Annotated in this window: 333 protein-coding genes, 1 tRNA gene and 36 pseudogenes; 168 read left to right on the plus strand and 202 right to left on the minus strand. The window is 69.1% G+C overall.

The features are described from left to right. Window positions 1–419: 419 nt before the first annotated feature. Entirely contained in the window at window positions 420–1331 is a 912-nt protein-coding gene (locus ACIPSA_RS29890; RefSeq protein WP_402639895.1) for a serine hydrolase, read from the minus strand. A gap of 582 nt (window positions 1332–1913) precedes the next feature. Here ACIPSA_RS29890 and ACIPSA_RS29895 point away from each other — a divergent pair. The 3 genes from ACIPSA_RS29895 to ACIPSA_RS29905 all read left to right on the plus strand — a co-directional run bounded on the left by ACIPSA_RS29895 (window position 1914) and on the right by ACIPSA_RS29905 (window position 4678). Next, entirely contained in the window at window positions 1914–2816 is a 903-nt protein-coding gene (locus tag ACIPSA_RS29895; RefSeq protein WP_402639896.1) for an FG-GAP repeat domain-containing protein, read from the plus strand. Window positions 2817–3100: 284 nt separating this feature from the next. Beyond that, entirely contained in the window at window positions 3101–3868 is a 768-nt protein-coding gene (locus ACIPSA_RS29900) for a hypothetical protein (RefSeq protein ID WP_402639898.1), read from the plus strand. Between the two features lie 252 nt (window positions 3869–4120). Continuing rightward, the gene (locus ACIPSA_RS29905) at window positions 4121–4678 is read left to right on the plus strand and encodes a GNAT family N-acetyltransferase (RefSeq protein ID WP_402639900.1); all 558 of its coding nucleotides are present in this window, start codon (window positions 4121–4123) and stop codon (window positions 4676–4678) included. Between the two features lie 51 nt (window positions 4679–4729). Here ACIPSA_RS29905 and ACIPSA_RS29910 read toward each other — a convergent pair whose 3' ends face one another. Next, window positions 4730–4900 (minus strand): hypothetical protein, encoded by a 171-nt coding sequence (locus tag ACIPSA_RS29910; RefSeq protein WP_402639902.1) that lies wholly within the window; start codon window positions 4898–4900, stop codon window positions 4730–4732. A gap of 246 nt (window positions 4901–5146) precedes the next feature. On the opposite strand from ACIPSA_RS29910, the gene ACIPSA_RS29915 reads away from it, so the two are divergent. After that, the gene (locus ACIPSA_RS29915) at window positions 5147–5842 is read left to right on the plus strand and encodes a hypothetical protein (protein WP_402639904.1); all 696 of its coding nucleotides are present in this window, start codon (window positions 5147–5149) and stop codon (window positions 5840–5842) included. A 41-nt stretch (window positions 5843–5883) separates the two neighbouring features. Continuing rightward, window positions 5884–5979 (plus strand): annotated as a pseudogene (locus ACIPSA_RS29920) (IS5/IS1182 family transposase); the annotation flags it as partial. A 30-nt stretch (window positions 5980–6009) separates the two neighbouring features. Here the strand turns inward: ACIPSA_RS29920 and ACIPSA_RS29925 are convergent. Both ACIPSA_RS29925 and ACIPSA_RS29930 read right to left on the minus strand, forming a co-directional pair. After that, window positions 6010–6681, minus strand: a complete 672-nt coding sequence (locus tag ACIPSA_RS29925; protein ID WP_402639906.1) for an AfsR/SARP family transcriptional regulator — start codon at window positions 6679–6681, stop codon at window positions 6010–6012. 6 nt (window positions 6682–6687) lie between these two features. Then, complete coding sequence (locus tag ACIPSA_RS29930; RefSeq protein WP_402639908.1) at window positions 6688–7293, minus strand: DUF6082 family protein; 606 nt, start codon at window positions 7291–7293, stop codon at window positions 6688–6690. Window positions 7294–7737: 444 nt separating this feature from the next. On the opposite strand from ACIPSA_RS29930, the gene ACIPSA_RS29935 reads away from it, so the two are divergent. Then, window positions 7738–8565, plus strand: coding sequence for a class I SAM-dependent methyltransferase (locus tag ACIPSA_RS29935; RefSeq protein ID WP_402639910.1), 828 nt, complete (start codon window positions 7738–7740; stop codon window positions 8563–8565). 250 nt (window positions 8566–8815) lie between these two features. Here ACIPSA_RS29935 and ACIPSA_RS29940 read toward each other — a convergent pair whose 3' ends face one another. The 3 genes from ACIPSA_RS29940 to ACIPSA_RS29950 form a co-directional block, all read right to left on the minus strand. Further along, entirely contained in the window at window positions 8816–9481 is a 666-nt protein-coding gene (locus tag ACIPSA_RS29940; protein ID WP_402639911.1) for a response regulator, read from the minus strand. Then, entirely contained in the window at window positions 9478–10698 is a 1221-nt protein-coding gene (locus ACIPSA_RS29945) for a sensor histidine kinase (RefSeq protein ID WP_402639912.1), read from the minus strand. The genes ACIPSA_RS29940 and ACIPSA_RS29945 overlap by 4 nt, the downstream gene beginning before the upstream one ends. A gap of 123 nt (window positions 10699–10821) precedes the next feature. Continuing rightward, window positions 10822–11214, minus strand: a complete 393-nt coding sequence (locus tag ACIPSA_RS29950) for a hypothetical protein (protein WP_402639914.1) — start codon at window positions 11212–11214, stop codon at window positions 10822–10824. Window positions 11215–12040: 826 nt separating this feature from the next. Here ACIPSA_RS29950 and ACIPSA_RS29955 point away from each other — a divergent pair. From ACIPSA_RS29955 to ACIPSA_RS29965, 3 genes are all read left to right on the plus strand, one after another. Continuing rightward, window positions 12041–12334: a hypothetical protein gene (locus tag ACIPSA_RS29955; RefSeq protein WP_402639916.1), complete on the plus strand. Its 294-nt coding sequence runs from the start codon at window positions 12041–12043 to the stop codon at window positions 12332–12334. 376 nt (window positions 12335–12710) lie between these two features. Beyond that, window positions 12711–13253, plus strand: a complete 543-nt coding sequence (locus ACIPSA_RS29960) for an NUDIX domain-containing protein (RefSeq protein ID WP_402639918.1) — start codon at window positions 12711–12713, stop codon at window positions 13251–13253. 65 nt (window positions 13254–13318) lie between these two features. Further along, entirely contained in the window at window positions 13319–14017 is a 699-nt protein-coding gene (locus tag ACIPSA_RS29965; protein ID WP_402639920.1) for a hypothetical protein, read from the plus strand. Between the two features lie 32 nt (window positions 14018–14049). On the opposite strand, the gene ACIPSA_RS29970 is transcribed toward ACIPSA_RS29965, so the two are convergent. Then, entirely contained in the window at window positions 14050–14934 is an 885-nt protein-coding gene (locus ACIPSA_RS29970) for an LLM class flavin-dependent oxidoreductase (protein WP_402639922.1), read from the minus strand. A gap of 71 nt (window positions 14935–15005) precedes the next feature. On the opposite strand from ACIPSA_RS29970, the gene ACIPSA_RS29975 reads away from it, so the two are divergent. Further along, entirely contained in the window at window positions 15006–16145 is a 1140-nt protein-coding gene (locus ACIPSA_RS29975) for a toll/interleukin-1 receptor domain-containing protein (protein WP_402639924.1), read from the plus strand. A 298-nt stretch (window positions 16146–16443) separates the two neighbouring features. Here ACIPSA_RS29975 and ACIPSA_RS29980 read toward each other — a convergent pair whose 3' ends face one another. The 4 genes and pseudogenes from ACIPSA_RS29980 to ACIPSA_RS29995 all read right to left on the minus strand — a co-directional run bounded on the left by ACIPSA_RS29980 (window position 16444) and on the right by ACIPSA_RS29995 (window position 18880). Continuing rightward, on the minus strand, window positions 16444–16824 hold the full coding sequence (locus ACIPSA_RS29980; RefSeq protein WP_402639926.1) for a VOC family protein: 381 nt from the start codon (window positions 16822–16824) through the stop codon (window positions 16444–16446). Window positions 16825–17025: 201 nt separating this feature from the next. Then, window positions 17026–17177, minus strand: a pseudogene (locus ACIPSA_RS29985) (IS481 family transposase); the annotation flags it as partial. 196 nt (window positions 17178–17373) lie between these two features. Further along, entirely contained in the window at window positions 17374–17835 is a 462-nt protein-coding gene (locus tag ACIPSA_RS29990) for an SRPBCC family protein (protein WP_402639928.1), read from the minus strand. 40 nt (window positions 17836–17875) lie between these two features. After that, window positions 17876–18880 carry an aldo/keto reductase gene (locus tag ACIPSA_RS29995; RefSeq protein ID WP_402639930.1) on the minus strand — a complete coding sequence of 335 codons (1005 nt, stop codon included), beginning with the start codon at window positions 18878–18880 and terminating at the stop codon, window positions 17876–17878. Between the two features lie 144 nt (window positions 18881–19024). On the opposite strand from ACIPSA_RS29995, the gene ACIPSA_RS30000 reads away from it, so the two are divergent. After that, window positions 19025–19939, plus strand: a complete 915-nt coding sequence (locus ACIPSA_RS30000) for a LysR substrate-binding domain-containing protein (RefSeq protein ID WP_402639932.1) — start codon at window positions 19025–19027, stop codon at window positions 19937–19939. A gap of 306 nt (window positions 19940–20245) precedes the next feature. Here the strand turns inward: ACIPSA_RS30000 and ACIPSA_RS30005 are convergent, their stop codons facing one another. Beyond that, the gene (locus ACIPSA_RS30005; RefSeq protein WP_402639934.1) at window positions 20246–21184 is read right to left on the minus strand and encodes a cupin domain-containing protein; all 939 of its coding nucleotides are present in this window, start codon (window positions 21182–21184) and stop codon (window positions 20246–20248) included. Window positions 21185–21295: 111 nt separating this feature from the next. Here ACIPSA_RS30005 and ACIPSA_RS30010 point away from each other — a divergent pair, with 111 nt between their 5' ends. The 5 genes and pseudogenes from ACIPSA_RS30010 to ACIPSA_RS30030 all read left to right on the plus strand — a co-directional run. After that, window positions 21296–22144: an NmrA family NAD(P)-binding protein gene (locus ACIPSA_RS30010; protein ID WP_402639936.1), complete on the plus strand. Its 849-nt coding sequence runs from the start codon at window positions 21296–21298 to the stop codon at window positions 22142–22144. Then, window positions 22141–22587 carry a nuclear transport factor 2 family protein gene (locus tag ACIPSA_RS30015; protein WP_402639937.1) on the plus strand — a complete coding sequence of 149 codons (447 nt, stop codon included), beginning with the start codon at window positions 22141–22143 and terminating at the stop codon, window positions 22585–22587. The genes ACIPSA_RS30010 and ACIPSA_RS30015 overlap by 4 nt, the downstream gene beginning before the upstream one ends. 136 nt (window positions 22588–22723) lie before the next feature. Beyond that, window positions 22724–23485, plus strand: a pseudogene (locus tag ACIPSA_RS30020) (helix-turn-helix domain-containing protein); the annotation flags it as partial. 10 nt (window positions 23486–23495) lie between these two features. Continuing rightward, the gene (locus ACIPSA_RS30025; RefSeq protein ID WP_402639939.1) at window positions 23496–23954 is read left to right on the plus strand and encodes a GNAT family N-acetyltransferase; all 459 of its coding nucleotides are present in this window, start codon (window positions 23496–23498) and stop codon (window positions 23952–23954) included. Window positions 23955–24057: 103 nt separating this feature from the next. Next, window positions 24058–24255: pseudogene (locus ACIPSA_RS30030) on the plus strand (transposase); the annotation flags it as partial. Between the two features lie 921 nt (window positions 24256–25176). On the opposite strand, the gene ACIPSA_RS30035 reads toward ACIPSA_RS30030, so the two are convergent. After that, entirely contained in the window at window positions 25177–25977 is an 801-nt protein-coding gene (locus ACIPSA_RS30035) for an alpha/beta fold hydrolase (protein WP_402639941.1), read from the minus strand. Between the two features lie 131 nt (window positions 25978–26108). On the opposite strand from ACIPSA_RS30035, the gene ACIPSA_RS30040 reads away from it, so the two are divergent. Further along, window positions 26109–27449 carry a PLP-dependent aminotransferase family protein gene (locus tag ACIPSA_RS30040; protein WP_402639943.1) on the plus strand — a complete coding sequence of 447 codons (1341 nt, stop codon included), beginning with the start codon at window positions 26109–26111 and terminating at the stop codon, window positions 27447–27449. A 396-nt stretch (window positions 27450–27845) separates the two neighbouring features. Further along, window positions 27846–28136, plus strand: a complete 291-nt coding sequence (locus ACIPSA_RS30045; protein WP_402639945.1) for a hypothetical protein — start codon at window positions 27846–27848, stop codon at window positions 28134–28136. 630 nt (window positions 28137–28766) lie between these two features. On the opposite strand, the gene ACIPSA_RS30050 is transcribed toward ACIPSA_RS30045, so the two are convergent. After that, window positions 28767–29474, minus strand: a complete 708-nt coding sequence (locus tag ACIPSA_RS30050; RefSeq protein WP_402639947.1) for a transglycosylase SLT domain-containing protein — start codon at window positions 29472–29474, stop codon at window positions 28767–28769. A 427-nt stretch (window positions 29475–29901) separates the two neighbouring features. On the opposite strand from ACIPSA_RS30050, the pseudogene ACIPSA_RS30055 reads away from it, so the two are divergent. Further along, window positions 29902–29973 (plus strand): annotated as a pseudogene (locus tag ACIPSA_RS30055) (hypothetical protein); the annotation flags it as partial. A 154-nt stretch (window positions 29974–30127) separates the two neighbouring features. Then, complete coding sequence (locus ACIPSA_RS30060) at window positions 30128–30286, plus strand: hypothetical protein (protein WP_402639949.1); 159 nt, start codon at window positions 30128–30130, stop codon at window positions 30284–30286. A 7-nt stretch (window positions 30287–30293) separates the two neighbouring features. Here ACIPSA_RS30060 and ACIPSA_RS30065 read toward each other — a convergent pair whose 3' ends face one another. The 4 genes and pseudogenes from ACIPSA_RS30065 to ACIPSA_RS30080 all read right to left on the minus strand — a co-directional run. Further along, complete coding sequence (locus tag ACIPSA_RS30065; protein WP_402639951.1) at window positions 30294–31022, minus strand: putative zinc-binding protein; 729 nt, start codon at window positions 31020–31022, stop codon at window positions 30294–30296. A gap of 181 nt (window positions 31023–31203) precedes the next feature. Next, complete coding sequence (locus ACIPSA_RS30070; RefSeq protein WP_402639953.1) at window positions 31204–31668, minus strand: hypothetical protein; 465 nt, start codon at window positions 31666–31668, stop codon at window positions 31204–31206. Between the two features lie 296 nt (window positions 31669–31964). After that, window positions 31965–32177, minus strand: a complete 213-nt coding sequence (locus ACIPSA_RS30075; RefSeq protein WP_402640509.1) for a DUF4287 domain-containing protein — start codon at window positions 32175–32177, stop codon at window positions 31965–31967. Window positions 32178–32288: 111 nt separating this feature from the next. Then, window positions 32289–32912, minus strand: a pseudogene (locus ACIPSA_RS30080) (DUF998 domain-containing protein); the annotation flags it as partial. 130 nt (window positions 32913–33042) lie between these two features. Between ACIPSA_RS30080 and ACIPSA_RS30085 the strand changes: the two are divergent. From ACIPSA_RS30085 to ACIPSA_RS30095, 3 genes are all read left to right on the plus strand, one after another. Next, a complete protein-coding gene (locus ACIPSA_RS30085) occupies window positions 33043–33663 on the plus strand; it encodes a TetR/AcrR family transcriptional regulator (protein ID WP_402639955.1) in 621 nt (206 codons plus the stop codon). Between the two features lie 83 nt (window positions 33664–33746). Then, window positions 33747–33965 (plus strand): hypothetical protein, encoded by a 219-nt coding sequence (locus ACIPSA_RS30090; RefSeq protein WP_402639957.1) that lies wholly within the window; start codon window positions 33747–33749, stop codon window positions 33963–33965. A 227-nt stretch (window positions 33966–34192) separates the two neighbouring features. Further along, the gene (locus tag ACIPSA_RS30095; RefSeq protein WP_402640512.1) at window positions 34193–34513 is read left to right on the plus strand and encodes a hypothetical protein; all 321 of its coding nucleotides are present in this window, start codon (window positions 34193–34195) and stop codon (window positions 34511–34513) included. Between the two features lie 511 nt (window positions 34514–35024). Here the strand turns inward: ACIPSA_RS30095 and ACIPSA_RS30100 are convergent. After that, window positions 35025–36146: a sensor histidine kinase gene (locus tag ACIPSA_RS30100; protein ID WP_402639959.1), complete on the minus strand. Its 1122-nt coding sequence runs from the start codon at window positions 36144–36146 to the stop codon at window positions 35025–35027. Beyond that, a complete protein-coding gene (locus ACIPSA_RS30105; protein ID WP_402639961.1) occupies window positions 36143–36808 on the minus strand; it encodes a response regulator in 666 nt (221 codons plus the stop codon). The genes ACIPSA_RS30100 and ACIPSA_RS30105 overlap by 4 nt, the downstream gene beginning before the upstream one ends. Window positions 36809–37073: 265 nt before the next feature. Here ACIPSA_RS30105 and ACIPSA_RS30110 point away from each other — a divergent pair, with 265 nt between their 5' ends. Further along, entirely contained in the window at window positions 37074–38285 is a 1212-nt protein-coding gene (locus ACIPSA_RS30110; RefSeq protein ID WP_402639963.1) for a DUF418 domain-containing protein, read from the plus strand. A 499-nt stretch (window positions 38286–38784) separates the two neighbouring features. Here ACIPSA_RS30110 and ACIPSA_RS30115 read toward each other — a convergent pair whose 3' ends face one another. Beyond that, window positions 38785–40149: a phosphatase PAP2 family protein gene (locus ACIPSA_RS30115; protein WP_402639965.1), complete on the minus strand. Its 1365-nt coding sequence runs from the start codon at window positions 40147–40149 to the stop codon at window positions 38785–38787. 213 nt (window positions 40150–40362) lie between these two features. On the opposite strand from ACIPSA_RS30115, the gene ACIPSA_RS30120 reads away from it, so the two are divergent. Further along, window positions 40363–40656: a hypothetical protein gene (locus ACIPSA_RS30120; RefSeq protein WP_402639967.1), complete on the plus strand. Its 294-nt coding sequence runs from the start codon at window positions 40363–40365 to the stop codon at window positions 40654–40656. Window positions 40657–41034: 378 nt separating this feature from the next. Here ACIPSA_RS30120 and ACIPSA_RS30125 read toward each other — a convergent pair whose 3' ends face one another. The 5 genes from ACIPSA_RS30125 to ACIPSA_RS30145 all read right to left on the minus strand — a co-directional run bounded on the left by ACIPSA_RS30125 (window position 41035) and on the right by ACIPSA_RS30145 (window position 48531). Further along, on the minus strand, window positions 41035–42744 hold the full coding sequence (locus tag ACIPSA_RS30125) for an LCP family protein (RefSeq protein ID WP_402639969.1): 1710 nt from the start codon (window positions 42742–42744) through the stop codon (window positions 41035–41037). Between the two features lie 717 nt (window positions 42745–43461). Then, window positions 43462–44142, minus strand: a complete 681-nt coding sequence (locus ACIPSA_RS30130; RefSeq protein WP_402639971.1) for a lytic transglycosylase domain-containing protein — start codon at window positions 44140–44142, stop codon at window positions 43462–43464. A gap of 92 nt (window positions 44143–44234) precedes the next feature. Beyond that, on the minus strand, window positions 44235–46907 hold the full coding sequence (gene mgtA / locus ACIPSA_RS30135; protein ID WP_402639973.1) for a magnesium-translocating P-type ATPase: 2673 nt from the start codon (window positions 46905–46907) through the stop codon (window positions 44235–44237). Then, window positions 46900–47262: an ArsR/SmtB family transcription factor gene (locus ACIPSA_RS30140; RefSeq protein ID WP_402639975.1), complete on the minus strand. Its 363-nt coding sequence runs from the start codon at window positions 47260–47262 to the stop codon at window positions 46900–46902. The genes mgtA and ACIPSA_RS30140 overlap by 8 nt, the downstream gene beginning before the upstream one ends. A gap of 144 nt (window positions 47263–47406) precedes the next feature. Further along, window positions 47407–48531 carry a TerD family protein gene (locus ACIPSA_RS30145; RefSeq protein WP_402639977.1) on the minus strand — a complete coding sequence of 375 codons (1125 nt, stop codon included), beginning with the start codon at window positions 48529–48531 and terminating at the stop codon, window positions 47407–47409. Between the two features lie 234 nt (window positions 48532–48765). On the opposite strand from ACIPSA_RS30145, the gene ACIPSA_RS30150 reads away from it, so the two are divergent. Next, window positions 48766–49032 carry a GlsB/YeaQ/YmgE family stress response membrane protein gene (locus ACIPSA_RS30150; protein WP_402640513.1) on the plus strand — a complete coding sequence of 89 codons (267 nt, stop codon included), beginning with the start codon at window positions 48766–48768 and terminating at the stop codon, window positions 49030–49032. Between the two features lie 24 nt (window positions 49033–49056). Here the strand turns inward: ACIPSA_RS30150 and ACIPSA_RS30155 are convergent. The 3 genes and pseudogenes from ACIPSA_RS30155 to ACIPSA_RS30165 all read right to left on the minus strand — a co-directional run. Continuing rightward, window positions 49057–49242 (minus strand): annotated as a pseudogene (locus tag ACIPSA_RS30155) (DUF664 domain-containing protein); the annotation flags it as partial. 277 nt (window positions 49243–49519) lie between these two features. Continuing rightward, window positions 49520–49675, minus strand: coding sequence for a hypothetical protein (locus ACIPSA_RS30160; protein WP_402639980.1), 156 nt, complete (start codon window positions 49673–49675; stop codon window positions 49520–49522). Window positions 49676–49735: 60 nt separating this feature from the next. Next, on the minus strand, window positions 49736–50956 hold the full coding sequence (locus ACIPSA_RS30165) for an esterase/lipase family protein (protein WP_402639982.1): 1221 nt from the start codon (window positions 50954–50956) through the stop codon (window positions 49736–49738). A 263-nt stretch (window positions 50957–51219) separates the two neighbouring features. Here ACIPSA_RS30165 and ACIPSA_RS30170 point away from each other — a divergent pair, with 263 nt between their 5' ends. Together ACIPSA_RS30170 and ACIPSA_RS30175 are read left to right on the plus strand one after the other, a co-directional pair. Beyond that, on the plus strand, window positions 51220–51915 hold the full coding sequence (locus ACIPSA_RS30170; RefSeq protein ID WP_402639984.1) for an isochorismatase family cysteine hydrolase: 696 nt from the start codon (window positions 51220–51222) through the stop codon (window positions 51913–51915). Between the two features lie 339 nt (window positions 51916–52254). Beyond that, entirely contained in the window at window positions 52255–52872 is a 618-nt protein-coding gene (locus tag ACIPSA_RS30175; protein WP_402639986.1) for a VOC family protein, read from the plus strand. 171 nt (window positions 52873–53043) lie between these two features. Here ACIPSA_RS30175 and ACIPSA_RS30180 read toward each other — a convergent pair whose 3' ends face one another. Further along, window positions 53044–54945 (minus strand): diguanylate cyclase domain-containing protein, encoded by a 1902-nt coding sequence (locus tag ACIPSA_RS30180; protein WP_402639987.1) that lies wholly within the window; start codon window positions 54943–54945, stop codon window positions 53044–53046. 619 nt (window positions 54946–55564) lie between these two features. On the opposite strand from ACIPSA_RS30180, the gene ACIPSA_RS30185 reads away from it, so the two are divergent. Beyond that, window positions 55565–55939 (plus strand): hypothetical protein, encoded by a 375-nt coding sequence (locus tag ACIPSA_RS30185; protein ID WP_402639989.1) that lies wholly within the window; start codon window positions 55565–55567, stop codon window positions 55937–55939. 706 nt (window positions 55940–56645) lie between these two features. Here ACIPSA_RS30185 and ACIPSA_RS30190 read toward each other — a convergent pair. The 9 genes from ACIPSA_RS30190 to ACIPSA_RS30230 all read right to left on the minus strand — a co-directional run bounded on the left by ACIPSA_RS30190 (window position 56646) and on the right by ACIPSA_RS30230 (window position 63256). Further along, on the minus strand, window positions 56646–56996 hold the full coding sequence (locus tag ACIPSA_RS30190; RefSeq protein WP_402640516.1) for an ArsR/SmtB family transcription factor: 351 nt from the start codon (window positions 56994–56996) through the stop codon (window positions 56646–56648). 426 nt (window positions 56997–57422) lie between these two features. Next, complete coding sequence (locus ACIPSA_RS30195) at window positions 57423–57836, minus strand: STAS domain-containing protein (protein ID WP_402639991.1); 414 nt, start codon at window positions 57834–57836, stop codon at window positions 57423–57425. A 50-nt stretch (window positions 57837–57886) separates the two neighbouring features. Next, entirely contained in the window at window positions 57887–58312 is a 426-nt protein-coding gene (locus tag ACIPSA_RS30200; RefSeq protein ID WP_402639993.1) for an ATP-binding protein, read from the minus strand. A 3-nt stretch (window positions 58313–58315) separates the two neighbouring features. After that, the gene (locus ACIPSA_RS30205; RefSeq protein WP_402639995.1) at window positions 58316–58723 is read right to left on the minus strand and encodes a pyridoxamine 5'-phosphate oxidase family protein; all 408 of its coding nucleotides are present in this window, start codon (window positions 58721–58723) and stop codon (window positions 58316–58318) included. Next, window positions 58720–60444 carry a SulP family inorganic anion transporter gene (locus ACIPSA_RS30210; protein WP_402639997.1) on the minus strand — a complete coding sequence of 575 codons (1725 nt, stop codon included), beginning with the start codon at window positions 60442–60444 and terminating at the stop codon, window positions 58720–58722. The genes ACIPSA_RS30205 and ACIPSA_RS30210 overlap by 4 nt, the downstream gene beginning before the upstream one ends. After that, the gene (locus ACIPSA_RS30215; protein WP_402639999.1) at window positions 60441–60782 is read right to left on the minus strand and encodes an ArsR/SmtB family transcription factor; all 342 of its coding nucleotides are present in this window, start codon (window positions 60780–60782) and stop codon (window positions 60441–60443) included. The genes ACIPSA_RS30210 and ACIPSA_RS30215 overlap by 4 nt, the downstream gene beginning before the upstream one ends. 164 nt (window positions 60783–60946) lie before the next feature. Further along, window positions 60947–61306, minus strand: coding sequence for a zinc ribbon domain-containing protein YjdM (locus tag ACIPSA_RS30220; RefSeq protein ID WP_363295999.1), 360 nt, complete (start codon window positions 61304–61306; stop codon window positions 60947–60949). A gap of 109 nt (window positions 61307–61415) precedes the next feature. After that, the gene (locus ACIPSA_RS30225; protein ID WP_402640518.1) at window positions 61416–62294 is read right to left on the minus strand and encodes an alpha/beta hydrolase; all 879 of its coding nucleotides are present in this window, start codon (window positions 62292–62294) and stop codon (window positions 61416–61418) included. Beyond that, window positions 62291–63256 carry an alpha/beta hydrolase gene (locus ACIPSA_RS30230; protein WP_402640002.1) on the minus strand — a complete coding sequence of 322 codons (966 nt, stop codon included), beginning with the start codon at window positions 63254–63256 and terminating at the stop codon, window positions 62291–62293. Before ACIPSA_RS30230 ends, ACIPSA_RS30225 begins: the two co-directional genes overlap by 4 nt. A gap of 187 nt (window positions 63257–63443) precedes the next feature. Here ACIPSA_RS30230 and ACIPSA_RS30235 point away from each other — a divergent pair, with 187 nt between their 5' ends. Continuing rightward, complete coding sequence (locus ACIPSA_RS30235) at window positions 63444–63902, plus strand: MarR family winged helix-turn-helix transcriptional regulator (protein ID WP_402640004.1); 459 nt, start codon at window positions 63444–63446, stop codon at window positions 63900–63902. Between the two features lie 192 nt (window positions 63903–64094). Here ACIPSA_RS30235 and ACIPSA_RS30240 read toward each other — a convergent pair. The 3 genes and pseudogenes from ACIPSA_RS30240 to ACIPSA_RS30250 all read right to left on the minus strand — a co-directional run. Next, window positions 64095–64529, minus strand: a pseudogene (locus tag ACIPSA_RS30240) (transposase); the annotation flags it as partial. Further along, a complete protein-coding gene (locus ACIPSA_RS30245; protein ID WP_402640520.1) occupies window positions 64423–65175 on the minus strand; it encodes an SDR family NAD(P)-dependent oxidoreductase in 753 nt (250 codons plus the stop codon). The pseudogene ACIPSA_RS30240 and the gene ACIPSA_RS30245, both read right to left, overlap by 107 nt. 322 nt (window positions 65176–65497) lie before the next feature. Further along, window positions 65498–66433: a LysR family transcriptional regulator gene (locus ACIPSA_RS30250; protein ID WP_402640006.1), complete on the minus strand. Its 936-nt coding sequence runs from the start codon at window positions 66431–66433 to the stop codon at window positions 65498–65500. Window positions 66434–66566: 133 nt separating this feature from the next. On the opposite strand from ACIPSA_RS30250, the gene ACIPSA_RS30255 reads away from it, so the two are divergent. Next, window positions 66567–67835 carry an MFS transporter gene (locus tag ACIPSA_RS30255; RefSeq protein WP_402640008.1) on the plus strand — a complete coding sequence of 423 codons (1269 nt, stop codon included), beginning with the start codon at window positions 66567–66569 and terminating at the stop codon, window positions 67833–67835. A 925-nt stretch (window positions 67836–68760) separates the two neighbouring features. Here ACIPSA_RS30255 and ACIPSA_RS30260 read toward each other — a convergent pair. From ACIPSA_RS30260 to ACIPSA_RS30270, 3 genes are all read right to left on the minus strand, one after another. After that, window positions 68761–69843, minus strand: coding sequence for a S8 family peptidase (locus ACIPSA_RS30260; RefSeq protein WP_402640010.1), 1083 nt, complete (start codon window positions 69841–69843; stop codon window positions 68761–68763). A 628-nt stretch (window positions 69844–70471) separates the two neighbouring features. Beyond that, window positions 70472–71014 carry a leishmanolysin-related zinc metalloendopeptidase gene (locus ACIPSA_RS30265; protein ID WP_402640012.1) on the minus strand — a complete coding sequence of 181 codons (543 nt, stop codon included), beginning with the start codon at window positions 71012–71014 and terminating at the stop codon, window positions 70472–70474. After that, a complete protein-coding gene (locus ACIPSA_RS30270) occupies window positions 70963–71328 on the minus strand; it encodes a hypothetical protein (protein ID WP_402640014.1) in 366 nt (121 codons plus the stop codon). The genes ACIPSA_RS30265 and ACIPSA_RS30270 overlap by 52 nt, the downstream gene beginning before the upstream one ends. A gap of 472 nt (window positions 71329–71800) precedes the next feature. Between ACIPSA_RS30270 and ACIPSA_RS30275 the strand changes: the two genes are divergently transcribed. Continuing rightward, complete coding sequence (locus ACIPSA_RS30275) at window positions 71801–72868, plus strand: AraC family transcriptional regulator (protein ID WP_402640016.1); 1068 nt, start codon at window positions 71801–71803, stop codon at window positions 72866–72868. A 7-nt stretch (window positions 72869–72875) separates the two neighbouring features. Here ACIPSA_RS30275 and ACIPSA_RS30280 read toward each other — a convergent pair whose 3' ends face one another. The 3 genes from ACIPSA_RS30280 to ACIPSA_RS30290 are packed head-to-tail and all read right to left on the minus strand — an operon-like array spanning window position 72876 to window position 76518. Then, the gene (locus ACIPSA_RS30280) at window positions 72876–74303 is read right to left on the minus strand and encodes an aldehyde dehydrogenase family protein (protein WP_402640018.1); all 1428 of its coding nucleotides are present in this window, start codon (window positions 74301–74303) and stop codon (window positions 72876–72878) included. Continuing rightward, window positions 74300–75175 carry an SDR family NAD(P)-dependent oxidoreductase gene (locus ACIPSA_RS30285; protein ID WP_402640020.1) on the minus strand — a complete coding sequence of 292 codons (876 nt, stop codon included), beginning with the start codon at window positions 75173–75175 and terminating at the stop codon, window positions 74300–74302. Before ACIPSA_RS30285 ends, ACIPSA_RS30280 begins: the two co-directional genes overlap by 4 nt. Then, on the minus strand, window positions 75172–76518 hold the full coding sequence (locus ACIPSA_RS30290) for a flavin-containing monooxygenase (RefSeq protein ID WP_402640022.1): 1347 nt from the start codon (window positions 76516–76518) through the stop codon (window positions 75172–75174). The genes ACIPSA_RS30285 and ACIPSA_RS30290 overlap by 4 nt, the downstream gene beginning before the upstream one ends. Before the next feature lie 166 nt (window positions 76519–76684). Here ACIPSA_RS30290 and ACIPSA_RS30295 point away from each other — a divergent pair, with 166 nt between their 5' ends. From ACIPSA_RS30295 to ACIPSA_RS30305, 3 genes and pseudogenes are all read left to right on the plus strand, one after another. Further along, complete coding sequence (locus ACIPSA_RS30295; protein WP_402640024.1) at window positions 76685–77038, plus strand: hypothetical protein; 354 nt, start codon at window positions 76685–76687, stop codon at window positions 77036–77038. After that, a pseudogene (locus ACIPSA_RS30300) lies at window positions 77031–77450 on the plus strand (SDR family NAD(P)-dependent oxidoreductase); the annotation flags it as partial. The gene ACIPSA_RS30295 and the pseudogene ACIPSA_RS30300, both read left to right, overlap by 8 nt. 4 nt (window positions 77451–77454) lie before the next feature. Next, window positions 77455–77583, plus strand: a pseudogene (locus tag ACIPSA_RS30305) (short-chain dehydrogenase); the annotation flags it as partial. Window positions 77584–77796: 213 nt separating this feature from the next. Here ACIPSA_RS30305 and ACIPSA_RS30310 read toward each other — a convergent pair. Further along, window positions 77797–77979 (minus strand): hypothetical protein, encoded by a 183-nt coding sequence (locus tag ACIPSA_RS30310; RefSeq protein ID WP_402640544.1) that lies wholly within the window; start codon window positions 77977–77979, stop codon window positions 77797–77799. An 87-nt stretch (window positions 77980–78066) separates the two neighbouring features. On the opposite strand from ACIPSA_RS30310, the gene ACIPSA_RS30315 reads away from it, so the two are divergent. From ACIPSA_RS30315 to ACIPSA_RS30325, 3 genes are all read left to right on the plus strand, one after another. Next, on the plus strand, window positions 78067–78390 hold the full coding sequence (locus tag ACIPSA_RS30315; RefSeq protein ID WP_402640547.1) for a hypothetical protein: 324 nt from the start codon (window positions 78067–78069) through the stop codon (window positions 78388–78390). 495 nt (window positions 78391–78885) lie between these two features. Then, entirely contained in the window at window positions 78886–79548 is a 663-nt protein-coding gene (locus tag ACIPSA_RS30320; RefSeq protein ID WP_402640026.1) for a response regulator transcription factor, read from the plus strand. Beyond that, window positions 79545–80921 carry a sensor histidine kinase gene (locus ACIPSA_RS30325; protein WP_402640028.1) on the plus strand — a complete coding sequence of 459 codons (1377 nt, stop codon included), beginning with the start codon at window positions 79545–79547 and terminating at the stop codon, window positions 80919–80921. The genes ACIPSA_RS30320 and ACIPSA_RS30325 overlap by 4 nt, the downstream gene beginning before the upstream one ends. Here ACIPSA_RS30325 and ACIPSA_RS30330 read toward each other — a convergent pair. Then, a complete protein-coding gene (locus ACIPSA_RS30330; RefSeq protein WP_402640030.1) occupies window positions 80902–81801 on the minus strand; it encodes a hypothetical protein in 900 nt (299 codons plus the stop codon). The genes ACIPSA_RS30325 and ACIPSA_RS30330 overlap by 20 nt on opposite strands. Window positions 81802–81954: 153 nt before the next feature. Beyond that, window positions 81955–82389, minus strand: a pseudogene (locus ACIPSA_RS30335) (hypothetical protein); the annotation flags it as partial. A gap of 246 nt (window positions 82390–82635) precedes the next feature. Between ACIPSA_RS30335 and ACIPSA_RS30340 the strand changes: the two are divergent. Further along, window positions 82636–83178 (plus strand): hypothetical protein, encoded by a 543-nt coding sequence (locus ACIPSA_RS30340; protein WP_402640032.1) that lies wholly within the window; start codon window positions 82636–82638, stop codon window positions 83176–83178. A 62-nt stretch (window positions 83179–83240) separates the two neighbouring features. Here ACIPSA_RS30340 and ACIPSA_RS30345 read toward each other — a convergent pair whose 3' ends face one another. Continuing rightward, entirely contained in the window at window positions 83241–84233 is a 993-nt protein-coding gene (locus tag ACIPSA_RS30345) for an asparaginase (protein WP_402640034.1), read from the minus strand. 120 nt (window positions 84234–84353) lie between these two features. Between ACIPSA_RS30345 and ACIPSA_RS30350 the strand changes: the two are divergent. Then, window positions 84354–84517 (plus strand): annotated as a pseudogene (locus ACIPSA_RS30350) (IS5/IS1182 family transposase); the annotation flags it as partial. A 316-nt stretch (window positions 84518–84833) separates the two neighbouring features. Next, entirely contained in the window at window positions 84834–85049 is a 216-nt protein-coding gene (locus ACIPSA_RS30355; protein ID WP_402640035.1) for a hypothetical protein, read from the plus strand. Window positions 85050–85072: 23 nt separating this feature from the next. Here ACIPSA_RS30355 and ACIPSA_RS30360 read toward each other — a convergent pair whose 3' ends face one another. Then, window positions 85073–86695, minus strand: coding sequence for an MFS transporter (locus ACIPSA_RS30360; protein WP_402640037.1), 1623 nt, complete (start codon window positions 86693–86695; stop codon window positions 85073–85075). A 1467-nt stretch (window positions 86696–88162) separates the two neighbouring features. Next, window positions 88163–88426, minus strand: a complete 264-nt coding sequence (locus ACIPSA_RS30365) for a TniQ family protein (RefSeq protein WP_402640039.1) — start codon at window positions 88424–88426, stop codon at window positions 88163–88165. 762 nt (window positions 88427–89188) lie between these two features. On the opposite strand from ACIPSA_RS30365, the gene ACIPSA_RS30370 reads away from it, so the two are divergent. Together ACIPSA_RS30370 and ACIPSA_RS30375 are read left to right on the plus strand one after the other, a co-directional pair. Beyond that, complete coding sequence (locus ACIPSA_RS30370) at window positions 89189–89707, plus strand: AAA family ATPase (protein WP_402640040.1); 519 nt, start codon at window positions 89189–89191, stop codon at window positions 89705–89707. A gap of 137 nt (window positions 89708–89844) precedes the next feature. Next, a pseudogene (locus ACIPSA_RS30375) lies at window positions 89845–90138 on the plus strand (GNAT family N-acetyltransferase); the annotation flags it as partial. 286 nt (window positions 90139–90424) lie between these two features. On the opposite strand, the gene ACIPSA_RS30380 reads toward ACIPSA_RS30375, so the two are convergent. Further along, window positions 90425–90913, minus strand: a complete 489-nt coding sequence (locus ACIPSA_RS30380; RefSeq protein ID WP_402640042.1) for a carboxymuconolactone decarboxylase family protein — start codon at window positions 90911–90913, stop codon at window positions 90425–90427. Between the two features lie 967 nt (window positions 90914–91880). Here ACIPSA_RS30380 and ACIPSA_RS30385 point away from each other — a divergent pair. Then, window positions 91881–92618, plus strand: a complete 738-nt coding sequence (locus ACIPSA_RS30385; RefSeq protein WP_402640044.1) for a DUF4097 family beta strand repeat-containing protein — start codon at window positions 91881–91883, stop codon at window positions 92616–92618. Window positions 92619–92806: 188 nt separating this feature from the next. On the opposite strand, the gene ACIPSA_RS30390 is transcribed toward ACIPSA_RS30385, so the two are convergent. Beyond that, the gene (locus tag ACIPSA_RS30390) at window positions 92807–93250 is read right to left on the minus strand and encodes a DUF6188 family protein (protein WP_402640046.1); all 444 of its coding nucleotides are present in this window, start codon (window positions 93248–93250) and stop codon (window positions 92807–92809) included. Between the two features lie 302 nt (window positions 93251–93552). Here ACIPSA_RS30390 and ACIPSA_RS30395 point away from each other — a divergent pair, with 302 nt between their 5' ends. Then, window positions 93553–93822, plus strand: coding sequence for a GNAT family N-acetyltransferase (locus ACIPSA_RS30395; RefSeq protein ID WP_402640048.1), 270 nt, complete (start codon window positions 93553–93555; stop codon window positions 93820–93822). A gap of 88 nt (window positions 93823–93910) precedes the next feature. On the opposite strand, the gene ACIPSA_RS30400 is transcribed toward ACIPSA_RS30395, so the two are convergent. From ACIPSA_RS30400 to ACIPSA_RS30415, 4 genes and pseudogenes are all read right to left on the minus strand, one after another. Then, window positions 93911–94486 (minus strand): TetR/AcrR family transcriptional regulator, encoded by a 576-nt coding sequence (locus ACIPSA_RS30400; RefSeq protein WP_402640523.1) that lies wholly within the window; start codon window positions 94484–94486, stop codon window positions 93911–93913. A gap of 43 nt (window positions 94487–94529) precedes the next feature. Continuing rightward, window positions 94530–95111 (minus strand): ATP-binding protein, encoded by a 582-nt coding sequence (locus ACIPSA_RS30405; protein WP_402640050.1) that lies wholly within the window; start codon window positions 95109–95111, stop codon window positions 94530–94532. A gap of 298 nt (window positions 95112–95409) precedes the next feature. Further along, on the minus strand, window positions 95410–95883 hold the full coding sequence (locus tag ACIPSA_RS30410; protein ID WP_402640525.1) for a DUF1348 family protein: 474 nt from the start codon (window positions 95881–95883) through the stop codon (window positions 95410–95412). A 303-nt stretch (window positions 95884–96186) separates the two neighbouring features. Beyond that, window positions 96187–96576, minus strand: a pseudogene (locus tag ACIPSA_RS30415) (transposase); the annotation flags it as partial. 142 nt (window positions 96577–96718) lie between these two features. Here ACIPSA_RS30415 and ACIPSA_RS30420 point away from each other — a divergent pair. After that, window positions 96719–97513: a class I SAM-dependent methyltransferase gene (locus ACIPSA_RS30420; protein ID WP_402640052.1), complete on the plus strand. Its 795-nt coding sequence runs from the start codon at window positions 96719–96721 to the stop codon at window positions 97511–97513. A gap of 129 nt (window positions 97514–97642) precedes the next feature. Here the strand turns inward: ACIPSA_RS30420 and ACIPSA_RS30425 are convergent. Then, window positions 97643–97777, minus strand: a pseudogene (locus ACIPSA_RS30425) (transposase); the annotation flags it as partial. Window positions 97778–98185: 408 nt separating this feature from the next. On the opposite strand from ACIPSA_RS30425, the pseudogene ACIPSA_RS30430 reads away from it, so the two are divergent. After that, window positions 98186–98425: pseudogene (locus ACIPSA_RS30430) on the plus strand (NADP-dependent oxidoreductase); the annotation flags it as partial. Window positions 98426–99186: 761 nt separating this feature from the next. On the opposite strand, the gene ACIPSA_RS30435 reads toward ACIPSA_RS30430, so the two are convergent. From ACIPSA_RS30435 to ACIPSA_RS30455, 5 genes are all read right to left on the minus strand, one after another. Further along, window positions 99187–99711, minus strand: a complete 525-nt coding sequence (locus tag ACIPSA_RS30435; protein WP_402640054.1) for a MarR family winged helix-turn-helix transcriptional regulator — start codon at window positions 99709–99711, stop codon at window positions 99187–99189. A gap of 41 nt (window positions 99712–99752) precedes the next feature. Next, window positions 99753–100247 carry a DoxX family protein gene (locus ACIPSA_RS30440; protein WP_402640056.1) on the minus strand — a complete coding sequence of 165 codons (495 nt, stop codon included), beginning with the start codon at window positions 100245–100247 and terminating at the stop codon, window positions 99753–99755. A 72-nt stretch (window positions 100248–100319) separates the two neighbouring features. Beyond that, on the minus strand, window positions 100320–102263 hold the full coding sequence (locus ACIPSA_RS30445; protein ID WP_402640058.1) for an amidohydrolase: 1944 nt from the start codon (window positions 102261–102263) through the stop codon (window positions 100320–100322). A 147-nt stretch (window positions 102264–102410) separates the two neighbouring features. Beyond that, window positions 102411–103097, minus strand: coding sequence for a YoaK family protein (locus tag ACIPSA_RS30450; RefSeq protein WP_402640060.1), 687 nt, complete (start codon window positions 103095–103097; stop codon window positions 102411–102413). A gap of 588 nt (window positions 103098–103685) precedes the next feature. Next, complete coding sequence (locus tag ACIPSA_RS30455; protein WP_402640062.1) at window positions 103686–104348, minus strand: hydrolase; 663 nt, start codon at window positions 104346–104348, stop codon at window positions 103686–103688. Between the two features lie 431 nt (window positions 104349–104779). On the opposite strand from ACIPSA_RS30455, the gene ACIPSA_RS30460 reads away from it, so the two are divergent. Continuing rightward, on the plus strand, window positions 104780–105853 hold the full coding sequence (locus ACIPSA_RS30460; RefSeq protein WP_402640064.1) for a hypothetical protein: 1074 nt from the start codon (window positions 104780–104782) through the stop codon (window positions 105851–105853). A gap of 76 nt (window positions 105854–105929) precedes the next feature. Then, window positions 105930–106442 (plus strand): winged helix-turn-helix transcriptional regulator, encoded by a 513-nt coding sequence (locus ACIPSA_RS30465; protein WP_402640065.1) that lies wholly within the window; start codon window positions 105930–105932, stop codon window positions 106440–106442. Between the two features lie 250 nt (window positions 106443–106692). On the opposite strand, the gene ACIPSA_RS30470 is transcribed toward ACIPSA_RS30465, so the two are convergent. Together ACIPSA_RS30470 and ACIPSA_RS30475 are read right to left on the minus strand one after the other, a co-directional pair. Next, window positions 106693–107298: a CGNR zinc finger domain-containing protein gene (locus tag ACIPSA_RS30470; RefSeq protein WP_402640067.1), complete on the minus strand. Its 606-nt coding sequence runs from the start codon at window positions 107296–107298 to the stop codon at window positions 106693–106695. Between the two features lie 146 nt (window positions 107299–107444). Next, entirely contained in the window at window positions 107445–108293 is an 849-nt protein-coding gene (locus tag ACIPSA_RS30475; protein WP_402640069.1) for an MBL fold metallo-hydrolase, read from the minus strand. 600 nt (window positions 108294–108893) lie between these two features. Here ACIPSA_RS30475 and ACIPSA_RS30480 point away from each other — a divergent pair. The 6 genes from ACIPSA_RS30480 (at window position 108894) to ACIPSA_RS30505 (ending at window position 114335) form a co-directional block, all read left to right on the plus strand. Continuing rightward, the gene (locus ACIPSA_RS30480) at window positions 108894–109202 is read left to right on the plus strand and encodes an NAD(P)-dependent oxidoreductase (protein ID WP_402640528.1); all 309 of its coding nucleotides are present in this window, start codon (window positions 108894–108896) and stop codon (window positions 109200–109202) included. Between the two features lie 275 nt (window positions 109203–109477). Further along, entirely contained in the window at window positions 109478–110203 is a 726-nt protein-coding gene (locus ACIPSA_RS30485; protein ID WP_402640071.1) for a flavin reductase family protein, read from the plus strand. A gap of 8 nt (window positions 110204–110211) precedes the next feature. Next, window positions 110212–111420: an alpha/beta fold hydrolase gene (locus ACIPSA_RS30490; protein ID WP_402640074.1), complete on the plus strand. Its 1209-nt coding sequence runs from the start codon at window positions 110212–110214 to the stop codon at window positions 111418–111420. A 24-nt stretch (window positions 111421–111444) separates the two neighbouring features. Next, entirely contained in the window at window positions 111445–112341 is an 897-nt protein-coding gene (locus tag ACIPSA_RS30495; protein ID WP_402640076.1) for an alpha/beta hydrolase, read from the plus strand. 57 nt (window positions 112342–112398) lie between these two features. Further along, entirely contained in the window at window positions 112399–113187 is a 789-nt protein-coding gene (locus ACIPSA_RS30500; RefSeq protein ID WP_402640078.1) for an enoyl-CoA hydratase/isomerase family protein, read from the plus strand. Between the two features lie 245 nt (window positions 113188–113432). Next, window positions 113433–114335 (plus strand): SAM-dependent methyltransferase, encoded by a 903-nt coding sequence (locus ACIPSA_RS30505; protein WP_402640080.1) that lies wholly within the window; start codon window positions 113433–113435, stop codon window positions 114333–114335. A gap of 57 nt (window positions 114336–114392) precedes the next feature. Here ACIPSA_RS30505 and ACIPSA_RS30510 read toward each other — a convergent pair whose 3' ends face one another. From ACIPSA_RS30510 to ACIPSA_RS30520, 3 genes are all read right to left on the minus strand, one after another. Next, window positions 114393–114938, minus strand: coding sequence for a GrpB family protein (locus ACIPSA_RS30510; protein ID WP_402640082.1), 546 nt, complete (start codon window positions 114936–114938; stop codon window positions 114393–114395). Window positions 114939–115248: 310 nt separating this feature from the next. Next, window positions 115249–116016: a hypothetical protein gene (locus tag ACIPSA_RS30515; RefSeq protein WP_402640083.1), complete on the minus strand. Its 768-nt coding sequence runs from the start codon at window positions 116014–116016 to the stop codon at window positions 115249–115251. A gap of 1 nt (window position 116017) precedes the next feature. Next, window positions 116018–117448, minus strand: a complete 1431-nt coding sequence (locus tag ACIPSA_RS30520; RefSeq protein WP_402640085.1) for a selenium-binding protein SBP56-related protein — start codon at window positions 117446–117448, stop codon at window positions 116018–116020. Window positions 117449–117906: 458 nt separating this feature from the next. On the opposite strand from ACIPSA_RS30520, the gene ACIPSA_RS30525 reads away from it, so the two are divergent. Further along, window positions 117907–118395 (plus strand): hypothetical protein, encoded by a 489-nt coding sequence (locus ACIPSA_RS30525; RefSeq protein WP_402640087.1) that lies wholly within the window; start codon window positions 117907–117909, stop codon window positions 118393–118395. Window positions 118396–118557: 162 nt separating this feature from the next. Beyond that, the gene (locus tag ACIPSA_RS30530) at window positions 118558–119802 is read left to right on the plus strand and encodes a ThuA domain-containing protein (RefSeq protein ID WP_402640089.1); all 1245 of its coding nucleotides are present in this window, start codon (window positions 118558–118560) and stop codon (window positions 119800–119802) included. A gap of 47 nt (window positions 119803–119849) precedes the next feature. On the opposite strand, the gene ACIPSA_RS30535 is transcribed toward ACIPSA_RS30530, so the two are convergent. Both ACIPSA_RS30535 and ACIPSA_RS30540 read right to left on the minus strand, forming a co-directional pair. Further along, the gene (locus ACIPSA_RS30535) at window positions 119850–120434 is read right to left on the minus strand and encodes a TlpA family protein disulfide reductase (protein ID WP_402640091.1); all 585 of its coding nucleotides are present in this window, start codon (window positions 120432–120434) and stop codon (window positions 119850–119852) included. Beyond that, window positions 120431–120895 carry a hypothetical protein gene (locus tag ACIPSA_RS30540; protein WP_402640093.1) on the minus strand — a complete coding sequence of 155 codons (465 nt, stop codon included), beginning with the start codon at window positions 120893–120895 and terminating at the stop codon, window positions 120431–120433. The genes ACIPSA_RS30535 and ACIPSA_RS30540 overlap by 4 nt, the downstream gene beginning before the upstream one ends. A gap of 268 nt (window positions 120896–121163) precedes the next feature. Between ACIPSA_RS30540 and ACIPSA_RS30545 the strand changes: the two genes are divergently transcribed. From ACIPSA_RS30545 to ACIPSA_RS30560, 4 genes are all read left to right on the plus strand, one after another. Beyond that, window positions 121164–121697: a SigE family RNA polymerase sigma factor gene (locus ACIPSA_RS30545; RefSeq protein ID WP_402640094.1), complete on the plus strand. Its 534-nt coding sequence runs from the start codon at window positions 121164–121166 to the stop codon at window positions 121695–121697. Next, window positions 121694–122587: a hypothetical protein gene (locus tag ACIPSA_RS30550; protein ID WP_402640096.1), complete on the plus strand. Its 894-nt coding sequence runs from the start codon at window positions 121694–121696 to the stop codon at window positions 122585–122587. The genes ACIPSA_RS30545 and ACIPSA_RS30550 overlap by 4 nt, the downstream gene beginning before the upstream one ends. 83 nt (window positions 122588–122670) lie before the next feature. Next, the gene (locus ACIPSA_RS30555) at window positions 122671–123138 is read left to right on the plus strand and encodes a MarR family winged helix-turn-helix transcriptional regulator (RefSeq protein WP_402640098.1); all 468 of its coding nucleotides are present in this window, start codon (window positions 122671–122673) and stop codon (window positions 123136–123138) included. A 99-nt stretch (window positions 123139–123237) separates the two neighbouring features. Beyond that, a complete protein-coding gene (locus ACIPSA_RS30560) occupies window positions 123238–124347 on the plus strand; it encodes an LLM class flavin-dependent oxidoreductase (protein WP_402640100.1) in 1110 nt (369 codons plus the stop codon). A 215-nt stretch (window positions 124348–124562) separates the two neighbouring features. Here the strand turns inward: ACIPSA_RS30560 and ACIPSA_RS30565 are convergent, their stop codons facing one another. From ACIPSA_RS30565 to ACIPSA_RS30585, 5 genes and pseudogenes are all read right to left on the minus strand, one after another. Then, on the minus strand, window positions 124563–125246 hold the full coding sequence (locus ACIPSA_RS30565) for an ester cyclase (RefSeq protein ID WP_402640531.1): 684 nt from the start codon (window positions 125244–125246) through the stop codon (window positions 124563–124565). A 21-nt stretch (window positions 125247–125267) separates the two neighbouring features. Beyond that, a pseudogene (locus ACIPSA_RS30570) lies at window positions 125268–125471 on the minus strand (response regulator transcription factor); the annotation flags it as partial. Window positions 125472–125475: 4 nt separating this feature from the next. After that, window positions 125476–126581: pseudogene (locus tag ACIPSA_RS30575) on the minus strand (MMPL family transporter); the annotation flags it as partial. 519 nt (window positions 126582–127100) lie between these two features. Next, window positions 127101–127760 (minus strand): 1,4-alpha-glucan branching protein, encoded by a 660-nt coding sequence (locus tag ACIPSA_RS30580; RefSeq protein ID WP_402640101.1) that lies wholly within the window; start codon window positions 127758–127760, stop codon window positions 127101–127103. Window positions 127761–127889: 129 nt separating this feature from the next. Further along, complete coding sequence (locus ACIPSA_RS30585; RefSeq protein ID WP_402640103.1) at window positions 127890–128414, minus strand: MarR family winged helix-turn-helix transcriptional regulator; 525 nt, start codon at window positions 128412–128414, stop codon at window positions 127890–127892. A 40-nt stretch (window positions 128415–128454) separates the two neighbouring features. Here ACIPSA_RS30585 and ACIPSA_RS30590 point away from each other — a divergent pair, with 40 nt between their 5' ends. Then, on the plus strand, window positions 128455–129360 hold the full coding sequence (locus ACIPSA_RS30590) for an EamA family transporter (RefSeq protein WP_402640105.1): 906 nt from the start codon (window positions 128455–128457) through the stop codon (window positions 129358–129360). Between the two features lie 42 nt (window positions 129361–129402). Here the strand turns inward: ACIPSA_RS30590 and ACIPSA_RS30595 are convergent, their stop codons facing one another. Both ACIPSA_RS30595 and ACIPSA_RS30600 read right to left on the minus strand, forming a co-directional pair. Beyond that, entirely contained in the window at window positions 129403–130797 is a 1395-nt protein-coding gene (locus ACIPSA_RS30595) for a hypothetical protein (RefSeq protein WP_402640107.1), read from the minus strand. A 213-nt stretch (window positions 130798–131010) separates the two neighbouring features. Then, entirely contained in the window at window positions 131011–131670 is a 660-nt protein-coding gene (locus ACIPSA_RS30600) for an alpha/beta hydrolase family protein (protein WP_402640108.1), read from the minus strand. A gap of 326 nt (window positions 131671–131996) precedes the next feature. On the opposite strand from ACIPSA_RS30600, the gene ACIPSA_RS30605 reads away from it, so the two are divergent. Next, a complete protein-coding gene (locus ACIPSA_RS30605; RefSeq protein ID WP_402640109.1) occupies window positions 131997–133667 on the plus strand; it encodes a penicillin-binding transpeptidase domain-containing protein in 1671 nt (556 codons plus the stop codon). Between the two features lie 231 nt (window positions 133668–133898). Here the strand turns inward: ACIPSA_RS30605 and ACIPSA_RS30610 are convergent, their stop codons facing one another. Beyond that, window positions 133899–134420, minus strand: coding sequence for a transglycosylase SLT domain-containing protein (locus ACIPSA_RS30610; protein ID WP_402640110.1), 522 nt, complete (start codon window positions 134418–134420; stop codon window positions 133899–133901). 567 nt (window positions 134421–134987) lie between these two features. On the opposite strand from ACIPSA_RS30610, the gene ACIPSA_RS30615 reads away from it, so the two are divergent. The 3 genes from ACIPSA_RS30615 to ACIPSA_RS30625 all read left to right on the plus strand — a co-directional run bounded on the left by ACIPSA_RS30615 (window position 134988) and on the right by ACIPSA_RS30625 (window position 137801). Beyond that, window positions 134988–135410 carry a YciI family protein gene (locus ACIPSA_RS30615; protein WP_402640112.1) on the plus strand — a complete coding sequence of 141 codons (423 nt, stop codon included), beginning with the start codon at window positions 134988–134990 and terminating at the stop codon, window positions 135408–135410. Continuing rightward, window positions 135403–136542, plus strand: coding sequence for an RNA polymerase sigma factor (locus ACIPSA_RS30620; RefSeq protein ID WP_402640113.1), 1140 nt, complete (start codon window positions 135403–135405; stop codon window positions 136540–136542). Before ACIPSA_RS30615 ends, ACIPSA_RS30620 begins: the two co-directional genes overlap by 8 nt. Window positions 136543–136907: 365 nt before the next feature. Then, window positions 136908–137801, plus strand: coding sequence for a hypothetical protein (locus ACIPSA_RS30625; RefSeq protein ID WP_402640115.1), 894 nt, complete (start codon window positions 136908–136910; stop codon window positions 137799–137801). 112 nt (window positions 137802–137913) lie between these two features. Here ACIPSA_RS30625 and ACIPSA_RS30630 read toward each other — a convergent pair. Continuing rightward, window positions 137914–139556, minus strand: a pseudogene (locus ACIPSA_RS30630) (tannase/feruloyl esterase family alpha/beta hydrolase). Between the two features lie 194 nt (window positions 139557–139750). Beyond that, window positions 139751–139963, minus strand: a complete 213-nt coding sequence (locus ACIPSA_RS30635) for a hypothetical protein (protein ID WP_402640117.1) — start codon at window positions 139961–139963, stop codon at window positions 139751–139753. A gap of 700 nt (window positions 139964–140663) precedes the next feature. Here ACIPSA_RS30635 and ACIPSA_RS30640 point away from each other — a divergent pair. From ACIPSA_RS30640 to ACIPSA_RS30655, 4 genes are all read left to right on the plus strand, one after another. Further along, window positions 140664–141227, plus strand: a complete 564-nt coding sequence (locus ACIPSA_RS30640) for a CGNR zinc finger domain-containing protein (RefSeq protein WP_402640119.1) — start codon at window positions 140664–140666, stop codon at window positions 141225–141227. Window positions 141228–142103: 876 nt separating this feature from the next. Then, window positions 142104–142535: an organic hydroperoxide resistance protein gene (locus ACIPSA_RS30645; RefSeq protein ID WP_402640120.1), complete on the plus strand. Its 432-nt coding sequence runs from the start codon at window positions 142104–142106 to the stop codon at window positions 142533–142535. A gap of 94 nt (window positions 142536–142629) precedes the next feature. Then, the gene (locus ACIPSA_RS30650) at window positions 142630–142824 is read left to right on the plus strand and encodes a hypothetical protein (RefSeq protein ID WP_402640122.1); all 195 of its coding nucleotides are present in this window, start codon (window positions 142630–142632) and stop codon (window positions 142822–142824) included. Between the two features lie 604 nt (window positions 142825–143428). Beyond that, complete coding sequence (locus ACIPSA_RS30655) at window positions 143429–143944, plus strand: hypothetical protein (RefSeq protein ID WP_402640124.1); 516 nt, start codon at window positions 143429–143431, stop codon at window positions 143942–143944. Window positions 143945–144237: 293 nt separating this feature from the next. On the opposite strand, the gene ACIPSA_RS30660 is transcribed toward ACIPSA_RS30655, so the two are convergent. Beyond that, window positions 144238–144393 carry a hypothetical protein gene (locus tag ACIPSA_RS30660; RefSeq protein ID WP_402640125.1) on the minus strand — a complete coding sequence of 52 codons (156 nt, stop codon included), beginning with the start codon at window positions 144391–144393 and terminating at the stop codon, window positions 144238–144240. Between the two features lie 616 nt (window positions 144394–145009). Between ACIPSA_RS30660 and ACIPSA_RS30665 the strand changes: the two genes are divergently transcribed. Then, window positions 145010–145567, plus strand: coding sequence for a hypothetical protein (locus ACIPSA_RS30665; RefSeq protein ID WP_402640127.1), 558 nt, complete (start codon window positions 145010–145012; stop codon window positions 145565–145567). Between the two features lie 157 nt (window positions 145568–145724). Here the strand turns inward: ACIPSA_RS30665 and ACIPSA_RS30670 are convergent, their stop codons facing one another. The 4 genes and pseudogenes from ACIPSA_RS30670 to gdhA all read right to left on the minus strand — a co-directional run bounded on the left by ACIPSA_RS30670 (window position 145725) and on the right by gdhA (window position 149559). Then, entirely contained in the window at window positions 145725–146180 is a 456-nt protein-coding gene (locus ACIPSA_RS30670) for a hypothetical protein (RefSeq protein ID WP_402640128.1), read from the minus strand. Between the two features lie 188 nt (window positions 146181–146368). Further along, window positions 146369–147313 (minus strand): RNA polymerase sigma-70 factor, encoded by a 945-nt coding sequence (locus ACIPSA_RS30675; protein ID WP_402640130.1) that lies wholly within the window; start codon window positions 147311–147313, stop codon window positions 146369–146371. Between the two features lie 706 nt (window positions 147314–148019). Further along, window positions 148020–148196, minus strand: a pseudogene (locus ACIPSA_RS30680) (S-(hydroxymethyl)mycothiol dehydrogenase); the annotation flags it as partial. Further along, window positions 148195–149559: an NADP-specific glutamate dehydrogenase gene (gene gdhA, locus ACIPSA_RS30685; protein ID WP_402640132.1), complete on the minus strand. Its 1365-nt coding sequence runs from the start codon at window positions 149557–149559 to the stop codon at window positions 148195–148197. The pseudogene ACIPSA_RS30680 and the gene gdhA, both read right to left, overlap by 2 nt. 48 nt (window positions 149560–149607) lie before the next feature. Here gdhA and ACIPSA_RS30690 point away from each other — a divergent pair, with 48 nt between their 5' ends. The 4 genes from ACIPSA_RS30690 to ACIPSA_RS30705 all read left to right on the plus strand — a co-directional run bounded on the left by ACIPSA_RS30690 (window position 149608) and on the right by ACIPSA_RS30705 (window position 152647). Further along, window positions 149608–149832: a hypothetical protein gene (locus ACIPSA_RS30690; RefSeq protein WP_402640134.1), complete on the plus strand. Its 225-nt coding sequence runs from the start codon at window positions 149608–149610 to the stop codon at window positions 149830–149832. A 153-nt stretch (window positions 149833–149985) separates the two neighbouring features. After that, entirely contained in the window at window positions 149986–150918 is a 933-nt protein-coding gene (locus ACIPSA_RS30695) for a nitronate monooxygenase (RefSeq protein ID WP_402640136.1), read from the plus strand. A 530-nt stretch (window positions 150919–151448) separates the two neighbouring features. Beyond that, window positions 151449–152024 carry an RNA polymerase sigma factor gene (locus tag ACIPSA_RS30700; protein ID WP_402640138.1) on the plus strand — a complete coding sequence of 192 codons (576 nt, stop codon included), beginning with the start codon at window positions 151449–151451 and terminating at the stop codon, window positions 152022–152024. Continuing rightward, window positions 152021–152647, plus strand: coding sequence for a hypothetical protein (locus ACIPSA_RS30705; protein ID WP_402640140.1), 627 nt, complete (start codon window positions 152021–152023; stop codon window positions 152645–152647). The genes ACIPSA_RS30700 and ACIPSA_RS30705 overlap by 4 nt, the downstream gene beginning before the upstream one ends. Window positions 152648–152820: 173 nt before the next feature. Here the strand turns inward: ACIPSA_RS30705 and ACIPSA_RS30710 are convergent, their stop codons facing one another. Both ACIPSA_RS30710 and ACIPSA_RS30715 read right to left on the minus strand, forming a co-directional pair. Next, on the minus strand, window positions 152821–153309 hold the full coding sequence (locus ACIPSA_RS30710) for a GNAT family N-acetyltransferase (RefSeq protein WP_402640142.1): 489 nt from the start codon (window positions 153307–153309) through the stop codon (window positions 152821–152823). A 122-nt stretch (window positions 153310–153431) separates the two neighbouring features. After that, the gene (locus ACIPSA_RS30715; protein ID WP_402640144.1) at window positions 153432–153953 is read right to left on the minus strand and encodes a GNAT family N-acetyltransferase; all 522 of its coding nucleotides are present in this window, start codon (window positions 153951–153953) and stop codon (window positions 153432–153434) included. Here ACIPSA_RS30715 and ACIPSA_RS30720 point away from each other — a divergent pair. Continuing rightward, complete coding sequence (locus ACIPSA_RS30720) at window positions 153952–154542, plus strand: helix-turn-helix domain-containing protein (RefSeq protein WP_402640145.1); 591 nt, start codon at window positions 153952–153954, stop codon at window positions 154540–154542. The genes ACIPSA_RS30715 and ACIPSA_RS30720 overlap by 2 nt on opposite strands. Continuing rightward, window positions 154539–155759 carry an MFS transporter gene (locus ACIPSA_RS30725; RefSeq protein ID WP_402640147.1) on the plus strand — a complete coding sequence of 407 codons (1221 nt, stop codon included), beginning with the start codon at window positions 154539–154541 and terminating at the stop codon, window positions 155757–155759. The genes ACIPSA_RS30720 and ACIPSA_RS30725 overlap by 4 nt, the downstream gene beginning before the upstream one ends. Window positions 155760–155774: 15 nt before the next feature. Here ACIPSA_RS30725 and ACIPSA_RS30730 read toward each other — a convergent pair whose 3' ends face one another. Continuing rightward, entirely contained in the window at window positions 155775–156797 is a 1023-nt protein-coding gene (locus ACIPSA_RS30730; protein ID WP_402640149.1) for an NAD(P)-dependent alcohol dehydrogenase, read from the minus strand. A gap of 129 nt (window positions 156798–156926) precedes the next feature. Here ACIPSA_RS30730 and ACIPSA_RS30735 point away from each other — a divergent pair, with 129 nt between their 5' ends. Continuing rightward, a complete protein-coding gene (locus ACIPSA_RS30735; RefSeq protein ID WP_402640150.1) occupies window positions 156927–157592 on the plus strand; it encodes a TetR/AcrR family transcriptional regulator in 666 nt (221 codons plus the stop codon). Window positions 157593–158262: 670 nt separating this feature from the next. Here the strand turns inward: ACIPSA_RS30735 and ACIPSA_RS30740 are convergent. Then, window positions 158263–158688 (minus strand): hypothetical protein, encoded by a 426-nt coding sequence (locus ACIPSA_RS30740; RefSeq protein ID WP_402640152.1) that lies wholly within the window; start codon window positions 158686–158688, stop codon window positions 158263–158265. 93 nt (window positions 158689–158781) lie between these two features. Continuing rightward, complete coding sequence (locus tag ACIPSA_RS30745; protein WP_402640154.1) at window positions 158782–159270, minus strand: ATP-binding protein; 489 nt, start codon at window positions 159268–159270, stop codon at window positions 158782–158784. A gap of 1826 nt (window positions 159271–161096) precedes the next feature. Between ACIPSA_RS30745 and ACIPSA_RS30750 the strand changes: the two genes are divergently transcribed. The 3 genes from ACIPSA_RS30750 to ACIPSA_RS30760 all read left to right on the plus strand — a co-directional run bounded on the left by ACIPSA_RS30750 (window position 161097) and on the right by ACIPSA_RS30760 (window position 169247). Then, window positions 161097–161399, plus strand: a complete 303-nt coding sequence (locus ACIPSA_RS30750) for a DUF5988 family protein (protein WP_402640155.1) — start codon at window positions 161097–161099, stop codon at window positions 161397–161399. Window positions 161400–161459: 60 nt separating this feature from the next. Continuing rightward, window positions 161460–162776, plus strand: a complete 1317-nt coding sequence (locus ACIPSA_RS30755) for a beta-ketoacyl synthase N-terminal-like domain-containing protein (RefSeq protein WP_402640156.1) — start codon at window positions 161460–161462, stop codon at window positions 162774–162776. A 129-nt stretch (window positions 162777–162905) separates the two neighbouring features. Then, on the plus strand, window positions 162906–169247 hold the full coding sequence (locus tag ACIPSA_RS30760) for an SDR family NAD(P)-dependent oxidoreductase (protein ID WP_402640158.1): 6342 nt from the start codon (window positions 162906–162908) through the stop codon (window positions 169245–169247). A gap of 81 nt (window positions 169248–169328) precedes the next feature. Here ACIPSA_RS30760 and ACIPSA_RS30765 read toward each other — a convergent pair whose 3' ends face one another. The 5 genes from ACIPSA_RS30765 to ACIPSA_RS30785 all read right to left on the minus strand — a co-directional run bounded on the left by ACIPSA_RS30765 (window position 169329) and on the right by ACIPSA_RS30785 (window position 178669). Beyond that, a complete protein-coding gene (locus ACIPSA_RS30765) occupies window positions 169329–171515 on the minus strand; it encodes a thiamine pyrophosphate-dependent enzyme (RefSeq protein WP_402640159.1) in 2187 nt (728 codons plus the stop codon). Then, window positions 171512–173065, minus strand: a complete 1554-nt coding sequence (locus tag ACIPSA_RS30770; protein ID WP_402640161.1) for an aldehyde dehydrogenase family protein — start codon at window positions 173063–173065, stop codon at window positions 171512–171514. Before ACIPSA_RS30770 ends, ACIPSA_RS30765 begins: the two co-directional genes overlap by 4 nt. A gap of 29 nt (window positions 173066–173094) precedes the next feature. Continuing rightward, complete coding sequence (gene lat / locus ACIPSA_RS30775) at window positions 173095–174435, minus strand: L-lysine 6-transaminase (protein ID WP_402640163.1); 1341 nt, start codon at window positions 174433–174435, stop codon at window positions 173095–173097. 136 nt (window positions 174436–174571) lie between these two features. Further along, a complete protein-coding gene (locus ACIPSA_RS30780) occupies window positions 174572–175471 on the minus strand; it encodes an MBL fold metallo-hydrolase (RefSeq protein ID WP_402640165.1) in 900 nt (299 codons plus the stop codon). Between the two features lie 378 nt (window positions 175472–175849). Then, window positions 175850–178669, minus strand: a complete 2820-nt coding sequence (locus tag ACIPSA_RS30785) for a LuxR C-terminal-related transcriptional regulator (RefSeq protein WP_402640166.1) — start codon at window positions 178667–178669, stop codon at window positions 175850–175852. Between the two features lie 346 nt (window positions 178670–179015). Between ACIPSA_RS30785 and ACIPSA_RS30790 the strand changes: the two genes are divergently transcribed. From ACIPSA_RS30790 to ACIPSA_RS30810, 5 genes are all read left to right on the plus strand, one after another. Next, window positions 179016–181913: a LuxR C-terminal-related transcriptional regulator gene (locus ACIPSA_RS30790; protein WP_402640168.1), complete on the plus strand. Its 2898-nt coding sequence runs from the start codon at window positions 179016–179018 to the stop codon at window positions 181911–181913. Window positions 181914–182182: 269 nt separating this feature from the next. After that, window positions 182183–183034 (plus strand): alpha/beta fold hydrolase, encoded by an 852-nt coding sequence (locus ACIPSA_RS30795; RefSeq protein WP_402640169.1) that lies wholly within the window; start codon window positions 182183–182185, stop codon window positions 183032–183034. Window positions 183035–183226: 192 nt separating this feature from the next. Continuing rightward, entirely contained in the window at window positions 183227–183658 is a 432-nt protein-coding gene (locus ACIPSA_RS30800) for an OsmC family peroxiredoxin (RefSeq protein WP_402640171.1), read from the plus strand. 197 nt (window positions 183659–183855) lie between these two features. Then, window positions 183856–184362, plus strand: a complete 507-nt coding sequence (locus ACIPSA_RS30805; protein ID WP_402640173.1) for a hypothetical protein — start codon at window positions 183856–183858, stop codon at window positions 184360–184362. A gap of 223 nt (window positions 184363–184585) precedes the next feature. Then, window positions 184586–185485: an MBL fold metallo-hydrolase gene (locus ACIPSA_RS30810; RefSeq protein ID WP_402640175.1), complete on the plus strand. Its 900-nt coding sequence runs from the start codon at window positions 184586–184588 to the stop codon at window positions 185483–185485. 294 nt (window positions 185486–185779) lie between these two features. Here ACIPSA_RS30810 and ACIPSA_RS30815 read toward each other — a convergent pair whose 3' ends face one another. Further along, window positions 185780–186826 carry an LLM class flavin-dependent oxidoreductase gene (locus ACIPSA_RS30815; protein ID WP_402640177.1) on the minus strand — a complete coding sequence of 349 codons (1047 nt, stop codon included), beginning with the start codon at window positions 186824–186826 and terminating at the stop codon, window positions 185780–185782. After that, window positions 186826–187338, minus strand: a complete 513-nt coding sequence (locus ACIPSA_RS30820) for an SRPBCC family protein (protein ID WP_402640179.1) — start codon at window positions 187336–187338, stop codon at window positions 186826–186828. Before ACIPSA_RS30820 ends, ACIPSA_RS30815 begins: the two co-directional genes overlap by 1 nt. Before the next feature lie 117 nt (window positions 187339–187455). On the opposite strand from ACIPSA_RS30820, the gene ACIPSA_RS30825 reads away from it, so the two are divergent. Continuing rightward, complete coding sequence (locus ACIPSA_RS30825) at window positions 187456–187986, plus strand: winged helix-turn-helix transcriptional regulator (RefSeq protein ID WP_402640181.1); 531 nt, start codon at window positions 187456–187458, stop codon at window positions 187984–187986. Here ACIPSA_RS30825 and ACIPSA_RS30830 read toward each other — a convergent pair. Beyond that, a complete protein-coding gene (locus ACIPSA_RS30830) occupies window positions 187943–189079 on the minus strand; it encodes an acyl-CoA dehydrogenase family protein (RefSeq protein WP_402640183.1) in 1137 nt (378 codons plus the stop codon). The two genes, ACIPSA_RS30825 and ACIPSA_RS30830, sit on opposite strands and share 44 nt — an antisense overlap. A 104-nt stretch (window positions 189080–189183) precedes the next feature. On the opposite strand from ACIPSA_RS30830, the gene ACIPSA_RS30835 reads away from it, so the two are divergent. Continuing rightward, window positions 189184–190419, plus strand: coding sequence for an acyl-CoA dehydrogenase family protein (locus ACIPSA_RS30835; protein WP_402640185.1), 1236 nt, complete (start codon window positions 189184–189186; stop codon window positions 190417–190419). Between the two features lie 296 nt (window positions 190420–190715). On the opposite strand, the gene ACIPSA_RS30840 is transcribed toward ACIPSA_RS30835, so the two are convergent. Continuing rightward, window positions 190716–191210 carry a PaaI family thioesterase gene (locus tag ACIPSA_RS30840; RefSeq protein ID WP_402640186.1) on the minus strand — a complete coding sequence of 165 codons (495 nt, stop codon included), beginning with the start codon at window positions 191208–191210 and terminating at the stop codon, window positions 190716–190718. A gap of 89 nt (window positions 191211–191299) precedes the next feature. Here ACIPSA_RS30840 and ACIPSA_RS30845 point away from each other — a divergent pair, with 89 nt between their 5' ends. From ACIPSA_RS30845 to ACIPSA_RS30865, 5 genes are all read left to right on the plus strand, one after another. Next, a complete protein-coding gene (locus tag ACIPSA_RS30845; protein WP_402640187.1) occupies window positions 191300–191767 on the plus strand; it encodes a winged helix-turn-helix transcriptional regulator in 468 nt (155 codons plus the stop codon). Between the two features lie 248 nt (window positions 191768–192015). Continuing rightward, entirely contained in the window at window positions 192016–194772 is a 2757-nt protein-coding gene (locus tag ACIPSA_RS30850; protein WP_402640189.1) for an ATP-binding protein, read from the plus strand. Window positions 194773–194948: 176 nt separating this feature from the next. Beyond that, window positions 194949–195677: an alpha/beta fold hydrolase gene (locus ACIPSA_RS30855; RefSeq protein ID WP_402640191.1), complete on the plus strand. Its 729-nt coding sequence runs from the start codon at window positions 194949–194951 to the stop codon at window positions 195675–195677. Between the two features lie 147 nt (window positions 195678–195824). Then, complete coding sequence (locus ACIPSA_RS30860; RefSeq protein ID WP_402640193.1) at window positions 195825–196409, plus strand: hypothetical protein; 585 nt, start codon at window positions 195825–195827, stop codon at window positions 196407–196409. A gap of 338 nt (window positions 196410–196747) precedes the next feature. Then, the gene (locus ACIPSA_RS30865; RefSeq protein WP_402640194.1) at window positions 196748–197470 is read left to right on the plus strand and encodes a hypothetical protein; all 723 of its coding nucleotides are present in this window, start codon (window positions 196748–196750) and stop codon (window positions 197468–197470) included. A 34-nt stretch (window positions 197471–197504) separates the two neighbouring features. Here the strand turns inward: ACIPSA_RS30865 and ACIPSA_RS30870 are convergent, their stop codons facing one another. The 5 genes from ACIPSA_RS30870 to ACIPSA_RS30890 form a co-directional block, all read right to left on the minus strand. Then, window positions 197505–197723, minus strand: a complete 219-nt coding sequence (locus ACIPSA_RS30870) for a 4-oxalocrotonate tautomerase family protein (RefSeq protein WP_402640195.1) — start codon at window positions 197721–197723, stop codon at window positions 197505–197507. Continuing rightward, the gene (locus ACIPSA_RS30875; RefSeq protein WP_402640197.1) at window positions 197720–197929 is read right to left on the minus strand and encodes a hypothetical protein; all 210 of its coding nucleotides are present in this window, start codon (window positions 197927–197929) and stop codon (window positions 197720–197722) included. Before ACIPSA_RS30875 ends, ACIPSA_RS30870 begins: the two co-directional genes overlap by 4 nt. Window positions 197930–198147: 218 nt before the next feature. Next, window positions 198148–199551, minus strand: a complete 1404-nt coding sequence (lpdA, locus tag ACIPSA_RS30880; protein WP_402640198.1) for a dihydrolipoyl dehydrogenase — start codon at window positions 199549–199551, stop codon at window positions 198148–198150. A gap of 70 nt (window positions 199552–199621) precedes the next feature. Further along, window positions 199622–200320 (minus strand): SDR family oxidoreductase, encoded by a 699-nt coding sequence (locus tag ACIPSA_RS30885; RefSeq protein WP_402640200.1) that lies wholly within the window; start codon window positions 200318–200320, stop codon window positions 199622–199624. 176 nt (window positions 200321–200496) lie between these two features. Next, window positions 200497–200790 (minus strand): DUF1905 domain-containing protein, encoded by a 294-nt coding sequence (locus ACIPSA_RS30890; protein WP_402640202.1) that lies wholly within the window; start codon window positions 200788–200790, stop codon window positions 200497–200499. Between the two features lie 145 nt (window positions 200791–200935). On the opposite strand from ACIPSA_RS30890, the gene ACIPSA_RS30895 reads away from it, so the two are divergent. After that, complete coding sequence (locus ACIPSA_RS30895; RefSeq protein WP_402640204.1) at window positions 200936–201730, plus strand: SAM-dependent methyltransferase; 795 nt, start codon at window positions 200936–200938, stop codon at window positions 201728–201730. A gap of 119 nt (window positions 201731–201849) precedes the next feature. Here the strand turns inward: ACIPSA_RS30895 and ACIPSA_RS30900 are convergent, their stop codons facing one another. Together ACIPSA_RS30900 and ACIPSA_RS30905 are read right to left on the minus strand one after the other, a co-directional pair. Beyond that, entirely contained in the window at window positions 201850–202449 is a 600-nt protein-coding gene (locus tag ACIPSA_RS30900) for a 2'-5' RNA ligase family protein (protein WP_402640206.1), read from the minus strand. Window positions 202450–202501: 52 nt separating this feature from the next. Further along, window positions 202502–203350: a LysR family transcriptional regulator gene (locus tag ACIPSA_RS30905; RefSeq protein WP_402640208.1), complete on the minus strand. Its 849-nt coding sequence runs from the start codon at window positions 203348–203350 to the stop codon at window positions 202502–202504. A gap of 104 nt (window positions 203351–203454) precedes the next feature. Between ACIPSA_RS30905 and ACIPSA_RS30910 the strand changes: the two genes are divergently transcribed. Then, window positions 203455–204180 (plus strand): SDR family oxidoreductase, encoded by a 726-nt coding sequence (locus ACIPSA_RS30910; RefSeq protein ID WP_402640209.1) that lies wholly within the window; start codon window positions 203455–203457, stop codon window positions 204178–204180. A 111-nt stretch (window positions 204181–204291) separates the two neighbouring features. Here the strand turns inward: ACIPSA_RS30910 and ACIPSA_RS30915 are convergent, their stop codons facing one another. Further along, on the minus strand, window positions 204292–205200 hold the full coding sequence (locus ACIPSA_RS30915; protein ID WP_402640211.1) for a PucR family transcriptional regulator: 909 nt from the start codon (window positions 205198–205200) through the stop codon (window positions 204292–204294). Window positions 205201–205274: 74 nt separating this feature from the next. On the opposite strand from ACIPSA_RS30915, the gene ACIPSA_RS30920 reads away from it, so the two are divergent. After that, a complete protein-coding gene (locus tag ACIPSA_RS30920) occupies window positions 205275–205841 on the plus strand; it encodes a hypothetical protein (RefSeq protein WP_402640213.1) in 567 nt (188 codons plus the stop codon). A 78-nt stretch (window positions 205842–205919) separates the two neighbouring features. On the opposite strand, the gene ACIPSA_RS30925 is transcribed toward ACIPSA_RS30920, so the two are convergent. The 8 genes from ACIPSA_RS30925 to ACIPSA_RS30960 form a co-directional block, all read right to left on the minus strand. Further along, complete coding sequence (locus ACIPSA_RS30925) at window positions 205920–206807, minus strand: prohibitin family protein (RefSeq protein ID WP_402640215.1); 888 nt, start codon at window positions 206805–206807, stop codon at window positions 205920–205922. Window positions 206808–206992: 185 nt separating this feature from the next. Continuing rightward, the gene (locus ACIPSA_RS30930; protein ID WP_402640216.1) at window positions 206993–207352 is read right to left on the minus strand and encodes a putative quinol monooxygenase; all 360 of its coding nucleotides are present in this window, start codon (window positions 207350–207352) and stop codon (window positions 206993–206995) included. Further along, window positions 207349–208521, minus strand: coding sequence for a ferritin-like protein (locus tag ACIPSA_RS30935; protein ID WP_402640218.1), 1173 nt, complete (start codon window positions 208519–208521; stop codon window positions 207349–207351). The genes ACIPSA_RS30930 and ACIPSA_RS30935 overlap by 4 nt, the downstream gene beginning before the upstream one ends. Continuing rightward, window positions 208518–210524 (minus strand): GMC oxidoreductase, encoded by a 2007-nt coding sequence (locus ACIPSA_RS30940; protein ID WP_402640220.1) that lies wholly within the window; start codon window positions 210522–210524, stop codon window positions 208518–208520. The genes ACIPSA_RS30935 and ACIPSA_RS30940 overlap by 4 nt, the downstream gene beginning before the upstream one ends. Before the next feature lie 15 nt (window positions 210525–210539). Further along, the gene (locus ACIPSA_RS30945; protein WP_402640222.1) at window positions 210540–211016 is read right to left on the minus strand and encodes a hypothetical protein; all 477 of its coding nucleotides are present in this window, start codon (window positions 211014–211016) and stop codon (window positions 210540–210542) included. A 32-nt stretch (window positions 211017–211048) separates the two neighbouring features. Beyond that, the gene (locus ACIPSA_RS30950; protein WP_402640224.1) at window positions 211049–212509 is read right to left on the minus strand and encodes an FAD-binding oxidoreductase; all 1461 of its coding nucleotides are present in this window, start codon (window positions 212507–212509) and stop codon (window positions 211049–211051) included. 2 nt (window positions 212510–212511) lie between these two features. Continuing rightward, on the minus strand, window positions 212512–214101 hold the full coding sequence (locus tag ACIPSA_RS30955; RefSeq protein WP_402640225.1) for a Dyp-type peroxidase: 1590 nt from the start codon (window positions 214099–214101) through the stop codon (window positions 212512–212514). Window positions 214102–214440: 339 nt separating this feature from the next. Further along, window positions 214441–215115, minus strand: a complete 675-nt coding sequence (locus ACIPSA_RS30960) for a tetratricopeptide repeat protein (protein ID WP_402640227.1) — start codon at window positions 215113–215115, stop codon at window positions 214441–214443. 136 nt (window positions 215116–215251) lie between these two features. On the opposite strand from ACIPSA_RS30960, the gene ACIPSA_RS30965 reads away from it, so the two are divergent. After that, the gene (locus ACIPSA_RS30965; RefSeq protein ID WP_402640229.1) at window positions 215252–215725 is read left to right on the plus strand and encodes a hypothetical protein; all 474 of its coding nucleotides are present in this window, start codon (window positions 215252–215254) and stop codon (window positions 215723–215725) included. A gap of 55 nt (window positions 215726–215780) precedes the next feature. On the opposite strand, the gene ACIPSA_RS30970 is transcribed toward ACIPSA_RS30965, so the two are convergent. Both ACIPSA_RS30970 and ACIPSA_RS30975 read right to left on the minus strand, forming a co-directional pair. Further along, window positions 215781–216281 (minus strand): GNAT family N-acetyltransferase, encoded by a 501-nt coding sequence (locus ACIPSA_RS30970; protein WP_402640231.1) that lies wholly within the window; start codon window positions 216279–216281, stop codon window positions 215781–215783. 172 nt (window positions 216282–216453) lie between these two features. After that, window positions 216454–216819, minus strand: a complete 366-nt coding sequence (locus ACIPSA_RS30975) for a hypothetical protein (protein ID WP_402640233.1) — start codon at window positions 216817–216819, stop codon at window positions 216454–216456. A gap of 433 nt (window positions 216820–217252) precedes the next feature. Between ACIPSA_RS30975 and rox the strand changes: the two genes are divergently transcribed. Beyond that, the gene (gene rox / locus ACIPSA_RS30980; protein ID WP_402640235.1) at window positions 217253–218680 is read left to right on the plus strand and encodes a rifampin monooxygenase; all 1428 of its coding nucleotides are present in this window, start codon (window positions 217253–217255) and stop codon (window positions 218678–218680) included. 34 nt (window positions 218681–218714) lie between these two features. Here rox and ACIPSA_RS30985 read toward each other — a convergent pair whose 3' ends face one another. Together ACIPSA_RS30985 and ACIPSA_RS30990 are read right to left on the minus strand one after the other, a co-directional pair. Beyond that, window positions 218715–220025, minus strand: coding sequence for a hypothetical protein (locus ACIPSA_RS30985; protein WP_402640236.1), 1311 nt, complete (start codon window positions 220023–220025; stop codon window positions 218715–218717). Between the two features lie 366 nt (window positions 220026–220391). After that, a tRNA-Met gene (locus ACIPSA_RS30990) sits at window positions 220392–220465 on the minus strand. A gap of 287 nt (window positions 220466–220752) precedes the next feature. On the opposite strand from ACIPSA_RS30990, the gene ACIPSA_RS30995 reads away from it, so the two are divergent. Together ACIPSA_RS30995 and ACIPSA_RS31000 are read left to right on the plus strand one after the other, a co-directional pair. Further along, the gene (locus ACIPSA_RS30995; protein WP_402640238.1) at window positions 220753–221892 is read left to right on the plus strand and encodes an anion permease; all 1140 of its coding nucleotides are present in this window, start codon (window positions 220753–220755) and stop codon (window positions 221890–221892) included. A 45-nt stretch (window positions 221893–221937) separates the two neighbouring features. Next, window positions 221938–222183 carry a hypothetical protein gene (locus ACIPSA_RS31000; RefSeq protein ID WP_402640240.1) on the plus strand — a complete coding sequence of 82 codons (246 nt, stop codon included), beginning with the start codon at window positions 221938–221940 and terminating at the stop codon, window positions 222181–222183. Between the two features lie 213 nt (window positions 222184–222396). Here ACIPSA_RS31000 and ACIPSA_RS31005 read toward each other — a convergent pair whose 3' ends face one another. From ACIPSA_RS31005 to ACIPSA_RS31025, 5 genes are all read right to left on the minus strand, one after another. Next, window positions 222397–223656 carry an ATP-binding protein gene (locus tag ACIPSA_RS31005; protein WP_402640241.1) on the minus strand — a complete coding sequence of 420 codons (1260 nt, stop codon included), beginning with the start codon at window positions 223654–223656 and terminating at the stop codon, window positions 222397–222399. A 34-nt stretch (window positions 223657–223690) separates the two neighbouring features. Next, window positions 223691–224368, minus strand: coding sequence for a response regulator transcription factor (locus ACIPSA_RS31010; RefSeq protein ID WP_402640243.1), 678 nt, complete (start codon window positions 224366–224368; stop codon window positions 223691–223693). A gap of 408 nt (window positions 224369–224776) precedes the next feature. Continuing rightward, window positions 224777–225454 (minus strand): alpha/beta hydrolase, encoded by a 678-nt coding sequence (locus tag ACIPSA_RS31015; protein ID WP_402640245.1) that lies wholly within the window; start codon window positions 225452–225454, stop codon window positions 224777–224779. Between the two features lie 182 nt (window positions 225455–225636). Beyond that, window positions 225637–226680 (minus strand): SgcJ/EcaC family oxidoreductase, encoded by a 1044-nt coding sequence (locus ACIPSA_RS31020; protein WP_402640247.1) that lies wholly within the window; start codon window positions 226678–226680, stop codon window positions 225637–225639. Between the two features lie 125 nt (window positions 226681–226805). Continuing rightward, the gene (locus ACIPSA_RS31025; RefSeq protein ID WP_402640249.1) at window positions 226806–227609 is read right to left on the minus strand and encodes an alpha/beta fold hydrolase; all 804 of its coding nucleotides are present in this window, start codon (window positions 227607–227609) and stop codon (window positions 226806–226808) included. A gap of 193 nt (window positions 227610–227802) precedes the next feature. Here ACIPSA_RS31025 and ACIPSA_RS31030 point away from each other — a divergent pair, with 193 nt between their 5' ends. The 3 genes from ACIPSA_RS31030 (at window position 227803) to ACIPSA_RS31040 (ending at window position 230056) form a co-directional block, all read left to right on the plus strand. Further along, window positions 227803–228639 (plus strand): GlxA family transcriptional regulator, encoded by an 837-nt coding sequence (locus ACIPSA_RS31030; RefSeq protein ID WP_402640251.1) that lies wholly within the window; start codon window positions 227803–227805, stop codon window positions 228637–228639. 242 nt (window positions 228640–228881) lie between these two features. Continuing rightward, the gene (locus tag ACIPSA_RS31035) at window positions 228882–229328 is read left to right on the plus strand and encodes a nitroreductase family deazaflavin-dependent oxidoreductase (protein WP_402640253.1); all 447 of its coding nucleotides are present in this window, start codon (window positions 228882–228884) and stop codon (window positions 229326–229328) included. Window positions 229329–229468: 140 nt separating this feature from the next. Further along, on the plus strand, window positions 229469–230056 hold the full coding sequence (locus ACIPSA_RS31040; RefSeq protein ID WP_402640255.1) for a TetR/AcrR family transcriptional regulator: 588 nt from the start codon (window positions 229469–229471) through the stop codon (window positions 230054–230056). 365 nt (window positions 230057–230421) lie between these two features. Here the strand turns inward: ACIPSA_RS31040 and ACIPSA_RS31045 are convergent, their stop codons facing one another. Beyond that, entirely contained in the window at window positions 230422–230832 is a 411-nt protein-coding gene (locus ACIPSA_RS31045) for a winged helix-turn-helix transcriptional regulator (protein ID WP_402640257.1), read from the minus strand. Window positions 230833–230925: 93 nt separating this feature from the next. On the opposite strand from ACIPSA_RS31045, the gene ACIPSA_RS31050 reads away from it, so the two are divergent. After that, on the plus strand, window positions 230926–231531 hold the full coding sequence (locus ACIPSA_RS31050) for a flavodoxin family protein (protein WP_402640259.1): 606 nt from the start codon (window positions 230926–230928) through the stop codon (window positions 231529–231531). A gap of 131 nt (window positions 231532–231662) precedes the next feature. Further along, entirely contained in the window at window positions 231663–232076 is a 414-nt protein-coding gene (locus ACIPSA_RS31055; protein ID WP_402640261.1) for an SRPBCC family protein, read from the plus strand. A gap of 227 nt (window positions 232077–232303) precedes the next feature. Here the strand turns inward: ACIPSA_RS31055 and ACIPSA_RS31060 are convergent, their stop codons facing one another. Next, complete coding sequence (locus ACIPSA_RS31060) at window positions 232304–232837, minus strand: NUDIX domain-containing protein (protein ID WP_402640263.1); 534 nt, start codon at window positions 232835–232837, stop codon at window positions 232304–232306. A gap of 535 nt (window positions 232838–233372) precedes the next feature. Between ACIPSA_RS31060 and ACIPSA_RS31065 the strand changes: the two genes are divergently transcribed. The 4 genes from ACIPSA_RS31065 (at window position 233373) to ACIPSA_RS31080 (ending at window position 237989) form a co-directional block, all read left to right on the plus strand. Beyond that, a complete protein-coding gene (locus ACIPSA_RS31065) occupies window positions 233373–234599 on the plus strand; it encodes an acyl-CoA dehydrogenase family protein (RefSeq protein ID WP_402640265.1) in 1227 nt (408 codons plus the stop codon). 5 nt (window positions 234600–234604) lie between these two features. Next, complete coding sequence (locus tag ACIPSA_RS31070) at window positions 234605–235837, plus strand: CaiB/BaiF CoA transferase family protein (RefSeq protein ID WP_402640267.1); 1233 nt, start codon at window positions 234605–234607, stop codon at window positions 235835–235837. 272 nt (window positions 235838–236109) lie between these two features. Beyond that, window positions 236110–237099: a 3-hydroxyacyl-CoA dehydrogenase NAD-binding domain-containing protein gene (locus ACIPSA_RS31075; RefSeq protein WP_402640268.1), complete on the plus strand. Its 990-nt coding sequence runs from the start codon at window positions 236110–236112 to the stop codon at window positions 237097–237099. Continuing rightward, window positions 237096–237989 carry a 3-hydroxyacyl-CoA dehydrogenase gene (locus ACIPSA_RS31080; protein ID WP_402640270.1) on the plus strand — a complete coding sequence of 298 codons (894 nt, stop codon included), beginning with the start codon at window positions 237096–237098 and terminating at the stop codon, window positions 237987–237989. Before ACIPSA_RS31075 ends, ACIPSA_RS31080 begins: the two co-directional genes overlap by 4 nt. Before the next feature lie 41 nt (window positions 237990–238030). Here the strand turns inward: ACIPSA_RS31080 and ACIPSA_RS31085 are convergent, their stop codons facing one another. Both ACIPSA_RS31085 and ACIPSA_RS31090 read right to left on the minus strand, forming a co-directional pair. Beyond that, on the minus strand, window positions 238031–239176 hold the full coding sequence (locus ACIPSA_RS31085; RefSeq protein ID WP_402640272.1) for a DUF3103 family protein: 1146 nt from the start codon (window positions 239174–239176) through the stop codon (window positions 238031–238033). 91 nt (window positions 239177–239267) lie between these two features. Then, a complete protein-coding gene (locus ACIPSA_RS31090; RefSeq protein ID WP_402640274.1) occupies window positions 239268–239996 on the minus strand; it encodes a FadR/GntR family transcriptional regulator in 729 nt (242 codons plus the stop codon). A 366-nt stretch (window positions 239997–240362) separates the two neighbouring features. Between ACIPSA_RS31090 and ACIPSA_RS31095 the strand changes: the two genes are divergently transcribed. The 3 genes from ACIPSA_RS31095 to ACIPSA_RS31105 all read left to right on the plus strand — a co-directional run bounded on the left by ACIPSA_RS31095 (window position 240363) and on the right by ACIPSA_RS31105 (window position 244750). After that, entirely contained in the window at window positions 240363–241580 is a 1218-nt protein-coding gene (locus tag ACIPSA_RS31095; RefSeq protein ID WP_402640276.1) for a glycosyltransferase, read from the plus strand. Between the two features lie 187 nt (window positions 241581–241767). Then, window positions 241768–243936 (plus strand): RNA polymerase recycling motor ATPase HelR, encoded by a 2169-nt coding sequence (helR, locus tag ACIPSA_RS31100; protein ID WP_402640278.1) that lies wholly within the window; start codon window positions 241768–241770, stop codon window positions 243934–243936. Between the two features lie 85 nt (window positions 243937–244021). Continuing rightward, window positions 244022–244750 carry an SDR family oxidoreductase gene (locus tag ACIPSA_RS31105; RefSeq protein WP_402640280.1) on the plus strand — a complete coding sequence of 243 codons (729 nt, stop codon included), beginning with the start codon at window positions 244022–244024 and terminating at the stop codon, window positions 244748–244750. Between the two features lie 13 nt (window positions 244751–244763). On the opposite strand, the gene ACIPSA_RS31110 is transcribed toward ACIPSA_RS31105, so the two are convergent. Continuing rightward, complete coding sequence (locus ACIPSA_RS31110; protein WP_402640282.1) at window positions 244764–245720, minus strand: LysR family transcriptional regulator; 957 nt, start codon at window positions 245718–245720, stop codon at window positions 244764–244766. A 115-nt stretch (window positions 245721–245835) separates the two neighbouring features. Here ACIPSA_RS31110 and ACIPSA_RS31115 point away from each other — a divergent pair, with 115 nt between their 5' ends. The 6 genes from ACIPSA_RS31115 to ACIPSA_RS31140 are packed head-to-tail and all read left to right on the plus strand — an operon-like array spanning window position 245836 to window position 252588. Next, window positions 245836–246708 (plus strand): FAD binding domain-containing protein, encoded by an 873-nt coding sequence (locus ACIPSA_RS31115; RefSeq protein WP_402640284.1) that lies wholly within the window; start codon window positions 245836–245838, stop codon window positions 246706–246708. Between the two features lies 1 nt (window position 246709). Next, window positions 246710–247237, plus strand: a complete 528-nt coding sequence (locus ACIPSA_RS31120) for a (2Fe-2S)-binding protein (RefSeq protein WP_402640286.1) — start codon at window positions 246710–246712, stop codon at window positions 247235–247237. Further along, window positions 247234–249606 carry an aerobic carbon-monoxide dehydrogenase large subunit gene (locus tag ACIPSA_RS31125; protein ID WP_402640288.1) on the plus strand — a complete coding sequence of 791 codons (2373 nt, stop codon included), beginning with the start codon at window positions 247234–247236 and terminating at the stop codon, window positions 249604–249606. Before ACIPSA_RS31120 ends, ACIPSA_RS31125 begins: the two co-directional genes overlap by 4 nt. A 10-nt stretch (window positions 249607–249616) precedes the next feature. Continuing rightward, window positions 249617–250543, plus strand: coding sequence for an XdhC family protein (locus tag ACIPSA_RS31130; protein WP_402640289.1), 927 nt, complete (start codon window positions 249617–249619; stop codon window positions 250541–250543). Continuing rightward, complete coding sequence (locus ACIPSA_RS31135) at window positions 250536–251447, plus strand: AAA family ATPase (protein ID WP_402640291.1); 912 nt, start codon at window positions 250536–250538, stop codon at window positions 251445–251447. Before ACIPSA_RS31130 ends, ACIPSA_RS31135 begins: the two co-directional genes overlap by 8 nt. Further along, on the plus strand, window positions 251440–252588 hold the full coding sequence (locus ACIPSA_RS31140; RefSeq protein WP_402640293.1) for a VWA domain-containing protein: 1149 nt from the start codon (window positions 251440–251442) through the stop codon (window positions 252586–252588). The genes ACIPSA_RS31135 and ACIPSA_RS31140 overlap by 8 nt, the downstream gene beginning before the upstream one ends. 7 nt (window positions 252589–252595) lie before the next feature. On the opposite strand, the gene ACIPSA_RS31145 is transcribed toward ACIPSA_RS31140, so the two are convergent. The 5 genes from ACIPSA_RS31145 to tkt all read right to left on the minus strand — a co-directional run bounded on the left by ACIPSA_RS31145 (window position 252596) and on the right by tkt (window position 260481). Continuing rightward, window positions 252596–254992: a glycoside hydrolase family 65 protein gene (locus ACIPSA_RS31145; RefSeq protein ID WP_402640295.1), complete on the minus strand. Its 2397-nt coding sequence runs from the start codon at window positions 254990–254992 to the stop codon at window positions 252596–252598. Beyond that, a complete protein-coding gene (locus tag ACIPSA_RS31150; RefSeq protein WP_402640297.1) occupies window positions 254989–255732 on the minus strand; it encodes a beta-phosphoglucomutase family hydrolase in 744 nt (247 codons plus the stop codon). Before ACIPSA_RS31150 ends, ACIPSA_RS31145 begins: the two co-directional genes overlap by 4 nt. A gap of 130 nt (window positions 255733–255862) precedes the next feature. After that, complete coding sequence (gene zwf, locus ACIPSA_RS31155; RefSeq protein ID WP_402640299.1) at window positions 255863–257332, minus strand: glucose-6-phosphate dehydrogenase; 1470 nt, start codon at window positions 257330–257332, stop codon at window positions 255863–255865. Window positions 257333–257335: 3 nt separating this feature from the next. Beyond that, entirely contained in the window at window positions 257336–258367 is a 1032-nt protein-coding gene (gene gnd, locus ACIPSA_RS31160; protein WP_402640301.1) for a phosphogluconate dehydrogenase (NAD(+)-dependent, decarboxylating), read from the minus strand. Between the two features lie 62 nt (window positions 258368–258429). Further along, window positions 258430–260481: a transketolase gene (tkt, locus tag ACIPSA_RS31165; protein ID WP_402640302.1), complete on the minus strand. Its 2052-nt coding sequence runs from the start codon at window positions 260479–260481 to the stop codon at window positions 258430–258432. Window positions 260482–260607: 126 nt separating this feature from the next. On the opposite strand from tkt, the pseudogene ACIPSA_RS31170 reads away from it, so the two are divergent. Then, window positions 260608–260934, plus strand: a pseudogene (locus tag ACIPSA_RS31170) (hypothetical protein); the annotation flags it as partial. Between the two features lie 55 nt (window positions 260935–260989). On the opposite strand, the gene ACIPSA_RS31175 reads toward ACIPSA_RS31170, so the two are convergent. From ACIPSA_RS31175 to ACIPSA_RS31190, 4 genes are read right to left on the minus strand one after another with little or no spacing between them, the layout of a single operon-like run. Next, window positions 260990–261187, minus strand: coding sequence for a hypothetical protein (locus ACIPSA_RS31175; protein WP_402640304.1), 198 nt, complete (start codon window positions 261185–261187; stop codon window positions 260990–260992). Continuing rightward, a complete protein-coding gene (locus ACIPSA_RS31180) occupies window positions 261187–261588 on the minus strand; it encodes a hypothetical protein (RefSeq protein ID WP_402640306.1) in 402 nt (133 codons plus the stop codon). The genes ACIPSA_RS31175 and ACIPSA_RS31180 overlap by 1 nt, the downstream gene beginning before the upstream one ends. Before the next feature lie 51 nt (window positions 261589–261639). Further along, window positions 261640–263103 carry a sensor histidine kinase gene (locus ACIPSA_RS31185; protein WP_402640308.1) on the minus strand — a complete coding sequence of 488 codons (1464 nt, stop codon included), beginning with the start codon at window positions 263101–263103 and terminating at the stop codon, window positions 261640–261642. Beyond that, entirely contained in the window at window positions 263100–263798 is a 699-nt protein-coding gene (locus ACIPSA_RS31190; protein WP_402640310.1) for a response regulator transcription factor, read from the minus strand. Before ACIPSA_RS31190 ends, ACIPSA_RS31185 begins: the two co-directional genes overlap by 4 nt. Window positions 263799–264073: 275 nt before the next feature. On the opposite strand from ACIPSA_RS31190, the gene ACIPSA_RS31195 reads away from it, so the two are divergent. The 3 genes and pseudogenes from ACIPSA_RS31195 to ACIPSA_RS31205 all read left to right on the plus strand — a co-directional run bounded on the left by ACIPSA_RS31195 (window position 264074) and on the right by ACIPSA_RS31205 (window position 265642). After that, a complete protein-coding gene (locus ACIPSA_RS31195; protein WP_402640312.1) occupies window positions 264074–264286 on the plus strand; it encodes a hypothetical protein in 213 nt (70 codons plus the stop codon). A 5-nt stretch (window positions 264287–264291) separates the two neighbouring features. After that, a complete protein-coding gene (locus ACIPSA_RS31200) occupies window positions 264292–264513 on the plus strand; it encodes a hypothetical protein (protein WP_402640314.1) in 222 nt (73 codons plus the stop codon). A 109-nt stretch (window positions 264514–264622) separates the two neighbouring features. Further along, window positions 264623–265642 (plus strand): annotated as a pseudogene (locus ACIPSA_RS31205) (cytochrome P450). A 69-nt stretch (window positions 265643–265711) separates the two neighbouring features. Here the strand turns inward: ACIPSA_RS31205 and ACIPSA_RS31210 are convergent. After that, a complete protein-coding gene (locus ACIPSA_RS31210; RefSeq protein WP_402640533.1) occupies window positions 265712–266035 on the minus strand; it encodes a helix-turn-helix domain-containing protein in 324 nt (107 codons plus the stop codon). Then, window positions 266032–267192 carry an alpha-hydroxy-acid oxidizing protein gene (locus tag ACIPSA_RS31215; RefSeq protein WP_402640316.1) on the minus strand — a complete coding sequence of 387 codons (1161 nt, stop codon included), beginning with the start codon at window positions 267190–267192 and terminating at the stop codon, window positions 266032–266034. The genes ACIPSA_RS31210 and ACIPSA_RS31215 overlap by 4 nt, the downstream gene beginning before the upstream one ends. A 107-nt stretch (window positions 267193–267299) precedes the next feature. Here ACIPSA_RS31215 and ACIPSA_RS31220 point away from each other — a divergent pair, with 107 nt between their 5' ends. Then, a complete protein-coding gene (locus tag ACIPSA_RS31220; protein WP_402640318.1) occupies window positions 267300–268337 on the plus strand; it encodes an Lrp/AsnC family transcriptional regulator in 1038 nt (345 codons plus the stop codon). A gap of 37 nt (window positions 268338–268374) precedes the next feature. Here ACIPSA_RS31220 and ACIPSA_RS31225 read toward each other — a convergent pair whose 3' ends face one another. The 4 genes from ACIPSA_RS31225 to ACIPSA_RS31240 form a co-directional block, all read right to left on the minus strand. Next, the gene (locus ACIPSA_RS31225) at window positions 268375–269616 is read right to left on the minus strand and encodes a low temperature requirement protein A (protein ID WP_402640320.1); all 1242 of its coding nucleotides are present in this window, start codon (window positions 269614–269616) and stop codon (window positions 268375–268377) included. A 36-nt stretch (window positions 269617–269652) separates the two neighbouring features. Beyond that, window positions 269653–270609 (minus strand): SDR family NAD(P)-dependent oxidoreductase, encoded by a 957-nt coding sequence (locus tag ACIPSA_RS31230; RefSeq protein ID WP_402640322.1) that lies wholly within the window; start codon window positions 270607–270609, stop codon window positions 269653–269655. Between the two features lie 140 nt (window positions 270610–270749). Continuing rightward, on the minus strand, window positions 270750–271637 hold the full coding sequence (locus tag ACIPSA_RS31235) for an MBL fold metallo-hydrolase (protein WP_402640324.1): 888 nt from the start codon (window positions 271635–271637) through the stop codon (window positions 270750–270752). Window positions 271638–271742: 105 nt separating this feature from the next. Next, window positions 271743–272726 carry an aldo/keto reductase gene (locus tag ACIPSA_RS31240; protein WP_402640326.1) on the minus strand — a complete coding sequence of 328 codons (984 nt, stop codon included), beginning with the start codon at window positions 272724–272726 and terminating at the stop codon, window positions 271743–271745. Between the two features lie 101 nt (window positions 272727–272827). On the opposite strand from ACIPSA_RS31240, the gene ACIPSA_RS31245 reads away from it, so the two are divergent. Then, window positions 272828–273415 carry a TetR family transcriptional regulator gene (locus ACIPSA_RS31245; RefSeq protein ID WP_402640327.1) on the plus strand — a complete coding sequence of 196 codons (588 nt, stop codon included), beginning with the start codon at window positions 272828–272830 and terminating at the stop codon, window positions 273413–273415. A 5-nt stretch (window positions 273416–273420) separates the two neighbouring features. On the opposite strand, the gene ACIPSA_RS31250 is transcribed toward ACIPSA_RS31245, so the two are convergent. From ACIPSA_RS31250 to mdlC, 5 genes and pseudogenes are all read right to left on the minus strand, one after another. Beyond that, the gene (locus tag ACIPSA_RS31250; RefSeq protein ID WP_402640329.1) at window positions 273421–273735 is read right to left on the minus strand and encodes a hypothetical protein; all 315 of its coding nucleotides are present in this window, start codon (window positions 273733–273735) and stop codon (window positions 273421–273423) included. A gap of 22 nt (window positions 273736–273757) precedes the next feature. Beyond that, window positions 273758–274360 (minus strand): annotated as a pseudogene (locus ACIPSA_RS31255) (flavoprotein); the annotation flags it as partial. A 565-nt stretch (window positions 274361–274925) separates the two neighbouring features. Continuing rightward, the gene (locus ACIPSA_RS31260; protein WP_402640331.1) at window positions 274926–275423 is read right to left on the minus strand and encodes a MarR family winged helix-turn-helix transcriptional regulator; all 498 of its coding nucleotides are present in this window, start codon (window positions 275421–275423) and stop codon (window positions 274926–274928) included. A gap of 200 nt (window positions 275424–275623) precedes the next feature. Beyond that, on the minus strand, window positions 275624–276388 hold the full coding sequence (locus ACIPSA_RS31265; RefSeq protein ID WP_402640333.1) for an SDR family oxidoreductase: 765 nt from the start codon (window positions 276386–276388) through the stop codon (window positions 275624–275626). A gap of 49 nt (window positions 276389–276437) precedes the next feature. Further along, window positions 276438–278021, minus strand: a complete 1584-nt coding sequence (gene mdlC / locus ACIPSA_RS31270) for a benzoylformate decarboxylase (RefSeq protein WP_402640334.1) — start codon at window positions 278019–278021, stop codon at window positions 276438–276440. An 87-nt stretch (window positions 278022–278108) separates the two neighbouring features. Here mdlC and ACIPSA_RS31275 point away from each other — a divergent pair, with 87 nt between their 5' ends. The 4 genes from ACIPSA_RS31275 to ACIPSA_RS31290 all read left to right on the plus strand — a co-directional run bounded on the left by ACIPSA_RS31275 (window position 278109) and on the right by ACIPSA_RS31290 (window position 280890). Continuing rightward, complete coding sequence (locus tag ACIPSA_RS31275; protein ID WP_402640336.1) at window positions 278109–278576, plus strand: hypothetical protein; 468 nt, start codon at window positions 278109–278111, stop codon at window positions 278574–278576. Window positions 278577–278717: 141 nt separating this feature from the next. Beyond that, entirely contained in the window at window positions 278718–278888 is a 171-nt protein-coding gene (locus ACIPSA_RS31280; protein ID WP_402640338.1) for a hypothetical protein, read from the plus strand. Between the two features lie 335 nt (window positions 278889–279223). Continuing rightward, on the plus strand, window positions 279224–279736 hold the full coding sequence (gene msrA, locus ACIPSA_RS31285; RefSeq protein ID WP_402640340.1) for a peptide-methionine (S)-S-oxide reductase MsrA: 513 nt from the start codon (window positions 279224–279226) through the stop codon (window positions 279734–279736). A 275-nt stretch (window positions 279737–280011) separates the two neighbouring features. Beyond that, window positions 280012–280890 carry an LLM class F420-dependent oxidoreductase gene (locus tag ACIPSA_RS31290; protein ID WP_402640343.1) on the plus strand — a complete coding sequence of 293 codons (879 nt, stop codon included), beginning with the start codon at window positions 280012–280014 and terminating at the stop codon, window positions 280888–280890. Window positions 280891–281138: 248 nt separating this feature from the next. On the opposite strand, the gene ACIPSA_RS31295 is transcribed toward ACIPSA_RS31290, so the two are convergent. Beyond that, window positions 281139–281801 (minus strand): TetR/AcrR family transcriptional regulator, encoded by a 663-nt coding sequence (locus tag ACIPSA_RS31295; protein ID WP_402640346.1) that lies wholly within the window; start codon window positions 281799–281801, stop codon window positions 281139–281141. Between the two features lie 48 nt (window positions 281802–281849). Here ACIPSA_RS31295 and ACIPSA_RS31300 point away from each other — a divergent pair, with 48 nt between their 5' ends. After that, entirely contained in the window at window positions 281850–282317 is a 468-nt protein-coding gene (locus ACIPSA_RS31300) for a nuclear transport factor 2 family protein (RefSeq protein WP_402640347.1), read from the plus strand. Between the two features lie 186 nt (window positions 282318–282503). Here the strand turns inward: ACIPSA_RS31300 and ACIPSA_RS31305 are convergent, their stop codons facing one another. Continuing rightward, the gene (locus ACIPSA_RS31305; protein ID WP_402640350.1) at window positions 282504–282956 is read right to left on the minus strand and encodes a MarR family winged helix-turn-helix transcriptional regulator; all 453 of its coding nucleotides are present in this window, start codon (window positions 282954–282956) and stop codon (window positions 282504–282506) included. A 64-nt stretch (window positions 282957–283020) separates the two neighbouring features. Continuing rightward, window positions 283021–283485 (minus strand): MarR family winged helix-turn-helix transcriptional regulator, encoded by a 465-nt coding sequence (locus tag ACIPSA_RS31310; protein WP_402640353.1) that lies wholly within the window; start codon window positions 283483–283485, stop codon window positions 283021–283023. Window positions 283486–283699: 214 nt separating this feature from the next. Here ACIPSA_RS31310 and ACIPSA_RS31315 point away from each other — a divergent pair, with 214 nt between their 5' ends. The 3 genes from ACIPSA_RS31315 to ACIPSA_RS31325 are packed head-to-tail and all read left to right on the plus strand — an operon-like array spanning window position 283700 to window position 286799. Then, window positions 283700–284194 (plus strand): YceI family protein, encoded by a 495-nt coding sequence (locus ACIPSA_RS31315; RefSeq protein ID WP_402640355.1) that lies wholly within the window; start codon window positions 283700–283702, stop codon window positions 284192–284194. After that, a complete protein-coding gene (locus tag ACIPSA_RS31320) occupies window positions 284170–285540 on the plus strand; it encodes a rhodanese-like domain-containing protein (protein ID WP_402640358.1) in 1371 nt (456 codons plus the stop codon). The genes ACIPSA_RS31315 and ACIPSA_RS31320 overlap by 25 nt, the downstream gene beginning before the upstream one ends. Further along, window positions 285537–286799 (plus strand): MFS transporter, encoded by a 1263-nt coding sequence (locus tag ACIPSA_RS31325; protein WP_402640360.1) that lies wholly within the window; start codon window positions 285537–285539, stop codon window positions 286797–286799. Before ACIPSA_RS31320 ends, ACIPSA_RS31325 begins: the two co-directional genes overlap by 4 nt. 24 nt (window positions 286800–286823) lie before the next feature. On the opposite strand, the gene ACIPSA_RS31330 is transcribed toward ACIPSA_RS31325, so the two are convergent. Both ACIPSA_RS31330 and ACIPSA_RS31335 read right to left on the minus strand, forming a co-directional pair. After that, the gene (locus tag ACIPSA_RS31330; RefSeq protein WP_402640362.1) at window positions 286824–288098 is read right to left on the minus strand and encodes a Zn-dependent hydrolase; all 1275 of its coding nucleotides are present in this window, start codon (window positions 288096–288098) and stop codon (window positions 286824–286826) included. Continuing rightward, window positions 288095–289285: a diaminopropionate ammonia-lyase gene (locus tag ACIPSA_RS31335; RefSeq protein ID WP_402640364.1), complete on the minus strand. Its 1191-nt coding sequence runs from the start codon at window positions 289283–289285 to the stop codon at window positions 288095–288097. The genes ACIPSA_RS31330 and ACIPSA_RS31335 overlap by 4 nt, the downstream gene beginning before the upstream one ends. A gap of 109 nt (window positions 289286–289394) precedes the next feature. Here ACIPSA_RS31335 and ACIPSA_RS31340 point away from each other — a divergent pair, with 109 nt between their 5' ends. From ACIPSA_RS31340 to ACIPSA_RS31355, 4 genes and pseudogenes are all read left to right on the plus strand, one after another. Continuing rightward, window positions 289395–290315, plus strand: a complete 921-nt coding sequence (locus ACIPSA_RS31340) for a LysR substrate-binding domain-containing protein (RefSeq protein WP_402640367.1) — start codon at window positions 289395–289397, stop codon at window positions 290313–290315. Between the two features lie 236 nt (window positions 290316–290551). Further along, complete coding sequence (locus tag ACIPSA_RS31345) at window positions 290552–291733, plus strand: ArgE/DapE family deacylase (RefSeq protein WP_402640369.1); 1182 nt, start codon at window positions 290552–290554, stop codon at window positions 291731–291733. An 18-nt stretch (window positions 291734–291751) separates the two neighbouring features. Continuing rightward, window positions 291752–292025: pseudogene (locus ACIPSA_RS31350) on the plus strand (alcohol dehydrogenase); the annotation flags it as partial. A gap of 32 nt (window positions 292026–292057) precedes the next feature. Next, window positions 292058–292927, plus strand: coding sequence for an SMI1/KNR4 family protein (locus ACIPSA_RS31355; protein ID WP_402640370.1), 870 nt, complete (start codon window positions 292058–292060; stop codon window positions 292925–292927). A gap of 163 nt (window positions 292928–293090) precedes the next feature. Here the strand turns inward: ACIPSA_RS31355 and ACIPSA_RS31360 are convergent, their stop codons facing one another. Both ACIPSA_RS31360 and ACIPSA_RS31365 read right to left on the minus strand, forming a co-directional pair. Further along, window positions 293091–293753 (minus strand): response regulator, encoded by a 663-nt coding sequence (locus tag ACIPSA_RS31360; protein ID WP_402640372.1) that lies wholly within the window; start codon window positions 293751–293753, stop codon window positions 293091–293093. After that, complete coding sequence (locus ACIPSA_RS31365; protein ID WP_402640375.1) at window positions 293750–294802, minus strand: sensor histidine kinase; 1053 nt, start codon at window positions 294800–294802, stop codon at window positions 293750–293752. The genes ACIPSA_RS31360 and ACIPSA_RS31365 overlap by 4 nt, the downstream gene beginning before the upstream one ends. Window positions 294803–295133: 331 nt before the next feature. Here ACIPSA_RS31365 and ACIPSA_RS31370 point away from each other — a divergent pair, with 331 nt between their 5' ends. The 4 genes from ACIPSA_RS31370 (at window position 295134) to ACIPSA_RS31385 (ending at window position 298538) form a co-directional block, all read left to right on the plus strand. Beyond that, a complete protein-coding gene (locus tag ACIPSA_RS31370; RefSeq protein WP_402640377.1) occupies window positions 295134–296054 on the plus strand; it encodes an ATP-binding cassette domain-containing protein in 921 nt (306 codons plus the stop codon). Continuing rightward, on the plus strand, window positions 296051–296875 hold the full coding sequence (locus tag ACIPSA_RS31375; RefSeq protein ID WP_402640380.1) for an ABC transporter permease: 825 nt from the start codon (window positions 296051–296053) through the stop codon (window positions 296873–296875). The genes ACIPSA_RS31370 and ACIPSA_RS31375 overlap by 4 nt, the downstream gene beginning before the upstream one ends. 116 nt (window positions 296876–296991) lie before the next feature. Then, window positions 296992–297465 carry a carboxymuconolactone decarboxylase family protein gene (locus ACIPSA_RS31380; protein ID WP_402640382.1) on the plus strand — a complete coding sequence of 158 codons (474 nt, stop codon included), beginning with the start codon at window positions 296992–296994 and terminating at the stop codon, window positions 297463–297465. Between the two features lie 155 nt (window positions 297466–297620). Further along, window positions 297621–298538 (plus strand): RNA polymerase sigma-70 factor, encoded by a 918-nt coding sequence (locus tag ACIPSA_RS31385; protein WP_402640384.1) that lies wholly within the window; start codon window positions 297621–297623, stop codon window positions 298536–298538. Here ACIPSA_RS31385 and ACIPSA_RS31390 read toward each other — a convergent pair. The 4 genes and pseudogenes from ACIPSA_RS31390 to ACIPSA_RS31405 form a co-directional block, all read right to left on the minus strand. Then, a pseudogene (locus ACIPSA_RS31390) lies at window positions 298528–298716 on the minus strand (alpha/beta hydrolase fold domain-containing protein); the annotation flags it as partial. The gene ACIPSA_RS31385 and the pseudogene ACIPSA_RS31390 sit on opposite strands and share 11 nt — an antisense overlap. Before the next feature lie 560 nt (window positions 298717–299276). After that, window positions 299277–299615, minus strand: a complete 339-nt coding sequence (locus ACIPSA_RS31395; RefSeq protein WP_402640385.1) for a GNAT family N-acetyltransferase — start codon at window positions 299613–299615, stop codon at window positions 299277–299279. A gap of 20 nt (window positions 299616–299635) precedes the next feature. Next, window positions 299636–299809: pseudogene (locus ACIPSA_RS31400) on the minus strand (pirin family protein); the annotation flags it as partial. 596 nt (window positions 299810–300405) lie between these two features. Next, window positions 300406–300753: a MarR family transcriptional regulator gene (locus tag ACIPSA_RS31405; protein ID WP_402640388.1), complete on the minus strand. Its 348-nt coding sequence runs from the start codon at window positions 300751–300753 to the stop codon at window positions 300406–300408. Here ACIPSA_RS31405 and ACIPSA_RS31410 point away from each other — a divergent pair. After that, entirely contained in the window at window positions 300730–301038 is a 309-nt protein-coding gene (locus ACIPSA_RS31410; RefSeq protein WP_402640536.1) for an ester cyclase, read from the plus strand. The genes ACIPSA_RS31405 and ACIPSA_RS31410 overlap by 24 nt on opposite strands. 322 nt (window positions 301039–301360) lie before the next feature. On the opposite strand, the gene ACIPSA_RS31415 is transcribed toward ACIPSA_RS31410, so the two are convergent. The 4 genes from ACIPSA_RS31415 to ACIPSA_RS31430 all read right to left on the minus strand — a co-directional run bounded on the left by ACIPSA_RS31415 (window position 301361) and on the right by ACIPSA_RS31430 (window position 304946). Continuing rightward, on the minus strand, window positions 301361–301804 hold the full coding sequence (locus tag ACIPSA_RS31415) for a DoxX family protein (RefSeq protein WP_402640391.1): 444 nt from the start codon (window positions 301802–301804) through the stop codon (window positions 301361–301363). Window positions 301805–302302: 498 nt separating this feature from the next. Next, complete coding sequence (locus tag ACIPSA_RS31420; protein ID WP_402640393.1) at window positions 302303–302776, minus strand: nuclear transport factor 2 family protein; 474 nt, start codon at window positions 302774–302776, stop codon at window positions 302303–302305. 916 nt (window positions 302777–303692) lie between these two features. Beyond that, window positions 303693–304058, minus strand: a complete 366-nt coding sequence (locus tag ACIPSA_RS31425; protein WP_402640395.1) for a DUF4440 domain-containing protein — start codon at window positions 304056–304058, stop codon at window positions 303693–303695. A 285-nt stretch (window positions 304059–304343) separates the two neighbouring features. Then, window positions 304344–304946, minus strand: a complete 603-nt coding sequence (locus ACIPSA_RS31430) for a TetR/AcrR family transcriptional regulator (RefSeq protein WP_402640398.1) — start codon at window positions 304944–304946, stop codon at window positions 304344–304346. 147 nt (window positions 304947–305093) lie between these two features. On the opposite strand from ACIPSA_RS31430, the gene ACIPSA_RS31435 reads away from it, so the two are divergent. The 3 genes from ACIPSA_RS31435 (at window position 305094) to ACIPSA_RS31445 (ending at window position 308998) form a co-directional block, all read left to right on the plus strand. Continuing rightward, window positions 305094–306629, plus strand: a complete 1536-nt coding sequence (locus tag ACIPSA_RS31435; RefSeq protein WP_402640400.1) for an MDR family MFS transporter — start codon at window positions 305094–305096, stop codon at window positions 306627–306629. 47 nt (window positions 306630–306676) lie between these two features. After that, window positions 306677–307810: an FAD-dependent oxidoreductase gene (locus tag ACIPSA_RS31440; RefSeq protein WP_402640403.1), complete on the plus strand. Its 1134-nt coding sequence runs from the start codon at window positions 306677–306679 to the stop codon at window positions 307808–307810. A 642-nt stretch (window positions 307811–308452) separates the two neighbouring features. Further along, window positions 308453–308998: a GNAT family N-acetyltransferase gene (locus ACIPSA_RS31445; RefSeq protein ID WP_402640405.1), complete on the plus strand. Its 546-nt coding sequence runs from the start codon at window positions 308453–308455 to the stop codon at window positions 308996–308998. 756 nt (window positions 308999–309754) lie between these two features. Here ACIPSA_RS31445 and ACIPSA_RS31450 read toward each other — a convergent pair. After that, window positions 309755–310189 carry a hypothetical protein gene (locus tag ACIPSA_RS31450; RefSeq protein ID WP_402640408.1) on the minus strand — a complete coding sequence of 145 codons (435 nt, stop codon included), beginning with the start codon at window positions 310187–310189 and terminating at the stop codon, window positions 309755–309757. Between the two features lie 572 nt (window positions 310190–310761). Here ACIPSA_RS31450 and ACIPSA_RS31455 point away from each other — a divergent pair. From ACIPSA_RS31455 to ACIPSA_RS31465, 3 genes and pseudogenes are all read left to right on the plus strand, one after another. Next, the gene (locus tag ACIPSA_RS31455; protein ID WP_402640411.1) at window positions 310762–311085 is read left to right on the plus strand and encodes a hypothetical protein; all 324 of its coding nucleotides are present in this window, start codon (window positions 310762–310764) and stop codon (window positions 311083–311085) included. Next, the gene (locus tag ACIPSA_RS31460) at window positions 311013–311579 is read left to right on the plus strand and encodes a transposase (RefSeq protein WP_402640414.1); all 567 of its coding nucleotides are present in this window, start codon (window positions 311013–311015) and stop codon (window positions 311577–311579) included. Before ACIPSA_RS31455 ends, ACIPSA_RS31460 begins: the two co-directional genes overlap by 73 nt. A gap of 191 nt (window positions 311580–311770) precedes the next feature. Continuing rightward, window positions 311771–312034 (plus strand): annotated as a pseudogene (locus ACIPSA_RS31465) (transposase); the annotation flags it as partial. Window positions 312035–312037: 3 nt separating this feature from the next. Here ACIPSA_RS31465 and ACIPSA_RS31470 read toward each other — a convergent pair. Then, window positions 312038–312718, minus strand: coding sequence for a TetR/AcrR family transcriptional regulator (locus ACIPSA_RS31470; RefSeq protein WP_402640416.1), 681 nt, complete (start codon window positions 312716–312718; stop codon window positions 312038–312040). Between the two features lie 71 nt (window positions 312719–312789). Here ACIPSA_RS31470 and ACIPSA_RS31475 point away from each other — a divergent pair, with 71 nt between their 5' ends. Next, window positions 312790–313899: an FAD-dependent oxidoreductase gene (locus tag ACIPSA_RS31475; RefSeq protein WP_402640418.1), complete on the plus strand. Its 1110-nt coding sequence runs from the start codon at window positions 312790–312792 to the stop codon at window positions 313897–313899. Window positions 313900–314502: 603 nt separating this feature from the next. On the opposite strand, the gene ACIPSA_RS31480 is transcribed toward ACIPSA_RS31475, so the two are convergent. The 4 genes and pseudogenes from ACIPSA_RS31480 to ACIPSA_RS31495 all read right to left on the minus strand — a co-directional run. Further along, window positions 314503–315372, minus strand: a complete 870-nt coding sequence (locus ACIPSA_RS31480) for a DUF1963 domain-containing protein (protein WP_402640420.1) — start codon at window positions 315370–315372, stop codon at window positions 314503–314505. A gap of 490 nt (window positions 315373–315862) precedes the next feature. Next, window positions 315863–316170 (minus strand): annotated as a pseudogene (locus tag ACIPSA_RS31485) (transposase); the annotation flags it as partial. 30 nt (window positions 316171–316200) lie between these two features. Further along, window positions 316201–316470, minus strand: coding sequence for an alpha/beta fold hydrolase (locus tag ACIPSA_RS31490; protein ID WP_402640550.1), 270 nt, complete (start codon window positions 316468–316470; stop codon window positions 316201–316203). Next, a pseudogene (locus ACIPSA_RS31495) lies at window positions 316470–316901 on the minus strand (IS982 family transposase); the annotation flags it as partial. The pseudogene ACIPSA_RS31495 and the gene ACIPSA_RS31490, both read right to left, overlap by 1 nt. 70 nt (window positions 316902–316971) lie before the next feature. Between ACIPSA_RS31495 and ACIPSA_RS31500 the strand changes: the two are divergent. Further along, the gene (locus ACIPSA_RS31500; protein ID WP_402640423.1) at window positions 316972–317361 is read left to right on the plus strand and encodes a hypothetical protein; all 390 of its coding nucleotides are present in this window, start codon (window positions 316972–316974) and stop codon (window positions 317359–317361) included. A 159-nt stretch (window positions 317362–317520) separates the two neighbouring features. Here the strand turns inward: ACIPSA_RS31500 and ACIPSA_RS31505 are convergent, their stop codons facing one another. The 9 genes and pseudogenes from ACIPSA_RS31505 to ACIPSA_RS31545 all read right to left on the minus strand — a co-directional run bounded on the left by ACIPSA_RS31505 (window position 317521) and on the right by ACIPSA_RS31545 (window position 325758). Beyond that, window positions 317521–318354 (minus strand): S1 RNA-binding domain-containing protein, encoded by an 834-nt coding sequence (locus ACIPSA_RS31505; RefSeq protein ID WP_402640425.1) that lies wholly within the window; start codon window positions 318352–318354, stop codon window positions 317521–317523. After that, window positions 318240–318758 carry a hypothetical protein gene (locus ACIPSA_RS31510; protein ID WP_402640553.1) on the minus strand — a complete coding sequence of 173 codons (519 nt, stop codon included), beginning with the start codon at window positions 318756–318758 and terminating at the stop codon, window positions 318240–318242. Before ACIPSA_RS31510 ends, ACIPSA_RS31505 begins: the two co-directional genes overlap by 115 nt. A gap of 31 nt (window positions 318759–318789) precedes the next feature. After that, window positions 318790–319926 carry an acyltransferase family protein gene (locus ACIPSA_RS31515; protein ID WP_402640427.1) on the minus strand — a complete coding sequence of 379 codons (1137 nt, stop codon included), beginning with the start codon at window positions 319924–319926 and terminating at the stop codon, window positions 318790–318792. A gap of 13 nt (window positions 319927–319939) precedes the next feature. After that, a complete protein-coding gene (locus ACIPSA_RS31520; protein WP_402640430.1) occupies window positions 319940–320743 on the minus strand; it encodes a class I SAM-dependent methyltransferase in 804 nt (267 codons plus the stop codon). 93 nt (window positions 320744–320836) lie between these two features. Continuing rightward, a complete protein-coding gene (locus ACIPSA_RS31525; protein WP_402640431.1) occupies window positions 320837–321793 on the minus strand; it encodes a transporter in 957 nt (318 codons plus the stop codon). After that, window positions 321790–322707, minus strand: a complete 918-nt coding sequence (locus ACIPSA_RS31530) for an ATP-binding cassette domain-containing protein (RefSeq protein WP_402640434.1) — start codon at window positions 322705–322707, stop codon at window positions 321790–321792. The genes ACIPSA_RS31525 and ACIPSA_RS31530 overlap by 4 nt, the downstream gene beginning before the upstream one ends. Further along, a complete protein-coding gene (locus ACIPSA_RS31535; RefSeq protein ID WP_402640436.1) occupies window positions 322704–323135 on the minus strand; it encodes a GntR family transcriptional regulator in 432 nt (143 codons plus the stop codon). Before ACIPSA_RS31535 ends, ACIPSA_RS31530 begins: the two co-directional genes overlap by 4 nt. Before the next feature lie 147 nt (window positions 323136–323282). Continuing rightward, window positions 323283–324054: pseudogene (locus tag ACIPSA_RS31540) on the minus strand (transporter). A 729-nt stretch (window positions 324055–324783) separates the two neighbouring features. Beyond that, window positions 324784–325758 (minus strand): aldo/keto reductase, encoded by a 975-nt coding sequence (locus ACIPSA_RS31545; protein ID WP_402640438.1) that lies wholly within the window; start codon window positions 325756–325758, stop codon window positions 324784–324786. Between the two features lie 295 nt (window positions 325759–326053). Here ACIPSA_RS31545 and ACIPSA_RS31550 point away from each other — a divergent pair, with 295 nt between their 5' ends. Both ACIPSA_RS31550 and ACIPSA_RS31555 read left to right on the plus strand, forming a co-directional pair. Next, a complete protein-coding gene (locus ACIPSA_RS31550) occupies window positions 326054–326839 on the plus strand; it encodes an MFS transporter (protein WP_402640441.1) in 786 nt (261 codons plus the stop codon). A gap of 6 nt (window positions 326840–326845) precedes the next feature. After that, window positions 326846–327235 carry an MFS transporter gene (locus ACIPSA_RS31555; protein WP_402640444.1) on the plus strand — a complete coding sequence of 130 codons (390 nt, stop codon included), beginning with the start codon at window positions 326846–326848 and terminating at the stop codon, window positions 327233–327235. 500 nt (window positions 327236–327735) lie between these two features. Here ACIPSA_RS31555 and ACIPSA_RS31560 read toward each other — a convergent pair whose 3' ends face one another. Together ACIPSA_RS31560 and ACIPSA_RS31565 are read right to left on the minus strand one after the other, a co-directional pair. Next, complete coding sequence (locus ACIPSA_RS31560) at window positions 327736–328062, minus strand: hypothetical protein (RefSeq protein WP_402640446.1); 327 nt, start codon at window positions 328060–328062, stop codon at window positions 327736–327738. Between the two features lie 65 nt (window positions 328063–328127). Next, on the minus strand, window positions 328128–329108 hold the full coding sequence (locus tag ACIPSA_RS31565; protein WP_402640447.1) for a pirin family protein: 981 nt from the start codon (window positions 329106–329108) through the stop codon (window positions 328128–328130). A gap of 258 nt (window positions 329109–329366) precedes the next feature. Between ACIPSA_RS31565 and ACIPSA_RS31570 the strand changes: the two genes are divergently transcribed. Next, complete coding sequence (locus ACIPSA_RS31570) at window positions 329367–330218, plus strand: NmrA/HSCARG family protein (RefSeq protein WP_402640450.1); 852 nt, start codon at window positions 329367–329369, stop codon at window positions 330216–330218. A 17-nt stretch (window positions 330219–330235) separates the two neighbouring features. On the opposite strand, the gene ACIPSA_RS31575 is transcribed toward ACIPSA_RS31570, so the two are convergent. The 4 genes from ACIPSA_RS31575 to ACIPSA_RS31590 form a co-directional block, all read right to left on the minus strand. Next, window positions 330236–331267 (minus strand): helix-turn-helix domain-containing protein, encoded by a 1032-nt coding sequence (locus tag ACIPSA_RS31575; protein ID WP_402640453.1) that lies wholly within the window; start codon window positions 331265–331267, stop codon window positions 330236–330238. Beyond that, window positions 331261–332304 (minus strand): helix-turn-helix domain-containing protein, encoded by a 1044-nt coding sequence (locus ACIPSA_RS31580; protein WP_402640455.1) that lies wholly within the window; start codon window positions 332302–332304, stop codon window positions 331261–331263. Before ACIPSA_RS31580 ends, ACIPSA_RS31575 begins: the two co-directional genes overlap by 7 nt. Window positions 332305–332377: 73 nt before the next feature. Continuing rightward, window positions 332378–333364, minus strand: a complete 987-nt coding sequence (locus ACIPSA_RS31585; RefSeq protein WP_402640458.1) for an alpha/beta hydrolase — start codon at window positions 333362–333364, stop codon at window positions 332378–332380. A gap of 69 nt (window positions 333365–333433) precedes the next feature. Further along, entirely contained in the window at window positions 333434–336265 is a 2832-nt protein-coding gene (locus ACIPSA_RS31590; protein ID WP_402640459.1) for a LuxR C-terminal-related transcriptional regulator, read from the minus strand. 151 nt (window positions 336266–336416) lie between these two features. Between ACIPSA_RS31590 and ACIPSA_RS31595 the strand changes: the two genes are divergently transcribed. Further along, window positions 336417–339218 carry an ATP-binding protein gene (locus tag ACIPSA_RS31595; protein ID WP_402640462.1) on the plus strand — a complete coding sequence of 934 codons (2802 nt, stop codon included), beginning with the start codon at window positions 336417–336419 and terminating at the stop codon, window positions 339216–339218. Window positions 339219–339448: 230 nt separating this feature from the next. Continuing rightward, complete coding sequence (locus tag ACIPSA_RS31600; protein ID WP_402640464.1) at window positions 339449–339925, plus strand: iron chaperone; 477 nt, start codon at window positions 339449–339451, stop codon at window positions 339923–339925. A gap of 41 nt (window positions 339926–339966) precedes the next feature. On the opposite strand, the gene ACIPSA_RS31605 is transcribed toward ACIPSA_RS31600, so the two are convergent. The 5 genes from ACIPSA_RS31605 to ACIPSA_RS31625 form a co-directional block, all read right to left on the minus strand. Continuing rightward, window positions 339967–340137 carry a hypothetical protein gene (locus ACIPSA_RS31605; RefSeq protein WP_402640467.1) on the minus strand — a complete coding sequence of 57 codons (171 nt, stop codon included), beginning with the start codon at window positions 340135–340137 and terminating at the stop codon, window positions 339967–339969. A 68-nt stretch (window positions 340138–340205) separates the two neighbouring features. After that, window positions 340206–341240 carry a 2,3-diaminopropionate biosynthesis protein SbnB gene (sbnB, locus tag ACIPSA_RS31610; RefSeq protein ID WP_402640469.1) on the minus strand — a complete coding sequence of 345 codons (1035 nt, stop codon included), beginning with the start codon at window positions 341238–341240 and terminating at the stop codon, window positions 340206–340208. Window positions 341241–341272: 32 nt separating this feature from the next. Next, on the minus strand, window positions 341273–342277 hold the full coding sequence (locus ACIPSA_RS31615) for a TauD/TfdA family dioxygenase (protein WP_402640471.1): 1005 nt from the start codon (window positions 342275–342277) through the stop codon (window positions 341273–341275). Window positions 342278–342298: 21 nt separating this feature from the next. Beyond that, window positions 342299–344812 carry an amino acid adenylation domain-containing protein gene (locus ACIPSA_RS31620; protein ID WP_402640474.1) on the minus strand — a complete coding sequence of 838 codons (2514 nt, stop codon included), beginning with the start codon at window positions 344810–344812 and terminating at the stop codon, window positions 342299–342301. 37 nt (window positions 344813–344849) lie between these two features. Continuing rightward, complete coding sequence (locus tag ACIPSA_RS31625) at window positions 344850–347477, minus strand: Pls/PosA family non-ribosomal peptide synthetase (RefSeq protein WP_402640475.1); 2628 nt, start codon at window positions 347475–347477, stop codon at window positions 344850–344852. Between the two features lie 356 nt (window positions 347478–347833). Here ACIPSA_RS31625 and sbnA point away from each other — a divergent pair, with 356 nt between their 5' ends. Beyond that, window positions 347834–348820, plus strand: coding sequence for a 2,3-diaminopropionate biosynthesis protein SbnA (sbnA, locus tag ACIPSA_RS31630; protein ID WP_402640478.1), 987 nt, complete (start codon window positions 347834–347836; stop codon window positions 348818–348820). A 142-nt stretch (window positions 348821–348962) separates the two neighbouring features. On the opposite strand, the gene ACIPSA_RS31635 is transcribed toward sbnA, so the two are convergent. Further along, the gene (locus ACIPSA_RS31635; protein WP_402640481.1) at window positions 348963–349829 is read right to left on the minus strand and encodes an RNA polymerase sigma-70 factor; all 867 of its coding nucleotides are present in this window, start codon (window positions 349827–349829) and stop codon (window positions 348963–348965) included. After that, complete coding sequence (locus ACIPSA_RS31640; RefSeq protein WP_402640539.1) at window positions 349826–350404, minus strand: carboxymuconolactone decarboxylase family protein; 579 nt, start codon at window positions 350402–350404, stop codon at window positions 349826–349828. Before ACIPSA_RS31640 ends, ACIPSA_RS31635 begins: the two co-directional genes overlap by 4 nt. 622 nt (window positions 350405–351026) lie before the next feature. Between ACIPSA_RS31640 and ACIPSA_RS31645 the strand changes: the two genes are divergently transcribed. From ACIPSA_RS31645 to ACIPSA_RS31665, 5 genes are all read left to right on the plus strand, one after another. Beyond that, window positions 351027–351224 carry a hypothetical protein gene (locus tag ACIPSA_RS31645; RefSeq protein WP_402640482.1) on the plus strand — a complete coding sequence of 66 codons (198 nt, stop codon included), beginning with the start codon at window positions 351027–351029 and terminating at the stop codon, window positions 351222–351224. A gap of 330 nt (window positions 351225–351554) precedes the next feature. Continuing rightward, on the plus strand, window positions 351555–351776 hold the full coding sequence (locus ACIPSA_RS31650; RefSeq protein WP_402640484.1) for a hypothetical protein: 222 nt from the start codon (window positions 351555–351557) through the stop codon (window positions 351774–351776). Window positions 351777–351954: 178 nt separating this feature from the next. Next, entirely contained in the window at window positions 351955–352728 is a 774-nt protein-coding gene (locus tag ACIPSA_RS31655; RefSeq protein ID WP_402640486.1) for a PIG-L deacetylase family protein, read from the plus strand. Window positions 352729–352936: 208 nt separating this feature from the next. Then, window positions 352937–354190, plus strand: coding sequence for a SpoIIE family protein phosphatase (locus tag ACIPSA_RS31660; RefSeq protein ID WP_402640489.1), 1254 nt, complete (start codon window positions 352937–352939; stop codon window positions 354188–354190). A gap of 69 nt (window positions 354191–354259) precedes the next feature. After that, entirely contained in the window at window positions 354260–354922 is a 663-nt protein-coding gene (locus ACIPSA_RS31665) for a protein-L-isoaspartate O-methyltransferase (RefSeq protein ID WP_402640491.1), read from the plus strand. Window positions 354923–354964: 42 nt separating this feature from the next. Here ACIPSA_RS31665 and ACIPSA_RS31670 read toward each other — a convergent pair whose 3' ends face one another. The 5 genes and pseudogenes from ACIPSA_RS31670 to ACIPSA_RS31690 all read right to left on the minus strand — a co-directional run bounded on the left by ACIPSA_RS31670 (window position 354965) and on the right by ACIPSA_RS31690 (window position 358381). Beyond that, complete coding sequence (locus tag ACIPSA_RS31670) at window positions 354965–355714, minus strand: PP2C family protein-serine/threonine phosphatase (protein ID WP_402640493.1); 750 nt, start codon at window positions 355712–355714, stop codon at window positions 354965–354967. A gap of 127 nt (window positions 355715–355841) precedes the next feature. Beyond that, window positions 355842–355976: pseudogene (locus tag ACIPSA_RS31675) on the minus strand (selenide, water dikinase SelD); the annotation flags it as partial. A 43-nt stretch (window positions 355977–356019) separates the two neighbouring features. Further along, a pseudogene (locus ACIPSA_RS31680) lies at window positions 356020–356349 on the minus strand (IS5/IS1182 family transposase); the annotation flags it as partial. Between the two features lie 75 nt (window positions 356350–356424). Further along, window positions 356425–356847 carry a hypothetical protein gene (locus ACIPSA_RS31685; RefSeq protein ID WP_402640542.1) on the minus strand — a complete coding sequence of 141 codons (423 nt, stop codon included), beginning with the start codon at window positions 356845–356847 and terminating at the stop codon, window positions 356425–356427. A 370-nt stretch (window positions 356848–357217) separates the two neighbouring features. Continuing rightward, window positions 357218–358381: an NAD-dependent formate dehydrogenase gene (locus tag ACIPSA_RS31690; protein WP_402640496.1), complete on the minus strand. Its 1164-nt coding sequence runs from the start codon at window positions 358379–358381 to the stop codon at window positions 357218–357220. A gap of 325 nt (window positions 358382–358706) precedes the next feature. Here ACIPSA_RS31690 and ACIPSA_RS31695 point away from each other — a divergent pair. The 8 genes and pseudogenes from ACIPSA_RS31695 to nrfD all read left to right on the plus strand — a co-directional run. Continuing rightward, window positions 358707–358925: pseudogene (locus ACIPSA_RS31695) on the plus strand (fluoride efflux transporter FluC); the annotation flags it as partial. Between the two features lie 106 nt (window positions 358926–359031). Continuing rightward, on the plus strand, window positions 359032–359298 hold the full coding sequence (locus tag ACIPSA_RS31700; RefSeq protein ID WP_402640498.1) for a fluoride efflux transporter FluC: 267 nt from the start codon (window positions 359032–359034) through the stop codon (window positions 359296–359298). A gap of 148 nt (window positions 359299–359446) precedes the next feature. Further along, window positions 359447–359725 carry an FmdB family zinc ribbon protein gene (locus tag ACIPSA_RS31705; protein ID WP_402640501.1) on the plus strand — a complete coding sequence of 93 codons (279 nt, stop codon included), beginning with the start codon at window positions 359447–359449 and terminating at the stop codon, window positions 359723–359725. A gap of 192 nt (window positions 359726–359917) precedes the next feature. After that, a complete protein-coding gene (locus ACIPSA_RS31710) occupies window positions 359918–360556 on the plus strand; it encodes an AmiS/UreI family transporter (protein ID WP_402640503.1) in 639 nt (212 codons plus the stop codon). Window positions 360557–360580: 24 nt separating this feature from the next. Further along, complete coding sequence (gene fmdA / locus ACIPSA_RS31715) at window positions 360581–361831, plus strand: formamidase (protein WP_402640505.1); 1251 nt, start codon at window positions 360581–360583, stop codon at window positions 361829–361831. 148 nt (window positions 361832–361979) lie between these two features. Continuing rightward, a pseudogene (locus ACIPSA_RS31720) lies at window positions 361980–362386 on the plus strand (molybdopterin-dependent oxidoreductase); the annotation flags it as partial. A 1-nt stretch (window position 362387) separates the two neighbouring features. Continuing rightward, window positions 362388–362912, plus strand: a pseudogene (locus ACIPSA_RS31725) (4Fe-4S dicluster domain-containing protein); the annotation flags it as partial. Between the two features lie 153 nt (window positions 362913–363065). After that, a pseudogene (nrfD, locus tag ACIPSA_RS31730) lies at window positions 363066–363440 on the plus strand (NrfD/PsrC family molybdoenzyme membrane anchor subunit); the annotation flags it as partial. Window positions 363441–363569: 129 nt separating this feature from the next. Here nrfD and ACIPSA_RS31735 read toward each other — a convergent pair. Continuing rightward, window positions 363570–363864, minus strand: a 295-nt coding sequence (locus ACIPSA_RS31735) for a zinc-binding dehydrogenase (RefSeq protein ID WP_402640507.1), incomplete at its 5' end; no start/stop codon positions are given.

Consider the following 363864-nt stretch of genomic DNA (forward strand, 5'->3'; position numbering starts at 1 on the left):
CCAAAGGCGATGCACGGTGCCCCCAAGCGCTCACGCCAACGGCACCGTGCATCGCGGCACAGCAGCCGACCGGGTTCAGCCGAGCCCGACACTGCTGCTGACCCCACCGCCCGTCCTGCAGCCGGGTCCGGCGGATGTGGAACCGTCTGGGGATTCCTCAGCCGGGACGGAGTAATTCCAAGGGTTCTGGCAGCCCTGGGGGAACGCGCCTGTACGTTGTTCCGGGCTTGCGGTGGGTGAGTTCCACGGGGCCGAAGAGGGCGATCGTGGCTGATGAACGGCTTGATGCCGAGTGGGTCCGGGCTTGGTGCAAGCAATCGGGTGCGGCACTCACTGAACTGATGCAGTCGTTCCAGGTACGGCACGGCTTCCCGCCCGGCAGGAACGCGGTCACGCTCGCCACGGAGCAGATGCCACCTTCATGGTTGCCGACGAAGGTATTCGACCGCCAACCGGGCCGCTGTACCGATCACGGAATCGGCCTGTGGTGTCCAGGCGCCGGGACCAGCCGGTCTGGTGAATACCGCCACCGCGAAACGAGAACCGTCCGGGTACTGCACAACCCCCGCATCGTTGCTCGCACAACCGGGAACAGTGCCTGATTTGGCTGCTACCCGCACCTCGTCACTGAACCCGGCGGCAATCTTCCGGGTCAGCCGCTGCTGGCCGAGGATGGTCCGCACCGCCCGGCAAGCATCAACCGGACCGGCTTCGTCACGCCAGATCAGCCTCAGCAAGGTCGCCATCTGCCCGGCCGTTGCGCTCGTGATACGGCCGGGCCGCAGGGACGGAGCGGACAGTGCGCGCTCCCAAATGCGCTCAGCGTCCGCCGGCGAACCTGCTTGACGCATCGCACGTCCCATCTCCGCCCACCCCGCGAAACCCGCATCGCGGCCAATGGCATCGAATTCCTGCCGGATCGTGCCCTCCAACCGGATCCGGTCCAGACCCAAGTCCGCCAAGCGGGCATGGATGCGCGACAGCGATACCCGGCCGATCAACGTGTCGGTTGCGGTGTTGTCGCTGATGGTGAGCATCATCCGGGCAATATCACGCAAGGAGACCTCAGCCTCGTCCTCGAAGATGCAAAGCCCCTGACCGCCTGGCGTGGCCTGCGCCGGCGAGAAGCGAACACGCTCCGCCAGATCCAGGCGCCCCTCGGCAGCCTGGCAGAACAGCTCCAACGCCACCACGATCTTGAACGTGGACGCGGCAACCACCAATTCGGTATCCCCGAAAACCACCCGGCCCTGACCGTCGATATCCAGGACAGCCACACTGCCCCGGCAACCGGCTCCGGCAAACACCTGCTCCAACCTGTCCTCGATCATTCAGCCACGATGACCCGCCCGACACACACCCCGAGGACGATTCGCCAACGGCGAACCTCGGGCCGCAACCCCGCCGAGCATCCGCAAGATGGTCCTGCTTCAGCGACCCTCCGCGACATCTCTCCAAGGTCCGTGCCAGAACCCATTTCTCGCGAACATCCGTGAGACCTCGTCCCTCGACCCGCTTCCCCAACAGCTGTACAAACGCTGCTGCCTAATGTGAACGCAGCCACCGGCCGCGCTTCCAGCCCTCGGCGGGCGTGCGAGCGGCTTCCTTACCAAGCCCGAGCCCGGCCTGTTCACCCTCACCAAGGCGGCTCCAGGCACCCCAGAGGCCAACTCGCGCTGAAACTCCGCGAACGCTCGCGGAACACCCACTGAGGCGCATTCGGCCACAGGAAAAGGGGCGCAACACATACGCGGTTGCGGCCTTTCCGCGGTGCCATCTGGCGGAATTTTACATTCCGCACCTCACCGTAAATCCACTTGGCCAAACGTGCGAAGATCCACACAATGATGCGGGCGGTCCCCCCACCGATGCAGAGCGCACCGCCTGATTCCGCATACCTCATGGAGTCATACATGACGCAGTCTTCCCGGCGTGCACGCGCCCTGTCGCGTCTCGTCACCTCGGCGATCGCCGTCGCCCTCGTCGGCGCCACCGCCGGCGCCGCACTGGCCGACGCCCCCGCGACGACCGATCCGGCGAAGAACGTCGCCCGCAGCACCGCCGCGGCCGGGCAGCACAAACCCACCCCCGCCGCGCCCTTCTTCTTCCTCTCCGGGATCATGCCGTCGGGCCAGATGTACGTCTACATGCCCGATGGGAAGGGCGGCTTCGATGACCGGTCGGGCGCCTACGTCTGGCCGCACTTCAGGTACGGGGTGTCGATCGACCCCGATCTGACCGGCTACCAGGACGGTGCGTACCACGTCATGGACGACGGCACGCTGAATCTCTGGCGCAACGGGCACCTCAAGAAGGTGGCCACCGGCTGGGGTCAGTACAACATCGTCTTCTCCCCCGGCACCCTGGGCGGCGCCAAGCACCCCGACCTGCTGGCGCGCGACGAGCGGGGCGTCCTCTGGCGCTTCCAGACCAAGGCGGACGGCTCGCTGGCACCGCGCGTCAAGGTCGGTCCCGGCTGGAACCAGTTCACCCAGATCACCGGACAGGGCGACCTGACCGGCGACGGCAAGCCGGACATCGTCGCCCGCGAAAAGCGGGGCGTCCTCTGGCTGTTCAAGGGCACGGGCGATCCGCGAAAGCCGTTCGCGGCCCGCATGAAGGTGGGTCCCGGCTGGAACCGGTTCAACAAGCTGGTGGCCACGGGTGACGTCGACGGCGACGGCCACAGCGACCTGCTCGCCCGCGACCCCGAGGGCAACCTGTGGCTGAACAAGGGGACCGGCAAGGCGGCAGCGCCCTTCAAGCCTCGAGTCAAGATCGGCAACGGCTTCAACCAGTACCGCGACCTCTTCTAACGCCCCCTACAGGGCCCCGACACAAGACCCCCTACGCGGATCCGTGAGCGTTTCTGTGGCTCCGCTGTACCGGTTGCGAGGCCGATCGATGTGCCCAGAGCTATCGCTCGCAGAGACGAACGGAGCCCTGGCACGTCGCGGCTCCTGCGGCAACTCATACGCGCCATACGCGTCCTGGCCGACCTGGTCTCGGACTTCACCGGTCTGAACCCGCCACTCACCGTCCGCCGGCCGCCGCCATCCGGCCAAGCTAGCTGTGCCGCACGGCCGGGCCGATGGCCAGGATGACCACGATCGTCCTGCAAGACCTGAGCAGCCGCCAGGAATCACGCGCCCGGTTCACCGTCGCCCGCGCCGTCGCCAACCGCACCTACTTCCTCAGTCATCAGTCCAAGCAGGCCCACGCCGCGCACACGGCCACCGACGCTCTCATGGACCGGCTCCCCGAATCCAAGCGGTCGGACACATGGCTGACGCAAGAGCCAACTGCACGCCCTGGAGCTGTCCGCGCCGACCAGGCGGAGCTTGCCAAGGCCGAACGAAGGCTGGGCCTTTCGTCCGACGTGATCACATCAGGCGATATCCTGGACCCGCCGCCGCAAGGATCGACACGCCCGGTTGGTGCAGTCTCACTTTCAACGGGAGGCACGGTGCAACGCAAGACAGTCGTGGTCGAGGGTCAACGCGGTTCGGAGTGGGGCTGGTTCCTGGCCTGGACCGCGGTCGGCGGGTGTCTCGCCCTGGGGCTGGCCGCCCTGTTGTCGGTGGGCGTGGCCCTGATCGCCCTGGCCGCTGCCGTCGGCGTGTTCCTGCTCCGCAAGGGGCACAGGAACGCCGTCGTCGGGGGCCTCGCTGGCCTGGCCCTGCCTCTCTTCTACCTTGCGTACTTGAACCGGGGCGGCCCCGGGAACGTCTGTCACGCGACGGCTGGCGGGCGTGCCTGCACCGACGAGTTCGCGCCGGTGCCGTTCCTCGCCGTCGGCGCGCTCCTGTTCGCCGCCGGATTCGCGATCTTCCTGGTGCTTGATCACCGGCACAAGAGGACCAACTGAGCTGCGGACCCCTTTCCGGTTCTCCGTGCTGGTCGGCCGGAAAGCCGGGAGGGTGGTTTCGTTCACGGTCGTCGGCAGCGTGTGTCTATCTGTTTCAGCAGCAGTCGGTGACCGGTGACCCGGCGGATGTTCACGAGAAATGACGTCCCCGGGACCAGCATCGTGCTTCGTTGTCGTTGCGGCGCTGAACGGAGTGACGAGGGCTGAGGGTGCTCACAACCCGAGTGGGGGCCGGGCTCGGACCAGGGCAGGTTGGGCGCATGGAGCAACCCTCTTGAGGTACCTGAACTCGCCGCTGACGCCGGCTTCTCGCTTCGGCCGTGGCGTCTTTCAGACCTTCCGCTGGTCCGTGAGGCGTCGGAGGACGACTACATCCCGTTGATCACGACGGTGCCCTCACCGTACTCCGAGTCGGCCGGCGTCGCGTTCGTCGAACGGCAGTGGGGCCGGGCGACCACGGGGGCCGGGTATACGTTCGTCATCGTGGCCTCCGACGACCGGCCGGTCGGTCAGGTGGGGCTGTGGCTGAGGGATCTGGAACAGGGGCGTGCGTCGCTGGGCTACTGGGTCGTCAAGTCGGCGCGTGGTCAGGGTGCCGCCTTGGCTGCCGTCGATGCAGTGGCCGACTGGGCCTTGGGGGATCTGCGGATTCCCCGGCTTGAACTGTGGGTGGAGCCGTGGAATGCGGCCTCCGTGCGAACTGCCGAGCGCGCGGGGTTCCAACGTGAGGGACTGCTACGGGGGTGGCAGCAGGTCGGGGACGAACGCCGGGACACGTTCATGTATTCGCTGCTGAATGACAGGCTGTGATGTCGTTGGTCCTGCCGGCGAGCCGGCAGGACCAACGTGCCGGCAGCGGGATCAGCCGGCCTTGGCCGGGGCTTCGGCCCGTGCCTCAAGCGTGGTGAGGACCAGGTCGGTGGCCCACAGCCGGTTCGGTGCGGGTGCGGTGAAGTCACGCTGAACCAGGTCGGGGCGAGCGTGGCCTGCGGATCGCGGCGTCTCGCGCCGCCACTGCGGTCCTCCGGACACACTGCCCGATGTACACGGCCGCCTTGCCCTCGCCGCAGACGGCGTTCGCGCGATCCCACGGAGCGGCCAAGCCCAGTACCGGTATCTGCGACAGGCTCGGCACCCGCCGGCGCACGGTGACAGCTGAGTACGCGTACTCAGGCGACCCCTCGCTCCCACCGTTCACAGTGGTCATGGTCACGGAAAGGGGTAACAGTGGTGGGGCATCGACGGCATACCAGAGCCGTTCTGGGCATGGTGTGCTGCGTGGCGCTGCTGGCGGTGTCCGCCTGTTCGCAGGACGGCGCCACCAGCCCGAAGACAGTCCGCAAACTAGCCGGCAGCGCCGAGGCGGTCAGGGCCCGCAAGCAGCTGGAGCAGGAGAACCGGAAGACCATCGCCTACTGGGATGCCCACACGCCGCTCACGCTCGGACTGGTCACCGTGGACGACTGGTGCATGGGCGGGCGGGCGAAGGAGTTGTTCTTCCAGGACGGCGACGACCGGTACAAAATCCGCTGCACGATGCAGGTCAGCGCCTACTTCGGCGCCAGCTCTCACCATGTGTCCGACACGATCGACGGCATCCTCACCGCAGGCGACCGCGATGGCTCCCCGATCCCCTTCGGCCACGACTTCTACTACGCGACCAAGGTCGTCGACTACTACCGGGGCAAGACAGGAAACCCTCAGGGCCCGGGGACCGGTGAGCCGAACCAACTGTTCAGCGCGGGTACGGTCACGCTCGACTGGGACCAGGTGCGCCAGAGCGGAAAGCGTGAGCTGATCGAGGAACCACCGGCATGCTCCCCGAGCGATCCGCCAGTCCAGCGGTGCCTGCGTGAGCCGGCCACCACCAGCGTCGCGAACCTGCGCCGCAAGTACGGCATGGTGTTCAAGCTCGTCTTGTCCTCCACGGAGTACTTCACCGTGTACAAGGACGGCCAGACAGTCAGCCATTGATTTGGCAACCGAACGCACGGGTGAGCTTGAGCGGACAGCTCCTGACGGCCGTACTCGATCCGCCCCGCACCCTGGTCGAGTGGGTCACCATGCTCATCGTCACTCGTGAGGGCAACCGCCGCCGCAATCTCGCACCGTACAGGCATTCAGCGCGCAAACACTGCTGGTCACCGGCGGCGCAGTCCAGTAGCCACCGGCCTCACGGATTCTGCACCAAGACCCGCCCAGTCACGGCAGGAGAACCACCTCATGTCCGTACCCCAGACGCCCCACACGTTCGGGGCAAGCACCACCGCCGCCTGACGGCCGGGAACCCTCGGCGGCTTCGCCCTCACCGTAGGTGAAGTCCGGTAGCGCGGGGAGGAGTTGGGCAGGCGGGGGCGGTGCGGGAGGGCAGCCGGACGAGGCCTCGTCATCGTCGCCTTCGGACGACCGATCCTGCGTGGCGGGCTCCGCCGGGCCGGGGCGCCGGGCACGATGCTCTGGTGCAGTGCGGCCAACTCCGGGCCCGGTTCGACGCCGAGTTCGTCGGCGAGGATCCTGCGCGCGTGCCGGAACGCGGCGAGGGCGTCGGCCCGCTTGCCCTCGCGGTTGAGCCCTTCCATGAGCAAGACGTGCGAGCGTTCGCGAAGTGGATCGGCGGCCACCAGCTCGGTCAGTTCCCGGACGCACCGTTCGGCGCGGCCACCGCGCAGATCCAGGGTGATGCGCTGTTCCCAGCGGGCCCGGCCGCAGTCCCCCTTCGCCCATGCGACCGGCGACCTATCCGCATGAGACTCCGCGTATCGCGTCAGAAAATGGCTACCGCTTGGGTCCGTACCCAACGTTAGGGTGAGCACCGTGCATCAGCATCGGATCATCTGCCCGCCGCCCCGCTCCTGAGCAGGGCGTCTGCTGGGCCCGGCCAGATGAATGGCCGCGGCCCTCCTCGGTGTTGCCCGATTAGCCGTTGATCCGCTGATGCCCTGCTTTGACGCCGTTTCCCTTTCTCTGCGTCGAAGCTGGCAGCGCGCATCGGCAGGCTTCAGCGTTTGCCGGGCGTCGTCGAACACCTTGGTGAAGGTCCGCAGCTTCGCGTCATCGCCGGCCAGGCCGGCGCGTGCGGTGCGGGTACGCTCCCAATACCGACGTCCGTCCTCCCCGGCCAGAAACGCCGAGGCATGCGCGCGGAGCTGATGCTGAGACAGGGCACCGATGCGCCACTGCAGTTCCCAAGCGGTCATCTGCGCCTCGAAGAACAGGTGTCGGCGGGCCTCTCCGGGCTCCGAGCCGTGCGGCCCGGCCGCCGCCCGGGCCAGGTCCGGGTCGGCCGCCGCGGCCTTGAGCAGGTCCACCTGCGTCTGCAGCACGGTGGCCCGCAGTGTCTCCCGGTGCTGCTCGCGGAACTGCACCACGTGCATCAGTAAGACGGCCACCACAGCGGCCAACAACAGAGCGAACAGGATGGACACAGCAACTCCGTCCACACCAAAGACAGTTGGGGCTGATGCTCCACCGCGCCCACACCGACAACAAGGACGGCCCGGCTTCCTTCCCTGAACCCTCACAACCGCAGGCTCGCGCGCTGGCTCGGCAGAGCGGATTCCACAGAATGCGGATCCTGCACTCCAGGCGGCTTCAGCGCATCGACCGCAAGATCGCCGCGGTCGTGGAGCAGCAGGCCGAACGGGAGCAGGGGCGCCGGCGGCGCGCTCGACCGCCGGACTGGATCGTCGAACTCGGTACCGGCACAAGCTCACCAGGCGAGTCCTGGGTTCCGCCGCCCTGCTGCCGTACCTTCGACGGCGGAATCAGCGGCCTCGGGACACGGTCTTGGTTCTGGCCTCCGCACCACGGCAGCGGCTGCCGGCAAACCAGTGGCGTCTCCATGAACGAGCTCCATAGGTTGTGCGCCTGTGACTGATGACCCGAAGATGCGCCCGAATCGACACGACCTCGGCCGGGTGTTCAACGAGGTGCCGGAGCTCTACGACCGGGTCCGGCCGGGGTACCCCGACGAGTTGTTCGCGGACGTTGGAGCCATCACCGGCATGGACGCAAGGTCGTCGGTGCTGGAGGTGGGCTGCGGTACCGGTCAGGCGACGGGCTCGCTGGCACGGATCGGATGCCCAGTGACCGCCATCGAGCCGGGCGCGGACATGGCCGCACTCGCTCGCCGGCGGATCGTCTCCTTCAGCAACGTCGAAGTCGAGACGTCAACGTTTGAGGAGTGGGATGACCGCGGTCGACGCTTCGATGTTCTTGTGGCTGCGTCGTCGTGGCACTGGGTCGACCCGTCGATCGGCTGGCAGCGAGCGCACGACGTGCTGTATCCCGGAGGCTGGATGGCGCTGCTCGGCAACGTTGTTGTCCGCAGGCCGGGAGAGCCGGAGGTCTATGCGGAGACCGCCGATCTCCACGAGCGGTTCTCCCCCGGGAACCCCGGCTGGGGTCATCCGCCGCTGGAGGACGACGTGCGCACCACCAACGAGGGTTGGGGCCTGGTCGACGATCCCGGAGGGTTGTTCGGCCCGACGATCGTGCGCTGGTACCCGACGGTTCAGTGGTTCAACGGGGACGGCTTTGCCGATCTCCTTCGCTCGACCTCGCTGTATCGGAGGCTCGACCGCGACGTCCGTGAGCCCCTGCTCGACGCCATCGCGGAGCGCATCCGCACGCGGATGGGCGACCGGGCATCACGCCGTTATCTCAGCGTCCTGCGTGTCGGACAGCGTGTTGAGTGAGGCCACGGACGATGTAGCTGCTTGTCAGCGGTGTGCTTGTTCCTCCGGGAGATACAGCGACGGATCAGGCTGCGCTGGAAGGTCCGCGATCAGCCGTGGGCATCCAGGCCGTTGCGATCGAGTGTTGCTCGGAACTGGCTGAGCCGCTCTGTGCCCAGCCGGCGCCTGTCGGTCGGCGATGGCGGACACCTTCCGGCGGCGCCCACACGCATCCCGGACAGAGCCGAAACGGGCCTCCCCGGCCGCGAGGTCACACCTCGTCCGTGGGACCCGCCTCTCCGCTCAGCCCTGCGCGCATGGCGAGCAGTCCGGCCTGTACCCGGTTCTCGCAGCGCAGTTTCTCCATGATCCGCGAGACATGGGCCTTCACGGTCGGCACGCGCAGGGCCAGCCGCCGGCCGATCTGGGCGTTGCTCAGCCCGTCCGCTATCGCCACCAGCACCTCCCGTTCGCGTGGTGTGAGCGAGGACAGCCCGGGCGGCACGGCCAGCGGTGGCTCCGCGGCCACCCGCGCCACCAGGTGGTTCACCGCCTCGGGGGCGAGGGCATGGAGGCCGGCCGCGGTGTTCCGTACCGCGTCGAGGACCTGGCCCGGTTGGGCGTCCTTGAGCAGGAAGCCATGGGCGCCGGCCCGAAGCGCCGGCAGCAGATAGGTTTCGGCGTCGAACGTGGTCAGCATCAGGATCCGCGGCGGTGCGGGCAACGCGGACAGTTCCCTGGCGGCGCCCACTCCGTCCAGGCCGGGCATCTGCACGTCCAGCAGCACCACGTCAGGGGTCAGCCGGGCACAGGCCTCGACCGCGGCCCGCCCGTCGTCGGCCTCGGCGACCACCGTGATGTCGGGGGCAGTCTGCAGCAGCAGGCGCAACCCGGCGCGGACCAGGGCTTCGTCGTCGGCGAGCAGGACCCGGATCACTGAGCCTCCCCGGCGGGTTCTGCCCTCATCGTCTCCTGCTCCCGGTTCGGTACGGGCGGCACGACGGGCAGCCGGAGCCGGACCCGGAACACGCCGTCCCGGTTCTCGGTGTCCAGGGTGCCGCCGAGGAGCGCGGCCCGCTCCCGCAGACCGCGCAGGCCAAGGCCCGCGCCCTCGCCGGCCGCCTCCCCTGGCAGGCCGGTCACCGGGTTGGTCACCTCACACTCCAGGTTCTTCCCGTCCACCCGCAGCCCCAGGGTGGCGCGGGCGCCGTGGGCGTGTTTGCGGATGTTGGTCAGTGCCTCCTGGACGATTCGGTAGACCGTGTGCTCCACCGCCGGAGGCAACGGCTGTGCGCCGGCTCGGACTTCCGTCACCGCCACTGACCACGGCGCCCAGTCCACGGGGACGCCCGCCGCCGCCGAGTCGGCCAGCAACTGGGGCAGATCCCGCAGTGCCGGGCCGGGCTGGAAGGAACTCTCGACGGTCTCCGGGGCACGGAGCACATCGAGGATCTGGCGCAGCTGAGCCAGCGCGCGCCTGCCGGTGACTCTGATCAACTCGCCGGTCTCGCGGGCTCGCTCCGACTCCTGCGGGTCCACACTCAACGCGCCCGCGTGCAGCGTGATCAGGCTCACCTCGTGGGCCACCACGTCGTGCATCTCACGCGCCAGCGCGGCCCGCTCCTCCGCACGGACCCGGCGGGCGATGAGCAACGCCTCCCGCTCGGCCTGCTCGGCTCGCTCGGCCAGCTCCTCCAGCCTGGTGTGCCGGTACCGGATCACCGTGCCGCGCCAGGCGGGCGCGCCCACCAACAGGGCTGCCGCGATGGCGCCCGCCGCCGGGGCGTCGGTGGTGAACTGGCTGAGCACCGCGGCTGCGTAGACGCCGTACCGCAGGGGGTTCGGTGCCCGCCGTTTGGCCAGCGAGTACATCGCGAACGGCAGGGCCGGCTGAACGGTCAGCAGGCTCGCTCCGGCGACCACGGCCGCCACCAGAGTGGGCCGGTCGCGCCGCCAGGCCAGCAGGAGCCCGGTGGCGCACTCCAAGACAAGGGAGACAGCGAGCGGCAGTGGCAGCAGGGACCGCGGTGCGGCGGCCGGCAGGAGTCCTCCAGAGGCGATCAGCCCCGCCAGCACCCAGGCAATCGGCTCGGAGGGCCACTGGATCCGGGCAGGGCGGGCCGCCACCGAGGCGGACACAGAGGAAACGGACACGTGTTCCAAGGTAAGGGGCCCTTCGGATGATGGTTCCGGGAACCGCCGCCGACCGGCGCACAGTGGCCGCGACCCGGCGGGGCGGAGCGTGCCCCCGGGTGGGCCTGCGTGAGACCGAGCCGCTCAGGGCCGGGCGTTCTCACTGCTCTTGGCCTTGTCCCGGGCGGCCTCCTCCTCGGCGGACGGCAGGGCCTGGGTGGCGGCGACCTTCCCGTCCCGGTAACAGATCTGAAAAGTCTGCTTCTTCTCCAGGGACACGTGCTTCTGCAGGTAGTAGTCACAAGTGGCGCCGACCGGCGGCTTTGGCTTGTCCTGCGGCTGAAGACCGCCGGGCGCACCGAGGCGGTCGCGCACGGCGTCCCGGTTCTCGCCGACGTGAACGCCCTCGAACTGGGCCGCGGTGATCGTGTGCGAGGTGATGTCGTTCGCGACGTGCCTGATGGTGAACCAGAGACCGACTCCGGCCAGCACGGCGAGTCCCAGGATTCCGAGCAGGATCTTTCCGGCAAGGCGCATGGCAGAACTCCTTGGCTATGGGGGTACCGACGTCCTTTGACGTCGTCCAAGCAGTTTGTTCCGGCACTCCGCGCCGATCGTCGCCCTGGACGAGGAACCCGACCCCCGACTTTCGTATCCCCCCACGTAGTCCGTACGGAAAGAACCACTGGCGCCTGCGTGCACAAAGCGCCGACCCGGCCGCCCCGCCCCGCCCCGCCCCTGACGACACCCTCACCATCCCCGAACTCTTCGACGCGACGCAGGAACTGCTCGTGAACTGAACGCTCGGCACCCGCGAGTCGGCTCGGGCGGGCGCCGGATGCTGATCCTGGACCCGGCGACCGGTGCCGTATTCGGCCTGGAGACCACGTTCAGGCGGGACGACCCCGAGTACGGCGTGCGGCCGGGGACGTCATGGAGTACAGCGCCTGGATGCGCTGGGCCAACGGCGGTGTCCTCGGTCCGCCCCGGCTCAGTCCCCCTCGGCGAGGAAACCGGTCACCTGTGCCATGAGCCGAGGGACGCCGATGGCTTCCGCCCAGCGGACGATCTCGCCAGCGGCGTCAACTTCCCCGCTCACACGTTCGAAAATCCCGCTCAGGGCTCAGGGCTCAGGGCTCAGGGGTCCATTCCACGGGAGGGGGTCTGCGGCTGCAGCGGGCTCTCCCGGCGCCGTAGTGGGCAAGCTGGACCCGTGGCCGGGCCACGGCACCTGTCGATCACGCAAAAATCCCCCTAGTCCAGCTCGGCAACGTCGGGGCAGTTGCCGGGTCCGGCCGACCCGCGCTCGGCGGGTGCCGATCCGATGCAGCACATGATGGACCTGAGTGACACGATCGGTGCTATGGGCACCGAGACGGACTGGGTGTACCGGGTATTCGAGCCGCACGGCTCGGAGGGATGGCGCCCCTACGGCAGCAACCCCGAACGGTGGCGGGGCACGATCACCGCCGACGATTCGAGCGAGGGCCCCCAGTACGCCCTCTCCCTCGTCGTCGCCGACCTGATGACCGAATGGAAGACGCGCGGCCTCCACCGCGCGAAGCACGTGCGGGTCTGCCTCTGGCGCGACGAGGAGGGCGAGGCCGAGGACGCCGACGCCATCGTGGAGGTCCGGCCGAACATCGACACCGAGTGACCAGTCGGCGTCCGATTCACCATGTCTATACCGATCCCGCGCCAGGCATGACGGAAGGCTCCCGCCTGCCCACCCGAGAGGAGAGCATACCTACCGGCAGGTAACAACATATGTCCAGGTCAGGGACACGGAAATTCTGTGAGGTGCGTGCCGCTCCGACCACGGGCCCACGCCGTCCGCTGCGACTGCCCCCCCGTGCAACAAAGACATGGGTGGGGTGGGGTGCGCGTACGCATGAGGAACTCCCGGCGGCCGGGGACGGCACACGGAACTGCACCGGACGCAGTTCGAACAGCGGGCCCTGGCGGCGACGGACATCGCGGAGGCTTCGGAGGCGATGGCGTAGGCGGCAAACGCCCTGGGCAGGACTTCCCGCATGGAGACGCGAGGACCATGGCGCAGACACGGGCGCGAGCAGCTGTGCACGACACCGCGCCTGGTGGCCTACCGCGACGAGATCACACTGCCGGACGGCAGTCCGGGCCACTACGACTGGGTCCAGGTCCCGGACATGGTCCGGGTCGCGGCCCTGGTCGACGGTCGACTGCTGGTGATCGAGCAGTACCACTACCTCACCGGAACGATGTGGCAACTGCCCGGCGGCAGCATGGAGCCCGGCGAGCGGGACAGCGTTGCCACCGCACAGCGCGAACTTGCCGAGGAAACCGGCTACCGCGAGGGCCGCTGGACCCCGCACGGCGCCCTGCACCCGATGCCCGGACTGACCCCGGCCCGGGTCCACCTGTGGAGCGCCGACGGCCTCACGCCGGGGTACCCGTCGCCCGAGCCGGGTGAGACGGACCTGAAGGTGCGTCACATCCCTCTGGACGACGCCGCGCGCGCCGTGCGCGCCGGTCGGATCACCTGTGCGCCCAGCGCCGCCCTCGTCCTGAGGATGGCGGCCTCCGGCGAGTACTGACACGCTGTCCGTGGCCCGTGCCAGGTGTGGCGACGGGACGTGGGACTCGGGGGGATGGACGCAGAGTGTCGACACGTTGGGAGGCATTTCGGCAGGGGCTGCGCCGTCACGGTCTCCGCCTTTTGATCGCCCTGGTGATCGGCGCCGCCACCGGCCTGGCCGTGTTCAGCATCGGCCAGGTGACCGGCCGCAACCTCTTCATCATCACCGGCGGCCTGGCAGGCGTCCTCACGGTGTCGTTCATGCAGTTGTACGGGCGCGCCGCCCGGCTGAGCGAGATCACGGTCAAGGTCCCGCAGGTCAGCGACCTGACATTCGTCGTGAACAACGACTCCCGGCAGATGGCCTGGCATCTGTTCGTGGAGACGGCCACCCGCGTTTCCACCCAGCCGCTCGGCCACGACGAAGGACTCGTGCGCGAGGCGCTCACCTCGCTGTACGGCTTGTTCACCACCACCCGCGACACCTTGAAGGCCGGCCGCCCCTCAAAGGCCGTCCCCGGCGGTCACACCGTCGAATACCTCGCCATCACCATGCTCAACCAGGAACTGCGCCCTTTCCTCTCCCTCTGGCACCCCCGGCTGCACGCCTACGAACTGGCCCACCCGCACGGACCCGAGGCGGCCTGGACCCGTAATGCCGAGTGCCGCGCAGCTCTCCACGCCGTCCAGCGCGACCTCCACGCGTATGCGCTCGGCTTCGCGCAGCTCGCGGGGGTGCACGATCCCAGGACCCTGCTGGGCGGCCCGGAAGATGCGGCGTGAGGACGCGCGGAGGAGCGACGGCACCGGGGGCGTCATCGTTCACGTACGACGGGAATCACCTCCTTCGCCAGCTCTTCCAGGGCGTCGGGCTGGGAGTGGACGGGCCAGAGGACCAACGTGTCGAAGCCGGCCTCGGCGATGCACGCGAGATGCTCCGCGACCTCTTCGGCCGAACCTGACAGCCGGGACGGGGAGGGGCGCTTGCGCGGATCGATCTCCAGCGGAACATTGCAGGCGAAGGTCAGTTCCGCCCGGTCACGTCCCACCGAGGCCGCTCGCTCGGCGATGCGCTCCAGCCGCTCCTTGGCCTGCCGCCGGTCGAGGTGGTGGTACGAGGGGAGCCAGCCGTCGGCTCGGGCCGCCACCAGATCGAGCATCCGGTCTCCGTACGCGCCCAGCCAGATGGGAGGCCGACGCACCGCCAGAGGGTTGATCGACGCGGCGTCCATGTGCCAGGCGCGGCCCTCGTAGGTGAACGGCGCCTGTTCCCAGAGCCCCGTCATGACGTCGATGGCCTCGCTGAGCAGCGCCACTTTGGCGGTCGGGGTGCGCTCCGGGAGCCCGAACGCGCGCGTCGCCCTGTCGTCCCCACCGGCGCCGAGGCCCAGGATCAGCCTGCCTCCCGACAGCCGGTCGAGGCTCTCGGCCATCTTCGCCACGACCCCCGGGTGCCGGTACGCCATGGACAGGACCGAGGGGAGTGCCCTGATCCGTGTGGTGGCCGCGAGTATCCAGGTGATCGCGGTCCAGCACTCGACGGACGGCCCGGTGGCGCGCGTGCCGGCCGAGGAAGGGTGGTCCGGGTGCACGGCCACGACGCCGAAGCCGAGGGCCTCGGCGGACCGGGCGGCGCGGGCGATCTCCTCACCCGACCCCGACGACGTATCGATCATGACGCCGAACTCCAGTTCCGGCATGCCCGCTCCCGAGATCCGATCGATCGGTCCTGGCACGATATCCGTCCTCTTAAAGGACGCAACAGATCGCGATGTGCAAGCACACGGCGCAATGGCGCGAAGAGTCCTGCCATTTGGACCCCGCTCGCTACGCTGTGGACATGGCCGACGGGAATCTCCTGCGGATGCTCACTCGGGGTACGAGATTCTGGAACGAACACCGTCCCCCGCCGGACGCGCAAAGCGACCTCACCCATATCCGTATCAGTAACGCGGTACTGCGGGAGATCGACCTGAGGAACGTGGACCTCAACGGTCTGGCCCTCACCAATGTCGACATGCGGGATTCCGACCTGTCGGGATCCCGCATGAACGGCGCCCGGTTCCATCATGTCCTCCTCGACGGCGCCGACTTGACGGGCGTTGAGATCAAGGGCGGCGAGCTCACCAGGGTCTCGCTGCGTCGGGCCGTGCTACGGAACGTCTACGTACGACAGTTGACCATCCGCTTCAGCAGCCTGCGTGACGCTGACATGTCCGACGCGGTGTTCGACTTCAACGTTCACATCTACAACAGCGACGTGACCCGTCTGCGTGCGGAAGGGATCACCTTCGAACCGGGAGCCGGTTGCCTTCTGCGGCGCTTGGACGGGGACTCCGGCCGACTGGAGCGACTGGCCGAACTCGGGTTCCATGTACAAGAACCGTATCGGCCACTTCGCGAGGAGTGGCCGGACTTCGACGACTTCGAGATCCACGCGGACGACGAAGAGCGTGACCTGGTCGAGTACGAAGGAATGATCTACCCGATCAGCGAGGGGAGATACGACTTCTTCGTCAGTCATGCGAGCGTCGACAAGGAGCAGATTGCCCTTCCGCTCTCCCGGAGACTCACGGAGCTGGGATTCCGTGTCTGGATCGACCAGGAAAAGATCCGTCTCGGCGACGACCTGGCCAGGGTGATCGATTTCGGCATCTCGTCATCGCGCTATGGCGTGGTCGTGCTCAGCCAGGACTTCATCGGGCGGCGCTGGACAGAACGGGAATTGACGGCACTGAGCCGTTCGCAGATGTTTCTTGTGCTGCACGGGATCGAACCCGAAAGACTTGAGGACATCAGGCCCGGCCTGAGCGACCGGCTGGCACTGTCGACCAGCCTGGGCGTGGACGAGGTGGCCAGCCGTATCGCCCATGCCGTGCGCACCCGCCGTCTCCATCTTCCCGTGGAGTGAGGTCCGGTCCGGATCCATCTGCGGACCGCGAACCCCGTCGAGTCGGCCTTCTCGACCGTGAAGCTTCGGACCACGGGCACCGGCGGTGCTGGCAGCCCGGCCGACGTCCTGGCGATGGTGCTCAAGCTGATCGAGTCCGCCCAGGAACGCCGGCCGACGATCGCGGGGCCACCGGGTCGCGTCGGCCAGATTCACGCCTGGTGGGCCGGCGACACCCGGTGTGGGCAAGCCGCCTCGCGGCCCACGGTAGCCGTCGACCTTGAACCGAGGCTAGGGGCGCACCGCGGACACAGAGCCGTCAGAGCGGGTTGAGGCGCGCCTTGAGCAGGCAGAACTCATTGCCCTCGGGGTCGGCAAGCACGTGCCACTGCTCCTCGCCGGTCTGGCCGATGTCGGCCGGGCGCGCCCCGAGCTTCAGGAGGCGTTCGAGCTCGGCGTCCTGATCGCGGTCGGTGGGGTTGACGTCGATGTGCAGCCGGGTCTTCCCGGGCTCCGGCTCGTCCCTGCGGCTGAGGATGATCGTCGGCTGCGGGCCGCCGAATCCTTCGCGCGACCCGATCTCGATGCAGTCGTTCCCTTCGCGATCGAGCACTACGAAGTCCAGGACCTCGCACCAGAACCGCGCCAGCACCTCGGGGTCGCGGCAACCGAGCACGAGCTCACTGATACGACATGCCATCGACGAAACCTACTCTCAACGGGGGAACTGCCGGGGCGGCCGCGCGCGGAACCCTCGGGCTCCCCGCAGCGGGAACATGATCGAGACCGTACCGGGCGAGGCGAGCAGGCGCGAAGGGTTTTGCGATCCTCGCCTCGCCCGGCCGAGCCGCCAGGCGAGGACCGATGGCCGCACGGTGAGAAGGCTGAAGTCGGTTGCGCCTCAGGTGTGTTGACCTGAAGCGTTGTCGGCACAGCCGATCGGTGGGGGGAGACGCCGAGTGCGGTGTGGCAGCGGTGGTGGTTGTAGTTGTGCAGGAAGTCTGCCAGGGCTGCGGCGCGCTCGTCGTAGCTGGCATGGGGCCGCAGGTAGGCGATGACCTGTACGTTCCGGCCACGGTGCCGGTGTTTCCCGGACCACCACAGGCGGACATCGAGGACAGCGGTGCAGGTGACACTGGACGGCACGTGAAGCCTCTCGGCCGGGACATGATCTTCGCAGACCCGTTCCTGCCAGGGCTTCACGCACATCTGACGCCGGGGCACCACCCCGACCACCCGCAGCACGTGGTCACGCACCGCTACCATCGCATTGCCGAGAGGACCTCAGCTCCTGCACATTCAGGGTGGCCAGCAACGCAGCCAGTCCGTCGGTGTAGATGCCATGGAACAGGGCCTCGGCTTCAAAGTCGCTGACGCCGACGGGAGTGAACGATCCGGTCCATTCCACACGTGAGGTGTCGGGTGCTCCTTCGACAGCGTGCACGGTCAGCGTGGAGAAGTAGTCGGTGACCGGGAACGGTGCCCGCTCGATGGCGTAGGAGTAGGTGCGCTTGTCGTGATCGAAGGCCTTGAGGCGTTCGACGATGACGTCGCCGCCCTCGTTGGTCAGGTGACGTACGCGACCGCCCTCGCCGAGTTCGCTCTTGGGGATGTAGGGGAGCCAGTCGGGAAGGGAGTCGAAGCCGCCGATGAGCTGCCAGACGTAGTCGGCGGATCGGGGGACGTCGATGGAGACGGTGGTGGTCGCCATGGTGTGCTGTTCCTTTTGAGGGAGGAGTTGCGGGTAGGGGTCAGGGCGTGGGGGCCTCCGGAGCGATGAGCCGCTCTTCTCGCAGAGCCGCCCAGAAGGCGGCCGGGACATGCTCGTCGAGGGCTGCCATGTCTTCGGCGATGCGGCTGGGTCGGGTAGCACCCGGAACGACCGCCGCGGTGGCGGGGTGGGCCAGCGCGAACTGCAGGGCCGCGGCCTTGACGCTCACACCGTGTGCGGCGGCGAGCGTCTTGATCCGCTCGACCTTGGCGATGATGTCGGCCGGGGCCTTCTGGTACTCGAAGTGCCGGCCGCCGGCGAGGATGCCGGAGCTGTAGGGCCCGCCGACGACCATGTCGACGTTCTGCGCGGTAGCCGCCGGCAGCAGGCGCTGCAGGGATCGACTGTGGTCAAGAAGGGTGTAGCGGCCTGCGAGGAGGAATGCGTCGGGCTGGGGCTCGTCCAGGTCCAGTGCGAGTTCTATCGGCTCCACGCGATTGACGCCCAGGCCCCAGGCCTTGATGACGCCCTCATCGCGGAGCCGCTGCAGGACGCGGAACGCGCCGGTACGGGCCGTCTCGTAGACGGACAGCCACTGGTCGCCGTGGAAGTCCTGGGCTACGTCGTGCACCCAGACGATGTCGAGACGGTCCGTCTTCAGACGCTTGAGGCTGTCCTCGATGGAGCGCAGGGTGGCATCCGCCGTGTAGAGGTCGACCATCTTGTTCGGCCGACCATGCTCGAACAGACCGCCCTTCTCCCCCAGATCGCGGGCGGCGGGATCCTCCAGCTCGTCCAGAATGACGCGGCCGACCTTGGTGCTCAGCACGTACTCGTCGCGCGGCCGGTCGGTCAGCACTTCACCGAGGCGGATCTCGGACAGGCCAGCGCCGTAGAAGGGCGCGGTGTCGAAGTAGCGAACGCCCTGGTTCCAGGCGGCCTCGACCGTTGCGGCAGCCTCCTCGTCCGGGATGCTGCGGAACATGTTGCCGAGCGGCGCCGTGCCAAAGCCCAGGGAGCCCGACAGAAGGGACTTGATGCCCATGAGGAAGATCCCTCTCTGCATTGCGGTACGCGGAGTTTGAAGCGTTTTGCCACAGTCCGCGGCTCTTGCTCTGTCGAGGTTAGGATCGAGCAGTCAGACTGTCCAAGACTTGCTTGGACAGACTTGAGTCTCGGAGGGTCTCACATGCTTGACCTGCGGCAACTTCGCTATTTCGTGGTCGTCGCGGAGGAGGAGCACGTCGGCCGTGCGGCAGATCGTCTCCACATCTCACAGTCGCCGCTGAGCCGACAGATCGCCCAGCTGGAGAAGAACCTCGGCTTGGTCCTGTTCGAGCGCGGCCAACAGCGCATCCGCCTCAGCTCCGACGGCCACGTCTTTCTCTCGGAGGCACAGGCACTGTTGAGGCACGCGAACCGGCTGGAGAATCTGGGCCGACGCCTGGGCCGCGGCGAGGAAGGCGGCCTGTGCGTGGGCTACGTCAGCGATGCCATGCACACCGGTGTGCTACCCCTTGCGCTGCGTGAGCTGCACAGCGAACGGCCGGGAATCCACGTCGCGCTCTACGACCTGACAGCAGCGGAGCAATTCGAGGGACTGCGCCAGCGCAGCCTGGACATCGCGCTGGTAGCGCAGGCGCCGCCGGAGGCAGACCCGGATCTGCGCGGCGCGCTCCTGGTCAAGGACCCGCTGCTTCTGGCGATGCCGAGCAGTCACACCCTGACCGAGAGCACGGAGATCCCGCCTGCGGCTCTGGAAGCCCAGCCCTGGGTCGCCGTCGAGAACAGCCAGGACCCCGCCTGGAGGGACGGCTTCGTCGCTTCCTGCACGGCCGCCGGATTCACTCCCGACATCCGACTCGAAGCACCCGACTCCCTCGCCGCCCTCGGCCTGGTCGCCTCCGGCCTGGGCATGGCGCTGGTGCAGGAGAGCATGCTGCGCAACTGTCCGCCGGGGGTCACCGTCCGCCGGCTCCCCTGGTTCGAGAGATCCGTGCACCTGTGGGCCGCCTGGCACCAGGTCGACCTTCGTCCCGTCGTCACGTCCTTCCGTGCGACCGTCCTGAAATCCGGCAGTGCCAGTGCGCCGTTCTCGCCGTGACGGAGAGCTCTGCGAGGCGTGGCCCAGTTGACCGTTCCATAACGGCCCTACACAGCGACTGTTCGTCACAGCTATCTCACCCCACCATTGTTACCATCAGTAAGTTGCCGGTAGCAACAGTGATGAGCTCGGGTTACTCCACAAGATGGCCCTGCTTCAAGATGGCCCTGATTCGGTAACTCTCCGCGACCACTCCCCAAGATCTGTGCCGGAACCCTAATAGCCACTGATTGGCAAGGCCAAGGCGGCGGGCCGGGCTGTGCGGTGTTCACCGGCTCGCGGATGCGGACCGTTCATGCGGGCTGCTCACGGGCCGTGGTGCGTGACGAGCGAACGCGTGTCTGCGGTTGCCCGTTCCCGCTGGCGCCAGGCTCCGGGTGGATCTCCGTGGTGGCGGCGGAAGGCCGCCGCAAAGGCAAAGGGCGAACCGTAACCGACGGCATCGGCGATCTGGGCCAGGCTGAGATCGTCGGCGCGCAGGTGGTCGCGGGCGAGGGTCATCCGCCACTCGGTCAGGTACTGCATGGGGGCCTGGCCGAGCGCCTCCCGGAAGGTCCGCGCGAAGGCGGCCCGGGACAGGCCGCTGATCGCAGCGAGTTCGGGGACCGTCCACGGATGGGCCGCGTTCTCGTGCATGGCCTGCAGCGCGGCGCTCAGCCGCGGGTCCGCGGACGCCCGGTACCAGCGCGGTGCGGTCGCGCTGCGGTGGAAGTCGTTGCGGATGGCCAGCACGAGAAGCAGGTCCAGCAGGCGGTCCAGCACGATCTGCTGGGCTGGTTCGGTACGGACCAGCTCACGTGAGAGCAGGGTGATCACGTCCCGGAGGGGATCGTCGATGGCCGCCGAGAGGGTCATGACCTGAGGCAGTGCGTCCAGCAGTCCGCTGCCGACCTCGCCGGACAGCTGGTAGGCGCCGCACAGGAAGACGGTGGCCTGCGGGTTGTCACCGGGGGCCGCCTGGGCGTGCCGGGCCCGGAACTCCTCCGGTTCCAGGCAGTCGGCTCCCGGCTCGTGCCCGATGTAATGGTCCGGCCCGCCGCGCACCAGGGTGACGGTTCCCGGTGAGAGCTCCACAGCGCTGCCTGGGGTGTCCAGCCAGAGCCATCCCCGTCCGCGGACGACCGTGTGCACCGCGAGCTGGATCGAACCGCCCAGCCGCAGCCCCCAGGGCGGCTCGGCAACCGTCCGCGCGAAGACGGCGCCGGTGGCGCGCGCCCGCACCAGGTGGTCATACAGCAGGTCCATGGCAGCAGACTGAGCGGAACGAGTGTGGGGGTCAAGGTAGTGAGAGCTTCGCGTAAAAATTCGAGCGGAGCACGCATGGATTGACTCGCCCGGAGTGCCGATCATCGAGTCATGAGCAACGAAGCACCCACTGCACTCATCCTGGGCGGCACCGGCAGGAGCGGCTCGCTGTTGGCCGGCAAGCTCGCCCAAGGGGGAATCGCCACCCGTACCGCGTCCCGCCGCGGAGCCGACGTCCGGTTCGACTGGGACGACCCGGCCACCCACGCGGATGCCCTGGCCGGCGTGGACCGCCTCTATCTGGTGACCCCCGTCCTGCGCGTCCGGTACGCCGACCAGGTCGCCGCCTTCCTGGACCTCGCCGAGGCCGCCGGCGTACGCCATGTCACCTTCCTGAGCACCTACAACGCCGACCAGGCGCCGCAGGGGGTCGACATCGCCGCCGTCGAGGCCGATCTCGCCGCCCGGCAGGCCCTGACGTCCACCGTCCTGCGCCCGGCATGGGTGATGCAGAACTTCGCCGACGACCACCTCCCGGTCATCGACGGGGTGATCACCGCCCCGAGCGGCGGTGGCAGAGAAGCCTTCGTCGACGCGGCCGATATCGCGGCGGTCGCGGCCAAGACGCTGATGGACCCCGTCGCCCACGCCGGCACCACGTACACGCTCACCGGTCCGCAGGCCCTCACCTTCCGTGAGGCCGCCGACACCATCGCCTCCGTGAGCGGCCGACCCGTCTTCTACCACGACATCGATCAGGAAGCCTGGATCAACGGCGCACTCGCCGCAGGCGCCCCCGCGGACTACGCGGTGATGCTGCACTGGCTCACCAGCGCCATCATCTCCGCCAACGGCTCCAAGCCCACCGACGACATCGAGACAGTCACCGGCCGGCCGCCGACCGCCTTCCGCGAGTTCGCCGAGCGCAGCGCCCACGCGTGGACCGTGGAGGCGAAATGAGCAAGACCGTCAGCGACAACGCCGCTTTCGGAGCGAACAGCCCGTTCTTCCGCATCATCAAGGAGGGGCTGGAGGGCCTCGTCGACGGGGAGGACTACTTCGACCTCCTCGCCGAGGACGTGGTCTTCGAATACGTGATCTCCGTGCCGGGGTATCCCAGGCGGGTCGAAGGGCGGCAGAACATCGTCGACCTGTACAGCGACTACGGCAACTACATGAAGTTGGACAGCGCGGACAACCTCTGCGTACACCGGGACCCCGAAACCTCGGTGGTCGTCCTGGAATACGAAGTGCACGGCACGTCGGTCCAAACGGGCCGGCCCTACGACAACCGCTTCGTCTCCATCGCCGCCATCAAGGACCGCAAGGTGACGCACTGGCGTGACTATCTCGACCCCGTCGCTGTGTTCGACGCATCGGGATGGCCGCAAGGCCGCCGCTAGTGCTGTGACCGCGTAGGTTCACCGGGTTCTGCTCCGCGTTGAGGCTGGGGCCGATGGGATGGGGGCGGACATCCCATCCAGTGTGCGGAGACGTGGTGGCAGAGCCGATCAAAGTTCGCCGACTGACGGATCAAGAGGGAATCGGGTCCCGGTCATCGCCCGGCTGGTCGCGGCCGATGAGGGCACCGTCCGGGACGTCATCCACCGCTTCAACGAGATCGGCCTGGCATGCCTGGGCCCTCGGTGGGCGGGAGGCCAGCCTCGCCTGCTCAACGCTGACGACGAGGACTTCGTCATCACGACGGCCACCATTCGCCCGGCCAAGCTCGGCCAGCCGTTCACCCGCTGGTCGATCTGCAGACTCTGCGCCTACCTGTGCAGGGGCCACGGCCGGGTAATCCGTATGGGCCACAAGGCCCTGCGCTGCCCACTGGCCCGACGCGGCATCACCTTCCAGCGCACCAAGACGTGGAAGGGAGTCCACCGACCCCAAGCGCGACACCAAACTGGACCGCCCGACGGTGCCCCCATCTACGTGATCATGGACAACCCGTCCGCGCACAGGGGCACCAAGATCCGCACTTGGGCGAAGAAGCACCCGGTAGAGCTGTGCTTCACCCCTACCAATGCCTCCTGAGCCAACCCGATCGAGGCGCACTTCGGACCCCTACGGCAGTTCAGCCTGGCGAACTCCAACCATCCCAACCACACCGTGCGGACGCGGGCCCTGCATTGCTACCTGCGCTGGCGCAACGCCAACGCCCACCACCCCGACATCCTGGCCGCCCCGCGCAGGGAACGCGCCCGCATCCGCAGCGAGAGGGGCATCCGGTGGGGCCGCCCCGTCGCGCGAGCGGCGGGGTTAATCCAGGTGCAACCCGTGAGCCCTGCCTCATGACCTCGGCCCCATGACTGACCATGCCCTCGTCCCCGACGACTTCGTCGTCCCCGCGGACCTGATCACCTCGCAGTTCCGTCTGGAGCCTCTGGGACCCCAGCACAACGTCGCCGACCACGCCGCCTGGACCAGCAGCATTGAACACATCCGTGCGACCCCGGGCTTCCAGGACCGAGGATGGCCTCCTGCGGACGGGATGACCCTGGAGGCGAACCTCGTCGACCTGCAGCGTCACGCGGACGACTTCGCTCAGCGCCGCGGATTCACCTACACCGTCATCGAGACCGCTACTGGCGAGGTGATCGGTTGCGTCTATATCTATCCCTCCCGCAACGACGACCACGACACCGACGTCCGCTCCTGGGTCCGTGCCGACAGAGCCGAGTTGGACGCGCCCTTGCACGCGGCCGTCACGACCTGGCTGTCCACGAACTGGCCCCTCGGAACTCTCAACTATCAGCCCCGCTGACCACCTTGTGATCCCACAGCGACCAGCCACACCGACCCCTGCGGGACACCTGGCCTTCGGATGTTGGCGCTGTTCGTGGCGGATGTGTTCGCGTCGGTACCGCGGCAGGGCCAGCGGGCCAAGGGCGTACTGCGGAGCGTTGGGCAAGCAGGCGAACTGCCAGGTGGCGGTCAGTGTCCACGCCGCGACCGACACCGCCTCCTGCCCTCTGCAGTGGCGGCTGTTCCTGCCCAAGGAGTGGGCGTCGGACACCGGCCGGCGAACCCTCACCCGCGTCCCGCCCGAGGTCACGCACCGTGAGGTGCGCTATGTCCGCCCCTCCCCGCTGTTCACCAAGGAACCGTCGCGTGCCGGCTGCGTCACGCCCGTCAATTCCCTCAGTCCCCCGTTCTCCCGTTTCCCCGTCGCGGTTTGATGCCGTCCTTGGTAAGGCCTTCGCTGGCCTGCCACGACTTCGTGGCGGCCTTCGTGCAAGGAACTCCGTCGCGGTGATCGTGCCCGGCTTCGGGCACGGCCAACGTTTCGGAGTATGCCCGGGACCGGCAGGCGGCCTCCACCTCGAGTACGCGGTGGTGGAGGCCGTGGAGTGGGAGGAGACGCGGGCATTCCTCTGCGCAGGCACGTGTGCTGCCGCCACCGCGGCGGCGGTTCGCAAACTGAGGCAGAACTGGCGGCAACTCGCCGAACGATTCGGGACGAGCGGCTTCAGTTTCGTGTACGAGCTTGCGTTGGACAGCGAGGCCATGCGCCACCGTGCCCTGGACATGGGGCGGTTGCAGCAATGCAAACTGCTTGACCATCCCCGGCGAGATGCCGAGCAGGAACGTGCCGGGGGCCGGCTTGCCCTCCGGCGCGTGCGGCCGGACGTCCGGAGGACTGGGGTGGACGAGAGGTAGACGTTGGCGGCGGTGCCGATCGCGACCGGGCATCCGCCGGGCGCCCACCCGGACGATCTCATCCAGCAACGAACTACAACTTGCCCTGCTGCCGTCCTCGTTGACCACCGTAAGCACGGGTGCGCCTTCCCGACCGACGCTGCAACGTCCGCCCCACTCGACGATCTGTCGATCGGTCCATCGGGGAGGTACGCCTCCTCTCGCAGGCCCATCCACCAGTCCTGAGCATGCTCCAGGAACACCGCGACCCAGTGCACGGCCCTGGCCCAGCACAGTTGGGCCGGTTACCTCGCCGCACCGAGAGAGCCCTGCCTACTGCCGGGCCTTCATACGTCCGCCGCCCCCAGAAACCGCCGCAGGATGTCGTTGAACTCCGCCGGACGTTCCAGGTTGGGCAGATGCCCGGCGCCCTCGATCACCGCCAGCCGTGATCCAGGAACGGCCCGGTGCATCGCCTCTGCCTCGGGGACGGGGGTGTACTCGTCGTCGCTGCCGACAACGATCAGCGTGGGCACCCGGACACCGGCCAGCACGGCGCCGTAGTCCGGGCGCTGTGCGCGTCCGCGCAGCGCGGCGGCGGCACCCTCGGGGGAGGTGCCACGCATCATCCCCAGGACATGGGCGGCGACGGCCGGGAGTCCGGTGACGTTGTGCGGCGCGATCATCTTGTCCAGCACTTCGTCGGCGTATCCGGCCATGCCCTCCGCCAGCAGACGGACGGCCATCGTGTCGCGCGCCCGCTTCCCCTCCTCAGTCTCGGCGCCGGGGAAGGTGTCGCAGAGGATCAGTCCCGTCACCCGTTCCGGAAACAGCCGCTGGAACTCCATGACGATCTGTCCGCCCATCGACAGCCCGCCGATGAGTGCTTCCTTCACCCCGAGACGGTCGAGCAGGGCCGCGACATCACGGGCGAAGGTCTCCAGCGGGGTGATGCCCGGGATCACCTCGCTCCCACCGTAGCCACGGAGGTCCGGGACGATCACCCGTCGGCCGGCAGCGAATTCGGCGAGCTGGGGCGCCCACATCGTACGGTCGAAGGGATGGCCGTGCACCAGCACCAGGGGGGTGCCGCCGGCTCCCTCGTCGTCGTAAGCGACGGTGATGCCGTTCACGGACGTCACTGTCATATATATCCCCTTTCCTTCATATGTCCGGCGTGCGCGAGGCGTTGATCGTGATGCTAGGCGGCCTCTGCGAATCGGTGCAATAAGATCTTTGCTCTAGGTGCAATGCTGGCTTTGTTCAGAAGGGACCGCCGATGGAGAACTTCCGCACGATCGCCGACGCCGTGGCGGCCGACATCACTGCGGGTCGGCTGCGCCCCGGCGACCAGCTCTCCACCCAGCGGGCCTTCGCCCGGCGACATGGAATCGCCAACTCCACGGCCATCCGCGTCTACGCCGAACTCGCCCGCCGTGGTCTGGTCGTCGGCGAGGTCGGCCGGGGCACCTTCGTCCGCGCCGCCCCGCCCCCCAGCGGCCCGGCGCTCGCCGAACCCGCGTCCCAGCGCATCGACCTGGAACTCAACTACCCCGTCGCCGAAGGTCAGTCCGAGCTACTGGCCACCGGCCTCGCACCCATGCTGCGCCCCGATGTCCTGGCCGCCGCCCTGCGCCCGCTGACCGCCGCCGGCACACCCGCCGCGCGCGACAGCTTCGCCGCGCTGCTGGCCCGTCCCGCCTGGCGGCCCGAACCCGGGCGACTGCTCTTCGCGGGCAACGGCCGCCAGGCCGTCGGCGCCGCCATCGCGGCCCTCGTGCCACCGGGCGGCCGGCTCGGCGTCGAGGCCCTCACCTATCCGGTGGTCAAAGCGGTCGCGGCGCGGCTCGGCGTCAGCCTGGTCCCCATCCCCTGCGACGAGGACGGACTGCGTCCCGACGCCCTCGCCGAAGTGCACCGGGCGGCCCCGCTGCACGCCCTCTACCTGCAGCCGACACTGCAGAATCCGCTGGGCATCACCATGTCCGAGCACCGCCGTGCCGAACTCGCGGAGATCCTCTGCCGGCTGGGCCTGCATGCCGTCGAGGACGCCATCTGGGCCTTCCTCCGTGTGGACGCCCCGGCCCCGCTCGCCGCCTTCGCGCCCCGGCACACCGTTCTCGTCGACAGTCTCTCCAAGCGCCTCGCGCCCGGCCTCACCGCCGGTTTCGCCGTCACCCCGGCGGAGCTCAGCGGCCCCGTTTCCGCTGCCCTGCGCTCCGCCGGTGCCACCGCCACCGGCTTCGCCCTGGACGCCGCCTCCCGCTGGATCGCCGACGGCACGGTGGCCGCGGTCATGGCCGCCAAGCGGCGGGACGCAGCCGCACGGAACCTGATCGCCGCCCGCCGCCTGACCGGCTTCTCCGTAACCGCCGACCCCCATGCGTACTTCTGCTGGTGGCGGCTGCCCGAGCCCTGGCGCGCCGAGACCTTTGTCGCCGCCGCGGCCCGCCACGGCATCGCGGTCACTCCCGCCGGCGCCTTCGCCGCTGGACGGGGCAGCAGCCCGCACGCGGTACGGATCGGCCTCGCCTCACCGTCACCGCAGACCCTGGACCGAGCACTGGGCACACTCGCGGAGATCGCCCAACGCGGCCCGGAGGACAGCTCCCCCGACTGAGCACAGACGGCGGCGGACCTTGGCGAGTTGCCCGCACCTGCCAGTGGGCAATGCCCCAACTCACGCCGCCCGGCATGCGGCGAACAGGCATCGCGAATCTTGGAGCTTCCTCTCCACCGCATGACGCTCGGTACGGCGTCGCTGACCCGCTGAGGGGCCACGATGGCGAGGCTGTCCAGTTCGTTCACCGTCTCCAGCGCGGAGTCGTCACACTCCGGGCACAGGGGACCGAACTCATCCGCCGAAGAATCTCAACAGCGTCGGCGTGGGTGCCACGAGGGTCCGGCCGACGGTCTCTTGAACAGGCTCGAAGCGGCGGGGCTCCTCCCACAGAGCCGGGAGCGGGGGCGGCAGAGGGGCGTCGAGTGCGCACACGAACCGATTATGATCTTGGTTATGTCTGTGCAGAACTCTGACAAAGCCCTTTCCCGTAAGCAGAGGCTTCAGGAGAAGCAGCGCCGCCAGTTGGCGGTGGTCGACACCGTGGACAAGGCCGAGGCCAAGGTCCGCAAGGCAGAGGTTGAACTGGCCTTGGCTGTCACCGAGGCAGTGCAGGTGTTCGGCAACGAGCAGTCAGCGTCCGAGGGGCTCGAAATGCCGGTCGAAGCGATCCAGCGCTTCCTAGGCCTGGCGCAGGACGAAGCGGCCAGTGCCGGCAACGTCACCGAGATCGCCGACAGATCCTGAGCCTGGCGGTCGTGGGGAGCCGTGCCGCGAGATCGGTGTCGACGGCCCGTATCGCGTCGATGTTCCCGAATGGCGTGCGCTGCTGCTCGCGGATCGCCGCCGGCGAGCCCCGATGCGGCCCGATGCGGTGAGCTGGGAGACGACCTGCCCAGCCCGCCGTGGTCTCGCCTGCACTCGCCGGGCCGCGGAGTCATAGGGCCGGAAGCGGCTCGGGTACAGGCATGGCAGAGATTCTCGCGGGCGTACGGCAGGTACGCCGACTCGATTGATACCGAGCCGTGCCCGAGCGGGCTGCTTCCGGGGCCCTCCGGCCCCCGCCGCCTCGCCACCTCTGACGACGATCCCGTGTACAGAGCTGGTTGCCAAGGCCGCACCGCCCCCGGCGGCCAGATCGTCATCCACGACTGACGTAGCAGGCAGAAGAGCTGATTCACCCGATGCAACAAGGCATATCGCTCGGAGCGAGGGCCGTAGCCGTCAAGCGGTGCGAGGTCCATGTTGTCGCGCCCTGGTAGAACTGGGCAGCGCTGTCAGGGTGCTCCCGCGGCCGTCAGGCATCGGAGCCCCTCACCGAAAGGACGGTGCGGGGCTCCGAGGGAGTGAGCGGTCGCGCTCGAACAGACGCCCAACTCAGTATGAGTGATGGGCCTGCCAGTACGACCAGGCCTGGCAGGGGCTGCCGTACCTCTGATTCATGTAGTTGAGGCCCCACTTGATCTGCGTGGCCGGGTTGGTCCGCCAGTCGGCGGCCACACTCGCCATCTTGACGCCGGGGTATGCCTGGACGAGACCGTAGGCACCGGAGGAAGGGTTGACCGCCTGATAGTTCCAGGTGGACTCGTGGTCCACGATGTTGCTGAAGCACTGGAACTGGTCCGCGCCCACGATCTGACGCGCCATCGCCTGGATCTGCGCGACGGTGTAGGAGCTCCGGACCGGGAAACTGGAGGCGTCGCGTGTGGCGGAGCGGCCGGCCGTCTCCTGGCCCGCCTTGCGCTCCTCGCGCTCCTTGGCTTCCTTTTCGGCCTTCTGCGCAGCCTTGTACTTGGCCACCGCGTCCGCGGCGGCCTGCTTGCGGGCCGACGCCTCGGCGACCTTCCTGGCACTCGCGTCGGCGGCGATGGCCTGTGCGTCGGCCTGCTGCGTCAGGGACGCGGTCTGCACCTGAGCCTGCTGACCCGCCGGGATGTCAGCGAGAAGCGTCGTGCCGCCTGCTGCCGCCTCGGCGTCGCTGCCGGGCTGGACGGTGCTGCTTGAGGCAACACCGGTAACGGTGCCTACAGCGGTGACCGCCGTGGCCGAAGCCACTGCGAATCCCCGGACCGAAATCCGGCTCACGCTGGCCTCCCAACTGCGGGGTCACCGGCGACACCGGCCGCGACGACTGCGCCGAAACGGCCAGCAGTCCGACCGGCCGAACGGTCCGAGTGCATGAGATCCCCTTCCCATGTGAAGTGCGGTTATCGCCTCCTATACGCACGGGCCAGGAGCCGGGTTGCATCGGACCGGAACGTATTTTCGGGATCGAAGACGACCGGATCGTCGGGCTGTGCGGTATCCCACCATCCGGCCCCACCGAGGACCCCGCAAACGACGACCCGCCAAGCAGACAGCGGTTCTTGTCCCACGAGGTGCCGCCGGCCAACCGCAGGGTCAGGGCCAGGGTCGGGGGCAGCGCGCGGGCGGCTTGGCCCCGCCGGCGCAGCATGTGTCCGCGCTGGACGACCAGTTCCAGCAGAGCGGCTCGTACGGCAGCAAGCGCGGCATGTTCGATCCGCTGTGCGTGCCCGGCCGGCACCGGCGTGACAACGCGCTGGAGCTGCGGCTCGCCGCGTCCCTGGAGAACCATCTGCGGATCGAGAAGGGCAAGACGCGCTGGTTCCCGCTCTGGCGCGCCCGGCCTGACCGACTGAGGGAGCACCCCCGTATCGCGCCAGGCGGCCCGGACCACCGACCGGCGGCTGCGTCTGCACCACTGCCCGTTCCGCGAGGTGGCCCAGCGCCGCCCCGACATCATCTGCGCCATCCATCTCGGCCTGATGCAGGGCACGGTGGAGACGCTTCGGGCCCCGCTGACCGCGGAGAGCCTGGAGCCCTTCGTCACCCCGCATCTGTGCGTGGCCACCCTGCGGCGCGCCGAGGGGGCCTGAGCTCCCGTCAGGAGTGCGGCCCCGAACCGGTCTCCTCGGCGATGCGGGCGATCAGCCCGTCGAGCACCTGCTCGGCCTGTTCCGGGTCGAAGTCCTCACCCAGCCGCTTGCGCACACCGTCGTCGCTGAGGAGATGGTGCACCACCGGCTGCACATCGTGCCGGGCAAGGCAGTTGCGGGCGCACTGGAGCACGCAGCCGTCCACGGCGATGACGGGGCGACCGCTGCGGGCCTTGCGGACCAGGCTCGGCACGTCCCCGCCGACACCGGCGATGCACGACATCTCGGCGATGCCGCGCCGGTCGAGCTGCACGGCGATCCAGTTGGTCATCTGGGCCGCGCTCGAACAGCCCGAGCAGGAGTAGACAAGGGGCAGATCACGACGACGGTTCACCCGGGGGCCTCGCTGGTTGCGGCGGACAGTGTGCGGCGCGGCGGTGTGCGGCACGCGCCCCGCGAGCCTAGGCCGGGCGACCGTCGGCCGCGTGGGCCCAACGGGGTAGGTATCGGCCCGTTGGACTCCCCCTGCGGTGCCGAAAGACCCCCCTCCCCCGAAGGTAGCCCCGACCTGTGGCCGAAGGTTCCCGGCGGAACTGCTTGCCCCGGTCGCGCTCCTGGCGCCGGGCTTCCGGGGGGAGCTCGCGACGGTAGTGGCGCTCCCACTCGGCCTGGCGGTAGCGGCGCTCCCCCACTCGGCCTGGCGGTCACGGCGCTCGCGGTAGGCCTGGTGCGTCACGGGAGGGCCCTGCCGCCCCTCGGTTCCCTCCCGGCGTTGGGCTCACGACCGCGCTCCGGTGAGCGCCCTGTCATGGCAGGCGGCCACGCAGAAGACGGCTGGATGCGCCCGCCACGCGACGCCGGTCGGGCAGAGAAGCGAGGACATCGAAGTCTGCGGCAGGGCGCTGCGCTTTGGGCCTTCAGCCGGCCATCGGGTCAGGCGAGGGTTTGCGGCCGTCGGCTGATGCCGTCGCCGCGGCGGCCTCCCTCACGCCGCCGGCCAGCACCGCTGCCGTGAACACGATCAACGGGACCTTCCAGCCCCACGGGGCGAATGTGATCACCGGCACAAGGAACATGGCGTGGACAGAAGACACAGCGAACGCCGCTCGTGCCCAGCCGCCGCCGACTGCCGGGTGATGTGCGGTCGCCCGGTGGCGCCACCACAATCCGGCTGACACCGCCGCAACGGCGGCCATCACGGCAGCACCCAGCCGCGCCAGATCGGCATCGGTCACGTCGGAGTCGAGCGGGGCCGGATCAGCGGTGTGCACGCTCAGCAGGACCGCTGCCCAACTGACGGCCGCGCCGGCCAGCAGGAGGGCCAAAGCTTCCGCCCGCCGTCCAGCCCAAGACGCCGGGAGACGTGTGATGTTCAATTCCATGTCTCACTCCATGCCTCATCCCGACCGCCGTTCGCAGCCGGGACCCGTGATCACCCCAACAACTGCTGAATATATCGGCAACCGGTATATGGTCGAGTCTTGATCGACCAACCTCAGACGCATCAAGCCCCGGCAGCCGGGTCTGCAGATCAGCGTGGGCAACGACGAGCAGGAACTGCAGGGCGAGGCCCCTGGCGAACGTGCCCCTCAGCGGCTCCAGCCGCCCCCGGACTTGCCGGAGGCGGCGGTCTGTCCGTTCGGATGCCGACGATGGGGCGGCTCTGGCGTGGTGAGGGCTACCGATTGGTGTCTTCGGCCAGGGTGTGCGCTACCAGTGCATTGGCGTGGCCGTGCCCCAAGCCGTGTTCGGCCTTGAGCCATGCGACGAGTTCCATGTGCTTGGTCAGCGGTGAGGTGCGGATGAGGTCTTTCCACTCCGCTATCGGACGTCCGTACTTTTTCTCGATCGAGGGGAAGTAGCTGGCGGGACCCTTCACAGGTGCGGTCATGGGGTGTTGTCTCCTGTCGGTTCGGTGCGTTGCCGTCTTGGTGAGTGTTGAGCGCGTGGTGAGGCGGGAGCGGTTACCGCTGTGCAGTGGGCATCGGGCGGACAAGGCAGTGAGCCAGAGCAGGCCGAGTCCCGCTCCGGCGGTGAAGGCCGCCACCGAGGCAGAGGAGGCGGCGAACCCGGCGAGGACGCCAACGGGCACCAGCCGGGAGACGAGGGACCAGCCGCGTTGGCCGTGAGCGATGAAGTACCGGGCCAGCACAAGGAACGCGGCGCACAGCGCGAGGTAACCGGTCACGGCGGCGACCATGTGGGCGGCTCCGTGTGCGCTCAGGGTCCCGGCCGGGGCCTGAGGAGCGCCCGCCGGGAACCCGGCCCCGGGGTCGGGGGCGAAGAACGCGGCCAGGAGAAACGACGCGCCGAAGATGCCGATCAGCCGCGGCGCCCAGGTTCCGCCGGGCGCACCGCGCAGCACCTGGAATATCCCGGCTGCGCCCGCTATCACCAGAACACCTGTGAGCAGGAAGACGGTTACCTGGATCCAGCCGAGGGCGCCGAGGCTGAGCTGGCTGAGCGCGTTGCGGGTGAAATCGAAGCCGTTCCGGGTCAGCCCCTGGGCCACACCCGCGCAGAGGAAGAGGGGACCTGCGGTGATGCCGCCGGCCAGCAGGAGCCGCGGGACGGACCGAGCCGCGGCGGGCTTGTCGGCGGGCGGGGCGCTGAGCGTGTGAGCCATGCGAGGTCTCCTGCTCGGGGAGAAAGTGAGAACTAGACGGTGTGGTACCGAACGGAACTGGACGGTACAGTACTCACACGGAAACTAGACTGTCCAGTACTAATGATTGCTGCTGACGATTGGAGGAGGCGTGGAGGCCAACGCGCAGGGGCGGTCGGCCCGCAAACACCAGGCGATCATGGAGGCCGCCACCCAGGCGTTCATGGAGAAGGGCTACGCCGGCACCAGCATGGACGACATCGCCAAGCTGGCCGCGGTGTCCAAGCAGACCGTCTACAAGCACTTCGCGGACAAGGAGAAGCTGTTCGCGGAGATCGTCCTGGCCACCACCGACCGGGTCGACGCCATGATTGACCTGGTGGCGGACATCCCCGCCGACGCCGCCTCGTTGGACGAGAACCTCAACCGGCTCGCCCGCCGCTTCGTGGGCACGCTCACCCAGCCCCAGGTTCTGCAGCTGCGGCGCCTGATCATCGCCAACGCCGAAGCGTTCCCCGAGCTGGGCACCGCCTGGTACGCGCAGGGTTTCGAGCGGGTCCTGGACACCCTCGCGGCCACCTTCAAACGCTTGGCCGACCAGGGGCTGCTCCGCATGGACGATCCGCTCCTGGCCGCCAACCACTTCGCCGGCCTGCTCCTGTGGATCCCGGTCAACAAGGCGATGTTCACCGGCTCGCCCCAGCACACCGAGGCCGACCTCGACCACTACGCCGCTGCCGGCGTCCGTGCTTTCCTTGCCGCCTACCACTGATCATCGCAACGAAGCACCCGTCTCGCCCCGAAGGGGATCGCTGGCCTGTACTGGTCAGCCAGTCCCTGGGTGGGCACACCGCCATGCTCACTGCCGCCGCGCACTCCGAACTGATCGGTGCACTCGCCCTCGTCGTGGCAGCTCCTGGCGGCCCGAACCCCGATGCCCAGACCGAGATCGGTGCATTGCTCGACGCATGGCCGATACCGTTCCCGTCGCTACCGGCCGCCACCGAGTTCTTCGGCGGCGGCCCGGTCGGCGCAGGCTGGGCAGCCGGACTGGAGCGCCAGGACGACGGATAGTGGCCGCGCTTCGACCGCGAGGTGATGATCGCCTCACCTGCCGAGAACGCCCGTCGTTCCTTCTGGGACGAATGGGCCGGCATCACCTGCCCGACCCTGGCCAACTGGGCCTCAGCTTGCGGGAAGTCTGGTGCTGCACGTATATCGCGTTGTGGGTGCCGAGGCACCGCCATAAGGTCACCGGCATGTCTCTACGTCTTCGTATGCGTCAAGCACTGCCGGAAGCGATGCGCGCCCGTGACAAGGCCGCGGTGAGCGCCCTGCGCGCAACACTTGCTGCGCTGGACAACGCTGAGGCGGTGCCCGTGGACGAAGCAGAGCTCCGTGGCTTGGCCCTTGAACAGTCACCGGTGGGTGTCGGCGTCACGGAAGCAGCGCGGCGTGAGCTGAGCGAGCGCAGTGTGGTGGATGTCGTGCGCGCTGAGGCCGCCGAGCGACTGGAGGTTGCAGCGCAGTTGACTGCGCCCGCGCACGCCGACCGAGCCGCGCGGCTCCGCGCGGAGGCCGCGGTGCTGCTTCGCTTCCTCGATGGTCCCGGGACCGCATAGGAAACGGCGTCGCGTCGCGCCCTGGGGCGACGCAGGGGCAGGGCTGGGGGAAGGTACCGCCACCGGGTGATCATCGGGGGTTGCGTGGACTCCTGAAGATCGTGCGGTGGCCGCGGGCCAAGGCGTGTACCCCGTCCGTCGGCGGGCGATGTTCGACCAGGTCACGGCCCGGGTCGCGGGTCGGTTCGGGCGGGTGGAGCCGCAGGCGACCGCCCGCGCCTACCTGCTCGGGCTGGTATCGGGTGTCGAGCGCAAGAACTGTCGGCTCTATCCGCCCGAGCATTCCTGGTGCTCTGCCCCCGAACGCCACCACACTGCCGGGGAACCCGACGAGGTGCAGTTCGTAACCAAACCCCGCCTGGCTGCGCACTGGCCGGTCCTGTCGGTCCTGCCAGCCGCCGCCGGGGGTGCTGGCGACGGCGCTCGGGCTCGGCACGCTGGTGGAGTTCGCGGACTTCAAACCGCTGCCCGCCGACTCACCAGTGAAAAAACATCGGTAGATGACGACCTTTCAGACATCCCCGTTCGCCGGGACGCGCAGGGCCACCCTGTACCCGCCGCTCGCGGTCGTGCCCGTTTCGAGGGCACCGCCGAGGAGTTCTGCTCGCTCCCTGAGACCGATCAGGCCCTGCTGAGAGCCGGGGAGGGGAAGGGCGGAACGGGTGGATGGTGTGTTGGTAACGGTGACCAGGAAGGTTCCGGACTCGTGGCGGAGGCATACGGTCGCGGTAGCCCCAGGGGCGTGCTTACGGACGTTGGTGAGGGCTTCCTGGACCGTGCGGTAGATCGCACGCTGCACGGGCGTGCCGATGTCAGGGGGAAGTTCGCCGGTCAGTTCGGTGTCGATCCCGCTCGTGGAGATCAGCTTGTGCAGGTCGGCCAGAGTGGGCTGGGGGGTCAACTCGGTGGCGCGGCCGCCCGAGGCGCGCAACAAGGTGACCATGTGGCGCAGTTCGTCGAGGGTGTCGACGCTGAGGGAGCGGATGGTGCGGGCGCCCTCCCTGACATCCGGGTCCCTGGCGGCGACTTGGAGTGCGCCCGCCTGAACGGCGATGAGGCTGACCTGGTGGGAAACGACGTCGTGCATCTCGCGGGCGAGCTGGGCGCGTTCGCGGCCGAGGACGGCTTGGGAGTGCAGGAGTCGTTCGTGCTCGCGGGCCTCCCCGATCTCGACGAGCCGGCGCGCCAAGTCCCTTCGGGCCTGGACCAGTTGCCCCAACAGCACGGGCGCGGCGGCGGTGGCGAGCGTGTAGAAGAAGTAGACGACGGTCCAGGTGCGTTCGTGTGCGGAGACGCTTCCCAGAGGCCAGGGGGCGGCGGAGGCGAGCGCGAACAGGACGGCGCAGACAGTGAGCAGACGGCGGTTGCGGGAGCGTTCCGCCAGGGAGAACAGGGCCGCGAAGGGCGCGAACACGATGTCGAGCATCAGGCTGGCGGGCAGCGTGAGCACGAACACCGTGAGCGGGAAACGGCGGCGGGCTGCGAGTGTGACGCAGGCGAGCGCGGCCATGGCCTGAGCGGCGGCGGACGAGTCCTCCAGGCTGAACAGCACGTCGGCAGCCGCGACGGCAACGACGACGACGTCGAGGACCGGGGCGGGGATGCGTGCCCACCAGGCGTTCGGCGCAGTCATCGGCCCGGCTCCGGGCGGCGCCGCGTGTCGGCGTCGCGCAGTCCGGCCCGCTGGGCGAGCAGCGCAGCCTGGACCCGGCCGGTCACCCGCAGCTTGGTGAGGATCGCGCTGACGTGGTCCTTCACTGTGCCCGCGCTGAGGTGGATCCGGCCACCGATCTCGGCGTTGGACAGCCCCTGCGCGACCAGCACGAGCACCTCGCTCTCCCGGTCACTAAGCCGTCCGACGCGGCCGACCTCCTCCTCGTCGGCCGCCGCGGCCCCCGGGTGGCTCTGCCAGACCGCCCGGGACGCCTTCGGTGACATCACCACCCCGCCCGCCGCCAGCGTCCGTACCAGTTGGGCGAGTTGATCGGGCTCGGTGTCCTTCAGCAGGAAGCCGGCCGCACCGGAACGCAGCGCGGTCAAGACGTACTCGTCGGCGTCGAACGTTGTCAGCATCGCCACTATAGGAGGCTCCTGCAGCGAGCGGAGCCGCCCCAGCACGGTCAGGCCGTCCACGTCGGGCATACGGATGTCGAGAAGCACGACGTCTGGCGTCTCCCGCCGCGCGGCATCGACCGCCCCGGCGCCGACCGTGGTGGCGACGACCTCGATGTCGTTGGCTGCGTTCAGGATGAGGCGGAAACCGGACCGCACCAAGGCCTCGTCGTCGACCACCATCACCCGTATCAAGTGCGTTCCGCCTTGTTGAAGTTGTCCATGCCGTCTGTGAGATCCATGCGGTCGCGGGAGCCGCACAGCGGTGTCGATTGTCGCTATGGCGACCGTAGAACGACAAACGCCCTGTGGAGCGGCCGCGTGGGCCGTACCCGCCACTCGGGGGGTGCGTTCCGACCGGCCGGGGGGACCGTGGCCGTCCGGCGGCGGGGGCGAACCGGACACCTGCCGGATTACCCGGGCCCGGGCCGCTCTCAAGCCTGGAATCATGACCCAGAACGCAGACCACACGGCGCTCGCGCTGCCAGCCGCGGCACAGGTACCGGAGACCACAGGCTCCTCGACCGGACGTCTGATCGGGGTGGACCTCGCGCGGGGACTCGCGGTCTTCGGTATGTATGCCGCGCGCGTCGGCCCGGACCCCTCCCAGGGCGGTGTCACTGGCCACCTCATGGAGTTGGCGCACGGCCGTGCCTCCGCGCTCTTCGCCTTCCTGGCCGGTTTCTCCATCATGCTCATCACCGGCCGCCGCACCCCGAAGACGGGCCGTGCGGGGCGCCAGGCGGTCGCCAAGGTGGTCATCCGGGCCCTGGTGCTGCTGGCCCTGGGCACCGCGCTCACCCTCAGCGGTACCCCGGTGGAGGTGATCCTTGCCTTCTACGGCCTGTACTTCCTGCTCGTCCTGCCGCTGCACCGGCTCGCCGCCCGCCCCTTGGCAATCATCGCCGTGGCCGGCGCACTGGTCCTGCCGCAGATCCTGTACTTCGTCCAGCACGCCCTCGCCGACGCCGAACCCGGCGGCATCTGGACCTGGCCGGCGGGCGGCGACGGCATCCTGTCCCTGCTTTTCACCGGTAGCTACCCGGCACTGGCCTGGATCCCCTTCGTCATCGCGGGCATGGCCGTGGCTCGCCTCGACCTCGCCGCCACCGCCGTGCGCATACGGCTCGCGCTCACCGGTGCCGGTCTGGCCGTCCTTGGGCACAGCGGCTCGTTCCTGGCCCTGCACCTGGTCCCCGGCGCGCTGACTGCGCTCGGTGAGTCAGGGTGGGGTGAGGGTGGATCGGCCGCGTCGGCCTGGTGGTCCGACACCTGGGGCTACCCCAGCGGCAGCACCCCGGCCGGTCTCCTGGTGGCCTCTCCCCACAGCGAGACCACTCTGTCGATCTTGGCCAATACCGGCGTCGCGATCGCAGTCCTGGTCGGCTGCCTTGCTGCCGTCGACGCCTTCCCGCGCTTCCGCCGTCTCGCCCACCCGGTCATCGCCGTCGGTTCGATGTCCCTGACCGCCTACGTCTTCCACGTCGTAGGCATCCGTGTCCTCGGCATCAAAGAACTGCCCGGATCTCCGCTGCATGTGCTGCTGGGCTTCATCGTGGCCGTGACCGTCCTTGCCACGCTCTGGTCCCGCCGTTTCCGGCGCGGCCCTCTGGAGTGGCTGCTGGCCAAGGCCACCAAACCAGCCCAGCTGGTCCACTGATCCAGTCTTCCCCGTCCCGCACCTACTGGCGATACGACCCGCGCGCAGCAGCTCCTCCGCTGACGGCGCCCAGCTCGTTCCCTCTGCTGAGCGAACGGGCTGTGAGCTCACGGCATCGGTCTCGCCGACAGATCCAGGCGCTCCCCGCGGAGGCGGGGGGATGAGCAGGTGCCGTGCAGCGGACAGCAGTAGCTGGTAGGCGCGAGCAGGTCGTCGTGACCCGGCCGGCCGCGTCGTAGGTCGTGGTGGTGCGCGTGACCGAGTTCGCCGTCCCGGTCGTCTCGGGGGTGTTGCCCCCCGGTCGTGCTCGATGGCCTTCGCGGACAGTTGGGATGGGTGCGTAGCTGGTCATCCGGTGGATGGATGTCGCCATTTCCGTTGCCCGGAAGGTCGTTCGAGAGCAGTGCCTTGTCAACGTACCTGCCCTGCCGATACCCGATGGTCCTTGCGTGCCCACGCGCTTCTTGATGGCCCGCCTCCGTCTTGCGGGACAGCGCTCTTACGGGACAGCGCTGAGTTCGGGTTGCCGTTCTGGTTGCCGCGCCAGTGTGGCCCTCGGTTCCCACCGTCTGGTGGTCCGTAGGTAGCCGTGGACCACTGAGCCCATCGCCAGAAGGAGAAGTGGGCCAAACACCCACGGATGCTGGGCCATTTCCATCGGCAGATAGCGATACGACATCAAGAGCGCGGCGAAGACCACGGCGCCGTAGGCGACCAGCTGGATTCCTGACCGATCCCAGCCACGGTCGAACGAGCGCACAGCTGCCTCGACCGTGAGCGCGAAGACCACGCCGGCAATGAGGTCCGCACCGTAGTGGTAGCCGAATCCCAGCGTTGCGCCGAGCGTAGCAATCAGCCAGAAGGTACCTGCGAGTCGCAGAATTCGCGGGCCCTTGCGGGAATGAATGAAGATCGCGGTAGCCCACGCGGTGTGCAGGCTGGGCATGCAGTTGCGAGGGGTGATCTCGTCGTACGGCACCGGGAACGGGGTATTGACCGGCGGCGGCGTGTCCGGCCAGAGGTTGGCCACCGCCCAGTGCACCCCGCCGGTGCCGGATGCGCCTGGGCCGTACGCGAAGACCGGTCCCACCACCGGGAAGAGCATGTAGATGCCCGGCCCGAGGAGACCGATCACCAGAAAGGTGCGCACCAGATGATGGCGCGGGAAACGACGCTCCACCCTCACGTTTCGCAACTGGTACAGCGCGACGACGACCGCGGCCACCGCAAGCTGAGCGTAGACCCAGCCGAGAAGATGGTTGCCGATCGGGCCGGTGGCCCTGACCATCCGGCCTACCAGCCATGACGGGTTGCCCAGCGCGTGATCGGCGGTTGCCACGTACTGATCGAGCACCATGGGGCGGGTCTTTGACGTGATGAGTAGCCAGGTGTCGCCCGTCTTGCGGCCGGCCACCAGCAGCAGGCCCAGCCCGACGCCCTTCAGCAGCAGGACACGTTCGCGGCCGGTGCGACGCGTGACAGCGATGACCGCATAACCCAACATCACCCACAACGCGCCATTGCCGAAGAAATGGCCGTCGGTCGTCTTGGCATCGACCGCCCACCGCACCAGTACGAAGACGACGTCGATGCCGATCGCGACACCAGCCGCGATAAACCGTTGCCGCCAGGTGAGCACCACCATCATCAACGCCATACCGGCATACAACGGCCCCGGCTTGGGGGCAAATATGACCTCTTTCACCTGATTGGTCATCGGCCCCGGTGACCCGGTGTAGCGACGCGCGGCGATCTCCAGCACGATGAGGAATCCAAAGGCCGCCACACCGACCGTGGCCCACAGGATCGCCCGCGGTCGACGTCGGGCGGCGAGCGTGATTTTACCGTTTATTCGCGAGAACAACCGCGAGGCTATAGGAGTCAATTGTTTGGCCGATTTATTAGTTGTTGGTCGAATAGGTCACTTCGTGCCGGATAGCATGGCTTTCCGATGAGGGACGAACGATGAGGGCGCTCATCGAGAACCGATCATGCCATCGGAGCGGTGCCGGTCACGGGAAGCGTCCGCCCGGCCGCCCGGAACTGACGGGCACATACTCGATCTTTTGTGTGAGATGTGGCACACCGTCACCCGCCCGAAGAGGTCGACCAGCTCAAGAAGGCGGTCTCCCCGTGCACCGACATCGCGCTGCGCGACGTCGCCGAGCTCATCCTGATCCGGGGGCGCACCGGAGACATGCCGCCACGAATCCGGGCCGCGCCGGAGGACGCCCGGCCGGCAGCTGGCCAGGCACATGATCGGCCGGACCTAGCCGCCGGGGTCGACGTCCGGGCACGCCTCCCGAGTGGCGGCATCCGACCACCGGGCGTACGCCACCCAGGTGCCGTCATCGGCCTGATGCAGACGTGACCCGTAGCTGCCGCAGCGCTTGTGCCTCGCTTGCGTCACGCGGTGCCAACCAACAGCGAACTGCTGTTCCTTGCCTTCGTGTAAACGCCACCGATAGATCACCGCCAACATGACACGACCTCCCCGTACAACCCCCACGCCTCCGGAATCCGGATGGCATGCCCTACCTGCCTATCTCACACTCCGTATCAGAACTGTACATGTCAGCCTGGCTGATAGGGCGAATTCTGATGATCGCGACAAGACCACAGTCACAGGCGGCGCTCACCTCGGCTGGGGTGTCGACGATCACCGGCTTGATGACGCCGACGTCGGCGGAGTGCATGCCGTCGGCTTCCGTGGCCGCACAGGAACGGACAGCGCCGGCGCTCGGCGGCTTCACTCGTCGGAATCGGGCCTGCTGCTCGCCGCCGTGTACGCCTGGGCCGGCGTCATGGCGACGCCGTTGAGGCTGACCGTCTTGTAGGGGCTGACCTTGGCGCAGGCCTTGGCCTGGTCGGCGGTCTGGGCGTGGGCGTTGGAGACCGCCGTCTTCGTGTCGGCGGACGTGTGCGAGGACGAGCTGCCCGGGTAGCTGGTTCCGCTGGGCCAGTCGCTGCCGACCACCAGAGTCAAACCACTGCCTGTGCCCTGCTCGAGGTGCGAGGCGGGCAGGCCCAGTGCCTTGGCGGCCGTGCGGGCCTCGGCCTTCTGCCCGGCACCGTACGTGAGGGTGGTGGAGGTCGCGGGGCTCGGCGCGTTCGCCGTGGTCGTACCGGAGCTGAAGCCCTTGCCGGTCAGTGCGGTCGCGATGGCGGAGGCGCGGCCGGTGAGAGTGGTGCCGTTCTCCACCGTCACCGCGATCTGCGAGGCCGGCACGGCCGAGGCGGCGGCCGTCGACTTCGCGGCCGCGGAGGCCGCTGCGGACTTCTTGCCCGAGCCGGTGGTCAGCGACTGGTCGTTGGCGATGGTCGCGAACAAGCTCTTGGCACCCGACCCCACCACCACACGATTGCTGTCGGTCGGGTCGGGGGCCGTCTGCATCGTCGTGAACGTCATCCGCTTCGTCGGAACCTTGTTCACGTCGGCAGCGAGTCCGATCAGCTTCCTCACGGTGCCCAGGCCGTCGTCCACGGTCAGCGCCTTGGTGGCGGCGTCCGCGAGATCGTAGACGGCGGTGGGGTCGGTGAGCGTGCCCGCGCTCTTGAACTTGCGGATCATGGCGCTGAGGAAGATGTGCTGGGAGACGGTTCGCCCGAGGTCGCTGCCGTCGCCGAAGCCGTGCCGGGAGCGGACGAACTCCAGCGCCGCGACCCCCTTGAGAGTGTGACTGCCCTTGGACAGCTTCAGGTGCGAGTAGGTGTCGTAGACGTCGTCGCTGACGCACACCGAGACGCCGCCAACCGCGTCGGACATCTTCACCACGCCGGAGAAGTCGAGCTTGACGAAGTGGTCGATGGGGATGCCCGTGAGCTGGTGGACGGTGGCCACCTGGCAGGCAGGACCGTACTGGAGCGCGCTGTTGATCTGACCGTAGTAGCCGGACGTGGACTGGCCGGTCCTACTGTCCTTGCAGGCTGGGACCTTGGCCATGGTGTCGCGGGGGATGCTCATCACCGTGGCGTTGGAGCGGTCGGCGGATATGTGCATCACCATCTGCACGTCCGCGTTGCTGCCGGTCTGCACTCCGGTCTTCGAACAGCCGCCGCCAAGCTTGCAGTCCGCCTTGCTGGTCCGCCCGTCCGAGCCCATCACCAGGACGTTGATCGGGGTACGGCCGAACGCGTCGGCCTTCTCCGTGCCGCCCTTGCCGTCGAGCGCAACGCTGTTGATGTTGCCGTTGAGGTGCTCGTAGAACCACCAGCCGACCCCGGCCGTGCCCAGGACCAGGAGCGCCAGGCATATCCCGGCAATCTTCAGCACCCGCCTGCCGCGCCCCACCGGACGGGCCCGGCGCCTCGGCCGGCTGCCGCCGCGCGAGGCGGCACGGGCCGCGGCCCGGCCACCGGCAGAGCGCGCTCCGTCGGCTCCGGCCGCACGCTGTCCGGGCACCCGGGCGTTGCGGCTGCGCGTTGCCTGGCTGCCCGGGCCGTCCCACGGGTCGCTCATCTCCCACTCCCATGAACGGTCGGGCCTGTCGGGCCGGCCGTTGGTGTGCGGCCGGGCGTCAGCGGCGGTGTGCGGGCAGGCGGAACAGGTGCCCAACTCGGTTGCCTACTTGCGCAATCTAGCAAACCCACGTCCGGGACAGCACAGATACCCACACGATTCACAGGTGAGGCATCTCATGGAACCGCCCTCCGCGCCGGAATGTCTTCTTCTGAAACAGTGCGGTGGCGCAAGGCGTGTCCCCTTTAGCCTGCCCGGTGATCGCGTTCGTACCGTCGGCCGACGCCGGCCTTCAGGAACGAGTTGGGGTGCACCATGCGATGGAGTGGTCACCCGGCAGGGGTTCGGTGTGTGGCGGCAGTGTACGTGATCGGGTTTCTGGAAGGGACCGGAGCCCATGCGGCTGGCCGCCCTATTGATCATTCTGGGCCGCCCGGGAGGGCCGCTGCTCGCTGGTGTGGTCATGCTCGCGGACCTGGCCGGTAACTGGCGCGGGTTGCCGCACAGGGTCCTTCGACCTCAGCCACGGCAGCGCCCGGCCGCAGATTCGCATCGCGTACTCGCTGCTCCCAGCGCGGCATTAACGCCCTTCCTTACTTATATCGAGAGGAAAGCCCTCATTTCGGTCACTGCACATTGCTGCCAGCCGATGTCCGGTACCCGGGAAGACCGGACGGGACAGTCGGCCGGCGTTCCGCTCAGGGTTTCTTCGATGCCTCAGCCTGCAGTGACCGCCCTTCCCGCCTTGTCCCAGTTCGCGTGCAGCCGGTCCAGGTACGACCGGGCCTGGTTGCCCAGGCTTGCGCCTCGGGCGAAGGCGAGCATGTTGCTCGCACCGGTGTTGTACCCCAGGGCCAGCAGGTCGTTCCTCGTGTACGAAGCGGGCCAATGGGCAGGCAGTTGGGCCACCAAGTCGTGCAGGTACCAGGCTTCGGCTTCGATGGCGAGGTCACGGTCGTCGGACAGTTCCTCCCAACGGCGGTCGGCGAAGTCCCGGCCCTGCTTGACCTCGTCGAAGGTGGCGCGGTGCATATTGGCGATGCCGAAGGCGGCGTCCGGCTTGTATTTCTGCCAGGCCCGCTCGAAGGCCGGGTCGTGCGGCTTGTACGCCTCGTTGTAGAGGATCGCCATCAGCAACTGGGCGCTGACACCGGTCTGACGGGCCCGGGTGCGGACTTGGGAGGCGTAGTCGGCGGGGTCGTACGACGAGGCGGTCGTGGGCGACGGGGACAGAGCGGAGGACCTGGCCGACGGCACCGGCGGGGAGGTGGACGCCTTCGAGGGGGGTGACGTGTCGCCCTGCGGGGTGCCGGCCGCACGCACGATGACGTACAGCACCAGGGCGAAGACCGGCACCACCAACCACCTTCGGCGCTTCGGTGTCCGCGACTCCGACATGTCCCGCCTCCCTCCCGCCTCACCCTCGGCCGTCAACCTTGTACAGCAGCGGGATTAAGACGGGTGTGAGGCGGCGCGCCGGGCAAGCACGATCACCTGGGTCGGAGCACCGGAGCAGGGCCGCTGCCGCCGCGTGACACGTAACGCGCCCTGCCCGCCAGAAGGCCCGCGGCGTAGAGGAGGAGGACAGCGGTCAGCAGCAGGTAGTACACGGCCGGCAGGGCGGTCAGGCCGAGACGCGGCCCCAGCAGTGAGGGGGGCAGTGCCAGTCCGATGACGCCGAGGGCGATCGCCCCCCAGACGACTGGGCTCGGCCTGCGGTGTTCGGCGGTACGGCGGCCGGCGCGCAACAGCACCATCACCAGGGCCTGGGTGAGCAGGTTCTCGGTGAACCAGCCGGAGTGGAACACCGCCTCGTCGTCCCCTGTCCCCGGCCCGTGCAGGGCGAGCGCGAGGACGCCGAAGGTGGCAAGGTCGGCGACGGCGTTGAGCACACCGAACCCGGATATGAAGCGCAGGAGGTGCCTTGGATTCAGCACGGTCGGCCGGTGCAGCACCAAGGGGTGGGGGCGGTCGTGGGCGAAGGTGAGCTGGGCGGCGTCGAAACACAGGTTCTGCAGCAGAACCTGTGCCGGAAGCATGGGCAGGAAAGGCAGCAGCAGACCCGCGGAGAGCATCGCGAGGACGTTGCCCAGGTTGGACGACAGCGTGATGCGCAGGTACGTGGCGATGTTGCCGCCCGCGAGCCGGCCCGCGGCGACGGCGTGGGCGATCGCGGTGAGGTTCTTCTCCGCGAGCACCAGGTCGGCGCTCTCCCGGGCCACGTCGGCGGCGTCGCGCGGGGCGATGCCGACGTCGGCGGCGCGCAGGGCGGGCAGGTCGTTGACGCCGTCGCCGAGGAACCCCACCGTGTGCCCCGCCCCCTGCAGGGCCTGGGTGATCCGGGCTTTGTGGTCCGGCGTGCAGCGCGCGAAGACCGTCGTACGACCGGCGGCTTCGGTGAGCTCCGCTTCGGTGAGGGCGTCGACGCGATCGGCGGTGAGCACGGCGTCCTCATCGACGGGGATACCCAGGTCGAGGCACGCGCGGACGGCTGTTCCCGAGTGGTCGCCGGTGAGGACCTTGATGGTCACGCCCCGGTCCGTAAGGACCTTGAGCGCGTCGGAGGCGGTGGGCGCGAGCTCGTCCCGCAGGGTGACCAGGCCGCGGAAGGTGAGGCCGCGTGCGTCGGCCGTGGTGTAGTCGCGCCCCCGGGCGGAACGCTCTGCGGTGGCGACCGCCAGGACACGCACCCCGCTGTCGGCCTGCCGGGCGGCGAGGTCACGCAGCCGTTCCCGCTCGTCGTCCGCGAGTACACAGCGTTCCAGGACCGCCTGGACGTCTCCCTTGACGACCAGGGTGTGTGTGCCGAGCCGGCCGGGGGTGCGGACCACTGCGGTGGCGAGGCGACGGTCGGGCGCGAAGGGGACGGCCGCGACACCGTCGTATGCCGTGAGCTCCTCCTCGTCGGCTGCGTCCAGGATCGCCTCGTCGAGGGCGTCGGGTTCCGGCAGGTCGGCGAGTTGGAGGGTCCACCACGCGTTGACGGCGGCCCAGTGCAGGACCTCGGGGTCATCCTTGCCGTCCGGGCCGAGGGCGCGGTCGGCGACCGGCCGGTCCTGGGTGAGGGTGCCGGTCTTGTCCAGGCACAGCACGTCGACGGCACCGACGTCGTGCAGGGCGGGCAGCCGCTTGACGATCACCCCGTGGGTATGGGCGAGCAGTGAGGCGCCGCGAGCCAGGCACAAGGTGACGAGGACCGGCAGCATTTCCGGGGTCAGCCCGACCGCCACCGCTACGGCGAATGGCAGCGTCTCCAGGCCGCGGCCTCGTAGCGCCGCGTTCGCCATCAGCACCAGCGGCGGAGTCAGCAGCATGAACCGGATGAGGATCCAGGAGATGCCTTGGACGGAACGGTCGAAGGCGCTTGCCCTCGGTGGAACCGCAGCGCGTTCGTGCGAGGCGGCGAACCGGGTGCGGGCGCCGGTCGCGATGACGACTGCGGTGGCACTGCCGGAGGCCACGCTGCTGCCCTGGAAACAGAGCTGCGGCTGCTCGTACGCCCCGCCGCTGCCGCTGGTCGGGCAAGGCAGCTCATCCGCGGATTTGGCGACAGGTGCGGATTCTCCGGTCAGCGCGGCCTGGTGCACGGTCAGGCCGCCGGCCCGCAGCAGTCGTACGTCCGCCGGCACCAGGTCGCCCGGTCCCAGCCGGATCACGTCACCGGGCACCAGCTCGGCCACGGGTACCTGTCGGGTCACCGGGGCGGCTGCCACGTCGTTGCGCCGCACAACGGTGGCGGTCGTGGCCACCAGCTCACGCAGCGCGGCCGTGGACCGGTCGGCCCGGTTCTCCCCGGAGGCGCGCAGTACGCAGCTCACCACAACGAGCAGAAGGATCAATGCGGCGGTGCCCCAGGCGAAGACGGCTGCCGACACCAGACCCAGGCACCCCAGTACCGCGGTGAAGGGGTCTCGGAGACTGCGCACGAAATGCTGCAGCCAGTAGGCTTCGCGTCGGCCCGGGGCGGCGTTCTCGCCCAGCCGGGCCAGACGCTCCTCGGCCTGCGCCTCTGTCAGGCCGCGCGGGCCACTGTCCAACCCACGCAGCACCTCCAGCACAGTCGGCGCGGAGGGTCCGGGTGGGGCCGCCTCGTGGTACGCGAATACGGCCGACGGGCCAGGCGCCTCGGTGTCCTGCCCCGAAGCTGCGGTGGTCTCAGCCACCGGTTCCGCGCAACTCGCGCACCGGTGCGAGGGAATGCTGCGAACGTACGGTCAGCTGTCCGACCATGACGCGCACCACGGTGACGATGTCAGGGTCATCGACGTAATAGACCTGCCGTCGGCCCTCGCGGCGGGAGCCCACGAGTCCGGCGAGCTTCAGCTTGGCCAGGTGCTGGCTGACCGCGGGCAGCGCGCCGCCCACCCTGTCGGCGAGGTGCGTGACGTCGCTCTCTCCCTGTGACAGAGCCCACATCAGGTGCAGCCGTGCCGAGGAGGCAAGGAGCCCGAACGCCGCCGCCGCCTCGGCAAGGACTTCCGAGGACGGATCCTCGAAACCAGCGGCGTTCCCCGTCACAGTTCTCTCCCGTCCCGCCCACTTCACAGCCGACACCACTACGCCACCCAGTCTAGGTGTCCGATTCCTCGGCGTTCGTACGCTGCGAAAACACCCGGCCGTCCTCACCGGTGAGGATGGCCGGGCAACGGTGCAACCTCGTGGTCAGTCCTCGTAGTAGTTGTTGACCACCACGTCGGGTTCGTCGTCGTCGAACGCCTCGTTCAGCAGGGCTCCGCCGATAAGACCGGCCGCGCCGGCACCGATCAGCGCGCCGGTGCCGAAACGGCGCCCACTCCCCTGCTGCTGGTGGTCGTAGTGCTCGTGGTGCTCGTGGTGGTCGTAGTGCTCGTGGTGGTCTGCGTACGGCTGACCGTACGCCTGCTGCGGATAGCCCTGTGGCGGCATGACCTGCGGGTAGCCCTGCTGGGGCGGTGTGTAGAACGGCGGCGTGGTGGCCTGCACACGCTGGGCGCAGCCGCCGCACGCCTGTACGGGCCTGGGCACACCCCACTGCGGGGACCATGTCACGGTCGTCATGCCCGGGCCGTGGTTGGGGTCGAAGAAGCACGTCACGGAGGAACTCCCTGTGGGTTGCGGCGAGGGGGCGAAGGCCGGCACAGGCGGGGAGACGACGGCCGGCATCGGTGCCGTGGACGTCGGCGCGGCACATGCTCGAGGGCCTGCCGGCGGCGCGGTGAGCGGGGAAGGGCTCGCGGCCGTCTCGCGCAGGACGTCCACGCCGTAGTCGGCGGCGATGCCGGCGAGCCCGGACGCGTAGCCCTGGCCGACCGCGCGGAACTTCCAGTCCGCCCCGTGCCGGTACAGCTCGCCGAAGACCAGCGCGGTCTCCTTCGACAGGCCGTCTGCCGCGAGGTCGTAGCGGGCCAACTCCGTGCCGGTGTCCTGGTCGAGGATGCGGATGTGGGCCCGGTGTACCTGCCCGAAGGTCCCGCCGCGGCTCGCGGCTTCGTCAAGGGAGACCGGGAAGACGATCTTCTCGACGTGGGTGGGAACCCGGGTGAGGTCGACGTGGATCTGCTGGTTGTCTCCGCCGATGGGGCTGCCGCCGCCGGCGTGGCGCACCGATCCGTCGGGACTGGTCAGGTTGTTGAAGAAGACGAAGTACTGGTCGGACCGCACCTTGCCCGACTGATCGCACAGCAAGGCGCTGGCGTCCAGTTCGTAGCCGGTGGTCGCCTGCCAGCCCAGCCCGACCGTCACAACAGTCAGGCCGGGGACTGGCTTGCCCAGCGACACGTTGCCGCCCTTGGTCAGGGACACACTCATGCACGGCCTCCGCAGCTGCTTCCGCTTTCCGCCTTCATCGCGGTCAACGCGACCCCAGCCCCTTCCAGTTCCCGGATTGCGCAATGTAATGAGTGAGTGACAGCACCTCATCGGGATCGCCACAAGGATGGCTGCACTCCCGGCAGTTGAATAGGTTTGCGCAATCAAGCAATCCGAAAGGGGCGTGGCGTGCGGTACGTCCCGCCCGGCACAACCCGTCTGGAGGACAACATCGTGGGCATCATCAGCTGGATCATCCTCGGCCTGCTCGCCGGAGCCATCGCGAAGATCCTGCTGCCCGGCCGCGACCCGGGTGGCCTGATCGGCACCACCCTGATCGGTGTCGCAGGCGCCTTCATCGGCGGCTGGCTCTCCGCCCGCTTCCTCGACCGCCCGGTGGAGAAGCACTTCTTCGACCTCTACACCTGGGGCGCGGCGATCGGCGGCTCCCTGGTGCTGCTCATCGGTTACCGCATCCTGTTCGGCAACTCCCGCGACTGACCCCGTCGGTCTGAGGCCCGTCGGTCACAGGTGGGCGGCGATGGCGGGCATGGGAAGTCGACTTCGGTACGTCTCCCACCAGGCCGAATCGCCGGGCGGCAAGCTGTCGCTCCCGAGCCGCTGTCCTGCGGTCCCATCGATGAGTTCACGAACGATGTCGGCATGCCCAGCATGCCGCTGAGTCTCGGCGATCATGTGGACAAGAATCCGAGTCCGTCCAGCGATTCCAGCGCCCGGCGCCGGGCCTGACGGGCCGGGCGTTCCGGTGAGCTGGGCGGCCAGGGCGACGTTGTTGATCGCGGGCAGGGCGTCGATGAGGTTGACGGACTGGAAGATCATGCCGATCCGGCGGCGCCGGAAGACCTCCGGCCCCGTCTCGTTGATCCGGCTCAGGTCCTCCTCATGCACGCGCACCTGGCGGGCGCTCGGCCGGTCCAGCCCGGCGGTCATATTGAGCAGGTGGACTTGCCGCAGTCGGACGGCCCCATCACCGCCCCCGCCCCCCGGCACCGATCTCCAGGGACACCCCGTTCAGGGCGACGGTCTCGCCGTACTCCTTGCGCAACCCGCTCGCCCGGACAGCCACCCGCTCCCACACGACGACCGGCCCGGCCCCCGCGCCAGTGCTCTCTTCGCTGATCATGACAAGGCAGGCGCGCCGACGGCGGCCTGCCCTGTGGTGTGCGCGCTGGGCGTGCGGGGGTCAGTCGGGCAAGCGGTCCAGCAGCCAGCCGCACAGTTCTTCCGTGACGGCAGTGTGGGCCGTCGTGGTGGAGGAGCAGAGGAAGTCGTCGACGTCGCTCTCGGACGGGTCGAGTTCGTCGATGTTCGCGTACAGGTCCTTCTGTACGTCGATGTCACGGATGGAGACGGCGCTGACCGAGGGCACGAAGCAGACGCTCTCGTGCCGCAGGTCGACCTGAGCGCCGAACTTCTTCAGCGTGTCGGCGAGGATGCCGTAGGAGCGGAGGCTTCCGCCGGGAGCGCCGTCGAGTTCCGGGAGGCCGGAGGTCTTGATGGTCTTCTCGGCCTTGGGGAAGCGCCGCTTCAGCTCGGCGACGATGACCTCCCTGCCCTGGGCCTGGGTGTAGAAGGTGGTGCCGGGGTAGATCCGCTCGACCTTCAGCGCGGTCTCGCCGGGCGGGATGGGCAGGCCGGCGCCGTCGCCACGGCCATTGGCGAGCGCGAGGATGCGCGGGATGCGCGGCCAGTTGCCGACCTCCGCCAGCCTCTGCAGGAATTCCGTGCGCTCCGGCGCAATCCCCAGCTCACCGGTCTTCGGGTCGTAGTGCCGCCAGAGCGTCTGCCGGGCGGCCGGGCTGTTCATCTGCCGGGCGAAGTCGTTGGGGACCGGGATGAAGTGGGCGAACGCCTGAACGCCGGCGGGGATGACGGCGCCGCGGTGCGGGCTGTCGTACGAGAAGTACACGCGGGTGCGGTGATCCATCCGCTGCGTCTCCATGCGGGCGAGGGCGTAGCGGGTGACCAGGCCGCCCATGCTGAAGCCGCCCACCATCATACCGGCGCCGCCGAGTTGCTCGCCCAGGGTCCGCGTGAGGCATGCGGTCGCCGCCTGGGCGTTGTCCAGGATGGAGGCGCTGCGCTCCTCGAACCCGAGGAGGATGACATCACGGCCGCGGCGGCGCAGCTCGCTCAGGAAGGGGTAGTCACTGTCGAGGCCGGCGTAGAGCCACTTCAGGTCGCTCCTGCCGATGTTGAAGCCGTCTGCCATGACCACCGGCCGGGTGATGCCCTGGTTGCGTTCGCCGTAGAAGACGTGGGCGAAGCCGTTCGGCAGCTGCCACTGCTCGTCCGGCTCCGGCACCGGGTAGGGCAGCTGGACCGGGGGCGTAGAGCTCAGGGGGGTGGGGAGCGTGAACGCTCCGACGCTCTGCTCGGCCTTCTCGTCCTGCTGTTCGGACACAGCCGGTCTCCTTCCGGATCCGCGCAGGGCGCAGCAGCCCGACGGACCCGGGCTGGTTGGCTGCGGACAGTGCGAAGATCACGACCATCTTCAGCACACGCTCCCGCCGCTTCTTCGGACGCCGCACTCGGGATCCCTCGTACGGAGGCAACCCGGGCGGAGGGCCCGGATGCACTTCGGCCAGACGAGTGACAGACTGAAGCCACGGAGTCGGCGGTCTGTGGCGGAGGATTCGGGACTGCCTCCTGCCCGTCCTCTCTGTGTTGAGTCCCAGCAGCGATCTCCGTTCGCTGATCAGTTGGGAACGTTCCATGACCTCTGAAACACAGTACCCGCCGGATGAAACCGCTCTTCTGATCGTCGACCCGTACAACGACTTCCTTTCCGACGGGGGCAAGCTCTGGCCCAGGGCAAAGGAAGTAGCGGAAGGCATAGGCCTGCTTGACCACATGCGGACCGTGCTCGCCACCGTCCGCAACCGTGGATTCCGCGTTTTCATCGTGCCCCATCACCAGACGACGCCGAGCGACTACAGCACATGGGACCACCTGTCAACGACTCAGCAGCGCATCGTGAGCCAGCAAACCTTTGCCGAGGGCAGTTGGGGGGCCGAGTGGCACCCCGACTTCCAGCCCCGCGAGGACGAGCTCGTCATGCGCCAGCACTGGGCCTCGAGCGGCTTCGCGAACACCGACCTCGACTTCATGCTCAAGCAGCACCACATCCGGAAGATCCTGTTCATCGGTATGCGGGCCAACACCTGTGTGGACACCACCGCTCGCTTCGGCCAGGAACTGGGTTACCACGTGACCCTCATCCGCGACGCCATCGGCTCCTTCAGTTGGGAGGAGATGGCAGCGACATTCGAGCTCAACGCGCCTCTGTACGCCCACGCCATCCTCACAACCGATGAGTTCGTCGACATCGTGAACGGGAGGCCCGGGAAGGGCTCCCCGTGAGGATGGGCGCTCTTGCCGCGATGTTGTCGGTGTACCTCCTTATCGACCAAGTCAAGGCACATCTAAAGCAGTTGAGGAAGACGCTGCTCATCGGTCGTGGGGGTCGGTCCTGCGGATGTTGCAGCCCTGGCGCCGCACATCGCGGCCAACGGGGCCCTCACCGGCGCCACCTATGACATCGACGGCGGCCGACAGCTCGTCGCACACTGATCGCCTGACCGGCAGCCCAAGGCTCAGTCGGAACGTGGGCTGTCAGTGCCTCGCGAGTTGGTCCTCCGGGCCCGCCCACGCCGCGGATGCGGCCGCGTCGGTACCCCTCCGAGACGGGAGACACAAACCATGGATATGAAACTGGAGGTCGTCGTGGTGCCAGTGTCCGACGTCGACCGGGCCAAGGACTTCTACACGGCGCTGGGCTGGAGACTCGACGCGGACATCACCCCCGACGCCCAGTTCCGGGTGGTGCAGGTAACCCCTCCGGGTTCACCGGCATCGGTCATCTTCGGCACATCCGTCACGGAGCAGGCACCGGGCTCGGCTCGGGGCCTGCACCTGGTGGTCGATGACATCGAGGCCGCTCACGACGAGTTGACGCTGCGCGGTGCCGAACCGAGCGATGTGTTTCACGACGCAGGCGGCGTCTTCCACCACGGTGGTACCGAATCCCGGGAGCCCGGACCCGAGCCGAAACGCAGCAGCTACGGCTCTTTCCTGTCGTTCAGTGACCCGGACGGCAACGGCTGGCTCCTGCAGGAAATCACCACCAGGCTCCCGGGACGGCTGGATCCCGCTACCACCGGGTTCGCCTCGGCCGACGACCTGGCGAGCGCCCTTCGCCGGGCCGCGACGGCGCACGGCGAGCACGAGGCGCGCATCGGTGCGGAGGACCCCAACTGGCCCGACTGGTACGCGCGGTACATGGTGAGCGAGCAAGCCGGAACGGAACCGCCGTCATAGGCTGACCGGTTCTTGCCCGAGGCGGGAGACGGCACGGGTCATCCTGCCCCCAGCGGTACGCCGACATCGAGGTGCACAGCCGGCAGTTCGGCGGGCGGTCGTCATGAGCGAGGACGGAGTTCAGGACCTGCGACGCGTCGCACGACAACGCAGCAAGGTCTCAACTGCGGTTCATGTGACGCTGCAAGCGTGCGGGGGGTGTGCGTGATGCATGCGGATGCGGCCTTTACCTGCGGCTTTGGCCGCATACATGGCCAGGTCTGCTTGGTGCATCAGCTGGTCCGGTGTGATGCTCGGTACGGCCACCGCGATGCCGATGGAAGCCGATACCTCCACATCCATGGTGCCGATCGGGTACGGCCGCGTCAGCGCGGACAGGATCCGCTGGGCAACATCCCTCGCACTCGCGGGATGCGCTCCCGCCTCGCATTCGAGGAGGGCTGCGAACTCGTCGCCGCCGAGCCGGGCCACGGTGTCCCCCGCCCGTACGGATGCCTGGAGCCGACGAGCGGCGTGCTGCAGGAGGGCGTCCCCTGCCGCGTGTCCGGCCGAGTCGTTGACCGCCTTGAAGCCGTCCAGGTCCAGGAAGAGCACCACGGGCGGGGCCGCACCCGGCGTCTGCTTCCGCAGGGCATGGCCGACCTTGTCCGCGAACAGGGCCCGGTTGGGCAGGCCGGTCAACGCGTCGTGGAAGGCGAGGTGCTCCAGTTGCACTTGCTGAGCGATCCGCTCGCTCACATCACGACTGATGAAGATCATTCCATCAGGGTGATGGCTGATCGTGGATTCGACGTGGCGCCATGTTCCGTCGGCGCCCAGCACCCGGCAGGACAACCTGAGGGCCGGCCCGCGGGTGTCCGATTCGGCTTCCTGCCGCAGCGCCTGGACCGCTTGTGTCAGGGTTTCGAGGTCGTCCGGGTGGCAGTACAGGGGCAAGCGGACACCCACGAGGTCCTCGGGCCGATAGCCGAAGACCGACAGGGCGGCCGGGCTGACGTAGAGCAGATGCCCATCCAGGGAGACGATCGTGATCACATCGGAGGTGCGGTCGACCAGCGTTCGGTAGTGCGCCTCGCGCACCGCAGACTCATGCATGATGCGCAGGTGGTCGGAGTGGATGACGCCCTGCCGGACGCCGAGCGCGAGAAGCACCGAACCCGACAAGCCTGACATCACCGTGTCGATGGGACCGCCGGCGACGGTATGCGCCGTGATGGCCAGCGCACAGACACCCACGGGCACGAACGCCGCCACCACACCGATGACGGGCATCATCCGCCGGTCGAACCCCGCGACACTGACACCGCCCGGCAGCCATGCCGCGACGGCGACGAGGAACAGCCCGGTCACCGAGCATGCCGCCGCGAGGGGGACCCCGTGCCATGTGCCCGGCTCGGGCTGCAGGATACGAAGCACGTCGCCCGAGGTCAGGGCTGCGAGCGCCAGCACGGCAACCGTGGTCGCCGTGCGCTCCGCTTGCCGCAGGCAGAACCGCAAGGCGACCAGCAACCCGAACACGAGGATGTCCGCCACCACGCGTGCAAGACCGAAAAGTGAAACGGAAACGTCGCCGCCCTGGTCTGCGCGGTGCAGCAGCAGGACCCAGCCCACCGTGAACAGCGACCCCGCAATCAGCCAGCCGTCCAACAGCCTCCGCAAACGGATCAGGGTCGTCCCGTTCTCTGCGGCGGCCATCACCAGCGCAGCGACCGCGGCCCCCAGGCACGCGGCGATCCCGATGCATGCCAGCACCCGGACGACGGATTGGAACGCGCCCGCACCAAGCGGCTGCCACGTACCCGCCTGCTCTTCGAGGGCATGGTGAAAACCGCCTGCGGCCACCGAGATGGCCGACAGCCTGAGGCGAAGTCGGACTCTTCCGGTGGCTCCCGTGGCGGTTCGGGCACGCGCGAGGAGGGAGACGGCGGCCGCCCCGTGCGCCGTCAGTAACGCGATGCCCGTCGGCACCACGACGGCCACCACCACGCCCGCTGCGACGGCGACGGCCGCCGCAGCACCCTCGGACACGGCTTTGCCTGCCTTCGTGACATGCAGTCGGCCGATGCGAGCCATACGGCCGAGACAGTCTCGACCGGCCCACGCCTGCATCATGCGAACCCCCGACGATGATCAAGCCTGAAAGAGCAGAGGCACACGACGTCCGGGACTGCTCAAGCGGTTAAGAGAGTAAGACGATCACCTGGTGTGCTGCATAACCAGCCTTAGCGTTTTCACCTGAAACGGCGACAGCTCGGCGCGTCGAGCATGGCAATGCCTGGACACGGGTTAGTGGAAGCGTTCCACCAGCGCAGGCGCATGGCCGACCCCGGGTCGGCGCGCGATGCGCCGGCCGGGGTCCGCCGTGCGCCAGGAAAGGCGGATGACCGCCCGGTCCCCATCGATGCTGATGGGCTCAAGTACGAGCCTGTCGATCGCCGACTGGCCTCTGACGGGTCTGACTGCTGCTGAACTGCTGAGCACCGCTGCCGGACGAATTGCTACAGCGGACGCTGCATCCAGGCCTGCCCGTCAATCCTGGTCAGTGGGTGACCTTCACAGACCGCCTTTCGATCATTGTGTGTCACCTGCGAAGAGGCGCTCCGGACGCTGGATCCGTCGGCCTACGGTGCGGCCACGAGGGCGGGCCCTCAACGGGCGGCCCGCCACAGCCGACAACCAAAGGGAGGCTCCGATGGCGAGTGTGGAAGTGTCATTGAAGGAGATGATGGCGGGGGTCGATGGGGCACTGGGGGCGGCGGTCGTCGACTACACCAGCGGCATGGCCCTTGGCATCCTGGGCGGGGGCAAGGGCCTGGACCTGACGGTCGCCGCGGCCGGGAACACGGATGTCATCCGCGCCGAGGTGCGCACCATGGAGCATCTGGGCCTCAAGGGCCAGATCGAGGACATCCTGATCACCCTGGAGAAGCAGTACCACCTCATCCGGCTGGTCGCCGGCCGAAACGGCAACGGGCTGTTCCTCTACCTCGTGCTCGACAAGACCCGCTCGAACCTGGCGATGGCTCGCCATCAGCTCAAGAGGGTGGACGAGCAGCTCGAGGTGTAGGCCGTCCCGGAGTCGGGCTGACGCATGCCCACGATGTGAAGAATTCTTCAAGTCATCACATACACATGACCACATTTCGTGGATGCGGGCGGCGCGGCCCCAGCTGAGAAGGGCCGGCGGGGTGGGCGAGTTTCTGCGGCGGCGCGTCTTCGGGGCGCCGCCGCTCACGGCCCTCGGCGAGGAGATCATCGCCGCCGAACGGACCTTGCACCCGTCCCGCGCCTTCGGTGGACCTCCCTGCACACGAGGCAGGGCCGCGACGTCAGCGCGGAGCGTGCCGTCGGCCATGACGGCACGGTCCGGCCGGCACGGTCGGTCAACTTCGGTGTCGGTAGTAGGTGATGGTCTCCGTTGTCGCGTAGTTGCCGTGGTCGACATCGATGACGGTGAACACCGCGATGCCGCCGCTCGTCGTGTCGCGCAGGCAGAAGGTGCGGCCCGGCGGAACCTGACGGAGGTGGATCCATCCATGGGCGGGGTGGCTGGTGGCTTCGGCGGCGCATTGTCCGACGGTCGGCGCGTACTCGCCGGGGACGACGTATGCGTCAGTAAGCGGCTGGAGTTGGAAGGCGCCGTTGCCGTCGCCGCCGGCGTCCGTGCTGACACTCCTGGCGGTCTCCGAACGGCTGACCGCACCTGCGCGCAGGTCGAAGTGGCAGGAGCGCTGTCCGACTCTTGGGAACCAGCCGCCGTTCGGGGACCGCTGCTACGACGGCGACTTTCCTTCGCCCTGCGCGGCCTGCAGGTCGGCGAGGAGTTCGGCCTGGTCGGCCAGCACCCCGGACAGGATCGTGCGCGCCACCCGGAGCAGCTCGGCAACGTGCGGGCTGGCCAGCGAGTAGTACACGCTCAAGCCCTCCTTTCGGGTCCTGACCAGGTTCGCCCGCCTCAGCACGGCCAGCTGTTGCGAGAGATGCGCGGGCTCGATGCCCACCTCGGGCAGCATTTCCGACACCGCATGCTCGCGCTCGCTCAGCAGCTCAAGGACACGGATGCGGGCCGGGTGGCCGAGGGTCTTGAAGAACTCGGCCTTCAGTTGATACAGCGGTGTACTCACCGTGTCGTCGCCTCCCCGGTGCAGCAGCACGGCCCCATCGGCCGGGCCTCGGCCCGTCGCATCCACCCATTCGTCAACAACATGCGGCCCATCCTCGCGTGCGGCCCCGGCCAGGCCGAATCCACACTGTGCAGGAGAGCGGTCCAACCCGGCAGTGACGACCTATGCAATTGCTAAGATTAGCAACTCCTGAGATGGTGTGACACCACGCTGCGCGGCACCGGCGTCGCCTGGCGCAAGTGCGCCGCTTCCCGTCTCAAGTGCCGCCCGACCGCCATCGCGCAGGACGGCACATGCCCTCCCCCGCTGCGGTAACGCCCGCCTGCTGAAGCTGTGCTTCGCATCCTGCCCTTCCTGAAGATGTCCGCACCGTCGTGCCCGTCCAGGACGGCGCCGGCGCCTTCGCACCGGGATGAGCCGAAGACGTCACGCGCCTGCCTGGTTTCCGGTCGGCCATCCTGTGGTGCGCCACTCGTGGCGCACCTCCACGTGTTCCGCGCGCTGTGCGCCGTGTGCGGCAAGCGCGGCGGCCAGGCCGGGGTGGACCGGGATCGGCGGGCCGTCCCCGGTGGGGACGAGGGACCCGTCGGCGGGAATGGCGGCCAGTTCCAGACTGCGGCCCACGTCCGCGAGGCGGCGGGCGGCCTCGGCGATCGCCAGCTGCCCCTCGGCCGACCAGCTGCGCAGCTCGGTCAGGTCGACGACGACCGGGCCCGTGCCGCGCGCCAGCGCCCAGCCGACCGCCCCGGTGAAGCGCCGAACCGCCTCCGGGCCCAGGTATCCGGCAACAGACAGGATGCCGAGGTTGTCCTCGACGGTGTAGCGCCAGTCGATGGTCATGGTGGTGAACTTCCTTGCGCGGGTGTCCGGTCGAAGTCTGCTGTCCGGGGTCAGAGGGGGAGGGTGATCCAGATACTCTTTCCGCCGCCGTCGGCATCCGCGCGGACCACCGCGGTGCCGCCCAGGGCGAGCGTGAGCTCCATGACGGTGGCCAGGCCGCCCGTACCGGCGCCCGTGACCGACCCGTACAGCGGGGGCTGGTAGGGGTGTCGGTCATGGACGGCGAAGGCCAGGCAGTCCGCGCCCGCCGCGTAGATCACCGTCACTTGCGGGGAAAGCAAGGCCGCGTGCCTCACGCTGTTGGTGACCAGTTCGGCGAGGATCAGCAGAGCCGGGTCCACCGTGGGGTGCCGCAGCCCGATCCCCCACTCGACGAGTGCCTGCTCAGCGGTCTCTCGGGCCATCCGCACGGCGGACGGTTCGGTGGGCAGGGTGAGCACGTGCCGGTAGGGCAGGGCTTCCAGCTGTGTCGACATCACTCACGCCTCCGCGCGGACGAGGCGGAAACCTGCGACCGTCTTGGGGCGCAGGCGCAGCAGCGTGTCATGCGGGCCGTGCGCCCAGCCGGACAGGGTGCGCCGGTGGTGGGCGGCCTCGTCGGGGTCCGTGATGACCTCGGCCGGTCCGGAGACGGTGACCGTCCAGCCGGTGCCGGGCACGGCGCGGATCTCGTCGACGTGGTACGTCGCCGCTGTCGGCACCGCCGCAGCCGGGGCCGGCGTACGGACGACCAGGCGGCCGTACTCCCATACGTGCCGGGCCGGTCGGATCACGGTCAGGTCCCGCTGCGCATACACCAGCCGCCCCGAACTGCTGCCCTCCAGCAGCCACAGGGCCTCCGCGCCGGAGACCTCGACCATACGAAGGACGGCGGGAAGAATGCTCATCGCAGGGCCTCCTCGCTCTGGGTTCGGGACTTTGGCGCGGGAAGGGCGGACAGGGCCCCGGAGCGCTCCAGGTGGTCGCGGGCAGCCCGGATCGCGTCGGGGGTGGTGGCGTACTCGCGGCCCTCGTCGCGCAGCGCCTCCAGCGCGCCGACGGAGTCGAGGACCTGGCGCTGACTGGAACGTATGCCGGACGCCAGGACAACGATGCCGCGCCGGTGCAGCTTCTCCACCGCGTCCTTGAGGACCAGGGCGCCGGTGGCGTCCATGGTGGAGACCCGGGACATGCGCAGAATGACGACGCGAACGTCGGCGACTTCGGTCAGCTCCAGCAGGAAGCGGTGGGCGGCGGCGAAGAACAGCGGGCCGTCGATGCGGTACGCCACGATGTGCTCGGCCAGCAGCGCGTGTTCCTCGGCACTGTGGTCGCCCCGGTCGAGCGGCACCTGATCGAAGCGCGCCTGCTTGGCCACAGCACGCAGGGCGAGGGCGCCGGCCACGACGAGGCCGATGATTACGGCGTACACGAGGTCCAGGGCCAGCGTCGCCACGGCGGTCAGGACGAGGATGAGGGCGTCGGAACGGGTCGCCCTCGCCATGGCCTTCAGCGAGCCGACCTCGACCATGCGGATCGCGGTGGCCAGCAGCACGCCGGCGAGCGCGGCCAGCGGGATCCGGGCGACAACAGGCGCCGCCGCAAAGACGATCACGGCGAGAACGGCGGCGTGGGTGAGGGCGGCGAGGCGGGATCCCGCGCCCGTGCGGACGTTGACCGCGGTGCGCGCGATGGCGCCCGTCGCGGGGACGCCTCCGAACAGCGGGGCGGCGATGTTGGCCAGGCCCTGCCCGAACAGCTCCCGGTCCGGGTCGTGTTTCTGACCTACCGTCATGCCGTCCGCGACCGACGCTGACAGCAGGGACTCCAGGGCGGCGAGGGCCGCGACCGCCAGGGCGGGAGCGAGCAGGGTCCCCACCGAGCCGAGGTCGAGGAAGGACAACGACGGCGCGGGCAGTCCCGCCGGAAGGTCGCCGATCGGCTTCGCCGCGCCCAGGTGGGCCAGCTGTGCCACGATCGTCGCCGCGACCACGGCGACGATCGAGAACGGCACGGTCGGCCGCCACCGGGCCCCGAGCAGCATGACCGCGGCCACCGCGACGGCGAAGCCGACCGCCGTCCAGTTCGGGGACTTCGCGAACTCCTGCACCGCCCGCCAGGTCACCACCAGCACCCGGTCGCCCTCCGGCTTGGGCACACCCAGCGCGTTCGGGAGCTGCTGCAGGCCGATCACACAGGCGATCCCGAGAGTGAAGCCCTCGACCACCGGGGCCGGCACGTACTGCATGTACTTCCCGGCCCGCAGCGCCGCCAGGCCGACGAGCAGCACGCCCGCCATCAGCCCGACGGTCAGCACACCGGCCGGACCGTACGCATCGACGATGGGCACCAGCACGACCGTCATGGCACCGGTCGGGCCGGATACCTGCAGGTTGGACCCACCGAACACCGCGGCGAGAGCCCCCGCGACCACCGCGGTCGCCAGGCCCGCCTCGGCACCCAGCCCGGAGGACACGCCGAAGCCGAGCGCGAGAGGCAGCGCGACGATCGCCACGGTCAGACCGGCGAGCAGGTCCCGGCGCGGGTCGCGCCGGATCTCCGCGAGGTCGGCGCGGCCGGGCAGCAACACCATGATCCGGGCACACACCCGGCCGAATGCCGAGGTCACCGCGCGACGACCTCGGCTTCCCGCAGCTCGGCCAGCAGTTCGTTCCGCCCCGCCAGCATCTCGGTGAGGATCCGTCGCGCGGCCTTCATGAGGTCGGCGACATCCCCGCCGGCCAGCTCGTAGACAACCGTCGAGCCCTCCCGCGTCGAGGTGACGATCCCCGAGCGGCGCAGCACCGCCAGGTGCTGCGACAAACCGGAGGGCTCCACCTCGATGGCGGCCAGCAGGTCCCGCACCGGCATCGGCCCGTCCTGCAGCAGCTCCAGCACCCGTATCCGCACGGGATGCCCCAGCATCCGGAAGAACTCGGCCTTGGCCTGGTACAGCGGAACGGACACGATCCCTCGGCCTCCCCTACAGGACCCCACTGAGGGGGCGGACACGAAAGGCTGTGCCCGTGGCTACTTGCGAACACAGCGAACACAGCATCTAGCTAATTGCGAACTTTTGCAATTTAGCATCCTGTCGCGCCCCGGGCGAACCCTCCAGGGGCCCCGCGGGATCAGGCCTTCTTGACCACGCTCGACTTGAGCTGCATCGCTCCGAAACCGTCGACCTTGCAGTCGATGTCGTGGCCGTCGACCCCGTCGACGAGCCGGATGTTGCGCACCTTGGTCCCGGCCTTGATCCCGGAGGGGCTGCCCTTGACCTTGAGCGCCTTCACGACCACCACGGTGTCGCCGTCCTGGAGCACATTGCCCACGGCATCCTTGACGACGCGCTCTCCGGCAAGGTCGCCGCCCTCGGCGCCGGCCTCGGCGGGAACCCATTCATGGCCGCACTCAGGGCACACCACCAGGGCGTTCATCTCGTAGGTGTACTCACACGAGCACTTCGGACAGGGAGGAAGATTCTCGATCATCCCGTCAGCGTATCCGGCGCCGTAGCTCGGCCATGCCCCTCGGCCGGTGCGCAGACACAAGCGCCTGCGCTCTGTGAACCATCCGGGACGGCGCAACGCGGGCGCGGGCCTACGAGCTGACTGCGCCCGCGCCCGAACCGAGGCCGGCGAGCACCGCAACCAGCCACGTCATGGGCAAAACGCGTCGATCCTGCCCGCACGCCGGGGGCGTGCGCGGCGTCCGGCCGCCGGAGATGTTGGGGTATGCGCACCTGGGGCGGCCCGGCCGCAGCCGGGCCGCTCTGAAGTGGGGGTCAGGAGCCGCTGTGAGGAAGCGGTTGGCCTGGTGGACGGCCGCCTTGGCGGCGTTGGTGTTGGCCAGGGCGTTGAGCATGGCGAAGTCGTGGATGATGCCGGGGTGGCGGACAGTGGTGATGTCGTTACCGGTGGCGCGGAGCTTGGCGGCGTAAGCCTCGCCCTCGTCTCGCAGGACGTCGGCCTCGTCGGTGATGACCAGGGCCTTGGGCAGGTCCTTGAGCTGGTTGAGGCTCGCGCGCAGCGGGGAGGCGAGGATCCGCTTGCGGTCCTTGGCGTTGGGGGCGTAGGCGTCCCAGAACCACTTCATGGCCCTGCGGGTCAGCCAGGGGCCGTCGGCGAACTCCCGGTAGGAGCCGGTGCTGAAATTGGCGTCGGTGACAGGGTAGAAGAGCATCTGCTCACGCAGGGCCGGGCCGCCGCGCCGCTTGGCCATGAGCGTCACGGCGGCGGTCATGTTGCCGCCGACGCTGTCACCGGCGACGGCGATCCGGGAGCCGTCGACGTTGATCTCGTCACCATGCTCGACGACCCACTTGGTGGCCGCGTACGCCTGCTCGATGGCGATGGGGTAGCGAACCTCGGGCGATGGCGTGTAGTCGACGAAATGACCGCGCCACGTGGGTGCTGAGGCGGGACCGGGGAGGTCCGGCTGGGGGTGGTACGGGTGCCGGATGCGGTTGAGCGCGCTCAGACGGTGCCGAACGCGGTGCGTAGCGTGGCGATGGCCTGGTTGATGGCCGCTTCGGCGGCGTGGGTCTGGCGCAGGGCGTTGAGCATCACGAAGTCGTGGATGATGCCCTGGTAGCGGACAGCCGTGACGGGTACGCCGGCCTGGCGGAGCTTGGCGGCGTACGACTCTCCCTCGTCGCGCAGGACGTCGGCCTCGGCGGTGACGACCAGGGCCGGGGGCAGGCCCGTGAGCTGCTCGGTGGTGGCGCGCAGTGGGGATGCCGTGATCTCGGCGCGCTGGTGTTCGTCGGTCGTGTACTGGTCCCAGAACCACTGCATGGCGTCGCGGCGCAGGAAGTAGCCGGTGGCGAACTGGTGGTACGAGGGCGTGTCGAAGGCGGCGTCGGTGACCGGGTAGAGCAGCACCTGCTGCACGAGGGAGACGTCGCCGCGCTCCTTGGCCATCAGGGTCAGCGCGGCGGACATGTTGCCGCCGACGGAGTCGCCGGCCACCGCGATGCGGGTGGCGTCCAGGCCCTTGGAAGCGCCGTCGGTGACGATCCACCGGGCGACGGCGTAATTCTGCTCGATCGCGATGGGGTAGCGGGCCTCGGGCGAGAGGTCGTACTCGGGGAAGACGACGGCCGCGCGGGCGCCGACGGCCAGTTCGCGCACCAGACGGTCGTGGGTGTGGGCGTTGCCGAAGACCCAGCCGGCGCCATGGATGTAGATGATCACCGGCAACGGCCCCTCGGCGTCGGCGGGGCGGACGACGCGCGCCTGCACCGACCGTGTGGGCCCGCCCTGCACGGTCACCCACTCCTCGGCGACTTCCGGCTTGCCGATCTCACCGGACTGGACCTCGTCGACCGCCTTGCGGCCCTCGACCGGGCCGAGGTCGAACAGGTACGGCGGGTTGGCGGTGGCCTCGGCGAATGCGGCGGCGGCCTGCTCCAGCACCGGGCCGCTTGTGGTCTCGGACATGGGGACTCCTCGGGTTGACGCAGGGCCGGTGGCCTCGACGGCTGTTGCGCCCTGCCGTTCGACGGACAGAAGAAACCATAGCGCTCGATTAAGTCGTGCACAACTGAATCGAGCGATACATGGTCGTGGGCGTCTGGAATGAGTAGGATGGGCCCAGCTCTGATCGCCGGAGGTAAGGACCGCACTCATGGGCCAGAACGCGCGCGACGACGCCGAAGAGGGTTCACTGCTCCTTCAGGACCAGCTCTGCTTCGCCCTGTATGCGGCCTCGCGGTCGGTCACGACCCGCTACCGTCCCCTGCTCGACGAACTGGGGCTGACCTACCCGCAGTACCTCGTCATGCTGGTGCTGTGGGAGCAGGACTCGGTCTCCGTCCGGGGCCTGGGCAAGGCGCTCCAGCTGGAATCCAGCACCCTCTCGCCGCTGCTCAAGCGCCTTGAGGCCGGCGGCCTGATTCACCGCGAGCGGCGCGCCGAGGACGAACGCTCTGTTGCCGTACGCCTCACGCGTGCCGGAGCGGATCTGCGGGGGAAGGCCCGAACCGTCCCGCTGGCCATCGGCGACGCCATGGGCCTGACCCCCGAACAGGACGCCGCCGCAAAACACCTGCTCCGCCTGCTCACCGAGAACGTCACTCATGGTTGAGGCACCGGGGCGCTGCCGCACCGGCCGCGGAGGGCTCACTGTGGTGAGGGCCCACAAGACGCTCACGCGGCGGCGAGCGAGGACGGCCTGGGTGCGGCGTTCGCTCTCGGCGCGTTTGGGGTCGTAGAACCGACGCGACTCCTCGCAGTGCCGGATGCCGAACAACGCCGAGATGTAGAAGACGCGTTGGAACTGCGAGTCCTGGCCGCAGGCTTCGTCGCCGGTCACCCAGGACGCGGTGATTCCGGGGTCCAGCGCAGTGCCGACCGTCTCCCCGGCCAGGCGGGGCTTGGTCGCGAACTCCACATCGTCGGGGACACCCGCCGCGTGGCGACGCTTTGGATCAGAGCACCAGATGTGCTCGGGCAGGTGGAGCATCGCCCGCCGGCGGAAGGGATCCACCCCATGGCCCGCGGCCACCGCACGATCTTCAGGAGTCCACACAACTTCGATGATCACGCGGCGACCGTCCCGCTTGAGCGCCAGGCCCTCAGCTTGGTTACGCAGTCGATCCCGCGTGTCAGGCGGTGAAGCCGCCGTCGACGTGGATCGAGGCTCCGGTGATGTACCCGCCGTCCGCACTTGCCAGATGGGCGACGGTGGCCGCGATCTCGGCCGCTTCCGCATAGCGGCCAACAGCGGTGAAGCCGGCGATCATCTGGGCATTCGGTCCGGCGGCGGGGTTGGCGTCCGTGTCGGTGGGACCAGGATGCACCAGGTTTACAGTGATTCCACGCGGGCCCAGCTCTCGGGCCAAGCCTTTGGTCATCCCGACCAGAGCCGTCTTGCTCATCGAGTACAACGCCAGTCCGGGGAAGACCGCACGCTCGGCGACATTGCTGCCGATGCTGATGATGCGGCCGCCCCGGCCCATGTGACGTGCCGCCGCCCGGGAAGCTACGAACGGTGCCCGGACGTTCACCGCCAGGGTGCGATCGATCTCTGGCGACCCCATGTCCTCAAGCGAGCCGACGAGGAAGACGCCGGCGTTGTTGACCAGGATGTCGAGTCTGCCGAGCATCGCGGCGGCCTCGTCCACCGCGGCGGTGAGTGCCTCAGGGACCGCGCTGTCGGCTTGGACGGCAAGTGCCCGGCGCCCCCCGGCCTTGATCTGCTCCACCACCTCGGTGGCACGTTCCGCGCTGTTCTCATAGGTCAGCACGACGTCAGCGCCTTCTTCGGCCAGTCGTAACGCCACAGCGGCACCGATGCCCCGGCTTCCACCCGTGATCAAGGCCGCGTTTCCTTCGAGTCGGTTCATGACATGGAGCATCGCGGGCACCAGCGTTGGACGCTGGCGGGAATCCGACCTGGCATTCGACCCACGGACAGGCAACACCTCCCCGATCACAAAACCGCACTGGAGTACTGGGGCTCGTTCGGAAAGTTGATCAAGGAGGTCTGCCGATCTTGATGTGGCTCGGGGTCAAAGCCTGTGCGGACGGCACCGTCGAGTGTGAGGTGTCCGTCCACTCGACGGTGTGCCGGACTCACCGACATGCCGCCGGGACAGGGCCGATGGTGTGCCGATGGCCATGCCTGCCCCGATCCATCGTCCGCTGATCCGTCCGCGATCAGCGCAGGCGGGGCGGCGTTCAGCGCGGAGTCACCCAGCCCGGCGTCCAGGTCCCGGCGGCGTCGCAGCCGGCCGCTGTGGCGGCGAGGTGGGCCCGGAGGGCGGCCAGCGCTGGGTGGGGGTTGTCGCGGTGCCAGAGGAGCGAGTGTGGGTAGACCGGGGTCGGGTCGGTCACCGGGATGCGGCGCAGGCCGTGGCCTGCGGGCCAGACGAGGCGGGTGTGCCCGCCCATGAACGTGGCCAGGGCCGGGGTGTCGGCGACGGTGTCGAGGAGCGCGTCGGATCCGAAGTTGGGCCCGGTCGCCTCGATGGTGAGGCCGAACTCGGCGACGAGGTCGTCGTAGTAGGCGGCCCACTCGGTACCGGGGACGATGCCGGGCATCCAGATCCGGTGCCCGACGAGCTGAGCGACGGCAACCGACCGGGCACCCGCCAGCGCGTGGGCGGGGCCGGTGAGGAGCTGGAGCGGCTCGTCGAGCACCCGGACGGACTCGATGTCCTCGGCAAGGGGCCGGCCGGGCGCGGCGACGGCGCGGAAGGACGCGTCGATCGCACCGGACCTGATGGCGGCAACGGCCGTCTCGATGTCGAACAGCCAGACCACGTCGAGGTCGATGCCGGGGTGCGCGCGGTGAAAGCCGCGCATCAGGCCCGACGCCGCGCTGCGCGAGGCGAGCACGTCGACGCGCAGCGGTCGGCGGCCGGTGCGTACGGACGCGGCCGCGCGGTCGGCGACACGCAGCAGCTCGCGCGCGTGGGACAGGAACGCCTGCCCGTCGATGGTGAGCTCGGCGCCGCGCGCGGTGCGGGTGAACAGCCGCACGCCGAGGTTGCGCTCCAGCGTGGCGATGCGCTTGGAGACGGCCTGCTGGGTGACCGCCAGCTCGGCGGCGGCCTCCTGGAACTGCCCCGCGTCGGCAACGGCGACGAAGGTGCGGACTGTGTCGAGGTCCATGCCGACACCCTATTGGCACAACTGTTGGTTGTGTCTCGCGGCACTGCGGTTGTTTGATCCCCGGGTATGGGGCTCGCTTTGATGTTTCCGAACGCGGATCGGTTGTGCGGGTGAGGGGCGAGGGGCGACGAGCATGAGGAGCGGGCACCGGCTGGGACATCTGCTCGGACATCGGCTGGGGCGGCGGTTCGGGTGGCTCTGGGGAGCGTACGGGACCAGTGCGCTCGGCACGTGGCTCGCCTTCGGCGCGTTCCCGCTGATCGCCATCCGGGTGCTGCACGCCGGACCGGCCGAGGTCGCCGCGCTCTCCTCCGCGGGGGCTGCGGCGGGCGCGGCCGCGGCGGTGCCGCTCGGCCCGTGGGTGGAGTTCCGCCGCAAGCGGCCGGTACTGATCGCGATGGACCTGGTGCGGTTCGCGGCGCTGCTGACGATCCCCGCCGCGTTCGCGCTCGGCGCGCTCACCTTCCTTCAGCTCCTGCTGGTCTCGGTCGTCGTCGCGGCGGCCGACATCACCTTCCGCGCCGCCTCCGGCGCGTACCTGAAGACGCTGGTGCCGGCCGAGGACCTGCTCGTCGCCAACGCCCGGTTCGAGTCCACGGCCTGGACGACGACGATCATCGGACCGCCGCTGGGCGGCGCGGCGATCGGGCTCCTCGGTCCGGTGGCGACGGTGGTGGCCGACGCGGTCAGCTACCTGCTCTCGGCCCTCGGCATCCGCGCGACGGGCGGGCACGAGCCGCGGCCCGAGCGCGGTAAGGACACGCGTATGCGGGCCGGGGACCTTCTCGATGGTTGGCGGTACATCCTCGCCGACGCGGCGCTGCGACCGTTGTTCTTCAACACCGCCTTGTTCAACGGCCTGGTGATGGCCGCCCAGCCGCTGCTGGCCGTCCTCATGCTCGGCCGACTCGGGTTCGCACCGTGGCAGTACGGACTCGCCTTCGCCGCGCCCTCGATCGGCGGGCTGCTCGGTTCGCGGCTGGCCCGACCGCTCGTCACCCGGTTCGGGCAGCATCAGGTCCTGGTCGTGACCGGGACGCTGCGCGCGCTCTGGCCCGTCGGCCTGGCCTTCCTGGGGCCGGGCACCGCTGGGCTGCTGCTGGTGATGGGCGTCGAGCTCGGACTCATCTTCTGCTGCGGGGTCTTCAACCCCGTCTACACCACCTACCGCCTCGAGCGCACCGAGAACGACCGGGTCGCCCGCACGCTGACCGCCTGGGCGGTGACGACCAAAGCCTCGACCGCACTCCTGACGGCCGTCTGGGGCGTGCTGGGCAGCCTGCTCGGCCCGCGTACAGCCATCGGCCTGGCCGGCGTGCTCCTGCTGGCGACCCCGCTGCTGCTCCCCCGCCGCACGGCAACGCTCGGGCCCGATCCGGAGCCGGCACCGAGCCACGCCTGACGGGCCGCCACGGCCCGTCACCGCGATCGGGCTGCGCCGCCCTTCCGCGGAGCGGTTCGCCCTTCCGCGTACAGAAACACGCTACTGAGCCGATGGGACGACGCCCACCCAGGGGACGGGGCACCCGTCCCGCGACATGGCGGAGGTCGCCCTCGGTTCCGCCACTGACTGCGCTGGTTCGCCGGGGCGGGGATGTCCGCCCGGACACCACGCTTGCGCTGGTCGTCCGGGAGCGCGCGGGGTGAGCAGGCGATAGGCACATGGCGGACAACCACGCCGTCGGGTAACGCGCAGGCGGGTCATGGCGGCAGTGATGGCGGGGGCATCTCCGGCCTGTCCGGCGGTAGGAGCGAACGCGAGGTTCCGGCAGCGGGCATCGGCTGCGAGGCGGATCTCGGTGGTCAGCCCGCCGCGGGACCGGCCGCCCACCCCTCCTTGGCGTCCGTCCAGGAGTACCGGCTCGATCCGCGGTCACTGCACATCCGTTGCCGGCGCGTCCGCTCAACGACCGGATGCCGAGGAGGTCCTCCTGTCGAACCAGACGGGCTGGGTCACCGGCGCCGTCTGGGACGTCGACGGCGGTGTCATGGCCGGCCGCAACTGACCTGCCCGCACCCCGGTCCCGCACCCCGGTCCCGCACACAGTCCCCGGGCGGCGACGCCGGGGGAACCCCTCTTCCTTGTCCCGGCAGGGAAGGCCGGGTAGGGGAACTCGCGCCAGGCTGCCTGCCAGGTCCGGCCGATCGCCGGTAGCGGCACGCCGGATCAGAGGCGGCGAGCACGTCCGGAGCCTGCTCGGCGGCCGTCCCCGCGACGACCGGGTCAGCATGGCGTGGGCGCGGTGGCCGCGCGACTCGCGCCCGCCGTTCCGGTGAGGCGCGGCGCGGCGCTTGGGTGACCGTACGACCGGGGCGGCCGGCGCAGGTCAGAGGCCGCCGGTGTTGAGCAGCCGGTTGGGCGTGTCGGAGCGGACGCCGCGCACGACACCGCGGGTGGCCGTGTGGTCGAGCCAGACGTGGACCTCGTTGGCCGTGGCGTGGGGGTGTGCCGACAGGTACAGCGCGATCACGCCCGTCGCATGCGGCGCGGCCCAGGACGTAGCGCCGTCGGTCTCCGTGGTCGTACCGCCGCCGGCGAGTGCGGCGGTCACCTTCTGGCCGGGAGCGTACAGGTCCACGCAGCGTCCGTAGCCCGATCCGTAGGAGTCGGTGTCGCTCCACGCGCGGTCGGTTGAGGTGGAGGCCGCCACGACGATCGTGCCGGGGACGCCGGCCGGGGAGTGCTTGCAGGCGTCGTCATGGAAGTTGCCGGCGGACACCACCGTCGGGATCCCTGCGTTGACCATCTTCTTCACGGCGGAGTCCACGGCCGCCGACCGGTGGTCGAAGTTGAGCGACATGTTCACCACCGCAGGCTTCTGCGCGTGCGCGGTGACCCACTTGACCGACTTCACCACGGCTGCCTCGGCCGCCGCCGGGGAGCCACCGCCCCCGCTCTCGCACAGGACGCCCTGGACCCGTACGAGCTCCGCCTTGGGCGCCACACCGTACTTCGCCCCGCCGATGATGCCCGCGACGAACGTGCCGTGGCCCAGCCCTGCCTCGCTGAAGCAGTCACCGGAGTCCTTCGGGCCCACAAAGTCGGCGCCGAGGTGGGCGCGTCCACCGAACTCCTTGTGGGCGATGTCCATCCCGGTGTCGATCACGTAGACGTGAACGCCCTTGCCCGTGGCGGTGGTCGTGAACTTCCCGTTCAACGGCCGCGACCGCTGGTCCAGAATGTCCAGGTTCCACGGCACGTTCCGCGTGATGGGCGACGCTCCGGTCTGTGCGATCCCGGACAACTTCCCCACCGCGCCGGTAGATGTCGGCGCCGAGCCGGACGACGCCCCGTTCCCGGAGGGCGCCACGGACTCCCCCTTCGCGTGCGCGGGGAGCTTCCCGCCGCTCCCCACGGCCGCCGCGCCGGCTTCCCCGCCGCAGGCCGAGGCCCCTAGCACCGTCGCCATGGCCGCCACCATGAGACCGGCCTTCGTCACGTTCCGCGTCACAACGTCCCCCACGTCCCTGCCTTGTACACAGTCAGCGCACAAGACGACAACAGGGAGCGGGCGGTTCCATCGGGGTGTGCGGGTGGGTCGGTGCACGCGCTTGGCGGAAACCCGTCCGCTCAGCCCCCGTCTCTCCAGTGACGAGGGCGGGGCCGAAGCGACGGGTGACGATGGCTGTTAGGGGTGGCAGCGGGCCGGCCGTCCTCCGTCGCGTGATGGAAGGGTTCAGGCCTTCCCCGCGCAAGCGCCACTCCCCTTGCCTGTCAGCTCGCGCAGACTCGCCCGCCGCACGTCGACGCACAGGCCGGCGGCGTCGGCAACACGGCAGTGGTCGTCACCGACCGCAAGCACCACCACCCGCGTCCCGCCGGTAGTTGACCGTCGGGGAAACGACCACGCTGAGGGCCGTCGAAGTGGAAGGGCTCGTCGACCACCAACTCGTGGGTGAAACGGCTGGGCGCGGGCCGGACCATGTTGCTCTCAGGGACCAACGCCTCGTTACCGAGGGCGAACACCTCCGGACGAAGGATCACTCCCGGCTCCGGCGGCGCGTCCCGCTCGTCACCAGGGCGCTGGTCCCCGTCCATCACGGCGTCGGCGCCTCGGCGCCCGGGACCTGCAGACTCTCGGGAGGCAGAGCGACCGGAACGACTGGCAGCACTATGCCGACATCGATCGGTGCGATGTGAGCCACGAGCTCACCCCGCGCGGCGAGTGCGTGCAGGTCCGGCAACTGGTACGGCTCGGCAGCCGCAAGGTCGACCTCGTAGCCCAGGTCGCCGAGGCTCGCCACCGTCATACGGCTCATGGGGTTGCCCGGGCCCGCTATGAAGGGGGACATCAGCTCGTTGCCGAAGACGGTCTCCCGCCAGTGTGAATCCGCCGTTCCGGGACCGCCGAGGTTCTGGACCGGTACCGGTTGCAGTGTGCCTTCCCCGCGGAGCCTACGGTACTGGTCCATGGCGGCGCGCCCGAGGAAGGTCGGATTCGAGGTGCCGGCGTCCGCCAGCAGGCCTTTGTCGTTCCAGACGCTGCCGATGCCGAGCACATGGCCCATCTCGTGCGTGATGACGTCGTTCAGCGTGCCATCCCGCTCCATCTGCTCCAGGTCGGCCGTGTCGAACGACATAATGCCCCTGGCGGGGAGGAAGGCCGCGTTGCCAGCCAATGGGGCCTGACATGGGTGGGGCCCGCCTGTCCCAGGATCCCGCCTGGGCCGTCGATGGGGCGCCCCTGAGCAAGGATCAGCAGATCGTCGATGACCTCACCGTCGACCACCACGGACGGCAGGTCGCCCACCATGACGCGCACCCAGCGATCGGCGGCCGCAGTGAATGCCTTCTCCTGGCTACTGCTCAGTCCACCGAGGAAGCGGACCACGATCTTGAACGGCGATGTTGTGGCGGCGCGCACTTCGTCTCGACGGCTGTCGGCCACTGCCATGCGGATGTGCCGAATGTGACGTCACGACGCCAGGGTCGCGTTGGACGACTTCTCCGTCGACGCCGAGGGCGCTCGGCTCGGCGTCCCGGCCATCGGCCTCGCGCACCCGTCGACGCAACAGGCAGTCGTACTGGTCGAAAATGCCGTCCTGCTGCCACGCGGCAACGTACCCGTACACCGTCTCCCAGGGAGCGCTCGGACGGCCCCGGCACCCCCAGGCACGTAGGCCAGTCGGAGGACACCCCGCTGTGCATTTGAATCACACCTCCGCCGGCATGCGCGGCCGGACCGCGCCACAAGGAAGCGGAGGGCGGCACGGGGGCTTTCCTCGGCACATAATCGACAGGCCCGCGCACGGGCACCGCAATGCGGGCCCACGGACCTCTGGAACAGGCTCCGGTCGACGTTCCGACATGAGACCACTGCCTACTGCGGATGCGACGAGCGACGCCCTGGTCACAAAGGAACACCCATGCCCAGCCAACCCGCCGCGGACGACACTCCGGGTACCAGTCGCAGCACCTCGGCCACCATCCAGCCGAACATTCTGCGCTACCTCGCGCTGGTCACGGACACGTACGGTGTCGACCTCCAGCCTGAGCTGACCCGGGTCGGACTGGACGAGACGGTGATGCGCTCCGCCGAGCTGAGGGTTTCCTACCGGCAGGGCAGCACCGTCATCCGCAGCGCAGTGGAACTCACGGGTGACCCGCACCTGGGACTGCGGGTGGGTGCGGCGCAGCACCTGACCGCATGGGGGCTGCTCGGCTTCGCGCAGATGGCCGCCGACACCCTGCGGGACGCCATCGAGACGGGTGTGCGCTTCCAGAACCTCTCCGGGGCCATGGTGGTCTGGTCGGCAGACGCCGAGGGGGCCAGCTTTGTGCTGCGCGCCGCGTTGCCTGACCCCGCGCTCGATCCGGCGGTCGCGGTCTTCCTTGTCGAGGAGGCGTTCGCCAGCGTCGTCACGCTGACCCGCCTGAGCGCGGGCGCCGAATTCGTCCCGCAGAGTGTCGAGTTCGCCTTTCCCGCGCCACGCGACACGCATCCGTTCAACGAGCTGTTCCAGTGCCCGGTACGGTTCGCCGCCACCGAGAACCGCATCGTGTTCTCCCCGGCATGGGCCCGCCGCCCGATGCCCGGCCGCGATCCCGTCACCCATGCCTCCACCCTCGAACTGCTGGAGGAACAGATGGCGACACGCCGCGACCAGCAGGACCTGCTGGAGGTGCTGGAGATCTCCGTCGCGCAGAGCCTGCCCGACGTGCCCTCTGTCGTCGAGCAGGCCCGTCGGCACGCCTCCAGCGAGCGCACGCTGCGCCGTCGGCTGGCCGAGTGCGGTACGACGTACGAGGCGGTCGTCGACGGGGTACGACGTGAGCGGGTCGAACAGCTGCTGCGCCGACCTGAGCTGACGATACGTGACATCGCCCGGCAGACGGGTTTCTCCGACGTGCGGGCACTCAGACGGGCGGTGCACCGCTGGCACGGCGTGGCGCCCCACCGGCTGCGGGTGCCGGAGGGGCGCCGTGACGGCTGAGCCACGGTCAGCGTGTGCGGATCCAGAGCGTCTTCTGGCTGGTCCACTGTTCGAAGGCGCTGGTGGACTTCTCCGCGCCGCCGAACCCGGACTGCCTCCAGCCGCCGAACGGGGTGGTGATGTCGCCCTCGCTGTAGGCGTTGACCGAGACCACGCCGGCTTGGACGCCGCGGGCCAGGCGCAGGGCAGCGTCGAGGTCACGGGTCCAGACGGAGGCGGCGAGGCCGTACTCGGTCGTGTTCGCCATCCGTACCGCCTCCTCCTCGGAGGTGAAGGTCTGGACGGTGACGACGGGTCCGAACAGCTCCTGGGTGAGCACGTCGCTGCCTTCCGGAGCACGGCTGATCACTGTCGGCGGGTAGTAGGCGCCGCGCGACGGCAGTCCGTGCGGCAGCCCGGCGGTGTGGATCTGGGCTCCGGCGCCGCGGGCCGCGTCCACCGCCGCCGCGACACGGTCGAAGGCGGCGCGGCTGATGAGCGGCCCCATCTGGGTGCGTTCGTCGGCCGGATCACCGATGACCAGCTTCTTCGCGGCGGTGGTGAACCGGTCCAGCACCTCCTCGGCGATGCTGTGGTGGACCAGGACACGTGATCCGGCCGTGCAGTTCTGACCCATGGTCAGGAATGCCGCTTCGGTCATGTTATCGATCAGCTCTTCGCCGTACTCCAGAGCATCCGGCATCAGGATCTGCGGGCTCTTGCCGCCCATCTCCAGGGAGACCCGCTTGAAGTTGGTCTCGGCGGCGGCGGTCAGGATGCGGCGGCCGGTGGAGGTGGAGCCGGTGAACGACAGTGCGCGCACCAGCGGGTTGCGGGCGAGGGCCGCACCGGTGACGGAGCCGTGGCCGGGCAGCACCGTGAGCACGCCGTCCGGCAGGCCGGCTTCCGCCACCAGGGCGGCCAGGTGCAGGGTGGAACGGGGCGTCGCTTCGGCCGGTTTGAGCAGCAGGCTGTTGCCCGCGGCGAGCGCGGGGCCGACCTTCCAGGCGGCCATGGCCAGGGGGTAGTTCCAGGGCAGGATCGCCGCGGCCACCCCGACCGGCTCCCGGCTGACGAGTCCCAGGCTGTCGTGGCCGGTGGGGGCGATACGGCCGAAGACCTTGTCGGCCGCTTCCGCGAACCAGCGGATCGACTCGACCGCCCCGGGGACGTCGCCGGTACGGCACTCCGTGATCGGCTTTCCGGCGTCCTCGCTGTCCATGCGTGCCAGGTCCTCGGCGTCCCGCTCCATGAGGTCGGCAAGCCGGAGCAGCACGGCGGCGCGCTCCCGCGGCGCCCTGCGGGACCAGACACCGCTCTCGAACACCTGGTGTGCTCGCTCGGCCGTCGCCGCGACCCCGTCCGCGCTCACCGCGGGCACGGTCGTGATCAGCTCGCCGGTCGCCGGATTGACGACGGAAAGCGTCTCCTCCATCTCTGTGTCCCTCTCGCTCATGACTCCTCCACCAGTTCCCACCGGCCGCCGACCCTGCGGGCCAGCCCTCTGCGCCTCAGGTCCTCCAGATACCGGGCCATGCCCCGCTCACCACGCTTGCGGAACAGCGGGAAGAGCTTCGGCAGCAGGTTCGGCGCCAGCATCGCGAACCGCACCAGACGGGACTCACCGGGCCGTACATAGGCTTCGAGCCGCGGCTTGTCCAGCAGGCTCACGACCGCCTTCACGACGTCGGCCGGCTGTTGCGGCGCATCCTGGAACTGCAGTGAGTTCCCGCCGTCCACCGCCTCCTGACGCAGCATGCGGGTGTCGGTCGCCGACGGCAGGACCGAACCGGCCTTGATGCCCTTGCCCTTCAGGTCCAGCCCGATGGCGAGCATCGCGCCGCGCAGCCCGAACTTCGACGCGGTGTAGATCGGCGTCTCGCCCAGCGGAAAGATGCCGCCCAGGGACACCGTGGTGACCACACGCGGGTCGCCGGAGGCGCGCAGCAGCGGGATGGCGATCCGCGTGGTGACGAGCGGGGAGAGCAGGTTGAGGTTGATCTCCCGCTCGATGCTCTCCACGCTGCGCACGTCGAAGCGTTCCGCGCTGGTCATGCCGACGTTGTTGACCAGGACGTCGATCCGGCCGTGGGTGGCGGCCATGTCGTCGGCCATCCGCTCCACCGCGGCGCGGTCCAACAGGTCGCAGCCCAGCCCCGCATGACCGGCACCCGGCAGGTCGGCCGCCGTCTGCCTGGCCCGCGCCGCGTCGATGTCGACCACGACGAGGCGGGCCCCGTCGGAGGCGAAGCGGTGGCACATCGCGCTGCCGATGCCCCCGGCGCCGCCCGTCACCACGATGACCTTGTCGTGGAAGTCGTACGTCACGACGCCACCGCCTCGTGCCGCACCGACGTCACCTGCGGCGGCCGTCCCTCCGTGCGCCAGCCCATCCCGGCGGCGACCTTCGCGAAGTACTTCACGATGGCCTCGCTGTGGACATAACCCGTGTGGCGGGGCGATTCCACGAACCTCAGCCCGCCGGACAGGTCGGGCCGGTCGCTGCGGATCATGTGGGCGAACCGCTCGGCCGTAGGCAGTCCGTGTCGCGTGTCATGGATGAAGTCGGCGATCAACTGGGCTTGGATATCGAAGAGTTGGTAGGCGCCGGAGTTCGTCTCCACGAAGCCCACGCCGAACAGGCCCTCGTGCTCACGGGAGAACGCCGACAGGTAGAGGTCAGGGTGCTGTTCGTCACCGAAGTACCGCTGCGCGGCGGGCACCTTGTGCACGTATCCGGTGGCCAGGAGGATCACGTCGAAGTCGTCGCTGGTGCCGTCGGTGAAGTGCACTCTCCGGCCGTCGGTGCGGGTGATCCCGGGCTTGGCCGTGATGTCGCGGTGCTGAAGGTGGTGAAGCAGCATCGAGTTGATGGCCGGGTGGGTCTCGAACAACTTGTGGTCGGGCTTCTGCAGGCCCAGTCGACGCGGATCACCGTTGAGCAGCCGCAGCAGCGCGCCGAAGAGTTTCTGCTGGAGCCACAACGGCAGGTGGGGTCCGCCGGCCGCGATGGTGTCCACGGGCCGGCCGAACAGGTGCTTGGGGATGAACCAGTAGCCGCGCCGCATGCTGATCACGGCGTGGTCCGCCGCACGGGCCGCGTCGCAGGCGATGTCGAGCCCGGAGTTGCCCGCGCCTACCACCAGCACCCGCTTGCCACGCAGTTCGTCGGCGCTGCGATAGGTGACGGTGTGACGGATGTCGCCGGTGAACTCGCCCGGCAGTTCTGGGATATTGGGGTGCCACTGCGCGCCCGTGCACATCACGACCTGTCGGTGCACACTCTCCCGCCCGTCCGCCCGGGTCACCGTCCAGGTGCCGTCCGCGTTCTTCTCCACGTCCTGGACCCCGGCGCCGTACTCGATCCGCTCCCCCAGTCCGTACGCCTCGGCGAACGACGTCAGGTAGGACAGGATCTGCCGGTGCGGCGGATAGTCCGCGAAGTGGTCCGGCATCGGGTAGCCGCCGAAGCCTGAGAGGGTCCGGCTGGAGATGAAATGGGCCGACTCGTACATCGGGCTGCCGGGATTGTCGATGTCCCACAGCCCGCCCAGCCCGGTGTGGCGCTCGATGTGCGTGTACGGCAGGTCCCGCTCCGCCAGTGCCCTCGCGACCGCCAGCCCGGCCGGTCCTGCCCCGATCACACACGTGTCGTACTGGTTCTCGCTCACCAGTCACCCTTCCTTTCCCTGCACTCCTCACAGGCGTTGCCGGGAACCTATGCATCGGGAGATCGGCAGGAACTGACCTGTGCGGCCACAGAGGGGACCCCAGCGGCCAAACGGGGGGCCGCGGAGATCAGAGCCATGTCATGCGGCCCGTTCGGCGAGATATCGCGTGCTGGGATTCGCCGAGTTCGCGGACGCCGCGTACAAGTGTTCCGACGAAATGGCCCAGCTCATCATGATCGACATCAACGCCCGGGAGACAGGCGTCCGCAACGACGAGCTGGCACGGCTCAAGCGCACCGACGCCCCGGACCTGCGCGGCGGTGTCAACTACGTCGGCGGTCCGCAGCACACCAACTACGTCGAGCGCTCGACATACACGGCCTACCTCGCACAGATCCGCGACCGGTTCGGCTGGCGCGACGTCGACGACCACACGTACAACGACCTGCGCGCCGATGCGCCGTCCAACCCCTCCTCGGCATCCGCGTCCGAACCGCCGAAGGAGCCCAGCCATGTCTGACCGTGCATCCCTCACGCTCGTCACCGGCGCCGCCGGCGGGATCGGCGCGGCCGTCTGCGGCAGGCTCGCCGCACAGGGCCGCACCCTGCTGTGCGTCGAGCGCGACGAGACGCTCGCCGAGAAGGCAGCCCTCGTGGCCGGAGCGGACGCCGTCCCCGTCATATGCGACCTGTCCGACCGGGACGCGGTCGCGGCGCTCTGCGCGCGGGTCGAGAGCGAGTGGGTCGGCCAACTGGAACTGGTCTTCCTCAACGCCGGCGTGATCGTCCCCGGACACGTGGTCGACACCCCGGCCTCACAAGTCCGGCTCCAACTTGACGTCATGCTCGGATCCGTCATGGAACTCGCGGCGTCCGCGACCCCTGTCATGAAAGCGCACGGCCGGGGGCACATCGTCGCCACGGTGTCGATGGGCGATTCTCGCACTCCCCGGTTCGGCGGCCTACTCGGCGACCAAGGCCGGGCTGGGCGCCTACCTCGCGGCACTGAACGCCGAACTGCGAGGGACCGGGGTCGCAGTCAGCGGGAACTACCCGAGCGCCGTCGACACCCCGATGCCGCTCCACGAGGCGACACACGACGGCAGCCTGCTCAACTTCCTCGGCAAGGTGAGCACGGCCGACGACGTCGCGATGGCCTTCGAGCGCGCGCTGCGCAAGCGACGGGGCAGAACTGGCCCCCGGCGGCTCGGTGCCGCTGTCGTTCGGGGTATGGCTGTGGCCGGCCTTTCGAACAGTGCCAGACCGCTCTGCGGTCGGTCAGCCGCTGCAGGCTGCCCAGCCGGCGGCGGTTTCGTCGGCCCGGGTCCGCCGGTCGGCATCATCGTCTTGCCCGGCATCCTCGGAACCTGTGCGGAACATGGCTTCGAGGTCGGCGGGCTGTGCGACCACGGATGGCCTTTGCGTGGCGCGCGTCGCTCGGGAACGCTCCTCCACCGTCATTCGTCTACAGTGACATAGACCGTCTACATTTCTGTAGTCATCCGCTTCGGCCTGTGCGCTCCCGCCTGCAGGAAAGGTTCGTCCCGCATGACCACTTCGTCACACCTGGCCTCACACCTGGCCGCCGACGTGCTCGACGCACACTGGCTGCCGGCTGCCTTCGGTGTGCCAGGCGTCGGCGTGGTCGTGTTCGCCGGAACCTGCCTGCTGGTCGCGGCGGCCGTCGGCGCGCCGGCCAGAGCTCGGAGCGGATACCTGAGCGGCCGGGAGGCAGCGGGACCACGGATCCACCGCAGCCGTTCCTGGCGCTCGCACGAGGGAGTCAAGCACGCGGAGAACCTACTGAAGCGGTACGCGCACGCCAAGGCCGTTGTCGTGGCCCGGTTCATACCGGTGGTGCGGACGTGCTGAACCCGATGGCGGGTGCGCCGGACGTTCCGTTACGGACATTCACGCCGCGGCAGGTGGTCGGCGGCCCGGTCCGGACTGCCGGCCTGGCCCTTGCGTGGTTCCCCTTCTCTCGCAAGCAATGCGCGCCTTCAAGGGGCCGACACGAGGCAAGGAGACCAGTGACGCTTGCCGTTGACTGGCCCCGACGACGGCTCCGCGAACCCCGACATGGTGCGCCTTGCGCGGCATTCACCCGGCCGACTGGATGAGACGGTCCGGCCTGGTCGACGTAATGGACTCGCGGAGGTGGTGAGCCACGAGTGTGAGGGCCGTCGACGGACCGGCGGCAATGACGGTGATACGCGCAGCAAAGAAGCAGCCGTCCGTCCGTGACACGGCCGGCGCTCGATGACCGCCATCGGCCCAGCAGGCCGACAGCCTGCTCGGGGACGGCCCGGTGGCCGCCCAAGCTGTTCATCGCAGCTACGACCATGACCGGAGGACCGGCGGAGGACCATGCGATCCAAGATCCTGGTTGTTGAGGACGATCACGCCCTGCGGGACGTGCTGCGGCGGGGCCTGCAGGACGAGGAATTCGAGCCTGTTCTCGCCCCCGACGGAGCCACCGCCCTGCGGCTGGCGACCGCTGACATCGCGGCGGCCATCCTGGATGTCGGCCTGCCCGACTCGGACGGACGGGACGTATGCCAGGCAATGCGTGCCAACGGCTTCCTCGCCCCCGTGATCTTCCTGACCGCCCGGCACCAGCTCACCGACCGCCTGTCCGGCTTCTCCGCCGGGGGCGACGACTACCTGCCCAAACCCTTCCATCTCGCCGAACTCGCCGCCAGGCTGCGCGCCGCACTCAGACGGGCCGCCCCCCGATTCTGCGCCACAGCCGGCGATCTGGTCCTGGACGCGGTGGATCACAGTGCGACCGTGCACGGTGCCCGCGTCGACCTCTCCCCGACGGAGTTCCGGCTGCTGGCCACGCTCCTTGCCGCGGACGGGACCCTCGTGCGCCGCCGTGACCTGGTGCGGGCCGGCTGGCCCGAGGGCGCGCACGTCAGTGACAACACTCTGGACCAGTACCTGAGCCGGCTGCGCCGCAAACTGCGCGAGGCGAGCAGCCGTCTGACGATCGACACGGTGCGCGGGGTCGGACACCGCCTGTCATGAACCGTGTCTTCCGCGTCTTCCGGCACCTGGCCCCGCGCACCCTTCGGGGTCGGCTGTCCCTCGTGGCGCTGGCCACCGCCGCCCTGCTGATGACGGTCCTGACCGTGGCGTTCAACGCCGTGATGGACGAGCACCTGCAACGCCAGGCGGACGACGAGTTGCGCACCAGAGCAGCAGCGGTGACCACGACCGTCGACACCAGCGGTCCCCGGGTACGCATCCTGGAAACCGTCAACGACCGCCTCCTCGACGCCAACGTGTGGATCTACGCCGACACCCACCTGCTGGAAAAGCCGCCGTCCGCCACTGTCGCCAGCCCACTGACCCAGGCCGCCGACCGGCTGGCCGCACACCGGAAGCACGCCTGCGCGACCGTCGACAGCCACCGGCCCGTCCGCCTGTGCTCCCACCCGATCCCCGGCCGCGATGCCAGAGCCACTGTCGTCACCGCTCTCGACCTGGCTCCGTACCGCAATTCGGCCGACACCCTGCTGCTGGGGTCGGTCGTGCTGGACGCTGTGATGCTCGGATGCACGTACGTCCTCACGCGCCTGTCCGTCGGCCGGGCACTGCGACCGGTGCGGACGATGACCGACCAGGCCACGCAGTGGAGCGCTGTGGACTCCGACGACCGCTTCGGAACGAACGATCACCCGATCGAACTCGCCCGTCTGGGTGGCTCGTTGGACGCGCTTCTGGACCGCATACGCACCGTACTGCGCCACGAACGGCAGTTGACGGGCGAACTGTCCCACGAACTGCGCACGCCGCTCACCCGGATCATCATGGAACTCGACTGGTGGCGGGCCCGCCCGCGCACTGACGCCGAGGCCCGGGCCGCCCAAGAGGTGATCGCCGAGGCCGCGCAGTCCATGCGCACGATCTGCGACACGCTCCTCAACGACGCCCGCGAGAATGCGCTGAACCCGGCGACGGCCCCCGCAACGACCGACGTCGTGCCCGTCCTGGGCCGCCTGCTCCAGCACGTCGGCCCAGGACGGGTGAAAGCCACGGTGGAGACAGGAGCGCAGGTGCTGGAGGCGGGGGTCGCACCCGCTCTCCTCGAACGCATCCTCAGCCCTCTGCTCGCCAACGCCGTCCGCTATGCCCGCTCCAGCGTGGTCGTGTCCGCGCGGCGCCTGCCCGGTTCCGTGCGGATCGATGTCATCGACGACGGCCCCGGTGTGCCTGGAGCGTTCGTGGAGGAACTGTTCCAGCCCGGCCGACGCGCCGACGCCGACGACGGGCACGACGGCGCGGGCCTGGGGCTGCCGCTCGCGCGACGTCTGGCCCGCGCCGTCGGCGGCGAGGTGTCCTACGACCCCGGACACACGCCCGGGGCCAGGTTCACGGTCAGTCTCCCCGCCGGGTGACCAACTCCTGCTCCTCCTGCGCCCGTCCCACGGCGGTACGGCGCTCCTGCAGGTGGGCATAGGCCATCAGGCCGAACAGAACGACGAGCAGCACGGCGGACGAGCCCGCGGTACCGAGATCCAGGCCGCCCTTGGCAACCGGCTTGGTGAGGAAGTCGCCCGCTGTGGCGCCCAGCGGGCGAGTGAGGACGAAGGCGATCCAGAACAGCAGCACGTTCGGCACCGCGGGCACCTTCATGAACGCAAGGAGCACGGCGAGCAGCCCGGTCACGAGCAGCGCGCCGCCGGCGTAGCCGAGGCCGGAGCTGTCGGACAGGAAGTCGCCCATTGAGGTGCCGAGGGTGTTCGATACGAGGATCGCCGACCAGAACAGGGCCTCGCCCTTGAAGGTGACGATGTCGCGGATCTGGAAGGTCATCCCGCTCAGCTTCCAGGCAAGGAAGATCACCAGGAGGATCGAGATCAGGATCGCCGCCCCGGCGGGGTAGCCCAGGCCGAGGCCCTGCGGGCCCCAGCCCAGCTTGGTCGCGCCGTTCGAGAGGTACTTGGCGCTGGCGTCGCGGTTCATGAAGTCGGACATCGTGGTGCCTGCCATGCTGGTCGACAGGATCACGGTCCAGTAGAAGAACGGGTTGTAGTGGCTGGATCGCAGCTGGACCACCAGCGTCACCACGAAGGTCAGGAACAGCGCGATCGTGGTGAGGAAGTAGCCCAGCTTCAGGGTCTGTGCGAAGAGGTCGCCCGCCGTCTCACCCAGGGTCGTCGCGGCGATCTTCATGATCCAGAACGCCAGCGTGACCTCGGGCAGTTTCTTCATCACCGACTTGGTCGTCGACGTGCTCGCCACGTCGAAGTCGGTGAGGACCTCGGATTTCTCCAACTCAGATTCTCCTGTCCGGTCGAACGACAGGGCGCTCGCCCCCGGGTAGCGGGACGAGCGCCCTGTGAGATGAGTCGGCCACCGGCGGCGGCCGTGATCTCCGACCGTGGCACAGAGATCCTGAACGCATCCTGAACACGGACAGGTTGCAGGTCACGGCGCGTGTGGCGGACCCGGCTCCGGCTCCGGCTCCGGCTCGGTGACGTCCTTGCGGGTCACTCCCAGGTACACGACCATGCCGAGGATGACGGCCAGGAACAGCGCGCTGGTGATCACGGTGCCCAGGCCCAGGCCGCCGTCTCCGGTCGGCTGGGAGAGGAAAACGACCGCGAGAAGCAGCGCAAACACCGTGGTGCTCAGCCCCAGCGGCACGCCCATGTTGTCGGTGAGGTTGTCGCTGATCAGCGTACCGACGACGCTGATCAGGGCTACGGCGAGCCAGTACACGCCCGCCCGGTACGCGCTCGTGCGGAACTGCACGACGATCACCACCGCCAGCAGCGCGCTCATCAGCGCCGACACACCGGTCAGGCCGAGGCCCGCCTTCTCGTCATGGAGAGCGACCGTGCCACCGGACACCTGAATGCATCCTGACTGCCGTGCGGCACCGCGCGCAGCCCTGCACGGCGGCGCCACCGACTTGTTCTGTCGTAAGCGTTGACCACGTTCTGGAAACGTTTTACTTTCGCCTCACACGGCAGACGTGAGCGAGGGGGCCTCGTGGCCACTGCTCTACGGGAACGTGCACGTGCAAAGGGTGTGAGCACCGCTCGCCGGCGACGGGCCGGTGCGCGATCCACGCGAAAAGGCTTACAAAGCAGGTCGCTGCTGCTCATGCTGCCCGGGGTCGGCTACTTCCTGCTCTTCCACTACGGTGCCCTGGCGGGCAACGTCATCGCCTTCAAGGAGTACGTGCCCTTCGAAGGACTCGCGGGCAGTCCGTGGATCGGGCTCGGCAACTTCCAACGGTTGTTCGCGGACGGCGCGTTCTGGTCGGCGGTCCTCAACACGCTCGCGATCGCGCTGCTCCGCGCCGCACGTGTCACTCCCCGACCGTCCAGGAGCCGGTCGGCGACCGCCTCCCAGTGGGCGCGGGTCCAGCCCGTGACGGGTGAGCGCAGCAGGTCGGGAGGGGGGAGATGGGAGGTTGGGGAGCCGGGCGACTACCTCTACACGTTCGCGGACATCCGGCGGGCACGGATCCGTACGGCACCGAGCGCTGGCCGCCCATCACCTCCCCGCGCCTCGCCCAGTACCGGCTGCCCGGCCCGCCCAGCCACTCCGGGCCGTGGTCGGACGGCCTGGGGGCATCGCATCGAGACGATCAGTGTGGTGCGCGGCCCGTGGCTCTTGTTCCAGGGGATCGTGTTCCGGTGATCTCTCGGTGGCCGAGGCAGGACGGCAGGGCCTCTTGGTGGCTCGGGGCTGCGATCCTGGAGTCAGCCGTGCTCAGCGAAGGCTGCGGTGATGGCCTCGCGATCGGCACCGCCGGCCAGCATGAGCCGAAGGAGGATCCGGGCCTTGTAGGGGTCGAGAAGTCCGCCGTTGATGAGGCCGCGGCGTTGCAGGTCGGTCTCTGAGCCGATGGCGCCGTAGGTGTGCCGCAGAACGGATCCGCTGCCGGTGCGGGAGGTGAGCACGACGGGCATGCGTTCAGCCACAGTTCCCAGAAGATCGGCGAGTTTACTCGGGACATGGCCGACGCCGAAGCCGGCGATGACCAGTCCCTGGCTCGCCTCGGCGATGGCAGTGAGCAGGTCCGCGTCCTCGTCGAGAGTGACGGTATGCACCGCGACTCGGGTCCTCTCCAACGATTCAGGACGCGGGTACGGTGCGCGGCGGCGTGCGGGGGCCATGAGTACTCGGGCATGGCCTTCGATGACGTGGCCGATCGGGCCAGTGTTGGGCGAGGCGAATGTGGCGGTGCTTGTGCTGTGGGTTTTGCGCACCCAGCGGGCGGCGTGGATCTCGTCGTTGAAGACGACCAGTGCTCCCAAGCCGTGGCTCGCGCGAGAGGCGGCGGTGCGGGCGGCGGCGAGCAGGTTCCCAGGGCCGTCGTGTCCCGCGAGTGTCGGGTTGCGCATGGCTCCGGTCAGGACGAACGGCTCGGCGTGCGGCCAGACCAGGTCGATGAGGAACGCGGTCTCTTCCAGAGTGTCGGTTCCCTGGGTGACCACTACCCCGCAGGCCCCGGCCTGCACCGCCTGTGACGCTGATTCCACCAGGGTCAGGATGTGCGCGAAAGTCAGGTTCGCGCTGGGGACGGCGTCGATGTCGTGGATGTCCAGGGTCGTTCCCAGTCGGTCGAGCCCGGGCACGGCCGCGGCGAGGTCGGCTCCGTTCAACCGGCTGACCACCGGCCCGCTTTCGACGCCCCGGGTATGACCTGCCATCGATATCGTGCCGCCGAGCGTGAACAGCGCAACGCCCATACCCCTGTGCCTCCTGTTTGCAGCGGGCAACCACTGATCCCAGCCCTGGGCAGCCTATCGGGAGTGGATCAGTTCACCGACGCCGACGCGAAGTTCCACCGCACCGCCCTCCAGACCGCTCCGTTCAGCAGGCCGCTATGGGTCTCGCCGGCCCTGCCCGGTTCCGTGCACGACATCAAGGCCGCCCGTACCCACGGCATCATCGACGCTCTGACGGACGCAGGCATCTGCTGCTGGGCTGACATCCCGGCGGTGCCGTTCGCGCGCCCTGCCGCGCCCGTTGGCGTTGCTACTGTGACACGCAGCGATAGTTGCCCACTCGCAGTGCTACTTGGCCACAAAGCCCCCCTGGGTGATTTGCCTTGTTGAGCTGGGACACGGTAGTTGGAACCTGGCCACGGGAGTTGGAACCAGCGTCGGGGCGGCAGGCGGGGGCGGCACCGATAGAGTCGGCTGGTGACCGAGCGCATTGTCCAGCCGTCCCTGCCGACCCGAGATCAACTCTGCGCTCTGCGTGACTTCGTTCATGGGCGGAGTTACTCCGCGGGTTCGGTTGCCATTCGGCTTCCCGGTGAACCGCCTCATGCTACGGACTCGGGTGTGGCCGATGTGGCCCGCGCCTCGGGCGCCCTGTATGACGTCACCAACGTCCTCTGCAAGCGGCTGTTCGCCGAAATCGACACTGGTCAGCCCGGCGTCGCTGCCGAACTCGCGTGGGAGGCGCTGCTCGCGATCGCAGACGCTTGGCGAGATGCGCCCAATGTGCCCGCTGAGCTGCGGAAGCTGGTATTTGATGCTGCCCTGCGGCGGGCCTGAGCCTGCGTTCTGCCATCACACTCTCAGACGGAGCTGCGGGCCTCTTCGTAGTCCGGCTCCGGTATCGGACCTTTCTTCTTTCCGACAGCAGGCAAGGTAATCAGCAGCACAGCTGCTCCGAGGAGTGCGATGACCGCGATCCAGCCCGCGCCGACGTGCATAGCATGGATGAACGCATTATCGGCAGCCTGCGCAAGAGTGGGCCGGTGGATAGCGGTGGCGACGTGGCGGGCCTGTTCGGCGGAAACTCGTGCCTGATCCTGCACCGGACGGGGTGCACCCTCCAGCGAAGGTTCGATCGCATGTCGGTACATGATCGACATGATCGTGCCGCCTACTGCGATTCCGATCACACTGCCGGTTTGTCGCACGGTGTTGGTGACGGCCGATCCTGCACCGGCCTGTTCCAACGGCAGGTTGCTGATCAATGCGGCCGTAACGGGGCCGATCACCATGCCGATCGAGAGACCCTGTATCAACAACAGGATCTCGATCCAGACGAGTGGAGTTTGGAGTCCGAGGAATCCGTACCCGCCCATGGTCAGCGCAGCCACGGTTAGCGCCGGCACGGTGACAGGGCGTAGCGACAGGCGGCGAACCAGGCGCGAGGCAAGGGGCGCCCCCACGAGCGCGCCGAATGCGGTCGGAATATTGGCCAAACCCGCCTTCATCGGCGAAAATCCGAGCGCGCCCTGTAGGTAGAACGCGCTATAGAAGGTGATGGCGGCCACAGCGAAGAGCAGCAATCCGAGCGCCACATTGCCGCCGCCGAATGTGCGTTGCGCGAGCAGTCGCGGATTAAAGCTGGGCACCTTGACACGCAGTTCGACGAGTACGAAAACGGTCAGCAGAACCAGACCGACAACGATCGGCGCCCAGACGTCGGTACGGCTCCACACAGCCACTTGCCCCGCCCGGATCAGCCCGTAGGCCAATGCCAGGAGCCCACTGATCGACAGCAACATTCCAGCGGGGTCCAGTGGCCGCGGAGTGGGGCTGCGGAAATTCGGAACCAGCACGGCGAGCCCGACCAACGCCAATGCCGCGACCGGGACATTGATCAGAAAGACCGAGCCCCACCAGAAATGATCGAGCAGGAACCCCGCCAGCACCGGACCGGCAGCCATTCCGACACCGGCCGACGTCGAGAAAATGCCGATCGCGGCAGCCCGCGCAGGGCCAGTAAAGGTCCACATAAGGATGGCCAAGTTGGCGGGCGTGATCAGCGCGCTGCCCACCCCCATCGCAGCTCGAGCTGCAATCAGCTGGCCCGCATCGCTTGTGTACGCCGCCCACAGCGAGGACCCGGCGAAGATCACCAACCCACTGGAAAACACAGTCCGGTGACCGAACCGATCACCCAATGCGCCTGCAGTGAACATCAATGTGGCGAAGGCCAGAGTGTACGAACCGGTCGCCCATTGCAGCTGAGCGGGATTGGCCCCCAGTCCACGGACCGGGTCTGCAAGGGTCTCCAGCGTAGTACTCAGGACGGTATTGTCCAGCCAAATCAGCAGCGAACATAACATAAGAACGGCAAGAATTAACTGCTGCCTGGACTTCGGCAACGTTGGAGGCGTGGTCATGAACACCTTCGGATATCGATCGGCGGGAACCTGAACGACTGGACCATAAGCAAGCTCCACGACGCTGTCAAGCTTAGAATTTCTCGTCAAACTGTTGCGGACGAACGGACTGTATGTCCTCTGCCGGATTTGCGGACTGAACAATTTTGTGCCCTCTGGCGGATTTGCGAGTTGAAGGATTTCGTGACTTCCGGAGGGTTGCGACTGAGCAGATTTCATGCCCTCCAGTGAGCTGTCGCACCGCGTCCTGCGACCCCAGCTCGGTGCCCACGCCAAACCGCGGCTCCTGCCGACTCAAGACTCCCGGAACACTGGCACTTACCTGACGCTTCGCCGAGCACCATTTCTGCGTCACTCACCATGGCCTTCAGAACTCAGTCCCGGCGGATCGGGTTCGGCTGCGCGAGGTCACTTGTTTGTCGATCTTCCGTGCGAGATCTTCGGCGTGCTGGATGCGGAGCCCTCGCAGTGCCGCGTAGTGGTCGAGCGGATCGGGTCGTGAGAGCTGGGACCATGTGCTGCTGCGCCGGAGGTGCCAGGCCTGGCGGACGTCTGGGGGTTGTTGCGCTTCGATGGGACGAGGACGGCAAGTGCTTCTCGTACCAGCTCTGCTCCAGGAACGCGGGCACGTGCTCGGGGAGGTAGCCGTCAGCCCGGATAAACGCCTTGGGTTGTGGGGACCTGAGCGTCGCCGGTAGGCGTGGGTAACGGGGGTTCCGCAGCCTGTTGCAGGACCTCCGAGCATGATGATCCATGCCGGACGAAGAACCGTGTCCACGGAGCCCGGCTGGGGCGGCCTTCCCAGGTCGCTCGGACGTGCTTGGCAGGGTGTCGTTGAGGTCGGGGGCATCGAGGAGGTTCGCGGCCGCGGTCAGCAGGGCAGCGGTCGCGGTGGAATCCATCGGCGGCCTGTCGAGTGCCTGGCGGGCGCCTGATCCGAGGGCGCGGGTGTGAGCGTCGACCGCGTGGGACATGCTGGGGTCGGTCAGGTCCCGGCCGTGGGGCCAGGACGCGCAGAGCAGTGCCGTCACCACCCGCAGGTCGGTGAAGAAGGAGTGCGCGTTCTCCGCCGGGCGGTGTGGTTCGAGATGGTCGAGCAGTCGTTGCTGCGTCTTGAGCATGCTCTCGCAGGGCTGAGGAGTATCGGTGTCCGTGTGCTGGTCGAGGCGGGCTCCGCAGGACGGTCCTTTTCCTCCCTGGCCTCCGGGTTGGTCGGGGTGTCGGCATTGAGTCGGGTGGAGGGTGCTGTCCGCCGCCTCGGCGATGAGCTGGGTGACTGCTCGGTGTGACGGGTGGTTCCGGTGGCAGCCGTGTTGCAGGAAGACACGGTGGTCAGGGCAGGCGACTGCGATGGGCAACTGCCAGATCCTCTTCCAGGGGGCCTCCGAACTGCTGCTCGACGGGGGTGCCGTCGCCGGCGAGGCATTGCGGGCAGTAGGGCGGGATGTTGTTGAACAGCCAGTCGTCACGGGATGCCTGAGGACCGGAGCCGGAGGGCATGCGAGCGATCGGGGGATAGCGGTCTGCTCAGGGAAAGAACGTCGGAGCGGCCGCTTCCTCCTCGCTCAGCCGGGTGGCGCGGGCGAAGCTGACGACGTCGAGGTCCAGCAAGAGCATCCGGCCGAGCGGGGTTGTCGAGGGTTGCTTGGTGCAGCCGGTCAGCCGGGCCAGGCGGATGGGCGAGGGATGGAGACGGTGAGCGAGCCGTAGCAGGTAGCCGCCAAGGGACTCGCCGGGCAGTGGGTCGAGGCTTCGCGTCAGCGGTCGGCCGAAGGCGGTGGGCTCAGCCATCGGCGGCCGGCCTGTCGCCGTGGTCGTCGAAGACCGTGTTGCGCGGCCTGCTACCGGTCTTCTTCCCATGCTGTCGGGGAGGTTTGACGTGCGGTGGGATCTCAGGGACCTCGCCGGCCTCCGGATCGAGATCGGTCTCCCGCGAAGTCCAGCGCTAGCAGCAGCCTGGCCTCCTCCAGGCTCTCCGCACCATGAAGCCGGCCGGTGCTGACCATGAACTGAGGCCCCGGACGATGGCGCTGTCCTCACCGCCAGGAGATTCAGCGGATCGGATCGCTGTTCACCATCGGCACCTGGCCGAGCTCCCGCACCGTCCGGGAGACCCGCTCCTCGCCGGTCGGTCCTCCACTCCACTCGACCGACCAACGAAGGGGCCAGTCGTCATCCAGCCGCAGACCGGCTCGGGCCGCGTCGACCGACACCGGGACGAGGAGTTCATCCCATCTGGCGAGGGCGACCAGAGCGGCCCACCCGCCGTTCCGTCAGGAGTACGTACGGCCTTGCCCACGCTCACGCTTCTCGGGGCATGAAGGAAAGCGCCCACCACCGACGAGGGCCTTGGATCTTCGGAACTGGTGCCAAGAAGACTGACAACTCACGGTTGATTGCGAGAAGCGTGACCACTTGGTGCCAACAAGCGTGTCCCACCGACCAGAAACCACCAGCTCATCGAGCTTCACCAGTTCCAACTAACGTGTCCAGGCTCAACCAGGTTCTGCCGTACCCGTTCCCGCGGCCCGCACCGCGCTAGCATCGGGCCCCGTGATCGTATGGCTCAATGGCACCCACGGTGCAGGCAAGACGACGACCAGTCCACTCGTGCAGCAACTGATCCCGGATTCACGAGTGTTCGACGCCGAGAAGGTCGGCGAAACACTCATGGACATCACGCCGGGGCTGCCCCGGACGGACAACTTCCAGCACTGGCCACCGTGGCGGCAGCTCGTCGTCGAGACCGCCCGCCGCGTGCTCGACTACACCGGCGGCACTCTGGTGGTACCCATGACTGTCCTGGTCGAGCAGTACTGGCGCGAGATCAGCGCGGGCCTCGCCCAACATGCCATCCCGGTTCGGCACTTCGTCCTCCACGCTGACCAGGACACGCTCCGCGGGCGTATCGAGGGGGACACTCCCATCCCCTCCCCGTTCCGCCTCAAATACCTTGAGCCTTACGCCGAGGCGGCCCGCACGTGGCTGCACAGCGAGGCCGAGGTCGTCGACACCACGCACCTCACGCCCGCCCAGGCCGCCCTACAGATCGCAGAGGCCGTCAAGAGTTGAGGTCCGCCCGCCACGCGAAAACAGCCGCAGGCGGCACCAGGGAACGGCCTTCCGCCAAGCAGAGCGCACGACTCTTGCGGATCGCCGAGCCGCACAGCCTGCCCGGGCTGGGGTGATCCGGCGCCCAACAGACGTGAGGCCGCTTCGAGTACGGCGTCACGATCGGCGCTGACCACCGGCGCAAGGGCTACGCGGCAGAAGCCGTGGTGCTGCTGTTGCGCTTCATGTTCGCCGAACGGCGCCATCACAAGTGCCAAGCACGGGTCTTCGCCCACAACGAGGCATCGCTGGCATTTCAACGCCGGCTCGGGTTCATCGAGGAAGGCCGCCTCCGCGATCACGTGTTCTTCGCGGGTCGGCACCATGATCTCGTCATGATGGGCATGCTCGCTGACGAGTTCGCCCAGTTGCACTCGCTGAGCAAACAGTGAGCTGCTCATCTCAAGGAGCTGAGCTGAACGAAACTAGAAGTTGATCGGCGTTTTCCCAGTTCAGCGGATCTGAAGGCGGCCTTCGTCTGATCCTGTGCTCCGTCACGAAGTCAGTTGACCAGTACGAAGGCCGTGGTCCTGAGTCTGGGGTATCAGGGTGTCCTGCGGGATGCGCTCACTGATCGCTGAACGGGCAGTTCTGGCCCGCCGCAACGGGGGAAGCGACGGGCCAGACATATCCGAGGTGCCACACCCCTTCCAGAGCCTGCCTGATCGACGGATCAGGTCAGTCCCACTGCTCGTCCGCGAGAGAGCTGACCGGCTGCGGCTTGCCGATCACGGCCAGGGCGATGAAGAAGCTGATCTGGCCGATCGCGACCGTCAGGGTCGCCAGCGCCTTCTCGTCGTAGTGCCTCGCCACCTCGGCATACGGTTCGTCGGAAACACGCTCCTTGCCGTGCGGCGCCGGCTGGAGAGTGGCCTCCACCAAAGCGAGAGCGGCACGCTCGGCATCGCTGAAGTACGGGGCGTCCTGCCACGAGGAGACAGCGGTGATGCGCTCCTCCGACTCCCCCGCTTTGCGCAGGAAGCCGGTGTTCAGGACCGTCAGGTAAGTGTTGCCCACTATCTGCCCGGCACGCAGGTGGACCAGGCTCATCGTGGTACGCGGCACCGAGCGGTTGCCCGTGGCCCGGAAAAGAGCCGCGCTGATGTCGTTCAACTCGGGCACGAACTCGGCCGGGTTCGTCATCCGGGAGATCGAGGTGTTCGTCATGACGGCGCTCCTTCGCATCGGCCTGGTCGGCGACTTCACTGCACTGACGAACGAGCCCACAGCGATGTGACAGGGATCCGGAAATCTCATTTCCGCAGCGCGCCCGACCTGGTGACACGGCCGGGCGCCGGCCCCCGGCTCCCCCGGTTGCGGAGGGCACCGGGGCGCCGAACCCATTACTCTCCGCCGCCACCGACGACCAACTCAAGTCACTGGGGAGAGATATGAGTTGTGACGAGGCGGCACGGCCCCGGACAGCCTCGGTGAGCAACTGTTCGTCTGTTCGTCCGTCCCACGCGCCTCCGGTGCGTGCACGACAGGCACCACCGTGCGAAGCCACCCCCTGTTCGAGGTCTTCCCACCCTGACGCGTGGCCGTCCACTTGGACCCTTGAGCATCCCTTGACCGGACGGTTCGTCCCGAGGCCGGTGTCTCCACACCGCCCGGCCGGGAAGTCAGCGCGCGGGGCGGTGCTGGACACCGAGGCTCCGCGCCGCCAGTCCGACAGCTTGCGGGAACGGAAGGTCCCGCCGCTCTCGTCCCTGGCCATGTTCCGCGCGAACTCCCGCTCGGCCGCCGACAGCCGGCGGGGCCCACACCCCCTGGTGGCCCCAGCCCTCGGTCACTTTCACGATGACCTCTCCCCGGCCGTAATCCTTGAAGCAGGCCAGGCGAGTGCCCGCGTACGCTGCCCGAACCGCGCGGCCGGCAGCGGCACCGCCTTCTTATTCGCCGCCTGCGCCCACTTCTCGTGTGTCAGCGGTTGACTTCGAGGTCCGTCAGAACGAGCAGGCCGTGATCGTACTGTGTGTCTCCTGGTGAGCTCGCGCAGTCGGTCGCAGCAGCCTCTTCCGGTGGCGGACCAGTCCTGGTGTTGGGGGGTTTTCCCCAGTGCCGGCGGGAAAGCGGCTGCGTAGGATCGCGGTGACTGGTCAACGATGCAACTCGCTTCATACGGGGGACTTTCATGCAACGCCGACAGACGCGCATTCTTACAGCGGCGGCTCTAGCCGCTCTCACAGTCAGCGGGCTGTCCGCGTGCTCGGCCCTCAGTCAGAAGACCTTCGAGGACGACGCCAAGGTGCCTCAGAGAGTCACCTCAATCCGTCTCGACAACGGGAACGGAGATGTGAAGGTAGACGCTTCGGCCGACGCCTCCACGATCTCCGTGCACCGCAAGGTCAACTACCGTGGTGACAAACCGAATGGCACGTCCTTCCGTGTCAGGGACGGCATCCTGGTGCTGTCCGGCTGCGGCAAGAACTGCGGCGTCAACTACATCGTCAAAGTTCCTGCCGGTCTTCCGGTGACGGGAGGCTCGTCCAACGGTGACCTCACACTGACCGATGTCGGCACGGTCGATGTGCACACAAGCAACGGTGAGATCGCGGTGACCAACGCCACGGGCCCTGTGAAGCTACGCTCGTCCAACGGTGACGTCGACCTCAAGGACGTCAAGGGCGGCGGCATCGACACGCAGACATCGAACGGCGAGGTGACGATCCAGACGGCCACCCCGCAGAACGTCAAGGCTCGCACGACCAACGGCAACCTCACGGTCACCGCACCACCTGCCAAGTACCAGATCTCGGCGAACGACTCCCACGGTGACAAGAACGTGGCGTTCAAGAACGACCCGTCAGGCGCGTACCGTCTGGATCTGTGGACAACGAGCGGTGACTTGACTGTGAAGCCGGCAGCCTAGTCTGTGACCGGACAAGGCCGTCCGGCCACTTCGAGCAGGAAGCCGCGTGGCAACTGCTGACGGACGATCGACTCCGTGGACTGCCGCCTACGACCAGCGTGAGCACCCCAGAAGACTTTCACACCAGCGCTTTGAGCTGCGACTTCAAGTTGGCGGAAGCTCAGTGCATCGCTGCGTGTGACTGCGCTTCACACCGCGCCTCCGTCGACGCGGAGGCGCGGCGAGGGGGTCCAGACGGCGAGATCACCTCCGGGCAGTGATGCGAAGCGCCACCCCGCTGAGCCCGTGACCTGCCACGCTTCGAAGGACGGATCGGACGTGCAGGTGAGGTGGTGACCGGTATCGAAAACCAGGCGCAGGGTGCCGGACTTGAACGCGACCGCCGATAGGACCTTCGCTCCGAACAGAGCGAGGGCCGCTGCCACGTCCTGCGACTCCGGCTTCAGGATCACGGACGGGCTGGCGTGGCCTGTCCCGCGCGAGAGGCCAACGGGCGCTTCCAACGCGACCTCCCAGTCCGAGTCCAGAACCAGCACCAGCCGGAAGTCCACGCTGATCTTGGTGACTCTCAGGCCGCGAAGGTTCAGGATCCACCGGTTCTCGTGTTCGGCAGGACTTTTTTCAGTGCTCACTCGTGCACCTTGGCCGATTCGACGGTCGAGATCCAGGGGAATTTCCCCATGCTCAGGGCGGGAAGCGAGCGGGACCAGGGCGGCATGGCCAGAACTATGCTCTGACCATGGACAACGAGCAGATCGCTGTCAAGCTCACTCCCAACGCGGCCCTGGTCCTGTCGGACTGGCCGGAGCGGGTGCTCAACAGCGGAAGTCCGTGGAACCACAGAGAGTCAGACTTTCGGGCGTGCGTTGCAGCATCCCTGACCGCAAAGTCGCCGTAGCCGTGTCTGGTCCAGTGGGCGACGTGGTCGTCGCACATGGCCCTTCTCAGCCGGGTGAGATTGCGTAATCGGGCCCAGCACGGAGTTGACCTCGGTTTCACCGTGCACCCCCGGGCCCAAGGCCGTGGGATCGCCGGCGAGGCAGGCCGTGCGTGCCTGCACCTGGCGTCTCGCCGCCTCTCACTCCCTGCCGTTTTCGTGTTCGTCCTGCCCGGCAATACGGCCTCGATCGCGGTACTGGGCCGCTTGGGCGCCCAGGCGGACGGGACTGTCCAGTGGCCTGCATTGTCTGCGCTACCGGTTTGACCCCACCGCCACGACTGCTGCGGAGTACGGGGTGGACGACGGTTGCGCGGACCTCCAGCGTGGGCTGCGGGTGAGGGCGACCGCCTGCTCAGGCAGCGGTGACGATGTCTGGGTGAGCGGTCCGCAGCAATGTGCGTGCGGCGTCCTTGGCGTGACGGGCGGGCTCTGGCGACCCGGAGATGGCCGCTGTGGTCATGGCGCCCTCGGCGAGGAGCACGAGCTGGTCGGTCAGCCACGTCGGCGCGTCCGCGGCGGCCACGAGATCGGCAAGATATCGCCGGAAGGCGTTCTTGTGGGCTTTCGCGATGTCGGCCACAACCTGGGTGGTCGCTCCGAGTTCCCCGAAGGAGTTGATGAAGCCGCAGCCGCGGAATCCCGGCTCATCGAACCAGAGGAACAGCCAGTCGAAGACCGCCAGAATCCGCTGTGTGGGTGAGTCATAGGTATCCACGTACTTGGCCAGATCGCGGTGCCACCTGGCGTCTCGCCGCCTCAGGTACGCCTCGACCAGGGCATTCTTGGAGGGGAAGATCTGGTACAGGCGCTTGAGGGGTACTGCGGAGGTGGTGCGGATCGCATCCATTCCCACCGACTGTATGCCTTGGCCGTAGAACAGCTCCTCGGCAGCGTCGAGGATCCGCTGCTCAGTCGTTTCGGGTTCCACTTCGATCACTTCGATCACCTCAATTGCGAAAACGGCCGTTCTCCTACGGTACAGCGCACCGGGCCGGAGGGTACATTCCGCTGCCCGCTCGAGCGAGCACAGAGCCCGCCCAGGGCGACTCTGCCGGCGCGGTGGCGACCCGAAGACCGGCGCGGTCCCGCCGGCGCTCCGGTTCCTCGAGTGTTTCGGTCCAGTCCGCCAGGAGTTCGACGATGCCCACGCCACGGCCGTGCTCATCACTGCCATCGGTGCAGCGAGGGTGAGGCGAGGGCGCCCTGGCGCCGGAGTCTGCAACCTCCACGCACACGGCCTGGCCTTCGAACGTGAGGCTCACGATCATGTCAGCCCGTCCGTGCTGGGCCGCGTTCCCCGCAAGCTCGCCGACGATCAGCAGAACGGAGTCCTGATCCTCTGAGACAACGCCCCATCGGGCCAACAGAGACGCGGCGAAGTGGCGGGCCGTACCCACCCAGCGCTCCTGGGCCGGCACGGCGATCACGCCGTGCCGGTACACGCCCGCATGAACGCAAGTCGGCGCAGCGGCAGCGGAGGCCATCGGGGGCTGTTCGCATGACGCGCACAGGGCCGTCGGCGCGAGTTGCGTCGCGGTTTGCGAGGGGGTCATGGGAACGCACCCTTGATCAACCTATAGAACGATGGTTCTCCACGCAAGGGCGTTGAGGGAATTGCCGAATCTGGCGCAACACCCCACGATCACCGCAGGTGAGAGCATCTCCAAGACCTGCAGGGAACTCCTGCCCGCCCCACCGCTTCAGGGTCGCGTCATTACCGAGCCGAGCCGGGGCGTGACTGACGGCTCACATCCAGCCTGAAGCCGATCTCCGCCTCAGGCATGCTCACGCACCCACGCGACCCGCCGTAGCTCCAGCATTGGGCCCGGATCTACAGCGCGGGGCGGGCGGTCAGAGGCCGAGGTCACTCAAGCCGGGGTGGTCGTCGGGGCGGCGCCCGAGCGGCCAGTGGAACAGGCGCTCCGACTCCTTGATGGGGAGGTCGTTGATGCAGGCATAACGCCGCCGCATCAGGCCGTTGTCGTCGAACTCCCAGTTCTCGTTCCCATAGGAGCGGAACCAGTTGCGTGAGTCGTCATGGCATTCGTAGGCGAAGCGCACGGCGATGCGATTGCCGTCGAAGGCCCACAGCTCCTTGACGAGCCGGTACTCCAGCTCCCTGTTCCACTTGCGGGTGAGGAAGGCGATGATCTCATCGCGGCCGGTGGCGAACTCCGCACGGTTCCTCCAACGCGAGTCCACGGTGTACGCCAGGGCGACCTTCTCGGGGTCGCGGGTGTTCCAGCCGTCTTCCGCCAGGCGGACCTTCTCGATCGCGGTCTCCCGGGTGAACGGCGGGAGCGGAGGACGTGGGTGGTCAGTCATGTCGATTCCTTGGGTTTGTGTCGTATCGCCGCCGGCGGGCGCGTGTTCCGTTTGGCGCGTGCCGCCGCGGAGAACGATCGTTCTCACCGTCGGGTCAACTGTATGAGAACGATGATTCTCACGCAAGAGCGACGCGACCCAGATCGGGCTGGGTCTGCGCTCCGACTGATCGATGTCGGTGGGTGCACCGGCAACGGGCGCTGGAGCGATCGGCGCCGACCAGCACGATGGCGCGCGCCCTGCTCGGGGTGCGGAGCTTCCGGCTGGTCCAGTCGAGGGCAGTGAGCTGCTGTCGATCCCGGCGTCGCCCTCCGGGCCGAGGCGGACCACGTCCAGAAGCCGGCACCAGGACGTCCGCCCGGTCTCCAGTGCGGCGACGAACGAATAGGTCCAGCCAGGGTCATCAGGTGCTGGTCCCGGCCCCGGCCGTAGGCGTGGCAGAACAACCGCTCCGCCGCGGTCGGGTGACGTCAATACGGCCGTGATTCAAGGCCGCGTGCAAAGCTCCATGCCCGCGACGGTGCTCGGCCGGCAGCGTCAGCTCCACCGGCGTGGTCACGGCGGCGTCCGCGCACAGCAACGCGTCGGTCAGCTCGAACAGTCGTCACGGCGGGCGTGCAGGCACGCGTAGAAGTCGTCCCGAAAGCGTGACGCCAAGGCGAACGCTTCCCGCTGGACATCGTGATTCAGCAGATTCACCCCCGACGGTGGTCTTGGAGCGGGTGAACCTGCGCTCGGGTCAGCACGATGGATCGCGCCAGTGCCACCGTCCGCAGGCGACGAACTCCCTGGTGAGTGAGACCGTTTGGGAGACTGTTCGAGCTATCGTCGCCAGATGTCTGAAGCTCCTGAGAAGTTCGACACCGCAATGTCCACCTGGCGGGAATGGCAGGAGGCCCCCTGGGGCCGTCTGCGCTATACGATCGCCGAGGCAAACCTGGTCCGTCATCTCGACAGCGACGGCGGCCCGTTGCGCATACTTGACCTGGCCGCCGGCGACGGTGGCGACGCCTTGCGTCTCGCAGCCCGCGGGCACCACGTCACCATCGTCGACTACGCCCCCGCCATGCTCGCTGCCGCGTCCGAACGAGCCTCGGCGGCCGGCCTGGCAGAGCTGATCACCTGCGTGCAGGCCGACGTTACAGCTCTGCCCGCCGATCTCGTCGGCGGAGAGTTCGACGTGGTGCTGTGCCACAACCTCCTCCAGTACGTGGACGACGTTCCGGGCACGCTCGCCACGGCTCTCGCCTCGTTGAAGTGTGGCGGGCTGTTCTCCGTGATGGCGATCAACCGGCACTCGGCCGCCCTGAACGTCGCGGTTCGCGAGATGGCCCCCGCCGCCGCGCTGGCTGCGCTGGCCACGGATCAAGCCCGGACCCAGATGTTCGATTCGGTACTGACACTTCACGCGGCCGAGGAGATCATCCCCGTCCTGCGAAACCTGGGCTGCCAGGACGTGCAGCACTACGGCATCCGCAGCTTCTGCGACTACATCACCGACGACGCGCGAAAGTACGATCCGGCGTTCTACGCCGACCTTGAGCAACTGGAACTCGCCACCACCGCGCGTCCGCCCTACATGCACACCGCTCGGCTCTTCCAGCTGACGGCACGGAAGCGGGACCGGTGAGATCGAACTGGCCCAGGCCATCACGAATCCGGCCTGGTCCGGCCCGGCGACATTGGGTCCCCGGCCAGACCCGGCACACGGGGCGCCATGCCCCCTCGGAGAGTCAACGGCGTTAAATTGCACACCGGGGTTGGGGAAGATCTGGACCACGGCGGTCCAGCGCTTGATCTCCCGGTTGATCCGCTCCAGCGGGTTGGTCGACTGGATCTTCTTCCCATGCCGATCAGGGAAGTCCGCGAAAGCGGCCAGACCTTCCCTCGCCTCGCCCGCCACCGCATCAGCGTCCCGTTCGCAATGCCCCGCGACGGCGCCGTCCACGAACCCCGCGTCCCTCGGTGACGGCGGCATGAAACAACCCACAGGCAGTTCTACTCACATCACCGTCTTGTGTCGTCCGCCCATGCCGAGATCTCCCCGGCACCCCGACGCACAGGTTCTTCCGGGTACCGGGCGAGCTGCCTACAGACCGCTTCGAGGTCCGGCGCACTGTCCGACTCCGCAAGCGCGTCATGCACCCCGGTCCGCATCCAGTCGGACTGGCTGTCAACCTGGTCAAGCTGCGCAGCCAAGGACGCTCCTCCCCTGGGGGACCGTGGCCACCAACGCGCGTACGACAGCGGATCCGGCCAGTTCTGAGGTGGTGACACAGCCGACCTGGCGTGTCGGGCGCTCCCCGACGCGCCGCCGCCGCGCTTCAACTACGCGGACATCGTGGAGAAAGGCATCCGCATGGAGGGCTTCCTGTTCAGCAACTACCGTAATACGCAGGAGGAGTTGTACGAATTCGCGGTACCCCATCTGTAAAGCGGCCGACTCGCTCTGGACGAGACGGTGGTTGACGGGTTCGAGCACATAGTGGAAGCGTTCCTCGGCATGCTGCGCGGCCAGAACACCGGCAAGATCATCGTGCGGGACCGCACGCAAGCCCCACGCGTGGACTCACACTGCAACTCCACTGTCACGAGGGCCGATTCCGGGCACCCGGATCATCAACGGCTCGGCCTGACCAGCCTGACGCTGCTTGCCTGGGCCGTAGCCCCGTAGCTGCCCTTGAGGCATGAGGATGTGCACGTAGGCGCGCCGACCGCGATCCGGCAGTGGCAGTCTGTGCTGTGTCGGTCATACGAAGGGGCCATCACGGGGATGCCGAGGGGCGCGATCCCTCTCACGGTGGAGATCGGGGTCGAAGCCGCGGTCGGCGAAGAGCGCGTCCGCTCCGCGGAGCGCCAAAAGGGCGTCGAGCGGGGGCAGGAGCTGGGTCGTTGCGGTTGCCGCCGGCCAGCGAGCCCTGCTGGGCAGAGTGTCAGCGCGTCGTCTGCTGTCTCAGGGGTTCCTCCGGCCCGGGCCGTGTGCGATCCGACCGGGTCGCCGGTGTGGTGCACGAGCCTTGTCCACCCTCAGGGCGCTGCCGTCGAGATCCTGGTGGGGCAGCGTCGCGGGTCCGGTACGCCGCGGCGGCCGGCCGGACCATCGCCGTCCGGGAGGAGAGGCGGCGCGGCGGTTTGCTCATCCGCCACGGCCCATACCTGCGCCAGGGTGGTGCACTGGAGAACGCGGGCTGGTCGTATCCGCGGGCCGTCGGTCGCAAGGAGGCTGCCGGGCGGGCAGCGGTTTGCGCCACCGATGATGCGGCGTGCCGTGTGCCTCCGATGCCCCTCCGTGCCGTCTACGCATCACTTGCCGAGGTCGTCGTTGGCGTCGCGCAGTGTACGCATGGCATCGGCGAGTTTGCCGAACCCGTCGCATCCGAGGGGGGTCAGGACCCGGGCGCGCAGGATCTGTGTCACCGCCTGGGAGATGGCCCGGGCGGTGTCCTGGCCCTGATCAGTCAGTTCGAGGTAGGTGAGCCGTCGGTCGTCCTCGCACATCACACGCCGGGCCAGGCCGGCCGCACAGAGCCGGTCGGCAAGCTTGGTGAACCCGCCGCTGGACATACGTGCCTCGCGTGCCAGGCGGGTCATCGGCATTCCGTGCTGGGGGGCAGCGAGCAAACACACCAGGACGTGGACGAAGCCCTGGCCGAGGTTGAAACGCTTGTCCAGCTCGCTGGTGAGAGAATCCTGTGCGGCGTGAAAGCCCTGCATCACCAGCATCCACCCGTCAAGCAGTTCACGGTCGATGCTCTGACCGGCACCTCGGCCCTCGCCGCCCTCGTCCGGTGGTACCGCGCCGGATAGGTCCCTCGTTTTGGACTCCATGGCGGTCTCAACTCCCTGGCGGCGCGGATGTTCCCGATCACTCAGGAGTGTAGGTCCGGCCGGTGGAGGAGGGTGCGGGTGGCCAGTCCGCTGGTGATGCCGAGGCCGATGGCGGCGGCTGTCCACCAGGGGGTCCAGGGAAGCAGCCCCGTGGCCTGGTCGAGGGACCAGCGGCCGGGTCCGGTGAGTGTCAGTACGGCCGGGAGGATGATCAGCATAAGTGGGTACTCGTAGCCGTCGTTCTGCACCCACAGTCCGTTGCGCCGTTTGACCGTGACCGCGACGGTCATCACTCCGGCCGCGATGGTGGCCGCCAGTGGGGTGAGTGCTCCCGTGCACAGCAGCAGGCCCGCGGTGATCTGTCCGCCTCCCGCGGCGGCCGCGGTGAGGCGGCCGCCGCGGAACCCGTCTGCTGCGAACTCTGCCGCTCCGCCCTCGATCCCGTGGCCTCCGAGGCGGTGGCTGACCTTCTGGATACCGTGCCCGGCGTACAGCAGGCCGACGGCCAGCCGCAGGATGAGCAATCCGGTGTTCATCACACTCTCCTCATACGTGCATGGGTGGGTGGGTGGTGCGGCAGCGCTCGGTCGCGGTGCGTTAGTGGTGCGTTACAGGACGAAGCAGGCGTCGAAGATCTCGGGTGCGGTCTCGGGGGTGAAGCCGCGGGCGGCACGCCACTGCCGGTGCTGTTCGGACTCGGCGACGGCCTGGCCGAGGAGTTCGGCCTGCCGCGCGCCCGAGATGCTGGGCTTGACGGTGGCCTGGTAGCCGCCGAAGTGCGCCACCGGGCTCCATGCCGGGCTGATCGCCGGAACCGCCTCGTCCAGGCCCTCGTACTCGGCGGCGGCGTAGACGATGCGGCCGCCGGTGACGGTGAGGAGGGACTCGATGTGCGGGATGTCCTGCTCGGGGACGGTGAAGAAGTCGTCGGACAGGACGGCGAGGTCGCCGTAGCAGCCGGGGGCGAGGATGCCCTTGACGTCCTGTTCCCCGGTGAGCTCGGCGCCGGCCCGGGTGTACATGGTCAGTGCGGTCTCGCGGCTGACGCGGTTCTGGGGCGGGTAGATCGCCAGGTCGCCGACGGTGCGGCCGGAGACCAGCCAGTGCAGCGCGACCCACGGGTTGTAGGAGGACACCCGGGTGGCGTCGGTGCCGGCGCCGACGGTCAGGCCGCGCTCCAGCATGGCGCGCACCGGCGGTGCCTCCGCGGCGGCCCCGGCGCCGTAGCGGCGGACGAACGCCTCGCCCTGGAAGGACATGCGGTTCTGGACGGACACGGCGCCGCCGAGCGCGGCGATGCGGTCGAGGCTGTCGCGGGAGACCGTCTCCGCGTGGTCGAACAGCCAGCGGTTGCCGGCGGGGAAGAGACCCTCGGCGGCGAGCTTCTCGAACACCGCGAGGTCGCGGCGGATCGTCTCGTCGTAGGTGGCGTGCAGGCGAAAGCCCCAGCCGTTCTCCATCAGCAGCCGTACGGCCTTCTCGAACTCGGCTTCGAAGGGGCCGAGTTCCGGGCGGGGCTGGGAGAAGTTCTCGAAGTCGGCGGCAGCCCAGGTGAGGTTCTCTCCAGCGCCGTTGAGGCGGAGCCACTCGTCGCCGTCGCCGGGCTTGACCATGTCGATCCAGCGCCGCAGGTCGTCGATCTCCTGCCCGCCGGTCTGCGGGAAGAGGTGGTAGGCGATGCGCAGCGTCAGCCGGCCTTCCTTGGCCAGGTCGATGACGGTGCCGTAGTTGTCCGGGAAGTTCTGGAAGCCCCCGGCCGCGTCGATGGCCGAGGTCAGGCCGAACCGGTTCAGTTCGCGCAGGTAGTGCCGGGTGGAGGTCTTGAGGTCCTCGCCCTGCAGGGTGGGGGCCTTGGCCAGGGTGGAGTACAGGATCAGGGCGCCCGGGGCCGCCAGCAGCATGCCCGTGGGTTCGCCGTCACGGCCGCGGACGATCTGCCCACCTCGAGGGTCGGGAGTGTCCTTGGTGAAGCCGGCCGCCTGGACGGCGGCACGGTTCATGATCGCCGACTGGTAGAGGTTGAGGACGAAGACGGGGGTGTCCGGGGCCGCGGCGTTGAGCTCGGAGACGGTGGGCAGGCGCTTCTCGGCGAACTGGTCGGCGGAGAATCCGCCGACGACGCGGACCCACTGGCCCTTGGGGGTGCGGGCCGCCTGCTCGCGCAACATGGCCAAGCCCTGACGCAGGGTGGGCACGCCGTCCCAGCGCAGTTCCAGGACGTAGTTCAGGCCGCCGCGGATGACATGGAGGTGGGAGTCGTTGAGGCCGGGGATCACCCGGCGGCCCAGCGCGTCTACCACCCGGGTGTTCGGGCCGATCAGATGGACGATGTCGGCGTCGTCGCCGACCACCGTGACCTTGCCGTCCTTGATCGCGACCGCGCTGGCCTGCGAACGGTGCGGGTCACCGGTGTAGATCTTGGCATTGCGCACCACCACGTCCGCGATGTGGGCCGCGGGGTACTCGATGCCGAGGTGCACATTGCGCACCGTGGCCTCGCGGGCGTTCTCGTCGGTGACGAGGGTGAGGCCAGCCACAGGCATAGTGGCCATGTGAATCATCTCCGTTGAGCAGGGAGTACTCGGAAACCGGGCAGGGAGTACTCAGGAGCTGTGTGAGGGGTGAAGCGGCCGCCGGGGGCCGCAGTGGGGTGGGGAGACCAGTGGGACCGGCGTGACCGGCGTGACCGGCGGGCCGCGTCAGCCGGTGGACGATCTACGGGGCACGGTCACGGCGGCGGCAGCGGCACCGCAGGTGCTGGCCAGCAGGGGCCAGCCGAGCCCCGTGTGCCGCACGAGCAGGGCTCCCCCGAATGCGCCTGCCAGCATCGCCAGCACGGAGGCCAGCCGGCGGCCGGCCCGCGGACCGGTACCGCCCGCCAGAGCCGAGTCGGACGCCAGTCCGGTCAGCGTGAGCGTCAGCACGGTCGTGGTCACGTCCGGCACGGCGAGTTTGCGGACCGTCCCGTTGCGCAGACCCATGGCCAGAGCGATCAGGGCGATGAGCACATACAGCGCATGACCCGCGGTGAAGGCGACCGTGGTCGCCGCGGCCAGCAGCACCAGTTCAAGCACCAGGGTCAGGCGCAGCCAACCCGGCGCAGTACGGCCGCGCATCACGGTCTCCAGGCGGCCGGCGAGCACCGCCCCGGCCAGGAAGGCGGCCAGCGACACCAGCGAGCCGAGCACCGAGAACCCGGGGACACCGGCGGCGGCGAAACCGATGATGACCACATTGCCGGTCATGTTCGCGGTGAAGACATGCCCCAGCCCCAGGTAACTGACCGCGTCGATGAGGCCGCTCACCGCCGTCACGGTCATCAGGGCCGGCAGCAGCGGCTCACGGCCGCCCGGCGCACGCCGGGCCCTCGGATGGTTGATAGTCACTGTCGCTTCCTTGACTGAAGACCCGGACCCAGACCCGGACCCGGTTCGGGTTGCTCTTGCCTGCACACGAAGACCGACGGGCCGGACGCTCGCCGCAGGCGCGGGCGAGCTCCCCTGCCGCCCCTGGACCCGGTCGCAGATCCCGGGGCAGTGCCCCCAGCCACCCGGCCCGCAACCCGCGCGGACCAGGCGCCGGGCAACAAACACCCACAGCCCGCGCGGACACGGCGCCGCCCGGCGCCCACGGCGGTCGGCGGCGCGCTCTGTCCTTGATGCGACGGCACTTTTCGGGGCCGTCCAACCGGCCGCCGGGCGCGTACGGTTCGGCGCCGGCCTACGGGAGGCGGCATTTCCCCTGCGGCGCGAGAGGACGTCCGCACCGCTGGAACCACCAGGCGCCACGCGCATGGAGTCCTTGGGCGCCAGCGCCGACTCGGGACAAGACGCCCTCGAGCCAGCGGGCCAGAGCGCTGTCAGCCCGCGGCCCGCGCGCCGACAGGCGTCGTGTGCGGTGGGACCTGGGTTGGAGGCTGGTGGACTGGTGCCGGTCCGTACGGGTTGGTCTCGGGCCGGCACCAGGTCGGTGGGTCAGCCTGCGGCGTGGGCGCCGATGACGGACTGGGCGTAGACGACGCCGAGGCCGTAGGCGCCGCCGTGCTCCTTGACGATGTCCATGACCGGGAGGTACGTCTCGGTACGGGCCCAGTCGCGCTGCAGCTCGAGCAGGACCTGGATCCAGGTCACCGGCACCGCACCGGCGCCGATCATCCGCTCGACGGCGTGCTCGTGGGCCTGCGGGGTGACACCGCCGGAGGCGTCGGCCACGACGTAGACCTCGTATCCCTGTCCGAGCGCGGACAGGACGGGGAGCACGATGCAGACCTCGGTCCACAGACCCGAGATGATGATCTTCCGGCGGCCGGTGGCCCTGATCGCCTCGACGACCGCGCTGTCCTCCCAGGCGTTCATCGTGGTGCGGTCGATGATCTCCTGGCCCGGGAAGACCTCAGCAAGCTGCGGCAGGATCGGGCCGGAGAACGACTCGGCGGCCACCGTGGTCAGCACCGCCGGGACACCGAAGGCCCTGGCCGCCTTCGCCAGGCCCACGGTGGCGTTGATGATCGCGTTCCGGTCACCGCTGCCGGTCCCGAAGAACATCTGCGGCTGATGGTCGACGAACAGCATCACCGAGTTGTCGGGAGTCAGCAGGTCCGGGCTGGGAGCGGCCTTGACATTAGCGACATTGAACATGACGGGTTCCATTTCTTCTGCAGACAGGGACGCACGCCTGGCGTGCCTAGCGGCGGACCGGCCGAAAATGCGGCCGACGCGTGCGAGGAGTCCCTGCAGTCGGTTCTTGGATGCCGACATCGCGGCCTCCTCGGGTGTCACACCGGGACGGGTCGTCCGTCCCGGGCAGGACGCTCACATCGAGCAATCTTCCACCGAAGATAGTTCCAAGCAAGAAGTTGAACAATGAACTAGATCGGTGACGTGCGCCACTTGTCCGATCAGCGACGCAGCCGTATGACGTTTACCTCTTATCGGTCACCGTTTGGCAATCAAGGTCCCCATTGGTTTAATTTTGAAACCACATGGGGCGGATGCTCGCGCCGGGAGCTCTCTCCGCCGCCCGCATCGCCCCCTGATCGCAGGCTCCAGAGAGAAGCAGAAAGGCCGCCATGCAGCCGGTAGGCACAGATGAGCAACTAGCGGACGGGCGCGTCGCGTCGCAACAGACTCCGGACGCCCCGGCACTCGGCGCTACGGGACGGCATCGCCGCTCCGGTAATGAGAACCAGTCGCCCGACGTCCGCGCGGAAAGGGTCGGCCTTCAGTCGATCTCTCTCGGAACGGCGGGGCTGGGCGCCGCATGGCAGTCCGCATCGCAGACGCTCGGTGCACGCCTGTGGGTCAGCGACACGCTGTTCGCCATGAGCGGCTTGGTGTGGGTGGTGCTGCTGGCGCAGTACATACGCCATGGAGGAGGACGGTGGCGCAACGTCCTGTATGACCTGCACCACCCCCGCCAGGGTTTCACCCTCGCTTACATCCCCATCGTAGGAATGCTTGCGGCGGGACACCTCGCCCGCTATGGGCTGGACGGACCCCGGTGGGCATACGCCGTGTTCGCCGGTGCGGCCGCGATCATTGCAGCGCGCCTCCTGGCGCACTGGGTCACGGGCGGTCTCGCCTCCGCTCCGCTGCACCCGGGGTACCTGCTGCCAGTGGTGTCGGCCCCGTTCATCTCAAGCACCACCGCCTCGACCCTGCAACTTCCGAAAGTCGCAGCGGCAACCTTCGCTGTCGGCATCCTGTACTGGCTCGCCTTTGGCACCCTCGTCCTCGGCGGTCTGGTCGCAAATGGCGGCAGCATGCCACGAACCGCCCGCCCCACGCTTGCGGTGCTGGTCATCCCACCGGCCACCGGCGGACTGGCCTGGACGGCGGCCCACCACGGCACGTTCGACGCCGTGGGCGAAGGCTTCGCCGGACTGGTGCTGTTCACCCTCCTGATCGTCGTGTTCCTGCTTCCGGCCCTGCGCCAGCAGTCGTTCCACAACGGGTACTGGCTCTTCTCGTTCCCGGTCGCGGCCGGCGGCAACTTCCTCCTCCGCTGGCTCCGAGGGGCCGACGTGTCCGGCTGGAGGCCCGTGTCGTGGGTGCTCCTGGCTGCGGTTACCGCGGCGTTCTTGCTCCTGTACACGGCGACGCTCCTGCATGCACACCGACGCCAGACCGTCGCTGCCGCATAGACGCCGAGGAAGCACTGGCGGCCTGCAGGCAGCTGACAGTCACCCACCAGGACCAAAGCGGTTTAAATGTGAAACCATGCCGTTGGACAAGCAAAGGGCTGACGCCATCGCATCGAGGAGGAGCGTCCACGTGCGCAGAACCGCTTTCACCGACGCCCCGTGCCCGGTGGCCCGGTCGCTCGACCAGATCGGCGACTGGTGGTCACTCCTGATCATCCGTGACGCGCTGGAGGGCGTACGGCGCTTCAGCGAGTTCCAGAAGCACCTCGGCCTTGCCCGAAACATCCTGAGCGCAAGGCTGGCCAAACTCGTCTCCCACGGCATCCTGCGCCTGCAGCCCGCTTCGGATGGCAGCGCGTATCAGGAGTACGCCCTCACGGAGAAGGGAGAGTCCCTTCGCCTGGTGATGTATGCGCTGCACCAGTGGGGCGGGGACTTCCTCTTCCCCCAGGACGAGGAGCCCCCGCCGCTCGTCGAGAAGAACACCGGTGAGCGCGTGGCAAGGCTCGAGATGACGCTCGCCGACGGACGTGTGCTGCGTCCGAGCGAGGTCACGGTTCTCAAGCCGGAGCCGGCCAACGGTTCTTGAGCCCGCCGGCAGGCCACTCCTGCACTGGTGGGCGACGCCCACCGACGCACTGTGGTCGGCCGCCTCGGTGCACAGGCCAGCTGCCTGCGCGCAGCGTCGGCACCGGGCTTCGACGCGGCCGCCGTGGCGGCTGCCGAGGGGCGGAACCTGCTCTCGCTCCGAGGGACGGTCAAGTTCCGCCATCCGCTGAGTCGTTGGTAGCCGACGCAGGCGAGACATATGCGCGAGGACCGCGCCGGAGAGTCGGCTGTCAGACCTGGTCGGCGCCGGCCCGCTTGCGGGCACGATAGTTGCGCAGGTTGGCCGCGTTACCGCAGATGCGGACATCGTGCCAGACGCCGCTGTTGTTGCGGGAGCGGTCGTAGAAGGCAGCCAGGCAGCGCGTGTTTCGGCAGGACTTGAGGCGGCGCAGAGTGTCGGTGCACTGCGCCTGATAGGCCTCGATGAGGGCGAGTGACGCCACCTGCCGCCATCCCGTACCGCGAGGCTCGGCGTGGATGTGCCCGTGCTCGTCGAGCCTCAGGGCGGTGGGCACGGTCATCAGTGAAGCCGCCGGGCCGGTCTGCGGTGTCGAGTCGCCGACCTGGTCCCGCAACATCTGGCCCAGGTCGTGACGGAAGTCGCGCAGGCCCTGCACATCCTCGGCTGTCAGTTCGATGCCGGGCGCGGGCCGGTCGGTCGCGCCACTCCAGCTCTCCAACGCCTGGTCAAGCCAGGCATTAGCGCCCTCGACGGTCTGCAGAAGGTCGGGCTCACGCGGCTTACCGGCGGACAGTGTGTTGAGCAGGTCCTGCACGAAGGCCAGCCCGCCCGGGGCGGGCTCCAGGCCGTATCGGTCTGTCGCAGTCCAGGACATTCTGGGATCTCTTTCCGTGACGACAACCAGGGCAACATGCCCATAGCGCATTCACCTATTACGGTTGAGAGTGTAACTCCTCGCGTGAGGGTGTCGGCTTCTCTGCTGCCCCGGGGCCTAGCGGCTCCAGCCGCCCTGGCTGATGCTCAGCCCTTGGCAGACCTGGCCGAGCCCCACAGTGCGCCCTGGTTCACCCGGCCAGGATGCAGCTCCAGCATGCCGCGGTAGAGATCGAGCGTGGTCGTGGTGCGCTCTGCCACCGCCTCGAAGTCACGGATGTAGCGCCGGGTCTCGGCGATGTTCTTCGGGTCGTCTGGACGGTCGGGGTTCTTGTGTCCCGCCACCACCGCTTGCGGCTCCAGTGCGGCGATGGCGTCGAGCGCGTCCAGCCAGGCTCGGCGGCCCTCGGCGGGCGATTCGGCGAGGTAGAGGTGCACATCGTTGTAGACGGCGTCGCCGGCCACGACCAAGCCGATCGAGGGCACGTGCAGACAGGTGGTGTCATCGGTGTCCGTGTGCCCGAGTCCCACGACGACGAGGTCGCGGCCCTCCAGCTCCAGATGATCCCCGGCCAGCGGCTCGGCGGCCACGAGCCTGTTCGGGACCTGCCCGGGGAACCGTTTGTCCCAGAACGACGCGACGAACTCCGGTGCCATCTGCTTCTTCATCTGCTCCACCACCGCCGGCGTCGCCACTGCGTGCGCCCCCGGGAAGCGTTCGAGAAGGGTGCCCAGGCCGAACCAGTGGTCACCGTGCCCGTGGGTCACGAAGACCGTGGTCAGGTTCTTGCCGCTCGCCGCCACCCAGTCGGCCAGCCGGTCTGTTTGCTCGGCCGTCATCAGCGCGTCGACCAGGACCGCGTCGCGCTCGCCCGTGATGAGTGTGGCCGTGATGGGTGACCACATGCGTCGGGGGAGGTCGGGCGGCAGGTCCTCGATCTCGGTCGGGATCGACGGCGCTACGTGAACACTCCAGCTCAGCTGTGCTCCGGGCATGTTCGCTTCCTTGGGATTCAGAGGCAGCCCCGAGAGACCTGTCACCGATCAACCATGTCGATACCTGTACATGCTGCCTGGTTTGTCGTGCTTCTGCAGCCGAAAGTACGTCGGCCAATCGACATAGTCAATGCTTGCACGGTTCTGTTGTGTAGTCGTCGCTGCGTAGGCGCCGAACCCCACGGCTCACGCGGAAGCGACACGCCACCACAGGCACGTGACCGCCGCACGCGCTGACGTCGGCGCTGATCTTCGGCGAGGAAGACGCCGTCCTAGCAACCCAACTACCTGCGAGTTCTTCGACCGGATGACACCCGGATCTGCTCAACCCGGGTCCGGTCTGGTACGGAGCGGTCGCGCTGCTTGCACGGTGACCGGCCGAAAACGGACGTAGGTCACCCGGTCCCGGAGACCACGTGCCACACGTGATTCCTCACACCGAGGTACGAGTGCGAACCTGGAAGGCATCGAAGCGTCCGGCCCTCGCACTGTCGCAGCACGCTCTTCCCACCAGGCGCGAGCGAGAGGAATCCGCATGAGAATCGCGATTCTGGACGACTGTCAAAGAGTGGCTGAGGTGCGGTCGCTGAGCACCGAGGCATCGTCGGTGAGCGTGACTCGAGCCTCATGAAGTCGACGGCGATTTTGGTGAACACTTCGCGCGGGCCCGTGGTGGACGAGGCGGCGACTCTCAGGGCATTGGCCGAGAAGAGCATCGGTTCAGCGGCGCTGGATGTCTTCGATCGTGAACCCCTTCCGGCCAATCACCCCCTGCGCTCACTCGGCAACGCTGCGGTGACACCGCACATTGGTTACGTGAGCCGGGGCCTGTACGAGGTCTTCTACAGGGACGCGGTCGAGGACATCGCCGCACGGGACGCAGGAAAGCCCGCTCGCACGCTGACCTGACACCTTTCATCCAGTCGCCCCATCTGTCACGAGCGGCACTCCGCCCCCACCATTCGCATCCTTCTCGCGATTTGCCCCTTTCCGTCGGGAATGCCCTCAACCCTCGACTCGTTCGACATAAGTGAAGCAGTTACGCTTCTTTCACAGAAGGGAACGACGAGGACCGCTGGGCCGGCCTTCCCTTCCCCCTCCGGCGCTGCCTCGCGGGTCGCATCCGTGGCCCATTCGCCGCAGCTGACTCCAAGTGCCGTGCCGCAACCGACGGAGGTCTCCAAATGATCATTGACGCCGCAGAACTCGACTCCACTCACGCGTACAAACTCCTGATCGGCAGCATCATTCCGCGCGCCGTGGCCTGGGTCAGCACGGTCTCCACGGAAGGTGTCGCCAACCTGGCGCCCGTCTCCTTCTTCACCGCAGTCGGACGAAAGCCGCCCATGGTCTCGCTGACACTGCAGCCGCAGGCCGACGGACAGACGCTGAAGGACACGTACAACAACATCCGTGAGACCGGTGAGTTCGTCACCAACATGGCGACGCTGCCGCAGGCTGACGCCATGCACCGTTCGGCGTTCGAATTCGAGCCCGGTGTGGACGAGTTCGAAGCGCTCGGACTGGAGAAGGAGCCGTCCGTCGTTGTGCGCGCACCCCGGGTCAAGGGAGCGCCGATCGCCTTCGAGTGCGTCGTCGACCGCATCATTCCGGTCGGGGACGAGGGGGTCGATCACGTCGTGTGGGGCAGGGTGGTGCGCTTCCACGTCAGGGACGACCTGTATCTGTCGCGCGGGCGCATCGACACCGCCGCACTGCCGGCCGTCGGCCGACTCGCCGCCGAATACACCCTGGTCGACAACGTCTTCACCACACCCCTCGACGAGGAACTGCTGGCGGCCCGGGACGGACGCCGCATGGAGCGCCTGGACGCCAAGCCGACCGACTGGTCCCCGATCGACACCAGGGAATGGTCCCCCTCGGGCTCGACGTCCGCTCCCGGGAAGTGAGCACGAGGATGAAGACGGAGCGGATCGGGCACAGTGATGTGCGCTTCCGGCGTCACGGCGAGGGCGAACTCGCCGCGGTGTTCGTCCACGGGTTCCTGGATGATCAGTATGTCTGGGATGACATGATCTCCGTACTCACCACGTCCGGCCTCGAATGGGTCACGCTCGAACTGGCCGGCTGCGGCGATCGGACGGAGGCGAGCGGGCCGTTCGACTACGACCGGTTCGCCGCCGAGGTGGGCTCCGTGACCGCCGCTCTCGGCAAAGACTTCGTGATGGTCGGGCAGAGCATGGGAGCGGCGGTCGCCGAACTCGTTGCCGCCGGGCAGCCCGAGCGAGCTGCGGGTCTGGTGCTGCTGAACCCGGTACCGCTGGCGGGCACGCTACTGCCCGACGAGGTGATCGACCGGTTCCGTTCTCTGGGAGGGGATCCCGCGGCACAGCGCGCGGTGAGGACTCAGCTGTCGCCCTCCTGGCCAGAGGCCGAACTCGACCGGCTGGTGGTCAGCGGGGCGCGCATACGTGCCGAGGTCGTAAGGGACTTCGCCGACTGCTGGAACACGGGCCACCCTGCGGGTCGGCGGCACAGCGGCTTCGAGGGGCCCACACTCGTGGTGCGCGGCGACGATGACGGATTCGTCACCGAGGAGCTTCTGGGGCAGCACGTCACACCGCGGTTCCGCTCGGTGCACTCGGTGTCGGTCGGTGAGGCCGGGCACTGGGTCCACATTGAGCAGCCCGCCAGGGTTGCCGGCCACATCGACGACTTCCTGACCGGTGTGTTCCCCTCCGGTCGCGGAACCGCGTCAGAGACCCTGCCTGCGCAAGGTTGGACGAACGCCTTCGCGGCAAGGTCGTCAGACGCATTCGGTGAGGCCTTCGCTGCCGACGTGGTACTCGAAGCCAGCGCACTCACCCGCCCCGTCAAAGGCCGCGACCAGGTCAAGCAGGTGATGGGCACGGCGAGCGCCATCTACGAGTCCCTCGCCTTCACCCAGGAGGCAGTCCAAGGGCACCGCACCTACCTGGAGTGGGAGGCCACGGCGTTCGGGGGCGTACGTCTCGAAGGCGTGACGATCCTGACCAGGGACGAGAGCGGGCGGATCGTCCGGGCCGCCATCCACCACCGGCCGCTCGACGCGGTGAAGCGGTTCTCCTCCGAGCTGCGCGAACGGCTGCGCGGCGAGGTCGAGGCCGAACTTTTCCACCAGGGCTGAGTCCCCGTTTCATCAAGGAGGTTGATGATGGTTCAACGCGATGATGTCGAATTCGAGGCGGACGGCGCAGTGACGCTGCGCGGATGGCTCTTCCTGCCGGACGGGCCGGGCCCGCATCCGGGGATCACCATGGCCCACGGCTACGCGGGAGTCAGGGACCACGGCCTCGAACCGTTCGCGCGAGCCTTCGCCGAGGACGGGTTCGTCGTCCTGCTGCACGACCACCGTACCTTCGGGGCCAGCGACGGGCTGCCGCGGCAGGACGTCGATCCGTGGCAGCAGATCGCCGACTGGCGGCGTGCCATCTCCTATCTGGAGAGCCGACCCGAGGTCGACGCCGACCGGATAGGACTGTGGGGTACCAGCTATGCCGGCGGCCATGCCATCGTGCTGGGCGCGACCGACCGCCGACTGCGGGCCGTGGTCTCCCAGGTGCCGACCATCAGCGGCTACGAGCAGGGGCTGCGCCGCATCGCACCGGACGCCGTGGCGACCCTGGAGGAGTCCTTCTCGCAGGACGAACGGGCGCAGTTCCGCGGTGCTCCTCCACGCACCCAGGCCATCGTGAGCAGTGATACGGCCGTACCCGCGTCCTACCGGTCGCAGGAGGCCATCGACTTCTACCTGCAGCCCAAGCCCGACGGAGTGTGGGAGAACGAGGTCACGGTCCGTTCGACCCGGGCGGCCCGTATGTACGAGCCCGGGACCTGGATCACTCGGGTCTCCCCCACCCCGCTGCTCGTGGTGGTCGCCCTGAACGACACGGTGACGGTCACCGACCTGGCGCTCGCGGCCTACGAGCGTGCGCTCGAACCCAAGCGGTTGCGGTTGATCCCGGGCGGCCACTTCGACCCGTACACGAGTCAGTTCGACCGGTCGAGCACCGCCGCCCTCGCCTGGTTCCGTGAGCACCTCGCCTGACAGACCGACACGACCGGGCCGCACCTCCGGTACGACCCTTCGACTTGAAGGAACACCATGCCCCATCTGACTTACTCTCTCGATGACGGTCTCGCCACCTTGGTTCTGACGAACCCACCGCAGAACCGCATCGATCCGCAGATGGCCACCGAGCTGGCCGAGGCCCTCGACGCGATCGGCCGCAGCAGCGCCCGAGCCGTCCTGGTACGAGCCGAGGGCCCGGACTTCAGCTTCGGCGGCGACATCGTCGACTGGCCGGATACGGACGTACGGGAACTGCGAGCTCTCTTCGAGCACTACATGCAGGTCTTCAACCAGCTCGAACGGCTGCCGGTGCCGGTGATCGCCGCGGTCCACGGGCTGTGCTTCGGCGGAGGCCTCGAACTCGCGCTCCGTGCCGACGTGATCTTCGCAGCCGATACGGCGCGCTTTGGTCACCCCGAGCAGACGCTGGGCATCGTCACGCTGCTCGGCGGGATCTACCGGGTGGCCGAGCGGGCAGGGCGGGCACGCGCCGCGGAATGGGCACTCACATCCGAGCAGGTGCCCGCCCGGGTCATGGCCGACGCGGGCGTGGTCAACCGGGTGGTCGCCGACGACGCCCTGGTGGCCGAGGCGACGGCTTTCGCCCGCAAGGTGGCCGAGGGTCCCACCCGGGCCCACGCCGCGCACAAGGCTCTGTTGCGGGCCTGGGCCGTCGGTGGGGTCTCGGCGGCGGACGAGGCCATGTTCGACATCGCCATGCCGCTCTTCGCAACGGACGACGTCAAGGCCGGCCTGGACTCGGCGGTCAAGGCATTCAAGGCCGGGCTTCCCCGACCTCCGGTCGACTTCCGGGGCCGCTGACGGCCCACGCTCCTGGCGCGGCTGGAAGCCCCCGAGGCGCCCACCACCGACTCCTGCCCCGACTACCGCCTCCTGCAAACCGAGACCGGCGGCCCGCAAGAGCACGACCCGACACACGCCTGCGGATCTGCCGGTGTCCGGGCTTCCGGTCAGTCGACTGGGAGCGATCAAGTGCCCCTGGCGGATAGCTTGTTGTCCGTTGGCTGTCCGTTGAGCGACCGATCGACCAGCCCAGGGAGAGGCCCATGCCCGGTGATGCCCTCAGCCAGGACGCTGCGGTGCTGTTGAGGAGGATCGACACCAGCAAGGCGCACCCGGCGCGGGTCTACGACGTCCTGCTCGGCGGCAAGGACAACTACCCCGTCGACCGCGCCGCGGCCGCCGCGGCGCTCGCCGCCAACCCTCGCGGCTATCTCGACGTACGGCACAACCGCGCCTTCCTGCGCCGCGCCGTGACCATGCTGGCGACCGAGGACGGCATCAGCCAGTTCCTCGACATCGACACCGGCCTGCCGACCGGGCAGAACGTCCACGAGATCGCCCAGCGGATCGTCCCGGACGCGCGCGTGGTGTACGTCGACAACGACCCCGTCGTCCTCGCGCATGCGTGCGACCTGCTCACGGGCGGCCCCGAGGGACGTACGGACTACATCGACGCCGACCTCAAGGAACCGGCAAGCATCCTCGAACGGGCCGCGAAGACCCTCGATTTCGACCAGCCGGTCGGGCTGTGCCTGGTAGCGGTCCTCCACTTCATCGAGGGCGCGGAGGCGTACGACATCGTGCGCGAGCTCGTCGACGCGCTGCCCTCCGGCAGCCGCCTCGTCCTCAGCCATCTCACCCTCGACGTCAACGCGGCCACCATGCGGGCGGTCCAGCAGACGTATACCGAGCGAGGCTTCGGCGCCTTCGTGCTGCGCTCCAAGGCAGAGGTCGAGCGCTTCTTCACGCACAGCGGCCTGGAACTGCTCGACCCCGGTGTCGTCCCGATCCACCGCTGGCGCCCCGACGGCACGCCCCCCGTACCCCGACCGCCAGAGGCCCCCTCCCTCGACGTCCTCGACGAGATCGAGAGGATCCCCCACTACGACATCACCGACGTCACGGACGCCGACATCAACATATACGCGGCGACCGGCCGCAAGTGAGCAAGGACTACCTGGGTCGGTCCGAGTAGTAGGCGCGGGGCGCACGTGGGCTCGCGCCTACTGTGCCCTGGCGAGGATCTTCCTGACGACTTCGGATTTCGCGTCGGCGTAGTCCTGGATGTGCTTCCAGTTCCTCGTTGCGAGGTCGCGTTTCGTCCGTGCGTACAGCTCGCGATCGGATTCGTTCAGGCGTAGCCAGTCGCGGAAGAGGAGCATGCGGTCGGCCTCGGCACATCCCTGTCGGAAGACGTGCAGGTTCACCGGTGGGGCGGTCCCGCGCAGCATCCGGTGTTCGTACCAGTCCGGCTCACGGATCCGCAGGGTGTAGCCGGCAGCTTCCAGCTGTGGAACGTAGGCCGCCTCCTGCGTCGGGTCGGCGACGAGGAGGTTGATATCGATGACGGGCTTCGCCGGCAGTCCCGGGACCGAGGTGGAGCCGACGTGATCGATCTGAAGGCCCGCGCCGCCGAGCGCATCGCGTATCTGCTCGGCTGCTTGCTCGAACCACGTCGGCCAGACGGGGTCGTACTCGGCGACGATGATCCGCTGGTAGGTCGGCGGCATGTCGCCGACCGTGACAGCCCTGAGATGTTCGTCATCCATTCGCGCAGCTTACGTCGTCCGTCGACAGGACAGCCGGACCGGATCCCGTCGGGCTCTCCCAGGCCTTCGAGCTCACGTACGGAGCCGAGTCCCGCCACGGCACGGTCCGTGGCGGCGGTGCGGCGGCCGTCCGCGCCAACACCCGGCAACGATCCGTCCAAGGCGATGCACCCACCTCCTGGCGGCGCAGGCAGGACGGCGCGGACGACGCCCAGTGCCCCACGCCCTGTCCCAGCCGGCGCCACGAGATACCGTCGCATCGCCAATTCACCGTCCGGTCGGCGAACCAGAACTGACTGTCGGTGGTGCTTCAGTGGTTGTCTGCCCCGACGAGGAGGACGATCGCGGTGAGGACGGCGGCGAGCGTCATCACTGTCGCGGGCGGAACTGCGAGGACTCGCCGGTCCGCGGGCCGCTGCTGATGGGCGAGTACGAGCGCCATCCAGGCCGCCTGCGCGAGTACGCCGCCGATGAGGGCGAGCAGCAGTGGCCTGAGGCCGTCCGGAATGGGCAAGGCGCTCGTCGCGAACGCTCCCGCGACCGGACTCAAGCAGGCCAGCCCGATCCATGGAGCCACGCGCCGCCTCGGTTGGACCTCCAGCAGGGCGGTCAGCGCCAGGCCCTCGCCGGCCGCGTGCACCAAGAGCGCCGCCACCACGGCGACCGACGCGGTCAGTGCCAGGGTCGCCCCCTCCAGAAAGCGGTGCAGTGCGAGCCCCGATGCCGCGCCGATGCCGCCTGCCCGACCCAGCTCGCACGGGCAGCCGATACGGGCCACGGCACCCATCACCCCGTACGAGCCGAGCGCGGCCAGCGGTACTACCCACTGTGGCGCGCCGACCTCTTGCGCTTCGTCCCACGCGTCGGGCAGAAGATCGAGGACCGCGATGATCAGCAGAATCCCTGATGCCGCGGCAAGCAGGAGCGCCGAGCGGCCGGATCCGCGCCGCGCCAGCCAGGCGCCGGCCAGGGTGGCCACAGCCACCAGGACCACGGCCACCAGCGTTTCGGCGGAGGGCAGCTGCCACCCGGCCCCGTCGTCGGTGTGCACGCCTGCCGCGTAGAGCACGGAGAACATGTCAGCGGCGGTAGCAGTACGAATCCGAGGAGGCGTCGCCGCCTTGCAGGCGCGTCTGGTGCACGCGCAACCCGGAGAAGTCCGTGCCGTGCGGGAAGAAGCCGCTGTCGACCAGGAGCCCGCCATTCGCGGTGTCGGCGTCGAGTTTGACCATCCACGGGTCGATGCCCGCGGGATAGAACTGTGCGTCCCAGGCGGCATACAGCGAGTTCGTCAGGTACACGCGTCGCCCGTCCCGGCTGAGCTCCACCATCTGCGATCCGCCGGTCAGCGGAGTGAACGGCTCGGCGGGGTGCGGCCGCCGGTCGACGATGCCGCCGAGCCGCACGGACGCTGTCTGCCTGGGCCGGAACGGGTCGCTCACGTCGTACTGGAACAGGTCGCCGGTTCCCCACGCGGATACGTACAGCCACTGGTCGTCCACCGACAGGTCGATGTCGGTGATCAACGGGGGCACGGCACCGAACGGTTGCAGCGCCGGGGGCAGGTCCTCCGTTTGCGCGGGCTCGGCAGGGATGGTGATCACCCTGCGGACCACGAAGTCTTCGCCCTCCCGGTTCCACAACCACACCGATGCCGACAGGTCCTCCACGCTGACCACGGTGTTCGTGAACCCCCAGGTCGCCTCGGGGTCGTGCGCGGGGCGAAGTTCCAGCACCATCTGGTTCTCGTCCCCGAGATCGACGCTCTGCAGATGCCGGCCGGAGTCCAGTTCCCAGAAGTGCAGTGAGTGGCCGTATCGGCGATCCAGCAGGAGTTCGGGGACAAGGCCGTCCTCGATCATCGAGGGGCTCCCCCACTCGCTGGTCACAGCGATGTTCTGGCGCAGATGCCACCAGACGTCGTAGGCGAGCCGCTGCGGTCCGCGCTCGCTCTCCCAGGCGCGCAGCACTTCGAAGCTTTCGTGGTCCAGCAGCGCGACGCCGCCAGGCCCGTCCGCACCGTCCGCGCCGCCCAGGCAGGACAGGAACATTCCGTCGGGGCCGCAGTGGAGTGTGTGCGGGCGGGAGTATCCGGCCTTGGCGGCCAGCACCTCGGGCTCGACCACCTTGACCAGGTGGGGGCGGTCGGGATCGGGGCTGGTGTCGAAGACGTGCAGCCGGGACGAGCGCAGTCCCGGGACGATGAGGTAGCGCCGCGCAGCGTGATGGTGACCGGCATGGGCCAGCGCGCTGGAGCAGGCGTTCCAGCCGAAGTGGTGCAGTTCGTTGCCCCGGTCGGGCAGTTCGGCGTGGGAGATCACGCGGCCGTACTCGGGGGATTCGGGGTCGGTACCGACGGTGAACAACGCGTCGGCGCGCTGTGCGGTCGGGTCGAAACCGACGACGTAGGCGACCTTCTCCGGGGGCGCGGCGACGGCATCCGCCGGAGTGCGGTACAACGTGGGGTCACTGTGATCGTCGCTGTTGTGAGCGTGCTCGGTCGTCCTCATGGCTGTTCCTCACTCCCGAACGGAAGCCTGGACCCGGGTGGACTCCCGACAGAGCAGCCGGGCTCACTCGTTCGAGATCGATGCGCAGACGAGGGAGGGGTATGTCACGGATCAAGCGTTTCACAGCCCTTGGAGCCCTGCCAAGGCGGCAGCGCGGACCACCCCGGTACCCCTCCGTGGAGCCGCCGTCTCAGCGCGGGAAGCTCTGCTGGTTGGCTCCGCCACGGCAGGTTCGGAACACCGGCTGTGTCCCCTTCAGGGCCTCGGTGTACGGAGGGTTGTGAGGCGCTGCCTCAGCTGCTCGGGGCTTGACGCCCTCGTGTGCCGGGTATCGCAGGCGCATGCGGGCATGGGGAGAGGCCGTTTGGACGGGACCCCGGTGGGAGGCTCTTCTGGTGGGCGTGGTGAGGCGGACACTGGCGGGAGATGAGCCGCAGCCGTGGTGGATACCGCGGCGCGTGCTGACCGTGGTGTCGGCCGATGTCGATGTCACTGCCGGTGTCGGGGCGATCTGGATCGAGTGGCGTCCGAAGTCACCGCGGATGCGTGAACACATCGCGCTTCTTGAGTCGTACGGCGAGCAGTGGCGGTACGTGGGTGGCGGCAGCGGCCCAGGAGACGATCCTGTCAACGTCGATGTGCTCGACGTTCGCATCGGCGGGGGTTCCCTCAGCCTGGACCGCCCGCGCTCCGCCACCGAGGCCACATGGATCAGTTGCGCCAAAGTGCGCCTCGGGCGGGATGTGGATCACGTTGTCATCGCTGCCCGCCGGATCGATGCGCCCGAGCAGAGCAGGCTCATCGCTGTTTGGACGTCCCCCTACACCAGCCGCGCAGGCCGTCCCGTCATCGTGGCCCTGGGACGCGACGGCACGGAACTCTCCCGCCTTGGTCCCCAGGACAGCCTGGACACCGACACTTGGGCGCGGTTGAGAGAGGAGCTATAGCCAGTCTGCTTCCTGGGTCTCTGACGCGAGCGGGCAAAGAAGTGCTCGACGCGGCGGCCACCGATGTTTGGTATGAACCATTGACATGTACGCGCGCGGGGGCCTTCAATGCGGCACATCTGCACATGCCTCCCGACGGTCACGCACCAGGAAGGTCCTCGCATGATCACCCCCCACTCGGACATCGCCTGGCCTCGCACTCTGTTAAGACTGCTCGCCCTGGTCGCCGTCGTGCTCGGCGTCCAGGCCGGACCCGCACACAGCGCCCAGGCCGCCACCCCCATCAACGTGATCGCCTTCTACGACGGCACCTACGACGCGGCACACATCAGCTTCGACCACGAGGCCAACACCTGGTTCCCGCAGGCCGGCGCGCAGAACGGCTTCACCTACACCGCGACCACGGACTGGAGCCGGCTCAACTCCACGACCCTCGCCAACTACCAGGTGGTCATGTTCCTCGACGACTACCCCCACACCGCGTCGCAGCAGGCCGCCTTCCAGACCTACATGGCAGGCGGCGGCGGCTTCATCGGCTTCCACGTCTCGGCGTACAACGACAACACCAGCGACTGGCCCTGGTACCACAACACGTTCCTCGGCACCGGCACCTTCCGGAGCAACTCGTGGGGACCGACCGCGGAAACCCTGCAGATCGACGACCGGAGCCACGCCGCGACCGGGAATCTGCCGGCCACCATCACGTCCTCCGTCAGCGAGTGGTACAGCTGGCAGAACGACCTGCGGCAGAACCCGGACATCGACATCCTCGCATCGATGGCCCCGTCCACGTTCCCGATCGGCACCGATCCCAACCAGACCTGGTACAGCGGCTATTACCCGATCGTCTGGTCCAACCGCCACTACAACATGGTCTACAACAACTTCGGCCACAACGCGATGGACTACTCGACCAACACCACCCTCTCGTCGACGTTCGCGAGCGCCCAGCAGAACCAACTCCTGCTGCAGGAGATCAAGTGGGCGGCCGGCCAGTCCGGTCCGGTCACCCCGCCCGCGAACACCACTGGCCCGATCCACGGATACGGCGGCAAGTGCGTGGACGTCGCGGGCGCGAACGCCGCCAACGGCACGGCGGTGCAGCTCTACGACTGCAACGGCACCGATGCGCAGAACTGGACGGTCGGCAGCGCCGGTACGCTCACGTCGCTCGGCAAGTGCATGGACGTGACCGCGGCCGGCACCGCCAACGGCACCAAGGTGCAGCTGTACGATTGCAACGGCTCCGGATCACAGGTCTGGCAGCCCGGCGCGAACGGCTCCCTGGTCAACCCGCAGTCGAGCAAGTGTCTCGACGCCACCGGCCCCAGCTCGGCCAACGGCACCCGGCTGCAGATCTGGTCGTGCTCGGGAGCCGCCAACCAGAACTGGACGCTGCCCTCCTGATGTGCCCGCATCCGCCGGGTACGCCGCAGGGCCACCACCGCCGCGTCTCAGGAGTGGCCGGGTTTCCTTCCGGTCGCGGTGAGCAGCGGAGCGATGATCTTTTCCATCCCGGTTTCCGTCACTTGTCCCATCCGGGCGGCCGCTATCTTCCCTGCCGGATCGATGACGATCGTGAAGGGAAGGAACTGCGGGTTCACGAGGCCGTGTGGCAGCTTCAGGGCCTGGCGTCCTGACGGGTCGTGAACAGACGGGTAACCGAGGTGGTGGTCTTGCTGGAAGGCAAGTCCGGCGGCGCGGCTTTTGTCGTTGTCGAGTCCGAAGACCTGGACCCCGCGGCTTTTCCACGTCTGCTGGATCTTTTTCAGTTCGGGCGCTTCGATGCGGCAGGGGCCGCACCAGGAGGCCCAGGCGTTGACCAGGACGACCTTGCCCCGGTAGTCGGACAGGTGTGCCGTGTGGCCCTCCAGCGTGGTCCCGGAGAAGTCAGGGGCGACCGGGCGCTCGCCTTCCTTCATCGTCTGGGTGAGGGGATCGGACGAGGTCGTGTCGCCGATCGGGACGGGCGTCGAGCAGCCCGCCAGGATCGCACAGAGGACGGCCACGGCCGCGCAGGAGCGTAGGTACGTCGTCATCGGCTGGTCACGTTCCTGCTCGTGGACTCTGTGTGGATGTCGCTGAGCACCAGTTGCAGGTGCCCGGAGCGCCACGTGGTCAGCAGCCACGCAGCGGGGAGTTGGAGCGTGAACACGGCGATGATGGCCGTCACGAACGCGGTGTCCGCAGGTGCGTCGTCGCCGGCCGCCCCTGCGGAGATCCCCGAGATGACCAGGAGCACGGCCAGGTAGATGCCGGCGTCGACCAGGACGGCGCGCCAGCGCGGCAGGGGCTTGTCCAGGCGGCGGGCAAAGGTCAACGATGCGGTGGCAGCCGCCACGAAGACCGCGTTCCACGGGTCCTTCAGCCAGGTGGACTGCCACGTGCCGAGGTGGCCGGAGGCTGCCTGCCAGGCCAGGTCGACGGCTGCCCCGGTCAGCCAGGACAGGACAACGACGGTCAGCGCGTATAAGACAGCGCTGCGCCAGGTTACGGTCACATCAACCCCCATGTGGCGCGGGCCGCCCGGCGGCGTCCCGCTTCCCGATCATTGTCCTCCCGGTGTCCTGCCGGCCGGGCGGCGGGGGCAGTAACCGCCGCTGTCCTCAGCCTCGGCCCCTGCACCAACAAGGCCGCACAGGCAGGAAGTTCGCATCCGCATGCAACCCTGGGCGGCCCGGGTTCCGTGTACGGCGCAGGAGAGGCGGGTCTGGGTCGATTCGGGTCCGACGCAGTTCGACGCCTCGATGCGTGAGACGAGGGAGAGCGTGACCGAGCATTCCCGCGAGACCGACTTCCGTACCTGGGTGCTTGAGCATCGAACGCGCCTGCGGACGACGGCATTTCTGCTCTGCGGTGACTGGTACCTCGCCGATGATCTCGTCCAGGACGCGCTCGGTCGGCTCTACTCCAGGTGGGGCCGGGTGGTGGCAGCCGGTGATCCGCGTGCGTACGTCCGTCGGATCCTGTGCAATCTCCACACCGACTACCGGCGCCGGCCGGCTCGGCGTGAGATCAGCGAGGCGGATGTGGCCTCGCTGCACTCACATCCGCACACCAGTATGGACGAGCCTGACGACGAGCTGATCGCCGCCCTGCTCACGATCCCGGTGGGCCAGCGGACCGTGCTCGTCCTGCGCTTCTTCGAGGATCTGTCCGTCGAGCAGACCGCAGCCCTGCTCAGGACGAGTCCGGGCAACGTCAAGAGCCAGACGAGCCGCGGCCTGGAGGCCCTGCGCTCCGCGCTCAGGACGCGACCCGCCAAGAACATACGACCGACCAGGTTCGAAGGAGCATCGTGACCCCCGACCAGACGCCGGAAGAACTCGCCGTACGCATCGCGTCCATCAGCATCGGTGCTCCCGCCGACCGTATCGACATCGACGAGGCGGTCCGAGCGGGGACAAGGCGGCGTCGGTATCGGCGGCTTGCCGTCGCCGGCGTGTTCGCCTGCGTCGTGGCCGTCGCCGGATCGGTGGCCGTGGCAACGCAGGTGGGCCACGACAAGAGCGGCACCATGGCCTCTCCCGTCTTCAGCAGTTCGGGCCTGACCGCCGAAGGCCTCGGCGGGCGATGGATCGCCGTCCGGATCGACGGTCGTGACATCTCCTCGTGGCGCGACGTCAGCGGTATTCCGGCGAACATCATCATCGGCACCGACGAGGTACCCCATGCGTGGCAGGTGAACAGTGCCTGCGGCCCGCTGGTCGGCGGCGACTTCACTCTGCAGGCCGACGGCTCGTTCAAGGCCACGTCGCCGCCACGACGGTTCCAGTCCTGCCCGATGCTCACCACGCCGCCCCCCGACCTACTGGACGCGATTTCGCGTACCGCCTCCGTCACCATGGACGCGCCGGACGACTCAGCCGCCCGGACGCTGCGGTTCCTGGACAGCCACGAACGGCTCGTCGCCCTGTGGCGCGAGGACAGCACGATCAGCTCGCGTGCCTCCATGACTTCCGCGTGCAAGAAGGCGCTCGGACGCGAGTCCGCCTCTGACGGCACCTTCACCACCGTCGAGCACGTCCGTTCGAAGCACCTGGCCGCGACGAACACCGAAGCCGAGGACGCTTTGCCCGACGTTCCCGGCGGCACCGTCGCCGTCTACTGTTCGGTCACTGACAAAGGTTCGCCCGTCAGGTACGCGGTCACGACCGACGGCCACAAGGTGAGGCTTCGCCCGGCCAAGTAACAAGATCCAGCTGCCGTCCGGGCCGTGCCGGTCGGCCGCACGAGCGATGGGTGACAGGTCAACTATCGCGTTAGGCTGATGCCATGAACAACACACCGCAGTGGCTCAGTCCGGAGGAATACGCCGCCTGGCGCGAGTTCATCCGCATGCAGGAGAAATTGGTCGGCCGACTGTCGCGCCTCATGCAGGCGGAATCCAGCCTGTCGGCCGCCGACTATGCGGTGCTCGTCGAGCTCACCGAGGCGCCCGAAGGCCGGCTCCGCTTCATGGACCTGGTCAAGGCCGTCGAATGGGAGAAGAGCCGAATGTCCCACCAGGTCAGGCGCATGACGAAGCGTGGGCTGGTGGCCCGGGAAGAGTGCGTCAACGACGGACGCGGCGCGTTCATGGTCGTCACCCCGGCAGGACGTGAAGCCATCGCCGAGGCCGCGCCCCGCCACATCGAGGACGTTCGCCGCCTCTTCATCGACGCGCTCACCGCGGAAGAACTCGATTCGGTCGCTCACGTCTCGAGGCGCGTCCTGGAACACCTGGAGAAGGTGCCCTACTGAGCAGGGACCCCGCCAAGCAACACGGAACGGCAGGGAATAGCGGTGGTCAGGGGTGTGTTCGAGGGCATAGTTGATGCATCAACAAAGGAGATGGGTGCGATGCAGTTCGGGATCTTCACCGTCGGGGACGTGACCACCGACCCGACCACGAGCCGGACGCCTACCGAGTACGAGCGGATCAAGGCGATGGTGACCATCGCGCAGAAGGCGGAAGAAGTGGGGCTGGACGTCTTCGCGACGGGTGAGCACCACAACCGGCCCTTCGTGCCGTCGTCCCCGACCACCATGCTGGGCTGGATCGCCGCACGCACCGACCGAATCATCCTGTCGACCGCCACCACGCTGATCACCACCAACGACCCGGTGAAGATCGCCGAGGACTACGCGATGCTCCAGCACCTGGCCGACGGACGCGTCGACCTGATGATGGGCCGCGGCAACACCGGACCGGTCTACCCCTGGTTCGGCAAAGACATCCGCCAGGGCATCAACCTCGCCATCGAGAACTACGCCCTGCTGCGCCGGCTGTGGCGCGAGGACGTCGTCGACTGGGAGGGCAAGTTCCGTACGCCGCTGCAGGGCTTCACCTCTACTCCGCGCCCGCTGGACGGAGTGCCGCCGTTCGTCTGGCACGGCTCCATCCGCTCCCCGGAGATCGCCGAGCAGGCCGCGTACTACGGGGACGGCTTCTTCGCCAACAACATCTTCTGGCCGAAGGAGCACTTCCAGCGCCTGATCAGCCTGTACCGGGAGCGGTACGCTCGCTACGGCCACGGCACCGCGGAGCAGGCCATCGTCGGCCTCGGAGGACATGTCTTCATGCGACCCAACTCCCAGGACGCCATACGCGAGTTCCGTCCGTACTTCGACCATTCACCGCAGATGGGCGGCGGCCCGTCTCTGGAGCAGTACATGGAGCAGACCCCACTGACGGTCGGCTCCCCGCAGGAGGTCATCGAAAAGACGCTCACCTTCCGTGAGCACTTCGGCGACTACCAGCGTCAGCTTTTCAATGTGGACGGCGTCGGGGTACCGCTGAAGACCGTGCTGGAGCAGATCGACATGCTCGGCGAAGAGGTTGTGCCCGTGCTGCGCCAGGAGTTCGCCAAGAATCGTCCCGCCGACGTGCCGGACGCGCCCACGCATGCCTCGCTGCTCGCCACTCGCGAGACGGCCGAACGCACCGCCTCCGCCGATACGGCAGCCTGAGGACTGGGGCAGCGTCGGGGACGACCGGTGCGGGCCGGACGTCCGCGTTGTTGAACGCGATGTCCGCACGGGATGTCCTTTTCCGCGCGACGGACGACAACCAAGCTGCGACGGCGGCGCAGCTCCTCATCACCATCCCGTGCGGCGTGAAGTTCCCCTTGTCGTCGACTTCACGCGCATTGAAGGGGTCCACGACGAGTGGGTGTCCGTCCCGGTCAGATGTTTTCCGGAAGCAGCCCGAAGGACTGGTAGAGGCGGACGTAGTCGACGGTGTCCCAGTGCTCGGCCGCGACCCCGCGCTCGATCCGCAGGAAGTCCGCGGACGCGAAGTCCACGGGAGTGCCGCTGGCGGTGATGGTGCCGTCCCAGACGCTGATCGAGGCGACACGGTCGTTCTCGGCCACGACGTGGGTCTGCACCGCGAGCCCGTCCGGCATCGCCCCGCGCCCGATCGCCCAGGCGTTGCCGAAGAACTGACGGCCGTCCGGGGTCCAGCCGGTGTTCTGGATGTAGTCCTCGGCCAGTGCGTCGACATCCTCGGCGATGCCCGTGGTGATGGCACCGCCGTACAGGCGCCGTCCCACCGCTCGTGACTCCTCGCGCGTGGCGGGGCGGCCCGTGCGGGGCGCGCCGAACTCGGTTCCCGGCTTCTCGACGAAGATGCCTTCAGGAGACTCCGGCACGCCGAGCAGTTGCTGGAACTGCGCGGCGACGCCGGGCAGTCGGCCGATCCTGACCAGGATCCGGTAGGTGTCCATGACCTGCCAGTGCTCGACCAGGCGGTCGTCGCGGAAGCGGAAGATGTGCGACACGGACGTCTGAATGGGCTTGCCGGTCGGCGCCACTCCCACGTATTCGCCGGTGTGGTTGCCGGTGACGATGGTACGCAGCGCGATCAGGTCGCCGCACCACCGTCGGCATCACGGCCTGGGCCCGGCGCTCACCAGGCCTGACTGGTACGCGATCACCACCAGCTGAGCGCGGTCTCGCGCATCCAGTTTGGACATGGCCCGCTGGATGTGACTGCGCACCGTCAGTGGGCTGAGCACAAGCATCTCGGCGATCTCCGCATTGGACTTTCCCTGGGCGGCCAGGGCCATGACCTCACGCTCGCGCTGAGTCAGAGCACGACAGCAGGAAGCCGAGGGCTGCCTTGACCGGCACGAGGATCGAGCGGAAGACCACCATGAGCAGGAGGAAGGCGAGACCCAGGATCACGGCGAGGTAGGGGATCAGCGCGTCCTGGAGCGCCTGGGCCACATCGATGTTCATGGCCGTGCTGCCCGTGACCTCGAAGGTTGCTCCGGTCGCGGATTCCAGGTCCGCACGCTCGCCCCGGATGGCGTGGACGAGGTCCTTGGTCCGCTCGACGGTCGGCCCTGTCGCCGGCGTCGCGGAGATCATGGCGGTGTCGCCCGCCGCGTTGAACCGGGCCGGGCTGACGGTCACGACCCCGTCGGTGGCCTTGATCTTCTCCCTGATCCCGGCGACGGCTTCCTTGGGATCGTCGGCCTTCTGGGCGTCCACGACGATCGTCAGAGGACCGTTGAACCCGGCGCCGAATCCGCGGGACAGGTCGTCGTAGGCGCGGCGCTCCGTGGTGGACGTGGGCTTGGACTCGTCGCCCGGCATGCCCAGACGCAGATCCGTCATCGGCACCGCGACGGTGACCAGACCGACCACCCCGGCGAGCAGGATGGTGACGGGCCGGCGCAGTACGAACCGCGCCCAGCGGCTGCCCCCGTTGGCCTTGCGGGTCTCGGCGCGCACGCCCTTCTTCCGGGTCCGGCGCGAGAGGACCGCGTTCGGCCAGAACCCCAGGAGAGCGGGGATGAGGGTCAGCGCGACCAGGATGCCGACGACGACCGCGCCGGCGGCGCACAGGCCCGGAACGGGCTGACCGCACCGGCGGCCTGCGGCCCCTTCCCCGCCTCGGTCACGAACTCGTCGATGACCTCACGGTTGTCCGCTGCCGTCACCTTCTCGCCGTGGGGTGCGACGAAGACGATCCGGGCGTTCGCCGCGTTGCCGTTCGTTCCGGGGAAGCGCTGCTCCATCAGGTCGAAGGCTTTCTGCGCCTCGATCCCGGGCATGAAGGACGTGTTGTTCTCGTCGGCGGAGGGCGCTGTGGCCGCGCCCGCACCGACGGCGACGAGCACCGCCGCCCAGACGAAGAGAACGGACCAACGCCGCCGAAAGGCGCCGCGGCCCAGTCGATACAGGAGGGTAGCCACGAGTCAGGGATCTCCACATCAGAATCGGGTACCGCTCCAGCGTCATCGATTGCCGGCCCGACGTCGTCGTGCCCGTACATGCAGTTGCGCCTGGTGTCTGAGCACCAGAGAGGACGCCGCTCCCTCCTCCTCAGGTATGACACGCGCACGGCGGCGCCTGACGCGAGGCCGGTCGGGCGGACGTCGACATCACCTTGCAGTCCGCTGACCGCAGCCGGTGTGACGCAAGAGTTGCCGCGAAGAGCGCGTCCACGTCGACGGGGGCCGCCGCGAGCAGACGCGCGAAGGCGCCGGGACAGCGGCGGGACGGCGGCAGGGCACGTTGCGGGGCTCGGCACAGCCGACCAGGGGTGCCACGACATCACGGACCAGGTCTGTCTCGGCCGCGGCCGGAACTACGGTGCGCGACCGGGCATCCGGATACCCGATCGCGCAACCGCGGCTCGTGCGGTCGTACAACTGCTCAGGCAGACCGCCGCGTTCCTCATCCGGCTCCGGTCGTGACCGAGGATGTGGAGGCTACGCCCGGGTGTCCGTGTGCAGGACGGCGAACGCCCCCCGGACGCGGGTGCCGTCCGGCATCTGCCAGGAGCCGGTGAGGTGGCCGATCGCCTGCTGCGCGGAAAGAGACGTGCCGTCCGGGGCGGGCTGCAGAACCCGGTGCAGGCGGAGGGCCGTGCCCTGCGGCGTGGTCAGTGCGGTGCCTTCTTGATCGTCGGTGGCGGTGAAGTCCGCGGAGATGGAGCCTTCACCGGTGTAGGCGGCGATGACCTCCCGGTCGGGGACGTCGCTGATGTTCTGGTCCTGGGCCTGCACCCGCCCCTCGATCAGGGCCGACAACTGGGCGACCAGCACGGGGTCGTGGCAGCCGTCGTAGGCCCAGCGCCGCCCCAGCACGCCGTGCTCCATGGTGCCGACGAGGGCGTGCTCCGCCCCGTCGAGCGGGGCACCGCGATAGGTGAGCGGCACCAGGTAGGTGGTCGGGTGAGGGCCGGAGGCGTCGGTCACCACGACGAACTCGATCCCGACCTCACCTTCCGGGTCGTCCAGCCGGAAACCGCCGGCCTTCGCCAACTCCGGTTCGCCGGCGCCACCGTGGTACCACGGGCGGGAGGGCAGCCAGGAGGTGAGCAGTTCCAGCTTGGTCGGCGTGACGACGGTGCGGTGGATGACGGCCATGCGGGAGGTTCCTTTCCGTTGGGTCGATTCCGTTGGGTCGATGCCCGCCCTGACGCCTTCGCGTCTGCGCGGCGTCGAGAAGCTGTGTCCGGCCTCTTCGTACTGGCCACAGCCCGGCGGGGCCGCGGGTCACTCGGTGCCAGCAGGACGCTGATGTGCCATGCGGGCGAGCCAGGTCGTCAGCAGCGTTTCGAGCGTCTCTGCCTCGGTGGGCGCCAGCAGGTCAAGCAGGCGGCGCTCGTTGTGCATGTGGTCGGTGAACGCCCGGTCGATCAGCTCGCGTCCGGGTCTGGTGAGGGCGACGATCCGGCCGCGCTGGTCGTCGTCGGAACGGCGACGGGTGACGAGTCCGGCCCGCTCCAGGCGGTCGATCCTCTTCGTCATGGCGCCGGTGGTGACCATGGTGTGTGCGGCAAGCTCGCCGGGTGCCCGTTCGTAGGGCTCGCCCGCCCGGCGCAGGGCGCACAGTACGTCGAACTCTCCCTCGCTGAGGCCGTAGCGGCCGTAGACCAGGGCCAGTTCCTCGGTGAGCTGGTCGGCCAGGCGGTGCAGTCGGCCGATCACTCCCTGCGGGGAGACGTCGAGGTCGGGGCGCTCCCGGCGCCAGTCGGCCTGGATGCGGGCAACGCGGTCCAGCGGTTGCGGATCGTCCATGGTTGACAATATAGCTTCTCGGGAAGCTACATTAGCTTCCATGGAAGCTAATCTGCGTTGGGTGGCACTGACCGCGGTGGCACCGGTGGCCTGGGGGACCAACTACTTCGTCACGCACGAGTTCCTCCCCGCGGACCGCCCGCTCTACGGGGCCGCCCTGCGGGCGCTGCCCGCCGGCCTCGTCCTGCTGACCTTGCGCAGGCAGCGGCCACGCGGCGCGTGGTGGTGGCGATCCGCCGTACTCGGGCTGCTCAACGTGAGCGTGTTCTTCGTCCTCGTCTACGCCGCCTCCCAGTTGCTTCCGACGAGCGTCGCCTCGACGGTCATGGCGCTGTCCCCGCTGACGATGATGCTCATGGCCTGGCCCCTCGTGTCCGAGCGTCCCCGGACTGCCCACCTGGCCGGCGCCACGATCGGGCTCGTCGGGGTGTGTCTCATGCTGCTCACGGGGGCGGGAGCCGTGAGCGTGCCGGGAGTCCTCGCCTCGGCCGCCGCCATGCTGGTGTCGTCCTTCGGCCACGTTCTGACCAAACGGTGGAGTTCCGATGCCGACGTGCTCGCCTCGACCGCATGGCAGCTCACAGCCGGAGGCCTGTTCCTGCTCCCGGTGGCCGCAGCCGTGGAGGGCTCTCCCCCTGCGTTCTCCACGCCGACACTCCTCGCGTTCGGCTACGTCACCCTGGTCGCCACCGCGCTCGCCTTCGCCGCCTGGTTCACCGGGCTGCGGCACCTGCCCGCGGGGACAGTCGGACTGATCGGCCTGCTCAACCCCGTTACAGGCGTGCTGCTCGGCACAGCGGTCGCGGGGGAGGTACTGACCGTTCAGCAACTGTGCGGGCTGCTCCTGGTCCTGGCCGGAGTCGTCCTCGGCCGGCCCATGCACGCGGGCCGACGCGACAGCGGGCGCGCTGCCGGCGACCAGAGCCGCAGGCGGGTGAGCGCGTGAGTGCGACGATCCGCCCGTGCTCGGGATGCAGCCGCCCAGCACTCAGATCTTGTCCGCGTCAGCGGGGGACGCCCGCGTCGTCCAGGTATTGGTGCATGACTTCGGTGGGAAGGCTCGGGTTGGCGAGGGCGCGGGAGGAGGTCTCCGGATTCCCGCAGCTCTGCAGGATGAGATCGACGGGCAGCGCGGGATGCGCGGCTGCCATGGCCCGTACACGAGCGTCGGGGTCGGCGAGCAACCGGACCACGACGTCGACGGGCGCTTCGGCGTCCCCACCAGCCATCGTTTCTCCGGATCCGGGTCGTCGGCGAAGCGCTGTGCGCTGCCCGCGCCCGGAAAGTTCTGGTGGCTCACCAGAGCGCCTTTGGTGATGACCTCGCAGTCCAGATACGTCTGCAGCACCACCTCGCCGTCGACGGTCGGTTGGTTCTCGCACAGCAGGAGTCGCACGGGGTGGTCATCGTCCTTGGAGAGCAGGTCGATGACGTCGGCAGGCAGATGCCGACTGTAGGCGGCGCTGCGCCGTAGCAGGGTGTTGGCCGACTTGGCGCATTGGCGCAGGACGTCGGGATCGGCGCAGAGACGGACCCATTCGACGGGATAGAGCCGGTCGGACGGGGTGATGGTGATGTCAATGGCGGTACGTTCGGTCTCCGTCAGCTCGGGTCGTACCGATACCGCCAGCCGGACGCTGTGCGCGTCGTCGTTCGCCAATGTCCGGACGATGTCGATGGGAACGTTGAGGTTGGCCGCCAGGTCCCGCCGGTCCTCCGCTTCGGTGCCGGCTGCGAGACGTTCGGCGGTCGCCGTGCTCATGGCGCCGTACCGGATCACATCCCGTCTGTGGAAGCGGCCGATTCCTGCGTCGAGAAGGAGGTCCGTGTAGCCCGCGTCGTCGCGGCAGGCCTGCCTCATGGCCGCCTGACGTACGTCGTCGTCGGCGTCGTGGAGAAGGCGGTTTCGGGTGTCCTCGGAAAGCAAGGTCCACTGGCCGCAGGCTGCCTCCCGGAGGTCCGCGTCCTGGTGGTCGGCGAGCCCGGCGACCAGACTTGGAGCTGTGTGTCGGCTGAAGGCCGCGCTTCGGCGGATCGGAAGTTCCGGATCGGCGAGCAGGCGCTGCTGGGCGGGCAAGGGCAGTGGCTCCACTGGGATGCGGAACCAATCGGGTCCATGGGCCAGAGCATGGCGGACACGCGTATCGGAATCGTCCACGAGCCGGGCGCGTTGTTCCGCCGTCAGCGCAGCGTTGTCGGCGAGCGCGCTCCGCAGCCTGCGGTCGGGATGCGTGACGATGAGGTCGACCCCTCGTCCGGCAGAGGGCGCGAGGCGAACGAGTCCCAGGCCGCGATGGCTTCCTCGGACAGCAGCCTGGTCAACACGTCGGCCGGCGCCGCAGGATTTCGCCCGATCGCATTCAGGGTCTCGCGGAGACCGCAATCTCCGCACATGCTGCCTCTCCCCGTTCGCCAACGAGCGTCACGCGCCCGCAGATTGTGCGCATCTCACGTCTACGAGGTCAACGTTGGCGATCATGCTCTGCCACGTCTCCAGAGCAGCCCGGCTACCTGCGGCCGAGGAAACCCTCCGACGAGCTCCTCCATGTGCGCCCTTGCCCTGCCGCTCAGCACCTGGGGTACGTCACCCACCGCCTCACATGACTGGCTGACAACCCGGTGTCATGTCTGCCGCACGGGCAAGGAGTTGAACGGTCTGGCGTCCGCCCAGTAGTGCGTGCTCGGCGCGGCAGGGGCGGCAGCGGCCGTACTCGGGGTCGTACTCGGTCATGATCACGCCGGCATGGTCGGTGTCGGGCTCGTGGAGCGATGTGGGCCAGCCGCGATGCCGAAGGGCCGCGTAAAGCAGTCGGGATTGCTGGACATCCACGACCGGATCAGCACTACCGTGGATCAGCCATACAGGAATGGCAGGCACCGATTCCGCGATCCCCGCCGCTTCTTCGATCGGCGTACGGCCCGTCAGCGGCTGCGGGCCGGTGTGGCCGCCGGCGATGCCGACGACGGCCCGAGGCCGCCACCCGTCGAGTGCGCAAGGGGCCAGGGCAGCGGCCACCGCGGCTTTGCTGCCCAGAGACCAGCCGGCCAGCACAATACGTCCTGTGTCCCCACCGAAGTCGGCTGCGTGCTGCTGCACGTACGAGGCAGACTCACGTAGGTGGGTCCGCCCGCCGTCCTGGGCGTCCGACCGCCAGTCAGGAACAAAGCACACGATGCCCAGTGAGGCCGTGGCCCTGGCGAGCGGCGCGAGAACGTCGCGCTCATCGGGACCTCTCCCGTGCCAGAGCAGAACCATGGGCGAAGCCTGCGACGCAGCCTCAGGCCGGTACACATCCAAGCGCTGCCCACTGGCTCCATAGACGAGCCCGCTCACCACAGCGACTTCCGCGGTCAACCCCACCCACCCCGTTCTGCCTGACGCGCCTGGCGCAACGCGCACGTGGGCACGACTCCACCGGTCAAGCTGCTCCGAGCCCTGGCATGATCTCCATGCCGGCCATCCTGTCACGGGGGGCGAGCCACAAAGAATCCATGAGGTGTGTTCGGCAGGGCGCGCTGACCGGTGTTGCCTGAGTACGCGTACTCAGGCAAGACCAGCTATGAGCCGACAGAATCCCTGTCATGAACAGACCTGTGAAGCTCGGCATAGCCGGGACATGCACGGCATTACTTGTCGTCGGGGGAATCGGTATCTACAACGTCGTCCACGGTTTGACCGCCGGAGCGTCGCAGGACGGCCGGCCCGATGCGTCCGGCAGTTTTGATCCGTCCACCCTGTCGAGCACGCCACCGTCGAACGCCGAGGCGGTCAAGCTGGCCCGAGCGTTCCTGGACAGCTGGGCCGAGCAGCACTTCGACGGTGCGGCGAGCGACTCCGACACACCAGACACGGCTGCGCAGGCTTTGAGGGACTACAGCGATGGCCTGCACCTGAAGAAGGTGACGTTCGATCACGTTCTCTCGGCCGGCCCGTCGTCGGTGACGCCGGGCGCTACCAAGGTGACGTTCGACGTACGGGCCCAGGTGGCGGGTGGCACGTGGACGTACTCGAGCGCCGTGGCCGTAGTACACAGTACGAATGGTGTGTCGGCCGTGCACTGGAACAACTCGGTGCTCTATCCGGGCCTCGGCGACGCCCAGTCGCTCACTGCGGGCAAGCTCCCTGCCGGCGCCGGCGCGGTGAAGGTGGTGGCGAGCGATGGCAGGACGGACCTGTCCACGTTCTCCTCACTGCGGGACATCGAGGCGACCATCAGCCAGAACGCCAACCCCAAGGGCGGCAGCGCGGGCACAGGGGTCGCGGTGGTCGACGGTGACGGTCACGGTGACGGTGACGGGGTCAAGACGCTGAAGGTCTTCTCCAAGGGCCGGACCCCGGTCATCAAAACGACCATAGACGCCCGCCTCCAGGCGGTGGCCGAGCGCGCTGTGAAGGACCCTCAACTCCAGGAGAAGCCGGCCGGAACAGTGGCGCTCGACTGGAAGAACGGCCACATCCTCGCGCTCGCACACACGGGAGCGGACGGGGACATCGCCATCAACGGCATCAAGTCGCCGGGTTCCACCATGAAGATCATCACCTCCGCGGCCCTGATCGACCGGGCAGGCCTCACCGCGAACAGCCCCGCACCCTGCACCGACTCCGTGATCGCCAACAGCCAGCAGTTCCACAACGACCCGGGCGTGAAGGCCAACCCCGGCTCCACCCTCACCCAGGCGTTCACGGTGTCCTGCAACACGTCCTTCATCAAGGACGGCTTCCGCTACCTCGTACACGACGGAAACGCCTCCGCCCTGCACGACGAGGCCGTCAATGTCTTCGGCATGGGCAGTTGGTCGATCGGCGGCGGGGTGGCCACGACCGATCCGAGCATCCCCGCGGACGTTCAAGCCGGGGACCAGGCAGCCCAGTTCATCGGCCAGGGCAAGGTCACCGCCACACCGCTGTTCATGGCATCCGTGGCGGCCACCGTACGAGGCATCGGCTTCAGGCAGCCCGTCATCCTGCCGGGACAGCACCAGCAGGCCGCCCCCCGCACCATCTCCGCTCGCACGGCGGGCTACCTCCAGTCGATGATGCGCAGCGTGGCCACCAGCGGCACCGCAGCGCCGCGTCTCGGCGGGCTGCCGGGCGTCGGCGCGAAAACGGGCACGGCGGAGGAGGGAGACCACACCAACGGCTGGCTGACGGCGTACAACTCCCGCATAGCGGTCGCGTCCCTGGTCGAAGGCGGCAGCTCCGGCGTGGACTCCGCCGGGTACGTTGTCCGGCGACTGCTGATCGGCAGCTGACAGCGGCCGGCGCCTACCGGGACTCAGGGAGCATGTTGGGCGTGTGGACGCACCGGTCCACGGATCAGCGAAGCCCCGCACCGGTCGCCTCGGCCATGGGGCTCGTCTGCTTCGCCCCCAGGAGCGCAAGCTCAGCTCATGAAAGCCGACTGAGCCGTCGGCGGCCCGATGGGGGATGCGGCCACGTCCGTCGACGACGGCGCGGCCGCTGTGCGTGAGCGCGCGCGGGGCTCAGTACGCGGAGTTGACGTTGTCGATGGAACCGTAGCGCTGAGCGGCGTAGTTGGCGGCGGCGGTGATGTTCGCCACCGGGTCGGTGACGCTGTCAGCGGTGCCGGCGACGTGGTAGGCGTTGAAGGTGGGGTCGATCACCTGCAGGAGGCCCTTGGACGGGGTGCCCTTCTGCGCGTTGACGTCCCAGTTGTTCTGGGCGTTGGGGTTGCCGCCGGACTCACGCATGATGTTGCGGTGCAGGCCCTCGTAGCTGCCGGGGATGCCCTTCTCCTTCATGACGGCCAGAGACTGCTTGATCCAGCCATCAAGGTTCCCCGCGGTGCCAGTGGTGCCCTTGGGGTCGGTGTGGCTGTCGCTGGACGGAGCCGTGACGCTGCGGGCGGCCTGCGGTGCTTCGGCGGCCTGCGCGGAGGCCGGCATCAGCGTGAGAGCGACGGTCGCGGCGCCGGTGGTGGCGATGCCGGTCAGGGCGAGAGTGCGCAGGCGGGCAAAGCGGCGGCGGGTGGTGATCGCGGTCATGAGAAAGGGACTCTCCTGTCGGACGTCATAGAGGCGCCGGCCGGTATCGGTCGCGGCCTGTAGGGCGTCGGGGCGAGGGCCCCGTGCTGCTGGGCAAGAGCGGGCGGGCCTGGCGTTGTGTGTCCGGTCCGTCCCGCGACTTGCGGCAACGACACACATGGTTAACGGCGGGCAGAGACGGACGCAAGAATGTGACGTACTACCCACCTACGGAGAAATACCTGAAATTGGTCATTCCGGAGCTTTACGGCCTGATAGGGGCCGGGTATCTCTACGATGCCCGATAGGACGTGATCTGGCTCCTATGGGCGGCATCACTCCCCGGGCCCCCTTCCAGCCCCCTCCGGACTCCCCCCGGGCTCCCTCCAGAGGCCGACCGGACCAGATCGAGAGCGCTGATCGCGTTACAGTGCGCTACCGCGATGTCACCGAACTCGGCATCGACGCCGCCGGCCTCCACGAGAGCCCGAAAAAAGATCGGACGGCGATGTCGAGAACCCGTGGCGGGCTCCGTCCCCGTGGTGAGCGCGACCAGAATGGGTCGCACCAGCACTGAGGAGAAACACCATGGCCAAGTACTTGCTGCTGAAGCACTACCGCGGCGCCCCGGCTGCGGTGAACGACGTGCCCATGGACCAGTGGACGCCGGAGGAGATCTCGGCGCATGTGCAGTACATGAACGACTTCGCGGCCCGGCTGGAGAAGACCGGCGAGTTCATCGACGGTCAGGCACTCGCCCCCGAGGGACAGTGGGTCAGGTACGACGGTGAGGGGCGCCCGCCGGTCACCGACGGCCCGTTCGCGGAGACGAAGGACCTCATCGCCGGCTGGATGATCATCGACGTCGACAGCCACGAGCGCGCCGTCGAGCTGGCCGGGGAGCTGTCGGCCGCCCCCGGAGCGGGCGGGAAGCCGATCCACGAGTGGCTGGAGGTGCGTCCCTTCCTGACCGCGCCGCCCACCATCCCGGAGTGCACCATCCATGGATGAGGCGCTGCTCAGGAGCCTCACGCCGAGCGTGCTCGCCGTCCTCGTCCGCCGCGGAGCCGACTTCGCGGCGGCCGAGGACGCCGTGCAGGACGCGCTGGTCGAGGCGGTCCGCGTCTGGCCGGCCGACCCGCCACGGGACCCTAAGGGCTGGCTGGTCACCGTGGCCTGGCGCAAGTTTCTCGACGCGACGAGGGCGGACACCGCCCGCCGCCGGCGTGAGGACCTCGTCGACGAGGAGCCGGCGCCCGGCCCCGCGTCCGCCGTGGACGACACGCTCCAGCTCTACTTCCTGTGCGCCCACCCGTCGCTGACGCCTGCATCCGCGGTCGCGCTCACGCTGCGCGCCGTCGGCGGGCTGACCACCCGCCAGATCGCCCAGGCCTACCTGGTGCCCGAGGCGACCATGGCGCAGCGCATCAGCCGTGCCAAGCGAACCGTCTCCGGCGTGCGGTTCGACCAGCCCGGGGACGTCGCCACCGTGCTGCGCGTCCTCTACTTGGTCTTCAACGAGGGCTATTCCGGCGATGTCGACCTCGCCGCCGAGGCCATCCGGCTCACCCGGCAGCTCGCGGCGGCGATCGACCACCCCGAAGTGGCGGGGCTGCTCGCCCTCATGCTGCTCCACCACGCCCGGCGCGCCGCCCGGACCGCGCCCGACGGCAGTCTGGTGCCGCTCGCCGAGCAGGACCGCGGCCGGTGGGACACCGAGTCGATCGCCGAGGGCGTCGAGATCCTGCAGACGGCGCTCGCCCGCGACCGGCTGGGCGAGTTCCAGGCCCAGGCCGCCATCGCGGCACTCCATGCTGACGCGCCCACCGCCGAGGAGACCGACTGGGTGCAGATCGTCGAGTGGTACGACGAGCTCACGCGCCTGACCGACAGCCCGGTCGTCCGGCTCAACCGCGCAGTCGCCGTCGGCGAGGCCGACGGACCGCGCGCCGGCCTTGCGGCGCTCACGGCGCTGGACACCTCGCTGCCCCGCCACGCCGCGGTGGCGGCGTACCTCCACGAGCGCGACGGTGACCTGACGACGGCGGCACGGCTGTACGCCGAGGCGGCCCAGAAGGCACCCAACCTCGCCGAGCGCGACCACCTGACACGCCAGGCCGCCCGGCTCAACTCACGCGGGTGACGTTGACAGGTGGCGCTCGGAATGTCCCGCGGCGCTCGGCGCGGCGCGCCGGCCAGAGCGGTCGCCCACATCGGAGTCACCCTCCGACATCCTGATCCACGGCCGCCGCGCGTCCGCACCGCACCGCATGTGACAGCGGTGTACGAAACATGTCACAGGGCTCGTACCGCCTGGCGGTGCCGCTTCCCCCCAGAGTCCACCGGGTGGGATGTTTACCGGCCGAAGCGGCCCGCAGCGGGCCGCGGGGAGGGATCGGGGTGGACACCTTGACGCGCCAACAACACCGCACCGGCAACGGCAGATCCGTCGGCCGGGCTCGGGGAATCAGCAGGACCGGCGGAAACGGCACAACACGGGGCCGCCGGGTGGCGGTGACCGCCACGGCGCTCGCCATGGCCGTACCACTGACCCTGGGCGCCACAGGAGACGCGGGGGCGGCAGGGGACCACCCGATCGTCTTCGCCCGCTACACCGCGGCAGCGCCCGTCGAAGACCTCTACGCGATCTCCGCCAGTGGCGGCACACCCGTCGAGCTCACCCACACCTCCACCGTCAGCGACGTAATGCCCAGCTGGTCCCCGGACGGCAAGCGGGTGGCCTTCGTCCGCTATGGATCCGGCGGCGCCATCGACGGCATCTGGACGATGAAGACCACGGGCACCGACCTGAAGGCCGTTCCCGGCACCAAGGGCGCCTCCGACCCGGCGTGGTCCCCGGACGGCAAGCGGATCGCCTACGCCAAGCCGGTCGGTACCCAGCGCGAGATCTATGTGGCCGACATCGACGGCGCCCCCGCCACCCGGCTCACCCACACCGCGGCGGACGACCTCCATCCGACGTGGTCCCCGGACGGCAAGTACCTGGCGTTCAACCGCGCGGACGCGAGCGGGCACAGCAGGGTCATGCGGATCCGGCTGTCCACCCTGGCCCAGACGGCCGTCACCGGGTCCGGCTCCCACGACTGGACGCCCGACTGGTCGCACAGCAACCGGATCGCCTTCAGCCGCGTGGACTCCTCGGGCTTCGCCCACCTCTACCTCGTCCGCCCCGACGGCACCGGACTGCACCGCATCACCTCGGCCCGCCTCAACGACAAGAACCCCTCGTGGTCTCCGGACGGCGGCCGCCTGGTCTTCACCAGAGGCGGTGCCGACGACGCGGATCCCGAACACCTCTACCTGGTACGGGCCGACGGCACCGGACTGACCCAGCTCACCAAGACCGACTCCCATGACCTGGAGGCCGACTGGCGCCCGTAAGGCGCCCGTCAGCGACCGGCGGCCCGCCTGCCCCTGCACAAGAGCGTCCCGGCCCGCGACGGAAACGCGCGGGCCGGGACGGGGCAGGGGCAGGGGGCTGCCGGGAGTTCGGTCAGTGATGGGTCGGGAACACGCAGCGGAAGCTGGAGGCGGCAGTCCGGTCGCCGTGGCCGTTGTAGCGGGACACCTGCGGGTAGCCGCACAGGTTGCGGGTGATCTGCTCGCCGGAGGCGTTGCGCAGGGTGGCGGGCAGGACCTGAGGGGCCTTGCCGTGTTCGACCCAGGTCCTCAGGGCGCCGAGGTCGTCGACGATGGCGCCGCTGCCGTCGTTAAGGCCGCAGTGCGGCGTGCCCGGGGCGAGGAAGAGGCGGTAGAAGTCGTCGACCTTCTTGGTGCCGCCCATTTTCCGCTCGACCTGCTTGCGGTACTCCACGGTGCCCTGGGTGGGGATGTACTGGTCGGCCTGGCCGTGCCAGGTCAGGAGCTTGCCGCCGGAGTCACGGAAGGCGGTCAGGTCGGGGTCGTCGGTGCCGATGACGCGGTCGTACTCGGCCTCGGACTGCCTGAACAGCTGAGTGAACTGGCTGTAAGTGATCGACGAAACGTCGAAGGACGGTTGCTTCTTGAGCCACGTGGTGATCCAGGCGGCGGGCACGGGGAACGGTGCGCCCTTGACGTTGCCGTCGGCGTCGGGCGCGGTGGTGCCTGCCAGGCCGGACAGGGCGGCGCCGACCGGGACGCCGGACCACAGCTTCTTGCCCGACGTGGTGCGCGGGCCGTCCCAGATCTTGCGTACCACGGCCGCGTCGGCCGCGGTGATGGTCAACTCCCGGCCCGCGCACAGCACCTTGGTGCCGATCAGGCTGCGCGGGTCGAAGCCGCACCGCTCGGGGGCGTCGACCAGGCCGTCCTCGGCGCCGTCGAGCGGGTCGCAGGCCTTGACGGCGGCGTTCGTGAAGGCGTCCAGCTCGCATGTGGTCGGATAGGTCTTCTCCTGGTTCATGACCACCTGCGGCCACAGGGTGGCGACCTCGAACTCGTCCCAGTTGACGGCGGGTGCGTTGGCCAGGATGCCGTCGTAGTCCTCGGGGTGGCGCTGGGCCTCCATGTAGCCCTGACGTCCGCCGGTGGAACAGCCGTTGAAGTACGCGTACGAGGCGGGCCTGCCGTAGAAGCGACCGATGACCTCCTTGGCGGTCACTGCCGCCTCTTGCTCGGAGCGGCTGGCGAAGTTCTTCAGCAGCGCCGCATTGACCTGGCCGTCGCCGTTCAGGGCCCAGCTGGTGTCGACGTAGGTGCTGACGCCGGCGTCGGAGGTCGCGGCGGCGTAGCCGTTCTTGACCGCGTAGGCCAGGCCCTTTCCGTAGTCACGGCGGCGTAGGCGCTACCGCCGATCGTCTGGAGGCGGCCGTTCCATGCCTGCAGAGGCAGCCACACCCGCACCTTGGCGTGGTCGCCGACCCCCGGGTGGGTCAGCGTGACCGACACGTCGCAGAACGCCGGTACGTCATCCACGTGGTCCGCGGGCAGCGGCCAGACCTCGGGCACGTCCACGGTGCCCGCCGGGTGCTGTACCGCCGTCACGTTCTCCACCTTGGTGCCGGCCGGGGCCTTGACGGACTGCGGGGAGCAGGTGAGCGGGGTCGAGACGGATGCGGGGCCACGCTGCGGCTGCGCGGACGCGGTCGGCAGGTACACCGCCGCCGTGATCAGCGGTACGCCGGTCGCGAGGGCGGCAAGAAGTCGTCGCCTCATGGTGTTTCCCCAATCAAGAAGTGTGTGTATGCCGGTCAGGCAGTAGATGTGTGCCTTCGGAGCCAGTGCTGGTGGTGGCGTCCGGCCCCGGAGCGGCTGACGTATCCGGTGCGCACTGCGAGCCGCGCTTCCCGGTCCGCCAGGGCCTTGCGTATGCGTGCGATGCGGGCGATGCGCACTATGCGGGCGATGGCTCAGGCCAGTAGGTCGTGGACGAGGTTCGCCAAGATCGCGCTGGTGCGGGAGGTGGAGGGCAGCCGTCTCATGAACGACATCAGCAGGCCGGTGAAGAGCATGACCAGGACGGCGCCGGCGAAAGAGCCCACATAGAGCTTCTGACCCGCGTTGAACTTGCCGGCCGGGCGGGCCTCGGGGCGGTACGGCGCCGGCGGGCGGCGTTCAGCCATGGCTGGTCGTACGCCGCGAGGCGGGTGAGCCTGCGCCGGTCCGCGCGGAAGTCGACGGAGAACAGCCCCGGAAGGCAGGGCCGTGGCAGGGCGACGCCCGACCATGCGTGGACGGTGACCAACAGGTTGCGTGCAGCCAGTCCCGCGGCGCCCGCGCCGAGCACACCCAGCACCGCCGGCCGCCCCACCGGCGCTCCCTCAGCCGCCCGCTTCCGCGCTCCCCCAGCCACGGTCACTGCACTCCTTCCACCCCGCACGTGTGACCACGGCCGGTCATCGCACGAACCCATCGTCACCGCTTTAACTGGTGATGATTCTGGCGTGGGCGTAATCGGGCTGTCAACACATGCGGCCAGCCGCCACCTCACCGAGCCCCGCCGCACAACTGCCCATGCCCAAGCGCCGACGTCCCGCCGCTCGACGAGCCGACCGACAACCTCGACCTGATCAGCGGGCCAATTGGAGAGTGCACTCAACTCCCACCGGGGCGCGTTCATCGCGGTCAGCCACGACGAGCGGTTCGTCAGCGAGATCGGGGTGAACGGCACAGGCAGGCACGCAGGGCCGTAAGCCGCGACTGGAACCCCTGGCGGGGGCGGAGGGAGGACGGGATGCCGGTCCCCCTGGCGAGCTGGGGCGACACCAACCGGAGCGGTGACGGGTCTTGTACATCACCACAACCACCTGTCAAGATGGTGACGTGAATCTTGACCACGTCTTCGTGTGCGGGCACCCGGCGCTCGACTTCGCAGCCACGCTGCGCGCCCGGCGCTCGACCCGGTTCGAGATGTTCGTGACGCCGGACCGGCTCAACGCCTGGTACCTGGAGTCCGGGCTCGTGGACACGATCACGCCCGGCGAGGAGGACGACGTCCGCGAGGCGATCACGGTGCGCGAGGCTGTCTACCAGCTCCTCACCAACCGCCGACTCGGCGAGGAATTCGATCGGCAGGCCCTTGCGGTGGTCAACGCCGCCGCACGCCAGGTCCCGGTGACGCCACAGCTCACCCTGGCGGGGCGGCACACCGACGCGACACCCAAGCAGGCCCTGGCCACCGTTGCCCGACAGGCCGTCGAACTGCTCAGCGGCCCGGACGTCCCACTGCTCAAGGAGTGCGGCAACCCCGAGTGCACGCGCGTCTACATCGACCGCTCCCGGGGCATGCGGCGGCAGTGGTGCGGCATGGAGTCCTGCGGCAACAAGATCAAGGCGGCGGCCTATCGCGCCCGCAAGAAGACGGCGCCCGCGACGGCCGGAAGCTGACCCGGCGGCGACACGTGCGCCCGTCCGACGGGCACACGTGTCCGGGCACATCCGCAGGTGGTCCTCGGCGTGGTCACCATGCGCACCATCGCCCACATCGAGGATATGAACGGTTGCGACCAGGCAGCCGGCCCGCACGCTCCGGTCACGGTACGTGGCACAGGCCGCGTCGGACCTGGAGGACAACCGCCGGCTGCAGCAGGAGCCGACGGAGCGGCTCGCGGCACTGAAGCAGGAAGAGGCTCTGCCGACCGAGATCCTGAGCCTCGCCGAGCGGCACCAGAGTTTCGCGGCCCCGTCCCGACTGCCCGAGCAGGCGCAGGACGACCGGGGCGCGGGCGGGAGATCTCCCGCCCGCGCCCCGGATGCGAGGTCAACGCGGCTTGCGACGCGACGACCCTCACACACGGCCCATCACCTATCAAATAGGTGACATTTGGGAATTGACTTAGGTCCCGCAGTCACGGGAGACCGCCTGCCCCGTGACCCTGCCCTACGACGCACACCCTCCCCCACCGCGGACCCGACACATCAAGTCACGGGACTGTGCCCCTCACTTGACGCCCGCCAGTCTCGAACTCGTTGACCTCGACTGGGACACCGCCACCGCGGGCCCGCTCCGGGGTCCCGAGCCGCGAGTCGATAACGCGGCGGACGCGGAGGTCGATCAGGGACCGCAGGGACTCAACTCCCGCACGACGACCCGCATGTGACCTGCACCCCTCATGCGCTCACACAGATCCGCGACGTCACCACCTTGACGGGTGACGGACTGCTTGCCAAAATATCGTCACCACTTCAACCGGTGACGAGTACATGGGTGTCACCGGACCCGAGACCGATCGAAACCTTCGACCCAGATGGGGAGCACGAACCATGGCAGTCACCTACACCGCCCATGTCGACGTCGACGGAGAGGGGCGCAACGGTGGTCACGTCCGCTCCTCCGACGGCCTCCTGGAGACCCGGCTCGCCATCCCCAAGGAGCTCGGCGGCACGGGCGACGCGACCAACCCCGAGCAGTTGCTGGCCGCCGGCTGGGCCGCCTGCTTCCTCGGCGCCCTGCGCCGCGCCGCCGCCATCCGCAAGATCCGGCTCACCAGCACCACGATCACCGCCGAGATCACGCTCACCCACGGCGACGACGGCGAGTTCTCCCTCTCCGCGGTCCTCAGTCCAGTACTCGGCGGCGTGGACCAGGAAACCGCCGAAGAACTCGCACATGCCGCCCACCAGATCTGCCCGTACTCCAAGGCCACACGGGACAACATCCCCGTCACGCTCAACGCCTCCGGCACCGCGGCCTGACCCACCCCCTGACCGCGGATCCCGTACCCCTCCCCCTCCGGGGCGGGACCCGCCCCACTCACTTTGGACCGGAACGGACGAGGACATGCCCCCAATGGCCCAAACCCCCGACCGCCTCTCCAACCCGCCCCGGCACACCCCCACCGGCCATGTATCCCCCAATTCCCCGGCCGCCGGGGAACTGCCCACCCGCGCCGACCGTGAACGGCCGACCGGCACACAGGTCTGGAGCTGGGCGGGGACCGCGGTGCTGTTCGGGTACGGTCCTGCGGCTTCGAGCCTCGTCTGAGCCCCATGCGGTCACAGGCCCCGGTCATCCGATCGGCAGGGCGACCAGTCATGGCGGCCCTGGGTCTGCGAGGCCGAACTTCTCGACGGACAGGTTGTGCCGGCGATCGGGTTGGCATGCTCCCGTTGACACCCAGGGAAGCCGCCGGAACCGCGCACCCTGGCGAGCCGGCTCGCGTCGGCGGGGCGCGGCGTTCGGGCGCGGCGTTCGCCCAGTGGAGCACGTCGTGGGCGAGACGCGTGTCGGTGACCCGGGGCGCGTCGTCCGGCGAAGGCCCTGGGTGCCGGCAGGGTCCAACCGACCTGGCTGCGGCCGGCCCCGCCACCCCGGGAGACTGGCCTCGGCAGCCGGTGCGCGAATCCCTCGTGGGCAACCGGCTCGAGTGCCTTGCGCGCCGCACCCTGACGTCCTCAACGGCTTCGGGACGGGGGCCCGCTCTGGAGGCCGGATCCCGGCATCACCCGAAAGGCCGAACTCAACACGAGTGGCAGCACCGCAGTCACTTTCGGACAGTAGGAACCATGAACCGTCACCGACGCGCACACCGGCGGGCCCCGTGGATCGCGGGCGGTGCCGCCGTGCTCGTCTTCGGTGGCATCGGTGTTTGGGCGTTGGTGACGCAGGAACACGGCACGCCCCGGCCGACGCCGTCGGGCATCACACTGCCCACGCCGCCCCACACGCCGAAGCCCTCCCCCACACCGTCCAGCAGCCCTCCCCAGCAACCGACACCGTCCAGCAAACGGCCCCAGCCGACACATGGCACGACGACAGCTGTCCCGCCGCCCCCACCGCAACCGAATCCGACACCGGCACAGCCCTCGGCAGCCAAGCCGTCGGCGACGACGCCACCGAAGTCCACACCGGCATCACCCACATCACCGGCGTCGCCGACACCACCGACGAGACCGCCGTCGACACCGCCTCCGACGTCGCCTCCCACACCGCCGTCGACACCGCCACCGACGTCGCCTCCCAGACCGCCGTCGACACCGCCGCCGTCACCGCTGTCGACACGGTGGTACACGAGCCCGGCGGCAACGGCTGCTGCTCAGCGCATGGCCGCCGCCGCGGTGGTCGGCGATCCTGCCTGCTCGCTGTCGGTCGTGGGCCAGCCTGATCCGGCTCTGCTCCCAAGCGGCCTCACGTCGGTGAACACCGGGCGGGCCGGCAACTACTGGTGCCTGATCTGGGACCCGTGACGGCAACTCCAGGGCAGGGCAGGGGACGACAGTGGCCTGTCCCGTTACGGGGCATCGCCCATCGCTGTATGCGGGGAACCTGGCCCGGGGTGCTTTCCGGCCAGGTTCCGTCACACCATATGGCGCAACGCATTCGGGTGAAAATGGATCTCTGAGGGCGTGCCGGTCCGCACCGAAACGCCCCGGTCGACCGAGTCCGGGGCGTTCGATATCAAGGATCCGACATCATCCGCAGATCACGTGCCCGGACGGGGAGCTCGCAGGTGTTGGCGCTGGGCCAGCTCTTTGTCGTCGGCCAGAGCTCCCCGGCCTTGATCACCCGCTCCGGCTCGCCTTCCAGCTCGAAGAGCATCTCGCCCTCCCACATGTAGCCGAAAGCAGGTGTCGGCGAGCATCTCGCGATCGGCTCGGTGCGGCCGATGCAGACGGCAGCGCGGTGCCCGTGTCCTCGTGGTCATGCGGGGAAGCTCGTGTCACAAGAACCGTGTGCGCCCGGTCTAACGGATCGAGCCGAGAAAATGAAAGAGGTACGTCGTGCGCGGAGAACTCAGCCATCGATTACCGCAGCCCCTTTGCCGGGCTTGAAGGCATGCACGGTGACGCCCTGCCGGGACGTCGATGTCGCTCAAGCCTCCTGAACGCCGGAGGAGTTGATACCTGCGGCCGCGATGTGTGTGGTGCTGTGCGAGAGGAAGGATGCCGAATGGACCATGCTGACACGCTGCCGATCGCGGAGTTGCTTGACGAGCGTCGGTACCTGCTGGATGTCGCCTACTGGATGCTGGGCAGCGTCCGTGAGGCAGAGAGTTCTCGACGAGACCCATCACCGGTGGTACGGACTGCCGGACGCTGCGCGCCGACGGATCACGGCTCCCCGGGCATGGCTTGCGAAGACCGCAGGCACGATATGTCTGGGCCGACTCGCTCTGCCCGAGCGGGATGCAGCCGGCCACCAGGAGGTCAGCCTGGTTCTGCTGAACGCTTTGGACTCTCTGTCGCCGGCCGAGCGGGTGGCGTTCGTACGGAATGACGTCTTCGGGACAACACCTGATGCGGTCACCGACATCGTGGGACGAACCGAGCCGGAGTGCGCCGGACACACGGACCAGGCCCGCCGCTGCCTTCGGATGCAGCGCTCACGCCCCACCACACCGCAGCAGCACGACTCCCTCGCCCGCTCCGTCCGCCGGGCCTGCGTCACCGAGGACGCCGAACTCCTGGCTTCGCTGCTGTGCCCGGACGTCACAGCCGTCTTCGACGGCGGCGGCAAGGTCCGGGCTCTGAACAGGCCGGTCCACGGCAGGCGGCAGGTCGCCCACAGCCTGCTGACACTCCTGGCCCGCCGCACGCGCACCACTCTGACCACCCACTCCGTGAACGGCCGTACCGGCCTCGTCGCCCGCTACGACCACCGGGTCGCCGCGGTCATCAGCCTCGACGTCGCCGACCGCCACGTCGCACAAGTCTGGGTCGTCCTCAACCTCGACAAACTGCGCTCCTGGAACCAGCCCCCGCCTCCGGAGACCCCAGCCCACGCCTGAGCTCCTCACAGCGAGAGACGGTCGAACGCTGCATCAGCCGCTTCAAGCAGTGCCGTGTTCTGGCCATGCGACGCGGCAAGTTCGCCATCGCCTACCAGGCCGCGTTGCACCTCGGCGTCTTGCTCGTCCGGGCACGAAGATGACAAGGCCCCATTGTCTACAGGCCCAAGCTTGTGACGAAGGCTGAGAAGGTAGGTGCTACGACCCGCCACTGGCACAGATGGGGGTTCGTCCAGAAGTCGCTGCCGACAATGCGAGGCTCTGAGGGATCGGTGCGGTAGTCGAGCGCCAGGGCAACGTCATCACCGGGGTTGCGATTGATGGCAATCAGCACCGCCTGTTCAACGTCAAGCCAAGGCAGTTCGAGCGGGTCGGTTGCCCTGCTTCCGCGTGCCTCGCGAAAGAAGGCGCAGTACGGATCGTCGGCGAACATGTCCATCGAGCGGGACGCCAACTCCATCTGCTCCGGGCTCGACACGAGGACAAGCGGATCCTTGAACCACGGGATGACCTGCGCCAGCACGGCATCGCCCGGGTGACGCCAGAGGCCGCCATCGATGAGCGACGTCAGTTGGGCGGGCAGAGCAAGTCCACGGACTCTCGAAGGCACCATGGCGCACAGCTTCGCACGGCAGGATGCCTGTTCCGCGGGGGCAAACGGAGCGGGCAGTTGTTCCTGCCGGCACCCATACCGGCATGGAAAGGCCACAGACGGCGTCCCGGCCCGTCGGTGGACCGGGGCAGACACGGCATGGTGCCACCGTTGACCGTGCGGCAATCGCCTCGTCACACCTTCCGCGATCACAGAGCTCCCGGCGGGGAGCCGAGAGAACCGAGACCCGCTGCGAACCGGGAACGCGAATCAAGGAACGTGGCGATCTTGCTCGGGTTCCATACCCACATCACCTTGTAGATGCCTTCCTTCGAGGCAGCTGTCGTCAGGAATGCGATGGGTTCGCCGTCCCGGTACATCATCACGCCCGTACGGCCGTTGGCATCGACGGGCCTGAGGTCCACGCCCCGCCAGAACCGCGGACAGCCGGTCGCCAGGTTGGCCACGCGCGCACGGCCCAGCACAGGTATCCGAGCGGCCCCCCGGATGCCGTTGCCGTCGGACAGACTGACGGCGTCGGGCGTGAGAAGGGCTTCCAGCGAGGCCACATCCCCCGTTCGAGCCGCTGAGACGAAGGCGTCCAGGAGGCGTCGGTGCTCCGCCGCGTCCACGTTCTCCCGCTGGTCATCCGACAGACGCTTGCGAGCACGGCTCACGATCTTCCGCACGTTGACGAGGCTGAGCTGAAGGATTTCAGCGATCTCGGGATAGGCGTAATCGAACGCCTCGCGCAGTACGTAGGCGGCGCGCTCGGTGGGGCTCAGCTTCTCAAGTACCAGCAGCAGAGCCAACTCCAGGGCCTCTGCCCGCTGTGCGCCCACCTCCGGGTCCGAGCTCGTGTCGATGGGCTCCGGTAGCCACGGCCCGACGTAGGTCTCCCGACGCACGCGCGCCGATTGCGCCACGTTGACCGCCAAGCGGGTCGTGGCGCTCGAGAGGAACGCCACGGGGCTGACGACCGCCGAGCGGTCGGTCTTCTGCCATCGCAGCCAGACTTCCTGGACCACGTCTTCGGCCTCGACCGCGCTGCCGAGCACACGGTAGGCGATTCCGAAGAGGCGCGGCCGATGCTGCACAAAGACAGCAACAGCCTCGTCAAGGTCGCTCGTCATGGGGGACGGCTCGAGATCCATGATCCTCCGGTCCTCGTTCCTCCGGTTACGGCAGTCCAGCGGCGGGATCACGCAGCTGCCGCGTGGTCGCGGACGGCTCCGACACGCGGTCCCAGGGCGCTCTCGTGGAGACCGAGGTGCCGGTGGGCATGAGGCGCCGCATGGCCTGTTCGGGTGCTGCAGGATGTGGGGTCACTGAAAGTCACGGCTGCTCCAAATCGCATCTGATCCATAGACCGGGATCGGCCCTTTCCTGTGACAGGACCGGGGCAGAAGGTGCCGCCCGCTGCCGACGAGGAGCCGACGGCAGCCAGACGCACAGTCACACGGTGTTCTGGGCGGCTACGAGGGGGACACCCGTCGGCCTCGCCGAGATGGTGCGCTTCTACCGGCTGCGGTACCGGGTCGAGCAGGACTACAAGCAGGTCGCGGACGAACCCACTCTGTCAATCCCCTCGCGTCGTGGAGATCTTTCAAGCGGCCAGCGCCGAGTCCGACAATGCCTTGCTGGCCGAGACGAGGTGCTTCAGCACCTTGGCCGCGAGGGGATTGCCGTAGTAGTTGAGACGCGATTCCATGAAAACTCGTAGCCCGGTTGCGGATACACACAACTGACCGGGCAGCCCCGCAAAGTGTGACGTCACGAGGTGTGTGACATGGGTCTCTGCGAGCGGCCGTCAGAGCACCACCACCGAGCGCAGATGAGACGGCGGGCGTGACGGAGTCGGCCGAGACGGAAGGGGAAGTCGTCCGAGATACCGCCCTGCTTGCAGTGCAGGGCGGTGAGGCAGACGCCGCAGGCTTGTACCTGGGCCACCGTCTTGCCCGGACAGCGGTCGGGAACGACGATCGTCTCGGTCCGTACGGGTTCGTTCCCACCCGGTGCGACGACGCCGCGTGCCTCAGACCACCCCGAGGTCGAGCATGGTGTCGGCCACCTTGACGAAGCCCGCGATGTTCGCGCCCATGACGTAGTTGTCCGGGGCCCCGTACTCCTCCGCGGTCGCCCGGCAGGTCGTGTGGATGCCGGCCATGATGGCCGCGAGGCGGCGGTCGGTCTCCTCGAAGGTCCAGGCGTCGCGGGTGGCGTTCTGCCGCATCTCCAGTGCCGAGGTGGCCACGCCTCCGGCGTTGACCGCCTTGCCCGGGCCGAACGCCACGCCCGCCTCCTGCAGGAGTCGTACAGCTTGCGGGGTGGTGGGCATGTTGGCGCCCTCGGCGACGGCCACCACTCCCCCGGTCAGCAGGGTCCGCGCCGCGTTCTCGTCGAGCTCGTTCTGGGTGGCGCAGGGCAGGGCGACCGAACACGGTACGTCCCAGACGGAACCGCCCTCGACGTAGTGGGCCCGGATCATGGTCTGGGCGTACTCCTTGATCCGGCCGCGGCGGACTTCCTTGATTTCCTTGATCAGTTCGATGTCGATGCCCGTCTCGTCGACCACGTAGCCGCCGGAGTCAGACATCGCGACGACGCTCGCGCCGAGTTCGTGTGCCTTCTGGGCGGCGTAGACGGCGACGTTGCCGGAGCCGGACACGACGACCCGCCTGCCGTCGAAGTCCTGGCCGCGTTCGGCGAGCATCTCGGAGACGAAGTAGACGGTGCCGTATCCCGTGGCCTCGGTGCGTACGTGGGAGCCGCCCCAGTGCAGGCCCTTGCCGGTGAGCACGCCGGACTCGTAGCGGTTGGTGATGCGCTTGTACTGGCCGAAGAGATAGCCGATCTCGCGGGTGCCGACGCCGATGTCGCCGGCCGGTACGTCGGTGTGCTCACCGAGGTGGCGGTGGAGTTCGGTCATGAACGACTGGCAGAACCGCATGATCTCACCGTCCGAGCGGCCCTTCGGATCGAAGTCGGAGCCGCCCTTGCCGCCGCCGATGGGCAGACCGGTCAGCGCGTTCTTGAAGATCTGCTCGAAGCCGAGGAACTTCACGATGCCGAGGTTCACGGACGGGTGGAAGCGCAGGCCGCCCTTGTACGGCCCCAGCGCGGAGTTGAACTCCACGCGGAAGCCCCGGTTGACCCGTACCTGGCCTTCGTCGTCGACCCAGGGTACGCGGAAGAGGAGCTGCCGCTCCGGCTCGCACAGTCGCTCCAGGATCCGGTGGCGCGTGTATGCGGGGTGGCGGGCGAGCACCGGTTCCAGGGACTCCAGCACCTCGCGGGCCGCCTGGTGGAACTCGGCCTGTGCGGGGTCCCTGGCCTGGACGGCCGCGTAGACGTCGGCGGTCAGGCGCAGGTCCGCGGGCGGCGTGTACTGGACGATCATGGACGTACCTCCTTGTACGGCGTTGCACGGGGAGGTACGGCAGATCGCATGGCTGTTACTCAGCGGACCGTCAGGCCGCCGCTGACTACCAGCGTCTCGCCGGTCAGACAGGTGCCGTGGCTGGTGAAGGCCGGGCCCTGGGGCGCGTACGGGGAGAAGTTCGAAGAGAGCCTCCGGAGCCGGCAGCTGCCCGACACCCGGGCGGCCCTGCGCGTCCACGCGGGCCTGCCGGACGACGGTCACGACCACACGGTCGCAGACATCTGGGGTTGACTGTTGCCAAGCCCGGGTTGCTCGGATCATCCGGGTGTCAGGCATCAAGCTGTTGCCATCCCGCCGGTCTGTCCATTTCACTGCGACTGGCATCACAGGTGCCTGAGGATTGCGGCTATGGGATTGTCGACGGCGTTTACGGAACTGTTCGATGTGGAGCATCCGATTGCTCTGGCCCCGATGGGCGGGTCGGCCGGTGGCTCCCTGGCGGCGGCGGTCTCGCGTGGCGGCGGGCTCGGACTGCTGGGCAGCGGGAACGGAGACCAGGACTGGCTGGCCCGCGAACTGCCCGTCCTGGCCGGGGAGGGCGCCGGGAAGCCTTGGGGTGTCGGCTTTACGACGTGGGCGATTGACGTCGATGCGATCGCGCGGGCGCTGGAGCACAGGCCGGCGGCGGTGATGTTGTCCTTCGGCGACCCCAGTCCGTTCGTGGAGCGCATCCGCAGTGCGGGCACGGCACTGATCGTTCAGGTGACCGACCTGGAAGAGGCCCGGAGGGCGGTGGACCTGGGCGCCGATGTCATCGTGGCGCAGGGCACCGAAGCCGGCGGGCACGGATCCCGGCACGGACGGTCCACGCTACCGTTCGTGCCCGTCGTGGTGGACCTCGCAGCGCCGGTGCCGGTGCTGGCGGCCGGAGGTATCGCCGATGGCCGCGGCGTGGCGGCCGCCCTGGCGCTGGGAGCTGCCGGAGCACTGCTCGGCACCCGCTTCCAGGCCACGACCGAGGCCCTGGTCGCCCCCGAGACCGCCAAGGCGATCGTCGAGGGGCGCGGGGAGGACACCGAGCGGAACCGGGTGCTGGACATCGCCCGCAGCTCGCGGTGGCCGTCGAAGTACACCGCGCGCACCCTTGGCCACCCTTTCCTCGACGGATGGCGGGGCAGGGAGGACGAACTCGCGGCCACTCCTCGTGCCGCCCAGCAGGCATACCAGGACGCCTTGGCACGAGGCGAGATCCCCGCATTGCCGCAGTGGGCCAGCGAGGCCGTCGACCTCATCAACGACCTGCCGTCTGCGGCCGATCTGGTGGGCGCCCTGGCCGCCCAGGCCGAGGAAGCGCTGGCCCGGGCCGGCACGCGCTGACCGCGAGGGCCGGGAACCAGCGATCACGGTCGGACCGCCCGCTGCCCCCTCACGGTGGACAGCTCGGGACGGGTGCGCGACCGTCGCGGGTTGTGCAGCTCGACCTGCACCCGGGCCCAGGGCACTCCATCAGCGCTTTGTCCACGCAGGCGCCGACGGAGCCCCTTGAGGGCAGGAGGTCGGAGGCGCGGTCCGGCCTGCGGGTGGCGATTGCCAGAACTCATGGGAACACCTGCGGGGCATGACGACCTTCGATGGGTGTTGGGGGGAGATACCCCAGCGTTGCGCGAACTCGGCTGCTCCGTCGGTGTGTTCGACAGCGGCGGCTGGCGGCCCACAACCTCGTCACCGTCGCCCCGGGCTGCTCACCGGTCACGCGCTCCCATCGCCACTGCGCGACTTCCCCCTTCCCGGCCCGAAACCCGGTAACCGCAGCCCCAGTTCTCGCATCCGCCAGCGGTCCACCACACACGCCGGGAACTGTGTTGAAAGGATCCGGCCGCTGCCGGACAGGACAGGTTGTGGAATCCATGACGGAACAGGAGACGCGCCGGAACCGCCAGGCGCGCTTCGAAGGACTGGCGCATGTGGTGGCGGAACCGCTGCACCGGTATCTGCTGCGACGGACGAACCCCGACATGGTCGAGGACATCTTGTCGGAGACGATGCTGGTGCTGTGGCGCCGCATCGACGACGTGCCCGGGCTCGGAACCGGGCCCACGCCCGATCCCGATGACGTGCTGCCGTGGTGCTACGGAGTGGCACGGGGCTGCTTGGCCAATGCCCGCCGCGCTGACGGACGCAGGCTCCGCCTGGTGGAACGGCTGATCCGGACACAGCAGCACCCTGCGACAATGGCCGCCGATCACAGCGACCTGCACGCCGCGCTCGACGGCCTTGGAGAACTGGACCGCGAGATGGTGCGACTGTGGGCATGGGAGGGCCTGGCGCCGCGTCAGATCGCGGAAGTGACCGGGCTCACCTCCAACGCCGTGAGCATCCGGCTCCACCGGGCGAAGAAGAAACTCGCCGCACAGCTGCAGCTGACGCGAAAGAACGCCGAACGGCTCGGACACAAGCCAGATGAAGGAAGGAGCAGTCAGTGAATGACGACGAGTTGCTGACCCGACTGAGGGCTGCGGACCCGGCACTGACCCCAAGAGCTCCGCTGCCCGACATCAACCGTCTTGTGGAGGCTGCCTTGAACACCGACACCATGCCCAAGTCAGAGCAGACCGCGACCGGCATCACTACCAGCCCTGCGGATGCCGTCGCGGGACGGCAACGCCGCCGTCGCCTGACACTCGCGGCGGCTGCCGGCCTGCTCATGCTCGGGGGCGGGATCGTGGGCGGAGTCATGGCGAACGGCGACAGCGGTCACTCGTCCGCGTCCGGGCCGCTGAAGCTCACCGCGGCGAGCGGTACTGCCGACGCCAAGTGCCTGGAACCGACCCCCGACCGACTGCGCCAGTACCCGACGCTCTTCGAAGGAACGGTCACCTCGGTCAAGGGCTCCTCGGTCTTCTTCCGTGTCGATCACTGGCTGCACGGTGGTGACTCGGACACGGTACGGCTCAACAGCAACCCCGACGAGCCGGAGAGCCTGACGTTCTTGGCCGGAGAGCACTACATCGTGGCCGCTACCAAGGATGGCACCGTCCCGCAGTGCGGAGCGAACATGGCCTCGAACGAAACCAGGAGCAAGTTCCGTCAGGCGTATGGGAAGTAGACGACACGTCAGCGGTCTGCCGCGCCGACCGTGGGATACGGCGCGGCATCACCGTACCGCTCCGGGCAGCGGATCGGCGACGCGACCGTGCTGCACTGCTTCGGCACTCCTGTCGAAGGCCAACCCGCGCAGTGCGAGTTGCTGCACCCCTGCGCCCCTGCGCCCCTGCGCCCCTAGAGATTGCGTTGATACCAGGTGCCTGGTTTACCACCGAGATCGGCTGGGTCGGCCGGGCCGACCGGGACGAACCCGGCCTTGGTCAGCACTCTCTGGGACGCAACATTCTCGCTGGCGGCACCCGCCCTGAGTACGTGCAGCCCGTACCGCGCCGCCGCAAGCCTGCACAGTTCGAGGACGGTCTGCGTCGCCACGCCGCGGCCCGCGGCGTGCTGCGCGACCCGGTAGCCGAGCTGCGCACCGCGATCCTCGATGTCGACCAGGTTGAACCTGCCGAGTACCGAATCGTCGTCGGCAACGAGTACATGGAAGGCGCAGATGCCGGCCTCCTGCTCAGCCAGCAGGGCGTTGTACCGATCGGTGAACTGGTCGAAGAAGTCGTCGCCGCGATCGGAGACCGAGGCAGCGAAATAGGCGCGGTTCTCCAACTCGAAGGCCAGGACCGCCGAGGCATGGCCGGCATGCAGCCGCTTCAGCTCGGGCATTGGCCGACTCTATCCAGATGATGCCCTGAGGCCACCCGAATTTCCGCGGGCGGACTGGCTGGACCCGGCCTGGGCCACGGCGGGCAACGAAGATCTGGTCCTTCGACCTCGGTCTCGTCGGTTCAAGTGAGGGGCAGCCGCATGATCGTCAGGTCGAGCCAGCGGCCGAACTTAGTTCCTACCTCTCGCACCGTGCCGACGTGGTGGAACCCGGACCGTTGGTGCAGCCGGATCGACGGGGTGTTCTCTGCCTCGATGTCGGCGATCATTACGTGATGGCCGGCCTCGCGCGCCGCGGCGATGAGGGTGTTGAGCAGCGCGGAGCCGACGCCGAGCCCGTGCCGGCGCGGGTGGACGTAGACCGAGTTCTCCACCGTGTGGCGATACCCGTCCAGTTGCCGCCACGGGCCGTAGACCGCGAACCCGGCCACCTCACCCTCCGCGTCGGCCACGAATGCCGATCCCCGCTCCAGGTGGGCCGCCAACCAGGCGGCTCCCTCGGCGGGGGACTGCGGGGTCTGCGTCCAAAGGGCCGTCGACTGCTCGATCGCGTGGTTGCGGATCGCGCGGATGGCCTCCGCGTCGCCCGGCTGTGCGGGACGCACGATCACAGCCACTGAGCTTCTTTCGTATATTGGATTCATGTCCAACATAGTAGATCCTCTGGTGGGGCAGATCGCTGCCCGCGTCCGCACAGAACGAGAACGCCGTCAGTGGACCCTGGCCCAGCTCGCGGATGCCTCCGGTGTGTCCCAGGCCATGATCAGCAGGATCGAGCGCGGCGAGAGCAGCCCCACCGCCGTCGTCCTCGGCAAGCTGTCGGCCGCATTCCAGCTCAGCATCGCCTCCTTGCTCACACTCGCCGAAGGGCCGCAGGACGACACGGAGGCGGTGGCAGGCGTGCGTCACCGGTCCGAAACGGACGAGTGGCGGGATCCGGGCACCGGCTACCGGCGCCGCCAGATCACCGGCCCCCACTTCCCCGCGGAGGTCGCCGAGATTCGCCTGCCGGCCGGGGCGCGTGTCCCGTATCCGGCGGCGGCCTTCGCCTTCCTGCGGCAGGTCGTCTGGGTCCTCGACGGCCACCTGACCTTCCACGACGGCGACACAGTGCACGAACTCGACGCGGGCGACACCATCGAACTCGGCGAGCCCGCCGAGCGCGTCTTCGCCAACACGACCGACACCGAGTGCCGCTACGCCGTCATCCTCTCGCGCGGCACCCAGCCATGAGCCGCCCTCTCGCCAGAAGCGGCACATTCCTCCTCGCCTCCGTAGCCGGAACGGCGATCGCGAACAACTACGCCATCCAGCCCGCGCTCACCGCGGTCGCCGCCGACTTGGACGTCCCCCTCTCCGTGATCGGCCTCGTCCCCACCGCCGCGCTCGCAGGCTGCATGACCGGATTCGCCCTCCTGCTTCCCCTCGCCGACCGCCTCGCCCCCAACCGCCTCGTGGCCGCACAGCTCACCGCCCTCGCCGCCGCACTCACCTTCGCCGTGGCGGCACCCAGCGCGAGCGTGCTCCTGGCCGCCTATCTGCTCATCGGCGCCACCGCCAGTGTCGCGGCCCAGGCCAGCAGCATCGCGGGCCGGCATGCCCCGCCCGGGCGTCGCGCGACCGGCGTCGCCACGGTGGCCGCAGGGATGTCGGCAGGCATCCTGCTCAGTCGCCTGACAGGCGGAACCCTCACCGACATCCTCGGCTGGCGGCGGATGCTCCTCGTCTTCGCCGCGATCGCCCTGCTCGGCGCCATCGCCGCCGCCACGCTCCTGCCCCGGCAGCGCCCGCGCTCCGACCAGAGCTACCGCGCCGCCCTCACCTCACTCCCCCCGCTGCTGCGCGAGTTCCCGCAGCTGCGGCGTGCGGTAGTCGTCGGCGGGCTGTGGTACTTCGCCTTCAACCTCATATGGGTCACTCTCGCGCTCGCCCTGGCCGAACCGCCCCACTCCCTCAGGCCGACCGCCATCGGCCTGTACAGCCTGGCCGGACTCCTCGGGCTCGCCGTCCTCCCGGTCACCGGACGCCTCACCGACCGGCACCGCCCGACCGCTGTGATCACCACCTGCATGCTGGCCGCCGCGGCCGGAACCACGCTGCTGGCCACCGGTCTGAACACCCCGCCGACCATCGTCCTCGGCCTCGCCCTCATCGACGCCGGCTGCTTCGCCGCCCAAGCCGCCAACTTGAGCCGCATCATCGCGCTCGACCCGCAACGCTCCGGCAGTCTCACCAGCGTCTACCTCGTGCTGTACTTCACGATCGGCACCATCGGCACCGCCCTCGCCGCACCCCTGCTCAACACCCTCGGCTGGCAGGGCACCACCCTCACCGCCCTCGCCGCCCTGCTCCTCGCCACCCCCCTCGGACGCACCGGCGCCGGGCAAATCCGCAGCGAACCGACCGACGACACAGGCTGCCGCTTCGTCCCACGGTCGAGAAATACGTGACCGGCACCTACGTCGTCACTCGTCGGGCAGGGCGAGCGCCAGCTTGCCCGTGACGCGGCCGTCAAGGAGGTGCCGGACGGCTGCTGCGGTCTCGGCGAGCGGGTAGACGCGGTCCACGACAGGGCTGAGCGTGCCCGCGTCGATGAGAGCGGTCAGGTCACGCAGCCCATCGGCGTGCTCGGAGGAGATGAAGGTGCCCAGGTGCCGGCCGGTGAACGGGGACAGCATCTGTGCGCGCAGTTGCCGGTCAGTGCCGCCGAGCCAGAGTCCGTTCGTTTCGCCGCCGGTGATGACCAGCCTGCCGCGGGGTGTGAGGGCTCGGCACAGATCCCGCAGACTGCGGTTGCCCGCGATGTCGATGATGGCGTCGTAGCGTCGCGGGCCGGCGAGGAAGTCCTCGCGGGTGTAGTCGATCACATGGTCGGCGCCCAGCGCCCGTACGGCGCCGAGCTTGGGAGTGCTCGCGACGGCCGTGACCCGGGCACCGAAGGCGTGGGCGAGCTGGACCGCGAAGGTGCCCACGCCCCCTGCGGCTCCCGTGATCAGGACCTGCTGGCCCTCCCGGACCTGGCCCTTGTCGCGAACCGCCTGGAGTGCGGTGAGCGCACTGACGGGTATCGTCGCCGCCTCCTCGAAGGTGAGTCCGGCCGGCTTGGGAGCGATCCTGTCGGGACGGGTGGCGGCGCATTCGGCGAACGCGGCGACTGCCGTGCCATAGACCTCGTCGCCGGGCGCGAAACCGGTCACATCGGAACCGACCGCCTCTACGACACCGGCGATGTTACGGCCGGGGTTGGGGAGCTTCGGCCTGCGCAGACCGCTCACGGGCCGGACCGCGTACGGCAGACCGGCCATCATGTGCCAGGTGCCCCGGTCCACGCTGGAGGCGCGCACCCGTACCAATACCTCGCCCGACCCGATGCCCGGCTGGACGAGCCGCGCCGTACGCAGCACGGCTTCCGGCTCGGCGCCGTACCGCTCCTGCACGACGGCCGCCATCGTCCTGGTCCCACCGGCGGTCGCGATCGGCTCGCTCATGTTCCGTCACTGCTCCCGGTTCCGTCTCCCGTGTACTTACGGCGTAAGCATTACTTACACCGTAAGTACAGCACTTACGGCGTAAGCTCGTCAACGCTGGGAGACCACGAGAGGAAGTGACCGCCCACCGTGACCCGACGTACCACCCCGCGGCCGACCCGTGAGACGCTCACCCGGCAGCGGGTGCTGCGCGCCGCCGTCGAACTCGCCGACACCGGAGGCCTGGAGACACTCAGCATGCGCAAGCTCGGCGAGACCCTCGGAGTCGAGGCGATGTCCCTGTACAACCACGTGGCCAACAAGGAAGACCTGCTCGACGGCATGGTCGACCTGGTCTTCGGCGAGGTCGAACTGCCCATGCCGGAGGACGACTGGCGTCAGGCGATGCGACAGCGGGCCATCTCCATGCGCCACGCGCTGTCCCGCCATCGCTGGGCCATCGGGCTGATGGAGTCACGGTCCACCCCGGGCCCGGCCACCCTGCGTCACCACGACGCCGTTCTCGGCTGCCTGCGTCAGGGCGGGTTCTCCCTCACCCTGACCGCCCACGCCGTCTCGGTCCTCGACAGCTACATCTACGGGTTCGCCCTGCAGGAGAAGGCCTTGCCCTTCGACACCCCGGACGAGACCGCCGAACTGGCGGAGTCCATCATGAGCGGTTTCGGTGACGGCGAGTACCCGTATCTGACCGAGATCGCGACCGCTCACGTCATGCGTCCCGGGTACTCCTACGGCGACGAGTTCGCATACGGGCTGGACCTCATCCTCAACGGCCTCCAGCAAGCGGCGGCCTGAGAAGTCACCGACACGGCGCAACGCCGGCCTTGCAGTCCGCCCTTGCAGGCCGGCGGGGCTGCGATGCATGCCGCGACAATCTGGGCGTCTTGGCGAACTCGCCCGCCCGGACTCGGCCAGTTGATGCAGGTGCACGAACCCGCCGGGGTCCCGGACCTCGCCCATGACGGAGGCGACATACCGGTGCGTGCGCGCGAGCATCCACGGCAGATCAGATCGATTGACGTCTCGCCAGATCAACATCAGCAGCCCCGAGGACGGACCGTCGCGGTCATGCGACGGCAAGTGCTCGCGCCCGCTGCAGCCACCGCAGAGTCGGCTCCACCCAGGCAGCACCGTGAAGGGTCTCCGCACCACTCGGTCATCCACCGCCGTCGCCGGGTCTCCCCCGGGCAGGCTCGACAGCCGGCGCAGCAGCTTCGTCACCCCGCGTCGGCAGCCCGCCGACCAGTTCGCCGCTCTCTCGCCGTACCTGCGGGCCCACATCACCTGGTTCGGGACCTACGCAACCGACGAACTGGCCCTCAAGCCCGCCGTGTTCAGCTCCGCCTTGCGGGAGGCTGACTTCTCCGCCCAGGACCTGTCGGTCTGGCGGCGATGGACAAGTCGCCGCCGCCGCCCGGCTGGCACCTGGAGGCCGGCGACACCACGCTGCTGGTGGGCCGCACTTCTAGTGCCCCGACCTCGTGATCGGCCCACCGTCGCGAACAGGCCGACCGATGTCAGACGGCCAACTGGGCCTGACCCACGCCGTGAAGTCCGCGAAGTCCTTTCGCAGGTATTGCGGATCGGACGGCTTCAGCCGGACCTGTTGACGACTGTCCGCCCACCAGACCTCGAATTCGGTGACGGTGCCCTCGGCGGGCCAGCGTTCTGCCTGCTCCGGCAACAGCAGGACGTCGACGAATCCCCCGACGTCCAAACCGATGTCCACAAAGATCCCGATCGCCCCAGGTCTGGGCACCCTCACGACAGTGCCCCGGAAGACCAGCCCAAAGCGCAGATCCCCCCGAATCCGTTCCCACTCCGCATCCGTAACCACAGGAGACATCCTCGCAGCCTCGCCGCGCGAGTCGGCGCCTTCGGTGGCGGCCACGACTTCCCGCTCGATGCGGCCGAGGCTCGGTGCGCGTGCACCCCGGGCCGGCCGCCCGCCGGGCTGATCGATGTCACTTCCCTGAGCTGAACCTCAGGCGAGGGGGACGGTAGCCCAGATCGATCTGGTGCCGTCGCGTTCTATGCGTGTGCCGAGTGCTCGGGCAGAACTGGCGACGATACCCAGGCCGCGGCCGAACCCGGAGGCGTTGTGCCAGTGCTTGGCAGAATTCACAGTCCCTTGATCACGCACCTGGATCCGAAGGTGGTTCCTATTGCGTTGCAGGTTGGCTCTGATGACGGTACTTCCGGTGTGCACAATGGCGTTCGTGGCGAGTTCCGTGGCGATCAATAGTGCCGTATGGCGAATGTCTTCGTCCGTCAAGTGTTGCTGGTCGAGCCATGAGCGAGTCAGGTACCGACAGACCGGGACGGCGCGGTCCACGGCCGGGAGTCGGAAGGTGATGGTACGCGATCGGGACCACTCATCAGTCAACACACGAGCCGAAGGCGTGTTGGGCCATCGCTCGATTTCTTGGCGGGAAATGGTGATAGGCACACATGCACGTGCAGTCGTTAACATGACTCTCCTGGTACTCACGAGGGCGCATGGACAGGAAGATGATGATTCGGAGCTGCGCGCGGTAACGTCAGTGACGCAGCTCGAGAGATTTTTCACGCATGAAAGGGAAATAGCTCGGCACCGTGCGTCGATGCACGGCTTGCGGTGCGAATCGACGGCGCTCACACGGTAGGGGGCGCATGCGCGTGCCGACTCTCCGTTGTTTCCACGAACCCCTCCTCACACATCTAGGGCGCAGTGCAGTCGGACAACGGGCGCTTTGGCATGCTCGCGAATTGCTCCTGATTCGCCTTCCCCTGGGCCGGAGACGGCGAAACCACCGCACCTCGATGGAGCGGCGGCCTGTCAAGCTGATCGCGCACTGGGAGTACAAGCGCTCACAGAGCTCCTTGTTCCGCAATCTGCTCCTCTTCAGCCGGGGCCGTAAGCAGCGCGTCAGCCGACGCCGGCGCCGACGTCGGCTGACGCATCCAACCCCTCTCGCGGGGTGCCCATCGCGGCAGCCCGTCCTTCAGCGACCGACACAAAGCCGACGCGCTCCATGGGTTGGGCAACCACTCCCCCGGAGAGGACGGGCGGCCCACCGTTGGATGTAACCGTTATCCGGCTAGTTGGCATATGGCAGCAACAGGTGACAGTGTTCCAACACCCGAATGGCGTACTTCGTATGATGGAATATTCGTTCAGGTGTGCCCTGGAGGGCTCAGCGGTGACGTTTCGGCGCGTCGGAGTGGCGCAGCAGATCGGCCGGCGGGGTGCCCGCCGGCCGATCGACGACGCTCGGACTGTCGGCGACATCGTGCACGAGAGTTGCCGCTGACATCCGCGTGAGTACAACCCCGACGAGCCGCCAACGTGGCTTAAAATCCGCCGCCGCACATTTCGTCCGCCTGCCCGTCGCCAGTCTGGTCTTGGGGTCCAACTTGGTGATTCAGCAGCCGACTTCAGTCAGTCCCTGCACGTCAGGACAATGGCAATCACCAGCCTCAGCGCACACTCCTGTGGGAGCCGTAGATGTGGTCTCACGTGGATCAGAGGCCGTGGCGTACTCCGATCGGGTGATGCAGGGACCGCTCCTCTTGAGGTGTCACTCGTCCGTGCTGCATTACTGGATTACGAACCGGCGGGTTGCCCATCCCTTTCCGGGGACGTGACTGCTACCCGTTCCGGTCGTCACTCCCAGCACGCGAAGTGCGCGGCGATCCCGGTCGAGTTCTCGTTCCCGATGCAGGACGTCCCCTGAGATGAGCGGGGCCCACTCCCGTCGGCGTCGTTGCCAATGAGCTCGTATGCCGTCTTTCCGAGGGAGTGTCATCGTGATTCGTTCTGGTCTTCCCGCCGCCACCGTTGCCGCCGCTGTAGCGGCGGGCTCCGTAGTGGGCATTGCCCCCCTGGCCATGGCGGCGTCGCGGCGATGAGCGACTTGGGGATGGGCCCCCTGTCCCCTGCCCCGGCGCACGCCGGGCTTGGCTCCCCCCGGACCGACGCGCCCCCGGTCCGGGGGGCCGTGAAAGCCGAGCATTCACCGTCGCAGGGTCGGCGACGGTGAATGCTCGGCCCGACCGGCGACAAGTTGCCCGTCGCCGGCGGGCACAGCCGCGCCCTCGCGGTGTGCTGCGGTGTTGCCGAGATACGCGCTCGCCGCGAGAAGCGATGGCTCCATTCTTCACATGGCGAGGTCATCATGCTGGTTGTCGCCTTTCTCAACTCTCTTGGCCGAGCCTGCCTCCTGGCATCCCGGCTCCTGCTTCCGGCACGCGCCTGCTCTCCACCCGCAACCGAGAGCGCCAAGTCACCACGTGCCGACGGATCTGACGCAACGCCCCATGACACAGGGCGCATTCAAAGAATTGCAGGGGATAACGGGTGAGCATCCACCCCCTGTCCGACACACACCGATACCGGAGCTGGACGTGCCGAACTCTATTCCGGTCATGCTTTCCGGGGGGCCGAACTGGGTTCCCGTTCCCGCCATATGGGAAGTCGAGTCCCTCGCAGCCGAACCCAAAGTGAAGATCCTGTGCGGGAACGCCTATGAACACTTCGAGTTCTCGGGATCTTACTCCGCACGGGAAGGCGAGCAAATGCCCGTCTACCGCTGGTGCCGTCGAACTTATGTGGCCGAATAACCCATCAAGTTCCTGAAGGGGAAACTCCATGATCAATCCACTCTCGTCTGCGAGTGACTCGTGAGGCGGCTGGCCGGGGCACGCGCCCGGCAGGCCGTGGTCACCGGAATCGGGCTGTGTCTTCCGGGATCGGAGTCGGCGGTGTTCACCGCGGACGATCTCTGGCGCATCGCCTCCACCGGAACGTCATGCCTCGTCAAGAAAGGTGTCTACTACGGCAGCGTGGACCTGTCGAAGGAGACGTTCGAAGAACGTGTCCCCGGCGTTCCCGAGTTCTTTTCACGCCACTACACGGACGCCCACCGTTTCGGACTGGTGTCCCTGACTCAGGCATGCACGGATGCCGGCCTCGATGTCCAGCGCGATCTCGAAGAGGCCGCCATCCTGGTGGGCCGCGGCGGCGTGGATGCCAACATCGACAGCTATCTCGCCGTGCTGAGAGCCGATCCGGCGACCTATCCCGTCGCCGAGGCACTGGAGATGTTCGTCGCCGCGGAGCAGGCCGTCACCCCATCGGATGTCGCTCTGGTCCAAGGCGCGCTCACTCGGTCGAAGGGGGCCAACTTCACCGTGTCGTGCGGCTGCGCGTCCTCGGCCCTGCAGATCGGCAACGCCCAGCGCCTGATCGCCGCCGGCGAGGTCGACATCGCCGTGGTGACCGGGGTCGATGTCTTCAGCGTCACGCTCATCCGCAACATCCAGCGTCTGCTGAGCGGAGCCCAGCAGACCTACGACGCCATGCGATCTCAGGACATGCCCAGCCTGCTGCCGTCGTTCGACGCTCTGATGCGTCCCTATGACCGGCGTGCCGACTGCATCAACCACGGGGAAGGGTCCGCGACCGTCATCATCGAAAGCCGGGAACACGCCTTCGGACGGGATGCGCGCCTCTACGGTCAGGTCCTGTCGCAGGCCACCACCCGCGACGGGCTCGCCAATCCCCTGGCCTGCGACGATACCGGGAAGGCACTGGTGTCCGCGGTGCGTCGATGCCTCGGTGACACCTGGGAGATCACCCAAGTGCCCTACGTCCACGGCGGCAGCGACGGCAACGTGGTGGTCACGACGTTCGAGGCGAATGCGGTCCGGGAACTGTACGGTCCTGCGTCCCACGACCTGCTCATGTCCTCGCAGGAGGGCTGCTTCGGCCACAACGGCGCCCCAGCGGGCTGTCTCGGGGTGGCTCTGACCCTGCTGATGATGAACCACGGCCAGGTGTGTCCGACTGCCAACTGCGAGGAGCCGGCAGACTGTCTGACCTTCGATCCGGTTCCGGGGACTGCGCCCCGCCCCCTCGACTTCGACTACGCCTTCAGCTTCAACTACCAGGTCGGGGGCGTGAAGAGCGCGATCCTGCTGGGAAGCCCCGACGTCTGAGCCTGTCCGTCGCTCGACCGTCCCGGGGGGGGCGCCGCCCTCTCCTCCCCCTGCCTGCCCCGCCTACCGCGCGGCCTGCCACGCGGCACACCTCCCTCTCCCTGCGCAGCACCCGTTCTCACCTCTCCCATGGACGACAAGGAGACTCCCGTGGTCGTGGCCAACGACAAGCATCGCCCGCGCCTCGCGTACGCGCCCATCGCCGTCATCGGTATGGGCTGCCGACTCCCCGGAGACGCCGACTCCCCAGCCGCCTTATGGCGCTTGTTGGTGGAGGGCCGTGAAGCGGTGGGCGCTCCGCCGCCCGGCCGCGAGATGACCGGCCCCGGGGAGGCGGCGCCGACCGGCGGACAACCCGCCTTCCAAAGGGGCGGATACCTGAAGGACGTGGCCCGGTTCGACGCCGACTTCTTCGGAGTCGCCGGTCGCGAGGCCGACGTCCTCGACCCCCAGCACCGGCTCCTGCTGGAGGTCGTCTGGGAGGCCCTTGAACATGCCGGGTTGCCTCCCGACCGGCTCGCCGGCTCCCCAACGGGCGTCTTCACGGGCCTGAGCTACAACGACTACATGGACCAGCTGGCCGGCCAGCCCCAGGAACTCGAAGGCTCCATCCTGACAAACGGTCACTGCGTCGCCGCGGGCCGCGTCTCCTATCTCCTCGGCCTGCACGGCCCCAGCATCGCCCTCGACACCGCCTGCTCGTCCTCCCTGGTCGCCTTCCACCTGGCCTGCTCCGCGCTGCGCCGCGAGGAGTGTGACCTCGCGCTGGCCGCCGGGGTCACCCTCATGCTCGCCCCTCGCATCACCCGGTCCTTCGCCAGGATGGGCATGCTGTCCCCGACCGGGCGCTGCCACACCTTCGATGCCGCCGCGGACGGATTCGTCCGCGGCGAGGGGTGCGGCGTCGTCGTCCTCAAGCGCCTGGCCGAGGCCCGCAGGGACGGCGACCGCATCCTCGCCGTCGTCCGCGGGTCGGCCGTGAACCAGGACGGCCGCTCCGACGGCCTCGCCGCCCCGTCCCCCACCGCCCAGCAGGCTCTCTACCGCACGGCACTCGCCCGCGCCGGGGTCGACCCGGCACAACTCTCCCTGATCGAAGCCCACGGCACCGGTACCCCCGTGGGTGACCCGGTCGAGTTCGCCAGCCTGGCCGCCGTATACGGCAACGGCCTGTCGCCATGTGCTCTCGGCTCTCTCAAGACCAACCTCGGCCACCTGGAGCCCGCCGCGGGCATCACCGGGCTGATCAAGACCGTCCTGTGTCTCCAGCGCGGGATCATCCCTCCCAACCTCCACTTCACCCACTGGAACCAGGCCATCAACGCGGACGCGACCCGCTTCTTCGTCCCCCTCGATGCCACGCCATGGCCGAGCAAGCAGCCGGTCAGGCTGGCCGCCGTCTCCTCGTTCGGCTTCTCCGGCACCAATGCCCACGTCATCCTGCAGGAGCCTCCGCAGTCCACGCGCCGCGCCGGGCTGCCCGCCCCTCGCCGGCCCCGGACGGCACCACCCGAGGTGTTGCTGGTGGCGGCAGGATCCCACCGGGCCCTGCCGAGGGCCGCCCGCCGTCTGGCCGACTGGCTGGCAACGGACGGCGCGACCATCCCGCTGCGGGACGTCGCTCACACCCTGGCCCTGCGCCGCAGTCCCGGCCGAGGGCGTCTCGCGGTCATCGCCCGCTCCCGCAGTCAGGCCAGCGATGCGCTACGGCTGTTCGCCGACGGAACTCCGGATCCGGCCGTCATCGCCGGCACAGCCGATGTCACCGCCCCCCGCCGACCGGTGTTCGTGTTCTCCGGCCAAGGCTCCCAATGGCCCGGCATGGGACGCGAACTCCTCACCCGGAACGAGGCCTTCGCCAAAGCCCTGTCCGCCGTCGACACCCTCATCCGCAGCGAAGCGGGCTTCTCCGTCCTGGAACTGATCCGGTCCGGCGAACCCATCTCCGGATGCCCGCAGATCCAACCGGCCATCTTCTCCCTGCAGATCGCCCTGGCTGCGGCCTGGAAGGCCCACGGCGTCCAACCCGCCGCCGTCATCGGCCACTCCATGGGAGAAGCCGCAGCCGCGGTCGTGGCCGGAGCCCTCACCCTCGCCGACGGCGTCCGCGTCATCTGCCGTCGCTCGGCACTGCTCAAGCGGATCGCCGGAACCGGAGCGATGGCCAGCGTCAGCCTGGACCAGGCCACGGTGGAGGCCGCCCTGGCCGATGCCGGGACCGACGCCGTGTCCGTCGCCGTCCTGGCCGCACCCGACACCACCATCGTCTCCGGCGACGCCGACCAGATCGCCCATCTTGTCAGCCGATGGGAACAGCAAGGAATCCGGGCCGTTCCCATCGCGGTCGACGTCGCCTCTCACAGCCCTCACGTCGACCCGCTCCTGACCGATCTGCACCAGGCCCTGTCCGGTCTGGCCCCCCGACCGCCACAGATCCCCTTCTATTCCACCGTGGCCGAGGACCCACGGCACAGCCCCCTCCTCGACGCCGACTACTGGTGCGACAACCTGCGCCGGCCCGTCCGCTTCCACCCCACCGTGGCCACGGCCGCCCTGGACCGGCACCAGATCTACGTCGAAATCTCACCCCACCCCGTCGTCACCCAGTCGCTCGCCGAGAGCCTGGCCCAACTGGTCCCCGACGCCGTGGTTCTGCCCACGTTGCGTCGCGCACAGGACGAAGCCACCACCTTCCGAACCGAGCTCGCAACCCTCCACTGCAACGGCGGCACCGTCGACTGGGCCCCCTTGTACGGCGACGGGGGCTTGACCGACGCTCCCACCATCACCTTCGACCGCACCCGCCACTGGGCCGCCGGCCAGGAGCCGTCCACCGACACGGGGGCCCTGCCCGGCCGGCACACCGAAGTCCCCGGTGACCAGATCCGCCACACCTGGCGCGCCGCCGCTCCGGCCCGCCACCTGCCCTGGCTCCGGGACCACCGCGTCCACGGCACCTGCGTCCTGCCCGGCGCCGGCTTCTGCGCCCTGCTCCACACCACAGCCCGCACCGTGCTCGGTGGTGGGGCCGCCACGGACATCGACCTGAGCGGCATCACCTTCCACGACCTGCTGCGCCTGGATGACGACACCGACCTGAGCACCACCGTCACCCTCGCCACCGGTGAGCAGGCCACCTGCGAGATCCACTCCCGCAACCCGGACGGCTCCTGGCAGTTGCACGCCTCAGCCGTGGCCCGCCACGTTCTCTCGTCCGACGACACCCGCGCCGCGTCCGTCCCCGACCTCGACCGCAGGCACCCCGTCCCCCTCGACCCCGCCAGTCTCTACGCCAGGCTGCGCGCTTGCGGACTCGAACACGGCCCGGCCTTCATGGGCATCACCACTCTGCACACGACAAAGCGGCAGGACAGCTTCTGGGCCCGCATCCAGCTGCCGCCCACCGCCCGCACCCCCGAACCGGGCCTGAGCATCCATCCCGTCCTCCTCGACCTGTGTCTGCAACTGCTGGTCGCAGGAGCCGGCCACGAGACCCCACCCGCGCCGATCCTGCCGGTTCAGGTCCGCAGCCTGCGGATTCTCGGCGACCCCGCACAGGCCGTACACGCCCACGCACGGATCACCGAGAACAGCGACACGAAGCTCGCCGGAGACGTCCGCGTCCTGGACGCGCACGGGCGGCCGGTCATCGCCCTCGACGGTGTGCGTTTCATGCGTCGCGCACCTGCCGAAGGTACCCCCGTCGATCAGTGGTTCATGGAACTCGGCTGGCATCGCGTCCCCCGTCCCCGCACCGCCTCGGCCGCCGCGCCCGGAAACTGGCTCGTCGTGGGCGAGGGCGACGGCGAGGCCGAGCACCTGGCCGCATTCCTGCGCGCCGCCGGGGCACGGGCCGAGGTGCGGGAACTCCCGCTGAGCGAGGGCGGGCTCGTCTCACTGGCCGACGCCTACGGTCAGTACCTGGCCGCCGGAAGCGACTCCTGGCGCGGCGTCGTCCTGCTGTGCGGCACACCCTCGGCCCACGACACCGACCCCACCCACGGCGCACAGCAACGGGCACGGCGGCTGCTGGCCTTCGCCCAGGCCGCCGACGAGCACTGCGGAACATGGCGCCTGTACGCCGCCACTCGGCACGCGTACGCCGTCACCCCGGACGAGCCCGGTCATCCCGCCCACGGCACTGTGCGCGGCGTAGCACGCGTCATGGCCGTCGAGCAGCCTCGCATGCGCCCCACTCTCGTCGACACCGACCCCGGCGAGAGGGGGCTGCGCGCCCTGGCCGCCGAACTCCTCGCCGATGCCCCTGAAGACGAGGTCGCACTGCGCGGTGGCACTCGCTACGTCGCCCGCATCGACCGCGCTCCCGTCACGCCCACCGAACACACCGCCCGCACCACCCGGACGGTCCGGTTCGGGCAGGACGGATTCCGACTGCGCGTCGGACAGCTCGGCGATCTCGACAGCCTCGAGCTGGCCTCGACCGATCGTCGCCGACCTCGCAAGGGCGAGGTCCAGGTACGCGTCCAGGCAGCCGGTCTCAATTTCCGTGACGTCCTGACATCGCTCGGCATGCTCGGTTCGGAGCCGGTCACGCCCTACCGCATCGGCTTCGAGTGTGCGGGCGTGGTGAGTGACGTGGGACCTGGCGTGGACGACGTCCTGCCCGGGGACACCGTGCTCGCCGTTCAGCTCGAGGGTGGCGCGTTCGCTTCCTTCATCACTGTTCCCGCCACCGCTGTCGCCCCCGTGCCGCGAGCCTTCACGCCCGCCACGGCAGCGGGACTGCCCACGGCGTACCTCACCGCGTGGTACGCCCTGCGGCACGTCGCACGGCTCGCACCCGGTGAACGGGTACTGATCCACTCCGCCACCGGGGGCACCGGTCGCGCCGCGATCGCGGTCGCCCGCCTCCTCGGCGCGGACGTCCTCGCGACGGCCGGCACCAAGGACAAGCGGCGCCACCTGCGCGGCATGGGCATCCGCCGCGTCATGGACTCCCGTGCGCTGGACTTCGCCGAACAGACCCGCGAGGCCACCGACGGCCTAGGAGTCGACGTCGTCCTCAACTCCCTGGCCGGCCCCGCTGTCCGCGCCGGGCTCGAAAGCCTTCGCCCGTTCGGCCGCTTCGTCGAACTCGGCGTACGCGACATCATGGCCGACGCCGCACTCAGGCTCGCCCCGCTGCGCCACAACATCACCTTCAGCACCGTCGACCTCATCGAACTGCAGCAGCGGCGCCCGGAGTTGTTAGCCACTGTGCTGCGAGAGGTCATGAGTCACATTGCCGCAGGACGGCTCAAACCGCTGCTGTGCACCGAGTATCCGCTGGAGCGCGCGGCCGACGCCTTTCACCTGATGGCCCGTGCCGGTCACAACGGCAAGATCGTGCTGACCGTCCCCGACCGGGGAGAGACTACGGCTGTCCTGCCCGATGGCCCGTCCGTCGTACGCCCCGACGGCGCCTACATCATCACCGGAGGCCTGGGGGGTCTGGGACTGGCCACCGCACGCTGGCTGGCCCGGCAGGGAGCCGGCCGCATCGTGCTCAATGGCCGCCGACCTCCCTCGGTCGACACCGCGCGTGCCGTCAGCGACCTGAACACCGACACCACGGTCGTTCTCGGCGACGTCTCCCGGGACGGCACCGCCGAACAGCTCGTCGAGACCGCCACCGCGGGCGGTGTCCCGTTGCGCGGAATCGTGCACTGCGCCATGGTCCTCGACGACGCCGCGCTGACCACCACCCGGGACGACCAGCTCAAGCGGGTGTGGGCCCCCAAGGTCACCGGGGCCTGGAACCTGCATCGGGCCACGGCGGATCAGTCACTGGACTGGTTCGTTCTGTACTCCTCGATGAGTTCGCTGCTGGGCAACGCAGGGCAAGGCACATACGCGGCGGCCAACGCCTGGCTCGACACCTTCGCCACCTGGCGCACCCGCAACGGCTTGCCCACGCTGGCCGTCGACTGGGGTCCCTGGGGTGAAACGGGGCAGGCCGTCGACTTCGCCGATCGCGGTTACGAGACGATTCCCACCTGCAAGGGCCTGGCGGCTCTGCACTCCCTCCTCACCCATCGCCGGGTGCAAACCGGTGTGATTCCCGGCCCGCCCCACACCTGGATCCCCCGCGCGGCCGCGGCTTCCAGCCTGTTCACCCGCCTCGCCCCGGACGGCGCCGAAGCCCGGAAGGAATCCAAGACCAGCGGCTCGGACATCCAGGCCCGCCTCGAAGCCCTGCCCGTGGGCATCGCCCGCCAGACCGCCCTCGAGAGCTACCTCGCCGACCACATCCGCGCGATCCTGCGCACCGGCAGCACCACACTGGACCCGCACACGCCTCTCAAATCCCTCGGCTTCGACTCGCTGCTGGCCACCGAACTACGCATCCGCCTCGATACCGACCTCGCGGTCCGCCTCGCAAGCAACTTCATCTGGCAGCACCCCACCGTGGCCTCCCTCGCCACGGCCCTGATGGTTCACATGGGCCTGGCGCCGCAGGAGGATGCCTGACGCCCTGGGGGGGACAAGGTCGCCGAGAGCGCCGTACGGCGCTGTCGGCGACGCCCTTTGCTGATCGGCTCGGTCCAGCCGTCACCGGTGGGCATGCGGGCCTGTTGAGAGCAGCTCGACGGCTGCCCGCTCGACGTCCGCTTCTGACACAAGTACCAACTGCGCTGCATTCCCCAGCGGAATGAAGCTGTCCGCGCTGGCCACCCGTCGGACGGCGCCGGTGAATCCGGCGTCGACCAGGGCGGTGACGACTCCCTCGGACACGCCTCCCGTGCGGCGGGTCTCGTCGACCACGAGGACGCGTCCCGACGCACGAGCTTCCCGCAGCAGGTCGTCGACCGGCAGGGGTGCCAGCCAGCGCAGGTCGACGACCCGGCACGCGATGCCCTGCTGCTCCAGCCGCCGTGCGGCTCGAAGTGAGACCTGCAGGCCGTTGCCGAAGGTCACGAGGGTCAGGTCCGCACCTGTGCCATAGGTGCGTGCCCGGCCGATCGGTACATGCTCCGCGGGTGGCGGGCATGCGGCGAGCCAGGCGTTGTCCCCCTCCGAGTGGAGATCTCGCGCGTGGTAGAGGGCGATCGGCTCGAGGAAGGCGCTGACCGTTCCGTCCACCTTGCCGGCCGCCACGCAGGTGCGAAGCATCGCGGCGGCGTCGTCGGGGCGGGACGGGGAGGCGATAACCAGACCGGGAACGTCACGCAGGACGCCGAGCGCGTTGTCGTTGTGGAAGTGACCGCCGAACCCGCGCTGGTAGCCGTAGCCGGCGATGCGGACCACAAGGGGGTTTCGGTACTGGCCCTGGGAGAAGAACTGCAGCGTGGCGGCCTCGCCGCGCAGTTGGTCCTCGGCGTTGTGCAGGTACGCCAGGTATTGGATCTCGGCCACCGGCAGCAGCCCGGACAGTCCCGCCCCCAGCGCGAGGCCGAGGATGGCCTGCTCGTCGAGCAGGGTGTCGAAGACCCGAGCGGTACCGAAACGCCGCTGCAAACCGCGGGTCAGTCCGTAGACCCCGCCCTTGCGGCCGACGTCCTCGCCGAAGACGACCATCTCCGGGTAGGTGCCGAGCAGGTCGGCGAGTGTGTGGGTGATGGCCTGGGCGACGGTGACGGGCTCGCCCACGGGCGCGGCGGGTGGTTCGCTCGTACGGCGTACCGCGGCCGCCACGAGTTCGGGGCGGCGGGGGGCGATCGGGGCGGCGATTTCCGCGGCGGTGGTCAGGGGCTCACTGTCGAGGGCCTCCTTGGCGACGGCGAACACCCGCCCGCCCACCTCGTCGTAGCGGTCGAGAACCTGCTGCTCGGTGAGGACGCCGGTCGCTGTGAGCAGCCGGGCGGTGGCCAGCAACGGGTCGCGTCGCAGATCCGCGGCGACTTCGGAAGGCACCCGGTAGGCGGCTTCGGCGTCCGAGCCCGCGTGGCCGAGGAATCGCACCATCGACAGGTGCAGGAAAGCGGGTTGCCGGCTCTTGCGTACATGGGTCACCGCCTCGCACGCGGTGTCGAACGCGGCTGACGGATCGCACCCGTCCGCGGCGAAGTAGGCGAGACCAGGCCGGTTGCCGTAGGCGTGCCGCACCCAGTCGTGCGGGGTCGGAACGCTGATTCCCAGGCCGTTGTCCTCGCAGACGAACAGCACTGGCATCGGAAGGCCCTGGTAGGCCGCGTGGCAGGCGCTGTTGATGGCGCCTGCCGCCGTGGAGTGGTTGACCGAGGCGTCACCGAAGGAGCAGCAGACGACGGCATCGCCGGGCCAGGCGCACTCTGCCCCGAGCCGCTTGGCACGGGCGATGCTCCACGCCACACCGACCGCCCGCGGCAGGTGGGACGCGATGGTCGACGTCTGCGGGATGACGGCCAGTTCGCGACGCCCGTACACCTTGTGGCGTCCACCGGCGATCGGCTCGTCGGCCCCGGCGGCCACCCCCAGCAGCATGTCACTGACCGCATCGACGCCGCCGGCCTGCCGGGCGCGGGCGCAGTAGAAGGCGCCGGACCGGTAGTGCAGCAACGCCGGGTCGGTGGGGCGCAACGCGAGGGCGACCGCCGCGTTGCCCTCGTGCCCGCTCGATCCGATGGTGTAGTAGCCACGGCCCTGCTGCTGCATCCAGCGCGCGGCGGCGTCGGTGTGCCGGCTCTCCAGTTGGGCGTCGAACAGGTCCAGGGCGGTACGGGTGTCCAGCCCGCCACCCGGACCCGCGGCAGGGTCGGGAGACCGGAGACCGGCAACCGCCTCGCGGAAGTGCCGGTCCAGGTCCTCGACGCCGCTCACAGGCGGAAGGCCATGTCGGGCTCGAGCGTGGCCACGTCCATCTGCGCCTTCTGCAGACGGCCGGAGTAGTCCCAGTTCATCGACTGCCAGCGGGTGAACTGGTCGAGCACCCACTGCCCCGACTGGCGACTGCCGTTGCCCGACTTGCCGTTCCCGCCGAACGGAAGGTGCGCCTCGGCTCCGGAGGTGGTGTTGTTGACGCTGACCATGCCCGCGGAGATGCCGCGCCGGAAGGTCCACACCTCATGCGGATCGGTGGTGTAGATCGCGGCGGACAGCCCGTAGCCGTGGGCGTTGGCCAGGTCGAGGGCCTCGTCGAAGTCCCGGTAGGTGGTCACTGAGACGATGGGGCCGAAGGTCTCGGTGAGGAACAGGTCGTCGTCGCGGCGCACTCCGTCGACGATCACCGGGTGGTAGAACATGCCCGCCTCGGGGTCCCCGACGAAGCCCTTGCGCGGGTTGTCGGCCGTGATCCGCCCGATGCCGTCGGAGCCGTAGGTGCGGTGGTGGTCCTTGATCCACCCGAGGAAGGTCTCATAGCGCCGCGCGAACCGCTCGTCGAGCATCGGGCCGTAGAGGACGTCCTCGAACGCGTCGCCGATCCGGGCCGCGTGGCTCGCGGCGTGGAAGCGGGCGAGGAAGCCCTCGTGCACCGACTCATGGACGATGACCGTCCCCAGGGAGGTGCAGCGCTGGCCCGCGGTGCCGAATCCGGAGAACAACGCCCCCTCGACCGCCAGGTCGAGGTTGGCGCTCGGGGTGACCACCTGGGGGTTCTTGCCGCCGAGCTCCAGGCACGGGGTCTGCAGGTGGCTTCCGCACAGGGCGCCGATCTTCTGGCCGACGAGCGTGGACCCCGTGAAGCCGACCTTGTCGACCAGCCCGGCGTCGAGGGAGGCCTCCAGACCGGCGTACGTCTGCTCCCCGTCGGCGAGTACGAGGTTGAGTACGCCGTCGGGCAGGCCTCCTCCGTGCACGAACAGCTCGAAGAGGGCCTTGGCGCTCGCGGCGGCGTACTCCGCGGGCTTCCACACCACGGTGTTGCCGGTCACGAGCGCCGGCACGAGGTACCAGGCGGGAACGGCCACCGGGAAGTTGCCCGCGGTGATCACCGCGACCGCACCGACGGGGTTGCGGAAGGTGAACAGCTGCTTGTCGGGCATCTCCGAAGGCACCGTCTGCCCGTACAGCCGGCGGCCCTCGCCCAGGAAGAAGTCGCAGGTGTCGATGATCTCCTGGACCTCGCCGAGTGCCTCGGTGAACGGCTTGCCGATCTCTTCGGTCACGATGCGGGCGAGCCGGTCCTTGTTGGCTTCGACGAGCCGGCCGATCTTTCCGATCGCGGATCCGCGCACCGGTGCCGGGATGTCCGCCCAGGACCGCTGAGCCGCCTTGGCGGCCTTGGCTGCCTCGACGAACGTCGAGGCGTCCCCGAGCGAGACCTCGGTGACCAGCTCGGCGGTACGACCCGGATTGGGGCGCTGAAGAGTCCCGCCGGGAGCGCCGGCGACCAGGTGGCCGGCAACGATCGAGGCGACGGAACGGGCCATGGATTTGCTCCTTGTCGGCTGGTACGGGGTCAGTGCAGACCGGCGAGGATCCGGTCGAGGGCCCGCAGGGCGATGCCGAGCTCGTCCTGGGTGATGGACAGGGCGGGGCGGAAGCGCACCGAACGCTCACCGCACGGCAATGCGATCACCTGCTCCTCGGTTCGCAACCGGCGCACCACCTCGTCGCGGACGCCACTGTCGGACAGATCGATGGCGCTCATCAGTCCGCGCCCCCGCGAGTTGGACGCCACCGGTGCGTGTCGGACTTCCAGATCACGTAGTTCGGCCAGGAACCACGATCCCACGGCAGCGGCATGGGCCACCAGATCGTCCCTTTCGATGATCTCCAGGATGCGGCGTGCCCGGACCATGTCGACCAGCCCGCCGCCCCAGGTGGAGTTGATCCGCCCGGAGACCCGGAACACGTTGTCGGGTACCTGGTCGACCCGGCGGCCGGCCATGATCCCGCCGAGTTGGACCTTCTTGGCGAAGGCGACGATATCCGGCTGGAGGCCGAGTTGCTGGTAGGCCCAGGTGGTGCCGGTGATTCCCACCCCGGTCTGCACCTCGTCGAGCACGAACAGCGCGTCGTACTCGTGACAGAGCGCCTGCATCGCCCGCAGGAACTCCGGGCGCATGTGGTTGTCGCCGCCCTCGCCCTGGATCGGCTCGGCGATGAAACAGGCGATGTCGTGCGGGTTGTCCTCGAACGCTCGCCGCGCCTGCGCGAGGGCCCGTCGCTCGGCCTCCTCGACCTCGGCCAGGTGGCGCTCCAGGGGGAACCGCACAGCGGGTACGTCGATGCGCGGCCAGTCGAACTTCGGGAAACGGGCCGTCTTGTTGGGCTCGGTGTTGGTCAGCGAGAGGGTGTAGCCGCTGCGGCCGTGGAACGCCTGCCGAAGGTGGAGCACCTTGGTGCCGAGCTCGGGTGAGCGGCCTGCGGCCTCGTTGTGGCGGCTCTTCCAGTCGAACGCCGTCTTGAGCGCGTTTTCGACGGCGAGCGCCCCACCCTCGACGAAGAACAGTCTCGGCAGGTCCGGATCGCCCAGCACCCGGGCGAACGTCTCGACGAACTCGGCGTAGTGCGTGGTGTAGATGTCGGGGTTGGCGGGCTTGTTCGCCGCCACCTGCGCGAGCAGGGTCATGAACTCCGGATCGTCCACGATGCCCCGCGCGTTGAGCCCCAGCGGAGCGGACGCGAAGAAGGAGTAGAGGTCGAGGAACTTCTCACCGGTGCGTGCGTCGACGATCCACGAGCCGTGACTGGCGAGCGGGTCGAGCACAAGTTTGAAACCGTCGGTCAGCACATAGCGGCCGAGCCTCTCGTGCACCTCGTCCGGGTGGACCGTCGACGCAGCAGCAACCGTCATGGAGGCACCTACTCTCGATAGCCGTTCACCGAATATTTTTCGCTGAATACGAGTAGCAGCGGAAGTATTTTAGGTACAACGCGACGATTGCCACAAGGTTTCGTGCACCGGTAGGTGCTCACGGCTCTCCGCGTGCTCACAGCCAGGCAGCGACGAGGTTCTGCCACGGGTCGCCGCCCTCGCGCGCGGGGTACAGCCCTCGTGAGCTGACCCACAGAACGGTCGCGCCGAGCCGTTCGGGGTAACGCTCGAGCATCGCGTGGAAGAAGGCGACCGGGGTTTCCTGAGTGGCCAAGGCGGCCTCGGCGTCGTCGAGATATCGGCGGGTCTCGGCGATGAGCCGTGCCGCGTCGTCGTCGAGGTTCTTGTTCTGGTGGCTTGCCACGATCCGGCGCGGCTCCAGCGCGGCGACCGAGTCGATGGCCTTGCGCCATGCGCCGAGGTTGCCGTCGGCCGCCTCGCCGAGGTACAGGTGCACACCGTTGTAGATCACGTCGCCGGCCACCACCAGATCCAGGTCAGGCACATGCAGCACTGTGCAGCCGTCGCTGTCCGCGTGTCCCACGTCCACGATGCTGAGGTCGTGTCCCTCGACGGTGATGCGGTTTCCGGGAACCGTGACGGCCGTGACCGGGGACGGCGGGATCTGCCCCGGCCACATCTTGTCCCACAGCGCCTGCCTGGCAGACACGTTGTTGTGCATCTGCTCGATGGTCCCGGCGGAAGCGACCACCTGGGCGCCGAAGCGCTCGGCGAGCGTGCCGGCGGTGAACCAGTGGTCACCGTGGCCGTGGGTGGCGAAGATGTGCGTCAGCCGCTTCCCGCTCGCCTCGACCCAGTCTCCGACCGCTGCCGCCTGCTCGGTGGTCAGGGGCGGGTCGACGAGCACGGCGTCCTGCCGGCCGTGGATCAGCGTCACCGCGATGGGCTGGTAGAGGCGGGGTTCCCCGTTGGGCAGCAGCCCGGGGACGCTCAGCGGGATCGGGTCGGCGACGAACACGTCGTAGCCGAGGCCAGGGTCAGGGACTGTGGACACGGTTTCTCCTTACAGACTGTGGTTGCCGACGCGACTGGTCGAGGAGCCGGGCGACATCGTCCGCGAAGCCACACCGGTACCGAATCACCGCGCCGGTGTCGGCCGTGCCTGTGCGTTTTCCTCCGGCGAGCGACATGGTTTCCCGAGGCGGCAGACCGTGAAATCACCTGAATGGGTGATCGGTGCTGGATACGCTTCAGACGACCGGGACCGAGACCGGCCAGATGGTGGCGGGTGCCATTCCAGAGCGGCTCCAGGCGCGCCATCGGGGCACGGCCACGAACCAGGCACCGGCGCTGTCGGTCGAGGCGGGGCTCCGGCCTCTCCTTGGGCCGGTGGCCCCGCCTCCACCGCGTTCTCGTGGACCAGCGTGCGGCTCTAGCTCTGGCTGGTCGGCACGGCAGAAGCCCCGGCGTCCAGCGCTCCGAGGCGGGCCAGTTCGACCCGGGACTTGATCCCGAGCTTGGAGAAGACGTGCCGTAGGTGGCTGTTCACCGTGTGCGGCGACAGGAACAGCCGCTCGGCGACCTCGCGGTTGGTCAGTCCCTGGGCGACGAGCCCGGCCACCGACTCCTCGGCAGCTGTCAGCGCGGCCCAGCCGCGAGTGGCCGGTTCACGGACGACGAGCCGCCGCCGGATGCCGAGGTCGCGCAGTCGGCCGCGGACCCGCCGGGCGTCCCAGACCGCTCCGAGGTCCGTGTAGCGGGCAAGGACCTGCCCCAGCGCGGCCACTCCGGCCTCGTGGTCCGAGGTGAGGAGGCAGATGCCGAGATCCTCGGTGGCCATGGCCCACTCCAATGGCCGACGGCACCGCTCGAAGCCGTCCGCCCCGGCGCGCAGCTCGCGATCATCGTTCGCCAGCAGGCCCTGGACGTACGCCCGCGTCGCGGCGATCACCAGCGAGCCGGGGTTCACGGCTGCGCGGCGTCGTACGTTGACCAGCGCGAGTTGTGCCAGCGAAGTGTCCCCTGTCGCGGCAGCGATTCTGGCCAGCACCATCTCGTCGGTGACGTCCTGCGGGAAGCGCGGAAGGGCTGGTTCATCAGCGAGACCCGCCAGCCAGTCGCGTGCCGCGTCCATGTCGCCGTCGCCCATGGCGGTCAGTGCGAGCGTCCAGGCGGCATGCTGCTTGACCACCGGCGTTCCGAGGTCGAGCAGCACTTTGCCGATCTCGCCGGCCCGGCGCAGCTGACGGGTGTCGGCCATGTGCATGGCCGCTCGCGCCATCGCGCAGAGCCCTGCCCCGTCCAGCGCCGCTACGGCATTGGTGCCGTCCTCGAGCTCGAATCGGCCTTCGAGGACGGCGGCAGCCTCGGAGATGCGACCGAACCGCAGCCACAGACGGGCCTGCCAGGTCTCGTACATCGCATAGATCCAGTCCTGGCGGTCGCGCTGTGCCGAGGCGAGCCCTTCCCGCGCGATCGCGAAGGCTTCGTCCTCCCGGTCGAGGTGGGTCAGGATCTCGCCGCAATACATCTGGACCATCCGGATCCGGGTGTTCTCACCCGCCGCCAAGCCCTCACGAGCCGTCTTCGTGAACAACTCGACAGCCTCGTCGAACCGTTCGTCGGCGTATGCGATACCGGCCTCGGCGACGCCGAGGACGAGTGACGCACGGGGATCGCAAGTCGCCGCCACGGCGACGCGCGCCTCATGGGTCGACCGCCGCGCTTCCTCGATCCGCCCGGCGACCAGGAGGTTGTAGGCCAGGCATGCCAGATGCACAGCCCGTAGCGGCAGCGAGACGTCCGGAAGGCTGAGCGCTCGCCGGCAGGCCTCGGCACGGGCATCGGGCGAGATGGCGAACATGCCGGCGATGCTGAGCCGCACTTGCGCTTCCTGCTCGGCCGGCAGGGTGTCACGCAGTGCGGCGTCGGCGAACCCGATGGCCTCGCCGGAGTTCCCGCTCGTGTGCAGCGCTACGGCGGTGACGCTGACGATCTCTCCCCGTTGCGGATGCTGGGACGGCGCGAGGTCCAGTGCCCGGCGACCGAAGTCCGCGGCGGTGGCGGCGTCGGTGGAGACAATCGCCTTGGCGGCCTGCAGCAAGGTCGTGATCGCTACTTCGTCAGCGGGCTCGGCGCTGGCAGCCAGTTGGTGCGCGACCTCCACGGGAAGCGCGCCGCGTTCCAGCAGGACGGTCGCGGCTTGGCGGTCCAGTGCGCAGCGCGCGCTCAGCGGGACACTGGCCCGTACCGCTTCGCGAGTGATGTCGTGCCAGAACGCCAGGCTGGCGTCGCGCTCGATGAACAGGTCGGCGTCCAGCAGTTCGCCGACCGGCGCGAGGAGGTCGGAAGTGGGGCGGTCGAGCATCCGCGCCATGTCCGTGAACGAGAAGCGCCGACCCAGAGACGCCGCGACGATGACCGTATCCCGGGCCGGTGTGGACAGGAGCGCCAGGCGCTCGCGCATCTTGTGGGCGACGCGGCGTGGCAGGTGGATGTCGCGGACGTCCGCGAGGCCGTCGGCGATCTCGACGCGTTCTTCCTCGCGAAGGCCCAGGAGCGTCTCGACAAGAAGAAACGGGTTGCCGTCCGCCTGCTCGGCCAGCGTGAGGACGTTGCGGCCGGGCTCTGCGCCGAGAATCTCCCCGGTGATCGCGGTGACCGCGTCGTTCCCCAGCGGGCCGAGGCCGACCTTGCACAGGTCTCGGCTTCCGAGGTAGTCAAGGGTCCTGGCGATCGGCGTCGCTTCCGGAGCCGGCCGCGCGGCGATGATCCAGGCGATGGGGACGTCGCGCAGCCGAAGCGGCAACTCGCGCAGCGCCGCCGCCGTGCCGGCGTCGACCCAGTGGGCGTCGTCGACACACACGGCGAGCGGTGACCGGAGGGCGCTCTTCTCGAGAAGGGCTTCGATGTCCCGAAGAAGCCAGAACCTCTCGGTCGGTTGCGGCTGCGCCGGTGGTAACTCCTTCCGGGAGAGCAGCGGTTCGCGTCCATCGAACAGTGCTGACAGCAGTGTGGACATTTCGACGGCGCTCTCGTTCGGCTCCGCCGTGACGCTTCCGGTTCGGATCCCCAGGCGATCGGCGACGGCCTTGGTCTCCGCCAGCAGGCGGGTCTTGCCGATGCCCGCGCCGCCGGTGACCATGACGGCGGTGCCGCCTCCATCTGCGACCCGCCGGAGCTCGTTCTCGATGAGTCCGAGCTCGCCGGACCGGCCGCGGAGTTCACAGGGCCACCATCGTTGGCTGTTCATCAGCCGTCTCCTTCGACCCTTTGCCGACCGAAGCCAGACGATGTGAGTGAAGTCGATTCCTCGACGCCGACCCACTATGTGTCGCAGCGCACTCGAGACGATCAGTGCGCAAGGCTACCAAGCAGGTGAGATCGACGACACTGCGCGCCGCCGATCTGCCCTCCGGCGGGCGGAGTTCGTCCGTGGGTGACGGCGAAGAGTGGGTGGATCACGTCGGTGGCCTTGCCGCGCAGTGCGGGGCCGCACATGACGTATGGCTCGATCGAGTGATTCGGCGGGGCTGGTCTCCGGCCGATTCTTGGGCACCTGGGTCGGCGGCAGCGCAGATGGTGCGGGAGGCAAGACCATGGTCAGCACAGTGAACGGCCCGACGGCAGGCGTGGGTTGCGGTGGCGCCACCACGTCGCGGCCGACCAGGCGGTCCGTGCGGGGAGACACAGTTCCACGGCGGGTCAGCGCTGCCGGTATCCTGCGAGGCCGTACGGAGGAGATGACGACGGCTCTGCACAAGCTCCGTGCGACCGCGCGCGGCGGACACGGGCAGATCCTGATCGTCACCGGGGAGCCGGGCATGGGCAAGTCTGCGCTGGCCCACGCGATCGTCGCCGAGGCGGGGGCACTGCGCTTCCGGACCGGTGCGGCCAACGCCGACGCGATCGGACAGCTTTCCCCTGGGGCTCCGCTCCTGCTTTCGCTGCGCCACGGTCCTCGTCCTCTGCTCAGCGGCGAAGAGCTGGCGGACCTGGTCGCTCAGGTGGACGAACCGTTGTTGCTCCTCGAAGCGGTCGGCAACCGGCTGGAGACCGCCATCGGCGCCGGCCCCGCCCTCCTGCTGATGGACGATCTGGAGGGAGCGGACCAGCTGACCCGGTTCCTCCTACGGAGCCTCCCGTTCCGGCTGGCGTCGTTGCCCATCGTGTGGCTGCTGGTGGGGCGTACGGCACAGGACACCGTTCTGAACGACCTGAGTGCCCTGAGCGGCTCCCGAGCCGGCCAGATCGCCGTCGAGCGAATGGAACTGCAGCCACTGTCGACCGAAGCGATCCTGGACATCGCCCACGACCGGCTCGGTGCACCGCCGCCTGCCGCTGCCGCCGGCCTCCTGGTGCAAGCGGACGGCAGCCCCTTCCTTGCCATGCAGGTCATCGACACACTGACCGGCACCCGTGGGAGGGTCGACGAGGTGCCCGCGCCCTCCACGTCGATGTCGGCGTCCGTCCCCCGGCAGGTGGCCCAAGCGTTGCACCGCACGCTGCTCGACCTCGGCCCGCGGGCCGTGGACATGATCCAGGTCCTGGCTGTCCTCGGCCAGCCGGCGACGCCACATGACGTTCAGGAGTTGACCGGCCTCTCCCCCGTGGAGACCGCCGCCGTGCTGGACGAGGCGATCGGCAACGGTGTGCTGGACCGACGGGACGGCAGGATCGAGTTCCGGTACCGCCTGGTGCGCAAAGCGGTGTACGCGGACCTGACCGAGCCGACCCGGCGCGCGCTGCACCGCCGGTGCGCAACGCAGTTGGTGGCCGACGGTGCCGAGAGTTCGCTGGTCGCCGTCCACGCCCGGGAAGGCATCGAGCCCGGCGAGACGGAGTGTGCGGCAATCGTCCTGCGGTCGGCGGCCGAGCTGGCGGCGGCGACGCCACAGATGGCCGGCGAACTGGCCATGACGGCATTCCGTGCACTGCGGCCCACCGATCCGGCATACCTCACCCTCGGCGAGCAATGCGTCCGGGTCCTGGGCCTGGTCCAGCGCTGCGACGACGCGATCGCGGTCGCCGATCTGGTCCTGGCACACCTGGACGACGGGGAGCCGATGGGGCGAATCGAGCTCGTGCTCGCCAGGGCTCTGTGGCTGGCCGGCCGCTGGGAGTCGTCCTCGGTGCGGTGCGCCTCGGCGCTGGCCAGGTCCGACTTGAACGTACCGACGCGGGCCCGGCTGACGGCCCTCCAGACACTGGTGGAATCCCGCCTGCAGGGGGCCGGGGCGATGCGTCCGCAAGCCGAAGCGGCGCTGGCCGAGGCCCGGCGGCTCGATGACCGCGAAGCCCATGTCGCCGCGCTGCACGCCCTCGCCGAGATCACCCGCAACAGTGCCGACCACACCGGCTCCCTGTCGTACTTTCGTCAACTACGGGGCGAGTCCCAGCCGGTGTTCTTCGCCCAGGAGATCATGGCGCTGCAGCATCTCGACCGCTATCGCGACGCCGAGGCGCTGCTGAAGCAGGCCTGGAGCGAATCCGCCGGGCTCCCGGCCTCGGTCCCGCCGGCCCTGCTGTACGCGCAGATCTTGCAGGACTACGACCTGGGCCGGCTGGACGATGCCGAGGCAGGCGCCCGGGCCCTGCTCGCCCTGGCTCGGGAACTCGGCTCGCGGATGTACGAGTTGGAGGCGGCGTCGATCGTGAGCATGGTCGCCTTGAACCGAGGGCGGTCGGACGATGCCCGGAACGAGCTCGCCCTCGACGGGAACGGGCCGACCGCCGCCGACGAGGCTCACGCGCCGCCGCTGCTGCTGACCCGCGGCTGGCTGACCGCTGCCGAGGGCGAGCCGGCCACCGCGATCCGGGTGTTGTCGCCTCTGGTGCGCTCGGCCCGCGCCGAACGCGACGCCTGGCCCTGGAAGCCGGGCTGGCTGCCGGTCCTGGCGGCGATCGGTGTCGCCGACGAGGACGCGGCGTTCCTCGAAGAGGTGCAGTCGCTCGCCGAGATCGGCGCGGCCAGGAATCCCGGCGTGGCAAGTTTCGAAGGAATCGCGGCGCATATCCAGGGCCTGGTCCAGCGGGACGGTGACCTGCTCCACCACGCCGTCGACGTCCTGGCCACCGGACCCCGTCCGCTGCTCCTGGCCGGGACGCGGGAGGACCTGGGCAGACACCTGCTGGGCGAGCAGCAGCGCTCCGCCGGGATCGCGCAACTGGACCAGGCCTGGGAGGCGTATCGGCAGGCCGGTGCGGTCGGCCCGATGCTTCGCGTCCAGCAGGTGCTGCGCAAGGCCGGTGTCCGGCGCGCCGGCTGGGCCGCCACCGAGCCCGGCCCGGCAGTCGGGTGGGCGGCGCTGACCGAGGCTGAGCGCACGGTGGCCCGCCTCATGGGCACGGGGTACTCCAACAAGCAGGTCGCTGCCGAGCTGAGGGTGTCCACGAACACCGTCGGCACCCATGCCCGGTCCATCTTCGCCAAGCTCGGCGTGCGTTCCCGGGCCCAGCTGAGCAACCAGTACCACGACCAGATCGTGGGAGCGTGAGGACAGCCAGGTGCCGGCCTTCTGACGACCGGGACCGCGCGCCCTCGTTTCGCCTCACCTGTTCGCGTGATGTCAGGGCCGAGGGACGTGGTGGTCTGCTGGGGGACGAAACGACGAGCTCGTGCCGTCGTCCACCGGCACGTACCTGCACGAGCGGCTGCCGTACAGCCGCTTGATCGCCATCGACTCCCACCACTTCCGCCGGGAAGGGCGGGCAAGCCCACGCCGTCATGCCCGTCGTCGCCACCAACCGCACAGAAGGAACGGCAATGGAGCACAGCATCAAGTACCTGGACGTCAAAACCTCGACGGTCGAGGGATCGAACGGAGTCAGCTACGCCTACCGGCGCCTGGGCCCGCAGGGCGGCCGGCCGCTGGTCCTCCTGCAGCATTTCCGAGGGAACCTCGACAACTGGGATCCCGACCTCGTCGACGCGCTGGCGGCCACGCGCGACGTCATCGCTTTCGACAACGTGGGAGTGGGCGCGACGACAGGGTCCACCCCCACCACGATCGCCCAGATGGCCGACGACGCGATCGTCTTCGTCGAGGCGCTCGGGCTCGACACGATCGACCTGCTCGGGTTCTCCATCGGCAGCTTCGTCACGCAGGAGATGGTGCTCACGAGGCCGTCACTGGTGGCGAAGCTGATCCTGGCCTCGACCGCGCCCCAGGGCGCTCCGGGCATGCACGGCTGGGCGCCCGACATCATCGGCGCGATCGGCGAGCCGGCCACCGACGCCGAGGGCATGCTCCACGCGTTCTTCACGGACTCTCCCACCAGCAGGGCCGCCGGCGAGCGGTTCCTGGGCAGGATCTTCACCCGGACCGAGGGCCGCGACGAACAGACCACCTGGCAGACCCGGAACGCCCAGTACGACGCGGTCCTGAAGTGGGGTACGCCGAACTTCGGAATGCTCCAGCGGCTCGCCGCCATCGAACGGCCCGTCTTCATCGCGAACGGGAACGACGACCGGCTGATCCTCTCCTGGTTCTCGCACCTCACCGCCAGCCTGATTCCCGACGCGTTCGTCAAGCTGTACCCGGACTCCGCCCACGGCTTCCTCTACCAGCACGCGCAGGCGTTCGCAGCCGACGTGCACGGGTTCCTGGACGCATAGGCCCCGCCGAAGAGCCCGCCGACACCGGGACCGCGACCGGTTGATGGGGCCGGACCAGCCGCCGTTCTGGCGGTTCACCGCGAACGAGCGGTTCCTGTTCGTTCGCGGAACGCAACCTGAACGAAGTCGATGAGACGGAGGGGGACTTCCTCGGGCGACTTCGCCGACCAAAGCACCGGTATTGGAGGACACATGCCTGTCTCAAAGGCACACGCGACCTGGCACGGCGACATTCCCAGCGGTTCCGGTGACTTCACCGCCGGCGACAGCATCACCGGGGGCGTCACGTACAAGTCCCGCTTCGAGGGCGGCCCCGGATCCAACCCGGAGCAGCTCATTGGTGCGGCTCACGCCACCTGCTTCTCGATGGCGCTGGCCAGCACGCTGGCCGGCGCGGGCTTCCCCGCCGAGTCGATCGAGACCTCTGCCTCGGTGACTCTGCGGCCGATCGACGGCGTGCCGACGATCACGAAGATCGAGCTCGTGACGGAAGGCCGGGTCCCCGGGGTCGGGGCGGCCGAGTTCCGTGAATTCGCCGACTCGGCGAAGGCGAACTGCCCGGTCAGCCGCGCGCTGGCGGGTGTCCCCGAAGTCACCCTGCAGGCAACTCTCGCCGGTGAGTGAGGCCTTCGGCCCTCTCGTCGCTGAGCGGAGCGGTGCGCCGACGAGCTCGATGCGCCGGTGTCGGAGACGTTCTCGGGGAGGTCGACGCGTACTGCCGGCCTTCCCTCCGGGTCGATGTCTGATCCGCGAAATCCGGCGGCACCGTGCCACGGCCCCGTCAGGCGGCGGCACCTCATGGAAAGGCGCCCGAGATCTTGGTGAGCGAATACGTGCTCCGGATCCCCCTTGAGCGGCACGTCCTCAACACCCGACGATCTTTCACGGCCGTCATCGAGGACATCAGCGATGCCATCGGCAGCTCCGAGGCAGGCGGAGAGCGGCATCATCTGACGACGTCGGCCGGCCGCAGACTTCTCGTTCGACGCGTCAACGGCACACCGGCTCCGGCCAGTCTTGTCGGAATCGGCGAGCTCGACATCGACCGTGCCTGGGTCGGGGAGCAGGAAGCCGGCCGTCTGCTCCGGCTGCTCGTCGACATGCCGGCAGCCTCCGGGGACCTGGTCCGGTTCCTGCCGGATGCCGGCGCATCCTGTCCCGCGGCGATCCTGGTCCAGCAGACAGCCGACGACGGCACGCGGCTCATCTACGACTCTGTCGCCAGCGCCGTATCCGTCTATCAGGACGAACACTCCCTAGCCGTCGCCCGTGGCCTGGACGCCGAGGTTCTGGCCCTGCTGCGGCGCATCGCGGCGCGCGACGGATGAGAAGCACTGCTTGGTCGCCGTGCTACCGGCCCACCTGCCCTCCCTGTGCCGCAACAGCCTGCGCAGCACACCCCCCCATTAGGGCAAATATTCGATCACTGCGAGTACTGCGTGTACCGCGAGTTCTCGCTCTCCCACCCCCCGCCATGGCCACCGTCCCGGGCCCCGTGGTGCGGCCATGCGACCGATAGCACCGACGCCATCCGGCGCGCAGGCTGGGAATATGGACACCATCACGCTTGGAGAGGTGGAGATCACCCGTGTGGTGGAGCTGCCCGCCAGAGGCCGCGCCCGCGAGTACGTCTTCCCCGACGTGCCCGTGGAGCACTGGCAGGCGCACGAGAACTGGCTCGCCCCCACCTTCGTCGACCCGGCCGCCGACGAGATCCGCGTCATGATCCAGACCTGGCTGATCCGCAGCGAGGGCCGGACGATCCTCATCGACACCGGGATCGGCAACGACCGGGAGCGCCCGGCGATGCCGTCCTTCGACCATCTGCGCACCCACTACCTCGGAGAGCTGGCCGCAGCAGGCGCCCGCCCGCAGGACGTGGACACGGTGATCTGCACTCATGTCCATGGCGACCACGTCGGCTGGAACACCCGCCTGACGGACGACGGGGAGTGGCGGCCCACCTTCCCCAACGCCCAGTACGTCATCTCGCGCACCGACTTCGACTACTGGAACCCGGCCAACGGACACCAGACCCGCTCCGGCCCCCGGATGGCCAACGTCTTCGAGGACAGCGTCGCCCCCGTGCACGAGGCCGGACAGACCATGCTGTGGGAGGGCGACCACTACGACGTCGACGCCCAGCTCCGTATCGAGCCCGCACCAGGCCACACGCCCGGCTCCTCCGCCGTATGGCTGCGGTCGGGCACCGACCGGGCGGTGTTCGCCGGAGACCTGCTGCACAGCCCCCTGCAGATCGTGGAACCGGACGACTGCCCCAGCTTCGACGAGGACGAGCCCCTCGCACGGGACAGTCGGCGCCGGGTGCTGGGGGAGGCCGCGGACCGGGGCGCCTTGTTGTTCCCCGCGCATTTCCCCGGGCCGGGCGCAGCCGAAGTGCGACGCGTCGGCGACCGGTTCGCGGTGAAGGAGTGGGCAGCATGGCCGTGAGGCCGTGAGGCCGTTCTGCGGCACTGACAAACGGAGGGCGGTCATGCGCGGCGACGGGCGAGTCAAGGTGGCCGCCCCAGCGGTTGCCGGCCCTCGCGAGGCCCGCCCGACCCCGGCGGAAGGCGATGAGCGGGCGAACGGGCCGACGGACGATCGAGTCGGCAAGCCACCGAGCTCCGAACCGTCGTGGCCGCGCCGCGGGTGCCCAAGCCGATGCGGCCCGATCCGACGCGGCCCGATCCGATCCGGCTCCGGTCCGATCCGGCTCCGGTCCGCCGCCTGGGAGCCGGGCCCCTACCGGGGGTCGAGGGCGCGGACGAGGTCGATGCCGTGTCCGAGGTTGTCCAGACGTGCTGCGAGGGTGTCGCCCGCCGGGTAGAGGCGGACGGTGTCCACGCCCGCGGTGCGCCAGTCCCCGAGCCGAGCGCGGACCATTTCCTCGGTCCCGATCAGAGTGGTGGCCAGGACCATCTCGTCGGTGATGAGGCCGGTGGCACCGTCGCGGTCCCCCGCCTGCCAGCGTTCACGGACCTGGGCGGCGACATCGGCCCAGCCCTGACGGCTGTAGGCGTTGTTGTAGAAGTTGGTCGAGCCGGAGCCCATCCCGCCCAGCGAGAACGCCAGTTCCTTCTTACGGCTGCCGACGACACCGGCCAGCAGCCCCTCGTCCGCGACGATGTTGATCTCGGCGCCCTGGCAGATGTCGAGGTCGGTGCGGGTGCGGCCGTTTCGGGCCAGCCCGGTATCGAGGTGGGTGAAGTAGGCGTCGGCGCCTTCGGGGACGAAGCTGGTGCCCAGCCACCCGTCGGCGATCTCGCCGGTGAGTTCGAGCATCCTGGGGGACAGTGTGGCCAGGTAGACCGGCACCTGCGCCGGCTCCAGGCTGAGCCGCATCGGGCGGCCCTCGCCGTCGGGCAGGGGGATGGTGTACTGGCGGCCCTGGAAGGCGATCTTCTCACCCGTGAAGGCCGCGCGGATGATCTCGACGGTCTCCCGCATCCGGGTCAGCGGCCGCGCGAACGAGATGCCGTGCAGGCCTTCGATGACCTGCGGCCCGGAGGCGCCGAGGCCGAGACGGAACCGGCCGTCGGACAGATGCGCGAGGGTCATCGCGGTCTGCGCGATGGTGACCGGCGATCGGGTGCCGAGCTGGATGACCCCGGACCCGAGCAGGAGCGTCTCGGTACGGGCCGCCAGATAGCCCAGCGGCGAGGGGGCGTCGCTCCCCCAGGCCTCCGCCACCCAGCAGATGTCCAGGCCGAGCTTCTCGGCCTCAATGACGTACTCGGCGGTCTCGCGCCAGTTTCCGCCGGAGCCTTCGATGGTGGTCGCGGTGCGCATCACTTCTCCCGTTCGGCGAGTTCTTTGATGGTGGCGAGGTTGGACTTGATGCCGGTCTCGAACTCGCGCAGCCGGACGAACACGATCTTCTGTTCCTTGTCGGGCATGGCCTCGATCGCGACGCTCAGCCCGGACGGGGCCGGTCCGAGCTGGGCCCACTGCTCCAGCAGCGTGCCGGTGTCCTGCGGGTGCAGCGTGAACCGCCAGACGCTCATCGGGTGGGCGGGGTCGCCCACCGCCCAGCCGAACCGGCGCGGCTCCTCGCAGTCGACGATGGTGCTGACCGTCTCCCAGTTGCCCAGGGCATGGTGCGCACTGCGCCCACGGAACCGGTTGCCCGTGCCGGCACCGGTCGCGCCGTCGAGCCATTCGACATGCTGGAGCTCGGCGCTCAGCTCGGGCATCAGGTGGATGTCGCTCACATACCTCCACAGCAACTCGGGCGGCGCCTCGATGTAGGCCCTGGCGGACACCGTCGGGGTGTCCGCGTAGATCTGTCCCGTCCACTCCATGGCACTCGACCCCTTCCCCTCAGTGACCTGCATAGTTGCGCATCAAGACTCACTCCCGCAAGGGCGAACCGCTCAGCTTTCTGCTGAGTTTCATTGAAAGACTCGTATCATCGGTGCATGAGGCGTACGTCGTTCGCGAACTGGCCCTGCTCGGTGGCCCGGACCATGGACCTGCTCGGCGACTGGTGGACCCCCCTGGTGCTGCGGGAGGCGTTCTACGGGATCCGCCGGTTCGACGAGTTCCAGCAGGAGCTGGGCATCGCCCGCAACACGCTGTCCGAACGGCTGCGCAGGCTGGTGGAGGCGGGTCTGCTCGAGAAGCACGTCTACGAGACGCAGCCCGTCCGCCACGAGTACCTGCTGACCGAGTCCGGCCGCGACTTCTACGGCGTCATCCTCGCCATGACCAGCTGGGGCGACCGGTGGCTGGCGGACGAGGCCGGGCCGCCGGTGGTCACCCGCCACGAGACCTGCGGCCACGACGCCCACGGCGAGGTGGTCTGCTCGCACTGCAAGGAGCCGCTGGACTGGGAGGACGTCACCCCGCGCCCGGGCCCCGGCTACCCGCAGAAGCTGCTCGGGCGTCCGGACATCCGACGCCGGTTCAAGCTGGACGAGCCGGGGCAGCCGGCGACGGCAGCGGACTGACCCCGGCCCGGCCGGCCACGCGGACGCGGCCGTCCAGAAGCCGGCCTGCAATGGCCTCCAGTTGCCGGGCGGAGGTGCCGAGGAGCGCGCGCCTGGCCCGCGCCCGCTTGAGCAGGACATGCGCGTCCGCCTCCCAGGTGAAGCCCATGCCACCGTGCGTCTGCAGGTTGTCGGCGCTTGCCGCGTCGGCGGCGTCTCCGGCCGCCTGCACGGCGAGGCGCGCGTCATCGGGGTCGCCGGTCGCCGCCGCCCAGTGCACCAGCAGCCGCGCGGCGTCGGTCTGGGCGTACCGGTCGGCCAGGGTGTGCTTGACGGCCTGGAACGAGCCGATCGGGCGCCCGAACTGATGCCGATCCTTGGCATAGGCCACCGCCGCGTCCACCGCTGCCCGTGCCAGACCCACCAGTTCGGCCGCGAACAGCGTCCGGACCTCCGCGAGGGCCCGGCCGCCGAACTCCGCCGGCCCCAGCACCTGCGCGTCGACGGCGCTCAGCTCGATCGCGGCGACCTGCTCGACGACGTCCAGTCCGACACGCGCCGCACGCCGCACGCCGGGCCCGTCCAGCCGTAGCGCCACGAGCGCCCCGCCCGCGACGGCCAGCAGCACATCGGCGTCCCGGCCGTACGGCACGGCCGTCAGCGCACCACTCACCTGGCCGTTCTGCAGACGCAGCGCGCCGGGCCGGTGCCGGTCGACGACCGTGCGGGGGAAGGTCTCCCAGGCCGGCACCACCAGCAGTGAGCCGTCGGCGATCCGCTTCAGGACGTCGGCGCCGGGACCGCCCTCCTCGCCGCCGTGCACCCCGGCCAGCACCGCGGCCGCGACGGCGGCCGGAAGGTACGGCACGGGCGGCAGTGTGGCCCCGGCCTGCTCGGCGACGAGCGCGGCCTCCAGCAGGCCGGCCCCCGCCCCGCCCAGCCGCTCGGGGATCGTCATGCCCACCAGGCCGAGACCGGCCAGCTCCCGCCACAGGCCCCGGTCCGGCCCCGGCGTCGTACCGAATGCGGGCGGGAAGGCGCCTCGGCGCTCGGCCAGCAGCCGGTACACGGTCCGGGCCAGTTCACGATGCTCGTCGGTCAGGGCAAAACGCATGGCCGCTCCTTGGAGTCCCGGAATTGTCCGCACGTGACATTGACGAGTGAGTCTATCTACGCAACTGTGGACGTCCGCAAGGTCTTGTTCATGGGAAGGCATCGATGGATCTGCATGAATCCGCCGACCTCGCGCTCTTTCGAGCGTCGGTGCGCGACTTCATCGCCGAGCTCGTCCCCGGTGACTGGCAAGGAATCGGCGCCCTCGACCGCCGAGGGCGTACGGAGTTCACCGCCCGAGCGCGCGCCGCCCTCGCCAAGCGGGGCTGGGTGGCGCCGACATGGCCGGTCGAGTACGGCGGCGCCGGGCTCGGCTCCACCGAACAGATCGCGCTCGGCGAGGAGTTGGGGCGGGCGGGGATACCCACCGGCGCGGAGAGCGACGCGTTCGGCATCAGCATGCTCGGCAACACCATGCTGCGGCACAGCCCGCCCGAGCTGTGCGAGCGGTTCCTGCCGCGCATCGTCTCCGGTGAGTACGTGTTCTGCCAGGGCTTCTCCGAGCCCGGCGCCGGGTCCGACCTGGCCGCGCTCACCACCCGCGCGGTCCGGGAGGGCGACCGATGGGTGATCAACGGCCAGAAGCTGTGGTCGTCCTCGGCGCACCTCGCCAACTGGATGTTCGTGCTGGCCCGCACCGACCCCGGCGCGCCGCCGTACCGAGGCATCAGCATGCTGCTCGTGCCGCTCGACCAGCCCGGTGTGGAGATCCACCCGATCCGCAACCTCACCGGCGAGGCCCACTTCCACGAGGTGTTCTTCACGGACGCCGTCACCGACACCGACCTCGTCGTCGGCGGGGAGGGCCAGGGCTGGCCGGTGGCCATGACCCTGCTGGGCTTCGAGCGCGCCGAGACCTACGTGCTCATGCCGATCAAGCTCCGCGACGAACTGAACCGGCTGACCGACCTGGTCGTCTCCCAGGGGCTGGGGGACGACCCCGACATCCGGCAGCGCCTCGCCTGGTGCCACGTCCAGGTCGAGCAGCTGCGCTGCCAGAGCCTGCGCCTGGCCACACGGCTCGTCGACGGACACGAGCCCGGCCCCCAGGCCGCGGTCGTCAAGCTGCTGACCAGCGAGTACCACCGCAAGGCCACCGAACTGGCCATGGACGTCCTGGGCCTCGACGCTCTGGTCCCCGTCGGCGAGACCTCACCGAACTGGTACTACACCGACGACCCGGGCGCACCGAACACCTCCGCCTCCTGGACCAGCGTCTACCTCAACGCCCGCGCGGCCACCATCTACGGGGGCAGCTCGCAGATCCAGCGCGGCATCATCGGCGACATACTGCTCGGCCTTCCCAAGGAGCCCCGGCCGCAGCCCACCGCCACGTCCTGAGACGCCGCGCCATCGCGGCGTGAGGCCGCGTCGACACACGCCGTACCCCGGGGCGGCCAAGCCGCCTCCCGGCAGGACCGGTCTGTGAACCTCCGGGCCCCATCCCGCGATCCACGGGGATCCGGAGCACCCGCGGCCCCGGACAGCGCTAGACAGGGCGCGTTGTGCGGTCATGCGGTCATGCGGTCATGCGGTCATGCGGTCATGCGGTCATGCGGTCATGCAACCACTCGGCACGCTCGCTCGCGGCCCCACGCACGGGCTCGCCTGCAGGGCAAAAGCTGCTCAATGCGGCACTAGCTCGGGGAAACGGGGAAGAGCATGCAGCTGCTGGTGGCGTGGGCGAGCAGGCGGTCCTCGGAATCGAGCAGTTCGGCTTGCGCGAGGGCGGTGCGGCGGCCGTGGTTCACAACCGTGCCGACGGCACGGACCTTGCCCGTGTCGACGGTGATCTTGCGCAGGAATTTCACGCTCAGGTCGAGCGAGGTGTATCCCATGCCTGCCGGTAGGACGGACTGCACGGCACAGCCTGCCGCTGAGTCGAGCAGGGTGGCGTAGACGCCGCCATGGACGCTGCCGATGGGGTTGTAGTGCTCCTCCCCCGGTTCCAGGACGAAGACGGCACGGCCGACCTCAACCTGCTCCAGGGTGAATCCGAGCGTCGCGGCGATGGGCGGGGCGGGCAGACGTCCGCTCAGCACGCTCCGCAGGAAGTCGAGACCGCTCTGCCCGCCAACGGCGACCGCGGAGATGCTCGGATCCTGCCACTCGAACGTGCGTGACCTCGTCATTGACCTCTTCCTCCTCAGCTGACTTCAATAACTGAAGCTAGCTAGCGAGCCTCTGGCTGTCAATGTCGAAGCCAGCCTACGATGGACGCATGACCTGGCTGGAGACCAGCACCGAGAACTGCACGGTGCAGCGCACCCTCGACCTGATCGGCGAGAAGTGGTCGCTGCTGGTGTTGCGTGACGCCATGAACGGCGTGCACCGTTTCGACGACTTCCGCCGCCACGTGGGCCTGTCGGAGGCCGTACTGGCGGACCGGCTGCGCAAACTGGTCGCCGCCGGGATCCTGGATCCCGTCCCGTACCGCGAGCCTGGTCGCCGCACCCGCCAGGAGTACCGGCTGACACGCAAGGGCTGGGAGCTGTGGCCCGTGATGATCGCGCTCAAGCAGTGGGGCGACCGCTACACCGCGGACCCGGACGGACCGCCCCTGGAGGTGCGTCACCGTGACTGCGACGAACAGCTGGAAGCCGTCGTCGTCTGCACGGGCGATCACGGGCCTCTCACCCCACGACAGGCTTACACGAAGCCTGGCGCCTCGGCGCACGCTGTGACCTGATGGAGGTCGAGCGTCCGCTCGTGGCGTCACTCACGAGCGCACTGACGAGTCTGAGCGGTGATCGACCATTGCCCACTCTTCGGCAGCGCTGGGTAGCGCTCCGCCGACCGGGAGTCGCCGAACGTGGACCGCTGCCGTCCGAGCCCGGCACATACAGTGAGGGAAGGACGGCCGGATCGGGTGATCGGTCTCGCACGTGCCGGGGAGCAGCGGAAGCCGGCCCCTGTCTAGCACCTTGGGGTTGACCAGTGGACGAGCTGTTCGGGCGGGACGAGGAACGCGGTCGGCTGGCAGCGACGCTCGACGACACCCGCCAGGGGATGAGCGCCATCCTCGTACTGCGGGGCGGGCCGGGGACCGGCAAGAGCGCACTGCTCGATCACCTTGAGTCGATGGCGGCCGCCGGCTTCGAGGTCATGCGGTTCGACGCTGTGGAATCCGAGGCCGAGCTCGGTTTCGCCGCGCTGCACCACCTGCTCAGGCCGCATCTGACTCAGCTGTCCAAGTTGCCCGATCCACAGCGCGACGCACTGTGCCAGGTCTTCGGGCTTCAGGCGCGAACCAGTCCACCCGACCGTTTCCTCGTCGCGCTCGCCTCACTCGGGCTGCTGGCCGTACGCGCCGATGACAGGCCGTTGCTGTGCCTGGTGGATGATGCCCAATGGCTCGACGAGGAGTCCGCCGCGGTGCTCGCCTTCGTGGCCCGTCGGCTGTACGCGGACTCCGTCGCGATGGTGTTCGCCATCCGGGACCAGACGGACCGCGTCGACCATCTGGCGGGGCTGCCCGAGCTGGGCGTGACCAGCCTGGCAACGGAAGCGGCCGGGCGGCTGCTGGAATCGGTGGTCCCCGGCGTCCTCGATCCCGGCGTCCGCGGCCGGGTGGTCGCCTCCACCGGGGGCAACCCCCTTGCCTTGGTCGAGGCAGCTCGGGAACTGAGTGCGGATCAGCTCAGCGGTGAGGCGCCGCTGCCGGAGCCCGTCCCGCTCGGCCGTGCACTGGAACGGGTCTATCTGCGTGAGGCGTTGGCGTTGCCACCGCAGACACGGACCTTGCTGCTGGCCTCCGCGGCCGATCCCACGAGTGACCCGAATGTGCTCTGGCGGGCCGGTCCGGACCTGGGCTTCGACGCGACCGCCGCGGCGGCCGCCGAGGAGCGCCATCTCCTGTCGATCCGGGAGACCGTCAAGTTCCGCCATCCGCTGATCCGTTCGGCCGTCTACCACGGCGCCCCGCTCGCCCAGCGCGCGCGGGTCCACGCCGCCCTCGCCGAGGTCGCGGGTGACCTCGGCGAAATCGATCTGCGTGCCTGGCACCTGTCGGCAGCGGCGACCGACCCGGACGAGGACGTGGCGAACGAGCTCGTACGCGCCGCGGAGCGCACCCGCGACCGCGGTGACTGGACCGGCAGTTCGACGCTGCTGGCGCGAGCCGCGTCCTTGTCGGCTGACCTGCCCGTCCGCGCCCGTCGTCTCCTGGGGGCAGCTGAGGCCAGCTCCGTGGCCGGCTCGCCCGGACGGGCCCAGGCCCTGCTCGACGAAGCGGCCGCCTATCGCGAGGACCGGCGCTACAACGGCCTGGTACAGCGCGTTCAGGCGCGGATCCACCGTCTGACGGGCGCGCCGGCGGCGGCGACCTATGCTCTGTTGACGGCGGCCCGGGAACTGGGGCCCATCGACATCCGTCTTGCTCGCGACATCCTCGTGGAAGCGCTCGTCCAGGCGCAGATCAGCGGCTCGCTCGCGCCGCAGGGAGCATCGCGCCTCAGCGTGGCCGAGACGGTCCGTACCCTCCCGTTGCCCGCCGAGGTACCCGCGACGACGGGCGACGTCGTGCTCGAAGCCGACACCGCCGTTCATCTCGAAGGGCTCGGCAGCGCGGGCCCGAAGCTCCAGCAGGCCATCGAGGCGGTACAGCATGAGGAGTCGACGGCTCCCGAACTGTTCCAGTGGCTGGCCGCGGCCTGCTCGCACGCGACCATCCTGGGCGACGACGTAGCGCTGCACAAACTCGCCTGGCGGCTGGAGACGGAAGCCAAGCGGCAGGGCGCCGTCATTCCGATGGCCCTCGCGCTCAGCCACACGGCCCTGTCCGAGCTGATCGCCGGTCGCCTTGCGGAATCGGAGCGCCTGTTCGACCAGCGTGCCGCGCTGGAAGAAGCCCGCGGCTCACAGTTGCATCTCGGTGCCCTGCTGGTTGCCGCGTGGCGCGGCCGGTTCGAGGAGACCCGCGTACTGGCGGAAGCCGTCGAGGAGCACGCCGCCCGCACCGGTCAGGGGTACCAGCTGGTTTTCTGCGACTATGCGCGCAGCGTGATCGAACTGAGCCGGTGCCGGTACCACGAGGCATTCCTGAGCCTGGCGGACAGGATCGGCGACACCTGTCAGGTCAAGTTCGCCTTGGTCGACATGGTCGAGGCAGCGACACGGTCCGGCAAGGACGATGCGGCGGCGCAGCTGGTGGAACGCCTGTCCCGTCTCGCCGACAGGACACCCATTCCGGGCCTGCTCGGCGACCTCGCCCGCGCGCAGGCGCTGACCACCACCGCCCCCTCGGCCGCGGAAGCACTGTATCAACAGGCCATCCAGCATCACGAGAACACCCGTGGCCCGTTGCGCAGGGCGCGCAGCCGTCAGCTCTACGGGGAATGGCTGCGCCGGGAGCGCAGAACCAAGGAGGCACGTGACGAACTGCGCATCGCCTACGAGCTCTTCGACGCGATGGGCGCTCAGGGCTACGCTGCCAGAACGGCACAGGAGCTTTCCGCGGCCGGCGATCCGGTTCAGCCCGGCGGGGCCGCACACAGCGGTGACGGCGAACTGACTCCCCAGGAAGCGCGTGTCGCTCGCCTGGCAGCCGGCGGGGCCACGAACGCGGAGATCGCGGCGCAGCTCTACCTCAGCGTGCACACCGTGGACTACCACCTTCGAAAGGTGTTCCGGAAGCTCGATATCCATTCGCGGCGCGAGTTGGCCGACCGACGGCATCGCATCACCTCGGCATAGCGGCCTGGCACCGGTTGCGTTCGTCTCCTTCCGTCGAATCGGTGAACGAGGAAACACGTGTCCCGGACCACGTAGTAAGGGGTCGCCGCCGACTACGAACCGCACGGGATGACGGAGCGTGCCTTTCGTCAGAGGGTGATCGCGAGGGCATCGGGACAAGTGAGAGGAGCAAGGCCATGACGTCATCTGCACCGTCACCCACCGTGGTTCTCGTGCACGGCGCGTTCGCCGACGCATCCAGCTGGTCACGGGTCGTAGGCCGCCTGAGCGCTGCGGGCGTGGCGACCGTCGCGGCACCCAACCCGCTGCGGGGACTGACGGCCGACGGTGAGTACGTCGCGAATATCGCGGGACAGATCGAAGGACCCGTGCTGCTCGTCGGTCACTCCTACGGCGGCCCGGTGATCACTTATGCGTCGGCGAAGGCCGACAACGTCAAGGGCCTTGTCTTCGTGGCCTCCTTCGGCGTCGATCAGGGCGTGTCCACCCTGGGCTCGAACGAGGGCTTCCCGCCGGCCGAGCTGGACGCGGCGCTGCTGCCGCGCACGTTCCCGCGGGACGACGAGACCGGCACGGAGTTCTACATCCAGCCCGAGCACTTCCACTCGGTGTTCTGCGCGGACCTGCCCGCCGACGAGGCCGCCGTGCTGGCGGTCAGCCAACGACCGGCGGCCGATGCCGCGTTCGGGGAGCCGCTGGCCGTAGAACCAGGCTGGAAGAAGGTACCCAGCTGGTTCATCGTCGCCGGCGCGGACCACGCCATCAACCCGGACGCCGAGCGTGCCGCGGCCAAGAGGATCGGGGCGACCGTCACGGAGATCGACGGCGGATCCCACGCCATCGCGCTCTCTCACGCGGACGAAGTGGCGCAGGTCGTCCTGGGCGCGCTCCGCGAGATCGGGTGATGCCCCGGGTGAGGGGACGCACGGAGGCAACATCCCCTCACCCTGCAGAGGGTCGCGCGACACGTTCCACTTCTCCATGCTTCCAAAGGGCCGCCGGCAGCGGCGAAGTCGAGAGCGGCACCAGAACGGCACCAGAAGGGTGGCGCCATGCAGGACTTGCTCGCTCAGACGGTCCGGGCCCACGGCGAAGCCGGCCACTGGCACACGCTGTCCGGATTCCGCGTCCGCGCCCGCGTCCAAGGAGCCATCTGGGCGCTCAAGGGCAAGCGGGGCCTCTTCGACGACATCACCATCACCGGCGAGACCCGCGAGCAACGCCTGACCATCGCCCCGTATCCCGGACCGGGACATCACACCACCTGGGAGCCGCGGCGCCAGACCATAGCGCGGGACGACGGCATCCTGGTGACCGAGCGTCTCGATCCCCGGGCCCGATTCGCCTCGCACACCCGGCAGACAGCGTGGGACGACTTCCACGCCGCGTATTTCGCGGCCGAGGTCCTGTGGAACTGTCTCACCGTCCCGTTCCACCTCCTGCGCTCGGACGTCCACACCGAGGAAGGCAAGCCCTGGCACGAGGAGGGAGCCAGCTGGCGGGCGCTCCAGGTCACCTACCCGGACGCGTTCGCCGCCCCGTCGAAACAGCAGACCTTCTACTTCGGCGCGGAGGGTCTGCTGCGGCGCATCGACTTCGGCTTCGATCTGCTCGGTCCCAGCCCGGCAGTGCACTAAGCGTCGAGACACAGGGACTTCGACGGCATCGTTGTGCCCACCCGGCGCCGGATCTACGTACGCAATCCGAATGGAACCCCCGCTTGCGAATCCACCTCACTCGCGATCGACATCGACGACGTGCAGTTCGCCTGACAGGCAGAGCCGGAAGGGAACATCGCAGGGAAAGGAACATCACATGGCTGGGCAGCCCGGACGACGACTGGCTCGTCCGGGCCATTCAGCTGTACCACAAGCCCTTCCGGCAAGTCGTCGCCTCCGCCTCCGAACTCTCCAGCAGGATTTGGGCCCACTGAAGTTCACGAGAGCGCCCGGCTCGCCCGATCGAGGAGGAGAAAATGAGCGACCTCTTGTCAGAAGTCATCGAGGCCCATGGCGGCCTCGGGCGGTGGCAGAATCTCACGACCGTGACGGCCACCATCGTCAGCGACGGCGAACTCTTCAGCACCAAGGGACTGCCCCAGGACCTACAGCCTCGACGAATGACTGTCAGCCTGCACGAGGAACACGCCTCGGTACGACCGTTCGGAGCCCCCGACCAGCGAACGGACTTCGCCCCCGGCCGCATCGCGATCGAACGCTCGGACGGAACCGTCGTGGCCGAACGCCTCGACCCGCGGCAGGCGTTCGCAGGGCACACCTTGGAAACCCCATGGGACCCGCTGGACCGGGCCTACTTCAACGGTTACGCCCTGTGGACGTACCTGACCACGCCGTTCTTCATGACCATGAAGGGCATGGTCGTGGAGGAGAAGGAGGCATGGCACGAGTCACCGACCGAGCCATGGCGCCGCCTTCGGGTCTCCTTCCCGGACGACATCGCGAGCCACTGCCCGGTCCAGGACTTCTACTTCGGAGCCGACCTTCTGCTCAGGCGCCATGACTACCACGTCGACATCGCCGGCGGGTTCGCGACCGCCCAGTACCTGTACGACATCGCGGAGGCGGACGGGATCAAGTTCCCCACCAAGCGTCGCGCGTACTTGCGCGCACCCGACGGGCGTCCCCGCCACGATCACCTCATGGTCAGTATCGACCTCAGCGAGGTGCACTACTTCTGACAGCGACCGTCTGCCGGCGCAAGCCCTCGGGGGCTTACTGCTTGCCGAGGAGCTCGCGCACGTGCCGGACGATTTCGTCGTTGGTGTAGGCGTGACCGCCGATGCCCCAACCCCCGGGGACCGCCTCGGCCAGGGTGACCCAGGTGCGTTCGACCAGCGTGGGGTCCCCGGAGGCCTTGGCCACCAGTTCGGATATCTCCTTGACCAGGCCGAGCTGCTGCTCCCTGTTCAGGGCATCGGCGTTGGTGGTCACGGTGACGCGCACATGGTCGCTGCTGCCCCACCCGCGGTGGAAAAGGAATCCGCATCCAGTTCGTGGACGAATGCGGCCGTGTTGTCGCTGAAGAACGGAATGACGGGAACCTTCTCCCAGCGCATGACCGCTTGAGCGAGCTCCTGCGCCAGCGCCTTGCGGTCCTTGATGACTCCCCGGGCGGTGTACACGTCGATCATGGGCATGGAGAGACCCTCGCTCTGCTGGGTAATGGCCGATATGGCTGCTCGTACGGGCTTTCAGGTGATCATGCCTGCCCTGGTCAGGCACGGACATCACGTGACGCACGTAGTCCCGACCCACCCACACGTAGGGACAGCCCTCAAGGTGTCCGTTACCGGCCGCGTCCGCCGGCAGCCGAGCACGCCCTCGGAGCGAGCATGCCTTCGGAGCGAGCACGCCTTCAGAGATTGATCATGTGTCCCGCGAGGCCGTGCAGGGCGTCCTGCACCGCCTCGCTCAGCGTCGGATGCGCATGGACGTTCCTGATGAGCTCGTTCACCGTCAGGTCCCATTTCTGGGCGAGGGTCAGCTCCGGCAGCAGTTCGGTCACGTCCGGGCCGATCAGATGGGCGCCGAGCAGTTCGCCGTAGCGGGCGTCGCTCACCAGCTTCACGAACCCGACGGTGTCACCGAACCCGTGCGCCTTGGCGTTGGCCGTGAAGGGGAACTTCGCCACGCGGACGTCGAAGCCCTCGCTGCGCGCCTCGCTCTCGGTCCAGCCGAAGCTGGCGATCTGGGGCTGGCAGAACGTGGCGCGCGCGATCATCCGGTAGTCCAGCTCCATGGTCTCCACGTCGGCGATGGTCTCGGCAGCGACGATGCCCATCGCCTCGGCGGCGTGGGCCAGCATCAGCTTCGCCGTGACGTCACCGATGGCGTAGATGTGCGGCTGACTGGTGCGGCAGCGCCCGTCGACGTCGATGGCTCCCCGGTCGGTGAGCCGGACTCCCGTGCTGGACAGACCGTAGCCGCTGGTCCGTGGCTGGAAGCCCGTCGCCTGCAGCACCTTCTCGGCCTCCAGGACCTGCTGCCCGCCTCCCTGTTCGACCACCACGCGGACTCTGTCCTCGGCCTCCTCGAGGGACTGCACGCGCGCGGAGGTCAGCACACGGATGCCCTGACGCTTGAAGCGCTTGGCGAGCTCGGCCGAGACCTCCTCGTCCTCCAGGGGTGCGATGCGGTCGAGGAACTCGACCAGCGTGACCTCCACACCGTAGGACCGGAGCAGGTAGGCGAACTCGACCCCGATGGCGCCGGCGCCGGCGATGATCAGGCTGGCCGGGAGGCTGTCGGCGAGGATCTGCTCCTCGAAGGTGACCACGCGCCTGCCCAGCGTCGTTCCGGGCAGCAGCTTCACGGTCGCACCGGTCGCGATGATGCAGGAGCGGAAGGAAAGTGTCGCCTCGCTGTCGCTCATCCGCACCTGCAGCGTGTGGGGATCGAGGAAGGTGCCCTGGCCCTCGAACTGGGTGATCTTGTTCTTGCGCATCAGATAGCCGACGCCCTTCGAGCGCCCCTCGGCCACCACCCGGCTCCGCTCGTAGGCGGCCCGGTAGTCCAGGGTGACATCACCGCTGATCTTCACCCCGAACTTCTCCGCGTCATGCAGGAACAACTGCGCGACCTCGGCGTTGCGCAGCAGTGCCTTCGCCGGGATGCAGCCGATGTTCAGGCAGACGCCGCCCCAGAACCGGGCTTCCACGATGGCGGTTCGCAGTCCCAGCTGCGCACAGCGGATGGCGGCCACGTATCCGCCGGGACCGGCTCCCAGAACCACGACGTCGAAGTCAGTGTCCGTGCTCATCGCTCCACCTCACGGTTGCTCTCGGATGCACTCGGATGCACTCGGTATCCGCGATCCGGCGCGCGCGTCGTCAAGGGGTTGGATAGAGGAGCTCCAGCGGGCCCGACAATGCGGCGCGCACCCGGCGGGCGGTCTCGTCGACGAGAACCTCCGGCTCGTCGCGGCTGATCGCGTCCATGGTCTTCGCGGCCACTTCCTCAGCCTCCACCTTCGGGGCGTCGACCGCCACAGTGGCGTCCGTGTCAACGTAGCCCACGTGCACACCGACGACCAGAGTGCCCTGTTCCCGCAGCCCCACGCGCAATGCGTTGGTCAGCGACCATTGGGCCGCCTTCGACGCCGCGTAACTCGGGAACCGGTTGTTGGCCCGCCATGAGGCCACCGACAGCATGTTCACCAGGACTCCGCCACCGCCCGCGGCCAGGACGGGCGCGAAGGCCCGCGAGACCGCCCAGGTGCCCAGATAGTTCACCTCCAGCTCCTTCCGGGCACCCTCCAGAGACCCCTCCAGAAGGCCTGGCCCGGCCTGGATACCGGCGTTGTTGATCACGATGGTCGTGTCGGACGCGGCCGCCGCGGCGGCCGCGATCTGTTCGGGGTCGGTGACGTCGAGGCGCAGCGGTTGCGCGCCGGGCTCCTTGAAGTCCTCGGGGCGTCGGACACCCGCATACACCTTGGCGGCCCCCCGGGCCAGCAGAGCGCGAGTGAACGCCAGCCCGATTCCCCGGTTCGCGCCTGTCACGAGCGCGACCGATCCTCTGATCTCCATGCTCCGACACCTCATTCCAGTCATTCCAGGGCTTTCACCCGTGCACGGCCTGGACGGACAGGGCGGCGGGACGTTGCGGCAGGGGCGCCCCGAGCCGCGTCCATGATTTCGCGCGCACCGCGCCACCGCATCACGTGCGGCTCGTGGTGTGGGTGGTGGGCTACTACGTGACGCCGTCAGGGCCGGAGGCGTACGGTCATCTCCACCGTCACGTCGTCCCCTGCCGAGAGGCGGTGCGGCCTGCGCACAGCGACCTTGAGCGGCAGCAGGTAGCCGCCGTCCTTGGGGAAGAGCGACGTCTCGAAGGCGACCTCGCCGATCCGGGCCTCGACCGGAATCACGCCCCAGCCGTACGTGGCCATCGCGGCCACCTCGCGGATGTCGGCGGACTCCTCGTCCGGCACAGGAACGAAGTAGTACGGCGACGGCCCACGCCATTCGAGCACCCGGCCGGAAAAGACGAACTCCACGAGATCATTCTCCTCTACGCGATGATCAGCACGATCCGGCCCCGGAGCGGGAGGCCGGAGCACGGTGAAGATCCAGTTTCCCGCGCGTGCGATGGCCGACGCGTCTAGGTTATGGAGTGACGTCCGCCCAACTCGTGGAGTTTCCATGCCAATTGAACGCCCGCGCATCAACAGCAGCGTGCCGCACTCCGCCCGGATCTGGAACTACTGGCTCGGCGGGAAGGACTGCTACGAAATCGACCGGCAGGTCGGCGACCAGATCGCGAGCGGCAACCCGGCGATCCTCGACATCGCCCTGGCGCAGCGGGCGTTTCTTGTCCGGGTGGTGGAGTACCTCGTCGGTGAGGCCGGCATCCGCCAGTTCCTGGACGTGGGCACCGGCTTGCCCACCGCGAACAACACGCACGAGGTTGCCCAGCGACTCGTTCCCGAGACCCGGATCGTCTACGTCGATCACGACCCGGTGGTCCTGGCCCACGCCGAGGCGCTGCTCACCAGCACTCCCGAGGGAGCCACGGACTACATCGACGCCGACCTGCGCCGACCCGAGGCCATCCTGGAACAGGCCGCCAAGACACTGGACTTCACCCAGCCGACCGCGCTGATACTTCTGGGGATCACCGCCCACATCACCGACGACTCCGTCTACGACATCGTCGGCCGCCTGATGGACGCTCTGCCCTCCGGCAGCTACCTCGTGCTCTGCGACGACACCGAGGTGCTCAATCCGCAGCAGATGCGCGAGATGATCGAGCAGTGGAACGAGGCGAGCGACAACCCCCGTATCAACCGCAGCCCGGAGGAACTCGCCCGGTTCTTCGACGGCCTGGAGTTGCTGGAGCCCGGCCTCGTCTCGGTCTCTCGCTGGCGCCCCGACGGTTCCGGCGAGCAGGCGCCTGCCGAGGTCGACGACTTCGGAGGTGTGGCGCGCAAGCAGTAGCGTGAGCAGCCCTCAGCGGCGCGCGCTGGGGGCCCGCAGCGGCCTTGGCCGGCAAGTTGGTCTTTCGTCGTTGGTGAGGCACCAGATCGCCGGTCCGCCGACGATTCGCCGGACAGCCCTCAGCATGCCTGCGGTCGGTGGACCTCGCCCGTGCCCAGTGTGATCACGGCCCGGGGCCGCATGGGCTCCCCGCCGCGCCGGGAGAGAAGGACCACCTCCTCGACAACCGCCGACAGCGCGCCGAGCCGGACGGCACACTCGGTGGCCAGGCGTTTCGGGTCCTGGGTACGGCCGAGGGACAGATGCGGGGTGAAGCGGCCGCCGCGCCCGTGGCAGAGCGGGAACCGCAGCTCCAGCGCCCGGTGGAGGCGGGCCCACGGCGCCGGGTCGGCCGCGGCCGGATCGAGCCACACCGTCGCGTAGTGCCGGTGACGGAAGTACCACACCCCGGCCAGACGCGCCGTGAAGGCCGTACTCTCGGCCGCGCCGGCGGACAGCAGCGGCACGGCCCGCGCGAACTCCTCCTCCGGCACGAAGCCGAACAGCAGATTCACATGCGGCGGCCACCGCCGTACCTGCGGATCGTGCTCCCAGCGGATGTCCTGGATCACCGGCCAGAGCTCCCGCGGCGGCAGCCACGCCACGGCCGTCCGGGTCGTCGGCGCCACCTCGAGCGCGTCCACCGGCTCGCCCCCGCCGAAAGCCGGATTCCCGTTCACCTGGCCATGGTCCCAAAGCGGGCGCGGAAACCTTCCGAAGGCAGGCCGGCCCTCACAGACGTGTCGCGGTCCGGACGAGGTCCGCGACGGCTCTGGACCGGCTGTGGGGTGGCCACGCGATCACCGTCGTGACCGCCGGCGCGTCCAGCACCGGCACGGCGGCGACGTTGCCGCGCAGATGGGCTCGGGACGACTCCGGCGCGATCACGCAGGCCCGGCCGAGCGCGATCAGTTGGTGCAACTGCGTATGGTCCCGAACCCGCGGACCGGGGCCGTCCGGGTACGTACCGTCGGGCCTGGGCCAGCGCGGCATCGGCAGGCCGGGCAGCTCGGCGACTTCGGCCATCCGCACGTGCGTCCGGCCGGTAAGGGGATGCCCGGCCGGCAGGACCACGACCTGTCCCTCCGTGTGCAGCTCTTCGGTGTCGAACCCGGCCGTCGAGTCGAACGGCCTGTGCAACAGAGCCACGTCGGCCCGGCCGTCGCGCAGCAGCCGTTCCTGCTCGGCAGGCCCGCACAGGAACACATCGACGGTGACCGCATCGGGTTCCGCGGCGTAGGCGTCGAGCAGTTTCGCCAGCAGTTCACTGGACGCGCCGGCCTTCGCGGCGAGGACCATGCCGGCGTGGCCGGTCGCGGCGAGGGCAGCGCGACGGGTGCGACGCTCGGCGGCCTCTACCGCATCCAGCGCCGCCCGGGCCTCCCGCAGGAGCACCGACCCGGCCTCGGTCAGGGTGACCGCTCGGCTGGTGCGTTCCAGCAGCGCCGCCCCGAGGCGCCGTTCCAGCTGACTGATCGCCCGCGACAGCGGGGGCTGCGCGATCCCGAGCCGCTGCGCGGCCCTCCCGAAATGCAGTTCCTCAGCGACGGCGACGAAGTACCGCAGCTCACGCGTCTCCACGCCGCCATACTAACCGGCCCCACCGCGATCGATACCCGCACGGTATCGCCGGCCACCCGATCGGTGTTGGCCTGCTCCCGCTGGACCCGGACAGGATTGGCCGTATGAGTGAACAGAAGATCGCGCTGGTGACCGGCGCGAACAAGGGCATCGGATACGAGATCGTGGCGGGTCTGGGCGCCCTCGGCTGGCGGGTCGGTGTCGGCGCCCGGAACGAGGAGCTTCGCGAGGCCGCCGTGGCGAAGCTGCGGGCCGCCGACGTCGACGCGTTCGGCGTCGCCCTCGACGTGACCGACGACGCGAGCGTGACCGCCGCTGCCAGGCTGATCGAGGACCGCGCCGGACGCCTCGACGTGCTCGTCAACAACGCCGGGATCACCGGCAGCGCGCCCCAGATGCCCACGACGGTCGACCCCGCGACGGTAAGGGCGGCCGTGGAGACCAACGTGATCGGCGTCATCCGCGTCACCAACGCGATGCTGCCGTTGCTGCGCCGCTCGGCGTCGCCGCGGATCGTGAACATGTCCAGCACGGTCGGCTCGCTCACCCTGCAGACCACTCCCAACGCCGAAACGGGCCCGATCGCCGCCGCCTACTCGCCGTCGAAGTCATTCCTCAACGCCGTCACGATCCAGTACTCCAAGGAGCTGCGCGATACGAACATCCTGATCAACGCCGCCTGCCCCGGCTACTGTGCGACCGACCTCAACGCTTTTCGCGGCGTCCGCACCCCGCAACAGGGCGCGGCGATCGCAGTCCGACTCGCGACCCTGCCCGACGACGGCCCGACCGGCCAGTTCTTCGACGACGCGGGGGAGGTGCCTTGGTGACATCCCCGGCAGCCATGACGCGCCACGTGAAGGGGGTTCGCCCGTAACCGAACTCGACGTGCAGGCGCCCCGCTTGGTCGCCGACGAGATGGGTGTTGCTCTTCAGCGGGGTCAACTCGGCCCGTGACGCCGGACGGCTCCGCTGTCCGCCTTCTTCGTGGTCTCCACGGTGCCGGTCGGCTCCGAGTACGGGGGCTTCGCCGTCTGCCGCACCGCGCGCAGCGCGAGGGAGAGTTCGGTGATGCCGAGGGGGTCGGCCAGGGAGCGGCCGGTACGTTCGGTGATGCGGCGCAGGCGCATGCGCACGGTGTTGGGGTGGACGTACAGACGCTTGGCGGCCTCCTCGGCGGATCCGCCGCAGCTGAACCAGGCGTCGAGCGTGTCCAGCAGCACTTCGCGTTCGCCGGCCGGCAGGGCCTCGATCGGACCGAGGACGTTGGTGGCGACGCGGGCCATGACGTCGGGTGCGCCGGCTGCCGCGACCGCGACCGGGGAGTCGTCGAAGACGGTCACGGACGCGCTCTCCGCGTCACCGGCGCGCATGGCGACCTTCGCGAAGCGCAGGGCGTCCCCCGTGCTGCGCAGGTCGTCGTAGGAGGGGCTGACCCCCACGCGCTGCTCCGCGTGGTGCCGCAACACCTCGACGGGATCGTCCAGGTCGCGCCGGGTACGCAGATGCACGATGCCCAGCTGGAGATCGGGGCGCAGCCGCCAGGAGGACCGGATGCCGCGCCGGCTCAGGAGGGCCGCGACCTCGGGCAGGGCCTGCCGGCCGATCTGCGGTACCTCCGCGGCGACCACGGTGAACGGACCGTTGCGGGGCACGCCCAGGGCCTCCGCCGCGGACCACACAGCGTCGGCGTCCATGCTCCTTCCCTCCAGCAGCGCCTCGACCACGGCCGAACGCTCACGCTCGCTGGTGAGGAGCCGCTGGGACACCGCGTCGTGGTACCCGGAGACCATGGCCTCGGTGATGGTGTCCTGGAGCTCCCACATCGACGAGGCCGCGGCGACCAGCATGTCGCCCGTCCGCGCCGACTCGCCGGTGGGCCCGCCTGATGGCTTCGTCGACCGCTGATCGCCACCATGAGACGGTGGCGGTGATTCCGGGCTGGGTCTGGCGAAGGAATACAGTCGGCAGAGCGCTGAGCATCGGACTTCCCACCGGCCTCTTCGCCGGCGCATTCGCGCTCGTCGAGTCGCGCGCCTGGCCGAGCGCCGTCGTGGTGTTCCTGGCGTTGAGCGCCGTCTACGGGCCCGTGATGGCCCGTCGGATGGGCAGAGCCTGGCCCGGGGCGGAGGAACTGCATGCCGCCGACCGGGCTGCGGTCGTCCGCGCCACCCGGCGCGGTGAGGACATCGGCGACGCCCGCCTGGCGCCCGCGGTCCTCGCGTACGCGGACGCTCTGCGCGCAGCCCGCGAACGCGGTGGGTGGGTACGGTGGGTGGTACTCCTCGCCGCCGTCGTCGCGGTGGTCCTCGCCCTCCACGACACTCTCAACGGGTCGACCGGCGAGGCCGTGTCCTCCTGGACAGTGGTCGCCCTGTTCGTCGCCGATCTGACGTGGCGGCCCCGCAGGGAAGCCCACCTCATCGCCCGCGCCGAACAAGCAGAGCAATCAGCCCGGCGTCTCCTGCCGCGCGAACGGCCCGTCGACTGAACTCCTGTCCCGGCAAGGAACTCTTCGCGCCGGCCGAGCGGCCGGCCACCACCAAGTGGCCGGCAGTCGAAGTTCCGGCTAGTTCTTGCTGTTGTCGACGATGACCGGCGTGCCGCCCGAGTCCGTACCGCACGGCACCGCGTACACCGGGTGCGCCTTGGCCGCCTCCCGGTAGGCATCCAGGCACTGGTTGTACAGCACCTTGTCGCTCAGCGACCGTTCGATGATCTTGTTGGCGCGGGCGATGCCCTCCGCCTCTATCCGCTTGCGCTCCGCCTCCGCCTTGGCCGTACGCGACGCCTCGACGGCCCGTTCGGTGGCCTGCTCCTGCTGGATCTTCTTGTCGATCTGTTCCTGCAGCTTGTCCGACGGCTTCACATTGCGCAGGTTGACGGCCGTGACGTCGATCCCGCGCGGCGCCAGGCGCTCCTTGACGAGGCTTTCGATCTCCGAGCCGATCTGCTCACGGGCAGACGCGTAGCCCTCCTCGCTGGTGTGCTTCGCAAAGACATTGCGGATGATCTCGCGACTGTCCGGCACGACCAGCCGTGCCTCGATCGCGTCTTCACTGCCCGCCAGCCGATACAGCTCGACCGCCTTCGTCGGCACCACGGCCCACTTGATGGTGACGTCCGCGTAGAGCACACCGCCTTGCGAGGAGCGGACCTCGACCACGTCCTTGTCGTAGAGGTCGAGGTCCACCGGGCGGGTGGAATAGGACGTGACATCGGTGAACGGCGACTTGAAGTGGATGCCGGAGGTCAGTGGTGTGCCGACCTTGCCGAAGGTCACCGGCACGCCGACTTCATAGGCGCTCACCACATAGACGCAGGCGAAGACGCCGGCCAGCACGCCCCCCACGGCGCTCAGCACCGCCCCGAGCTTCCAGCTCCCGGCGGAACGTGCGCGGCCGACAAGAAAGAGCACGACCGCCGCTATGAGCAGCAGGATGGACAACACGAACACAGGTATCCCCCTCCGGAAACGGATCCGCGCCGCCACGGGCGCGACCGCAGCGCATCGTAACGAGCCCGGACCCCCGCGGCCTACACGATCCCTGTGACCGGATGTGCGGGATCGTCAAGACCGCACGCGGCCCCACGGGCGGCGGACGACCTGGAGATCGCCCGCCGCCCGTGAGGCCGTGACTGTCACTTCTGGCCGACGGCTTCCTTCCGGACGAAGCCGGCGAACCGGTCGGCGAACTCCGCGCTGACGTAGAGGTGGCCGCTGTTCTTCACGAACAGGTCGAGGTGTTCGGCCAGCCAGTCCTGGAACAGCTTGCCATCGCGGTGGGCCTCGAAGGCCTTCATGTCCTTCCAGGCGCCCATAAAGATCAGCTCGTTCGGGGTGGGCGGAGGCAGCGAGCCCGGCACCACTGAAGTGTGCAGGCAGTACATGTAGGTGTCGGGCTCGTGCTGCTCCACCTGGCGCACCAGGTCCTTCAGTGCCGCGACGGCCTTGTCCCGCGCGCCGTCGACGTGCCACCACTTCGTGACGATGGAGATCACCGGTTCTCCTTCCGCAGTTCCGTGACGATCTGGCGCAGCTTGTCGCGGTCGCCCTCCTCCACGTAGGAGAACCTGGGACAGAGCGTGTGCGCCGGGCTTGCCGGGTTGGGGGTCCGCATGAGGGCGACGGCCATCTTCTTCAGCGCGTGCATACCGTGGACGGCGAGCGGGAGGGCGGGCTTCTGCTCCACCACCTCCTTCTCGTTGTGGAATGTGTACGAGACCGGCTTCCGTCCGTCCGAGAAGGCGAGGTAGAGGTCGTCGACGAGCTCGGTGTACGCCAGGTCGAACTCGATCAGCGCGGCGCTCTCGGAGCCCCCCTCGGTGTCGCCGTTGCGCGGAACATGGAGTGCCGGGTGGACGGCGCTGTAGTCGACCAGCACCATGGCGCCCTGAGGCTCCTCGCCGGCCTTCTGGGTGCTGCGGAAGCGGCGTCCGGTCTGGAGCTCGCGGAAGCGGGCGTAGTGGGAGTACATCTGCCAGCCGTTGCGGAGCCTGTCGTTGTCCGTGACCGTCTTGGCCTGTTTCCCGAGCTTGTCCGGGTCCAGGCCCTCGCCCTCGTCGATGATGGTCTGGATCGCCTTGACCGCGGACTCCCGGTCCTTCACCTCGACCACATGGCCGGCGCCCCCGTAGTACTGGGTGTCCGGCACCTGGTTGTGGTGCTTGAAGTCACCGTTCTTGCAGATCTTGGTGTCGTGCAGCGCATCGAGGATCACGCCGTAGAACTCGCCGATGGTGCGGTAGAGGCAGGTGCCCAGAGGGATCTCGGTCACCTTGGCCGCACCGTGCAGCGGGTGCTCGATGGTGACGTAGCTCTGCACGGCGTGTGGCGAGAGCGGGAGTAGTTGGAGTGTCCCGATGCCGGAGACGAGGGGGTTCGTCAGCGGGTAGGAGGGGATCGGGTGCAGGTGTTTGCCCTTGAACCCGACGGGCTCGACGCTCGGCACCTCCCCGAGCGCGTTGAGGACGTTGGCCGCGAGCGTCATGTGGAGCATTTCCTCCATGACCACGCTGCGGATCGTCTGTGCCGTCTCGGTGTTGTGCCCTTCCTTGATGGAGTAGAGGCCGGTGAGGTAGACGGGGATGGTGCTGAGCTCCAAGCCGATGGCCAGCTGGAGGGCGGCCTTCAGTTCCTTGAGGTCCTTGAGCGGGGTCGGGTTGCTCACTTGTTCCCCCCGTTCTTCGGCTTCAGGTTCGCGGCGATGTGGTCCCCCGTGCGGAGGGCCAGGGCGGTCATGGTGAGCGTGGGGTTGGAGGTGCCGAGCGTGGGCATGCTGCCGCAGCCGACGATGTAGAGGTTCTCCAGGTCATGGCTCTTCTGGTAGCTGTCGACGACCGATTGCGCCGGGTCCTCGCCCATCCGGTGGGTGCCCACGACGTGTCCGGCACCCCGCACCCAGTAGGTCTTGCCCTTGTACTTGACTTCGGCCGGGTCGCCTGCCGCGTAGCGGGTGTAGTCGCCGGTCAGGTACGTGGGGCGGGTGCGCTTCATCGTCATGCCGAGCCGCTCGAACAGCTGCCTGCTCGCCTCCGCCGCCCAGGGCAGGGACGCCTTCACGTACTCCGAGAGGTCGTAGTGGATGACCGGGCGGGGCTTGCCCAGCTGGTCCACGTACTGCTTGTCGATCGTGACGCGGTTGCTTTCCTCGGGGTCCTGTTCCAGCTCCCAGGCGATCCGGAACTGGCGGGGCAGGATGTCGCCGAGCTTCTTGCGCAGCTCCCTGCCGTAGAGCTTCGCCTTGCCGTCCGTGCCGACGAGGTCGTGGACGGTGTCGTACGGGGCGTTCTCCGGGAAGTTCCAGCCCCAGTTGCCGATCTCCACGCGGAAGGCGGTTCGGTCGTGGCGGAACTTGCCGTCCCGGAAGGCGGGGATGCCGGAGGTGGACCCTGGTCCCCGGTAGGCGCCGACGTTGTCCGGGAGCAGGCCCCAGGTGAGCAGCAGCGGATGGTCCATCAGGTTCTTGCCGACCTGCCCGCTGTTGTTGGCGGCGCCGTTGGAGCCGAGCAGCAGGGTGGCGTTCTCGATGGCGTTCGCGGCCAGGACGTAGACACCGGCGGTCACCGTCTTCTCGGGTCCCGCGCCGCCGTCCGCGGAATACGACTTGTAGGTGAGGCTGGTGACCTTGCCCGTCTTCTTCGGCTGCTGGGTGTGGTTGACGCGCATGACGACGGACTGGCTGCGGATGGCGACCCTGGCCCGGGGCTTCTCCTTCTCCTCCAGCGGCCGGTCGGGGTACTTGATGATCAACTCGTACAGCGTCTTCAGCGCGTTGTACTTGGCCTGGGCCGGACAGATCGGAATGCAGCTGGAGTTGCCCTCGCAGCGGGTGCCCTGCTCGGCGTTGCCGACGGCGCCGAGGGGCAGGTAGTCCGGCTTGGCCGGAGTCGAGTTGCGCGCCACGGGGGTGTTGCTGATCTTGACCTTGAACGAGTGGGTTGTTTTGTCGTCGTCGGTCAGCTTGATGTCCAGGCCGTCGGCCAGCTTGGCCATGTACTGGTCGAGGAAGCTGGAGGGAATCTCCTCCATCGGGAAGAAGTACTTCCCGTCCGGGAACCGCTTCTTGTCGGCGGAGGCGAAGAATCCCGCGGGATCGTTGACGTACCCCGGGTAGTACTGGTGCTCCACGTCGGCCGCGACGCCGATGATGTCCCACTCGGCGCGCTCGTAGTACGGCTTGAGGTCGTCGTAGCCGATCGGCCAGTTGACGGCCCGCTTGTAGTTGTCCGCCATCTTGAAGTCGTTGGGGAGCATCCGCAGACAGGTGCCCAGCCAGTGCAGGGTGGTGCCGCCCAGCGAGCGGGCGTAGTCGCTGCCGAAGGGCATCGGGCCCTTCTGGACGAAGTACCCCTGGTCGCTGGTCACCGGCTGCCCGTCGGCGTCCTTGAGCGGCCTGATGTCCAGCACGTCCGGCTGGCCCGCCGAACTGGTCGCCGGATACGGGGAGTTGGGAACTTTGGCGAGCGCCTCCTGATAGGACTCGACGTAGGTGTCGTACTTGTCGGCGCTCATGGCCGTGGCCCGGCCGGCCTCCAGGATCAGGATGCTGGGGTACTGCTTGTTCGCCGCGGCCTGCTCGATGACCGTCTTGGTGACCGTGGCCGCGGAGATGCCGCCGCCCACGAGGACGATGTCGAAGTGCTCGGGTTGCTCGGTACTGCCGTTGCTCATGACGCTTCCTCCGGCTCAGGAGATCGGGGGCAGATAGGGAGGTTCGGCCCATGAGCCGTAGCCCGGCGGCTTCGCGCCCATCGGGTGGGCTCCGGCGGCGGCCCAGACCAGGCCCTCGCGGTAGCCCTGGGCGGAGACGATGTGCTGGACGTCGTCCGCCGTCGAGCCGTTGATGTCGCGGTAGTTGCCGGAGAGCGGGTACCAACTGCCCAGGTACCAGAGCTTGATGAGGCTGACGATGACCGGCGCGAAGCGGTCGTTGTCGATCACCTTCGTCTTGAGCGAGTCGTCGTTCCTGTTCGTCCGGTCCTCGGCGAGCGCCTCGGCGGCGTACCGGAACAGCTGCCCGGCCTCCCGCTCGCCGATGATCCGCAGCAGCGTGTCGTAGTAGGTGTCGATCATGCCGGTTCCGGCCAGCTCCGCCCGGTCGAAACCGGTGAGGACGACGGAGAGTTCGGTGAAGATCTCTTTGGGTGCGTTGGGGTTGGGCATACGGGTGCTCCCGTGCGGGTGTACGAGCCGGATCAGACGAGCGTGCGGTTGAGGGGGCTGAGGTCCAGCGGGCGGGACACGTCCGGCTCGAAGGTGGAGTCGACGGACTGCTGGAAGCGGAAGAAGCCGGTGGGATCGGCCTCCTTCTTGATCTTCTGGAGCCGAGCCAGGTTGTCGCCGTAGTAGGCCTTGGCCCAGCCCTTCTGGAGCGGGTCGATGTAGTTGGCGTAGGCGCCGTGGAACTGGGAGCTCAGCGCCTCGCCGAAGTCGTAGGCCCATTCGACGTTGGCCCGGGTGTCGGCCGGGTCGTTCCAGATGGACTTGAGCTCGAAGACGTAGCGCTTGTCGCGGTGCGGGTACGGGCCGAGGTCGGTGCAGTCCGGCGTGAGGACCTTGCCCAGACCGTGGGTCCACACGACGAAACTGTCCGGCGAGGGCGCGCAGGCCATCGCCTCCTGGACGGCCTTGATCATGTCCGCGTTCCAGCCCTTGTCGCCGATCATCCCCGAGCGGATGTAGGCCAGCCGGTCGCCGACCAGGGTGGACCGGCCGATGGTGGACTCCAGCGTGGGCAGCGGCATCGAGTACAGCCGTACGTCGAACGGGTTGAGCCTGAGCATCGGCTGAAGCAGGTCGACGCCGTCGGCATAGGGACCGTTGTACACCGGCGTGATCCGGAACGCGGGGATCCGGCGGGTGGGCTCGGCGGGGTCGGGTTCGAGGCCGACGTACCCGTAGGCCGCCATCGCGTCGGGAACCTTCTTCGCCCACGCGTCGTAGGCCGCGATGACCTCCTCGGCGCGCTCCAACGGGAAGGAGAGCTGGCCGCCGAGCACGGTCTTGGCCGGTGGGGTGTGCAGTTGCAGGGTCATCTCGACGGCGACCCCGAAGTTGCCTCCTCCCCCGCCTCGGCACGCCCAGAACAGGTCCCGGTCGTGCTGGTCCTTGGCGTCGGCGGTCAGGGTGCGCAGGGTGCCCGCGGCGTCGACGAGTCTGATCTCGGTGACGTTGTCGCTGCCGAGCCCGTAGGAACGGGAGACGAAGCTGTAGCCGCCGCCCTGGAGGAACCCGGGCAGTCCCACGGTGAGGCAGCCGCCGCCGACCGGGATGAGCGGGGCGGCGCTGCGGGAGACGTATCCGTAGACGTCGTGCCAGGTGGCGCCCATCTGCACGGTCAGCCGCTTCTTGTCCTTGTCCAGACTGATGCCCTTCATCAGCCCGAGATCCAGGACGATCCCGCCCCGGTTGAGGCAGTACCCGGCGGCGCTGTGCCCGCCGCCGCGCACCGTCATGGGCAGCTTCGTCTCCCGGGCGAAGAGGATGGCCCGGCGGACGTCGGCGGTCGCGTTGGCGCGGATGACCAGGGCCGGGGGCGTGCGCGTACGGCCGTTGTCGATGGCGACGACGTTGGCGTACTCGGGGCTGCCGGGCTCGCAGACATAGCCGCTCAGATGGCGGGCGAGATCGTTGATGGCGGTACGGAGGTCGGCCATGTTCACTCCTTCACGTCGCCGTACGCCTTCAAGGCGCTCAGGCTCGGGACGAAGAAGTACTCGCCGCCCTTCATGGTCACCCACTGGCCGATGCGTTCGGCGAAGGTGTGGCCCACCACCGACGGCGGGTTGGTCGAGAAGTCCAGCTCGTTGCGGGAGCCGTAGAGCTTGGGCCAGTGCCCGGCGAGCGTGCCGTCGTCCGGCTGGTCCGGATACAGCTGACCGATCACGGGATCGAGGCCGCTGCCACCGCGCAGGAAGTTCTTGTTGTTCGCCCACTGGTTCTGGATGAACTCGAACTGGTCGGGGATGCTGCTCTGCGCGCACAGGAACAGCAGGCCGACCTCGTCGCCCTTGTCCGCGTTCAGGGTCACCTTGCCGTAGCTGATGGCCCGGCGGGCGATCCGCTGGGTCCGCTCCTGGGTGAGGGGCTGCCCGAACTGGCGCTGCTTGTCGCCCCGCGGGTTGGTCTTGCGGATGTGTGCCTGGAAGGGGCAGCGGACTCCGTCCGGGTCGGCGTCGAAGGTGAAGTTGTTCGGGAGGGAACCAAGACCCGTGACCCCGCGGTCCACCACCGGGGTGCCGTCCTGGAAGCGGCCGACCATGTACGCGCCGGCCAGGGCGACGTCCTCGGGGGTGGGGGCGGGCGTCTTCGGGTGGGCGTGTTCGGCGATCTTCTTGGCGAGTCGCTTTTCGTCGTCGTGGAAGCCGTTCACGTCCTGCTGCAGCTTGCGGTACACGAAGTACGAGCCGTAGCCGTTGTCCTTGCCCCCCGGGTCCTTGACCAGTACCTGGTCGAGCGGGGCACTCGGGTCGTACTGGTCGATGCCGCCCTGCAGGGTCCGGGCCTTCTCGATGTCGCGGGCGTAGAACAGGGGCTGGCTGATGCCGTCGACGAAGCCGAAGTGCTCGCGGACGGGGGCGAGGGGGTCCTCGTTGCCGTTCGCGTCCAGCCGCATGGCGGTGCCGGTCTCCTCCGCGATCATCACGCAGAGGTCCTTGAGTTCGCCTTTCAGCTTCGCCACGAGCGTGTCCAGACGGTCCGTGGCGTCGTCGGCGACGACGACGAGGGCGTGCACGTTGCTCTGGTAGGCGAGCTCCCAATGCTCCACCGGCGGGTCGTTGAGGACGTCCACTCGCGTCTTGGCCCCGGCGAGGAAGGACGGGTCGTCGGGGATCTGGTTCTTGTCCAGCTTGAGGGCGCGGTAGCCGTCGGCCGAGAGCATCACGCCGACGAAGGTCATGCTGGCGGCCTTGACGAGCGCGTCGACGTCCTTCCTCGACATCGCACCGTTGCCGAGGATCGTCTCCTGTACCTCCCGGTACGACTGCGCCTCCTCCCACTGCTGGAGGGCCGAGGTGACCCGGTCCGCGGCGACCAGGCCCGCCAGCCACTGCCGGGCCTTCGTGCGGATCTCTGGGGTATCGGTCTTGAACGTGATGATCAGGAAATGGCTGTGGTCGCGCCCATGGCTCTTGAGGATGTTGCCCTGGAGGTCGTCCAGGGCGGCTCTCAAGGCCTCCTTCGTGTTGCGGGTCGGCGGGATCGCAATGTCGGGATCGATGGCCGTTTGTTTCAGATCGATTGCCACACCACCCTCTTTCACACCAAAGAGGGTGGAAGTAATCGCGGCCACATCCATACCTTTGGCATATGCGAAGGGCAAGGAAAGGGGCTACGACGTGCACGGATGAGCATCGTGGGGAGACATCGACACGCCGAGGACATTCACTCGCACGCAGCAGCGAAACTCACGCCAAACCCGCCGTTGGGGTGAGACCGAGAACGCGCAATCATGTCACGCGAGATGTCACGGCGGTCCGGCATCGTCAGGGAGGCCGTTGCCGTCCAGGATCACCGCAACGGCCTCTGCCGCTCCGCCTCGGGACAGAGCGTGGTGGGCTCGGGCATGGGATCGAGCTGCAGCCCCCTAGGACCGGATGAGTGTGCGGGCATGCTCGATCCACCCCGACACGGCCTTCGCACCGCAGTTCTCGGTGATCGACTCGGCCTCGTCGAGGTGGTGGAGTGCCGCCGATCGGTCACCGGTCTCGGCCGAGAGGTAGGCCAGCGCCACCAGGCCGGCCGCTTCCCCGGGCCTGAAGCCGATCTCCCGGCGCAGCCTCACCGATTCGCTCAACCGCTCGCGGGCCTGATCGAGGTGGCCTGCGTCCTTGTCGGCGAAGCCGAGGTGGCGTATCGCATAGGACATCGTCATCCGGTCGTCGACGGACTTCGCCAGCGCGTACGACCGCTCGAAGTACGGCCTGCCGACAGCGCCGTCCCCCTTCACCACCTGGTGCCAGCAGCCGACCCAGAACAACGCCTCCGCCTCACCCGACACGTCCCCCAGACGCTGGTACAAGTCGACCGCGCGCTCGAACAGCACCAGTTCCTGGCTGTTCTCCTCGCGGTCGTTCAGGAAGCGGACGTGCAGTACCTTGCCCCGCGCCATGGAGAGCGGCGCCTCGATCGCGTCGAGCACGTCATCGGACCGGTCCAGCGCGGACGTGTCACCACCGAACATCGCCGCTTCGAACAGCTCTCCCGCACGTTCAATCCAGTCCTGCCCTCGCACGCCCTGCCCCTCCCCGTCGGCGCTCACGGTGCCGAGGCTATCTCCGCGTTCCCGGCGGAACCCGGGAATTTCCGGTGCGCCGGGCGTCGCGGCAGCGCGAGGATGGCCGAACGGGGCGGCAGACGACGAAATGTACGGATGCGATCGAACACAGGGGGATGCGTTGAGCGACTTCAACGACCGCGATGCTGAGGCTGTAGAGACGCACCTCGTCAGTGCCTCGCAGCTGCGCGAGGGCGGCCACGTACTGCTCGAGGGACACGCATGCGTGATCATGCGCAGCCGCGAGGCGAGCAGTGCCGACGGCGGCGAGGTGCGGACCATCACTGCACTCGGTCTCTTCAACAGTCAGAAGTACGAGGTCACTTTGTCTCTCGATCAGTCGGTCGTGGTACCGGTCGTGACGTACACCGAGTACACCCTGATCGACATCGCCGACGATGGGTCCGTCACCCTGATGGCGGAAGACGGCCAGGTCAGGGACGACCTCAGACTCCCTGACGACACCTCCTCCCTCGCCTCCTTCACCGTCGGCGTACGCGAAAACTTCGAGGACGGAAGGCCGTTGGCGATCGGTGTGGAGAGCGCGATGGGCAGCGAGCAAATTGTCTCCATGACGCAGATCACTGCTCGGTAGGCCCAGCCCGCCCCCCGAGGTGTCCTGGCGGGCTGACGCCGATCAGGACACCCGGCTACAGAGACGTCTGCAGCGTCACCGACTGGGGCGCGAAGCCGTTACGCTCATAGAAACGGACAGCCGCGGCGTTGCCCGAGTAGGCCGTCACCTCCGCGGCTTCGGCCCCCGCCTCCTTCGCCCAGCCGAAGAACTCCGCGACCAGACGTCCTCCGGTCCGGCTTCGGCGAAACGCGGGCCGCACATACATGCTCACCAGCGTCGCGACCTTCACCGGCTTCATTGCAGACGCGTCCCCCAGCACACCGACGAGATGTCCCACGACCTCGCCGTCGCAGTCGGCGCTGAGCAGCAGCCGGTTCGGATCGTCCATGCCGGTGGCTAAACGTTGGGGCCCGTACTGACGAGGCCGATCGATGTTGATGTTTGGATCCCGAGTCCCGGCGTCCTCAGCGAACAACACGCTGCCGCACTCGACGAGCCCGCCGATGTCCGCGTGCCCGGCCCTGCCGACAACCACTGCTTGTCGTTGATCACTTGCTTGTCGTTGATCACTCATGTGCCGCGACGCTACTGGCAGGCACTGGCATCCCGGGGCGAGAGCGGCGCGCGGTCCCACCTGGTAGTGGCGGCGCTTGCGGGTGGCCTACTCGTCGACACCCACCACCCGCCGCGTCGGCATCTCCCGCTCGGGAAGTGTGTCGTCGGCGCGGGAGCCCTCGGTGCGTGCGTCAGGAGGGTGGGCAACCGAACCAGTGCACCGTGCCGTTCCCGGAGGTGTAGCCCAGGCACCTGACGGTTCTGTTGTGCAGGGTCTCGGTCCGGGCGACGCCGTCGTCAAAAGACGCAGTCTTGTAGTGGGTCTCTACGAGCGTGTCGACCTCGATGGTGTACCAGCGGCGCTTGTTGTCAGGCATGCTGCAGCCGTGGCCGAACACGTCGGTGCCGGGCCCGTAGCTGAACATGTCCCGTTCGGCGCGGTCGCAGTGCGCGCGGGAGGCGGCGCCGGCGGTACCGGCGCCGGTGCCCAGCAGGGCCGCCACGCCCGTGGTCACCGCCGCGGTAGCGCCGAGCAGGCGCTTCAGAGTGAGGTTCATCGATCGGTCCTCCTGCCAGCCGTGGTGACGGCCTTAAGTCGCCATGTCACCTTGGAGTGATAGTCACACTTATCCGGGATGTCCGGCCTGGCAGCGGGCGGCGCAGTCCCCCGACCCGGTGACGTCGGTGATGCCAATGCAGCAGGCCGCGGTCACACCCATGCCGACCATGACCGGCGGGCAAGAGCCGTGCCCAGGGGTGCGAGGCCTCGCGCCCCTCGTCCACCACGAGCAGGCCGCGCTGCTCGCGGCGCAGGCCGGCGCAGGCCCGCGTCGAGGAGGAGACGGCACGACACCGCCTGGATCCGGTCGTCGTCGCTGAGCCGTGAGGGGAACAGCAACTCCTCCAGCCGGAGCACGACTTGTCGAACGCGTGCGGCTTCGAACTGGGCCGAAGCCAGAACCTGCCGAAGCCTTGTCGAGTGGGGGTTTGATGATCGACGTGATCGTGGCCGGCGGCGGACCGACCGGCTTGATGCTGGCCGGCGAGTTGCGGCTGCACGGCGTGCACGTGCTCGTGCTGGAGAAGGAGGCGGAGCCGACCAGGCATGCCGGCGCGCTCGGACTGCACGCGCGCAGCGTCGAGGTCATGGACCAGCGCGGTCTGCTGGAGCGATTCCTCGCGCACGGCCGGAAATACCCGGCCGGCGGCTTCTTCGCCGGCATCAACAAGCCGCGGCCGGACCGGCTGGACACAGCACATCCATACGTCCTCGGCATCCCGCAGACCACCACCGAGCACCTGCTGACCGAGCACGCCACCGAAGTCGGGGTCGAGATCCTGCGCGGATGCGAACTGGTCGGGCTGAGCCAGGACGAGGACGGGGTGACCGTCAGGCAAGCCGACGGCACGCGGCTGCGCTCGCGCTATGTCGCCGGCTGCGACGGCGGCCGCAGCATGGTACGCAAGCTGCTCGGCGTCGGCTTCCCCGGCGAGCCCACCAGGGTGGAGTGGCTGCTGGGCGAGGTGGAGGTGGCCGTGCCGCCGGAGGAGCTGGCCGCCGTGGTGGCCGAAGCCCGCAAGACCCACCAGGGGTTCGGCGACGTACCCCTCGGGGACGGGGTGTACCGCCTCGTCGCGTGCGCCGAAGGGGTGGCCGAGGACCGCATGGTCCCGCCGGCCCTGGACGAGCTGAAGCAGCAGGTACGGGCGATCGCCGGCACCGACTTCGGCGCGCACTCGCCGCGCCGGCTCTCCCGCTTCGGCGACGCCACCCGGCGGGCCGAGCTCTACCGGGTCGGCCGGGTGCTGCTGGCGGGCGACGCGGCGCACATCCACCCGCCGACCGGCGGGCAGGGCCTCAACCTCGGCATCCAGGACGCGTTCAACCTCGGCTGGAAACTGGCCGCCGAGGTCAACGGCTGGGCTCCGGAGGGGTTGCTGGACAGCTACCACACCGAACGGCACCCGGCGGCCGCCGACGTGCTGGACAACACCCGCGCGCAGGTCGAGCTGCTGTCCCTCGGTCCGGGTCCCCGGGCAGTGCGCCGACTGCTGTCGGAACTGATGGACTTCGAGGAGGTGAACCGGTACCTGATCGAGAAGATCACCGCGATCGGGGTCCGCTACGACTTCGGCGAGGGCCACCAGCTGCTCGGCCGGCGACTGCGGAACGTGGGGCTGAAGCGGGGGCGCCTCTACGCGCTGATGCACGGCGGGCGCGGGCTGCTGCTCGACCAGACCGGCCGGCTCTCGGTGGCGGGCTGGGCGGATCGCGTCGACCACGTCATCGACATCAGCGAGGAGCTGGACGTGCCCGCGGTGCTGCTGCGGCCGGACGGCCACGTGGTGTGGACCGGTGAGGACCAGCAGGATCTGCTCGGCCGACTGCCCGAGTGGTTCGGCGCTGCCGTCGGCTGAGCGCGCGGGAGATCACAGGCGCCTGAACGCGACGTCAGTGTCCGTCGCAGGCGGACCAGATCTCCTGAAGGAGCGTCGGATAGTCCTCACCGTATGCGGCCACGCCCGCATACACCGCGTCGAGGGCCGCCTGGAGCGGATCGGCCTCGGCGGCGCCGGTCAGCGCGGGGAGGGCCATGTGCGGCTGTGACATGCGCAGGGAGGGGTCCGGCGCGCCGATGGTGACCTTGAGGGTGCGCCGTACCGATCCGGCATCCTGCCCATGTGGTGCCTCGGGTGGCGGTTCCGTCGAGGCGATGAAGGCGGCCGCGCGGCCCACTGCGCGGGTCACCGGAAGCTCCTGCGGTTCGACGTCGGGCATGACCGCGTACGCCTCCGTCGCTGTGGGCGGCCGGAACGGGGGACGTTCGGGCGGGATGGGCCGGCCGACCGTGCGGTGCGGAACGTGCGGGTCGTCATACAGGGTCTGCCACATGTGTTCCGGATCGTCGAAGGGAGGCGGCAGTGGGCCTCCCTCCGCCAGGGCGGTGAGCCCCGCGTCAACCCAGTCGAGCCCGACGAGTCCGGCCGCCGTGCACGCTCGGCGCGCCGCGAGCAGAGCCACCTTGCGCTGGGTCTCCGGGCCCGCCGCGTCGAGGGCATGGACGAGGGCCGGGTCGAACTTCAGCAGCCCGCTCACATTGCCCCCGACATGACGCAGGGCCTCGCTCGGCAGCCGCCCGCCCCACCTCCATTCCTCGAAGGCGAGTTCGCGTTCGCGGTCCGCCTTCTCCTGGGCGAGGCGGGCCAGCCGCTCGGCCTCGGCACGCTCGGCGGGTGTGGGCGGTGGCGGCTGACGGCGGGCGTAGTCGTGCCAGTAGGCGGCGGTCGAGGTCGTCTGCCGGATCACCTCGTCCGGCTTCGGCGGGGCGGGCCAGAACTGCAGGAGGTAGCGGTCCTGTTGGGGTTCATCCAGCCTGGTGTCCAGCTCACGCGCCTGGTCCATGCCCTGGGCGCAGTACCGCACACGGTAGTCGGTCTCCTCCAGGTCCAGATCCCATGCGGCCCCTCCTCCCCACTCGTTCAGCACGCTGTCCGCCGAGACCGGACGGAAGGACACCTCCACGACCTCCTCCCACACCGCGTCCAACGGCGGAGCCTGGTCATGCACCTCGACCGTGAATCCGACGTTGCCCGTGTGCAACCCGGTCATCAGCCACAACCCGCCGGGGACGGCGGCTCCGCACAGTCCCGATGTCTGGCCCGCGAACGCCTCGGCGAGGTCCAGGCCGAAGCTGTCCGGATCGCTCTCGACGTAGATCTGACCGTAGTGAACATGGACCTCACCGTCGACCGGCCTGAACACCGTGACGCCCTCCCCCGCAACAGCGTTCGGCCGAAGCCGAACGAAGTGAATGTCCTGGACCGACAGTAGGAGACGCCACTGACATTGATGGTGCCGGACAGATTCCGGTGGTCGTGGCCCGGCCACTGACCGACGTCCTGCTGGGCTGTCTTCCTGATGTTCTGCCCGTCCGCCGGGTCCTGTTCCGCGGAGATCGGCGCCCGCCCAGCGACGGCTACCGGTGCTGTTCCCGGTCCGTCCGGGTGAGTTCGTACTCGACTTCGCCGTGCTCGGCGCCTTCGATCGCCTCGGGCCAGTCCCAGGCACCATTTACCACCACGGCATACGACTCGGGCCCGCCGCATCGTGCGACGGGCCCGGTCTCCGTGGCCGAGGCGGGATTCGAACCCGCGACCTCTGGGTTATGAGCCCAGCGAGCTACCTACCTGCTCCACCCGGCGGCCTTCACCATAGGACGACGAGCACGCGCCGAGCGAGGGATTTTCGAGGCCGCCTGTCCTCGGCACTCGGACGACGACGTCACCGACTCCGACCAGCCGCGGCCACGAGAGACGCTGCCCGGCCTGGGGGCGCCTCCTCCCTTTCACCCCATGAGCCGCACCCCAGGCGTGAGGTGCCCCCTCACGGTCGCGAGCCCGGCAGGCGCCGCTTAGCGTGGATGGCAAGACGCGTCCGAGCTGAGACGGCACGGCGGGCGCGGGTCCGGCCTGCCTCGGGAGGTTTCCCAGTGGGTACCGTCTCATTCCTCCTCGTCGTGGTCATTCTGACTGCTCTGGCCTTCGACTTCACCAACGGATTCCACGACACGGCCAACTCGATGGCAACGTCCATCGCCACCGGAGCCCTGAGGCCACGCGTGGCCGTCGTTGTAGCGGGGGCACTGAATCTGGCGGGTGCGTTCCTGTCCACGGAAGTTGCCAAGACCATCTCCGGCGGCATCGTGGACGACGCCAAGGTGTCGCTGGTGATGATCTTCGCCGGACTCGTCGGCGCGGTCCTGTGGAACCTGATGACCTGGCTCGCCGGGCTGCCGTCGAGTTCGTCGCACGCGTTGTTCGGCGGGCTGATCGGCGCGGTGTGGGTCGGCGCCGGGGGATCCGCGGTGCAGTTCGGAGCAATCGTGGAGAAGATCATGATCCCTGCCGTCCTCTCGCCGCTCGTCGCCTGTGTCGTGGCAGTGCTGGCGACCTACTTTGCGTACGTCATCACCCGGCGGTCCGCTCCTGGCCAGGCGCGGCGTGGATTCCGCAGAGGACAAATCGGTTCGGCGTCACTGGTCGCGCTGGCACACGGCACGAACGACGCGCAGAAGACCATGGGTGTCATCACCCTGGCCCTCATCTCGGCCGGGGTGCTCACCCACGGCTCCGGACCGCCCTGGTGGGTGGTGCTCACGTCCGGTCTGGCGATCGCGCTCGGCACATACACGGGCGGCTGGCGAATCATCCGCACCATGGGCAAAGGGCTCACCGACATCGAGGCGCCGCAGGGCTTCGCGGCCGAGACCAGCGCGACGGCCGTGATTCTCGCCTCGTCCCACATGGGATTCCCCCTGTCGACCACGCAGGTGTGCACGGGCAGCATCCTGGGCGCAGGCCTGGGCCGCAAACTGGCTCAGGTCCGGTGGGGCGTGGCCGGGCGCATCGCACTGTCGTGGCTGCTCACACTGCCCGCCGCGGCGGGCATCGGCGGCGCGGCCGCGTGGATCGCCGATCGCGGCACCGCGGGCGTAGCCCTGGTGGCCGCCGTCGCGGCCGCCGCGGCGGCCGGGTTCTGGGCCCTGTCGCGCCGCCGCGCCGTGACCCCGGACAACGTCAACGAACTGCCCGGCCGACTGTCCGAGCGCGCGGAGCAGACGGCGGCGTGAGAGCCGGGCGGCGGTCCCGCCCGCCAGTGAAAGGGAGGCGACGCAATGACCATCCACTGGGGCGCTTTCGGCGCCGTGTTCGCCGCGAGCCTCGGGATCACACTGCTCACGGTCGTGCTGTTCTCCCTCGGCATCGCCGCCTGGCCCCCTGACGACCGAGACAGCGACAGCGACGGCGGCGGACGCACCCGCGGTGCCGGCCGGTCGGCCTCCACCGTGGTGGCGGTGCTGTGCTTCGCCGCGTGCCTGGCGGTCGCCGCCTATGGACTCACCCTGATCATCGACGGTTGACGGGACGACCGCAGGGATCGCTCGCCGCCGCGCCCGGCTCGGCGACGCCGGTTTCTCCGTTCGGCGCGGCACATGTCGGAGCAGCGATCGCAAGCGGCGGCCACAGCCGGGAGACCGGGAGGCCCATGCGGCGGCCGCGACACCGGTCGCCGCGCACGTCCGCCGCGATGCTCGGATCCGATCGAGTGGCGATTCCTCGGTCGCACAGGGGAGTCAGACTGCGCGGCTGGTGTCGGTCGGCAACGGCAGGGTCAGGACCATGCGGGCACCGCGGTCGGTGGCGCGGGGCGCTTGAGCGGTGACGGTGCCGCCGTGGGCGGTTGCGATGTCGCGGGCGATGGCGAGGCCAAGGCCTGTGCCGCCCTCACTGCGGGTACGGGCATTGTCCAGACGCGTGAAGCGATCGAAGACCCTCTCACGGTCGGGAGCGGGGATGCCCGGACCGTCGTCCCCGACCTCTACGACCAGCTCGCGTTCGGTGCCGCGCAGTTCGACAGTCACAGTGCTGTCCGCGTGACGCAGGGCGTTGTCCAGGAGGTTCGTGAACAAGCGGGAGAGTGCTGTGCGACTGCCCAGGACTTCCTCATCGAGGTCGGAGTGTACGTCGAGGACGACGGACTGGTGGGGATAGCGCTCTGCGATGGTCCGCCGCAAGAGGTCGGCCACATGCAGAGGCTGAAGTTTCAGGGGCTGGCGTGCGTCCAGGCGGGCAAGGAGCAGCAGATCGGCGACGATCTCCTCGAGCCGGTTGGTGTCGCACAGAGCTTCGCGACCGACGGCGGTCCATTCAGCCCGGTCGGGACGGACCAAGGCCAGCTCAAGGCGGGTTTTCAAGGTGGTGAGGGGGCCGCGCAGTTCGTGGGAGGCGTCCGAGGTGAAGGTCCGCAGGCGGCCCACGGCGCGCTGGAGCTGATCGAGAGTGCCGTTCATCGTCACAGCCAGCAATGCGACTTCGTCGTCGGAGTCGGGAACCGGGACCCGTTGCTGGAGGCTGTGGGCGGTGATGTCGGCGAACTCGGCACGGATGTCCTCAACCGGTCGCAGTGCCCGGCCCATGGCGTACCAGGTCAGACAGACGACAAGCAGGACCAGCAGGGCGGTACAGGGGATCAGGGCCCAGGCCAGAGTGATGACGGCGGTGTGGGCGGGAGCGAGATTGGGATAGGCCTGAACCAGGATCGTCCCTGAGGAGGTGGCGACCTCGGCACTGGCGCTCTGGTCGGCCGACGCGGTGGTCGACAAGGAATCGGTGACGGGTGTGGTGACCAGGGCGATTTCCGGCAGGGCGGCCTGTACGTCGGCCAGCGGTGTACCGGAGCCGAGTTGGCGGGCCGCCTCCTCGACGTGGTCGCGCGCCATGGTGTGGGCGGAGGCGACCAGATTGGTGTGGACGGCGTAGAGCAGGACCACCGAGCAGGCGGCGAGGGCAAGGCCGGCGACAAACGCGACGGCAGCGGTGGCACGGCCGCGCACCGTCCGTGGCCGCAGGCGCGGGCGGCGGCCGCGGTCAGGCTCCGTCGGAACGGAGCCGGTAGGCCCCGCCGGGCACGGTTTCGATACTGGCCCGGCCGAAGGGGCGGTCGATTTTCCGGCGAAGAGCACTGACGTAGACCTCCACAATGTTCGGACCGCCCTCGTACTCTCTGTCCCAGACTCGTTCGAGGATGGACGCCTTGCTGACAGCGACGTCCGGGGTTGCCGCGAGCAGCGCCAGGACATCGAACTCGCGGGCGGTGAGAGCGATGTCCGTGCCTGCGCGGCGGCAGCGGCGGGCGCCAGTGTCGATCTCCAGGTCACCGAAGTGCTGGACGACCTGCCGTTCGGGGCGTGCGCGGCGCATCAGGGCATGCAGCCGTGCGGTGAGGACGACGAAGGAGAAGGGCTTCGTGAGGTAGTCGTCGGCACCGGTCTCCAGGCCCTCGGCTTCGTCGTATTCACCGTCTTTCGCTGTCAGCATCAGGATCGGGGTGTTGTCGCCGACCGACCGCAAGTGGGCGCAGACCTTGTAGCCGTTCAGGCCGGGCATCATGACATCGAGAATGATCACGTCATAGTTGTCGGCTGCCGCCTTGGCGAGACCGTCAAGGCCGTCACTCGCAGCGTCAACCGCAAAACCCTCGGCTCGAAGACCCTGTTGGAGCAGCTCCACGAGTCGGGCGTCGTCGTCCATCAGCAGCACACGCATGCCGTCTACCTTGCCTCACCGGTCGTACCAGGCGCTGAAGAGGATCTTCAGGACGTTCAGCGGCCCTTCAGCCGCCGGGAACGAGTATCTGGACTCCCGTTCCGCAGCGATCCATCGCCCCTCGGCCGAGCCGAATCGATGTCGAGCGCTCTGCAATCGGTGCGCCGGGGCTGGGAAACGGTGACCCGCTGCTACCTCGTGCCTGCTTTGCGGCTGGTGTCTGAGCCAGGACCCCAGGGCCGACAGGGATCGCCCGACTCGACCGGGCATGGCAGCTCTACCACGACATCGGCATCAGGCCGTCCATGCTGTCCGTACAACAGGCACTGCGCGAGGTTGGAGTTCGACGGGCGCAGTGGGCGACGGAAGCGGCGCGCCCCACGTCAGGGTGGCCGGCGCTGGTGGGGATCAAGCTCCGTGATGCGTGGGAGCACCGATCTGTTCGGCGATCCAGGACGCGGCGAAGTGTGTCCATGTCGATGCCTCTCCCGCTCCCTGGGCGAGTCCTAGGCTGTGGGGGCCGTGCGGGTAGACGTGCACCGCGTGGGGCACATTGTCGGCGGCCAAGGCCGCGGCGAGGCGATAGGTGTGCTCAGGCGGAACGTAGGGATCCTCCGCCGTGTGCCACATGAAGAACGGAGGAGCCGCTGGAGTCACCAATGCGTCGAGCGAGGTCGAACGACGCAGCTCTGGGGATGCGTCCTCGCCCAACAGGACGAGCTGCGAAGGCCGGTATGTCTCGGTCTCCATCGAGGTGATGGCATAGCCGAGCACAGCGAACTGAACCGATGTCCGCTCGTCGGCGTTCGGAGCCAGGGCTGCCAGACCCGCGAGGTGCCCACCGGCCGAGAAGCCCACGACCCCGATCGTGTCGGCCCCCTTGTCCCGTAGGCGCCGGATCTCGGTTTGAAGCGCCTCGAGAGGCGCCGGATGGCGCACGTTGAGCGGATACCGGAAGACGCTCGCTTCCAAGCCCAATCCTCGGAGCCATCCGACGACCGGCTCGGCCTCGTGCGCGGCATGCTGCACATAGCCGCCTCCGGGCAACACGATCACATGCACAGACATCTCATCGTCCTCTTTCATTGACCGGGTGTACGAGTCCAGTCGACCATGACCGGGTGACGGCGCCGCATCACATGAACGGGTGAGGAAGCCGATCGCCTTTGCCGCGGCCGGCTACGTCGCAGCGTGAGCCGTGCGACGCGTCGAGGTAGACATCCCCGGCCCGGAACCTGTCCGAGCGCTGCACACGGAGCAGCGGTCTGTCAGCTGAAGAAGGGATCGTCCACGACGTGCACCCAGCCGCCGTCGGGCTGCCGCCGCAGGATCTCGCTGGTGTTGGAGACGACCGGTTCCGGCGTGGGTCCGGTGAGCGTGGCGGTGTTGGACACCAGGGCGACATCGTCGACCACACGGATGTCGCGCAGCTCCAGCTTCAACTGGGCACCGCTGTCGATCAGCTGCCGCAGGGCATGGCGGATGGCCTCTGTGCCGACAACGTGACGGCCCGGTTCGGGAACGAAGTGGGCGTTCGGCTCGTAGAGCGACACCAGGCCCTCAAGGTCTCCGGCCTGGAGGTACTCCATGAACAGGGTCGCCACCGCCTCGGGTGTTTCAGCACGCCGTCGACCGCCGGTGCCGATGGGTCTGTCGCCCCAGCCGGCCGAGGCAAGCCGGTCGTACCAGTCGGGGTAGGCGCCGTACGGCAGATGCCGGCGCAGCAACTGGCCGGGAAAGGTGATCGGGCCGGCCTTCTGGGGCTTGGCCTTGACCTGGTTGAGGACGGCTTCGGTGAGCCCATATCCCAGGTCCGCGCGCGGAAGCAGGAGGTGTGTTTCGTCGGCGAGGCCGTCGGGGAGACTCTCGCGGCCTAAGCCGAGGATGTCGGTGAGGATGCCCGCCTGGGTCATGGCCACTTCGGGACCCTTCCGTTCGGCGATGCCGTCGGATGTGTGCAGGGCGATGGCGTCCCAGGCGATCTCGACGCGTCCTTCGTCGACTCCGTGTTCCCGCAGGAAGGCTGCCGCCGTGTCGGCCCCGTCGACCTCGAAACGATGGTCGCCGTTGCCTTCCTCGCTCAGCCCGACGTCGTGCAGGACGCAGCTGAGGAAGATGAGTTCGTCGTCGTAGTCCGAGCCTGGCCGCAGGCCGCGGTGTGCGGCGTGGGCGCGGGCGAACACGTAGCTGCGGATGCTGTGGTTGAGGATGAACTCGGGTGTGGCGCGCGCGGTGAACGCGAATGCCTCTCGGGCGATCTCCGAGCCGGGCAGAGCGAGCCGGCTGAAGACGGGCGGGTGTGCGTCGGTCATGGTGTGTCTCTCTTTCGTCGGATTTCCCTGATCGGGCGCGATCGCATCTGGGTGGCCGCCGGGATGCGCGAGCCGAACCGGCGCCCCCGGGCAGGGCAATTGGAGAAATGGTGAGCAGCTGCCGTTCAGGCCCTCGTCCGCAGGAACTCACTGATGTGGTGAGCGACCTGGTCCGGCGCCTCCAGGGGCGACAGGTGGCCGGAACCCCCCAGTTCGGTGAGGGTGGCGCTGGGGATCAGGGGGAGCAGGTGTTCGCGGAGTACCTGCGGCGGGTCGACCTTGTCGTGGCTGCCGACGAGTACCAGAACGGGAACGTCGATCATGCCGACCGTGTCGGAGAAGTCCTCCACCAGCGCCCGCTGCGGCCAGGCCGAGCGCGCCGGTTCACCGGCCCGGGAACTGTCCTCGAGGACCTGACGGCGCATCTCGTCGCTGAGGCCGCCGTTGGTCAGCACGTGGTCGATGCTCTGGCCGATGCTCTCCTCGTTGTCGTAGGCGTGCGACAACGCTTGCTGGAACTCCGGCGTCACGCCGACCGGGGCCGGCGGCGCGGGCGCCACGAGCACCACGCCCCGCAGCCCGGCTGGGCGTCGGGAGGCGAGGACCTGGGCAACCTTTCCGCCCATGGAGTGGCCGACGACGACATACTCGTCGTAGCCGAACTGATCGATGACCTGCTGAGCGTCGTCAGCGAGTTGCTCTGTGCCGAACGGGCCGGGCACGGCAGTCGACTCGCCCCAGCCACGGTGGTCGTGGGAGACGAAGGCCTGCGTGGGCTTGAGGCGTTCGACGACCGGCCGCCAGGTGCGGTGGGAGCCGCCCCAGTAGTGGAGGAAGATCAGGGCCGGGCCGTCACCCTCGCGGGCATGGGCGTAGACATACCCGTCCTGTACATCGAAGTACCGGCCGATCGGGGTGTGTGTGGTCACAACAGACTGTCCTTGCGTGGGCCGAGGCAGAGCCGCGCTCCTGCGGCCGGTGCCGGCGTGAGCCGCGGCAATGGGGCCGTCCTGCTCATGACTGGATCGTCGCTCGACCTCTTCTTGATCAACAAGTGGCTCGTTTGCCAATCCCCACGCAGATCTTCAACCCGCGGCCCAATACCCCGTACGACCTGACGGTGTGCGGCGCGGCCGCGGCAGCGTTACGACCAGCACCGGGTTCACTGTCGGCGCCACGGCCGGGCTGCCGGCACTGGCCGGGGCGCACACGATCATCGTGCCCGGCTACGCGGACTACCAGCGGCCACCGGCACCCGAGGTCACCGCAGCCCTGCGACTGGCCGCCAGCCGGGGTGCGCGCATCGCGGCCATCTGCACCGGCGGCTTCACACTCGCCGCGGCCGGGCTCCTCAACGGCCGTACGGTGACCACGCACTGGGCCAGCGCCGACGACCTCGAAAGGCTCTACCCCCACCTGCGGGTGGACCGTAACGTCCTCTACATCGACGACGGCCCCCTGCTGACCTCCGTCGGCGTGACCGCCGGCATCGACCTGTGCCTCTACATGGTCCGCAAGGACCTCGGTGCGGCCGTCGCCAACGAGATCGCCCGCGAACTGGTCGCCGCACCGCACCGCGACGGGGGCCAGGTCCAGTTCATCGCCCAGTCCTTGCCCGAGCCCACCGCCTACACCCTCGCCGACACGCGCGAGTGGGCCTTGCGCCACCTCGACCAGGCCCTCACGCTCGACGTTCTCGCCCACCACGCCCGCGTCTCCACTCGCACCCTGGTCCGCATGTGGCGCCAGGAAACCGGTATCACCCCCCACCAGTGGCTGCTCACCGCCCGCGTCAACCACGCCCGGGAACTTCTGGAGGTCACCACCCTCACCATCGAACAGATCGCCGCTCAAAGTGGCCTGGGCAGCAGCACCAACCTCCGCGCCCGCTTCCGCGACGCCCTCGGCACGACCCCCACCGCCTACCGGCGCACCTTCCGCGACCCCAGCGCCGCCTGATCCGCGGAAGCGGACCTCGACGCCCCCTGCCCTGGGCAGCGGCGAGCCGTCATGCGGCTGGGCGCGGGGCGCGCCTCGTGGACCGCATAGCCTCCCCCCTCGCCTTGACGGAAATAGACAGACCTGTCTACGGTGCTGTACCGCATCGAGCAGACAGACAGGTCTACTCATTCCGGAGACGACCTCCGGCCGCCGATCACCTCCGGCTCCGTGCAGCACGACAACCTCCAGGAGAACGAGCAATGCCCCTACACGGCGAGTACGAACCGAGCGCAACCGACTGGGTACGCGGTCAGGTCGCGCAATACGAGGCGACGGACGGAAAGGAAGGCGGCACCTTCCTGGACCGGCCGGTGATCATCCTCACGACCAAGGGAGTCAGGTCGGGCAAGATCCGCAAGATGCCGCTCATGCGCGTGGAACGCGACGGCTCGTACGCGGTGGCCGCCTCCAACGGCGGCGCGCACGAGCATCCGTCCTGGTACTACAACGTGGTCTCCCACCCCCTCGTCGAGGTGCAGGACCGCGCGGTCAGGAGGGACATGATCGCGCGCGAGTTGCGGGGCGAGGAGAAGGCCGAGTGGTGGAAGCGCGCGGATGCCGCCTACCCGGACTTCGTCGACTACCGGGCCAAGGCCAACCGGGAGATCCCCCTCTTCCTCCTCGAACCGGCCCCTGACGAGAGCTGAGCACCGACGCCCGCCCCCGCCGCCGCCCTCCACGCAACGAAGCCCCTCCCATGACCGGCCTGCTCGACCTGGTATCGGCGATTGAGTAGACCGGTCTGGCCAGCAGTAGACTGGGCGTACCTGTCGAGAAGGTGGCCGGCATGACCAAGACGCGAAGTGCGAAAGCCCCGACGGCGCGGGAGCGACTGCTCTCCGCCGCGGACGAACTGTTCTACGCCGAGGGCGTGCAGACGGTCGGGATCGACCGGATCATCGAGCACGCCGGGGTCGCCAAAGCATCCCTGTACAACACCTTCGGCGGCAAGGAACAGCTGATCCGCGCGTATCTCGATTCACGCCAAGCCGATATGACCGGACGGCTCCTGCGCGCCGTCAACCGCGCCGACAACCCACGTGAGCGACTCCTGGCTGTCTTCGAGTCACAGGGCGAGCAGTTCACGGAGCCGGACTTCCACGGCTGCGCCTTCGTGGCGGCCAGCGCGGAGGCAAAGCACGGCAGCGCCATCGAGGAGGCCTCGGACGCCTACCGCGCATGGATCCGAGCCCTGTTCACCGACCTCGCCCGGGACGCCGGCGCCGCGGACCCCGAAGCACTCGCCCGCCAGCTCCACCTCCTGTACGACGGAGGGGGACTGTCCGCACGGATGGACCGCGACCCCTCGGCAGGTGCGACCACCCGGGTGGCAGCTTCCGTCCTGATCGACGCGGCACTGACGAAGCGCTCCTGAGGTTGCAGCGCAGGCTTCGCTTCCCTTACGGCCGCCGCGTACACGCGAATGCTGCGCGACGAGACCCGCTGCCGGCTGCTCCTCACCAAGGACTGCGCCCGGAGGACCCGCCGTCACGCGCCGGACACACCTGACCTCCCCACCCAGGACATTCCATCCGGCGCGCTTCACCCTGCGAGTGGTCCGCGAAACCCTGCGAGAGGTCCGCGAAGCCCTGCGGGTGGTCCGCGGACAGCTGGGACTCCGGGTCCGGCAAAGTGCCCAGCACGACCCCGCCCTCACACACCCCGACGGGCGCACCATGAGGAAACGGTGTCAGTGGTGCGTCACATCGGGGCACCGTAGCTCATGCCGGCGGGCGACAGTCAGTCGGCGGTGCGCTGGTCATAGGCGGCGCGCGCCGCATAGACCTGGGCGGCGCGGGTGTGGGTCCAGGTGCACAGGACGCGGGTTTCCTCGGCGATTTCACTGCCGAGGTCGGTGAGCCCGTACAGGACCAGAGGCGGTGTGGCCTTGGGATCCACCGTCCTGGCGACGAGCCCGTCGCGCTCCAGGGTCCGCAGGGTCTGCGAGAACATCTTGCGGCTGATCCCTCCGATGGAGCGCTGCAGCTCGGAGAACCGCTGGACACCGCGCTCCCGCAGGCTCAGCAGCATCAGCAGAGCCCACTTGTCGGCCAGATCCACGAAGACGTCACGGCTGGGGCAGGCCGCGTCGAGGATGTCCATCGGCCGCTCCGGGTCGAGCCCGATCGGCGACTGCTCTTGTTGTGACATACCCCTCAGGGTACACCAGCACCCCCAGGGGGGGTTGACCTCTTTTGGAGGTCAGATCTAGATTGGAGTCCTGACCTACTCAAGGAGCAAGCCATGACCGAACCCATCAAGCGCCCCCTGGTCGCCATCGCCTTCCACTCCGGCTACGGACACACGGCGGTACTGGCCGAAGCCGTCAAGCGGGGGGCGGAAAAGGCCGGAGCCGAGGTCGCCTACATCCCGGTGGACACCATCACCGACGAGGACTGGCAGCGGCTCGACGACGCCGACGCCATCATCTTCGGCTCCCCCACCTACATGGGCGGCGCCTCCTCCGCCTTCCACGCCTTCGCCGAAGCGACCAGCCGCCGCTACCTCACCAGCGCCTGGGCCGACAAGATCGCCGCCGGATTCACCAACTCCGCCTCCAAGAGCGGCGACAAGCTCAACTCCCTCAACTTCATGGCCGCTCTCGCCGCCCAGCACCACATGATCTGGGTCGGCCTCGGCCTGCCCCCCGGCTGGAACGCCCTCACCGCAGCCGAAGACGACCTCAACCGCCTCGGCTTCTGGATCGGCGCCGGCGCCTCGACTCCCCAGGACGGCGGCATCGACACCGTCCACCCCGCCGACATCGCCACCGCCGAACACCTCGGAGCCCGAGTCACCCGCCAGGCCGACATCCACATTGCGGGCAGGCACTCCCTCGCTCAGCGATAACACCCGTCACGGCGCCCCCGCATCCCGCACCGCCACTGGCACGTGGGGACGTCCGCGGATCACGGGTGCACCGCGCCCCACCACCAGACGCGGGCCCTACCCCCGTTGCACACCCCGTGAGGAATGACCGCATGACGGCCTTCAGCCTGAATCAGCATTACGACGCCCCCGCCGCCAAGGTGTGGGATCTCATCGGCGACTTCTACGCCGTGGAGAAATGGATGCCCGGCGTCGCCGGCGTCCTGAAGGACGACGACCAGCAGACCCGCACCATCACGATGCACGACGGCGGGCGGCTCGTCGAAAGGCTTCTGGAAGAGGGTCCGCTCTTCCACCACTACCGCTTCAACGACCCCGGGCCGGTGCCGGTCCGGGACTTCACCGCTCGCATCTCGGTGACAGCGCTCGATGCGGACCGGTCCGAGATCGGCTGGGCCGCCCGGTTCGAGCCGGCGCCGGGAGTCACCGAAGAAGACGCCATGACAGCCCTGGTGGGCTTCTACCAGGCATGCCTCGACAGAATCGCGGCGGAACTCGGCGCATGAAGGGCACCTGACTCGTCCAGCCGGACCGGGTTTTCATGCCTCGGCATCCGTTGTCGGCTCCGACGCCTCACCATGCGACGGCTGCGCAACGCGCCTACGGTCGGGGGCGACCCTCAAGGGGCCCGATCACCGCCGTGCGGCCCCGCAAGGCGGGATTGCGCCGCGGCCACCACAGCAACTGCGGTGACCGCGGCTCGCCCAGGACCCGCGCCCTTCTGGACGAGCCGTCACCGATCCTCCTGGGCCGTCGACCTGGTGACCTGCGGCCCCGGGCGGATGGCAGCGCGATACCGGTCAAGGACTTCACCGCTGTCCGGGGTGAACGGATGTCGCTCCATAAAGACAAACAGTTCGCTCTCTGTCAGCCAGTCGTGCCACACGACCTCGTCACCATCGGGCCTGACTTCGACTGGGATGACCGCTTCGTGGATGCCGAGCCAGTGAGGACTGAGGCCACTCCGATTCAGGAATTTGGTCACATGGCGGACGGACACTCGGACACCGAGCTCCTCCGCCAACTCTCGGACAGCGGCACCCTCATATGACTCGCCCACAGCGACGGCTCCGCCGACCACGACCTCGTAGTGGTGAGGGAAGCGGGACACCCGCCCCGACCTTCGGTGCACGAGGATCCGCCCATCAGGATCGCGGCACAACGTCACGGCGACGCGGTGCAGCCAGCCCCGACGGACGGCCTCACCCCGGAGCACCACCGCAGATACCTGGTCCTGTTCGTCGACCTGTTCAACCCACTCATCCATGAGCCAACGATCGCAGCCACCTCTGACTCTCGCGCAGGGACGAACCGGTGTTGAGAGGCCAACTCCGGCCGCGTGGGCCACAAGTGCAGTTCCATGCAGCCTGCCCGCTGGAGGGCTTTATGCTGCCCGTGACCGTGTACCGGCGTACGAACCTGACGCTGCGACAGCCGGCCGCCTCTTCGCCGTATCGCAGTCGGCGGCCGACCGCACACTGGATCATCTCGCGCCGCCGCCGACGCCGCAGCCACACAGCCGGTTCAGCCGGAATGGTGTGCTGATCCTCGCCGTCGGGCTGCGGGGTTCCCGGCAACCGCATCTGCTCGAGTCCGACACGGGCCTGCCTCACTCTCCCTGACCGGCGGCAACGGGCCAGTGGGGTGGTCCTTGGCGACACGGCCCCTCCGGGGGGCGCAGGTCCGGGGGACCGGTTCCGGATATGCGTTTAATCACGTCCGAGTACCGAAATGCCGGGATCGCACAGCGCATATGGGCGCGGATCTCCGGGCCATGCCCGCAGCGCTTGAGGGAGATTGCCATGAGCGGCCCAACAACCTTGCCGACACCGTCCGGTCCCTATCTGGACAAAGGGCTGTTGCCCGCCGACTTCTACTCCTACGAGGAACTGCTGTCGGACAAGGAGCGGGAGAAGATCGAGACCGTCCGCGACTTCCTGCGTACGCAGGCCGCCCCGATCGTGGACGACTACTGGGCCCGGGCCGAGTTCCCGTTCCAGCTGATCGAGGGATTCGGCAGGCTCGGCCTGGTGGACTGGGCCCACCCGGACTCCTCGGAATCCAGGCCGAGCAACCTCCTCGCGGGCTTCGTCGCCCTGGAGTTCGGGCACGCCGACGCGTCCTTGGCGACGTTCACCGGCGTGCACACGGGCCTGGCCATGGGCACCATCCTCACCTGTGGTTCCGACGAACAGAAGCGGCGATGGCTGCCGGCGATGAGCCGCTTCGAGAAGATCGGCGCCTTCGCGTTGACCGAGCCGCACGGCGGCTCGGACGTGGCCGGCGGCCTGCGGACGACCGCGCGGCGCGACGGCGACGAATGGATCCTCGACGGAGCCAAGCGGTGGATCGGCAACGCGACGTTCGCCGACCTGGTCGTCGTCTGGGCCCGCGATGTCGAGACGCAGCATGTGCTGGGCTTCGTCGTGGAGAAGGACACCCCCGGGTTCACCGCGACGAAGATCGAGAACAAGATGGCGCTGCGAATCGTGCAGAACGCCGACATCGTGCTCGACGGCTGCCGGGTCCCGGAGGCCAACCGGCTGCAGAACGCGAATTCCTTCAAGGACACCGCCAAGATCCTGCGCCAGACGCGCAGCGGGGTGGCGTGGCAGGCGGTGGGCGTGATGTTCGGCGCCTACGAGATCGCCCTGCAGTACGCAAAGGAGCGCGAGCAGTTCGGGCGCCCGATCGGGGGCTTTCAACTCGTGCAGGACCTGCTGGTGAAGATGCTCGGCAACGCCACGGCCTCGTGCGGGATGGTGACGCGCCTGGCCCAGTTGCAGGACGCCGGGGTGTTCCGGGACGAGCAGTCCGCGCTGGCGAAGGCCTATTGCACCGTGCGGATGCGCGAGAACGTCGGGTGGGCGCGGGAACTCCTGGCCGGCAACGGCATCGTCCTCGACTACAAGGTCGGCCGCTTCGTCGCCGACGCGGAGGCCCTCTACTCGTACGAGGGCACACGGGAGATCCAGACCCTCATCGTCGGCCGTGCCGTGACTGGCGGACTGAGCGCCTTCGTGAGGTGATGACGATGACCACGGAATCCGTATTCACCGGCCTGAGGGTCGTCGATGCGTCGAGCTTCATCGCGGGGCCGGCCGCAGCCACCGTGCTCTCCGACTTCGGAGCGGACGTCATCAAGATCGAGCCACCGGGACCGGGCGACCCACAGCGGCGGCTGAGCTCGGTACCGCCCAGCCCCCGGGCGCAGGCCAACTACGGCTGGCACCTCACCAACCGCAACAAGCGCGGCATGGTCATCGACCTGAAGGCGCCGGCGGCCACCGAGGTCCTCAAGCGCCTCGTCCAGTGGGCAGACGTGGTGATCACCAACTTCCCGCACGGCACTCGTGAGAGGCTGCACCTGGGCTACGACGAGGTCTCGGGCTGGAACCCGAAGGTCGTCTACGCCGACATCACCGGCTTCGGCGATGCCGGCCCCGACGCCGCGCAGCCGGGCTTCGACCTGACCGCCTACTGGTCGCGCAGCGGGCTGCTGGCCTCCACCCGGGACGCGGGAGCGCCGCCGACGGTGCCGGTCTGGGGCAGCGGCGACTACATGTCGGCGATCGCGATCTACGCGGCGATCGTCACCGCCCTGTACCGCCGCGAGCGGACCGGACAGGGGGCCAGCGTCGGGACGTCGCTGCTCGCCGCGGGCGTATGGGCCACGGGAACGCTCGTGTCCGGCGCGCTCGCGGGCGGCACTCCGTTCGAGTTGCACGACCGGAAGGCGCCCGCGAACCCGCTGATCAACCCCTACCGGACCGCGGACGACGAGTGGTTCATGCTCGTCGCCTCCCCTCCGCACTGGCCGGGACTGGCGCGGGCCATCGGGCATCCCGAGCTGCTCGAGGATCCTCGTTTCGCGGACATCGAGGGCTTCGTCAGGAACTCCGCCGCGCTGACCGAGCTGCTCGACGCCGAGTTCCGCTCGCGGCCCTTCGCCCACTGGAAGGACACCTTGGGCCGGGAACGCGTCACCTACAGCCTCATCCAGACGCCGGAGGAGACCGCGCGGGACCCACAGCTGCGCGCGAACGACATCGTCGTGCCGCTGGAAGGGGTCGACGGGCTGGAGGAAACCATCAGCAGCCCGGTCAACCTCCGCGGGGTGCCGAAGGTGCCGGCGAAGCGGGCCCCGGATCTGGGCGAGCACAACGCCGAGATCCTCGCCGAGCTGGGTTTCGGCCCCGACGAGATCGCGGAGCTGCGCGCCCAGGGAGTGATTCCCGGCCCGCCGGAAGCGGAGACGCCACGATGAGCAGGGCGTCCGTAGCGGCCGAGGCGGTGCTCCACGAGCGCTGTGGCGGTGTGCTGGACGGGCGCGGGCAGGGTGTTCGGCGCGGGCTTGGGACCAGTCGATCGCCTCGGAGGACGCCCTTTTCCGGGCCTCCCCAGGTGCCCTGTAGCGCCATCGCCGTCCGGGCGTTCGCTGAGAAGCGCGCCCCGTCCGGCACGGCCGCTGGTGCCGGTCGCGTCGGCCGCTTCCCTCCCTCACAGTCCGTGTCCGACTTTCAGGAGCAGTGACCAGCCATGAACGCGCACAAACCCGTCCGCCGCGTGGCCATCGTCGGGACCGGCACGATCGGTGCCAGCTGGGCGACGCACTATCTCGTCCGCGGCTTCGACGTCACGGCGACCGACCCCTCCCCCACCGCGGAGACGGCCCTGCGGTCGTACGTGCAGGCCGCCTGGGACGCGGCGGCCTCGACCGGGCTCGCGCCCGACGCCTCCCCCGAGCGTCTGAGCTTCACCCCGGACCTGCGGCGGGCCGTCGCCGACGCCGACTTCGTACAGGAGAACGCGCCGGAGCGACCGGACCTCAAGGTCAAGCTGTTCACCGACATCGACGACGCCACGCCGCCCGACGCCATCATCGCGTCCAGTTCGTCGGGCATCACGATGAGCATCATCCAGGCCGAGTGCCGGCGTCCGGAGCGCACCGTCATCGGTCATCCCTTCAACCCGCCGCACATCGTCCCGCTGGTCGAGGTCGTCGGCGGGACGAGGACCGCCCCGGAGACGGTCCAGGACGCGATGTCGTTCTACGCCGCGATCGGCAAGAAGCCGATCCACCTCAAGAAGGAGCTCCCCGGGCACGTCGCCAACCGGATCCAGGCCGCGCTGTACCGCGAGGTCGTGTACCTGGTCCAAGAGGGAGTGCTCGACGTGGCGGACTCCGACGACGCGGTGTCCTGGGGGCCCGGGCTCAGATGGGGCGTCATGGGCCCCCATCTGCTGTGGCATCTCGGCGGAGGCGAGGGCGGCATCCAGCACTTCATGGACACCCTCATGCCCCGGATGGTCGCGTCCTGGCACGAACTGGGCACCCCCGAGTTCACGCCCGAACTCAAGCAGAAGATCGAGGCCGGCGTCCTGGAGGAGGCCGACGGCCACTCGGTCGACGAACTGGCCGCCCGGCGCGACGCGATGCTCTCGGCCCTGCTGAGGGTGCGCGCACAGCACGACCCGTCCGGCCCGCCGAGTCCCGCGGCCGATCGCCCGGTGAAGGAGGGATCGTGACGCAGCACCAGGAAAGACTTTTCGTTCTGGAGGCCAGCAGCGGCGGTCGTCTGTTCTCCGTGAACCCCGACGGCACCGACAAGAAGGTCCTCGTCACCGGATGCAGGATCCCCGACGGCATTGCCGTCGATGCCGCGGCCGGACACATCTACTGGACCAACATGGGCCTGCCGCCGGAGAACGACGGCTCGATCGAACGCGCCGGACTCGACGGGGACGACCGCACCACGATCGTCCCCAGCGGCGCCACGCACACGCCGAAACAGCTCCACTTCGACGCCACGGGCCGGAAGCTGTACTGGGGCGATCGCGAAGGCATGCGCGTGATGCGCTGCGACCTCGACGGCTCGAACATCGAGACCCTCGTGCAGACGGGACAGGGAGCGGACGACCGCCGCGACGAGACCAGATGGTGCGTGGGAGTCACTGTCGACCCGGTCGGCCGACACCTCTACTGGACTCAGAAGGGCCCGAGCGACGCGGGACTCGGAAAGATCCTGCGTGCCGGACTCGACCTTCCCGCCGGAGAGAACCCGGACAGCCGCGGCGACATCGAGGTGCTGTTCGACGGACTGCCGGAGCCGATCGACCTGGAACTCGACCTCACGGAGCGCATGCTGTACTGGACGGACCGCGGGGATCCACCGCAGGGCAACACCGTGAACCGCTCACCGATGGACCCACCCGAGGGGCAGCGAACCCCGGAGATCCTGGTGACCCACCTCATGGAAGGCATCGGCATCGCCCTCGATCCGGACGGGGACAGCATGTACGTGACCGACCTGGCCGGCAACGTCTACGCGGCCGGTCTCGACGGATCGAACCCCAGGGAGATCCTCATCCTGCAAGGCAACCTCACCGGCATCGCCCGGGCCGTGCTGTCGGCCTGAACAACGGTCCAGGTCGGTCCCTGGGCCCGAGCGAGCGAGGGTCAGAACTGCTCGACGAAGTACGGTTCCACAGTCATCCAGCCGTTGCCCGCAGCACCGTTCAGCCGACCCGTGGAGTTCTTCGACAAGGTGTACCAGGACTCCACGTAGTCGGGGTCGTCGGTGAACCAGGAGTCGGGCATCGCACTCAGCAGCGCGTTCACCAACGGGATGTAGGTCCCCTGGTCGGTCACGGTGAGCAGGGCCGTAGTGAGCGCCTGGGCCAACGCCTTGTAGTTGGTGCCGTCGTCGTCCTCCATCATGACGACGTCGGCAAGGTTGTATTTGTAGTTCGACCAGTTGACCAGGATCTGGTTCGGGTAGTAGACGGTGTTGTCGTAGTCCAGGTACGGCATGTCGACCGAGTCGACGCGCGCTTTGCCGTCCAGCCCGAAGCCGGTCACCAGGGAGAACATCTCGGCGGCGCCCTTGAACCAGGGTTCCTCGTCGTCCTTCACCTCGACGGCCGTGACCTTGGTGGCCCACCAGCCGGCCGCGTCGGAAGTGCTCGCGGGCTTGTCCGACAGGGAGTTGAGGCCCTTGTCGACGAGCGCGTTCCGCAGCACTGTCATACCGGCCCGATGGGCCTTGGACACATCGATGTCCAGGACGTAGAGGGGGCGCTCGGGTACTCGGGTGGCGTCCACAGTGTGACGGCGGCCCTGGCTGTCGTAGGCCGTGATGGTCCTGGCGTGGTCGTCGGCTGCCGCGACGGCGACCCACGGGGTGGCGTGCGTACTCAGACGCGAGCGCATGGAGGGCGCGCCCAGGCGTATGCGCAGCAGCGATCCGGTCGACGCCGGGAGCCCCTTCAGGGCCGCGATACGTCGGTCCGCGGCGGAGACCGAGGCCTGCAGCTGCTTCCCCGCCGGGGCGGCGGCCTTGCCGGCCAGGGCCTGCAGGTCCATCTCGCGCGTGCCGAGCGCGGCCGTGCGTACCTGCGCCCGCCACTCCGGGTCGCGGAGCGAGGAGGACAGTGACCGCGCGATCCCCTCCTCGACATCGTGGACCGGGGAGTGCCGCAATGTCGTGGCCCGGCCTCCCGCGTTCGCCGCTGTCGAGGCAATCGCCGGCTGGACGGTGCCGCCGATGACGGCGGACAGCATCACGCAGATCAGGGCGCTGCGACGCTTGCTTGTTCTGCTCACCGTGCTCCTTCTGTGATTGATCGCTTGACCCGTACATGACATCTCAGAAAACGGTCCGGTTATGGTGCCGGGACGGGGCCTCGCTCTGCCGCTAGTCGGAGTCGCCGTCGGTCGACCGCTGTCGGGCGCGGCTCAACGAGCTCAACATGATCTTCTCGGTGCTGCGGAGGTATTCTTCGGCCGCCCGCTGCGCTTCCTCACTCCGGCGGTCGACCACAGCGTGCACCACCGGCGCCAGCCTCTTCGAAGCCTCTGCCGCGTCCTCGAACGGCGCCCGCAGGGCTCCCCGAACCGGGAGGTAGGCGTTGAACAGCGTGTTGGTGAGGAGCAGATAGACCCGGTTGCCGGTGGCCCGCGCCAGTTCGCGGTGCACTTCCACGTCGGCGAGCTGGATGGCGTCGGCGTTCGGAGCCTCGGCCACATGTTGCAGCAGTTCTTCCAGGCGCTGGGCTTGTTGCGCCGTGCGCCGGACAGCTGCCCGGCCGGCGATCAGCGTACCGATGTGCCGCCGCACCTCGAAGATCTCCCTCAGCCACGCGGAGTCCTGCGCGGCCAGCATCGGGAGCAGTTCGGCACCGCCGAGCCTCAGGTAGTCCAGGATGCGGGTACCGATGCCGTGCCGGGTACTCAGCAGCCCTGCTTGCTCCAACCGGGTCAGAGCGTGCTTCAAGGTCGTGCGTGTGACACCGTACCCGGCAGCCAACTCCCGTTCCGGCGGCAACAGGGAACCGGGTTCGTGCGTGCCGTTCAGGATGTCTTCACGCAGCCGGGCCTCGAGCAGGTCGACCACGGATCGGCGAGGAATGCTTTCGACGGCCACGGAGGATCTCCAGAGCTGCAGTCAGTGGTTCGGTGACTCACTGGTTCAGTGGCTCAGCCACGACTTCAGTGAAGCAGCCTCACTGCTGTCCCGTCAATTACCCGACGGCACAAGCGAGTTGTGAGCGCCACACGGTGACGCCGGTTCATGTCAGTGCCCTGGCGTCCAGCGGTATGCGGGCGGGCCGGTATACGGGAAACCGACGGGGTCCCGCGATCCGGTACCCGGGCAAAAAACAAAGGCAAGGAGGTCACCCACTCCTTGCCACTCTTAACTTATAGCGCACTGGGGGGCTTGCGGCAAGGCCCCGGTCGTACCGCAGAATCTCCGGCCGAGGCCGGAATCTGCGGAAATGAGGGTCACCAAATGCGTGTGGTGTTGTCCACTTACGGGTCGCGCGGGGATGTCGAACCGATGGTGGCACTCGCGATGGCATTGCGGGCACTCGGCGCGGAGGTGCGGGTCTGCGCGCCGGCCGACGAGGAGTTCGCGGAGCGGTTGGCCGGTGTCGGCGTGCCGATGGTGCCGGTCGGCCCGTCGGCGCGCGCGCTGACGACCGGGGCGCCGCCGCCGTCGTCGGCGAACCTGCCACAGCGCGCGGCCATGGTGATCGCCGGCCAGGTCGACGCGGTCGCCGCCGCGGCCGAGGGATGCGATGTGTTGGTGGCGACCGGCATGATGCCTGCCGCGGCCGGCGCGCTGTCGGTCGCCGAGAAACTGGGCATCCGCTCCGTGTCCGTGACCTTCCAGCAGCTCACCGTGCCGTCGCCGCACCACCCGCCGCTGGCGTATCCGGGCCGGCCGTTGCCGCCGGAGGTCACCGACAACCGGGTGCTGTGGGACCTGGACGCCCAGAGCATCGACATGCTGTTCGGTGCGGCCCTCAACACGAACCGGGCGTCGATCGGCCTGCCGCCGGTGGACAACGTCCGCGACTACGTGATCGGGAAGCAGCCGTGGGTGGCGACGGACCCGGCCCTGGACCCGTTGCACGAGAGGCCGGACCTCCATGTCGTCCAGACCGGCGCGTGGATCCTGCCCGACCCACGCCCGCTCCCAGCCGAGTTGGCGGAGTTCCTGGAGGCTGGTGCACCCCCGGTGTACGTGGGCTTCGGGAGCATGCCCATGCGCACATCGACGGACGCCGCCCAGGTGGCCATCGAGGCGGTCCGCGCGCAGGGCAGGCGCGTACTCGTCTCCCGCGGCTGGGCCGACCTGGCCCTGATCGACGGCCAGGACGACTGCTTCACCGTGGGCGAGGCCAACCACCAGGCACTGTTCGGCCGGGTGGCCGCCGTCGTGCACCACGGCGGGGCGGGTACGACGACGACGGCCGCCCGGGCCGGAACGCCTCAGGTGGTGGTACCCCAGCTGGCGGACCAGCCCTACTGGGCCCGCCGGGTGGCCGACCTGGGCATCGGGGCGGCCCACGACGGTCCGACTCCGACGTTCGAATCCCTGTCGGCCGCGCTCGAAGCGGCCCTGGCCCCTGAGACCAGCGCCCGCGCACAAGCCGTAGCCGGCACGGTCCGCTCCGACGGGGCGGAAGCGGCCGCGAAGCTGCTGCTCGAAACAGTCGGCTGAGAGAGGCCGCCCGTGCCCGCTCGAACCACGCGGGATCACCGGGCCAGGACCCACGAAAGCCCCCCACACCCTGGCGACCTGAACCGAGCGGAGGGCTGCCCCGGCATGGGCAGCAGCCTCGGCACGCCGGTCCGGACGCCTTGCCGCTCGCCCTGGCCGCAAGCGACCCCACAACGGAGCTGATGACGTGAACCCCCTGACCACCAGCGCGTTCGACCTGCCCGACCGCCTCTCCTCCAAAGCCGACCCGAAGCTGATCGCCGACGATGAGCAGCACTTCACGGCCATCGCGGAGTGCCTCGAACAATCGATCGCCGAGCTGTCCGACCGCCTCGAAGCCGAGCGAAGGGCGCCCGGCGGCACGGGCCGGCAGGCGATGGACCGGGACGCGGAGATCCACCGGCTGACCGCTCGCCTGCGCACCCTGCGTCGCTTCGGTCTGGACCTGTGTCTCGGACATATGGTCGGCGCGGACAACTCCGAGCCCGTGTACGTCGGACGACTCGGCCTCACCGACAGCGCGGGGCGCCGGCTGCTGATCGACTGGCGCTCCCCCGCCGCCGAGCCGTTCTTCGGAGCCACCCACGCCAACCCGATGGGTCTGGCAAGCCGCCGCAGGTATCGCTGGACCGGCGGCCGGATCAGCGACTACTGGGACGAGGTGTTCGCCTCGGACGGGTTTGCCGGGCATGCCGCGCTCGACGACCAGTCCGCCTTCATCGCCAGCCTGGGCGGCGACCGGTCGCCACGGATGCGAGACGTGCTCGGCACCATCCAGGCCGACCAGGACGCCATCATCCGCGCCGGATCCCGCGGCGCTCTCGTCGTGGACGGCGGTCCCGGTACGGGGAAGACCGTCGTCGCTCTGCACCGCTCGGCCTATCTCCTCTACTCCGACCCTCGCCTCGGTCACCGGCGTGGCGGCGTGCTGTTCGTCGGTCCGCACCGGCCCTACCTGGCCTATGTCGCCGACGTCCTCCCCAGCCTCGGCGAGGAGGGCGTGCAGACCTGCATCCTGCGGGACCTGGTCGCCGAAGGAGCCGATGCGGCGATCGAGGCCGACCCGGACGTGGTCCTGCTGAAGTCCACCGCGAACATGGTGAAGGCGATCGAGGCGGCCGTCAGGTTCTATGAGGAACCGCCCGCGAAGGGCATGACGGTCACGACCCACTGGTCGGACATCTGGCTGAGCGCCGACGACTGGGCCGCGGCGTTCGAAGCGGCGGATCCCGGTACCCCGCACAACGAGGCGCGCGACCAGATCTGGGAGGAGCTGCTCACGATCCTGGTGGACAAGCACGACGGCGACGCCCCGGCCGACCAACTCCGCAAGTCGCTGCGGCAGAACAGGGAGTTGCTCACGGCCTTCAACCGCGCGTGGCCGATGCTGGAAGCGGCCGATCTTGTCGGAGACCTGTGGTCGGTGCCCGCCTACCTGCGGATGTGCGCTCCCTGGCTCGGCCCCGACGACGTTCGGAAGTTGCGGCGCGAGGACGCCGGGGCCTGGACGGTGTCCGACCTGCCGCTCCTGGACGCGGCACGGCAGCGGCTCGGCGACCCGGAGGCGGCCCGGCGCAAGCAGCGGCACGAGGCCGTCCTCGCCGCCCAGCGCGAACGCATGGCGCAGGTCGTGGACAACCTGATCGAGGCCGCATCCGACTCCGGCGCCGACGGTGACGACGGCGAAGGCCTGGTGAGGATGCTGCGCGGCCAGGACGCCCAGGTCAGCCTGGTCGACGAGTCCGAACTGCCCACCACCGACCCGGACCTGCTCGCCGGCCCGTTCGCGCACATCGTCGTGGACGAGGCCCAGGAACTGACCGACGCGGAGTGGCAGATGCTGCTGCTCCGGTGCCCGTCCCGGAGCTTCACCATCGTCGGGGACCGTGCCCAGGCCAGGCACGGGTTCAGGGAGTCGTGGCGGGAACGGCTGGAGCGGATCGGGTTCGACCGGATCGACCTGGCGTCCCTGAGCATCAACTACCGGACGCCGGAAGAGATCATGGCGGAGGCCGAGCCGGTCATCCGGGCCGTGCTCCCGGACGCCAACGTGCCGGCCTCCATCCGCAGCAGCGACATCCCCGTCGTACACGGATCCGCTTCCGATCTGAGCTCGATCCTCGACACCTGGCTCGACGCGTATGCCGACGGGATCGCGTGCGTCATCGGCGACCCCGCATTCCGGACGACGTCCCGCGTCCGGTCGCTGACCCCGGAGCTGTCGAAGGGGCTCGAGTTCGACCTGGTCGTCCTGGTCGACCCGGAGGAGTTCGGCACGGGCATCGAAGGAGCGGTGGACCGCTATGTCGCGATGACCCGAGCGACCCGGCAACTCGTCATCCTCACGAGTTCCTGACGTCGGCCGAAGGAGCCGTTTCTTGCCGCGTCCATGTGCGGTTCATATGCCATATTCCGCACATAGCCGCAACGAAAGGCATGTCATGAAGATCGCAGTCATCGGCGGTACCGGGCTGATCGGGTCTCAGGTCGTCGAGAACCTGAACGCCGCCGGGCACGAGGCGGTACCGCACTCGAAGTCCACCGGAGTCGACATCATCAGCGGCCGGGGACTGGACGAGGCGGTGGCGGGAGCCGACGTCGTCGTCAACCTGACGAACTCCCCGACCTTCGACGAAGCCTCCCCGGCCTTCTTCCAGACCTCGATGGACAACCTTCTGGCCTCGGCCCACAAGGGCGGCGTCGGCCACTTCGTCATCCTCTCGATCGTGGGCGTGGACCAGGTGCCGGAGCTGGACTACTACCGGGCCAAGGTGCTCCAGGAGAAGATCCTCGCCGCCGGGCCGATCCCCTACTCGATCGTTCGGGCGACGCAGTTCATGGAGTTCATGGACGCCGTGCTGTCCTGGACCGCCGAGGGCGACACCGTCCGGCTGCCCGCCACGCCGATCCAGCCGATCGCCGCCAAGGACGTGGCGAACGCGGTGGCGGAGGTCGCCGCCGGTGCCCCGCTGAACGGCATACGCAACATCGCCGGCCCCGAAACCTTCACCCTGGACGAGCTGGGCCGGATCACCCTGACCCACAAGGGCGACGACCGTACCGTCGTCACCGACCCCACCGCCGGCATGTTCGCCGCCGTCAAGGGCGACGTCCTCACCGACAAGAACGCCCACCTCGCCCCCACCCGCTACAGCGACTGGCTCTCCTGAAAGACCCGCTCGTTCACCCGCCCCAGAGCGTGACGTACACCGGGGGCCGGAACCGGGAGGGCGGGACGCCCGCGCCGGGCGCGCGCATGATGCGGGTCGCTGCGGGAGTGTGCAGGAAGTGCAGGAACACGTCGGCGGCCGGGGAGCGGTGCTCGGGCCGCAGGACGGTGGCGTGCCAGGTGGCGTCCGCCGGCGTGACCGGGGTCTCCAGCATGCGCAGCTCGTCGCGCCGTATGCGGGGCGACACCAGATGGGCGAGCGCCGGCGCCACCCCCGCGCCCTCGGCCGCGGCCGCCCAGGTGGCGGCCTGGTTGGGAAACACCCACACGTGCCCCTCGGCCACGCCGAGCCGACGCAGCAGCCGCCCGGAGTCCGCCTCCGGATCGGTGCCGGAGGCATCGACCAGCCACGACCACTGCGGCGGCGGACCGGGCGGCCGCGGTGCCCTGGCGCCGGTCACCACGACCAGTTGGGTGCGGAACAGCGGCTCGCCGACCAGTTCGTCCCCGCGGCCGGCGCCGAGATCCGGCCCGAGCGCCACATCGGCCAGCCGGTTCTCCACCAGCACACGCATCTCCTTGCCGGGGGCCACCCCGAACGAGGTCTCGGTCCTGCGCCCCGCACGGTCGGCGAAGGCCTCCACCAGCGACGGAAGCACGAACTCGGCCAGCGTGCTCGACGCGACCACCCGCAGCTCGTCGGGCGCTCCCCGTGCCGCCCGCACCGCCGTCTCGGCATCCGCGCTCAGCGCGACCATCCGCGACGCGACGGGCAGCAGCCGCGCTCCCGCGGGTGTCAGACGCATCCCACCGCCGCCGGTGCGCCAGATGAGCGGATCGCCGAAGTGGGTGCGCAGCGCGCTGAGCGCCTGCGACACCGCGGACTCGCTCACGCCCAGGGTCCGCGCCGCGGCACCCACCGAACCGAGCCGGGCGACCAGCACGAAGGTGCTGAGCTGCGTGACGGTCACGATCCGATTTTCCTGCGTTTGGAGGGATAAGTGAATGCTTATCCACCCATTGCACGGCCGGTGCGGAAGAGCGCAGCATCACGGCACAGGGGGCAGAGCGTTCCGGGAGGGCCCGATGCAGGTCCCAGCAGCGTTCCAGTACGAGACGGCAGCCAGCGTCGAGCATGCCATCGAGCTGCTCACACGGTACGGCCCCGAGGCCCGGGTGGTGGCGGGCGGACACAGCCTGCTGCCGATGATGAAGCTGCGGCTGGCCCAGCCCGAGGCGCTGATAGACATCAACGGCCTGGGCGAGCTGGCCTTGATCAGGGTGGACGGGCACGATCTGTCGGTCGGAGCGATGGTCCGCCACGCGGAGCTGCTGGCCTCGCCGGTCGTCGGCGAGCACTTCCCGATCCTGCGGGACGCGGAACGGGACATCGCCGATCCGCTCGTACGCAACCGCGGCACCGTGGGCGGCTCGCTGTGCCAGGCCGATCCTTCGGAGGACCTGTCCGCGGCGTTCTCGGCGCTGCGGGCCACCCTTGTCGCCCAAGGCCCTGGTGGCAGGCGCACCATCGGGATCAGGGACTTTTTCCTCGGCCCGTACGAGACCGCGCTGGACGAGGCGGAGCTGCTGGTGGAGATCCGGGTGCCCATCCGTTCGCACGCCAGCGCCTACCGCAAGGTCGAGCGCCGGGCCGGCGACTGGGCGGTCGTCGCCGCGGGAGCGGTGCTGGAGATCTCCGACGGGGTCATCACCGAGGCCGGCATCGGGCTGACCGCGGTGGGCGCCCCACGGTTCGTGGCCGAGCAGGCCGAGGACTTCCTGCGCGGCGGACGGCCGGACGACGAGGGCTTCGCCGAGGCGGGCCGGATCGCCTCGCAGGAGTGCCGGCCGGCGGCCGACCAGCGCGGCCCGGCCGACTACAAGCGGCACCTGGCCGGGGAGCTCACCACACGGGCGCTGCGCGCCGCCGCCGCCCGCGCCCAGGGGCAGGAGGCGTGACATGCGGATCACCGTGACCGTGAACGACGAGCAGTACACGAGGGACGTGGAGCCCAGGCTGCTGCTCGTGCACTTCCTGCGCGACGAACTCGGGCTCACCGGCACCCACTGGGGCTGCGACACCTCCAACTGCGGGGTGTGCGCCGTATGGCTGGACGGCATGCCGGTGAAGTCCTGCACCGTGCTCGCGGTGATGGCCGACGGCCATGAGGTGCGGACCGTCGAGGGCTTGGCGCACGGGGCCGAACTCGACCCGGTGCAGCAGGGATTCGTCGCCTGCCATGGGCTGCAGTGCGGCTTCTGCACGCCGGGGATGATGATGACCGCCCGCTGGCTGCTCGACCACGACGCGGATCCGTCCGAGGAAGACATCCGCGAGGCGATCTCCGGACAGGTGTGCCGTTGCACCGGTTACGAGAACATCGTGCGCTCCGTCCGCTGGGCCGCCGAGCACGGAGGCGGGACGCGGACCGCGGACACGGGCACGGCCGCCGAGCCGGCGCCCGACCGCGAGGAGGTGCGGGCATGACGACCACCGAGGAACGGCCGGTCGGCTTCGGGCGGATGCCCCGCAAGGAGGACGCGCGGTTCGTCCGGGGTCACGGGACCTACGTCGACGACGTGCGGCTGCCCGGGATGCTGTACGGGGCCATCCTGCGCAGCCCGCTGGCGCACGCCCGGATCCTGTCCGTCGACACCAGCGCGGCCGAGGCGCACCCGAAGGTCAGAGCCGTGGTCACCGGGGAGACCCTGGCAGGTCTCGGGCTGGCCTGGATGCCCACGCTCTCGCACGACACCCAGGCGGTGCTCGCCACCGACAAGGTGCGCTTCCAGGGCCAGGAGGTCGCCTTCGTCGTCGCCGAGGACCGTTACGCCGCCCGGGACGCCCTTGAGCTGATCGACGTGGAGTACGAGCCGCTGCCACCGGTCGTCGACGCCCGCCGGGCGCTCGACCCGGACGCGCCGGTGATCCGCGACGACAAGGAACAGCAGAACGACAACCACATCTTCGACTGGTCGGCGGGCGACAAGGAGCGCACCGACGAGGTCTTCGCGGCCGCCGACGTCGTGGTGGAGCAGGACATGCTGTACCCGCGGGTGCACCCGGCGCCACTGGAGACCTGCGGCACCGTGGCGGACATGGACGCCATCACCGGGAAGCTGACGGTGTGGTCCACCACCCAGGCCCCGCACGCCCACCGCACCCTCTACGCGATGGTGGCCGGCATCCCGGAGCACAAGATCCGGATCATCTCCCCGGACATCGGCGGCGGCTTCGGCAACAAGGTCGGCATCTACCCCGGTTACGTGTGCGCGGTCGTCGGCTCGATCATCACCGGCAAGCCGGTCAAGTGGGTGGAGGACCGCTCGGAGAACCTGATGAGTACCTCCTTCGCCCGCGACTACCACATGCACGGGGAGATCGCGGCGACAAGGGACGGGAAGATCCAGGCCCTGCGGGTCCATGTGATCGCCGACCACGGCGCCTTCAACGCGACCGCACAGCCGTCCCGCTTCCCCGCGGGCTTCTTCGGCGTCTTCACCGGCTCCTACGACCTGGCCGCCGCGCACTGCACCGTGACCGGCGTCTACACGAACAAGGCGCCCGGCGGTGTCGCCTACGCCTGTTCGTTCCGCGTCACCGAGGCCGTGTACCTGGTCGAGCGGATGGTCGACCTGCTCGCGGCCGAGCTCGGCCAGGACCCGGCCGAGCTGCGGATGCGCAATCTGCTGCGGCCGGGACAGTTCCCGTACCGGACGCGGACCGGGTGGGAGTACGACTCCGGCGACTACCCGCGGGCCCTGCGGCTGGCGATGGACATGGCGCACTACGAGGACCTGCGCCGGGAACAGGCCGAGAAGCGCGAGCGCGGCGAGCTGATGGGCATCGGGGTCAGCTTCTTCACCGAGGCCGTCGGAGCGGGCCCGCGAGGGCACATGGACATCCTCGGGCTGGGCATGGCCGACGGTGCCGAACTGCGGGTTCACCCGACCGGCAAGGCGGTGCTGCGCATCTCCGTACAGACCCAGGGCCAGGGTCACGAGACGACCTTCGCGCAGATCGTCGCCGAGGAGTTGGGCATTCCGCCCGAGGACGTCGAGGTGGTGCACGGCGACACCGACCAGACCCCGTTCGGGCTCGGCACGTACGGATCCCGCTCGACACCTGTGTCCGGAGCGGCGGCGGCGCTGGTCTCCCGCAAGGTGCGTGAGCGCGCGAGGCTCGTGGCCTCGGCGATGCTCGAAGTGAACCCGGACGACCTGGAATGGGAGAAGGGCCGCTGGTTCGTCACGGGCGACCCCGATCAGGGCAGGACCATGACCGAGATCGCCCTCGCGGCGCACTCCGACCTGGAGCTGCCCGAGGGCGTCGAGGGCCAGCTGGACGCGACCTGCGTCTACAACCCGCCGAACCTCACCTTCCCCTTCGGTGCCTACATCTGCGTGGCCGACGTGGACGCGGCCACCGGCCAGGTGAAGGTCCGCCGGTTCATCGCGGTGGACGACTGCGGCAACCGGATCAACCCCATGATCGTCGAGGGCCAGGTGCACGGCGGGCTCGCCGACGGTCTCGGCATGGCGCTCATGCAGGTGATCGCCTTCGACGAGGACGGCAACTGCCTCGGCGGCTCGTTCATGGACTATCTCCTGCCCACCTCGGTCGAGTGCCCGTCCTGGGAGCTCGGCGAGACCGTCACCCCCTCCCCGCACCACCCCATCGGCGCCAAGGGCGTCGGCGAGTCCGCGACGGTGGGCTCGCCCGCCGCGGTGGTCAACGCCGTGGTCGACGCGCTGAAGCCGCTCGGCGTACGCCACGTCGACATGCCGCTGACTCCCGCCGCGGTGTGGCGGGCAGCCCAGGGCCGGCCGCTGCGCACCGACCTGGCGATCACCTGAGGCCCCCTCGATGACGAACACCGAACTGCTGACCCGCGCGGACGTGCTCCGGCACGGCCGGACCCCGTTCGTCCTGGCCACCGTCGTCCACGCGGAACGGCCCACGAGCGCCAAGCCCGGGGACAGGGCGCTGGTGCTGCCGGACGGCACCGTCGAGGGCTTCGTGGGCGGCGCATGCGCCGAGACGACGGTGCAACTGCAGGGCCTGCGGGTGCTGGAGACCGGCGAGTCGCTGCTGCTGAGAATCACGCCCGCCGCGGACACCGGGGCCGAAGAAGCACAGGAGCCGGGCGAAGGCCTGGTCACGGTGGCGAATCCCTGCCTGTCGGGCGGGACGCTCGACATCTTCCTGGAGGCCAACCTCCCTCCGGCGCTGGCGTACGTCTATGGACACGCTCCCATCGCCCGCGCTCTGCTCGACGTCGGTCGCGTGCTGGGCCTCGACGCCCGACCGGCCTCGCCCGGCGAGCCGCTGCCACCCGATCTGGACATCGTCGTCGTCGCCACGCACGGCCGCGACGAGCAGACCGTGCTGATCGAGGCCGCGCGGGCCGGGATCCCGTACATCGGTCTTGTGGCCAGTCCGAGGCGCGGTGCGTCGGTGCTCGCCGGGCTGGATCTCACCGACGAACAACGCGCGCGCGTCCACACCCCCGCCGGCCTGGACATCGGCGCACGGACCCCGGCGGAGATCGCGCTGTCCGTGTATGCCGAGATCATCGCGCTGCGGCCGCAGGCGCCCCGGGCCGCGCGCCCCGGAGCCGTCCCCGCCGCGCCGCGGACCAGGACCGAGGACGTGGATCCCGTGTGCGGCATGACCGTGGCGATCACCCCCGACACCCTCTCGCTGGACCGGGCCGGCCGCCGGATGTACTTCTGCGGGCCGGGATGCCGGCACGCCTTCGCCGACGACCCCTTCCCCTACGCAGATGCCTGACCCCGACCCCCTCGTAGCGGATGTTCCCGCCCTGCGCTCGCGGCTGGACGCCGTCGGCTACCTGGCCGACGACGCCCTGGCCACGGCGCTGCTGCTGGCCGTGCGCATGCGGCAGCCGATCCTGCTGGAGGGCGAGCCCGGCGTCGGCAAGACCGAGGCGGCACGGGCGCTCGCCACCGTGCTCGACACCCCGCTGATCCGGCTGCAGTGCTACGAGGGACTGTCCTCGGCCGAGGCCCTGTACGAGTGGAACTATCCGCGGCAACTGCTGGCCATCCGGCTGGCCGAGTCCCGTGGGGAGTCCCTGCGCGACGCCGATCTGTTCGCCGAGGACTATCTGCTGCCACGGCCGCTGCTCGCCGCGATCTCCCACCCGGGACCGCGGCCGGCCGTGCTGCTCATCGACGAGGTGGACCGCGCCGACGACGAGTTCGAGGCGTTCCTGCTGGAGTTGCTGGCCGATGCCGCCGTCACCATCCCCGAACTGGGCACCCGGACGGCCGCGGTGGCGCCGGTGGCCGTCCTGACCTCCAACCGCACCCGGGATCTGCACGACGCGCTCAAGCGCCGCTGCCTCTACCACTGGATCGGGTACCCGGACACCGCGCGGGTCGCCGCGATCATCCGCAGACGGGTGCCGGAGTCGGCCGAGTGGCTCGCCGCGCGCGTGGCGCGCGGGGTGGCACGCCTGCGTGCCCGGCAGGAGCTCACCAAGCCGCCCGGCATCGCCGAGGCCATCGACTGGGCGGGCGCGCTGCACACGCTGGGGCTCACCGTTCTCGACACCGAGGCCGCCGACCGCACCCTGGGGGCGGTGCTCAAATACGCCGAGGACCTGGAGGCCGTACGCCGGTCCGGACTGGCGGAACTGGTCGACGCGGAGGCGGGTTCCTCCGATGCCTGACCTGCCGGAACTGGCCGCCTCGTTCACCGCCGCCCTGCACGACGCGGGGATCGCGGTGGGCCCCGACCGTACTCGGAGCTTCGCCCGGGCGCTCACTGTGCTGCCACCGTCGACGACGCGTGAGCTGCGGCACTGCGCGCTCGCCACCCTGGTGTCCGACCGCGAGCAGATCGAGCCGTTCGACGCGGTCTTCCGCGCGGTCTTCGGCGCCCCGACCGGCCCGGGAGCACAGCGCGGGCAGCCCGGCGACCCGCCACGGTCGCTCCCGGACACCGTGCCCGGTCGCGTCCACGGCGCCCGGAAGGCCGCTGCGAACGGACAAGGCCGGGAGGCCGGCGCACCGCCGCGGGAGGCGCCCGTGCCCCTCGCCGCCAGTCCGCTCGACCGCCTCGCCACCCGCGACTTCGCGGCTCTGTCCGCCGAGGAACTGGCGCGGCTCTCCGAGGTGATGCGCAGCATCGTGCTGCGCACCCCGACCCGCCCGTCGCGCAGACGCCGCACCGCGCTCCACGGTGAGCGCATCGACGTGCGCCGCACCCTCTCCGTCAGCCGGCGCACCGGCGGATATCCGCTGCGACTGCGCCGCTTCGTGCCCCGAACCCGCCCCCGCGACCTCATCGTGCTCTGCGACATCTCCGGATCGATGGAGCCCTACGCCCGCGCGATGCTGCAACTGCTCTACTGTGCCACCCGCGCCGCCCACGCCGAGGTGTTCACCTTCGCCACCCGGCTCACCCGCCTCACACCCGCCCTCCGGCGGGCCGGGCCGTACGACGCCCTGGCACGGGCCGGACGGGCGGCCCCGGACTGGTCCGGGGGCACCCGGATAGCGGAGTGCCTCGCGGAGTTCAACGAGAGGTTCGGCCGACGCGGCATGGCGCACGGCGCCGTGGTCGTCATCATCTCCGACGGCTGGGACACCGGCGCGCCCGCCGCGCTCGCCACCCACATGGCGCGGCTGTCCCGGGTCGCCTATCGCGTCGTATGGGTCAACCCACGCACGGCGAGCCCCCGTTACCGCCCGCTCGTCGCCGGCATGGCCGCCGCGCTGCCCTACTGCGACGCCGTCGTCAGCGCGCACAGCCTTGAGGCCCTGGACGACTTCACCGCGGCTCTGTCCGCCCCGGGCCGACGGCGGTGACCCCTCGCTACTCCTGGGGCTCTCCCCCGGATTCCACTCCGCCGGGCAGCCCGACCGGACGCCGGCCCCGGGGCTGCTGCGGCTCGGGGCGAGCGGGCACGGGCGGTACCGGGCGGTCGACCGGTTCATCGGTGGTCACTGTCACGGGCTCCCCGTGGTGCAGTACCTCCAGCGGCTCTCCCTCCACCAGGGTGTACCGCGCATTGGCCGGGCCGATGTCCACGTTCAGCCGGTGCCCGCGCACCGTCACGGTGAACGCCACCCGGGACAGCGCTTCGGGCAGGCGCGGCGCGAAGCACAACCGGTACGGCTCCCCGTTCTGCCCGATGTGCCCGCGCATCCCCCCGAAGCCGACGACCAGTGCGATCCATGTGCCGGCGAGTGAGGCGATGTGCAACCCGTCGCGGGTGTTGTGCTCCAGGTCCTCCAAGTCCATCAGCGCTGCCTCGCCGAGGTACGCGTAGGCCAGCCGCAGATGCCCGGTCTCGGCGGCCAGCGCCGACTGGCAGCACGCCGACAGGGAGGAGTCGCGGACGGTGAGCGCCTCGTAGTAGGCGAAGTTACGTGCCTTCTCCTCGTCGGTGAACGCGTTCGAGCACTCCATCATCGCCAGCACCACGTCGGCCTGCTTCACCACCTGCTTGCGGTACAGGTCGAAGTAGGGGTAGTGCAGCAGCAGCGGGTAGTTCTCGGGCGGGGTCGCGTCGAAGTCCCAGCGCTGGAAGCGGGTGAAGCCGGCCGACTGCTCGTGCACGCCCAGAGCCTCGTCGTACGGCACCGCCATGCGGCTCGCGGCGTCCCGCCAGGCCGCCGCCTCCTCGTCGTCCACACCGAGTTCCTCGGCCCGGTCCGGATGGCGCGTGGCCGCATCCGCCGCGGCCAGCAGGTTCTGCCGGGCCATCAGATTGGTGTAGAGGTTGTCCCGGGCGATCGCGCTGTACTCGTCGGGTCCGGTGACCCCGTCGATGTGGAAGACGCCTTCGGCGTCGTGGTGACCGAGGGAGCGCCACAGGCGGGCGGTCTCCACCAGGAGGTCCAGCCCCTCACCGCGCTCGAACTCCTCGTCGCCGCTCACCGCGACGTACCGGACCACGGCCATGGCGATGTCCGCGTTCACGTGGAAGGCCGCCGTCCCGGCCGGCCAGTACGCGGAGCACTCGGCTCCGTTGATGGTCCGCCAAGGGAAGGTCGCCCCCGCCAGCCCCAGCTGACGCGCCCGCTCGCGTGCTTTCGGCAGGGTCCAGTGCCGCCATCTCAGTGCTGGGGCGACGGTCTGTGGCGCGGTGTACGTGAGTACCGGCAGGACGTAGGACTCGGTGTCCCAGAAGGAGTGCCCGTCGTACCCGGTCCCGGTCAGTCCCTTCGCGGGGATCGCCCGCTCCTCGCCGCGGGCGGCCGCCTGGAGTACGTGGAACAGGGCGAACCGTACGGCCTGCTGGATCTGCGCGTCCCCCTCCACCTCGACGTCCGCGCCGGCCCAGAACTCGTCCAGGTAGGCCCGCTGTTGGGCGAGCAGCCCGTCCCAGCCGGCGCTCACGGCGGCCGCCACCGCCCCGTCGACCTGGTCGTGCACCGCGGGCAGCGAGCGCTGCCCGGACCACCCGTAGGCGACGAACTTGACCAGCCGCAGCCGCTGTCCGGGCGCCAGTTCCGCGGTCACCGTCAGGCGGCTGACGTCCGGCTCGCTCTGCGCCGTCCACCGGGTGCCCTCCGGCCCGTCGACGAGATGGTCGGCCGCCGCTCCCACCCGCACTGTGCTGCGCCCGGTGCGGTGGACGAGCCGCAGCCGGGTGTCCTGGGCGAAGTGTTCCTCCGCCGTCAGCGGGGACTCGGTCGCCGCGGCGACCCGCGGGTCGCCTTCGGTGTGCGGCAGTTGTTCGTTGGCGACGAGTTCGGACTGCACGGCCACGGTGACCGGTCCGTCGGTCGGCTCGACCTCGTACAGCACCGCGGCCACCGCTCGTTGGGTGAAGGACACCAGCCGCTTCGAGGTGATGCGGACCGTCCGGCCGCCGGGCGTGGTCCACCGCGCTGTTCGGCTGAGCACACCGGAGCGGAAGTCCAGGACCCGCTCGTGGTCCAGCAGCCGGCCGTAGCGCAGATCGCACGGGTGGTCGTCGACCAGGAGTCGGACGATCTTGCCGTCGGTGACGTTGATCACCGTCTCGCCGGTCTCGGGATAGCCGTAGCCCGCTTCCGCGTACGGCAGTGGATGGCGCTCGTAGACGCCGTTGAGATAGGCGCCGGGCAGTCCGTGGGGCTCCCCCTCGTCGAGGTTCCCGCGCCACCCGATGTGCCCGTTGGACAGGGCGAACACCGATTCGCTCTGGGCGAGTACCTCCAGGTTGAGCTCGGTCTCTCGCAGGCACCACGGCTCCACCGTGAAGCTGGGATGGGTGATCACCGCGACTCCAGGAGTTCGGCCAGGTCCCGTACCACCACGTCCGCGCCGTGCGCCCTCAGCTGCTCCGCCTGGCCCACCCGGTCGACCCCCACGACCACGCCGAACCCTCCGGCCCGGCCCGCCGCCACACCTGCGAGAGCGTCCTCGAACACGGCGGCCGCGTCCGGCTCCACTCCCAGGACGCGGGCCGCCTCCAGGTAGGTGTCCGGTTCGGGTTTCCCGCGCAGGTCGCGTTCGCGCGCGACCACCCCGTCGATCCGCTCGTCGAACAGGTCCTCGATGCCCGCCGCCACCAGGACGTCCCGGCAGTTGGCACTGGACGACACCACCGCGCGACTCAGACCGGCTTCCCGCACCGCGTGGACGAACCTGACCGAGCCCTCGTAGGGCTCGACCCCCTCCTCCCGGATCCGTTGCAGCACCAGGTCGTTCTTGCGCGTGCCCAGCCCGTTCACGGTCTCCGCCTCCGGCGGGTCGTCCGGCGATCCTTCGGGCAGGCGCACCCCGCGTGCGGCGAGGAAGGTGCGCACCCCGTCCTCGCGGGGGCGCCCGTCCACGTATTCGTCGTAGTCGCCGACCGCGTCGAAGGGAACGAACGCGGTCCCCTCACGCGCCGCGCGCTCGCGGAGATAGTCGTCGAACATCTCCTTCCAGGCGGCCGCGTGCACCTTCGCGGTCTGGGTGAGCACCCCGTCGAGGTCGAACAGACAGGCACGTACGTGATCAGGAAGCCCCAGCATGCCGTCGAGGCTAGGAGAGGCCGTGCGGACCGCGGTGCGGAGACACCGCCCGCCGCGCCGGAAGGAACCCGCTCGGTGGAGGCGCGGGCGGCATCCGGAGCAACTCGGCCGGGTGAGCCCGTCGCTGTGCTCAGTGGCCGGCCGGAAGACTCCACCGGTACGGTGCGATCAGCTGCTGGATCCGGTCTGGCCCCCAGGAGCCCGGCGCGTAGGGCTCGACGGGCGGCGGCTCCGCCAGCAGGGGTGTGGCCGCCTCCCACAGCCGTTCGATGCCGTCCGAGCGGGTGAACAGGGACTGGTCCCCCAGCATGGCGTCCAGGAGCAGCCGCTCGTAGCCCTCCAGAGCGTGCTCCTCGTTGTAGGAGCCGGCGTAGTGGAAGACCATCTCCGCGTCCTCCAGCCGCATCGCGGGTCCGGGTTCCTTGGTGAGGAACCGGGCCGTGATGGTTCCGGGATCGTCGAAGTCGATCACCAGTTCGTTGCTGCACGGAACGGCGCGCTGGTCGACGTCCACCGGGAACATGCGCAGCACCGGCTCGCGGAAGCCCAGGGTGACCACGTGCCGGCCCTGGGCAAGGGATTTGCCGGACCGCAGGAAGAAGGGCACGCCGGCCCAGCGCCAGTTGTCCAGTTCGACGCGCAGGGCCACGAAGGTCTCGGTGTCCGAGTGCGGGTCCACTCCCGGCTCCTCGCGGTAACCGGTGTACTGGCCGCGGACGACATGGGCGGGCTCCACCGGCCGCAGGGACTGGAAGACCTTCTCCTTCTCGTCCCTCAGCGCCTTCGCCTCCAGTGTGGTCGGAGGTTCCATCGCCACGAATCCCATGAGCTGGAAGAGATGAGTGACGATCATGTCCCGGAAGGTGCCGGTCCCTTCGAAGAAGCGGGCCCGGCCCTCGATGCCGATCTTCTCCGGTACGTCGATCTGCACATGGCTGATGTGGTCCCGGTTCCAGATGGGCTCGAACAGGCCGTTGGCGAACCGCAGGGCGAGGATGTTGTCCACCGACTCCTTGCCCAGGAAGTGGTCGATCCGGAAGATCGCCGACTCGTCGAAGACGGCGTGCATCGTGGCGTTCAGGGCCCGGGCCGACGGCAGGTCGGTGCCGAACGGCTTCTCCACGATCACCCGCGCGTTCTGCGAGAGGCCCGTGTCGCCCAGCAGTTGGACGACGGCGGAGAAGGCGACCGGGGGCACGGCCAGGTGGAAGAGCCGGCGCGGCCGGCCGCCGAGCGACTTCTCGGCCTTCTGCACAGCGGCCAGCAGCGGCTGCGGATCCTCCGGGTCCGCGGCACCAAAACTGAGCGCCTCTTCGAACGCCTCCCACGCCTCGCCCTGCGGTTTCGAACGGCCGAATTCACCGACCGCCTCGCGGGCGTGGGTGCGGAACTCCTCGTCGCTGAGGGCGACGGCGGCGGGTGCGGATCCCACCACCCGGTAGTGCTCGGGCATCAGTCCGGCCTGGGCCAGGTGGAAAAGCCCTGGCAGCAGTTTGCGGCGGGCCAGGTCGCCGGTGGCCCCGAAGAGCACGATCACATGGTCGTCCGGTCGTTGGTCCGCGGACGCGGGCCGGGCCGGGGTCGAGGTCGGTCGCGCCACGGTTCAGCCCGCCTTCTCAGCGTGCCCGCCGAACTCACCGCGCATCGCCGACAGCAGTTTGCCGGTGAACTCGCCAAGGCCGCGCGAGTCATAGCGCTCGTAGAGGGCCGCGGTGATCACCGGAGCGGGCACGCTCTCGTCGACCGCCGCCAGCACCGTCCAGCGGCCTTCCCCGGAATCGGAGACCCGACCGGCGAATCCGTCGAGCCTCGGCGACCGGGCCAGCGCGTCGGCGACCAGGTCGACCAGCCAGGAGCCGACCACCGAACCGCGCCGCCACACCTCGGCGACCTCGGCGACATCGATCTCGTAGGCGTAGGCGTCGGGATCGCGCAGCGGGGCGGTCTCGGCGTCGACCGTGCGGTCGTGCAGTCCCGCGTCGGCGTGCTTGATGATGCTCAGGCCTTCGGAGATCGCGGCCATCATCCCGTACTCCACCCCGTTGTGGACCATCTTCACGAAGTGGCCGGCACCGCTGGGCCCGCAGTGCAGGTAGCCGTCGGGGGCGGTGCCGGTCTTCGCGGTCCGGCCGGGGGTGGGTTCGGCGCTGCCGGCGCCCGGGGCGATGGTGCGCAGAAGGGGGTCCAGGCGCAGCACCGCCTCCCGCTCTCCGCCGACCATGAGGCAGTACCCGCGCTCCAGGCCCCAGACGCCCCCGGAGGTGCCGCAGTCCACGTAGTGGACACCGAGCGGTGCGAGTTGCCGCGCGCGGGTGATGTCGTCCCGGTAGTAGGAGTTGCCGCCGTCGATCACGATGTCATCGGGGGTGAGCAGGCCGGCCAGTTCGTCGACCGTGCGCTGCACCACGCCCGCGGGCAGCATCAGCCAGATGTTCCGCGGCCCGCTGAGCTTGCCGACAAAATCCTCCAGGGAGGACGCCGCGGTGGCGCCCTCCTTCTCCAGCTGTTTCACGGCGTCGGCGTCGAGGTCGTACACCACACAGGTGTGGCCGTCGCGCATGAGCCGGCGCACCAGGTTGGCGCCCATGCGTCCGAGTCCGATCATGCCGAGTTGCATGGGATTGTCAGCGGTCATGGTGTGCCTCCGTACGCTCTGCGCTGAGAGCCGGATGGGTGCGGTCAGGTGATGGGCCCCGGCTACTGTCGGGCCGCCAGCACCTCGCGCGCGGTCTGCGCGACCCGTTGGGGGGTGAACCCGAACTTCGTGAGCAGGCTTTTCAGCGGGGCCGACGCGCCGTAGGTGTGCATGCCGACGACCGCTCCCCGGTCACCCACGTAGCGGTCCCAGCCGAAGGTCGACGCCTGTTCCACGCCCACGCGCGCGGTGACCTCCGGTGGCAGCACCGCGTCGCGGTACTCCCGCGGCTGCCGGTCGAACAGTTCCCAGCAGGGCATGCTCACGACGCGGGCGGCGATGCCCTCGGCGGCGAGTTCCTCCCGTGCCGACAGGGCGAGGAAGACCTCGGAGCCGGTGGCCAGCAGCAGGACCTGCGGTGCGCCGTCCGGGGCGTCGGCCAGGACGTAGGCGCCGCGGGCAACATCGGAGGCGGGTGCGAGAACGGACCGGTCGAGGGTGGGCAGAGCCTGGCGGGAGAGCACCAGGGCAGCCGGCTCGTGGCGCAGGGCAGTGACCACGCGCCATGTCTCCACGACCTCCGCCGCATCGGCCGGACGGAAGACCAGCAGGCCCGGCATGGCCCGCAGACCGGCGAGCTGTTCGACCGGCTGGTGGGTGGGGCCGTCCTCGCCGACGCCGATGGAGTCGTGCGTGAAGACGTGCACCACCGGGATCTCCATCAGGGCGGACAGCCGGATGGCCGCCTTGGCGTAGTCGGAGAAGATCAGGAAGCCCGACCAGTACGGCCGTAGCTTGGTCAGCGCCATGCCGTTGGCGATGGCCGCGGAGGCGTGTTCGCGCACTCCCAGGTGGAGGTTGCGGCCGCCCGGCTCGTCCGGTTGGCAGTCCCCTGCCCCGTCGAAGGTGAGGCGTGTCTTGGTGGACGGGGACAGGTCGGCGGAGCCGCCCAGCAGCCAGGGCACTCGCTCGGCCAGCGCGTTGAGCACACGGCCGGAGGAGTCCCTGCTCGCCAGGCCCTTGGCGTCGGGGGCGAACTCGGGGAGGGCCGCCTCCCAGTCCTCGGGCAGCTCCCGGCGCTGCATGCGCGTCAGTTCGTCGGCGAGGCGCGGCCAGGCCGCCCGGTACGCCTCGAAGGTCTCGTCCCACGCCGTGCGCAGCCGCTCGCCGCGGGCGCCGATGCCCTCGGCGAAGTCCTTGCGGACCGTGTCGGGGATCAGGAAGCGTTCGTCGGGCGGCAGGCCCAGGAAGCGCTTGGCACTGCGGACCCCCTCTTCGCCGAGGGGTGAGCCATGGGCCTGGGGCGAGTCCTCCACGGGCGAGCCGTAGCCGATGTGACTGTGCACCAGCACCAGGGTGGGCCGCTCCTTCTCGGCGCGGAACGAGTGGAACGCGCGGGCCACGGCGTCCAGGTCGTTGGCGTCGGCCACAGTGGTGACGTTCCAGCCGTAGGCGAGGAACCGGGCCGCCACGTCCTCGGTGAAGGTGATGTCGGTGTGGCCCTCGATGGTGATCCGGTTGGAGTCGTAGATCCAGCACAGGTTCGCCAGGCCCTGGTGCCCGGCGAGGGAGGCCGCCTCGGAGGAGATGCCCTCCATCATGCAACCGTCTCCCGCCAGGGCGTAGACGTCGAAGTCGAACAGGGGGAAGCCGTCCTGGTTGTACCGGGCGGCCTGCCAGCGGCCGGCCAGTGCCATGCCGACGGAGCTGGCGACTCCCTGGCCGAGTGGCCCGGTGGTCGTCTCCACGCCACTGGTCCACCGGTACTCGGGGTGACCGGGACAGCGGGAGTCGAGCTGCCGGAAGCTCTTGAGGTCGTCCAGGGTGACGGCGGGGCGTCCGAGTACCTCGTAGTCCGGGTCCACGGCCCGTACGCCCGCCAGGTGCAGCAGCGACCAGAGCAGCACGGAGGCGTGTCCCTCGGAGAGGACGAAGCGGTCCCGGTTGGGCCAGATGGGGTTCTGCGGATCAAAACGCAGGAACCTCTGCCACAGGGTGTACGCGACGGGCGCGATCCCCATGGGTGTACCGGGATGTCCTGACTCCGCCTGCTGGACGGCGTCCATGCACAGGCCGCGGATGGTGTTCACCGACAGCATGTCCTGCTCGGTCATGGGCACCGGTCCGTTCTGGTCGAGATGCCTGCCCTTTCAGTACACGCCGTATCGCCACTCGCCGCATGAGCAGATACCGCCATCGGGTGACCGCCCCCGACCACGGCTCAGGACCGGAAGTCCCCACGCGCTGAACAACAGCGGCAGCGGATCGACGCGTCGGAGGCCCGGCGAGCGGAACGCCTGGCGCTGCTGGAGCGGTTCGTCGCCGTGGGGGCCGAAGCGGAACGTGCCGCGTTCGGCCGGCCCGCCGACTGGGACGACACCCGCGACTGGTTTCTGACGACCCGTGACGCCACGAAAAGGCCGTGGGTCGCGGAAAGGCTCAGCCGCATCCAGTTCCCCCGGCCCGTACATGACGCGGCACGCGCACACTTCCTCGACCTCGACCGGACCGTGGGGGAAGGCCTGCCCGACGGCGAGAGCGTGCGGGACTGCCTGGAACGCGGCCGGGCGGTGGCCCCTCGGGGCTCACGCCCTGCCGCGTTCCGCCGCCTCCCTCGTCGGGTCAGCGGTCCGCGTTCGAGGCCGCGTCCCGGTCGGCCGCGGCGGCGGCCGACTCGGCCGCGTTCACCTTCTGCCGCATCTGCGAGTATCCCGACGGCGTGGCCGCGGGAGTCTTCGACGACGCCCCGTCGTGACCGGAGCAGCCGACGGCCAGAGCGGCCAGCAGAACCGCCGACACCGCGAAGGCCTGCGCGCGCATCAGCCCGCCGCCTTCCCGCCGTCGTTGTCCTGGCACCACGTCCTGACCTCGGCGAGGTCCTTCTGCCGCTGCTCGAGCATCGGCACGAGAGCCTTGCGAGTCGTCAACCGGTCCTGGAGAAACGTGGCGATCTCGGTGTGGCCCGCCTTCTTCGCGTTGTCCACGCGGCGCTCCAGCCGGGCCACCGAACCGCGGGTGCCCGCCCCGGCCTCCAGTCGCTTCAGCGCCCGGTCGATCCGCCGGTCGATCCTCGGCACCCGCTTGCACAGCGCTTTGGCCCCGTCGCCGGTCGGTCCCGGCGCGGGGGTGCTGTCGGCCGCGGCCGCGCCCGTGCCGCCCGCGAGCAGCGCGGCCGCAGCCAGCCCGGCCAGCAGGGTACGGCGCCTTCGCCGGTTGTCCATCACTTGCCTCCGTTTCCGGACGGATCGCTCGGCCGCCCGTCCCGCGGCAGGCTAGGAGCCCTCTTTGGGGAAACTCTGTGACCGGTATGTCCCGGCTGTCCCGATCAACCAGTCGCGGCGGTACGGCAGTTCCCCCGCCGCAGCCGGCAGCCGCACCTCGAAGCGCGCCCCCGCGCCGCCCGGAGCGTCGCCCACCGTGACGGTGCCCCGGTGCAGCGCGGCCTGCTGAGCCACCAGCGTGAGGCCGAGCCCGGAGCCGGCGCTGGCCGGGCCGCGCCTGAACCGCTCGAAGATCCGCTCCCGGTCACACTCCGGAACTCCCGCACCGTCGTCGTCCACCGTGAGCACGATCCACTCGTCCGCGCGCCGTATCCCCACCGTCACGCTCGCCCGCCCCCGTGCGTCGACTCCGTGGGCCAGGGCGTTGGCCAGCAGGTTGTCCAGCAGCAGCCGCAGTCCTGATTCCCAGCCGCGCACGGTGACACCCGCCGGTGCGTCCAGCGCGATCAGTGCGCCGGGCGAGCGGCGCCGGGCCTCGGCGACGGCCGTCTCCGCGATCTCCGTCAGGTCGGCGGTGCGGAACGCGTCCGCCTCCACCAGGTCCCCGCGCCCGAGGTCGCGCAGCATCACCAGCAGGCCCAGCAGCCGGCCGTGCTCGCGCTCCAGATCGGCGACGACCTCCGTGCGGTCCGGTTCGGGGAGCCCGGGGTGCCCGACCAGGATGTCCAGGTTGGTGCCCATGCTCATCAGCGGAGTGCGCAGTTCGTGGGCGGCGGCAGCGGAGAAGGAGCGGGCGGTGTCCAGCGCCTCGGCGGTTCGGGCGGCCTGTTCGTCGTAGCGGGCCAGCACGGTGCGTACCGTGGCGGCCAACTCGTCGGCCTCGGCGATGCCGGTCCGCTCCAGCGGCGGGCGCGCGCGGTCGGTGCGCGGATCCAGTCCGGCGGTGCTGCGGGTCAGTCTGCGCAGCGGCGCGGCGGCACCCGCGGACATCCCCCAGGCCAGCAGGCCGGACAAAGGGGCCGCCAGCACGGTGGTGACGAGCACCCGGCGCCGGACCAGCCGCAGCCGGCCGCGGTCGGCGGTGTCCGGCGCGAACACCCACAGGGTGCCGGTGGCCAGCGGGGTGCGCACCGGGCGGGCCAGTGCCCGCCAACTGTCGTCTTCGGCGCGCACGGTGACCGGTGTGCCGGTCCGCGCGGGCAACGGCACGCCGGAATCGGGCTGCGGCCCACCGCTGAACGAGCCGTCCGGCCCCACGATCCGTACGCCCACGTCGAGCGCCGCGCTGTAGAGGGCGCGTTCACGGGTGTCCGCGGCCTTGGGCCGCCCGGCCGCCCCGGCCCGCAGCAGCGCGCGGGCGTCCGGGACGAGGGCCGCTGCCCGTTCCCGCAGATGGTCGTCCTCGGCGCGGTGCAGATCGCGGGCGACGAACTGGAGCAGCAGCCACCCGGAGGCCAGCACCAGCAGCGGCACCGTGCAGCCGACCGCCAGTCCGATCCGGGCCGACAGCCTCACGGCTCCTCCCGCAGGACGAAGCCGACCCCGCGCACGGTCTGGATGAGCCGCGGCGCACCGTCGGCCTCCAGTTTGCGCCGCAGGTAGCTGACGAAGGTGTCGACGGCATCGCTGCGCACGTCGAAGTCGTAGCCCCACACCCGCTCCAGCAGCTGGTCACGGGTGAGGACGAGTCCGGCGTTGCGCGCCAGCGCCTCCAGCAGCTCGAACTCGCGCCGGGTGAGGTCCAACGGCCGCCCGCCACGCCGTACGGTGCGGGCGGCCGGGTCGATCAGCAGATCCGCCACCCGCAGCGCCTGTTCCTGGACGGCGGGTGGCCGTCGGCGCAGCAGCGCGCGCAGGCGCAATACCAGTTCCTGCAGGGCGAACGGCTTGACCAGGTAGTCGTCGCCGCCGGCCTGCAGGCCGGCTATCCGGTCGGCGGTCTCGTCGAGCGCGGAGAGCATGAGCACCGGCAGATCCCGGCCGTCGGCGCGCAGCCGTGCGCACACCTCGATGCCGCTCATGCCGGGCATCGACACGTCGAGGACCAGCACGTCGGGCGGGCCGTCCGCGACGGCGGCCAGCGCGCCGAGCCCGTCGGGCGCGGTGCGGACCGTGAAACCGCTCAGTCGCAGCCCGCGCTCCAACGACCGCCGGATGGCCGCGTCGTCGTCCACGACCAGGACCGTCCCCGGGGGTGCCGTCCCGCCCATGCGTCCCTCCCTCACCCGCTGCCGCGCCCGGCCGACCAGGGTCCGTCAGCCGTCAGCGCCCGGTCAGCGTACGGCCCTGCTCACTTCCGCCGACCATCGGACCGCTGGAGGCGATGGCGGTCCGGCTGCGGTGTGACACGCCCACGCGATACAACGCCGGTCGGATTTTGGCACGTCACGACATTCCGGGACGTGTCCCGTGGGCGACGGTCTGTGCCAATGGAGAGCAACGCCCGGGCGGACCGGCCGCCCGGCGATGTGAAAGGAGGGCAGCCATGGCTGCCATGCATCACGTGCGCAGGATCCTGCTGGTCACCGTCACGAGCATCGCGGCGCTGATCGGCGCCGGATCGGCCTTCGCGGCGACCGGTACCAATGGGCTGACCCCGGACCCCTCGGGGGCCAGGGTGACGCACAACAGCTACGTGAGGAGCGTGTTCGGCAACACGGGCTCGCACGCGATGTACTACTACAACGTGGGCGGGTGACTTCGATGGCGGCGGCTTCCGTGTCGCCCGGCCCCGAGGGGTACGGGTTCGGCAACAGGCTCGCGTTCGGGCAAGACGCACTGGGGTTTCTGCTCCGCCAGCGGGAGTACGGGGACCTGGTCCGCTTCGACGACGGTCTATACATGGTCAACTCGCCGGTCCTGGTCGAGCAGGTGCTGAAAGAACACGAACGGCACCTACGGCATCACCCGGGACCTGCTGGGTGAGGAGACCGACGGCAGCCGCGCTTCGGAGGATGTGGCCCGGTGGATGCGTGCCCGCAGCCTCGCCGGGCGGGGACTGAACCGCGCCGGTCTGCGGGCTGCCGGTGACCGGATGGCTGTGGTGGTGGCCGGGCACGCCGAGCGCTGGCGGGCCGGCGGGAGCATCGAGGCGATCGGGGCGCTGGAGGAGCTCAGCGCTCGTCTGATCGCCGAGTTCTGTCTGGGGCCCGAGCCCGGCCGGGTGCCCGCACTGGTGGCCAGGCTGCAGGACGCACGGCTGCCCGCGGCCGTTCCGTGGCGCGGCCGGTCGTCGGTCCTGCGCAGGCGACGGCTGCGGCGCGCGGGGAGTGAGCTGGTCACAGAGGTGTCGCGCCTGGTCGCGGCGCGTGCCGCCGGACGGGAGGGGGCGCCCTCCGTGGTCGCCGATCTGCTGATCGAGGCGTGCGCCGAGGGCGCGCTCACCTGTGATGGTGCGGTCAGTGTGATCGTCGCGAACCTGTTCGCCGCGCACGAGACCACGGCCGCCGCGCTGGCCAGGCTGTTCCTGCTGCTGGACCGACATCCGCGGCTGCACGGGCGGGTGGCGGACGAGGTCGACCGGGAGTTGGGCGGGCGGCTGCCCGTGGCGGCCGATCTGCCGCGGCTGCCGGTGACCGAGGCGGTGGTGAAGGAGACGCTGCGGCTGTATCCGCCGTTGTGATATCTGGAGCGGGCGGTGGAGGAACCGAACGTCCTCGGCGGTGTCACGCTGGTGCCGGGACAGCGGGTCGCGGTCAGCCCGTTCGCGCTGCACAGGGATCCGGCACTCTACGAGGAGCCGTCGGTGTTCCACCCGGACCGCTGGATCGACCGTGCCGCGGCCCCCCGGCTGCCCGGATACACGTATGTCCCCTTCGGCGGTGGGCCGCGTATGTGTCTGGGTGCGCACTTCGGGACGGTCGCGATGGTCATCGCCACCGCGACGGTCGTCGCCCGGTACCGGCTTTCTCCGGCGCCGGACTGCACGCCCGTGTTCGACACGCGCACCATCCTGCAGCCCAGGGGGCTGGTCCTCGATGCCGCAGACCGCGAACCCACGACCGCTGCCGGCAGACCGAGGACGAATCAGCACGGGCGGAACGAGCGGCGATAGAGCGCAGACCGCGACAGAGGGAAGGCGACGCCGCGCACCGCCGACGGGCGAGAGGTGCCGCTGGCCGGCTCACGCGCAGGCGACGTGGGCCTTCGGCGCCAGATGCACCCGGTCGCCGTGCCGCCATTGCGGGCCCAGCAACGCCGGCATCCGGTCGAGGCGCCGACAGAGGGTGTCGACGCGGATGGAGAGCGCAGCGGCGGTACGGGCGAGGCTCCCGTCGCAGGCGAAGTACGTGAGCCCGGTGCGGACCAGTCGCCGCCGCGGGTCTCGTCGTGACCGAGCAGCGGGCCGCCGGCACGGCGGACGAAACGGGCGAGTTCCTCGCGCCCTGCCTCGCCCCGCCCGGGGGACCCTCCCGCGCCGAGGCCCCCTCGTCCTGGCCGGTGTCAGGTGAGGCGGCGAAGCGTGTCGGGGGTGAGGTCGGCGAGGGTGGGGTAGCCGTCGACGGCCATGAGCAGGTCGGCTTCGGCGAGCAGGGCCCGCAGCACATGGATGATTCCGGCCTCGCCGCCGTGGGCGAGGCCGTACGTGTAGGGGCGGCCGACGCCTACGGCGGTGGCGCCCAGGGCGACGGCCTTGACGATGTCGGCTCCCGTGCGGACACCGGAGTCGAACAGGACGGGCGTGCCGTCGGCGGCCTCGACCACGGCGGGCAGGGCGTCGAGGGCGGGCAGGCCGCCGTTGGCCTGGCGTCCGCCGTGGTTGGAGCAGTAGATGCCGTCCACGCCGGCGTCCTTGGCGCGCAGGACGTCGTCGGGGTGGCAGATGCCCTTGAGGATCAGCGGCAGGTCGGTGATCGAGCGCAGCCAGGGCAGGTCGTCCCAGGTGAGCGGGTTGCCGAAGATGCGTGCCCACAGCGCGACCGCGGCCTTCGGGTCGTCCTCCGGGCTGTGGGCGAGGCGGGAGCGGAAGACGGGGTCGCTGGTGTAGTTGGCCAGGCAGTTCCCGCGCAGCTGAGGGAAGTTGCTGGTGCTCAGGTCGCGGGGGCGCCAGCCGGTGATCCAGGTGTCCAGGGTGACCACGACGCCCTTGAACCCGGCCTTCTCGGCACGGTGGACCAGGCTCTCGGCGAGTTCCCGGTCGGTGGGGGTGTAGAGCTGGAAGAAGCCTGGGGTGCCGCCGAACTCCCCGGCGACCTGTTCCAGCGGATCGACGGTCAGCGTGGAGGCGATCATCGGCACGCCGGTGCGGGCGGCGGCGCGGGCAGTGGCGAGATCACCGTGGCCGTCCTGCGCGCACAGCCCGATCACGCCGACCGGGGCCATGAACAGCGGCGAGGGCAGGCGCATCCCGAACAGGTCGACGCTCAGATCGCGGTCTGTGGCCCCCACCATCATGCGCGGGACGAGGCCCCAGCGTTCGAACGCCGTGACGTTGGCGCGCTGGGTGCGCTCGTCGCCGGCACCGCCGGCGACGTAGGACCGGACCGAGGCGGGCATGGCGGCCTGAGCCAGCGGCTCCAGGTCGTCGTAGGTCATCGGGAAGCGCGGCACCACCCCACGCAGCCCGTCGATGTAGATCTCGTCCTGGTAGTCGGCGAAAGCCATGGCCGGTCCTCCTTCGGGTCCGCCGGGTGCGGTCCCTTGAAGTCCACGATGGAAGAGTGGTGCGTGAAAGCCGCCAAACGCAGGATTCTGGCTCAGGAGGCGGGATCATGCAGGATGATGCACCGCCGCTGCTGAAAGAGGACGAGCTGGCACTGATCAGCGCCCTGCAGCTGCGGCCGCGGGCCTCGTGGACCGAGCTCGGGCGCGTCCTGGGCGTCGACCCGGTCACTGTCGCTCGCCGCTTCGGCCGCCTGTCCGACCAGGGCACGGCCTGGGTGGAGTTCTCCCCCGGCCCGCGCCTGTTCGAGCAGATCTGCGTGGCCTTCGTCGTGATCGACTGCGCTCCGGGAACCACCGCGCACGTCGCCCGGGCACTGAGCGCCCATGCCCACATGCTCACGATCGAGCGCGCGGCCACCAGCCACGACATCCTCGCCACCGTCGCCACCCGAGACCTGCTGGCCCTGTCCCGCTACACCCTCGACCTGCTTCCGCACCTCCCCGGTATCACCAGCGTGCGGGCCCGGATCGTCACCCCCATGTTCACCGAGGGCGGCCGGTGGCGCATCGCGGCCCTGGCCCCCGGCCAACGCGCCCGGCTGACCGGCCCGTCCCCGGCCCGAGCCGCAGTCGTTGCCCCGGGCGAGATCAGCTCCTTCGACCGCGCCCTCGTCACCCGGCTCGCCCACGACGGCCGCGCTTCCTACCAGACCCTGGCCAACGACCTCGGCGTCAGCCTCTCCACCGCCAAACGCCGCGTCGAACAGCTCACCCGCCGCGGCCTCCTGCGGTTCCGCTGCGACTTCGCCCGCGCCCTCGGCGGCTGGCCCGTCGCGGTCACCCTCTGGGCCAAGGTCCCGCCCACCGAACTCCCCGAGATCGGCCATGCCCTCGTCCGTCTACCGGAAACCCGCAACTGCGCCGCCGTCAGCGGACCCCACAACCTCGTTCTCCAGGCCAGCCTCCACTCCGTCAGTGACGTCCTGCGCCTGGAAAGCCAGCTCGCCGCCGCTCACCCGAGTCTCGACATCGTCGACCGCGTCATCACCCTGCGCCAGGACAAGCTGCTCGGGCGTCTCCTGGATCCTCACGGCCGCTCCGCCGGCATCGTCCCGCCCGACATCTGGGCTGATCCAGCGATTTGACCTGGCGTGTCGGTGACGTCGTGCAAGCCCCGGGGTTTCAATGACGTTCCACAGGCCCCGACGCTTCCCGGGCGGCGGATTCCTCTTCGTGGGACAGGCGGTATCCCACGGCGAGTCCCCAGGGGACCCCGAGGAGGAGGACGAGGGCGAGGCCGAGAACGAGTGGCGCCGGACGCACGGCACCGACGCCCACGCACGCGACGGCCACGACGACGCAGGTGCGGGACAGCGGTCGGTAGAGTCCGCGGTCCGGGCGCCAGACGCGCAGGGTCGTCGCGAGCGCCATCGTCGTGCAGAGCACGACGGCCGTGCCCCCGCAGAGAGCCCAGGCCGTGGCGGCGGGGGTCCGGCCGTCGTGGGCGTGCTCGACGAGACCGACCATCGCGGCGCCCATGGCCGCCACCGCGGCCGTGAGCGGCAGGTGCACCAGCATCCACTGCACGGTGCTCGCGCGTGTGGGTCTCGGACGCCGGTGTCCGGCGAAGTCGAAGTACGTCCACCAGGCACCGAAGCCGACGACGACGGCGACGAGCCCGACGGCGAGGGTGAGCGCGGTGGTCGGCTCGTGGGCCAGTCCGTCGACCACCCCGGTCACGGTCTCACCGAGCACGATGATGATGAGCAGCCCGAACCGCTCGGTGAGCGCGTCGGTCACGCTGAGCGCGACCGCCTGTACCGGGGTGGCCGTACCGACCATGACCGCGAATCCCGCCAGGTAGGCGACGCCCAGCAGCCCCCACGTCAGCACACGGGCGTCCGCGGGCAGGGCGGCGCTCGCGGCCAGGACGACCGCGCAGACCGCCGTCCCGGTCACGAACAGCGTGCTGGGACGGCGGAATTCGGGGCTGTCACCGCGTGCGGCGAGCAGCCACAGCACCGCCAGCACCGCGAACAGCACCCCCGCGTCCACGGCGAACGCGACTCCGCGTGCGCCGCCCGCCTCGGGGATGAACGCGCCCAGCGGCACGAGCACCAGGATCTGCAGCAGGAACACGCTCCGGCCGCGAGCATCGTCGTACCCGTGCAGTTCGTGATGCAGGCTGCCGTTGAACCAGGCGATCCACACCAGCGCGAACACCGCGGCGAACTCTCCCAGCCCGTGCCAGGTCAGATGCCCGGCCAAGTGGTGGGCAGCCTGGGCGACCAGCACGACCACGACCAGGTCGTAGAACAGTTCGAGCGGGCCGACCACCCGCTCTCGCGGCTGCTCGCCATGGGCGCGCGGGGGATGCCACAGCTGCCGACGCAGCCGGGCCCACCATTCGTGTCGCGATGTCATGTCCGCAGCGTAGAACCCCACCGGCAGCGTAGAGCCCTATCGGGCGAGAGCCTCGGACACGTTCCACAGCCGGTCCGCGTTCTCCCGGTCCAGGGCGTACGGCGCGACGCCGGCGATGGCACCGGCTCGCTCGGTGACCGGCTCGGCCTGGGCACAGTCCTCGAAATAGCGCCCGGTGATGCCCTCCACCGTGGGCGAGGCGGCCAACAGCACCGAGGTCGCGGCACCCTGCTCGACGGTCTTCTGGGGCGGCAGTGCGAGTCCGGTCGTCTCGATGAAGCCGGCCAGCTGCTCCGGGACCATGTGCCGGGCCAGCGACGTGTCGGCGATGTTGCCCGGCATGAGCGCGTTGGCGGTGATGCCGTCGTCGGCCCATCGCTCGGCGGCGCCGACGGCGAACAGGATGTTGGCGGTCTTCGACTGTCCGTAGGAGGTCCAGGGGTCGTAGGGGCGGAAGCGGTAGTCCAGGTCGTCGAAGACGACCGGTGAGAAGAGGTGGCCGATCGAACTCACCGAGACGACGCGTGCGCCGTCCGCCGCCGCGAGTGCCGAGTGGAGGCCGACAGCCAGGGCGAAGTGGCCCAGGTGGTTGACGGCGAACTGCATCTCCCGGCCGTCGGAGGTGCGGGTGAGTTCCGGAAAGGCCATCACTCCGGCGTTGCCGACCAGGATGTGCAACGGGCCGTGCCAGGCGGACACGAACGCCTCGACCGTGGACCGGTCGGCCAGGTCGAGCCGCCCCACCGTCAACTGACCGGACTTCGGCGGCAGTTCCGCCTCCAGGCGCGCCGCCACGCGGGCGCCCGCGTCGGTGTCGCGTACGGCCAGGGTGACGTCGGCGCCGGCCACGGCGAGCGCCCGGGCCGTCTCCACCCCGATTCCGGAACTGGCTCCGGTCACCACGGCCCGGCGGCCGTGCAGGTCGACGCCGTCGATGACCTCGGCGGCGGTGGTGCTTGCCCCGAAGGTGTGGGGCGTCTGGGGTACGGACATGAGGTGAGTCTCCTGACGTGAGAAGGTCGGGGGCACGGCGCCTGTGGCTCACTTGCCGATAGGGTTCGGCGCCTCGGCGATTGGGGGGCGGCCGCACCGGGTGCGTACCGGCAGCACCCGGGGCGACCTGGCGGGTCGGGTTACCGGGACGACGGCGAGCCGTCGACGGGAGTCCACATATGGGTGTCGCCCACCGACGTGACCCGGCCGAACACGTCGTCCGTGAAGTGCCCGGCCGCGATGACGGTGTCCGGCCGCTGGAGCACCTGGTCGCGCACCGCTCGGGCCTGGTCCGGAGCGATGTCGGAGGAGAACACCAGGTCGGGGTCGCCGACCTGAGCCGGGGAGTGAAGGATGTCTCCCACGATGCAGGCCGATTCGGTGCTGACCCCCGCGGGGTCCCGCACGACGATCGCCAGGTGTCCGGGAGTGTGCCCAGGCGTGGCCTCGACGGTCACCCCGGGCGCGATGGTCTCACCGCTCCCGACGAACTCGACGACGCTGGCGAGTGGCTTGAGCACCGCCTCGGCGTCCGGTCCGCCCATGGTCGCCGTCCTCGTCGACCAGTACTGCCACTCGTCTTCCGACATGAGATGGCGTGCCCCGGCGAAGGTGAGGCTCGTGGGCGAGTCCGTCGCGGGCCCGTTCGGAAGCGGCGCGACATCGCTGGTCCAGCCGACGTGGTCGAGGTGCAGATGGGTGTACACGACCGTGTCGATGTCGCCGGTGGACAGTCCTTCCGCGGCGAGGTTCCGCAGAAGTGAACCGCCCTTGAGCCGAGCGACTCCGGGCACGTCCACGTCGATCTCGCCCACAGCGAGGTCCACGAGGATGTTCCGGCCCCGGGCCCGGATCAGGAAGGATCCGAAGGAGAGGAGGAGCTGCCCCTCTTCGAGGTAGCCGGGGCGCGTCGTCCAGTCCACGCCGGGGAACAGCACGTCCGGGTTGTGCGCGCCGAACCCGTCGGGGAGATAGGTGATCGTCGTTTCCCCGATGGTGATCCGGGAGCGTGTGGCCGGCTGCGGCATGGGGGGCCTTTCGAGCTGGGGGTGGGGGGTGGGGGCTGTGAATGTGGATGTGGGGACGGGGTGTTCTGGCCCTACTACGGGATCTTGTGACGCGCCGGCCGGGTCTCAGCCGTTGAGCGTCCCCATCAGCTCGGGTGCGTAGCGGTCACCGGTGACTACGCCGTGCGGGGCGACCGCCTCGATGGCGGCGATGTCGTCAGCGGTCAGGGTCACCTCGGTCGCGGCGACGTTCTCCTCGAGGTAACGGCGGCGCTTGGTGCCAGGGATGGCGACCGCGCCTTGGTGCAGGACCCAGGCGAGCGCCAGCTGGGAGGGCGTGACCTCCTTGGCGGAGGCGATGCGGCGCACCTCGCGGACGACGTCGAGGTTGCGGTCGAAGTTCTCACCCTGGAACCGGGGGTCGGTTCGCCGCCAGTCGTCCTCGGCGAAGTCGTCGGGACTGGAGATCGCGCCCGACAGGAAGCCGCGCCCCAACGGAGAGTAGGCGACCAGTCCGATCCCCAGCTCCTGCAGCGTGTCGCGCACCCCGTCCTGTTCGATGCCGCGCTCGAAGAGCGAGTACTCGGTCTGGACGGCGGTGAGCGGGTGGACGGCGTGGGCACGCCGGATGGTCCCCGCGGAGGCCTCACACAGGCCGATGTGGCGGACCTTGCCCTCGGCGACCAGTTCGGCCAGGGCGCCGACGGTTTCCTCGATCGGGACCTCGGGGTCGATACGGTGCAGGTAGTACAGGTCGACGTGGTCGGTGCCCAGGTGCCGCAGCGAGCGTTCGAGAGCCTGGCGGACGTACTCCGGCCGGCCGTTGAGACCGAGTATCCGGCCGTCGTCGGCGATCTCGACGCCGGTCTTGGTGGCCAGCACGGCGCCTTCGCGACGCCCGGCGAGCGCCTTGCCGAGAAGCTGCTCATTGATGAAGGGGCCGTAGCTCTCGGCGGTGTCCAGCAGGGTGACTCCGAGCTCCAGCGCACGGTCGATGGTGGCCAGCGACTCGGCCTCGTCGGTGGCGCCGTAGAAGGCACTCATACCCATGCAGCCGAGGCCTTGTACGCCGACGGTCAGACCCTGGCTGCCCAGTGTGCGGTGTTCCATGAGGGTTCCTCGATTGGGATAACTAACTGGATAGATACATGACCGTAGACCCGTGAGGTGCCGATGTCAATAACTAGATAGTTACTTGCTAGGGTGGTCACATGTCACGGGACTCCAGCGCCACCAAGGCCCGGCTGCTCGACGCCGCCTTCACCGAATTCGCCGCCTACGGCATCGCCGGTGCCCGCGTGGACCGGATCGCCGAGACCGCGGGGGTGAACAAGCGGCTGATCTACGTCTACTTCGGCAACAAGGAGCAGTTGTTCGACGAGGTGCTGCAACGCGCACTGACGGCGGGCGCTGAGTCCGTGCCGTTCGACGTCGAGAACCTGCCCGGATACGCCGGCGCGATCTTCGACCACCTGGTCGCCCGACCGGACCTGATGCGCCTACGACTTTGGAAACTGCTGGAGCGCCCGTCCGCCAGCGGACCCGAGCCGGAGGCCTTCCGGCACAAAACCGCCGAAGTGGCCGACGCGCAGAGGCGGGGGGACATCGCCCCCGAGATGGAGCCTGGCGATCTCCTGACCATGGTTCTCGCGGTGGCCCAAGCGTGGTTCTGGGCCGCCGAGGGCGCCGATGTGGAGGAGGGCGCCCGGTCCTGGTCGCCACAGCAGCTGGCCCTGCACCGATCGGCGGTCGTCGAGGCCGCCCGCCGGATCAGCGAGCCGAAGACCACCGCCGAATAGCCCCTTCACGGACGTGTGCGGACATGTGCGGACGTGTACGCACAGCCCACGGCGGGTCCGTCCCGTCCAGGACGGGCAAGCAGGGTGGTGACCGCGCCATGGGTGCGGGGCTGCCGGCCACTGTCCGCTATTGCGCTCGAGTGTGCTCGCGCCGCGGTGTCGCTGCCGTCCCACTGATAGCGATCCGTGCCCGGCAGGCCCAGGAACTGCAGGACCCGTTCGACGAACTCGTCCCTCAGCTGTTCGAGTGTCTCCGGCACGTTGTAGTACGTGGGGATCATGGGGTACACGGTGTCTCCCGCCTCCGTGACAGCGACCATTGCGCAAGTGGATGAGGTTCAGCGGGGCTTCCCGCAGGCAGAGGACGAGTTTGCGCCGTTGCTTCAGCATCACGTCCGCCGCTCGCTCGACGAGGCTCTCTGTCTGGCCGTGAGCGGTGCGTCCGAGTACGCCGGCCGCACACGGCAAGATGATCATCGCGTCGCTCGGGTAGCTGCCGCTGGTCACCGCTCCGGACATGTCGGCCGGATCCAGGAAGCGTACTTTCGGTGACGTCACCCCCGAGGCCCGGACCACCGAGTCCGGATCTTCGCCGGTACGGAATTCGAAGGCCACCAGTTTGCGCCCGTTGGCCGAGACCAGAAGATTGACATGGCCGACCCGGTCGTCCCTCTGAAGTGCGGTGAGCAAGGCCTTGGCCACACCGGTGCCGCCCGCTCCCGTGACAGCAACGGTCACATTCTGCTGGGTCACGATGGGCCCTTCTTGATTCGACATCGGGCCGGCAACGGCACCGTTTCGCGCCGAACAAGCGATGTTTCGCACGTGATGAAACGACGCCTGCGATGGAGGACCGCTGCCCACTTCGGTCCGGCACGCACGCTGATCGGCACCTCGCTGAGTGATCGTCAAATCCCTGGTCACTCGACCAGCGCTTCCCGTCATTCCTCATTCACCCGGGCGGCGTCCAGCGGCGTGTTCCCGAACCGCACCGGTACACGCCAAGGCCGGATGCCGCCCAGGCGATGCGGAAGAGCCGGTGTCGTCTGCCGCCTTGGACTCGGCGGCCAGGACCCTGGCGCGCACGGCCGCCGGGAAGACACCGTCGAACGTGGCGGGCGGAACGCGTCCGCTTCCCACCGCCGGAAGCAGGGCATCATGCACGACGACGGCTCCCCAGCCGTTGTCTGACTCCTGACGGGCAGGAACGAGCGGCCCTGGGCCGCCGGCAGGCACAGGAAACGAGCCGTTGGATCGAAGAACTGCTCGGGCCCGAGCGACTTGAGACACTGACACTTCTGCTCAAGGAACTCGGAGACGCGGGCCGCGACCAGTAGGCCAGGCAGTCGGTGTCCGGCCCGGTCGACCTGAGCCGACCTGTTGACGGGCATGCGGACGGCCGGGGCTCAGCGGCCCCTTGCTCTGGCGGTCGCGTGCGCTCCTGCCGGGTGCGGGCCATCGGCGCGGAACACCGGGACGAGGCGCATACAGCGTGCGCGACCCGGCGCGCTCAGCGTACGGGTGAGTCGATGCGCTGCAGGATGCGTTCGGCGTCCTGGCCGAACCGGCGCAGGCGCTCGCCGGAGAGGTTGTCCACCACGAGGTGCCGGACGTAGGCCACGTGACCGGGCGCGGTCGACTCCAGCTTCCTCATGCCGTCGGGCAGGAGAATGGCGTTGGTGAAGCGCCCGTCGCTCGGGTCCGGTTCGCGTCGGACGTAGCCACGGCTTTCCAGTCGCTTCACCAGGTGCGACAGCCGGGACAGTGACGAGCTGGTGCGCTCGGCGAGCACACTCATACGCATGGTCCACTCGGGGGCCTCGGCCAGCATGGCCAGGGCCATGTATTCGACCATGCTCAGTTCCGCGTCGCGCTGGAGCTGAGCGTCGAGGGCCCAGGGGAGCCGGGTGACCAGACGTACCACCGACAGCCAGGAGTCCAGTTCGGCCGGCGCAAGCCACAAGTCGGCTTGCTCGTCGGCCTGCTGTGACTTATCGGGGGTGGTCATTTCGCGAGCGTATCAGCCAGGACGCAGCGGGCGGAGGCCCGGCTCGTCCGACGCCGGCAAGGGTCGCGACGCCGCAGAGGCGACGGATCGGGGCACCCAGGTCACTTGAACGCTCATGCACTCGGTGTGAACTTCTGGTCCTCGGGAGCGCACACCTGTCGGCGGCTCGGCACCGCGGCGTACTTCACCGCGGCCCCCTGTCAGAAGCCTCTGCGTACGCCGCCGTCGATCGGCAGCATCACTCCTGTCAGGTACGACGCAGCGGGCGAGAGCAGGAAAGCGGCGCTCCGGCCGAACTCGTCCGGGGTTCCGTAGCGGCGCAGGGGTACCCCGGCGGTCGCACGCTCGCGCGCCGCGTCGGCGTCGCCGGACCGCGCGTCGAGTTCGCGCACCCGGTCGGTTTCGATGTGGGCGGGCACCAGACCGACGACGCGGATGCCCCGGGGGCCCAGCTCGTTCGCGAGATTCTTCGCGTAACCGGCCAGGCCCGGGCGCAAGGCATTGGAGATCGCGAGGCCAGGAATCGGCTCGTACACGGAGCTGGAGAGGACGAAGCCGATGACGCCGCCCTCGCCCAGCTCCGCCGCGACGGCGCGGGACAGCCGGACCGCACCGAGGAAGACCGACTCGAAGGCGTCGCGCCACTGGTCGTCGCCGATGGTGTCCGACGTACCCGCCGGCGGTCCGCCGACGCTGATGAGTGCCCCGTCCAGCCTCTTGAAGGCATCACGTGCCGCGGCGATCAGCCGGTCCGGAGTCCCGGTGTCGGCGTTGTCGGCCACAACACCGGCCACCCGCCCAGGACCACCCCCGAGCTCCTCCTCGGTCGCGGCCACCGACCTCTCGTTGCGGCCGCTGACGACGACCCTCGCACCGCTCGCCACCAGTTCGCGCGCGGTGGCCCTGCCCAGCCCGCGGGTGCCACCGGTGACGATGTACACCCGGTCCTTCAGTCCCAGGTCCATGCCTGCTGTCCCCTTTCCGAGCGTGCCGGCCGCCGGCCTGGAGCAAGGCCTAGAGCATGGCTTTCTGGGGTTGTGTGGACACCACGATGACTGTGGTGGTGCCGGCGGTCAGAGCCGCCTTGAACTCCCGCTCCAGATCCTCGCTGGTCTCCACGTCGACCGCGCGGCACCCGAAGCCGCGGGCCACGGAGGCGATGTCGAGCCCGGGCAGGTCGAGTCCCGGAACGCCCGGAGTCTCCTCCAGCACCGCGAACGACTTCAGGATGGAGTACTCGTGATTACGCATGACCACATACACGATCGGGAGGCTGTGCTGGGCCGCCGTCCAGATCGCCTGCACGGAGTACTGGAACGAACCGTCGCCGATCAGACCGACCACCGGCCGCTCGACACCCCTGTCCCGGTCGCCCAGCGCGACACCCACCGCTGCCGGGGTGCCCCAGCCGATCCCTCCGCTGGCCGTGGCGAAGAACGATCCGGACCTGACCGTGGGAAGCCACTCGATCTGCTGCGCCATCGTGGAGGTCGACTCGTTCACGATGACCGCATCGGGCGGCCGCACCTTGCTCAGGGCGGCATACACCTCCGGCGGGGTGAGCGGGCTGCTCGCCGCCCGCGGCAGCTCACGGGCCCGCGTCATCGGCTCCGGAGCGGTGCGCTCCGATCCCTCGGCGACCATGTCCAGGAGCAGCTCGATCGCCATCGCCGGATCGCCCAGGAGGCTGTCACCGACCCGCGCCGCCGCGGCAGCCCCCGGATCGCCGGTGATCTGCAGGAGTTCCGTGTCTGCGGGCAGGTAGTCGCCGGGCACGTAGGGGTAGTAGCGGAACACCTCCGCGCCGATCACGACCACCAGGTCGTGCCCGGTCAGCCGGTCACTGATGGTCTTCACCGACATGCCGAGCGGGCCGCCGAAGAGGGGGTGGTCCTCCGGGAAGGAGGCACGGTCCAGCAGCGGGGCGCCGTAGACCGCCGCACGCAGCTTCTCCGCCAGGACGACGGCCGCGTCCCAGCCGCCGGCGCGGTCCACCTCCGGTCCGAAGACGAGCGCGGGACGACGGCTCGCGGAGATGCGATCGGCGAAGCCGCGCAGCCGCTCCGTATCAGGTGCGACCCGGTCACTCACCGTCCGCGCCCGGGCAGAACCGGACAGGGGGCGCTTCCAGTCGTCCATGGGAATCGACAGGTAGACCGGCCCCGCCGGCGGCTGCAACGCCTCCGCATAGGCCCGCATGAACGCCTCCGGGACGTCTTCGGCGCGGGCCGGCTCATAGGACCACTTCACCCATGGCTTCGGCAGTGTGATGGCCTCACGGTTGCCGAGATACGGCTCCCCGATCACCAGCTCCCGATGCTGCTGTCCCGAGGTGATGATCAGGGGCGTATTCCCGTGATAGGCCGCCACCAGGTTGCCCACCGCGTTTCCCAGCCCGGCCGAGGAGTGCACGTTGACCAGTGCCGGACGGCGGGTGACCTGGGCGAACGTGTCGGCCATCGCGATGACGGACGCCTCCTGCAACGCCAGGACGTAGGTGAAGTCCGCCGGGAAATCCTGCAGAAAGGGCTGCTCGGTGGAGCCGGGATTACCAAAGACCGTGGTGAGTTTCAGGGTCCGCAGCAGGTCGTAGGTCACGCTACGGACGGTGGATTTCGCAGTCATCGTTGCCACCGACTTTCGTGCTGAAGCTGGATGCCCGGTCAGCGGCCCTGTTCCAGTGGGGTGAGCGCTGCTCGGCAAGGGCTCGGCGCCACCCTTCCGATCCTCCTGGACAAACGCTTCTTCGTCGCGAGATGCGGTCCGTTCGGTGAGCATGCGGAGACGACGGTGGTCGCGTCGATCGGCCAGGGCGTCGGGCTGGTGTCGAACGGCCACACCATCGCCCGTGGCGACAGCGATGAGGTGGGCCTCCTGGCGAAGAGCCGTCGTGGGCAACAAGGCGGTGGCTCGTCGACCGATTCGGATTCGGCGCCGGCCGGGATTGCCGGGATCATGCCCGTGCGACCTGACTGCCTGACGCGCTGGAGCCGCGCGTGTGGCAGGCGCGGAGACTCGCCTGCAGACGCCGCTGCTGAAAACGAACGACGCCAGGCCGATCGCGCGACAGGGTCGCGGCAGTCTCCTGACACGGCTGAAGCATTCGGCCGTGACCAGGCGATTGGCCCCCGCGGGCCCGCCTTCCCGGGATAGGCGGGCCGGCGCCTCGCAAGGCGTCGACGCGGGGTAAACGGAACCTACGCCGCCGTCAGTCGAAACGGAAGCCCCTTTCCCTCTTGACCCTCAACATGCACACACGCACCCTGAACCCCACGCGCCGCAAGGGAGCACAGCATGAGTCGAGCCACTGAGACACACCGCGTCGTCGAGTACTGGACGGACAAGGACACCCACGTGATCTTTCCCGTCAGACGAAGCGAAGAAGTCGACCACATGAGCGACGCGCAGCTGATCTCCAGGTACGGCAACCCCGAAGACGGGGCAGTCACGCGCATCGTGCACTAGGTCAATGCGCTCAGGGCGGTGCACGGTCCGCCGGGTTCCACCGACCCGACCGTGTGGCAGAACCGCTCGGACCGGTCTTCGAGCCGGCGGTCATCGCACTGCTCAGGCTCGATGCCGCGCCGCTTGAGACGGCCTGCAGGCTGGGAGCCGGGTCGGTCAGGTCCCGCGCGACCGCCGGTCCCCCGCAAAACGCCGTGCGGCCGCGGAGCCGGGCGGGCAGGTACGGAATTGTTTGCGACCCTCACGCGCTGATGAAGCCAGAGAGTACGGGATGCCGGCCGTGTGTGAGCCGAGCAGCCCGGCTGACCGACGCGACAGACATCGAAGGGGCCGCAATGGCAGCGCAGACGCAGAGGGCCGTACTGGCGGGCGGATGTTTCTGGGGGATGCAGGACCTCATCCGACGGCTCCCGGGCGTGACGGCGACCCGGGTCGGATACAGCGGGGGTGACGTGCCGAACGCGACGTACCGTAACCACGGCACGCACGCGGAGGCCATCGAGATCCTCTTCGACCCCGAGAAGACCGACTTCCGCACGATCCTGGAGTTCTTCTTCCAGATCCACGACCCGAGCACCAAGAACCGTCAGGGCAACGACATCGGTCTCAGCTACCGCTCGGCGATCTACTACGTGGACGACGAGCAGAAGAGCATCGCCGAGGACACCATCGCGGACGTGGACGCCTCCGGCCTGTGGCCGGGCAAGGTCGTCACGGAGGTCGAGCCGGTCGGCCCCTTCTGGGAGGCCGAACCCGAGCACCAGGACTACCTGGAGCGCTACCCCGACGGCTACACCTGCCACTTCCCGCGCCCGGGATGGCGACTGCCCAGCCGCACGGAGGGCTGAGCCCGCGCGAGGCGCCGGCCCAGGGGCCGCGGAGGGCCGAGTGCCCGAGGCGGCCCCTGGGCGTGCACGTCCGCCTGGCCACCTTGGCGAAGGCGCGGAAGGAACGGGGCGGGGTCTCGGTCTCTCCTTATCAGCCCTGCTAACGGCCCGGACCCAACCGCTCTCCGCTTCAACTCTCCGCGGTCACCGTGCCATTCCTTGCTTGACAAAGCACATAGTTGCCCGGGCATACTCGACTGCGTTCGGTACAGCGGCTCACACGACGGAAGGTCCGCATGAACCTCGGCATCGCCATCGCGGATTTCACCCAGCCCGGGGGCCCGGCAGGCATCGCACGTCACGTGGGGCGCCTCGCCCGAACCACGGAAGAGTTCGGCTTCACACGCATCGCGGTCATGGATCACCTCTTCCAGATCGGGATCGTGGGCGCCCCCGAGCAGGAGATGCTGGAGGCGTACACCACGCTGGGCTACCTGGCAGCGTCCACCGAACGCGTGGAACTTCTCGCCCTGGTGACATCGGCCGGCTACCGCGCACCTGGATTGCTGGCCAAGATGATCACTACGCTCGACGTCCTTTCCGAGGGCCGCGCGGCCCTGGGCATCGGCGTCGGAGCCGGCTTCAACATCACCGAGGCGCGCGGACTCGGCCTGCCTTTTCCCCCGGTCGCGGAGCGATTCGAGCGGCTCGAGGAGACGCTGCGGATCTGCCTGCAGATGTGGAGCGACGACGAGAAGCCCTTCGACGGCCGGTACTACCGGCTCGAGCGCACCCTCAACTCCCCGAAAACGGTACGCCGACCCCACCCGCCGATCCTGATCGGCGGATCCGGTGAGCGGAAGACGCTGCGGCTCGTCGCGGAGTACGGGGACGCCTGCAACCTCTTCCACGGTCCGGACCTCCAGCACAAACTCGATGTGCTCCGCGGACATTGCGATCGCGTCGGGCGCAACTACGACGAGATCGAGAAGACGGTCCTGCTTCCGCTCGACCCCGGAGCACGAGGCGAGAACATCCCGGCTCTGCTCACGGAGTTGCGGAGACTGAAGCGCATCGGCATCGACCACGTCATCGGACCGGTCCGTGGAGCCGACCAGCACGCCGCGCTGCAATTGCTGGGCGAGCGCGTCGTACCGGAAGCCCTGCGCATATGACGCGGCACATCGCACAGCCGACGATCACGACCCGGCGAGAGTGGGCCGTCGTCGACGAGTCGGGGGCCGTCAAGGGCTGGCGGGTCTGCACGTGGTGGACGCCTCGATCATGCCTGAGGTCCCGTCGACCGTGACCACCGCGACCACCGCGACCACCGCGACCACCGCGACCACCGCGACCACCATCATGATCGTGGAACACATCGCCCGGCAGATGTACGGGAATTGACGGAAACCTGCGCCGACTTCTACGGACGAGCGGATGTGTCCGTGGAGTCGGCGTCGGCCGCCCACCAGGCGGGAGCGCACGCCACGGACGCGTCGACCATGTCGTCCTTGGTGACGGAGGGGTCGTCGAGCCATGCCCTGATGGCGCCGGCGAAGCCGTGTGCCATGAACTGCGCGATCACCCGACGGTTGGCATCGGGCAGCCCCGGGCGGTCACTGCGGGCCATGAACGCCAGGGCGTACTCACTGAAGTGGCGCACCAGAGCCTCGTACACCCCGCTGTCCGCCGGATCTTCGAGGGCGTGCCGGTACACCGCCATGTACCGCTCGACGTGGTCGGCGACCTCCTCCGTGGCCAGACGAAGCAGCTCCGGGGCCGAGTACCCGCCCTGTGCACGCCGCTCCTCCTCCCGGCGATGGCCTCGCTCCAGGTCTGCGTAGAGCACCTGGATGAGCAGGTCCAGCGGGGTGCTGTAGCGGTTGTAGAACGTCGCGCGGGTGACCCCGGCGCGGTCGGCCAGCTCGGCGACGGTGATCTGGGAGACGGGCCGCTGCGCGGCCAGGTCCACGATGGCCTGCTCGAAGGCGCGGGTCGTACGAGTGATGCGCGGATCGATCCGGTCGTTCAGTGTTCTGCCCTCTCTGTGTCCACCTGCCCACCTGCCCACGTTGCACTCTGCCACGCCCAATGCTTTTATACATCTGTCAAATAGCATGCTGAAAGGAACTCCGTGGCCTCCCACGCTTCAGCCTCACCCGAGGAAGCCGCTGACCGGCTGGCCATCCGCGAGCTGGTCGACGCCTACGCGCACTGCGCGGACCGGAGAGACGCCAAGGGCCAGATGGCCCTGTTCACCGAAGACACCCGTTTCCTGGTGTTCATGGACGCCACAGCGGCGGAGCCGACGCAGGAACTGCACGGCCGCGAGTCCCTGGCCCCGGTGTTCGACAACCTCAACACCTACCGGACCACCACACACTTCAACGGCCAGAGCACCGTCACCCTGGACGGGACCCGGGCGACGGGCGAGAGCTACTGCCTGGCCCACCATGTCTCGGTCGACGAGTCCGGGCAGCGCACACTCATGATCGCGTCCATTCGGTATCTCGACGAATTCACCAAGCAGGATGGCGACTGGTACTTCGCCGAGCGCCGGCTGATGGTCGACTGGACCGAGACGCGCCCCTCCACACCCTGACGGCCTGGACCGACCCTGCGCCCAGTTCATCGGCGTCGGCGTCGGCGTCGGCGACGGCCAGACGCTGGGCCACCTCGTCGGCGAAGTCCCGCACGGCGGCGAGGGATGACTCGCCGACTCGCGGAAGGTCCCGGACACGATGGACGCGTCCGGGACCTTCCGCGTTCGGAATGATGGCGGTGGTTCTCAGTCGAGCGTCTCGACCACCGCGTCGAACTGCCTCACCAGCGCCGGCAGCGACCGACCGTCGAGGTGGTCGAAGACGCGCTTGCGGGCGCTCGCCAGGTGTACCGGATACGCGGCCTGAAGTCGTTTCAGACCGTCCGGGGTGAGGGTCGCGACGTTCCCCCGGGCGTCCCCCTCGTAGCGCCGTTTGACCACCTGGCCGCGGCTTTGCAGCGCGTCCACGACGCGTGTGATGCGGCTCGCCGACAGGGCGGTCGCCGAGGCGAGATCCGACATGCGGAGCTCCTGGTTCTCGGCCTCGGAGAGGTTCATCAGCACGACGTACTCGGTGAGTGTCAGCCCCGTGGATCGCAGCAGATCGTCATCCAGCGAACGCGGCAGCGCGACGATGACGCGCATCAGGGCACGCCAGAAGCGTTCTTCCTGCGCGGTCAACGGATCATCGACGGTCATCCGGGCAGAGTAGCGTGCTCAAGCAAAGAACCTCAACCGCTGCGTCGCATGCCCGGGTCGCGACTCAGTTCGAGGTCGGGTGGAGCCGGTCGGCCACCGACTGCAACTGTGATGCGATCCGGCCGACGGTCGCGGGGTCGAACCGATCCATGACGTGTCTGCGCGCGCCGGCCAGGTGCGCCGGGTATGCGTCGCGCAGCCGCTGTCGACCGGCCTCCGTGATCACCGCCACACTCCCCCGCGCGTCCGTGCAGTGGCGCCTCTTGTCCACCAGGTCACGGGACTGCAGCACCGTCACCACTCGCGTGATGCGGCTCGCGGACAGGGCGGTGGCCGCGGCCAGGTCCGTCATCCGCAGTTGATGATCGGGCGCCTCCGAGAGGTGCATCAGGACGGTGTACTCGGTGAGCGACAGACCAGTGCGGCGCAGCAGGTCCTCGTCCAGCATGCGGGGCAAGGCCACGAGCACCCTTTGCAGCGAGCGCCACAGGCACTCCTCCTCACCGCTCAGCGGTTCCAGTGCCGGCATTCTCCCGGGTTCCTGCATCTGCACGCCCCCGCCCTCCCTCCTGGCCACGATCACCGTCCGCATTCCTGGCGAACTACTTGCTTAACAAAGCACCGTACCAGTGATGATGCTTGCTTCGGCAAGTAAAGATCCGTCGGGGGGGTCGCCCCGTGCGACGACAAGTGAGAGGCCAGAAGGGGATGAGTGCTCAGTTGCCCCCGCCGGGACCTACCGGGTGGATCCCGCCCGCTCGTCCATCACCTTCACCACCCGGCACATGTTCGGCCTGGGCAAGGTGAACGGCACGTTCGACCTGGGTTCGGCGAGCATCACCATCACGGAACCGGTGACCGACTCGTCCGCTCACGCGGTCGTCGACGCGGACAGTTTCCGCACGGACGCACCCCGCCGCGACGAGCACGTGCGCTCCGAGGCGTTCCTCGACACGGCCAGGCACCCGGCCATCACGTTCGAGTCGACCCGTGTGGACCGCGGGGAGGCAGGCGTCTGGACCGTCGAAGGCCTGCTCACCGTACGCGGCCACCGGGCGCCCGTCCGTCTGACGGTCGACTCCCTGACCGTCGAGGACGGGTCGCTGCGCCTTGTGGCATCCTCCATAAATCCATGGAATATTGTAGAGGAGGGTGGAGGTGGTGACCACACGTCCCCTCCTCACTTGTCCCTGCCGGATCCTGGAGGACTGCCGTGGGCTTCGCCGACGACCACCTGATACCGCTGGTCGACCACGGGCTGGGCAACAGTGCCTACCTCGTCGACCTGGGCGACGGCCGCGCCCTGGCCGTCGACACCTGCCGCGACCTGCGCACCCTGAACGCCGCCGCCGAGCGGCGCGGTGTGCGGGTCGCGTTCGCCGCGGACACGCACCTGCACGCCGACTTCCTCTCCGGCGCCGTCCAGCTCGGCCACGACCACCGGGCCACCGTGCTGGCCTCCGCTGCCGGCCGCCGTACGTTCGAGCACCGGGGCCTGGTCGACGGGGACGAGGTGGACCTGGGCGGGCTGAGCCTGCGTGCCCTGGCCACCCCCGGGCACACCGACGAGCACCTGTCCTTCCTGCTGCTGGACGGTGACGTGGGGCTCGGGGTGTTCACCGGCGGCTCGCTGATCGTGGAATCCGCCGCCCGCACCGACCTGCTCGGCGCCGAGCGGACCGAGGAACTGGCCCGCGCCCAGTACCGCTCGCTGCGGCGCCTGGCCGCGCTGCCGGACGAGACCGCGGTGTGGCCGACCCACGGGGCGGGCTCCTTCTGCTCGGCCCCGCCGGGCACCGAACGCATCACCACCATCGGCGCGCAGAAGCAGGCCAACCCGCTGCTGTCCGCACCGGATGAGGATGCCTTCGTACGACAGCTGGTGGCGAGCCTGGGCTCCTACCCCGCCTACTTCGACCGCCTCGCCGAGGCCAACCGGCGCGGCCCCGCCGTCCTGACCGCCACTCCGCCGCTGCCCGCACTCGACACCGGGCAACTCGGCGCGCTGCTCGCCGACGGCGGCCATGTCGTCGACGTGCGCCCCGCCGCCCGGTACGCGGCCGGCCACATCCCCGGCTCGCTCTCCGTCCCGCTGCGGGACCAGTTCGCGACCTGGCTGGGTTGGCTGCTGCCCGACGACGCGCCCCTCGCGTTCGTCGCCGGCGAGCGCCAGGACCTGAGCGAGATCGTCTGGCAGGCATACAAGATCGGCTACGAGCGGCTGGCCGGACGCCTCGCCGGCGGCATGCCCGCCTGGCTCGCCGACGGCCGTCCGCAGACGACCACCGCGTTCGTCACCGCCGACCGGACACCGAGGGGCCCGTACGTCGACGTGCGACAGGCAGCGGAGTACACGGCCGGGCACGTCCCCGGCGCCGTCCACCTCGAACTCGGCACGCTCGTGGCACATGCCGGCTCCGTCCCCGACGGAGCGGTCGTGGCCTGCGGGCACGGCGAAAGGGCCATGACCGCCGCCAGCATCCTGGAACGCGCCGGCCGCACGAGGCTGACGGTGCTCGACGGCGGTCCCCCCGAGTACGCCGCCGCCCACGCCCAGCACCTCGCCGAAGGCGGAGGCCGGTGAGCACCACGACAAGCCCCGCCGCCAGATCCGTACAGCTCGGACTGCGTGAGAACTGGCTGCAGTTCACCCTGCTCGTCATCGTCAACATCTGTGTCGGCGGCCTGGTCGGCCTCGAGCGCACGACCGTTCCGCTGATCGGCGCCCACGTCTTCGGACTCGCCAGCGACCTGGCCGTCTTCTCCTTCATCATCGCCTTCGGCGTGACCAAGGCCGTGACCAACCTGGCCGCCGGGGCGCTGACCGCCCGCTTCCGGCGCAAGCAGCTCCTGGTGACGGGCTGGCTCATCGGCATCCCCGTGCCGTTCGCACTCGCCTGGGCGCCGTCGTGGGGGTGGATCGTCGCGGCCAATGTGCTGCTCGGCGTCAACCAGGGTCTGACCTGGTCGATGACCGTCAACATGAAGATCGACCTGGTCGGTCCCGCCCGCCGCGGGCTGGCCATGGGTCTGAACGAGGCCGCGGGATACGTCGCCGTCGGCGCCACCGCCCTGCTCACCGGCTGCCTCGCCACCGCGTACGGCCTGCGCCCCGTGCCCGAGCTCATCGGTGTCGTCTTCGTCGCCGCGGGCCTGGCGCTGACGCTCATCGTTCACGACACCGGCGCTCACGTCGCGCTGGAACTGGCCCAGCACCCCGAGCCGACCGTCGCCGAGCGGTCCGCCGGTCCGGCACAGACATTCGCTCGCACCTCGTGGCGCAACCGCTCCCTGCGCGGCGCCTGCCAGGCCGGTCTGGTCAACAACCTCAACGACGGCCTGACCTGGGGCGTCTTCCCACTGCTGTTCACCGACCATGGCCTCGGTCTGGCCTCCGTCGGCCTGATCAAGGGCCTGTACCCGCTGCTGTGGGGCATCGGGCAGATCCCCACCGGCCACCTCGCCGACCGCATCGGCCGCAAACCCCTCATCGTCGCCGGCATGCTCGTCCAGGCCGGGGGCTTCGTCCTCGCCCTGGCCCTGCTGGACACGCCACTGCTCGCGGGCATCCTGTCCGCCGTGGTGCTCGGCATCGGCACAGCCATGGTCTACCCTGCGCTGATCGCCGCGGTCTCCGACCACGCCCACCCCACTTGGCGGGCCAACGCGCTGGGCACGTACCGCTTCTGGCGCGACATCGGGTACGCCGCGGGAGCCCTGGTGGCCGGCATCCTCGCCGACACGTTCGGGCTGAACGCAACCGTCATCGCCGCTGCCGTCCTCACCGCCGGCTCCGGCCTCCTCGCCGCCCGCTGGATCACGGAACATCACGCCACCCGCTGACCGGAGTCCGGCGTCGGCCCGGTGTCAGACCTGGCCGGCCAGGCGCAGAAGGGTGGTCGCGAGGACGTTCACGCCGTACGTGCACGCTTCGGGTGTGGAGTACTCGCGGGGGTTGTGGCTGATGCCGTCGTACTCGCCACGCACGAAGATCATGGCGGTGGGGCAGAGCGCGGCGATCTCCTGAGCGTCGTGGCCGGCGCCGGAGAGCAGGGACATGTGCGACAGGCCGTGGTCGTCGGCGGCCTGGGCGATGACCTTCTGCACCTCCTCGTCGAAGGGGACGTGGGCGGTCCTGGCCATGCGCCGACTGGTCAGGGTCAGGCCCGGCCGACCGCTCTCCAGATCGCTCAGGAATGCGGCCAGGTCCTGCTCGGCGCGGGCCATGTGGGCGTCGTCGGGATTGCGCAGGTCGACGGTCATCTCCGCGCGGGCCGGGACGATGTTGGTCAGGTCCGGGTGGACGGTCAGGTGCCCGACGGTGGCGCGCAGGTCGCCGTACGCGCCGGAGTCCACCATGCTCCGAACGTGGACGACGATCTGGGCGGCGGCGAGCGCGGCGTCGGCGCGCAGGTGGGTGGGTGTGGTGCCGGCGTGGGCGGCGCGGCCGTTGATGGTGATCTCCTGCCAGGAGATGCTCTGCACGCCGGTGACTACTCCGACGGGGACATCGTTCTCGGCGAGGACGGGGCCCTGTTCGATGTGGCACTCGACGTAGGCGTGCGGCCGGTCGAGCCGTACGCGGGCGGGGCCGGCGAAGCCGGTGCGGACGAGTTCACCGCCGAGGGTGAGCCCGTCGCGGTCGGTCAGCCCATGGGCGTATGCGAGGGTCAGGCGCCCGGCGGCGACGGCGCTGCCCAGCATGTCGGTGCCGAAGCGGACCCCTTCCTCCTCGGTGAAGACGCCGACCTCGATGGGGTGGCGGGTGCTGATGCCGCGCTCCTTCAACGTCCGTACGACTTCGATGCCGCCCAGGACTCCGAGGCAGCCGTCGAAGGCGCCGGCGGTGGCGACGCTGTCGATGTGCGAACCGGTCAGGACGGGGGCCGCGGTGGGGTCGGTGCCTTCGCGACGGCCGTAGATGTTGCCCATCCGGTCGATGCGGACGGTCAGTCCGGCCTCTTCCATCCAGCCGATGACCCGGCGGCGCCCGGCGGCGTCGGCGTCGGTGAGGGCAAGGCGGTTGACGCCGCGCAGGCCGGTGCGGTCGTCGTCGTAGGCGCCGATCTCGGCGAGGTCCATCAGGGATCGCCACAGGCGGTCGCCGTTGACGGTGATCGTGTCAGGGGTGGGGCTCGTCATGTCCTGTCCCCCGCAGGTCGGATGGGGGTGTGATCGTTCGACGCAGCGGTCTTTCGGGTGCCGCCCGGTGAGAGGTCGGCGGTGGGGTGCGGGTTGGCGGCCGTGCCCTCGGTGCTCAGCAGGACGACCACCGAGGCCGGGCCGAGCCCCAGTGCCGTACGGCGTTCTTCGGCGCCCGCCCCGGTGAGCGCCGCGCGGGCACCGGCGAGGGCGGCAGCCCCGCAGGGGCCCGAGGGGACGCCGAGTGCCGCGAGGTCGTCGGCCGCGCGGGTGCTGCCGGCGTCGGTGACGGCGACCGCGGCGTCCAGCCCCTGTCGCAGGTAGGGCCAGGCGATGCTGGACGGGGTGCCGCAGTTCAGCCCGGCCATGGTCGTCTCGCCGGTGGTGACACTGACGGCTTCCCCGCAGGTGAGGCTCTGCAGGACACAGGCCGCGGCCTCCGGCTCGACCGACAGCAGGGCCGGAGCCGGGCCGCACGAGCGGCTGCGGTAGTGGGTCACGACGGCCTGTGCCAGCGAGCCCACACCCACCGGGACGGCGACCAGCCCTGGTGCCGCGGATCCGGCGGCGGCCAACTGCTCGTCGATCTCCGCGCAGAGGGTGGAGTAGCCCTCGACGATCCAGCCGGGGATCTTCTCGTAGCCGTGCCAGGCGGTGTCCTGGACCAGGAGCGTGTCCCCCGCGCCGGCTGCCTCGGCCGCCTGGCGCACGGCTTCGTCGTACGAGTCCGGAACCTGGGTGACCTCGGCCCCCTCGGAGGCTATGGCCGTCACGGCGGCCGGATGGACGCCGCGCGGGACGAAGATGTGCGCGCGCTGGCCGAGCAGGCGTGCCATCCGGGCCACGGCGCGGCCGTGGTTGCCGTCGGTGGCGCTGACCAGCGTGACGGTCCCCGCGCTCGGGGCGAGGGCCGTCCGCTCGGCCAGGGCGCGGTGCACCGCCCAGGACGCGCCCAGTGCCTTGAAGGCGGGCAGGCCCAGACGGGACGACTCGTCCTTGACGAAGACACGCCCGACCGCCAGCTCCGAGGCGAGGGTGGGGAGTTCGGTCAGGGGGGTGGGGGTGAACCCGGGCAGGGAGGCGTGGAAGTCCTGCACACCGGCGGGAATCGGCGGGCAGGTCCAGGACCGGGCGGCGGGCCGCGTGAACCACGGCAGAGCCCTCGTGGAAGGAGCGTTCTCTGGCACAACGTCAGCGTGCAGCCAGCCCTTGTCATCGGTCCAGCAAATGTTTTCCACCTATACTCATCGCTAAGACCGATGAATCAGGGTGAGAGGCGAAGAGAGCGATCCACCGATGTTTGACCTGCACCGACTGCGTCTGCTGCGCGAACTCAAGCATCGCGGCACCCTGGCGGCCGTCGCGGCCGCCCTGTCCTACAGCCCGTCGTCCGTCTCGCAGCAGCTCTCCCAGTTGGAGACGGAGGTCGGTGTCCCGCTGCTGGAGCCGGTAGGCCGGCGGGTACGGCTGACCGAGCAGGCCGAGATCCTGGTCGCGCACACCGAGGCGGTGCTCGAGCGGCTGGAGCGGGCCGAGGCGGACATAACCGCCTCCCTGACCGACCTGACCGGCACGCTGCGCATCGCCTCCTTCCAGACGGCCGCTCTGGCCCTGGTGCCGCCCGCGCTGAGCCTGCTGCGCGACCTCCACCCTGCCTTGCGGGTCCACGTGACACAGATGCGCCCGGAAGCGGCCCTGCCCGCCCTGCTAGCCCGCGACTTCGACCTGGTCGTCGCCGAGGAGTACCCGGGCAATCCCAACCCCCGGCCCGCGGGCGTCGAACAGGAAGACCTGCTCAACGACGTTCTCCGCCTCGCCCTGCCCGAACCGGCCGAGGAGAGGGGCGGGCCCACGGCGTCACTGCGGGCACTCGCCGACCATCCGTGGGCCATGGAGCCCGAGGGCACGGCCGCCCGCCACTGGGCCATGACCCTGTGCCGCAACGCCGGCTTCGAGCCCGACGTGCGGTTCGAGACCACCGACCTGCTCATCCAGCTCCGCCTCGTCGAAAGGGGCCACGCCGTGGCCCTGCTTCCCGACCTCGTGTGGAACGGACAACTCCCTACGGTCGCCCTGACCTCACTTCCCCGAGGCCAACGCACCCGTCGCGTCTTCAGCGCGGTGCGCCAGGGCCGCAGCGGGCACCCGGCCGTCGCGGCATGCCGGCACGCCCTCCAGCACGCGGCAGCACAACTGACAGCCCGAACCGGCAATTGACGGCATTTGAACCGACAGCCCGAACCGGTACCTGAACGAAGGCGGCGCGCAGCGCGGATCAGTGCCGCCGGCAGCGTGACTGTTCGGAAATTCCGACGGCTCATGCTCGGAAACCATCGCTGGACCAGCAGGATCGGGCTGGGGCAGGGTGCTCAACCGACGGATCCGCCGTCGAGACCACACCGCCCGCCCCCGCCGTGCCCCTCCTGGGCGCCTCCCACCGCGGAAGGCCCGTCATGCTGCCAGAAACCCCCGCAACCCCAGCGGCCCGCGGCCCCGAGGACGATCCCGTCTCTCTCCTGGCCCGGCTGACCGCCCTCGACTCCGTCAACCCCGACCTCGTACCCAACGGCGCAGGCGAGACCGTCATCGCCGACTTCTGCGACGCATGGCTGGCCGCCCGCGGTTTCGAGGTACACCGCCTGGAACAGCGCCCCGGACGCCCCTCGCTCGTGGCGATCGCCCGCGGCACCGGCGGCGGGCGATCGCTGATGCTCAACGGCCACCTCGACACCGTCAGCCTCGCCGACTACGACGGAGACCCCCTCGACCCGCGGATCCGCGACGGCAAGATGTTCGGCCGCGGCACCTTCGACATGAAGGGCGGCGTCGCGGCCATGATGGTCGCCGCCGCGCGTGCCACCGCGCAAGGGCCTCTGCGCGGCGACGTGATCGTCGCCTGCGTCGCCGACGAGGAGTACGGCAGCCATGGCACCGCGGAAGTGCTGGAGTCCTTCACCGCCGACGCGGCGATCGTCACCGAACCGAGCCATCTCCAACTCACCCTCGCCCACAAGGGCTTCGCCTGGTTCGATGTCGAGATCAGCGGTCGCGCCGCCCATGGTTCACGCCCCGAACTCGGCATCGACGCCATCGCCAAGGCCGGCCACTTCCTGGTCGCCCTGGAGGAACGGGGACAGCGCCTCGCGCAGGGACCGGCCCATCCTCTCCTGGGCACCGGCACCGTGCACGCCTCCGTCATCCGGGGAGGCGAGGAGGCCTCCACGTACCCGGCGCACTGCCGCATCACCCTCGAACGCCGCACCGTCCCGGGCGAGAGCGCCGACACCGTCGCACAGGAACTGACCGCCGTCCTCGATCACCTCGCCGCCACGGTCCCCGACTTCCGGTACCGCCTGAACCCCGGCCTGCACCGGGAGCCCTTCGAGGCCGACCCCCAGACCCCCATCGTGCGTACCCTGGCCCGCCACGCCGAAAAGGTGCTCGGGCACCCACCCGTGGTGCGCGCCGAGCCCTTCTGGACCGACTGCGCTCTCCTGGACCGCGCGGGCATTCCCTGCCTGCTCTTCGGCGTCGACGGCGCGGGCGCCCACGCGGCCACCGAGTACGCCGACCTCGCCTCGCTGGACCGCCTGACCGAGATCCTCACCGACACCATCACGGACTTCTGTTCCTGAGCCCGGCCGGGCCCTGCCGACGGCCTCCCCCTCGACAACGCCGCGCCCCTGCTGTGCGCGGGCATCACGACCGACTCACCGCCGCGGCACTGGGGTACGGGCCCCGGCAGGAAGGCCGCGGTCGTCGGTCTCGGCGGCCCGGGCCACCTCGCGGTCGAGATCGCCAAGGCGATGGGCCGCGGTCACCGTCCTCTCCCAGTCGCTCAAGAAGCAGGATGACGGCGTGCGTGTGGGCGCCGACCACTACTGCGCCACCAGCAACCCGACGGCCTTCGACAACCTCGCCGGAAGCCGCTGTCAGTGGCGAGTGGTTGACTCGGGGGCATGGACGACAAGCAGCTGCTGACGGCCGTGGCCGAGATTCTGTGGCCGGATCTCCGTGAGCTGACCTGCCGCGAACTCGGGCATCCGCCAGGTCATGTCTGTCTTCCCGTCTCCGATCGTGCCGACCTGAGCAACCTGGTCGATACGCTTTCCGGCTGGTACGGCGAGCCGCTCGCCGGTGCCGATCGGCTGCCGCCGCTGCCCTTGTCGGGGCAGGTCGACTGGAGGTACGCCTGGCCGTTCAGCAACCGGTGGGTCGCCTTCGGCCGGACCGGTCAGGGCAGGGATGCCCGTCCCGCCCTCCTCATCGCCCTGCGCGGCACGCCGGCCCCGGAGGAGTTGCCCGCAGAGACCTCATGGCTGGAAAGGCTCGTCGCCGTGACCGGCTGGACAGCTAGGACGCGGTTCGACGTCGACTGGGCGGCTGTCGAGGCCCGCCTGGGAACGCCTCTGCCGTGCGACTACAAGGCGCTCGTCGAAACGTTCGGCCACGGCATGTTCGACGGTTTCCACTGCGTGTTCATGCCGGACGAGCTGGTCAAAACCACCGAGTTGGCGGCGAGACTGGGCCAGGCGCACTGGGAGCCGCATCCACCGTTCCCGGCCCCGGGCGGGCTGGTGCCCTGGATGGGCAACGAACACGAGCAGTCGTTCCACTGGATCACCGAGGGCCCCGACCCCGACCGGTGGCCCGTCTACCTCAGCGGGGACGGACCCGAGGCAGGAGATCGGTTCGACTGCACGGCCACGGAGTACCTGTACCGTCACCTCACCGACCCGCAGCACCCGATCCGGATGCCGGTTGACTTCCGAGCGCACTGGTTCATGGACTGTTCCGCGAACATGGCGCTGGACGCCGCGATGCGATAGCGCACGCGGCGCCGTGTCCTCGGCCGAGCGGCGGCTCATTCGGCGTTCGGAGCGGCAGTCTCGAACGTGGCGTTCCACTCATCAACGCGAGCTGGTGAACGCCGCAGTGCCCCACGTGCGCGAGCAGGGTCTTCGGGGTTCGCCGTGGGATCCGGGGGCTCCGTCAGCGAGTCGGCGTGACGAGCCCCATCTCATAGGCGGTGATCACCAGCTGGACACGGTCTCGGGCGCCCAGTTTGCTGAGCAGTCGTGAAACGTGCGATTTGGCGGTGGCCACCGTGATGAAGAGATCCTCCGCGATCTCGCTGTTCGACCGGCCGCGTCCGACCAGGGTCAGCACTTCCCGTTCCCGCTCGGTGATGCCCTCGACCGGCCGTGGGGAGCGCTCCGGGGCAGCCGCGGGGCGCCCGACGAAGTCCGCGATCAGACGGCGTGTCACACTCGGCGCGATGAGTGCCTCGCCGGCGGCGACCACGCGGATCGCCGCGAGTATGTCGTCCAGGGCAAGGTCCTTGACCACGAAGCCGCTCGCGCCCGCCCGGAGCGCGCCGTAGACGTGGTCGTCCTCGTCGAAGGTGGTCAGGACGAGGACGCGGGTCGTTGCCGGACCGGCCGTGATCAGGCGCGTGGCTTCGATCCCGTCCATGCCGGGCATCCTGATGTCCATCACCACGACGTCGGGGGCGACATCCGTGACCAGTCGGACCGCCTCGGCGCCGGTGGCGGCCTCACCTACGACCTCCAGGTCGGGGTGATCTGCCATGATCACACGCAGCCCCGACCGTACCAACGGCTGGTCGTCGGCGAGCACGACGCGGACGGTCATCGGGCCTCCACCGGAACTCCGTCGGGTTGGGGCAGCGGCAGCCGGGCCGCCACCCGGAAGCCGCCCTCGGTGCGCTGCCCGACACGAAGGTGGCCGTGCAACAGGCCGACCCGCTCCCGCATGCCGATGATGCCGAAGCCGTGGGCCGCGCCGTTCTCGGTGGCGCCGCGCCCGTCGTCGACTATTTCCACGGACAGTTCCTCGTCTCTGTAGTCGATGGCCACCCGGCAGTGCCCGGTGCCTGCGTGGCGGACCACGTTGGTCAGCGCCTCCTGCACGATCCGGTACGCGGACAGGTCGATGTCGGCCGGCAGGGGACGCTCCTCCCCACCGATGCGCACGTCGACGCGTACCCCCGCGTCCGCGGTCGCCGTGATCAGCCCTTCGATGTCCGCCAGACCCGGGGAGGGCGCGAGAGGTGCCTGCCCGGAGTCCGGAGCATCGTGGTCGGCCTGACGGAGCGCCACCAGCGTGCGCCGAAGGCCCGACAGGGTCTGTCTGCTGGTCGCCTCAATGGCTTGCAGTGCCTTGCGGGCCTCGGCAGGCTGCGTCTGGATGACCCGGCTGCCCACCCCGGCCTGGATGGCGATGATGCCGATACTGTGCGCGATCATGTCGTGCAGTTCCCGCGCGATCCGCAGCCGTTCGGCGATCACGGCCTCGGCCACCTCCTGCGAACGCAGCGCCACCGCGTGCTCGCGACGCTCGCGACCGAGCAGTCCGACCATGCAGGACGCGGCCATCGCCAGGAGGGCAATCACCCCATTGACCGTCAGGTTGTCCCCGAGCGCGAAGAGGCCGATCACCAGGAGCTGCACAACGAAGGACACAGCACCGGCAACGATCGAAGCCCGCCGTGCGCAGGTGGCCACGACGAAGCCCAGGATGAGGTCCACCGCCAGATATGACAGGAACTGGCCCTGATACGAAACCGCCAGGCTCGCACGGGCGGAGCTCGGAGTGCCCACCACCACAGCAGTGGATCCGAGAAGCGCCATGGCCAGAGCCAGTAGCGGCAACCGTCGCGCCACGCCGACGAGCAAGCTCACAGCGAGCAGCGCCCCGACACCGTGGACCGTACCTGATGCCCGCGGCGCGCCCCCCACCAGCAGACCCACCATGAGGAGGTACGAGGCACCCCCCGCCCAGGCCACGGCCTTTGCTGTCGTCATCGGCGGCGTGCCCTCCTGAGAACGAGGCCGCAGCGCGCAGTGCGCGCGGGCAACAGGATGATCGTCTTGGGGTTCACGCCGCGAGACTAACCGGCCACCGCCCGCGCGGCATCAGCCCGGGGACGTACGCCCACGGGCGAACCCGGCCGCACGATTGCCGACCACGGCCACATGTCCGCCCGGAGGTCCTCCCGGCAGTGTGGGCGCCGTGATCGAAGTCAACGAACTCACCAAGTGCTACGGCAGTAGGACGGCCGTCGACCATCTGTCCTTCACCGTGCGGCCGGGCCAGGTCACCGGGTTCCTCGGCCCCAACGGAGCCGGCAAGTCCACGACCCTGCGGATGATCCTCGGCCTGGACGCGCCCACCGCCGGCGCCGCCACTGTCAGCGGCGTCCCTTTCCACCGCCATCCGCGTGGACTGCGGCACGTCGGCGCCCTCCTCGACGCCGGCCAGGTCCACGGCGGCCGCAGCGCCGCGGCCCACCTGTCCGCCCTGGCGATGAGCAACGGCATTCCGCGGCGCCGGGTGGACGAGGTGCTGCAGGAGGTGGGGCTGGCCGATGTGGCGACCCGCCGCATCGGCGGATTCTCCCTCGGCATGAAGCAGCGGCTGGGCATCGCCGCCGCCCTGCTCGGCGATCCGCCCGTGCTCATGTTCGATGAGCCGATCAACGGCATGGATCCGGAGGGCGTGCTCTGGGTACGCCGGCTTTTCCGACGCCTGGCCGCCGAGGGGCGCACGGTCTTCCTGTCCAGCCACCTGATGTCGGAGATGGAGAACACCGCCGACCAGCTGGTCGTCATCGGCCGGGGCCGCCTCATCGCCGCAGAGTCGGTGCGGGACTTCGCGGCTCGTAGCACCCGCAGCAACGTGGTGGTGGGGACACCGCAGGCCGCCGAACTGGAAGCCGTGCTGACGGCGGCGGGCGCCTCGGTCGAGCCGACAGGCCCGGCCGGCGCCGAGAAGCTCGCCGTGGCCGGACTCCCGGCGGACCGGATCGGGGCGCTCGCCTTCGAGAACGGTATCCAGCTGAACGAACTGACCACCCGCACCGCCTCACTGGAGGCGGCCTTCATGGAACTGACCGCCGACAGCGTCGAATACCTGGCAGGACAGCCCCGATGACCAATCTCGCCTCCCTCTCCCCGGCCACCGCCGTCGCCGGGCCGCCCGCCCGCTTCCGCGAACTGCTCGCCTCCGAGTGGATCAAGATGCGGTCCCTGCGCTCCGCCCCGTGGACGATCGCACTCACCGTCCTGTTCGTCATGGGGTCCGCCGCCGTGGCCACGCTGGCGGACCATGCCGCGGGCTCCGGCCCCGTCGGCTTCCTGCCCTTCGACGCCTACCCGCAGGCCGGCTCCTGGACGCTGATGCTCGTCGCCGGCAGCGCCGGCGCCCTCACCGTCGTGAGCGAGTACAGCAGCGGCTCGATCCGCACGACCACCGTGGCCGTTCCCGCCCGTGGCTCGGTGGTGCTGGCCAAGGCGGCCGTCGTCGCCGCACTGTGGACCGCGGTCGGCGCGGTCGTCTCCACCGGTTCGTTCCTGGTCTCCCAGGCCATCCTGAACGGGCGACACGCCGGCGTTCCGATCACACACCCCGGGGTGTTCCGGGCTCTGGTGGCATCCGCGTTGTCGGCTCCGGTCTGCGCACTGGTCGGTCTGGGCCTCGGCGTACTGCTCCGGCACGCCGCCGCGACCATGGTCACCAGCGTGTTCGTCCTGCTGATGCTGCCCACCATGTTCTCGGAGAGCGATCGCTGGTCGGCGGACATCAAACACGCGATGGTGGCGGCCGCCTGGAGGCGCCTGGTCCAGAACTGGGGGCCGGATCCCGGATCCCTGGGCTACACCGCCACGGTCTCCGGCTCCTGGATCGTGTACGCGCTCTGGCCGCTGATCACAGTCGCACTCGCCGTGCTCGTCGTGAGGCGCCGCGACGTATGAGCGTGCCTTCAGAGACGATGACGGCGGGAGACGCAGGTCACATTCGTCCATGTCACAGGGTGTCGGGCTATCTCGTCTCGGGGGTGTAGCCACTGACGAACACAGAGGAGCACACCATGGACGCACGACTGGACCTGTTCACCAGCCCGACCGCCGGAAAGGTCCTCAAGTACCTCATGTCCGCGGGCAAGGTGATCAAGGAATCGCCGCTGCCGGCGGCGACGCAGGAGCTGGTGGCGCTGCGCGTGAGTCAGATCAACGGCTGTGCGGCCTGCATCGACATGCACACCAAGGAGGCCGGCGCCGCCGGTGAGAGCCCGGTGCGGCTGAACCTTGTCGCGGCGTGGCGGGAGGCCACGGTCTTCACCGAGGCCGAGCGTGCCGCGTTGGAGCTGGCGGAGGAGGGGACCCGGATCGCGGATGCGGCCGGTGGGGTCGGCGACGAGGTGTGGGCGCGGGCTGCCAGGCACTACGACGACGAGCAGCTCACCTCCCTGGCGATCCTGGTCTCCTTCATGAACATGGCGAACCGGGTGAACGTCGTCACCCGGCAACCGGCCGGGGACTACGAGCCCGGGCAGTTCCACTGAACCGCGTCAGCAACCGGCTCGGGGTCCGGCAACGGGCTCCGGGCCCCGGGCCCGGGGGCGTTGCCCTGGGCTGCCGATGGTCCGGATGATCACTGGAAGGCGCCTGTGCCGGCAAGTACGGCCGGGTGGAAGGTTTTGAGGGGAAGGGAACCGGCGTGAGCAAGGTCGACGAGTTCGAGGAGCTGCGACCGCTGCTGTTTTCGATCGCCTATCGGATTCTGGGCAGTGTGGGTGAGGCCGAGGACGCGGTGCAGGAGACGTGGCTGCGCTTTGACGACTCGTCGACCCGGCCCACGTCGACCAAAGCCTTTCTGTCGGCCGCGGTGACGCGGATCTCGATCGATGTGCTGCGCTCCGCGCGAGTGCGGCGGGAGGAGTACGTGGGCCCGTGGTTTCCTGAACCGCTGCTGAGCGATCCTTATCAGGATCCGGCGCGGGCGGTGGAGCTGGCCGACTCCGTGTCGATGGCTGCGCTGCTCCTGCTGGAGCGGCTCAGCCCGCTGGAACGGGCGGCGTTCGTGTTGCGGGAGGTGTTCGGCTTCGGGTTCGACGAGGTCGCAACGGCGGTGGGACGGTCGGAGGCGGCATGCCGGCAACTGCTCGTGCGGGCACGACGGCATATGGAGGCCGGGCGGCCGCGGTTCGAAGCGGACCACCAGGTACGACAGGAGCTGGCGACGCGGTTCTTCGACGCGCTGAAGAACGGTGACATGGGCGGGCTGCGGGAACTTCTGGCCGCCGATGTGCAGCTGGTCGGAGACGGCGGCGGCAAGGCCCCGCAGCTGGCCAGGGCCGTCATCGGCGCGGAGAACGTGGCCAGGCTGCTTGCCTCCGTCTTCGACAGGATGGCCCGGATCGATGTGACGTTCGAGCCGCACGAGCTCAACGGCCAGCCGGGCGCGATCGTCCACGACCGGGACGGCAAGGTGCTCCACACCCTGACGCTCGAAGTACTCGACGGGCAGATCCAGGCGATCCGCTCGGTGATCAACCCCGACAAGCTCGGACACGTGGGCCCGGTGGCGGATGCCTGGGCCATCACCCGCGAGATGAAGCAGACCCGTCGGCGATGATGCCCTGTAACCGCACCGCGGTGACCGGCAAGCCCGCCTCGCTGAGCTTGTCCGCGTAGGCCTCGCCCTCGTCACTGACGACGTCGGCCTCGTCGGCGATGCCCAACGCCGGGAGCAGGCCGACGAGTTGCGAGACGGTGGTGCGCAGCGGGGACGCGGTGGCCTGCGCCCGCGCGGCGGGACCGGGGCCGGCCGGTTCCTGACCGCGGGCCGCTCACACTCCTGGCGGCGATGGCGGGGACGGGCGTGATCACGGTCGCGGGCACCGTCAACGGATTCGCGCTGCCGGGCGCCCAGAACCTGCCCACGCTCGCGTCCGTTGTCGCGCTGGCGGCGTTCCTCCTCGGCACGCCGGCCGGCGGCAGGCTGGGAAACCGGTCCGCCGAGCACCGCGGACACCTGCTGAAGGCGGCCACCGCGGCGCAGACGGTCCTGGTCGCCGTCACCGCCGCCGCCACGGCGGTCACCGAGCCGGATCATCACCGGGTTCCAGTACACGCTGATCGCGCGCCTCGGGCTCGGCATGGGTTTGCAGAACGCGGTCGCCCGGCGGGCGGTGCGGCGCCGCGGCCCGGTCGTCGTACTGAGGAACGGAGCCCTCGCCCCCCCGGAACGCACGTCACGTCGGAGGGCCGAGGCCTCCCTGCCTCAGGGGAAGCCTCGGCCTGTACTCCGGTTCAGCCCCGTACCAACCGGCTGCCCCGGCCGACGGTGGCCCGATGGCCGCGTTCCGAACGGTCAGCCCAGCTCCGTGTCCAGCCACTTCAGGACGTCGGGCGTCACGGCATCGGTGATGTCGGCGAACTCCTGGTGCTTCGTCAGGAACTTCGTCACGTACGGGCACACGGGCACGATCCGCTTCCCGGAATTCCGTACGTCGGTGAGCGCCTCCTGGACCAGTTGGGAGGCGAGGCCCTGTCCGGCGAAGGCCTCGTCGACCTCGGTGTGGTAGAAGACGCGCTGTTCACCCCGGTCGCGGTAGGCGGTCAGCCCGGCGCGCTTGCCGTCGACAAGGATGTCGTAGCGGTTCTTGGCCTCTCTGTGCTCGACGACCGGAGCGGTGGAAGGCTGGCTCATGTGATGCCTTTCGGACGGGGTCAGTGACCCGGTGGTTTCCTGCGCGGCTCGATGGTGGCATTGGGCAGGGCGGGCGCGGGAAGAGGGTCTCCCGGATATCCCTCGACGGCGCCGAAGCGATCGGAGGACTTCTGCCACTCCTCTCGGGCCTTGGCAATGTCTTCGTGGCTCCGGCCGATGAAGTTCCACCACATATCGAACCTCATCATCGTTATCACAGGTCAGCGGCGTGCGGCGCGGCTGTCGGTCAGTAAACCGTCAGCATGAGTCGCGGGAGTCGATCGCTGTGGGCCAGGACACGTTGCCCGTCATCGATGCATCTCCCATGATCGGGAGTCACACCGAACGATCCGCAGTCCCGCGCTTGGTGCCCTTCGCCAGGCAACGCTCGTCATCTTGGGCGAACCTCGCCCCTTGCCACCAAGGCCGATGCTCCGTGTCGGACAAATGCCTTGGCTCGCTCGTCGTGCAGGGCGTTCGTCAAGGTCCTTCGAACGCATCAGGGGCGAACGCCGCTCGAAAGGTGTTCCGGTCGGCGAGGCCCGGCCGATCACAACGCGTTGCGACGCCTTGCCGGTACTTCGGGATCAGCCGGCGGGCCTGCTACACATGGCGCCGCCGCGGCCTGAATGAGGCACACCCCACCGTCAGCTAACGGACAGCCCTGCAATATCGATAGCGATGAGCACCGGCTCGGACAAGGCCCGCCCATCCTCCTGAACGGGCACGATGTACCGGTGCGCGGGAAAGGCCAGTCCCGGATCTGGTCAGACAGGAGAGCGTGGGAGTGTCAGGTGATGGCCGAGTCGCCGTGATCGACGGGCTCGCTCAGTAGCTCGCTCGCCGCCTGGTGGACCTTCGCCAGCGCGTTCAAGAGGGATTCGCGTTCAGTCTCGGTGAGATCCGCGGTGACCTTCTCCTCGATCAACTGTCGTTCCGACTCGACCGGTTGCCGTAGCGCGCGCCCTGCGTCGGTGAGCCAGAGCCGGACGAGGCGGTTGTCCCGGTCGTCGCGGCGACGGGTGAGCAGCCCGGCCGCGGTCATCCTGTCGGCCATCTTGACGACAGTGGGCGTCGTGACGTTCAGCGCGGTGGCGACTTCGCCGGGCGTGTCATCGACCCTGAGGTCGTCGACCACCGGGGAGGCACCCAGGGCGATCACCGGGGACGCGACGCCTGGCGACAGAAGTGGGAGCGGATGAGCGCGGGCAGCGCGTTCCACGACGTCTCGGTGACGATCGAGCAGAACGTCGTCTCCGGCGACACCTCCGTCAACCGGTACACCAGCCGGGGCACCCACACGGACTCCGGCCGACGCTACGAGGTCCTCAGCATGGACATGGTCCGCGTCCGCAACGGCCGAATCGTCGAGCACTGGGCCCTGCGCGACGCCGACGCGATGCGCGACCAGTTGGGCCTGTGAAAGAACCTCCTGCCTCTGGCGTCCAACCGGTGACCGCCGCGCCCGACGCGAACCGCGCCCGATGACAGGAGGCGTTCACATGAATAGGTGAGGAGGGCCACCACGGACGGCCGGGGGCTACATGACCGTGTACGCCGCGTGGTAGGGACAGGGCGATCAGGGGCGCCGAACGGCCGCCGGAGGTGTACACCGACATCCGGGCCCGATCGGTCCCGGGCAGACAACGCACGTTCGTCATCGCGCCCAGCCGATTGGACGCGCGCCACCTCGCGCCGGGCGCGACGGTCCGCGGTTCAGGCCACTCTCGGGACTCGGGCCGCTATCAGGGCCTGCTCGGCAACCGGCGCGGCGTCCCGGCCGTGCGCCCGCCGAAGAGCCGGTCGAGGCCGAAGGCGCCGGAGCCCGTGAAGATCAGCAGGAAGAAGCCGAAGCAGAACAGAACCGACGGCTCGCCGCCGTTCTGAATGGGCCACAGCGCGACCTTCTGGTGGACGTCGAAGTAGGCGAACGCCATCGAGCCCGAGGCGATCAGCGCGGCCCAGCGGGTGCCGAGGCCAAGGAGCACCAGGGCGCCTGCGACCAACTGGATCACGGCCCCGTACCAGCCCGGCCAGGTGCCGACCGGGATCGTGCCGCCGTTCGTGCCCTCGGCGCCGCCCAGCACCCCGAAGAGGGAGGCGACGCCGTGCATGGCGAAGAGCAGGCCGAAGGCGGCGCGGAACAGTGCGATCGCGTACGGCTGGGCGGAATTGAGGCAAGCGTACATGGGGGTCTCCTCTTCGGTCGGGCCAGGGGCGGGCCGATTGTGGGGATCAAACCGAACGAGAAATCCTGATTTGGCGAGCCTAATCAATACCTGCCAGTTCAACATTCGGCCGAAGTTCAGCCACAGCGCGTCTGTTTAATGGGCTGGTCGGTAGATCGATGAGCCTGTCCGATTAGTGACCACTGTGCAATGCCGGTCGGATCGATCCTGCGCCTGCACGAGGGCCGGACCGCACTCTTCTGAAGGGCTCCCCACGGCACCGGAGCGTGTGAGCGCCGCTTCCAGACCGATCGCTGACCGCATCGGGGAAGCGCTCACTGTCAAGCCCAAAGGTCCGAGTTTCGAGGAGGCTGCCGCTTCGGGTGTCCGCTTCGTCGCGGCCTTGGCGACGCTGTGGCGCAGGTCGCCCGCGCCTTGGGGGCGCGCGTGACGGACTCGTGTCCCTGCGACCTGCACACCAGGTCAGGCACTCCGGCGATGGCCTCCGGGCAGCCCATCTCAGGGACTGGGCCGACTGGCAAGCCAGGGGTAGCGGCCCGTGTCCTTGCCGACGTAGTCGGGATCCGAATAGATGAAGCAGCGCTGGATCTTCCAGTCGCGGATCTCGAACACGTCACACCAACGTCCGGCGCCCCACTCGGGCACTCCGGCGCGCCACGAACCGTCACGGTGCTCACCGGGGCTGGTGCCCTCACACACCACGACATCGCTTCCGGAAGAGATCCAGTTGAAGCCGGCGTAGTGATGCTCGATCAGCGTGATCGTGCTGGCAACATCGGCCAAGAATGCACCGATCTCTTCCTTTCCGGTGGCGAGACCCCACTTCGGGAAGTACACCTGGGCATCATCGGCGAACAGGTCCAGGACGCTGCCACCGTTGGATGTCACTCCGGCGCGATCGAATGCCTTGAGATATTCCAGGGCAACAGACTTGCGCTGCTCGTCAGTCATCGTCTGCTGTGTCAGAGCCATTGCTTTCCTGATCCTTCGTCACGCTCCGGTCGGTAGCCCAGCCCTTTCCGCCTTCGCTCTCTACATCTGCCGAGCTGTGGTGGCCCCTTGGCGCGACTCGATTCGGAACCACTGACTTGCTGTGCTCAAACCGCTCGCATGGCCGATTCGTTTTGAACCGCGATCTGAATCGCGTGAGTTGGCCGGTGGTGAAGCGTGGAGGAAGGGTCCCTTGGAACTTGTCCGGTCGATCTCTGGGCAACGGCGCGTGACACCCGTGAATCTCGTTGTCGAAGGTATCGCCGAGTGAGGCAGAAGAGCGGCATGGACACCGCCGTACTTGAACAGATGCTGGACGAGACCTTCGATCACGCTGTCGTGCACCACGGATACACCAACTACCAGGGCTTCGGCATAGTCGTGTGATGTCCGTTTTGTGATCACGTGAGTCCGAGGAGCCCGAGCGGTCCGCCTGGGTCGGGCGCGCTGAAGGCCAGCGTCTCCGACCTCTTCCCGCGCTCCGCTTCTGCGAGTACGGCGTCTCGTGGTTCAAGGCTCGGCACCGCTTCTCGACCTACCCAACGATCGGGCCCGAGGTCGCGCGCTTGTTGACCTCGGACGACGTCACCGTCGTTGAGGTCGACCGGCATGACCACAGGGCGCGACGTGATCGCGGTCCTGTCCGGCCGGGCCTTGGGCGTCCCGAAGACCCGCAACGGGATCGTGGAGGCCATCCGAACCCTGCGCGTGGCGCGCAGGTCGGCCGTCAAGACCCGCACCCAGACCACCAACCAGATCCGCAGCCTGATCGTCACCGCCCCGGCCGGAGTGCGGCCGGAGTGCGCGAGAAACCGCGCGGTTGACCATCGGCGAACTGGCCGACACTTCGTGATACTGAGGGTGAAGGGTGCCCGGCCTCGCCGACAGCAGGCTTGCTTCAACTGGCCAAAGTGCCTTGGTGAAAGTACATGCGCCAGCCTGTCTCCGTCAGGCGCCACAAGGAGGTCCGCCATGCCCGGCTCCCTTGAATGTCGGCGAAGTACGTCAGGTGAACGATCCCCGGAGCCAGGACGGTCCCTGACATCTCGCTGACCTTGACCGGCGACTCCGAGGACACCGTTCCGGCACTCGTCACCGTGAGGATCGAGTCCGCGCCCCACCAGCGACCAGACGCCCCGATCTCGGTGAACTCCGGATCCAAAAGCTCCGAAACGAGGGCCCGAGAGGCACGCACCTCAGGATCGAGAAGCCGCAACTCTCCTTCAATGGCCGCTTGCACCGCCCGCTCACTCTCATCGGTCATGCACGGACACTACGAAGGCCCGGCACCCAGGCGCAGCGAATAACTGCCAACTTCATTGCGAATCCCGGAAGCAGGAGTGTCACCGTTCTGACATGAGGCTGCCCTCCCATGGACGGTGGACTCGGCGGCGACTCCGGCCCCGGCATCAAGGTCGACGAACAGTTCGTTCCACCCCGCGTGCCGCTCCGCAGCGGTCGCCGGCTCGTGGGCGCCCGGGGTGCCGTTCGCGGTGGCCTCCATGAGCCCATGATCCACCGCGGCGGCGATGCTGCCCGGTGGCGGCGTTCATCCGCCGACGGCGACCCAGCCGTTTTCGAGGAGTTCGAAGGCGCGAGTGACGGCCTGGTGGGGATCTTCGTGTCCGCGGGCGGCGCGGGGGGCTTCGAGGGCGAAGTGGGCCAGGGCGGTGCAGGCGGAATCGTCCGCGGGCAGGCCGCAGTCCTCCGCGATCACTGCAGCCAGAGCTGCGGTGTGGCGCATCCACATGGCCTGGACGTAGTCGCGCAGGGCCGGAGTCCTGTTGATCAGGTCGAAGAAGGCCGTGAAGCGGGCGTCGCCGCTCGCAGCGGCCATGCGGTACTGCAGCGCGTGCTCACGCAGGGCCGCAGGGATCGACTGCCCCTCGGGGCGTTCGCGTACGGCGGCGAGCAGACGGGCCTCCTGATCCGCGTCCTCGTCGAAGACGAGGGCCTCCTTGACCGGGAAGTGCTTGAACAGCGTGGTGGTGGACACATCGGCGGCGTCCGCGATCTCCCGGATGCCGACGTCGTCGTAGCCGCGCTCGAGGAACAGGTGCAGCGCGGCGTCGGCGATGGCCTGGCGGGTGGCGGCCTTCTTGCGCTCACGGCGCCCCATCGGCGGCGCCGGGGTGGGGATGGTGTCGGGCATACCCATGAGTATACCGGTAGGTTGCACAACTTCAAAGGTGCATCGGTTGCACTTATTGAGTCGGTGTGCTCTTCTGGAGCAGCGGCCGCGGACCGCCCGCCTCCGCCCTACTTCCACGTTCCTCAAGCCCGAAAGGGGTGATCAGCCATGTCCGGGACCGCGTCCCTCCCTGCCGAGCGGGCCGTACCGAAAGACGTGCGCTGGGTGCTGCTCGGCGTGATGCTCGCGATGCTGCTGTCCATGCTCGACAACATGGTCGTGAGCACGGCAATGCCGACGATCGTCAGCGACCTGGGCGGCCTGGAGCACATTTCCTGGGTTGTCACCGCGTACACGCTGGTCACCGCCGTGACGACCCCGATCTGGGGCAAGCTGGGTGACCTGGTCGGACGCAAGCCCATGTACTTGGCGTCGATCGCCGTGTTCATCGTCGGCTCGGCATTGTGCGGCACCTCCCAGTCGATGACCGGGCTGATCGCCTTCCGCGTCGTGCAGGGCATCGGCGCGGGCGGCATCGGTGCGGGCGCCTTCGCTCTGATCGGCGCTCTCGTGCCGCCGCGTGAGCGCGGCAAGTACCAGGGCATGACCGCCTCGGTGATGGCGATCGGCACGATCGGCGGCCCGCTGCTGGGCGGGTTCGTCACCGGTCACTTCGACTGGCGCTGGGCTTTCTACCTCAATCTGCCGCTCGGCCTGGTGTCCCTGGTGTGGCTGTGGCTGATGCTGCACGTGCCGGCCAAGCGCATCAAGGCGACGATCGACTGGGCCGGCATCACCCTGCTGACCGCCTCCATCACCGCGATCGTGCTGGCCGCCACCTGGGCGGGCACCACCTACGCGTGGGGCTCGTGGCAGATCCTCGCGCTCGGTGCGGTGACCGCGATCGGGCTGGTCGCGTTCGTCGCCGTGGAGAAGCGGGTCAGCGAGCCGCTGCTGCCGCTGAGCGTGTTCACGAACCACCGCAACTATCCGCTCGCGATGGTGATGATCCTCGTCGCCGGTGTGGTCATGTTCGGTGCGGGCCTGTACCTGCCGCTGTTCCAGCAGACCGTGCAGGGCGCCTCCGCGACCAACTCGGGGCTGCTGATGCTGCCCATGATGATCCCCGTGGTGATCGCCTCGACCATCGCGGGCAAGGTCATGTCGGCCACCGGCAAGTACAAGATCTTCCCCGTCCTCGGCACCGTGTTCCTCACGGCCGGCCTGGGACTGCTGGTCACCATGGGCACCGGTACCTCGCAGCTGCTGACCAGCCTGTACATGGTCCTCGTCGGCATCGGCCTGGGCTTCACCATGCAGATGTCCGCCACCATCGCGCAGAACAGCGTGTCACTGCGCGACATGGGCGCCGCGATGAGCTCGGTCAACCTCTTCCGCACCCTGGGCGGATCCCTGGGCGTCGCGGTCTTCGGCTCGCTGTTCACCCGCACCGTCCAGCCGGCTCTGCCCGCCGGCGCCGAAACCGACCCCGACGCCCTGTATCACCTGCCCACCGGCGCGAAGGCCGCCTACCTGGACGCGGTCACGACCGGTACCAGCCACATCTTCCTGACCACCGCCTTCCTCGCCGCGCTCGCCTTCCTCGCCGCGCTCTTCGTCGTCGAAGTCCCGCTGAAGAAGGCCGGCCCGCCCGCACCGTCAGCCGACACCTCCAAGCACGCCCTCGCCTCCGCCGCCAACTGACCCGGCGTACGGCAACACAACACGCGCAACGCGAACGGAGCACCACCATGAACACCACCCCCACCCCGCGCATCGCCATCATCGGCGCCGGCCCCAGCGGCCTGACCTGCGCCCGCATCCTGCAGCAGCACGGCATCGCCGCCACCATCTACGACCACGAAGCCGGCCTCGACGCCCGCGACCAGGGCGGCACCCTGGATCTGCATGAGGACAACGGCCAGATCGCCCTGCGCGAAGCCGGACTGCTGGAGGACTTCTTCCGGCTCTCCCGTCCCGAAGGGCAGGAGACGCGTCAGATGGACCCGGCAGGCGCGGTCCTCTTCCACCACACCCCCGACGAAGGCGAACGCTTCAAGCCGGAGATCGACCGCGGTCAGCTGCGCGACCTCCTCCTGAACTCCCTCGAACCCGGCACCGTACGCTGGGGCCACACCCTGCGCTCCGTCGAAGGCCCCGCAACCGGCCCCCGGCAGCTGCACTTCACCAACGGCACTGTCGTCGAGGCCGACCTCGTCATCGGCGCCGACGGCGCCTGGTCCAAGGTCCGCCGCACCATCTCCGACGCCACCCCCCAGTACAGCGGCGTCAGCTTCCTCGAAGCCTGGTTCCACGACGTCGAGAACAAGCACCCCGAGATCGCCGAACTCGTCGGCCAGGGCAGCGCCGCGGCAGCCGACGGCGACCGCTGTCTGTTCGCCCAGCGCAACAGCGGCAATCACATTCGCGTCTACATCATCCAGCGCGTGCCCGCGGACTGGATCACCGCCGACGGCCTGACCATCCAGGACACCGACGGCATCCGAGCCCTCCTTCTGGATCGCTACCGCAACTGGTCACCGAGCCTGCGCCGACTGCTCGCCGACAACGACGGCCTCTATGTCGACCGCCCCATCTACGCCCTGCCGGTCCCGCACGCCTGGGAGCACAACCCCACGGTCACCCTGCTGGGCGATGCCGCCCACCTCATGCCGCCGCTTGGCGTCGGCGTCAACCTAGCCATGCTGGACGCCTGCGAACTCGCCCTCGCCATCGCGCACCACAACACCGTCGACGACGCCGTCCTCGCCTACGAGAAGACCATGCTGCCCCGCTCCGCCGAGATGCAGCAGCTCCTCGAGAACGGCGCCGAAGGACTACTCTCCACCGAACTGCCCGACTTCGCCACCGGCAAGGGCCACTGACGCCTTGTCGAGTGCAACGCGCTGGCCGCGATGACGCCTGTAGCGATCAGTAGCCCCGACCATGACGACTGCGTCGAGCTCCTGCACACGGCGCTCGACGCAGAGGTGGCGTTCTCGACGCCGCCAGCGAGTTCGATGAGCCCGAGACCGCCCCGTCAGAAGCGCGGGAGCACCTCGTTGATCTGCTTCGAGCTGAAACGCTGTTGATGGGTTCCCGTCAGCCTTTCGGCGCGAGCATTGTGCTGTCCAGGGGAAGGTCCCTCCTGGGGGCGGGTATGGAGGCGATGGTCAGCTTCCGCGGACGGGCCGACGAGGCCGAGAGCCACTCATGGAGTCAGTGGCGGCGCCGCGGGTACTGAGGAGACGTCCGGCCTGGTCCCGGACGCGCTCCGACCACGACCACCAACATGGGCGAGATCGGGAACGTGGAGACCACATCAATCAGGCTCGCAACCGTGAGCCCCAGCGCAATTGGGTACAGAGCCCGGAGCCGCCAAAGCCCCCGGTGGCCCGGGCCGTCGTGTGCGTGAATACTCTCTCGTTCGCCACCAACCGGGCCAGGGCGCTGCGTGAACTCGGCCACCTAGAGCGTATGTCAAAAGTGGCTGGCTGTGACTCTGTGGCCTGTGCTTCCATGCCGAAGTGAACATCGAGAACTCTGGAGTTGCCGTGGAAAGGCCAGGCCACTGGGTCCGGCGGAGGACTGATGGCGATGTCGAAACGTGCGTGCGGGTTCTGGAGGAAGTCCATCAATGTGACGGTTACCCGGTGAACTGGCCCGACCAGCCTGATGAATGGCTGTCGCACGCCTCGCAGTTGGGGGCCTGGGTCGCTGAACTCGGCGGCCGTCTCGTTGGACATGTCAGCTTGTCCCGCGGCGGTGAAGGAGATCTGGCCCCCGGTTTGTGGAGCGAGCGAAACGGGGCGAGTGAGGCCCTGACCGCAGTAGTCAGCCGGCTGTTCGTCGCCCCGCAGGCCAGGGGGCATGGGATCGGCGCACTGCTGATCGGCCAGGCCGCGGAGGAAGCACGACGTCGTGGACTGCATCCGGTGCTCGACGTGGTGGCATCTGATATTGCCGCGGCAGCCCTGTATGAGCGGCTGGGCTGGGAACTGATGGCCACGGTCGAGCAACGATGGAGCCCGTCTCAGATGGTGACGATTCACTGTTATGCGGCGGCATCGTGATGTGGCTGGTCACAGCCACTCGTTGATGACGGCGACGAGGACGGTCGCCTCGTAGCGGACCGCGAGCTTGTCGTACCTCGTGTCCACGGCGCGGTGCCTCTCAAGGCGACTGATGCCGCACTCGACCGCGTGCCGAGCCTTGTAGTCCTCCAGGTCGAACTTCGGTGGCCGGCCGCCGCGGGAGCCGCGGTTCTTGCGGTTCCGCGTCTGGTCGGCCTTGTCCGGAATGGTGCGCGGATGCCACGCCGCCGCAGGTAGGCGCGCTTGGTTCGGGAGGCATACGCCGAATAGGCACGTGGATTGGCCGTTTGGCGCGGTCGGCAGGGGCCGGAGCGAGACGTCCAGGACAGACGACAGTGGAGTCGATGTTGAGGTCCCAGGTGATCAGGTCCTTCGCGGCGGCCCGTGCCTGCAGGGCGATACAGATCCGATGCCAGGCGCCGTCCCGCTGCCAGCGGCGGAACAGGTCGTACACCCGGCCCCAAGGGCCGTACCCGGCGGACAAGTCTGCCCCGGGACACCGGCCTTGGTCGGAGCACATGTTCAGACGAAGGCCGCTTCCAGTACGGCGGATACCGGACCGAGTGATCAAGTTCGACGGACCATTCGACGCCAGATGTTAAAGATCAAGCTGGACGAGTAGTTCCGAACTCTGATCGGGTTGTTGATTCTGGTCCGAAGTGACCGCGAGGGTGTCCAAGTCTCTCCGTCCGATCACCGTGAAAGGAAGACTCACCATCGTGGGCACGGGCGGGGTCAGCCAAGAGCCGAGCTCGTAAGGTCAAGCACCAACCGGTTCCCCCAGTCATTGGTGAAGCCAGTGCTCGCGCCCTCGTCGTGCACTCCGACGAACGGGTTGGAGTGGAACATCACGGCGACCCACCGCAACGAGCGGTCGTCGTTGAGACGGGCCAGATAGCCGATGTTGCCCATCCCGCCGCCCCCGCCGGACATCCACCCTGATCCGTCCGGTAGCGGACTCTCGAAGTAGGCGTCCACCCCGTCGACGCCGTGCTCCTCAATGGCCTGGGCCACATCGAATGGTCCTCCGATACGGAACGGGACCGGCTGCCCAGCATCCGGGTGGTACGCCCCCGGACCCTCAACATGCAGCTCCAAACCAGTGTCGTCCGGCCGGTACAGCCCGTCACGAAACGGCATCTCCCCGACCTTCCACAGCTCTTCGACCATTCCCATAACTCATCCCACGGTCACTACTAAGCTTGTTCTATATCTTCGGCGGTCTAGGGCTGGGCAGGGTGGGCCCATGAAGGCGTCAAGCCCTTCGATGATCTTGCGGAGTTCGCGAGCTCCGCGAGGCGACATTGCTTGGATCACGCCGCCAAGTAGGGCACGGCCCTCAAGTGGGTTGCCGCAGCAGTACCAGTGCACGTTGCCGAACTCGTCGTCGTGCCAGAGCTCGCGTTCGGGGCGGTGGACGTAGTCCTTCCAGAGGCGCAACGCCGCGCTGGTGTCTCCCGGCCGGAGATAGTTCCGCGTGCGTTCAAGGCGAACGATCTCGGACAGTGCTCGTGGGGAGAGACGGTCGATGGTCGGCCTTGGGTCCTGTGACTGCTGTCGGTCCGGGATTCCGGCCCGGATGCGTCCTGGCCGTCTACGCGGCATGGACCTCTCGGTTGGTCGTCATGCCGTACATGGTGCCACGATCTCTAACGGTGTCTCGAACGGGTTCGCTCGCCCGGGGATTCGCCGGACGTGGGGGCGGCCTTCGTCTGATCATGTGCTCCGACCAAGGAGTGCACGTGACCACGACGAAGGCCGTGAGGGTGAGTCTGCTGCACCACGATGTCCGGCGGGAGGCATTCGCGGACGCGTCACGCTTGCGGAGAGAGTTCTACGAGTGCCCGACCGCCCGGCGTGATGAACTGGACGCGACCGCGGTCACCGCCGCCCAGCCGAGGGCTGTGACCGAGCGGCTCGTCGCGGCCCGCCAGTGGACGCCCGGAGACCCGGGCATCACGATCGTCATGGACGCCGGCTACGACGTCACGCGGTGCTCGCCGACCGCGGCTATCCCGGGGTGGACCTGTGGCGGGACTGGGCGGCCTCGGGCGCCGAGCTGTTGAAGAGGCTGGCGGGCAGCCGTTACAGCCTTGTTCCCGACGAGGTGCTGGCGGACGGGTCCTGGCTGACGACCATCTACGGGTACACCGACCGGCGGCGGGAACACGGCATCCAGGTCCGCGTCGTGGGCTACCAACTCGCGGTGGGCGGCGAGGAGTACACGCTGCTGACCACGCTGACCGACCACCAGCGGCACCCGGGCAGCGAACTCGCAGCCCTCTACACCGAACGCTGGGAGATCGAATCCACATTCAAGGAGCTCAAGGCCCAGCAGATCGGTGCCGGACAAGTACTGGCCAGCAAGACACCTGACGGAGTCTTCCAGCAGATCTGGGGCCACCTGCTCGTCCACTACGCACTACGCGTGCACATGCTCCAGGCCGCCCGCGCCAACGCCGAGAACCTCGACCCGGATCGCCTGTCATTCCTGACCTGCCTACGAGCCGCCCGCCGCATCACGATGATGCCGCCGGCGGACTTTCCCCCCTCAGCCTGACAGCGCTCTCGCCTTCGTCCTCGGCGAGCTCCTGGCCAACATCAACCCGCCGAGACGACCGCGCTCCAACCCGAGAACCGTGAAGCGGATCATCTCTCGCTACCTCATCAAAAAGCCCGGCCACCACGAAATGACAGCCCCACCCCGCACCCCCACGCTCGTCCCACCAACCCCTTAAACTAACGGTATTGGACCCGGAGCACACCTTCCGATTCGGAAAGCAGACCCTCGGCCGGACCACCCCGAAAATCCGTACTCCCCAGGCAGCGGACGGCTGGACCTGACTCCTGTTCGTCGCCCACACCCGGCTCCACCTCGCCCGACCCCTCGCCGCCGACCTCCGCCGCCCCTGGGAGAAGCCGGCCAAGCCCGAACTCCTCACCCCCGCGTCGGCAAAGCCGTCAAACGCCCCGAGACCGTCAAGGCCATCGGCAGACCCGGCAGATCCTGGCAGGGTGTCACCTGGAGATGCGGGCTTCGATGCCGTCGAGCAGGAAGTCGAGGCCGATCCGGAATGTGTGGTCGTCGTCCAGGTGGGCGGCATCGCGCACCACCGTGGCCAGCGCGGGGAATCGGCCAGTGGCGAAGGTTCGCTCCAGATAGGGTCCGAGCGAGGACTGCCAACGCCTCTCGTCCATCCCGGTGGCCCGCTCGGCACGCCGCTCGGCGATCTCCCGACGCACCGCACCGATCACGTACGCCTTGACTGCGGCGACCACCGGCATGATGGCGTCCACGTCGACGTCGCCCAGTGCGGCCACCACGGTCTCCCCACTGGCCAGCGCGTGCGGCCCGAGCTGGGGTCGGCCACCCAGTAGATCAGCGAGCCATTCGTGCTCATGAGCGGCGTGCCGAGTGGCTTCGGCAAGAGACCGGAGCACCTCCCGCCAGCCGTCTCCGACCGGCCGGATCTCGGCGTAGGCGGCGTCGACCATCAGGTCGAGCAACTCCTCCTTGCTGGCGATGTAGCTGTACAGCCGCATCGGACGGACGTCCAGCACGGTGGCGACCTTGCGCAGCGACACCGCATCCAGGCCGTCCGCGTCCGCCAGTTGGATCGCCGCTCGCACGATCCGTTCCCGGCTCAACGGGGCCGGCACGGGTCGATTCGGAGGCTCCGGCCTCTCCCACACCAACATGCCGCTAACAATACACCGCATCGAGCGATACAGTGTATCGGTCAGTACGGCGTATCAAGGGAGAGGCAACCATGACCATCGCCATCGTCGGAGCCGGCCTCGGCGGCCTGGCTCTCGCCCGTGTGCTGCACGTGAACGGCATAGATTCCGTCGTGTACGAACGCGAACCGTCACGCGATGCGCGCGATCAGGGCGGCATGCTCGACATCCACTCCGGCCAGCGGGCCCTGTGCGAGGCCGGTCTGATCGACCAGTTCCACGCGATTGCCCGTGGTGAAGGCCAGGACATGCGTCTTCTCGAGCCGGATGGCACCCTGCTGCTCCAGGAGGACACGCCCGACGACGCCCCGCTTGAGCGACCCGAGGTCGACCGCGCCGATCTTCGCAACCTGCTGCTGGATTCCCTCCCCGAAGACGTGGTGCGCTGGGGGCACACGTTCAAATCCGCCGACAACGGCCTGCTGCACTTCGCCGACGGCACCAGTGAGACGTATGACCTGCTGGTCGGCGCGGACGGCGCACAGTCCCGGGTCCGCGCGCTGCTCACCGACGCCCGCCCGGTGCATATCGGCCAGAACGTCGTCGAGGTCGGCATTCCCGACATCGATCGCACGCACCCCGACCTCGCGGCGATGGTCGGGCGCGGCACCTACTGGGTGCTCGGCAACGGACTGTCCCTGGCCGCGCAGCGCAACGGCGACGGCCGCGTTCGCATCGGCCTCAGCTTCTACAACACCGCCGAGGACTGGTTCACTACCAGCGGGATCCCGTTCGACGACCCGGCCGCCGCCCGGGCGCGGCTGATCGACCTGCTCCCCGGCTGGGACTCACGGTTCACCGCGCTGATCGCGGCCTGCGACGACACGGTCGTGCCGCGGTCGATCTCCACTCTCCCGGTCGGCCTGACCTGGCCGTCGACGCCAGGCGTCACGCTGCTCGGCGATGCCGCGCACCTGATGCCGCCGGTGGGAGAGGGTGCCAACATGGCACTGCTCGACGGCGCCCTGCTCGGTCTCGCGCTGGCCGCGCACCCGGACGACTTTCCCTCCGCCGTCAAAGAATACGAACGCGAGATGTTCGAACGCACCAGCGCTGCCGCCCGGATGTGCGCGGACATGAAGGCATTGCTGGCGTCGCCGGACGCAGCCCAGAAAATGCTCGCATTCTTCCAACCTGGCTGAAGGAACCGCTGCGATGCCCATCGCTGCGAGAGAGGGTGGGGAGTTTCGCAGCTGCCACCCGCAAGGGTGAGCGCGCTTAATGGCAGGTCTCAGTGCCGCTACACAAGTGCTGCTGATGTGAAATCAGCTCTGAGGCTATGCAGTGAAATCTGAGACCCTACATCGAGTAGGCGGCGTGGAGGGACGCCATGATGGGCTGGCCGTTGGCGTTCTGGCAGCGCACCGCCGCACAGTTGACGGCGGCATCCAGCACGCCGTGCGCGATTCCGAACGCCGGCGCGCCCGCTAGGAGCGATGCCAGGCAACGTCGCAGCCGCCCTCAACAACCCCGACCAACTCGACGAAGCAGCCGGAATGATGTCCGGCCAGCAAGGCGGCGCCGCCCGCGCCCCTCACAGGCCTCCAGGACGAGACCGAGGCAGCGGACGAACTCTTCGAGTTCGAGCTCGGTAGCCAGTCGAACCCGCCGACTTCCTTGAGGTCGGGCCGTCCCGGTGCTGTGATGAGGGATTTGTGAAGCCCGGCGCCTCGGGGCTGATCACGCCGTCGCGCAAGAACTCGAACACGCTGGGGGTGCGGGCTGGTTTCGGTTCCCTGCCCCGGTCACGAGCAGTCGAACCAGTGCCCGATGGGGCGGTCGGGGCAGGCGCGGCATTCGAAGATGTACACGCCTCCGGCGTCGCCGAGGCACAGGCCCGCGGGGTTGTCCGCGGCTTCGGCCCAACCGCTGTCGGTCCGGTCCTCTACCGGCAGCCACGTACGCCAGGACTCTCCGTCGAACTCCCAGCTCGCGACGGTCAAAAGGTGCTCCATGCGCCCGCCGCATGCTTCACACTCGGGCCAGCACGGTTCCTGTGTCCAGCCGGGGTAGCCACCCAGCTTGATCCCAGGTGCGTCGGCCAAGTGGTACCAGTAGTCCAGGCCGGTCGTGGCATGCAGCTCCTCGAAGCGTTGCCGCAGCGCGTCACGCATGTCGTAGGGAAGATCATGGCTCGGGTACTCGGTCACCAGCTCCGGGTGGACCACGCACGGGTTCGGATACCAGTCCGGGGGCAGCCCTTCCACCGGCGCCGGTGTGGGCAGCATGTCGCCGATCGCACGAGAGTCCCTCCAGTGCACCTGAGGCAAGGGGTAGCAGAACTCGCCGTGCGCGTAAGGGCACCACAGCACCTGAAGCAAGTCGGTCCCTTCGGGGAACGGGATGCCTGGGGCGTCGGTCTGGTTTACCTGTATGACGGGGACCATGGGCACGGCGGCCTGGAGTTCGTTCACGGTGTCGGGGTCGTAGTGCTCCTCCGCGCAGACAGGCCATGGCTCTGCCGCAGGCCACAACAGTGGTCCTCCAACGGAACTGTCGTGGCTGGAAGGGGAGCCGGCGCGCGGGTGCAGGCGAACGGCCTCACGGCGGAAGGGAATCAGCTCAGGGAAGAGCTTCTCCACGTTCACCGGGCGGACGGGAGTACGACGGGTCATGTACCGGACTCTAGGACCAGGCTATGACAGCCAACCCTATCGGCCCCGCGATCCCCGTTCCCGACTTTCCCCGTCACCACGGCCAAGCGCCCGACTGATCGTTTCAGAATGAAGTGCTTGGCCAGACGGTCATGCACTGCGAGGATGCGATTCCGACCGGGTGGTGGAGGGCGGGAGCACCTCATGACGCAGTGGCGGCTCTTGCGAGGGGACGTCCTGGTCGGTGAGCTCAGTGAGTACGGCTGCGATCAGCCGTTCTTCCTGGCCCGCTTCACCCCGGGGCCAGGATGGGAGAGCGTGAGGGCGTTGTTCGAGGGATGGGCGGCCCTCACAGGCCCGGACCCGGACGGATCTCGGACTGCTGCTGTGCTCAAGCCGTTGCAGGACTTGGAGCTCAGACTGGCTCCGGTTGACGGCCAGCAGCCTTCGTTGCAGGTCCTCAAGAACTGCATCCTGCGTATCAACGGGTCCGAGGCTCGCCTCCGCTACTGACGCGGAGCCGTTTGAACTGGTACAGCCAGGCTAAGGTGCGCTCGACCACCCACCGCGCCTTGCCCACCCCGGATCCGCGGGCGACACCGCGCCGGGCGATCACCGGCTTGATGCCGCGTCTCCACAGCAGGCAGCGGCATTTGTCGATGTCGTAGCCCCGGTCTGCGTACAGACGCCGACGTTTGTGGGGGCGCCGTCCTCGAAGCCCCCGGATCGGTGGAATCGCGTCCAGCAGGGGCAGGAGTTGTGTGACGCCGTGACGGTACCGCCGGCAAGCGTGGCGGCGAGCGGAGACCCATGGCGGTCGAAGTCGCGCAGTCGTCCAGGTCCTTTTCGTTATCGGTGCTGGTCAGCTTGCGCGAAGAAGCGAATCAGCTCCTTTGAGAGGAACTCTGGCTTCTCATCGGGGATCCAGTGCCCGCAGTTTTCGATGACGCCGCCGGACACGTTCTCCGCCACGAGACGCATGGACCCGATGGGGACGCTCCCCATCGAGTCGCTGCCACCGTAGGCGAGGACGGGGATAGTGAGCTTGTGCTTCGCCCATTCCCGGTTCTGGTCACCGCTCTCGGGGAACGCTCGATAGTACTCGAAGCCGGCCCGCATGCCGCCCAGCGATGAGTAGCATCTGACGCCAGGTCGGAGCGTTTGACGGTCTCGCGGGAGCGGCCGCATTCCACCGGGGTGGAGTCCACGACCCATACGTCGTCGCTCCACACCGAGGTGGTGGTGGCCAGGATCCGGTTGACGCTTCGCATCAGACCGGCGGCCTTGCGCAGCCGCTTGTTGTAGCCGGGCTGCTGGGGCAGGTAGGGGAAGAGGTGGCGCAGGTGGGCACGGGCATGGCGGAGCCATTTGGCCTCGGAGGTGTAGCCGAGTATGGCCTGCATCGTGGCGAGGGTGACCAGTTCGGCATCGCTCAGGCGGGGCGCAATGCCGACCGGCGGGCGCCACGGCGCCAGGTCGGGATGCTCTTTCAGGATGTCGTCGGTCGTCGCATAGAGTGCTGTCGCGAGGGTGTCCACGTCGTTCGCCATAAGACGATCTTGGACACCCTCGTTCTCGTCTCCGCAGGCACCCCTTGGACCACACCACCAGGAGGAACCAGTGTCATACCCGCACCTGCTCACCCCCGAGGAGAAGCTCGCCGACGCGAAGAAGCTGTTGAGCCTCCCGCGTATCGTCGTGATCTGCGGCTCCACCCGCTTCATGACCGAGATGAACGAGGCCGATCTACGGGAGACCAAAGCCGGAAAGATCGTCGTCAAACCGGGCTGTGACATGAAGTCGCCGCACGGACTTTGGTCCGATCCTGTCGAGGCCGAGGCGCTGAAGGTTCGACTCGACGATCTGCACCGGGCGAAGATCCGGCTCGCTGATGAGGTGCTCGTAGTCGGCGACTACATCGGAGACAGCACCCGAGCCGAAATCGCCTACGCCCGGTCGCTGGGCAAGCCCGTGCGGTTCACGCACCCCGAAGTCGACCCTGACGCCTGACCGCCCGCTGCCACCTCGACAACCAGGGCCGGCAGCCCGCCGCCTGACCGTCTCGCGGTGGCTTCGGCCGCCGCCCACCCCACACCCTCCGCAGGCATCCCTTGGAATTGATCATCCAGGGACCAGAGCACTCGTGCAGGTGACGGTGGCCGGCAGGTGTCACCGGAGGTCGGGTGAGACCTGGCGTCGGGAGAGAGTCAGCCTGCGGCGCTCTCGGTCGATCTCGATGACGACGACAGTGACCCTGTCGCCGACCTGGACGACGTCCTCCGGAGTTTCCACAGGCGTCCAGGTGAGCTCTCGCAGATGGATCAGTCCCTCAATGCCGTCGGCGACCCGAACGAAGACACCGAACGGGATCACTTTGGTGATCTGCCCATGCAGCGTCTGGCCCACCGTAATGCCTTCGACGAACACCTCGAAGGGGTCCGGCTGCATCGCTCTCAAGGACAGCCTGGCCTCACCGTTCCATGTGTCGAACTGGAGAAACTCGCATGAGACGCGCTGTCCGACCTGGACGACGTCCGACACCGCTTCAGCGTGCCGCCAGGACAACTCTGGGATCGTGATGAACCCGACGCCGGGGAAGACTGGGTGGTCAGGGCCGTTGTCCAGCGACACGAACACACCGAACCGCTCGATCGCCGCGACTGTGCCGGAAAGGATCTCGCCGCGCTGACGTGACTTCAAGAACTCCCAGAGTTCCGGATTCTCGGTGGCAGTCATTGCCAGCCGGACCCGGCCCTCATCCAGATCAACAGCGATCACCTCGGCAGTGATCCGCTGACCGACCTTCACAGCCGCAGCCATGTTCCAACGCCAGGAGACGTCCAGAGGCCAGACCGTCCCCAGCGGGTACGCGGAGAATCCGTCCAGGGTCACTGCCACCCCCTGAGGCCGTGCGACTTCTGCGACCGTCCCGCTGCAGAGGTCACCAACGTGGATCCCTGCCAGGAATACCCGGCCGGCCTGATCGTCTGATGCCGCCCCCATGACGTCAGCCTCTCATGAAGAGCGGTGAGCCGACCCTCAGGTTGTGCGGTCAGGCAGCCGCCTTGAGTGGGCGTCCGCCCCGGCTGGGACGCTCCCGGGGCGGGCTGACAACCGAGCTCCACCTGGCGGTCGAGCAGCGCGACGCCTGCGGATACGTCGCCCGGCGCGGCGCCGGACTGGCCGAAGCCGAGGGCCACGCACTTCGCCTTGCGGCAGTCGACGTTTCCGGCCACCGATCCCGATGCCTTGGCGCGGGCGGCGCGCGGCGATGTGTGCCCGTAGGTGGTGACCGTCAGGGCCAGAGTCAGCGCGACAGCCAGGACTGCGGCCACCGCCATAGCGACGGCGACGACGACGACGAATATGCGTGAGCGTCTTGAGCGCGTATGGAATGGAGGGGTCATGCGCAACCTTTCCTCGGATGGAGTTCCGGGGTTATCGCGTACGGGCGGGAGTCGGCTTCGCGGCTGGGGCCTGAAACTGCATGTCGAGCGTCAGGCGATGTCTCAGCAGGCGTCCGAGCCGACGCTCCACCGTTGTGTGGATGAGCAGGGACAGCCCCAGCATGCAGACGACGGACACCGCCATCGAAGGCAGCGGACCCAGCCTGGGAAAGACCCGGATCAAGCCTTTGGCCAGGGGAATTCCGATGCTTTGGTGGACGAGGTAGAAGGGGTAGGTGAGTGCCCCGGCGGTGACCAGCCAACGCCGTCGCAGCCTTGTCAGCGGTCCGACGCCGGTCAGTGCCAGCAGCCCGAGACACAGCGTGAGTACGGCCGCGCAGACGGCCCAGGAGGGCCGGCTCTCGCCGGGAGGTACGGCGGCGTGGTCGGCCACCCGGAGTTCGAGCACGGTGAGTTCGTAGCACCAGGCGAAGCCCAGCAGCAGCCACAGCAGGAGGCTCTGCCCGAACCTGTGCATGAGGTAGAGGACGATTCCGGCGACGAAGAGGCCGGTGTACCGGGGCAGTACGAATTCGGCGAGCAGGGGTGAGTGGAGTTCGAGGGCGATGACACCGGCCAGGAGCCAGGCTCCGCAAAAGATCACCACTCGCCGGTACGACAGCCCGAAGACGAGCAGCACGGCCATCAGCAGGTAGAAGCGGGCCTCCACCCAGAGCGTCCAGCCGACTCCGTCGACCAGTTCGAGCCCCAGTGGTCCCGGAGCCATCGTCAGGTTTCCCAGGACGGTGCGGGAGTCGATTCGGGTGGCGGCGGGCCCGCGGCCCATCCGCGAGACCACGACGAGCGCGACGGCCAGGAGTATGGCGCACCAGTAGGCCGGGAAGAGCCGTGCGATGCGGGAGACGGTGAACTGTCCGGGAGTCCGCCCCCAGCAGCTCATGCAGATGACGAAGCCGCTGATGGCGAAGAAGAACTCGACACCGAGCCAGCCGTAGCGGCTGATCTCGTGCAGAAACGGCGCTAGATTCCGGAGTTCGGTCTTCCCCCAGAAGTGCTGGGTGGGTGTCCCGACGAAGTGGTACGCGGCCACCATCATCGCTGCCACCAGGCGAAGCCCGTCCATCGCGGCCAGGCGCGCCGGCCCGCTCCGGGGACTGGGAGACGGCATGTCGGAGACCATCTCAGGCGGTGGGCAGAGGGGAGCGGTTGACACGTATCTTCGACTGGCCGTGCGGGCGCGCCTCCCAGTCCTCCATGAACCGCGCGTGCAGACCGTGCCGCCGCGCCAGGGCCAGGAGGGTCTCGGTGCGGTAGTAGAAGTCCTCGTGCAGCACCTGGTGTTCGGTGCCCTCGGTGCGGTCGAAGGTGAAGTCGAAGAAGCCGGTGTCGGTCAGCACGCGGCCGACGTGCGCAAGGCACTGGTCGATGACGTCCAGAGGCGAGTGGGAGAAGACGCTGTGCGCGTGGACGACGTCGAAGTGGTCGTCGGGCAGGAAGTCCAGGGTGAGGTCGCCGGTGATGGTCAGATGCGGCAGCTTGTCCTGGACGCGGCGCTCGACGAGGGTCTTCTTGGCGGCCATCAGGATGTCGGGCGAGATGTCGATGCCGTAGTAGTTGCCGGTGTCGAGGTGGCTGATGAAGCGCCAGCCGCCGCGCAGGTTGCCGCAGCCGATGTCGAGCATGCGGTGGTCGGGGCGCAGCCCGTGTTCGACGAGGTAGTCGAACTGCATCTGCCCGAGCGCCAGCCAGCGGTCGTGGGTCTGGCTGCCGACGGCGGCCTCCGGGTTGCGGCGGGTGTCCGAGGCCATCACAGCGCGGTAGTAGCCGACGTGGTCGGGGTGCTTGAGGCGCAGCCATGCGTCCCGGCCGGCCCGGCGCAGGTACGGGACGACGCGGCCGGGGTGGCGCAGGGCGTAACCGGTCTTGTGGGTGAGGGCGGCGCGGTTGTTGCGCAGTTTCTTCGGTGACGTGGCGTCGGCGGGCATGGCGAAGCGACCTCCGTGCAGTAGCAGTAGGTGATCCCGGTGCGGGAAAGACATGAAGAGGTGGAGCGGATGGCCCCGATACGGCCGCCGCGATCAGACGCGGCGCCGCAGGAGCAGCACGGCGGCGACCGTGAGCAGCACGGCGAGGCCGCCGAGGACCGCGGTGTCGGTCCACTGGAAGGTCCAGTAGTCACCGGCCGGGTTGGCCTCGTAGAAGCGGGCCACGTACCCGTGCGCCGCCATGCATTCCTTGAGCTGGGCGCCTGACGGGAAGGGGCATTTCAGCACGTCGTCGTGGCGGCCGGAGGCGGTGATCAGGCCGTAGGTGCCGGTCGACCACTTCTCTCCCATCAGCGGTTTGGGGATGCTGCCGGTGCTGACGTAGGTGTGCGGCGGGACCAGCAGCCGGGTCCGGTGCGTCCACTCCAGCAAAAGCGTCATCACCCCCGTCACCAGCAGGGTCAGGCCCATCGCCGCCAGGACCCGGCGGGCCAGCAGGCCCAGCAGGGTGCCGGCCGCCAGGCCGAACAAGGCGGCCGCGACGACGCGGGGGCCCGAGCCGCTCAGGGCCGTGCCGTCGTACCAGAACAGGCCGTAGCTCCGGTCGGCGGCCGGTCGCCACCACCAGGCGAAGACTCCCGCGAGCAGGCCGGAGAGGGCGATCGTGGTCGCCGCGGCCAGGGCGAATCGGGAGGCGAACCACTGACCCCGGCTCACGCCCTGGGCGAGGATCATGCGGTGGGTGCCCAGCTCCCGGTCGCGGCCCAGCAGCGGGGCGCCCCAGAAGACGCCGATCAGGACGGGCAGGGCGATGTTCAGCGCCCCGAGGTACTTCAGCGGCTCGACGTCGAGCAGCAGGGGCAGGCCGGTGTCGGACCGTGTGCAGTACAGCGGCCCTGTGGCGCAGTGGTCGAACAGTCCGCTGTGCAGGGCGTCCAGCATGCCCGAGCGGTAGTACGCGGCGATCGCAGCGGCGACGACCAGCGCGGCCGCGCCGATGCCGGCCGACACGCGTTGCTGGCGCCATGCGAGCCAGAGGGAGCCCTTCACGCCGCCGCCTCCGTGCTCTCGGCGAGAGCGGTGGCGGGGTGCCCCGGCTCACCGGCCTGGAGATAGCCGATCAGGACGTCCTCCAGTCCGGGCCGTTCGACGTGCCAGTCGCCGCGCAGCGGTCCGTGCTGCCGTATCAGGGCGGTCAGCTGTCTGCCGGCGGTGCGGCGCTGCACGACTGTGTGCTGTCCGGCCAGGGTGTCGGCCTGGCCGGCGGGTCCGGTCAGTACGGCATGGCTCCCGCGCAGTGCCTCGGCGTCCTCGCTCAGCTCGACGCTGCCGTCCCGCAGTACCAGCACCCAGTCGCAGGTCTCCTCGAGTTCGGGCAGGACATGAGAGGAGAGAACGATGCTCATGCCGCGCTCCGCGGCCTCGGCCATCAACTCCGCCATGATCTCGCCTCGTGCCACGGGGTCGAGGTCGGCCAACGGCTCGTCCAGCAGCAGGAGTTCGGGGCGCTTGCCCAGCGCCAGGGCGAGCGCGACGCGAGTGCGCCGCCCGGGGGACAGCTCGCCGACGCGCGCGTGCAGCGGAATGCCGCCCTCGCGCACGATCCGCTCGGCGGTCGCCCGGTCCCACGAGGAGTTCAGCTTCTCGCCCATCAGCAGGGTGTCCGCCACGGTGACGCGCGGGTAGAGCGGCTTGTCCTGGGTGAGCAGCGCGACGCGGGCGCGGGCCTCGGACGTGCCGGGTACGGTGCCCAGCACACGAAGTTCCCCGGAGCCGGGCCGCAGCAGGCCGCCGGCCAGGTGCAGCAGGGTGCTCTTGCCGGCGCCGTTGCGTCCGACGAGGGCGGTGATACGACCGCCGGGCACGGTGAACTCGCAGTCCCGCAGGGCCCAGCCGCCCCGCCTCCGGTACCGGAATCCCAGTCCCGTGGCGCACAGTGCGGCCGACGCGTCAGGCCAGGTCATGCGTCCTCCTCCTTTCGTCCCCGGTGGCCCGGGGTCTTGCTGTCGTGCTCGTTGTCGTAGGCGTCCAGTGCGGCTGTGACCAGGGCGAGGACATCGGCCCGCTCCAGCCCCGCGGCCCGCGCGCGGGCCACCCAGTCGGTGAGCTCCCGACGCAGCGGGGAGTCGTCCTCCGCGCCGGGCCGGGCGAGCGACCGCGTCACGAAGGTCCCGAGGCCACGGCGCAGTTCGACCAGACCGGCCTGCTCCATGTCGCGGTAGGCCCGCAGCACGGTGTTGGGGTTGATGGCGGTCGCCGCCACCACCTCCCTGGCCGTGGGCAGCTTGTCCCCGACCTGCAAGGTGCCCATCCGGAGAGCCCGTTCGGTCTGCTCGACGATCTGCACGTAGGCCGGTACGCCGCTGCCACGGTCGATCCGGTAGTCGATCACGTCGCCTTCCTCGGTTCCACCATGCTTGTATTAATGAATTAATGGAAGCATGGTGGATGTCCGGCGGCGATGTCAAACGCCGAAGGGCACCACCCGCCGACCACAGACCGGGCGCGAAACGCTCATGGCCAAGGGGCCGTCAAGCGATCACGCTGACGCGTAGCTCGCGGAACAGATCCTGCGCCCGCTCCACGTCCCTCGGCGTGCGAAGCTGCGCCTCCAGGTCACCCGTCCCGTGGTGGCCGAGACCGGACACGTCCCGGGTTAAACCCCGGAACGAGGTCGACGTGCTTCGGGTCGGCCTTCAGGCAGACCAGGAGCTTGCTCCGCTGCGGCGGACAGACGCACGCGAAATTCCGCAGACGCTGATACGCCCGGTACTGCTCGCGCTCGACGCGGTTCACACCGTCTCCTCGACCGAGCAACGCTTCCTCGACCGCGGCTGCCGAAGAGGCGGTAGCGGACCAGGTCGATCGACCACCGGTGCTCACGCTCGGCGTGCACGTCGTGGCACGTGAAGTCGCCGGCAATACAGATCAGTCGCAGTCCGCTCCACAGCACCTGGGACGCGGCCGTGGCCCCAAGCCGGTCGCGGACCAGGCGCTCGAACTCGGCCCGGTGGTCCATCAACCACGACAGGTAGAACAAGCCCTGCTTGATGACGCCGGCTTCGACGCCCTGCTTGTACTCGACGATGACCGGCACCCCGTTCTCGTCCAGCCCGAGCGAGTCGATCCGACCCCCGGGGGGGATCGGCCCGGTGCCGTACTCACTCGCCAGGAACCGGACGCCCAACAGCGTCTCCATATGCGCCTCGACGAGGCCCTGCACATCTGCCTCGACCTCAGCCAGGACGCGGCGTGACCTCGGTCGTACCGCTATTCGTCCTATTCGCGCGGAACAGCTTCGGGCCCGACACCTTCCCCTCCGCGGCTCGAAGAGCGCCAACGCCGCCGCGCCGCGTCGGGTCGGGATTGTTTCCGCGAGGGGCTTCGAGACGTGAAAGAAGCGTGAGAGCTACGTCCGGGCCACCGAAAGACACCCGCGTCCCATGGTTCCCAGGGATCACCAGATCCGTAGCGTCATCGAACAAGTCATACGGTCAGTGCAGGCCAGAACCGCCGGGGCGCGCGCAAGGTCCGGCGCTATTGGCGGCGTTCGGCCCACTGCGCGGCTCACGGGGGAACACGGGTAAGCAGCCGGCCGGTCACAAGCGCAACACGCAGCAGGTGTGGGGCAGCCACTCGATCCGCTCGGTTCGGTGTTCGGTTCAGCCGCGGCGGTCAGTGGCTGCCCCGTCAGAGCGCCGTAGGTACCCGTTTCGGCGGGACGCCGACGGGTGGCACAAGAAGGTGTGTTTCAGACCTGCTCTGCCGCTGAGCCGGCACGATAGGGCACCGCGAGGGAGCCGCCCAGCACCATCGAACACCTCGGTCTCGTGATCACGATGGGGTATGTACCGGACACGAACACTGCGGCCTCCCTGGTCCGGCCGTCCACCCGCCGACGTAGTCAGGGCCGCGCCGGCGCACCCGGCGGCCGGCCAGCTTCCGCGACGGCCGTCATTCCGGAGCAACCACCAGGAGGGCACGGCAGGATGCCGCGCCCTCCTGGTGGTGGGTTGCCGCTTGGTCCCGGGGTGGGGTAGTCAGTATCGGGCGCCGACGGGGGCGGGAATGGCGTCGAGGTCGGTGAGGTCGGTCGGGGAGAGGCTGATGTCTGCGCCGCCTGCGTTGTCGGCGAGGTACTTGGGGGTCTTGGTGCCGGGGATGGGGACGACGTGCCGGCCCTGGGCGGCGAGCCAGGCGAGGGCGACCTGTGCGGGGGTGGCGCCGATCCGGTCGGCGACGGCGCGGACCTTTGCCGCGATGTCGAGGTTGGCTTGGAGGTTGTCCTGCTGGAAGCGCGGCAGCCGGCGCCGCTGGTCGTTGTGCGGCAGTTCGTCGAAGGAGCTGAAGCGGCCGAGGAGCAACCCGCGGCCCAGCGGCGAGTACGGCAGCAGGCCGATGCCGTGCTCCTCGCAGTAGGGCAGGACCTCTGCCTGGACGTCGCGGGTCCACAGGGAGAACTCGGACTGCACGGTGGTGACCGGGTGGATGGCCTGGGCGCGCCGGATCTGCTCGACGCCGACCTCGGACAGACCCACGTAACGGGCCTTGCCGGCGGTGACGGCCTCGGCCAGGGCGCCCCAGGTCTCCTCGATCGGGACCTCGGGGTCGACGCGGTGGAGCTGGTAGAGGTCGATGTGGTCGGTGCGCAGGCGGCGCAGGCTGGCGTCGATGGCGGCGCGGACATGTTCGGGCCGGCCGTTGGGCCTGACCAGTGGGGCACCGCCGGGGCCGCCGGTGGGGTCGATGCACTCCATGCCCACCTTGGTGGCGATCACAGCGCGGTCGCGTCGGTCGGCCAGGGCCCGGCCGACGAGTTCCTCGTTGGTGTAGGGGCCGTAGACGTCGGCGGCGTCGATCAACGTCATGCCCAGGTCGAGGGCCTGGTGGATGACGGAGACGGAGGTGGCTTCGTCGCGTGGGCTGGCCATGTCGTAGGCGAAGCTCATCCCCATGGCGCCCAGGCCGATGACACCGACTTCCGGTCCGTGGGTGCCCAGGGTGGTGTTGCGCATGCTGTGTCCTGCCTTCGTACCGGAACGGAGGGCCGCTGGATCACAGCCCATGAACGGAAAGCCGCTGGACCGACGATCCCCTGCGGCCTGTCCACCGTCGCGCTCCCCGGCGTCCTGTGGCAGGCCGGAGGGTACCGGGGAGTGACGTTCCAGGGAGTAACACGGCCCCCGTGGGCACCTCGGGACGGTTACCGCAACTGGCACACTGGCTGCATGAGCTCTGACCAGCGCAGCAACGACCTGGCGGGGTTTCTGCGTGCCCGCCGTACCCAGGTCACCCCCGGGATACACCTTGATGTTCGCCGCACTGCTGCTGTCGGCCGGGGCGGTGACCGACAAGGTCGGCGCGCGTCGCGCGTTCGGCGCGGGGCTGGCCGTGTTCGTGGCCGCGTCGGCGGTCTGCGGCCTGGCGCCGAACCTGGGGATGCTGGTCGCCGCCCGACTGGTCCAGGGCGCTGGTGCGGCGGTGGTCGTGCCGGCCTCGCTGGCGCTGATCCGCGAGGCGTACCCGGACTCCGTTCGTCGAGCCCGGGCGGTCTCGTTCTGGGCGATGAGTGGATCGGTGGGTGCCGCCGCCGGACCGGTGGCGGGAGGCCTGCTGAGCCAGGTGAGTTGGCGGTTGATCTTTTTCGTCAACCTGCCGGTGGGGCTGGCGGCGCTGCTGCTGCTCGCCCGCACCGCCCGCTCGCCCCGCCGTACGGCGCCGTTCGACTGGGCCGGGCAGATCGCGGCCGTGGTGGCGATGGGTGCCCTCACATACGGAGCTATCGAGGCCGGCGCCGTCGGCTTCCTGGAACCGCGCGTCCTGGTGGCTTTCACGCTGGCCGTGGTGGCGGGGCCGGTGTTCCTCGCCACGCAGGCACGCAGTAAACACCCGATGGTGCCGCCGGCGTTGCTGCGCTCGCGCACCATGGGCGTCGCGGCCACGGCGGGCTTCGCCATCAATGTCGGTTTCTACGGCATGGTCTTCCTGCTCAGCCTCTACCTGCAGCAAAGCCGAGGGCTCTCCGCGCCGGCGACGGGCCTGGCCTTCGTGCCGATGACGGTGCTGACCGCATTCATCAGCCCGGCCTCGGCCTGATTCGCGGTGCGGTTCGGACCTCGTATGCCCGTTGTCACCGGGCTGCTCGTCATGGCAACCGGGCTGGGGGTTCTCAGTCTCAGCCCAGCGTCCGCGCCCGCCTGGACGCTGGTCGCGCTGATGGTCCCGGTTGGCGCCGGAGGCTCCTTCGCACTGCCCTCGGTCACCGCCCTGCTCCTGGACCGGGTTCCGGCCGAGCGCGCGGGTACGGCCAGCGGCGTACTGAACGCCTCCAGGCAGATCGGCGGTGCCCTGGCCGTCGCCGCCTTCGGCGCCCTGGTCACCCACGAGGCGAGCTTCCACGACGGCTTGCGGACCGGCCTCCTGACAGCCGCCCTTCTCGTCCTGCTGGCAACCGCGGCCAGCCTGCTGCTCCGGCCCGCCACACGGCGTTGACGCCGCGTCGGGCCGTACGCCCCGAGGCGCTCAAGCCGCTGGCCTCCGGCGTTCCTCCGGTCCGCTGCCACCGCGGTCCTTGCCGATGCGAACCCGACGAACTCCATGCCGACACGGGATACGACTTCGCCCACCGCCCAGGAGCGACCGGAAGTCCAGGTGACCGTCGGCTCGGGGGCCGGAGCGCTCGCGCAGCGTGCACATCAGAATTCGGGTGGTGGCCTGGCCTCACCCGGTCGGCCCGGAACTCAGGCGCAGAGGGCCGGCCTTCAGAGCTGCCGCGACCGTTCCGGTGGGGGCGTGGACGATACGGTCGGTGGTAGTGGCGATCTTCTGAACCGGCGGACAGCCGACGATCGTCCGGGAGAACACGTCCACGACGAACGTGACCGTAGGGGATCCCGGACCAGGTGGCCACCTGGGTGGAGTCGGCCCCCCACCGCTCGTTCGGACAGGCCGCGGTGGAGTCGCGCCTGAGCAGGTCAGCAGCCCGCTCGTGGTCATCGCCACGGTGATGTAGCCACGGTGATGTAGAGAGTGGTGCCGTGCCGCGCGGTGGCAGTGGGCGAGGCGAGTCCGTCAGCTGCCGTCAGCACCGTCTTCCTGGTGCCGTCCGGCCAGACCACGTCCACCTGGTTCCGGCCGTTGACCGCGGCGAGCACCACGCCGGAACGGCTGGTGAGGAAACTGAAGTCGTCCAGGCTGTCCACGACGGACAGGGTGCGCCCGCTGGGGTCGATCGCCGGCCCGTTGGGCAGTCCGTCGGCGGGCAGTGCGGCAAGGCGACGGGCGGTGTGGCGGTCCGGGGGCAGCTCCCGGACAAGCACGCTTACGCGGCAAGCCCGTCGCGGACTCCGCCCCCGCTCCGATTGATTCACTGCGTTTCAGCAGGTCAATCGGCGTTCCGCCGCGGTTTCAAGGGGACATTGGGAAGCTCGGGCGCCGGCAGCGGGTCACCGTCGTACCCCTTCACCGAACCGAACCGATCCCCCGACATCCACTCGTCACGAGCCTGTACGACCTCTTCATGTGACCGGCAGATGAAGTTCCACCACATGACGATCTCCTCCCCGAAGGGGGTTCCGCCGAGCAGGACGGCCCGTGCGGTGTCGTCGGACTCGTTGGTCAGCGTCAGTGTGCCGGGGCCCGGGTGGACGTAGCCCAAGTCGGCTGGACGCAGGAGGACATCCACGAAGCGGACACTCCCCTGATCGACCAGGAGACCGTGCTCGAAGCCGGGGTCGACGGCGAGCGTGACGGTCGCGTGCGGCTGGAGCACGATCTCGGCGCCCAGCAGGGGCGTGAAGGTGGGCACCGGGGAGGTGGCTCCGGCGAGGGAGCCCAGGAAGACGCTGATCTCGGCGCCGTCGGTCCGTACGGGCTCGGGAACGTAGTGCTGGAAGTCCCTTGCGGCGCCGCGGTGCTCCTCCGGAAGCGCCACCCACAACTGGACGCCGTGCAGGATGGTGGTCCGCGGGGTGGAGACCTCCGAGTGGCTGATGCCGTACCCGCCGGTCATGAGGTTCAGCTCGCCGGGCCGCACGAAGGCATGGCTGCCCAGGCTGTCACGGTGCTCGATCTCCCCGCTGAAGAGCCAGCTCACCGTCTGAAGCCCGGTATGGGGATGCGGGGCGACGACCATGCCGCCCGTCTCGGTGACGTCGTCGGGGCCGTAGTGGTCGGCGAAGCACCAGGCTCCGATCAGGGTCCGGGCACGCTGCGGCAGCGTGCGCCGCACGGTCATGGCCCGCGGGCCGCCCAGGGGCACATCGCGCGGGGACAGTACGTCGACCCGTGGCGTCTCGGCCGGCCGCTCGCCGTGCACCGCTTCGCCGCACCGCACTTCGATGGGCTTCGTTTCGACATTGCTCATCGTGGACCACCTCTCAGCCCGCTCACTTGTTCCACATTCAACCATCATCTGGCTCGCTGCGCCTACGGGACACCGGGCTGATCACTCCCGGCGAACGCGCAACACGCACCTCGGCGCTCACATATTTCCTTTACGAACAAAGCATCTCGCGCTCGTCGACACGCCACGCGCCACTCTGGGGACGGACCGTTGGGACCGTTACCGTTGGGGCCGGCTGATGATTCATTGCCGCCTGTCTGTGCGAAAGGGAGTTCTTCGATGGCCGATGAGCCGATCTTGGTACTTGCGGCGACCGGCGGGCAGGGTGGGGCTGTGACCGAGGCGCTGCTGGGCCACGGGGCCCCGGTCAGGGCGCTGGTACGTGACCCCGCCCGGGGAGCCGCGAGGCAACTGGCCGACCAGGGCGTCGAAGTGGTGGCGGGATCCCTGAGCGATCGTGAGTCACTCGCCGCGGCGATGAACGGGGTGGCGGCTGTCTTCGCGTTCACCACTCCCTTCGAGGCCGGTGTGGAGGCGGAGGTGGCCCAGGGGCGGGCCATCCTCTCCGCTGCGGCGAAGAAGCGCGTTCCGCATCTCGTGTTCAGCTCCGTGGCCGGGGCCGACCAGGAGAGCGGGGTGCCGCATTTCGAGAGCAAGGCGCGCATCGAGGCGGAGCTGACCTCCGGAGATGTGCCCTACACGATCCTGGGGCCGACGTATTTCTTCGACAACGCGCTGGGCGGAGCGGAGCGCATCGCCTTCGGCGTTCTTGATCTGCCGCTGCCGCCCGATCGGCCATTGCAGCAGCTTGCCCGCCCCGACCTCGGCGCGTTCGCGGCGCAGGTGCTGCTCCACCCCGCTCCCTACGTGGGGCAGCGTATTGAACTGGCCGGCGACGCACCCACTCCCACGCAGATGGCGGCCGCGCTCGGCACGGCGCTGGGACGGGAGGTCCGCCATGAGCAAGTACCGCTGGCGGCGATCGGCAATCCCGATATGCATGCGATGTGGACGTTTCTGAACGGACCCGGCTATCGCGTCGACATCCCCGCACTCCGCGACGCTCACCCGGAGATCCTCTGGACCCGATTCGCCGACTGGGCGCACGACACGTGGGCGACCCCCCGCTGAGCCGACCGTCCGCACGATCACTCCGTCCCCCAGGGCGCTGCCGACGGCTCGCCCACAGAGGCGGGTGCGTGGGCCGCGTCGGTCTCAGTGGTGCCTCTGCGCCACTGCACCGGCGACATGCCGAAGGCTTCGCGGAATGTCCGGCTGAAGTGGGAGGGGCTGGTGAATCCCCAGCGGGCGGCAACCACGGCGATCGGCCTGTGGGCAGCGCCGGGCTGGGCGAGTTCCTCGCGTGCCGCCTCCAGCCGCCGCGTCCGTACCCAGGCGTTGACGGTGGTGCCGTGCTGCTGGAAGAGCAGGTGCAGGTAGCGCAGGGAGATGCCGTGCTGATCGGCGACGTCCTGCGGGGCGAGTCCGTGTTCTCCCAGCCGGGTCTGGACGGACGCCGTGATCCGCTCCCAAGACGTCGGCGTGGGCCGCCTGCCGACCTGTTCCAGGGCCACGGTGGACAGGATCTCCGCGGCGGTTCGGGCGAGTTGCTCGCGTCGGGTCGTAGTGGCCCTGGTGACCTCTTCGACGAGCCCGCTCAGCAGCGGCAGCAGCAGGGCGGCCGCTCCCCCGCCGGCTTCGTCCACCACGGTGGCCGTGAGGGCGCACAGCTGCCCTTCGTCCAGGCGCAGCAGTGCCCGGGGCATCATGAGGACCCGGGCCCGCTGCCGCCGCGGCAGCACGAGCCTGAACGGGCGCCGCGCATCGTGGAACGCCAGGCGACCGGGCAGGAGTTCGGCGGTGCGGCCGTCCTGCGACAACAGCGCGGTCCCGTCCAGTTGCTGGCGCACCAGGATGTGGGTGCGGTGGTCGGCGGCCGCCGACCGGGCGCTGCGCAGGATCGTTCCCGGGCCGAACTCCTCGGTGGCGATCTGGAGGGCGCCCAGGCGTTCGGCGGCCAGCTCGCCCGTCCACGGGCGGCCATGCTCCACGACGGCCTCGAGTTCCACGAAGACCTGCGAGAGAGCGCGCTGCCAGGCGGCGACGCGCTCGCCGGGAGCGATGTCCTGGGCGGAGAAGGTAACGCCCTGGCCGGGGGTGGTCAGCGATCCTGTCAGCACGTCGCCTCTCCCGCCGCGCGGCTCGCACGCTCTCGGTCGAGCCACTCCGTGGGGGACAGACCGAAGGTGCCGCGGAAGGCCTTGCTGAACCGGGTGGGGCTGCTGAAACCCCAGCGTCGTGCGACCTGTCCCAGAGCGACGGATCCCGGCGCCCGTGCGGCGAGTTCCCTGCGGCACTCGTCCAGGCGCAGCTCACGGATCCAGCGGCACAAGGTGGTGTCCTCGGCCTCGAACAGCCGGTGCAGACAACGGACCGAGATGCCGTGGGCACCGGCGATGGCCCGGGGGGTCAGGCCGGGGTCCGGCAGGTGCCAGCGGATGAAGGTCTTGATCCGCAGCAGCAGGACACTGTCGGCGCCCGGCAGTTCGTCGGGGTCCTCGCCGAGTTGGTCCGCCGCTGTGGCCGCGACCAGGTCGATGACGCGCTCGGCCAGCCGCTCGGCCACCGGTGTCGCGTATGCCTCGGAGGTGTCCGCCAGACGCTCCAGCAACGGCGTGAGCAGGGCGGGCAGACCACCGCCGCTCGGGCGCAGTGCACGCGCGGTGAGCCGCTGCAGGTCGGACTCCGGCCGCTCCAGCAGGCGCCGCGGAACCGCGAAGATCTTCAGTTGGAAGCGTTCCGGGAAGGTGGTGCGGAAGGGCCGGACGGTCTCGAAGAGTCCGACGTCCCCCGCCCCCAACTCGGTGGTGCGGCCGTCCTGTTCGACGTGGGCCCGGCCGGTGCTCTGGAGGGCCACGAAGATGTGCCGTCCGTCGCCGCGGGCGATGAAGCGCGGCGCCCGGTGGACGCGACCCGGGTCGCAGTCGACGGTGGTGATCTGAAGGTCCCCGAGGTGGTCGGTGCGCATGGTCGCGTCATAGGTGCGGCCTTCGGTGGCGATGTCCATCCCCACCAGGGTCGCGAGCACGGCGTCGTGCCAGTAGTCCAGGCTCTCGCGCGGCGGAACCGAGCGGGTGGTCAGCACCTGGGCTCGCGGACTCGCGGAGGCGGTCGGGCACCAGCGTCTCTCCTCGCAGGAGCCGATGACGGTTGGCATGCTGTCAGCGTGCCGTGGCGGTGCCGGTCGGCGCATCAGTCGGCCGACTGGTCCTCGGCCCGTACCGCGCCGCTCAGCACAGGCGGGCGCGCAGGAAGGAGCAGCCGTGCCGGACCGCTGCCCGGGTGGGCGCGCTGTCGTGCAGGGCGTGCAGCGCCACGAAGTCGTGGATCGTCCCGAGGAACCGTACGGCGGATGCCTCGACACCTGCCGCACGCAGGTTCCGCGCGTACTGCTCCGCCTCGTCACGGGCCGCGTCCGCCTCGGCGGTGACGACCAGCGCTGCCGGCAGCCCCACCAGATCCTCCGTCCGCGCGCGCAGAGGTGACGCGGTGGGCTCGGCCAGGAGGGCCGGGTCGGTGACGTACCGTGCCCAGTACGCGCGCAGCGCCCGACGGGTGAGCAGGTACCCGGTGGCGAACTGCCGTTGTGAGGGACTGTCGCAGCGGGAGTCGGTGAGCGGGTAGTAGAGCAGCTGTGCGCTGATCCGTGGCCCGTGCCGGAACTGCGCCAGCATGGTCACGGCGGCGGCCAGGGTGGCCCCGGCACAGTCGCCCGCCACGGCCAACCGGCCCGTGTCCAGACCGAGTTCGTCGGCGCGGGAGGTCGCCCAGGTCAGCAGGGCGTAGCACTCCTCCAGGGCCACCGGGTAGCGGGCCTCGGGGGTGCGACTGTATTCGGGGACCACGGCGCACACGCCCGCGCCGGTGACGAGCTCGCTGATGAGGCGGGCGTGGGTCTGCGCGTCGCCGAGCGTCCAGCGGCCGCCGTGGAGGTACAGGAGGGTGGGGAGCGGGCCGGTCGCACCGGCCGGGCGGACGGTCCAGAATCCGAGCAGCCCTGAGGAGCCGACGGATGCCACGCGGAAGACCGCGTCCACGTCGAAGTCCTCGAACCGGTCCACCTGGGTCTCGCGCAGCGCCTGCCGCGCCGTGTCGGGGCCGAGGTCGTCGAGGGACGGTGGCGCGGCGGACGCGGTGACCAGTCGCTGCACCACGGGGTCGAGGAGGATGGCTCCGCGGGAGTCACCGCCCGGTGGGTTCCAGGAGGTTCCCAGCATCACGCACTCTCCTCTGGCTGGGCTGCGCCGCTGGTCAGCAGGTCCGTACGAAGTCGGCCGGTCCTTGCCTCAGCTGTCCTGGAGGAGGTCACGCAGTTGTTGGCGGCGGCTGACGCCAAGCTTGGGGTAGACGTTGTACAGGTGCGAGCCCACGGTACGCGGCGAGAGGAAGAGCTGTTCACCGATCTCTCGATTCGAAAGGCCGCGTGCGGCCATGCGGACGATCTGCCGCTGCTGTGCCGTCAGTTGCTCCAGCGGGCCTCCGGTTTCGGGGGTGCGTGCCGCTCCGCTGGCGCGCAGCTCGCGCCTGGCGGCCGCCGCCAAGCTGCCTGCGCCGAGGCGATCGGCGGTTTCCAGCACCGTGGTCAGCTGCTGGCGCGCCTCGAGGGTACGGCGGCAACGGCGCAGCCAGACGGCGTAGTTGAGGCGGGCGTGTGCGCGCTCCCACGGCCACCGGTCCGCCTCGTGGTTGACCAGTGCGAGGTGGAAGTGCTGCTCGGCGTCGTTGTCCGGGTCGACCAGGGCGGTGGCATGGTGCAGGAGCAGCGTCATCCTGGTGCTCGGGCGATCCCCCTGCTCCGCCCGGACTCGCGCCAGTATCGGCACGGCCTCCTTCGACCGGCCGGTCCGTTGGGCCGCGACCGCGAGTTCGGCGATGCTCCGGGGCGACAGGAGGGGGTGCAGCGGCGATCCGTCGGCGGTGAACAGGTCGCGCAGGTGCCGCCAGCCCCCGTCCCAGTCCCCCAGCGCCATCGACGCCAGTCCTCGGGCGCGCAGCAGGCGTGCGTGCGTGGCCCGGTTCTCGTCGAGGCTGACGGCGCGCCAGATCGACGGGGTGAGCCAGGGCTCCGGCGGGACGGTTCCGCGCAGCGCGAGCAGGGTGAGGGCCTGTGCTTCCAGATCCGCCTGGAGGCGCGGCAGGCGCAGGACCGCGGCCTCGGCCTCGGCTTCCTCGATCAAGGGCTCGGCCTCGGTGAACCGCCCGGTGTTCACGAGGGTGTCCAGGAGGGCGAGGACCGACCAGGCCCGGATGCCGAAGGCACGAGAGCCGCGGAGCTGGGCGTCGGCCTTGCGGAACTGTCGCAGGCACACGTCCGCCTCGTCCGCGTGGTAGGCCACCGAGGCGACGGCCATCCGGCGGGCCAGAGTGTCCGGGGCGTCCAGCAGCGCACTCGGCCGGTCGAGGGTCGGCAGCAGGTGGGCGGCGGCCTGCGGCCGGACCACCGCGGTGACGAGCGCCCGCAGTGCGTTCTGTGCGTCCGGCGTGTCCAGGTGGCCCAGCGGCCCGGTCGGCAGGGGCCGGCCCTGGTCGGCCCGGCCGGCCTCTCGGGCGCGGTCGAGCAGCGTGGACAGGGCCGCCCTGTGCTCGGGCAGGCCGGACTGGGCTGCGATGCCCGCGGCCAGGGCCACCGAGGCGAGCGCGGCGGGTGGGCCGACCGCGGAAAAGTGCTCCGAGACGTGTGCCAGGACGTCGAATGCGTCCTGCTGCGAGGACTCCTGGGACAGGGCCGATGCCAGGGCACCGGCCGCGAGGCAGGCGAGTTCCGGATCCGTGGAGTCCTGGCCGAACCGGCCGTACAGGTCCCGCACCCAGCCGGGCTCTCCCACCGCTTGCGCTGCCACCAGGGCCTCGGCCAGCCGGCGGGCGCGTTCCTGCCGCTGCGGGGTGAGCCGGGCCGCCTGTTCCAGGTCACGCGCGGCACTGACGGCGTCCCCGCGTCTCCAGGCGGAGTCCTCGAGCGCGGCGGCGACGGATTCGTCGGCTCCCAAGGTGGCGGCGGCCAGGTGACGGGCCCTCAGCTCCGGCTGTGTGGCGGCCTCGGCGAGGTCCAGATGCGCCTGGTGTCGCTCGCCCGCCGCATGCCGGAAGAACGCGGCCGACCGCGCCAGCGGATGCCGGAAGACGAGGCGCTCCTCGATCAGCGAGACCAGGCCGGCCGCCTCCGCCGGCGCCCACACCGCCAGGTCGTCGGTGTTCAGGGCGGCCATGAGGGCGGCGACGGTCTCGCCGGGCCCGGCGGCCGCCGCGTACAGCAGGGCCCGTCCCGTCTCGGGGGGCAACGCGTCGAGCCGTGCCCCGAACACGTGTGCCGTGGGCGGGCGCCGCGCCGGTCCGGCGCCCGGAAGTCCCGCTCGGGCAGGCGTGGCCGCACGGGCGCTCAGTTCCACCAGGGCCAGTGGATTGCCCTCGGCTTCCTCCAGTATCTCCAGCCTCCGCCTGCCCGTGGGCGCTGCGGGCTGTCGGTCCAGCAGCGCCGCGGCCGACGGCACGCTCAGTGGGCCCAGATGCAGCCTTTCCGTGCCAGGGGGCAGGCTGGGCAAGCACGCGTCGCCGCGAGCGGCGAGCAGAACCGTCACCGCGCGTCCGGCCAGCAGCCGGATCCCCGCGCAGAGCCGGTCGAGGAAGGCGCGGTCGCAGGTGTGGACGTCGTCCACGCACACCAGTACCGGACGGGACATGGCGAGTCGGTCCAGTAACGCCAGCACGGCGGCCTGCACCTGGGTGTCGTCGGGCCCGATGTCTCCGGAGGCGGGGTCCAGGGCGACGCTCAGCACCTGGCCGTGTGCGGCGGGCAGGGCGGGCAACTCGTCCAGGACCGGCGCCAGCAACTGCTGCAGAAAGGCGCGGGCGCGCCGCCGGTCCCCGGCCCAGCCCTGCGCCGACAGTACGAGCATGCCGTCGGCGGTGGCCAGTTCACAGGCGTGGCGGAGCAACGTCGTACGCCCGATCCCCTCCTCCCCGAGCAGCAGCAGCGCCTGGGGACTGCCGGGCTCCCGCGTCACGCACCGCAGGATCCGCTCGGTCTCGCGGTCCCGGCCGAGGGGACGCGATGTCGCCGTACGGCTGAGTCGGCGGACGGCTTCCTCGCCGACCGACGTCTGGGATGGATGGACCGTCATGCTCGTACTCCGGACCTGCTCGGCTGCCCTTGGTGGTGGGCGTGTTCCCTGGCCAGGGCCATGATCGCGGAGGCGGGGTGACGTCGCTTCCGTCACATGACCAGTCGTCCGCCGTTTCCGGTCCCGATCGGATGACAGGATTCCCAGCGTCATGATCATCGGTTCTAGGAGAACGACCGTGCTGCACGCCGGCGCCGAACACCCCGCCGACCCGGGCATCCTGGGCAGAGCTGTCGAGCTGTCCCGCCTGGAGGGCCTGCTCGGGACGGTGGACGGCAGCGGCCCGCAGGTGCTGGTGCTGATCGGTGAGCCGGGCGCGGGCAAGAGCACCCTCGTCGACTGGACGGCCGAGCAGGGCCGGGCCCGCGGCCTGCGGACCCTGCGCGTGCGTGGCAGCGAGGGCGAAGCCGGACTGGGGCTCTCGGGCATCCACCAGCTCCTGCATCCGCTGCTTCCCGGTGACGCGCTGCCTGCCCGGCAGCGGGAGTCCCTCCACCGCGCCTTCGGGATGGCGGCGGCGCGGGACGACAAGGCCGTCGACCGGCTGTCGCTGTGCATCAGCGTGCTCACCCTCATCAGCGATGCCGCCTCACGCCAACCGCTGCTCCTGCTGGTGGACGACGCCCAGTGGCTCGACCTCGGCTCGGTGGACCTGCTCGGCTTCCTCGCCCGGCGTCTGGAGGGCAAGCCGGTGGTGATGCTCCTCGCCGCTCGTGAGGAGGCCGTGCCGTCCCGCTTCGACCGGGACTTCCCGCACATGACCGTCGGCCCGCTGAGCCGGGCCGCTGCGGGGCTGCTCCTGGACGCCCGGCCGAACCCGCCCCGCGGCAGGGCCCGCACCCAGATCCTCCAGCAGGCTGCCGGCAACCCGCTGGCCCTGATCGAGCTGCCCCGGGCCCTCGCCCGGGGCCGAACCGGCACGGGTCAGGACGGCGGTGCCGCGCTTCCGCTCACCGCGCGCCTGGAGAACCTCTTCGCCGCCGACCTTCCCGGCCTGCCCCGGCCTACGCGTGAGGCGCTGACCCTGGTCGCCGCCGCGGGAACAGGGCAACTGGCCGACCTCCTGCGCGCCGCCCCGCTGTTGGACGTCGTCCAGGCGCTGGCCCCCGCGGAGCGGGTCGGCCTGGTGCGGGTGGAGGACGGCCAGGTGCTGCTGCGCCATCCGCTGGTCCGCTCGGCCGTCTACCAAGCGGCCTCCTTCGCCGAGCGTCGGCAGGCCCACCTCGCCCTGGCCTCCGCCCTCGCCGGGGAACCGGACCGCCGCGCCTGGCATCTGGCCGCCGCCGCGACGGGCCAGGACGCGGAGGTCGCCGACGCCCTCGCGGAAAGTGCCGAACGCGCCCGTACCAGGGGCGGGTACGCGGCGGCCGCGGCGGCACTGGAGCGCGCCGCGGAATTGACCCCGGCACCGGAGCTGCGCGCCCGGCGCCTGCTGGCGGCCGCGCGGGCGGCCATGTTCGCGGGCCATCCGCAGTGGGTCGGCGAGATCACTGGGCGCGTCACCGGCCTGACCGAGGATCCACGCATGCGTGCCGAAGCCTCCCTCCTGGGCGGGTGGGCCCTGGGGGTGACGCTCCGCCACGACGAGGCGCTGGCGCTGCTGCTCGGCGTCGCCGAAGCCACCGCCGCCACGGCTCCGGACCTGGCGCTCGGTACCCTGAGCACCGCCGCGACGTCCGTCTACAACTCCGGGGCGCCGTTCTACCGGGCGGAACTGCGGCGGATCAGCGGTCTGATCGGCGAAGCCGGCGATCCCGCCGCCCTCGCCTGGTCCCAGGCGGTCCTCGATCCACATCACCGACGGGCACGGCTCATACGGCTCCTGCAGGACGGGCTGGCCGCCATGTCGCAGGAGTCGCTGGGCGACCTCACCGCGCTCGGCGGCACGACCTGGATCCTGGACGAGACCGAGCAGGCCGTTCGCATTCTCGGGCGGACCATGGACGTCCTGCGACGCGCCGGGAGCGCGGGCGCGAACGCTACCGTCACGCAGGCGCTCGCCCTCGCCCTGTTCGAGAGCGGTTCATGGACGGCGGCCCGGTCCGCGGCGGAGGAGGCGTTCTGGATGGCCACGGAGGCGGGGGCCGACAACGCGACCGTGGGCTCCCGCATCCTCCAGGCCACGCTGCACGCGCTGCGGGGCGACCATGCGGCCGCGCGGGCGCAGGCCATGGAAGCCGTACGGGGCGTGGACCTGCGCAGATCCCTGAGCCTTCAGGTCCGGCACCGGTACGCCGTGGGAATGGCCGCGTTCGTCGCCGGAGACCATGCCGATGCCTACGAGCAGCTGCGCGCGACCTTCACCCGCGACTTCCGCCCCGCTCCCGTCCACTACCACGCGTCCGCCTACTGCCTGGGCGACCTGGCCGCCGCGGCAGTCCGCGCCGGGCGGACGGACGACGCGCGCACGGTGGTCGACGCCGTCGAGGACGGCCTGGGACCCGACAGGTCCCCGCGGCTGGCCGCCGTCCTGCACCGGGCCGCCGCCCTGCTGAGCGACACCGACGACGCCGAGGACCACTTCCGTGCTGCCCTGGCCGGCTCCGCCGTCGACTGCTGGCCCTTCGAGAAGGCACTCGCGCAGCTCGACTTCGGTGAGTGGCTGCGCCGACAGCGCCGAAGCGCCGAGGCACGCCCCCACCTCGGCGCGGCACTGGAGTGCTTCCAGCGGCTCGATGCCCGGCCCTGGACCGATCGCGCGGCCGCGGAACTGCGGGCCTCAGGAGCCCCGGCGGCAGCGGTGACGGCCGTGAGCCCGGCGAGCGGGCTCACCGCGCAGGAACAGCGGATCGCCGAACTGGCCGCTCAGGGCCTGACCAACCGCGACATCGCGGCCCGGCTCCACCTCTCGCACCGGACCGTCGGCTACCACCTGCACAAGATCTTCCCCAAGCTCGGTATCCGCGCCAGGGCCCAGCTCCGCGACGCCCTCTCGCGGATTCCGCCGCAGTGACCGGGGGCGGGACCGGAGTGTTCGAAACTTTCCGTTCCGGCTGAACATGAGCCAGGCGAGGGCCGGCGGGCACGGGTTGGAAGGGATGGGTGCGCTCTCCGGGTCGGCGCGTGTTCATCCGAGGCAGTGCAAGGGCACCTCATCCGATCAGTTTTGGAGAAGCCTCCGCCGCGGCGGGCCCCCTAGTCTGAGATGGCCGCCAGCAAGTCCCGCGAGAGAGGAAACCCGCCATGAAGCGCACTCAGACGTCCGCCACGACCACCAGCTCGACCGACGAGAAGTACGACGGTTTCACGGACGAGGAACGAAGCGCGATGAAGGAGCGCGCCCAGGAGCTGAAGGCAGCCGGGCGCCGCAGCCCGCGCGCGGCCAAGGCGGATCCGGAGAGCGAAGTGCTCGCGAAGATCGCCGAGATGCCGGAGGCGGACCGGGTCCTCGCCGAGCGGATCCATGACATCGTCAAGGCCAGTGCGCCGGACCTCGCGCCGAAGCTCTGGTACGGGATGCCCGCGTACGCCAGGAACGGCAAGGTCGTGTGCTTCTTCCAGAGCGCGCAGAAGTTCAAGTCGAGGTACGCCACGCTCGGCTTCAGCGACCAGGCGAACCTCGATGAAGACACCATGTGGGCGACCGCCTTCGCCCTGACGCGATTGACCGCCGCCGACGAGGCGCGGATCGGCGCACTCATCAAGAAGGCGGCGAACTGAGGCCGTTGCTCCTCACCTCGGCCCGGCTGTACCGCCACGGGTCATCCGCTGAGCGCTTCCACGACAGCCACGAAGAGACTCACACCGAAAGCTGCGAGGGCCATGAGCGCGAGGACCAGCAGCGAGCAGCACGAGGAGATGGCCACCATGAGCCACGCCCGGCCCTTGGCCTGGCGGTACTCGGTGTCGTCGTCCCAGTTCTGATCGGCCATGTCGCCCCCTGACCGGGCACTTTACAGAGCGGCCGGCGGAATGGCATGTGCGGGGCGCTGCGGGCCGGTCACCCGTGTCGGCGCAGGTCGTGGAAGAAGTCCTCGATGACGTTGAGCTGTCCGGAGCGGGCCGTCTCGTCGTAGACGTATTTGCCGACAGCGAGGTCGAGTACTCCGAGGCCGAAGGGCGAGAACACCAGGGGCCGGTCGGTGGGGGGCGTCACCTGTCCGGTCATGACGTCGGCGAGTGTGCCGTGCAGGAAGTCGCGGTTGCCGGTGAGCTGTTCGGCCAGGTGCGGGGAGGTGTCGGCTTTGAGGCAGTGGTCGACGTCGTCGACGATATTGGTCGAGTCGAGGATGATCTCGGGCGCGAGGTCGCGCAGGGACACATGCAGAACCAGTGGGTTGTGGTGGAACCAGGCCGGGTCGCTGACGTGTGGCCGGCCCGCCACGGTGGCGAACACGACGAGGTCGCTGGAGCGGATGAGGTCCTCGGGGCTGTCATGCACGGTGATCCGTCCGTCGGCGCCGGTCTGTTGGAGGTAGCTCCGGAAACCCGCGGCGCTGTGGTGGGACACGTCATGGACGCCGGTCTCGTCGAAGGACCAGCCCAGGGCGGTCAGGAACGTATGGATGTAACGGGCGATCAGGCCCGTGCCGAAGAACCCGAAGCGGGTGGGGCGTTGCCGGTTGCGGGTGAGGTGGTCGGCGGCGAATGCCGCGGATGCGGCGGTTCTGGTGGCGCTGATGATGGAGCTTTCCAGGCAGGCGAAGGGATAGCCGGTGTCGTGATCGTTGAGGATCAGGACGGCGGACGCCCTGGGGATGCCGGCCTGGACGTTGTCGGGGAAGCTGGAGATCCATTTGAGGCCGTGCACCCGCACCCGCCCGCCGATCGAGGCGGGCAGCGCGATGATCCGGGAGGCGGGGCGGTCGGGGAAGCGCAGGAAGTAGGAGGGCGGGTTGACCGACTCTCCGGCGGCGTGCAGCCGGTAGGTGGCCTCGACGAGGTCCACGATCTGCGGCTCCCGGTCCCGCAGGGCGCGCTGGACCTGGGCGCCGGAGATCACTGCGAACGGGGGCACGGTGTGCGGCTGGGACATGACGGGCTCCATTGCCGTGGGACGGAAGGCGGTCATCCGGCACTCGTCTCACCGGCCGGCGGGCACTGGACCGGGCTCAGTGGCTCGGCCATGGCGACGAGTACCTCACGCGGTCCTTCGAAGGCCTCCCTGCTGTGTGCGGTGCGCACATTGTCGACGAGCATGAGGTCGCCGGCCCGCCACGGCTCACGGGCGGTATGGGTGGCGTAGATGTCGTTCAGGAGCTGGATGATGTCCGGGCCGATGGGGTCGCCGCCTCCGAAGCTGGTGTTGAACGGCAGCGATTCGGCGCCGTAGACGTCGATGAGGTATTCGCGGATTTCGGGTTCGATCGTCCATTCGTTGAGGAAGGCGACCTGGTTGAACCAGCAGCGGCGGCCGGTGACCGGGTGGGCCGTCACGGCCGGGCGGCGCTGGCGGGTGCGCAGGCTGCCGTCGGGTTGCCAGGCGAATGCGATGCCGGAGGTACGGCAGTAGTCCTCGATGGCCCCGCGGTCATCGGTGCCGAAGGCCTCGCCGCAGGAGGCGCCGATCTCGTCGTTGTAGGTGCGGGAGAGCAGCCAGCCTTCCTGTTCGAAGCGGCGGACCAGTTCTGCCGGCAGTGCCTCCAGGACGGTGGCGGCGTCGGCGACGGCGGTGGCTCCGCCGGTGGTGGGCGCGGTCGGACAGGCGAACAGCACGAGACCGGGGGGCTGGAGCGTGTAGCTGAGTTCGTGGTGCATACACATCGGCTGGTTCGGCGGCCATGCCGAGGAGGAGTACACGCCCGGGGTGTAGGTCCGACGGGGGGCGAACGATTCCCTGTCGGTCATCGGGGCGGCGGCCAGGCGGTGGAGGACGTCGGCGGCCCGGTCCGCGTCGCGCAGGTCCAGGCCACGGACGAGGACCGCGCCGTGTTCGGTGACCAGGGTGCGCAGTACCTGACGGTGGTCGGCCGCCCAGGCCGACGCGTCGTCAGGGGTATCCACGGGCAGGATCGGGGGCATGCCGGGACGCAGCTCCACGTGGAGGAGTGACGCCGGGAACAGGCAGGACATCGTGTTTCCTTTCGACGCGGTTCAGGAAGAGGCCATCGGTTCGGTCGCCCGGCGCTCGGGCCGGGTGTCGACCAGCGCCGCGAGGTCGGTGAGGACCGGGTGCGCCATGACGTCTTTGAGGGCCACGGCGCGGTCCAGGGCTATGGCGAGTTTCACCGCCGTGAGGGAGGTGCCGCCGCGGTCGAAGAAGTGGTCACGGCGGCCGATGTGGCTCTGTGGCACGCCGAGGACGTGTCCCCAGGCGGCCGCCACCCGCTGCTCGGTCGGTGTGGCCGGCGGCTCGTGATCGCCCTCGTGGGCGGCGAGTTGTGTGGCGAGTGCCGCCAGTGCCTTCTTGTCGATCTTGCTGTTCGCGGTCAGCGGGAGGCTTTCGCGCCAGTGGAACGCCGACGGGACCATGTAGGCGGGCAGAGACGCACCCAGCCGGTCGGCGAGGGTCCCGGCGTCGACGGGCTTCGGGGCGCAGTAGAAGGCGACCAGGTGCTTGCTCTGATCCGCCTGCTCGCCCACCACCACCGCACCGTCGCGGACACCGGGGAGGCGGAGCAGGGCGTTCTCGATCTCGCCGATCTCGATCCGGAACCCGCGGATCTTGACCTGCGTGTCGCGGCGGCCGAGGAACTCCAGCTTCCCCGAAGGATGCCAGCGTCCGTGGTCGCCGCAGAGATGGAGCCGCGTGCCGGGGCGGTGCGGATCGGCCAGGTAAGCCGCTCGGGTGCGTTCGGGATCGTTGATGTACCCGCGGCCGACACAGACTCCGGAGAACGCGATCACGCCCGGGGCGCCCAGTGGCACCGGCGCGAGGTGTTCGTCGACGACGTAGACACGCACGTTGTTGACCGGGCGGCCGAGCAGGACGCGTTCCGGCGTGCGGTGCATGACGTCGTGGTTGGTGTCGTCCGAGGTCTCGGTGAGTCCGTAGGCGTTGACCAGCGCGATCCCGGGCTGCGCGGTGAACCAGCGCTCGGCGGTCTCCTTCTGCAGTGCCTCACCGGTGACCGACAGGTACCTCAGGTCGGGCAGTGCGCGGGGGCGCCGTTCGAGTTCGGTCAGCACCGCTTCGAGGTACGAGGGCACGAGCTGCAGGACGGTGGCCCTGCCCTCGGTGATGGTGTCGAGGAATCGGGGGACGTCGAGGACGGCGTCCTGTTCGACCAGCAGGGTTCGCCCACCGGTCAGCAGGGCGGACAGCAGTTGCCACAGGGAGATGTCGAAGCACTGCGGCGCGGTCTGGGCAACGACCTGCCCCTCCCCGATCCGCAGGTCGTCGATCTTGGCATGAAGGTGGTTGAGCAGGCCTGCGTGTTCGCACATGGCGCCTTTCGGCTCACCGGTGGAGCCGGAGGTGAAGTAGATGTAGGCCAGTTGGTCGGGCGTGACGTGGATGCCGAGGTCGTCGTCCGCGTGCTCTTCTTCGTAGGCCGCCTCGACGAGGAGTCTTTCGACTCCCGGCCGGGAGTCGAGTGCCTGGTCGAGGGTGGTGGTGCTGCCGGGTTCGGTCAGCACCAGGGTGCAGTCGGCGCGGGAGAGGACGGCGGCGATGCGTTCGGCCGGGAAGTGCGGCTCGATGGGGAGGTAGGCGCCTCCGGATTTGAGGACCGCGATAACAGCGGCCAGCCAGTCCAGGTTGCGTTCGGTCACCACCGCGACGACACCTTCGCGGGCGAGCCCGCGGGCTGCGAGGGCGCGGGCCAGCCGGTTCGCCCGGGCGTTGAGCTCCGCGTAGGTCCACCGCCGGTCGGCGTGCACGGCGGCGATGGCATCCGGATGCATCCGCACCCGGTCCTCGAACAGCTCATGCACCCTCGCGTTCGGCAACTCTCTTGTCGGCCCGGCAAGTTGTTCGAGCTGGAACCGCAGTTCTTCATCGGACAGCAGGCTCTGGCGTGCGTGTTCGGCGTCGGGGTCGGCGGTCATCAGCGCGAGCGCGGTCAGGTGATAGCCCGCGATACGGACGGCGCTGTCGGCGTCGAGCCGGTCGGTGCGGTAACGCAGCCGCAGCACGAGCCGGCCGTCATGGTGCCGGATGCCCATCCGCAGCGTGGTGTCCTCGGTGAGATCCCTGTCGATCGTGCCGAGATCGAGGACTGCCTCGAACAACGGCCCGGTCAGGCCCAGTTCGCGCTCCAGATGCTCGATCTCCGCGGCCGGAACGTCCTGGTGCGCCAGCAGTTCCGTGGACGCCTGGTGGGTGGTGTCCAGCAGTTCCCGCCACGAGACGGGTGCGGTGGTGAGCCGGCACGGCAGCGGGCTGCCACCCTCGGTGACGTAACCGGTGATGACCTCCTGCTCTCCGGACAGTGCCGCGAGCACCTTGGCGTGCGCCGCCAGCAGAAGCGACTCCAGCGGTATCGCTAGTTCGTCCGCCAGGCGGCACAGCCCGGTGAGAGTGCCGTCGGGCGCCTGTGTCTCGTACTGGCCCACGCCGGGCACCGGTTGGAGGGTCCAGCGCGGGACGGGGGTGAGTCCGCCTGCCGCCAGGACGCCGCGCCAGTACTCCAGGCCGTCTCGTGTGGGGTTCGGATACGTTGCCATCGGATCGTCTCCTCTGCTTCTGGCCGGTGTCGCGGTGTCAGTTGCCGCGGGCTCGGACGACATGAGCGGCGTCGATTTCCCTGTGGCCCCCGAGGTGGATGTCATTGCCCGGCATGTCCCGGGCCGGGTTGCCCGCCCACCGGGCGTGCGGGGGGACTTCCTCGCCCTTCATGAGGAAGGAGTCGGGGGCGAGCACGGCGCCGTCGCCGATCGTCACGCCGTAGTGGACGAAGGCGCCGACCCCGAGGGTGCAGCCGCTGCCGAGGGCACTGCGGTCGGACTTGAAGGCGCCGTCCTCCTGCGAGTGGCACTGGACCACGGTCCCGGCGTTCAGCGTGCTGTCGTCGCCGATGGTGACGAGGGTGCGCTCCGGGAAGAAGCAGCCGTCGTCGAAGACCCGCTCGCCGATCCGGGCCCCCAGGAGCCGCAGGATCACGTTCTTGAAGGGGGTGCCGTTGAACGCCTCGACGTACTCGACCGACGCCATCTTCCAGAAGCGTTCGTGACGCCAGAAGGGCGGCTCATAGATCGAGCAGTACAGCGGCTTCTGCGCCTTGAACCCGTTGGAGGCCCGTTCGATCAGCACGAAGTGGACGACGGTGAACGTGAAGGCGAGGATGCCGGCCAGGGCGATCGCCAGCGCGCCGAACGAGGGATAGAGGTCGGCCGCGCCCATGGTGATGAGGGTGATGACGAAGAGGTGGGTCCACCGTGCCACCAGGTACAGGCCGACGGTTGCGGCATTGTGCTTGTTCTTGGCGGTCAGACGGCGGCGGAACTCGTCGCCGGTCTCCAGATGGTTGAACCTGTTGTCCCGCATCACGGTGCGCGGGATCTCGAAGCTGGGTGAGCCGAGCAGGCCCACGCCTTCACGCACCGGGCCGTCGATGGGGACCATCACCTTCGTGGCGAGCAGGCAGTTGTCGCCGGTCTTGCCCTGTGAGGGGTAGGCGATGCGGTTCCCGAGGAAGTTCCGGGGCCCGATCGACGTACGGGAAACGCGGAAGGACGTGCCGGAGTGGTCGGCGTTCATGAGGGACAGGCCGTCGGCGATCATGGTGCCGGTACCGACGGAGCTCAGGTAGGGGTTGTCGTGCTTCACCTCGGTGCCGAAGTTCGACCCGGTCTGCTCGATGCGGGACAGGTCGTATCCGAGGTAGCGCAGGTAGTGGACGATGCCGGAGCTGTCGCCGAAGAGCGTGGTGAGGAGCTTCCTGTTGGTCATCAACTCGATCGCCCGCTGGATGCCGTAGTGGAAGCCGTACAGCGGATAGACCTTGCCGGGTTCGACGGCCCGGTTGAGGACACGCGGCACGGTGCCCACGAACAGGAGGCCGGCGAGTACGGAGCCGAAGAGGACCGTCAGGGAGGCGGCCAGGGCGTCGACGTAGAACGCCGGGCTGGTCATCGGCCGGGGGGCCAGGAGCGCGTGCAGCTGCGGGACGCCGGCCAGCAGGACGCTCACGCCGCCCATGGTCAACGGCAGCCACACCAGCAGCAGACTCAGCAGTTGCAGAACACAGTAGGTGGTCCTCTTGCGGGCGGGGCAGTCGGCGGGGCCGACCCTCTCGTAGTCCACGTCGGTCGGCTGCGCCGGCGAACCGTGCCAGTGTTCTCCGGCGGGCACCACCTGTCCGGCGTGCAGCGAGGATGCGTGGCCCAGCTGGGCGCCGTCGCCCAGCTCGGTCTCGATGTCGAGGACCGTGTGCTCGCTGACGAGCACATTGCTGCCGAGCGTGACCCGGCCGGTCTGGATCAGGCCGCCGTGGGCGCGGTAGCAGGACAGCAGCACGTCCTTGCGGACGACCGTGCCCTCACCCACGGTGAGCAGGTCGGTGCAGATCGGGATCGCGCGGGTGAGGATCGTGACGCCTCTGCCGATCCGCGCGCCGAGCGCCCTGAGGTGGAGCGCGTAGAGCGGTGAACCGATGAACAGGCGCAGGGGGCTGGTGCGGATCAGGGTCTTGACGACCCAGAACCGCAGATAGGCCATGCCCCACAGGGGGAACGCGCCTGATCGCCAGCGGCCGATGAGCGTCCACTTCGCCACGATCGGCAAGACGCACAGGCCCAGGAAGCCCACGCCGACGCACAGGACCGAGCGCAGATAGAGGTCGAACAGACCCGAGCCTACGGAGATCCATTCATAGCTTTCGGCGGCGGCGAGGGCGGCAAGGAAGGAATAGCCCAGGAAGAACAGGAACTGCAGCGTTCCGCAGACGATGTATCGCCGTGTGGCTGCCGAAGCGCCCGCGTCGACCGAAGCCTCTGCGTCCGCCGAAGCGCACGCGTCGGCCGGTGTCCGCGCCGACGCCGATGCCTCCTTGGCCGCATTCAGGGACGGGGACGGGGACAGGGACGGGGAGAGGGAGGGAGAGGGAGAGGGAACGCCAGCAGGCGCGGCGTCGATGAGCGCGACGGCCAGACTCCGGATGGTGGGGTATCGATAGATGTCCTTCATCGACACCGTCGGCAGGTCCTCCCGCTTCCTCACCCGCGCGCAGAACCGCGCCATCACCAAGGAATCAGCGCCCAGGTCGTTGAAGAAGTGACTGTGGGACGGCACCTGCTCAACGCGTACGACGCCGGCCAGCACCTCGGCCAGAAGCCTCTCGGTGCCAGTCGCCGGATCGGCCGCACACGTGTCCGCGGTTCTCTCTGGCATGTGAACTCCTTGAGGACGTTTCGGTCCGCGTCGGTCGGGGGCACACGAATTCGTGATCGCCCGCCTCTCCAGTAGGCCCGTCCGGGGAGTTCCTGTCGTGCCTCTAATTTTCGGGACTTGACACCGAGTAGTGGCCCTGGATAATCGGCCGCTTTCCATCGTCCGGCGATTGTCGCGCCGCGTATGCGCGCGCAGGGCGCGTGTCAAGCCCCGAATTTCTGTGGCATGACGCGACTGCTCCGATTCGGGCGTACTGGAGGCATTCCGGCGAGTCGCCACTCGCCGCCGAATTCCTCCCCGTGCGGCACCGCGACGGATCAGCTACCGGGAGGCCTTCCATCGTCGAGGAGACGACTATGCCTGTCATATCCGCCCCTCAGGCCTTCAATGAAGACGATCTCTACGTCGACCTTGAGGGAATCTTCGAGCACCCGTTGTTCCTCAAGTGCGAGGGATTCAATTTCGCGGGCTCGATCAAGCTCAAGGCCGCTACCGAAATGGTCGAGACCGCCGAACGCGACGGCCTGCTGACGCCGGACTCGGTTCTGGTCGAGTCGTCCTCGGGAAACCTGGGCGTGGCCCTGAGCGTGATAGCGGCGAACAGGGGATACCGGTTTCTGTGCGTGACCGACTCCCGCTGCAACCTGGCGACCAGGATGATGATGGAGGCCTTGGGCACCCAGGTCCGTGTCATCACCGAACCCGACCCCGTCACCGGCTTCCTCGGTGCGCGCATCGACCACGTCCGGGCGCTGTGCGCCTCCGCCGAGCGCTATGTGTGGCTCAACCAGTACACCAACCCGAGCAACGGCATGGCCCACCACCGATGGACCGCCCCGGCCATCGCCCGGCGGTTCCCGGACCTGGATGTGCTGTTCGTCGGGGCCGGCACCACCGGGACGCTGATGGGCTGCGCGCGCTACTTCCGCGAGTGGCACCGGCCGGTACGCGTCGTGGCCGTCGACGCCATGGGTTCGGTGACCTTCGGGGGCGCCCCCGGTCGCCGGATGATTCCCGGCCTGGGCACCAGCAGGCGCCCCCCGCTGCTGGACGAGTCCTGTGTCGACGATGTGGTGCGCGTGTCAGAGGCCGACACCATCCGGGCCTGTCACCGGCTGGCCAGGCGTGGGTTTCTGTTCGGGGGTTCCACCGGCACGGTGGTCAGCGGCGCGATGGCCTGGCTGGCTCGTCAGGAGGGACGGGAACCGACCGCGGTGGCCATCGCCCCGGATCTGGGTGAGCGGTACCTGGAAACCGTCTACCAGAGCGCCTGGGTGCGGGACCTGTACGGCGAAGACGTCCTCGACCCCGGGGCCCTGACCCTGGCCTCCCAGGCAGCCTGACCTCCGCGGTCAGTTCTGGTTCACCGGCCTGCCACGCCCTGGCAGCGCCGCCCGCATGTCCGGTCCGGCCACCGCGCGGTCGTGAGTGTTCCGGGCGGTGGGAAACGCCCGGAACACTCACCACACCAGAGCGGCAGCGGGCTTACCTGGCGAGTTCGGTCGGTTTGTCGAGTCGCGTCAGCTTCCGTGGGTTTCTCAGCACGTAGATCCGGGTGACCCGCCCGCTCTCCACCACGAGGCTCACCGCGCCCGGCTCGCCGTCGACCTCGATGCGGCCCGCGGGCGCGCCGTTGAGCCACACGGTCGTCGCATCGAACGCGGCCACCACCCGGTTCGCGCGCGCGAGCAACTCCGCCACCACTTCGGCCCCGTGGATCGGAACCAGAGCGGCGGCCACGAACCCGCCGCCGTCGGCGATCATCACCACCTCCGGCGCCATGACCTCCAACAGCTCCTGCAACCGCCCGGTTCGCAACGCGATCACGAACCGCTCCACCACGGCCTGCTGCTCCGACCGGCTCACCTGCACCCGTGGCCGTCGAGCCGCCACATGCTCACGTGCCCGCCGCGCGATCTGCCGCACCGCGGCGGCGGACTTCCCGACGGCCTCGGCGATCTCGCCGTACGGCATGTCGAAGACCTCGCGGAGCACGAACACCGCCCGTTCCACGGGCCCGAGTGTCTCCAGCACGGTCAGCATCGCGATCGAGACACTCTCCGCGAGTTCCACGTCCTCGGCGACGTCGGGACTGGTCAGCACTGGCTCGGGCAGCCACTGGCCCACGTAGTCCTCGCGACTGCGCGACAACGTCCGCAGGCGGTTGAGCGCTTGCCGGGTAACGGCTCGCACGAGGTACGCCCGCGGGTCACGCACCTGTGACTGGTCGATGTCGGCCCACCGCAGCCAGGTCTCCTGCAGCACGTCCTCCGCGTCGGCCGCGGAGCCGAGCATCTCGTAGGCGACGGTGAAGAGCAGGCTGCGATGGGCGACGAAGGGATCCTCGGTCATACCGTGGACGCTACGCCGGACTTGCCCGGGCGCGCGGTCGGCGGAATCTCGCACGCATCGGAGAAGCCCTGCGACTCGACCCCGTTCGCCACGTTGGCCCTGGTCGCCAGGTTGACATAGGCGATGTACGCGGTGAGCTCGACCATCGCCGCGGGGCCGAGCCGGTCGAGCAGGCCCGCGTACAGCTCGTCGGTGACGGTCGGCGGCGTGTTCGTCATGGACTCGGCGTACTCCAGCACGTCCCGCTCCAGCGGCGTGAACACCTCCGACTCCCGCCAGCGCGGCACCTGGCCGGCCTTGGCCAGGTCCAGGTTCTGGTTGTGCGCCTGGAAGTAGCCGACGTCGAGGCACCAACTGCAGCCGACCTGTGCCGCTACGGCCATGTGCGCGAACGACTTGAGGCTCGCGTCGGCCGCGTCCCACGCACCCACCCTTGCGCCGAACTCCAGGTTGTCCTGGGTGACCTTGGGACTGTGCCACAGCACCTCGACGTTTTCGGGCACGGCACCGAGCTGCTTGATCATGTTCTCCTTGAGCTCGGCGGGGAGCTCGGCCTTCGGGAGGCGTAGCGCCATGGTGTTCTCCTTGTCCGTGTGTCTGTCCGGCATGAAGACACCGCCGGACCCGCGCATGTGACAAGCCGGTCCTGCGCATGTGACAACAGGCGCAACCGCGGTGGCCGAGAAGATGTCTCTCACCGCGTGACCCGAAGTTCCGGAGCGAGTGGGACTCCGGTGGCACGGCGGAGACCGGTGTCCCGGTCGCGGTGAAGTAGCTCAGCGAGTCACTGCGCACCCGGCTGGCTCGGCGCGATCGTGCCACGCCGAGCGCTCGCACTTGGTCCCGCGTCTTCCAGAGCCGGAGTCCGTCATGAGCCGGATCGTAGGAGCGGCCGGGAGGGGGCGATGCGCCCATCCCCGCCGACGAGGTCCCCGAGGCGGTAGGGATCCTGGTGCGGCGCGGTCTGGCCGAGGTCCCGGAGGAACGGCCCACCCACGCCGAGGCGTTCGTCACGGAACTGTTGGCGCCCGCCGGCGCCGCCCACGGGCCCGACTGGGAGGAACGCGGCCGCGGCCGACTCGCCGCGCTGGTGGCACCGCTGCCGCTGCTGCCCTCGGCGCGCAACGCCCCGCGAACCACCACGGACACCGCGCGCACGGTCCTGGGCCGGCCACCGGACCACGGCTGGGTTCGGTCGTGGCTCCCCGGCCGGCCGGGACTGCTGGTGCCCGCCGCGGCGGCGCCACCCAGTACACGCCCAGCGTCGACCACACCTTCCAGAACAGGGGCTGCTACTGGGCGGTTCAGGCCGCGACCCACAGCGCGCTGCCCGCCGCACCACCGGCCCCCGCGCCCCGCGTCGGCGCCCGCGCAGACATGCCCTGCCCGCGCTGATTCTGATCCTTGTCATCGCGTTCCTGGCCTGGCAGCACCTCGGGCCGTCCGCCGGATTGCGCACGGTGTCCGAAGCGACGGCACCAACTCGGGCGTCCTGCGTGAAACGGTGGTCCGAGGCCAGAGGCGGGCACGGCTCCACCTCCTGGGGACCTTCCCGGGCCAGGGTCACTACAGGGCGCGAGCCGAACTGCGGATCCTCTCCCCCACCCGCCGTACGGTGACCACCCACCCCGCATACGACTGCCCCCGACCCGGGCGGTACGTCCACTGGAGTGAGAACGACCACCCTGAAGTCTGGCGTTCGCCTATCCCGTCAACGTCTGGCTGGTGAGCAACCACCTGAAGCACGGGATGGGAACGGTACGTGTGCTGGGCGAGGGCGGCGAACCGATCCACACACCGACAGCCGAAGCAGCCCCGGCCGGCACCGAAATGACCATGGCACGGACCGAGGTGACCCAGGAACAGAAGGCCGCCATGGCGACGCTGACCCTCGTCTTCCTCACGTCCGGTGTGCTCCTGGCCGCCGTCTTCGGACACCTCGGCTGACGGCGTCGGCAGCACCCGACGTCACGCACTCCGACATCAGCCTCCGTCTCGGGGTGACGTCCGGCTCGAGGCCCTCCCGCTTGCCTGCGGCGAACCGCTGTCCGTAGAAATGTGGGTGCTCACCCCAGCCCTCTGGGAGGGCCTGCTCACCCTTGTGCCGGCAGAAAGGCCAGCGGACATGACCGCACCCCGTTCACCGTCCCTGCTCGCGGTCTTCGCCCATCCCGACGACGAATCCCTGGCCGCGGGCGGCGTACTCGCCCAGCATGCCGCCGCGAACACGCGTACCGCGGTCGTCACCACCACCTGGGCGCCCGACAGCCACCGGGCTGCCGAACTCGCCGACGCGCTCGGGATCCTCGGAGCCGGTGAGCCACGGATGCTCGGATACGCCGACGCCCGGATCCCCGAGTCGGCACCCGGTCGGCCACGCCTGTGCGACGCACCGCTCGACGACGTTGTCGAACGGATCGTCAAACACCTCAGGGAGTTCCGCCCGCAGATCGTTGTCACCCACGACGCCTACGGCGGTCTCACCGGCCACCCGGATCATGTCCATACCCACCGTGCGACGACGCTCGCCGTACACGCGGCCGGACTCGAACACCTCTATCCCGAGGCGGGAGCCCCCTGGCACCCCAGCGCGCTCTACCTGGCGACGCACCCGCACTCAGGTGTCGGAGAGCTGGGCAGCCTCCTGACTCAGGTCGGCAAGTCCGTGCTCAGCGTCCCGGACGAGCAGGTGGCCGCACGCGTCGACGTGAGCCCATGGCTGCGGACGAAGTGGCGCGCCATCCTCGCCCACCGCAGTGAAGTGCGACGCCGCCGCCCCCTTCCGGCCATCCTGTCCCGCCTTCCTGCCGACACCCGGCAACGCATCCTCGCCACCGAGTGGTACATGCGTGTGGACGCCAGACCCAGGCCGGGTGAGCTGCGGGAACTGACCGCCTGACCTCGCCCCGGCCCCTGGGCACCGCGATCGGCGCAGTCCTGCGACGAGGAGCTCGACCAGCCGACGTGCGTCGTAGAGGGTGGGTCACCGACGAGCTCATCAGCGTGTCGGCCCGAGGCGCAGCACCGCCCTTCGGGGCCCTGTTACACAGGGCAACTTGAAATAACCATGACAGTCTGCGGGGCCTTCGCCGTTTAGGGTGTTTGTTGTGGTGGACTGGAATTCGCCGTTTCGAATACCGCCGACGACAGGCGCCGTCGTCGGAAGCGAGGCTGCCCCGGACTCTCGCGCGCTCGCCCAGCTCGCCGAGTTGCACACCATGGCGGCCGGAATCGGTACGACGCTCGACGAAGGCACGACCTGCACGGAGCTGACCCGGGCGGCCGTCGGGCTGGCGGGTGGTACGGCAGCGGTGCTGTGCCTCAGACGCGGAGCCGACTCGGACTACGAGGTCGTCGCAGGTGACCCCGCGGCGCTGCCCGACGCCGAGTGGGCCGCCGCGGCGGCCCAGGAGGCGGCTGCCCCGGGAAAGAACACGGTCACCTCTCCCGCCCCGAGCGGCGCCCCGCACACTCTGTGTGTGCCGCTGGCCACCGGGGGCCACCACTACGGAGCACTGGTGTGCGCCCGGCAGGAAGCGCCTTTCACCCACCAGGAGGCGGCACTCATGACGCTGCTCTCCGAACGCGCCGCCTCCCACATCCGGCACGCCCGGGAGCACGACGCGGTGAGCAGCATCATCGGCAAGCTGCAGCGGGCCCTGCTCGCCGAACCGGGCCGGCCGCACCCGAACCTGGACGTCGCCATCCGCTATCTGCCCGTCGGGCAGAGCGCACTGATCGGCGGCGACTGGTGCGAGACCGTACGGCTGCACTTCGGCCGCACCCTGCTCGTCGTCGGCGATGTCATGGGCCACGGCCTGGAGGCGGCGGTCGACATGAACGCCTACCGCTCCTCGCTGCGCTACATCGCCTCCGCCGACCTGCCCCCGCACCGTGTGCTGCGCCAGCTCGACGACATGGCTTCCACCGAGTCGGAGCGCAGACCCGCCACCTGCCTCGTGGCGCAGGTCGACCCCAACCGCGGCCAGGTGACGCTGGCCAGCGCCGGCCACCTGCCTCCGGTCGTGATCGACGCGGCAGGCCGTGCCTCCCTGCTGCCGGTGCCGGTCGGCCCGCCGCTCGGCACCGGTCTGGGCGGCTATGAACCGGCCACGTACAAGCTGGACCCCTCCCAGACACTGATGCTTTTCACCGACGGGCTCGTCGAGCACCGCGGTGAGGACATCGACCAGTCCCTGAACCGGCTGGCCAGCGTCGGCTTCCAGGCCGCGTCGGGCGTCGAGGACATCCTCGACACGGTGCTCGCCAGCCTCGACGCCACGGACGCCGAGGACGACGTCGCCCTCCTGGCCGCCCGGCTGCACCATCGCTCCGTCCTTCCAGAGGGCACGGGGCATTGAGCGCCGCAACGCCGGCCCCTGGGCCCTGGCGCTCCAGGAGCACCTGACCAGCCTGGTGGTGACCCTCCCGTGAAATTCCTGCCCAAGGAGCCCGAGGATCTCGTACGAGCCCTCAGAGCCGCTGGGATCGGAGACGAACGGCTGCTCGGCGCCGTGCGGGCAACACCTCGGGCGGGGTTCGTCCCGGCCGGTCAGGTGGCCGATGCCTACCGGGACGTACCCGTTGCGATCGGGCAGGGGCAGGTCACTACGCAACCCTCGTTGTCGGCCATGATGATCGAGGGCCTTGGTCTGGGCGGGAGCGAGCACGTCCTGGAGGTCGGTACCGGCCTCGGCTTCCAGACCGCGCTGCTCGCCCTGCTGGCCGCCGACGTGGTCAGCATCGAGATGCGGCCGGGCATCGCCCGGCAGGCTCGGGTGAATCTCGCACGGCACGGCGTGCGGAACGTGGAGCTGCGGGTCGGCGACGGCAGCGGCGGCGTGCCGGACCGCGCTCCCTATGACGCGGTTCTCGTGTCCGCCGCGTTCCCGGAAGTGCCCGCGCCGCTGGCCGCGCAGGTGCGGCCGGGCGGCCGCCTGGTACAGCCGATCGGGCCGGGCGGGCACGAGCGGGTGGTGTGCTTCGAGCGCACCACATCGGGTCTGGAGCAGTTGCGGGTGCTGACCGCGGCCTACTTCGTCCGGCTGCAGGGGCGATACGGCTTCCCGCCGGACGATGCGGGCCTTCCTTGACCTCCTACTCGTCCCGAGACCCCTTGCTCGTCCCATGACCTCTTACTCGTCCGAGACGCGTACGACCGCCAGCGTGATGTTGTCGGGGCCGCCCGCCTCGATGGCGGCCTTCCACAGCTCGAAGGCCGCACGGCCGTCGTCGTGCTCCCGCATCACATCGTCGATCACATCCGTGAGCACCGGATCGGTCAGACCGTCGGTACAGATGAGATAGCGGTCGCCGGGCGACACGGCCGTGGCCGTCACATGGGGGCTGATGGCGCGGTAGGCGAGGGAACCGCCCAGGCACTGGGTCACCACGGACGTGGTGCGCTGCCCGGGTTCGAGCGGGGGGCTGTCGTCGACGCTGACCTGACGCAGCCCGTCCCGGTAGGCCGCGAAGACCCGGCTGTCACCCACGTTGAACACCATCAGCGAGCCGGGCTGTACGACGGCGCCGGCGATCGTCGTCCCCATGGTGGCGAGCGCGCTTCCCTCGTCACCGCCGGCGGCCTGGTACACGGCACGGTTGCAGGCGTTCAGGGCGTCGCGGACGGCGTCCTCACTGCTCAGGGCGGAACCTGTCGACGCGATCCGGCGGACGACCAGGGCGCTGGCCACCTCGCCGCCCGGATGGCCGCCGAGCCCGTCGGCGACGGCGATGACGAGGGGTGTCCCGAGCGGGAAGACCAGGGTCTGCGGGCTCTCGGTCACCGTGGCGCACAGGGTCCACGGTCCGACGACGAGGCTGTCCTCGTTCCGGTCGCGGAGCAGCCCGGGATGACTCAGCGCACTCACAGCCACGTAGGGCACGGAACGCCACCGCCTTCCAGCACCGGGCACACAACCTACGCAGGTACGCATTCCCTGCATCAAGGGTAGGCGGCTTCGGGGCGGCCGCCCGTCGGCCCCAGGGTCGCCGCCGCCGGCCCGGGCCGGGTCAGCGGATCACCAGGACGTGGTCACGGCGGGGCAGCAGCTCGCCCACGACAGGCGCGCCGGGAACTTCGCCGGCCACCAGCAGCCCGCCGGAGGTCTGCGCGTCGGCCAGGAGCAGCGCCTCGTCGTCGGAGGCCGCCCGGGACGCCGTGGCGGCCGCGGCCGGATGCACGGACGTCGAGTTCTATGCCGTAACGGTCGGTGAGCTGGGACCGCTTCAGGCCCCGCTTGCCCCGGTCCACCGGGGACCGGCCGGCGCACTCGCCGCCCGCGGGTGCCTTGGTGATACAACCGTCCGCGGCCAGGTCCTCCAGCTCAAGACCCACCATCTGGTCGTAGGCCCGCAACACCGCGAGAACCAGGTGGCCGGCGACACCGGCAGCGATCCACTCGTCCCGCCGACGCCGGATCGTCGTCGCCGAACACGCCCCATCCGCAACCCGCTCGTAGCCCATCCCCGACACCAGTGCCAGAACGAGCCGGTCGAAGACCACCGCGTCCTGCGGCCGTTCAACGTCAGCGAGTGCGGACGGAGCCTAGGGGGACGAGGGAGTTCCCTCCGTACCCGCTCAGGCTCGGGCTTCTCAGAGCTTCCCGCCGATCTCGCATGCCCGGCACGGCGGCTGGCCGCAGGTGCACTGCGTGATGGCGTCGAGGACCTCGCGATCGTGGTAGAGGCACTCGTCCTTGCAGGTGTGGCGTGGGATGAATCCCGCCGGGATCTCACCAGGCCACGGCTCGTGACCGTCCCGGCAGCGGGCGAACCGCTCGGGGTCGGTGGAGTGCAGGTCGTGCATGCTCGACCGCGCCTCGTCCTCCAGTTCCCGCACTCGCTCCACCAGGCTCTTCAGCTCGGCGGCGATGCTGGAGTACCGGTCGGCGCCGGTCCTTACGTGTGCGGCCCGCAGTGCCATCGCTGCGTTGCCCAAAAACCGGCCGGCATCCTGAAGATCGGTCACGTGATGCAACTGAATGCCGTTCACGCCCCGCACCCACACGGCGTCCATGCTGCTCACTGATCCACCTTCCCGGCGTTCGCCTTGATTATCTTGCGAAACAGTATGCGCGGCGCCGGTGCCTCCGCATAGGATAAAAATCTGTCTATTTAGCAAGCTAAGGGTCGCGGTCGCGCGCCGCCAGCAGATTCGGAGTGAGTCGGCTCACAGGAGGCATGGGCTCGCAACAGGCATGGCATAGCCGAAGGTCCATTGCCCACTCATGTGGTGGATCTTCGGCTGCATCTTCCATTGGATCTTCTGCTGTTTGCTTGTCCGCCGTCTGTTATTGAGCCGGAATTATCAGGTTGCCAGTCGGTAAGGCGCCGACCAGAAGCGTCGCCGTTGCTTGGCGGCGCGCCGTTTTCCGGCTCAATATGCGTTATCCGGCGACCGTGTAGGAGCGCGCTCCCGTCCCGGCAAGCCCACCGCCGTCGACGATCAGGTACTCCGGACGGATGGGGCGCCCGTCGAACCAGCATTCCAGGATCTCCCGGGTACCGGCCGCGTAGCGGGCCTGCGCCGAGAGGCTCGAACCGGACACGTGCGGCGTCATCGCCTGGTACGGCATGGTGCGCCAGGGATGGTCGGGCGGTGGCGGCTGCGGATACCAGACGTCACCGGCATAACCGGCCAGTTGGCCGCTGTTGAGGGCCCGCACCACGGCATCCCGGTTGACGATGAGCGCGCGTGCGGTGTTGACGATGTACGAACCGCGCCTCATGACCCCGATCAGGTCGTCGTCGAAGAGGTTCTGCGTCTGCGGATGCAGCGGAGTGTGGATCGAGAGCACGTCGACCGAGGAGGCCAGCGAACGCGCATCGGGATGCCAGGTCAGCTCCAGTTCCTCTTCGACCTCCTTGGACAGCCGGTGCACGTCGCAGTAGTGCAGCGTGACGTCGAACGGCTTGAGGCGGCGCAGTACCGCCTGCCCGATACGGCCGGAGCCGAGGACGCCTACGTCCATGCCTTCGAGGTCGTAGGCGCGCGAGACGCTGTCGGCGATGTTCCAGCCCTTCTTGGCGGTCACCCAGTCGTGGGCCGGCATGTAGTTGTGCACCAGAGTGAGGATCTGCATGACGGCATGCTCGGACACGCTGATGCTGTTGCTGTAGGTCACCTCCGCCACCGTCATGCCGTGGGTAATGGCGCTCGGCAGGTCGACGTGGTCCGACCCGATCCCCGCTGTGATCGCGAGTTTGAGCCGGGGAGCGGAGGCGATCCGCTCAGGGGTCAGATAAGCAGGCCAGAAGGGCTGCGAGATCACCACGTCCGCGTCGGGCAGCTCGCGGTCCAGGTCGGAGTCCGGCGCTTCCTTGTCGCTGGTGACGACATAGGTGTCGCCTCGGTCCTCCAGGAACCGGCGTAGCCCCAGTTCTCCCGAAACGCAGCCGAGGAGCTGCCCCGGGGTGAAATCTATGGCTTGTGGGGTCGGCGTTGTCTGACCGCCCGGATAGCCGGTGATGGCCGGGATCTCGTCGCGGGCGTAGTCGGGAGGATAACCGCCCACGGGGTCGGGATAGAGCACCGCAAGGATCTTTGCCATGGCCGTCCTCCATCGGTGGAGCCGCCGCTCCGGCTGAATCGGTCGGGTACCGATGATCTTGAATTTTAGTTGAGTATGCGTCGGCGCTGCAATCCCCACGGATATCGTGGAGATGGGTCAGTGGATAAGGATGCGGATATTCGATGGGGCCTCCGGCAGGAGTGCGGGGACAGTGTGTATGGATCCGTGTTCTGTACGGAGGCTTCTGATGCGGGCGGACGAATCCGGGCCCGAGAGGGAATCTCGAGAGCCTGCATCCATCTCCGGTGCCGATCCCGGTCCGGGAGGCGATCGCGCGCCGTCACGCTGACCGTTCGCCGCCGCCGGGTTTCTCGGCTCCTTCACCACTTTCTCGACGTGGATGGTCGACACCGATCGCCTTCTGCGTCACGGCCACTACGCAGTCGCGGCGTTCAACGTTTTCGGCAGTCTGTTCGCCGGCCTGGCCGTCACCGGTCTGGGTCTGGCCATCGGCAGGATGGACCTGGCCCGGCGGGTGCGGCTCGCCGCGGGGCACGGCCGCGCCCGCCGGTATGGCTGGTGATTAGCCTGCTCGCCGTCGGCGCTGCGGCCGCGGTCGGGGCAGTTGCGCGCTACGTACTCGACCAGTATGTGCAGTACCGAAGCCCGGGCGTGTTCCCGTGCGGCGCGTGGCTGATCAACATCACCGGTTCGTTCGTGCTGGGGCTCGTGCTGGGGCCTCTGATGGGCCTCGGCGCACGGCACGGGCTGCCGGAGCAGGTCGTGCCAATTGTCGGCGTGGGATTGACGCCTATACAACGTTCTCCACATTCAGTTACGAGTTGGTCCGCCTGCGCGAGAAGGGGCAGGTCAGAAAGTTCCTGCTGTACGGCGCTTCGACCCTCGCGGTGGGTCTGTTGGCGGCAACGGCGGAGTTCGCCACCGGGTCGTTCTGAGAAAGGGCAGACCCAGCCGTCCGGGACTTGACACGTGAAATTACGAGACGTCTCCTTGAAGGTAGGAAACACGCTGTGGCGTGCGCCTATCTGGGGACGCCACACACGATCGGGTTGGCCAGCGTCCACCGACATCCGGAGGCTGCTGATGGCAACCTATGAATATCTATGCAGCCGCTGTGGGCCCTTCGATGTGAAGTTGGAAATCGGGACGGCGCCCAAAGCTTATGGTTGCCCTGTTTGCGCAGGCGCTGCGAGACGTGTGTATTCCTCGCCCGGTCTCTCGCTGACCTCGAACGCGGTCGCCGCCCTCCACGTCCGGGAGGAGCAGGCGCGTGAGGCCCCGGCAGTTGTCTCCCAAGTGCCGCCACGCAGAAGGGTGCCACGGCACCCGCACCCCGCACTCTCGCGGCTGCCGCGTCTCTGAGGGCGGTGGTCGACAAGGCAGAACGTGTCGTGCGGGTTTCGACATCGGAACACGACGTCGTTCCCGTAGCGGTGCGCGGAATGCGGAATCACGCAGCGCGCGCCGGGAGCCGAGCCGTATCCACGGCAGCTCATCGGCGGCCCGGGCATCACGCGATTCCCCTCCCCACGCGGACTTAGGAGGTGCGTCCCCGTGGGAAACGTGGGACTGCTCTTTGTCGGTGCGGTGCTCTTCATGAACGGGTTGCTGCTGCTCGGGAAGGTCGATGCCCGAGCGGGAGCGGTGTTCAACCTTTTCATAGGCGCACTGCAGGTGCTGACGCCGACTTATCTCATCTTCACCGCCAACGACGACCCCATGAAGATCCTGGCGGCATCTGGCATCTACCTCTTCGGCTTCACCTACCTCTATGTAGGTATCGGCCTGCTCGCCGGCCTCGACAGCACCGGCGTCGGCTACTACTCGCTGTTTGTGGCAATTGCCGCCCTGGGATACTCGTTCGTCAATTTCCGGCTCTTCAAGGACTACCCCTTCGGGGTCATCTGGCTCTACTGGGCCTTCCTGTGGTTCCTGTTCTTCCTGCTGCTCGGTCTCAAGATGGACCACCTCAGGACCTATACGGGCTGGGTCACGGCGATCCAGGGCTGGGTCACTGGCGTGATTCCCGCGGGGCTGCTGCTCTCCGGCTACTGGAAGCACCCCACCGAGATCGCCATCGCACTGGCGGTCTTCGGCGTGGTGGTGTTCGTGGGGCTGTGGCCGCGCACCCGGAAATCGCCCCAGCCGACCCCAGCCGCTCCGCCAGCCGGAAGCGTGGGCGCACCAACGTGACCGGATCAGAAATGAGGAGCTGTCATGCCCGAAATTCTCTTCAATGTGGACCAAAGCAAGTCAATGCGTGATCAGGACGTTCCCGGCCACAACAGGTGGCACCCGGACGTCCCCACCGTTGCCATGGTGCGGCCAGGAGCGGAGTTCCGCCTGGAGTGCCGCGACTGGACCGACTGCCAGGTCGGCAACAACGAATCCGCCAACGACGTCCGCGACATCGACCTGACCATTCCGCACATGCTCAGCGGCCCGATCGGTGTGGAGGGCGCCGAACCAGGCGACCTGCTCGTCGTGGACCTTCTCGATCTCGGCCCTGTTCCGCAGCAGACCGGAGACGCGGCAGGCCAGGGCTGGGGCTACACCGGCATCTTCGCCAAGGCCAACGGCGGCGGCTTCCTGACCGACTATTTCCCGGACGCCTACAAGGCGATATGGGACTTCCACGGACAGCAGGCGGTCTCCCGCCACCTACCCGGGATCCGCTTCACCGGAATCACCCACCCCGGGCTGTTCGGGACCGCTCCTTCCGCCGAGATGCTCGCCCGCTGGAACGCCCGCGAGCAGGCGCTGATCGACACCGACCCGAACCGGGTCCCGCCGCTCGCCGTACCGCCGGACAGCACCAATGCGCTCGCGGGCACGGCCACCGGGGATCTCGCCCGGCGCATCACCGAGGAAGGCGCACGCACGGTGCCGGCTCGCGAGAACGGGGGCAACCAGGACATCAAGAACTTCACCCGGGGTTCGAGGGTCTTCTTCCCTGTGCACGTCAAGGACGCCAAGCTCTCCGGAGGCGACCTGCACTTCAGTCAGGGCGACGGAGAGATCACGTTCTGCGGCGCCATCGAGATGGGCGGCTACGTCGACTTCCACGTCGACCTGATCAAGGGCGGCATGGAGACGTATGGCATCTCCACCAACCCCGTGTTCATTCCAGGTAACGTCGAGCCGAGGTATACGGAGTTCCTCACCTTCATCGGGATCTCCGTCGACCACGACACGGACACGAACTACTACCTGGACGCGACGCTGGCCTACCGCCGGGCCTGCCTCAACGCCGTCGAGTACTTCAAGAAGTTCGGCTACAGCGGAGAGCAGGCCTACCTGCTGCTCGGCTCCTCCCCCATAGAGGGACGCATCAGCGGCATCGTCGACATCCCCAACGCCTGCTGTTCGCTGTACGTACCCACCGCCATGTTCGACTTTGACGTCCGGCCAACCGCTGCCGGCCCGATGAAGGCCGACCGGGGTCAGTGCGCGTTGGCCACTGCCTGAACCGGACAACGAGGGATGCGTGCCCTCACGCAACATCGACGGGCCTGCCCTCAGCTAGTGGATCAAGGCGCGGGATACGTGAAGGCACCTCTGCCGATCGACACATCAGGGGTGTCACCGAAACCTTCGGTGACACCCCCCGCATCACGGCGTTCCCGTCCGGCGCACCCTCGGCATCGCCTCTCTCGGCGGAGCGACGCTGGACAACGAAGAGAACTACCTGATGAAGAAGCTCTACACGGCGCTGGGCGCGATCCAGATCGAGGACCAGGCGCGGATTTGACACTCCACCGCGGTTCCCGCTCTGGGGACCTCGTTCGGCCGTGGCGGAGCCACGACGTTCCAGCACGATCTGGCTGAGGCCGACTGCATCCTCATCCAGGGCTCGAACATGGCCGAGTGCCACCCTGTCGGCTTCCAGTGGGTGATGGAGGCCAAGGAACGGGGTACCACGATCATCCACGTCGGCCCCCGCTTCAACCGCACCAGCGCGCTGGCGGACATTCACATGTCGCTCCGGGCAGGGACCGACTCGCATTCCTCGGCGCCCTGGTCAAAGCACTGCACCCACGCCGCCTGCCTGGACGTCTGCCCGACCGGGTCGTTGTTCCACACCGAGTTCGGGACCGTGGTGGTGCAGAAGGACATCTGCAACGGCTGCGGATACGGCGTGCCGGCCTGCCCGTACGGCGTGATCGACATCCGCCCCGGCGACGGCCGGACCTTCAAGTGCACCCTGTGCTACGACCGGTCGGGGGCGGGCCGGGAACCGGCCTGCGCCCAGGCGTGCCCGACCGACTCCATCCGGTTCGGTCCGCTGGAGGAACTGCGCGAGCGGGCCGACCGGCGGGTGACCGAGCTGCACGAGCGCGGGGTGGACCAGGCACGGCTGTACGGCCGGGATCCGCAGGACGGCGTCAGCGGTGACTGCGCGTTCTTCCTTCTGCTGGACGAGCCCGAGGTGTACGGGCTCCCGCCGGACCCGGTGGTCACCACCCGCGACCTGCCGTCGTTGTGGCGGCACGCGGCCACAGCCACGGTCGGTGTGGCCGTGAGCGTGGCGCTGTCCTTCCTGGAGCGCGGGACCTTCCACAGGCAGGGAGGGGAAGCCGTGACGGGGAGCGGTGAGCGGGAGCGTCCCATGGTTCCGCGCGCGGAGTTCCGGTCGTACTACGGCCGGCCGATTCTCAAGCGTCCGACCTGGAGGGTGCCGGACGTGCCGGGATATCTGTTCCTCGGGGGAACGGCCAGTGCATCGGCGACCATGGCGGCGGTGGCCGAGCTGACCGGCCGTCGGGAGCTGGCCGGGGCAGGCCGGTGGGTCGCCGCCGCCGCGTCGGCGGCCGGCGTCGCCGCCCTGGTCCATGACCTCGGCCGCCCCGGGCGCTTCGCGCACATGCTGCGCGTCCTCAAGCCCACTTCGCCGTTGTCGGTGGGCTCCTGGATCCTCGCGCCGTTCTCGACGCTCGCCGCCGCCGCGGCCGCCTCGCAGGTGACCGGAAGGCTGCCGGGGCTCGGCCGGCTCGCCGGACTCGGATCCGGCGTGCTGGGGCCGGCGATGTGCACCTACACCGCGGTGCTGCTCTCCGACACCGCGGTGCCGGCGTGACACGAGGCGTATCCGGAACTGCCGTACGTGTTCGCGGGCAGCGCGGTGAGTTCGGCGGCGTCGGGGCCGAGCCGCTTCATCTCGCACACCGTGAGGATGACCCGCCAGTCGGACTGTGGCCATCACTCCCTACGGGCGTACGCGGATGACTGTCTTCCCGCTGCGTCGCGTGGTCGGGTTAAGGGCACCAACGGCTTCATCGAAGCTCGCGACGTGACCGATGTTTGTCCGCAGCCGTCCGTCCCGCACCCGTTGCACGATCTCGCCCAGTTCGGCGCGATCGGCCTCGACAACGAAGTCCACCGCCAGGCCGTCAGTGGGCCGTGCCTCGACCGGGCCGACGATGGACACCAGCGTTCCTCCGGCCCTGATCAGGGCAGCGGACCGCTTCTGAACGTCGCCACCGATGACATCGAAGACCAGA

The organism is Streptomyces sp. NPDC086549 (assembly GCF_044746205.1).
Taxonomy (GTDB): Bacteria; Actinomycetota; Actinomycetes; order Streptomycetales; family Streptomycetaceae; genus Streptomyces.

Coding starts and splice junctions, on each gene's coding strand:
- msrA (WP_402640340.1), top strand. CDS start 279,224: ATGGCAGCGCAGACGCAGAGGGCCGTACTGGCGGGCGGATGTTTCTGG.
- ACIPSA_RS31570 (WP_402640450.1), top strand. CDS start 329,367: ATGGCCGATGAGCCGATCTTGGTACTTGCGGCGACCGGCGGGCAGGGT.
- ACIPSA_RS31000 (WP_402640240.1), top strand. CDS start 221,938: ATGACCATCCACTGGGGCGCTTTCGGCGCCGTGTTCGCCGCGAGCCTC.
- ACIPSA_RS31340 (WP_402640367.1), top strand. CDS start 289,395: ATGTTTGACCTGCACCGACTGCGTCTGCTGCGCGAACTCAAGCATCGC.
- ACIPSA_RS30470 (WP_402640067.1), bottom strand. CDS start 107,298: ATGTCCTGGACTGCGACAGACCGATACGGCCTGGAGCCCGCCCCGGGC.
- ACIPSA_RS30865 (WP_402640194.1), top strand. CDS start 196,748: ATGAGCGACCTCTTGTCAGAAGTCATCGAGGCCCATGGCGGCCTCGGG.
- ACIPSA_RS30490 (WP_402640074.1), top strand. CDS start 110,212: ATGAAGACGGAGCGGATCGGGCACAGTGATGTGCGCTTCCGGCGTCAC.
- ACIPSA_RS31010 (WP_402640243.1), bottom strand. CDS start 224,368: ATGCGTGTGCTGCTGATGGACGACGACGCCCGACTCGTGGAGCTGCTC.
- ACIPSA_RS30660 (WP_402640125.1), bottom strand. CDS start 144,393: ATGTGGGAGGGCGAGATGCTCTTCGAGCTGGAAGGCGAGCCGGAGCGG.
- ACIPSA_RS30720 (WP_402640145.1), top strand. CDS start 153,952: ATGTCCAACATAGTAGATCCTCTGGTGGGGCAGATCGCTGCCCGCGTC.
- lat (WP_402640163.1), bottom strand. CDS start 174,435: ATGACGGTTGCTGCTGCGTCGACGGTCCACCCGGACGAGGTGCACGAG.
- ACIPSA_RS30825 (WP_402640181.1), top strand. CDS start 187,456: ATGAGGCGTACGTCGTTCGCGAACTGGCCCTGCTCGGTGGCCCGGACC.
- ACIPSA_RS30185 (WP_402639989.1), top strand. CDS start 55,565: ATGGCGAGTGTGGAAGTGTCATTGAAGGAGATGATGGCGGGGGTCGAT.
- ACIPSA_RS31235 (WP_402640324.1), bottom strand. CDS start 271,637: ATGCCGCAGCCGGCCACACGCTCCCGGATCACCATCGGGGAAACGACG.
- ACIPSA_RS30820 (WP_402640179.1), bottom strand. CDS start 187,338: ATGGAGTGGACGGGACAGATCTACGCGGACACCCCGACGGTGTCCGCC.
- ACIPSA_RS31140 (WP_402640293.1), top strand. CDS start 251,440: ATGCCTGACCTGCCGGAACTGGCCGCCTCGTTCACCGCCGCCCTGCAC.
- gnd (WP_402640301.1), bottom strand. CDS start 258,367: ATGACCGCTGACAATCCCATGCAACTCGGCATGATCGGACTCGGACGC.
- ACIPSA_RS31505 (WP_402640425.1), bottom strand. CDS start 318,354: ATGGGGGCGGCATCAGACGATCAGGCCGGCCGGGTATTCCTGGCAGGG.
- ACIPSA_RS31150 (WP_402640297.1), bottom strand. CDS start 255,732: ATGCTGGGGCTTCCTGATCACGTACGTGCCTGTCTGTTCGACCTCGAC.
- ACIPSA_RS30515 (WP_402640083.1), bottom strand. CDS start 116,016: ATGTTCTCCGTGCTCTACGCGGCAGGCGTGCACACCGACGACGGGGCC.
- ACIPSA_RS31330 (WP_402640362.1), bottom strand. CDS start 288,098: ATGACGAGCCCCACCCCTGACACGATCACCGTCAACGGCGACCGCCTG.
- ACIPSA_RS31240 (WP_402640326.1), bottom strand. CDS start 272,726: ATGGAACACCGCACACTGGGCAGCCAGGGTCTGACCGTCGGCGTACAA.
- ACIPSA_RS30345 (WP_402640034.1), bottom strand. CDS start 84,233: ATGGGCGTTGCGCTGTTCACGCTCGGCGGCACGATATCGATGGCAGGT.
- ACIPSA_RS31265 (WP_402640333.1), bottom strand. CDS start 276,388: ATGGACCTGGGACTGAAGGACCGGGTGTACATCGTCACCGGTGGCACC.
- ACIPSA_RS30245 (WP_402640520.1), bottom strand. CDS start 65,175: ATGCTCCATGTCATGAACCGACTCGAAGGAAACGCGGCCTTGATCACG.
- ACIPSA_RS30600 (WP_402640108.1), bottom strand. CDS start 131,670: ATGGTTCTGCTCTGGCACGGGAGAGGTCCCGATGAGCGCGACGTTCTC.
- ACIPSA_RS30325 (WP_402640028.1), top strand. CDS start 79,545: ATGAACCGTGTCTTCCGCGTCTTCCGGCACCTGGCCCCGCGCACCCTT.
- ACIPSA_RS30895 (WP_402640204.1), top strand. CDS start 200,936: ATGCCAATTGAACGCCCGCGCATCAACAGCAGCGTGCCGCACTCCGCC.
- ACIPSA_RS30005 (WP_402639934.1), bottom strand. CDS start 21,184: ATGGACCTGCTGTATGACCACCTGGTGCGGGCGCGCGCCACCGGCGCC.
- ACIPSA_RS30875 (WP_402640197.1), bottom strand. CDS start 197,929: ATGCCCATGATCGACGTGTACACCGCCCGGGGAGTCATCAAGGACCGC.
- ACIPSA_RS30250 (WP_402640006.1), bottom strand. CDS start 66,433: ATGGACCTCGACACAGTCCGCACCTTCGTCGCCGTTGCCGACGCGGGG.
- ACIPSA_RS30505 (WP_402640080.1), top strand. CDS start 113,433: ATGCCCGGTGATGCCCTCAGCCAGGACGCTGCGGTGCTGTTGAGGAGG.
- ACIPSA_RS30500 (WP_402640078.1), top strand. CDS start 112,399: ATGCCCCATCTGACTTACTCTCTCGATGACGGTCTCGCCACCTTGGTT.
- lpdA (WP_402640198.1), bottom strand. CDS start 199,551: ATGAGCACGGACACTGACTTCGACGTCGTGGTTCTGGGAGCCGGTCCC.
- ACIPSA_RS31490 (WP_402640550.1), bottom strand. CDS start 316,470: ATGCGGGCCGGCTTCGAGTACTATCGAGCGTTCCCCGAGAGCGGTGAC.
- ACIPSA_RS31655 (WP_402640486.1), top strand. CDS start 351,955: ATGACCGCACCCCGTTCACCGTCCCTGCTCGCGGTCTTCGCCCATCCC.
- ACIPSA_RS30475 (WP_402640069.1), bottom strand. CDS start 108,293: ATGCCCGGAGCACAGCTGAGCTGGAGTGTTCACGTAGCGCCGTCGATC.
- ACIPSA_RS31470 (WP_402640416.1), bottom strand. CDS start 312,718: ATGTTGGTGTGGGAGAGGCCGGAGCCTCCGAATCGACCCGTGCCGGCC.
- ACIPSA_RS30015 (WP_402639937.1), top strand. CDS start 22,141: ATGAGCAAGACCGTCAGCGACAACGCCGCTTTCGGAGCGAACAGCCCG.
- ACIPSA_RS31520 (WP_402640430.1), bottom strand. CDS start 320,743: ATGCCCGCCGACGCCACGTCACCGAAGAAACTGCGCAACAACCGCGCC.
- ACIPSA_RS31065 (WP_402640265.1), top strand. CDS start 233,373: ATGAGCGGCCCAACAACCTTGCCGACACCGTCCGGTCCCTATCTGGAC.
- ACIPSA_RS31600 (WP_402640464.1), top strand. CDS start 339,449: ATGAAGCGCACTCAGACGTCCGCCACGACCACCAGCTCGACCGACGAG.
- ACIPSA_RS30725 (WP_402640147.1), top strand. CDS start 154,539: ATGAGCCGCCCTCTCGCCAGAAGCGGCACATTCCTCCTCGCCTCCGTA.
- ACIPSA_RS30555 (WP_402640098.1), top strand. CDS start 122,671: ATGAACAACACACCGCAGTGGCTCAGTCCGGAGGAATACGCCGCCTGG.
- ACIPSA_RS31590 (WP_402640459.1), bottom strand. CDS start 336,265: ATGACGGTCCATCCATCCCAGACGTCGGTCGGCGAGGAAGCCGTCCGC.
- ACIPSA_RS30270 (WP_402640014.1), bottom strand. CDS start 71,328: ATGGCAGTGGCCGACAGCCGTCGAGACGAAGTGCGCGCCGCCACAACA.
- ACIPSA_RS31450 (WP_402640408.1), bottom strand. CDS start 310,189: ATGGTCGAAGAGCTGTGGAAGGTCGGGGAGATGCCGTTTCGTGACGGG.
- ACIPSA_RS30845 (WP_402640187.1), top strand. CDS start 191,300: ATGACCTGGCTGGAGACCAGCACCGAGAACTGCACGGTGCAGCGCACC.
- ACIPSA_RS31135 (WP_402640291.1), top strand. CDS start 250,536: ATGCCTGACCCCGACCCCCTCGTAGCGGATGTTCCCGCCCTGCGCTCG.
- ACIPSA_RS30830 (WP_402640183.1), bottom strand. CDS start 189,079: ATGCGTTTTGCCCTGACCGACGAGCATCGTGAACTGGCCCGGACCGTG.
- ACIPSA_RS29960 (WP_402639918.1), top strand. CDS start 12,711: ATGGAGACGCGAGGACCATGGCGCAGACACGGGCGCGAGCAGCTGTGC.
- ACIPSA_RS30395 (WP_402640048.1), top strand. CDS start 93,553: ATGGCCCTTCTCAGCCGGGTGAGATTGCGTAATCGGGCCCAGCACGGA.
- ACIPSA_RS31530 (WP_402640434.1), bottom strand. CDS start 322,707: ATGACCTGGCCTGACGCGTCGGCCGCACTGTGCGCCACGGGACTGGGA.
- ACIPSA_RS30950 (WP_402640224.1), bottom strand. CDS start 212,509: ATGGCCGACCTCCGTACCGCCATCAACGATCTCGCCCGCCATCTGAGC.
- ACIPSA_RS31420 (WP_402640393.1), bottom strand. CDS start 302,776: ATGGCTCTGACACAGCAGACGATGACTGACGAGCAGCGCAAGTCTGTT.
- ACIPSA_RS31035 (WP_402640253.1), top strand. CDS start 228,882: ATGCCCCTACACGGCGAGTACGAACCGAGCGCAACCGACTGGGTACGC.
- ACIPSA_RS30075 (WP_402640509.1), bottom strand. CDS start 32,177: ATGACCGCACCTGTGAAGGGTCCCGCCAGCTACTTCCCCTCGATCGAG.
- ACIPSA_RS30715 (WP_402640144.1), bottom strand. CDS start 153,953: ATGAATCCAATATACGAAAGAAGCTCAGTGGCTGTGATCGTGCGTCCC.
- ACIPSA_RS31345 (WP_402640369.1), top strand. CDS start 290,552: ATGCTGCCAGAAACCCCCGCAACCCCAGCGGCCCGCGGCCCCGAGGAC.
- ACIPSA_RS30200 (WP_402639993.1), bottom strand. CDS start 58,312: ATGTCGACACAGCTGGAAGCCCTGCCCTACCGGCACGTGCTCACCCTG.
- ACIPSA_RS30090 (WP_402639957.1), top strand. CDS start 33,747: ATGCTCACTGCCGCCGCGCACTCCGAACTGATCGGTGCACTCGCCCTC.
- fmdA (WP_402640505.1), top strand. CDS start 360,581: ATGCCCGAAATTCTCTTCAATGTGGACCAAAGCAAGTCAATGCGTGAT.
- ACIPSA_RS31245 (WP_402640327.1), top strand. CDS start 272,828: ATGTCACGGGACTCCAGCGCCACCAAGGCCCGGCTGCTCGACGCCGCC.
- ACIPSA_RS29895 (WP_402639896.1), top strand. CDS start 1,914: ATGACGCAGTCTTCCCGGCGTGCACGCGCCCTGTCGCGTCTCGTCACC.
- ACIPSA_RS29900 (WP_402639898.1), top strand. CDS start 3,101: ATGACCACGATCGTCCTGCAAGACCTGAGCAGCCGCCAGGAATCACGC.
- ACIPSA_RS30440 (WP_402640056.1), bottom strand. CDS start 100,247: ATGAACACCGGATTGCTCATCCTGCGGCTGGCCGTCGGCCTGCTGTAC.
- ACIPSA_RS30460 (WP_402640064.1), top strand. CDS start 104,780: ATGCAGCCGGTAGGCACAGATGAGCAACTAGCGGACGGGCGCGTCGCG.
- ACIPSA_RS31355 (WP_402640370.1), top strand. CDS start 292,058: ATGGACGACAAGCAGCTGCTGACGGCCGTGGCCGAGATTCTGTGGCCG.
- ACIPSA_RS30455 (WP_402640062.1), bottom strand. CDS start 104,348: ATGTTCAATGTCGCTAATGTCAAGGCCGCTCCCAGCCCGGACCTGCTG.
- ACIPSA_RS30770 (WP_402640161.1), bottom strand. CDS start 173,065: ATGGCCCGTTCCGTCGCCTCGATCGTTGCCGGCCACCTGGTCGCCGGC.
- ACIPSA_RS30535 (WP_402640091.1), bottom strand. CDS start 120,434: ATGACGACGTACCTACGCTCCTGCGCGGCCGTGGCCGTCCTCTGTGCG.
- ACIPSA_RS30730 (WP_402640149.1), bottom strand. CDS start 156,797: ATGAGCGAGCCGATCGCGACCGCCGGTGGGACCAGGACGATGGCGGCC.
- ACIPSA_RS30365 (WP_402640039.1), bottom strand. CDS start 88,426: ATGGCTGAGCCCACCGCCTTCGGCCGACCGCTGACGCGAAGCCTCGAC.
- ACIPSA_RS31625 (WP_402640475.1), bottom strand. CDS start 347,477: ATGCCAGAGAGAACCGCGGACACGTGTGCGGCCGATCCGGCGACTGGC.
- ACIPSA_RS31200 (WP_402640314.1), top strand. CDS start 264,292: ATGGCGGCGGCTTCCGTGTCGCCCGGCCCCGAGGGGTACGGGTTCGGC.
- ACIPSA_RS31605 (WP_402640467.1), bottom strand. CDS start 340,137: ATGGCCGATCAGAACTGGGACGACGACACCGAGTACCGCCAGGCCAAG.
- ACIPSA_RS30205 (WP_402639995.1), bottom strand. CDS start 58,723: ATGAGCATTCTTCCCGCCGTCCTTCGTATGGTCGAGGTCTCCGGCGCG.
- ACIPSA_RS31585 (WP_402640458.1), bottom strand. CDS start 333,364: ATGCTGGGAACCTCCTGGAACCCACCGGGCGGTGACTCCCGCGGAGCC.
- ACIPSA_RS31055 (WP_402640261.1), top strand. CDS start 231,663: ATGACGGCCTTCAGCCTGAATCAGCATTACGACGCCCCCGCCGCCAAG.
- ACIPSA_RS31595 (WP_402640462.1), top strand. CDS start 336,417: ATGATCATCGGTTCTAGGAGAACGACCGTGCTGCACGCCGGCGCCGAA.
- ACIPSA_RS31250 (WP_402640329.1), bottom strand. CDS start 273,735: ATGGTCGCTGTCACGGAGGCGGGAGACACCGTGTACCCCATGATCCCC.
- ACIPSA_RS30860 (WP_402640193.1), top strand. CDS start 195,825: ATGCAGGACTTGCTCGCTCAGACGGTCCGGGCCCACGGCGAAGCCGGC.
- ACIPSA_RS30145 (WP_402639977.1), bottom strand. CDS start 48,531: ATGAGTGTGTCCCTGACCAAGGGCGGCAACGTGTCGCTGGGCAAGCCA.
- ACIPSA_RS30405 (WP_402640050.1), bottom strand. CDS start 95,111: ATGACCCCCTCGCAAACCGCGACGCAACTCGCGCCGACGGCCCTGTGC.
- ACIPSA_RS30605 (WP_402640109.1), top strand. CDS start 131,997: ATGAACAGACCTGTGAAGCTCGGCATAGCCGGGACATGCACGGCATTA.
- ACIPSA_RS31635 (WP_402640481.1), bottom strand. CDS start 349,829: ATGACCGAGGATCCCTTCGTCGCCCATCGCAGCCTGCTCTTCACCGTC.
- ACIPSA_RS30130 (WP_402639971.1), bottom strand. CDS start 44,142: ATGTCGGAGTCGCGGACACCGAAGCGCCGAAGGTGGTTGGTGGTGCCG.
- ACIPSA_RS31375 (WP_402640380.1), top strand. CDS start 296,051: ATGACCAATCTCGCCTCCCTCTCCCCGGCCACCGCCGTCGCCGGGCCG.
- ACIPSA_RS31690 (WP_402640496.1), bottom strand. CDS start 358,381: ATGGCAAAGATCCTTGCGGTGCTCTATCCCGACCCCGTGGGCGGTTAT.
- ACIPSA_RS31050 (WP_402640259.1), top strand. CDS start 230,926: ATGACCGAACCCATCAAGCGCCCCCTGGTCGCCATCGCCTTCCACTCC.
- ACIPSA_RS30795 (WP_402640169.1), top strand. CDS start 182,183: ATGGAGCACAGCATCAAGTACCTGGACGTCAAAACCTCGACGGTCGAG.
- ACIPSA_RS31280 (WP_402640338.1), top strand. CDS start 278,718: ATGAGTCGAGCCACTGAGACACACCGCGTCGTCGAGTACTGGACGGAC.
- ACIPSA_RS29975 (WP_402639924.1), top strand. CDS start 15,006: ATGTGCAAGCACACGGCGCAATGGCGCGAAGAGTCCTGCCATTTGGAC.
- ACIPSA_RS31305 (WP_402640350.1), bottom strand. CDS start 282,956: ATGACCGTCGATGATCCGTTGACCGCGCAGGAAGAACGCTTCTGGCGT.
- ACIPSA_RS30380 (WP_402640042.1), bottom strand. CDS start 90,913: ATGACGAACACCTCGATCTCCCGGATGACGAACCCGGCCGAGTTCGTG.
- ACIPSA_RS30815 (WP_402640177.1), bottom strand. CDS start 186,826: ATGCGCACCGCGACCACCATCGAAGGCTCCGGCGGAAACTGGCGCGAG.
- ACIPSA_RS30235 (WP_402640004.1), top strand. CDS start 63,444: ATGGGCCAGAACGCGCGCGACGACGCCGAAGAGGGTTCACTGCTCCTT.
- sbnB (WP_402640469.1), bottom strand. CDS start 341,240: ATGTCCCAGCCGCACACCGTGCCCCCGTTCGCAGTGATCTCCGGCGCC.
- ACIPSA_RS31565 (WP_402640447.1), bottom strand. CDS start 329,108: ATGAGCAATGTCGAAACGAAGCCCATCGAAGTGCGGTGCGGCGAAGCG.
- ACIPSA_RS30635 (WP_402640117.1), bottom strand. CDS start 139,963: ATGGCTGAACGCCGCCCGCCGGCGCCGTACCGCCCCGAGGCCCGCCCG.
- ACIPSA_RS30970 (WP_402640231.1), bottom strand. CDS start 216,281: ATGAGTGATCAACGACAAGCAAGTGATCAACGACAAGCAGTGGTTGTC.
- ACIPSA_RS30915 (WP_402640211.1), bottom strand. CDS start 205,200: ATGCTGGTCGCCGCGGCCTCGTCGATGTGGGAGCTCCAGGACACCATC.
- ACIPSA_RS31395 (WP_402640385.1), bottom strand. CDS start 299,615: ATGAGCCAGCCTTCCACCGCTCCGGTCGTCGAGCACAGAGAGGCCAAG.
- ACIPSA_RS30810 (WP_402640175.1), top strand. CDS start 184,586: ATGGACACCATCACGCTTGGAGAGGTGGAGATCACCCGTGTGGTGGAG.
- ACIPSA_RS30175 (WP_402639986.1), top strand. CDS start 52,255: ATGGATATGAAACTGGAGGTCGTCGTGGTGCCAGTGTCCGACGTCGAC.
- ACIPSA_RS30530 (WP_402640089.1), top strand. CDS start 118,558: ATGATCACCCCCCACTCGGACATCGCCTGGCCTCGCACTCTGTTAAGA.
- ACIPSA_RS31175 (WP_402640304.1), bottom strand. CDS start 261,187: ATGCGCGCGCAGGCCTTCGCGGTGTCGGCGGTTCTGCTGGCCGCTCTG.
- ACIPSA_RS30340 (WP_402640032.1), top strand. CDS start 82,636: ATGCTGCCCGGGGTCGGCTACTTCCTGCTCTTCCACTACGGTGCCCTG.
- ACIPSA_RS29955 (WP_402639916.1), top strand. CDS start 12,041: ATGGGCACCGAGACGGACTGGGTGTACCGGGTATTCGAGCCGCACGGC.
- ACIPSA_RS30105 (WP_402639961.1), bottom strand. CDS start 36,808: ATGGTGGTCGACGACGAGGCCTTGGTGCGGTCCGGTTTCCGCCTCATC.
- ACIPSA_RS30710 (WP_402640142.1), bottom strand. CDS start 153,309: ATGCCCGAGCTGAAGCGGCTGCATGCCGGCCATGCCTCGGCGGTCCTG.
- ACIPSA_RS30000 (WP_402639932.1), top strand. CDS start 19,025: ATGCTTGACCTGCGGCAACTTCGCTATTTCGTGGTCGTCGCGGAGGAG.
- ACIPSA_RS30620 (WP_402640113.1), top strand. CDS start 135,403: ATGGATGAGGCGCTGCTCAGGAGCCTCACGCCGAGCGTGCTCGCCGTC.
- ACIPSA_RS31130 (WP_402640289.1), top strand. CDS start 249,617: ATGACGAACACCGAACTGCTGACCCGCGCGGACGTGCTCCGGCACGGC.
- ACIPSA_RS31190 (WP_402640310.1), bottom strand. CDS start 263,798: ATGGGCGGGACGGCACCCCCGGGGACGGTCCTGGTCGTGGACGACGAC.
- ACIPSA_RS30315 (WP_402640547.1), top strand. CDS start 78,067: ATGACCACTTCGTCACACCTGGCCTCACACCTGGCCGCCGACGTGCTC.
- ACIPSA_RS30265 (WP_402640012.1), bottom strand. CDS start 71,014: ATGTCGTTCGACACGGCCGACCTGGAGCAGATGGAGCGGGATGGCACG.
- ACIPSA_RS31425 (WP_402640395.1), bottom strand. CDS start 304,058: ATGACCGATGAGAGTGAGCGGGCGGTGCAAGCGGCCATTGAAGGAGAG.
- ACIPSA_RS31430 (WP_402640398.1), bottom strand. CDS start 304,946: ATGCCCGACACCATCCCCACCCCGGCGCCGCCGATGGGGCGCCGTGAG.
- ACIPSA_RS31440 (WP_402640403.1), top strand. CDS start 306,677: ATGAACACCACCCCCACCCCGCGCATCGCCATCATCGGCGCCGGCCCC.
- gdhA (WP_402640132.1), bottom strand. CDS start 149,559: ATGATCGTCCAGTACACGCCGCCCGCGGACCTGCGCCTGACCGCCGAC.
- ACIPSA_RS31045 (WP_402640257.1), bottom strand. CDS start 230,832: ATGTCACAACAAGAGCAGTCGCCGATCGGGCTCGACCCGGAGCGGCCG.
- ACIPSA_RS29980 (WP_402639926.1), bottom strand. CDS start 16,824: ATGGCATGTCGTATCAGTGAGCTCGTGCTCGGTTGCCGCGACCCCGAG.
- ACIPSA_RS30110 (WP_402639963.1), top strand. CDS start 37,074: ATGACCCAGAACGCAGACCACACGGCGCTCGCGCTGCCAGCCGCGGCA.
- ACIPSA_RS30590 (WP_402640105.1), top strand. CDS start 128,455: ATGGAAGCTAATCTGCGTTGGGTGGCACTGACCGCGGTGGCACCGGTG.
- ACIPSA_RS30690 (WP_402640134.1), top strand. CDS start 149,608: ATGGCTGTTACTCAGCGGACCGTCAGGCCGCCGCTGACTACCAGCGTC.
- ACIPSA_RS31125 (WP_402640288.1), top strand. CDS start 247,234: ATGACGACCACCGAGGAACGGCCGGTCGGCTTCGGGCGGATGCCCCGC.
- ACIPSA_RS31015 (WP_402640245.1), bottom strand. CDS start 225,454: ATGAAAGAGGACGATGAGATGTCTGTGCATGTGATCGTGTTGCCCGGA.
- ACIPSA_RS31020 (WP_402640247.1), bottom strand. CDS start 226,680: ATGACCGACGCACACCCGCCCGTCTTCAGCCGGCTCGCTCTGCCCGGC.
- ACIPSA_RS30040 (WP_402639943.1), top strand. CDS start 26,109: ATGGAGAACTTCCGCACGATCGCCGACGCCGTGGCGGCCGACATCACT.
- ACIPSA_RS31230 (WP_402640322.1), bottom strand. CDS start 270,609: ATGTCCGTACCCCAGACGCCCCACACCTTCGGGGCAAGCACCACCGCC.
- ACIPSA_RS31620 (WP_402640474.1), bottom strand. CDS start 344,812: ATGGCAACGTATCCGAACCCCACACGAGACGGCCTGGAGTACTGGCGC.
- ACIPSA_RS30700 (WP_402640138.1), top strand. CDS start 151,449: ATGACGGAACAGGAGACGCGCCGGAACCGCCAGGCGCGCTTCGAAGGA.
- ACIPSA_RS31475 (WP_402640418.1), top strand. CDS start 312,790: ATGACCATCGCCATCGTCGGAGCCGGCCTCGGCGGCCTGGCTCTCGCC.
- ACIPSA_RS30835 (WP_402640185.1), top strand. CDS start 189,184: ATGGATCTGCATGAATCCGCCGACCTCGCGCTCTTTCGAGCGTCGGTG.
- ACIPSA_RS30180 (WP_402639987.1), bottom strand. CDS start 54,945: ATGGCTCGCATCGGCCGACTGCATGTCACGAAGGCAGGCAAAGCCGTG.
- ACIPSA_RS30560 (WP_402640100.1), top strand. CDS start 123,238: ATGCAGTTCGGGATCTTCACCGTCGGGGACGTGACCACCGACCCGACC.
- ACIPSA_RS30790 (WP_402640168.1), top strand. CDS start 179,016: ATGGTCAGCACAGTGAACGGCCCGACGGCAGGCGTGGGTTGCGGTGGC.
- ACIPSA_RS31510 (WP_402640553.1), bottom strand. CDS start 318,758: ATGACCCCTCCATTCCATACGCGCTCAAGACGCTCACGCATATTCGTC.
- ACIPSA_RS30675 (WP_402640130.1), bottom strand. CDS start 147,313: ATGGATCTCGAGCCGTCCCCCATGACGAGCGACCTTGACGAGGCTGTT.
- ACIPSA_RS31640 (WP_402640539.1), bottom strand. CDS start 350,404: ATGGCGCTACGCCTCCCGAAGGCCGAGCTCCCCGCCGAGCTCAAGGAG.
- ACIPSA_RS30255 (WP_402640008.1), top strand. CDS start 66,567: ATGAGGAGCGGGCACCGGCTGGGACATCTGCTCGGACATCGGCTGGGG.
- ACIPSA_RS30435 (WP_402640054.1), bottom strand. CDS start 99,711: ATGGAGTCCAAAACGAGGGACCTATCCGGCGCGGTACCACCGGACGAG.
- ACIPSA_RS30945 (WP_402640222.1), bottom strand. CDS start 211,016: ATGCCCAACCCCAACGCACCCAAAGAGATCTTCACCGAACTCTCCGTC.
- ACIPSA_RS30035 (WP_402639941.1), bottom strand. CDS start 25,977: ATGACAGTGACGTCCGTGAACGGCATCACCGTCGCTTACGACGACGAG.
- ACIPSA_RS31040 (WP_402640255.1), top strand. CDS start 229,469: ATGACCAAGACGCGAAGTGCGAAAGCCCCGACGGCGCGGGAGCGACTG.
- ACIPSA_RS31060 (WP_402640263.1), bottom strand. CDS start 232,837: ATGGATGAGTGGGTTGAACAGGTCGACGAACAGGACCAGGTATCTGCG.
- ACIPSA_RS31480 (WP_402640420.1), bottom strand. CDS start 315,372: ATGACCCGTCGTACTCCCGTCCGCCCGGTGAACGTGGAGAAGCTCTTC.
- ACIPSA_RS30045 (WP_402639945.1), top strand. CDS start 27,846: ATGTCTGTGCAGAACTCTGACAAAGCCCTTTCCCGTAAGCAGAGGCTT.
- rox (WP_402640235.1), top strand. CDS start 217,253: ATGATCGACGTGATCGTGGCCGGCGGCGGACCGACCGGCTTGATGCTG.
- ACIPSA_RS30485 (WP_402640071.1), top strand. CDS start 109,478: ATGATCATTGACGCCGCAGAACTCGACTCCACTCACGCGTACAAACTC.
- ACIPSA_RS31360 (WP_402640372.1), bottom strand. CDS start 293,753: ATGACCGTCCGCGTCGTGCTCGCCGACGACCAGCCGTTGGTACGGTCG.
- ACIPSA_RS30385 (WP_402640044.1), top strand. CDS start 91,881: ATGCAACGCCGACAGACGCGCATTCTTACAGCGGCGGCTCTAGCCGCT.
- ACIPSA_RS31260 (WP_402640331.1), bottom strand. CDS start 275,423: ATGACCACCCCCGATAAGTCACAGCAGGCCGACGAGCAAGCCGACTTG.
- ACIPSA_RS30100 (WP_402639959.1), bottom strand. CDS start 36,146: ATGACTGCGCCGAACGCCTGGTGGGCACGCATCCCCGCCCCGGTCCTC.
- ACIPSA_RS30840 (WP_402640186.1), bottom strand. CDS start 191,210: ATGACGAGGTCACGCACGTTCGAGTGGCAGGATCCGAGCATCTCCGCG.
- ACIPSA_RS29995 (WP_402639930.1), bottom strand. CDS start 18,880: ATGGGCATCAAGTCCCTTCTGTCGGGCTCCCTGGGCTTTGGCACGGCG.
- ACIPSA_RS30975 (WP_402640233.1), bottom strand. CDS start 216,819: ATGAACCTCACTCTGAAGCGCCTGCTCGGCGCTACCGCGGCGGTGACC.
- ACIPSA_RS30585 (WP_402640103.1), bottom strand. CDS start 128,414: ATGGACGATCCGCAACCGCTGGACCGCGTTGCCCGCATCCAGGCCGAC.
- ACIPSA_RS31290 (WP_402640343.1), top strand. CDS start 280,012: ATGAACCTCGGCATCGCCATCGCGGATTTCACCCAGCCCGGGGGCCCG.
- ACIPSA_RS30785 (WP_402640166.1), bottom strand. CDS start 178,669: ATGAACAGCCAACGATGGTGGCCCTGTGAACTCCGCGGCCGGTCCGGC.
- ACIPSA_RS30940 (WP_402640220.1), bottom strand. CDS start 210,524: ATGAGCAACGGCAGTACCGAGCAACCCGAGCACTTCGACATCGTCCTC.
- ACIPSA_RS31515 (WP_402640427.1), bottom strand. CDS start 319,926: ATGCCGTCTCCCAGTCCCCGGAGCGGGCCGGCGCGCCTGGCCGCGATG.
- ACIPSA_RS31095 (WP_402640276.1), top strand. CDS start 240,363: ATGCGTGTGGTGTTGTCCACTTACGGGTCGCGCGGGGATGTCGAACCG.
- ACIPSA_RS31215 (WP_402640316.1), bottom strand. CDS start 267,192: ATGGCTTTCGCCGACTACCAGGACGAGATCTACATCGACGGGCTGCGT.
- ACIPSA_RS30220 (WP_363295999.1), bottom strand. CDS start 61,306: ATGATCGAGAATCTTCCTCCCTGTCCGAAGTGCTCGTGTGAGTACACC.
- ACIPSA_RS30410 (WP_402640525.1), bottom strand. CDS start 95,883: ATGACTGACCACCCACGTCCTCCGCTCCCGCCGTTCACCCGGGAGACC.
- ACIPSA_RS30760 (WP_402640158.1), top strand. CDS start 162,906: ATGGACGACAAGGAGACTCCCGTGGTCGTGGCCAACGACAAGCATCGC.
- ACIPSA_RS31070 (WP_402640267.1), top strand. CDS start 234,605: ATGACCACGGAATCCGTATTCACCGGCCTGAGGGTCGTCGATGCGTCG.
- ACIPSA_RS30800 (WP_402640171.1), top strand. CDS start 183,227: ATGCCTGTCTCAAAGGCACACGCGACCTGGCACGGCGACATTCCCAGC.
- ACIPSA_RS30230 (WP_402640002.1), bottom strand. CDS start 63,256: ATGTCCGAGACCACAAGCGGCCCGGTGCTGGAGCAGGCCGCCGCCGCA.
- ACIPSA_RS31105 (WP_402640280.1), top strand. CDS start 244,022: ATGAAGATCGCAGTCATCGGCGGTACCGGGCTGATCGGGTCTCAGGTC.
- ACIPSA_RS31685 (WP_402640542.1), bottom strand. CDS start 356,847: ATGGACGCCGTGTGGGTGCGGGGCGTGAACGGCATTCAGTTGCATCAC.
- ACIPSA_RS30615 (WP_402640112.1), top strand. CDS start 134,988: ATGGCCAAGTACTTGCTGCTGAAGCACTACCGCGGCGCCCCGGCTGCG.
- ACIPSA_RS31435 (WP_402640400.1), top strand. CDS start 305,094: ATGTCCGGGACCGCGTCCCTCCCTGCCGAGCGGGCCGTACCGAAAGAC.
- ACIPSA_RS30670 (WP_402640128.1), bottom strand. CDS start 146,180: ATGGTGCCTTCGAGAGTCCGTGGACTTGCTCTGCCCGCCCAACTGACG.
- ACIPSA_RS30280 (WP_402640018.1), bottom strand. CDS start 74,303: ATGAGCGAGAGGGACACAGAGATGGAGGAGACGCTTTCCGTCGTCAAT.
- ACIPSA_RS30610 (WP_402640110.1), bottom strand. CDS start 134,420: ATGACCGCGATCACCACCCGCCGCCGCTTTGCCCGCCTGCGCACTCTC.
- tkt (WP_402640302.1), bottom strand. CDS start 260,481: ATGACCGAGCAGGACATGCTGTCGGTGAACACCATCCGCGGCCTGTGC.
- ACIPSA_RS31380 (WP_402640382.1), top strand. CDS start 296,992: ATGGACGCACGACTGGACCTGTTCACCAGCCCGACCGCCGGAAAGGTC.
- ACIPSA_RS30520 (WP_402640085.1), bottom strand. CDS start 117,448: ATGAGGACGACCGAGCACGCTCACAACAGCGACGATCACAGTGACCCC.
- ACIPSA_RS30420 (WP_402640052.1), top strand. CDS start 96,719: ATGTCTGAAGCTCCTGAGAAGTTCGACACCGCAATGTCCACCTGGCGG.
- ACIPSA_RS30745 (WP_402640154.1), bottom strand. CDS start 159,270: ATGTTAACGACTGCACGTGCATGTGTGCCTATCACCATTTCCCGCCAA.
- ACIPSA_RS31120 (WP_402640286.1), top strand. CDS start 246,710: ATGCGGATCACCGTGACCGTGAACGACGAGCAGTACACGAGGGACGTG.
- ACIPSA_RS29950 (WP_402639914.1), bottom strand. CDS start 11,214: ATGCGCCTTGCCGGAAAGATCCTGCTCGGAATCCTGGGACTCGCCGTG.
- ACIPSA_RS31075 (WP_402640268.1), top strand. CDS start 236,110: ATGAACGCGCACAAACCCGTCCGCCGCGTGGCCATCGTCGGGACCGGC.
- ACIPSA_RS30650 (WP_402640122.1), top strand. CDS start 142,630: ATGGCCCAAACCCCCGACCGCCTCTCCAACCCGCCCCGGCACACCCCC.
- ACIPSA_RS30885 (WP_402640200.1), bottom strand. CDS start 200,320: ATGGAGATCAGAGGATCGGTCGCGCTCGTGACAGGCGCGAACCGGGGA.
- ACIPSA_RS30465 (WP_402640065.1), top strand. CDS start 105,930: ATGCCGTTGGACAAGCAAAGGGCTGACGCCATCGCATCGAGGAGGAGC.
- ACIPSA_RS31225 (WP_402640320.1), bottom strand. CDS start 269,616: ATGACATCGCGACACGAATGGTGGGCCCGGCTGCGTCGGCAGCTGTGG.
- ACIPSA_RS30160 (WP_402639980.1), bottom strand. CDS start 49,675: ATGATCAGCGAAGAGAGCACTGGCGCGGGGGCCGGGCCGGTCGTCGTG.
- ACIPSA_RS30445 (WP_402640058.1), bottom strand. CDS start 102,263: ATGGCCACTATGCCTGTGGCTGGCCTCACCCTCGTCACCGACGAGAAC.
- ACIPSA_RS31545 (WP_402640438.1), bottom strand. CDS start 325,758: ATGCGCAACACCACCCTGGGCACCCACGGACCGGAAGTCGGTGTCATC.
- ACIPSA_RS30750 (WP_402640155.1), top strand. CDS start 161,097: ATGACACAGGGCGCATTCAAAGAATTGCAGGGGATAACGGGTGAGCAT.
- ACIPSA_RS30910 (WP_402640209.1), top strand. CDS start 203,455: ATGAGTGAACAGAAGATCGCGCTGGTGACCGGCGCGAACAAGGGCATC.
- ACIPSA_RS30025 (WP_402639939.1), top strand. CDS start 23,496: ATGACTGACCATGCCCTCGTCCCCGACGACTTCGTCGTCCCCGCGGAC.
- ACIPSA_RS31115 (WP_402640284.1), top strand. CDS start 245,836: ATGCAGGTCCCAGCAGCGTTCCAGTACGAGACGGCAGCCAGCGTCGAG.
- ACIPSA_RS30095 (WP_402640512.1), top strand. CDS start 34,193: ATGCGCGCCCGTGACAAGGCCGCGGTGAGCGCCCTGCGCGCAACACTT.
- ACIPSA_RS31705 (WP_402640501.1), top strand. CDS start 359,447: ATGGCAACCTATGAATATCTATGCAGCCGCTGTGGGCCCTTCGATGTG.
- ACIPSA_RS30010 (WP_402639936.1), top strand. CDS start 21,296: ATGAGCAACGAAGCACCCACTGCACTCATCCTGGGCGGCACCGGCAGG.
- ACIPSA_RS30855 (WP_402640191.1), top strand. CDS start 194,949: ATGACGTCATCTGCACCGTCACCCACCGTGGTTCTCGTGCACGGCGCG.
- ACIPSA_RS30320 (WP_402640026.1), top strand. CDS start 78,886: ATGCGATCCAAGATCCTGGTTGTTGAGGACGATCACGCCCTGCGGGAC.
- ACIPSA_RS30580 (WP_402640101.1), bottom strand. CDS start 127,760: ATGGCCGTCATCCACCGCACCGTCGTCACGCCGACCAAGCTGGAACTG.
- ACIPSA_RS30260 (WP_402640010.1), bottom strand. CDS start 69,843: ATGGCGACGGTGCTAGGGGCCTCGGCCTGCGGCGGGGAAGCCGGCGCG.
- ACIPSA_RS31220 (WP_402640318.1), top strand. CDS start 267,300: ATGCAGGATGATGCACCGCCGCTGCTGAAAGAGGACGAGCTGGCACTG.
- ACIPSA_RS30195 (WP_402639991.1), bottom strand. CDS start 57,836: ATGACCATCGACTGGCGCTACACCGTCGAGGACAACCTCGGCATCCTG.
- ACIPSA_RS31195 (WP_402640312.1), top strand. CDS start 264,074: ATGGCTGCCATGCATCACGTGCGCAGGATCCTGCTGGTCACCGTCACG.
- ACIPSA_RS31310 (WP_402640353.1), bottom strand. CDS start 283,485: ATGCCGGCACTGGAACCGCTGAGCGGTGAGGAGGAGTGCCTGTGGCGC.
- sbnA (WP_402640478.1), top strand. CDS start 347,834: ATGCCTGTCATATCCGCCCCTCAGGCCTTCAATGAAGACGATCTCTAC.
- ACIPSA_RS31180 (WP_402640306.1), bottom strand. CDS start 261,588: ATGGACAACCGGCGAAGGCGCCGTACCCTGCTGGCCGGGCTGGCTGCG.
- ACIPSA_RS29990 (WP_402639928.1), bottom strand. CDS start 17,835: ATGGCGACCACCACCGTCTCCATCGACGTCCCCCGATCCGCCGACTAC.
- ACIPSA_RS30645 (WP_402640120.1), top strand. CDS start 142,104: ATGGCAGTCACCTACACCGCCCATGTCGACGTCGACGGAGAGGGGCGC.
- ACIPSA_RS31550 (WP_402640441.1), top strand. CDS start 326,054: ATGTTCGCCGCACTGCTGCTGTCGGCCGGGGCGGTGACCGACAAGGTC.
- ACIPSA_RS30510 (WP_402640082.1), bottom strand. CDS start 114,938: ATGGATGACGAACATCTCAGGGCTGTCACGGTCGGCGACATGCCGCCG.
- ACIPSA_RS30495 (WP_402640076.1), top strand. CDS start 111,445: ATGATGGTTCAACGCGATGATGTCGAATTCGAGGCGGACGGCGCAGTG.
- ACIPSA_RS30070 (WP_402639953.1), bottom strand. CDS start 31,668: ATGGAATTGAACATCACACGTCTCCCGGCGTCTTGGGCTGGACGGCGG.
- ACIPSA_RS30125 (WP_402639969.1), bottom strand. CDS start 42,744: ATGAGCGACCCGTGGGACGGCCCGGGCAGCCAGGCAACGCGCAGCCGC.
- ACIPSA_RS31615 (WP_402640471.1), bottom strand. CDS start 342,277: ATGTCCTGCCTGTTCCCGGCGTCACTCCTCCACGTGGAGCTGCGTCCC.
- ACIPSA_RS29970 (WP_402639922.1), bottom strand. CDS start 14,934: ATGCCGGAACTGGAGTTCGGCGTCATGATCGATACGTCGTCGGGGTCG.
- ACIPSA_RS30310 (WP_402640544.1), bottom strand. CDS start 77,979: ATGACGGTGGAGGAGCGTTCCCGAGCGACGCGCGCCACGCAAAGGCCA.
- ACIPSA_RS31580 (WP_402640455.1), bottom strand. CDS start 332,304: ATGCCAACCGTCATCGGCTCCTGCGAGGAGAGACGCTGGTGCCCGACC.
- ACIPSA_RS29890 (WP_402639895.1), bottom strand. CDS start 1,331: ATGATCGAGGACAGGTTGGAGCAGGTGTTTGCCGGAGCCGGTTGCCGG.
- ACIPSA_RS30275 (WP_402640016.1), top strand. CDS start 71,801: ATGCCCAGCCAACCCGCCGCGGACGACACTCCGGGTACCAGTCGCAGC.
- ACIPSA_RS31415 (WP_402640391.1), bottom strand. CDS start 301,804: ATGTACGCTTGCCTCAATTCCGCCCAGCCGTACGCGATCGCACTGTTC.